This is a genomic window from Collinsella sp. An7, from assembly GCF_002159335.1.
Classification (GTDB): domain Bacteria; phylum Actinomycetota; class Coriobacteriia; order Coriobacteriales; family Coriobacteriaceae; genus Coprousia.
The window spans coordinates 1-362303 of the sequence record NZ_NFHP01000003.1 but is presented as its reverse complement, the minus strand read 5'-3'; the positions used below and the strand labels follow the sequence as shown (position 1 = coordinate 362303).

322 protein-coding genes and 11 tRNA genes are annotated in these 362303 nt (G+C 64.2%); 188 read left to right on the top strand and 145 right to left on the bottom strand.

From position 1 onward, the window contains the following. Positions 1 to 111: 111 nt before the first annotated feature. Positions 112 to 2541, bottom strand: a complete 2430-nt coding sequence (locus tag B5G20_RS05585; protein WP_087355796.1) for a YfhO family protein — start codon at positions 2539 to 2541, stop codon at positions 112 to 114. Beyond that, complete coding sequence (locus B5G20_RS05580) at positions 2525 to 3505, bottom strand: glycosyltransferase family 2 protein (RefSeq protein WP_087355795.1); 981 nt, start codon at positions 3503 to 3505, stop codon at positions 2525 to 2527. The genes B5G20_RS05585 and B5G20_RS05580 overlap by 17 nt, the downstream gene beginning before the upstream one ends. Positions 3506 to 3612: 107 nt before the next feature. Here B5G20_RS05580 and B5G20_RS05575 point away from each other — a divergent pair. The 15 genes from B5G20_RS05575 (at position 3613) to B5G20_RS05500 (ending at position 23112) form a co-directional block, all read left to right on the top strand. Beyond that, a tRNA-Arg gene (locus tag B5G20_RS05575) sits at positions 3613 to 3686 on the top strand. Positions 3687 to 3925: 239 nt separating this feature from the next. Further along, a complete protein-coding gene (locus tag B5G20_RS05570) occupies positions 3926 to 4189 on the top strand; it encodes an HPr family phosphocarrier protein (protein ID WP_087205351.1) in 264 nt (87 codons plus the stop codon). A 116-nt stretch (positions 4190 to 4305) separates the two neighbouring features. Continuing rightward, a complete protein-coding gene (gene ptsP, locus B5G20_RS05565; protein ID WP_087355794.1) occupies positions 4306 to 6009 on the top strand; it encodes a phosphoenolpyruvate--protein phosphotransferase in 1704 nt (567 codons plus the stop codon). 137 nt (positions 6010 to 6146) lie between these two features. Next, positions 6147 to 7070 (top strand): hexose kinase, encoded by a 924-nt coding sequence (locus B5G20_RS05560; protein WP_087355793.1) that lies wholly within the window; start codon positions 6147 to 6149, stop codon positions 7068 to 7070. A 184-nt stretch (positions 7071 to 7254) separates the two neighbouring features. After that, positions 7255 to 8655: a CCA tRNA nucleotidyltransferase gene (locus B5G20_RS05555; protein ID WP_087355792.1), complete on the top strand. Its 1401-nt coding sequence runs from the start codon at positions 7255 to 7257 to the stop codon at positions 8653 to 8655. A gap of 137 nt (positions 8656 to 8792) precedes the next feature. Next, complete coding sequence (locus tag B5G20_RS05550) at positions 8793 to 11501, top strand: valine--tRNA ligase (protein WP_087355791.1); 2709 nt, start codon at positions 8793 to 8795, stop codon at positions 11499 to 11501. A 189-nt stretch (positions 11502 to 11690) separates the two neighbouring features. Then, positions 11691 to 13118: a 6-phospho-beta-glucosidase gene (locus B5G20_RS05545; protein ID WP_087355790.1), complete on the top strand. Its 1428-nt coding sequence runs from the start codon at positions 11691 to 11693 to the stop codon at positions 13116 to 13118. 173 nt (positions 13119 to 13291) lie between these two features. Continuing rightward, positions 13292 to 14965 (top strand): formate--tetrahydrofolate ligase, encoded by a 1674-nt coding sequence (locus B5G20_RS05540; protein ID WP_087355789.1) that lies wholly within the window; start codon positions 13292 to 13294, stop codon positions 14963 to 14965. A gap of 234 nt (positions 14966 to 15199) precedes the next feature. Next, the gene (locus B5G20_RS05535; RefSeq protein ID WP_087355822.1) at positions 15200 to 15841 is read left to right on the top strand and encodes a cyclodeaminase/cyclohydrolase family protein; all 642 of its coding nucleotides are present in this window, start codon (positions 15200 to 15202) and stop codon (positions 15839 to 15841) included. Further along, a complete protein-coding gene (locus B5G20_RS05530; RefSeq protein WP_087355788.1) occupies positions 15834 to 16703 on the top strand; it encodes a bifunctional 5,10-methylenetetrahydrofolate dehydrogenase/5,10-methenyltetrahydrofolate cyclohydrolase in 870 nt (289 codons plus the stop codon). The genes B5G20_RS05535 and B5G20_RS05530 overlap by 8 nt, the downstream gene beginning before the upstream one ends. Before the next feature lie 70 nt (positions 16704 to 16773). After that, positions 16774 to 17346, top strand: a complete 573-nt coding sequence (folE, locus tag B5G20_RS05525; RefSeq protein ID WP_087355787.1) for a GTP cyclohydrolase I FolE — start codon at positions 16774 to 16776, stop codon at positions 17344 to 17346. Positions 17347 to 18490: 1144 nt separating this feature from the next. Further along, positions 18491 to 19837, top strand: coding sequence for a Mur ligase family protein (locus B5G20_RS05515; protein ID WP_087355821.1), 1347 nt, complete (start codon positions 18491 to 18493; stop codon positions 19835 to 19837). Positions 19838 to 19887: 50 nt separating this feature from the next. Then, complete coding sequence (locus B5G20_RS05510) at positions 19888 to 20766, top strand: MurR/RpiR family transcriptional regulator (protein WP_143750230.1); 879 nt, start codon at positions 19888 to 19890, stop codon at positions 20764 to 20766. A 189-nt stretch (positions 20767 to 20955) separates the two neighbouring features. Beyond that, a complete protein-coding gene (locus B5G20_RS05505) occupies positions 20956 to 21747 on the top strand; it encodes a sulfite exporter TauE/SafE family protein (protein ID WP_087355784.1) in 792 nt (263 codons plus the stop codon). Positions 21748 to 21762: 15 nt separating this feature from the next. After that, positions 21763 to 23112 (top strand): chloride channel protein, encoded by a 1350-nt coding sequence (locus B5G20_RS05500; protein WP_087355783.1) that lies wholly within the window; start codon positions 21763 to 21765, stop codon positions 23110 to 23112. Between the two features lie 80 nt (positions 23113 to 23192). Here the strand turns inward: B5G20_RS05500 and B5G20_RS10335 are convergent, their stop codons facing one another. Together B5G20_RS10335 and B5G20_RS05495 are read right to left on the bottom strand one after the other, a co-directional pair. Further along, positions 23193 to 23342 carry a hypothetical protein gene (locus B5G20_RS10335; RefSeq protein ID WP_158094399.1) on the bottom strand — a complete coding sequence of 50 codons (150 nt, stop codon included), beginning with the start codon at positions 23340 to 23342 and terminating at the stop codon, positions 23193 to 23195. A 36-nt stretch (positions 23343 to 23378) separates the two neighbouring features. Beyond that, a complete protein-coding gene (locus tag B5G20_RS05495) occupies positions 23379 to 23651 on the bottom strand; it encodes a hypothetical protein (RefSeq protein WP_087355782.1) in 273 nt (90 codons plus the stop codon). 195 nt (positions 23652 to 23846) lie between these two features. Between B5G20_RS05495 and B5G20_RS05490 the strand changes: the two genes are divergently transcribed. Further along, a complete protein-coding gene (locus tag B5G20_RS05490) occupies positions 23847 to 25121 on the top strand; it encodes an ROK family transcriptional regulator (RefSeq protein ID WP_087355781.1) in 1275 nt (424 codons plus the stop codon). A gap of 139 nt (positions 25122 to 25260) precedes the next feature. Here B5G20_RS05490 and B5G20_RS05485 read toward each other — a convergent pair whose 3' ends face one another. Beyond that, positions 25261 to 26784, bottom strand: a complete 1524-nt coding sequence (locus B5G20_RS05485; RefSeq protein WP_087355780.1) for a carboxylesterase family protein — start codon at positions 26782 to 26784, stop codon at positions 25261 to 25263. 132 nt (positions 26785 to 26916) lie between these two features. Next, positions 26917 to 28158 (bottom strand): MFS transporter, encoded by a 1242-nt coding sequence (locus tag B5G20_RS05480; RefSeq protein WP_158094398.1) that lies wholly within the window; start codon positions 28156 to 28158, stop codon positions 26917 to 26919. Between the two features lie 292 nt (positions 28159 to 28450). On the opposite strand from B5G20_RS05480, the gene B5G20_RS05475 reads away from it, so the two are divergent. The 8 genes from B5G20_RS05475 (at position 28451) to B5G20_RS05440 (ending at position 36791) form a co-directional block, all read left to right on the top strand. After that, a tRNA-Gln gene (locus B5G20_RS05475) sits at positions 28451 to 28524 on the top strand. 8 nt (positions 28525 to 28532) lie between these two features. Next, positions 28533 to 28609 (top strand) — tRNA-Glu (locus tag B5G20_RS05470). A 445-nt stretch (positions 28610 to 29054) separates the two neighbouring features. After that, positions 29055 to 30833, top strand: a complete 1779-nt coding sequence (locus B5G20_RS05465) for a glycoside hydrolase family 13 protein (RefSeq protein WP_087355778.1) — start codon at positions 29055 to 29057, stop codon at positions 30831 to 30833. 169 nt (positions 30834 to 31002) lie between these two features. Then, on the top strand, positions 31003 to 31434 hold the full coding sequence (locus B5G20_RS05460; RefSeq protein WP_087355777.1) for a zinc ribbon domain-containing protein: 432 nt from the start codon (positions 31003 to 31005) through the stop codon (positions 31432 to 31434). Between the two features lie 169 nt (positions 31435 to 31603). Beyond that, positions 31604 to 33367 carry a threonine--tRNA ligase gene (thrS, locus tag B5G20_RS05455; RefSeq protein ID WP_087355776.1) on the top strand — a complete coding sequence of 588 codons (1764 nt, stop codon included), beginning with the start codon at positions 31604 to 31606 and terminating at the stop codon, positions 33365 to 33367. Positions 33368 to 33382: 15 nt separating this feature from the next. Then, positions 33383 to 34834: a glycoside hydrolase family 1 protein gene (locus B5G20_RS05450; protein WP_204207664.1), complete on the top strand. Its 1452-nt coding sequence runs from the start codon at positions 33383 to 33385 to the stop codon at positions 34832 to 34834. Positions 34835 to 34979: 145 nt separating this feature from the next. Beyond that, complete coding sequence (locus B5G20_RS05445) at positions 34980 to 36161, top strand: PLP-dependent transferase (RefSeq protein WP_087355775.1); 1182 nt, start codon at positions 34980 to 34982, stop codon at positions 36159 to 36161. Positions 36162 to 36215: 54 nt separating this feature from the next. Then, positions 36216 to 36791: a manganese efflux pump MntP family protein gene (locus B5G20_RS05440; protein WP_239286886.1), complete on the top strand. Its 576-nt coding sequence runs from the start codon at positions 36216 to 36218 to the stop codon at positions 36789 to 36791. Positions 36792 to 36961: 170 nt separating this feature from the next. Here the strand turns inward: B5G20_RS05440 and B5G20_RS05435 are convergent, their stop codons facing one another. The 3 genes from B5G20_RS05435 to B5G20_RS05425 all read right to left on the bottom strand — a co-directional run bounded on the left by B5G20_RS05435 (position 36962) and on the right by B5G20_RS05425 (position 38758). Next, a complete protein-coding gene (locus tag B5G20_RS05435) occupies positions 36962 to 37612 on the bottom strand; it encodes a class I SAM-dependent methyltransferase (RefSeq protein WP_204207659.1) in 651 nt (216 codons plus the stop codon). A gap of 41 nt (positions 37613 to 37653) precedes the next feature. Further along, positions 37654 to 38223, bottom strand: a complete 570-nt coding sequence (locus tag B5G20_RS05430) for a WHG domain-containing protein (RefSeq protein ID WP_087355773.1) — start codon at positions 38221 to 38223, stop codon at positions 37654 to 37656. Between the two features lie 202 nt (positions 38224 to 38425). Further along, complete coding sequence (locus tag B5G20_RS05425) at positions 38426 to 38758, bottom strand: LysR family transcriptional regulator (RefSeq protein WP_087355772.1); 333 nt, start codon at positions 38756 to 38758, stop codon at positions 38426 to 38428. Between the two features lie 248 nt (positions 38759 to 39006). Here B5G20_RS05425 and B5G20_RS05420 point away from each other — a divergent pair, with 248 nt between their 5' ends. Then, positions 39007 to 40521, top strand: a complete 1515-nt coding sequence (locus B5G20_RS05420; RefSeq protein WP_087355771.1) for an IMP dehydrogenase — start codon at positions 39007 to 39009, stop codon at positions 40519 to 40521. A 108-nt stretch (positions 40522 to 40629) separates the two neighbouring features. On the opposite strand, the gene B5G20_RS05415 is transcribed toward B5G20_RS05420, so the two are convergent. Continuing rightward, on the bottom strand, positions 40630 to 41667 hold the full coding sequence (locus tag B5G20_RS05415; RefSeq protein ID WP_158094397.1) for an AraC family transcriptional regulator: 1038 nt from the start codon (positions 41665 to 41667) through the stop codon (positions 40630 to 40632). 237 nt (positions 41668 to 41904) lie between these two features. Here B5G20_RS05415 and B5G20_RS05410 point away from each other — a divergent pair, with 237 nt between their 5' ends. The 17 genes from B5G20_RS05410 (at position 41905) to B5G20_RS05330 (ending at position 66938) form a co-directional block, all read left to right on the top strand. Beyond that, positions 41905 to 43272, top strand: coding sequence for a PTS transporter subunit EIIC (locus tag B5G20_RS05410; protein WP_087355768.1), 1368 nt, complete (start codon positions 41905 to 41907; stop codon positions 43270 to 43272). A gap of 68 nt (positions 43273 to 43340) precedes the next feature. Then, a complete protein-coding gene (locus B5G20_RS05405; protein ID WP_087355766.1) occupies positions 43341 to 46040 on the top strand; it encodes a hypothetical protein in 2700 nt (899 codons plus the stop codon). Between the two features lie 449 nt (positions 46041 to 46489). Further along, complete coding sequence (locus tag B5G20_RS10155) at positions 46490 to 47635, top strand: YARHG domain-containing protein (RefSeq protein ID WP_143750229.1); 1146 nt, start codon at positions 46490 to 46492, stop codon at positions 47633 to 47635. A 333-nt stretch (positions 47636 to 47968) separates the two neighbouring features. Then, complete coding sequence (gene leuS / locus B5G20_RS05395) at positions 47969 to 50560, top strand: leucine--tRNA ligase (protein WP_087355764.1); 2592 nt, start codon at positions 47969 to 47971, stop codon at positions 50558 to 50560. 505 nt (positions 50561 to 51065) lie between these two features. Next, positions 51066 to 51395: a cytidine deaminase gene (locus B5G20_RS05390; RefSeq protein ID WP_204207657.1), complete on the top strand. Its 330-nt coding sequence runs from the start codon at positions 51066 to 51068 to the stop codon at positions 51393 to 51395. A gap of 169 nt (positions 51396 to 51564) precedes the next feature. Then, positions 51565 to 52059 carry a ribosome maturation factor RimP gene (rimP, locus tag B5G20_RS05385; RefSeq protein WP_087355760.1) on the top strand — a complete coding sequence of 165 codons (495 nt, stop codon included), beginning with the start codon at positions 51565 to 51567 and terminating at the stop codon, positions 52057 to 52059. Positions 52060 to 52061: 2 nt separating this feature from the next. Then, positions 52062 to 53321, top strand: a complete 1260-nt coding sequence (gene nusA / locus B5G20_RS05380) for a transcription termination factor NusA (RefSeq protein ID WP_087355758.1) — start codon at positions 52062 to 52064, stop codon at positions 53319 to 53321. Between the two features lie 97 nt (positions 53322 to 53418). Further along, complete coding sequence (infB, locus tag B5G20_RS05375) at positions 53419 to 56091, top strand: translation initiation factor IF-2 (protein WP_087355756.1); 2673 nt, start codon at positions 53419 to 53421, stop codon at positions 56089 to 56091. A 15-nt stretch (positions 56092 to 56106) separates the two neighbouring features. Continuing rightward, positions 56107 to 56586 carry a 30S ribosome-binding factor RbfA gene (gene rbfA, locus B5G20_RS05370; RefSeq protein WP_087355752.1) on the top strand — a complete coding sequence of 160 codons (480 nt, stop codon included), beginning with the start codon at positions 56107 to 56109 and terminating at the stop codon, positions 56584 to 56586. Beyond that, positions 56579 to 57622 (top strand): DHH family phosphoesterase, encoded by a 1044-nt coding sequence (locus B5G20_RS05365; protein WP_239286885.1) that lies wholly within the window; start codon positions 56579 to 56581, stop codon positions 57620 to 57622. Before rbfA ends, B5G20_RS05365 begins: the two co-directional genes overlap by 8 nt. A 9-nt stretch (positions 57623 to 57631) precedes the next feature. Next, entirely contained in the window at positions 57632 to 58585 is a 954-nt protein-coding gene (gene truB, locus B5G20_RS05360) for a tRNA pseudouridine(55) synthase TruB (protein ID WP_087355749.1), read from the top strand. After that, the gene (ribF, locus tag B5G20_RS05355) at positions 58582 to 59595 is read left to right on the top strand and encodes a riboflavin biosynthesis protein RibF (protein WP_239286884.1); all 1014 of its coding nucleotides are present in this window, start codon (positions 58582 to 58584) and stop codon (positions 59593 to 59595) included. The genes truB and ribF overlap by 4 nt, the downstream gene beginning before the upstream one ends. Beyond that, complete coding sequence (dnaG, locus tag B5G20_RS05350; protein WP_087355747.1) at positions 59585 to 61627, top strand: DNA primase; 2043 nt, start codon at positions 59585 to 59587, stop codon at positions 61625 to 61627. Before ribF ends, dnaG begins: the two co-directional genes overlap by 11 nt. 104 nt (positions 61628 to 61731) lie before the next feature. Continuing rightward, a complete protein-coding gene (rpoD, locus tag B5G20_RS05345; protein ID WP_087355745.1) occupies positions 61732 to 63057 on the top strand; it encodes an RNA polymerase sigma factor RpoD in 1326 nt (441 codons plus the stop codon). Positions 63058 to 63286: 229 nt separating this feature from the next. Beyond that, complete coding sequence (locus tag B5G20_RS05340; RefSeq protein ID WP_087355816.1) at positions 63287 to 63724, top strand: prepilin peptidase; 438 nt, start codon at positions 63287 to 63289, stop codon at positions 63722 to 63724. A 273-nt stretch (positions 63725 to 63997) separates the two neighbouring features. Then, positions 63998 to 65251 carry an HD domain-containing protein gene (locus tag B5G20_RS05335; RefSeq protein WP_087355743.1) on the top strand — a complete coding sequence of 418 codons (1254 nt, stop codon included), beginning with the start codon at positions 63998 to 64000 and terminating at the stop codon, positions 65249 to 65251. Positions 65252 to 65555: 304 nt separating this feature from the next. After that, complete coding sequence (locus tag B5G20_RS05330; RefSeq protein WP_087355741.1) at positions 65556 to 66938, top strand: replication-associated recombination protein A; 1383 nt, start codon at positions 65556 to 65558, stop codon at positions 66936 to 66938. Between the two features lie 362 nt (positions 66939 to 67300). On the opposite strand, the gene B5G20_RS05325 is transcribed toward B5G20_RS05330, so the two are convergent. Beyond that, complete coding sequence (locus B5G20_RS05325; RefSeq protein ID WP_158094396.1) at positions 67301 to 68674, bottom strand: MATE family efflux transporter; 1374 nt, start codon at positions 68672 to 68674, stop codon at positions 67301 to 67303. Positions 68675 to 68878: 204 nt separating this feature from the next. Between B5G20_RS05325 and B5G20_RS05320 the strand changes: the two genes are divergently transcribed. The 24 genes from B5G20_RS05320 to B5G20_RS05205 all read left to right on the top strand — a co-directional run bounded on the left by B5G20_RS05320 (position 68879) and on the right by B5G20_RS05205 (position 92123). After that, complete coding sequence (locus B5G20_RS05320; protein ID WP_204207655.1) at positions 68879 to 69505, top strand: hypothetical protein; 627 nt, start codon at positions 68879 to 68881, stop codon at positions 69503 to 69505. Beyond that, a complete protein-coding gene (locus B5G20_RS05315) occupies positions 69498 to 69875 on the top strand; it encodes an ATP-binding protein (RefSeq protein ID WP_087355737.1) in 378 nt (125 codons plus the stop codon). Before B5G20_RS05320 ends, B5G20_RS05315 begins: the two co-directional genes overlap by 8 nt. A 1-nt stretch (position 69876) precedes the next feature. Then, positions 69877 to 70668 (top strand): SigB/SigF/SigG family RNA polymerase sigma factor, encoded by a 792-nt coding sequence (locus B5G20_RS05310; protein WP_087355735.1) that lies wholly within the window; start codon positions 69877 to 69879, stop codon positions 70666 to 70668. A 32-nt stretch (positions 70669 to 70700) separates the two neighbouring features. Further along, entirely contained in the window at positions 70701 to 72134 is a 1434-nt protein-coding gene (locus tag B5G20_RS05305; RefSeq protein WP_087355815.1) for an AI-2E family transporter, read from the top strand. A 72-nt stretch (positions 72135 to 72206) separates the two neighbouring features. After that, the gene (gene alaS / locus B5G20_RS05300; protein ID WP_239286883.1) at positions 72207 to 74867 is read left to right on the top strand and encodes an alanine--tRNA ligase; all 2661 of its coding nucleotides are present in this window, start codon (positions 72207 to 72209) and stop codon (positions 74865 to 74867) included. Between the two features lie 80 nt (positions 74868 to 74947). Beyond that, positions 74948 to 75361, top strand: a complete 414-nt coding sequence (gene ruvX, locus B5G20_RS05295; protein ID WP_087355733.1) for a Holliday junction resolvase RuvX — start codon at positions 74948 to 74950, stop codon at positions 75359 to 75361. Positions 75362 to 75609: 248 nt separating this feature from the next. Continuing rightward, entirely contained in the window at positions 75610 to 76602 is a 993-nt protein-coding gene (locus tag B5G20_RS05290) for a PTS sugar transporter subunit IIB (protein ID WP_087355731.1), read from the top strand. A 13-nt stretch (positions 76603 to 76615) separates the two neighbouring features. Next, positions 76616 to 77428 (top strand): PTS mannose/fructose/sorbose transporter subunit IIC, encoded by an 813-nt coding sequence (locus B5G20_RS05285; protein ID WP_087355729.1) that lies wholly within the window; start codon positions 76616 to 76618, stop codon positions 77426 to 77428. 17 nt (positions 77429 to 77445) lie between these two features. Continuing rightward, positions 77446 to 78390 carry a PTS system mannose/fructose/sorbose family transporter subunit IID gene (locus B5G20_RS05280; RefSeq protein WP_087355727.1) on the top strand — a complete coding sequence of 315 codons (945 nt, stop codon included), beginning with the start codon at positions 77446 to 77448 and terminating at the stop codon, positions 78388 to 78390. Positions 78391 to 78534: 144 nt separating this feature from the next. Further along, positions 78535 to 78909 carry a DUF956 family protein gene (locus B5G20_RS05275; protein ID WP_087355725.1) on the top strand — a complete coding sequence of 125 codons (375 nt, stop codon included), beginning with the start codon at positions 78535 to 78537 and terminating at the stop codon, positions 78907 to 78909. A gap of 493 nt (positions 78910 to 79402) precedes the next feature. Beyond that, a complete protein-coding gene (gene mltG, locus B5G20_RS05270) occupies positions 79403 to 80395 on the top strand; it encodes an endolytic transglycosylase MltG (RefSeq protein ID WP_239286882.1) in 993 nt (330 codons plus the stop codon). A 1-nt stretch (position 80396) separates the two neighbouring features. After that, entirely contained in the window at positions 80397 to 80894 is a 498-nt protein-coding gene (locus tag B5G20_RS05265; RefSeq protein WP_087355724.1) for a YqeG family HAD IIIA-type phosphatase, read from the top strand. Between the two features lie 3 nt (positions 80895 to 80897). Next, positions 80898 to 81467 (top strand): shikimate kinase, encoded by a 570-nt coding sequence (locus B5G20_RS05260; RefSeq protein ID WP_087355722.1) that lies wholly within the window; start codon positions 80898 to 80900, stop codon positions 81465 to 81467. A 38-nt stretch (positions 81468 to 81505) separates the two neighbouring features. Further along, positions 81506 to 82567 carry a hypothetical protein gene (locus tag B5G20_RS05255; RefSeq protein ID WP_158094395.1) on the top strand — a complete coding sequence of 354 codons (1062 nt, stop codon included), beginning with the start codon at positions 81506 to 81508 and terminating at the stop codon, positions 82565 to 82567. A 237-nt stretch (positions 82568 to 82804) separates the two neighbouring features. Then, complete coding sequence (locus tag B5G20_RS05250; protein ID WP_087355718.1) at positions 82805 to 83935, top strand: Xaa-Pro peptidase family protein; 1131 nt, start codon at positions 82805 to 82807, stop codon at positions 83933 to 83935. 209 nt (positions 83936 to 84144) lie between these two features. After that, positions 84145 to 84708 (top strand): elongation factor P, encoded by a 564-nt coding sequence (gene efp, locus B5G20_RS05245; RefSeq protein ID WP_087355716.1) that lies wholly within the window; start codon positions 84145 to 84147, stop codon positions 84706 to 84708. Between the two features lie 42 nt (positions 84709 to 84750). Beyond that, on the top strand, positions 84751 to 85113 hold the full coding sequence (locus B5G20_RS05240) for an Asp23/Gls24 family envelope stress response protein (protein ID WP_087355714.1): 363 nt from the start codon (positions 84751 to 84753) through the stop codon (positions 85111 to 85113). Positions 85114 to 85116: 3 nt separating this feature from the next. Continuing rightward, positions 85117 to 85668 carry a transcription antitermination factor NusB gene (nusB, locus tag B5G20_RS05235; protein ID WP_087355712.1) on the top strand — a complete coding sequence of 184 codons (552 nt, stop codon included), beginning with the start codon at positions 85117 to 85119 and terminating at the stop codon, positions 85666 to 85668. A 3-nt stretch (positions 85669 to 85671) separates the two neighbouring features. Continuing rightward, positions 85672 to 85962 (top strand): exodeoxyribonuclease VII small subunit, encoded by a 291-nt coding sequence (locus B5G20_RS05230; RefSeq protein ID WP_087355710.1) that lies wholly within the window; start codon positions 85672 to 85674, stop codon positions 85960 to 85962. 10 nt (positions 85963 to 85972) lie between these two features. Then, entirely contained in the window at positions 85973 to 86785 is an 813-nt protein-coding gene (locus tag B5G20_RS05225) for a TlyA family RNA methyltransferase (protein ID WP_143750228.1), read from the top strand. Then, positions 86782 to 87639, top strand: a complete 858-nt coding sequence (locus tag B5G20_RS05220; RefSeq protein WP_087355708.1) for an NAD(+)/NADH kinase — start codon at positions 86782 to 86784, stop codon at positions 87637 to 87639. The genes B5G20_RS05225 and B5G20_RS05220 overlap by 4 nt, the downstream gene beginning before the upstream one ends. Continuing rightward, the gene (locus B5G20_RS05215; protein ID WP_087355706.1) at positions 87632 to 89263 is read left to right on the top strand and encodes an AAA family ATPase; all 1632 of its coding nucleotides are present in this window, start codon (positions 87632 to 87634) and stop codon (positions 89261 to 89263) included. Before B5G20_RS05220 ends, B5G20_RS05215 begins: the two co-directional genes overlap by 8 nt. A gap of 192 nt (positions 89264 to 89455) precedes the next feature. Continuing rightward, complete coding sequence (rpsO, locus tag B5G20_RS05210; protein ID WP_087355704.1) at positions 89456 to 89734, top strand: 30S ribosomal protein S15; 279 nt, start codon at positions 89456 to 89458, stop codon at positions 89732 to 89734. 133 nt (positions 89735 to 89867) lie between these two features. Next, positions 89868 to 92123, top strand: a complete 2256-nt coding sequence (locus B5G20_RS05205; protein WP_087355702.1) for a polyribonucleotide nucleotidyltransferase — start codon at positions 89868 to 89870, stop codon at positions 92121 to 92123. A 93-nt stretch (positions 92124 to 92216) separates the two neighbouring features. Here B5G20_RS05205 and aroQ read toward each other — a convergent pair whose 3' ends face one another. The 16 genes from aroQ to B5G20_RS05125 form a co-directional block, all read right to left on the bottom strand. Further along, positions 92217 to 92654, bottom strand: coding sequence for a type II 3-dehydroquinate dehydratase (gene aroQ / locus B5G20_RS05200; protein ID WP_087355700.1), 438 nt, complete (start codon positions 92652 to 92654; stop codon positions 92217 to 92219). Further along, positions 92651 to 93952, bottom strand: coding sequence for a shikimate kinase (locus tag B5G20_RS05195; protein ID WP_087355698.1), 1302 nt, complete (start codon positions 93950 to 93952; stop codon positions 92651 to 92653). Before B5G20_RS05195 ends, aroQ begins: the two co-directional genes overlap by 4 nt. Continuing rightward, positions 93953 to 95098 carry a bifunctional chorismate mutase/prephenate dehydratase gene (locus B5G20_RS05190; protein ID WP_087355696.1) on the bottom strand — a complete coding sequence of 382 codons (1146 nt, stop codon included), beginning with the start codon at positions 95096 to 95098 and terminating at the stop codon, positions 93953 to 93955. Positions 95099 to 95160: 62 nt separating this feature from the next. Beyond that, positions 95161 to 96354: a chorismate synthase gene (aroC, locus tag B5G20_RS05185; protein WP_087355694.1), complete on the bottom strand. Its 1194-nt coding sequence runs from the start codon at positions 96352 to 96354 to the stop codon at positions 95161 to 95163. Between the two features lie 3 nt (positions 96355 to 96357). Further along, positions 96358 to 97677: a 3-phosphoshikimate 1-carboxyvinyltransferase gene (gene aroA / locus B5G20_RS05180; protein WP_087355692.1), complete on the bottom strand. Its 1320-nt coding sequence runs from the start codon at positions 97675 to 97677 to the stop codon at positions 96358 to 96360. Continuing rightward, entirely contained in the window at positions 97674 to 98876 is a 1203-nt protein-coding gene (gene aroB / locus B5G20_RS05175) for a 3-dehydroquinate synthase (RefSeq protein ID WP_087355690.1), read from the bottom strand. Before aroB ends, aroA begins: the two co-directional genes overlap by 4 nt. Before the next feature lie 6 nt (positions 98877 to 98882). Next, positions 98883 to 99818, bottom strand: coding sequence for a prephenate dehydrogenase/arogenate dehydrogenase family protein (locus B5G20_RS05170; RefSeq protein ID WP_087355688.1), 936 nt, complete (start codon positions 99816 to 99818; stop codon positions 98883 to 98885). A 63-nt stretch (positions 99819 to 99881) separates the two neighbouring features. Beyond that, positions 99882 to 100919 (bottom strand): 3-deoxy-7-phosphoheptulonate synthase, encoded by a 1038-nt coding sequence (gene aroF, locus B5G20_RS05165; RefSeq protein ID WP_087355686.1) that lies wholly within the window; start codon positions 100917 to 100919, stop codon positions 99882 to 99884. Positions 100920 to 101440: 521 nt separating this feature from the next. After that, complete coding sequence (locus tag B5G20_RS05160) at positions 101441 to 102406, bottom strand: hypothetical protein (protein ID WP_143750227.1); 966 nt, start codon at positions 102404 to 102406, stop codon at positions 101441 to 101443. A 256-nt stretch (positions 102407 to 102662) separates the two neighbouring features. Beyond that, on the bottom strand, positions 102663 to 104234 hold the full coding sequence (locus B5G20_RS05155) for a recombinase family protein (protein WP_087355682.1): 1572 nt from the start codon (positions 104232 to 104234) through the stop codon (positions 102663 to 102665). Further along, positions 104231 to 104425, bottom strand: a complete 195-nt coding sequence (locus B5G20_RS05150) for a hypothetical protein (protein WP_087355680.1) — start codon at positions 104423 to 104425, stop codon at positions 104231 to 104233. The genes B5G20_RS05155 and B5G20_RS05150 overlap by 4 nt, the downstream gene beginning before the upstream one ends. 109 nt (positions 104426 to 104534) lie before the next feature. After that, the gene (locus B5G20_RS05145; protein WP_087355678.1) at positions 104535 to 105464 is read right to left on the bottom strand and encodes an Abi family protein; all 930 of its coding nucleotides are present in this window, start codon (positions 105462 to 105464) and stop codon (positions 104535 to 104537) included. A 263-nt stretch (positions 105465 to 105727) separates the two neighbouring features. Then, positions 105728 to 106348: a hypothetical protein gene (locus B5G20_RS05140; RefSeq protein ID WP_087355677.1), complete on the bottom strand. Its 621-nt coding sequence runs from the start codon at positions 106346 to 106348 to the stop codon at positions 105728 to 105730. Positions 106349 to 106580: 232 nt separating this feature from the next. Beyond that, entirely contained in the window at positions 106581 to 107267 is a 687-nt protein-coding gene (locus B5G20_RS05135) for a hypothetical protein (protein WP_087355674.1), read from the bottom strand. A gap of 127 nt (positions 107268 to 107394) precedes the next feature. After that, complete coding sequence (locus tag B5G20_RS05130; RefSeq protein ID WP_143750226.1) at positions 107395 to 108315, bottom strand: DUF2806 domain-containing protein; 921 nt, start codon at positions 108313 to 108315, stop codon at positions 107395 to 107397. Next, positions 108303 to 108959, bottom strand: a complete 657-nt coding sequence (locus B5G20_RS05125) for a S24 family peptidase (protein ID WP_087355670.1) — start codon at positions 108957 to 108959, stop codon at positions 108303 to 108305. The genes B5G20_RS05130 and B5G20_RS05125 overlap by 13 nt, the downstream gene beginning before the upstream one ends. Before the next feature lie 120 nt (positions 108960 to 109079). Here B5G20_RS05125 and B5G20_RS05120 point away from each other — a divergent pair, with 120 nt between their 5' ends. The 46 genes from B5G20_RS05120 to B5G20_RS04900 all read left to right on the top strand — a co-directional run bounded on the left by B5G20_RS05120 (position 109080) and on the right by B5G20_RS04900 (position 141221). Beyond that, entirely contained in the window at positions 109080 to 109427 is a 348-nt protein-coding gene (locus tag B5G20_RS05120) for a hypothetical protein (RefSeq protein ID WP_143750225.1), read from the top strand. Between the two features lie 1269 nt (positions 109428 to 110696). After that, positions 110697 to 110879 carry a hypothetical protein gene (locus tag B5G20_RS10150; protein ID WP_143750224.1) on the top strand — a complete coding sequence of 61 codons (183 nt, stop codon included), beginning with the start codon at positions 110697 to 110699 and terminating at the stop codon, positions 110877 to 110879. Continuing rightward, a complete protein-coding gene (locus B5G20_RS05115) occupies positions 110876 to 111097 on the top strand; it encodes a hypothetical protein (protein WP_087355666.1) in 222 nt (73 codons plus the stop codon). The genes B5G20_RS10150 and B5G20_RS05115 overlap by 4 nt, the downstream gene beginning before the upstream one ends. Next, positions 111087 to 111308: a hypothetical protein gene (locus tag B5G20_RS05110; protein WP_087355664.1), complete on the top strand. Its 222-nt coding sequence runs from the start codon at positions 111087 to 111089 to the stop codon at positions 111306 to 111308. The genes B5G20_RS05115 and B5G20_RS05110 overlap by 11 nt, the downstream gene beginning before the upstream one ends. Continuing rightward, a complete protein-coding gene (locus B5G20_RS05105) occupies positions 111308 to 111979 on the top strand; it encodes a hypothetical protein (RefSeq protein ID WP_087355662.1) in 672 nt (223 codons plus the stop codon). Before B5G20_RS05110 ends, B5G20_RS05105 begins: the two co-directional genes overlap by 1 nt. Beyond that, positions 111963 to 112526 (top strand): hypothetical protein, encoded by a 564-nt coding sequence (locus B5G20_RS05100; protein ID WP_087355660.1) that lies wholly within the window; start codon positions 111963 to 111965, stop codon positions 112524 to 112526. Before B5G20_RS05105 ends, B5G20_RS05100 begins: the two co-directional genes overlap by 17 nt. A gap of 49 nt (positions 112527 to 112575) precedes the next feature. Continuing rightward, entirely contained in the window at positions 112576 to 113037 is a 462-nt protein-coding gene (locus B5G20_RS05095; protein ID WP_143750222.1) for a hypothetical protein, read from the top strand. 505 nt (positions 113038 to 113542) lie between these two features. After that, entirely contained in the window at positions 113543 to 114508 is a 966-nt protein-coding gene (locus tag B5G20_RS05085) for a DnaB-like helicase C-terminal domain-containing protein (protein ID WP_087355654.1), read from the top strand. A 42-nt stretch (positions 114509 to 114550) separates the two neighbouring features. Then, positions 114551 to 114718, top strand: coding sequence for a hypothetical protein (locus B5G20_RS10330; RefSeq protein ID WP_158094394.1), 168 nt, complete (start codon positions 114551 to 114553; stop codon positions 114716 to 114718). 131 nt (positions 114719 to 114849) lie between these two features. Next, positions 114850 to 115083, top strand: coding sequence for a hypothetical protein (locus B5G20_RS05080; RefSeq protein ID WP_087355652.1), 234 nt, complete (start codon positions 114850 to 114852; stop codon positions 115081 to 115083). Between the two features lie 146 nt (positions 115084 to 115229). Beyond that, complete coding sequence (locus tag B5G20_RS05075) at positions 115230 to 115454, top strand: hypothetical protein (RefSeq protein WP_087355650.1); 225 nt, start codon at positions 115230 to 115232, stop codon at positions 115452 to 115454. 89 nt (positions 115455 to 115543) lie between these two features. Next, complete coding sequence (locus B5G20_RS05070; protein ID WP_087355648.1) at positions 115544 to 115750, top strand: hypothetical protein; 207 nt, start codon at positions 115544 to 115546, stop codon at positions 115748 to 115750. Positions 115751 to 115972: 222 nt separating this feature from the next. After that, entirely contained in the window at positions 115973 to 116977 is a 1005-nt protein-coding gene (locus B5G20_RS05060) for a hypothetical protein (protein WP_087355644.1), read from the top strand. Then, entirely contained in the window at positions 116977 to 117342 is a 366-nt protein-coding gene (locus tag B5G20_RS05055) for a Lar family restriction alleviation protein (RefSeq protein WP_087355642.1), read from the top strand. Before B5G20_RS05060 ends, B5G20_RS05055 begins: the two co-directional genes overlap by 1 nt. A 2-nt stretch (positions 117343 to 117344) precedes the next feature. Continuing rightward, positions 117345 to 117608 carry a hypothetical protein gene (locus B5G20_RS05050; RefSeq protein ID WP_087355640.1) on the top strand — a complete coding sequence of 88 codons (264 nt, stop codon included), beginning with the start codon at positions 117345 to 117347 and terminating at the stop codon, positions 117606 to 117608. Next, on the top strand, positions 117608 to 117829 hold the full coding sequence (locus tag B5G20_RS05045; protein WP_087355637.1) for a hypothetical protein: 222 nt from the start codon (positions 117608 to 117610) through the stop codon (positions 117827 to 117829). Before B5G20_RS05050 ends, B5G20_RS05045 begins: the two co-directional genes overlap by 1 nt. Beyond that, a complete protein-coding gene (locus B5G20_RS05040; protein WP_087355635.1) occupies positions 117829 to 118197 on the top strand; it encodes a Lar family restriction alleviation protein in 369 nt (122 codons plus the stop codon). The genes B5G20_RS05045 and B5G20_RS05040 overlap by 1 nt, the downstream gene beginning before the upstream one ends. Beyond that, a complete protein-coding gene (locus B5G20_RS05035) occupies positions 118184 to 118513 on the top strand; it encodes a hypothetical protein (protein ID WP_087355633.1) in 330 nt (109 codons plus the stop codon). Before B5G20_RS05040 ends, B5G20_RS05035 begins: the two co-directional genes overlap by 14 nt. Then, positions 118510 to 118857, top strand: coding sequence for a hypothetical protein (locus B5G20_RS05030; RefSeq protein WP_087355631.1), 348 nt, complete (start codon positions 118510 to 118512; stop codon positions 118855 to 118857). The genes B5G20_RS05035 and B5G20_RS05030 overlap by 4 nt, the downstream gene beginning before the upstream one ends. A gap of 114 nt (positions 118858 to 118971) precedes the next feature. Then, positions 118972 to 119439, top strand: coding sequence for a hypothetical protein (locus tag B5G20_RS05025; RefSeq protein WP_143750221.1), 468 nt, complete (start codon positions 118972 to 118974; stop codon positions 119437 to 119439). 282 nt (positions 119440 to 119721) lie between these two features. Then, on the top strand, positions 119722 to 120132 hold the full coding sequence (locus B5G20_RS10465) for a hypothetical protein (RefSeq protein ID WP_204207653.1): 411 nt from the start codon (positions 119722 to 119724) through the stop codon (positions 120130 to 120132). A gap of 138 nt (positions 120133 to 120270) precedes the next feature. After that, positions 120271 to 120486 carry a hypothetical protein gene (locus B5G20_RS05015; RefSeq protein ID WP_204207652.1) on the top strand — a complete coding sequence of 72 codons (216 nt, stop codon included), beginning with the start codon at positions 120271 to 120273 and terminating at the stop codon, positions 120484 to 120486. Continuing rightward, positions 120483 to 121907, top strand: coding sequence for a terminase family protein (locus tag B5G20_RS05010; RefSeq protein WP_087355624.1), 1425 nt, complete (start codon positions 120483 to 120485; stop codon positions 121905 to 121907). The genes B5G20_RS05015 and B5G20_RS05010 overlap by 4 nt, the downstream gene beginning before the upstream one ends. Continuing rightward, on the top strand, positions 121907 to 122719 hold the full coding sequence (locus tag B5G20_RS05005; RefSeq protein WP_087355622.1) for a hypothetical protein: 813 nt from the start codon (positions 121907 to 121909) through the stop codon (positions 122717 to 122719). Before B5G20_RS05010 ends, B5G20_RS05005 begins: the two co-directional genes overlap by 1 nt. Further along, a complete protein-coding gene (locus B5G20_RS05000; RefSeq protein WP_087355620.1) occupies positions 122719 to 124155 on the top strand; it encodes a phage portal protein in 1437 nt (478 codons plus the stop codon). The genes B5G20_RS05005 and B5G20_RS05000 overlap by 1 nt, the downstream gene beginning before the upstream one ends. Further along, positions 124155 to 124334 (top strand): hypothetical protein, encoded by a 180-nt coding sequence (locus B5G20_RS04995; protein WP_087355619.1) that lies wholly within the window; start codon positions 124155 to 124157, stop codon positions 124332 to 124334. The genes B5G20_RS05000 and B5G20_RS04995 overlap by 1 nt, the downstream gene beginning before the upstream one ends. 3 nt (positions 124335 to 124337) lie before the next feature. Further along, the gene (locus B5G20_RS04990; RefSeq protein WP_087355617.1) at positions 124338 to 125135 is read left to right on the top strand and encodes a hypothetical protein; all 798 of its coding nucleotides are present in this window, start codon (positions 124338 to 124340) and stop codon (positions 125133 to 125135) included. Positions 125136 to 125343: 208 nt separating this feature from the next. Then, a complete protein-coding gene (locus B5G20_RS04985) occupies positions 125344 to 125838 on the top strand; it encodes a hypothetical protein (RefSeq protein ID WP_087355615.1) in 495 nt (164 codons plus the stop codon). A 12-nt stretch (positions 125839 to 125850) separates the two neighbouring features. Beyond that, positions 125851 to 126750 carry a phage major capsid protein gene (locus B5G20_RS04980; protein ID WP_087355613.1) on the top strand — a complete coding sequence of 300 codons (900 nt, stop codon included), beginning with the start codon at positions 125851 to 125853 and terminating at the stop codon, positions 126748 to 126750. Between the two features lie 2 nt (positions 126751 to 126752). Next, positions 126753 to 127061 carry a hypothetical protein gene (locus B5G20_RS04975; protein WP_087355611.1) on the top strand — a complete coding sequence of 103 codons (309 nt, stop codon included), beginning with the start codon at positions 126753 to 126755 and terminating at the stop codon, positions 127059 to 127061. After that, the gene (locus B5G20_RS04970; RefSeq protein ID WP_087355609.1) at positions 127058 to 127483 is read left to right on the top strand and encodes a hypothetical protein; all 426 of its coding nucleotides are present in this window, start codon (positions 127058 to 127060) and stop codon (positions 127481 to 127483) included. The genes B5G20_RS04975 and B5G20_RS04970 overlap by 4 nt, the downstream gene beginning before the upstream one ends. A gap of 10 nt (positions 127484 to 127493) precedes the next feature. Continuing rightward, a complete protein-coding gene (locus B5G20_RS04965; protein WP_087355607.1) occupies positions 127494 to 127895 on the top strand; it encodes a hypothetical protein in 402 nt (133 codons plus the stop codon). After that, entirely contained in the window at positions 127889 to 128248 is a 360-nt protein-coding gene (locus B5G20_RS04960) for a hypothetical protein (protein WP_087355605.1), read from the top strand. Before B5G20_RS04965 ends, B5G20_RS04960 begins: the two co-directional genes overlap by 7 nt. Further along, positions 128241 to 128519: a hypothetical protein gene (locus B5G20_RS04955; RefSeq protein WP_087355603.1), complete on the top strand. Its 279-nt coding sequence runs from the start codon at positions 128241 to 128243 to the stop codon at positions 128517 to 128519. Before B5G20_RS04960 ends, B5G20_RS04955 begins: the two co-directional genes overlap by 8 nt. A 4-nt stretch (positions 128520 to 128523) precedes the next feature. Continuing rightward, entirely contained in the window at positions 128524 to 128874 is a 351-nt protein-coding gene (locus tag B5G20_RS04950) for a DUF3168 domain-containing protein (RefSeq protein WP_087355601.1), read from the top strand. Between the two features lie 14 nt (positions 128875 to 128888). Then, positions 128889 to 129470, top strand: a complete 582-nt coding sequence (locus tag B5G20_RS04945; RefSeq protein ID WP_087355599.1) for a hypothetical protein — start codon at positions 128889 to 128891, stop codon at positions 129468 to 129470. 2 nt (positions 129471 to 129472) lie between these two features. Beyond that, positions 129473 to 129778 (top strand): hypothetical protein, encoded by a 306-nt coding sequence (locus B5G20_RS04940; protein ID WP_087355597.1) that lies wholly within the window; start codon positions 129473 to 129475, stop codon positions 129776 to 129778. A 119-nt stretch (positions 129779 to 129897) separates the two neighbouring features. Beyond that, positions 129898 to 130167: a hypothetical protein gene (locus B5G20_RS04935; protein WP_087355595.1), complete on the top strand. Its 270-nt coding sequence runs from the start codon at positions 129898 to 129900 to the stop codon at positions 130165 to 130167. A gap of 3 nt (positions 130168 to 130170) precedes the next feature. Next, positions 130171 to 133530 carry a tape measure protein gene (locus tag B5G20_RS04930; RefSeq protein ID WP_087355593.1) on the top strand — a complete coding sequence of 1120 codons (3360 nt, stop codon included), beginning with the start codon at positions 130171 to 130173 and terminating at the stop codon, positions 133528 to 133530. Then, positions 133527 to 134309, top strand: a complete 783-nt coding sequence (locus B5G20_RS04925; RefSeq protein WP_087355591.1) for a hypothetical protein — start codon at positions 133527 to 133529, stop codon at positions 134307 to 134309. Before B5G20_RS04930 ends, B5G20_RS04925 begins: the two co-directional genes overlap by 4 nt. Continuing rightward, entirely contained in the window at positions 134310 to 138539 is a 4230-nt protein-coding gene (locus B5G20_RS04920; RefSeq protein ID WP_087355589.1) for an alanine-zipper protein, read from the top strand. A gap of 29 nt (positions 138540 to 138568) precedes the next feature. Then, positions 138569 to 139201, top strand: coding sequence for a hypothetical protein (locus tag B5G20_RS04915; RefSeq protein ID WP_143750218.1), 633 nt, complete (start codon positions 138569 to 138571; stop codon positions 139199 to 139201). Further along, positions 139201 to 139626 carry a hypothetical protein gene (locus B5G20_RS04910; RefSeq protein WP_087355585.1) on the top strand — a complete coding sequence of 142 codons (426 nt, stop codon included), beginning with the start codon at positions 139201 to 139203 and terminating at the stop codon, positions 139624 to 139626. Before B5G20_RS04915 ends, B5G20_RS04910 begins: the two co-directional genes overlap by 1 nt. Positions 139627 to 139657: 31 nt before the next feature. Then, positions 139658 to 139996, top strand: coding sequence for a hypothetical protein (locus B5G20_RS04905; RefSeq protein ID WP_087355583.1), 339 nt, complete (start codon positions 139658 to 139660; stop codon positions 139994 to 139996). A gap of 8 nt (positions 139997 to 140004) precedes the next feature. Beyond that, on the top strand, positions 140005 to 140250 hold the full coding sequence (locus B5G20_RS10145) for a hypothetical protein (RefSeq protein ID WP_143750217.1): 246 nt from the start codon (positions 140005 to 140007) through the stop codon (positions 140248 to 140250). Further along, positions 140247 to 141221: an N-acetylmuramoyl-L-alanine amidase gene (locus tag B5G20_RS04900; RefSeq protein ID WP_143750216.1), complete on the top strand. Its 975-nt coding sequence runs from the start codon at positions 140247 to 140249 to the stop codon at positions 141219 to 141221. Before B5G20_RS10145 ends, B5G20_RS04900 begins: the two co-directional genes overlap by 4 nt. A gap of 126 nt (positions 141222 to 141347) precedes the next feature. On the opposite strand, the gene B5G20_RS04895 is transcribed toward B5G20_RS04900, so the two are convergent. Continuing rightward, positions 141348 to 141424: transfer RNA gene (locus B5G20_RS04895), tRNA-Arg, on the bottom strand. 143 nt (positions 141425 to 141567) lie between these two features. On the opposite strand from B5G20_RS04895, the gene B5G20_RS04890 reads away from it, so the two are divergent. The 8 genes from B5G20_RS04890 to B5G20_RS04855 all read left to right on the top strand — a co-directional run bounded on the left by B5G20_RS04890 (position 141568) and on the right by B5G20_RS04855 (position 155788). After that, positions 141568 to 144429: an HAD-IC family P-type ATPase gene (locus B5G20_RS04890; RefSeq protein ID WP_087355578.1), complete on the top strand. Its 2862-nt coding sequence runs from the start codon at positions 141568 to 141570 to the stop codon at positions 144427 to 144429. A gap of 218 nt (positions 144430 to 144647) precedes the next feature. Next, a complete protein-coding gene (acnA, locus tag B5G20_RS04885; RefSeq protein WP_087355576.1) occupies positions 144648 to 147353 on the top strand; it encodes an aconitate hydratase AcnA in 2706 nt (901 codons plus the stop codon). A 36-nt stretch (positions 147354 to 147389) separates the two neighbouring features. Continuing rightward, positions 147390 to 148493 (top strand): zinc ribbon domain-containing protein, encoded by a 1104-nt coding sequence (locus B5G20_RS04880; RefSeq protein ID WP_087355574.1) that lies wholly within the window; start codon positions 147390 to 147392, stop codon positions 148491 to 148493. After that, entirely contained in the window at positions 148472 to 148984 is a 513-nt protein-coding gene (locus tag B5G20_RS04875; RefSeq protein WP_239286881.1) for a DUF523 domain-containing protein, read from the top strand. The genes B5G20_RS04880 and B5G20_RS04875 overlap by 22 nt, the downstream gene beginning before the upstream one ends. Before the next feature lie 503 nt (positions 148985 to 149487). Continuing rightward, positions 149488 to 152310, top strand: a complete 2823-nt coding sequence (ileS, locus tag B5G20_RS04870) for an isoleucine--tRNA ligase (RefSeq protein ID WP_087355572.1) — start codon at positions 149488 to 149490, stop codon at positions 152308 to 152310. Between the two features lie 400 nt (positions 152311 to 152710). Continuing rightward, positions 152711 to 153319 (top strand): signal peptidase II, encoded by a 609-nt coding sequence (gene lspA / locus B5G20_RS04865; protein WP_087355570.1) that lies wholly within the window; start codon positions 152711 to 152713, stop codon positions 153317 to 153319. 1 nt (position 153320) lies between these two features. After that, on the top strand, positions 153321 to 154340 hold the full coding sequence (locus B5G20_RS04860; protein WP_087355568.1) for an RluA family pseudouridine synthase: 1020 nt from the start codon (positions 153321 to 153323) through the stop codon (positions 154338 to 154340). Between the two features lie 143 nt (positions 154341 to 154483). After that, positions 154484 to 155788, top strand: coding sequence for a glycosyltransferase family 2 protein (locus B5G20_RS04855; protein ID WP_087355566.1), 1305 nt, complete (start codon positions 154484 to 154486; stop codon positions 155786 to 155788). 359 nt (positions 155789 to 156147) lie between these two features. Here B5G20_RS04855 and B5G20_RS04850 read toward each other — a convergent pair. Next, positions 156148 to 156222, bottom strand: a tRNA-Asn gene (locus tag B5G20_RS04850). A gap of 128 nt (positions 156223 to 156350) precedes the next feature. Here B5G20_RS04850 and B5G20_RS04845 point away from each other — a divergent pair. From B5G20_RS04845 to recO, 28 genes are all read left to right on the top strand, one after another. Further along, positions 156351 to 157169, top strand: coding sequence for an ABC transporter permease (locus B5G20_RS04845; protein WP_239286879.1), 819 nt, complete (start codon positions 156351 to 156353; stop codon positions 157167 to 157169). Between the two features lie 70 nt (positions 157170 to 157239). Next, positions 157240 to 158028 carry an ABC transporter ATP-binding protein gene (locus tag B5G20_RS04840; RefSeq protein ID WP_087355562.1) on the top strand — a complete coding sequence of 263 codons (789 nt, stop codon included), beginning with the start codon at positions 157240 to 157242 and terminating at the stop codon, positions 158026 to 158028. 9 nt (positions 158029 to 158037) lie between these two features. Beyond that, a complete protein-coding gene (locus B5G20_RS04835) occupies positions 158038 to 159114 on the top strand; it encodes a glycosyltransferase (protein WP_087355560.1) in 1077 nt (358 codons plus the stop codon). A gap of 416 nt (positions 159115 to 159530) precedes the next feature. After that, positions 159531 to 160118, top strand: a complete 588-nt coding sequence (gene pyrR, locus B5G20_RS04830; protein ID WP_087355559.1) for a bifunctional pyr operon transcriptional regulator/uracil phosphoribosyltransferase PyrR — start codon at positions 159531 to 159533, stop codon at positions 160116 to 160118. Further along, positions 160115 to 161059: an aspartate carbamoyltransferase catalytic subunit gene (locus B5G20_RS04825; RefSeq protein ID WP_087355556.1), complete on the top strand. Its 945-nt coding sequence runs from the start codon at positions 160115 to 160117 to the stop codon at positions 161057 to 161059. Before pyrR ends, B5G20_RS04825 begins: the two co-directional genes overlap by 4 nt. Beyond that, a complete protein-coding gene (locus B5G20_RS04820) occupies positions 161043 to 162335 on the top strand; it encodes a dihydroorotase (RefSeq protein ID WP_087355554.1) in 1293 nt (430 codons plus the stop codon). The genes B5G20_RS04825 and B5G20_RS04820 overlap by 17 nt, the downstream gene beginning before the upstream one ends. Positions 162336 to 162452: 117 nt before the next feature. Continuing rightward, the gene (locus B5G20_RS04815) at positions 162453 to 163250 is read left to right on the top strand and encodes a dihydroorotate dehydrogenase electron transfer subunit (protein WP_204207650.1); all 798 of its coding nucleotides are present in this window, start codon (positions 162453 to 162455) and stop codon (positions 163248 to 163250) included. A gap of 11 nt (positions 163251 to 163261) precedes the next feature. Beyond that, the gene (locus B5G20_RS04810) at positions 163262 to 164170 is read left to right on the top strand and encodes a dihydroorotate dehydrogenase (protein ID WP_204207676.1); all 909 of its coding nucleotides are present in this window, start codon (positions 163262 to 163264) and stop codon (positions 164168 to 164170) included. After that, positions 164164 to 164886, top strand: coding sequence for an orotidine-5'-phosphate decarboxylase (gene pyrF / locus B5G20_RS04805; RefSeq protein WP_087355551.1), 723 nt, complete (start codon positions 164164 to 164166; stop codon positions 164884 to 164886). The genes B5G20_RS04810 and pyrF overlap by 7 nt, the downstream gene beginning before the upstream one ends. Before the next feature lie 220 nt (positions 164887 to 165106). Further along, positions 165107 to 165415 carry an integration host factor, actinobacterial type gene (gene mihF, locus B5G20_RS04800; protein ID WP_087355549.1) on the top strand — a complete coding sequence of 103 codons (309 nt, stop codon included), beginning with the start codon at positions 165107 to 165109 and terminating at the stop codon, positions 165413 to 165415. Continuing rightward, positions 165416 to 165985, top strand: a complete 570-nt coding sequence (gene gmk, locus B5G20_RS04795) for a guanylate kinase (RefSeq protein WP_087355548.1) — start codon at positions 165416 to 165418, stop codon at positions 165983 to 165985. 4 nt (positions 165986 to 165989) lie between these two features. After that, positions 165990 to 166271 carry a DNA-directed RNA polymerase subunit omega gene (locus B5G20_RS04790; protein WP_087355547.1) on the top strand — a complete coding sequence of 94 codons (282 nt, stop codon included), beginning with the start codon at positions 165990 to 165992 and terminating at the stop codon, positions 166269 to 166271. 3 nt (positions 166272 to 166274) lie between these two features. After that, entirely contained in the window at positions 166275 to 167507 is a 1233-nt protein-coding gene (thiI, locus tag B5G20_RS04785; protein ID WP_087355546.1) for a tRNA uracil 4-sulfurtransferase ThiI, read from the top strand. A gap of 374 nt (positions 167508 to 167881) precedes the next feature. Further along, positions 167882 to 168619, top strand: coding sequence for a ComEA family DNA-binding protein (locus B5G20_RS04780; RefSeq protein WP_087355544.1), 738 nt, complete (start codon positions 167882 to 167884; stop codon positions 168617 to 168619). A gap of 392 nt (positions 168620 to 169011) precedes the next feature. Then, positions 169012 to 170937, top strand: coding sequence for a DNA internalization-related competence protein ComEC/Rec2 (locus tag B5G20_RS04775; protein WP_158094393.1), 1926 nt, complete (start codon positions 169012 to 169014; stop codon positions 170935 to 170937). Positions 170938 to 170994: 57 nt separating this feature from the next. Then, the gene (holA, locus tag B5G20_RS04770; RefSeq protein ID WP_087355540.1) at positions 170995 to 171957 is read left to right on the top strand and encodes a DNA polymerase III subunit delta; all 963 of its coding nucleotides are present in this window, start codon (positions 170995 to 170997) and stop codon (positions 171955 to 171957) included. Positions 171958 to 172649: 692 nt separating this feature from the next. Next, positions 172650 to 172913 carry a 30S ribosomal protein S20 gene (rpsT, locus tag B5G20_RS04765; RefSeq protein WP_087355537.1) on the top strand — a complete coding sequence of 88 codons (264 nt, stop codon included), beginning with the start codon at positions 172650 to 172652 and terminating at the stop codon, positions 172911 to 172913. A gap of 67 nt (positions 172914 to 172980) precedes the next feature. Next, on the top strand, positions 172981 to 174789 hold the full coding sequence (gene lepA, locus B5G20_RS04760) for a translation elongation factor 4 (RefSeq protein WP_087355535.1): 1809 nt from the start codon (positions 172981 to 172983) through the stop codon (positions 174787 to 174789). A gap of 64 nt (positions 174790 to 174853) precedes the next feature. After that, positions 174854 to 175858: a tRNA dihydrouridine synthase DusB gene (gene dusB / locus B5G20_RS04755; RefSeq protein WP_087355533.1), complete on the top strand. Its 1005-nt coding sequence runs from the start codon at positions 174854 to 174856 to the stop codon at positions 175856 to 175858. A 202-nt stretch (positions 175859 to 176060) separates the two neighbouring features. Then, positions 176061 to 177257 carry a radical SAM family heme chaperone HemW gene (hemW, locus tag B5G20_RS04750; RefSeq protein WP_087355532.1) on the top strand — a complete coding sequence of 399 codons (1197 nt, stop codon included), beginning with the start codon at positions 176061 to 176063 and terminating at the stop codon, positions 177255 to 177257. A gap of 170 nt (positions 177258 to 177427) precedes the next feature. Then, positions 177428 to 178537: a DnaJ domain-containing protein gene (locus B5G20_RS04745; protein ID WP_204207649.1), complete on the top strand. Its 1110-nt coding sequence runs from the start codon at positions 177428 to 177430 to the stop codon at positions 178535 to 178537. Between the two features lie 165 nt (positions 178538 to 178702). Further along, positions 178703 to 179854: a molecular chaperone DnaJ gene (gene dnaJ / locus B5G20_RS04740; protein WP_087355531.1), complete on the top strand. Its 1152-nt coding sequence runs from the start codon at positions 178703 to 178705 to the stop codon at positions 179852 to 179854. A gap of 3 nt (positions 179855 to 179857) precedes the next feature. Continuing rightward, complete coding sequence (gene mtaB, locus B5G20_RS04735) at positions 179858 to 181186, top strand: tRNA (N(6)-L-threonylcarbamoyladenosine(37)-C(2))-methylthiotransferase MtaB (RefSeq protein WP_087355530.1); 1329 nt, start codon at positions 179858 to 179860, stop codon at positions 181184 to 181186. Further along, positions 181179 to 182192: a PhoH family protein gene (locus B5G20_RS04730; RefSeq protein ID WP_087355529.1), complete on the top strand. Its 1014-nt coding sequence runs from the start codon at positions 181179 to 181181 to the stop codon at positions 182190 to 182192. The genes mtaB and B5G20_RS04730 overlap by 8 nt, the downstream gene beginning before the upstream one ends. Beyond that, complete coding sequence (gene ybeY / locus B5G20_RS04725) at positions 182189 to 182698, top strand: rRNA maturation RNase YbeY (RefSeq protein ID WP_087355528.1); 510 nt, start codon at positions 182189 to 182191, stop codon at positions 182696 to 182698. Before B5G20_RS04730 ends, ybeY begins: the two co-directional genes overlap by 4 nt. Positions 182699 to 182713: 15 nt before the next feature. Next, entirely contained in the window at positions 182714 to 183097 is a 384-nt protein-coding gene (locus B5G20_RS04720) for a diacylglycerol kinase family protein (protein ID WP_087355527.1), read from the top strand. Positions 183098 to 183136: 39 nt separating this feature from the next. Further along, positions 183137 to 184171, top strand: coding sequence for a GTPase Era (era, locus tag B5G20_RS04715; RefSeq protein ID WP_087355526.1), 1035 nt, complete (start codon positions 183137 to 183139; stop codon positions 184169 to 184171). A 9-nt stretch (positions 184172 to 184180) separates the two neighbouring features. Next, positions 184181 to 184939 carry a DNA repair protein RecO gene (recO, locus tag B5G20_RS04710; RefSeq protein WP_087355525.1) on the top strand — a complete coding sequence of 253 codons (759 nt, stop codon included), beginning with the start codon at positions 184181 to 184183 and terminating at the stop codon, positions 184937 to 184939. A 95-nt stretch (positions 184940 to 185034) separates the two neighbouring features. Here recO and B5G20_RS04705 read toward each other — a convergent pair whose 3' ends face one another. Then, a complete protein-coding gene (locus tag B5G20_RS04705) occupies positions 185035 to 185805 on the bottom strand; it encodes a transposase (RefSeq protein WP_087355523.1) in 771 nt (256 codons plus the stop codon). A 266-nt stretch (positions 185806 to 186071) separates the two neighbouring features. Here B5G20_RS04705 and B5G20_RS04700 point away from each other — a divergent pair, with 266 nt between their 5' ends. The 15 genes from B5G20_RS04700 to hflX all read left to right on the top strand — a co-directional run bounded on the left by B5G20_RS04700 (position 186072) and on the right by hflX (position 203779). Continuing rightward, positions 186072 to 187736, top strand: a complete 1665-nt coding sequence (locus B5G20_RS04700; RefSeq protein ID WP_087355522.1) for a ribonuclease J — start codon at positions 186072 to 186074, stop codon at positions 187734 to 187736. Between the two features lie 403 nt (positions 187737 to 188139). Next, positions 188140 to 190515, top strand: a complete 2376-nt coding sequence (locus B5G20_RS04695) for a DNA translocase FtsK (protein WP_239286890.1) — start codon at positions 188140 to 188142, stop codon at positions 190513 to 190515. Then, positions 190515 to 191819, top strand: coding sequence for a helix-turn-helix domain-containing protein (locus B5G20_RS04690; RefSeq protein ID WP_087355521.1), 1305 nt, complete (start codon positions 190515 to 190517; stop codon positions 191817 to 191819). The genes B5G20_RS04695 and B5G20_RS04690 overlap by 1 nt, the downstream gene beginning before the upstream one ends. A 19-nt stretch (positions 191820 to 191838) precedes the next feature. Beyond that, a complete protein-coding gene (locus B5G20_RS04685; RefSeq protein WP_087355520.1) occupies positions 191839 to 192336 on the top strand; it encodes a YajQ family cyclic di-GMP-binding protein in 498 nt (165 codons plus the stop codon). 44 nt (positions 192337 to 192380) lie between these two features. Continuing rightward, on the top strand, positions 192381 to 193733 hold the full coding sequence (gene rimO, locus B5G20_RS04680; protein ID WP_087355519.1) for a 30S ribosomal protein S12 methylthiotransferase RimO: 1353 nt from the start codon (positions 192381 to 192383) through the stop codon (positions 193731 to 193733). A gap of 28 nt (positions 193734 to 193761) precedes the next feature. Further along, complete coding sequence (pgsA, locus tag B5G20_RS04675; protein ID WP_087355518.1) at positions 193762 to 194382, top strand: CDP-diacylglycerol--glycerol-3-phosphate 3-phosphatidyltransferase; 621 nt, start codon at positions 193762 to 193764, stop codon at positions 194380 to 194382. Between the two features lie 9 nt (positions 194383 to 194391). Next, complete coding sequence (locus B5G20_RS04670) at positions 194392 to 194889, top strand: CinA family protein (RefSeq protein ID WP_087355514.1); 498 nt, start codon at positions 194392 to 194394, stop codon at positions 194887 to 194889. Positions 194890 to 195159: 270 nt separating this feature from the next. Further along, positions 195160 to 196254: a recombinase RecA gene (gene recA, locus B5G20_RS04665; RefSeq protein WP_087355512.1), complete on the top strand. Its 1095-nt coding sequence runs from the start codon at positions 195160 to 195162 to the stop codon at positions 196252 to 196254. A 3-nt stretch (positions 196255 to 196257) separates the two neighbouring features. Beyond that, positions 196258 to 196932 carry a regulatory protein RecX gene (locus B5G20_RS04660; protein ID WP_087355510.1) on the top strand — a complete coding sequence of 225 codons (675 nt, stop codon included), beginning with the start codon at positions 196258 to 196260 and terminating at the stop codon, positions 196930 to 196932. Between the two features lie 215 nt (positions 196933 to 197147). Beyond that, a complete protein-coding gene (gene rny, locus B5G20_RS04655; RefSeq protein ID WP_087355509.1) occupies positions 197148 to 198698 on the top strand; it encodes a ribonuclease Y in 1551 nt (516 codons plus the stop codon). A gap of 13 nt (positions 198699 to 198711) precedes the next feature. Beyond that, positions 198712 to 199794, top strand: coding sequence for an ATP-binding protein (locus B5G20_RS04650; protein ID WP_087355507.1), 1083 nt, complete (start codon positions 198712 to 198714; stop codon positions 199792 to 199794). A gap of 78 nt (positions 199795 to 199872) precedes the next feature. After that, positions 199873 to 200193: a stage V sporulation protein S gene (locus tag B5G20_RS04645; protein ID WP_087355506.1), complete on the top strand. Its 321-nt coding sequence runs from the start codon at positions 199873 to 199875 to the stop codon at positions 200191 to 200193. 18 nt (positions 200194 to 200211) lie between these two features. Continuing rightward, a complete protein-coding gene (gene miaB, locus B5G20_RS04640) occupies positions 200212 to 201570 on the top strand; it encodes a tRNA (N6-isopentenyl adenosine(37)-C2)-methylthiotransferase MiaB (RefSeq protein ID WP_087355504.1) in 1359 nt (452 codons plus the stop codon). Beyond that, complete coding sequence (gene miaA / locus B5G20_RS04635) at positions 201567 to 202484, top strand: tRNA (adenosine(37)-N6)-dimethylallyltransferase MiaA (protein ID WP_087355503.1); 918 nt, start codon at positions 201567 to 201569, stop codon at positions 202482 to 202484. Before miaB ends, miaA begins: the two co-directional genes overlap by 4 nt. Positions 202485 to 202486: 2 nt before the next feature. Then, positions 202487 to 203779 carry a GTPase HflX gene (hflX, locus tag B5G20_RS04630; RefSeq protein ID WP_087355809.1) on the top strand — a complete coding sequence of 431 codons (1293 nt, stop codon included), beginning with the start codon at positions 202487 to 202489 and terminating at the stop codon, positions 203777 to 203779. Positions 203780 to 203862: 83 nt separating this feature from the next. Here hflX and B5G20_RS04625 read toward each other — a convergent pair whose 3' ends face one another. Both B5G20_RS04625 and lexA read right to left on the bottom strand, forming a co-directional pair. After that, positions 203863 to 204597: a heparan-alpha-glucosaminide N-acetyltransferase gene (locus B5G20_RS04625; RefSeq protein ID WP_087355501.1), complete on the bottom strand. Its 735-nt coding sequence runs from the start codon at positions 204595 to 204597 to the stop codon at positions 203863 to 203865. 1 nt (position 204598) lies between these two features. Further along, entirely contained in the window at positions 204599 to 205237 is a 639-nt protein-coding gene (lexA, locus tag B5G20_RS04620; RefSeq protein ID WP_087355499.1) for a transcriptional repressor LexA, read from the bottom strand. 160 nt (positions 205238 to 205397) lie between these two features. On the opposite strand from lexA, the gene B5G20_RS04615 reads away from it, so the two are divergent. The 5 genes from B5G20_RS04615 (at position 205398) to B5G20_RS04595 (ending at position 209353) form a co-directional block, all read left to right on the top strand. Continuing rightward, a complete protein-coding gene (locus tag B5G20_RS04615) occupies positions 205398 to 205835 on the top strand; it encodes a LysM peptidoglycan-binding domain-containing protein (RefSeq protein ID WP_087355497.1) in 438 nt (145 codons plus the stop codon). 154 nt (positions 205836 to 205989) lie between these two features. Beyond that, a complete protein-coding gene (nrdR, locus tag B5G20_RS04610; RefSeq protein ID WP_087355495.1) occupies positions 205990 to 206433 on the top strand; it encodes a transcriptional regulator NrdR in 444 nt (147 codons plus the stop codon). A gap of 5 nt (positions 206434 to 206438) precedes the next feature. Next, a complete protein-coding gene (dut, locus tag B5G20_RS04605; RefSeq protein WP_087355494.1) occupies positions 206439 to 206882 on the top strand; it encodes a dUTP diphosphatase in 444 nt (147 codons plus the stop codon). A 50-nt stretch (positions 206883 to 206932) separates the two neighbouring features. Beyond that, on the top strand, positions 206933 to 208249 hold the full coding sequence (locus B5G20_RS04600; protein ID WP_087355492.1) for an NCS2 family permease: 1317 nt from the start codon (positions 206933 to 206935) through the stop codon (positions 208247 to 208249). 168 nt (positions 208250 to 208417) lie between these two features. Beyond that, positions 208418 to 209353 (top strand): FAD-dependent oxidoreductase, encoded by a 936-nt coding sequence (locus B5G20_RS04595; RefSeq protein WP_204207648.1) that lies wholly within the window; start codon positions 208418 to 208420, stop codon positions 209351 to 209353. A 537-nt stretch (positions 209354 to 209890) separates the two neighbouring features. Here the strand turns inward: B5G20_RS04595 and B5G20_RS04590 are convergent. Next, positions 209891 to 210754, bottom strand: a complete 864-nt coding sequence (locus B5G20_RS04590; RefSeq protein ID WP_087355488.1) for a DegV family protein — start codon at positions 210752 to 210754, stop codon at positions 209891 to 209893. A 126-nt stretch (positions 210755 to 210880) separates the two neighbouring features. Between B5G20_RS04590 and B5G20_RS04585 the strand changes: the two genes are divergently transcribed. Continuing rightward, the gene (locus B5G20_RS04585) at positions 210881 to 211489 is read left to right on the top strand and encodes a DUF1836 domain-containing protein (protein ID WP_239286878.1); all 609 of its coding nucleotides are present in this window, start codon (positions 210881 to 210883) and stop codon (positions 211487 to 211489) included. A gap of 114 nt (positions 211490 to 211603) precedes the next feature. On the opposite strand, the gene B5G20_RS04580 is transcribed toward B5G20_RS04585, so the two are convergent. The 73 genes from B5G20_RS04580 to ftsH all read right to left on the bottom strand — a co-directional run bounded on the left by B5G20_RS04580 (position 211604) and on the right by ftsH (position 282577). Next, a complete protein-coding gene (locus B5G20_RS04580; RefSeq protein ID WP_087355487.1) occupies positions 211604 to 212827 on the bottom strand; it encodes a C40 family peptidase in 1224 nt (407 codons plus the stop codon). Positions 212828 to 213039: 212 nt separating this feature from the next. Beyond that, complete coding sequence (locus B5G20_RS04575; protein ID WP_087355485.1) at positions 213040 to 213573, bottom strand: adenine phosphoribosyltransferase; 534 nt, start codon at positions 213571 to 213573, stop codon at positions 213040 to 213042. A 46-nt stretch (positions 213574 to 213619) separates the two neighbouring features. Continuing rightward, positions 213620 to 214606 carry a MerR family transcriptional regulator gene (locus B5G20_RS04570; protein ID WP_239286877.1) on the bottom strand — a complete coding sequence of 329 codons (987 nt, stop codon included), beginning with the start codon at positions 214604 to 214606 and terminating at the stop codon, positions 213620 to 213622. Between the two features lies 1 nt (position 214607). Beyond that, positions 214608 to 215042, bottom strand: a complete 435-nt coding sequence (locus B5G20_RS04565) for an FHA domain-containing protein (RefSeq protein ID WP_087355484.1) — start codon at positions 215040 to 215042, stop codon at positions 214608 to 214610. A 95-nt stretch (positions 215043 to 215137) separates the two neighbouring features. Beyond that, positions 215138 to 215845 (bottom strand): CDP-alcohol phosphatidyltransferase family protein, encoded by a 708-nt coding sequence (locus tag B5G20_RS04560; protein WP_087355482.1) that lies wholly within the window; start codon positions 215843 to 215845, stop codon positions 215138 to 215140. 123 nt (positions 215846 to 215968) lie between these two features. Continuing rightward, positions 215969 to 216045: transfer RNA gene (locus tag B5G20_RS04555), tRNA-Pro, on the bottom strand. A gap of 113 nt (positions 216046 to 216158) precedes the next feature. Next, the gene (gene coaBC, locus B5G20_RS04550; RefSeq protein ID WP_087355480.1) at positions 216159 to 217358 is read right to left on the bottom strand and encodes a bifunctional phosphopantothenoylcysteine decarboxylase/phosphopantothenate--cysteine ligase CoaBC; all 1200 of its coding nucleotides are present in this window, start codon (positions 217356 to 217358) and stop codon (positions 216159 to 216161) included. Then, positions 217355 to 218074: a C4-type zinc ribbon domain-containing protein gene (locus B5G20_RS04545; protein WP_158094392.1), complete on the bottom strand. Its 720-nt coding sequence runs from the start codon at positions 218072 to 218074 to the stop codon at positions 217355 to 217357. The genes coaBC and B5G20_RS04545 overlap by 4 nt, the downstream gene beginning before the upstream one ends. Continuing rightward, a complete protein-coding gene (locus B5G20_RS04540) occupies positions 218061 to 218912 on the bottom strand; it encodes a Nif3-like dinuclear metal center hexameric protein (protein WP_239286876.1) in 852 nt (283 codons plus the stop codon). Before B5G20_RS04540 ends, B5G20_RS04545 begins: the two co-directional genes overlap by 14 nt. Continuing rightward, positions 218909 to 220087 carry a cysteine desulfurase family protein gene (locus B5G20_RS04535; RefSeq protein ID WP_087355476.1) on the bottom strand — a complete coding sequence of 393 codons (1179 nt, stop codon included), beginning with the start codon at positions 220085 to 220087 and terminating at the stop codon, positions 218909 to 218911. The genes B5G20_RS04540 and B5G20_RS04535 overlap by 4 nt, the downstream gene beginning before the upstream one ends. Before the next feature lie 7 nt (positions 220088 to 220094). After that, on the bottom strand, positions 220095 to 220784 hold the full coding sequence (gene rpe, locus B5G20_RS04530) for a ribulose-phosphate 3-epimerase (RefSeq protein WP_087355475.1): 690 nt from the start codon (positions 220782 to 220784) through the stop codon (positions 220095 to 220097). Positions 220785 to 220787: 3 nt separating this feature from the next. Then, positions 220788 to 221807: an NAD(P)H-dependent glycerol-3-phosphate dehydrogenase gene (locus B5G20_RS04525; protein ID WP_087355473.1), complete on the bottom strand. Its 1020-nt coding sequence runs from the start codon at positions 221805 to 221807 to the stop codon at positions 220788 to 220790. 5 nt (positions 221808 to 221812) lie between these two features. After that, positions 221813 to 222478, bottom strand: a complete 666-nt coding sequence (plsY, locus tag B5G20_RS04520; RefSeq protein WP_087355472.1) for a glycerol-3-phosphate 1-O-acyltransferase PlsY — start codon at positions 222476 to 222478, stop codon at positions 221813 to 221815. A 1-nt stretch (position 222479) separates the two neighbouring features. Beyond that, complete coding sequence (gene der / locus B5G20_RS04515; protein WP_087355470.1) at positions 222480 to 223814, bottom strand: ribosome biogenesis GTPase Der; 1335 nt, start codon at positions 223812 to 223814, stop codon at positions 222480 to 222482. Between the two features lie 10 nt (positions 223815 to 223824). After that, entirely contained in the window at positions 223825 to 225258 is a 1434-nt protein-coding gene (locus B5G20_RS04510) for a DUF512 domain-containing protein (protein WP_087355468.1), read from the bottom strand. Continuing rightward, positions 225255 to 226100, bottom strand: a complete 846-nt coding sequence (ispH, locus tag B5G20_RS04505; RefSeq protein ID WP_087355466.1) for a 4-hydroxy-3-methylbut-2-enyl diphosphate reductase — start codon at positions 226098 to 226100, stop codon at positions 225255 to 225257. Before ispH ends, B5G20_RS04510 begins: the two co-directional genes overlap by 4 nt. A 2-nt stretch (positions 226101 to 226102) precedes the next feature. Continuing rightward, complete coding sequence (locus B5G20_RS04500; RefSeq protein WP_087355464.1) at positions 226103 to 226828, bottom strand: lysophospholipid acyltransferase family protein; 726 nt, start codon at positions 226826 to 226828, stop codon at positions 226103 to 226105. Further along, positions 226825 to 227511: a (d)CMP kinase gene (gene cmk / locus B5G20_RS04495; RefSeq protein WP_087355462.1), complete on the bottom strand. Its 687-nt coding sequence runs from the start codon at positions 227509 to 227511 to the stop codon at positions 226825 to 226827. Before cmk ends, B5G20_RS04500 begins: the two co-directional genes overlap by 4 nt. Continuing rightward, positions 227508 to 228329, bottom strand: a complete 822-nt coding sequence (locus B5G20_RS04490; protein ID WP_087355460.1) for a pseudouridine synthase — start codon at positions 228327 to 228329, stop codon at positions 227508 to 227510. The genes cmk and B5G20_RS04490 overlap by 4 nt, the downstream gene beginning before the upstream one ends. A 76-nt stretch (positions 228330 to 228405) precedes the next feature. Continuing rightward, complete coding sequence (scpB, locus tag B5G20_RS04485; RefSeq protein WP_087355458.1) at positions 228406 to 229119, bottom strand: SMC-Scp complex subunit ScpB; 714 nt, start codon at positions 229117 to 229119, stop codon at positions 228406 to 228408. A gap of 29 nt (positions 229120 to 229148) precedes the next feature. Next, on the bottom strand, positions 229149 to 229949 hold the full coding sequence (locus tag B5G20_RS04480; protein WP_087355456.1) for a segregation/condensation protein A: 801 nt from the start codon (positions 229947 to 229949) through the stop codon (positions 229149 to 229151). A gap of 333 nt (positions 229950 to 230282) precedes the next feature. After that, positions 230283 to 230963 (bottom strand): site-2 protease family protein, encoded by a 681-nt coding sequence (locus tag B5G20_RS04475; protein WP_087355455.1) that lies wholly within the window; start codon positions 230961 to 230963, stop codon positions 230283 to 230285. Positions 230964 to 230972: 9 nt separating this feature from the next. Next, positions 230973 to 231272 carry a hypothetical protein gene (locus tag B5G20_RS04470; protein ID WP_087355453.1) on the bottom strand — a complete coding sequence of 100 codons (300 nt, stop codon included), beginning with the start codon at positions 231270 to 231272 and terminating at the stop codon, positions 230973 to 230975. Continuing rightward, on the bottom strand, positions 231259 to 233292 hold the full coding sequence (locus tag B5G20_RS04465) for an ABC-F family ATP-binding cassette domain-containing protein (RefSeq protein ID WP_087355451.1): 2034 nt from the start codon (positions 233290 to 233292) through the stop codon (positions 231259 to 231261). The genes B5G20_RS04470 and B5G20_RS04465 overlap by 14 nt, the downstream gene beginning before the upstream one ends. Before the next feature lie 92 nt (positions 233293 to 233384). Then, positions 233385 to 233459: transfer RNA gene (locus tag B5G20_RS04460), tRNA-Val, on the bottom strand. A gap of 175 nt (positions 233460 to 233634) precedes the next feature. After that, positions 233635 to 233710, bottom strand: a tRNA-Ile gene (locus tag B5G20_RS04455). 44 nt (positions 233711 to 233754) lie between these two features. After that, a tRNA-Ala gene (locus B5G20_RS04450) sits at positions 233755 to 233830 on the bottom strand. A gap of 128 nt (positions 233831 to 233958) precedes the next feature. Then, positions 233959 to 234528, bottom strand: coding sequence for a hypothetical protein (locus B5G20_RS04445; protein WP_143750215.1), 570 nt, complete (start codon positions 234526 to 234528; stop codon positions 233959 to 233961). 209 nt (positions 234529 to 234737) lie between these two features. Further along, positions 234738 to 234813, bottom strand: a tRNA-Ala gene (locus B5G20_RS04440). A gap of 120 nt (positions 234814 to 234933) precedes the next feature. Further along, a complete protein-coding gene (locus B5G20_RS04435; RefSeq protein ID WP_087355806.1) occupies positions 234934 to 236637 on the bottom strand; it encodes a proline--tRNA ligase in 1704 nt (567 codons plus the stop codon). A 617-nt stretch (positions 236638 to 237254) separates the two neighbouring features. Further along, positions 237255 to 238319 (bottom strand): flavodoxin-dependent (E)-4-hydroxy-3-methylbut-2-enyl-diphosphate synthase, encoded by a 1065-nt coding sequence (gene ispG / locus B5G20_RS04430; protein ID WP_087355447.1) that lies wholly within the window; start codon positions 238317 to 238319, stop codon positions 237255 to 237257. A 78-nt stretch (positions 238320 to 238397) separates the two neighbouring features. Next, positions 238398 to 239759: a site-2 protease family protein gene (locus B5G20_RS04425; RefSeq protein ID WP_087355445.1), complete on the bottom strand. Its 1362-nt coding sequence runs from the start codon at positions 239757 to 239759 to the stop codon at positions 238398 to 238400. 27 nt (positions 239760 to 239786) lie between these two features. Then, entirely contained in the window at positions 239787 to 240920 is a 1134-nt protein-coding gene (dxr, locus tag B5G20_RS04420; RefSeq protein WP_239286875.1) for a 1-deoxy-D-xylulose-5-phosphate reductoisomerase, read from the bottom strand. A 77-nt stretch (positions 240921 to 240997) separates the two neighbouring features. Continuing rightward, entirely contained in the window at positions 240998 to 241843 is an 846-nt protein-coding gene (locus B5G20_RS04415; RefSeq protein WP_255376959.1) for a phosphatidate cytidylyltransferase, read from the bottom strand. 57 nt (positions 241844 to 241900) lie between these two features. Further along, a complete protein-coding gene (locus B5G20_RS04410) occupies positions 241901 to 242701 on the bottom strand; it encodes an isoprenyl transferase (RefSeq protein WP_087355438.1) in 801 nt (266 codons plus the stop codon). A 3-nt stretch (positions 242702 to 242704) separates the two neighbouring features. Continuing rightward, positions 242705 to 243238: a ribosome recycling factor gene (frr, locus tag B5G20_RS04405; protein ID WP_087355436.1), complete on the bottom strand. Its 534-nt coding sequence runs from the start codon at positions 243236 to 243238 to the stop codon at positions 242705 to 242707. 2 nt (positions 243239 to 243240) lie between these two features. After that, a complete protein-coding gene (gene pyrH, locus B5G20_RS04400) occupies positions 243241 to 243963 on the bottom strand; it encodes a UMP kinase (RefSeq protein WP_087355433.1) in 723 nt (240 codons plus the stop codon). A gap of 197 nt (positions 243964 to 244160) precedes the next feature. Continuing rightward, positions 244161 to 245033, bottom strand: coding sequence for a translation elongation factor Ts (gene tsf, locus B5G20_RS04395; protein ID WP_087355431.1), 873 nt, complete (start codon positions 245031 to 245033; stop codon positions 244161 to 244163). A 46-nt stretch (positions 245034 to 245079) separates the two neighbouring features. Continuing rightward, positions 245080 to 245850: a 30S ribosomal protein S2 gene (gene rpsB / locus B5G20_RS04390; protein ID WP_087355429.1), complete on the bottom strand. Its 771-nt coding sequence runs from the start codon at positions 245848 to 245850 to the stop codon at positions 245080 to 245082. 253 nt (positions 245851 to 246103) lie between these two features. After that, on the bottom strand, positions 246104 to 247141 hold the full coding sequence (locus tag B5G20_RS04385) for a tyrosine recombinase XerC (RefSeq protein WP_087355428.1): 1038 nt from the start codon (positions 247139 to 247141) through the stop codon (positions 246104 to 246106). A 32-nt stretch (positions 247142 to 247173) separates the two neighbouring features. Next, positions 247174 to 248502: a methylenetetrahydrofolate--tRNA-(uracil(54)-C(5))-methyltransferase (FADH(2)-oxidizing) TrmFO gene (gene trmFO, locus B5G20_RS04380; RefSeq protein ID WP_087355426.1), complete on the bottom strand. Its 1329-nt coding sequence runs from the start codon at positions 248500 to 248502 to the stop codon at positions 247174 to 247176. A gap of 51 nt (positions 248503 to 248553) precedes the next feature. Continuing rightward, positions 248554 to 249486: a DNA-processing protein DprA gene (locus B5G20_RS04375; RefSeq protein WP_239286873.1), complete on the bottom strand. Its 933-nt coding sequence runs from the start codon at positions 249484 to 249486 to the stop codon at positions 248554 to 248556. Further along, positions 249483 to 250985 (bottom strand): YifB family Mg chelatase-like AAA ATPase, encoded by a 1503-nt coding sequence (locus B5G20_RS04370; protein WP_087355424.1) that lies wholly within the window; start codon positions 250983 to 250985, stop codon positions 249483 to 249485. The genes B5G20_RS04375 and B5G20_RS04370 overlap by 4 nt, the downstream gene beginning before the upstream one ends. Beyond that, positions 250982 to 251515: a YraN family protein gene (locus B5G20_RS04365; RefSeq protein WP_239286872.1), complete on the bottom strand. Its 534-nt coding sequence runs from the start codon at positions 251513 to 251515 to the stop codon at positions 250982 to 250984. Before B5G20_RS04365 ends, B5G20_RS04370 begins: the two co-directional genes overlap by 4 nt. Positions 251516 to 251687: 172 nt before the next feature. Further along, complete coding sequence (locus tag B5G20_RS04360; RefSeq protein WP_087355422.1) at positions 251688 to 252476, bottom strand: ribonuclease HII; 789 nt, start codon at positions 252474 to 252476, stop codon at positions 251688 to 251690. Positions 252477 to 252561: 85 nt separating this feature from the next. Continuing rightward, positions 252562 to 252903 (bottom strand): 50S ribosomal protein L19, encoded by a 342-nt coding sequence (gene rplS / locus B5G20_RS04355; RefSeq protein WP_087203723.1) that lies wholly within the window; start codon positions 252901 to 252903, stop codon positions 252562 to 252564. Positions 252904 to 253066: 163 nt separating this feature from the next. Continuing rightward, the gene (glyS, locus tag B5G20_RS04350; RefSeq protein WP_087355420.1) at positions 253067 to 255160 is read right to left on the bottom strand and encodes a glycine--tRNA ligase subunit beta; all 2094 of its coding nucleotides are present in this window, start codon (positions 255158 to 255160) and stop codon (positions 253067 to 253069) included. Beyond that, the gene (locus tag B5G20_RS04345; protein ID WP_087355419.1) at positions 255161 to 256072 is read right to left on the bottom strand and encodes a glycine--tRNA ligase subunit alpha; all 912 of its coding nucleotides are present in this window, start codon (positions 256070 to 256072) and stop codon (positions 255161 to 255163) included. A 127-nt stretch (positions 256073 to 256199) separates the two neighbouring features. Beyond that, complete coding sequence (gene lepB / locus B5G20_RS04340; protein WP_087355418.1) at positions 256200 to 256760, bottom strand: signal peptidase I; 561 nt, start codon at positions 256758 to 256760, stop codon at positions 256200 to 256202. After that, on the bottom strand, positions 256753 to 257586 hold the full coding sequence (gene trmD, locus B5G20_RS04335) for a tRNA (guanosine(37)-N1)-methyltransferase TrmD (protein ID WP_087355415.1): 834 nt from the start codon (positions 257584 to 257586) through the stop codon (positions 256753 to 256755). The genes lepB and trmD overlap by 8 nt, the downstream gene beginning before the upstream one ends. After that, complete coding sequence (locus B5G20_RS04330; protein ID WP_239286888.1) at positions 257580 to 258104, bottom strand: PRC-barrel domain-containing protein; 525 nt, start codon at positions 258102 to 258104, stop codon at positions 257580 to 257582. The genes trmD and B5G20_RS04330 overlap by 7 nt, the downstream gene beginning before the upstream one ends. 36 nt (positions 258105 to 258140) lie before the next feature. Beyond that, positions 258141 to 258425 carry a KH domain-containing protein gene (locus B5G20_RS04325; protein WP_087355411.1) on the bottom strand — a complete coding sequence of 95 codons (285 nt, stop codon included), beginning with the start codon at positions 258423 to 258425 and terminating at the stop codon, positions 258141 to 258143. 3 nt (positions 258426 to 258428) lie between these two features. After that, complete coding sequence (rpsP, locus tag B5G20_RS04320; RefSeq protein WP_087355408.1) at positions 258429 to 258764, bottom strand: 30S ribosomal protein S16; 336 nt, start codon at positions 258762 to 258764, stop codon at positions 258429 to 258431. A gap of 385 nt (positions 258765 to 259149) precedes the next feature. Beyond that, positions 259150 to 260412, bottom strand: a complete 1263-nt coding sequence (gene dinB, locus B5G20_RS04315) for a DNA polymerase IV (RefSeq protein ID WP_087355803.1) — start codon at positions 260410 to 260412, stop codon at positions 259150 to 259152. 408 nt (positions 260413 to 260820) lie between these two features. Beyond that, entirely contained in the window at positions 260821 to 261279 is a 459-nt protein-coding gene (gene rsfS, locus B5G20_RS04310; RefSeq protein WP_087355406.1) for a ribosome silencing factor, read from the bottom strand. Continuing rightward, entirely contained in the window at positions 261276 to 261899 is a 624-nt protein-coding gene (yqeK, locus tag B5G20_RS04305) for a bis(5'-nucleosyl)-tetraphosphatase (symmetrical) YqeK (RefSeq protein WP_087355802.1), read from the bottom strand. The genes rsfS and yqeK overlap by 4 nt, the downstream gene beginning before the upstream one ends. Before the next feature lie 27 nt (positions 261900 to 261926). Beyond that, positions 261927 to 262595, bottom strand: a complete 669-nt coding sequence (gene nadD, locus B5G20_RS04300; protein WP_239286871.1) for a nicotinate-nucleotide adenylyltransferase — start codon at positions 262593 to 262595, stop codon at positions 261927 to 261929. A 16-nt stretch (positions 262596 to 262611) separates the two neighbouring features. Further along, positions 262612 to 264063 (bottom strand): GTPase ObgE, encoded by a 1452-nt coding sequence (gene obgE, locus B5G20_RS04295; protein WP_087355402.1) that lies wholly within the window; start codon positions 264061 to 264063, stop codon positions 262612 to 262614. 82 nt (positions 264064 to 264145) lie between these two features. Then, positions 264146 to 264412 carry a 50S ribosomal protein L27 gene (rpmA, locus tag B5G20_RS04290; RefSeq protein ID WP_087355400.1) on the bottom strand — a complete coding sequence of 89 codons (267 nt, stop codon included), beginning with the start codon at positions 264410 to 264412 and terminating at the stop codon, positions 264146 to 264148. Between the two features lie 35 nt (positions 264413 to 264447). Continuing rightward, positions 264448 to 264807, bottom strand: coding sequence for a 50S ribosomal protein L21 (gene rplU, locus B5G20_RS04285; protein ID WP_087355398.1), 360 nt, complete (start codon positions 264805 to 264807; stop codon positions 264448 to 264450). A gap of 244 nt (positions 264808 to 265051) precedes the next feature. Further along, positions 265052 to 265816: a TIGR03936 family radical SAM-associated protein gene (locus B5G20_RS04280; protein ID WP_087355397.1), complete on the bottom strand. Its 765-nt coding sequence runs from the start codon at positions 265814 to 265816 to the stop codon at positions 265052 to 265054. After that, a complete protein-coding gene (locus tag B5G20_RS04275; protein ID WP_087355395.1) occupies positions 265816 to 267693 on the bottom strand; it encodes a TIGR03960 family B12-binding radical SAM protein in 1878 nt (625 codons plus the stop codon). The genes B5G20_RS04280 and B5G20_RS04275 overlap by 1 nt, the downstream gene beginning before the upstream one ends. A gap of 2 nt (positions 267694 to 267695) precedes the next feature. Then, on the bottom strand, positions 267696 to 268688 hold the full coding sequence (locus tag B5G20_RS04270; protein ID WP_204207646.1) for a hypothetical protein: 993 nt from the start codon (positions 268686 to 268688) through the stop codon (positions 267696 to 267698). Positions 268689 to 268718: 30 nt separating this feature from the next. Then, positions 268719 to 269924, bottom strand: a complete 1206-nt coding sequence (locus B5G20_RS04265) for an FtsW/RodA/SpoVE family cell cycle protein (RefSeq protein WP_087355393.1) — start codon at positions 269922 to 269924, stop codon at positions 268719 to 268721. 12 nt (positions 269925 to 269936) lie between these two features. Next, on the bottom strand, positions 269937 to 272003 hold the full coding sequence (gene mrdA, locus B5G20_RS04260; protein WP_087355391.1) for a penicillin-binding protein 2: 2067 nt from the start codon (positions 272001 to 272003) through the stop codon (positions 269937 to 269939). Between the two features lie 10 nt (positions 272004 to 272013). Further along, positions 272014 to 272568, bottom strand: coding sequence for a hypothetical protein (locus tag B5G20_RS04255; RefSeq protein ID WP_087355390.1), 555 nt, complete (start codon positions 272566 to 272568; stop codon positions 272014 to 272016). 1 nt (position 272569) lies between these two features. Beyond that, positions 272570 to 273487: a rod shape-determining protein MreC gene (mreC, locus tag B5G20_RS04250; RefSeq protein WP_343283989.1), complete on the bottom strand. Its 918-nt coding sequence runs from the start codon at positions 273485 to 273487 to the stop codon at positions 272570 to 272572. 82 nt (positions 273488 to 273569) lie between these two features. Continuing rightward, on the bottom strand, positions 273570 to 274595 hold the full coding sequence (locus B5G20_RS04245; RefSeq protein ID WP_087355801.1) for a rod shape-determining protein: 1026 nt from the start codon (positions 274593 to 274595) through the stop codon (positions 273570 to 273572). A gap of 143 nt (positions 274596 to 274738) precedes the next feature. After that, positions 274739 to 276166 (bottom strand): tetratricopeptide repeat protein, encoded by a 1428-nt coding sequence (locus B5G20_RS04240; RefSeq protein WP_087355387.1) that lies wholly within the window; start codon positions 276164 to 276166, stop codon positions 274739 to 274741. A gap of 3 nt (positions 276167 to 276169) precedes the next feature. Then, positions 276170 to 276724 (bottom strand): peptidylprolyl isomerase, encoded by a 555-nt coding sequence (locus tag B5G20_RS04235; protein WP_087355385.1) that lies wholly within the window; start codon positions 276722 to 276724, stop codon positions 276170 to 276172. A 165-nt stretch (positions 276725 to 276889) separates the two neighbouring features. Further along, positions 276890 to 277918: an NYN domain-containing protein gene (locus B5G20_RS04230; RefSeq protein WP_087355383.1), complete on the bottom strand. Its 1029-nt coding sequence runs from the start codon at positions 277916 to 277918 to the stop codon at positions 276890 to 276892. 411 nt (positions 277919 to 278329) lie between these two features. Then, positions 278330 to 280072 carry a hypothetical protein gene (locus B5G20_RS04225; RefSeq protein ID WP_158094391.1) on the bottom strand — a complete coding sequence of 581 codons (1743 nt, stop codon included), beginning with the start codon at positions 280070 to 280072 and terminating at the stop codon, positions 278330 to 278332. Positions 280073 to 280681: 609 nt separating this feature from the next. After that, the gene (ftsH, locus tag B5G20_RS04220) at positions 280682 to 282577 is read right to left on the bottom strand and encodes an ATP-dependent zinc metalloprotease FtsH (RefSeq protein ID WP_204207645.1); all 1896 of its coding nucleotides are present in this window, start codon (positions 282575 to 282577) and stop codon (positions 280682 to 280684) included. Between the two features lie 244 nt (positions 282578 to 282821). Between ftsH and B5G20_RS04215 the strand changes: the two genes are divergently transcribed. Then, positions 282822 to 284219 (top strand): MATE family efflux transporter, encoded by a 1398-nt coding sequence (locus B5G20_RS04215; protein WP_087355377.1) that lies wholly within the window; start codon positions 282822 to 282824, stop codon positions 284217 to 284219. Positions 284220 to 284309: 90 nt separating this feature from the next. Here the strand turns inward: B5G20_RS04215 and B5G20_RS04210 are convergent, their stop codons facing one another. The 22 genes from B5G20_RS04210 to B5G20_RS04105 all read right to left on the bottom strand — a co-directional run bounded on the left by B5G20_RS04210 (position 284310) and on the right by B5G20_RS04105 (position 308986). Next, positions 284310 to 285197, bottom strand: coding sequence for an RNA methyltransferase (locus B5G20_RS04210; protein WP_087355375.1), 888 nt, complete (start codon positions 285195 to 285197; stop codon positions 284310 to 284312). A 322-nt stretch (positions 285198 to 285519) separates the two neighbouring features. Next, positions 285520 to 286059, bottom strand: a complete 540-nt coding sequence (locus tag B5G20_RS04205) for a dihydrofolate reductase (protein ID WP_343283988.1) — start codon at positions 286057 to 286059, stop codon at positions 285520 to 285522. Between the two features lie 323 nt (positions 286060 to 286382). After that, positions 286383 to 287231: a thymidylate synthase gene (thyA, locus tag B5G20_RS04200; RefSeq protein ID WP_087355373.1), complete on the bottom strand. Its 849-nt coding sequence runs from the start codon at positions 287229 to 287231 to the stop codon at positions 286383 to 286385. 47 nt (positions 287232 to 287278) lie between these two features. Continuing rightward, on the bottom strand, positions 287279 to 287926 hold the full coding sequence (locus tag B5G20_RS04195) for a hypothetical protein (protein ID WP_087355370.1): 648 nt from the start codon (positions 287924 to 287926) through the stop codon (positions 287279 to 287281). Positions 287927 to 287991: 65 nt separating this feature from the next. Further along, positions 287992 to 289485, bottom strand: a complete 1494-nt coding sequence (gene ffh / locus B5G20_RS04190) for a signal recognition particle protein (protein ID WP_087355368.1) — start codon at positions 289483 to 289485, stop codon at positions 287992 to 287994. Positions 289486 to 289703: 218 nt separating this feature from the next. Continuing rightward, a complete protein-coding gene (gene ftsY, locus B5G20_RS04185; RefSeq protein WP_087355367.1) occupies positions 289704 to 290621 on the bottom strand; it encodes a signal recognition particle-docking protein FtsY in 918 nt (305 codons plus the stop codon). Then, positions 290622 to 294158 carry a chromosome segregation protein SMC gene (gene smc, locus B5G20_RS04180; protein ID WP_087355365.1) on the bottom strand — a complete coding sequence of 1179 codons (3537 nt, stop codon included), beginning with the start codon at positions 294156 to 294158 and terminating at the stop codon, positions 290622 to 290624. Positions 294159 to 294167: 9 nt separating this feature from the next. After that, on the bottom strand, positions 294168 to 294893 hold the full coding sequence (gene rnc / locus B5G20_RS04175) for a ribonuclease III (RefSeq protein ID WP_087355363.1): 726 nt from the start codon (positions 294891 to 294893) through the stop codon (positions 294168 to 294170). 5 nt (positions 294894 to 294898) lie between these two features. Next, positions 294899 to 295141, bottom strand: a complete 243-nt coding sequence (locus B5G20_RS04170) for an acyl carrier protein (RefSeq protein WP_087355362.1) — start codon at positions 295139 to 295141, stop codon at positions 294899 to 294901. Positions 295142 to 295281: 140 nt separating this feature from the next. Then, entirely contained in the window at positions 295282 to 296301 is a 1020-nt protein-coding gene (gene plsX, locus B5G20_RS04165) for a phosphate acyltransferase PlsX (protein WP_087355360.1), read from the bottom strand. 97 nt (positions 296302 to 296398) lie between these two features. Beyond that, positions 296399 to 296578, bottom strand: coding sequence for a 50S ribosomal protein L32 (gene rpmF / locus B5G20_RS04160; RefSeq protein ID WP_087355358.1), 180 nt, complete (start codon positions 296576 to 296578; stop codon positions 296399 to 296401). 233 nt (positions 296579 to 296811) lie between these two features. Further along, positions 296812 to 297363: a DUF177 domain-containing protein gene (locus tag B5G20_RS04155; RefSeq protein ID WP_087355356.1), complete on the bottom strand. Its 552-nt coding sequence runs from the start codon at positions 297361 to 297363 to the stop codon at positions 296812 to 296814. Position 297364: 1 nt separating this feature from the next. Next, positions 297365 to 297868, bottom strand: a complete 504-nt coding sequence (locus tag B5G20_RS04150) for an ATPase (RefSeq protein WP_087355354.1) — start codon at positions 297866 to 297868, stop codon at positions 297365 to 297367. Positions 297869 to 297928: 60 nt separating this feature from the next. Continuing rightward, positions 297929 to 298426: a pantetheine-phosphate adenylyltransferase gene (gene coaD, locus B5G20_RS04145; protein ID WP_087355352.1), complete on the bottom strand. Its 498-nt coding sequence runs from the start codon at positions 298424 to 298426 to the stop codon at positions 297929 to 297931. 101 nt (positions 298427 to 298527) lie between these two features. After that, positions 298528 to 299112 (bottom strand): 16S rRNA (guanine(966)-N(2))-methyltransferase RsmD, encoded by a 585-nt coding sequence (gene rsmD, locus B5G20_RS04140; protein WP_087355350.1) that lies wholly within the window; start codon positions 299110 to 299112, stop codon positions 298528 to 298530. Further along, positions 299109 to 301316 (bottom strand): ATP-dependent DNA helicase RecG, encoded by a 2208-nt coding sequence (locus B5G20_RS04135; protein WP_087355348.1) that lies wholly within the window; start codon positions 301314 to 301316, stop codon positions 299109 to 299111. Before B5G20_RS04135 ends, rsmD begins: the two co-directional genes overlap by 4 nt. 10 nt (positions 301317 to 301326) lie before the next feature. Then, positions 301327 to 302997: a DAK2 domain-containing protein gene (locus B5G20_RS04130; RefSeq protein WP_087355346.1), complete on the bottom strand. Its 1671-nt coding sequence runs from the start codon at positions 302995 to 302997 to the stop codon at positions 301327 to 301329. A 33-nt stretch (positions 302998 to 303030) separates the two neighbouring features. After that, positions 303031 to 303387, bottom strand: coding sequence for an Asp23/Gls24 family envelope stress response protein (locus B5G20_RS04125; RefSeq protein ID WP_239286869.1), 357 nt, complete (start codon positions 303385 to 303387; stop codon positions 303031 to 303033). A gap of 412 nt (positions 303388 to 303799) precedes the next feature. Next, positions 303800 to 304174 carry a type II toxin-antitoxin system PemK/MazF family toxin gene (locus B5G20_RS04120; RefSeq protein ID WP_087355342.1) on the bottom strand — a complete coding sequence of 125 codons (375 nt, stop codon included), beginning with the start codon at positions 304172 to 304174 and terminating at the stop codon, positions 303800 to 303802. 1 nt (position 304175) lies between these two features. Next, the gene (locus tag B5G20_RS04115; RefSeq protein WP_087355340.1) at positions 304176 to 304493 is read right to left on the bottom strand and encodes a type II toxin-antitoxin system Phd/YefM family antitoxin; all 318 of its coding nucleotides are present in this window, start codon (positions 304491 to 304493) and stop codon (positions 304176 to 304178) included. A gap of 369 nt (positions 304494 to 304862) precedes the next feature. After that, complete coding sequence (locus B5G20_RS04110) at positions 304863 to 306677, bottom strand: ABC transporter ATP-binding protein (RefSeq protein ID WP_087355338.1); 1815 nt, start codon at positions 306675 to 306677, stop codon at positions 304863 to 304865. Then, on the bottom strand, positions 306677 to 308986 hold the full coding sequence (locus tag B5G20_RS04105) for an ABC transporter ATP-binding protein (RefSeq protein ID WP_087355336.1): 2310 nt from the start codon (positions 308984 to 308986) through the stop codon (positions 306677 to 306679). The genes B5G20_RS04110 and B5G20_RS04105 overlap by 1 nt, the downstream gene beginning before the upstream one ends. Positions 308987 to 309461: 475 nt before the next feature. On the opposite strand from B5G20_RS04105, the gene rpmB reads away from it, so the two are divergent. After that, a complete protein-coding gene (gene rpmB / locus B5G20_RS04100; RefSeq protein WP_087203834.1) occupies positions 309462 to 309650 on the top strand; it encodes a 50S ribosomal protein L28 in 189 nt (62 codons plus the stop codon). 156 nt (positions 309651 to 309806) lie between these two features. Continuing rightward, positions 309807 to 310790 (top strand): diacylglycerol kinase family protein, encoded by a 984-nt coding sequence (locus tag B5G20_RS04095; RefSeq protein WP_087355334.1) that lies wholly within the window; start codon positions 309807 to 309809, stop codon positions 310788 to 310790. Between the two features lie 82 nt (positions 310791 to 310872). Here B5G20_RS04095 and B5G20_RS04090 read toward each other — a convergent pair whose 3' ends face one another. Next, positions 310873 to 312156 carry an O-acetylhomoserine aminocarboxypropyltransferase/cysteine synthase family protein gene (locus B5G20_RS04090; RefSeq protein ID WP_087355332.1) on the bottom strand — a complete coding sequence of 428 codons (1284 nt, stop codon included), beginning with the start codon at positions 312154 to 312156 and terminating at the stop codon, positions 310873 to 310875. Positions 312157 to 312331: 175 nt separating this feature from the next. Between B5G20_RS04090 and B5G20_RS04085 the strand changes: the two genes are divergently transcribed. Next, positions 312332 to 312784, top strand: a complete 453-nt coding sequence (locus B5G20_RS04085; RefSeq protein ID WP_087355330.1) for a C-GCAxxG-C-C family protein — start codon at positions 312332 to 312334, stop codon at positions 312782 to 312784. A gap of 54 nt (positions 312785 to 312838) precedes the next feature. On the opposite strand, the gene B5G20_RS04080 is transcribed toward B5G20_RS04085, so the two are convergent. After that, on the bottom strand, positions 312839 to 313588 hold the full coding sequence (locus B5G20_RS04080; protein WP_087355328.1) for a thiamine pyrophosphokinase: 750 nt from the start codon (positions 313586 to 313588) through the stop codon (positions 312839 to 312841). A gap of 799 nt (positions 313589 to 314387) precedes the next feature. Here B5G20_RS04080 and glgB point away from each other — a divergent pair. From glgB to B5G20_RS04045, 7 genes are all read left to right on the top strand, one after another. Beyond that, entirely contained in the window at positions 314388 to 316664 is a 2277-nt protein-coding gene (gene glgB / locus B5G20_RS04075) for a 1,4-alpha-glucan branching protein GlgB (RefSeq protein WP_255376979.1), read from the top strand. Positions 316665 to 316754: 90 nt separating this feature from the next. Next, on the top strand, positions 316755 to 319181 hold the full coding sequence (locus B5G20_RS04070) for a glycogen/starch/alpha-glucan phosphorylase (RefSeq protein WP_087355326.1): 2427 nt from the start codon (positions 316755 to 316757) through the stop codon (positions 319179 to 319181). Positions 319182 to 319300: 119 nt separating this feature from the next. Then, positions 319301 to 320446 carry a glucose-1-phosphate adenylyltransferase gene (locus tag B5G20_RS04065; protein ID WP_087355325.1) on the top strand — a complete coding sequence of 382 codons (1146 nt, stop codon included), beginning with the start codon at positions 319301 to 319303 and terminating at the stop codon, positions 320444 to 320446. A 5-nt stretch (positions 320447 to 320451) separates the two neighbouring features. Further along, complete coding sequence (gene glgD, locus B5G20_RS04060; RefSeq protein ID WP_087355323.1) at positions 320452 to 321558, top strand: glucose-1-phosphate adenylyltransferase subunit GlgD; 1107 nt, start codon at positions 320452 to 320454, stop codon at positions 321556 to 321558. A 135-nt stretch (positions 321559 to 321693) separates the two neighbouring features. Beyond that, positions 321694 to 324153, top strand: coding sequence for a glycogen synthase GlgA (gene glgA, locus B5G20_RS04055; protein WP_239286868.1), 2460 nt, complete (start codon positions 321694 to 321696; stop codon positions 324151 to 324153). Between the two features lie 236 nt (positions 324154 to 324389). Continuing rightward, positions 324390 to 327821, top strand: a complete 3432-nt coding sequence (locus B5G20_RS04050) for a 4-alpha-glucanotransferase (protein WP_087355322.1) — start codon at positions 324390 to 324392, stop codon at positions 327819 to 327821. Positions 327822 to 327950: 129 nt separating this feature from the next. After that, the gene (locus B5G20_RS04045; protein WP_087355320.1) at positions 327951 to 328253 is read left to right on the top strand and encodes an FmdB family zinc ribbon protein; all 303 of its coding nucleotides are present in this window, start codon (positions 327951 to 327953) and stop codon (positions 328251 to 328253) included. Positions 328254 to 328353: 100 nt separating this feature from the next. On the opposite strand, the gene B5G20_RS04040 is transcribed toward B5G20_RS04045, so the two are convergent. The 8 genes from B5G20_RS04040 to B5G20_RS04005 form a co-directional block, all read right to left on the bottom strand. Beyond that, positions 328354 to 329763: a transcription antitermination factor NusB gene (locus tag B5G20_RS04040; RefSeq protein ID WP_239286867.1), complete on the bottom strand. Its 1410-nt coding sequence runs from the start codon at positions 329761 to 329763 to the stop codon at positions 328354 to 328356. Further along, a complete protein-coding gene (gene fmt, locus B5G20_RS04035) occupies positions 329760 to 330683 on the bottom strand; it encodes a methionyl-tRNA formyltransferase (RefSeq protein WP_087355316.1) in 924 nt (307 codons plus the stop codon). Before fmt ends, B5G20_RS04040 begins: the two co-directional genes overlap by 4 nt. A gap of 107 nt (positions 330684 to 330790) precedes the next feature. Further along, positions 330791 to 331327 (bottom strand): peptide deformylase, encoded by a 537-nt coding sequence (gene def / locus B5G20_RS04030; RefSeq protein WP_087355314.1) that lies wholly within the window; start codon positions 331325 to 331327, stop codon positions 330791 to 330793. Positions 331328 to 331440: 113 nt separating this feature from the next. Then, the gene (gene priA / locus B5G20_RS04025) at positions 331441 to 334008 is read right to left on the bottom strand and encodes a primosomal protein N' (RefSeq protein ID WP_087355312.1); all 2568 of its coding nucleotides are present in this window, start codon (positions 334006 to 334008) and stop codon (positions 331441 to 331443) included. A 93-nt stretch (positions 334009 to 334101) separates the two neighbouring features. Beyond that, positions 334102 to 335382, bottom strand: coding sequence for a methionine adenosyltransferase (metK, locus tag B5G20_RS04020; protein WP_087355311.1), 1281 nt, complete (start codon positions 335380 to 335382; stop codon positions 334102 to 334104). A gap of 126 nt (positions 335383 to 335508) precedes the next feature. Beyond that, entirely contained in the window at positions 335509 to 336849 is a 1341-nt protein-coding gene (gene glmM, locus B5G20_RS04015; protein WP_087355310.1) for a phosphoglucosamine mutase, read from the bottom strand. 531 nt (positions 336850 to 337380) lie between these two features. After that, a complete protein-coding gene (locus B5G20_RS04010) occupies positions 337381 to 340071 on the bottom strand; it encodes a YhgE/Pip family protein (protein ID WP_087355307.1) in 2691 nt (896 codons plus the stop codon). After that, the gene (locus B5G20_RS04005) at positions 340068 to 340979 is read right to left on the bottom strand and encodes a hypothetical protein (protein WP_087355305.1); all 912 of its coding nucleotides are present in this window, start codon (positions 340977 to 340979) and stop codon (positions 340068 to 340070) included. Before B5G20_RS04005 ends, B5G20_RS04010 begins: the two co-directional genes overlap by 4 nt. Positions 340980 to 341354: 375 nt before the next feature. Here B5G20_RS04005 and gltX point away from each other — a divergent pair, with 375 nt between their 5' ends. The 5 genes from gltX (at position 341355) to B5G20_RS03980 (ending at position 348367) form a co-directional block, all read left to right on the top strand. After that, the gene (gltX, locus tag B5G20_RS04000) at positions 341355 to 342836 is read left to right on the top strand and encodes a glutamate--tRNA ligase (protein ID WP_087355303.1); all 1482 of its coding nucleotides are present in this window, start codon (positions 341355 to 341357) and stop codon (positions 342834 to 342836) included. 155 nt (positions 342837 to 342991) lie between these two features. Further along, a complete protein-coding gene (gene sdaAA, locus B5G20_RS03995; protein WP_087355301.1) occupies positions 342992 to 344563 on the top strand; it encodes an L-serine ammonia-lyase, iron-sulfur-dependent, subunit alpha in 1572 nt (523 codons plus the stop codon). Positions 344564 to 344998: 435 nt separating this feature from the next. Next, a complete protein-coding gene (locus tag B5G20_RS03990; protein ID WP_158094390.1) occupies positions 344999 to 346528 on the top strand; it encodes a L,D-transpeptidase family protein in 1530 nt (509 codons plus the stop codon). A gap of 51 nt (positions 346529 to 346579) precedes the next feature. Further along, a complete protein-coding gene (locus B5G20_RS03985; RefSeq protein ID WP_087355297.1) occupies positions 346580 to 347296 on the top strand; it encodes a response regulator transcription factor in 717 nt (238 codons plus the stop codon). A gap of 6 nt (positions 347297 to 347302) precedes the next feature. Continuing rightward, entirely contained in the window at positions 347303 to 348367 is a 1065-nt protein-coding gene (locus tag B5G20_RS03980) for a HAMP domain-containing sensor histidine kinase (RefSeq protein ID WP_087355295.1), read from the top strand. 50 nt (positions 348368 to 348417) lie between these two features. Here B5G20_RS03980 and B5G20_RS03975 read toward each other — a convergent pair whose 3' ends face one another. The 4 genes from B5G20_RS03975 to B5G20_RS10140 form a co-directional block, all read right to left on the bottom strand. Beyond that, positions 348418 to 351042, bottom strand: a complete 2625-nt coding sequence (locus B5G20_RS03975; protein WP_087355293.1) for a helix-turn-helix transcriptional regulator — start codon at positions 351040 to 351042, stop codon at positions 348418 to 348420. An 8-nt stretch (positions 351043 to 351050) separates the two neighbouring features. After that, the gene (locus B5G20_RS03970; protein WP_158094389.1) at positions 351051 to 352883 is read right to left on the bottom strand and encodes an ABC transporter ATP-binding protein; all 1833 of its coding nucleotides are present in this window, start codon (positions 352881 to 352883) and stop codon (positions 351051 to 351053) included. A gap of 44 nt (positions 352884 to 352927) precedes the next feature. After that, the gene (locus B5G20_RS10325) at positions 352928 to 353503 is read right to left on the bottom strand and encodes a hypothetical protein (RefSeq protein WP_158094388.1); all 576 of its coding nucleotides are present in this window, start codon (positions 353501 to 353503) and stop codon (positions 352928 to 352930) included. A gap of 300 nt (positions 353504 to 353803) precedes the next feature. Then, the gene (locus B5G20_RS10140; RefSeq protein ID WP_143750214.1) at positions 353804 to 354241 is read right to left on the bottom strand and encodes a hypothetical protein; all 438 of its coding nucleotides are present in this window, start codon (positions 354239 to 354241) and stop codon (positions 353804 to 353806) included. A gap of 195 nt (positions 354242 to 354436) precedes the next feature. Between B5G20_RS10140 and B5G20_RS03965 the strand changes: the two genes are divergently transcribed. Together B5G20_RS03965 and B5G20_RS03960 are read left to right on the top strand one after the other, a co-directional pair. Further along, complete coding sequence (locus B5G20_RS03965; RefSeq protein ID WP_239286866.1) at positions 354437 to 355207, top strand: ABC transporter ATP-binding protein; 771 nt, start codon at positions 354437 to 354439, stop codon at positions 355205 to 355207. Next, positions 355208 to 358114 (top strand): ABC transporter permease, encoded by a 2907-nt coding sequence (locus B5G20_RS03960; protein WP_087355289.1) that lies wholly within the window; start codon positions 355208 to 355210, stop codon positions 358112 to 358114. Positions 358115 to 358533: 419 nt separating this feature from the next. On the opposite strand, the gene B5G20_RS03955 is transcribed toward B5G20_RS03960, so the two are convergent. From B5G20_RS03955 to B5G20_RS03945, 3 genes are all read right to left on the bottom strand, one after another. Next, complete coding sequence (locus B5G20_RS03955) at positions 358534 to 359346, bottom strand: DUF6198 family protein (protein WP_204207644.1); 813 nt, start codon at positions 359344 to 359346, stop codon at positions 358534 to 358536. Beyond that, the gene (locus tag B5G20_RS03950) at positions 359347 to 359787 is read right to left on the bottom strand and encodes a MarR family transcriptional regulator (protein ID WP_239286865.1); all 441 of its coding nucleotides are present in this window, start codon (positions 359785 to 359787) and stop codon (positions 359347 to 359349) included. A 711-nt stretch (positions 359788 to 360498) separates the two neighbouring features. Continuing rightward, positions 360499 to 361932 carry a lysylphosphatidylglycerol synthase transmembrane domain-containing protein gene (locus B5G20_RS03945; RefSeq protein ID WP_087355285.1) on the bottom strand — a complete coding sequence of 478 codons (1434 nt, stop codon included), beginning with the start codon at positions 361930 to 361932 and terminating at the stop codon, positions 360499 to 360501. Positions 361933 to 362188: 256 nt separating this feature from the next. Here B5G20_RS03945 and B5G20_RS03940 point away from each other — a divergent pair. Then, positions 362189 to 362265, top strand: a tRNA-Glu gene (locus B5G20_RS03940). Positions 362266 to 362303 lie beyond the last annotated feature (38 nt).

The following is a 362303-nucleotide window of genomic DNA, read 5'->3' as shown; positions in this document are numbered from 1 at the left end:
GGGCACCCGGGCGGCGCCCCCTCCTGAGGAAAGGCTATTCGGTTGGGGCCGGTACCGCGTGCGCGGAACGCCGGTACTCGGTAGGCGGAACAGCGGTACTATTTACGCGTGCTAGACAGCGGAGCCAAGACGAAGTCCAGGGGACCGGAATGAGAGCCGGATATCATTCTCGCCTGCCTTTAGGTGGAAGGACATCATGCCGCCATCGAGGACGGGCTCGGTTTCGCAGATCTCTCCGTTGACCGTAGCGGTCCATCCGCGGTCATAGGGAATGGAGAGAACAAGGTCTCCCGCTTCGGCTGTCATAACGGTGCCGGAAACCACGCTGTCGCCCATCTGGGTGACGTTCATCTGGGATGTTCCCAGCACCTCGCAGCACCGGGCGAGCGCATCGAGGTTCAGCCCATAGAAAAGGCAGGTGGGAGTCGGGCTTGAAGGTTCGGCGGTTGCATCTTTTGCGAGCGTTACGGTTGCGACCGATGCTGTGTCCGTTGTGGTGTTGAGCGGGCGCAGTGAATGCTCAAAGCGCATGTTTTCTTGATATGGGGTCATCCCAATGGTGAGGACGACCGGTGTCCGTACACCATCCTCCGGGGATTCTTGAACATAGGCGTACCCTATGGCGCCCTCGGGAATCGCGACGTTCCAACTCGGCGTGCCATCGGTGGACGTAACCTGCTCAACCGCAAGCGGTGTATAGAGGTCTTCTTCTACGCCGGAGAACGCACGAAAGATGGCGTTTTGCGCCGCAAAGGGGTCCATGTCTTTATAGTAAGCGACGTTTGCGGCCTGGGCGTTTGCCACAAAGCCGAGGGAGAGTGCATACGGGTTTTCGTACAGCATGGCGCCGTTGGAGGTAGCCGGCAGGCCGGTTGCGAGGTAGCCGGCGGGCTTTTCAAAAGTCGCTGCATAACGGACGCCCAAAAGCGCATCGCTCGCAAGAATGGGGGCGGAATAGCGCGTGGAGAACTCGCCCTTGCTGCTGTATCCCAGCGTGTTAAGCAGGTCGATCGCGTGGGGATTATTGGCTGACGAGTAGGACGAGAGCTGCATGAAGTTGCGGGCGATGCCCTCGTTGAGGGCGGCTCCGTTGCGTGTATAGGTCTTATCCATGCGATAGAATGCGCTGTCGTCAAAAGCGCGCAGCGCTTCAAGCTGCGCATCAGCCTCGTTTACGTAGGCCTCGTGCTCCTCTTGGGGATACCCCACATAGAGCTGGTTCCACGAGAGGTGGGCGTTGATGGCAAGCTCTACGACGGTCAGGGCGAGGAGCGCGAGCACTGCTGGGCGGCATCGGGTGAGACGGAAGCCCCTCGCGTCGCATGCATGGGGGAGAGCATTGGCTGTGTGTTCGGGCTCAACAGCCGCGTGCTGCCATGGTGCTTGCCAGCCGCGACGTACGCAGTAGGCAGCCATCCATACCATGGTGAACGAGGCGAGGATCGCCGTACGAGAGTAGAACCCGTTGGGCGCACGAAAACCGCACCAAACGTACTGCAGGGGTTTAAGTACGGCGCTGGCAACCATGAAGCCCGCGATAATAAAGACGATAACTCTGAGTCGCAGGGGGATGCGCGCATTCAGTAAGAAGAGCACGGCTGCGATGAGCGCGACGAGCCCCGTATAGAACTGGGGCGTGCCATAGGCCCACAGTCCCGGAAAAAGGCTTTTTGCGAGTTCGGTGGGCGTGCAGGCAAAAATGCCCGTCATGTTGGCGCCACCCGACCCGCCCAGCATGGCGAGCACCGTGGGCACAAAGGTCCAGGCGCTGAGCGCGAGTCCTAAAATGAGAGCCGCGGTAAAACGAACCGCGCGACCGAGCACAAACCGCGCGCCCGCCCGATTGCCGATGGAGATATGCACCGCAAGCTCTAACAGCACATAGAGGCAGAAGAAGAGCACGCTCATATAGGCCATGTACCAGCAGCAGATGATGTCCGCCGCCACCACGAGCGAGAGTGCCAGAAAGCGCCCCGTGCGGATGAGCCGCCAGCAGGCCAGCGCGCCGAGCGGCAGCAAGATGAGCGCGTCGAGCCACATGGGGTTCCTGAGCTGCGTGACCACCCAGCCCGAGAACGCAAACGACACGGCAAAGAGCAGGCTCCACGCATAGGGGAGCTCAAAGCGTCTTCTTAGGAAAAAGCCCATGGCAAGCCCGATGCAACCGAGCTTGAGCCCCGTGATGATAAAGATGGCAAGGGTGAGATGCTCCTCGCTAAAGAGCCTAATCAGCAGGTTGAAGGGGCTAGCAAGGTAGTAGCTGTAAAGTCCCCAGGCGTTGGAGCCCAGGCCTTGGGCAAACGAGTAGAAGATCGAGTGCTCGCCCGTAAGCACTCCGCGGTACCACGTAAAGAAGTCGATGTACTGGTACTTGAGGTCCTCGGTAAGAAACGACTCGCCGCCAAAGGGGTAGACGCCTCCCCAGGCAGCGGTGACGCAGAAGAGCGCAACCGGCAGCACAAAGCACCCGATCCAAAAGAGCGCCGCGATACCTCGCTGCGGACGGCGCCCGGCGTAGGCGTACTTAACGGTCTCGGTCATCGCTCGACTCCTTCACGATATAGAGTGGACGGTGCTTAGTCTCCAGATAGGTCTTAGCCAGGTACTGTCCCATGATGCCGAGGCAGAGCAGCTGAATGCCGCCGAGGAGCGTGATGAGGCAAGCAAGCGAGGGCCAACCCTCAACCGGGTCGCCAAAGGCGATCGTCTTGGCCACGATAAAGATCACGCCCGCAAGCGCCACGAGGCACAGCAGGAGTCCCGCCACCGATGCTATGGAGAGCGGCACGGTCGAGAACGCCACGATGCCGTCGATCGAGTAGAGCAGAAGCGAGAAGAAGCTCCATTTGGTCTCGCCTGCCACGCGCTCAACGTTAACGAAGGGCAGCCACTTGGTTTTAAAGCCGACCCATCCAAAGATTCCCTTAGAGAAGCGGTTGTACTCAGGAAGCGACAGGATGGCGTCGACCATGGGGCGTTTCATCAGGCGGAAGTCGCGCGCTCCGTCCACAATGTCCGCCTTGGAGATGCGGTTGATGAGCTTGTAGAAGAGACGGGCAAAGAACGAGCGGATCGGAGGCTCGCCCTCGCGGTTTACCCGGCGCGTGGCCACGTTGTCGTAGTGCTCGGTGAGGAGAATCTCGTACATCTCGGGCAAGAGGTTCGGCGGATCTTGCATGTCGGCGTCCATGAGGGCGACGTAGTTGCCCTGGGCATGCTCGAGCCCGGCGGCGAGCCCCGCTTCTTTACCGAAGTTTCGCGAGAACGAAAGCCAGTGGATATCGAGGAGCGGCACGCTGTCCACCGCGTCTACCCGCGCCTGCTCGGAGGCGCGCTTCATGACCTTGAGTGTGTCGTCGGTCGAGCCGTCGTCTACGAGCACGACCTCAAACGAGACCTCGTGACGTTCGCGCATCCCACGCGCCACCCCGGCGAGCGCCTCCAAAAAGATGGGCAGGCTCTCCTCCTCGTTGTAGCACGGCACCACGACCGAGATAAGATCCATGACGGATGTCCTTCCCCGCGTCTATCCCGTATGCGATCAGATTGCTGTAAGTGTAGCGTCTAGGGTTCTTTCGCGCTCAATCCGCTTCTACTATAATCGCTCACGATGCGCCCTTAGCTCAGTTGGATAGAGCAGGAGACTTCTAATCTCAAGGTCGTGGGTTCGAATCCCCCAGGGCGCACCCCGAAACTAAGGCCCGGTTGTCTTTGCGACGCCGGGCTTCTTGCAAACGCGTCCGGCACGCGCGTACTGCCCCGCAACGAGCGCGCGATCGTCCTTGCAACCCGCCGCTCACCGGCAAACGAGTTACGCGGAGCCATTTCTCGCAACAAAAACCTTGCCATGGGGTAAACTAGACCCGTCGTTGTAACGTGTCCCGTCGCGCGGGTGCGCGGCTGGCATGGTCAAAAGGAGTCATTTATGGTTTCTGAGAAGGTCACGCTCGTTAACCCCCAGGGTCTTCACATGCGTCCCGCCGGCCTCTTCGCCTCCACCATGGGCAAGTTCGCCTGCGACGTGACGGTCGTCACCCCCGAGAAGGAGGTCAACGGCAAGTCCCCGATGGCCCTCATGGCTGCCGGCATCCCTTGCGGCACCGAGGTCGAGATCCGTTGCGACGGCGCCGACGAGGCCGATGCCCTCACCGCAGCCGTCGAGCTCATCAAGAGCGGTCTCGGCGAGTAACATCCCCTGCGGGGCTGTTGAGGCACAACTGAGTCCAGCAATTGGTGCGCAGGCGTCTGGTACCCGGACGCCTGCGTTTTTCATCGGCGGCCCGTCCGCCGAGGAAGGAAAGAGGAATGTACGAGGGAGTAAACGCATCCGAGGGCATCGGCATCGGTACCGTGGTTTTGGCGGTCGAGCCGGATCTCTCCTTTGAGCCCACCAAGGTCGAGGACACTCAGGCCGAGCGCGACCGCTACCAGGCGGCGCTCGATGTCTTCTGCCAGAAGACGCAGGCCCAGGCCGACCGCATGAAGGTCACCGTGGGCGAGAACGAGGCCGAGATCATGAGCGGTCACATTATGCTCGCCCAGGATCCCGGCATGACCGACGCCATCAACGCCTCCATTGACGGCGGCACCTGCGCTGAGCAGGCGCTCGTGGAGACCTCGACCATGTTCGAGAACATGTTCCTCTCCATGGACGACGAGATGTTCCGCCTCCGCGCTGCCGATATCGCCGACATCCGCACCGGCATCTTGGCCGAGCTCCTCGGACGCGAGGTTGTTGACCTCTCCGTGCTCCCTGCCGGCAGCATCATCGTCGTGCACGATCTCACCCCGTCCATGACGGCAACCATCGACAAGGAGAACGTCGCCGGCATCGTCACTGAGGTCGGCGGCCGCACCTCGCACTCCGCCATCATCGCCCGCGCGCTCGAGATTCCTGCGGTCCTCTCGGTGCCCAACGCCTGCGGCGCCTTGCACAACGGCATGACGGTCATCGTCGACGGCATCAACGGCCACGTCATCAACGATCCGACCGACGAGCAGCTCGCCGACTACCGTGAGCGCGCCGAGTCCTTTGCCGCCGAGAAGCGCGCCCTCGAGGCCTTCCGCGGCAAGCCGACGGTCACCGCCGATGGCGACAAGAAGGTCCTCGCCTGCAACATCGGCAATCCTGAGGACGCCAAGGGCGCCGTCGACCACGACGCCGAGGCGATCGGCCTCTTCCGCTCCGAGTTCCTCTTCATGGACGCCAAGGAGCTCCCCTCTGAGGACGAGCAGTTTGAGGCGTACCGCAAGGTGGCCGTCACCCTCAAGGGCGCGCCGGTGATCATCCGTACGCTCGACGTGGGCGGCGACAAGGAGATCCCCTACATGAACCTCCAGAAGGAGGACAACCCCTTCATGGGTTATCGCGCGGTGCGCTACTGCCTCGATAACCCCGAGGAGTACAAGGTCCAGCTCCGCGCCCTCCTGCGTGCGAGCGCCTTTGGCGACATCAAGATCATGGTGCCGCTCGTTACCTGCGTTGAGGAGCTCCGCCATGTCAAGGCGCTCGTCGAGGAGTGCAAGGGCGAGCTTGCCACCGAGGGTTACAAGTTCAACGAGAACATCGAGGTCGGCATCATGATGGAGACGGCCGCCGCCGCCAACATCGCTGACATCCTCGCCGAGGAGGCTGCGTTCTTCTCCATCGGCACCAACGACCTCACCGGCTACACCATGGCCTCCGACCGTGGCAACGACCGCGTGGCCTACCTCTACAGCTGGTACTACCCGGCGGTGCTCCGCGCCATCAAGAAGATCATCACCGAGGGCGTCAAGCACGGCATCATGGTGGGCATGTGCGGCGAGGCCGCGGCCGACCCGCTGCTCACGCCGCTGCTGCTCTCGTGGGGCATGGAGGAGTTCTCGGTCTCCGCGCCGAGCGTCCTCAAGACCCGCAAGACCATCTCGCAGTGGTCCAAGGCCGACGCCGACGCGCTCGAGGCGGAGGTCATGCAGCTCAAGACCGCCGATGAGGTCAAGGCTGCCCTCGAGAAGGCCGCCCGATAATTTTAATTCGGTAAACTGCGTGTAAGTCTGTCGCCCATGTGCATGCCACCTGGGCGACAGACGCGTATAATAAGCAGCGGTCGAATGCTGCCCGGCGCGCGAGCGCGGGTGCAGAGCATCTAAGAAAGGAAGGGCTTATGTTCTATACGCTTACCGCGAACCCTGCGGTCGATATGACGGTGTCGAGCCCGTCGCTCGTGGCCAACGAGAACGTCCGCACCTACTCGGCGAGCTACACGCCCAACGGCAAGGGTCTCGACGTGTCGTTCGCGCTCAAGAAGTTTGGCCGCGACTCCGTGGCCCTCGGCTTCTTTGGCGGCTTTACCGGCAAGTTCATCGTCGAGGAGACCATGAACATGGGCTGCTTCTGCCAGCCGGTCTGGATCGACGGCGTGACGCGCATCTGCGCCTATGTCAACGACGGCGAGAGCGAGTACGGCATCCTCAACCCCGGTGCGCCGCTTACCCCGCAGTACGAGCAGGAGCTCTTCAAGATCATCGACGGTGCCTCTGAGATGGAGTGCCTCATCATCTCCGGCTCCGTGCCGCCCAAGGCCTCGCCCGACTTCCTCGATCAGGTCGTCGCGCACGCCAAGGCCAAGGGTGCCGACGTGGTGCTCGACCTTTCGAGTGACAAGCTCAAGACCCTCGCCAAGACCGGCCCGCTGCTCATCAAGCCCAACCATCACGAGATGAAGGCCATCTGGGGTGTCACCATCGATACCGACGACGACGCCAAGCGCGCCCTTGAGCTCGCTCATGCCGACGGTGTCCAGAACGTGCTCCTCACCATGGGCAGCCGCGGCAGCGCCTACTTCTCCAACGGTGAGGACATCTGGTACGCCAAGCGCGACTTTAACATCAAGCTCGTGTCCTCGGTGTGCGCTGGCGACTGCACGCTCGCCGCGTTCCTCAACAAGTGGTACGACGATCGCAGCAACGTTGAGGAGGCGCTCAAGTACGCCATGGCGACGGGTGCCAACGTTGCCGAGAGCGTGGGCCTGGGCGACTTTGGCCATGTGGACGAGTACGCTAAGCATGTGACCGTTCGCAAGCTCTAAGCGCTGCACATACGCTGCATAGTGCGATTTCTGGGGCGTCCCGCGGTTTTTCTGCCGCGGGACGCCCCATTGCGTTGGGGTGGGTGGCGATGGTCTCCGGAGCCACGGGGGCTTTGTGCGGTGGGCGTCGGCTCCACGGGTCTCACGTCTGCCGCTATACTGGACTCCGACCAAGGGAGGCCCGATGGCAGCTACGCTCGACACAACGCTTGCGGGGCACGCGCTCTGCGGTACCGTCCCCAGCGAGGGGGCGATCCGCGTGCTGAGCGCACTCGAGGCCGCCGGGCTCGAGGCGTGGTTTGTGGGCGGCTGGGTGCGCGACGCGCTCCGTGGCGCTCCGAGCCACGATATCGATGTGTGCTGCTCCGGCTCTTGGCAAGAGAGCGCCCAGGCGCTCAGCGCGGCGGGTATCGGCGTGGTGGAGTCGGGCACGCGGTTTGGCGGAATCACCGGCCTTGCCTCGGGCGAGCGCATCGAGGTGACGACCTACCGCGTGGACGGTTTTTATACCGACGGGCGGCATCCGGAATCGATCGTACGCGCCTCAAGCGTTGAGGAGGATCTCGCGCGTCGCGACTTTACCGTCAACGCCATGGCCTGGCACCCCGAGCGCGGGCTTCTTGACCTCTACGACGGCCGAGGCGACCTGCGGCGCGGGCTCATCCGGGCGGTGGGGGAGCCGTGGCGGCGTTTTGAGGAGGATGCTCTGCGCATGCTCCGGGCGGTGCGCTTTGCCTGCCGATTGGGCTTTGCGATGGACCCAGCTACGGCGGAGGCGCTTGCCGCCTGCGCGCCGCTGCTCGACGCCGTGGCGCGCGAGCGTGTGGGGGTCGAGCTCTCGGGCATCCTCGCCACGGGGCGCGGGGGAGAGGCCCTTGAGCGCTACCCCGAGCTCATGTGCGCCGCTATCCCCGAGCTTGCGGCCTGCCGCGGGTTTGCGCAGCAGAGCCCCTACCATATCTATGATGTCTACGATCATACGGCGCGCGTGCTCGCTGCGGCAGGGGAGGAGAACACCGCGCCCTCGCTCATGTGGGCCGCCCTTCTCCACGATATCGGCAAGCCTGATTGCTTTACCCTCGACGAGCACGGGCGGGGGCACTTTTATGGTCACCCTGAGCGTGGGGCAGAGCTCGCGGAGGGAATCATGCACCGTCTTGCGCAACCTGCGCCGCTCATCCGCGAGGCGAGCCTGCTCATTCGCTACCACGACCGTCCGATGCGGGCCGAGCGCACCAACCTGCTCGGGGTCATGCGCCTCTTTGCGGGAACCGCTCTGGATACCCCGCGCCTCATGAACGAGCTTTTTGACCTTAAGCGCGCCGATGCACTTGGCAAGGCACCGAGCTGCCATGGCTACATCGACGACATTGAGCGGATGCGCGAGATGGTGCGCGAGCTAGTGGCCAACGGTGAAGCGTATAGCATCGCGACCCTTGCCCTCAAGGGGCGCGACCTCATTGCTGCGGGCGTGGCCCCGGGCCCGGGCATCGGGCGTATGCTCGACCGCGCGCTCGAGGCCACCATGGCGGGCGAGGTCCCCAATCGCACGGAAGATCTCCTGGCCTATCTTCTTTCCGAGTGAGAATAGGGGGACGGGTGCGTTTTTCTCAAAATTGAGAAAAACGCACCCGTCCCCCTATTCTCACTCAGGGTAACACGGCAGAAACCTGCTCAGGTGCTGTGCTATCCTTCTGCCTACCGTTTGCAGAAAGGACCATCATGGCAGAAGAGATGTCCAAGACCTACGATCCGGCCGAGACGGAGCCCAAGATCCTCGAGAAGTGGCTCGCCGGCGGGTACTACCAGCGCCGCCCCGGTGTGGGCGATTGCACCGTCACCATCCCGCCCCCCAACGTCACCGGCAAGCTCCACATGGGCCACGCGCTCGACGACTCCATCCAAGACGCCATCGTGCGCGAGGCGCGTATGCGCGGCCGCTCCACGCAGTGGATCCTGGGCACCGACCACGCGGGCATCGCCACGCAGACCAAGGTCGACAAGAAGCTCAAAGCCGAGGGCAAGAACCGCCTCGAGATGGGCCGCGAGGCCTTTATCGAGGCCTGCTGGGACTGGACGCGCGAGTACGGCGGCACCATCAAGGAGCAGATCAAGCGCATGGGCTGCTCGGTGGACTTTGAGAACGAGCGCTTTACCATGGACGCCGACTACGCCGAGGCCGTGCGCCGCGTCTTCTGCGACTGGTACCACGCCGGGCTCATCTACCGCGGCAAGCGCATCGTCAACTGGTGCCCCTCCTGCACCACCGCCATCTCGGACGACGAGGCGGAGTACCAGGAGGAGTCGGGCCACCTGTGGCACCTGCGCTACCCGCTCACCGAGCCGGTGAACGGTCAGGACTACATCGTGGTGGCAACCACGCGCCCCGAGACCATGCTCGGCGACACGGGCTTGGCCGTCTCTCCCAAGGACCCCGAGAAGGCGGCCTTTGTGGGCAAGACGGTGATGCTGCCCATCGTCGACCGCGAGATCCCCATCTTCGAGGATTGGCACGTGGACGCGGGCTTCGGCTCGGGCTTTGTCAAGGTCACCCCGGCGCACGACCCCAACGACTACGCCATGGGCCAGGCGCACAATCTGCCGCAGATCAACATCTTCGACGAGCACGCCGTCGTGGTCGATGGCTACGGTGAATTCTCTGGCATGACGCGCGACGAGTGCCGCGAGGCCGTGGTGGCGTGGTTTGAGGAGCACGGGCTTCTCGACCACATCGAGGAGCACGACCACTCCGTCATGCACTGCTACCGCTGCGATACCACGCTCGAGCCGTGGCTCTCGGAGCAGTGGTTCGTGGCGGTCGACCAGCTTAAGGGCCCGGCGATCGATGCCGTGACCTCGGGCCGCGTGCGCTTTAACGCCGAGCGCTGGAAGCAGTCCTACCTCACCTGGATGAAGAACCTCAAAGACTGGTGCATCTCGCGCCAGCTGTGGTGGGGCCACCGCATCCCCGTATTCTACTGCGAGGACTGTGGGTGGGAGGACGCCCTCATGGAGGACGCTGACGTGTGCCCCAAGTGCGGCGGCCACCACGTCCATCAGGACGATAATGTGCTTGACACCTGGTTCTCGTCGCAGCTGTGGACCTTCGCCACGCAGGGCTGGCCGCAGCGCCCCGAGGAACTTGAGGGGCATCACCCCACCACCGCGCTCGTTACCGCGCGCGACATCATCGCGCTCTGGGTTGCCCGCATGGTCATGAGCTCCGAGTACTTCCTTAACGAGGAGCCGTTCCGCGACGTGGTCATCTACCCGACGATCCTCGCCAAGGACGGCAGCCGCATGTCCAAGTCCAAGGGCAACGGCGTGGACCCCATGGACCTCATGGACAAGTACGGTGCCGACGCGATGCGCTTCAACCTGCTGTCGCTCTTCACCAACAACCAGGACGTCAAGTTCGACGCCGACATCGACAAGAAGACCCACGAGTTCCTGGGCAGCCCCCGCACCGAGCAGGCGCGGGCCTTCGTGACCAAGATCTGGAACGCGAGCCGCTTCCTGCTCATGAATATGGAGGGCTACACCCCTGGCGAGCCCGTGGCCGAGACCGAGGCGGATGCCTGGATGATGAGCCGCCTGGCCAAGCAGGTGCGCGCCGTGACCGAGGGTATCGAGACCTACGCCTTTGGCGATACGGTCCGCGGAGTGCAGGCGTTCTTCTGGAACGAGGTGTGCGACTGGTACGTCGAGGTCACCAAGGCGCGCCTCAAGGACGACGCTGCCCGCTTGCAGGCGCAGCGGAACCTCATCTTTGTGCTCGACACGTCGCTTCGTCTCATGCACCCCTTCATGCCCTTCGTGACCGAGGCGATCTGGGACACCATGCCTGTAAGCTGGCTCGACGTTGACCCGGCAACCGGCGAGACCGATCGCGCCGAGGCGCTCATGATCGCCCGCTGGCCGGAGCCGGAGGAGTTTGACCGCTGGGTCAACGAGCCGGCCGAGCGCGCCTTTGAGCTCACGCGCGCCGTGGTGACCGACGTGCGCTCCACGCGCGCCCGTTACCGCATCAGCCCCAAGGAGCAGCTGCCTGTGGTGGTGCTCGCCCATGCGCCTGAGGTCAATGAGGCGATCGGCAACATGGCGAGCTTTATTGCGAGCCTTGCCAACGCCGAGGCGGTGACGGTTGGTCTCGACGTCGAGAAGCCTGAGGGTTCCATCGCGCTCGCCGGCCCGGACTTTGACGCCTACGTGGTGGTGGGCGACCTCGTGGACTTTGCGGCCGAGCGCGCGCGCATCGAGAAGGCCGTCGTCAAGGCCGAGAAGGAGCTCACCGGCGCCGAGCGGACGCTTGCCAACGAGGGTTTTATCGCCAAGGCGGCGCCCGAAGTCGTGGCCAAGAAGCGCGAGCGCGCCGAGGAGCTCACGGCCGAGATCGCGGCGCTCAAGGCGCAGCTCGCCGACCTTTCGTAGCACCTATGTGACAATGGGGCGGGTTATGTTGTCGCGTGACAACTTAACCTGTCCCCATTGTTACGCTGCGACTCTCCGTCGACCGATTGGGGCGTGTCGTCGGCCCCGAAGCACCCCACCTCATGAGACAATATGACTGTTTGCAGGCGCGTCCGCCGGGTGTGGGCGCTCGATGTCAAGGAGGCCGATATGGCATTTCCCGAGGGATTTCTGTGGGGCGGCGCGACCGCTGCCAACCAGTGCGAGGGCGGCTACAACGAGGGTGGGCGCGGCCTTGCCAACGTTGACGTGATCCCGCACGGCGCAGACCGCGGTCCCGTGATGGCGGGCCTGCGCAAGATGCTCGACTTCGAGGACGGTTACTACTATCCCGCTCAGGTCGGTATCGACATGTACCACCACTACAAGGAGGACATCGCGCTCTTCGCCGAGATGGGCTTTAAGACCTATCGCCTCTCCATCGGCTGGACGCGCATCTTCCCCAACGGCGACGAGGACGAGCCCAACGAGGAGGGCCTGGCGTTTTACGAGGACCTCTTCCGCGAGTGCAAGAAGTACGGCATCGAGCCGCTCGTCACCATCACGCACTTTGACTGCCCGATCCACCTCATCAAGGAGTACGGTGGCTGGCGCAACCGCAAGCTCATCGATCTCTATAAGAAGCTCGTGACGGTTCTCTTCACGCGCTACAAGGGGCTCGTTAAGTACTGGCTGACCTTCAACGAGATCAACATGATCTTGCACCTGCCGTTCATGGGTGCGGGCCTGGTCTTTGAGGAAGGCGAGGACCGCGAGGCCGTCGAGTACCTCGCCGCACACAACGAGCTTGTGGCGAGCGCCTGGGCGACCAAGATCGCGCACGAGATCGACCCCGAGATGAAGGTCGGTTGCATGCTCGCCGCCGGTACCTACTACCCCTACAGCTGCAACCCCGAAGACGTGCGCGCCGCGCAGCTCGCCAACCAGGAGAACTACTTCTTCGTGGACGTCCAGAGCCGCGGGTACTATCCGGCCTACGCGCTCAAGCAGCTCGAGCGCAAGGGTATCGACATCGGTATGACCGACGAGGACCGTCAGGTGCTTGCCGAGAACACCGTCGACTTCATCTCGTTCTCCTACTACTCCACGCGTTGCGTCGCAGGCGAGGGAAGCGACGCCGAAGAGACCGAGGGCAACGCCTTCAAGGGCGCCAAGAACCCTTACCTCAAGGTGAGCGAGTGGGGCTGGGCGATCGACCCGCTCGGCTTCCGCATCACCATCAACGATCTGTGGGACCGCTACCAGAAGCCGCTCTTTGTGGTGGAGAACGGCCTCGGCGCCCGCGATGAGGTTGAGCCCGACGGCTCCATCAACGACGACTACCGCATCGACTACCTGCGCCAGCACATCGAGGCCATGCGCGACGCCATCACCGAGGACGGCGTGGAGATGCTCGGTTACACCACGTGGGGCCCGATCGACCTCGTCTCGGCCTCGACGGGTGAGATGTCCAAGCGTTACGGCTTTATCTACGTCGACCGCGACGACGCGGGCAACGGCACCCTCGCGCGCTCCAAGAAGAAGAGCTTCGAGTGGTACAAGAAGGTCATCGCCACCAACGGCGAGGACCTCGCCTAGGTATCTGTGACAACGGGGACAGGTTATATGGTCACGTGACAAAGTAACCTGTTCCCAATGTCACATCGTGGGGCGGGTCCGTTTTTCTCGCGTTTGAGAAAACGGACCCGCCCTGTTTTTCTCCATGGGCTATGCTAGTGCATACGTTTCAACCGTAAGAGAGGGGTTGCGGCATGGCAGAGTACAAGTCGGATATCGAGATCGCGCAGGAGGCGGAGATGCTCCCCATCTCGGAGGTCGCCGCCAAGGTGGGCCTCACGGAGGACCAGCTCGACCATTACGGCACGTACAAGGCCAAGGTCGACATCCACGCCCTCAAGGATCTTCCGCGCAAGGCCAAGCTCGTGCTCGTGACGGCCATCAACCCCACGCCGGCGGGCGAGGGCAAGACCACCACCTCGGTCGGCCTTGCCGACGCGCTCAACCGGCTTGGCAAGAAGGCGGTGCTCGCGCTCCGCGAGCCGTCGCTCGGCCCGGTCTTTGGCATCAAGGGCGGTGCGGCCGGCGGCGGCTACGCACAGGTGGTGCCCATGGAGGACATCAACCTTCACTTTACGGGCGACTTCCACGCTATCGGCGCGGCCAACAACCTGCTCGCCGCAATGCTCGACAACCACATCCAGCAGGGCAACGCCCTTGGGATCGACCCCAAGCAGATCGTGTGGAAGCGCGCCGTCGACATGAACGACCGCCAGCTCCGCCACATCGTGGATGGCCTGGGCGGCAAGATGCAGGGCGTCCCGCGCGAGGACGGGTTTGACATCACCGTGGCCTCTGAGGTCATGGCGGCGTTCTGCCTCGCCTCCGACCTCATGGACCTCAAGCGCCGCCTGGGGCGCATGGTCGTGGCCTATACCTATGCCGGCGAGCCCGTGACCGCGAGCGACCTGCATGCCGAGGGTGCCATGGCGGCGCTCCTCAAGGATGCCATCAAGCCTAACCTCGTGCAGACGCTCGAGCACACGCCGGCCTTTGTGCACGGTGGCCCCTTTGCCAACATCGCGCACGGCTGCAACTCCGTACAGGCGACCGACACCGCCCTCAAGCTTGGCGAGTACGTGGTGACCGAGGCGGGCTTTGGCGCGGACCTCGGTGCCGAGAAGTTCCTCGACATCAAGTGCCGTATGGCTGGGCTCGACCCCGACGCCGTGGTAGTGGTTGCCACGGTGCGCGCCCTCAAGTACAACGGCGGCGTGCCCAAGGCGGAGCTCACGACCGAGAACCTCGAGGCGCTCGAGGCGGGCCTGCCCAACCTCCTGCGGCACGTCTCTAACATCCGCAACGTGTACGGGCTCCCCTGCGTGGTCGCCATCAACGCCTTCCCCACGGATACTCCCGCAGAGCTTGCGCTTGTGGAGGAGAAGTGCCGCGAGCTCGGCGTTAACGTGGCGCTCTCTGAGGTGTGGGCAAAGGGCGGCGCTGGCGGCGAGGCACTTGCCGAGGAGGTCATGCGCCTTTGCGAGGAGCCGCACGAGTTCCACTACTCGTACGAGTCCGGCGCCTCGATCGAGGAGGCGCTCGAGGCCATCGCCACCAAGATTTACCATGCCGACGGGGTCGACTACATCCCGGGCGCCAAGAAGCAGCTCAAGCAGCTCGAGGCCAACGGCTTTGGCAACTTGCCCGTGTGCGTGGCAAAGACCCAGTACTCCTTTACCGACGACCAGCATGTGCTCGGCGCGCCAGAGCACTTCCGCATCACGGTTCGGAACCTCAATGTCTCGGCCGGTGCGGGCTTTGTGGTGGCGCTCACGGGCGACATCATGACGATGCCTGGCCTGCCTAAGGTACCCGCTGCTGAGAAGATCGACGTGCTGGAGGACGGCACAATTGTGGGGCTCTTCTAAGGCTTTGGCTCCCTGCGGCCTCGGGGTCCGGCCGTCCGCCTGGGCGTGGTCCTCGGCGGTCGCGCGCTCTGCGCGCGAGCGCCTGCGGGAAACGCCTTAGCGGACGGCCGGGCCCCGAGGCCTGCGCCTTCTGCCTTGATTCGCGGTGGTCTAGATATCGCGTGGGTGACGGGGTTAGTGCGGTGACGGGTTCCCTGGGGCTTGTTGCATGTTTCTACCGAAAGGGTTGGATTGTTGAGGGATAAGCTTACCGATTTGAGTTGCGAGGCGTTTGCTTCGGAGCTTGCTGCTAAGGTGCCTGCGCCGGGTGGTGGCGGAGCTGCGGCGCTTGCCGGGGCGCTTGCTGTGGCGCTTTGCGAGATGGCGGGGAACTTTACCGTGGGTAAGGCCCGCTATGCTGCCGTGGAGCCCGACCTCAGGCGCGTGCTCGCCGAGGCCGAGGGCCTTCGGGCGCGTCTTGTGGCGCTCGTTGAGGCCGATGCGCATGCCTTTGAGCCGCTCGCCCAAGCGTATCGCATTCCCGCCGACGACCCCGACCGGACCCATCGCATCGAGGACGCGCTGCGCGGTGCCTGCTCGGTGCCGATCGAGATCATGCGCGCCTGCGCCCGTTCGCTCGACCTTCTCGACGAGATGGACGCCAAAGGGAGCCGCCTTATGCGCTCCGACGTGGGCTGCGGGGCGGCGCTTGCGGCGGGCGCGCTCCGTGCGGCGCACTTGACGGTGCTCGTCAACACCACGCCCCTTCCCGACGATCCGGTGGCGCGCGACCTCGAGGCTGAGGCTGACGACCTGCTCGCTCGCTATATACCGCATGCCGATGCGCTCGCCACTTCGGTTGCCGAGGCGATCCGCGAGGAGGCCTCCCATGGCTAGGCTGCTGCGCGGCGCGCCGGTGGCTGCCCAGCTTGTAGAGGAGGTCGCCGAGCGCGCTGCCGCGCTTGCCGAACGCGGGACCGTTCCCACGCTCGCTGTGGTGCGTGTGGGGGAGGCCCCTGGCGACCTCGCCTATGAGCGGGGGATTCTCAAGCGGGCTGAGCGCTGCGGTGTTGCGGTGCGGCGCGAGGTCTTTGCCGAGGACGTGACGCAGGCAGAGCTTCTCGCCTGCGTGGAGCGTCTCAATGCAGATGCCGCTGTCCATGGGTGCCTTATCTTTCGTCCTCTGCCTGCGGGTTTGGTTGAGGAGGCTCTCTGCGGTGCCCTCGCACCCGAGAAAGATATGGACGGCATCACCCCCGGTGCCCTCTACGGCGTCTTTGCCGACCGTACGGTAGGTTTTGCCCCCTGCACGGCCGAGGCGGTGGTGGAGCTTCTCGAGCGCTCGGATGTGCCGCTCGAGGGCGCTCGCGTCTGCGTGGTCGGGCGCTCGCTTGTGATCGGCCGGCCGGTCTCGCTCATGCTCCTCTCGCGCAATGCCACCGTCACCATGTGCCACACTCGCACGCGCGATCTCGACGCCGAGTGCGCACGCGCCGACGTGCTCGTGGTTGCCGCGGGGCACGCCGCGACCGTTGGAACTGCCGCCGTGCGTCAGGGCCAGACCGTGGTCGACGTGGGCATCAACGCCGACCCTGTGACAGGCGCCCTTGTGGGCGATGTTGCCTTTGACGAGGTCGAGCCCATCGTGGATGCCATCACGCCCGTTCCCGGGGGCGTGGGGGCGGTGACGACGGCCGTCCTTATGCGGCACGTGGTCGAGGCCGCGGAGCGCGCCCTCACAAAGCGCGTTGACATGTGATCCGGGTCAAAGCAACCTTTCGACGATAACCGCCTTATGCCGCGTCCGCGGCGAACGTAAAGGAGTAGCCATGGCAGTCGACCTTGAGCGCGCCCGCGCCGCGGTCCGTGAGTTTTTGCTTGCGGTGGGGGAGGACCCCGACCGTCCCGGTCTGCTGGAGACGCCCGACCGTGTTGCCCGGGCGGCCGCGGAGCTCTTTAGCGGGTATGACGAGGACCCTGCGGCCCACCTGCGCAAGCAGTTCACCGAGAGCGGCAACGAGGAGATGGTGATCGTTCGCGACATCCCCTTCTCCTCGATGTGCGAGCACCATATCCTGCCGTTTACCGGTAAAGCGCACGTGGTCTACATTCCGCGCGCGGGGCGCATCACCGGGCTCTCCAAGATCGCGCGGACGGTCTCGGGCTACGCGCACCGCATGCAGCTGCAGGAGCGTCTGACGGCTCAGATTGCCGACGGGCTCATGGCCGAGCTCGAGCCGCTCGGCGTACTCGTGGTGCTGGAGGCGGAGCACACCTGCATGACGATGCGCGGCATCCGGGCGGCAGGCGCCCTCACGGTGACCTCTGCCGTCCGCGGCGGGTTCAAAAACGATATCAAGACCCGCGAGGAGGCCCTCCGCCTGCTGGGGCTCAATGGGTAACAGCGTGTCGGAGCATAAGCGTGAGCTGAGGCGCCGCTTTCGGGCGGAACGAGATGGGTTGGTAACGGAGACGCGCGTCTCGGCAGATGCTCGCATTGCGCGGCGCGTTTGCGCGCTTGCCGCGTGGCGGCAGGCGGATGTTGTGCTCGCTTACTACGCTATGGGGAGTGAGGTCTCTACGCGTCCGCTCATTGAGGAGGCGTGGCTCGCTGATAAAACGGTGGCGCTTCCTCGGTGCAACGCGGGCAATACGCTGAGCTGGTATCGAGTCGGGCCAGGTGAGTTGGACGCACTTGCTCCCGGGTCTTGGGGGATTCCCGAGCCCGAGGCATGCAGCAATCGTTTGATTGACCCTGCGGCGCTACGACACGCAGTGGCGCTTGTGCCCGGTCTTGCGTATGACCGGCAGGGATTTCGACTTGGATATGGCGGCGGGTACTACGACCGGTTTCTTGCGGGGTTCTCGGGCGTTGCGCTGGGACTTTGCCGGAGCGCCCAGCTTGTCTGGAGCCTCGGGGAGCTTGGCGCTCTCGATGCGTATGACCGCGCGGTTGCCTGCGTCGTGACGGAAGAGGGTCCGATTTCTTGCGCTGCTGGGCATCAGGCTGGGTCGTCCGCCTCTGCTTGGTCAAAATCCGGAGAAATCAACGATTCCCTGGCCTGGTAAACGGGGAGTGAACGAGCTCACTCCCCGTTTATGCAGGAACCGTTTTGCCACCATGGCGCTGCGGAAACCAGGTGCGTTCTCAAACGTTGATTTCTCCAGATTTTGGCCACGGCAGCGTGTTGCGGGACTCTTGAGGCCTGTCCACGGGTTCTTGAACATTCAAGTAAGCGCCCGCGCCGCCACGTGCGTTTCGCAGTGGAGCGCTTGACGCACCCGAGACGCAGTCCGTGCGTTGCGCTAGGATGGGTTGCTGCATGCCAGAGCTATTGAGGAGGAGCCGTGACCGTTTGCAATCCTGGCGCGTCGAGGGAGACGCTGAATAACGGCAATTGCACCCCGGGTAAACGTGGTGAGGCGGATCGGGGTAAAGCCGAGGAACGCGCAGTGCCGCCGCTGCAACCCAGCCTGAGTCCCGAGAAGCCCGTCACGGCGGGACGTGAGGCGGCATGCCCCAACCAGCGTCTCCCCAGATATCGTGTGCCGTTTGCCGTGGAGGAGCTCCCCTTTGACGAGGCCGTTGCCCTGGCGGCGGATACCGGCACCATCTCGGGCGATGCCGGTCCTCTGCTCGAGACGGTGATCGACATGCTCGACGAGCTCGAACGGCCGGACCGTCACTTCGATTGCATTCAGGTTGCCGGTACCAACGGCAAGACGTCAACGGCGCGCTTTACCGCGGCGATCCTTTTGGGAGAGGGGCTCACCTCGGCACTCTACACCTCGCCCCAGCTCGTGCGTTATCCCGAGCGCATGGAGATCGGCGGGCGTGTTGTGAGCGACGAGGCCTTTGCGCACGGGGTGTCGGCGGCCCGTGCGGCGGGGGAGCGCGTTAATGCCCGCCGCATCGCGGCGGGGGAGCGCGCCTATACCATCACCCCCTTTGACCTGCTCACTGTGGCTGCGCTGGTGATCTTTGCCGAGGCGGCGGTTGATGTGGCGGTGCTCGAGGTCGGACTTGGCGGGCGTTGGGACGCCACGAGCGCGACGGATCCGGTGGCCGTGGCCATCACGGGGATCGGCCTCGACCACATGCGGATCCTGGGCGACACGCTTGCCCAGATCGCCGGCGAGAAGGCCGCCGTCATCAAGCCGGGGCGTGCGGTCGTGCTCGGCGAGGGTACGCATGAGTCGAGCGTGCAGCGCGTGATGGACGAGCGCTGCCGCGCTTGCGGCGTAGTGCCCCTGCTTGCCAACCATGTGGTGCTCGAGCGGCCCAAACGGCTGGGAGACGCGTGCGTGTTCTCTACCACGACGTCGCGCGCCATCTACACGCCGCGTATCGTCAAGCCCGCCTACCAGGCACAAAACGCCGCCTGTGCCATCGCACTTGCCGAGGCGTACCTCGCCCGCGCGCTCGACCCCGTGACGCTCGAGGAGAGTCTGGCGACGTGCCCCACGCCCGGGCGTTTTGACGTGGTGCGCGCCGAGCCGCTGGTGCTCGTGGACGCCTGCCATAACCCTCAGTCGTGCGAGATGTTCGTGAGCTCGCTGGACGAGATCTCGCCCGTCGTGGCAGAGCGCCCGACGCTCCTCATCGCGGCGCTTACCGACAAGGATGTCTCAGGCATCGTGGACGTGCTGGTGCCGGCCTTCCCGCGCGTGGTGGTGACCCAGACCGCCTCGACGCGCGCGATGACCGCCCGCGAGCTCGCCGGCTTGGTGGCCGAGCGGCTTGCGGCGCTCGGGCGCCCCGAGGGCGACCTCGTAGCGGTGTATGGCAGCGTGCCTGAGGCGCTCGATGCTCTGACGGCCGCGGGCGAGCCTGTGGTGGCGGCCGGTACCATCACGCTTGCGGGCGAGGTTGCCGGCTGCCTTGGTCAGTAGCGTTTCGTGTCGGGCGTAGGGGGCGTAGGACCAGAGAGAGGGTGGGTATCGTGCTGCTGCAGGATCTGATGTCCCTGCGCACGACGGGCTCGGCGGTGGAGCAGGAGCTCGTGCGCTACCTCCTCGAGGCCGGGGAGGGAATCGGTCAGGTGAGCGCCCGCGCCATCGCGCGCGAGCTCCACATCGCCCCGTCGAGCGTGGTGCGGTTCTGCAAGCGCCTCGGCTTTGCGGGGTATTACGACTTCCGCGATGCCTTCCGCTTGGAGCTGAGGCATGCGGCCGAGCATTACGAGGGCGTTGACCCCAATTACCCCTTTGAGCTTGGAGAGCCTCCCATCGTTATCTCGCGCAAGATTGGTGCGCTTTATCGCGAGATTGTCGACGAGACGCTCGAGCACATCGACGACCGCGCGCTCGGAAGGGCGACCCGCCTTCTCGCCTCGGCGCTCGAGATCGTAGTTACCGCATCGGGTGTTCAGCTCGCATTTGCCGAGGGCTTTAAGAACAAGATGCTTAAGATTGGGCACTCGGTTGTGGTGGAGTCTCGCGTGGAGGCGGCGCTCTACCGGGCTGCCCATGCGCGTCGCGGCGAGACCGCGCTCATCCTGCTTTCGTATTCGGGGGAATCTGGGCGCATCCTCCGCGTTGCCCGGCTTGCTCGCGAGCGCAGTGCTCCGGTCATCGCCCTCACCTCGAGCGGCGGGAACACCCTCTCACGCATTGCGGACGTTGCCCTTGTCGTGCCTTCACGCGAGGAGGTCGAGCGCAACCTCGGGCACTTTGCGATGAATATCGCCACGGCGCTTCTGCTCGACATCCTCTATGCCTCCATCTTTAACGGTGACTACGCCGAGCACTATGCCGCGCGCATGGAGATGAACCGCCTGGGGTCCCGCTCGGGTTCGCTTCGCAGCGGGCGCGACGCCTAGGCGCGGCAACATTGTTGCGGAACGGCACGGGTATCGTACTAAAGTTGCGCAACGTTGTTCAGAAATGCGCAACGCCGTCCACATCATGGTAATGCTTTTCCTATGATAGGCATGATCCATGGCAACGATGCTCCGCATACTGCGCGGCGTAGCACCTGGATAAGAGCCTTGCGTGGTGGGAGGTAACCCTTGTCGTATCTACCGGTATTTATCGTCTGCTTTCTCGCGTCGCTTCTAGGGCCGCTCTGCGGCATCGGTGGCGGCGTTATCATCAAGCCCATCGTCGACGCCATGAACGTCATGAGCGTGAGCGCCGTGAGCTTTCTCTCGAGCATCTCGGTGCTCGTTATGTCGCTCTCAACGCTCGCCCAAAACGCCGTAACCCGACAGTCGTCCATCGATTCGCGCGCCCTCATGCCCATTGCCGTGGGCTCTGCGGTGGGCGGTCTTGTGGGCAAGGCGGTCTTTAACGAGCTGAGCGCACTCTTCCCAAGTTCCGACTTTGTCGGTGCCGTGCAGGCGGCCATCCTCATCCTGCTTGCGGTCCTTGTGCTCGTTTACACGCTCAACAAGCGGCACATCCCAGGCATGCGGCTCCAGAGCGCTGCGGCGCAGGCGGCGATCGGCTTTGTGGCGGGTGCCTGCTGGTCCTTCCTCGGCATCGGTGGCGGCCCCTTCAACCTTGCCATCCTCGTCTTTTTCTTTGCCATGGAGAGCAAACTTGCCGCCGAGGCATCGCTCTTTATCATTGCCTTTTCGCAGACGGCCGGTCTTATCTACACACTGGGGAGCGGCACCCTGCCTGCCTTTGACCCCGTGGTGCTTATTGGAATGTGCACGATGGCGGTTCTGGGCTCCGTGGTGGGCCGGCGGCTTCTCAAGCGCGTGGACAGTTCGGCGGTCGACAGGCTCTACATCTTTGCCCTCGTGCTCATCATCGCTATCTGCGTCTATAATTTCGTGCGCTTTGCGGTGCTCTAGCCGAGGGGGAGTTGCATGACTGGAGAAACGCCGAAATCGGCCCTGTGGCGTGCGGCGCGCCGTCAGGAGCGGGTGTTTGCCACCGACGCGCGCCGGAGCCTAAGGGACCTCCGCGAGAGCGCGCGGCTCATGGCGCTCGTGCTGGTGGTCTCGGTGCCTATGGGGGTTGCGGCGTGGGCCTTTCTTGCGGCGCTCGACGCGGTGACGGCTTTTCGCGAGGCGCACGGCTGGCCCGTCTTTTTGCTGCTGCCCGTGGTGGGCGTGGGTACCGCGTGGCTCTACCGCACGCACGGCAAGGGGGCTCAGCGCGGCAACAATCTGGTGATCGACTGCGCAGTGACGGGGCGGCCCATCCCCAAGCGCATGGCGCCCTTTACCTTTGTGTGCTCTGTGGCGACGCATCTCGCCGGTGGCTCAGCCGGTCGTGAGGGCACGGCGGTGCAGATCGGCGGGACCATCGCCGGGGCGGTCTCGGAGCGTCTGGGGCTCGAGCCGCATGACCATCAGGACCTTGTGATGGCGGGCATCTCCGCCGCGTTTGGTGGGGTCTTTGGCACGCCGCTCGCCGGCGCGTTCTTTGGCATGGAGATGTGCTTTGTGGGCAAGCTCCACTATGCTGCAGGCATCTACTGCCTTGTGGCTTCGTTTGTGGGCGATGTGGTGGCGAGCTTTCTTGGTGCGGGCCGCGAGGATTACATCATCGGTCGTATTCCCGATCTTGACCCCCGCATGATCGTCTGCGCCGTGGCGGCGGGCCTTTTGTTCGGCATTGCGGCGCGTCTCTTTTCGGCGGCCATCCGCACGGTCAAACGTCTCTACGCCTCCCGGATCACCAGCTATCTCGTGGCGGCGCTCGTGGGATCGCTTGTTCTCTTGGGGGTATACGCCCTGTTTGACATGTGGCGCTACGCCGGCCTCTCCACCTGGCTTGTTCAGGCGGGGTTTGAGGGCGAGACCACGCCGATGGACGCTGCGGCCAAGCTCGTTATGACGGCGCTCACGCTCGGTGCGGGATACCAGGGCGGCGAGGTCACGCCGCTGTTTGGCATCGGCGCGGCGCTCGGCGGCTGGCTCGGCACGGTAATGGGGACGGCGCCGTCCTTTATGGCTGCGTTGGGGATGGTCGGGCTCTTTGGAAGCGCGCTCAATGTACCCATTACGGCCATCATGCTTGGCATCGACCTCTTTGGTGGGCACGCCGCGCCCTATTTTGTAATCGTGTCGTTTGTGGGGTATCTCGTCGCCGGGCACCGAGGCGTCTATCCCGCACAGCGGATCGTCACGCCCAAGTGGCGCTCGCTTGCGGGTGACGCGGGCGAGACCGTCGAGGAGGTCATCGACGAGCATCGCCACGGCGTGGTGTAGCGCGGCTGCCGACGCATCCCGGGAGGGTCCGACATCCCTCGCAACCGGTACAAAGGGACAGGGGCTTTGTACCGGTTTTTCTAGCGCTGGGCGAGCGACCGGGCGATGCGCTGCATGGCCGGAGCGGCATCCTCCAAAAAGTCGCGGTAGCCGCAGTAATCCTCGCGATAGTAGGCGATGTTAAGTCGCTTGCAGTTGCGGTGGAAGAAGTCCGCCCACACGTCGTCCACCACGTAGCCGTTGGTCCGAAGCGCGTAGTGGATGGTCTACGCGGTCGCGTGTTCGTCCACGTAGGCGCAGAAGCGCTCAAAGAACGCAAGGCCCGCGCAGGTGGGCTCGCCTCCCTGGAAGGCATAGGTGATGTCGGCGTCGTCGCCTGGGGCAAGCGCGCGGTCGATGAGCGCGTGCGCGACGTCATCGGTCATAATGCCAAAGTTCGCGACCTCCCGGTGCTCGGCGACATCGGCGTAAAGGCAGTATCTACAGCGCGTGTTGCACAGCGACGAGGCGGGTTTGATGAGAAAGCCGATGCGTTTCATAAGATAGCCTTTGCGATGCTCCGAAGAGGTCCGACAGCTCGATACTACATCGCATAGAAACGCCCCGTTGGCACCGGGCATGCCCGCGCGTCGATTTGCACCATTGTCGTAGGAGGCAAGGGGGTATTATTTATAGCGCTGTGATACGTGGGGGCTGCGGCTTTGCTGCCGGGGCACCACCAGAAGGAGAAAAGCATGCCACAGAGTCAACCGGGCGGTGAGAGCCGACTCAACAGCCGGTCGATCCGCGACCATAACCTCTCGCTCGTGCTCCACGAGCTCGCCCGCACGCGCGGATGCTCCCGCTCACGCCTGCGCGAGACCACGGGGCTCACGCCGGGTGCGGTGACGCTCCTCGTGAACGAGCTCATCGACGCCGGCATGATCGAGACGTCCGATACCATGCGGGCCGAGGGCGGCCGCCGCAAAAAACAGCTTGCGCTCGCCGGGGATTCCTATCCCGTTGCGGTGGTGGAGCTGCGGCGCGACGGCATCGCCGCCGCCCTCGAGACGTTTGGTGGGACGCGCCTGATGGACGTGCATGCCCCTAAGACGTTTTACGGAAAGTCGGTAGAGGAGTTTGCCGACGCTGCCGCCGAGCAGATCGTCGCGTTGGACCAGTGCGCCACGGAGTCGGTCGAGCGCCCGCTTGTTGCGGTGGGGGTGGTCATGCCCATCGGCGTGCTTGTCGACAACAGCACGATCCTTCCTATCGGAGCTTTTGGGTGGGACATGGTAGACCTTGGGTCGCTGATCGCCACGCGTCTGCGCGAGCAGAGCTTGACCTTGCCCGTGGTGGTGCTCAGTGCGCCCGCCTGCGCCGGATGGGCCGAGTACCGGGCGCTTTACGACGACGAGTCGATCGAGACGCCGCAGGGCGTGCTCTACGTTGCGCCCGACGTTACCGACGGCGGCTCGCTCATCATCCGGGGCCGTCTCTATCGCGGCGTGCTCGGCACGGCGGTAGAGATCGGTCACACGCAGGTCGAGGCGGAGGGCGAGCTTTGCACCTGCGGCAAGCGCGGTTGCCTTGCGGCCTATGCGGGTGCCGATGCCATCATTCGGGCATGCGGGCTCGAGGAGTATCGCGCCGAGCACGGTACCGACGAGGCCCTGCGCGAGGCGCGCAGCCGGCGCGCCGCCGGCGATCCTGCGGTGTGCGCGGTGATCGACAGGGCGGTCCGCTGCACGCGCGTGGCCATCGAGAACGCGCTCACGCTTCTCAACGCCGACTGCGTGGTTCTTGGCGGACGGCTCAAGCGCTATCGCGACGAGATTCAGGCGGTCGATAACGGCTTTACCTCGCTCGGTGTGCCCGGCGTAACGAGCTTTGTGGCGGGCCGGCTCGACGATGAGGCGGCGCTCCTGGGCGGGCTTATGCGCATGCGCCGTGCGCTCATCGACCACGTGGGAGACCTCATGCGTGGCACCCCGCTTACGGCCGAGACGTTTCTGCAGGATATGGTGTAGGCTGCGCACGGGTAGACGCAGCGCGGCTGTGCCGGCAAACGGACCAAAGTAACGGCGGGGGCCTGGCGGAGATATCTCCTCCAGGCGCCCCGCCGATTGTCGTGCGACGCGGCCTTGGCGGCTCCGAATCGCTGCGATACTAGTGGGCGAGTGCGGCGAGCTCCCGCGCAAAGCGGTAGGCGCCCGCGTCGTAACGCTCCGTGCCGAGGAACTGGATTGCACCCATCGGCTCGTCGGTGACGGTTGGGGCGGTGAGCGCGCCCGTCGAGATAAACTCCATCCAGCGGCCGTGGATGCGGTCGGCGAGGCTCTGCGAGGGCTCGGCGCCGAGCACCGTCAGCACCTTGGGGTCATCGAGCACGTCAAAGGCGTAGGGAATCTCGTCGCAGTGCATCGAGGCGTTGGAGACCGCCGAGGTCTGCGCAAAGTCGTAGAGCCAGGTGCGGTTTGCGCTGCCGCCCGCCTCGCGTGCGGATACCGTGCGGGCGAGCCCCAGGTGGAACATGCTTGTCGTCATGAGCTGCCCGGCGATGAGCGGCTCGCCGATGCGGTGCACCTCGTTGGCAAAGCGCGCGATGGCATCCTCGGTAAGGCCGGCGGCGCGGAAGGTGTTCTCGGCGTGGTCGAGGGTCTCGGTGGTGGGGACGGGGTACGAGAACTCGTTGCGGACCGTGCCCATAAGAAGCGCCACATTGGCGCCGGTGCCGTGGGCGTAAGCGCAATCGAGCGGCTCGGGCAAGACGGCGCCGTCGATGGTGGGGGCGTAGGCGAGGTTGGAGTCGCCCACAAAGCCTTGCTTCACCTGGCCCACGAGCTCGGCGGCCGTGGTGGGCGCGGGCGGGATGTCGGCGATCTCGTTCACGGCGCGCTCGTGGTCGAGAATCGCCTTCTCCGGGACGCTCTCCCAACCGGCAAGCGTGGGCTCGACGCCGATCTCCTTGGCGAGGGCGCGGCCCACGGTCTCGGCCTGCGCGGGGGTGACGCCGTTCAGGCAGCCCGACTCGCAGATGACTCCGCGGAAGAGCCCCGCCGCCTTGGGCGAGCCCAGAAGTGCGAGGACTGATCCGCCACCCGCGGACTGGCCGCCGATGGTTACCTTATTGGGGTCGCCGCCAAACTCTGCGATGTTGTCGCGCACCCAACGGAGCGCCGCGATCTGGTCGAGTAGGCCACGGTTCAGGGGTGCGCCTTCAACCCAGCCAAAGCCCTGAAAACCGAGGCGGTAGGAGACGGAGACCGTCACGACGCCGTCACGGTTGAACGACCGTCCGTTGTACCAGGGCGAGGAGGGCGAGCCGGCAAAGTAGCCGCCGCCGTGAATCCACACAAAGACGGGGAGCTTGGCGGTGGGGTTGCGCGGCGCGGGCGTGAAGACGTTGACGTTGAGGGTCTCGTCGCCGGGGATGGACGGCTCGGGGATGGTCACCGCCGGGCCGAAGGGGCGGCGCTGCGGGGTGGGGCCGTAGTCCACTGCCTGTCGGATGCCCTCCCAGGCAGGGTAGGGCTCCGGTGCGGCAAGGCGGAGCGCTCCCACGGGCGCTTTGGCAAAGGGGATGCCTAGGTAGGCGGCCGAACAGGCATTTTGCCAGCGGCCCTCAACCAAGCCGGAGGTGGTGCGCACCACCGGTGCGCGGTCGTGAACGTCATAGTGGATATGAGCCATGGGATTCCTCTCTCTTGCGCCCCAAGCGGGGCCATGCGTATTGTTCACCCGTATGCCCAAGGCGGGGGGCGGCACGTCGGCGGACGCTCCGCCCCGGCCGGTGAGCTGCGGTGCGGGTGTGCCCGGCGCGTGTTACTTGACCTTCTTGATGGGCACCACAAAGATGGCCGAGAGCACGACGGCGACCGCGGCGTAGATGAAGAGCACCTGGTAGTTGTTGCTGAAGGCGCCCAGAAGCGCGGCGGCGATGAGCGGGGTGAGCGTCTGCGGGATGTTCGCCGCGAGGTTCAGCACGCCAAGGTCCTTCGCCGCGTCTTCGCCGGAGGGCAGCACGTCGACCATCATCGCCATGTCGACGGCGGAGTAGGTGCCGTAGCCAAGGCCGAGGCAGGCACCGTAGATGAGGATGCCGGGGACGGTGGGGGAGATGAGCGGGATGCAGATGAAGCCGCCGATGAGCAGCGTCGCGATACCGACGAAGATTTTGCGACGGCCGAGCGCGTCGGAGGCGCGGCCGGCGAGCATGTTGGCGATGGTGGTGGTGATAAGGGTGATGACCGAAAGGATGGATACGATGTTGCCCGCCTCGGCATCCGAGACACCGATGTAGTCGGTGATGATGTAGAGCTGATAGTTCATGACGGCCTGATAGCCGAGGGTCATGAAGAAGCGTCCAAGGAAGCCCCAGAAGAAATCGGGGTGCTTACGGGGGTTAATGAGAAAGCCGCGGAAGAACGCGCCCCAGTCCATCTTCTCGTGGGTCTCGGTCGTACTCGACTTGTCCGGATTGAGGACGACGAAGAGGATGGCGACGACGATGACGAGCACACCGTAGAACGTGTAGGCGACGCCGATCTGGCTCAGCAGCTGGCCGGCGATGATGGTGCCGAGCGTACCACCGATGGACATGCCTGCACCGGTGATACCGGAGGCGAGACCGCGATCCTCGGACTCGATACGGTCGGAGATGATGGCGGAGAGCGGTCCCTGGAAGGCATTCAGGAGCACTTGGATGAGCACCCAGAACAGTCCGATTATAAAGACGGAGTTGCCAAACTGGATGAGGATGGTCGAGATGCCGCCGCCGATGGCGCCGACGATGATCCACGGTGCGCGACGGCCGAGCTTGGAGCGCGTGCGGTCGGAGAAGGCGCCGACGATGGGCTGGACGAACATCGTCGCGAAGGCGGAGACGGAGGTGACGATGGCGAGGTTGCCGACGGCGTTATCGGCGTCGAGCAGGCGCATCTGCTGGGGAAGGATGACTGAGACGAGTGCGGCGTAGGTCATGAAGAGGGCGAGGTAGGCGACGGCGAGCGAGCCCAAAAGCTTGGTCGGTCGCTTATGCGGGATGGGTACGGGTGCAGTGGTCATTGGGCGAACCCCCTTTGGGTTTCGGGTGTGGTGCTCAGTCACGGTGGCCACCATGAGCTTACGGGGAGTATGGCTCATGGCCTTCAATAAATTCAACAATCAAAAAGAATGAGTCTGTGAGTGGTTATTTTTTAGCCTTGAACGGAATGAGGGGTTTGTATTTTGTCGGGGTTCTGTGTGGGTAAGGGCGGGTAAAGCGCTCGCGGCAATTTCCCTAAAAATGGGGCTTGCGCAAACAGAACCGGTGCCGTATTATTCCTACTTGCGCAAGCGGAAGCGCGCGCAAAGCTGTTGGGATGTCGTCTAATGGCAGGACAGCGGATTCTGGTTCCGTCAATGGGGGTTCGACTCCCTCCATCCCAGCCAGTTTACATGGCCCGTTCGTCTAGCGGTTTAGGACGCCGCCCTCTCAAGGCGGAGATCACCAGTTCGAATCTGGTACGGGCTACCATCGAGTTTTACGGACCCTTCGGGGTCCGTTTTCGTTTGCGCCGAGTCGGTTCCGGCGTGCCCGAGGGCCCGGATCCCCCCGCTTAACAACCCCTGGAACAAAACTTCGCGTCAATGTAAGGATGGAATCGCGTCTCACCGCGTAGCCGGCGCCTCGAGCCGAACAAAACCGCAGGTAGCGGCGTCGAGCGGAATCTGGCTACTTCAAGAGCGCCGATTCCATCCTTACATTGACGCGAAGTTTTTTCACTGACCCCCTTTAGGGATACAGCTCAGCTTTGTTTTCACGAGGGATGGCCGCTGAGTTAGAAGCTTTCGTGCGGATGGCAACCACTTCCGTCCGCCGAAAAATCAAGAATCCCCCTTTACTTGTACGAACAACCTACTACTATGGTCGGAGCAACAGACAACAGCGGCTCCGGGCCGCGCGTGAGAAGGGTGGATTCATGGCAGATGAGCAGCATGGCGGCGTTTCAGCGGCCGAGTGGTGGAAGCAGGCGGTGGTCTACCAGATCTACCCGCGGAGCTTTAAGGACGCAAACGGTGACGGTCTGGGCGATATCCCCGGCGTCACCAAGCAGATGGGCTATCTCGAGGCGCTCGGCGTAGACGCTATCTGGCTCTCGCCCTTCTATCCCTCAAACCTTGCCGACGGCGGCTACGACGTCATCGACTACCGCAACGTCGACCCGCGGCTCGGCATGCTCGAAGATTTTGACGAGATGGTTCGCGCGGCCCACGCCTCGGGCATCAAGGTCATCGTGGACATCGTGCCCAACCACACCTCCGACTGCCATGTGATGTTTCAGGAGGCGCTGGCTGCGGGCCCGGGCTCGCCGGAGCGCGACCGCTACATCTTCCGTCCGGGGCGGGGAGAGGCGGGGGAGCTTCCGCCCAACGACTGGCAGTCGTCCTTTGGCGGTCCCGCGTGGGAGCGCGTGGCGGATGGCGAGTGGTACCTGCACCTCTTTGCCAAGGAGCAGCCCGACCTCAACTGGAAGAATCCCGAGGTGCACGAGGAGTTCAAAAAGACGCTCCGGTTCTGGTCAGACCGCGGGGTCGACGGTTTCCGCGTGGATGTGGCGCATGCCCTCGTCAAGGATCTTGAGAGCCGCCCGCTCGACGAGTTCCCGGCCGATGCGGTGAGCGCTCCGCTTGACACATCGGGCTCAAACCCGCTTTGGGATCGTCCGGAGGTCCACCAGATCTATCGCGAATGGCGCGAGGTCTTTAACGAGTACGAGCCGCCGCGCTTTGCCGTGGGTGAGGCGTGGGTGCACCCCGATCACCAGTATCTCTACGCCTCCCCGGAGGAGCTCGGCCAGGTCTTTAACTTTGAGTTTGCCAAGGCCAATTGGTGCGCGGCCGATTTTCATCGTGCCATTGAGGAGGGGCTTGCCTCGGCCGAGCGCTCCGGCTCGACCACCACGTGGGTCATGTCGAACCACGACGTGGTGCGCCACGCCTCGCGCTACGGTCTGCCGCAGGTTGCCGCGCGGGCGCACCATCAGATCGCGACGGACTGGGTCCTGCGCGACGGCGCGAGCTATATCGAGGACCGTGCGGTGGGCGAGCGCCGTGCCCGCGCTGCTATCCTCATGGAGCTTGCACTTCCCGGCTCGGTCTACATCTACCAGGGCGAGGAGCTTGGGCTCTTTGAGGTGGCGGATATTCCGTGGGACCGCCTGGAGGACCCGCAGGCGGTAAACACGAGCGGTGCTCGCCAGATAAAGGGCCGCGACGGGTGCCGCGTGCCCCTGCCCTGGTGCGCGGGCGACCTTCCGGAGCCCGCTAGCTGGAACGCGAACTTTGGCGACGGGGCAACGGGCACCTTCGGGTTTGCTGACCGCACGGAGGGCGCGCCTGCGCCTGCCGCGCCGCATCTGCCGCAGCCTCTTTGGTTTGAGGACTTTGCGGTCGACCGCGAGGAGGCCGATCCCGCCTCGATGCTCGCGCTCTATCGCGGCGCGCTCCAGCTCCGTGCGCGTGAGCTCACGGCGACGGGCGACACCGGCCTCACCTGGCTCGAGGACATCACGCCTGAAGCGCAGGCAGACAAAGTCGTTGCCTTTGGGCGGCCCGCCGCTTCGGGCGGCACCATCCTTTGCGTCACGAACTTTGGCGAGACGGCGGTGCCGGTGCCGGAGGGCGAAGTGCTCCTGAGCTCCATCCCGCTCGAGAACGGCGTGCTCCCGCGTGATGCGACCGTCTGGGTCCGCGCATAGCATGTGTGCGTAGCCCGCCCGGCCCCTTCGCCTCAAAGCGGGACCGGGCGGGCTGCCGTTGCCGCGGCCCTACGCTACGCTCCATGTGCAGTTGACGTGCGGGGGTGTCAGGGTCTGCCGTTCGGTATACAATAGGGCGCGTTATCCGCGACTACGAAAGGTTCCCTCCATGTCGAGCCTCCTCTCTGAGCTGCTCACGCCCGAGCTCATGATGGCCATCTACCTCTTTATCGCCTTCATCGTGGCACTCTACGTGCTGTCGGTTATCTACGTCTTCATCGACGCGCGGCGCCGCGGCATCCAGGCGTTCTGGGTGTGGGGCCTCGTTTCGCTCATCCCGTTTATCGGGCTCATCGCTTACCTCGCGCTCCGGCCGCATACCTACCTTGCCGACCGCGAGGAACAGGAGCTCGACATGGCGCTCCGCGAGCGTCAGCTCTCGGCCTACGGCACCTGCCCTAACTGCGGCACGCCCATCGAGAAGGACTTCATCGTCTGCCCGGTGTGCAACACGCAGGTCCGCAACGTCTGCCCGAGCTGCCACCGCCCGCTCGAGGCGCACTGGAAGGTCTGCCCCTACTGCCGTACGCACATCCAGTAAGGCTCTGCCATGTGCTGCGTCGTCTTGTATAGCGCTCGAACGCAGACTATCTAGGCGTCTGTCCTTTCCCGGGCCGTCGGTCCCGGACAGGCGCCGTTTGCCGCTCGGTGCCCTGTGGGGTGCCGAGCGTTCTCGTATTTCTGCACGCCGCAAACGATAGGAGCTATCTATGAAGGTCCTCTATAACGACGGCCATGTTGCCGAGTGCCCGGCCGACGAGGTCACCCACGTCATCCGCCACAGCGCCGCTCATATCATGGCCCAGGCCATCAAGCGCCTCTATCCCGAGGCCGACTTTGCCTACGGCCCCGCGACCGAGAACGGCTTTTACTACGATATCGACCTCCCCGAGGGCCAGAAGATTAGCGAGGACGACTTCCCCGCGATTGAGGCCGAGATGAAGAAGATCGTAAAAGAGAACCTCAAGTTCTCCGTCTTTGAGCTTCCGCGCGAGGAGGCCATCGCGCTCATGGAGGAGCGCGGCGAGAAGTACAAGGTCGAGCACATCGGAGACCTGCCCGAAGACGAGCGCATCACCTTCTACCAGCAGGGCGAGTACATCGACATGTGCGTGGGCCCGCACCTCACCTACACCAAGGCGCTCAAGGCCTTTAAGCTCACCGGCGTCTCGGGCGCCTATTGGAAGGGCGATAAGGCCAACAAGATGCTCACCCGTGTGAATGGCACCGCCTTTGCCACCAAGGCCGAGCTCGACGAGCACCTGCGCCTCATCGAGGAGGCCAAGCGCCGCGACCACCGCAAGATCGGCCGCGAGATGGACATCTTCATGATGCGCGACGAGGCGCCGGGCTTCCCGTTCTTCCTGCCCAACGGCATGATCCTTAAAAATGAGCTCCTGAGCTACTGGCGCGAGATCCACCACAAGGCGGGCTACGTGGAGATCTCGACCCCGCAGATCATGAGCAAGAGCCTGTGGGAGACCTCGGGCCACTGGGATCACTACAAGGACAACATGTACTCCACGATCATCGACGACGAGGAGTACTGCATCAAGCCTATGAACTGCCCCGGCGGCGTGCTCGTATATAAGTCCAAACCGCACAGCTACCGTGAGCTGCCCATCCGCGCCGGCGAGATTGGCCTCGTGCACCGTCACGAGATGCGCGGCGCCCTGCACGGGCTTTTCCGCGTGCGCTGCTTCAACCAGGACGATGCGCACCTCTTTGTGCGGCCTGACCAGCTCACCGACGAGATCGTGGGCGTGGTGAACCTCATCGACTCCGTCTACCAGAAGTTCGGCTTTACCTATCACCTCGAGCTCTCCACCCGTCCCGACGATTCGATGGGCTCCGACGAGGATTGGGAGCGCGCCGAGGCGGGCCTGCGCGAGGCGCTCGACCGTCTGGGCAAGGACTACGTGGTCAACGAGGGCGACGGCGCCTTCTACGGCCCCAAGATCGACTTCCATCTGGAGGATTCGCTCGGCCGCACCTGGCAGTGCGGTACCGTGCAGCTGGACTTCCAGATGCCGCTCAACTTCGACCTCGAGTACGTGGACGCCGACGGCTCCAAGAAGCGCCCGATCATGCTGCATCGCGTGTGCTTTGGCTCCATCGAGCGCTTCATCGGCATCCTCATCGAGCATTACGAGGGCAAGTTCCCCACATGGCTCGCTCCCTGCCAGGTTAAGGTTCTGCCCGTCTCTGAGAAGAGCCGCGACTATGCCCGCTCGGTGACCGAGCGACTCGAGGCTGCCGGCATTCGCGCGGTGCTCGACGAGCGCGACGAGAAGATCGGCTACAAGATTCGCGAGGCGCGCAACATCGACCGTCCTCCGTACATGCTCATCCTTGGCGAGCAGGAGGTCGAGGCCGGGAACATCTCGGTGCGCGACCGCACCAACGAGACGCACGCCGCCGAGCTCGAGACCTTTATCGACGAGGTCAAGGCCGAGATCGCGGAGCGCCGGTAACGGGTGCACGACGAGATGGCGATACCGTCTGCCCGCGTGGCCGATGGTATCGCCATCTGCTTTATGGAGCACAAGAGAGGGGGATGCGCGATGTCGCTGCCAAAGGGGTTTCTGTGGGGCAACTCGGTCTCGAGCATGCAGTACGATGGTGCCCAACATGAGGGTGGCAAGGGTCCGAGCGTCTACGAGCACAAGCCCGGCGCGTGGGAGGAGGCTGTAGACGGCTACCACCGCTTCTGCGAGGACAACGCGCTTATGGTCGAGATGCACATGGGGTGCCTGCGTTTTCAGACCTCGTGGTCGCGCATCATGCCTGCGGGGGAGGGCGAGGTCAACCCCGAGGGCCTTGCGTATTACGAGGCGCTTGCGGACGACCTCATTGCGCGGGGCATCGAGCCCATGGTCTGCCTCTACCACTTTGACATGCCCCTGGCGCTGGCTGAGCGCTATGGCGGCTTTGCGTCAAAGCACGTGGTGGATGCCTTTGTGGAGTATGCCAAGGTGGTGATCGATGCGCTTGCGCCCAAGGTGCGCTGGTGGATTACCTTTAACGAGCAGAACCTCTACAGCATGCCCCTTGCCTTTGACATTGCGGGTGCGCCTAAGCCGGAGCACACCGACGACCCGGCGCACGAGGCCGAGATTCTGCAGATCGCGCACAACGTGATGGTCGCGCATGCGCGTGTTGCCAACTACCTGCACGAGAATTACCCGGGCTGCAAGATCGGCGGGATGTGCGCCTTTGCGCCCGTCTACCCGGCGTCGTGCGATCCGCGTGACGTTTGGGCGGCAACCGAGGCGGATCGCCTTGCCAACTGGGTGGTCCTCGATACCTGCGCCCATGGTGGCTACCCCGCGTATTACCGCGCCTACCTCCGTCGCCGCGGTATTGCGCTTGAGATCACGGCCAAAGAGGTGGCCGCACTTGCGCAGATGCGCAACGACTTCTCGGCGCTCAGTTACTACCAGTCGCGGTGCGTTGCCGCTACCGACGCGGTTGATGATCCTGCGGCAAGCGCACTAGAGCTCGCCCGACCCGTTGATAATCCGCACGTTGAGGTTAACGAGTGGGGCTGGGGCATCGATCCTGCGGGCTACCGCCGCGCGCTTACCGAGATCTACGAGCGCACGGGGCTTCCGGTCTTTTCGCTCGAGAACGGCATCGGGTGGCGCGAGACGCTTCCCGAGGATGGCTCGCCCGTGGCGGACGACTACCGCATCGCTTATCACCGTGCGCACATCCAGGCGCTCAAGGATGCGGTCGAGCTCGACGGTGCCGAGGTTATCGGCTACCTCGGTTGGGGTCTTCTTGATATCCCGTCCTCGAGCGGAGATATCGAGAAGCGCTACGGCGCGGTGTACGTAGATTACGCGGCGGAGGGTCGCGACCATCTGCGCCGGCTGCCCAAGAAGAGCTTTGCGTGGTTTGCACAGGCGTTTGGCTCAAACGGTGAGGATTTGGACTAGGGCGATACGGCTGTTGCAATGGGAGGCCCAGGCGGGATTTGGCCCCTCGCGCCGCCCGCCGACCGCAGCGCTTGATTTGTCGGACGCCCCGCACGGTGAGGATAAACCCGGTATACTTGTTCCGTCGCAGACGAGGGGAGGGGTCATGAGTCAGATGCAGGGAGAGCTTGCAGAACGGTTTGCCGAGCTGCAGGGTGCCCGTGCCACATGGCTTGTCCCGGCACGCCACACCGTCGACGTCCTCGCTAAGATTGGGCTCGTGGGACCCGAGGACCATCTCGTTGCCTTTGCAGACGATTTTTCCGATGCCTTTGCCGAGCTCTTTCCGGGGCGTCGGGTGACGCTCGTGGCCGAACCTTCGCCCGATGCGTTTCTGGTTGCTTCGGGGTGGGGGACCGATCCCTCCGATGCCGAGGAGCCTGAGGAGGCCGTCGACGGATCCGACGGCCCTAAGGAGCTTGGCTGGGGCGACACGCGCCTTGCGGTGACGGGATCGCCTGCTTCCTACGCCTATCCTGCGGGGCGGGTCTCGCACCGCACCTTCTGGTTTGTTTCGAGCATCGGCGGGCTCGGCCTCCGCGTGCCCGACCTCCGGGAGCTTTCGCGCGCTGCGGCCGCTGCTGGTGCGCTGCTTATTGTGGATAACACCGTGCCCTCTGCCTTTGGCTGCCATCCGCTTAAGCTTGGGGCGACTATTTCGCTCGAGGCGCTCGACCGCGTGGCGGCTGGCGCGCTCTCGCAAAAGGTCGTCGCCATCTCGGTGGCGCGCTCGCTTTCGGGGCGCGGTCGCCGTCGCGTGGTGCGACCCGAGGCGGAGGACGCCTACCGTCTGCTTATCTTTGATTTGGGTGACCCTGCGGCGCCCGCCCACGCCTTGGAGTTGGCGGAGTGCGACCTTGCCGCGCTCGCCGCTGGCCTCGATACGCTCGCCAGCCGCATGCAGCACCACACCGACAACGCGCGTGCCATTGCCGAATACCTCCGCTGCCACCCCAAGGTGGGACATGTGTTCTATCCGGGCCTCAAGACCCACGCCGACCACGCCTGCGCGACCGGTGTGCTCGAGCACGGGTTCGGCCCCGCCATCGACTTCTCGCTCACCGGTTCGGCCGACGAGACACAGCGTGTGCGCCATGAGCGCTTCCTCGCGCTCTGCGAGGTTGCGCACCGTAACGCGCCCGCAGGCGGTGCCGTCACGCGCATCGGTATCGCGCAGCATCGCGACGTGAGCTATCTCCGCATGTTTGCCGGCACCGATGACCCGCTCTATGTTGCCGATAGTCTCGACCAGGCGCTTCGCCTCTTCTGCAATCCCCCTGAGCCCTAACGAGCCGCGTGCATCGCGCCTACGTTTAATCGGCTCTGCCCCTGGGAGGTTGCAGTGAATTCGTTCTTGAGCTCGGGCGATGCGCTCGAGGCGCTCGTGCTTGGCGTGGCGCTAGCCATGGACGCGATGGCGGTCACGCTCTCAAACTCGCTCTGCGAGCCCGATATGCCGACATCCAAAAAGCTCGCGATGCCCGTCCTGTTTGCGCTCTTTCAGATGGCGATGCCCATCGCCGGCTTTTTTGGCGGCACGTTGGTCGCGCCCCTTATCGAGGCGTATGCGGGCATCGTTTCCCTTGTTATCCTTGGTTTTGTGGGTGGCAAGATGATCTGGGAGGCGGTACAGGAGCTGCGCGAGCCCGAGCAGTGCCCCACCACGCACCTTACGTACCCTACCATCTTCTTTGAGGCGATCGCGACTTCGATCGACGCCTTTATCGTGGGCGTGTCGCTTGCCGCGGCGGGTGCCAACATCGTGCTCTACGGTGCCGCCATCGGTATCACGACGCTTGTGTGCTGCCTCGCGGTGCTCGCGCTAGGGGGGCGGCTCGGGGCGCATTTTGGCCCGCGGGCAGAGGTCGTGGGCGGCATCGTGCTCATCATCATCGGCCTGCGAGCGTTTCTCTCGTAGTTGTGCTGCTGCGTGAGCGCCTGCGGCACGAGTTGGCCGATTGCCCGTACCTTGCTCGCCTTCTTAAGTGGGCACGTGCTTGCCTTGCGCTGTCAGCGGTTTGCTGCGCAAGGCCCGGGCCCATGCCGCCGCTTACGAGCACGAGGGTGACGTGGGCAATCGGCATCGCTCTATCGGGTGGCGCGGAGCGTTGCGGTTGAGGCCCAGGAGCCGAGCACCTCAACCTGCGTAAAGCCTGCTGCGCGGAGCGCCTCCATCTCGTGGGCGACGGTGAGCGGCGTGTCGAAATGGTAGAACTCCCCGTCCTCGATGCCCTGCTCGCGCCGGAGCCGCTCAAGCTCCCCGCGGAGCCGCGCTTCCTCGGCGCCTGCGGAAACAAAGTAGTCCGTGAGGATAAAGCTGCCGCCCGGAACGAGCGCGGTGCACAGGCGCGTGTAGAGCGGGATCTTCTCCGCTTGAGTGAAGTGGTGGAGCGACTCGACCGAGACCGCTGCATCAAAGCGCTGCGCTCCCAAGGGAACGTCAAAATATGAGTCGCAGATGAGCTCGAGGTTGTGCTTGGGGAACTTCGCGCGCAGGGCGTCGAGCATCCCAGGTGCCAGGTCGATTCCGGTGACGCGCGCCGTCGGGTTGAGCTGGAAGTACCATTCAAGCTCGAGTCCCGTACCGCAGCCCAGGTCGAGCACGCGAGCGCCTGGCTCGCGGGGGAGCAGTCCTGCCGTGAACGGATAGAAGTCGCGTGCCGAGGCGATGGCGTCGAGCTGGTGCTCGTCGTAGATGGCAAGGCGGGAGTCAAAGAACTCGTCCATTCGTTCAAGCACGGTCGATCCTTTCGTGGTGGTGTGCAAGACAGGGGGTTGGGTTATGCCGCGCTGCCGGCGGTAGGCGCGAGAAAGCGCTGGTAGGCGTCCGTCACCAGGCTTGCGACCTCAGAGTCGCTGATGGCGATCTGGTTGGAGACGATCTGCGTGGCGATGCCATGTGAGAAGAGCCAGACCTTGAGAAAGACCGCTTCGGCCTCGGACTGTTCGCACCCGGCGATTGCCCGGACGTTCTCAATGGTTGCACGGTTCCACTCGGCGTCGGCGACGCCCTGCAGGGTGGAACCCGCCATGGTGCGGTTCATAAAAAGGGCGTTGAAGATCTTCGGCTCCTCCCGGGCAAACGAGACGTAGGCGATGCCTTGGCTGATCAAGCGGTTCGCATCGGTCATGCGCGCGTCCATGTATGCGTTATACCGAACGTTGAGCTCGTCGACGAGGCACGCCTTGAGTTCCTCCATGCCTGTAAAGAGCCGAAAGAGGGGCTTGGTCGACGTGCCCAGCCGTGCAGCGAGGGCGCGCGCGTTGACGGCATCGAGTCCGCCTTCGCGCACGAGTTCGACAGCCTCCTCGATAACGGACGCCCGGTCAAATTTAGGTTGCGGCGGCATAGACACTCCCTTCTTCAGCACGCTGAATAGTAACACATGTTGCGCAACAGATAGTGCGTAACTATTCAGATTGAGGAACGCTTGGTCACCTGCACCTCAGCTCCACCGCATCGACGCTAGCTAAACGGTTGATAAGGTTTGCCAAGAGGGGAGCTATCAAGACAGTGCCAAGATGTGCGCAACCGCCCGCGCTGCCAACAGACTAGCCAAAGAGTTCGTCAGATCTTTGGGCGAGGAGCTCGTTTACCTCGGCCTGGAGGGTGCGATATGCCGCAACGGCGCGCTCGCCCTCGGGGGTGAGCGTCGACCCGCGGGCACCGTCACGCAGGAGGAGTACGCAGCCCAGATGCGCCTCGGCCTCGCGGACGATGCGCCATGCTTTGGAGTAGGCCATGCCGAGCCGTTTGGCGGCACCGTTGAGCGAGTGCTCCGTCGCCACACCTTCAAGCAGCTGCACGCAACCGAGTCCAAAGGCACCGGGCAGATCGAGTTCGGAGTTTTTGAGCGTAATGCGGGCAGATGCAACGACAGACATGAGTACCTCCTCTGCGCAGCACGATACCACGAAGCGCACGGGTACCGTCTGCGACGACTTTCCTACCGTTCGCGGAAGTCCCGTGTTAATTGACCCAACTCAGAGTTTCCGCCATTTGATTGTTTCGGCTGCATTACAATGCCTGCAGGCGGATCGCGTGCCAGGCGGTTCGCAAGGTTACATCGCGTATCGCACCCCGTTGCCGCTGTGCCCGGGGAGCGCCTGCGCCTAACAGAGAAGGAGTACCCATGGCGATGTTCTTCCCCGGTGAGTCCCATACGTTTTCTGAGTACCTGCTGGTGCCCGGCTACTCTTCCTCTGAGAATGTGCCGGCCAACGTTTCTCTCAAGACCCCGCTGACCCGCTTTAAGCGCGGCGAGGAGCCGGCGATTACCCTCAACATCCCCATGGTTTCCTCCATCATGCAGTCCGTCTCGGGCGAGCGCATGGGCATCGCCCTTGCCACCGAGGGCGGCATGGCCTTTATCTACGGCTCGCAGACCCCCGAGCAGGAGGCCGCCATGGTCAAGGTGGTCAAAGACTACAAGGCGGGCTTTGTGGTGTCCGACTCCACGCTCACGCCCGATATGACGATGGCCGAGGTCATGGACCTTAAGGAGCGCACCGGTCACTCCACCATGCCCGTCACCGCCGACGGCACGCCGCACGGCAAGCTCCTCGGCATCGTGACCTCCCGCGATTACCGTCCCTCCCGCGACGACCACAACGCCAAGGTCGCGACCTTTATGACCCCGCGTGAGAAGCTCATCGTGGGCGATAAGGACATCACGCTCAAGCGCGCCAACGACGTCATCTGGGACAACAAGCTCAACGCGCTTCCCGTGGTGGACGAGAACGACTGCCTCGTGGGCATCGTCTTCCGCAAGGACTACGACCAGCACAAGTCCAACCCCAACGAGATGCTCGATGCCAACAAGCGCTACATGGTGGGCGCCGGCATCAACACCCGCGACTACGCTGAGCGCGTGCCGCTGCTCCTCGAGGCTGGTGCCGATGTGCTCTGCATCGACTCCTCCGAGGGCTTCAGCGAATGGCAGAAGCTCACGATCGATTGGATTCGCGAGCATTACGGCAACGACGTCAAGGTGGGCGCCGGCAACGTCGTCGACGCCGACGGCTTCCGCTTCCTCGCCGACTGCGGCGCCGACTTTGTCAAGGTGGGCATCGGCGGCGGCTCCATCTGCATCACGCGCGAGACCAAGGGCATTGGTCGCGGCCAGGCCACCGCGCTCATCGACGTGTGCCGTGCCCGCGACGAGTACTATGAGGAGACCGGCGTCTACGTGCCCGTCTGCTCCGACGGCGGCATCGTTTACGACTACCACATGACGCTCGCGCTCGCCATGGGCGCCGACTTCATGATGCTCGGCCGCTACTTCGCGCGCTTTGACGAGAGCCCGACCTCGCGCGTCAACGTTAACGGCCAGTATATGAAGGAGTACTGGGGCGAGGGTTCGGCGCGTGCCCGCAACTGGCAGCGCTACGACCTTGGCGGCGCCTCCAAGCTCGCCTTTGAGGAGGGCGTGGACTCCTATGTGCCCTACGCGGGTTCGCTCAAGGAGGGCGTCAACGCCACGCTCTACAAGATCAAGTCCACGATGTGCAACTGCGGCGCCAAGACCATCAAGGAGCTGCAGGAGAAGGCGCGCCTCACGCTCGTGAGCTCCACCTCGATTGTCGAGGGCGGCGCGCACGACGTGGTGGTCAAGGACCACAACCACCAGACGGTGAGCTATCAGTAAGCCATAGCGCTCATAAGGGTGCCGCCAGCGCGGCGCACCATGCGGGGCCGAGGACGCTCAAATGCGTCCCCGGCCCCGTTTTTGTGCCGCTAGCTCACACGAGCGCCGTTAGCTCGCCGGCTGATGCTGGGCGCGGTAGGCTGCCGGGTTCATACCGTACTGCACGCGGAACTTGCGGTAGAAGAAGCTCTGGTTCTCGTAGCCCACCTCGCGGGCGATGTCGTCGATGGTGCGCCCGGTGTTGCGGAGCATACTCGCTGCGTGGCCGAGCCGCTGCGCCTGCACGGCCTGTACGTAGGTCATGCCCGTGTGACGCTTTAAGAGGACCGTCACGTAGTTGGGGCTCACGGCAAAGTGCTCCGCCACGCTCTCCTGTGTGCAGGTGCGGTAGTGCTTCTCTATGTAGCGGATGATGGGGATGACCGAGATGGCACCGCGGTTCTCGTCGCGCTTGACGTAGTCCTCCTCATAAACCGAGATGAGCTCGGCAAAGAGCAGCTGCAGGAGGTTGAGGAGCACGCGGTCGGCGTTGTTCGACGGATCGAAGTACTCGCACATGATCTCCTGGAAGTACCGGCGCACCCGGCGGCTCCGCTGCGCATGAAAGCGCACGTAACGGTTGTGGTCGGTCTCGTCGTTAAGAGCGTTGACAAAGAATTGCGAGAGGATGCTCTCGTGCGTAAAGGTGCCGAGCAGGCTCGACCGCAGAAAATCGCGATTGAGGACGAGGCTCATCATGATGTCGCCCTCGCCGAGTTCCCCGATGGCGTGGGGGCAGTTGGTGTCGAGCAGGAGCACCTGGTTCTCGCGGAGGGTCACGGGGTGCCCGTCGATCACCTGCGGGCAGTTTCCGGCGTAGACATAGCTGATCTCGATGTTCTCGTGTACGTGCTCGGGTACGGGGTTGAAGCGCGAGTTGCGCCGCAGGGAGAGCGAGCCCAGAAGCGGCGGGCAATCCGTCTGTGTGATTTCGAGCTCCCGGTACGAGCGGTCGACGGTGCCTGACTGCTCGATGCGAAAGACGCTGCGCCCGTCGAGAGAGACGCGCCGGTTCTCCCGCTCCCAGTCGTAGCGCTCTCCGCGGCGGTAGCGTTCCTCGCTCGGCGAGAGCCTGATGAGCATGCTGTTCAGCTGGCTGATTTCCATAGGTGCTCCTCGGTTGAGCGCATCGGTTGCGCAAAAGAGGCGCGTACAGAAGAAACATACGATATATCGCACAGATACTTCCATAAATCACACGAGAGCGGCCGATGTGTGGATATGGTCAGTCAAACCCTGTCGATATCGATATTATCACACCCCTTGCGAGCTTCTACCATGGTCTTGTCAACGTGAGAAGCAGCTGCTCGCGTGAACGGTTACCTACCTTGAGAGGGGATTGGCATGGCTAAGGATTACAGCCAGCTTGCGAAAGATGTGGTTGCTGCCGTAGGTGGTGGCGAGAACATCGTCTCGGTCACCAACTGCATGACGCGCCTGCGCTTTGTGCTCAAAGACGACTCCATTCCCAACGAGGAGGAGGTCAAGGCCGTTCCCGGCGTCAAGGGCGTCATGAACCAGGGCGGCCAGTACCAGGTCATCATCGGCACGCATGTGGGGAACGTCACCCCGCTCGTGCGCGAGGTCGCGGGTATCACCGCCGAGGACGATGGCGCTGTCAAGATCGACAAGGTCGGGCAGGGCTCGCTCTTCGACCGGTTCTTCAAGGTTATCAGCGGCTGCATCATGCCCATGATCGGCCCGATGATCGCCGGCGGCATCATCAAAGGTATCCTTACCCTCTGCACCACCTTCGGCGTGCTCGCCACCACCGACGGCGCCTACCAGCTCTGGTACGCCGCGGCAGACGCCGTGCTCTACTTCATGCCCATCATCGTCGGCTTCTCGGCCGGTAAGGTCTTTGGGTGCAACCCCTACGTCACCGCGGCCATCGGCGCGGCCTTCGTGTACCCCAACCTCGTCTCCGCCGTCTCGGCCGAGGGCGGCATCTCCTTCTTTGGCCTGCCCGTCGCGGCGGCGAGCTACTCCAACACGCTCTTCCCGGTACTTCTCGCTTCGTTCTTCGCGAGCCTTGTGGAGAAGGGCGCCAAGAAGGTCATCCCCGAGATGGTGCAGCTGATGCTCGTGCCCGTCGTTGTGCTTGCGGTGACGGTTCCGGTCGCCTGGCTTGCCATCGGCCCCGTGATGAACATGCTCTCGAGCGCCATCAGCTCCTTCGTGATGTGGCTCTTCGAGGTGGCGCCGGTCCTCGCGGGCGTCGTTCTCGGTGCCTTCTGGCAGCTCGTCGTGCTCCTCGGCCTCCACAGCGCGATGATTCCCATCATCATCAACAACGTCACCACGCTCGGCGCCGACCCATTGAACGCCGTGCTCGGCCTTACCGTCTGGGCGCTCGCCGGCGTGAGCCTTGGCTACGCGCTCAAGATGCGCGACCCCGAGAAGCGCGCTGAGGGCATTACCGACATGACCACCTGCCTCTTTGGCGTGACGGAGCCCACCATCTACTCGATCTGCCTGCCGCAGTTCAAGTGCTTCATGGCCGCGTGGGTGGGCGGCGGTATTGCCGGCGGCATCCTGGCTGCGCTCGGCGGCAAGTGCTTCTCCATGGCGGGCGACGGCCTCTTCCGTATCCCGGCTATGATCAACCCCGAGGGCATCGACATCAGCTTCTACGGCTTTATCGTCACGATGCTCATCGCCTTCGTGGTCTCGGCGATCCTCTCGTTTGTGCTGACCGACCGCGACAAGTAATCTGTTGGTAACCTCTGGGACGCGTGCCGTCTGCGCGCGTCCCCTCCATTTTTTGAAAGGGACTGGGGATGGCTCGCTTGCTCGACCAGGTGCTCGAGGGCGCCTATGACAACCACGTGCTGCCGTTTTTGTGGATGAAGGGGGAGGACCGCACAACGATCACCGATTACCTCGAGCACATCGCCGCGGCGGACATCCATGAGGTGTGCCTCGAGAGCCGCCCACACCCCGATTTCTGCGGCGAGGGTTGGTGGGCCGATGTTGCCTTTGTGATCGAGGAGTGTAAGCGCCTGGGTCTCAAGATCTGGCTCCTCGACGACGCGCACTTTCCCACGGGCTACGCCAACGGCCTTATCCGCGACCGGTACCCTGAGCGCCGCAAGGTTGTGCTCGGCCACCGCATGATCGATGTGGCCGGTCCCGTGAGCCGCATGAGCATCGCCTTGGGCAACACGCTCGACCCCAGCGAGGAGTTTGTGGGTGCGGTGGCGATCCGCGAGGGCGAGCCGGTGGAGCTTCCGATGGAGCTCGTAGCCGGCGACGGCGCGGGCCAGGTCGTGGGTGGCGAGTCGGCTGATGCGGTGTATTTTGGAACGCCGCAGGTGGGCGGAGTGCCCGACCGGCTCATCTTTGACGCTCCCGAGGGCACGACGCGCGTGTGCCTCATCTACACCACGCGCAAGAGCGGTTTTAGGGACGAGTACATCAACATGGTGGACAAGGTCTCGTGCGACACGCTCATCGAGGCTGTCTATGAGCCACACTATGAGCACTTTGCCGATGAATTCGGTCGCACGATCAAGGGTTTCTTTACCGATGAGCCCGGCTTTATGAACGAGAAGGGCGCGGTGGACGATGCCTCGCGCGCCGATAGCATCATCGGCAAGACGGGGCAGCTCCTGCCCTGGTCGGTGGAGCTCGAGCGGCGCCTCCGCGAGCGCTGGGGCGAGCGTTTTCTCTCCAACCTCACCTGGCTCTGGACGCGCGACGCGGCGGGCGCTCGCGCGCGTCACGACTACATGGACGTGGTCACGGCGCTCTACCGCGAGTGCTTTGACGAGAACATCGGTAACTGGTGCCGCGCGCATGGGGTGGAGCACATCGGCCACGTCATCGAGGACAAGGACTCCCACGCCCGCCTTGGTGTGGGTGCGGGGCACTACTTCCGCGCCGTTGCCGGGCAGGACATGGCCGGCGTCGACATTGTCATCAACCAGCTGGTGCCCGGGATCGACCGCGGGCTCTACTCCTACGGTCGCGGCCAGTGGGACATGGAGTTCTTTACTTATGCCCTGGCTAAGCTCGGCAGCTCGGCGGCGCACCTCGACCCCAAGAAGGGCGGCCGGTGCATGGCTGAGGTCTTTGGCGCCTTTGGGTGGCACGAGGGCCTGCGCGAGATGACGTGGATCGCTAACCACATGCTCGTGCGCGGCGTTAACTACTTTGTGCCCCACGCCTTTAGTATGGCGCCCTTCCCCGACCCCGACTGCCCGCCGCACTTTTATGCCCACGGCGAGGACCCGCAGTACCGCCACTTTGGCATCTTGATGCGCTACCTCAACCGCATGGGGACGCTCCTCTCGGGCGGGGAGGCGCACCCCGTGGCGGCCGTACTCTACCATGCCGATGCCGAGTGGGCGGGAGAGGCCATGCCCATCCAGGAGCCGGCCCGTGTGCTCGCGCAGGCGCAGATCGATTTTGACTTTGTGCCCGAGGATGCCTTTGCATCTGACGGAGGCTATACCGTGGAGCTCTACCCGGAAGAGCGTTCGTTTGCCGTGAACGGCCAGCGTTATCGCTGCTTCGTGCTGCCCCGCGCGGCCTTTGCAGGTGCGGGGACGGTTGCCTTTGCGCGCCGCGCGGCGGACGCGGGCATCCCGGTCTTTGCGGTCGACAGCCTGCCGCATGCCGCCTACGACGGTGTGGGTTCCGAGGCTGCCGGCTTTGCCGAGCTGGGCCGCGAGGCGCTCGCCGGCGTGCGTGCGGTCCCGCTTGAGGGGCTTGCGAGCGCTGTTGCCGAGGCGGGGATTACCGAGCTTGCCGTGGCCGGGGTGGAGCCGTGGCTGCGTGCCTGCCGCTACACGCATGGTACGGGCGATGCCACCGAGGAGCTCTGGATGTTTGTGAACGAGCATCCGCATCGCGCGGTGCGCACGTGCGTTGCGGTGCGCGGTGCTGCAGGTGCGTTTGAGCCGCTCGTGGGTGTGCGCCACGACGTGCTCAACGGCGGGTCGAGCACCTGTACTGGTGCGCTTGAGCTTGCGCCGGGCGAGGCCTGCCTGGTGGCGGTTACGTCTGCGGGTGAGAGCGGTGAGAGCTGCTGCGCGGGCGCCGCGACGGCGGTGCGTACGGATGCGCTTAAGGTAACGGGTTCCTGGCACGTCTCGTATGCCTCGGCGCGCGCGTACCCCACCTTTGACGAGGAGGGTGAGCTGCCGGCTCTGACCGACCTCTCTGGCGAGCTCTTCCCGGGCAAGTCCGGCACGTTCCGCTACCGTACGACCCTCACGGTTGACGAGGCGCGCTCCGAGGCCGTGCTCGAGCTCGGCGAAGTCTACGAGACTGCGGAGGTCTGGTTCGACGGGCGCTCGCTCGGCGTGCGGATCGCGCCGCCCTACCGTTTTGAGGCGGGAGAGCTGGCCCCCGGCGAGCACGAGCTCGTCGTGGAGGTCACCAACACGCTCGACCATGCGGTGCGCGACATGTTCTCGCTCACTGTTCCCTCCGAGCCGAGCGGCCTTTTGGGGCCGGTCCGCCTGATCGGATAGGGCAACGCCGATTACCAGCTTGCGCGCCTTGGACGCCCGGTGCGTGTCGAATGCGCCGGCCGGTGCTTCCCGGAGGACGCTTCCTTACAGTTGATGCACATTGGTCTATGATGGAGCCGAATTCGGCCTCATCATGGACCAATGTGCATCAACTGCGTGGATTGGGTCGAAGCATGGTAACGGGTCGCGGCTTCCCGACGGGCAAAGCAGCGTGCGCCCTGCGGCAGTTGGTAACAGGTGGCGGTTTGTAACAATAAGAGGGCGCAATCGTGCTTTGTTGTTACAACCTGTTGCTCGGCGTCTGTTGTTGTTTCGTTCTGCAGCGCGGCACTGCGCTTCTGGTCCCGCTGCCCGTTAAACCGCTCCGTGCACCCCGTTGTGCGCGGGGCGGTCTTGCGTATACTCAGGAGAAGGCTGTACCCCCTTGCTGAGCGGAAGGGTGATGGACCGTGGATCACGAGGGGCTTGAGGATACCGCCACGGGCGGATGGGATGGAGCGTCTGCTGCGCCGCAGTCCGGCGCGGACGAAGACGGCACGCTGTGGGATGACGCTGCGCCCGTGACTGCGCGCGACGCGACGGGCGCGTTTGGCACGGACCACGCGGCTGACGAGACGACGGTGCTCGCTGCAGATGATCTTGCCGCGGCCCATGTGCCTGTCGAGGATGCGCTTGTGGGGCATGCCGACGGCGCGTATGCACGAGACGCAGCAGAAGGCCCCGCTTCGCCGGATGCTTCGGATGCCGCGACGCCTCGCTCGGATGATCGCTGCGGTCCGCTTACGCGCGTCGTCCGGTGGGGGAGCGCTCATCAGGGCTGCGCCGTCGCGCTCGGCACGTTCGTGGCGCTTGTGGTGATCGCCGGGGGCTTTGCCCTCGGCGCGATGGCGGTGGTCGCGGGTGTCGACGCCGATGTGGCGGCGCGCGCGGAGGAGCGCATCCAGAGCGAGAAGGCTGATGCGGATATGTCGCTCCCACGCCTCAACATGCGCTTTACCTCGCTTGCCGATGAGGCGTTTCCCACGGTGACGGCTAATCTCGCGTTCTCGACTTCCGACGGCTCGGCACTGCCCACGCTCACGGCCGATGCGGTGCACCTTACCGAGACCGACGAGACGGGCGAATCCTCGGAGCCTGCCATTACGGGCTTTACCTTCGAGCCGGCGACGGGCGCCTGCCAGATCACCTATGTCGCAGACGCTGAGACGCTCGGCGAGGACCGCACCCTTTCGGTCTCGCTCGCGGGCGAGAGCGGATACCGCGGCAGTGCCTCGATGGGCTACCACGCCTTCATCCCCGAGGAGGGCGCAGACGTCGATACCGCCGAGTGGATCTTGCCAGACAGCGACACGCATCGCTACACGGCCACCGAGCTTTCCGACCTCACGAGCGACGAGCTCTTCATCGCCCGCAACGAGATCTTTGCCCGCCACGGCCGCATGTTCGGCGACTCCTGCCTGCAACAGCATTTTGAGTCAACGAGCTGGTACGAGCCGCGCTACACGGCAGAGGAGTTCGACAGCATGAAGACCCCGCTCAACGACACGGAGATAGCCAACGTCAACACCATCCTCCAGCTAGAAGGTCGCGCCTAAGGCACAGGCGTTCAACGCTGTTTTGCAGTCTGAGCCTGCAGCCCCGGACTTTCACACGTTCCTTCGTTTCGTGCCCACTCGGACCTGCTAAGCACCGTGCATTTTCGATATTCGCCCTTGCCACGTTCTCGTTACGCGCTCGACCCGACGTTCACCTGCAATGGCGTTTTTGCTAGAATCAAGCTCGTTACCACTATGGCAGCGGGTTTCCCCTTCTCCTCCCCGCAAGTTCCGCACGAGCCGGAGGCGCCAGTGGCGCCTCCGTGCGAGTCAGGACTGTTCGCAGCGGGGAGGAGAAGGGGAAACCCGCTCCCTCAGTAAAAGGAGCAGCACATGTGCGACTGTGCCGACCACAAGCACGCCCCCGGGGAGATTCCCGCCTATGATGCACAGGCCATTGAGGCCAAGTGGATGCGCATCTGGGACGAGGAGAACCTCTTTGCCGTCGATACCGACCCCAGCAAGCCCAAGAAGTACGTACTCGAGATGTTCCCGTACCCCTCGGGCGACCTGCACATGGGTCACGCGCGCAACTACACCATCGGCGACGCCATGGCGCGCCAGGCACGTATGCGCGGCTTTGACGTGCTGCATCCCATCGGCTTTGATGCGTTTGGCCTGCCGGCCGAGAACGCCGCCATCAAGCACAACACGCAGGCTGCCGAGTGGACGTACAAGAACATGGACCAAGCGCTTGCCACCATGCGGCGCATGGGCTTCTCCTACGATATGGACCGCCTGGTAAAGACCTGCGACCCCGATTACTACAAGTGGGGTCAGTGGATCTTTGAGAAGCTCTGGGAGCGCGGGCTCGTCTATCGCAAAAGGAGTCCTGTCAACTGGTGCCCCACCTGCAAAACCGTGCTCGCCAACGAGCAGGTCACCGAGGGCAAGTGCTGGCGCTGCGGCTCCGAACCCGAGAAGCGTGACCTCGAGCAGTGGTACTTCAAGATCACCGACTACGCCCAGGAGCTCTTGGACGACCTCGACAAGCTTCCCGGCTGGCCCGAGCGCGTCAAGCAGATGCAGGCCAACTGGATCGGCCGCTCTGAGGGTGCGGAGGTCGACTTTACCCTCTGCGACGCCGAGGGCGAGCCCATCGCGGGCGACGAGGGCAAGATCACCGTCTTCACCACGCGCGCCGACACGCTCTTCGGGTGCACCTTCTTCCTGCTGGCTCCCGAATACGAGGGACTCATGGACCTCGTGGCCGGCACGCCGTACGAGCGCGATGTGAAGGCCGTCATCGAGGGCGCCAAGAAGATTTCGGCCGTGGAGCGCGCTCAAGGCACGCTGGAGAAGCATGGCGCCTTCACGGGGCGCTACGTGGTCAACCCGGTGTCGGGCACGAAGGTGCCCGTGTGGGTCGCCGACTACATCGTCTCCGACTACGGCACCGGCGCGGTCATGGCCGTTCCGTGCGGCGACCAGCGCGACTTTGAGTTCGCACGCAAATATGGCCTGCCCATCGTTCCCATCATCCTAACTGATGAGGATCGCGCCGCCGTTGAGGCCACGGGCGAGTCGATCGATACCTATCATGCGGAATCCGTCGATTGGACCGAGGCGCATACCGCCGAGGGCACGCTCGTGCAGTCCGGTAAGTACACCGGCATGCGCGGCGGCAAGCACTCCGAGGCCGAGGCCGCGATCGTCGCGGATCTCGAAGCTGCCGGCACGGGTCGCCGCAAGGTCGAGTTCCGTCTGCGCGACTGGCTCATCTCCCGTCAGCGCTATTGGGGCAACCCCATCCCCGCGGTCCACTGTGATCATTGCGGCATCGTACCGGTGCCCGAGGACCAGCTGCCCGTGACGCTCCCCGACAACCTCGACCTGGGAGCCGGCGAGACCCTCGCCGAGTGCAAGGAGTTCTACGAGACCACCTGCCCGGTGTGCGGTCGCCCGGCGCGCCGCGAGACCGACACCATGGACACCTTTACGTGCTCCAGCTGGTACTACCTGCGCTATTGCGATCCGCACAACGAAGCGCTGCCGTTCTCCCGCGAGGCGGCCGATCGCTGGATGCCCGTCGACAACTACATCGGTGGCATCGAGCATGCGATCCTGCACCTCCTCTACAGCCGCTTCTTTACCAAGGCCCTGCGCGACCTGGGGTTGCTCGACGTGGACGAGCCCTTTACCAACCTGCTCTGCCAGGGCATGGTCAAGGACGCCAACGGCGATACCATGTCCAAGTCCAAGGGCAACGTTGTGCCGCCTTCGAGCGTGATCGAGCCCTACGGTGCCGACACCATGCGCCTCGCGATCCTCTTTATCGCGCCGCCCGAGAAGGACTTTGACTGGGACGAGGAGGCCGTGGCGGGTGCCAACCGCTTTATCCGCCGCGCCTGGCGTATCGTCTGGCAGCTCGTCAACGCGGGCGATGCCGCGGCGGTGCTCAACAAGGGTGCGCTCGATGAGGCGGCGCTCACCCTCTACCGCGAACGCCACCGCACGCTCGCCAAGTGCACGGAGGACTTCGACCGTCAGCAGTTCAACACCGCCATCTCGGCGATCATGCAGCTCGTGAACGCTGCCTCGGCCTATCTCAACGCCACCGAGTCTGCGCCGGAGTCGCGCGATGCGGCGCTCTGCCGCCTGGTTGCGACCGATATCGTGAGCGCGCTTGCGCCCATCTGCCCCTTCTGGGCCGATGAGCTTTGGCACGAGGCGCTCGGCAACGAGGGCAGCGCGTACACCGCCCCCTGGCCGGAGTTTGACGTTGCCGAGGCCGCGAGCGACACGGTCGAGATTGCCGTTCAGGTGCTCGGCAAGGTGCGCTGCCGCATCAACGTCTCGGTCAACGCCACCAAAGACGAGGTTGAGCGCGCGGCACTCGAGAGCGCGTCCAAGTGGGTTGAGGGCAAGACGGTCATGAAGGTCATCGTCGTGCCCGGCAAGCTCGTCAACATCGTTGCCAAGTAGCGCTTGCGCGCTTGAGCCGCAACCTTGTTGCTTAAGGGGCGAAGGACGGCCGGATGGTCATCCTTCGCCCCTTTTCATGTTTACGGTTGCCCACACGGTTGATCATTGCGGGCATTGGGGCTGCTTTTCTCAGGCTGGACCGCTTGCTGGTCAAAATCCGGAGAAATCAACGATTGTCTGTGGGTTTAGCTTGGATGCATGCGTGCCGACCTGCGGTTTCTTGTTGGCCATTGGCTTTCGTGCCCCCAGCATGCCTCGCGTGGGCTGTGGGAATCGTTGATTTCTCCAGATTTTGACCAGCGTTAGGTGTTTTAGCTTTGCTCTGAGAATCCTCGTTTGATGCCGCATGCAAAAGCGCGCATACTGCAGTCGATATATTCAGGTTTCGATAAACCCTTGCGCCGCGCTGCGCTCGAGCCTCATGGGGATGGTCACAACGATGAAAACTTCAACAATTTGGGACGAGCTTATCAGCGCAGCGAGACGGGTGCAGAACCCACGCGCGGTGTCAGAGCTTGTCGAAGCGGGAGACGTCGCGGCTGCGCTGCAGACGTCGTCGGGGAGCATCTTCTCGGGCGTTTGCATCGACACTGCCTGCTCGCTTGGCATGTGTGCCGAGCGCAATGCCATAGCCCACATGGTCACTGAGGGGGAGGGCCATATCGTGCGGTTAGTGGTCCTCATGCCCGATGGCAGCGTCGGCATGCCATGTGGCGCCTGCCGCGAGCTCATGATGCAGCTCGGGGGAGATGCGGCCGCTATCGAGATTCTTGCCGACGCCAACACCTTTTGTACCGTTCGGCTGGCCGACCTCCTGCCGACCTGGTGGAGCTGATCGCTTCTCTAGTTAACCACGTGCCTGTTCGTGGACGAAGTGTGGAGAATCGGCGCACTTCACACCCATTTGCGCTTGTGCTAAGCTCTGTAGCTGGTAATTGACGTTGTTGTAGAGAAGGGAGCGGGGCATTTGCCCTGTTCCCTTCTTGTTTGAGAAGGAGGGGTTGATGGTCAAGAGCCCGACCGAGCAGCGCATCATTGACGCGCTCGAGGAGCTCGCCGCAGAGCACGGGGTCGACATCGTCGACGTCGAGCTCACCGGCGCTACCAAGGCGCCCTGCGTGCGGGTGCGCATCGAGGGGGCCGACGGTTCGGCCTTTACGCTCGACCAGATCACGGCCGAGACCGGCTGGGTCTCCGACGCCATCGAGGCGCTCGACCCCGTGAGCGGTTCCTACACCCTCGAGGTGTCTAGCGCCGGCATGGCGCGCCCGCTCCGCCGCCCGCGCGACTTCGCCCGTTTTGTCGGCGAGGATGTCGAGCTCACCACCACCGCCACCGAGGGTCGCCGCCGTTACAAGGGGCGTATCGAGTCGGCGGACGACGCCGCCGTCACGCTTGTGCTCGAGGGCGACGAGCAGGTGACCATCTCCTTTGACGAGGTTAAGAAGTGTACCCTGAAGCCGGTCTACGACTTCAAGGGCAAGAAGGAAGGGAAGTAGACATGGCATCCCAGATGATGGAAGCGCTCATGGAGCTCTGCCAGGAGAAGCACATCGACCAGCTCTACCTGATCGATCGCCTGGAGGAGTCGCTCGCCAAGAGCTACACCGACATCCTGCACCTGCCCTTTGGCGCCGAGGTCACCATCGACCGCGCCACGGGCAAGGTCTACGTCTATGAGCTCGTGCCCGTCGAGGAGTCCTACAACGAGGAGACCGACGAGTACGCCGAGTTCACCAAGCGCGATGTGACTCCCAAGGACACGAGCCGCATCGCGGCAAAGCATGCCAAGGAGGAGATCAACGCCATCGTGCGCAACTCCGCGCGTCAGCAGATCTTTGAGGAGTTCTCCGACCGCATCGGCGACATCATCACCGGTACCGTTCTGCAGTCGACCCCCGACTTTACGATCGTCAAGATCCGCGAGGGCGTCGAGGCCGAGCTTCCGCACTTTGACCTGCGCCGTCATCACGACGAGGACGGCAACCCCACCGAGCGCAACGAGCGCCCGGCGGGCGAGCGCTACCTGCACAACCAGCGTATCAAGGCCGTTATCATCGACGTGCGCGACCCCAACAGCACCGTGCAGCCGGTGCGCGGCGAGCACTCGCGTCCGCCCATTGTCATCAGTCGTACGCACCCCATGCTCATCCGTCGCCTCTTTGAGCTCGAGGTTCCTGAGGTCTACGAGGGCACCGTCGAGGTCATGAGCGTTGCCCGCGAGCCCGGTCAGCGCTCTAAGGTGGCCGTGCGCTCGCTCGACCCGCGCCTCGACCCGGTGGGCGCCTGCGTGGGTCCCAAGGGCAGCCGTGTGCGTACCGTTGTCTCGGAGCTCCGCGGTGAGCGCGTTGACGTTATCCTCTGGGACGCCGACCCGTCGCGCTACGTGGCCAACGCCCTCTCGCCGGCCAAGGTCACCCGCGTGCTCATCGACGAGGAGAAGAACTACGCCGGCGTGATCGTGCCCGACGACCAGCTCTCGCTCGCCATCGGCAAGGAGGGGCAGAACGCCCGCCTCGCCGCCCGCCTCACCGGCTGGCACATCGACATCAAGAGCGAGTCGCTCGCCGCGGACATCCTGCGCAACATCCCCGCGCGTCCGGAGCCCGAGGAGAGCCTCATCGATGAGGGCGAAGAGCCGGCGCGCTGCCAGTATGTGAGCGAGGACGGTGTCCAGTGCCGCAACCAGGCCCGCCCGGGTTCGCGCTTCTGCGGCGTGCACGAGCAGGATGCCATCGACGCTGCGGAGGACCTGATCTAGCGCTCGGAGCGGCTCCGGCTCAGCCGTCCGCCGGCCCCGCGCTCGATCCGTCGTTCGTCTGGTGCACGCTCGCGTGCCCGAGAGGTAGGTGAAAGGTATGGCTAAGATTCGCGTCTCGAGCCTTGCCAAAGAATTCGGTATGACCTCCAAGGAGCTCTTGGGGCACCTTGAAGAAATGAAGATCCCCGCCAAGACCCCGTCCTCGGCGCTTGAGGACGCCTACGTGTCCATGGTGCGCAAGAAGCTCGCGCCGGTGCTCGAGGCCCGCGCCGCCGAGATCGAGGCCGCCCGTAAGGCCGAGGAGGAGGCCGCCGCCGCCGAGGAGGCCGCGAAGGCCCAGGCCGAGGAGGAGGCCCGTCTTGCCGCCGAGGCGCGCCGCGAGGAGGAGCGCAGGCTCTCGCTCGCTGCTGCCGCCGCCGAGGAGTGCGCGCGTGCCGCCCAGGCCGCTGCCGAGCAGGAGGCCCGCGACCGCGCCGAGCGCGAGGCTCGCGAGGCTGAGCTCGAGGCCAAGCGCCGCGCCGTGCCGGCAACCGACTCCGGCCAGCGCTTCCGGTCGCTGCTCGACCAGATCGCCCAGCAGGAGGTCGTGCTCAAGGAGAAGAAGGAGCACGAGGAGGTCGCCAAGAAGCAGCAGGCGACGGAGCGCGCCGCCCGTAAGGGCGATCGCCGCGGCGGTCGTGCCTCCGCGGGTCGCGATGCCGCCCCGAGCCATCGTCGCAACGCCTCCGCACCGGCAGTCCCCGCCGGTATGGACATGCCCGCGCCCGAGAAGGCTGGCAAGGGTAAGCGCCGCCGTGGTGGACACGCAGCCGAGGAAGACCGCTACAGCCGCATGGCGCGCGAGGCCGAGGAGTACAGCCGCGAGAAGGTGCTCGAGGAGGCCCGTGCCGCCGTTGAGGAGGCGAGCCGTGAGTCCACGGGCCGCCGCAAGAAGCGCAAGGAGAAGCGCGAGCGCGAGGCCGAGGCCGCACGCCAGGAGAAGAAGCTCGAGGAGGCCAAGGCCCAGGGCATCTCCGTGGAGGAACTCGACGCCGTGCGCGTCTCCGAGGGTGTGACCGTGGCCGAGCTTGCCGAGGCCCTCGACGTGCCCGCCAACGACATCATCAAGCGCCTCTTCCTGCTGGGCACGCCGCTCACCATGACGCAGTCGATGTCCACCGACCTCGTGGAGCTCGTGGCAGACGACCTTGGTCGCCAGATCAAGATCATCTCCCCCGAGGAGGAGAACTCCTTCACGTTCTACGACGATCCCGCCTCCCTCAAGCCGCGTCCGCCGGTGGTTACCGTTATGGGCCACGTCGACCACGGTAAGACGTCGCTCCTCGACGCGATCCGCCACACCGGCGTGGCCGCGCACGAGGCCGGCGGCATCACCCAGCACATCGGTGCGTCTGAGATCATGATCAACGGCCGTCAGATCACCTTCGTCGACACCCCGGGTCACGAGGCGTTCACCGCCATGCGTGCCCGCGGAGCCAAGGTCACCGACGTCGTCGTCCTCGTCGTTGCTGCCGATGACGGTGTCATGCCGCAGACCATCGAGGCCATCAACCACTCCAAGGCAGCCGGCGTGCCCATCGTCGTGGCCGTCAACAAGTGCGATAAGCCCGATGCCAATCCTGACCGCGTCCGTCAGGAGCTCGTGGAGTACGGCGTCATCCCCGAGGAGTGGGGCGGCCAGAACATGTTCGTCAACGTGTCGGCCAAGACGCGCGACGGCATCGACGACCTGCTCGAGACGATCCTACTCCAGGCCGACGTCCTCGAGCTCAAGGCCAACCCCGACACCTTTGCCTCGGGCTACATCCTCGAGGGCAAGCTCGATCGCGGCCGCGGCCCGGTGGCCACGGTGATCGTCAACCGCGGTACGCTCCATGTGGGCGACGCTGTGGTGGCCGGTACCTGCTTTGGCCGCGTGCGCGCCATGCTCGACCAGCACGGCCGGCCCAAGGATGCTGCCCGTCCCTCCGATGCCGCCGAGATTCTCGGCCTCGACGCCGTGCCCGTTGCCGGTGACGAGTTCCGCGTCTTTGAGGACGAGCGTGACGCCAAGAAGCTCGCTGACGAGCGTGCGCTCAAGGCCCGCATCGAGGAGCAGTCCAAGGTCAAGCACGTCACGCTCGAGACGCTCTTCGACGAGATGAACGAAAACGAGCTCAAGGAGCTCAACCTCGTCGTCAAGGCAGACGTTCAGGGCTCCATCGAGGCGCTCGCCGATGCGCTCGGCAAGATGGACCAGTCCGAGGTGCGCATCAACATCATCCACTCTGCGGTTGGTGCCATTTCCGAGACCGACGTGATTCTCGCCGCCGCCTCCAACGCCATCATCGTCGGCTTTGGCGTGCGTCCGCAGGCTAAGGCCCGCGACCTCGCCGAGCGCGAGAACGTGCAGATCAAGACCTACTCGATCATCTACAAGGCGATCGAGGACATCGATGCCGCGCGCATCGGTATGCTCAAGCCCACCGAGGAGGAGGTCCAGACCGGTACCGCCGAGGTCCGCGAGACCTTCCGCGTGCCCAAGGCCGGCCTCATCGCGGGCTGCATGGTCACCGAGGGCGAGATCGAGCGCACCGACAAGGTCCGCGTCGTGCGCGACGGCGTTGTGGTGTTCGATGGCAACTTCGGCTCGATGCGCCGCTTTAAGGATGACGTCAAGAGCGTCAAGGCCGGCTACGAGTGCGGTCTGGGCATCGAGAAGTTCCAGGACATCAAGGTGGGCGACATTCTCGAGGCGTACAAGGTCGTCGAGGTCGCCCGCACCGAGTAGGGGAGGGTTCTTGCCGTGAAGCAGAACAGCGTGACGCGCCGCCTCTCCGCACAGCTGCGCGAGAAGCTCGGCTATATCCTGCTTTTTGAGATCGCGGACCCGCGTCTCGACCTCGTGACGCTCACCGGCGTCGAGGTCACGCAGGACCGCTCCTTCGCGCGGATCTTTGTGTCGTGCGAGGGCGATCGCTATGAGGAGGTGCTCGAAGCGCTCAACAGCGCCAAGGGCCGTATCCGGAGCCTGCTCGCCCGCGCGCTCGACTGGCGCGTGACGCCGGAGCTCGAGTTTAGGATCGACCGGTCGACCGACGAGGCCGAGCGGATCGCCCGCGCGCTCGAGAACGTCCCCGAGACCCTTTCCGTCGCCAAGGACGACGAGGGCTACCCGCTGGTGGACGACGAGACTGCCAACGCGGACGACCTCTCGGCTGATGCCGATGAGGCTCTGGCCGACGAGGCCTATGCTGCCGACGACGAGGAGGGGGCCCGTGCATAAGGAGCCTCCTCGAGAGGACGCCTGCGAGTTTGCCGAGGCGTTCCAGCGCATCACCGAGCTCATCGAGGGCGCCGATACCATCGCCATCTCGGGGCACACCTCCCCGGATGGCGATGCGCTCGGCTCCGTCTTGGGGCTCGGGCTCGCCCTGCGTGCGCGGTATCCGCAGAAGGACATCGCCTTCCTTCTGGCCGATGACGCGCCCGTGCCGCGCATCTACCGTTTCCTTGAGGGTGCGGAGGAGCTCGCGCCTGCATGTCGGTATGCGCTCTCGCCCGACCTCTTTATCGCTGTAGACTGCCCCGTGCTCGAGCGCTTGGCGGATTCCGCCGAGATCGCGCGCCGCGCGTCCCACGTGGTGACCTTTGACCATCACCCCTGCCGCCAGGAGTTTGCCGAGGTGGCGGTTCGCCGCGTTAACTGCGCGGCGACGGCCGTGCTCATCGACAAGTACCTTGCGGTGACGGGCTATGAGCTCACCCCCGGGCTTGCCACGGCGCTGCTCTGTGGCATCGTTACCGATACCGGGCGTTTCCAGTATCAAAACGCCGACCCTGCCGCCTTTGCCGTGGCTGCGCACCTGGTCTCTCACGGTGCCGACCCCGCGCGCATCGCGCTTGAGGTCTACCAGAGCCAGCGTATCGAGTACCTCAGACTCGAGTCGCTCGTCATGGGCCGCATCAAGACCGTGGCCGATGGCCGCGTGGCCTATAGCTTTGCCCGCGCGGCCGACCTCGAGCGCCGTCATGTGAGCCAGGACGAGTGCGATGGCCTAGTTGACGTGGTGCGCTCGGTGCAGGGGGTGGAGGTGTGCCTCTTTCTCAAGGAGTCCCAGCCAGGATGCATCCGGGGCAACCTGCGCTCCAAGGGCGCGCTCGACGTGTCGGGCGTTGCCGCCTCCTTTGGAGGGGGTGGGCACGCCGCCGCAGCTGGCTTTACCTATAAGGGAACGATCGAGGAGGCGCTTGAGCGCGCCCTGCCGCAACTCGCCGAGCTCGTGGGGGCCGACCCCGCAAGCATCTGCGTAACGCTCTAGGGGTCGCGCATGGCAAAACGTACCCCGAGCACCCTCAATCTGCTTATCGGCATCGACAAGCCTGCCGGTATGACCTCGCACGACGTTGTCGCGCGCGTGCGACGCGCCCTCAACGAGCGGCGCGTGGGGCATGCCGGCACGCTCGACCCGCTCGCCACGGGCGTCATGGTGGTGGGCGTGGGGCAAGCCACGCGCCTCTTGGGACTCCTCACGCTCAACACCAAGGCCTACGTGGCGCAGATTCTCTTTGGTGCCGAGACCAATACCGACGACGCCGAGGGCGAAGTCACCCGCACGGCCGACATCCCCGCGGAGCTCTTCGACCCCGCGTTTGCCGTTGAGGCGCTGGCCCGCACCTTAGGTCCCCAGGAGCAGGTGCCGCCGGCGTTCTCGGCCATCTCGGTTGACGGTGTGCGCTCTTACAAGCGCGCCCGTGCGGGCGAGGCGGTTGAGCTTCCCGCACGCCCCATCGAGGTATTCGATGCCCTTCTTTTGGGTATCGAGGAAAAAGACGGCCGCCCGCTCTGGACGGTCGCCTTCACGGTGAGCAAGGGCACCTACATCCGGGCGCTTGCGCGCGACCTCGGCCGCGCACTCGGTAGTGCGGCGCATCTCGCCGAGCTCCGTCGCACGGCCTCGGGTGGCATCGGCATCGGCTCATGCCTGGCGCTCGACGGCCTCACGGTGCGCGAGGCGCGCGCCCGCGCAATCGATCCTGTTGCTGCTCTGGGCGTGCAGGGGGTTGCGCTCGCCGAGCGCTGGCGAAGTGACGTCCTCTGCGGTCGTCGCCTGCCCTTTGAGGCGCTGCCCGGTCGCGTGCTCGGCGAAGGTACCGTGCCCGAGCGATCGGCGAGCCTTGGGCTCTCGATTGCCGGTGAGCTCGTGGCACTCGCCCACGTGGACGCCAGCTCTATCGTGATGGACCAGGTCTTTCCGCAACCTATTGGAGGTGTTCGCCTATGATGCCCGACCGCTCGGAGCTTGCGCGCGACTTCCTCCTCACGCGCGAGTCCGCACCCATCTACCGCATCCCCAACCTCAACGCGGCGGAGCCCTTAGGGCCCGCCGCCATCGCCATCGGCGCCTTTGACGGCCTGCACACCGGTCACCGCGAGCTCATCGCCCGGACGGTTGCCGACGCGCGCGACCGGGGTTGCGCCGCCTATGCCGTGACCTTTGACCCCGATCCGGACGTCGTGCTCGGGGGCGATCCGGTGGCACATCTGCTCCCCATGGCCGAGCGCCTGCGCGCGCTGGCCGCCACGGGGGTGGACGGGGTCATCGTCGTCCCCTTTACCCGCGAGCTTGCGGCGCTCGACCACGCTGCCTTCTTTGAGCGGGTGCTCTTCCCGGTCTGCCGTGTGTGCTCCATCCATGTGGGGAGCGATTTTAGGCTCGGCGCGGGCGGGGCCTCCACCGTCGAGGTCATCCGCGCCTGGTGCGCCCCGCGCGGCATCGACGTGACGGGTCACGAGCTTGTGCGCGACGATGGAGTCCCCATCTCCGCCACGCGCATCCGCGGCCTTCTTGCTGCGGGCGATGTGGTGGCCGCTGCTCACGAGCTCGGACGTCGCTTTGCCGTGCGCGGCATCGTCTCCAAGGGCCGCCACGAGGGGTCCGATATGGGCTTTCCCACGGCAAACATCGTCGTGCCTGCTGGCCTTCAGATGCCCGCAGACGGCGTTTACGCCGGGCTTGCGCTCACCGAGGGGTGGGTGTGGCCCGCCGCCATCAACGTCGGCGTTCCCCCGACCTTTGCCGACCGTCCCGGTGCCGCCGCGCTCGAGGCCAACCTCATTGGATTTTCCGGCGAGCTCTACGGTACAACCTGTGCCCTTGCCTTTGACCGCCGCCTGCGTCCCTCGCGGGTCTTTGACTCCACCGAGGAGCTCATTTCCGCGGTTCTGGGTAACATCGCCGAGGTGCGTGCCGAGTTTGGCGAGGGCGGGGTGAAGCTCGGCGATGATCTCTGACGAGGATCGCGAGCGGGTCCGCGCCGCCACCGACCTCGTGGCGCTTGTGCAGGAGACCGTGCCGCTTCAACCGCGCAACAAGGAGTTCTGGGGCTGCTGCCCCTTTCACGGCGAGAAGACACCGTCGTTTCACATCATCCCTGCCACGCAGGTATGGCATTGCTTTGGCTGCGGTGAGGGCGGGGACTGCTTTACCTACGTCATGAAGCGCGAGAACCTCTCGTTCCCCGAGTCGATCCGCTATCTGGCCGACCGCGCGGGCATCGAAATCCACGACGATTACGATGGTCGCCCTCGCGGTTCCAAGCGTTCGCGCATCATCGAGGTGTGCGAGGAGTCCTCGCAGTTCTTCCACACCATGCTCATGCGCGGCAAGGACAACCGTCCGCGTGCCTACTTTGCCTCGCGCGGGATGGGCGGTGCCGTCTGCAAGCGCTACCGCCTGGGGTTTGCACCGGGGCGGGGGAGCCTTGTGGCGCATCTCTCCTCCAAGGGCTTTACGACGCAGGAGATGATCGACGCCAACGTTGCCATCCGGCGCGACCGCGGCAACCTTGCCGACCGCTTCTACGACCGGGTGATGTTCCCCATCTTTGACGAGCTTGGGCGCTGCATCGCTTTTGGCGGGCGCATTATGGGCGACGGCCAGCCCAAGTACCTCAACACGGCCGAGACAGCGCTCTTTCACAAGAAGCGCAACCTCTACGGCTTTAACTGGGCAAAAGACCAGATCGTCGCGCGGGCCGAGGCCGTGGTGGTCGAGGGCTACACCGATGCCATCGCCTGCTACGAGGCGGGGATCGGCAACGTCGTGGCAACGCTCGGCACTGCCCTCACCGAGCATCACGTAAAGACGCTCACCCGCTTTGCCAAGAAGATCATCTACCTTTTTGACGGGGACGCTGCCGGTCAGAAGGCGGCTGAGCGGGCTATCCAGTTTATCGAGAGCGATGCCATTGACCTGCGCTGCGTCGTGCTGCCCGACGGCAACGACCCCATGGAGTTCATCACCGCGCACGGCGGGGACGCGCTGCGCGAACGTCTTGACGCCTCCGAGCCCCTCATGGAGTTTGTCTTCCGCAAGCTCGAGGAGCGCTCGGATGTCTCCACGCCGGGCGGACGCACGCGCGCGCTCGAGGAGGCACTGCGGCTCATCTATCCGCTTCGTGTGAGCTACATGATCGATTCGTACTACCTCAAGATTGCCGACCGTGTGGGGCTCGATGTCGAGAACGTACGGAGTGCCGCGCCGCGGGTGTTCCGCGAGGTGGAACGCGAGGAGGCCGAGCGTGAGCGCCGGGCGGGCGCACGCGAGCGCTACCAGGCATCACAGGCCCTAGGGCGCGACCGTACTCCGACCGCGCAGGTTGCACCGGCGTCGAGGGAGCCCTATGACGAGGTGCCGCTCGACGCCTATGGAGTCGCCCCCGTGCCGCCGGCGCCGGAGGATGACCCGTGGCGCACGACGGGCGACGTGCCCGCCTCGGCCACCGGTGCGGGTGCCGCGGCCCCGGTAGTTCTGACCGAGCTCGAGCGCCGCTCCCTCACGAGCGAGCGCGAGCTCCTTACGCTTCTCACGGCGCATCCGGACGCCTTCCGCGCCTATGCGGAGCGCATCGTGGACATCGATTGGGTCGATCCCCGGCATGAGGCCATCGCCTGGGCGGTGCTCGCCACGCCGGAGGGCGCCACGCCCGTTGAGGCTATGGATGCCGCTCGCGCCGTGTGTCCCGAGGCGGCAACCCTCGTCTCGTCGGGCCGTATCTCGTCCACGAGCGCGCATCCCACCGACGTCAACATCAAATTCCTCCTCGATACGCTCGAGCTCTTTACCGTGCGGCGGCGTTTGCGGAGCGCCCAGGGCAAGCTCCGGCAGGGGAGCGGCCTCACGCGCGAGGAGCGCCGTGAGCTCACGATACAGGCATCGCAGGGAGCCGCGCGCATGCGCGAGCTCGAACGCGAGCTCGAGGGCGTTGCCGACCCATTTGCCGAGGGGTTGGTGCCCACGGGCGGATCTGCGGCGAGTGCTTGACGGGGTCGTGATGATTGAAACGTGGGGGTTTTCGACCAAAAGCCTGCTGGGTATACACAGGTGTGATAAAGTAATGAACCCTATGACTCTTGAAGGGAGACTCTGTGCCTCAAGCGAATGAGAATACCGCGGCCGAGCTCGATTCGTACGTCGACAAGCTCCTCGAGCGCGCGTCTGGGACGGGCTCGGTTTCTGAGGACGACATCCAGATCGTTCTCAAGGACGTCGAGGTCTCCGATGCGGAGCTCAACGGTCTCTACCGGTCGCTCCGCGAGCAGGGCGTCGAGATTGTCTCGCAGGGCGATGACGACTCCTCGCTCGGCGGCGACGACGCGGGCGTGCTTCGCGACGACCTCGATGACGACGAGTTTGAGGACGAGGACGTCCGCGCCGCTAAGAACGCTGACGCCGAGATGGCCTCCGTTGCCAAGCCCAAGCGCAAGTCCACGCTGCGCACCTCGCGCTCCCGCTCCCGCGCGCGCGGCATCGACGCCTCGACCGTTATGCTCACGGGCGACCCCGTGCGCATGTACCTCAAAGAGATCGGCAAGGTCGACCTTCTGACCGCCGAGGACGAGGTCGACCTCGCCATGAAGATCGAGGCCGGTCTTGCCGCCACCGACAAGCTCGAGGCGCACGAGCGCGGCGAGCTCGAGCTCACCCGTGCCGAGATGCGCCGCCTCACGCGCGTGGAGCAGGTGGGTCTCGACGCCAAGCAGGCCCTGATCTCGGCGAACCTTCGCCTGGTGGTCTCCATCGCCAAACGCTACGTTGGCCGCGGCATGCTCTTCCTCGACCTCATCCAGGAGGGCAATCTCGGTCTGATCCGCGCGGTCGAGAAGTTCGACTACGAGAAGGGCTTCAAGTTCTCCACGTACGCCACGTGGTGGATTCGTCAGGCCATCACGCGCGCCATCGCCGATCAGGCCCGTACCATTCGCATTCCCGTGCACATGGTTGAGACCATCAACAAGCTCATCCGTGTGCAGCGCCAGCTCCTGCAGGACCTTGGGCGCGACCCGACTCCCGAGGAGATCGGCGCCGAGATGGACATGTCGGCCGACCGTGTGCGCGAGATCCAGAAGATCAGCCAGGAGCCGGTCTCGCTCGAGACGCCTATCGGCGAGGAGGAGGACTCCCAGCTCGGAGACTTCATCGAGGACCATCAGGCCGTCGTTCCGCCCGATGCCGCGACGTTCTCCATGCTGCAGGAGCAACTCCAGCAGGTGCTCGATACCCTTGCCGACCGTGAGCGCAAGGTTATCGAGCTTCGCTTTGGCCTTGTGGACGGGCATCCGCGCACCCTCGAGGAGGTTGGCCGCGAGTTTGGCGTCACGCGCGAGCGCATCCGTCAGATCGAGTCCAAGACACTTGCCAAGCTGCGTCATCCCTCGCGCTCCACGCGCCTGCGCGATTACGTGGAGGACTAGCGCTGCGCGGTAAGCGCTTCTCAATAGGAACGCTTCTGAGCGGGGACGAGGGTTGAGCCTTCGTCCCCGCTTTGCTGTCTAGAAGCTTTGCCCCATGCGTCGCACGTAATATCGGGATAGAGGTCGGCAGTCGACGGCCCCACGGCGGCAGAACGGCACTCGTGCCGTTGTGTTCGTTTCGGACGATCCGGCCCTATAATGGCCTTCCCAGAGAGCGGGGGTGGTCCAGATGGGTGAGACGCTAGGTACGGTTTTCGACGTGGCGATGACGGTGGAACTTATCTGCGCGGCGGTGTTCGACGCGCGTGAACGTCGGCTGCCTAACGGCCTTGCCCTGCTCCTTGCGATAACGGCGGCGCTCCTGTGTGCGGCGCGAGACAGATTCTCGAGGCTGCTTATGCACGGTGTTGCCGCGATCGTAGTGGTCGGCGCACTGCTAGCATTTGAGATGGTCTGGCGCCGTGTGCGCCATACGGCAGGGCAGGGGATGGGCGACCTCAAGGCGCTTTTTGCGCTCTGTCTGGTGAGTCCTATCCGCGCGGTTGCCTCTTACGCCACAGCGCTCCTTGTGCTGGCGCTCGGGTGCCTTGTCTGCAAAAAGTCCTCGTTGCCCTTGCTGCCGTTTCTTGTTCCCGTCTTTCTTCTTAGCTTGACTATCTGGGTGTAATCTAACGCGTCAACCGTGGAAGGCGACCTACGCGGTTGACACACGTTGTTGTGCAAGGCGGCTCCAGTGAGAGTTTAAGTGCCTATCTGCGGCAACAGCGAACTCGCTTCTCCGTAGTTGTCGCAGATTGTAATCTAAAGAACCTGCACTGCGCGTTGCAACACATGCCCGTCCGCTCGGCAATACGCTTCTCGAGCTCAAACATACGGCTGTCGTGCGCTCTGTCCGCCCGATGTGCGATGATGGAGTGACCGATTCCGAGAGGAGCAAATCATGGCTGCCGCAGATCGAGAGACGACGTGCGCGCAGGTTCGGGAGCGCATGGGCCGTATTCAGGGAAGCCTTTCTCCTGAGCTGATTGAGCGCATGACCGATGACCGCGCTCGCGGTTGGCAAAACCCTTTCCGCACACCTGACGCTGCAGCCCTGCGCCGCGAGGACCGCCCCGGGGATGCGGCGAGCATCTGGCGCCCGGCCTTTGTGCGTGACGTGGAGAAGATTATCCACACACCGGCCTATAACCGCTATGCCGGCAAGACGCAGGTATTCAGCTTCCGCAGCAACGACGATCTTTCGCGCCGCGGGCTCCATGTGCAGCTCGTAGCCCGCATCGCGCGCGACATCGGCTACGCACTCGGGCTTAACGGCGACCTCATCGAGGCCATCGGCCTTGGGCACGACCTGGGCCATACACCCTTTGGCCACGCCGGTGAGCGCTGCCTCAACGAGGTGTTCCGTGAGCACACGGGCCGGTGGTTCTTCCATAACGTTCACTCCGTGCGCGTACTCGATCGGCTCTATGGGCGAAACCTCACTCTCCAGACGCTCGACGGGTGCCTCACGCACAATGGGGAGTACGAGCAGCAGGTCTTCTATCTGTCGGGTCTCAGCGGCTTTGCGGAGTTCGACGAGACGGTCGAGCGCTGTTACACCGATGGTGGCGTCGCGGTGGGGCATCTGCGCCCTATGACGCTCGAGGGCTGTGTGGTGCGCATCTCGGACATCATCGCCTACGTCGGGCGCGATCGGCAGGATGCCATTGCGGCCGGTCTTCTGGATGAAGATGCCTTTGAGGATGGGCTTGGTGGCGCATACAACTCCTGGATCTTGGAGCATGCCTCGGCCGATATCATCGAGCACAGCTACGGCAAGGACCATATCGAGATGAGCAGCGACCTTTTTGCCGAGATTCGACGCGCCAAGGCCGAAAACTATGCAAAGATCTATCGGTCGAGCGGCATCGAGGGAGAACGGGCCGAGGAGCTTGCGCGGGCATTCAGTCTTATGTACGAGCGCTGCCTGGCCGATCTGCGGTTGCGCGACGAGTCGAGCTACATCTTCCGGCACCATATCTTCCGTATCGAGCGGGCGCTGGCCTACTATGGGCGCACGTACGATTGGCAGCGCGACCTCAATCAGACGGTGGTTGATTACATCGCAAGCATGACCGATGGGTACTTTACCGAGCTCGCTTCGCGGTGGTTCCCCGAGATTCAGTTCCCACGGCGGACGTACATCAACGAGTAGGTGGGTTGAAGCTCGTCCTCTCGGCTGGACTCTGGAAATTGCGAACAGATGTTTGTTTCTGACACGATAGAGCCCGTCTCCATGCTATGATGGAAGCGGGCTCGGCAGTGCCCTCGTGCCCATTGCGTAGGGTGTCGCTCGCAGGCATACAAAGGGAAAGCGTCGGCGCTAAGCGGCGACTTCCCTAACTAAAACCAACGGCGCTGCCCAAGTTCCACCGTGGGCTATCGCCGAGTTCATTCTGCACGCATACCAGCTCTTTCGCAACCGCGGTTCACGCGGAGCCGCGCGGGGAAGGGACGCCATGGAAACCTTGTTCAGCCAGGGAGAAACCGAGCGCACGCTCAAAAACGCACCGCTTGCCGTCCGTATGCGCCCCACCACGCTCGATGAGTACGTGGGCCAGCAGAAAGCGGTCGGTCCGGGCTCGTGGCTCCGTTCGGCCATTGAGCACGACGTGCTCTCGAGCATGATTCTCTACGGGCCGGCTGGCACGGGAAAGACCACGCTCGCGCGCATCATCGCCGCGCATACAAGGAGTGAGTTTGTCGAGGTGTCGGCCGTAACCGGTACGGTCAAGGATCTCAGGCGCGAGATAGACGAAGCCAAACGACGGCTCATGGCGTACGACCGCCGGACCATCCTCTTTATCGACGAGATTCACCGGTTCAGTCGCTCACAGCAAGATGCGCTGCTCCATGCGGTCGAGAACCGCACGGTGGTTATGATCGGTGCTACGACGGAGAACCCGTACTTTGAGGTCAACTCGGCCTTGCTCTCGCGCTCGCGGGTAGTTGAGCTCGAGCATCTCTCTAACGACGATGTGGCGGTTCTGGTGCGCCGAGCACTCAAGGCGCCGCAGGGGCTCAATGGCAAGTTCACTGCTGAGGATGAGGTGGTAAACGCCATCTGCATGCTCGCGGCGGGCGATGCGCGCTCGGCGCTGACCACGCTTGAGCTTGCGAGTGAGATTGCCCTTACACGTCCTGCGTCAGAGAATACGCACGCAGAAACGGAAGCGGTTGCGGGGGATGGCGATGATGGGCCAATCGTCATCACCCTCGAGGACGTTAAAATGGCAAACCCCCGACGCGGTCTCTCGTACGACAAATCGGGCGACATGCACTACGACATCATCTCCGCGTTCATCAAGTCGATGCGCGGCAGCGATCCCGATGCCGCGGTGTACTGGCTGGCGCGCATGATCGATGCGGGTGAGGACCCCAAGTTCATCGCACGGCGTATCCTCATCGCCGCCTCGGAGGATATCGGCAATGCCGACCCGCAGGCGATTCTGGTGGCGGAGGCTGCCTTTAAGGCCGCTGAGGTGATCGGTTACCCCGAGTGTCGCATCAACCTCGCCCAAGCAGCGATCTATAACGCCCTTGCGCCCAAGTCCAATGCCTGTGAGGCGGCGATCGATGCCGCGCTCGCCGACGTCCGGACGAGCGGCCAGCGCGAGGTGCCCAACCACCTGCGCGACCGGCATCGTCCAGGTTCAGACGAGTACGGCCCGTATCGCTATCCGCACGATTATCCCGAGGGTTGGGTGGACCAGCAGTATCTTCCTGACGGCCTGGAGCGCGGCGCCTTTTGGAAGCCCGCTGGCCGTGGTTGGGAGGAATGGCGCGTGGAGCAGAGCGTTCGCGACCGCAGCGGCCGAGCTCCGCAGACCAATGACGAATAAGTTCGGAACGCGCGACCACAGAGGCAGGCGTCTTAGACCTGCGGTGCTCAGACACGGGTCAGGGTGGCGCTGCAGTCTAAGGTGGCGCTACGGCCCATGACGGCGTGTCTCGCGCGCTCAGACCTAAAACGCGCTTCACCCACCTATTGGGCGTTTTTCAGTTCTCGAACGCACAAAAGGTGAGTGAACGACAACGTGAAAATGTACAAAAGCTGAGTGAACGGCAAACCGGACCGCCTTGGATGCAACGTGCGGTGTTCTTAGCGCGGACTGAAGCGCGGGTGGCGCTGGATTTTCACGGGACAACGTGCCTCGAACGGACCAGTGTCTCAGCTGAGGGCTGTTGGGGCACGGGTCTCCAGCTACTCGGCAATCGCGGGCTCGAGCTGACCTTCCTCGAGCGACTCCTCACGCCGGGCCGACCCGTAGATCTTCTGACGGCGGAGCAGGTAGACCACACCCAAGAAGATAGTCATGAGCACCCAGGTCACCGGCTCGGTGATGCAGGTCCCCACATAGCCGAGCATAGGGATAAAGATCGTTGCGCCCACGGCCTTCATCGCGAGCTCTACGCAGCTCGAGGCAACGGGCGCCGCCTTGTAGCCCATCGACTGCATGGCGGTCCGGAGGCACAGAAGCACACCCAAGACGGGGAAGAACGGCAGATGGATCCGCATGGACATAACGCCGTTGGCGATAATCTGGGCGTTCTGCGTGCCGGTGATCAGTCGCATGAGGGGGTCGGACAGGAGGTAAACGATGACACAGGCAAGAACACCCCAAAGCACCTCAAGGCCGAGCACGCGTCGCAGCGTCTTCTGGATGCGCTCAAACTTGCCCGCGCCCCAGTTCTGCGAGACAAAGGTGGCGTTGGCGGTGGCGAGCACGCCGAGCGGCTGCATAAAAGCCTCGATGATCTTGCGCGAGGCCGTGTGCGCGGCGATCACGTTCTGGCCGAGGACGTTGTTGGCGCGCTGGAAGATGATCGTGCCAAGATTGACGACGCACATCATGAGCGCCATCGCCATTCCGGAGGAGAGAAGGCTCGGCCACAGCGCCCGCGAGGCCGCGATATCGCCGTGACGGGGGAGGAGCGTGCGGTACTTGCGCAGAAGCACGCTCGCGCAGAGCACGGCGGAGAGCCCCTGTGCGATTACGGTGCCGAGCGCCGTGCCCACGACCCCGAGCCCGAGCCCGATGATAAGGAAGAGGTCGAGCGCGATGTTCACGATGCTCGACACGATGAGGATGTAGAGTGGCGTCTTGCTGTTGCCGACCGCCTGGAGCACACCGGCGCACATGTTGTAGCACACGGTGGTGCAAAGCCCGGCGCAGAGGATCATCATGTAGATGTAGGACTGGTCGAAGATCTCGGCCGGGGTGTTCATAAAGGTAAGGAGCGGCACCATAAAGAGGAGCGAGCCTAGGGTGACGATGACCGTCATGCTCGCGTTGAGCACGAGCGTGCCGCCGACGGCGCGGCGCATGCGCGTGGCGTCGTGTGCGCCAAACGCCTGCGTGACGATGATCGCATAGCCGTTATTCATGCTGATGGTGAGACTCAGCAGCAGGTTGTAGAGGGCGGAAGCCGCACCGATGGCAGAGATGGCGCTGTCCCCGACGAAGTAGCCCATCTCCATGGTGTCGATCATGGTGTAGATCTGTTGAAAGATGTTGCCGATGAGCATCGGCGTCGCAAACGAGACGATAAGTCGGATGGGGGAGCCGACAGTCATATCCTTCGTTGCGCCGGTCTCGGTCGCATTCGTCCTTTTGCGGTTGGCCGTGCCCATTACTAAACCCCCTCGTCTTGATGTGCCGGGCGGCATGGTAGCACGAAACCATGTGTCAAGACCGCTGCCCATTCTGTTGAGCGGGCAAGATATCCGGGCAAACGGGTACTATAGAAATCTGTATATAAGCGCGGCAGCTTGCCGCCGATGAGCCGGGAGGCAGTAATGGACCCTCTCCAGATCGTATTGATTGTGGTCGCGATCGCAGCCGTATGGTTGCTCGTGGAGCTTGCGCTTCTTGCGCGTCGCGGGCGTGAGACCGTGCAGAACCTCGATAGCACCGTGGGCGAGATCAACGAGACGCTTGCCGAGGCTAAGCCTGTGATCGCCAAGCTCGACGACGCCCTCGAGGAGCTGCAGCCCGCCGTCCAGCGGGTCGAACCGCTCTTGGTAAGCGCCAACGTTGCGGTCGACGCGCTGTCGGCCAACCTCGTGGAGGTAGAGGCGGTGGTGCGCGATGTCGCGTCCTTTACCGATACCGCGGTGAGCGCTAAGAACGCCGCCCGCGATATGGCCGATTCCGCCTCGGGCGCCGTTCAGCGGCTCTTTGGCAAGAAAAAGCATCCGGCCGCGACGGACACCGACCGTGCGCTTATCGAGACCAGCGCTGCGGGCGAGGCACCCGCCCCCGCCGAAGGGGCCGATGAGGCACCCGAGCCAATCGAGCACCGCTACTACACCTACGACGACGAGCCCGCGGCCAGCACCGCTGTACAGGGCGATGCCGCGTCCCAGCCGGCCACGACTGAGGCGGGGGAGGCCGACCATGAGTAGCGCGATTTCCCCCATCACCCTTACCATCGCTGCCGACCCGCAACTTGCCCGGCTCGTCCGCATGACGGCCGCCAATGTTGCCGCCCTCTCGAGCATGTCCGTCGACCGCATCGAGGACATCCGCATGGCCGCCGAGGAGGCGTTTATCTACGTCTCGTCCATCAGCCCGGCGGGTGCGCTCACGGTCACCTTCGAGGTCGACGCTGAGCATGTCTCACTCACCTTTGCTACCGAGCTCGAGGACTTCCCCGAGCTCGACGACGGCGACCCTGCGGCCTATGCCGACCTCATTCTCTCCGCTGTGTGTGACGCGTATCAGAAGACGGCGTCGCCGGCGGCCCTCACGCTCAACCTCAAGGCGGATGTCTGATATGCCCCAGAAAAGCGCTTCCGGCAAGACCGCATGGGATAAGGAGAAGACCCACGAGCTCTTCCGCCGCTACAAGGAGGAGGGCGATCGCGACGCCCGCGAGAAGCTCGTCATGTCCCACCTCAACCTCGTGCGCTTTCTTGCCAACAAGTTCAAGAACCGCGGTGAGCCCATCGACGACCTCATGCAGGTGGGCTATCTCGGCCTCCTCAAGGCGATCGACGGGTTCGATCCCTCGCGCGGGCTCGAGTTCACCACGTACGCCACGCCTACCATCTTGGGCGAGATCAAGCGTCACTTCCGCGACAAGGGCTGGAGCGTTCGCGTGCCGCGCCGGCTTCAGGAGCTCTCGGCCAAGGTCAACCAGGCAACGGACGTGCTCACCACGCAAATGCAGCGCTCGCCTAAGATCGAGGAAGTTGCCGATTACCTAGGGGCCTCGGTAGACGAGGTGCTCGAGGCCATGGAGTCTTCTTCTGCCTATAGCTCCGTGCCGCTTGAGGGCACCGGTTCGGCCGAGAACGAAGACGCGCCCTCGATCATCGACCGGTATGCGACCGACGACAAGGATCTTGAGCACACCGACGACCGTCTCATGATCGAGGAGGCTCTGAGCGAGCTCTCTCCGCGCGAGCGTGAGGTCATCGAGCTCAGGTTCCGCGAGGGGCTCACGCAGATCGAGATGGCGGAGCGCCTGGGCATCTCCCAGGTTCAGGTCTCGCGCCTTCTGAGGCGCACGCTCAAGAAGATCCAGGACCGCATCGACCCGACTGGTTCGCTGGTGCGCTCATGACGCGCGACGAGGGTCGCACCCCGCGCCAGGGTATGTTCGCAGGTCGAAACGAAGCGGTGTTTGGGGCGGCGCTCCGCGTCTGGATCGTGGTGGGCGCGATCGTCATCGGGTCGGCGATCCTCAACGTGCTCGATGTCCTCGCTCCCGTTATTGAGTTCTTTGCCGTCGGGTCGCTCGTGGCCTTTGTGGCGGCACCCATCGTCAACGGGCTCTCCTCAAAGGGGGTCCCGCGCGGGGCCGCCGCCCTCATAGGGCTCGTTGTGGTGATCGCCGTCCTCATCTGCGTGCTCATGGTGGTGGCACCGCTCATCGTTGAGCAGCTTATCGAGCTCTTCTCGCGCGTTCCGGCACAGCTGCGCGACCTCGGCGATTGGATCGTCGACATCTCGGGGAACTTCAAGTTCTTGCGTGAGTCCTCGTTTGGTCAGAACTTTGGCTCCATCGTGGACAACGTGGCCGACGCTGCGGCGGGCTATGCCGCGCAGGTGGCTGGTGACCTCGGACGGGGCGTGTTCCCCTTCATCTCCACGGTGGGCTCCCAGCTCTTTGCCATCTTTTTGGGGTTTGTGCTTGCATTCTGGCTTGCCTGTGACTATCCGCGCATGCACCGCGAGATCGGTCAGATTCTGGGCGAGGGCCACGAGTCGAGCTACCGCTTCATGGTCGCGATTCTGGCGCGGTCGGTTGGTGGCTACATGCGCGGTATGGTCATAACCTCTCTGATCGACGGCGTCCTCTCGTACCTCGGTTTTCTGGTGGCGGGGCACCCGTATGCGCTGCTCATGGGCGTGCTCACGGCGCTCTTTCACCTGGTGCCCGTGGTGGGACCTGTCATCTCGTCGGGACTTGCCGTGCTGGTGGCCCTGTTCTACAGCCCCGCGCTCGCGTTCTGGACGCTTGTGGTGTGCGTCGTCGCGCAGAACATAACCGATAACGTTCTCTCGCCGCGCATCATGCAGTCGACGGTCTCGGTTCACCCGGCTATGAGTCTTACGGCCATCGTGATCGGGTCTGCCCTGATGGGGCCGCTCGGCATGGTGATCGCCATCCCGCTCTGCGCCGCGCTCAAGGGGCTCTTTATCTTCTACTTTGAGAAACAGACTGGGCGACAGATCGTCTCGTGGGACGGCGCGGTCTTCCAGGGTCAACCGTTCCACGACGACGAGGGACATCCCGTTCCTGCCTACGATGCGCTCGGCGACGATACCTTTGTGAGCGACTCGCAACTCATTCCCGATGAGGCCGCCCCCTCTGCTGAGGCGGAGCCGCGCCCGTATGAGCTCGACAACCCGTGGGCCAAGCTCGCGGCGCTCAACAACAACCTTCAGGCAGGTGGCACCGGGGTCTTCCGCAACCCGTTTGCCTCCGACGACTCCTCGGGCGGGGGCGCGGGGGCGCGTCAAACCGGCAAGGATCATGGCAGTGCCAAACACTCCGCGGGCCGCGGCAAGGGAAAAACTTCCTAGCCATCGAGGGGTTTCGCTATACTCTATACGTTTGACGAACCGACCGATCCACACGAAGGGAGAGGCGCCCTTATGGCAGCAGCCGATTTTCCCACGATGACCACTGCGGAGATTCGCTCCGCGTTCCTGAGCTTCTTTGAGGAGCGGGGTTGCAAGCTCTTCCCCAGCTCGTCGCTCGTGCCCGATGACCCCTCGCTTCTACTCGCCAACGCCGGCATGAACCAGTTCAAGCCCTATTACCAGGGCAAGAAGACCATGCACGAGATCGGCGCTACCTCGTGCCAGAAGTGCGTGCGTACCAACGATATCGACATCATCGGTTCCGACGGCCGTCACGCGAGCTTCTTTGAGATGCTCGGCAACTTTTCGTTTGGCGGCGTCTCTAAGGAGCAGGCCTGCGCCTGGGCGCTCGAGCTCTCCACCAAGGTCTTTAAGCTGCCGATTGAGCGACTTTACTTTACCGTCTTTACCGAAGACGATGAGACCTACGACATCTGGCGGAGCCTCGGGATCGAGGAGAACCACATCTCGCGCCTCGGTGCCGACGATAACTTCTGGGCGGCTGGCCCTACGGGCCCCTGCGGTCCCTGCTCCGAGATCTACTACGATCAGGGTGAGGACGTGGGCTGCGGCCGGGCCGACTGCGCTCCCGGCTGCGACTGCGACCGCTTCCTCGAGTACTGGAACCTCGTCTTTACGCAATTCGACCGCCAGGAAGACGGCTCGATGCCGGAGCTCCCGCACCGCAACCTCGATACGGGCATGGGCCTCGAGCGCATGAGCGCCATCATGCAGCACAAGAGCTCGTTCTACGACAGCGACATCATGCAGGGGCTCATCCGCCTTGGCGAGGAGGTCTCGGGCGTGACCTATGTGGGCGACGACTACGAGGGTCCGAGCCGGAGCCTGCGCATCATCGCCGATCATGCACGTTCCGTCGACTTCATGATCTCCGACGGTATCCTGCCGGGCAACGAGGGCCGCGGCTATGTGCTGCGCCGCCTGCTGCGCCGCGCGGTCTTCCATGGGCGCCTGCTCGGCGTCGAGGGGGCCTTCCTCGGCCGCTTCATCGACCGGGTGAATGAGCTTATGGGCGATGCCTATCCCGAGCTTATCAAGAACGCCGCCCTCGTAAAGGGTATCGTCTCCGCCGAGGAGGAGCGCTTCTCCACCACGCTCGACAACGGCCGCGTCTACCTCGATGAGGCGCTCGGCAAGCTCGGTGAGGGCGAGACGCTCGACGGCGAGGCGGCCTTTATGCTGCACGACACCTTTGGCTTCCCGATCGACCTTACGGTCGAGATCGCCCAGGGTGCGGGGCACGGTGTTGATATCGAGGGCTTTAACCAGGCGATGGAGCGTCAGCGCGAGCGCGCCCGTGCCAACGTCAAGGGCGATGCCTGGGGCACGTTCAACGACGTGTGGACTGAGCTTTCCGACAGCCTCTCCGCGACGGAGTTCTGCGGGTACGATGACGATGCGCTTGAGGGCGCCCGCGTGCTCGCCATCGTGCGCGACGGCGCGCGCGTCGAGCGCGCGAAGGCGGGCGATGAGGTAGAGGTCGTGCTCGACCGCACGCCCTTCTACGCCGAGATGGGCGGTCAGGTGGGCGACACCGGCCTGCTCGCCGGTGGCGGCGTGCGCGTGGCGGTTTCTGATACCAAGTCGCACAACGGCCTCCATGCCCATGTGGCCACGGTCGAGGAGGGTGAGCTTGCCGAGGGTGGACTCGTTACGGCGATCGTCGACCATCACCGTCGCGAGCTCCTGCGTCGCAACCATACCGCCACGCACTTGCTCGACGCCGCACTCAAGGAGGTCCTCGGCGACCACGTTAACCAGGCGGGTTCGCTCGTGACGCCCGATCACCTGCGCTTTGACTTCACACACTTCGAGGCGCTCTCGGGCGAGCAGCTTCGCGCTATCGAGGACCTCGTCAACGCACAGATCTTCGCCGCTAAGCCCGTTGTGACGGCCGTTATGGGCATCGACGAGGCCAAGGCCGCCGGCGCGGTGGCGCTCTTTGGCGAGAAGTACGGCGACGTGGTGCGCGTGGTCTCGGTGGGCACGGAGGACCGTCCCATCTCGCGCGAGCTCTGCGGCGGCACGCACGCCCGCAACACCGCCGAGATCGGCTTCTTCCACATCACCTCTGAGTCCTCCACGGGCTCCAACGTGCGCCGCATCGAGGCCGTGACGAGCGAGGGCGCCGTTGCCTGGTGGCAGGAGCGCACACGTCTGCTCGAGGAGGCGGCACAGGTCCTCAAGTGCCGCGTCGACGAGGTCCCCGCGCGCGTGGCGGGACTTCAGGCCGACCTGCACGCCAGCGAACAGAAGCTCAAGGCGGCGCTGACCGGTGGCTCGTCCGATGCAATCGCCCAGGCGATTGAGGGCGCGACCGACCTCGGTGCCTACAAGCTCGTCATTGCCGAGCTCAAGGGGCTCGAGGCGGCCGACCTCCGCAACGTCTGGGACACCATTCGCCAGAAGGTCCAAGGCCCCGTTGCCTGCGTGCTCGCCACGGTGACCTCCAAGGGTCAACCGGCGCTTCTTGCCGGGGCGACTGACGAGGCGGTTGCGGCCGGCTTTAAGGCAGGGGACATCATCAAGAAGATCGCGCCGCTCGTGGGCGGTGGCGGCGGCGGGCGTCCGACCATGGCCCAGGCCGGCGGCAAGAACGCGGCGGGCATTGCCGACGCCCTTGCACAGGCCCGTACGGAGCTTGGTGCGTAACCAAGGTACGTTTTTGGTGCACCCAGAGAGGTCCTGCTGTTAGCCTCTCTGGGTGCGTTGCGTTATGGGGAGGAGAGCACATGGTCGCCATGGCACTCGATATCGGCGAGAAGCGCGTCGGCATTGCGGTCTCCGATGCCTCGGGGCGTATCGCCTCGCCGGTCAAGGTACTCCCCGCCGCCGAGGTGCTTGCGGGCGCACGGAGCTTTTGCTACCTCGTGGAGGACTATGAACCTGAGGTGCTCGTCTGCGGTCGTCCTATGACGCTCGCGGGGGAGCGAGGCCCTCAGGCGGAGCGCATCGAGGAGCAGGCACAAGCCATTGGACGGATGCTCGGGCTGCCGGTGGATTTTGAAGACGAGCGACTCTCGTCGGCCGAGGCCAAGCGCATCCTCCGCGAACAGGGGCTCAACGAGAAATCGATGCGCGGTAAGGTCGACATGGTCGCCGCGAGCCTCTTTCTGCAGACGTGGCTCGACCGACAGCAAAGCTAACGTGACCGCCCTCGGGTTGTCGCCCCCGTGCGGATCGGTTTGCCTGAGGCTTTCAGCAGCAAGATTGCACGTCTCTATCGCACGGTAAAGACCATTTACCGAATCGTCTCTACCTGCGAAAACGACCGTTTACGGATGCTTGGCGCTTCGTACTCACCGTTTCTATACAATAAATACGACTGCGCGTAAGGAAGCTTTTCCTCGCGGTGCTGAACCAGTTTGTAACCTCTCTAGAAAAGGAGGTAGGTATGGTAGGTATTGTCCTTGCAAGTCATGGCGACCTTGCTTCGGGCATCAAGCAAACGGCCTCGATGGTCTTTGGCGACCAGCCGGACGTCGTGACCGTCAGCTTGCAGCCCAGCATGGGACCGGATGACCTGAGGGCCGAGATCGAGAAGGAGGTGGCAACACTTTCAGATCCCGAACAGGTGCTGTTCCTGGTCGATCTGTGGGGCGGCACGCCGTTCAACCAGATCAACGGGCTTTTGGACTCGCATCCCACGTGGGTGGCGGTTACCGGCATGAACCTTCCCATGGTCATCACCGCGTACACGCTGCGCATGAACCCGGAAGCGACCGCGCACGAGATCGCCTCCGGCCTCATCACCGAGTCCCGTGACGGCGTGCGCGTCAAGCCCGAGGACCTTGAGCCCAACGCGCCCGCACCGGCAGCTGCGGCTCCCGCCGCTGCCGCTGGCGCGATCCCCGAGGGCACAGTGCTGGGCGATGGTCACATCAAGTTCGTGCTGTGCCGCGTGGACACCCGTCTGCTGCACGGTCAGGTCGCGACCACATGGACCAAGATGACCAACCCCGACCGCATCATCGTGGTCTCCGACGCCGTCGCGCACGACGAGCTCCGCAAGACTATGATTCAACAGGCTGCGCCTCCGGGAGTCAAGGCTCACGTCATCCCGATCCAGAAGATGATCGACGTCGCCCATGACCCTCGTTTCGGCGCCACGAAGGCGATGCTTCTCTTCGAGACGCCCCAGGACCTGCTCAAGTGCATCGAGGGCGGCGTGGATATCAAGAAGGTCAACCTTGGTTCCATGGCTCACTCGGTGGGCAAGGTCGTCGTCACCAACGCCATCGCCATGGATCAGGCTGACGTCGATTGCCTTGAGGCCCTCGCGGCCAAGGGCATCGAGTTCGACGTCCGCAAGGTCCCTGCCGACTCGCCCGAGTCGTTCGACGGCATGATGAAGAAGGCCAAGTCCGAGCTGGCCGCACAGGCATAAGAAGGAGGGAAACATGTCGGTTTTCACAATCATCCTGATTGTCATCGTTGCCTTCCTCGCCGGTATGGAAGGCATTCTTGACCAGTGGCAGTTCCATCAGCCGCTCGTCGCGTGCACGCTCATCGGCTTGGTGAGCGGCCACCTCGAGGCGGGCATCATCCTGGGCGGCACGCTCCAGATGATGGCCCTCGGTTGGGCGAACGTCGGCGCTGCCGTCGCTCCCGACGCGGCACTTGCCTCGGTCGCATCGGCCATTCTGATGGTCCTCGCCCTCAACTCGGGCGCTGACCAGAGCCAGGCCATCACCACGGCTATCGCCGTGGCCGTGCCGCTTTCCGTGGCTGGCCTCTTCCTCACGATGATCGTCCGTACCATTGCTATCCCTATCGTCCACTTCATGGACGCTGCGGCTGCTCGCGGTGACTTCTTCGGCATCGACGTGTGGTCCATCGTGGCCATCTGCCTGCAGGGCATCCGCATCGCCATTCCGGCGGCGGCCCTGTGCTTCATTCCTTCCGATGCCGTCATGGGCGCCCTCAACATGATGCCCGCGTGGCTCAACGAGGGTATGACGATCGGTGGCGGCATGGTTGCTGCCGTCGGTTACGCCATGGTCATCAACATGATGGCGACCCGCGAGGTCTGGCCGTTCTTCGCGCTGGGCTTCTGCCTCGCCGCCATCTCCGAGCTCACGCTCATTGCCCTTGGTGTCATTGGTGTCTGCCTGGCCCTCATCTACCTGGGCCTCAAGGATCTTGCTAAGCAGGGCGGCGCCGCCGCCGGCTCCGGCGATCCTCTGGGCGACATTCTGGACGACTACGAGTAGGAAGGGGGGAGATTGTAATGGCAGAGAAAAAAATCACGCTTTCCAAGAGCGATCGTCTCAAGGTTTGGTTCCGTCACCAGTATCTCCAGGGCTCCTGGAATTACGAGCGTATGCAGAACGGCGGTTGGTGCTTCTCGATGATCCCCGCAATCAAGAAGCTCTACACCAACAAGGATGACCAGATTGCCGCGCTCAAGCGCCACATGGAGTTCTACAACACGCACCCCTATGTGTCGTCTCCCGTCATTGGCGTCACCCTCGCCCTTGAGGAGGACCGTGCCAACGGCGCGCCCGTTGAGGATGCCGCTATCCAGGGCGTCAAGGTTGGTATGATGGGCCCGCTCGCCGGCGTCGGCGACCCCGTCTTCTGGTTCACCCTTCGCCCGCTGCTGGGCGCCCTTGGTGCCTCGCTTGCCATGGGCGGCTCCATCATGGGCCCGATCCTGTTCTTCGTGCTCTGGAACGTCATCCGTCTGGCCTTCGAGTGGTACACGCAGGAGTTCGGCTACAAGCTGGGCACCTCCATCACCCAGGACCTCTCCGGCGGCCTCATGGGCAAGATCACCGAGGGTGCTTCCATTCTTGGTATGTTCGTCATCGGCGGTCTGGTCGAGCGCTGGGTCTCCATCTCCTTCGCACCGACCGTCTCCACGGTCACTCAGTCCGAGGGTGCCTACATTGACTGGAACGCCATCGCCGACACGGCGAACCAGGGCGGCCAGGGCGTTGCTGACGCCATTCATAGCGCGCTTACGCAGTACTCCTCGCTCGGCGCCACGGGCCTCGAGATCGAGAAGGTCACCACGCTGCAGCAGAACCTCGACCAGCTCATTCCTGGCCTTGCCGCTATGGCTGTCACGCTGCTGTGCTGCTGGCTCCTGAAGAAGAAGGTCTCCCCGATCGTCATTATCATCGGCATGTTCGCCGTTGGCATCATCGGTCATCTGGTGGGCCTGCTCTAAGAGCCCTATCTATCGCGCGCCTCGAGCGCTTGCGGTACTTGTGCGCGGGGTCGCGTCGCGCGGGGGAGCGTGCCATAATGGCAGCGCCCTCGCGGACGCGACCCCGCGTTCGAGCAGTTGTTCTCATGTAAGGAGCGACCTCTTATGGCGCAGTCCCAAAACACCACGGTTGAGTTCACTTCGCGGGGTACGTCATTTGCCGGCCTCTCCACGTACGGCAACATCTTGATCGGTGATAAGGCCTTTGAGTTCTATAACGAACGCAACCCCGAGGACTATATTCAGATTCCTTGGGATGAGGTCGACTACGTGGCGGCCTCCGTCATGTTTGGCGGAAGGTGGATCCCGCGGTTTGCCTTGTTTACCAAGCAGAACGGTCACTTTGCGTTCTCGTCCAAAGATAACAAGGCCACGCTTCGCGCCGTTCGCGAGCATGTGCCCGCAGATCGCATCGTGCGTTCGTTGAGCTTTCTCGACGTGGTCAAAGCGGGGATCTTGGGGTTGTTCCACCGCAGATAGGGGAGGGGCTGTCGATGAAGAGGGGACCATTTGGGATTCTGGCACCCCAATTTCTCGATAGCACTTCGAAGCTCCAAGCGGTTGGCAGCTCATCCGAGGCGACTGGAAGCGTTAATGCGTTGCATCCTTCAAGGTTCGATGAAAACTTTAAGGTTTTCATAACCTTGCGCTAGACTGGTGCCGGGCCATTGCGCCCCGTCTACCCGCTGCAACGTAAGGGGGCCCCGTGCTAACTGAGAACAAGCCCAGCCCGCGCACCGGTCGCGCTGCAACGTCCCGATCCCAGGCGACCCGCCCGGCGGGCACGCGCTTTAAGACCCCTGCGGCCTCTGGTCCCGCACGTCACGCGGCCAAAACCTCGGCGGGGACCCGTGGCCACCATATCCCGCACGGCGTACACGGCCATGTTCAGCCGGTTTGCACTCGTCGCTCTGCGCAACCGGCGCGTCGCTCGCACGTCCCCGTTATCGCCGCTATCATCTGCGCCGTTGCGGTGCTCGTGTTCTTTATCATTGTGGCGCTTCCCGCCATCACCGGGCTCTTTACCTCCGTGTCGGCCGACCAGGCCGTCGAGGCGGGCGTTGAGGTCGAGGTCAACATTCCTCAGGGCGCGACAGGTGACCAGATCGCATCGATCCTCTCCGAGAACAACATCATCCCCGACCCACAGGATTACTACGCCGAGGTCAAGGCACAGAACGCCGACATGTCGCTCAAACCCGGCGATTACCGCTTTACCACGCTTCAGGATCCCGCCGACGTGGTGGCTCAGCTCGTGGCCGGGCCAAACGTCCAGGGCGTTACCCTTACCATCGCCGAGGGCCTGACCGTTAAGCAGACTGCGAAGCGCGTTGAGGATGTTTACGGTATCTCGGCCGACGATTTTATGGCGCAGGCCAAGGCGTCCAACTACGCGGCGGACTATGACTTCCTCGCCGATGTTGCCGACGATTCGCTCGAAGGCTTCCTTTATCCCAAGACCTACTCCTTTGCAGGTACCCCCACGGCCGACGATATCATCCGTGCTATGCTCGACCAGTACCAGGTGGAGGTCGACTCGCTCGATTTTGATGGCGCCCGTGCGACCATCAAGTCGCGCTATGGTGTGGAGCTCTCCGATTACGATCTGCTCATCATGGCCTCGGTGATCGAGCGCGAGGCCCTGACCGAGGATCAGCGTTACAACGTCTCCTCGACCTTCTATAATCGTCTTGAGGCGGGGATGCCCCTCCAGAGCGACGCCACCATGATGTACGTCACCGGTGGTGCCGTTACCTCGGAGGACCTCAAGCGCGAGAGCCCCTACAACACCTACCTCAACCAGGGGCTTCCGCCCACGCCCATCTGCTCGCCGTCGCTCGCGTCCATCAATGCGGCGCTTGCTCCGGCTGACACCGACTACCTGTACTTCTTCATCACCACCGATGACGAGTACTTCTCCGAGACCTACGACCAGCATCTCGCTGCCATTGAGGAGAACCGCTGAGATGAGCCTGCTCGCTCCCGACCGCTACGTTGCTTCCGTTGATCGGATCGACCTCGACGACCTCTGGCGTCGCGGCACCCGAGCCATCCTGCTCGATCGCGATAACACCCTCGTGCCGCGCGACCGCACCACAGCGCCAGCATCGGTTGCGGCATGGCTCGATGCGGCGCGCGACCGAGGTTTTAAGCTCTACATGGTCTCCAACAACTGGCATCGCGACCAGGTGGAGCGCTCTGCTCGCGAGCTGGGGCTCGGCGCCATCTGCTTTGCCTGCAAACCGCTGCCCTTTGCGCTGACCCGGGCGCTCAAGCACCTCGGTGTTCCCAAGGGCGAGGCCGTGATGGTGGGAGACCAACTCTACACGGATGTTTGGGCGGGGAACTTTGCCGGTATCTCCACTATCCTCGTTCGCCCGCAGACCACGGTTGATCTGTGGTACACCCAGATCTTCCGAATCTTTGAACGGCGCGCCCTCCGGCACGTTCCCTGCGAGGAGTAGGACATGGGCGGCCGATCGCCCGGGGGGCGGGAGCACGTCGCGGGACCGTCGGTTAAGCACGGCTGCGACCATATCTTCTTTATCGGGTTTCTCGGAGCGGGCAAGTCGACGCTCGCCCGCAATCTCGGTAAGATGTTCCATCGACCCTTTGTGGACACCGACCGCATGGTCGAGCGCCGTGCGGGCGCCTCGGTTGCGCGCGTCTTTCGTTCGCGCGGTGAGGCGGGCTTTCGCAAGCTTGAGACCGAGGTGCTCCGGAGTCTTAAGAACGAGCAGAGCCTTCTGGTCTCGTGCGGGGGCGGCGTGGTCGAGACGCCCGAGAACATCCGCCTCATGCGCGAGATGGGCACGGTGGTCTACCTCGAGGGGGACTTTGCCGATTCGCTCCGCCAGATTCGCTCAGTTGCGGCACGCCCCGACTTTAAGTCGCGTGCCCATGCCGAGCGCCTTTTTGAGCATCGGCGTCCGCTCTATGTGGAGGCGGCCGACCTCACCCTCGACATCCGCGGAAAGTCCTTTGAAGATGTGTCCTATCGTTGTGCCGAGATGCTGTTGGAGCGTGGTCTGATATGACGGTTAAGCGTTTGCTACTGAACTTTGGTTCGCGGAGCGTGGATTTTCGCATCGGAGCCGATGCGCTTGGAGAATTTGGCCGGATTGCCCGCGTGGTGGTGGGCCGTCCCCAGCGCGCTTTCCTCATCTGGGATTCTTCGGTTGAGGACGAGCTTAAGACGCGCATCGAGCGCCAGCTCATCGATGCGGAGTTTTGCTTGGCGTCGTGGACCGCTCCTATAGAGGAGGAGGCACTCGCCTCTGCTGCGTGCGAGACGCTCTTTGGCGAGCTCGCCCGGGCGGGTATTACTGCAGACGACGTGATTGTTGGCGTGGGGCGTACCCAAGTCACGTCGCTTGCCGCTTTTGCCGGAAAGTTCTGGTGCGGTGGCACGGCGTGCGTGCTGGTGCCTACTTGCCTTGAGGGTATGGTCACGGCGGCAACGGTAGCCGACCCGCTCGCGATTGCGGGGACTGACGGGCGCGTGCTCCTCGCTCCTGAGCCGAATATGGTCTTTTGCGACATCGACCTTATCGATGGGCCTGCCGACCCGGCGGGAAGCGTCTATCTCGTAGGTGCTGCGATCACCGAGAGCAGACGCGCCTGGGAGCGCCTCAAGGAGGCTGCCCCGCGCCTGGGGCGTGGCGAGGCCGCAGCGCTGGTCGACGCGATCTGCAATGCCCAAACCGCCCGCCGCATGGTGGTCTCGGCGGTGAATCCCTCGGCACGCCATGCCCTTTCTTTTGGTGTCACCACTGCTCGGGCGCTGCGTTCCTGCCTCTCCGGCAAGCAGGGGGGAGAGGCTCCCTGGTGGCAGCTTCTTGCCGAGGGCATGCGCTTTGAGGCGCGGCTTGCCACCGAGGTGGGCGCGTTCCCGGTTGACGAGGTCTTTACGCTCGACGATTGCTTTGAGGACCTCGGTATCCCCGAGCTCGCCTTTGCGCTCGATCGCGACGCCTTCCTCACGGCACTCACCGCGGAGAACGCGCGGTGGGCAAACCGGCTCTTGTTTGCCCTCCCCAAGGCGTTTGGCTCGATCCGTCTTTCCAACGTCGACGAAGAGGTGCTCGCGCGCCATGCCGAGGCCTATCTCGCTTCGCGTGCGGAGCTCGTCTCGTAGGACACGCTGAGAGACACGCGTACCGCAGTACCGTTCACCAACTTCGTGCCGGGCGTAGGCACACGATTCATGCTTGGCGGCCCCGGCGCGTTGCCCCGTTTTGCCCTGACTGGCTTCTGAGCCCGCCTGCCGCTCGATTGCGTTTCGTCGGCGTTTCCCAAGCGCTGCCGGTACGTTGAATCCCCGGCGCGGGTGGTCTATTCTCACAGGGGATTATCGTCAAGAGAAAGGACAGGCATGTCTGAGTTTGTTTCCGGTCCGGCTGGGCGCATCGCCCGCGTGCGTGCGCTCATGGCCGAGCGCGGCTACGACGCTGTTATCATCCGCGATGAGGCCAACCTCCGCTGGTTGACGGGCGCCCAGGGAGTCTTTGACTTTACGGGCGAGCTCCCGCACTGCGCCTTCATCACTGCCGACGAGACGCTCCTTCATACCGACTCGCGGTATTTCAACAGCTTTGAGGAGAAGCTCCCCGAGGACTCTCCCTGGAAACTCGACATGGAGGTCATCGACATCCCCGTCTGGGCTGCCCAGCGCGCCCGCGATGCGCGCTGCCGCGTCATCGCCGTCGAGGACACGATGGAGCTTGCGTTCTACACGGGGCTCGAGCGCGGTCTTGATGACGCGGGTATCGCATGCGGTATCGCGCAGATGCATGGCGACCTGCGCCTCATGCGCGCCGTCAAGGACGCCGAGGAGATTGAGCTCATGCGTCGCGCCCAGGCGATCACCGACGCCGCCTTTGAGCACATGCTCGGCTTTATCAAGCCCGGCCTCACCGAGAAGCAGATTAAGCTCGAGCTCGAGAACTTTATGTACGAGCAGGGTGCCGATGGCCTCGCCTTTGGCTCCATCGTTGCCTCCGGCCCCAACACGGCCAACCCGCACGCCATCTCGTCCGATCGCGTGGTCGAAAAGGGCGACTTTGTCCTTATGGATTACGGTGCGCGCCTGAACGACTACAACTCCGATATGACGCGTACCGTTGTGGTGGGCGAGCCCTCTGAGGAGCAGCGCAAGATCTACGACCTCGTGCGCCGTACCCACGAGGAGTGCGTGCGCGCGATCCACGCCGGTGTTGACGGCCGCGCCATCCACGAGCTTTCCGTCAAGATCATCTCCGATGCGGGCTATGGCGACTACTACGGCCACGGCCTTGGTCACGGCGTGGGCATCGACATCCACGAGTTGCCCGTCTTTGGCCGCAAGAGCAACACGGTCGAGGAGGGCGCCGTCATTACCGTCGAGCCCGGAGTGTACCTGCCCGGCGTGGGCGGCGTGCGCCTCGAGGACTACGGCGTCGTGACGGCCGACGGCTACGAGCCCTTTACCACCTCACCGCACGAGCTTCAGATCATCGACTGCTAAGTATGAGAAAATGGGGACGGGTGCGTTTTTCTCGCCTTTGGGAATTTGGGGACAGGCCCCTAATTCCCAAAGGCGAGAAAAACGCACCCGTCCCCATTTTCTCATGGTGTTTTAGCTGCAGCGCGCGTCGATGAAACCAAAAGAGTATACTTTTTAGGATTGCTGTACCGTTGCCCCTACGTGGGCACGTCAACCAAGAAAGGCACCACATGGCAAGCATTACCACTGCTGACTTTAAGAACGGTCTCGGCCTGCGCATCAAGGACAAGGTGTGCACCATCGTCGAGTTCCAGCACGTCAAGCCCGGCAAGGGAGGCGCGTTCGTTCGCTACAAGACCAAGGACATCAAGACTGGTCGCGTGGTCGAGCAGACCTGCAACGCCGGCACCAAGTTTGAGAGCGTCACCCTCACCACCACCGAGATGCAGTACCTCTATAACGACGGTGACCACTACTACTTCATGAACATGGAGACCTACGACCAGGTGCCCGTGCCGGTGGACTTTATCGGCGACAACGCTAAGTGGCTCAAGGAGAATGACATCTGCCAGCTCCTCTATGCCGACGATGAGCTCATGGGCGTCAACCCGCCGATGTTCATCGAGGTCGAGATCACCGAGACCGATCCTGGCTTTAAGGGCGACACTGTTCAGGGTTCCACCAAGCCCGCCACCATCGAGACCGGCGCCGTCATCCAGGTGCCGATGTACCTCAACCAGGGTGATATCATCAAGGTCGACACGCGCGACGGCAAGTTCGTCTCCCGCGTCTAGCATCGCCCCCGTATCCAACTCACGCGAGGAATGAGGGAGTCCATGTCACACGAGATCATCGTTTCCGGCATCGGCATCGCACCCGAGGTGCTCGCGACCGTGGTGTCGCGCGCTGCCGAGGAGGTCGAGGGCGTTGCGTCGGTGGGGGACAAGAACCTTGCCACCAACCTCGTCTCCATGTTCTCCACGCGCAGCACCACCACGGCACCTGCCGTTGAGGCCGCGGTCACCGACGACGATCGGCTCTGTCTCACGGTGCGCCTCACCGTGTTCTTTGGGTACCCCTTCAAGAAGCTCGCCGAGGCCGTTCGCACCGCGGTTGTGCACGCTATCGATGCTCAGGTGGGCGTTGGCGTTGCCCGCGTTGACGTGTGCATCGATGGCCTGGTTTTTCCCAAGGAGTAGCGCGTGAGTCTTAAAGTCGATCGCGGGCGCACCCGTGCCCGCAGCCAGGCCGTGCAGCTGCTTTTTCAGGCCGAGGCGCGCGACGTGCCGCTCGATGAGGTTCTTGAGGGCGATTACCTTCTCTCTAAGGGGCCACTCGAGGAGTACGCCGGTGTGCTCGCCCGCGGAACGTACGAGTGCCTCGATGTAATCGACCGCGCGCTTGCGCAGGTGCTCGAGAACTGGAGCTTGCCGCGCCTGCCCGGTACCGACCGCAACCTGCTGCGCATCGCCGTCTATGAGATGCGCTTTGCCGATGAGCGAATCGAGGACGCCGTCGTTATCGACGAGGCGGTCGAGATCGCCAAGGCCTATGGTACGGATGAGTCGTCCCGCTTTGTGAACGGCGTGCTCGGGCGCGTGGCTCGCAGCGACGAGTCGCTCTTTGCCGAGCCTGCAGCCTATACGGCTGACGCCAACGCACTGGAGGTCCCCGTGGCCGAAGAAGCGCCCGTTGAGTCCGAGACTGTGGAAGCTCCCGCTGAGGTTGTTGCCGCAGAAGGCTTGGAGGCGTAGGTCATGGCCGAGTCGACCGTGCATACCTTTGAGGACATCACTGCGCGTCTGGACGAGATCATCACCACCGTCCGCTCCAAGGACACGTCGCTTGAGCGGAGTCTCGACCTCTTTGACGAGGCCATCAAGCTCGGCTCCAAGGCGGTTGAACTTGTCGACAGCTTTGACATGAGCCCCACTGAGGCCGCCATGCTCGAGGAGGCGCAGGAGTCAGATGCTGCGTCGGGCTCTGAGTCGGGCGCGATGGATGTCGCGGCTGGCGGTGCGCCCGCCACGAAGGCCGACTCGGATTGATGCGGCGCCCATGAAGAAGGTCAAGAAGGTCCGCCTCGATGACGAACTTGTTGCCCAGGGCATCTGCGCCGATCGCGCGGATGCCCTGCGCACGTTGATGGCCGGTCTTGTCTCCGCCCATGGCGAGCGGCTCACCTCGCCCGGCATGCTCGTGGTACCAGGGGCCGAGCTCCACGTTAAGGGGCGCCTGCCCTACGTGGGCCGCGGGGGTCTCAAGCTCGCGGGCGCGCTCGACGCCTTTGGGGTGGACCCGACAGGCCTTGCCTGTCTCGATGTGGGTTGCTCCACAGGTGGGTTTACCGATTGCCTCCTCAAGCGGGGCGCGGCGAGCGTGCTCTCCGTCGACGTGGGGCGGGCTCAGTTTGACTGGTCGCTGCGCAACGACGCGCGCGTGACGCTTCTCGAGCGGACGAACATCGTGGACCTTCCCGCGTTTGGCTATCGCGGCGCTGCTGACCTTGCCGTCTGTGACGTCTCCTTTACGAGCATCGCCCACGTGCTCCCGGCGGTGCTTGAGGTCCTCAAACCTACGGGCGCCTTTCTCACCCTCGTCAAGCCGCAGTTTGAGGCGGCGCCCGATGAGGTGGGGGAGGGCGGTATCGTTCGCGACCTCGCTGTGCGTCGCCGTACGCTCTGTGATGCCGTGCGGCTCTTTGCCGCGAGCGGCCTCGCCCCGCTTGATGTCTGCCGCTCGCCCATTACGGGCGCCAAGGGCAACGTGGAGTTCTTCTTGTTGGGCAAGCGGGGTATCCTAGACGGCGCGGGTGCCGTCGAGGAGGACGGGCACCTTGCCCGGGTTCTTGAGAAAGCGAGCACGCTATGAAGATCCTGCTAGTGCCCAACTACCACAAGACCGAGGCCGTCGAGAGCGGCCTTATGCTCGAGCTTTGGCTCTCGCGCCAGGGCTTTGAGGTCGTCTGGGCACCCGACCAGCGCTCCGGTGTGCGCGAGCTCCCCGATATCGAGGAGGCGGACCTTGCCATCTCGCTCGGCGGGGACGGTACGCTCCTGCGCACTGCGCGCATCGTTGGGTGGCGCGAGATTCCCATCCTCGGTCTCTCCTACGGGCATGTCGGCTTTCTCACGGCCGCGAGTCCCGACGACACGGACATCCTCAAGGTGGTGGGCGATGCGCTCGCCGGCGAGCTCCACGTGAGCCGCCGCGCAACGCTCGCCTGCCGACTCTTCACGGCGGACGCGCCGGACGACGAGCCGGTTCAGGAGTCCTTTGCCCTCAACGACGTTGCGCTCACCCGCGGACCACTCTCGGATATGGTCTCGTTTACTATCACGGTCTCCGGTCATCACATCGACCGCCTGCGCGGCGATGGCGTAGTCGTCTCCACCGCCACCGGGTCCACGGGCTACGCGCTCTCGGCCGGTGGGCCCATCGTGAGTCCCGACTATGCGGGAATGGTCTGCGTGCCCATCGCCCCGCATACCATCCAGGCGCGTGCGTTTCTTACCTCTCCCTCCGATGTGATCGACATCTCGATGTCGCATGACCGCCCCTCGGTGCCCGCCGTCGCCATCGACGGGCAGTTCTACCGGGGCGAGGAGCCCATCGAGCGCGTTGAGGTGAGCCGAGGACCCGGAGACGTGCTCTTGCTCGACTATGGCCCCGAGAGCTTCTACAACTCGGTGAGCCGCGTCTTCTACGGGGTGCGCCATGATTGACGAGATGCGCGTGCGCGATCTTGCGCTCATCCACGAGGCCGATCTTTCGCTTGCAAGCGGCCTTACCGTGCTGACGGGCGAGACGGGTGCCGGCAAGACGGCGCTCCTCTCGGCGCTCAAGCTCCTCATGGGCGAGCGTGCAGATGCCGCCATGGTGCGCGAGGGAGAGCAGGCCGCGCAGGTTGATGCGCGGTTCTTTGCCGGTGTGCACGATGCGGAAGGGTTCTGCGTGACGCGCCGTGTGGATGCGCGCGGGCGCAGCCGCGTCAAGATCGATGGCGAGTTGGCGAGCGTGCGTGAACTCGGCACGCGCGTGGCGCCGCTCATGGACCTGTGCGGTCAGCATGAGCACCAGCGGCTACTCAACGCCGCCACGCATGTGGACATGCTCGACGCGTGGGCGGGCGATACCGTGACGCGCGCTCTCGAGGCATATCGTGCGGCGCTCGCCTCGGCGCGTGAGGCGGCTCGCGAGCTTGAGCGCGTGGAGGAAGCGGCCCGGACGGAGGGCTCGCGCCTTGAGGAGGCGCGCTTTACCGCCGACCGCATCGACGAGGTCGATCCCCGCGAGGGTGAGCTCGAGGAGCTCGAGGAGACCCTGCCGCGCGCTGAGCACGCTGAGGCGCTCGCCGCCTGTGCCCACGAGGCGAGCGAGGCCATCTCGGGGGAGGGCGGCGCGCTCGACCCGCTCAACGCCTCTATTGCCGAGCTCTCGCGTATGGGCGGGGTTGATGCCAAGCTCGCGGAGTTTGCCGATACGCTCGCCGGTGCCGCCATCACGCTCGAGGATGTTGCAGCGGACCTCAGGCGATACCGTGACAGCGTGGACTTTGACCCGGAGGAGCTCTCGCGCGCACAGGAGCGCTATGCTGCCCTTAAGGGGCTCCTCAGGCAGTTCGGCCCCCATATGGAGGACGTGTTTCGGCGCCGTGAGGAGGCAGGTGAGCTGCTTTCGCTTGTCTCGGATGGCGAGGCCCGGATCGCCCGCGCACGCAAGGCGCGCGACGAGGCCGAGGCTGCGCTCGCCGAGGCGGCCCGCGAGCTCCGTCGGGTGCGCAACGCCGCCGGCCCGCGTTTCTGCCGTGAGGTCGGCCGCCAGATGGCCCGTCTCGAGATGGGGCGCGCTGAGCTCATCTGGGACGCCAAGAAGCTCCCGCGTGAGCGCTGGAGCGAGGCGGGCCCCGATGCCTGCGAGCTTCTCTATCGGAGTGGTCCGGGGCTCACGCCGCGCCCGCTCAAGCGCATCGCTTCGGGCGGTGAGCTCTCGCGGGTGATGCTCGCCTGCATGGTCGTGCTCGGTGAGGCCGATGGCGTGGACACGCTCGTCTTCGATGAGGTCGACGCGGGCGTGGGTGGTGCCGTGGCGCGCTCCCTCGCCGCGGTGCTCGCCGACCTTGCCCGTACGCACCAGGTGATCGTGGTCACGCACGTTGCTCAGGTTGCGGTCGTTGCCGGGGAGCACTACGTGGTGAGCAAGACCGACGACAATCTGCCCGAGACGCGTATCACCAAAGTTGCGGGGGACGACCGCGTGCGCGAGATCGCGCGCATGCTCTCGGGCGATGCGTCCGAGGCCTCGCTCAACCATGCGCGGCAGATGCTCGTCGACGCCGGCACCCTCTGAGAATATGGGGACGGGTGCGTTTTTCTCACTTTTGAGAAAAACGCACCCGTCCCCATATTCTCAGTCCTGACGTGTGGGTTCTATGCATCGCCCCTGCATGTGGTAGTATATCGAGCTGTTGGTACCCGTACCTAGCGGCGCGCTGCACCGGCGGCCTCCCGGTTCGGGCGAATTCGAACGAAAGGTGAAACCATGACTGTTTCCAAGGAGCGCAAGGCGGAGCTCGTCCGCGAGTTCGGCGAGAACGAGCACGATACGGGCAACCCCCGCGTGCAGGTGGCCATCGCCACCGAGCGCATCCGCGAGCTCACCGAGCACATGAAGTCCCACCCCAAGGACTTCCACACCCGCCGCGGTCTGCTCATGATCGTCGGTCGCCGTCGTCGTCTTCTTTCCTACATCAAGAAGAACGACATCGTTGAGTACCGCGAGCTCATCGCGAAGCTCGGCATCCGCGACAACATCCAGTAACAGCGGTACATGCGGAGCCCCTGCGGGGGCTCCTTTCATGTAGGAGCCGAAAACTCGGCTCCACATCGCCGGGCGACTGCGCCCGGCCCGAGAGGTCCCTGCGGAAGGGCCGCAGGGAGGGATACGAGGAGATATGGAAAAGGTAACCAAGACATTCGAGCTCTACGGTAAGACCTACACGCTCGAGGCCGGCGAGCTCGCCAAGCAGGCCACCGGCGCCGTGCTGGTCAAGCAGGGCGACACCACCATGCTCATGACGGTGGTGGTCTCCAAGGAACGCAAGAACTACGACTTCTTCCCGCTCACGGTCGACTTCAACGAGAAGCTCTACTCGGCCGGCCGCATTCCGGGCGGCTACCTCAAGCGCGAGGGTCGTCCCACCGAGAAGGCTACGCTCACCGCGCGCATGATCGACCGTCCCATCCGTCCGAGCTTCCCGGATGGCTTCCGCAACGAAGTGCAGATCGTCGCGACCTCGCTCGTGACCGACCAGAAGAACCCCTTCGACGTCATTTGCACCATGGGCGCTAGCCTTGCCCTCACGCTCGGCGGCGTGCCCTTTGAGGGGCCGCTCGCGTGCGTGCGCATCGGCCGTAACACCGAGACGGGCGAGTTCATCGTCAACCCCACCTACGAGGAGCGCGAGTCGTCCGACCTCGATCTTGAGCTTGCGGGCACCCGCGACTTTATCTCGATGGTCGAGGCCGGTGCCGACGAGGTGACCGAGGAGGACATGCTCGCCGCGATGCAGTTTGGCCAGGAGGCCATCGGCGCCTTCTGCGACGCGCAGCTCGAGTTTGTGGCGGAGTGGGAGCGCGTCAACGGCGCAATCGAGCCCAAGGAGTACATTCTCGACGAGCCTGTGCCCGAGGTTGAGGAGCGCATCTTCGCCCACTACGACGAGATGTACGCCGCCCTCTCCGACGCCGACAAGCTCAGTCGCATCTCGCACGTGGAGGAGCTCAAGGACCGCATCCGCGCCGAGTTTACCGAGGACGAGCAGCTCGCTTGGGAGCGCGAGATCCCGGTCAACCTCAAAAAGCTCGAGAAGAAGGCCATGCGCTCGATGGTCGTCGAGACCGGTGAGCGCGTCGACGGTCGCGCCGCCGACGAGATCCGCCCGCTCATGATCAAGGGCTATTACCTGCCGCTCGTTCACGGTTCGGGCCTCTTCCAGCGCGGCCAGACTCAGGTGCTCTCGGTCCTTACGCTCGGCATGCTCAACGAGGGCCAGCGCCTCGACACGATCGAGCCCGTCGACAGCAAGCGCTACATGCACCAGTACAACTTCCCGCCCTTCTGCACGGGCGAGACCGGCCGCATCGGCGCGCCCAAGCGTCGCGAGATCGGCCACGGCAACCTTGCCGAGCGCGCCCTTCTGCCGGTGCTGCCCGACGAGAAGGAGTTCCCCTACGCGATCCGCGTGGTCTCCGAGGTCATGGAGTCCAACGGCTCCTCGTCGATGGCGTCCACCTGCGCGAGCTGCCTGGCGCTCATGGACGGTGGCGTGCCGCTCAAGCGCCCGGTCTCCGGCATCGCCATGGGCCTCATCCAGGAGGAGGGCAAGACGGTCGTCCTCTCCGACATCCAGGGCATCGAGGACTTCCTCGGCGACATGGACTTCAAGGTGACGGGCACTGAGCGCGGCATCACGGCGCTTCAGATGGACAACAAGGCCACCGGCCTCACCTTCGAGATCCTCAAGACCGCTCTCGAGCAGGCCAAGCAGGGCCGCGCGTTCATCCTCTCCAAGATGCTCGAGGCCGTACCCGGCCCGGCTGAGGAGACCCGTCCCACCGCGCCGCGCATCTCCACGATCGAGGTCCCCGTTGACAAGATCCGTGAGGTCATCGGCAAGGGTGGCGAGACCATCCGCGGCATCCAGGACGAGACCGGCGCTTCTGTGGACATCCACGAGGACGGTACCGTCTACGTGGGCGGTGTGGGCACCTCGGTTGAGGAGGCCATCGAGCGCATCAACCTCATCGTCAAGGAGCCCGAGGTGGGCGAGGTCTACGATGGTCGCGTGGTGACCATCCAGCCCTTCGGCGCGTTCGTCCGCCTCTTTGGCAACAAGGACGGCCTGCTCCACATCTCGCGCGTGGCCACCGGCCGCGTCGAGCGCGTGGAGGACGTGCTCAACGTCGGCGACGAGGTCAAGGTTAAGATCATCGAGATCGACGAAAAGGGCAAGATCTCGCTCGACCGTCTTGATAAGCCCGAGGCTCCGGCCGGAGCGTCGCACGGCGGTCACGGTGCCTCGCACGACGACGGCCGCGGCTTTGGCGGGCGTCCGCGCCGCGATTCCAAGGATCGCGAGCGCCGTACCCGTCGTCCGGGCGACAACGGGGGCAACGGCCGCGTCCCGCGCCGTCACCACGAGGCGTAAGCGCTGATATAGCCGTTTACGAAAAGGGTCCGCAAGCAGCTACGCTTGCGGACCCTTTTTGACTCATTTGGGGACGGGGCTATTTTGAGTCATCTATCCCTGTAGCCGGTCGCGCAGCAGCTCCAGTGCGTGACGGTAGCCGGCAAGTCCTTCGCCCGTCACGCGGGCAAAGCAGGCCATGCCGGCATAGGAGACCTGGCGGAACGGCTCGCGAGCGTCCACGTCCGAGATGTGAACCTCAACCGCGGGCAGCGTCACGGCCTTGAGGGCGTCGAGGATGCCCACGCTCGTGTGCGTGTAGGCTGCCGGGTTGATGACGATGCCGTCCATACTTCCGTAGGCTTCTTGGATCTTGTCGATGATTGCGCCCTCGTGGTTGGACTGATAGACCTCGACCACTTCAAACCCGAGTTCGCGACCCGAGTCTTTGCAAAGCGCGACGAGAGTCTCGTACGTCTCGGTGCCGTAGATGCCCGGCTCACGGGTGCCGAGCATGTTGAGATTGGGGCCGTTGATCACAAGAGCCTTCATCGCGCATCAGCCTCCTCGAGTTTTTTGAGCGCTGCCGCCACGACCTGAGCGGTCTCTGCGGGTGTGTCGCGCGAGGCAACGATCGCGTCTGCCCACGTGCGGTAGCGCTCCATGCGTTCGGCCGCCAAGCGTTCAACGCCATCGCGCGCTGTGATGGGTCTCCCAGCGCTCGAGAGTTCCTCGAGCGGGCGGTCCAGCATCACGATGCGGCTGTTCTGGTGAAGGAGCGGGTAGTTCTCGTCGCGCGTGACAACACCGCCGCCGCACGAGATCACGAGCTGGCTCTTTGCCGCCACCTCGCGCAACATCGCGGTCTCCTCACGGCGGAAGGCGTCCTCGCCATGTTCGAGAATGTACGCCTCACAGCTCGTGCCAAGGCGCTCTTCGAGCGCGTCGTCGGCGTCCACGTGCGTCCGGCCCAGCATCTCGGCGAGCGCGGCGCCCACGCGGGTCTTGCCCGCTCCCGGCATGCCAATGAGGGCGATGCTCTCCTCCGTCGCATCGAGCGTACGCGTGACCTGGCGTATGCGCTCCATAGAGACATCCTCGCCCGTATAGCGCTTTACGGCACCGGCCGCCTGCGCCACGAGCATGAGGAGCCCACCGACTGTGGGGATGCCGCGCCGCTCGGCCTCCATCATGAGCGCGGTGCGCGCGGGGTTGTAGACGATATCGATCACGGCCTCAAGCGCGGGAAGCGCATCGAGCGTGCAGGGCGCCTTGGGGCAGTGGGGGAACATTCCCACAGGCGTGGCGTTGACCAGAAGCGCCGTGTCGGCGTAATCGGGAAGCTCCGCGTAGGTGATGCCGTCGCCCCCGTCGGGCTCACGCGTCACTGCGATGGCTTTCATGCCAAGGTCGGCAAGAACGGTCATGCACGTTGAGCCTGCACCGCCATGGCCGCCGAGCACAAGCGCCCGCTTGCCGGCAAGCTCGAGGCCGAGAGAGCGTACGAGCGTCTCAAACCCGTAGTAGTCGGTGTTGTCCCCCACGAGGCGCCCGTCGGCGGTGCGCGTTACCGTGTTGACGTTGCCAAGTCGCTCGGCGGCGGGGGTGAGCTCGTCCACGATCTGGGCGGCAACCTTTTTATAGGGGATGGTGACGTTCACGCCTTCCCACTCCTCGCCGCGCAGGAACGCTTCGACCTCATCGGGCTCACGTTCAAAGCGCCGGTAGTCAAGTCCGGCAAGCTCGCGATAGATCACCGGTGTGTAGCTGTGTCCGAGCACCCGCCCGAGCACGCCGTAGGGTCTCCCGCCCGCGCCGGGCGTCAACGTGTTCTCGTTCAGCTCTGCCATCTAGAGCACCTCCGTATAGCTGCCAAAGTACCAGTAGCGCTCACACACGTCGTCAAGTGCGTCGAGAAGCGTGGCCAGGCTCGCGCTCCCCACCGGGCAATCGAGATCGAAGTAGAAGATAAACTCAAAGTCGCGTCCAGGGATGGGCCGGCTCTCGAGTTTGACGATGTTGATGTCGAGCGCAAAGAACCGCTCGAGCACGCGGTAGAGGGCACCCGGCTCGTGCGAGACGGTGAGCATGAGCGAGGTGCGGGTCGCCCCGGGGAAGATCTGCGGCTCGGCGGAGATGACCACGAAGCGCGTGTAGTTGGCGTCGGAATCCTGCACGTCGGAGGCGAGGACGTCGAGCCCGTAGAGGGCGGCGCAGGCGCGCGACGAGAGGGCGGCAACGTCAGTACGCTCGCTCTGGGCCACGGCCGAGGCTGCTTGGGCGGTGTTCTCGCACACGTGCACGCGCACACCAAGGCTGTCAAGGTAATCGGCGCACTGGGCGAGCGCCTGCTCGTGTGACCAGACCTCGCGGATGCTCGCAAGGTCGGTGCCCGGTTTGGCGAGCAGGTTGTGATCGATCTTGACGCGGATGGAGCGCACGATGTGGAAGCGGTAGGCGGCGATGAGGTCGTAGACCGCATTCACCGAGCCCGCGGTGGAGTTCTCGATGGGCAGGACCCCGTACTGGCAGAGGCCGTCGCGCACGGCACGGCAGACCCCCTCAAAGGTGCCAAAGTAGGTGATGCCCGGCGTGCGGAAAAGGCGCGTCGCGGCAATCTGGCTGTAGGCGCCCTCCACACCTTGGCAGGCGACGGTCGCCGTGGCGGGGAAGGGCTCATCGACGGGCTGGAGCGAGGCGCGCGCTTGGGCAGAGATGCTGTCCGGCTTGCCGGCGGCGAGGATGCGCTGCTGCTCGGCCTTGTTCATGCTCATAAGGAGCGAGAATAGAGCCGTAGCCTGAGGTCGGTACTCCTCGGGAGTGCGCTTGGCCACGCCGAAGAGCTTCTCGCGCTCGCGAGCGGGGTCAAAGATCGCCTTGCCCGTCTCCGCCTTGGCGGCGGCGACATCGCCCGCAAGACGCAGGCGCTCGCAAAAGAGGTCGAGGAGCTGCGTGTCGATCTGGTCGAGGCGCGCGCGAACGGCGGTAAGGTCCATCTGTGGATTCTCCCATCATGGGTAGTTGGGTCGAGGGCTAGGGCGTTGGCAAGCGTTGACGGCTAGATGCGCTCGGCTCGAGTTGAGGAGGTTGGGCAAAGGGCACCCGCATCTGCAGGGTCGTCCACGAGGCAAGGCTCCGATCCGCGCGGTGCCGGCTCGGGGAAGCGCCCGTCCTCAATGAGCGCATCCAGAAGAGCGAGGGCGCAGGCCGCCTCGGCCACGGGTACGGCGCGCGGGACGATGCACGGGTCGTGCCGCCCGCGGACGATGAGCTCGGTGTCCTCACCGGTATCGAGGTCGACACTCTGCTGCGTGCGGCCGATGGAGGGTGTGGGCTTTACGGCCATGCGCCAGATGATGGGCATGCCGGTGGAGATGCCGCCGAGGATGCCGCCTGCGCGGTTGAAGATAGGCTGCGGGTGCCCGGCAACCATGCGGTAGGGATCGTTGTTCTCGCTGCCCGTGAGGTTGGCGGCGGAGAAGCCGGCACCAAACTCGACGCCCTTCACCGCGGGGATGCCGAAGGCGATGCGGGCGATGCGGTTCTCGATTCCCTCAAACATCGGGTCTCCGACACCTACGGGCATGCCGTAGGCGGCGCACTCGATAACGCCGCCTACGCTGTCGAGCTCGCGCTTGGCGGTGAGGATCGCCTCCTGCATGCGCGCAGCCGTCGCGGCGGAGATGCAGGGAAGCTCGTTTGCAAGGATGGCCCCAAGTTGCTCCTCATCCAGTTCCAGCGGGTTAAGCGGCTCATCCTCGATGCCCTCCGGTCCCAGGCTCGCGATATGGGCGGCGATGTGCACGCCCATGCCCTCAAGCGCCTGCAGGGCGATTCCGCCTGCGATGCACAGGGGGGCGGTGAGCCGGCCCGAGAAGTGCCCGCCACCGGCAACGTCGTGCCAGTTGCCGTACTTTACGCGGGCGGGATAGTCGGCATGGCCGGGGCGTGGCACGCGGCGGAGCCCCGCGTAGTCCTGGCTGCGCGTGTTGGTGTTGCGGATGATGGCGGCAAAAGGGGCGCCGTTGGTGTGGCCATCGGTGATGCCCGAGAGCACCTCCGGTGCGTCCGCCTCGCGGCGGGAGGTGGCGGTGGCGGAGCGTCCTGGGGCACGTCGATCGAGAAAGCGCTGCAGCTTGGCAAGGTCGACGGGAATGCCCGCGGGCAGACCGTCGAGCGTGCAGCCGATGGCGGGGGAGTGCGACTGGCCAAAGATCGAGAGCCTGAGCACGTTGCCGATACAGGAGCTCATGGTCTATGCCTCCTTGAGCGTCACGTTGCCGCCGAGCAGACGGTAGTGCTCAAAGAATGAGGGGTACGACTTGGCAACGGCCTCCGCCCCCACGATGGTGACGGGCCTCTCGCAGCGGCTCGCGGCGATGGCCGCGGTCATGGCGATGCGATGATCGTTATGCGCCTCGATGGTGCCTCCGTCGAGTGTCTCTCGGCCCTCGATGACGAGGCTGTCACCCTCAATGCGAATGTCCGCACCGAGCGCCTGGAGCGTTTCGGTGGTGGTGAGCAGGCGGTCGGACTCCTTGATGCGCAGGCGAGCGCAGTCGCGGATGACGGTTTTGCCCTCGGCGCAGGCGGCCACCGCAGAGACGATGGGAACAAGGTCGGGGATGTCGCGGGCTGAGAGCTCAAAGCCGTGCAGCCGGTCTGGGCGCACGGTCGCGGCGTCGGTGCCGCGCGTGACCTTGGCCCCAAAGCGTACGAGCGCGGCCATGATGGTGCGGTCACCCTGGACGGAGTTGAGCGAGATGCCGCGCACGGTAACGGCGTAGCGGCTGAGCGCTCCGGCGCAGAGCCAGAAGGCGGCGTTGGACCAGTCACCCTCCACCGAGACGGCGCCCGGGGTACGGTAGCCTTCTCCCTCAACGATGAAGAGGGTCTGGGGCTCCTCGGGGGTGGGGCCGACGAGCCGTTTGGTCTCAACGGCGACACCAAAGGTGTGGAGCGCTTGGATGGTGAGGTTTACATAGGGCTTGCTCTCGATGCGTCCCCGCACGAGGACCTCAACGCGCCCCGGGAGGACGGGAGCTGCAAGGAGCAAGCCCGAGATGTACTGCGAGCTCACATCACCGGGCAGCACAAAGCGCCCCGGGCGCAGACGGCCCGTGGTCTTGAGGGGGAAGGAGCCGAGCCCGGTGAGGTCGCAACCGCCGGCGAGGAGTTCCGAAGCGAGGTCCCCAAGCGGGCGCTCGCCCAGACGCTCCGCCCCGGTAAAGGTCGCGTCGGCCCCAAGCGCGCAGGCAACGGGCAGCATAAAGCGCAGGGTTGAGCCGGACTCTCCGCAGTCGAGCGTTGCTCCCTTGAGTGCTGCGAGGATGCCCATCTCACGGCTCTTGGGAATGGGGGAAACTTCATAGCCTTCGGGCGTGCGGTCGATATGCGCACCGAGCGCGGTGAGGCAGCGGACTGTGGCGTCGATGTCGGCGCAGGTGGTCGAGCACGCGATCTGGGTGTGTCCGTTGGCAAGGGCAGCCGCGATGATAAGGCGGTGCGCCATCGACTTGGACGAGATGGCGGGGACGATACCCGCAAGCGGCTTGGGGGTAATCTGGGCGATCATGCGCGCGCCTCCCCTTCGTGGATGGTTTCTGCGGTCTGCTCGGCAGCGCGAGCGCTCTCAGGGGCAACCTCTGTGGTACGCTCGCTCGCCGATTCACCCGCAAGACCGAGCTCGATGAGCTCAAAGAACTCGGCGATGCTGTGGGTCTCGATGGAGCACGAGCCAATGCCGTGCGGCATCACGAGGTCGATCGTGGACCCGTGGCGCTTTTTGTCGTGCAGGGCTGCGTCGAGGAGGTCGTCGGCGGGATAGGGGCAGGTGGTCGCAAGGCCGTGCGCCTGGCAGAGCGATGCGATGCGCTCGGGGAGTGCCGGGTCGAACTCGATCTGACGATCCGCCTCCACGCGAGCTGCCTGGGCTCGCGAGATAGCGACCATGCCCATAGCCACGCAGGTGCCGTGGCCGAGCGTGTAGTCGGAGTGCGCCTCGATGGCGTGGCCGATGCTGTGGCCAAAGTTGAGCATCTTGCGGAGTCCGAGCTCGCGCTCGTCGGCTGCGACCACGTCGCGCTTAATCTCTACGTTGCGTGCCACGATGGCGGCAACGAGTCCGAGGTTCGAGGTGAGAAGGTCAAAAGTGAGCGGTGCCTCCTCCAGCGCGGCAAAGAGCGCAGGGTCGGCGATGACCGCGTGCTTGATCACCTCGCCGCAGCCGTCGGCGAGCCGCTCGGGCGTGAGGGTGCCGAGGCAGCCCACGTCGGCGATGACGGCGCGCGGCTGCCAAAAGGCGCCGGCGAGGTTCTTTCCCTCCGAGAGGTCGACGGCGCACTTGCCACCCACCGACGAGTCGACCATGGCGAGCAGGCTCGTGGGAACCTGCACGTAGGCGATGCCGCGCAGGTAGGTTGCAGCGGCAAATCCCGCCATGTCGCCCACCACGCCGCCGCCGAGTGCAATGACGGCATCGCCGCGGTCGAGCTCATGCACAGCGAGGAATTCAAGAATCTCTCCGTAGGTCGCAAGCGTCTTGCGCTCCTCGCCGGCCTCAAAGGTAAACGTCGCCACCGAGAAGCCTGCGCCTTCGAGACTCTGCCGCACGATGTGCGCATAGAGCGGACCCACGTTGGAGTCGGTTACGATCGCGCACTTCTTGCCGTTGATGAGCGGCCGTACAATCTGCCCGACCTCCTCGAGGAGCCGTGTTCCGATGTGGACTCGATAGGGGGTGGAAACGTTGACGTCGATCTGGATGGCTGCCATGGGTATCTAGACCTCCCGTTCGTCATCGAGCGAGCGCTTGATGCGGTCGCCCTCGGCAAGGAGCATGCGGAGCCGCTCGGTGTCTCGTGCGTCGAGTGCGTCGCGATAGGCGGTGAGTGCGTCGATTATGGTTGTGACCTCATAGCTTAGGTTGTCGGCGTTCTCAACCATGAGCTCCGACCACATGCGCGGGTTGAGGTGCGCCACGCGCGTGAGGTCACGGTAGCTTCCGGCCGAGAAGCCGTGATGCTCCTGCGCGGTGGGACTCTTGACGTACGCGTTGGAGACCACGTGCGCTAGCTGACTCGTAAAGGCGATGGTGCGGTCGTGCGCTTCGGGTGTGGTGACGCTGAACGAGCCGAACCCCACGGGGCCGAGGAGCGTGTGGACGCGGTCGAGGAGCGTGAGGCGGCTGATGTCGTCGAGCTCGGGCGGCACGAGGACCATCGGGGCGCCCCGGAAGAGGTCGGCGCGGGCATGCGCAAACCCGGAGTGCTCGGTGCCCGCCATGGGATGGGTGCCCACAAACGAGAAGTTGTACTCACACGCCAAGGCAAAGGCACGCTCGCAGACGGCGCTCTTAACACCTGCGGTATCGATCACGATGGGCCCGGCGGATGTCTCGCTGTCTTGGCTCGCGGCTCGCTCGGCGGTGGCTCGCCCGAGAGCTTCGGCGTTTTTCTCGAGCCAGGCGACGCATGCCTCGGGGTAGGCGGCGAGCACGATGAGGTCGCATGCTGTAAGGGAGCCTGCGTTGAGCACGCCGGAGACCGTCTCGACACGGGCGGCGTCCATGGTGTCCTCGTCGGGGTCAAAGGCTATCACGCGTGCCCCGGCACGAGCGTAGGCCTTGGCAAAGCTCCCACCGATGAGCCCGAGACCGAGCACACCCACGGTGAGCGGTTGCGCCTCGCCCGCATTGCCCTTCTCGATGTGCTCCATGTAGCCTCCCTGCTCTCTGCGTCATGCGACCGGCTGAGCTCGGCCGCGCTTGCGCTGCTTGTGTTATGCCTCCGTGCTCCCCGTTACATCGCCCGCGGGTGCAATTGCGGCGCGGATGACGCGAATGCGCTCCATGAGCTCGCTAAATTGCTCAGGGGTGAGCGCTTGGGCTCCATCTGACCAGGCTTTCTCGGGCGCGTCGTGGACCTCGATTTCGAGGCCGTCGGCACCGGCGGCAACCGCCGCGAGCGCCATGGGGGCAACGTAGCGGGTGTAGCCCGTGGCGTGGCTCGGGTCGGCCACGACGGGCAGGTGCGAGAGGTCGTGGAGGACGGGTACGGCGTTGAGGTCAAAGGTGTTGCGCGTGCGGGTCTCAAAGGTGCGGATACCGCGCTCGCAGAGGATCACGTTGTCGTTCCCCTCGCTCATGATGTACTCGGCGGCCATGAGGAGCTCGTCGATGGTGCCGGCGAGTCCGCGCTTGAGAAGCACCGGCGTGCGGGTGCGGCCGACCTCTTTGAGCAGGGGGAAGTTCTGCGCATTGCGCGCGCCGATCTGCATCACGTCGATCTTGCGGTTGAGGAACGCCTCAACGTCGCGCGGGTCCATGATCTCGGTCACGATGGGAAGGCCCGTCTCGGCCCGCGCCTCGCAGAGGAGGTCGAGCCCGCGCTCGCCCATGCCCTGGTAGGCGTAGGGCGAGGTGCGGGGCTTGTAGGCGCCGCCGCGGAGCATCGTGGCACCCGCCGCCTTGACGCTCCGGGCGATGCGGATGAGGTTCTCGCCCTCAACCGAGCAGGGTCCGGCGATCACCTGAAAGTTGCCGCCGCCGATGGAAACGCCGCCGCAGTCCACTACCGTGTCGGCCGGGTGGAACTTGCGGTTGGCTTTCTTAAAGGGTTCCGAGACGCGCTGCACGCGCTGGACGATGTCCATCGATTCGAGCAGGAAGGGGTCGATCTTGGTCGTATCGCCCACAAGGCCGATGATCGTCTCGTTCTCGCCGTGGCTGACGTGCGCCGTGAGGCCCTTCTTCTCGATCCACGAGACAAGGTGGGCAACGGCGTTCTCGTCGGCGTTCTTCTTGAGTATCGCAATCATGCGGTCTCCTTGGGGTTCGTCTGGTGCAATTGTCACATCATACCGCCGCGCGCGGACCCTGCAAAGAATGACCAACCATGTAACGAGCCCGTTGCAGTTGGCTGTGCCGTATACGTCTCGGCCGCCGTGGACGACCGGAGGCTTCGGCGCGTCGGTGGGGTGCCCGCCGTGTGCACGTCGTCAGAAAGAGGCGTGCCCCACGTCCGATTCCTTCTGCTTTGAGAAAGTCGTCCTGTCCACACCCTTCTACTAGAAGGAATCAGTCAAATTACGGCTGCTATTTGATCAATTCCTTCTACTAGAATTAATCCGACAGGGCAGTAGAAAGATTCAGATAAGACGTCGACGTCCCCTGTGTCCGATTTCTTCTACTTTGCGGACTTCAGTCTGTCGCATTCCTTCTACTAGAAAGAATCAGTCAGGTAGTAGCCATTATTCGACTGATTCCTTCTAAGAGAGAAAATCCGACAGTACGAGCTGGCTCGAGCGCCAATACGGAGCTTAGGTGCTCAACATCCCACTTAGGCGGCGCGGCGGGGGATGTCGTAGGCGATGAGCTTGCGAACCACTCGCTCCGGCTGTCTGAGCTCTTCTGCGGATACGCGCATAATCGGCATGCCGAGGAGGGTGAGTTGCGCCTCGCGATGCTGCTCGTCTGCGAGCGTCCTCGCGGTGCTTCTTCCTCCGAGCATCCTTTCGTTGACGTATTTCTCGATGCCGTCAATCTCGGTAATGACCCGTGTCCCGTTGCGTCTCGTGAAGACCATGTCCGCCCGAAACGTACGGTTCGGATCGAGGGGCCGTGGAAACTCGACTTGAAGATCGGGCAGGGCGAATCCCCGCTCGATAACAAGGGCTCGCATGGCCGACTCTGCCCAGCTTTCGCTCCGCCCGTCGGCGTGCGTGAGGACATCGAGGACGCGTTCCGCATGGTGTGGGCGCGGGTTGAGCGCGCGGACGGCGTCTCCGAGCCTCTCGACAGACAGGGAGGTCACCCGTATCGCGCCGTCGGCATAGGCGAGCGCATCTGCAAACGAAGCCGAGGCGATGCAATCGCAAAGCGTTCGAGGAAGCGGGGTTACCCGTAGGCCTTGGACCACCTCTGCGTCGTCTATCGGAACGGCATGATGGTAAGCTCCGCGCCGCGTCCCGCTGGAGTCCCTCCGTCCGCAAGATACCTTGACGGGTAGCATGCGGTGATAAGAGACGGGCAAACCATAGACCAGAGCAGCTGATTCATGACAGAAGACCCAAGAGGGATGAACGACTTGAAGGGCTCGCATCAGATGGAACGCCTGCTCGTCTGGTCGGAGAGAGCTCCAGTAGACGGTGCGGGCGTAGAGCCCGTCAACAACACGCGTGACCTCGCCTTTGATGGCAAGGCGCGCAAGCTGTCGCTGCAGAGCGCTATCGGTGGGGTGAAGGCAGGTGCAGTCTTGTTCGGTTTGGTCGAAATGTTGCATCAGTTCTCTGCCCAGCGCCATCATGGTCTCCTTAGAACAGGGTGCGCCCCGAGGGCGTATGGGAGGCCATGGCGGGGCGCTGCCCAGCTTGGTCGTTGGAGCCTTTGTGCCCCGATGGGCTTGGAATAATCACCACAATCGATGGGGATGGCGTCTAATTTCATCTAGTAGAAGGAATCAGTCAAAATGAGGGTGAAATTCGTCTGAATCTTTCTAATAGAAGGAATCCGACATAAGCGGCTCTGAACGTCGTCTGAAGATATCTAGTAGAAAGAATCGGTCAACAAGAGGGGAGATTTTGACTGATTCTTTCTACTAGAAGGATGTGTACAGCCCCAGCAGAAGGAATCGAACGAAAAGGCTGGGGTGGGACAGAACGTAATAGAAAAAAGCCCGGACCGACGATGCGGTTCGGGCTTATCAGTCTCTGGTGTCCTAAATCCTCGTTTACGCGAATGAGCTTCGTGCCGTCGGGCGGTGTGCCGTCTGGAGAGATCGTGAAGCCTATCCATACGCTACGGTCGGGTGCCACCACGACGCGCGACACGCATCCGCGCACGACGGCGTCCGGTCCCTCGCACTCCGTGACCCTGTGGAGCATGAAGCGCACGAAATCGGGCTCGATCTTGGGAGCACCCTTGCGCACGTCGTCAAGCTCGGAGCGAATCGACTCCTCCTCGCGCCCGAGCTCCGCGATCTTCGATGAGATGAGGTCGGGCGCGGCACCCTTGGCGGCAAGGTCGATGAGCCGGTCCATCTCGCGTCCGATCTCGGATATCCGGGACTCCATGGCCTGTATCTCGGACAGCTCCACGCCCATCTCGCGCTCCTGCTCGGCCATGACGAGCCCGACTATCTCCTCTATGAGGCCGCTGTCGCTCATGAGCGATGCCACGGCCCTGCGCACGCGCCCCTCCACGTCGTCGCGGCGTATGGTGAGCTTGGAGGCGCGGCTGCGGTAGTAGTAGTGGTACTCCCCGCCGTGCGACCTGCCGCAGTTCGGCTCCATGCGGTTGCCGTCTACGTCGTAGATGAGGCCCGACAGCAGGTAGGTGGTAGATGCCGACTTGTGGCGCCTCGGGGTCCGTGCGAGCACGTCGTTAGCCAGGGAGAAGGTGGCGGAGTCAACTATCGCCGGCATGCCGCCCTCGACCCTCACGTCGCCCCACTTGTAGACGCCTACGTACTTCTCGTTCCGTATGAGGCTCACGACCGTATCGGGCTTCCAGAGTTTCCCTCGTATGGTACGGTACCCGCGGGCGTTGAGCTTGTCAGCGACCTCGGCGCGCGTCACCCCGGCGGCGACCATGGCGAAGGCCTTGCGCACGGCGGGTGCCTCGTCCTCGTTGACCGAGTAGGTGCCGTCGTCGTTCCTCCGATAGCCGAAGAGGGCGACCCCGTTGTGCATGCACCGCAGGGCATTCCCCTCCATGCCGCGCAGGACGTTCTGAGACAGGTTGGCGCTGTAGTACTCGGCGAGGCCCTCTAGCATGCTGTCGAGGATGATGCCCTCGGGACCGTCGGGTATCCCCTCCGTGGCGCTCAGCACCTTGGTACCGGCGCGCCTCAGCTTGGCCTTGTACGTCGCCGAGTCGAAGCGGTTGCGCGCGAACCTGTCCATCTTGTAGACGATCACCGCGGACCATCCGGTGCGCTGGGCGTCGCGCACCATTCGCTGGAACCCCTCTCGCTTGTCTGCGCTCGTGCCGCTGCGCGCCTCGTCCGAGTAGACGGCGGCTATCTCGTAGCCCTCGCGCTCGGCGTACTGCCGGCACACGCGGATCTGGTCCTCGATGGACTCCTCGCGCTGCTTCTCGCTGGAGAAGCGGGCGTAGATCGCGGCGCGGGTCATCTGCCGTCGCCTCCCGTCAGGGCCTGCGGCACGCCGCCCAACGCGTCGAGCGCGGCGGTCAGGACCTCGCGCATCGAGTCCCGGTCATCCGACGCCATGTCAACCGCCTGCCACAGGCGGTCGGCGAACTCCTCTAGGTCGCGCGCACCGCACATGAAGGAGATCGCGTCGCGGAGTTCATCCCGTGTCATAATGTAGCCACCGCCTTTCAGGTGGTCATGGGTGCGTACCCCACGGGGTCGCATCCCTTCTGCGCCCTCCCCTCGTTCGCCGCTAAGCAATGAGAGGGGAGGGCTTTTGCTATTCAGACAATCCGTACGATTCCAAAAGCTCTCTCACGTCGGGGTTGTCCAGCCCCATTTCTCTCTCGACAAGGGAGCGGAGCCCGTCGATCTTGTCCAGCGCGCCGAGGTCGCTTTTCACGCTGTTAACGGCGAACTCCATTTCGAAGGGCGCAGATATGACGGAGAGATCAAGCAGCATGTCGCCGAATGACTTATCCTCCCGTCGTCCAGCCCTCTTGCAGAAGAGCCTTCCCCCGTGCGCGCATGTATTCCTGAATTCGGTCAGCGTGGAGTAGACGCCCCCGAGCTTCCTTGCGCTGATGACCTCGGAGCCTATCGACTGACATATCAGATGGCACGTCTCGTTCTGGACTGATATCTTCTGAAGGCTGTAGAAGTGCGACATGTTGCCGAAGGTCAGGGCATTTGCGGCCACCCATAGGGGTACGAATCCGTACTTCTTGCGATAGTGCTCGATGTACGCTCTTCGCTCCCCGCGCCCGTCATGGATTCCCTGCAGTATCGAGAGTAGTCTGATCAGGTTGCCCGTGTAGTTCTTGCCACGGTAGTCTCTCTTTGAGCAGTAGGACGCCGGGTCCAGATAGTCCTCCGGGTCACGGTGCTTCTGGCAGAAGGCGTGGACGGTCGCGGTCTTCAGCGCCTTCTCTGCCACCGTGAGACAGTACATCATCGAGAACCTAAGGATCGCGTCGAAGTTATAGAGCGTCATCAGGTCGATGAACCGCGTGCCGTCCCGAAACACCTCAACGTCCCTGTTCGTCTTGTTCGCATCGAGGAAGAACTCCTTGTAACCGTTGACCAGGGAGTAGTAGTTGTTCCTCGTGAGGAACCGTCGAGCCGTTTCGCGGCTGTCGATGATCAGCCCTCTAGACTCCAGGATCGCGATTTGCTCTTCGATGGTCTTGAACGGCTTGCTATCGGGCATATTTGCCTCCAAAGAAGGAAAAGGGCCGCCAACCCGAAGGCAGCGACCCTTTTCCAGGCCAAGGACTCACTTGAAGACCCAAGGCCGTATCACTGCCATTACTTTACCCATAAGTCTGCGAATACTCAACTTTTTTTGTACTATACGCAAACTTTCTTACACTTTCTGCAAGCCATTTGACCAGTTATGCCAATTGAATGGCGTTGCTCCATCACGTACTCAGATGCCTTGACCGAGTCCGTACTGACGGCCTTCATGACGCCTTAGAACATCTTGATGAATGGTTCGCTCAGCTCGCCGATTATCGGTGACCCGTAATAGGAGTACTCGTATTTCGTGCACCTGACGCCCGCTATACCGTCTGAGGTCGCACAGGTGAGGTTTATATCCATCGTCTGCCCCGGTTCGAGAACGGTCGGCTGGTAGTTCTTGTTGTAAGACATGTACGAGTTGATGATGTTGCCGTCCGCGTCGAGCTCCGCGACATCGACCCCCGTTAGCTCCTTGTCATCATCCGTGTTGTTCTTGACGGTGATGGACATCTCGGCGTATCCGTAGCCATCGTCTTGACCCATGGTCGCGTCAACCACGGTGAACTCGTCGACGCTGGTGTCAGACTCCGCGCGCTCAATCGCATCCTCAAGTCTTTGTGATGCCTCAGTGACCTCATCCTGGGTGGCGTCCTCGTCATCGAGCAGGTCGCTGGCGTCTCCAGCCGCATCCTCAAGCTCCTCGATGCTCTCGGAAGACGAATAAGCTATGTTCATGCTGGCCGCTTCATCGTAGAGGTCCTGTAGCTCGGTCTTGTCGACGGGGGCGGTGGAGCAACCCGACAGAACGATTGCCAACGCGGCTCCCACGGCGATCAAGTTATAGATTCTCATGTGTCTTCCTCCACTAGGTTTTTTCAAGTCAGCTCCTGAATTCGTTTCCCTTGAACGCGTCGAAAAAGCCCATCACTCCTTCTCGTTTCCCGCCTGGTACCACACGACCGCGCCGACCGTCCGCACGGGCGGGTCGTCGGGCGTCACGATGATGTCCTCGTATTCAGAGAAGCTGTCAGCCGTGAGCATGAGGTGACTGCCAGGTTCCTGCACTCCATGTTTATCCCTTTCTTTAGTGGTTTGACGGCTCATCATCAGCTTCGAGGTAAAGCCTTCCCTCTTCCAACAGGTCTGGGTTCTCGTCGAAAAGCTGGCTGGCCTCTTCGGTGAGCGTCCACCTGTTGGATCCGTCGTGCGTCGTTTCGTAGTCGACGAGACCGAGAGAGCGCATAGCCATGAAGGCCGCGTGCCCGTCGTAGATCGACGCCGGATACCAATTGCTTGTGGTTGGCGCACCATACGACATCGACCCCTCTGTGAAAATGAGGTAGAGCGCGGCTTTTTGGGTGATATCAAGGTGCCTCACCTCGCCCTCAAGATATTTTCTGCGGTCCTCCCTTTCCTTAAGTTCCCTAGCCTTTGCGGCCTTCTCCTTCTTCCTCTGTGCCCTTTCCCTGTCCTCCTCTGCGTTCCTACGCTCGCGCTCGTGGCGCCTATCCTCTTCCTCCATGTCGAGGCGGCGCTCGAGCTCTATCTTGCGCAGCTGGACGTTGCCGACCTCGCGGTTGAGGATCCATCCGAGCGTGAAGGAGATAAGGAGCACAGCGCAGAATAGGAGCATGAAGGTAGTCGGATCGGTCGAGAACAATGCTTCGATCTTGGTTGCCCCGGCATGGATGGCGGCCCAGGACCCGAAGACGACTCCCACGGCCTCGAGCCAATGCTCTTTGAACCAGTCGAAAAGCCCCTTTAAGCTCATCGTCGTCCTCCGTCCAGTAGCTCCGTATCCATCTTGCTTCCGATGCTCCCTTTCATCCGCAAGGTAGGCGCCATTCCCTACCTCTCCAAATCACTTTCCGCCTGGTGCCACACGATGACGCCATTGATTAACGGGAATGGTCTGTCCACTCAATAGCGAGACCTGCACGGGTAACGACCTTATCAATGGCTTCTTTGAGTCTGTTAAACGTACCGATTTCGCAGAGCGACGCAAGCTCCATTCCCTCCTGCAGGTACCTCATGTGCGAGAAAACAAATGCCTTGCAATCTTCATTGGGATTGGTTATCACAGCTGATCTATCGTCAAGCTCCAATGTGTATGAGGTCTTTCCAGGAAGCCCCTGGCTCGTCCAGGTGGAAGTTGTGATGAGTCCGATAGCGGCGAGGTCGTCTAAATCGGTGATTGAAAGAAGTTCGCCGTTAAAGGTGTCACCGCCCAACACGTCGTCTGCTAGAACAGCAAACAGCGTCTTTACTCCGCGCGATTTCACATAAATCGATGTGGAGCACAGATTCGCGAACAGCGATGCCTCGTGTGCGCTCATGTCGGCGAGGACTGACATCGTGCGCTTGGAGTACGAGCCGGGCTGGTCCAGCTCACCTGCGAGTAGCTTTCCCCATATCACGCACATCTCGTTATCCGTCTGCTCAGCCGCGCCGTCTGACCATCTGATGAACCAGCCGTGGTCAATCCCGCTCGCATCGTAGTCGCTGCCTACCATCTCTTGTGCAAATGAAAGGCAGCTTGAAAGGTTTTCCGACTTGCTGAACTCGTTTGCGAGCCTCATGCACATGCCGGTTGTCGCGCTCTCTGAAAAGCCCATTTTTCTGCATCGCCTGACTGTCTCCTCCATCGCGTCGAGAAGCACATCGTTCGCGCTCGCGATGCCGCGCGCCTCGCTCGCTATGGCAAGGCCCGGTCGAATCCTGCACAGCGAGTCGATGAACTTGCTCGAACCTGACAGGACATGGCTGCCGGCCTCGACGATCCCCTTGATATCCTCCGGCCCGCACATCAGAAGCTCCAATCGAACGGCACGCAGTACCACACCACGCGGCCGATGACCGTGATGACCTCGGTCCCCTCAACGCCGTAGTCGTACACGACCGGCTTGTAGGTGGGGTCGGTCGAGTCCGGGACGAGCTTGAACCCGTTGGCGAGCGCTCTCACGCGCTTCACCGTGGCGTCGTACCCGTTCACGCACACGGCGTACGGCTCGCCGTCGTACTCGATGGTCTCGCACGGGTCGACGAGCGCCATGCAGCCGTTCGGGAGCACGCGGTTCATCGACTCGCCCTTGATGCGGAGCAGGAAGGCCTTCGGGTACCGGGCGTGCATCTCCGAGGGGATGGGGAAGGTGTCCTCGATCTCTATCATCTCTATCGGGGTGCCTGCTGCGATGGACCCGTAGAGGGGGCAGTCGAAGAACTGGTTGGCTGTCTGGCTCTTGAGCTTTAACTCGCGAAAGTCATCGTCAAGCCTTGCTGTTTCCCAGTCGATATTAAGTTCTCGATATATCTTGTCGGTCAGCTCTGTGCGCGTGTTCGCAAGGCCGCGATCAAGGGCGCTGTAAATAGACGTGGCAGGGATGCCAATTACATCTGAGAACTTAGAGACGCTTCCGTAGCTGGATTTGATTAGGCGTCTAACGGCTTCTTCGAGTGTCTCCACGATGGCCTCCTTCCGAAGCTTCGTACAATCATTCTATCCAATTCTAATTTCTCGTGAATATCGTATTTACAAACTACGAAAGCTCGTATATATTGTTCCCAACAACACGATATTTCGTGATTGGAGGTGAAGATGGCCTATCAAAACATCAAAGCCGAACTCAAGAGGTGCGGCGTTAGCTATGCAAAGGTTTCCGAGTTGCTCGATATGTCCGTGAACAACGTCTCCTTGAAGATGAACGAGCGCATTCCGCTGACGGTCAGCGAAGCGAAGAAGATTCGGGATGCGTTTTTCCCGGACGCGAGCCTCGAATACCTGCTCGAATCCGATGGCGACCTGCCTACTGAGCGCGAGGAACGGCTTTCCAACCTCAATGCGATCGAGGACGTTTTCGACGAGGTCGGCGTTCCTCCGGTGTTCTACAAGACGCTCGCCGAGATGCGAGCGGAGGTGGAGGAGGGCGAGTAGCGCCGCAGCGGGGAGATAGGAGGTAAACGCTTGATAAGCACGCTTTGGATTCTGCTGGGCATCGCGATATTTGTTCTCCACTCGGTTACCGGTGAAGAACAAAGTGTCACCTATTGCGCGATGCTCCTGTGCTTCTGCCTCTCGTACCTGGTTGACGTCAGAAACATGCTGAGGCGCGAGAGTTAGGCACATCCTTTTCAGCACCTTGACAACCGGATACGCGATGGGATGGCACCGGGGCTCCGGCTGTTGCGGCAGCCATCGCCCCGGCACCGGGCCCTTCTCCCTCCACCTGCACTTGCCGGCGGGCGTCCCGTTCGGGTCGCCCCCTTCGGCCGTGCGGCCTCCGATGCGCTCCCGCGCAGCCGGTTCGACGCCGCTCCGCAACGCGGCCTTCGGTGAGTCGCCTTCGAGCTGCCCGGGCTCGCGCGGCGCTACCCGTTACGGAGGGACCGCGTCCTCAAAACTGCCTTCAAAAGAGACCTCCAATCTCCGGCAATCAATCGGACGCCTTGATTCTACGGCACGAAGCCACCCCATCGCGTATCCGGTTGGATGAACGGCACCTTGACAATCCACCGGCACGTGGCGCGGCAGGAACGGCGCGCCGCCGGGCGGAGCAATACGCCGTCGCCGTAGCGCGGAAGCGCGCCGGTTCGGACGGCATGAGCGCCCGAGGAGGGCGCGAGTGGACGGGCGACGCGCCCGCCTGCGGAACGACCGGATACGTCCGGCGGTGAGGCGTGAGAGCCGATACATCCACGTCAGACACGGGCCGGTGGGAGGCCGGCGAAATCACACGGACCGTCGCCCCGGGCGCACACGTAAAGGGCGAAGAAGAGCTAGCCCATGGCTTACCGAGGCATCACCAGGAGCCCATCACCGCCGGGAGGGCCGCGCCCTCTCCTTTCAACGGCCCGCACGCACCGCGCTGAGCGTGCGCGCCCGGAGGGGCGGTCCGTCGCATCTACAAGAGAAAAGCCCTCGCGGATGCCTGCAAGCTGCCCGCGAGAGCCCGACCAGAAGGAGGTCATGGATGATTGTACCAGCAGAGGAATGGAGCTGCCATGGGGTCGCCGAGGGTGCCCTTGACCGTCTCGCACGCGCTGTACGAGGCGTGCCTGGAGGCGATGGCGGACCCCGAGCTCATGAAGGAGTACGTGGAGTGGAGGCGGGCAAGGTCGTGCGCTACGCGGCCCTCGCCCTCCTCGCCGCCGCGCTCTGGCGGGTCGGCATCTGGCTCAGCTGGGGACTCTGGGCGGTGACGAGGTGACGCCGGAGCGCAACCCCTCCACCGGGCGCTGGGAGCTGCCCGTGCCCGTCGAGGGGTGCACGTACGACGCCGCCCACGGCGTGAGGATACGGATACCGGTCCCCGTGGGGCCGGATGCCACCTACCGCGAGGCGGTTGAGGCCGCCCGGCGCATGGTGGCGGGAGAGGAGAGCAGATGAAAAAGGTGTACGTGGTGACCTCGGCAAGCTACCGCCCGGCGGTGGCCTTCGAGGACCCGGAGCGCGCCGAGCTGGTGCGCAAGATGTGCGACGGCTCCGTCGACGAGATCGACGTGCTCGACGCCGGGCCGAGCCTCCGCGAGGTGCTGGGGGTTATGGACTTGTCGCCCGTGGACGAGCCCGACGGCGACGGGGAGGACGGCGACGATGGGCTATAGCGGCTGGCGCTTCTCCTGCGACCGGGGCACCCTCGAGCGGTGCGCCGGGGCGCTGGAGATACGCGCTAAGGAGATAACGGACGGAGACCCGGGCGGCTCCACCTACCTCATGGGCGCCGCCGCGTCGCTGCGCGCCATCGTGGCCGACGGGGATGGCATCGACCCGGCGGAGTTCGTCGGGCAGGTCATGAGCAGGGCGGGGGTGGAGTGATGGGCGTGTGCGTCATCGTCCTCGGCAAATCTGGAAGCGGAAAGAGCACGTCGCTGCGCAACTTCGAGCCGGGCGAGGTCGGCATCCTGAACGTCATGGGCAAGCCGCTGCCATTCCGCAAGAAGCTGGACTCCACCAACACGCAGGACTACCGCACCATCAGGGCGTGCATCACGAGCGGAAAGCGCCGCGCGTGGGTGGTCGACGACGCCGGGTACCTCATGAGCCTCGAGAACTTCGCTCGGGCCCGCGAGACCGGCTACGGAAAATTCACGGACATGGCCGTCAACTTCCAAGAGCTCATCAAGAGCGCCACGGTGCTCGCTCCGGAGGACTGCATCACCTACCTCTTTATGCACCCAGAGCTGGACGCCAACGGCCACGAGAAGATTCGCACCGTTGGGCGCATGCTCGATGAGAAGTTCGGCATCGAGGGCGCCGTGCCCGTCCTCATCGACTGCGAGGTGCGCGACGGAAGGCACGTCTTCGTCACCGAGAACGATGGCGCCAACATGGCGAAGGCCCCGATGGGGATGCTCCCCGGGACCATGGACAACGACCTCAAGGAGGTCGACCGGCTCATTCGCGAGTACTGGGGCATGGCGCCCCTCACCGACGATGCCGCGAAGAAGCGCGGCGGGAAGGAACGCAAGGATGAAGGCAAACGCTAACTGGGACAGCATCACCGCGTCGAACGGTGGCGGCGGCATCCTGCCGGAGGGCGGGTACGCCGTGCGCATCGACGCGGTGGAGGACCACACCGACGAGGCGAAGCCGTATCTCGCGCTCGTCTACAACCCCTACCTCGCAGACGAGGGCCGGTTCTTCTACGGCCCCGACGCGCAGGACTGGCAGCGCACCATCAAGCTCTACCTGACCAGCGACTTCGGCTGGCAGCGCTACAAGATGCTGGTCGAGTGCATCGAGCAGAGCGAGGGCAACGCGGGCTTCCGCTACGACGCGAGCCGCGACGGCGCCGAGCAGACGCTCGCCGGCAAGTGGGTCGGCATGGTCCTCCGCCACCGGCTCTACACCGGGCAGCGCGGGAACGCCAAGGGCAAGGACCGCACCGCCGTCGACTTGCAGCACATCTGCACGGTGCAGGCCATCAAGGAGGGCGACTTTCCCGCCCCACAGACCAAGGACGACCGAGACGCCAAGGCCGCTCCCATCACCGACGCCGAGCTGTCCACCTATTCCGAGGACATCCCCTTCTAGCGGCGCGGTCATCTACGAAGACACGAGGCAGCAGCGCGGGCGGCACGCCGTGAAGCACTCATGGTGGGCCGCCCACGGCGTCGCGGTGGAACGGCGAAAGCTCGATACGGGCGACTACTGGGCCGAGGGCTCGCGCTACCTCGTGGACACCAAGAGGGACGTGCAGGAGCTCGCGGGCAACGTCGGGCGCGACCACGACCGGTTCGTGCGGGAGCTGGACCGGGCCACGGCGGACGGCAAGGTGCTGGTCATCCTCGTGGAGGAGCACCCGGAGTACGAGCGGCCGGAGCTCATCGAGACGTGGGTGAGCGGGGTGTGCCGCCGGTGCCGGCGCTGCAACCCGCTCACCGACGAGTGCCGCGCCAAGCGCCGCAAGCCGATGAACGGCCCGCAGCTCCGCAAGATTCTGGACGCGCTGCACGAGCGGCACGGCGCGCGGTTCATGTTCTGCGACCGGCGCGAGACCGCCCGGATCGTGAGCGACCTGCTGGGGGTGAGATACGAACAGTGAGCAGGCAGACGCGCTTCGCGCGGGCGTTCGAGCCGTGGATAGCCGAGTGGGCCGAGGCCGGTCTCTCCGGCACGCAGGAGCGCGTCATGCTGCTCCTCGCGGCGAACATGGAGCGCAACAGCAAGGGCCAGTTCGAGTCGTGTCGGCCCCGCACAGAGATGGCCGAGATATTGGGCGTGAGCGAGTTTACCGTGCGCGACGCAATCCAAGCGCTACGACGTAAAGGGATGATTGTGAAATCGGGCTACTCTCATCGCGGAAAGGCCCAGAAGTACATCTTGATGCCGCGCGGTAAAGGGTATCCGCCCAGACAACCCATTAATGAGAAAGGGTCGGCTGAGGCACTTAGAAAGGGTAGTGTCTCGCACTCCCAAAGGGTAAGTGCCTCAGCCAACCCCACTAGATTACTAGAGGGCGCTTGTGCCGCCCCCTCTAGCGAGGGGCGGCCCAGCGCCGAGAGATTCGACTACGGCGCGATGAGCGCCGAGATCGCAAGGAGGATAGTGTGAAGGCGCACGAGTCGATGATGCGTCCCGCGCCCGCCTTCTGGAACGTCGGCGAGAAGATGGGCGACTACCTCAGCGCCTACACCAGCTCGAAGCAGCCCGTCCCGTCGACAATCCCCGAGCTGGACCGCATGCTGCACGGGGGCTTCCGCCCCGGCGTGCACTTCATCGGCGGGACCACGGGCGCTGGCAAGAGCGCCTTCTGCCTGTGGCTCGCCGAAAGGATGGCCCAGTCGACGGACCCGGACACGGGGCGGCCAACCGGCGTGACGTACGTATCTCTGGAGCTCGGGATGCCCGAGGTGCGCGCCCGCATGGGCTCGCGGCTCTCCTACGTGCTCGACGGGCTGGAGCCGTGGCACTGGGCGGACTTCGAGGAGCTCGGGCGCAAGCAGGCGGCGGCGATAGCCGACGGGACGTACGAGCCGGCGAACGACCCGGTGTACTCGGCGGACATCGAGCTGATGGTCCGCTGCCCGAACCTGCGCATCGTGGACGCCATCAGCGACGGGAACGCGAGCAACCTCGTGTACATCTGCGAGGAGATACGGAGCACCGGTGCCCACGGCGGTCGCGTGCTCTTCCTCGACTACCTTCAGTGCATCGACGCGCTTCCGGGGCAGGACGAGACCGAGGCGCTGCGCGACTCCGTGCGCGCCGTCAACCTCGCCGCCATCCGGGCGGGCGTGGCGGTGGTGGCCATCAGCGCCATATCGCGCGCGAAGGGTAGCGAGATGCGCAAGGGCAAGTCCGGCGACAACCCGGGCGCCGACATCTTTCGCGGCTCGTCGTGGATCGAGTACACCGGCCTCACGGCCTTCGCGCTGGTCAGGCGCGACGACTCCGTGCAGCGCGGGGAGTTCGCCGACGTGGAGCTGTGGCCGGTCAAGAACCGGCGCGGGACGTGCGACGGGCCGGTGCGGCTCGCGTACAACGGAGCTTACGGCGAGTTCGGGTTCGCCTGATTTTATGCAGAAAAACGTATGAAAACCGAATAGGAGGTCCATATGGACAAGAAGGACTCGCGCCTGGTGGCCTGCGGCTGCCTCGTGCCGGTGGCGGCGGTCTCCGCGTCGCTCGCCGTCGGGATAATCCACGGGGCGGGCTACGGCCTCATGGCGCTCGCCGGGTCGGCGCTGCTCGCGGCGGCCCTGATGCTTAGGGGGAGCCGGTGAGGTGGTACGACTGGGCGCTGCTCATCGCCGTGCTCGCCGGGATGCTGCTCGCGGGCTACGTCGTCGGCTACGCGCACGGGTTCTTCGTCGGATGGATGGGGGTGTGACCCGCGACGGTGGAGGAGAACACGATGGGCAAGTACGGCCCGGAGGCGCTTCTCGGCGTGCCGGCGCGCGAGATGGACGAGTACCGCTACGGCGACGGCCGACCGATGGAGCGGGGGCACATGGTCTACGTGCCGGACGAGGGTACGGGCATGACGTACCTGATCGCCGGGTGGGCCAAGGGCGGACGGGTGCTCCTGCGCCCGCTGCTCGGCGGTCCCGCGCGGGCTGTGGAGGCCGAGCGCGTGTCGAGGTCGTGACACGCCGAATACGGCATTTTACGGCTCGCCACGGTATTGGGACCCCGCACGACTGTTAAAACGGCTTCTAGGGGCATCACGATGCCCGAGAGGGGCAAGAATGATTATCGGACTTTACACAGCAGACGCGATCGGGGAGGTCCCCGATGTATGAGGACCGCACCGGGCGGCGCAACTCCTCCGGGGCGCCCGACCCGACGTACGCCGAGGCCGCGAGGCGCGCCGAGCGCGCGGCGGCGAGGGACCGGCTGCGCAGGTGCCGGGGCGCCATCCTGTCGCTCGCCAAGCTCGACGGCATGCGGGTCTCGGGCGGGTGGCTGCGCGCGCAGGGTCTCCGCAGCGCTCGCGGTCATGACGGGCGCCGTCGATGACGGGGACCTGTCTAAAGTCGCCGCCCGCGCGGCGGTCGCGTGGGACGGGTCGTGCGGCCGGTGGCTGGCGAGGACCGGGGAGGCGCCCCGTGGAGAGGGCTGACGGGGTCCTCTACGCGGTGTACCGGGGCGACGAGCTGCTCGTCCTTGGGACGCTCCGCGAGTGCGCCGAGCGTCTGGGCGTCAGCGAGAAGACGGTCAGGTGGCTGTCGTACCCAGCGGCCCACAGGAGGGCCGAGCGAAAGCCGGGGACGATGGTCGCCGAGAAGGTCGATGCGGAGGAGTTGGACGCGTGACGGAGCGCGAGGACGAGAGGGGGAGCTACAGGTGACGGACTACGACATGGACCTCTACGCGCCGTACGACGACGCTGTGGAGGGGCAGGCCCGGGTGTGCCTGCGATGCCGGTGGTACGAGCCCTGCCCATGCGGGCGGTGCGGGTACGGTATGTGCACCGGGCCGTTCGGCGACAGGGAGTACGCAAACGAGGAAGACCATTGCGATGAGTGGGAGGAAGCATGAGCGACATGCACGACCCCTACGAGGACCAGCTCGCGGCGGCCCGCTACCGGGCGGAGCGCGACCAGGCGCGGCAGGAGCTCGCCAGGCTCAAGGACCGCTCGCGCGACACTACCATGAGCGCCTACGACCTGCTGCCCGAGGAGGAGCGCGAGGCGCTGCGGTGGGTGCGCGGGCACGGCGGGCTCGACGAGGTGCGCAGGGATTTCCAAGACGCCTACAACCGACGATCTGAGCTGTGTGCCGCGCTCGGCATCGACCCCGACACCGGGTGGAGCGACGCGATGGCCGAGCTGGACCGCCGCCTCATGCCCGAGGGCATGGAGTGGCTGGTCGAGTCGTGGCCGAGGTTCGAGGACGGCGAGCCGGTGCGATTCCTAGACGATTTCGAGCGCTACGGTGACGAGAATTGCGTCAGTGTCGTGATCATGTACTCAGACGGCAGCTTCGCGCTTAACTTACGCGCCTACTCGAAGGGCGAGCGCGTCAATCGCCCCGCGCATGAGATGGTTGATGTAAACGCGGATGCGGTTCGTGTTGGTGACAAGGTTTATGACGTTGACACCGGAGAGGGACCTTATGAAGTGTACGAGATTTCTGATGGAGTCGCTTACTTGCGAGGCAACGACACCCCTTGCTATCTGCGGCCTGAGCGGATAACCCACCGCGCCCCCGTCCTCGCGGCGGACGGCAGGCCGCTGCGCGAGGGGGAGACGGTGTGGGACACCAAAGGCAATGGCCCTTACATCATAGATGCAATTGAGGGCGATGGAGTAGCCCGCATCAAAGGCAATGACCTCGACTATTTCGGAGCCGACTTCACCCACGAGCGCCCCGAAAGCTGGGGGCAGCTAGAGGAGGACGCTAGGAGCATCGCCCGTGACATAGCGTGGAACCTGGGCAACTGGTCCCCGAGCGACTTCGAGAACGGTGGCGACGACGTCCAGGCGCGCGTGTTGGACCTCGTGCGCCGCGCCAAGGCGCTGGCGGGGGTGAGCGAGTGATGAGCAAGACGATCGAGCTGCCAGACGGAACGCCACACACCTTCACCGACGCGGAGCTTGAGAGGGGCGAGGCCATGATGGCCCGACTCCGGGAGGTAGAGGCGGCGCTCGTTGACGACACCGGGCAGACGGCCTACTCGGAGCAGCTTCTCCCGTGCCCGTTCTGCGGCGGTCGTGCGTGGATCCAGTACTGGCCGTACCCCGACGACATGGGGTACGAGGCCCGCGTGGTGTGCGGAGGCTGCCACGTCTCCACGTCGAGGGACTACCAGAGCGGACGCACGACCTACCTGCCGACCGGCGAGGACATCACGCGGCTGCTAGCCATCGAGAAGGCGATTCAGACCTGGAACAGGAGGGCTTAGGAATGAGCATGTACCATTTCAGCGACACCGAGGCCGTCGAGCACGACGTGAACACCGTGCCAGACTCCGGCGACTTCGAGCGCGTCGAGATTGACGGCCAGTGGTACGTCCCTGAGCGCACGTGCCGAATCAAGCTCAGCAAGACAAGCGTATGGCATTGCGACGGCTGCGGCCAGACGATTGACGGTAACTGCTTTGCAGACAACGGGGGCAGGCTTACCGAGTATCGCTACTGCCCGAACTGCGGAGCGAGGGTGAGCGAGTGATGGGCCGCCGGTACAACGCGTTCTACGACCCTCGCGCCGACGGCGTTGCGTGGAAGGCTCACGAGCTGTTCATGGCCGGGGAGACGGCGCAGGACGTGGCACGCGCCCTCAACATCTCCGTGCCAGCCGTCTACAAGGCCGTCGCCCTCGTCGCGCGCAACCCTCTACCGTTCCGTGAGAGGTGGGGGCGCGTGCAGGTGACGGAAGAGAGGGGGAAGTGATGTTCGACTGGCTCATGCCCGGCATACCGCGCACCGTCGCCGACGAGCCCGACATGGGGACGGTGCGCCGCATCCGAGAGAGCGTCATGTCTGACACGGGGCAGGCGGTCGAGAGCGACCTGCTGCTCCCGTGCCCGTTCTGTGGCGGAGTCCCATACGTGCAGGTCAACGATCTGAGCGAGACGTGCGTGGGGGCGCGCGTCGTGTGCGGGTCGTGCCACGCGTCCACGGTGCACGAGTACCAGTGCTGGCGCGTCTGGCACGGCGATGACGAGCTGACGCGCACGCTGGCGGTCGGGCGCGCCATATCGAGCTGGAACCGCCGCGAGGGGCGGAACGACGAGAGGGGGCGCTATGGCGACAGATGACGAGAGGCGGCGCGTGGCGGAGAGGCTGAGGGCGACTGCTAAGTGGCTCGGTGGCAACATGGATGCCCATGAGTTCGCGCACTATGGGGCCGACGCCATAGACCCGGACAACGAGATAGCGAGATGGGACGAAATGACGTATCGTCTCGCCGACCTCATAGAGCCGTCTTGCGACCGCGAGGCGCTGCTGGAGCTGGCGGGCGAGCTTGAGGGGGATGCGTGCTGGGAGGTCCAGTCTCCGGGAGTTGACAACTACGCATGGATGCTTAAGGACGTGTGCGAGCGCATCCGCGAGGCACTGGGGGTGGAATCATGAAGTACAGGAAGAAGCCTGTCGTTGTCGAGGCTTTCGTGACAGAGGAGCCCACGGACATCGAGACGCTCGAGGGCGTCATGCACGCGAGTGCCGGCGACTACATCATCACGGGGGTCGAGGGCGAGCGGTACCCGTGCAAGCCGGACATCTTTGCGAGGACGTACGAGCCAGCGGACGCCTGCACCGTGTCGCCCGACCGCGACGCGCTGTTGGCGCTGGCGGACGAGATTGAGGACAACGACCTGACCTACTGCGTTTCCACGCAGTACGTGCTCGACAGCTACGCCCGCCGCATACGCGAGGCGTGCGGCGAAGCCGGGGTGAAGCCCGGAGGCCGATCGTGACGGAGGCCCCGTGCGCCAGGACGGCGTGCGGGGCTTTTTTCACGACCATGCATCATGCGCATAACACAAGTCCGGTATGCGCACATGTTATAATCGCAGCTAGACCATGTGGAGGTGGTGACCATTACGGCACGCGAGTACTTCGAGGCCGCGTCGGCGGCGCAGCGGCACATCGACGGTCGGCTCGCCGCGATCCGGGCCATGCGCGAGCGGGAGGGCGCGAGGGCGCAGTCGTACGAGGCGATCGGGCGCGGCGGCGGAGCGTCGGACCCCATGCGCGCCACGGACGCCCGCATCGACGCCGAGGCGCGCGCCCGCTCTGAGCTCGCCGAGTACGAGCGCGCGGTGGAGGACGCCCGCGCCGTGTGCGCCGGCGTGCGCGCCGCCAACCCCAACCACCCGTCGTGGGGCGACGTGCTGGAGCTGCGCTACCTCGACCTCTACGAGTGGGACCGCATCGGCCGCGCGCTCGGAGTCACGGGCTCTGGGGCACGGCAGGCGCACAGGCAGGCGCTCGAGTGGGTCGACTCGGTGGGGCTCGCCGCCGCGCGCGAGGGCTGCGGTCAGGCCGCGCTGTTCTGATATGATGCGAACCGGATTGCCCTCGGCGATGCGTCGCCGGGGGCTTTTTTCATGTCGCGACCGCGCGCGATAGACAGCGATAGACAGTCATAGACAGTCGCAGACACATTTAGACGCATATAGACGGCCCGTGCGCCCGCATTCCGTGCCACTATATTGTCAGCGAAAGCGGCGCGGAACCGACACCACCTCCCCGGGCCAGCGCCGCAGTCGCCGAACGTGAGGGGCCGCCGATGCGCGGCCCTTTTTTCATTCCCCACCAACCAGTGGAGGGGGCGGCGCATGGCCAAGCCAAAGCCGAACCCGCGCAGATCGTACCGGCGCGACGTCCTGTGGAAGCGCGTGCGCGCGCTCGGTCAGCCGTGTTGGATATGCGGACTCCCCATCCCGCTCGACGCCCCGGCCGGCACCCCGCTCGCCTTCGAGCTCGACGAGCTGCTGCCCGTCAGCAAGGGCGGCGACCCGGCGGACATGGCCAACACCGCGCCCGCCCACCGGTGCTGCAACCAGTGGCGCAGCGACCGCAGCGTGTCCGCCGTCGGGCGCATCCGCGATGAGGTGCGCCGCAGGTTCGGCCCGTGGCCGTCAGCGCTGGCGTTCTGCGAGGGCGCGAGAGCCGTCTCACGGGGCGCGAAGGGCAAGTCGGCGCAAGTACCCGTGCGCCATCCCAAGCGGCGCTCTGGCGCGCTCTGAGAGGCCCAGGGGGGCACCCCCTCCCATGGGGTCGACCCGACGCCCGCGGGCATAGTCAGAAAACAGAGGCACCCCGACTCCACAGGCCGCCACGTGCGGCCTTTTTCGTTTCCACAGGTAGAGAGGCCGGTGATTCACGTGAGCGTTCTTGAGGCCGTGCGCACGAACGACCGCAGGACGGCGCTGGTGGCCCTGCGCGACGCCGTGGCCGAGACCATCGACGCCAAGGACAGCGCGCGCGACATCGCAGCCCTTTCCAAGCGCCTCATGGAGGTCATGGCTGAGATAGACGCGCTGCCCGACCACGAGGCCGAGACCGACCCGGTGGAGGCCGCGCGGAAGCGGCGCTCGTGAGGCGCGGGCGCCAGACGCCCACCTTCGAGGTGGTCGGGGCATACGACCGCACCGACGGCCCGGAGGCGGTCGCGCTCTTCGCCCGCTACGGCGTGAGCTTCATCCCGGCGCAGGCGTACGAGATGGATCTGTACCTCGCGAAGAACGAGCTGGGCGAGGCCGAGGCCATCAACATCGGCCTGTCGCGCCCACGCCAGAACGGCAAGAGCTTCGCGGCGCGCTACTACGCGCTGTGGGCGGCGTTCATCGAGGGCCGTAACGTCCTGTACTCCGCGCACCACGCTGGCACCGTGCGTAAGATGTTCAAGTTCATGTGCGACTTCATCGCGGCCAACCGCGACTTCTCCACCAAGCTCAAGCCGCACGGCGGCGTCTACAAGGCGCAGGGCGCCGAGGGGATATACCTCGCCGACGGCCACCTCATCGAGTTCTCCACGCGCACCAACTCGGGCGCGCGCGGAGGCACCTACGATGTCATCGTCGTGGACGAGGCGCAGGAGCTCACCGCCGAGCAGCGCGACGCCCTCATGCCGACCACCATCGCCGGCGACTCCGGAGACCCGCAGGTCATCTACATCGGAACGCCGCCGAATCAGAAGTGCCCCGGCACCGTCTTCCGCGACATGCACGACCGCGCCCACGCCAGTGAGCTCGGCGAGGACTGGTGGCTGGAGTGGGCGGCTGGCGAGGTTGGAGACCCGCTCGACGCGGAGCGCTGGTACGAGTGCAACCCGATGATGGGCTATCGCATCAAGGAGCGCTCCATGCGCTCGGCGGCGCAGTCGCTCGTGCGCGAGCCGGACAGCTTCGCCCGCGAGTACCTGGGCTGGTGGGACGCCTCCACCGCTGCGGTGGAGCACGTCATTTCGGAGAAGGCGTGGGCGCTCTGCGAGACCGACGAGCCGCCCGAGCCGCGCGTCACGTGCGCGGGCGTGAAGTTCGGCCCCGACCGAGCGACGCTGGCCTACTGCCTGCGCCCCGCCGAGGGCGCGGCCTACGTGGAGTGGGTGGACACCCGCCCGCTCTCCGAGGGCGTCGGCTGGGTGGCCGCGTGGCTGGACGCGCGCCGCGACAAGGTGGCCACGGTGGCCATCGACGGCGGCAGCACGGCGGCGCTCACCACGAGGCTCGCGGACATCGGCTTCCCCAAGCGCGCCGTCGTGGTGGCGGGCCCGCGCGACATGGCCAAGGCCGTGTCCATGCTCACCAACGCCGTTGCCGAGCGCGACCTCGCGCACTACGGTCAGGAGGAGCTGACCGCCTCCGCGACCCTCACCGCCCGCCGCCGCATCGGGCAGGACGGCGTGGGCTTCGAGGACGCTGGCGGCGCGGACGCGACCCTCATAGAGGCCTGCGCGCTCGCGCTGTGGCAGGCGAGGACAACGAAGAGACGACCCGGACGCAAGGCGGTGGTGTACTGATGGGACGTGGCGGAGTGACCTCGCAGCAGCGCGAGCTGTTCGAGGACTACGATGGCTTCGTGGAGAAGTTCAAGCCGAAGAAGACCACGGACGACTGCTACACGCCGGACGAGATATACGAGGTCGTGGCGGAGTGGGTGGCCGAGAGGTACGGAGTGCGGCGCTCCGACATGGTGCGCCCGTTCTGGCCCGGCGGCGACTACGAGTCGTTCGACTACCCAGACGGGTGCTGCGTGGTGGACAACCCGCCGTTCTCTATGCTCGCCAAGATTCAGCGCTTCTACCTCGACGAGGGTATCCCGTTCTTTCTCTTCGCACCCTCGCTCACGTGCCTGAGCGGCGTGTCCGTCTGCATGGACGTCTGCCACGTCGTGTGCGATGCGAACATAACCTACGAGAACGGCGCGGTGGTTCCCACCTCATTCGTCACCAACATGGGCGGGGACGTGGTGGCAGAGAGCGAGCCGGAGCTGTCGGACCGCATCAACGAGGCGAACGACAGGCTGCTCAAGGCCAAGTCGAGGAAGCTGCCGAAGTACGAGTACCCCGACGAGGTGTTGACCGCCGCGAAGCTCCAGTGGATGGCGCGGCACCACACCCGCCTCGTCGTGCGTCGCGGCGACTGCTGCCGCATCTCCAGGCTCGACGCCAATCCGCGCGGAATCTACGGGGGTGGGCTGCTCCTAAGCGAGCGGGCAGCAGCCGAGAGGGCAGCAGCCGAACGGGCCGCAGCCGAACGGGCGCGCGCCCACGTGTGGGAGCTGAGCGACCGCGAGCGGGCCATCGTCTCGATGCTTGGGGGTGACAGCTGATGGAGCAACCGAACACCTGGCATCGCGGCGCGCCGCCGTCGCATCGCCTGAAGCACGACAGCCGCGCGATCGTCTCGGCTCTCGTGCTCGATGGAGACGAGTTCGGCATCGCCGATGAGGTGGACGAGCTGCTCTCCATTTGGGCGAGCCACCTCGCCAAGAACCAGCTTCGCCGCCGCTACTACGACGGCGAGAACGTCCTCAAGGACCTGGGCATCTCAATCCCGCCGTCGCTGCGAAACATCGAGACCGTGGTGGGATGGCCCAAGAAGGCCGTCTCCGCGATGGCGTCGCGCAGCCGCTTCGACGGCTTCACCGTGGGTGACGAGGCGCTGTCCGCGCAGGTCGACCAGCTCGTGCGACGCTGCAACCTGAAGCGCAAGTACAAGCAGGCGTGCGAGAGCGAGCTCATCGCGGGCTGCGACTTTGTGACGCTCTCCAAGGGCGATGTGGGCGAGCCGCCGGTCATTGTCGTGACGCACAGCGCCGAGGACGGCGCGGCCAAGTGGTCGGAGCGGCTGGGCCGCATCTCGTCCGGCCTCGTCATCATGCACTACGACGACTCGGGCGCGCCCGACGAGCTGGCGCTCTACACCGACGAGGCTACCTACCACGTCGACGGGCGCGACGCGATCACGGTGGCGCGCATGGCGCACCGCATGGGCAGACCGCTCATGGAGGCGCTGGCCTACAACCCGACCGAGAGCCAGCCGCTCGGCCAGTCGCGCATTACCCGCGCCGTGCGATTCATCACGGACAGCGGCGTGCGAGAGGCCCTGCGCACGGAGATTTCGGCGGAGTTCTTCACGAGCCCTCAGAAGTACCTTCTCGGCGTGGACTCAGACCCCTTTGAGAACCGCACGCGCTGGGAGGCGTACATCGGCAACATCTTCACCGTCTCCCAGACCGAGGACGGCTCTACGCCGACCTTCGGCCAGCTCTCGCAGGGCTCCATGCAGCCGCACACCGACTACATGCGGGCGTTGGCCGCCCGATTCTCCGGCGAGACGAATGTCCCCGTGTCGCAGCTCGGCGTCATCCACGACAACCCGTCGAGCGCCGAGGCCATTACGCAGGCAAACGAGCCGCTCATCATGGAGGTCACCGACCTCAACGAGGGCAACGGCGAGTCGCTGGTCACCATCGCCAAGATGGCGCTTGCCATCGCCAACGACGCGACGCTCGACACGTATGACGCGCTGCAAATCGCGGCCAACTTCAAGAACCCGCTCATGCCGTCCATCGCGAGCCAGGCCGACGCAATGGTGAAGATCGCCTCCGTCGTGCCCGAGTTCGCCGCCACCGAGGTCTTCTGGGAGCAGCTCGGATTCGGCGAGGACATGCGACAGAAGGTCGTGCAGCAGATGGGCGCGAACGCCAACCAGCGCGCCATCCTGTCGCTCATGGGCGGCGGCACGCAGGCGGTGACTCAGTGATGGACCTTTACACGCAGATGCTCCTCATGATGTTCGCACGCGACTGGTACAGCTACACCGCGAGCACCATCCGCGACGGCAGGAACGCGGACGTGCGCGACATGATGAAAGAACGCTCGCGCATCTGTGGCGACGAGTTCAAGCGGCTGCAACGCGACTTCTATGAGTTGAAGGAGTAGCCAATGGCCGTCACCATCCCGCGCGCGGCGGTGGACTTCCTGACCGAGGAAATCAACGGCATCAGCGCCGACGCGCAGTTCCGCGTGCTGGAGGCCCTGCAGGGCATCAACTGGACGCCCGAGAACATCGCGGAGTGCCGCGACCTCGTGCTGCAAATCCTCGCCACCGTCATGCCGACCTACACGACCATGGCCGCTCAGGCGTCCGCCGACTTATACGACGCCGCCCGCGAGCTGGTTCTGGGGGAGCGCCTTGGGGCCGTGGCCATCAGCGGGTACGACCCGCGCAAAACCGAGCGCGCGGTGCGCGGCTTCGTGCGCTTCGTCCTCGACGGGCGCGTGGAGACCTTCAATGATCAAGTCTTGCAGCGCATCGACTACGAGATGAAGCGAAGCGCGGGAGAGTCGATGTTCGCCAACGGCAGGCGCGACCCGCGCAAACCCAAGTTCGCTCGCGTGCCGACCGGCGACGAGACGTGCGATTTCTGCCTCATGCTGGCGTCACGCGGGTTCGTGTACTCATCCGAGGCCACAGCGGGCGCGGTCAAGCTCGACCATTACCATTCCGGCTGCAATTGCAGAGTGGTCTGCCAGTGGGGCGACGGCGGGGTGGAGGGATACGACACGAAGGCCATCAACGACCGCTGGCAGGATGCCGTCGACGCCCTCGCCGCCGAGCGCGCCGAGAGGCGCGGGACTACGGCTGATGAGGAGCGCGACAAGATTTTTAGAGGATACGCGAACAGCGCGAAGCACGCCAAGAAGGTCGCCCGCATGAGGACGGGCAAGCCCACGGCATAGCCGATCTAGCCCGTGGGCAGGCTGCACGGTCGACGGTCGCCGCATGACCGTAGGGGCGGAAGACACGCGACCCCGCCCGCCAATCTATGCGAAACCAGCCCCGCACGGGGCTCTTTTCATATCTGGCCGGGTGAGACTCCCGGCCTTTTTCATGCCGCGACCCCGCACGGGGTCAAGACGACGCCCGCACGGGCGGAAAGGGGGCCGCATGGCCGAAGGTACCGAGCCCGCCGCTACCGGTGGGGAGCAGCCGACCGTCGAGGAGCTGATGGCGCAGGTCGCATCGCTCACAGACGAGCGCGATAAGGCCATCGAGCAGAGCCGCAAGTGGGAGGGCCGGAGCAAGTCGAACGCCGACAAGGCGAAGCGATACGACGAGCTCGCCGCCCAGTCCATGACCGACGCCGAGAAGCTCGACGCCGCATCAAAGCGCGCCGAGGAGGCCGAGGCGAAGCTCGCCGCCTACGAGGCCGAGGCAAAGCGCGCCAAGGACGCCGCAGAGGTGTCCGAGGCGACGGGTGTCCCGGCATCGCTGCTCACCGAGACGGACCGCAAGGCGATGGAGGCGCAGGCCGCGTCGATCCTCGCCTTCGCGCAGGGGCAGCCGAGCGCTCCCATCTTCAAGGGCGACGGGAAGCGGCCCGGCCCAGCACCGAAGGACAAGAAGGACATCTTCTTCGACTTCATCGAATCCCAGATGTAGAGGAGTATACGAATGGCACTCAACACCACCAAGGTGGACGTAAACCGCACGACCACCGGCATCGTCCTCCCGAGCGAGATCAGCTCGGAGGTCATCGCTAAGACGCAGGAATCCTCCTTCGTCATGGCCAACGCTCGCCGCATGGTAATCCCCGGCCCTGGCATCACGCTCGACGTGATCGAGACCGACCCCAAGCCCGCGTGGGTGGACGAGACCGCCGAGAAGACGGTCAGCACCCCGACCTTCGGCTCGAAGAAGATCGTACCGTACAAGATGGCGGTCATCGTCCCGTTCAGCAACCAGTTCCGCCGCGACAAGGACACCCTTTACAACGCCGTCATCGAGCGCGTTCCCGGGACCCTCGCCGCGCTGTTCGACGCCACGGCCTTCGGCTTTCAGTCCGCGCCCGGCTCCAACTTCGACACGCTCTCCGGAGCGACCGCCGTCGACATCGAGGCCGACACCTACGACAAGCTCGTGACAGCGAAGACGACGGTCTCCACCGCAGGCGGCTCCGCGACCGCGTGGGTCTTCGCCCCGCAGGCCGAGAGCATCCTGCTCATGGCCAAGGACTCCTCGGGCCGTCCCATCTTCATCGACTCCCCGACCGACCAGGGCAGCGTGGGCCGTGTGCTCTCGCTCCCCGCGTACTACCGACAGGCCGCGTACAACGCCGGCTCCAGCGCCGCGAACACCATCGGCTTCGTGGGCGATTGGAACAAGGCCGTGTACGGCATCGTCGAGGACATCACGGTCGAGTACTCCAACCAGGCCACCATCAACGACGGAAACAAGCAGATCAACCTCTGGCAGCGCAACATGTTCGCGCTCCGCTGCGAGATGGAGGTCGGCTTCGCCGTCATGGACGAGGATTGCTTCGTGCGCCTCACCGACACCTATCCGAGGGGCTAGCCATGGCCCGCATGATAGCGCCCTACACGGGCGCTGAGGTCGACGTGCCGAGCGTGAGCGTGGAGCGCTGGCTCGCCCGCGGCTTCATCTCCGTCGATGAGGCGGGGGGAGTGGAGGCCGACGAGGCCGCATGCGAGCGAGCCGACGAGGACTACGCGGGGGCAAGTGGAGGCGAGGCGGGCGCCGAGCGCCCCGATGCAGGATCCACCATCACCGAGATTCGCGCGTACGCGGAGGCGCACGGCGTCTCGCTCCCGAAGAAGGCGAACAAGGCCGCGATGCTCGCGGCACTGGAGGAGGCGATGGCATGACCATCCGCAGCATGAAGTACACCGCGGACGAGCCCTCTAAGGGGCAGCACGTCGAGGAGGTGCACATCGAGGGCCTCCCGAGCGGAGGCTCGACTCCCGGCGCTAACTCAATCACCACGGCCATGCTCCAGGCTAACTCCGTGACGAACGAGAAGATCGCGGACGGGACCATCCAGGCCGCGAAGCTCGCATCCGGCGTAATCCCGACGCTGCCCGGCAATGCTTCCACGGCCGTGGAGGGCGTCGTGAAGATGGCTTCCGCCGTGGCGGACGTGGCGGCTGCTAACGCGACCTCCACGTCAAGCGCGGAGACCGTCAATCCGACCGAGTTCTCCGCCGTCGTGACGCTGGTCAACGAGTGCAAGACGAAGCTGAACGCCCTGCTCGCTGCCGAGCGCACGGCGGGCCAGCTCTCGAACTAGGGCGGATGGCATGGAGCCCTTCGCCACCGTCGAGGAATACGAGGCGCGCTACGGCGAGGTGGAGGACGCCGAGCGGGTGACCACCCTGCTCGGCGACGCCTCGGCCTTCGTCGCGGACTACCCGGGGCTCCGCCTGCTCGCGCCCGAGGACGCGGGATACGAGCTCCAGCGGGCGAACCTCACCCGCACCGCGTGCGCCGTGGTCCACCGCTCGCTCAGCGCGGGCGACCTCGCGGGCCTGTCGAGCTACAGCCAGGGGGGAGTGGGCTACACGGCGAGCGTGTCCGTGGCCAACCCCACGGAGGACTTCTACCTGACCGCCTCGGAGCGCCGCGCGCTCGGCATCCGTGGCGGCGCGGTGTCCTCCATCCGCCCCGCCATTCACGACCGGGCTGGTGAGGCCATATGGTGAGGCTCGACCACCTGCCGCAGCTGCTCACCGGCGAGACGGTGACGGTGCTCACGCCTACGGTCTCCTACGACGCGCACGGCGATCGGTCCGTGGCGTGGGCGGACACCGAGGTGGGTAACGTCCTCGTCGCGCCGAGTTCCACCGCAGACGTGGAGGACACCACGCGGCCCGACGGCACGCGCGCATCCTTCACGCTCGGTTTCCCCAAGACCTTCACCGCGTCGCTGCGCGGGTGCCACGTCATCGTGCGCGGCGTCGAGTGCGCCGTGGTGGGCGACCCGCAGCCGTACACGGCCGCGAACGTCCCCGGCGCGTGGAACTACACGGCGGAGGTGGAGCGCGTCAATGGCTAGCGGAATCAGGGTGAAGATCAACAGCGCCGGCGCGCGGGCGCTCCTGACGGACCCCTCCGTCGCTGCGGACATCATGGCCCGCGCCGAGCGCATCGCGGCGAGCGCGCGTGCCAAGGCATCGCCGGACGATATGGTCAACGAGCCGTTCACCGCCGTGGAGTCGTCCACCAAGGGGAGGGCGATGGCCCGCGTGGTCTCCTCGTCGCCCCACGGCGTCCGGTCGCAGAACAAGCGCAACACGCTCCTGAAGAGCATCGACGCGGGGAGGTGAGCGCATGGACGCCGAGCGCGCATGCGTGGACTACCTGAACGCCTGCTGCGTCGGGGCGCCCGCCTACTACGACGTTCCCGACCCGAGGCCATCGACCCTCGTGGTCGTGGAGCGGACCGGAGGCGGCGCGGGCGAGGGTCCGACTTCGCGGCCCGTCCTCGACATCCAGTGCTGGGCGGGCAGCCGTCGCGATGCGGCGCTTCTCGCGCAGTCGGTCGGTGACGCTTTGGCGGACATGCCCGGGGCGGTCGAGAACGTGGCGCACGCCTCAGTCGCATCGACGTTCCGCGACCGCGACCTTGAATCAGGCTCGCCGCGATACCACCTCGTGTGCGAGCTCTACGCAAACGAATAGGAGGATACGCCGACATGGTTACCACCAAGAACAACAGCAAGAACGCGTCGTACGCGAAGTTCAAGAAGGGGTCGTACTTCTTCATCGCGCCGTACGGCACCACGCTCCCGACCGACAACAAGACCGAGCTCGACACCGCCTTCAAGAACATGGGGTTCATGGGGGACGGCGGTTTCACGTTCTCCAACTCCAGCTCCACCAACACCGGGCGCGACGCCAACGGCGACGCGATCGCCACGTCCGCCGGCGAGGTGGAGAAGACCATGCAGTGCGTCTTCCGCGAGCTCAAGGCCGACGGACTCAAGGTCGTGTACGGACAGGACAACGTCACCGATGCGGAAGGCGTGCTCACCGTCCACGACAAGGGCCCGAACGCCGAGGTCTACTCCGCCGTCATCGAGGCGCTGCTCGCCGACGGCCGCAAGGACCGCAAGGTGATCCCGCAGGTCGTCCCCAACCAGCTCGGCAACGAGACCATGAGCTACACCGAGCTCGTGGGCAAGGACATGACCTTCGCGGTGCTGCTCGACGCCGGGCTCGGCGACTACTACGTCGACTACATCGACAGCACCGAGACCTCCGCTGGCGGTGAATAGCGATGGCGGCTAGGAAGACGGCCCCCAAGGGCACAACCGTCGAGGTGGACGGCATCTCCGTGGGGGTCGCCGTGGACCCCGCCGACGACTACGAGATCGCCGAGTGCTCCACCGTGATCTACGACCCGGCGTCGACGCCCGCCGAGCGGTCGCGCGCCATCGTGCGCCAGAACCGCCTCGTGCTGGGCGACGCGCACGACCGCGTCATGGCGGAGCTGCGCGGGCGCAACGGCGGCCGCCTGCCCATCTCGGCGGTGACCGCGTTCGTCAACTCCGTCATCGAGGCGGTGGCGGAGCTAAAAAACTAGCGAGGCTCGGCGCTCTCATCGCCCTCCGCGACAGCGAGCTGCGCGCCGACTTCCGACGCTTCTACGGGGTATCGGTGGACGACATAGGCGGGCGCGTCTCGTGGAGGGACGCGTCCGCCATGGCCGCGCACCTTCCCTCGGACAGCGCCGTGGCGCGCGCCGAGGGCGACGGGTGGAGCGAGGCGGAGCGCCTCATCGCCGCGGCGGCCGACGCGTGCGCCGTCGTCTGGTGGCAGCGCACCGACCGCTCGCTGCCCGGCAACGCCGAGCCGCCGCGCGTCATGAGCCCGCGCGAGCGGGAGCGCGAGGCCGAGGGCCGCACCGAGTACACATCCGACGAAATGGACGAGATAGCCGAGCTACTCGGCATCCCCGAGGACAGGAGGTAGCGCATGGCCGGAGGCATCGAGCTCGCGAGCGCCTACGTGACGCTCATCCCCTCGCTCAAGGGGGCGGCGAAGAGCATCGACGCGCAGCTCAAGGGCGTCGATCTGTCCAAGAGCGGCCAGCGCATGGGCAAGTCGCTCTCCGACGCCCTGGGCAAGTCGGTCAAGACCGACGGCCTGAGGAGCCTCGAGTCCGCCGTCAAGAGCGCGGAGAGGTCGTTCGACAAGGCGTACCGCAACATGGCCAACGCCTCGAAAGAGGTGGAGGTGGCGCAAAAGCGCCTGTCGGAGGCCGTCAGGGACCACGGAGAGGACTCGTCGCAGGCGGCGCAGGCCCAGCTCAACCTGCAGCGCGCCCAGCAGAGGCTCGAATCGTCCGGAGAGCGCCTCGCGGACGTCCAGTCGAGGCTGGCCGACGCCCAGGAGGACCTCGCGGCCGAGGCCTCGGGTCTCAACTCGACGCTGTCTCGTCAGTCGACCCTGCTGGGGTCCATCGCCGCCAAGGGCTCGGCGGCGGGCGCGAAGATGCAGGCGGCGGGATCCTCCCTGGCCAACCTCGGCTCGAGCGCGGCCGATCTCGGCGGAAAGCTCACGCAGGGCATCACGCTGCCGCTCGCGACGGCGACCGCCGGCGTGGGGGCGTTCGCGCTCTCCACCGCCAGCGCCGCCGAGACCACCGATATGAGCTTCACCACCATGCTCGACAGCGCAGAGGCCGCGCGCGACATGATGGCGGACCTCGCCGACTTCGCGGCCAAGACCCCCTTCGAGCTGTCGGGCCTGCAGACGGCGACGCGCCAGCTGCTTGCCTACGGCTTCACCGCCGAGGACGTCATCCCCATGCTCACCGCCGTCGGCGACGCCACGGCGGCGCTCGGCACCGGGCAGGCCGGGATCGAGGCCGTCACGCGCGCGCTCGGCCAGATGCAGGCCAAGGGCAAGGTGCAGGCGGAGGAGATGCTCCAGCTCACCGAGCAGGGCATCCCCGCGTGGCAGATGCTCGCCGACGCAATCGGCACCGACGTGGCCGGCGCGCAGGAGAAGGTCACGGCGGGCGCGGTCGACTCCGCGACGGCCATCGACGCGCTCATCTCCGGCATGGAGGCGCGCTACGGCGGCCTCATGGAGAAGCAGTCGCAGACGCTCGCGGGGCTGGCCTCCAACCTCGCGGACTCGCTCACCCAACCGCTCATGGAGCTGCGCGAAAGCGACGCGTACGCCGAGCTCAAGGACTCCTTCTCGGAGGTCGTCGACGCGGCGGGGCCGTTCGTGGAGTCGCTTCTGCCGCACATGGAGCGCGGCCTCGAGTCCGTCTCCGACGTGCTCTCCGCCGCCGCCGACGCCATGGAGGGATTCTCGGACATGTCCGAGTCCGCGCAGGGCGACCTCATCGGGCTCGTGGCGAAAGCGGCGCTCGCCGGCCCCGCGCTCACCGTCGCCGGCAAGGGCATGCAGGTGCTCGGCGGAGGCATAGAGGGCGTGGGCAAGGTGGTCGGCGGGGCCTCCGACCTCATCGGAGGGCTGCAGACCAAGCTGCTCGACTTCGCGACTGCTCCGGGCAAGGCGACGACCCCGCTCACCAAGCTGGTGGGCGTGATGGGCCAGTTTCCGGGCGCGACGGCGCTAGCTGCTGCGGGCATCGCCATCGTCGGCAGCGGCATCGCGTCGTTCGTCTCCTGCGCCACGGAGGGCGAACGCGAGGCACGCGTTCAGGCCGAGGCGCTTGAGGTGCTGGGGCGCGCTGCGGAGACGTCTGCCGATTCTATCGAGGCAGCATCCGATTCGCCGCGCATGCTGGGTGCGGAGATATCTTCGCTCGGCGACGAGATACAGGAGAACTGGCAGTCCATCACCGATCTCGGCTCGCAGTTCGACGAGTTGAACCGAAATACGTCGGCCAACATATCCCAGCTGCAGGACGCCCGACAGGCCGTCGCGGACTACGCCGGTCAGACTGACCTGTCCGCGCAGCGGCTCGGCTCGCTCCGAGCTGCCGTGGAGGTGCTCAACGACCAGTGCGGCACGAGTTACGAGGTCGTGAAGGATTCCGGTGGCGCGTATCAGGTCATGGCGGACGGGGCGACCGTCGCCAAGGAAAGTATCTACGATCTCATAGACGCCCAGATACAGCAGGCTAAGATCGATGCCGCGAGCGACAAGCTGAAGAACATCTACTCCGAGCAGGCGGAGCAGGCGGAGGAGTACGCTCGCGCGCTCGCTCAGGTGAGCGATGCCGAGAAGGCGTACGATGAGGCCCTTTCCAAATACGGCAAGGTCGGCTCCAATTATGCCAAACAGGATCTGGACGAAGCCAAGGCAAACCTCGCCGAGGTGGAGTCTCAGATGGAGGAGACGGGCGCGGCGGCCGAGCGCCTTGAGACACAGATTGGTAATGCCGCCGCAGGAGGCACACAGAGCTTCGCGGACCTCGTTGACGGGTCGGGCGCGCTCGCCGCGTTCTTCGAAGAGACCGGCGGTGACGCTGCGGACTTCGCCGCAGACCTTGAGGCGTCGGGCGTGTCGCTGTCTACGTTCTCCGGGCTAACTGACGTCCAGCTCGCTCAGGTTGCGGCACAATGGGACGGAACGGCTAAGTCGGTCACCGAGGCGCTCTCTGACATGGGTGTGGCGGTTGACGGGTACAACGCCGTGCCACTGCTTGGCAAGGACGCTGCGGTGACCGTCGACAGCATGCAGCTCTCAGACGCTCAGGGCCGCGCCGTCGTGTGGAACGGCACGGATTTGGTGTGGAAGGACACCGGTGTGTCGGTCGGAGACGCCGAGCTCATCGACTCCCAGAACAGGGTATGGGTCTGGAACGGTACCGACTTGATTCCGAAGTCCACAACAGCTCAGGCCACGGGAAACGCCGTGACTGGCGTCGCGCAGCGCGCGGTCGACAACCTCGTCAGGTCGATAGCGGGGATGCACGACAAGTCCGTGACGCTCACCGTCACCAACCGAACCATCAACCAGACCGAAAACCGCGTCTACTCGGGGACCATCCCGAAATACGCAGCTCGCGGAGGCATCCGCCCCCACGCGGACGGCGGCGTGCGCATGCACGCGGGCGGCGCCATCGCCACCAGGGCGGTGCCGCTCGACATCGTGGGCGAGGCCGGGGCCGAGGCCATCGTGCCGCTCACTAACCGCCGGTACAGCCAGCCGTTCGCGGACATCATCGCCGAGGGCGTGGCGAAGCGGTCGGTGGGGGCCTCCGAGGTCGTCGCCGCAATCGCGGCGCTGCGCGACGAGATACGCGGCATGGGGGTCTACCTCGACAGCGGCAGGCTCGTCGGCGGCATCAGCAGGGACATGAACCGCTCGCTCGGGCGGATGCAGCGGAGGGGGGCGCTCAGCCGATGAGGACGGCCTTCGACGTCAACTGGGGCGGAACCGACCTCTGCGCGGAGTTCGGCCTCTACATCGAGTACGGCAGCATATCCTGCGACCCGCCCGCGCCGAAGACCTGCGTTGTCGAGGTCCCCGGCGGGGTGGACATCGACCTCACCGACGCTCTCACCGGCCACGCCGCATACGGGAGGCGCAAGGTCGCCTTCTCCCTCTGCTACGACGGAAGGGGAGGGAGCGCGTGGCAGGACGTGGCGCGCGAGGTCGTGCAGCTGCTCCACGGCATCGAGGCCGATTTCTCCCTCTCGTGGGACCCCGGCTTCACCTACCACGGGCGCGCGACCGTGACCTCCGCCGCCTTCGTGCCGCGCTCGTCGTGCCGCATCGCCGTGGAGATCGACGCGGACCCGTGGAAGGTCCGCGAGGTGCACACCGAGTCGGTGTCGGCGGTCGGCGGGGCCAAGGTGACCTGCCGCTCGGGCAGGAGGCCGGTGCACCCGCTCATATCGTGCGACTACCCCGTGACGGTCGAGTGGGAGGGAAACCGCTTCACCGTGCCGGCCGGGCGGACCTACCGCATGGCCGCGGTCACCTTCACCGAGGGCGACAACGAGATCTGGCTCTCCATCTACAGCTACCGGCCCGCGTCGTGGGCCGACCTCGCGGGGAGCACGTGGGCCGACGTGGGCCGCTACACGTGGGCGGGAATCTCCGTGGCCGACGGCGAGCAGGACCCGGACGACTTCATCGGAGACGGCACGGTCGTCCTGCAGTGGGAGGAGGCGTACATCTAGGTGTACTACGTCTACATCGACGGCGGGCTCGCCTTCGACGGGCTCTCCGACTCCCCGTCCGTCGTATCGGCCTCGATATCCCAGTCGGTCAACGCCGCGGCCTACCTCGACATGGACGTGCTGCCCGGCACGCCGGTCGAGGCGGGCTCCTCGGAGGTCGAGGTGGCGTGGGACGGCGAGACGCTGTTCCGCGGCACCGTGTCGGAGGTGTCACAGGGCATCGAGGGGCTGCTCTCGGTCACGGCGGTCTCGGAGGTCGACCGCCTGAACGACGTGCTCGTGCGACCGCACTCATCTGACGGCTCGGAGGGCGAGAAGTGCCCCTCCACGCTCGCGGGCTACTTCTCCTGGCTCGTGGAGCGCTACAACCTCCGGAACGCCGGGGGCTACCGCATCGAGGTCGGGGAGAACCAGGGCGCCCTCATCGCCGATGGCGACCTCGCCATATCTGACGACTCATGGTCGTCCGTGGCGTCGCGCGTCGAGGACGCGGTGCTCTCCCGCGGCGGCATGCTGGAGTTCACGCCGTACCCCGGAGGCGGCAGGCTCGACCTGTGGGCCGACGTCCACGAGGCGGCCGACCAGATCATCGACCTCGGGGAGAACGTCGTGGACATCGCCGTGACGCGATCGACCGAGGGCAGGTTCAGCGCCGTGGCCCCGTACTCCGGCGACCTCACCCTCGAGGGCGCCCCGGAGGCGGCGCTCGCGCTCGTGCGCAACGCCGGGTTCTCGGTGAGCGGCGACGCCGTGTTCGACCCGGCCTCGGTCGCCGCGTTCGGCTACCGCGAGGAGCGCTACGAGGTGAAGGGGGCCGAGGACGCCGCCTCCCTCGCGCGCGGCGCGGTCGCCGGGCTGAGGACGCTGCTCTCGCCGTCGGTGACGGTCGAGTGCCGCGCCGTGGACATGGCGCTCTACCGCGAGGGCTACCGCCACCTGCGCGTGGGTCAGGCGGCGCGCGTGCGCTCGGCCCTGCACGGCGTCGACGAGTACCTGACCGTGCAGGAGATGTCGCTCGACCTCATGGACCCCTCGCAGACGAGCTACACCCTCGGGGTCACCTACGACAGCCTCACCGGCCAGCAGTCCGCCTTCCTGCGCCGCCTGAACGCGAGCATCGACGGGGCGCTCGACCGCGTGACCGCCGCCGAGGACTCCATCGAGTCCGTGCGCGGCGACCTCGTGATCGTGGGCAAGGACGCCGAGGACGCGAAGCAGCAGGCCCAGCAGGCCATCGAAGACGTGGGCAAGCTCACCGAGGACATGGCCACGATGGACGAGGAGCTGGAGGGCCTCCACGGCGCCATGGAGGGCGTCGACGCCGACGTGGCCGCGATCAAGAAGCAGGCTCAGTCGGCATCGGACAAGGCCGACGAGGCGTGGGACAAGGCAGACCAGCAGGCCCAGCAGGTCGAGCAGGCCGTCCAGGCGTCGAAGGACGCGGCGGCCAAGGCGGACCAGGTGGCCTCCGACCTGAGCTCCACCGCCGCCGACCTCTCCGGCAAGATAGCCGACGTCACAAAGACCGTGACCGACCAGGGGACCAAGATCGAGGGCGCGGTGGAGGACGCCGGGAATGCCTTGAAGCAGGCCACCGAGCTGTCGCAGACCGTCGACGGCGTGAAGGCCACCGCCGAGAGCGCGCTCACCACGGCCCAGGGCACGCAGGAGACCGTGACCAGCCTCTCAGCCACCGTGGAGGGCGTCAAGGCGGACGTGACCCAGGCCACCGACACGGCCACCGACGCACTCTCGAAGGCGACCAGCGTCGAGGCCACGGCGAACGGCATCAAGGCCGACCTCTCCAACAACTACCTGTCAAAGACCGACGCGAGCAAGACCTACGCCACCCAGGCGTCGCTCAGCGCCACGTCCAGCTCGCTCACGACCAAGATCACCGAGGCAGCGACGGCGGCGGAAAACGCGATGGACAAGGCCACCGAGGTGGAGCAGACCGCGAGCGGCATACGCGCCGACCTCACGGAGACGGCCAAGACCGCCGACTCGGCCCTCAGCAAGGCCACCAGCGTCGAGGCCACGGCCAACGGGCTCAAGACGACCATCACGGCGGTCCAGGAGGACGTGGACACCGCCCAGTCGACGGCGGACAGCGCCAAGACCGCCGCGTCAAACGCCAAGTCCGCGGCGGACAAGGCCCAGACCACGGCGAACTCCGCGAGCACGAACGCGAGCACGGCCATAAGCCGGGTCACGTCGCTCTCGGCCACGGTCGACGGCATCAACACCAAGGTGGAGCAGACCGCCACCACGGCTTCGGACGCCCTCACCAAGGCCACGTCGGCCCAGCAGTCGATCGACGGATTCAAGACCACCGTCTCCCAGACCTACCTCAAGAAGACCGACGCCAGCTCCACCTACGCCACCAAGGCGAGCCTCAGCTCCTACGCCACGAAGTCGTCGGTCGACCAGACGGCCAGCCAGATCAAGTCCGAGGTCGCGGCGAAGTACGCCACGCAGGAGGACGTGGACGGCATCTCGGTGGGCGGGACGAACCTGCTGCTGGGAACCAAGGCGTTCACGAACTCCGGCTACGCCTCGACCGAGAACGGCTACCTGCGCTCGGGCTGGACAGTGCAGTCGGAGAAGTACCAGGGGCTCACCGTGCGCGGCGGCACCAAGAGCGGGACGGCGCAGCAGGTGGTCGGCGAGTGGCTCGTCAACGAGTTCGCGCTCGGCGAGGAGTTCACGCTGTCCTTCTGGATCAAGGGCACCGGAGGGAAGGTGCGCGCGTACTTCTACGGCGCGACCGGCTACGCCACGACCATGCGCGTGGCGTCGAGCGACGGCCAGGCGGCGAGCGGCTACGGAGACGGCAACACCGACCTGCCGGTGTCCTCCGGCTGGAAGCGCGTGTGGGTCACTTGGAGGATCAACAGCACCGGCAGCACGACGGTGGCGAAGTACGCGCTCATCCGAACTGACAGCACGGCGTCCGGCAAGACGGTGTACGTGTGCGGCGCGAAGCTCGAGAAGGGTAACAAGCCCACCGACTGGTCGCCCGCCCCCGAGGACATGCTCAGCGCCGCCGACGCCTCGGCCACCTACGCCACGAAGACGGCCCTCACCCAGACCGAGGACAGCATCACCGCCGAGGTCGCCAAGACCTACCAGAGCAAGTCCGGCATGGCGAGCTACGCGACAAAGAGCTACGTCGACCAGCAGGACAGCTCGATTAAGACCACGGTGTCGAGCGTGCAGACCACGGCGAACAACGCGCTTTCCAAGGCCACCACGGTGGAGCAGACCGCCGACGGCCTGGAGGTCAAGATCACCAGCGCGGTGAGCACCGCGAACACGGCGAAGAGCACGGCAGACAGCGCGAAGTCGACGGCCACAACGGCCAACAACACGGCAAACTCGGCCAAAACGACCGCCACAAACGCTCAGAACACCGCTAACACCGCCAACTCCACGGCCAACGCCGCAAAGACCGCAGCGGCGAACGCCCAGACGGCCGCCAACAACGCCGCCAAGACTGCCACGAACTACCTCAAGTTCGACAGTGCCGGCCTGTGCGTCGGAAACCAGACAACGACGCTCACGTACAACACCCTCATCAAGGCAACGGGCGTGGACATACGTAACGGCTCCACGGTGCTCTCCAGCTTCAGCGCGTCGACCATCGAGCTTGGGAAGAACAGCTCCTCGTCTCAGGTGAAGATGTGCGGAGGCAAGGCGTCCGTTTCCTATACCGGAAGCTCGACGGAACTGCGCTCTATCGAGTCGCTGTACCTCAGCGGATCGAACGTGTCCCTGCTCTCCAACAAGGTCTACATGGGGCTCAAGTCCGGGAACGTCTTCATAGAGGACGATCGAACGGGGCAGGGGGTGGGCGCGACCTGCACGGCGGCGAACTTCACGAACATCCTCCGCATGCCCCCGCTCTCCGCCGCGTGCACGAAGGGCTCCGGAAAGGGCGGCTCGGCGACCGCCTACAAGGTCGGCAGGCTCGTGACTGTCGACTCCAAGGTGACCAAGACGAGCCCCTTCACGGAAAACGAGACCATACTCACCGTCCCATCGGGATACCGCCCCCCGAGAGACGTGTGGATTCTCGTCTCTGCCGAGGGGCCGGCTGGCGAGCGCGGGATAGCCGTGTGCTACATCAAGGCGTCCACCGGGGCCCTCATCCTGAACTCGGTCACTTGGACGGGCGCGAAGGTGGATTGCAGGGCGATAGACGGATCGTTCTCCTACGTATGCGCGTAGGGGAGACAGGAGTAGAAGGGATTGGCGCAATGGCAAACGGATATCTGGCTGGCGGCGTAGTCATCCTCAGCGCGGACGGAAGCGGCCTCCCGGTCGTGGAGACCGCGCCCCCCGAGTGCCCGGTCGGCTACCGGCTCAAGAGCGGGTGGGACGGCGCCGGAACGTCCATCACGCAGACGTGGGAGCTCGTGCCGGAGGAGGGGACGGCGCAGGAGGCCGCGCTCGCTCTCAGCCGCATGCAGTTCCAGAGCCTGCCCGACGAGGCGGCCTATCTGGTGCGGGCCCTGGCCGACCAGTACGTGGACGGCATGACGTGCTACGGCCCGGACAACGACGCGGGCATGCCCGTCACGCGCGTCAACTACTACGGCGATCTGTACCGCTTCATCGGGAGCGGCGTGCAGGTCATGCAGCCGGGCTGGAACCCGGTGGCGGCGCCCAGCCTGTGGGCCCGGATCCTGCCGGGCCAGGAGGGCTCGGGCGACGAGGGTCCGCAGCCGTGGGAGCAGCCCGACAGCACCAACGGCTACTCGGAGGGCGACCGCGTGACCCACAACGGGCGCCTCTGGGAGTCGCTCGTGGACGACAACGTCGACGAGCCGGGCACCGACAACGGCTTCCGGTGGAAGGACCTCGGCCCGGCGGAAGGGGTTGATGCCTAGTGGCCACCACTAACCTCGGTCTCGCGGTCATCGGGCAGTCCGACGCGGTGAGCCCGGACCCCATCAACGCCAATATGGAGGCGATCGACAAGCTCGGCGTCGACTACATCACCCAGCAGGGGAAGTCCGGCGACTGGCGCTACCGCCGCTGGAAGTCCGGCACCTTCGAGTGCTGGTGCATCCAGAAGTACCAGACCCCCACGAGCGACACCGACGGCGGGGACTCCAAGCAGTACAAGGTCAACTACCCGGTCACGTTCGTCGAGCCGCCGGTGCTTCTCGTGTCGAGCAGGCAGTCCAACAACAACGCAATCCACACCGCGTACGTCGAGCACGATACCTCCTACGCCGAGTGGTGGGTGAGGGGCTTCCAGCAGACCCGCGACATGGAGTGCTACCTGTACGCTATCGGGCGCGTCTCCTGACGTTGGCGCGCGGTGGGAAGGTGGTGATGCGATGGAGTGGCTTCAGGCCGCCGGGTGGGTGGCGGCGCCGGTCATGACGGCCGTCATAGGCGCGCTGGCCGGCTCGCTCAGGGAGAGCAGGGCTCGCGTGCGCCGGCACGACGAGGCGCGCGACGCCGAGCACGCGGCCCTCATGGCGGGGATGCGCGAGCTCATGCGAGACCAGCTGCAGAAGATGCACAAGCGCTACGTCGTGGAGGGGGCGCCGATGCCGTACGACGAGAAGGAGCGCGCAGACAGCGTTTACCGCGTCTACCACGCGCTCGGCGGCAACGGAACCGGTACGCACATACACGACGAGCTCATGGCCGCCTACGTGGGCGGCAGATAGGAGGAAATATGCTCGATAAGTTCCTGACCAGCGAGAAGACCGAGATGCGTCTCGCACGCTCCATCGTGCAGGGCGTGCTATCGGTGCTCATCGTGGCGGTGCCGCTCTGCGTATCCGGCGTCATCGAGGACGCCACGTGGGCGTCGATAGCCACCGCCGCCATCATGTGCGTGCTGTCTCCGCTCATGGCGATGATGCGCACCGGCAACCCCGAGGACGGCACCGTGGAGGCCGACGTGGGCGATGCCGAGTGACGCACCCTGACCCCACCACGCAGCGCATCTGGGCGCGCGCCGACCGCTACACGGCGGGCGGCAACTCCCGCAAGTACATCGCCGTGCACAACACGGCCAACACGGCCTCCGCGGAGAACGAGGCCAAAAACCTCGCCAACAACCCCGGGAAGTCGAGCTTCCAGTACGCGGTGGACGACGCGGACATCGTACAGTGCGTCCACGACTACGACACGGCGTGGGCGGTAGGCGCGTGGACCGGCGCCCGCCAGCTCATCGGCAACAACCAGAGCATCAGCATCGAGGTGTGCAACCCCGGTACCCGGTTCTCGCAGGCTTCCATCGAGAACCTCCGCAAGCTGGTGCTCCACCTCATGGAGTACTACGGCATCCCGGCGTCCAACGTGGTGCGCCACTGGGACTGCCACACCGGGCGCAAGCGCTGCCCGGCCTACTACTCGGGCGCGGGCAACCGCGACTGGGGGCAGCTGCACGCGTACATCACGTCGGAAGGGGAATCCATGGCACAGGGTCAGGTACCCGGCGCGGCCGTCAACGCCGCCGGGCTCAACTACAGGGCGCACGTCCAGACGCTCGGCTGGCTCGACTCGGTGAGGGACGGCCAGGTGGCCGGAACCACCGGTCAGGGCCTCCAGCTCGAGGCCGTCAAGATCACGCCGCCCGAGGGCGTCGAGCTCACCGTCCTCGCCCACATCGAGGACATCGGGTGGAAGTCCTACGCCGGCATCAGGAAGGGGGCGTCCTCCGGCGAGGGAAGCTCCGCGAACGACCCCATCATCGGGACGGTCGGGCAGGCGCTCCGCATGGAGGCGATCCAGATCATCCCGACGGAGATCCCCGCCGGAAAGCAGCTCAAGTACCAGGTCCACGTCGAGGACTACGGGTGGACCGGCTGGGTCTACGCCCCGTACGCGACCGGCACCGTCGGGCTCGGCAAGGCGATCGAGGCGATCCAGATGGTCTTGGAGTAGGCAAGCTCGATTCACCCCTCTCCGCCTACGGGCGGGGAGGGGATTTTTGCGTTTTATGTGATTTACGCTCTTATAAAAAACCCGCCCCGCACTACAAGCACGTACGGGGTTCGGGTAACCAGTCTCTGGTGTCCCGTGCAGGATTCGAACCTGTGACCTTCTGCTCCGGAGGCAGACGCTCTATCCAGCTGAGCTAACGGGACGGGCAGACGCCATTATACCCAATTGCGCCGTGAGCGTCAGCGGTTTGTTCGCTCATATTTACGCGCCGATTTTGAGGGCTCCGCCTAACGTGCGTGCTTTGGGGCATACTGGCAAAAGTTTATCCACATGCCAGGGAGGGTTCATGGCAGACGATGCAACCGAGAGCCTGCATGGGCTCACCGCCGCCGAGGTGGCCGAGCGCGTAGAGCGCGGCGAGGTCAACCTCAATATGGAGCTCAAGACCAAGTCGGTGCGCGAACTTGTGCTCGAGAACCTCCTTACCCTCTTCAATCTTATCAACGTCATCCTTGCCATCCTCGTTATCATCGCGGGGTCGTGGAAGAACCTTACCTTCCTCGCCATCGTGGTGCTCAACACCGGGATCGGCATCTTCCAGTCGCTCCGCTCTAAGCGCATGGTCGACCGCCTCACTTTGCTTGCCACAAAAAAGGCCAAGGTTATCCGCGACGGCGCGGAATGCGAGCTCGACCTTGAGCAGATCGTGCTCGACGACATCGTAAAGCTTGGCCGCGGCGATCAGATTCCGGCGGACGCCGTGGTGGTCAAGGGTTCGGCGCAGGTGAACGAGAGCCTTCTTACGGGCGAGAGCGACCTCATCAAGAAGGATCCAGGCGCGACCCTTATGAGCGGCAGTTTTGTCGACTCGGGGCTCGTGTACGCGCGCGTCATCCACGTGGGCGCAGACAACTACGTGGCGCGCATCAACAACGAGGCCAAGTACGTTAAGAAGGTCAACTCCGAGATCATGCGCGCGCTCAACGCCATCGTGCGGTTTGCGAGCGTCATCATGTTGCCCCTCGGGTTGGCTCTCTTTTTCTCGAGTCTCTACGAGAGCTACCTTGGCTCAGGTGCCGGGGCCGGCTTTTGGCCGTGGGTCGGTGCGGAGCTGGCGGCGGGCCACGTGCCCTCGACCGAGATCCTCTCCACGGTGGGGGCCCTTCTGGGCATGATTCCGCAGGGGCTCGTGCTCCTCACATCCTCGGTCCTCGCAATCGCCACGGCACGCCTCGCCCGCAAGAAGGTGCTTGCCCAGCAGCTCTACTGCATCGAGACGCTTGCGCGCGTGGACGTGCTCTGCCTCGATAAGACCGGCACGATCACTTCGGGGCGCATGGAGGTTGCGGGCACCTATCCCTTGGCCGTCTCCGGAGGCACGGGCAGGCAGCTGCCAGGGGTGCCCTCCGAGGTGACGGCGCTCGACTTTGCGCTCGCCAACATCGCGCGGGCTACTTCTGAGGACGCCAACGAGACCTGCAAGGCGCTGCTCGACTACTACGCCGCTCCGGACCATGAGGTGCCTGAGGCCGTAATTGAACAGGTTGTTCCGTTCTCGTCTGCCAAGAAGTGGAGCGGTGCCTCGTTTGCCGGGGGGAGTTACGTGATGGGCGCGGCGCAGTTTGTGCTCTCGCCGCATGGCTACGCTGAGGTCGAGGCAGAGGTCTCGCGCCTTGCGGCCACCTGCCGCGTGCTCGTGGTTGCCGCGGTGGACGGCTTTACCGCTGAAGGTGACGCGGTGGGCGAGGCCCGTCCGCTCGGCTTTGTGACCATCCGCGACGAGATCCGCACTTCCGCAGCAGAGACCATAGGCTACTTTATCGAGCAGGGCGTGACGCTCAACGTCATCTCCGGCGACGACCCGCGCACGGTCTCGGGAATCGCCGAGGTCGTGGGCATTCCCGGGGCGGGAGCGTACGTGGACGCCACCACGCTCGACACCCCGGCTAAGATCGATGCGGCGGTGGACCGCTACCACGTGTTTGGCCGCGTGACCCCCATGCAAAAACGCGAGCTCGTGCAGGCGCTCCAGCGGCGCGGGCACACGGTCGCCATGACGGGTGACGGTGTGAATGACGTCCTTGCGCTTAAAGAGGCCGATTGCTCCGTTGCCATGGCGGCCGGTTCTGACGCCGCCCGCAACGTGGCCGAGATCGTCCTGGTGGAGAATGACTTTGCCGCCATGCCCGCGGTGGTGGCCGAGGGCCGTCGCTCCATCAACAACCTCCAGCGTTCCGCGGCACTCTTCCTTACCAAGACGCTCTTTTCGATGGGCCTTGCGGCGATCTGCATCGCGTTTCCACCGTATCCTTTCCAGCCCATCCAGATGACGCTTATCAACTTCTTCTGCATCGGCTATCCCGGCTTTGTGCTCGGGCTCGAGGCTAACCGCGCCCGTGTGAAGGGCAACTTTCTCGCCAACGTGGTCAAGCGGGCGCTGCCCGCTTCGCTCGCGGTGGTCGTTGCCGCCTGCCTCAACATGGCTGTCGCCTCGTTTGCCGGGCTGAGCAGCCTCACGCTCTCCACCATGTGCCTCGTTACCACGAGCGCGGTGGGCTGCTGCCTCATTGCGCGGATCTCGTGGCCGTTCACGCCGCTCCGCACGGTGCTTCTGGCGAGCATCGTCGTGGGACTCGTTGTGGGTATCTTGGGATTCCCGGATCTCTTCAGCATCGCGCGCCTCTCGTGGGCCGAGGCGCTCGCGCTCGCCGCCATCTCGCTACTGGCGTGCGCGCTCTTTTTTGCGACAGCGCGCGTGATGGATGGCCTTAAGCCGCGGCGCACCTATTCCGCCACCGGTTTTGGGCGGGGCGTGCAGGTAACGATGGGGCGTTCCGGTGCGCGGCGTGTGCGCTCGACCCGCTCGGCGCTTCGCCGCTTTGTGTGGCGCTCGCGCGAACGGCTCAACCGCTATGTTGAGGAGCACCGTTATCAGGATGCCGCGGCGGCCAACGATGCCTTCCGCGCTCAGGGAGAGGCGCCCAAGCGGCCTGTTGGCGCGCCTGCTCCCCCTGCCGGTAAGGCGGCTGTTCAATCTGAGGGCGAGAAGCCGGGGCCGGTCATCGATCGCGTGTCGGCGGACTCCGATGCTCAGCCCGCAAAGAAGCAGAAGAAGCGCACGAAGTCGGGCTTCTCGTCTGTTACCCAGTCGGCTCATGGCATTCAGGTAAAGCTCCCCGCACGTCCGGCAAAACGGCGCGAGAAGTAGGGCTGTCAGCGTCGGCTCTGCGCCCGGCGGCTGCCGCACAAAGACGATGTGAGGCCTGGCTGGACGTTCGACGGCTGCCTGTGCTGGATGCGCTTCCGGCGCCACTCCTGTGCGTGACAGCCGTGTTACGAATCTGGCTTCTGGGGACCTCTCCCGTCTCTGTCCGCACGACGGGGTAGGATGGGATAACTGTGACCGCTCGCAAAGACTGGAGTCCTATGGAGCCCACTGCTACCCCTCTGCCATTTGAGCGCGCGCTTGCTGTCGCCGGGCGTACGTATCGTTACACGGCGCTCAGCTCTTTTCCCGAGGCGGCGCGCCTGCCGGTTTGCCTGCGGATACTGTTGGAAAATGTCGTCCGACGCTCTGCAAGCGAGGAGGAGGCACGCGAACGCGCCCATGCCGTTATCGAGGCGGGGCTTGCGGGTGTCGCGGGTGCCGAGATTGAGTTCATGCCGGCGCGCGTGCTCTTTCAGGACTTTACCGGTGTGCCCGTTTTCTGCGATTTTGCTGCCATGCGCGACTCCGCCGCTGCGCGTGGTGAGGACCCCTCGCGGGTAAACCCGCTCATTCCCTGCACGCTCGTCATCGATCACTCGGTGACCGCCGATGTGGTGAGCTGTCCCGAGGCGGCGCGCGAGAACGCCCGGATCGAGGCGGCGCGCAATGCTGAGCGCTTTGCCTTTTTGAAGTGGGCGGCAGAGAGCTTTAACAACGTGTCTATCGTGCCGCCCGGCGTGGGCATCTGCCATCAGCTGAACGTTGAGCGTTTCTGCCGCGTGGCGTGGACGAGCGACGCCGGCTCTGGGGCCAAGTGCGCAGATAAAACAGGTTGCGCTGGGACGCCGACGGTCTACTTCGACACCCTCGTGGGTACCGACTCGCATACACCTACCGCCAATGGACTGGGTGTGCTCGGGTGGGGCGTGGGCGGCATCGAGGCCGAGGCCGCAGCGCTCGGCCAGCCCATCTCCATGACGGTACCGCCGGTGGTTGGCGTGCGCCTTACGGGCCAGCTTGCCCCCGGGGTGAGCGGCATGGACGTTGCCCTCACCTTTGCCGAACGGCTGCGCGCGGCGGGCGTGGTGGGTTCGCTCGTGGAGTGCTTCGGGCCCGGCGTTGCGAGCCTCACGGTAACGCAGCGCACGACCATCGCCAACATGACGCCCGAGTACGGCGCCACCGCAACGTTCTTCCCGGCCGACGAGGCGACGCTTGAGCAGCTGGCGCTTTTTGGGCGGAGTGCGGATGAGGTCGAGCTTACCCGTGCGTACCTTACCGCTCAGGGTATGCTCGGCGCCTCGGGGACCTCTGATGCCGATACCGTGTATAGCCGGGTGATCGAGCTCGACCTGGCTGCGGTTGAGCCATCCCTTGCCGGACCGTCCCGTCCGCATGATCGGGTCCCGATCAGCGGAGTGCGCCATCGCTTTCGTGAGGCCCTGGCACGCTCCGGGTGCATGCCGGGGGAGACCTTCTCCATTGACTGCGCGGGCGCGCCGCGTGAGGTTTCGCACGGCGCCATTGCGATCGCTGCGGTAACGAGCTGCACCACGGCAACCGACCCCGCCATGATGGTGGCGGCGGGCCTAACCGCTCGCCGCGCGCTTGAGCTCGGCTGCGCGGTGCCGCCGTGGGTCAAGCGGATTTTCGCCCCGGGCTCGCACGCCACCACGGAGCTTTTGCGCCGCGCAGGCGTGCTCGAAGCCCTTGAGGGCCTTGGGTTTGCCGTCTGCGGATGGGGGTGCATGAGCTGCATCGGCAACTCCGGACCCATCTTGGACTCACTTGCGCCCATCGCCGGCAGCTGCGAGCTCACGAGTGTGCTTTCGGGCAACCGAAATTTCGAGGGGCGCATCTCGCCCCAGGTTGCGCAGAACTACCTCTGCGCGCCGGCACTCGTGATCGCCTACGCGCTCGCCGGCACCATGGACGTCGACCTCTCCGCTGAGCCCGTTTGCGAGGGCGCTCGTGGGCCTGTCTACCTTGCCGAACTGCTTCCGACCGACGAGGAGGTTGCGGCGGCGCTTGTCCGTGCGGACGTGGCGGGCACCTATGCCGCGGTTGCGTCCGAGCCCATGACCGGCAGCGACAGTTGGGCTGCGCTTGAGGCTACGCCTTCGCGGACCTACCCGTGGGATCCGGCGAGCACCTATGTGCGGCGTCCGACCTTCCTCGACGATGCGGCAGCGGGGGACGCCTGTGCGCTTTCTGGTGCGCGGGCGCTCGTGATGCTTGGCGACTTCGTTACGACCGACCATATCTCGCCGGCGGGCGCCATCGCACCGGATTCTCCGGCGGCCGCCTACCTTCGTGCACACGGCGTGGCCGAGGCTGACTTTAACTCCTACGGCTCGCGTCGCGGTAACCATGAGGTGATGGTGCGAGGCACCTTTGCTAACGTGCGGCTCGAGAACCTCCTCACTCCCGGTCGACGCGGCGGCTGGACCCTCGACCCCGTGACGGGGGAGACCGTTCGCGTCTTTGATGCCGCGGAGTCGGCACGTGCGGCTGGAGTGCCGCTCATCGTGCTCGCGGGCAAGATGTACGGGTCGGGCTCCTCGCGCGATTGGGCGGCCAAGGGACCCTATCTTCTGGGCGTGCGCGCCGTGATCGCTGAGAGCTTCGAGCGGATCCATCGCTCCAACCTCATCGGCATGGGGGTGCTCCCGCTCGAGTTCGCTCCGGGGGAGTGTACCGAGGCGCTTAGCCTCACGGGGCTCGAGGAGTTCTCGTTCGCTCCTGCACCGGATACCCCGATGGGGGCAGACGGCATTCCGACTGAGCTCGAGGTCACGGCCAAGGCGCCTTCGGGCGACCAAACGGTCTTCCGCGTCCGTGTTCGTGTGGATACGCCGACGGAGGCCGCCTACGTCCGTAGCGGTGGTATCCTGCCGTATGTACTCAATCAGGTGATTCGCTGAGCGCGGCCACGGCGAACGCGGCCGCGATGAGATGAGGTGCCCTTGCTCTGCCCGCATTGCCATACCAACGTCCCTGCCGACGCGACCGTCTGCCCGCACTGCAGCGCCTACCTCGGAACCCCCACGTCGCACCCCGCGCATGAGTTTATCTTCTGCGAGGGGTGCGGAGCCCGCCTCTCGCCCAAGGCCCGCACATGCCCCAAGTGTGGGCGTCCCGCCCCGGGGATCCTCTCTGCCGAAGCCTCGGCGTCAGACCTCGCTGCGGGCAAGACGGCAAGCTTCCCCAAGCTCACCGATGAGGTGCTCAAGAACCGCTCCTCCAAGCCGTCGGCGGCCGAGGTGCTCGACGTAAGTCTCGATCCCGAGAAAACCAACGTCCTCAAGATTCCCGTTGAGGAGTCTGCCGGCAGTAAGCGCCACACCGACGAGGACCCCTATCATCGCCGCAAGCGACCGTACGGCAAGGTCGCCGCGGCGCTCGTTACGCTGGCGCTTGTCGGCGGATGCGCGTACATGGTCGTGGCCGACCCGCTTGGTGTTATGCCGCGGTTCTATGCCGAGGTGCAGCGCCAAGCTGCCGAGATGTTCCCCTCGCGCGAGGGCATGACACCCGATACGGGCGACGCCGCGACGGACGGGGCGGATGCCACTGAGGAGACCGTCGAGCTTACCGACGACACCGTCCTCTCGGGTGAGGCGGCCTACGACCGTCTGCTCGAGCTCTACAACCAGATCGGTGACTTCCAAGACCCGCTTTCCGATGTGATCGACGATTATAACGGCGGCTTTCTACTCTCGAATTTGGAGCGCCGCCGTGAGGCCTCCTCAAGCGCCTATGCCCTGCGCGACCAGGTGCAGGCTTTGCGCGATGAGCTCGATGCCGTACGGCTCGAGCAGGATTCGCCCTACGCCGAGGACCTCGAGCATCTCAAGCAGCTTGCCACGTGGATGTACAACCGCGTTGACGTGCTCTGCCAGTCGTGGGACATCTCGCTGTCCTACCCCGACGGTGAGCGCCTCTCCCAATACCAAAGCGAGATCTCAAAGCCGCTGCGCGAGGCGCTTGATGCTTCGGGCCGCAATGAGAACCTGACGCTTTTTGAGGAGAACTACAACTCATGGCGCCCGAGGGAACGGTAGGAGGTCGCTCGATGCGGATTGCGGTGAGCGCCTGCCTGCTGGGCGAGCTGTGCAAATACAACGGCGGTAGTAACCGCAACCATGAGCTTATCGAGGCACTCCGGGTGTGGGGCCATGAGGTCATACCCGTCTGTCCTGAGGTTGCCGGGGGCCTTCATATCCCGCGCCCGCGTGCGGAGATTCGCGCGGGCGAGGTCGTCAACGAGTTTGGCGAGAGCGTCGACGCGGCGTTTCGCGCCGGCGCGAAGGCGGAGTTCAGGCGCATCGAGGAGGCCGGGGGTGTCGACCTGGCCGTCCTTCAGCCACGCAGCCCCTCGTGCGGCGTCGGCACCGTTTATGACGGTACCTTTACGGGCAAGCTTGTCCCCGGCGACGGCGTCTTTGTCCAGCTGCTCCGCAAGCGGGGGATTCCCGTGGTGGCCGCTGACAAGCTGCAGCTAGCCGATCTTGGGTCCGAGGACGAGTGCGAGGGCGTCGACCGTATCGCCTGAGTGCCGATACATGAGCGCAAACGATGCGGGCACGCGCGTTTGGGTGTCTCGCGATTGACAGGTCCTTGTAGGCAAATTGCAACAAAGCGGCTATGCGCCCGTCGGCGTGCTACAATGCCGTGCAATGGCTGTGAAGGGGAGGAGTAGTCGGCCTCCGCGCACCCCAAGAGAGCGGGCGGTAGCTGTAAAGCCCGCGTGCGCGACCGAGCGAAAATCACCCCGGAGCCGCGGCCCGAACGGATGGCTGGGATACTGGGTCAGATTGGACCCGTCCCCAAATGACCCATCTGAGTAGGCGTCGCCGGAATGGTCACCGTGACAGGCCAGCCGAGTAACGGGCGCGCAAGCGCCTAAGCTGGGTGGTATAGCGGAGAGCTTGTGCCGTCGGACGCTTCGGCGGCTGCGTTAAGCGCTTCGTCCCAGCTTGCAGGGACGGGCGCTTTTTTCATGGGCGCCCCGACACGGGGTGCGGCGCCACGCGCCCCGGCCGAGAAGGAGGGGTCATGGCGAAGGAGAAGAACAAGTACCAGGACAGCATGCATCTGCCCAAGACGGGTTTCCCTATGCGTGCGGGGCTTGCCAAGGCGGAGCCCAAGCGACTGGCAGACTGGAACGAGAACCACCTCTACGAGCAGGTTCGCAAGAAGAACGAGGGACACGAGCGCTTTGTCCTGCACGACGGCCCCCCGTATGCCAACGGCCCGATCCACATTGGCCACGCTATGAACAAGATCGCCAAGGACATGATCAACCGCTACCAGATGATGCAGGGCAAGGAGGTCGCCTACGTCCCGGGTTGGGACTGCCACGGCCAGCCCATCGAGCATAAGGTGGAGGAGGCCCTCGGCACCGCCAAGTTCAACGCCACGCCCACGGCCAAGATCCGCGAGATGTGCCACGAGTTTGCGGTCGAGAACATCGAGCTTCAGAAGGCAGGATTCCGCCGGCTCGGCGTGCTGGGCGACTGGGAGCATCCCTACCTCACCCTCTACCACGAGCACGACGCCGCCGACATCGAGGTCTTTAAGGCGATGTTCGATAAGGGCATGATCTACCGCGGCCGCAAGCCGGTCCACTGGTGCAAGCACTGTCACACCGCGCTCGCCGAGGCCGAGATCGAGTACGCCGACGAGGTCAGCCCCTCGGTCTTTGTGCGCTTTGAGCTTATCGACGTACCCGAGGCGCTCGCTTCTACCGGCATGCCCGTCGACGTGGTGATCTGGACCACCACCCCCTGGACCCTCCCGGCAAACTCCGGCGTGGCGCTCTCGCCCGAGGCGGACTATGTGGCGGTTGAGGCCGAGGGTCGCCTGGGCATCATGGCCAAGGCGCTCTGGGAGAAGGTCTTCCACGAGGTGGCCAAGCTCGAGGACGCGAAGCTCTTTGTGCCCGCCGGCGCGACCGAGCCCTGGTGCGTGCGCGGCGAGGACCTCGTGGGCATCACCTACCACCAGCCCATCTTTGAGGGCGTTACGGGCAAGGTCGTCACGGCCGATTACGTCACCCTTGAGGACGGCACGGGCTGCGTCCATACCGCTCCCGGCCACGGCGTGGACGACTATTACACCGGCATGCGCTGCGACCTGCCGATCATCATGCCCGTTGACGACGATGGCCGCTTCTATGTAGGCGATACCTACGGCACGGGCGGTCCCTTCTCGGGGCTCGACACCGACGAGGCCAATCCCAAGATCATCGCTTGGCTCCAGGAGCGCGGTACGCTTCTGGCCGAGAAGAAGATCCGCCACTCCTATCCGCATTGCTGGCGCTGCAAGAACCCCACGATCTTCCGTGCGACGGACCAGTGGTTCGTCTCCATGGACGAGACGAGCCTTCGCGAGCAGGCGCTCGACCAGGTGCGCAACCATGTGCGCTGGTACCCCGAGCGCGCCGCTAACCGCATCGGCGCCATGGTAGAGGGTCGCCCCGACTGGTGCATCTCGCGTCAGCGCAACTGGGGTGTGCCCATCCCGAGCTACACCTGCGCGGACTGCGGCGAGAAGGTCATGAACGACGCCACGCTCGACGCCGTCATCGCGCTCTTTAAGGAGAAGGGCTCCGACGCCTGGTTTACCGACTCTCCCGAGGAGTATCTCGGCGACGCTTGCGTGTGCCCCTCCTGCGGTGGGCACCATCTCAAGGCCGACCGCGACATCCTCGATGTGTGGTGGGACTCCGGCGTCTCCTGGAAGGCCGTCTGCGAGAAGCGCCCCGAGCTCAGCTATCCCACCGACGTCTACCTCGAGGGTTCCGACCAACATCGCGGCTGGTTCCAGAGCTCGCTGCTCACGAGCGTGGGTGCCAACGGCATCGCGCCGTACAAGGCGGTCGTGAGCCAGGGCTTTACGCTTGACGGTCAGGGTCGCAAGATGTCCAAGTCGCTCGGCAACGTCATCGACCCCAACAAGGTCTGCGACGAGATGGGTGCCGACATCATCCGCCTGTGGGTGGCCTCGGTCGATACGTCCTCCGACGTCGCCATCGACCACGAGATTCTCGCCCGCACCTCCGACGCCTACCGTCGCTTCCGAAACACGCTCCGCTTCTTGCTGGGTGAGCTCGAGGATCAGTTTGACACCGCACGCGATCGCGTGCCCTTCTCTGAGCTCACTCCGCTCGACAAGCTCATGGTTGCGCGCCTTACGCAGGTTCAGGCAGAGGTCGACGATGCCTATGCGGCCTATGAGTTCAACCGCGCCTACCGTGCGCTCTACGACTTTGTGGTAACCGAGCTCTCCAACGTGTACCTCGACGCCCTGAAGGACCGCCTCTACTGCGAGAAGGAGGGTTCGCCCGCCCGCCGGAGCGCCCAGACGGTTCTTGCCGAGCTGCTCTCGATGCTCCTGCGCGATCTGCAGCCCATCCTCGCTTTTACCACCGATGAGGTTATGGCCTACACGCCCGAGGGCATCCGCGATGGTCAGACCTACGCGGCGCTCCTCGATTGGTACCAGGCGCCCATCTCGCTCGACGAGGCCAACGCGCTCGCACCCGTGCTTGATGCGGCGCTTGAGCTTCGCGCGTCGGTGACCAAGGCGCTCGAGGAGGCGCGTGAGGCGGGGACCTTTACCAAGAGCCAGGAGGTCCGCGTGCGCGCGACGGTGCCGGCTGAGCTCTATGGCTTGCTTACCGATCCCGATGCTCCCGACCTTGCTGAGTTCTACATCGTCTCTGAGGTGGAGCTTGTCGAGGGCGACGAGCTTGCCGTTGCGGTGGAGCCTGCGCATGGCGAGCGCTGCGACCGATGCTGGAACTATCGCGAGAGCACGGGTGAGCATGGGGAGTATGAGCATATCTGCTCCCGTTGCTTTGAGGCTTTGAGCTAGCGACGGGCTGCTGCGCGCCGCTGAGGCGCGTCATCTTACCGTTCAAGGCGGCGGGCATGGCACGAAGGCCTATGCCCTTGCCTTTCGCGGTAACCTGACACACCTCAGTGGCGCTCGCCGACCTGCTAGGTTGACGTGATGCACCCGACACTGCGGCGCACTGTGGCACGGCACCTCGACCCTCACTCGTCGGGCATGGCACGAAGACCTATTCCCTCCTCCCTCGGGCCGATCTGCCGCACCACGGTTCGCCTCGCTGTTGGCCTTGGACCTACGGGGTTTCAATGCAACGGCATTTTGTTTTGCTTTGCCATTGCCCTTTCAAAGGGTTTGCGCATGTTTTGAACCTACCGCATTCTTATTTGATCAATGTCCTATACCGCTCGGACTAAGAAGGGAGATGCTCGTGGAGCGTGATGAGCTGACGTATCGACCGCCTCAGAGGTGGCGCTTTATTGTCGCTTTGGTACTTGCTGTGGTTTTTCTTGTTGCCGATCAGCTCACCAAGGTGGCGGCGCGGGCAGCGCTTGCGGGTGGTGCCGATGTGACGGTCATTCCCGGGGTGCTCTCGTTTATCTATGTCGAGAACACGGGTGTCTCCTTTGGGCTCGCGGCGGGGTTCGGCCCGCTCTTCTCGCTGCTTGCCCTTGTTGTGGTGATTGGCTGCGCGGCCTATCTGTGGCGTGCGCCCCTGCTCTCGCGCCTTGAGGTTGTGGGGCTCGGCATGCTCGCAGGCGGTGCCCTCGGCAACGCCATCGACCGCGTTGCCTTTGGGTTCGTGACCGACTTCATCGCCACGGATTTTATCGATTTTCCGGTCTTCAACGTGGCGGACATCGGCGTCACGGTGGGGGTGGCGCTCGCGCTTATCGGCTTTGCCCTGTTCTCTCCGGCAAATGCCGATGCCAAGCGGCGCGCTGAGGAGGATCGCTCCGAGCACCTCGCCGCGCGTGACCAGGCGGGCAAGCCGCTCCGCAACAAGGGTTCGCGTGGGAACGGAGGGCGCTAACATGGCCGCCGACCTCCATATGCTTGTCGCCGCGGCCGATGCGGGTGCGCGACTCGACGCCTTTCTGGGGGCACAACCGTCATGTCCCTCACGCTCGGCTTGCGCCCACCTCATTGAGGGGGGCTCGGTTGCGGTCAACGGCGAGACCTGCCTCTCTAAAAAGTATGCCGTCTCGGCGGGCGACCGGGTCTCGGTCGAGCTGCCCGACCCCGTGGAGCCCGGTGTCATCATTCCACAGAACATCCCGCTCGACATCCGCTATGAGGATGACTACCTCATCGTGCTCTCCAAGCAGCGCGGACTTGTCTGCCATCCCGCCCACGGACATGCCGATGGCACGCTTGCCAATGCGCTCGTCTACCACTGCGGGCTCGAGCATCTCGGTACTGTGCAGGGAGAGGACCGCCCGGGCATCGTGCACCGGCTCGACCGTGACACCTCAGGGCTCATGCTTGCGGCCAAGGACGACGATACCCAGCGCGCGCTCCAGGATCTGATTCGTTTGCGCACGCTCGACCGGCGCTACATTACGCTCGTACACGGCTACGTTGCCATGGACGAGGGCCGGATCGACACCGGTATCGCCCGGTCTACGCGCGATCGGCAGAAGATGGCCGTCTCGGACGACCCCTTTGCCCGGCAGGCCATCACCACCTTCCGCGTGCTCGAGCGCTTTGACGCAGGTCGCTTTGACGACGGCTATACGCTGCTCGAATGTCATCTCTATACTGGGCGCACGCATCAGATTCGCGTGCATATGCGCCATATCAACCACCCGTGCGTGGGCGACCCGCTCTATGGGCGGGGCGGCAAATATGCCGAGAAGGCGGACCGTGGACTCACCAGGCAATTCCTTCATTCGTGGCGCGTTGCGTTTACGCACCCGGTGACGGGGGAGACCATCGAGCGCCGCGATGAGCTGCCGTGGGACCTCGCTGCCGTGCTCGATGAGCTTGCGCCTGTCTCGCTCGGTCGCACCGCGGCGGGGGAGGAGATCGTTCCTCAGCTCGGACTCCAGTGAGAATAGGGGGACGGGTGCGTTTTTCTCATTTTTGAGTAAAACGCACCCGTCCCCCTATTCTCACTTCGAGAGCTCGAAGCATCGGCTACACTCTCGCGTATCTGCCAGCTTACCCTCTGCGATTCTGGGAGGCGCTCTCGCGCATGCCGTTCTTCCCTTTCCTTGCCGACTGGACTCCCATCACGGTCTTTAACTACACGCTCATGATGCTTTTGAGCGTGCTCTGCTTCTACCAGCTCATTCTCTTTGTGGTGGGTCTCCTCAAGGGCGAGGTGAGCTATCCTCCGGCCAAGCGTCTCCATCGGTACGCGTTCTTTATCGCGGCGCATAATGAGGAGCCCGTGATCGGCAACCTCGTGAGGTCTATCCTCGACCAGGATTATCCCTCCGAGCTTATCGACGTCTTTGTGGTCGCTGATGCCTGCACCGACAACACGGCCGAGGCGGCGCGGCGCGCCGGTGCCATCGTCTACGAGCGCAACGACCTCGCGCGTAAGGGCAAGAGCTGGGTCATGGACTACGGTTTTCGGCGTATCCTCGAGGAGTACCCCGGACGGCACGAGGGTTTCTTTATCTTTGATGCCGACAACCTCGTCTCGCGCGATTACACCCGCATCATGAACGACGCCTTCGACCAGGGATACCAGGCCGTCACGAGCTACCGTAACTCCAAGAACTTCGGCAGCTCGTGGATCAGCGCGGCCTACGCTACGTCCTTCATCCGCGAGGCGCGCTTCCTCAATAACGCGCGCATGCTTTGCGGCACCTCGTGTGCGGTCTCGGGTTCCGGCTACCTTATCTCGGCCGACATCGTCCGGGGTATGCAAGGGTGGCGGTTCCATACGCTCACCGAGGACATCCAGTTCTCCACCTTCTGCGCTATGCACGGGATTCGGATTGCCTACGCGCCCGCCGAGTTCTTTGACGAGCAGCCGGTGACTTTTAAGGCTTCCTGGAAGCAGCGCATGCGCTGGACCAAGGGGTTCTATCAGGTCTTCTTTACCTACGGGCTCGGGCTGTTCAAGTCGTTTGCGCTCTTCCGACGCTTCGCCGCGTACGACTTCTTTGTAACGGTGGGGCCGGGGACCATCTTTACCATGCTCTCTACTGTGGCTAACCTCGCGTTTCTCGTGGTGGGAAGCCTGAGCCATGGGTTCCTTGCGACCGCAGCCGAGCTCGACAGCTGCCTTGTGTCGCTCATCACCATGCTTGCCACGAGCTACCTCACGTTCTTTATCGGCGGGCTCATCGTGGTCATCGTTGAGAGAAAGCATTTCCATTGCCCCGTGCGCTGGCGCTTTGTTGCGAACCTCTTTACCTATCCGCTGTTCATGCTTACGTACATCCCCATCAACGTGGTCGCGCTCTTCCGTAAGGTCGATTGGGTACCCACCCCGCACAGCGTCGCCATCACGCTCGACGACGTCGTCAAGGAGCCCACGGCGTAGCGCGCTTAACGTGCGAGCAGGGGGTCGGTATCAAAACTTCGCGTCAAGGTAAGGATGGAATCGCACTCTTCTGAGCAGACGATGCAACGGCACTTGCAAAACTGCTGGTAGAGAGCTTGAGTAAAATCGGGCTACGTGAGAAACCCCGATTCCATCCTTACCTTGACGCGAAGTTTTCTGTTAAGTGGTTCCCGAACGGTTTCCAGACCGTAGAGCAAGGTCATGAGCGCAAAAGAATCGCAGTGGGTTCGTGACGCTCGCGGCAATCAAGAGCACGTGGATAACGCCTTGCGGATAACGCACTGCGTCAAATGCTGCTCTTTAAAGAAAAACCCGCCGGAGGCGGGTCAGGAAATCAATGGCTCCCCGGGTAGGACTCGAACCTACAACAGCGCGGTTAACAGCCGCGTGCTCTACCATTGAGCTACCGAGGAATGTTGGCTGCTCTCAAGCAACAGTGATTAGTATACAGAAGTCGTGGCGGATGGCAAGTAGAAATTTCAAAATTTTGGGGTGTGTTAGAATGCAGAGCGACTTATCCCCGGTTTTAGAGGAGCCGTCAGTGGCAGACACGACAGAAGGCACGTTCGTCTCGCACGCGCGGAACGACTTCGAGAAGGACCTGTTCGTTCTCAAGCAGCTCGTCACCAAGGATTTTAAGATCAAGTACCGCAGAAGCTTCTTGGGCGTGGCGTGGAGCGTGCTCAACCCGCTGCTTATGATGGTCGTCATGAGCATCGTCTTCTCGACGCTTCTCGGTTCCAATATCGAGAACTTCCCGCTCTACCTTATCCTCGGCAACATCACCTATTCGCTTATGAGCGACTCCACGAGCAAGGCTGTTACCTCTATCTTGGACGCCGCACCGTTGCTCAAGAAGGTCAAGATCGACCGCTTTGTCTTCCCAGTGCAGAAGATTCTCTTTGCCCTCGTCAACTTTGCCTTCTCGCTCATCGCGGTTGCCATCGTCATGCTTTGGTTCCGCGTGGTCCCCACCTGGCACATCATCTGGTTGCCCGTCTGCCTGGGTCTCCTCATGGTCTTCTGCATCGGTATCGGTCTTGTGCTCTCGGCCGCCACGGTCTTCTTCCGCGACGTCATTCACCTCTGGAGCGTCGTGCTTACCGCATGGAACTACATCACGCCGGTCTTCTGGGACTTCCAGATGCTCCTCGACCGCGGGGCGCCTTCATGGACCCTCGCGATCGTCAAGGCCAACCCCATGTACGGCTTCGTCACCTTCATGCGCGATATCGTGCTCTGGCAGCAGAACCCCTCGCTGGGCATTCTTGCGCTCTGCACGGTGTGGGCCGTGGTGATGCTCGTGTTCGGCATCATCGTCTTCCGCAAGACCGAGCACAAGTTCATCCTCTACATCTAGCCGCGCCCCGCGCGCACCCGACGGCTTCTGCCGCCAACCCCGTTCACCCGGTTTGAGATAAGGACGCACCATGGCCGCTCCCACGGGAATCTATCGTCAGTACAACACGCCTGCCGCCGCCGGCGAGTACGCCATCGAGGTCGACGACGTCACCATGATCTTCAACATGGCCTCCGAGCAGCTCAACAACCTCAAGGAGTACTTCATCAAGCTCATGCGCCGCGAGCTCTTCTTCTCGGAGTTCCGCGCGCTCAAGCACGTCTCGTTTAAGGTCAAGCGGGGCGACGTGGTGGGTCTTGTGGGCACCAACGGCTCCGGCAAGTCCACGATGCTCAAGATCATCGCTGGCGTGCTCGAGCCGAGTGAGGGCTCCTGCACCGTGCGCGGCAACATCGCGCCGCTCATCGAGCTCGGTGCCGGCTTTGACATGGAGCTCACCGCGCGCGAGAACATCTATCTCAACGGCGCGCTTTTGGGCTACACCAAGAAGTTCATCGATTCCAAGTTTGACGAGATCGTTGAGTTTGCCGAGCTCCGCGACTTTGTGGACATGCCCCTCAAGAATTACTCGAGCGGTATGGTCGCGCGCATCGCTTTTGCCATCGCCACCATCACCGAGCCTGACATCCTCATCGTGGATGAGACGCTCTCGGTGGGCGACGTGTTCTTCCAGCAGAAGTGCGAGGAGCGCATTCAGCACTTCATCGAGTCGGGCGATGTGACGGTGCTCTTTGTAAGTCACTCGATCGAGCAGGTCGAGCGCATCTGCCAACGCGCCGTGTGGATCGAGAAGGGCGACCTGCGCATGGACGGTCCCGTCGACGAGGTCTGCCAGGCCTACCGCAACCAGTTTGCGTAGGGGGAGTGCATGGACGTCTCGGTCATCATCCCCGTTTACAACGTCGAGGACTACCTCGATCAGTGCCTCACGAGCGTAGAGCAGAACAACGAGGTCTCCCTCGAGATCATCGCGGTCAACGACGGCTCGACCGATGGATCGCTCGCCATTATGCAGGAGCACGCTGCGCGCGATCCGCGCATCCGGGTGATCGACAAGGAGAATCAGGGCTACGGCGCCTCGGTAAACCGCGGAATCGCCGAGTCGACGGGCGAGTACATCGCTATCGTGGAGCCGGACGACTTTGTTAAACCGCACATGTACGACCGACTCATCGCCTTTGCGCGCACCTTTGCCGAGAAGCCCGACGTGGTTAAGTCCGCCTACTGGCGCATTCAGGACCCGGATACTCCCGACGAGCTCTTCTGCCGCAACACCTACTACAAGCGTATCCACGTGCGCAAGCAACCCTTTACGCTCAAGGACGCACCGCGTCTTATCCAGCATCATCCGAGCATCTGGACGGCGTTGTACCTGAGGAGCTTCCTCGACGAGTTCGGCATCCGGCTGGTCGAGTGCCCGGGTGCCGGGTGGGTGGATAACCCCTTTATGATCGACACGCTCGCACGCGCCCGGCGCATCGTCTACATCGACGAGTGCTTCTACTGCTACCGCGATCGCCGTCCCGGGGCGAGCTCCTGCGGCGATACGGCCGACATCGCCCTCACGCGTTGGAACGACATGCGCGACATTCTCGATGCTCTCGGTGAGCACGACAAGGGCATCGAGGCCGCGCTCGACCGTATGGGCATGCGCCATTGCGGCTTGGCCATCGGGCGTGGACACCTTGAGGAGCCCGAGATGCGCGAGCGCATCGTGGCCACCATGCGCCGGATGGATCCCGATGTGATCGCCCAGATGGACTGCCTGACCAACGCCGCCAAGGAGCGGTACTTCCGCCTGACGGGATATGAACCCCGGCCGTTTTCTAGCTGGCCACACCTATGGTACCTCGTGCGGGAGTTTTTCTATACGTGGCGCGTAAATGGCCTCCGCTACGCCCTCTCGCGCCTGGGGGTGCTCAAGGGTAGGAAAGGGTCTGCCTAACCCTACTGGTGGCTCGCCCCGCATGTCCTCCGGGGCTCAGCTTCGCCGTGCGGCAGGCATGTACTCGATGCGTGCACGAGCTCTGAATTCGCCCCGGAGGACATGCGGGGCGAGCCACCCCACAATTACGCACCTCCGTTCTTCCGGTCCGCCAGCCGCGAGCCGGTCGTGCTTCGCTGGGTCAATATCTTGAAAGGTTGTCAGAGAAGTGATGGCCTCGTGGGTCGTATCATCTTGGCCCCGCCCCTGCGTCGCGGCTTTGTGTATAATCAGGCCAGCCTTTAAGCGTGTACGAGATACCGCAAGGACCTACATAGCCCCTGCCCGGGGTCTTTCTTGCCGATGTCTTGCCATGCTTGGGCTAGGCATCTTTTTTGTGCCCCGCCTGCGGGGACCGGACGGAAGAAAGGAGACCCGTGGCAACCACACCCAAGGCGATCATCATGGACGAGGTCGCCATCAGCCGCGCTATGACGCGCATCGCGCACGAGATTCTCGAGCGCAACGAGGGGTGCGACAACCTTGCGCTCGTGGGTATCGTCACGCGCGGCGATCTGCTCGCCAAGGAGCTCGCCGACCGTATCGAGGAGATCGAGGGCGTTCGCGTGCCGCTCGGCCGCCTCGACATCAGCTTCTATCGCGACGATTACGGCGTGAGCATCGCACCCAAGATTCACGAGACCCACGTGCCCTTCGACGTCGACGGCAAGCGCATCGTGCTCGTCGACGACGTGCTCTACACAGGCCGCACCATTCGCGCCGCGCTCGACGCCCTCATGGACCTCGGCCGTCCGAGCCGCATCGAGCTCGCCGTGCTTGTCGACCGCGGCCACCGCGAGCTGCCCATCTGCCCCGACTTTGTGGGCAAGAACGTGCCCTCCTCGCACGAGGAGAACGTCCGCCTCTACCTCAAGGACGTCGACGGCCGCTCCTCGGTCGAGATCACCGACGTCTCGGAGGGCGACCGCGCCGGATCCGCACCCCTGGGAGGTGACGAGCGATGAGCTTCGGTCACAAGCACCTGATCGACATCACCGAGTATTCCGACTCCGACATCATGACCATCCTCGAGACCGCAAAGGCGTTCTCGGCGGTCAACGAGCGGGCTATCAAGAAGGTTCCCACGCTCAAGGGCAAGACGATCGTCAACATGTTCAACGAGCCCTCGACGCGCACCCGGTCTTCCTTTGAGCTCGCCGAGAAGCGTCTTTCGGCCGACAGCCTCAACTTTGGCGGGTCGGCGACCTCCACGGTGAAGGGCGAGAGCCTCATCGACACAGTCCAGACGCTCAACTCCTACAAGATCGATATGGTCGTTGTGCGCGACAAGCACGCCGGCGCCCCCTACATCGTGACTCAGCACACCCCAGCCGCGGTCATCGACGCCGGCGACGGCAAGCATGGGCATCCCACCCAGGCACTGCTCGATCTCTACACCATCTGGGAGCACAAGGGCAGGTTTGAGGGCCTCAAGGTGGGTATCGTAGGCGATATCTCGCACTCGCGCGTCTGCGGCTCGCTCATCCCCGCGCTCAAGATCATGGGCGCCGAGGCCACGGTCGTGGCCCCGGGCACGCTCATCCCCGCCGAACCCCAGGTGCTCGGCTGCGACCGCGTGAGCTATAGCCTGGACGACGTCCTGCCCGAGCTCGATGTGGTCTACATGCTCCGCATCCAGCGCGAGCGCCTCGAGGGCGCGCCTTTCCCGAGCCTGCGCGAGTATCACATGCTCTACGGCCTCACCGAGGCTCGCGAGCGCCTCATGAAGCCCGATGCGATCGTGTGCCACCCCGGTCCCATCAACCGCGGCGTGGAGTTTGACTCCTACATGGCCGATCATCCCGAGCGCTCCGTCATTCTCGACCAGGTCTACGCGGGCATCTGCGTCCGCATGGCCGCGCTCTATCTCTTGCTGGGAGGTGCCGATAATGGCCTTGCTTCTTAAGGGTGCCCATGTCGTCGACCCTGCGCTGGGGCTCGACGGTGTTGCCGACGTTCTGGTTGAGGGCGAGCGCATCGCCCAGGTGGGGGAGAGCCTTGAGGCGCCTGAGGGCGCCGAGGTCATCGACCTTGCCGGCAAGTACCTGGTGCCCGGTCTGGTGGACATGCACGTGCACCTGCGCGAGCCCGGCTTTGAGCACAAGGCGACCATCGCGTCCGAGACGCGTGCCGCGGCCAAGGGCGGTATGACCGGCGTCTGCTCGATGCCCAACACCAACCCTGTGACCGACAATGGCACCGTGGTGGAGTATGTTCGCTCGGTGGCCGAACGCGAGGGACACTGCCGGGTCTTTCCCTCGGGTGCTATGACCAAGGGCCTCAAGGGCGAGATCATCTCCGAGATGGGCGACATGGTCGCGCACGGTGCGGTGGCCTTCACCGATGACGGCCGCGGTATCCAGGGCGCGGGCATGCTCCGCCGCTGCATGGACTACGGCAAGATGTTCGGCAAGGTCTTTATGAGCCACTGCCAGGACGAGGACCTCGTGGGCGAGGGCCAGATCAACGAGGGCCCCGTTTCCACCAAGCGCGGCCTTCTCGGCTGGCCGGCGGAGGGCGAGGAGATTCAGATCGCTCGCGACATCGCCGTGGCGCGCCTCACCGGGGCTAAGCTCCACATCCAGCACATCTCGACGGCTCGCGGTCTCGAGATGGTTCGCGAGGCCAAGGCTGAGGGTCTTCCCGTTACCTGCGAGGCCACGCCGCATCATCTCTTCCTCACCGACGAGTGCATCGACGAGACGTTCAATACCAATTTCAAGGTCAACCCTCCGCTGCGCACTGCAGAGGACGCCGCCGCGCTCCGCGCTGGTGTGACCGATGGCACGGTCGACGCTATCGTGACCGATCACGCGCCACACGCCGACTGGGAGAAGTCTCGGGAGTTTGAGCTTGCACCCTTTGGCATGACGGGGATCGAGTGCTCGCTCGCACTCATCATCACCAACCTCGTTAAGCCGGGTGTCATCGATTACGGCCGCATGGTCGACCTCATGAGTGTCAACCCGCGTCGTATCCTTGGGCTCGAGCCCGTACGCATCGAGGCCGGCTCGCTCGCCGATATCACGGTCTTTGACCCCGAGGTCACCTGGACCATTGGTGCCGACGGCTATGAGTCCAAGGCGCGCAACTGCGGCTTTGACGGCGTATCGGTTACCGGCCGCGCCACGGACGTCTTTGTGGGCGGTCGCGTGACGCTTCGCAACGGTCAGGTCTGCTAGTCAATCGGGCCGGCGGGCGCGATCGGTGCCCGCCGGCCCTCAGGGACCATGCCGGGTGATGCCGGCGCAAGATGGCTGACAGTTGCGTCCGCACCGTCAGCCGATGAGAGGAGTCCTATGCCAACACCTTCGCCTGCTCGGGTGCACGACTGCACGGTCGTCGCCAACGAGCCCATCGCGCGGGATGTCTTTGCCCTGCGCATCAGCGCCCCCGCCCTTGCCTCGGGGCTTGAGCCCGGCCAGTTTGTCAACATTGCCGTTCCGGGCAACGCCATGAGCCTTCTGCGCATTCCACTTTCGTATGCGGCGGCCGACGCAGAGGCCGGCACCATCGATATCTGGTACGCCGTAGTGGGCGAGGGCACCGAGCGCCTCTCCCGCATGCAGCCCGGCGACTCCACCACGGTTCTTGGCCCGGGTGGCCATGGCTGGACGATTCCCGAGGGCTGCCGCCGCGCCCTTCTTGTGGCGGGCGGTATCGGCGTACCGCCAGTGCTGTGCCTTGCGCGCGAGCTTGCCCAGAAGGGCATTCCCTATACGGTGTGCATCGGCGCTGCCACGGCCGATACGCTGGTGGGTGAGCATGAGTTTGAGGAGGCCGGCTCGCCGGTCATCTCCATCGCAACCGACGATGGCTCCGCCGGCTATCACGGCTTTGTGACCGATGCGGCCGAGCGGGTGCTCGAGCTCGAGGGTGATACCTTCGACTACGTTGCAACCTGCGGTCCCGAGCCCATGATGGCCAAGGTCTCCGCTGCGGCCGCGCACGCGGGCGTTTCCTGCGAGGCATCGGTGGAGCGCATGATGAGCTGCGGTTTTGGCGCGTGCGCCACGTGCGCCGTCGAGACCACGGGTGGCATGAAGGGCGCCTGCATGTGCGGCCCCGTCTTTGATGCAAAGGAGGTCGTCTGGTGAGCCGCGTAGATATGGCTGTCGACTTTGCCGGCATGCACCTTAAGAACCCCATCAACACCGCCTCGGGTACCTTTGGCTTTGGGTGGCAGTTCCAGAACTTCTTCGACGTCTCCACGCTCGGTGCCATCACCACCAAGGGTTGCGCCGCTGAGCCGTGGCCGGGTAACCCCAAGCCCCGCATGACCGAGGTCAAGGGCGGCATGATGAACTCCGTCGGCCTCCAGAACCCGGGCGTTCGCGGCATGGTTGCGGAGTCGGGTGACTTTTTGGCCGATCTCGCTGCCAAGGGCACGCGCGTCATCTGCCAGGTTGCTGGGCACTCCACGGCGGAGTATGTCGCCGCGCTCGAGCTCTTCGAGGAGCTCTGCCCCTGGGCCTCGGCCTTTGAGCTTAACGTGAGCTGCCCTAACATCGATGCGGGTGGTGCCGCTGCCGGCTCCACCCCCGAGGGTGCTGCCGAGGTCATGCGCGCCTGCCGACCCATCACCAAGCGGCCGCTGCTCGTTAAGATGGCTCCCGTCCGCCTGCCCGAGATTGCCCGCGCGCTTGAGGCCGAGGGCGCCGATGGCCTCACGGTCATCAACTCCATCCCCGGTATGGCAATCGATGTGCACACGCGTCGCTCAAAGCTTTCCAAGCCCACGGGCGGACTTTCCGGTCCGCTGCTCCACCCGATCGCGGTTCGCATGGTCTGGGAGGTCGCCAACGCGGTGGACATCCCAGTTTGCGGCGTGGGCGGCGTTACCACGGGCGAGGAGGCCGCTGAGTTTATCCTTGCCGGCGCCTCTGCGGTGTCGGTCGGCATGGCGAGCTTTGCCGAGCCCGATGCTGCGGTGCGCATCCTCGCCGAGCTCGAGGCTTGGGCCGAGAGCCAGGGTGTTGCAAGCATCTCCGAGCTGATTGGAGCCTTCGAATGCTAGATACCGAGGCGCGCGACCGCATCATCGTCGCACTCGATTGCGGCTACGACGAGGCAATGGCGCTCTCCGAGGCGCTCAAGGGCCATGCGACGTGGCTCAAGGTGGGCATGACGCTCTACTACCTCGCGGGCCCCGAGATCGTGCAAGAGTTTAAGAAGCGCGGCTTTAAGGTCTTCCTCGACCTTAAGCTCCACGATATCCCGCATCAGGTTCGCGGTGCCGCCGAGTCGGCGGGCATTGCGGGCGCCGACCTCTTGTCGGTGCACGGTGCGGGTGGCGCTGCCATGCTCGCCGCTTGCCGGGAGGGCGCCGAGGCTGCCGGCGAGGTTCGCACCGAGCGCCCCAAGCTCGTGGCCATCACCGTGCTCACGAGCATGAACCAAGAGACGCTCGCCCAGGTGGGCGTCGAGGCTCCCGTGGCCGAGCAGGTTGACCGGCTGGCTCGCCTTGCTGCTGCCAACGGAATCGACGGCGTGGTGTGCTCGCCACAGGAGGCGGCGCGCATGCGCGAGCTGCTGGGCCCCGATGCCCTCATCGTGACCCCGGGCGTTCGTCCCGCCGGGGCTGCAATCGGCGATCAGTCGCGCGTGGCCACTCCGGTTGCCGCCATCGAGGCTGGCGCGAGCCACCTCGTCATCGGACGGCCCATCACCGAGGCAGACGACCCCGTTGCCGCCTTTGAGGCGATCGTTCAGGAGCTTGTGGAGGGGGTCTAGCCTTTCTTGACGCACCCGCACCCTCGTCGGCACGGCCGCTACCTGCGCCTTTCGCGCAGGTTCTATGGAGCGGGTGCGTCTACCGGGCATTTTTGTCCACCGTGCGCTTGAACTTTGCCCGGGGTTCGTCTAAGGTATGTATCCGGTCATTGGCTGACGTGCGGTTTTATGGCATTCAGCCAGCTAATTCGTTTGTTAACCAAGTCATTTGGAGGTTCACATGGCGCTTCCTCAGCTCACCGATGAGCAGCGCAAGGCCGCTCTCGAGAAGGCAGCAGCCGCCCGTCATGCTCGTGCCGAGCTCCGCGAGAAAATCAAGAAGGGCGAGGTTTCCCTCGACTCCGTGCTTAACTCCGACGATCCGATCGCGTCTCGCATGAAGGTCTCCACCCTCATCGAGTCGCTCCCGGGCTACGGCAAGGCCAAGGCCGCCAAGATCATGGACGAGCTGGGTATCTCCGCCACGCGCCGTGTCCAGGGCCTCGGCGTTCGTCAGCGCGAGCAGCTGCTCGAAGCGCTCACCAAGTAAGTGAGCCGGTTGACGTCTAAACTCTTCGTCATCTCGGGACCGTCAGGTGCAGGCAAGGGTACGCTTGTGGCGCGTGTGCGCAAGGAGCTTCCTGGTCTGGGCCTGACGGTTTCGGCTACCACGCGCTCTCCGCGTCCCGGCGAGGTCGATGGGGTGAATTACCACTTCCTCACGGTCGAGGACTTTGAGCGGCGCGTTGCGGCGGGGGAGTTCGTTGAGTGGGCGAACGTTTTTGGTAACTGCTATGGCACCCTTGTAAGCGAGGTTGAGTCCAAGCTTGCCGCCGGAACGTCGCTTATCTTGGAGATTGACGTGCAGGGTGCGCTCCAGGTTAAGGAGCGGTTCCCCGAAGCCGTGCTCATCTTCATCAAGCCGCCCTCGGATGAAGTTCTCCGCGAGCGCCTGATCGGGCGCGGGACCGAGACGCCCGAGGTGGTCGAGGTGCGCCTTGCAACCGCTCAGCGCGAGCTGGCCTTTGCCGATCGCTACGACGAGGTGCTCATCAACGACGACCTCGACGAGGCGACGACTGAGCTTGTTCGCATCATCAAGAAGCACGAAAGGAACTAAGGCCATGTCTGTTGTAGATCCGGCTATCGACAGCCTGCTCGATAAGACCGATAACAACCGTTTCCTGCTTGCGGCGGTTGCGTCCAAGCGTGCCTGTGACATCAACAGCATGCTCCGCGGTCAGCACAACCGCGTGCTTGCTGTGATGGACGTGGACGACATCACCGTTGCCGTCTCGGGCGAGGACACCATCTCCATGGCAATGGAGGAGATCGTCGACGGCGATATCTCCTACAACCATGAGCGCTATGAGGATGCGCTCGGTCATCGGGCGGCGGAAGCGTAGCCTATGGCGAGTCGAGTCTGCCTGGTCCATTATCACGAGGTGGGGCTCAAGGGTAAGAACCGCGCTCACTTCGAGCGTATGCTCATGGATTCCCTTAAGGCGGCGTGTGCCGCCTTTTCCATCTCGTGCGTAACCCGTATCTCGGGCCATATCCTTATGACCTTCTCGGCCCCCGGCGATGCCGACCGTGCCTTTGATGTGATTCGCAGCGTTCCCGGTGTGGCGCGCGTGTCGCTTGCCTACCACACTAACCGTGAGCCCGATGAGTACTGTCGGGCTGCCGTGCGCGCGCTTGGCGAGGCGGGGGAGTTTGACACGTTTAAGGTGGCGGCCAAACGCTCCAATACCGACTACCCCCTGACCTCGATGGACCTCAACCAGCAGGTGGGGTCGGTCCTTTGCGAGGCGTTTCCGCAAAAGCGGGTCAAGATGCGCGACCCAGACGTCACCGTGCACGTGCTCGTGGTACAGGGGAGCGTCTACGTGTACGCTCGCTCGGTCCGCGGTGTGGGAGGGCTCCCCGTGGGGAGCGCCGGCAAGGTCGTCACGCTGCTCTCGTCCGGCATCGACTCGCCGGTCGCCACCTGGATGCTCGCGCGGCGCGGGGCGGTGTGCGTGCCCGTTCACTTCTCGGGCAGGCCGCAGACGGCCGACACGAGCGAGTACCTGTGCCAGGACATTATCGCGGCACTTGCGCCGGCTATCCAGATCGGCCGCCTCTATGTGGTGCCCTTTGGCGACTGCCAGCGCGAGATCTCCCTCGCCTGTCCGAGCGCGCTGCGGGTGATCATGTACCGCCGTGTGATGTATGCGGTGGCTGAGCGGATCGCCCGTATCGAGGGTGCCAAGGCTATCGTGACGGGCGAGTCGCTTGGACAGGTTGCCTCGCAGACGCTCGAGAACATCATGGCGGTCAACGAGGTCGTGTCCCTGCCGGTGTTTCGGCCGCTCATCGGGTCCGATAAGCAAGAGATCATCGAGCGTGCCGAAAAGATCGGCACCTACGATATCTCATGCGAGACGGCCCCGGATTGCTGCACGCTCTTTATGCCGCGCTCACCCGAGACGCACGCCAAGCTCGACCAGGTGCACGAGGCCTGGGAGCTCTTTGACCACGAGGCCATGATTGAGCGCTTGGTGGATGCGGTGGAGTACGTCGACTTTGAGAGTGGTTCGTACCGGCCGCCGCGCCGGCTGCGTGAGCGCCACGCCGAGCTGGCCCCGCGGGAGCAATAGGGGCGCCGGCTTCTGTCACATTCCTTCTATGAGAAGGAATCCGTCAATATCGTTGCCAAATCGGTCCGATTCTTTCTCGTAGAAGGAATCGGACCGCAGTTTTTCGTGGATAAAACTATGCCGGCATGCAACAGGCTGCTGGTCCGCACGCCTGCGCTCGGCTTGTCCCGCGTCGGACCTCCATTCCTTCTTCAAAATCTCCCGCACTGAGAACAACGTAACCGTCTCTTGTCAAACTCCCTGGTTGATGGCCGTATTATGCCCTACTGGTTAGAAAACGGTTAGAAATTGGTAAGACCGTGACCAGGTTTCTGACATAGTCGCATTGCTCCTGCCCTGCCCGTGTGACCATCGGGTCGAGAGGGGTGATGCCGATGGCACAGCTTCAATCTGGTGGGTGGTCAGATCGGGTCGTGCGAGCCGTGAAGGGCCGACCGTGGCTTATCGCGATCATGGTCTGCTTCTTTGTGGCTGGCGCGGGCGTGGTTGTGGGGGCGGCAGTGCTGGGGATGCAGGCTTCTAACGGGGTGCTTATAGAACGCAACGATGAGGGCGTTGCGCGCGAAGACGCTGATGGGTCCTCTGCTGCGGATGATGCCAATACGTCAACGGAAGGCGATTCAGAAGGCGATGACACGACGCACGGAGAGGCGAAGACGCCCGCTCACGTTGTGGTGGATGTGGATGGAGCCGTCGCTGCGCCCCAGGTGGTTGAGCTTCCAGAGGGGGCTCGGGTAGCAGATGCACTGGCGGCCGCGGGTGGCACCACCGATGATGCGGAACTCTCGTCCATCAACCGTGCGGCCCTCGTCTCGGACGGAGAGAAGATCTATATCCCGCGTGTGGGAGAAGATGCAAGCGGAGGAGTCGCAGCAGGCATAGGGGGTTTTGCAGCTTCAGAATCTGGCGCCGCACCATCTGCCCTCATTAACATCAACCGTGCAACTGAGGCCGAGCTCGATACGCTCCCGGGCGTCGGACCTGCAACCGCTGCGGCCATCGTGGAGGACCGAGAGACCAACGGACCGTTCTCATCACCGGACGACCTGATGCGAGTTAGTGGAATCGGCGAGAAGAAGTACGAGAAGCTTGCGGGGTTGATCTGCGTATGAGCCGCCCGTTGCCAGCCGAGTCCATGGTGCTGCCACCAAGGCCGTACCTTCCACCGCTAGGGGCAGCCGCTATCGGAGTCCTTATGGCGGCCGCGCTCGGCATGGAAGCGGGTTGGCGAAGCGCTGTGAACCGTGAGGACGCACCTGGGCCGCTCGTGGTCTTGATTCTGCTTAGCGCAGCATTACTCTTATTTAGCCTGCTTTCCGGTTGTTTTGCTCGTGTTCGACGCTATGCCCGTTGGGGACTTGCCGGGCTTGCCTTGGGAATGCTTGCCGTGGGAGCAAGTCTACTGGTGAGAGCGGGGCAGACTGAGAAGCTTGTGGCACAGCCGGTCTCCCGACCCACCTTTACGGTGTCGGGAGACCCGTCGCTCTCATCGTACGGAGCATGTATGAATGCTACGGCGGCGTGTGATGGGGAGGCCCTGGGGGAGGTCTCGCTATCGGCTGATGAGGCCTTTGAAGAGAGCGTGGTGCTCAATGTCGTGGGGCGCCTCCGGTCCTTTACCAACGACCCGTGGGATCGCAGCTCCTATATGGCGGGGCAGCTTGCCGAGGTGGATGTAGTTCGCGTTCGTAGTCGAGCCGAGGCTGCCCCATCGGCTATCTGGAGCGTGCGGCAGGCGATGTTGAGAACTATCGCGCCCACAGAAAGCGAGTCCCGTGCACTTCTGGCCGGCATCGTGTGCGGAAGGACGACCGAGCTCTCGCAAGCACGGGCAAACGAAGCTTTTGCCCAGACGGGGACCTCGCATCTCGTGGCAGTTTCGGGCGGACATCTGGCGCTCGTGTCGGCTCTCGTGGTCCAGCTTGCCTCGCTCACGCGCGTCCGACCGGCTGCGCGCACGGTCGTGCTGCTTGCCCTCATGAGCTGCTATGTGGTCTTTACCGGAGGCGCTCCGAGCGCAGTCCGATCTCTTGTTATGGTTGCTGCTAGTCTTCTGACCCGTCTGGGTGGGCGGCGGGGCCATGGCCTTTCGGGGCTTGCACTCGCTGTGATCGTTCTTGTACTGCATCAGCCCGGTGTGGTGTACGACCTTGGATTCCAGCTATCTGCCGTAAGCGTTCTCTTCATACATCTCTTTGGTGGGTATGCCGAGGCGTTTATGGGGCAAACTCATCTGCCGGTCAACGTGGCATCGGCGCTTGCGATCACACTGGTGGCACAGCTGGCGACCGTCCCCATCACCGTGCCGGTCTTTGGCGAGCTATCGCTCATCGCCCCCATCGCCAACCTTATCCTCGGTCCCCTCATGACGGGGCTCTTGATCTGCGGGTTAATCGTAGTACCAATTGTTACCTTGGTTCCCGCGGTGGGGGCGCTTCTTGCCGTACCGCTTGGTCTGGCTCAACTCAGTATCTTTGTTGCAGAGGCTTGCGCAGCGGTTCCTTATGCCGCGATCTCGGTTGATCCCGACTCGCTCGGCCATGCGGTGTGGTTACCCTATGTGCTCGCGGTTGCCGTCTACGTTTGCTGGAAGCTGCCCTCAATGCGGACTGTCGCCTTGGTAAGCTCTGCGTGTGCGATAGCGCTCGCGGTGCATGTTATCCGCATTGGGTGGTTTGCCCCTCCCTCGCTCACGGTGCTGGATGTTGGTCAGGCGGATGCTATCCTTGTACGCGACGGCGCGTCTACGCTTCTGGTGGATGCAGGGGTAGATGACGCTGTGGTTGCGGCCCTTGCACGCAATGAGGTGCTCCGCCTCGACGCGGTGCTCATTACTCATTGGGATCGCGACCATTGGGGCGGACTCCCCGCCATACTCAGTGCGTATCCCGTCGGTCGCCTAATCGTTGCCGAGGGCGCCTCCGATGCGATGCCAGGGGAGCTCGCCGAGCTAAACCCGCCACCGATATCTGAGGTCAGTGTTGGGGATACGCTGCGGATCGGCTCATTTGCCGCTGAGATGGTCTGGCCCATGGATGAGGTGGAGGGGACCGAGAACGCCGATTCGCTGGTGCTCGACCTTACGTATCGGGTGGATAGGACTTCCCTTCATGCTCTTCTGACCGGTGATAGCGAGGCCGATCAAGCGGATCGCTATGCCGCCAGTGTTGGCGATATCGACGTACTCAAGCTCGGCCATCACGGCTCTGCCGCTTCGACTGACGCCTCGATGCTCAAGACGCTTGACCCTGAGCTTTGCATAGCGAGCGCTGGAGAGGGAAACGCCTACGGGCATCCGAGCGACGAGGCGGTTGAAGCAGTCCAAAGCGTGGGGAGCGCTTTTCTCTGCACGATAGATGTGGGTGACATTTCCCTAGAGCCGGATGCAGAGGGTGTTCGCGTACGCACGCAGCGACAGCGCGCGGCGTGACGAGTCCTCGTAAGCGGGTAGAATGGGGTCCGATACATGCGATGAGAAGGGAAACCCATGGCCGAGAGCAAGCTGTTGCCGGCCTATCTGGCCGTTGGGCCCGATGAGGTCAAACGCGATACAGCGGTCGAGCGTTTGCGTCGCCGTCTTGAGGCGAGCGGCATGGCAGACTTCAACCTCGACGAACGCGACATGACGCGCGACCAAGACGTGGACGACCTGCTTTCTTCGCTTAACACCTATCCCATGGGTGCAGACTTTCGACTCGTGATCCTCAACGGGTGCGATCGCCTTGCCGAGCCCATCCGCACGGCCCTGACCGATTACCTCGCCGACCCGTCACCCACGACGACGGTCCTCCTCACTGCCGGCACGCTTGCCAAGAACACCAGGCTCTACAAGGCCATCGCCAAGATCGACAAGAAGGCGATCATCGACTGCGGAGCCAAGAAGGGCCGCGAGCTCCCGATTCTCGTGCAGGGCATGGCGCGCCATCACGGCAAGACCATCTCGCTCGATGCCGCCGAGGAACTCATCGCGCGTGCCGGCGAGGCAACGCGTATGCTCGATAACGAGCTCAAAAAGCTCGCCGAGATGGTTGATGCCCCCCAGATCGAGCGCGCAGACGTTGAACGTTTTGTCGTGCGAACCGCCGAGGTAAAACCCTGGGACTTCCTCAACGCCGTTGCCGCTCGAGACGTTACCCGTGCCCTTGAGCTCTACCGGCTGCAGCCTCCCAAAAGCGAAATGAGGCTCTATTCGCTACTTTGCACCCGTTTGCGCGAGCTCATCACGGCAAAGGCGTTGGACGCACGTGGGCAGGGTCGTGAGCTTGCCAGCACCCTCGGCCTCCAGGGCTGGCAGGTACGCAACCACCTCACGTGGGCTCGCCGCTATACCATGGACGAGCTCACGGGAGCACTCCGTGCGGCCGTAGAGGTCGAGCAGGCCCTCAAGGGCTCACGCGACTCCGAGGTTGCCATTACCACGTGGATCGTCCAGATCTGCTCGCGCGGGTGAGATCCACTTGATTCGGTGGGGCGGCGCGGGGCGATGCCGGGCCTCATGCGGGTCGGCTTTGCGCCGCCGGCGCAAAGCCTCACGAAATCGACCCGGCATCGCCCCGCGCCGCCCCGCCGCCATCTACTTGGCATGCGTACAGTCGCACCGTGAGCCGTCGTGGTCAAAATTGGGAGAAATCAACGATTTCGATTGCAAACCGTTGGATGCATAAATCGTATCCTGCGCTTTTGAAAAACGACGGCTGTCATTCCCATGTGCTGTCGTCGAAGAGCTTCAAGGAATCATTGATTTCTCGAGATTTTGAACACTCACGACCCGGTATGACATCTATGTAGATTAGAGTCAGAAAGCGTATTCATATATCCGTATATGTGCTGAGCTATATGCCTCAGATCGTAACGTAGTTTTTATTGCTGCGCCGACGGCTTCGTAGCTCGCCCCGCGCCCCGCCCTCGCGAGGGCGATTTCGTGAGGGCTTGCGTCGAAGGCGCAACCCAGACCCGCATGAGCCCATGCGAGGACGGGGCGCGGGACGGGCGGTCGACCCAGTAGCCTCCGACCTGCATTTCCATAGCTTCTGCACTTCCGAACATGCAGTGCTTGTGCTAAACTCCCTCCTTGTGTGACCTCACCGTGTCTCAGAGGCCCGGATAACGAGCTGATCGGAAGATCGAAAGGAACCAAACAAAGTGGCAAACATCAAGTCTCAGAAGAAGCGTATCCGTACCGCTGAGAAGGCCCGCGTCCGCAACCGCGCGGTCCGCTCCGAGCTCAAGACGCTCGTCAAGCACGTGCAGGCCGCCGTTGCCGAGGGCGACGTCGAGGCTGCCCAGACCGCTGCCAACCGCGCCTACAAGCGTCTCGATCAGGCTGCGTCCAAGGGCATCATTCACAAGAACCAGGCTTCCAACCGTAAGTCCGGCGTGCAGAACCTCGTTAACTCCATCAAGTAGTCGAGCATCTGCATCGTTTTGTGAGGGCCCGTTTTGCGACGGGCCCTTTTCATATAGAATGGCACGCATGAATACCCAAGATACCGCCCACATCAGAAACTTCTCCATCGTGGCCCACATCGACCACGGCAAGTCGACCATCTCGGACCGCATCCTCGAGCTCACGCACACCGTTGAGGAGCGTGATATGGAACAGCAGCTGCTCGATTCCATGGACATCGAGCGCGAGCGCGGCATCACGATCAAGTCCAACGCCGTGCGCGTCATGTATACGGCCGACGATGGCGAGATCTACCAGTTCAACCTCATCGACACGCCGGGCCACGTGGACTTCACCTACGAGGTCTCGCGTTCGCTCGCCGCGTGTGAGGGCGCCGTCCTCGTGGTGGATGCTACGCAGGGCGTTGAGGCGCAGACCGTCTCCAACGCCAACCTTGCCATGAACGCCAATCTCGACATCGTGCCCGCTATCAACAAGATCGATCTTCCCTCGGCGCACCCCGACGAGGTTAAGCTCGAGATCGAGGACGAGCTTGCCATCCCGGCAGACGACGCCGCGTGCGTATCGGGCAAAACGGGCGAGGGCATCCACGACCTGCTTGAGGCAATCGTCTTTCTCATCTCTCCGCCCAAGGGTGACGCCTCGGCTCCGCTCAAGGCCCTCATCCTCGATTCGTACTTTGACGAGTACCGCGGTGTGGTGGCGACGGTGCGCATCTTCGACGGGTCCGTCAAGAAGGGCGATACCCTCCAGATGATGCAGGCAGGGCAGTCGTTCCTCGTGGACGGCGTGGGCGTCAAGCGCCCGGCCGAGGTGCTGGTGGATGAACTCTCAGTGGGCGAGGTCGGCTTTGTGGTCACGGGCCTCAAGGACCCCGCCGCCGTGCGCGTGGGCGATACGCTCACCTATCACGACCGCCCCTGCGATGCCGCCCTGCCGGGCTACCGTGAGGCCAAGCCCATGGTCTACACGGGCATCTTTCCGATCGACAACAAGGACTACGAGAACCTGCGCGACGCGCTCGAGAAGCTCCGCGTCAACGATCCGTCGCTTGTGTGGGATCCCGAGACGAGCGTGGCCCTCGGCTTTGGCTTCCGCGTGGGCTTTTTGGGCCTGCTCCACATGGAAGTCGTCAAGGAGCGTCTCGAGCGCGAGTTCGACCTCGACCTCATCGCCACGAGCCCGAGCGTGGACTACCACGTCTACCAGACCGACGGTACCATGCTCGAGGTGCGCAGCCCCCAGGACCTTCCCGACGTGACGCGCATCGACCACATCGAGGAGCCCTACCTTTCGGCCAAGATCATCGTGCCGCCGGAGTACACGGGTGCCGTGATGCAGCTTGCCATCGACCATCGCGCCACCATGCGCGACATGATCCACCTCTCGCAGAAGTCCGTCGAGATGCACTTCGACATGCCGCTTGCCGAGCTCATCCTCGACTTCTTCGATCAGCTCAAGAGCCGCACCAAGGGTTACGCGTCGCTCGATTACGAGTTTGCCGACTACCGGCCCTCCGACCTCGTCAAGCTCGATATCCTCCTTTCGGGCGACGAGGTGGACGCGCTCAGCTTTATCGTGCATCGCGACAAGGCCTATAACCTTGCACGAGGGCTTTGCGACAAGCTCAAGGAGATCATCCCGCGCCAGCTCTTCGAGGTGCCCATCCAGGGTGCCATCGGCAACAAGATCATCGCCCGCTCCACCGTCAAGGCACGCCGCAAGGACGTGCTCGCCAAATGCTACGGCGGCGACATCTCGCGTAAGCGCAAACTGCTCGAAAAGCAAAAAGAGGGCAAGAAGCGCATGAAGGCCATCGGCTCGGTCGACGTGCCGCAAGAGGCGTTCCTCGCGATCCTTAAGGTCGAGGACTGATGACGTGTTTAGGGACAAGGGCCTGACAGGCCACCTTGCCCCGGTTTGATATGAAGGGAATCCGATGTCGTTTTCGGACGATCTGCGTGTCGCCTATGCCGAGCAGCCGTTTTTGCTTGCGCCGATGGCGGGCGTTACCGATGCGGCGTATCGCATCATGTGCCGCAGACGGGGAGCCCGGCATGCATATTCCGAGATGGTGAGCGTGGCCGGTCTTGCCTACGCAAGCAACAAGACCTGGCGCCTCGTGCTGCCCGAGGACGAGGAACCGCAGATTTGCGTCCAGCTCTTTGGCTCCAAGCCCGAGCAGTTCTCGGGCGCCGTTGCCGCCGTTGAGGAGCGGGTGGGGGAGAAGCTCACGCTCATCGACATCAACATGGCCTGCCCTGCGCGCAAGGTCATCACCAAGGGCGAGGGCTGCGCCCTCATGGAGACGCCGGAGCTTGCGGAGGAGATCGTACGCGCCTGCGTGCGCGAGGCCCACGTTCCCGTAACGGTCAAGATGCGCGCTTCGTTTGCCACCGGTGAGCGCACCGCTCCCGAGCTTGCGCGTCGGCTTGAGGACGCGGGCGTGGCTGCGGTAGCGGTGCATGGGCGCACGGCTAAGCAGCTCTATACGGGTGAGGCCGACTGGTCGGTTATCGACGAGGTGGCGCGCGCGGTGGACGTGCCCGTGGTGGGCTCGGGCGATGTGTTTTCGGCCGAGGCGGCGGCTCGTATGCTGCGCGAGACAGCAGCCACAGCGGTGTTTATCGCCCGCGGCACCTACGGAAATCCCTGGATCTTTGACGACGCGCGGGCGCTTGCGCTCGAGGGTGTCGAGCCGCCGGTGCACGACCTCTTTGAGCGGCTTGACGCCCTGCGCGAGCACCTCGGGCTCGTCCACCGCTACCTGCCCTTTATGGCGCGGGCGCGCACCTTTGCGACGTGGTACCTGAAGGGCATGCCCCATGCCGCGAGCTGGCGCGGGCGGGTGGTGCAGTGCACCACCTACGAGGAGTTTATGGAGCTGGTGGACGAAATCGAGGCCGACCTGCGCGCACACGAGGACGTACTTACCGGGGTGTAGAGGCGTAGTGCAGGGGCGGCAATCGGCTCGACCGGCTGTTGTCGTTCCTGGGAATGGGGTTCACTCACGTTTTGCGCAGAATCTGGCTGCATTTTGCACAATGGCTACATTTTGCACAACACATGAGCGGACGACGTTTCTTGGGCGGATCTGCTGAGAGGTACACAACGAAGCGCGCGGTTGAGAGTGGGGAGGAGCGTTCGTGTCTGTAGGAGCCCTGTATCTGCACATACCCTTCTGCCATGCCAAGTGCGCCTACTGCGACTTCGACTCACGCGGGTTGTGCGGACGCGCGCTCGATGAGGCGGCTGCGACTTACGTGGCGCAGCTCGAGCGTCGTATCAACGCGTTCGGTGAGTGCGGGGCTCTCGCAGACGTCCGAACGGTCTATATCGGGGGTGGCACGCCAACGGTTTTGGGTGAGCGGCTCCCTGCGCTTGTCCGCCGCGTCCGGAGCTGGTGCGAACCGGTTGAGTTCACCTGCGAGGCCAACCCCGAGTCGCTCAGCGAGGACCTTGCGCGCGAGCTCGCCGAGGCGGGCGTCACGCGGATCTCGCTCGGCGTTCAGAGCCTCGATAACGGTGAGCTTGCCCGAATCGGACGCTTGCACGATGCTGCCTGCGCCCTCGCGGTCATCGCGCGGGTGAAGCGCCTGGGGATGAGCGTGTCGTGCGACCTCATGTGCGGGCTCCCGGGTCAGACGGGGGAGAGCTGGCGCAAGACGCTCAAGGGCGCCCTCGCCGCCGGCCCCGATCATATCTCGGTCTATCCTCTGACGGTTGAGGAGGGTACGCCGCTTGCCCGCCAGGTTGCACAAGACCCCTCGCTTGAGCCGGATGAAGACTTCCAGGCTGTCTGCATGGAGGCCGCGCGCGATGCGCTGACGGCCGCCGGCTACCAGCGCTACGAGGTTGCGAGCTACGCACGACCCGGCCATGCTTGCCAGCACAACATCGCGTACTGGACGGGTGTAGGCTATCTGGGTCTCGGCCGGTCCGCGGCGGGCATGCTCACGGGCGCCGAATATCTTGAGCTCGCGAACCTCTTTCCCAGCCAGGGCGATGCTTGCAACCTCGCCTGCATCTCGCCCGATGACCGCATTCGCATCGTCCAGCGCAACGATGGGGCCACGCGCTTTGACGTTGAGCGCCTGAGAGCGCACGAGGCCGTGGCCGAGGACCTTATGCTCGGGATGCGCATGAGCGCGGGTGTGTCTCCAGAGCTGCTCGAGCGTGCGCGCGCACTGTTCGGTCCGGACCATGTGGACCCTACCATAACAACCGCATGCCGTGAGGGACTTGCCGCTTGGCGCGACGGGCGGCTGGTTCCAACCGAGCGTGGCTGGCTCATGGGCAACGAGCTCTACGGCCTTATGTGGGGGCTTGCGTCGCGAGTCTAACAGGGGCCAAAGCCCACTCTGTCCGCAGAAGCCGAACACACCTGCCTTAAAATGCCTCCCTTGCGCGAAATGTGCAGGGCGCCTAAGTCCCGCGCGCGTCTTGCGCGCTTGCGGGGCTGCTTCGCTACAATAGGCCCATATGTTTCGACCTCAGGAGGATGCCCGCTCATATGGCAACCATGAACGAGAAGGATTACTACGCCATCCTCGGTGTGTCCAAAGACGCCGATAAGCGTACGATTCAGAAGGCCTTCCAGCAGAAGGCCCGTAAACTCCACCCCGATGTCAACAAGGCACCCGACGCCGAGGAGAAATTCAAAGAGGTCTCCGAGGCTTATGCCGTGCTCTCCGACGATCAGAAGCGCGCCCGCTACGACGCGATGCGCTCAGGCAACCCTTATGCGGCGGCCGGCGCATCCGCAAGCCCCTATGGGGGCTACGGCGCCTCGCCCTTTGGCGGAGGGTTCCCCTTTGGCGCGGGCTTTGGCGGCTATGCGCAGCGTCGGCCCGGACGTCAGGGGTCTTCTGCCTACAACCCCGAGAACGGCGCAGACGTTGTGGTGGATATCGAGCTCACGGCCGACGAGGCCAAGCACGGCGCTCGTAAGGGCATATCGTTTCGCCGCTACGAGCCCTGCGGCCACTGCCACGGCTCTGGTTCCGTCTCGAGCGAGACAGCGCACACCTGTCCGAGCTGCGGCGGCACCGGAACCATCGGAGTCGACATGTCGTTCCTCTTTGGGGCGGGGATGTTTCAGATGGTCTGCCCGGAATGCGGGGGCTCGGGCAAGGTTGTGGCCGATCCCTGTCCGGATTGCGGCGGTACCGGTCGCACCCAGGTAACGAGCGAGGCTGTGGTGGAGTTCCCGCCCGGCACACACGACGGCGACCGCGTCCGCATCAAGGGGATGGGTAACGCCGGAACCAACGGCGCGGCGGGGGGCGACCTCGTGGGACGCGCCCATGTGGCGGCCGAGCGGCTTGAAGGCAGCGCCTATCGCGGTTTCTATCTCATGGGATTCGCGACGCCGTTCCTCGCGCTATTCGCCTACCTCCAGCTGCTCTCGGTGCTCACCATCATCGTGATCATCGTCTTTGGCGTGGGCGTCTTCCAGGTGCTCTCGGACGACGTGTTCCATCACACGAGCCTGTGGTGGAAGCGCGGCGCTGCACGGTTTGGGGCGGGATTTGTCAACGCGCTCTTCTACGCGCTCATCGCCCTGTGGTTTATGAGCTGCTCGCGCGGGCTCTACTACCGCCCGTATTACTACATGTGGTAGGCCGAGATGGCTGTTGGCCGCAGCGTCCGGCGCCGGACGCTGCGGCCTCAATGCCCGTCCGACGTGGATGTTTACCGTCCGCGCCGGGCGGGTACCATGTGATGTGCCGGCGCGGGAGCGTCGGCGTTACCTTAGATGTGACGTGTGTGGGGGAAGGGTTTGCAGGTGGCAGACAAGAGGGATTACTACGAGGTGCTCGGCGTCGACCGCGATGCCGACCAGCGGACGATTAAGCGTGCGTTCTTAAAGAAGGCGCGCAAGGTTCATCCCGATGTCTCCGACGACCCCAACGCTGAGGAGAAGTTCAAGGAGCTCAACGAGGCGTACTCTGTCCTTTCCGATGAGCAGAAGCGTGCCAACTACGACCGGTTTGGCACGGCGGACGGCCCCATGGGATCGGGCTACGTGGACCTCAACGATATCTTCGGCGGCATGGGCATGGACGACATCTTCTCGTCCTTCTTTGGCGGGGGCGCCGCGGGCGGCGGTCATCGCCGGCAGGTGCGCCGCCAGGGGCGCGATATGGCCGTCTCGCTTTCCGTCACGCTCGAGGAGGCAGCACTCGGCTGTACCAAGACCATCAGCTACGACCGCTTGGCTCCGTGTGAGGACTGCCACGGTACCGGTCTTGCCGAGGGTGCCCAGGAGCAGGAGTGCCCGCGCTGCCACGGTACCGGTTTTGTGACGACCGTCCAGCGCTCGATTTTTGGCCAGGTGCAGTCGTCTGCGCCGTGCCCCGAGTGCGACGGAGAGGGCACCGTGATCGATCACCCCTGCGATATGTGCGACGGCCAGGGCCGTACGCCGAGCCACGAGAAGCTTGACGTGCAGATCCCCGCCGGCATCTCCTCGGGGCGTCAGCTGCGTGTGCGCGGTTACGGCGAGGCCGGCTACCGTGGCGCCGAGGCGGGCGACCTCATCGTTACGGTTGCGGTTGAGGAGCATCCGCGCTTCCATCGCATGGGCGACGACCTCACCTGCGAGGTCTCCATCTCGATGGTCCAGGCGGCACTCGGCTGCACCATCGAGGTCGAGGGCATCATGCCTGACGAGGTCATCACCTTTGAGATTCCCGCAGGGACGCAGTTTGGCGACACCGTGACCGTGGACGAGAAGGGTATGCCGCGCATCGGTGGGGGTGGCTCGCGTGGTCGCGCCGTGGCCCAGGTGCGCGTGACGGTACCGCGCAAGCTCAGCCAAGAGTCGCGCGAGTTGCTCGAGCGGTATGCCGAGGCCAACGGCGAGAGCTTTACCGTGGCTCCGCGCAAGACGGTGGGCGACCGCATCCGCGACGCCATCGATGATATTCTGGACTAAGCCGTGGGTAACCCGTTTGTCTCTGTTATCAATCTCGGGTGCCGCGTCAACCGCGTGGAGTCCGATCGCATCGCATCCGATCTCGCCTCGGCGGGCTTTACCCTCGTTGAGCCCGATGAGGCCGAGCTCATCGTCATAAACACCTGTGCGGTGACGGGAGAGGCCGAGGCCAAGACCAGAAAAGCCGTCCGCCACGCGCTCGGTCGCGCACGCGGCCCCATGGTAATCGCCACGGGTTGCGCGGCAAACCTGCACCCCGACATGCTCGAGGCGCTCTCCGACCGCGTTATTGTGGAGCCTTCAAAAGTCGATGTGGCGGCTCGCGCCTGCACGGCCCTCGGCTATGAGCAGGTCCCCGATCCGAGTGCCGAAGAGGCCGCTGCGCAGCCCGACCCGCACGATCTTGCCGAGCTGCTCGGCCGGTCGCGTTGGGGCATCAAGGTGCAAGACGGCTGCAACAACCGCTGTACGTACTGCATCGTGTGGAAGGCCCGCGGGCCTGAGCGGTCGGTCCCCGTGGAAGCCGTACTCGAGCAGGTGCGCCGCGCAGAGGCGGCGGGTATCCCCGAGGTGGTGCTCACCGGGGTCAACTTGGGCGCCTACGACGGGGCGGGCTCGCACGACGCGCATGTCGAGATCGACGAGCTCGTCGAGACCATCCTTGCTCAAACCGCTATCGGGCGCATTCGCCTCTCCTCGCTTGAGCCCATGGACGTGTCCGACCGCCTCATCGCAACCATGGCTGCGCACCGCGATCGCGTGGCGCCCTTTTTGCACCTCCCGCTTCAGTCGGGCTGTACCGATACGCTCCGCCGCATGGGACGTCCCTATACGGCCGAGGAATTCTCTGAGCTTACCAACTGCATCCGTACGGCGCTCCCCGATGTTGCACTCTCATGCGATGTGATCGTGGGCTTTCCCGGCGAGACCGAGGAGGAGTTTTCGCGTTCGCTTGAGCTTTGCCACTCGGTGGGCTTTGCCCGGATGCACGTCTTTCGGTATAGCGCTCGGCCCGGTACCCCTGCCGCCTCCATGCCAGACCAGGTACCCCCTGAGGTCAAGGAGGACCGGAGCCGCCGGATGCGCGCCCTCGCCCAAGAGCTTGCCCGGGTGGACGCGCGCCGTCGCATCGGCACGACCGAGCTCGCTGTGACCGAGCAGGATCGTCCTGCCACGCTCGGCTCCTTCCATAGGATCCAGATTCTCGACGCGCCCCAGGCTGACTCGCCCGCGCTCGTACGGGTTGGTATCATGGGCATGGATGAGACGGGTGTCCTGTGGGGCCGCTGCAGCGTGGCCGCGGGACCCAACGCGGAGGAGGCACATGGATAGCGCGACGGTTCGCCTGACGATTCCGGAGAGCGTCGACCCGCGGCTCATCACGGGCGGAGCCGATGCGACGCTCCGTGCCATCGAGCACCGAACGACCGCGCAGATCTCCATGCGGGGCGATACCATCCACCTTACCGGCGCGCCGGGCGAGGTGGAGCTCCTCACGCGGCTTTTTACCTACCTCATGCGTGAGGCTGCCTCGGGTCGTGCACCCGAGACCGACGAGGCGCTCCGTGCGCTCGAGACCCTCCGGGAGAGCGGTGCCGATGCCGCGAGCTTTCGCGACGATATCCTCCTCACGTACCGCGGCAAGGCCATTCGCCCTAAGACGCTCGGCCAGAAGCGCTATATCAATGCCATCCGCGCCAACACGGTCACCTTCTGCCTGGGCCCGGCCGGCACGGGCAAGACGTATCTCGCCATGGCGATGGCCGTCGGCGCCCTTAAGCGCCACGAGGTGAGCCGCATCGTTCTCACGCGGCCCGTCGTGGAGGCGGGGGAGAGCCTCGGCTTTCTCCCCGGCACCCTTCAAGAGAAGATCGACCCGTATGTCCGCCCGCTCTTTGACGCGCTCTTTGACATGACCGACATGGAGCGGGCCGGCGAGCTTGTCGAGCAGGGCATCATCGAGATCGCGCCGCTTGCCTACATGCGCGGTCGCACCTTAAACGACGCCTTTGTGGTTCTCGACGAGGCACAGAACACCACGCCCGAGCAGATGAAGATGTTCCTCACGCGGCTTGGCTTTAACTCCAAGTTCATCGTGACGGGCGATATGACCCAGCGCGACCTTGTGGGGCGTCGCGGGGGCCTCACCGATATCGAGGAAATCCTCGACGGTGTGCGCGACGTTGCCATTATCCATCTCGACCGCACCGATGTGGTGCGCCACGCCCTCGTGGGGAGGATCGTCGAGGCTTACGATGCCTTCGAGGCGCGCCGGGATGAAACCGCGCCCCGCAAGAAGCGCGCTGCGAACCACCAGGGAAAGGAGGAGCGCGCATGAGCGTCCTGATCGATTGCGCAGAGGGGGTGAGTCCGCTCCTCACTGAGGAGGAGGTGCGCTCCATCTGTGCGCATGTGCTCGCCGCCGAAGGGGTAGACCGCCCGGTGGAGGTCTCTCTCAACTGGGTGGACGACGAGGAGATGCACTCGCTCAACGCCGAGTGGCGCGGGATCGACAAGGTCACGGACGTCCTCTCGTTTGAGTGCGATGCGCCCACGATCGAGGATCTTCCCGCGGGCGAGCCCGTGGAGCTTGGCGACATCATCCTCGCCCCCGTGCAGATTGCCCGCCAGGCGCCCGGGTTTGGCAACGACCCCGCCGACGAGTGCCGGCTCATGCTCGTGCACGGCCTGCTCCATCTGCTTGGGTACGATCACATCGAGGACGAAGAGGCCGAGGTCATGGAGGCGCGCGAGGACGAGCTGCTGCGCGAGTTGGCCGTGCAGCGCGGGGCAGATCCCGCCGCGGTTGCCGTTGGCCCTACGACCCGCCACGAGCATGACTAGGGGAGAGGAGACGTCATGATTCCCGGATCCGACCGCGAGCATCCCACCTTCGTCCGTTCCTTCCGCTACGCGCTCGAGGGCTTCGTTACCGCCGTCACCACCGAGCGCAACATCAAGGTGCAGCTCGCTGTGGGCGTGGCCGCCATCATCGCCGGCTTTGCGCTGCGCATCGACGGGCTCTCGTGGGTGCTCGTGATACTCTGCATCGGTCTGGTGATCTTTGCGGAGCTCGTCAACACGGCAATCGAGGCTATCGTCGATCTCGCGACCCAGGAGCTCCATCCGCTCGCCAAGCGCGCGAAGGACATCGCCGCCGCGAGCGTGTTCACGCTCTCCATCACCTCCGCCATCGTGGGGGCCATCGTCTTTATCCGCGCCTTTCTCCAGCTCGGTCTGTAGCGACAAGGCGTTCCGATTCGTGCAACACGGGGAGTAGTCATGGCAGACATCGAAGAAACTGAATCGATTGAGGAGCACGACCCCTTCGCCGACCTTACCGACGACGAGCTAGACGCAATGGCAGAGGAGGAAGACGCCGGCAAAGCCTTTGGTATGCTCGCCATGGACGACGTGCCGGCAGGCTTCCGCTCGGGCTTTGTCGCGCTCGTGGGGCGCCCCAACGCCGGCAAGTCGACGCTTCTCAACGCCTGCCTGGGCGAGAAGGTCGCCATTACCTCGCCGGTGGCCCAGACGACCCGGCGGCGCATGCGGGGCGTTGTCAACCGCGAGGATTGCCAGATCGTGTTTGTCGACACCCCCGGTCTCCATAAACCGCAGGATTCGCTCGGCGGCGAGCTCAACAAGAGTGCTCTAGCCGAGCTTGCCGACGTGGACGTGGTGGCCTTTCTCATCGATGCCACCAAGCCCATCGGCCGAGGCGATGCCTGGGTCGCGGAGCGCGTCTCTAAAAGCCCTGCCGTCAAGATCCTCGTGCTCACCAAGCTCGACCGCGCCAAGCCCGAGCAGGTTGCCGCGCAGCTTACCGCGGCGCACGAGCTCATGCACTTTGATAACGAGATCGTGACTTCCTCGGTCGAGGGGTTCAACGTTGATTCGTTCTGCAACCTTGTGGCGAGCTACCTGCCCGAGGGGCCGCGTTGGTTCCCCGCGGGGATGAAGACCGACGAGTCAGACGAGATGCTCGTGGCGGAGTTTATCCGCGAGAAGGTCCTCATGCTCACGCGCGAAGAGGTTCCGCACGCGGTGGGTGTTGTCTGCGACGAGATGACTTACAAGAAGGGCGGGAGCGTCCTTACGCTGCATGCGACTATCTTCGTGGAGCGTGACGGCCAGAAGGGCATCATTATCGGCAAGCGCGGCTCGATGATTAAAAAGATCGGTACCGAGGCGCGCCACGATCTTGAGCGCATCTTTGGGTGCACGGTATTTTTGGAGCTCGAGGTGCGCGTTAAGCCCAATTGGCGGAGCGACGTTCGCGAGATTCGGCGCCTCGGGTACGCCGCAGACGAGTAGGCGCGCCCAATGGCGGGGAGCCGCACGTATCGCTGCCGAGCCATCGTGCTCGATAAGACCAAGCTCGGTGAGAGCGACCTTATCCTAACGCTGCTTGCCGATGACGGCCGTCAGGTCAGGGCGGTCGCCAAGGGCGCGCGCAAACCGGGGAGCAAGCTCGCGGCCCGCTGCGAGCTCTGCTGCGAGGTCGACCTGTTGCTTGCGCACGGCCGGAATCTCGACATCGTCTCGCAGGCGGAGCTGCTCGCCGCTCCACTCGGAGCTTCTCCGAGCTACACGCTGCTCTCTGCGGCAAGTGCCGTGGCCGAGATCGCCCGCTTCTGCTCCTTTGAAGACGCTGAGGATAGCTTTGTCTTTCCCATCACCGAGCGTGCGCTCGCCGTCCTCGGTGGGGCGGCGGGTCCGCTCGACGGTGCCCATCTCGACCTTGTGGTGGCGGCCTATGCCTTTAAGCTGCCGGCGCACCTGGGGTACCGTCCCGATCTTTCGTGCTGCGTGACATGCGGAGACCCTGCGGTGAGCCATTACTCTGCGTCTGCCGGCGGTCTCGTCTGCGCTTCGTGCGCCTCGAGCATTCCCGGTGCCGAGGAGGTCGATGCCCAGACAGTCGCCTGGCTCCGCGCCCTTATGGGCCTTCGCTTTGACGAGCTCGCCACAGCGCCCATCGCGGCTCCGGAGGCGACGTTTTTGCTTGCGCTCGCGCACGCGTGGGTCGCCGTGCACCTTGATGCGCGCCTGCGCGCCTTCGAGTTTCTCCTCGGGTGCTGATTCTGGGCTGTGCTGTGTCTCATGGGGACGGGTGCGATTTGTGCCATGTTTGTCGAATCGTCGTGAATAGGCTGACTAGATTTTGGGCTGTGCCGTCAAGGCTGCACCCCGCGCCGGAAGGCCGTCACCCGGTAGATGGTGCGCACCCCCACTCCGGTGAGTCGTGCAATCTGTCGTACGGACAGTCCTTCTCTGCGCAACCCGGAGAGTGCCTGTTTGCGTAGTTTTCGCTCAAGCGTCTTTATGAGTCCGGGGTCAAAGCCATCAAGCACATCACGGGCGCGTTGAAGTGCCTCGGCATCTGGTATGCGTCCGTGCTGTTCTTCACAGCGTGGCTGCGACGACGATTCAGCGCTCATGCGTAAAAAACCGTCGCGGCCGCCTACCATGTTAAGCACAAGATCGGGCTTTGTGATGCTCGCCTTTCGCGTGCCAGCGTACTCGGCGTAGCTGCTCCATTCCCAAGCGTCAGTCTGCGCGATTCCCGCTTTCTCCGGATTGGCATGAATGTAACGCACCGCCTCGAGCAAATGCGCGTTGCACTCCACCGGTTCGCTGGCAAAGCGTCCCTGAAAGACCGACCCTACATGCCCCGTGCACTGGTTGTAGATGCGAGCATAGCGGCTGCAGAGTTGGTGCATGGCGGCGCTCAGTTCATGCTGACGATCGAGAACGAGCAGGTGAACATGGTTATCCATAAGGCACCATGCAAGTACATCGAGTTGATAGCGCTCTACGCAGTCCGAAAGCATGGTGCAAAACATGCGTCGATCCTCATCGCGCTCAAAGAGTATCTGCTTGCCGTTGCCACGTAAGGTGATATGGTAGACGCCCGATGTCGAACGAACCCGTGGAATCCTTCCCATGTGTAACCTCCCCGCATCCCGTTTCGATGCGGTGGTACTACCCACTTCTCGGGTTCATTTCCATGAGAGCCATCAAAAAGTGGCACAATTTGTACCCGTCCCCAAATTGACATCACTCGGGAGTTCCTGTGGGAGTTGGCCCGCACCCCTCCGCATGCTCAAACACCCCGTTACAATATTCAGAATCTATGCGCGTTCTTCGTACGTTTTCGCAGCAAGGCTGCGAGGTATAGTCAATGGCCTACAGAAAGGAACCTACGTAACCTATGGCAAAGAACCAACCCCTACGCATCATCCCGCTCGGCGGTCTCGACGGCATCGGCAAGAACATGACCGTTATCGAGTGCGGACCCGACATGGTGCTCATCGACGCCGGTCTCATGTTCCCCGACGACTCCCAGCCGGGCATCGACCTCGTCCTGCCCGACTACACCTACGTGCTCGAGCACGAGGATAAGCTCCGCGGTATCGTCGTCACCCACGGTCATGAGGACCATACAGGCGCCCTTCCGTACCTGTTGCAGGACCTCAACAACAAGGTACCGATCTTCTCGAGCAAGCTTACGCTCGGCTTTATCGAGGGCAAGCTCGCCGAGTTCCGCTTCAAGTCGCCCAAGTTCCGCGAGGTCAAGAGCGGCTCGCACATCCAGCTCGGGTGCATCCAGATCGATTTCTTCTCTATGACCCACTCTATCCCCGGCGCGCTCGGCGTCTTTATCCGCACGCCGCAGGGCACGGTCATGCATACGGGCGACTTCAAGCTCGACCAGACCCCCATCGACGGGGTACTGCCCGACTATGCCGCCATCAACCGGTTTGCCAAGCAGGGCATCGACCTTCTTCTCTCCGACTCCACCAACGCCACGCGCCCCGGCTTTACCAAGTCTGAGGCCGAGGTGGGCCCCTCGCTCTACGCCGCCATCAAAAATGCGCCGGGCCGCGTCTTTGTGGCGAGCTTCTCCTCGCACATCCACCGTCTGCAGCAGATCTGCGACGCCGCCAAGCGCTGCGGTCGCAAGGTCGTGGTGACGGGCCGCTCCATGCTCACCAACACCCGCGTGGCACGCGAGCTCGGCTACCTCAAGATCGATGAGCAGGACCTCATCGACGCCTACGAGATCAACAACCTTCCCGAGGACAAGATCGTCGTCATGTGCACCGGCAGCCAGGGCGAGCCGCTCTCGGCGCTCTCGCGCATGGCCAACGGCGAGCACAAGACGCTCTCCATGCACGCTGGCGACACCGTGATCATCTCGGCCACGCCCATCCCTGGAAACGAGAAGGGCGTGCAGCAGGTCATCAACTCCCTCGCCAAGATCGGCTGCGATGTCTACGACAAGAACCGTACCCTCGTGCACGTGTCGGGTCACGGCAGCCAGGAGGAGCTCAAGCTCATGCTCGCCATGGCAAAGCCCGCCTACTTCATGCCGGTCCACGGCGAGGCAGTGCATCTGCGCGCACATGCCAAGCTCGGCCGCAAGATGGGCATCGCTGAGGACCATATCTTCATTCTCGATAACGGCGAGTCGCTCGAGATGCGCGACGGCGTGGTCAAGGTGGGCCCGAGCGTCGAGTCCGGCGTGGTGTACGTCGACGGCCTGCGTATCGGCGATACCGACCCCATCGTGCTGCGCGACCGGCAGAAGCTTGCCAACGACGGTATGGTCACGGCCGTTGCCATCGTTTCGCTCAAGCGCAAGAAGATCGACGCGGTGGAGTTCTCAAGCCGCGGCGTATCCTTCACCATCGACGACGTCTTTGCGCACGATGCCGAGGAGGCCATCTTCAAGATGGTCGAGAAGGGCAAGTTCAACTTCACCTCGAGCGGTACCGATGCGCTGCGCAAGGCCGTGCGCGACTGCATCTCCAACTTCATCTGGAACCGCACCAAGACCCGCCCGATGATCATCCCCGTGGTCATGGAGGTCTAGCGTGGCCGAACGCAAGGGACAGACGGCAAAGGGGCGCAAGGCGACGTCCTCCAAGGGAGGCGCCGCGCGGTTGCGCGCCAACCGGCAGGCGTCCGCCGCGGCGGTTGAGCCCGTCGAGTCGCTCTGGGACCGCGGCGCCGGACGCGATATCGCGGGTGTGGTACTCGCCGTTGTGGCGGTGGCCTCGCTCATTGCGGTCGTAACACCCGCAAGCGCACCGGTGACTCGTGCGGTCGCGGGCTTCTATCACCTGGGCTTTGGGCTCGGGGGATACGTGCTGCCGTTTGTAATCCTCGGGGGTGCCGCACTCGTCTTTGTGCACGGCGAGCATCTCGTTCGTCCCCGCGCCGTCGTGGGAGCTGCGTTCGTCTTCTTGTCAGTGCTCGGGCTGCTCGTGATCGCCATGACGCCCGACCAGCTCGTCTGGGGTGTTACCGTGGGAGAGGCCGACCTCGTCCGCAGCGGCGGTTTTGTGGGCTACGGCATCGCCTCGGTTTTGGTGGGCGCACTCGGTAAACCCATCGCCGCCGTGGTACTCGTGGGAGTGGCCGTTGCGGGCGCCGTGCTCATCGGCTTCTCCGTCTCGTCGGTGGTGCTCGCCTTCCGCGAGAAGGCCGATGAGCTCCGCGAGCGCCGCCGCGTTGCCGTAAACGACCGACCTTGGGGCGATGAGGTCCCTGCCGCACCGGCGTCCAAGCCGTTCTGGCGCAAGCGCACCTCAAATCCGGCGGCAGCCGTTGCCGAGGCGGCTGCAGGTGCCGCACCGACGCGAATCATCGATGACGCGGATGACGATGACGACAATCCCTTTGTTGATGTATCCGCCCAGCTTGCTGCCGAGCGTGCCGCCACGACGCTCATCCCCATCGAGGATACCTACACCGTCTCTGCCGAGGATGACCAGGCGGACGATGAAGCCAAGACGACGCTTATCGAGCGTCCGACAAAGCGCAAGGGTCGCACCCGTTCTGCAGCTGGACGTGCGGAGCAGGCCGAACGGTCTGAGTCTGGCCTCACGGCTCCCGCCGCAATCGACCTCGACCTTTTAAACGACGTCGAGGATGAACCGCCCTTTGAGCCGGGGGAGTCTCACGCGGCCAGTGGCGCGCCGACCACGGTTATTCCTGCAACGGCTGCGGCCCAGCCCATCCCGGACTTTCTGCTACATCCCAAGGGCGCTGTGGACGGCGCAGCCGGCGCCGTGCCTGCGGACTCTGCTGCATCTGCGTCGACCGTGCGCATAAATCCATCCTCTGTCGACATCGAGCCGGATGCAGATGACGAGACCCGTCAGCTGCCACCTGCCTCGATGCTTCGCCATAACCCGCAATCGGCGTCTGCCGCTTCCTCCGAGAAGGAGCTTGCACAGACCGCCGAGTCGCTCCAGGCGACCCTTCAGGAGTTTGGCCTGCACTCGCGCGTAGTGGGCTGGATCAGCGGCCCCACGGTCACGACCTTTAAGGTCCAGCCGGGTGAGGGCGAGCGCGTGAGCCGCATCTCAAACCTCGAGGACGATATCGCGCTCTCACTCGCGGCGCAGTCCGTGCGCATCTTCGCGCCCATCCCGGGCACGTCGCTCGTGGGCATCGAGATTCCCAACCGCAAGCGTCAGAACGTCTTTCTCGGCGATGTTCTGCCCTATGTGCAGGGTGGTCCGCTCGAGCTCGCTATCGGCCGCGACGCCGAGGGTTCACCCATCGTGGCCGATCTCGCCAAGATGCCTCACCTCCTTATCGCCGGTACCACGGGCTCCGGTAAGTCCGTGATGATCAACTCCATCATCACCACGCTCCTCATGCGCACCGTGCCCGAGGACGTGCGCCTCATCATGGTCGACCCTAAACGCGTTGAGCTTGCCGGCTACAACGGCCTTCCGCACCTTTATGTGCCGGTCGTCACCGAGCCCAAGCAGGCCGCGAGCGCCCTGCAATGGGCCGTGTCGGAGATGGAACGGCGCCTCAAGGTCTTTGAGAAGGTCTCGGTCCGCAAGATCTCGACCTTTAACGAGAAGCAGGCAGCCGGCGAGTTTGAGCATTACGACAACCCGCCCGCACGCATGCCCTACCTCGTCATCATCATCGACGAGCTTTCGGACCTCATGATGGTGGCCGGTAAAGATGTCGAGGCGTCGATCGTGCGCATCGCGCAGCTCGGCCGTGCCGCCGGCATCCACCTCATCGTGGCCACGCAGCGCCCGAGCTCCAATGTGGTCACGGGCCTCATCAAGGCCAACATCACCAACCGCATCGCCTTCAACGTGGCGACGGGCATCGATAGCCGCGTCATCATCGATCAGATGGGTGCCGAGAAGCTCACGGGCCTCGGAGACATGCTCTTCTCCAAAGTCGATTGGGGCAAGCCCAAGCGCATTCAGGGCTGCTTTGTTTCCGACGAAGAGATCGCCGAGGTCGTGGACTTTGTGCGCGAGCAGGGTGAGGCAGACTACCACGAGGAGATCCTCTCTGCGGTGGCACCCGCCACGCTCATGGGTGGAGGTAGCGCCGCGCACGAGGCCACAGAGGACGACCCCCTTATGTGGGAGGCCGCTCATATCGTCGTCGAATCCGGCCTTGGGTCCACATCGGGCCTGCAGCGTCGCCTTAAAGTGGGTTATGCGCGCGCCGGGCGTATCATGGACATGCTCGAGGAAAAGGGCATCGTGGGACCGCCCGATGGCTCAAAGCCGCGCGAGGTGCTCCTCGATGAGGAGGCGCTTGCCGAGCTCGAGACGCTTGAGGCTCAGATGGCCGCCGAGGACACGGGGATGGGAGGTTTCTGATGGCACGCTTTGGGGATATGCTCTACCAGCGCAGGCGCCAGCTCGGTCTCTCGATCCAGCAGGTGGCGAACACCATCAAGATTCGTCCGCAGATCATCGAGTACTTTGAGAACGGCGACTTTGCCTCGATCCCGCCGCGCGGCTACGCGCAGGGGATGATCTCGAGCTACGCACGCTATCTTGGCCTCAACCCCCGCGAGGTGGTGGAGTCGTACTTTGAGGAGCTGCGCGCCTACGAGCTTGCCACGAGCAATCATGGCGGCCGCTTTCAAGACCCGGCTGGCATGGTGAGTGCTCGCTCCGATAGCGCAACGGGACGCTTTATGATGGTCGAGTCCGCCCCGCGGTCGCGCTATGCGCAGCGTCCGCCGCAGGCTGGCTACGTCTCGGAGGTCGAGAGCGGCCACGAGCCGCAGCGGGCGCAAAGCCCTTACGGAAGAAGACAGCTCTCGTCGGACGCAACCAGCGCTCTGCCTCGTCAAGGCGCGGCCGCACGGCGCGGCATGAGCGCGCCCCTCGGCGGGCGTCCATACCGCTCTTCTGGTCCGGTTGACGGTTCGCGTCCCAGTAGGGGAGCCGCCTCTCAGGGGTATCGTGCGGGAGGCGGCTCAGGGCGTCCGCCCCGCACGCCGTACGGAGGCCAGCGAACCGGTGGCGGACGACCGCCTCAGCGTGGGTCAAATCGTGGTGGCAGGGGCCGTGCGCCACAGAACGGCGTCGACCAGCGACTCATCATCGCGCTCATAGCCGCTGCTGCGATCATCATCGTACTGCTTGCGCTTCTCCTCATTCGCGGGTGCGCCCCCTCCGACACGACAGATACCGGCTCTGCTCCCGTGAGCGCCACCTCGCCTGCAGCAAGCACGACCGAACCCGAGACGAACAATGAGGCCGAGCCCGCGACCGATGGCGCGGATGCAACGTCGCCCGATACTGCCGAGACCGACCCCGCGGCGACCACCGGGCCGCAGCAGACCGTTGTGCGCATCTCGGTTGCCAAGGGCGAATCGTCTTGGCTCGAGGTGCGGCTCGATGGCTCGATTGTCTACGGCGATGAGGTTGTCGGTCCCTTTGAGCAGGAATACACCGTTACCGACTCCATCCGCATCACAGCCAACACGCCCTCTGCCGTAACGGTGACGCAAAACGGCGAGACTGTTCGGTGGGATACCAGCACCTCCGGTGTGGCGCGCATCAACATCACCGCTCCGGAGACTCCTGCCACGACCGATCAGGCTGCGGCAACCGATGGCACCGCATCGACAGACGGGGCGATGGACGATTCTGCCGCCGCCGCTCAATAGCAACCCGAAAGGAGCTACCATGGCAAAGGATTCGAGCTTCGACGTGGTCTCGCAGGTCGATCTCCAGGAGGTCGACAATGCCTACCAGCAGGCCGTCCGCGAGATCTCTCAGCGTTACGACCTCAAGGACTCGGGTGCGACGCTCGAGTTTGCCAAGGCAGAGCGCACGCTCACCATCCAGGCGCCGGCCGATTTTGTCGTTCGTCAGGTGACCGATATCCTTAATAGCAAGCTCGTTAAGCGCGGGCTCGACCTCAAGGCGGTCCACTGGGACGCCCCCGAGGCAGCCTCGGGCGGTAGCGTGCGCGTAAAGGGCCATATCGTCGAGGGCATCGACCAGCCCACTGCCAAGAAGATCAACAAGGACATCAAGGATCAGAAGCTCAAGGTCAAGGTCACCATCGAGGCCGATAAGCTTCGCGTGAGCTCGGCGTCCAAAGACGCGCTCCAGGCTGTGATCCAGTTTCTGCGTGAGCAGGACTACGGCCAGCCCCTGCAGTTTACCAACTATCGATAGGGGAGAGGTCCGCGTACGCGCAGCCCCCTCAGAAAGCGGGAGACATGATCGATACCACCGCCGAGCCGCTCGGCTCGATCTGCTACATAACCCTCGGGTGCGCCAAAAACGAAGTCGACACCGACCGTATGCGCTCCCTGCTGAGCGCTGCGGGCTATGCTGAGACGGACGACGCCTCTGCCGCCGACGTGGCCCTCATCAACACCTGCTCCTTTCTTGCCTCCGCAACGGAGGAAAGCATCGAGGCGACGCTCGAGCTCGCCGATGAGGTGTCCGAGGGCGTGCGCGGGACCAAGATCGTGATGTGCGGCTGCGTCCCCTCGCGCTACGGTGACGAGCTGCCCGCCGAGCTCCCCGAGGTTTCTGCCTTTGTGCGGACCGATGAGGAGGACGCCATCGTAGGCGTGGTCGACAGGGTGCTCGGCCGCGAGCGCGCGGTCCCGGCTTTCGTCCCCGAGGTAAAGCGCACGGTCGAGGGGGCGGTTGCCTATCTCAAGATCTCGGACGGCTGCAACCGCTTCTGCAGCTTCTGCGCCATCCCCTATATCCGGGGCCGCTACCACAGCCGCCCCTATCGCGAGATCGTCGCAGAGGCGCTCGACCTGGTGGACGCCGGGGTGCGGGAGCTTGTGCTCATCGGCCAGGATACGGGCATCTGGGGCGAGGACTTTGCTGAGGATGTGGCGGGGCCGAGGAATCTTGCAGGGCTTTTGCGCGCCCTTGCGGCCGAGCTCCGTGGCAGGGGCGTCTGGATTCGCGTGCTCTATCTCCAGCCTGAGGGCATGACCGACGATCTCGTTTCTGCCATACGCGATACCCCTGAGGTTCTTCCGTATATCGACATCCCCATCCAGCACTGCTCGGCGCGGGTGCTCAAGGCCATGAATCGCACCGGCTCTGAGGAGGAGCTCGAAGCGCTCTTCGCGCGCCTGCGCAACGAGATTCCCGGCATGGTCATCCGCTCCACGGCGCTCGTGGGTTTTCCGACCGAGACCGATGAGGAGTTTGAGCGGCTTCTTGCCTTCATGGACCGCGTGGGCTTTGACTACACGAGCGTCTTCTCCTATTCGCAAGAAGAAGGCACCCGCGCCGCCCGTATGGAGGGGCAGGTCGACGAGGAGACCAAGATCGAGCGCGCCCAGGCGGCTCAAGACCTTGCCGAGGCGCTTGGTTTTGCCGCGACGGCCGCCCACGTGGGCGAGCGGGCCCCGGTGATCGTCGACGGCATCGAGGAGACTGAAGACGGCGTCGAGCTCATCGGCCACGCATGGTTCCAGGCACCGGATTCCGACGGCGCCGTGCACCTCGACGCGACGGAGGCCGCGGTTGGTGATATCGTTGAGGTCGAGTTTACCGACAGCTTCTGCTACGAGCTCGTCGGTCATGTGGTTCGGTAACGAGATAGGCTGACGAGGTAGGGAAGCGATGGCCCGAAACGAACAAGGCGAGCTTACGAGCATCTGGACGCCTGCGAACATCATCACGACCGTTCGCATCGTCTTCATCCCGCTGTTTATGTACTGCGCCACCTTGGCGCGCGACACCTCGGGGGCTCTCGTGAGCCCGGCGTTTGCCATCGGATCGTGCGTTCTCTACATCCTGCTGAGCCTGACCGACAAGCTCGACGGCTCGCTCGCCCGCAAGCGCAACGAGATCACCGACTTTGGTAAGTTCCTCGATCCGATTGCCGATAAGCTGCTGGTGTTCTCGGCGCTGCTTCTGCTCCTCGACGAGGGGTATGTGAGCGTCTGGGCGGTCTTTATCATCCTCTTTCGTGAGTTTCTGGTGAGCGCGCTCCGCATGGTCGCGAGCGCTGCGGGCGAGGTCATCGCTGCCGACCAGCTCGGTAAGGCCAAGACTGCGGTTACCATGGTCTCGCTCTGCGGGTTTTATATCGCCTTCGCGCTTGAGTCGATGGGCGTTGTCAGCGTTGCCAACTGGATTCTCGGCATCTCGGGCGCCCTCATGATTGCCGCCGTGGTTCTCACGGTGCTCTCGGGCCTGCAGTATTTCTGGAACGCCCGTAAGATCGTCTTCCGTGTTTAGGAGGCTGCGATGATGGATGAGCGTAAAGCGCGTGAACGAGCGCTGGAGCTGGTGCAGTGTGCCGCGGCTGCAGGCTTGACGGTGGCTACCGCCGAGTCATGCACAGCCGGTCTTGTGGCCTCTACCATTGCCTCTATCCCGGGTGCCTCTGAGGTTCTTCGTGGTGGAGCCGTAACCTATGTAGACGAGCTTAAGCATCAGGTCCTAGGCGTCCATCGCGAAACACTTGCCATCTGGAGCGCCGTTTCTGAACCCTGCGCGCGTGAGATGGCCGTTGGGGCCCGCCGGGTTTTTGAAAGTTCGATCGCCGTGAGTGTGACTGGTTATGCAGGGCCCGGCGGGGGAACGGATGCAGACCCTGTGGGCACCGTATACCTTGGTTGCGCCGACGAACACGGTACGCGTGTCGAGCGCTGCCAGTTTGAGGGAGAGCGCGATGAGGTACGCTGGCAAGCCGCCGTTCGCGCCCTTGAGCTCCTCATTGCTGCTTGTGGAGATAACGTGTAGTCTTCTTGTAACGATTTGTTGTCACAAACGGGTGGGTCTTAGATTGAGAACCACCCGATGAGGACAATGATTACCATAGCTGAGCAGGGTCTCTCTGCTTATGTCCCCGGTTTGGTTAGAAAACGGTTGGATCTTGGTTAGATTCCCATTAGATTCTTGCCAGAAATGGTCAGAAACCGGTCAGACCTCCTTTCTAGAATCAAGCTAGCAGCTTGACCGCGAACACCCGTTCGTTTACCATGGATGCCATTGAGACAAGGAGGTTGGGGCATGGCTAAGAGTTCAGCTCCCGTAAAGCAGGTTCATGAGCGCACCACGGGCGAGGAGCGCGAGAAGATGATTGAGGCCACCAAGGCCGATATCGTCAAGAAGTTCGGCAAGGGCTCTATCATGCGTTACGGCGACGGCGGTCCCGAGCTTGAGGTCGAGGCCATCCCCACCGGCGCGCTCGCACTCGATGCCGCGCTTGGCATCGGTGGTGTTCCGCGTGGTCGCATCATTGAGATTTACGGCCCCGAGTCCTCGGGTAAGACGACACTTTCGCTTGAGATTCTCGCTGAGGCCCAGGCCATGGGCGGCGTGGTCGCCTTCATCGATGCCGAGCACGCGCTCGACCCCTCGTACGCGGCGCGCATCGGCGTCGATATCGACGAGGTGCTCATCTCCCAGCCCGACACGGGCGAGCAGGCGCTCGAGATCTGCGATATGCTCGTGCGCTCCGGAGCGATCGACGCGGTCGTTATCGACTCGGTTGCCGCACTCGTGCCTCGTGCCGAGATCGAGGGAGAGATCGGCGACACCACGGTCGGCCTCCAGGCCCGTCTTATGAGTCAGGCACTCCGAAAGCTTGCCGGCTCGCTGGCTAAATCAAAGACGACCTGCATCTTCATCAACCAGCTCCGCGAGAAGATCGGCGTGATGTTCGGTAACCCCGAGACCACGACGGGCGGCCGCGCGCTTAAGTTCTTCTCGTCGGTTCGTATCGACATCCGCCGCATCGATAGCATCAAGAACGGAAACGAGGTCGTGGGTAACCGCGTGCGCGCCAAGGTCGTTAAGAACAAGGTGGCCGCGCCGTTCCGGAGTGCTGAGTTTGACATCATGTACGGCACGGGCATCTCCAAGGAGGGCTCGATCCTCGATATGGCCGTCGAGAACGGCATCGTCAACAAGTCCGGCGCCTGGTACACCTACGAGACGGAGCGCTTGGGTCAGGGGCGTGAGGCGGCTAAGGAGTTTCTGCGTCAGAACCCCGATCTTCGTGACGAGATAGAGCACAAGGTGCGCGTTGCCTGCGGACTCGAGCTCTCCGACGAGCCGGTGGGCGACGCCGTGGCCCTTGAGGATGCAGAGCAGATGGCGTAAGTCATGGGGCGTTCCGTCACGGGTTTCTCGTACCGCTACCCAGACAAAGTGGACCGAGCCGCTGCACAGTATCGGAGCAAAAAGCCACAGGCTCACGTGGTCTTTGAACTGGAGCAGGGAGATTCGCTCGATTTCTCCGTGCCCCCTCGAGTAGCGCGGGCATTTGAGAAGGAGGAGCCGATCCTCCCCGTAGCTTACGAGAGCGCCCGTGACGCCCTGTTCGCCGTTGATGCGCGGCTTTGCTTTGCCACGCTTGTCGAGATGCTCTCGCGACGCGACCATGCCGAGCAGGAGGCGCGCGATAAGCTCCGTGCTATCGGGTTCCGCACGGCGTCGATTGATGAGGCCGTGCAGCGTGCCCGCGGGGCTCGCTTTCTCGATACCGATCGCTTCATGCGCTATTTCATCGAGGAGCGTAAGCGCCGGGGCTGGGGCAGGCGCAAGATCGAACTTGAGCTTGCGCGCAAGGGTGCAGACCCAACCACGCTGCTCGGGTACCCGGAGGATTTCTTTCCCGTGGACGATGAGCTTTCCCGGGCCCGCTCACTGCTGGCAAAGAAGCGCATTCCCGAGGCACGTGCCTTTGAAAAGCTCGTTCGGTTTCTCATGGGTAAGGGTTTTCCCTATGGGGTGGCGGCCGATGCCGTTAAGGAGCGCCTCGCCCAAAGCGAGGTGTAGAACGGCTATGATGGTACTCTTGACACCCTGTTTACAATTGACAGCTGGAGTGGGTCCACGTAGACTGAAATGGTCATTTGCCTTGTGATATACGCTCATCGTCGATGAGATGGTTTGCATAGATAAATCTTCATAGCGGGTGCCTATACCACGCAAATGTCCAGCTCGCGCATGCGGGCTGTTATTGTCTGACGAGATTTTGACAAGGAGACGGCATGGAGATTGTGATCGCAATCGTCTGCCTGGCGCTGGGTGCCGGCGGCGCGATGGTCGCCATGCGCAGCGCCAAGCAGGGTAGCCTCCGTGAGGCTGATTCCAAACTGGAGTCGTCACGCGCCCAGGCAGACCAGATGATCGGCGACGCGCAGCGACAGGCTGAGACGCTAAAGAAAGAGGCCCTGCTCGAGGCGAAGGAAGAGATCATCCAGAGCAAGCAGGCTGCCGAGACTGAGGAGAAGCAGCGCAAGAAGGAGCTCCGCGCGCTCGAGAACCGCATCATGCAGCGCGAGGAATCGCTCGACCGCCGCAACGATGCCCTCGATAAGCGCGAGCACCAGCTCTCGAGCCAGGCAGGTCAAGTCGAGAAGCGCAAGGCGCAGCTCGATGAGCTCATGACCAAGCAGACCGCAGAGCTGGAGCGCATCTCCGAACTCACGCGCGAGGATGCCCACCAGGAGCTCCTTGATAAAGTTCGCGGTGAGGTCACCCACGAGGCGGCCACCATCATTCGTGAGTCCGAGCAGCAGGTCAAGGCGGAGTGCCACAAGACGGCGCAAGAGATCATCTCACTCGCTATCCAGCGCTGTGCCGCCGACCACACCGCAGAGGTTACGGTCACCTCGGTTCACATCCCCTCTGACGACCTCAAGGGACGCATCATTGGTCGCGAGGGCCGCAACATCCGCACCTTCGAACAGGTCTCCGGCGTCAATCTCGTGATTGACGACACGCCTGAGACCGTCGTTCTCTCGAGCTTCGACCCCGTCCGTCGCGAGACGGCGCGCGTCGCCCTCGAGAACCTCATCGCCGATGGTCGTATCCACCCGGCACGCATCGAGGAGATGTACCAGAAGGCCGCGAGCCTCGTGCAGCAGCGCGTTCGCGAGGCGGGCGAGCAGGCGGCCTTTGATATCGGTATCCACGACCTCCACCCCGAGATCGTCAAGACCCTCGGTGCCCTTCGGTACCGCACCTCGTTTGGCCAGAACGTGCTCACGCACTCGATCGAGGTGTCTGAGCTCTGTGGCATCATGGCGAGCGAGCTTGGGGTCGATACTGCCCTCGCTAAGCGAGCGGGTCTTCTCCATGATCTTGGCAAGGCTATCGACCACGAGGTTGAGGGTCCGCATGCTGTTATCGGCGCCGACCTTGCCCGCCGCTACGGCGAGAAGCCTGCCGTCGTCCACGCTATCGAGGCGCACCACGGTGATGTTGAGCCCAACTCTGTGGTGGCCGTGCTTGTTATGGCCGCCGACGCCATCTCGGCCTCTCGCCCGGGTGCGCGCCGTGAGTCCGCCGAGAACTACATCAAGCGTCTCGAGAAGCTCGAGGAGATCTCCAACGCGCACGAGGGTGTCGAGCGCACCTACGCCATGCAGGCCGGCCGTGAGGTCCACGTCATGGTGCAGCCCGACAAGGTCTCCGATGCCGAGGCCACCGTGCTCGCTCACGATATCGCCCATCAGATCGAGGAGGAGATGGAGTATCCCGGTCAGGTGCGCGTCGTGGTGATCCGCGAGAGCCGCGCTGTCGACATCGCCAAGTAACGGGCGGTGCATCATGGCTGACTCGCAGGAGCTCATTTCGTTCATTGCCCAGATGACCGGCGAGGCGAATCTTCGCGTCGAGGAGAATCTGGGAGAGGGCTTCGTCCGCCTTAGGGTATCCGAGGCGGAGCGTCGTCAGGCCAAGCACGACATTCAGCATGTCGAGGATATCGTCATCGAGCTGCTTCGCAACGCTCGAGACGCCGGAGCGCAGCGCGTCTACCTTGCCATGGGCAAGACGGACGCGCTGCGTTCGCTTGTGGTGATCGACGATGGCTCGGGCGTGCCCGAGGACATGCAGGATCGTATCTTCGAGGCGCGCGTCACCTCAAAGCTCGAGAGCATGCATATGGACCGTTGGGGCGTGCATGGCCGCGGTATGGCGCTTTTCTCCATCAAGGAGAACTGCGAAGAAGCCCGTGTTGTCGCCTCGGGCGCCGGGAAGGGCACCGTCATATCGGTTGTGGCGGATACCGAACGGCTCCCCGAGCGTGCTGATCAGTCAACCTGGCCCGAGCTCGCTAAAGATGACGCGGGGCATCCCTATTGTGCGCGTGGGCCGCATAACCTCATTCGCGCCGCGGCGGAGTTTGCCCTCGAGGAGCATCACGTCTGTGAGGTCTACCTCGGGTCGGCAACCGAGATCGCCGCAACGCTTTATGCCGAGGCACGGCGCTCGCTCGATGCCTCGCAGCTCCTCTTTATCGACTCCGAGAGAGAGCTTCCCGTGGTTGACCGGCTCGGCTACGCGGCCGATGCTGCCGACTTTATGAGGATCGCCGCCTCGCTCGGTCTTGAGCTCTCCGAGCGCACCGCGCACCGCATCCTTGCCGGGACGATCAAGCCGGTACGAAGCGTTGCCTCCCGTCTGCTCCGAGAGCGCAAAGAGCGCCCCCATGAGGTCGCCGTCGACCTCACCCGCGATCGCCGCGGTCTTAAGATCGCCCGCGAGGATCTTGATGCGTTCTCGCGTACCCTTGAGCGCGACTTCTCTTCCCTCGCCGAGCGGTATTTTCTTACGCTTGCCCATGAGCCCACCGTGCGCGTCTCGCGCGACCGCATCACCGTCACCTTTGACGTCGGCAAGGAGGAGTAGCCTACTTGCCGCACCGTAAACCTTACGGTAAGCTCAATGAGCTGCACTTTTCGCACCGTAAACGCAGGAGAACCGTAGATGGATTATCTGAAAGTCTCGAGCAAGTCCTCGCCCGCGTCCGTTGCGGGCGCCATTGCCGGCATGGTCAAAGACGGAGTTCCCGTCAACCTTCAGTGCGTGGGAGCTGGCGCCGTCAACCAGGCCATCAAGGCCATGGCAATCGCCCGGGGCTTTCTGATCCCCACGGGTATTGATATCTCGTGCGCTCCGGTGTTTTCTGACATCCTCATCAACGGAGAGTCTCGCACGGCTATTCGCCTTTCGGTGTACGTCCACCAGATCTCACTCAACGGTACCGAGCTGGTCGATGTGCATCGAGAGTCCCAGATTGTCGGCTAAACGATGGAGGCGCGTGAGATGAGCTATCCCGTCCTTCGCAATAAGACGTATTTCATTCGCACCTTCGGCTGCCAGATGAACCTCCACGACGCCGAGCGCGTCAGCGGCTTGCTCGATTCGTGCGGCTGCCTTGAGGTCGCCTCACCCGCGGAGGCCGATATCGTCGTCTTTATGACGTGCTGTGTTCGCGAGGCTGCCGATCAGCGGCTCTACGGGCAGTGCTCCTCGTGCAAGAGCCTACCTGCATCCCCCTCGGGCAAGCGCGTGATCGCCGTAGGTGGCTGCATCGCCCAGCGAGACGGCGAGGGGCTCCTCACCAATCTCGATAACGTGCGCGTGATCTTCGGCACCTCCTCGATTGCCCATGTGGCCGACCTTCTTGCGCAGGCGTTTGAAGACGACGAACGCCATGTGCTCACCGCCGAGATCGACGAGCCTGGGGCCACCTCGATGCCCTGGCACCGCGCCACCTCGTATCATGCGTGGGTGCCCATCATGACCGGCTGCAATAATTTCTGCAGCTACTGCATCGTGCCGTATGTACGCGGTCGCGAGAAGAGTCGTCTCTTTGAGGAGATTGTCGACGAGGTATGCGGCCTTGCCCGCGTGGGCGTTCGCGAGGTTACGCTGCTCGGCCAGAACGTCAACTCCTACGGTAGGGACTCTTACGGCTCTCCGCGCTTTGCTGAGCTGCTTCGCGCCGTAGGGGAGACCGGCATAGAGCGGATCCGCTTTACCTCCTCGCACCCCAAGGACCTCCTGCCTGAGACCATCGACGCGCTCGCTGAGGTCCCCCAGGTTATGCCCCACCTGCACTTGGCCGTTCAATCGGGCTCGAGCCGCATCCTCAAGCTCATGAACCGCCGCTACTCGCGCGAGGATTATCTCGATTTGGTGCGTCGCGTGCGCGAGCGCATCCCCGACATCGCTCTTACCACCGACATCATCGTAGGATTCCCCGGCGAGACCGAGGAGGACTTCGAGCAGACGCTGAGCCTTGCCGAAGAGGCGCTCTTTGCGCAAGCGTTCACCTTCATCTATTCAAAGCGCGCCGGCACTCCCGCCGCCGAGATGCCCGATGATACGCCCCACGAGGTCATTCAAGAGCGCTTCGATCGGCTCGTACATGTGATTGAGCAGACCGCCTACGACTTTAACCAGCACGATCTTGGTGCACGTGTTCCCGTCTTGGTGGAAGGGGTCTCCAAAAAAAACGCCCGGCGCATTCAGGGCAAGAGCCCCAAGAACCAAACGGTTCATGCCCCGGTTCCCGAAGGTATCGACCCGGCGGATCTTGTGGGGCGTATCGTTGATGTGGACGTCGACACGGCTCGTACCTGGTACCTTGCGGGTTCCATCGTAGGCGAGGCCCGATGACCTCTGTTATCGCCATCGTCGGGCCCACCGCGGTGGGGAAGAGTGCTGTGGCTGATGCCCTCGCGCACAGGCTCCATTCCGTGGTTATTTCTGCCGATGCCATGCAGGTGTATCGGGGGATGGATATCGGTACCGCCAAGATGCGTCCCGAGGAGTGCCACGCACCTCTTCTTCTTATTGATGTTGCGGAGCCTTCGGTATCCTACTCGGCCGCCTTGTACCAGCGCGCGGCGCGTGCAGAGCTCGATCGCCTCATCGCTGAAGGTACGGTGCCCGTCGTCTGTGGAGGAACGGGCCTCTATGTCCGGGCGGCGCTCGACGAGATGTCGTTTCCCGCAGGTGACGCTAGCTCGCCCTCCCGAAGTAGATATCATGAACTGGCGCGCGAGGAGGGCGAAGGTGCTCTCTACGCTCTCTTGCAAACGCGCGACCCCGAGAGCGCCACGGTCATTCATCCCCACAACGTTCGACGTGTGATTCGAGCGCTCGAGATGGCCGATGAGGGGGTGTCTTACGCCCGTCAAAAGGAGGGTTTCTCCACGCCTCAGGCCCGTTACGACTCCTCCTACTATGGGCTGGCCTGCGACCGCTCGCGGCTCTACGACCGCATCAACCTGCGTGTAGACCAGATGATCGCCGATGGGCTTGTGGACGAAGTCCGCCATCTAGTTGATCAGGGGTTTGGCGAGGACCTTACGGCCCGTCAGGCTATCGGCTATAAAGAGATCATCGATTACCTTGAAGGCCGCTCTTCGCTTGACGACGCCATAGAGCTCATCAAGCGCCGCTCGCGCCGGTATGCCAAGCGTCAGCTCTCATGGTTCAGGCGCGATGCGCGCATCCAATGGCTCGACATGGATGCGCTTGGAATCGAAGGTGCCCTTGAGGCAATCTGCGAACGGGAGGGATGCTAGAGGTGCCTCGTTTTCCGCTCGTCTCTACTGCGCCGGTCCCCGAGCGCGCCGTGCTCGTGGGAATCGAGGGCCGTCACGGGGCATGGCCCGTTGACCGCTCGCTCGATGAGCTCGAGCGTCTCGCCGACACTGCGGGCGCTCAAACTGTCGCTCGTATCTCGCAGCGGCTTGAGCGGCCCAATCCGCGCACCTTCATCGGCTCGGGTAAGGTCGATGAGCTCTGCGGACTCGTCAAGCGCATCGATGCCGACGTCGTGATATTCGATGATGACCTCACCCCCTCACAGCAGTCCAATCTCGAGCGAGCGGTTGGAGAGCCTGTTAAGATCATCGATCGCACGGCGCTTATCCTCGATATCTTTGGTCTCCATGCCACTACGCGAGAAGGGCGTCTACAGGTACAGCTGGCGCAGCTTCAGTACCTGCTGCCGCGGCTGCGCGGCATGTGGAGCCATCTTGCCAAAGAGCAGACACGCGGCGGAATCGGGAGCCGCTTTGGACAAGGCGAGAGTCAGCTCGAGGTCGACCGCCGGCTCATTCGCAACCGGATTTCGACGCTTCGCCGCGAGCTTGCGCAACTTGAACGTCGGCGCGACGTTCAAGCAAAGAGCCGTAAAGCTTCTGCTGCGTTTCGGGTGGCGCTGGCCGGGTACACCAACGCGGGCAAATCGTCGCTGCTTAACCGGCTGACGGGCTCTGAAGTCCTCGCGCAAGATCGGCTGTTTGCCACGCTCGACCCCACCACGCGCGCCTACCGGCTTCCCGGCGGCCGCGAGATGACGATCACCGATACGGTCGGCTTTATCCAGAAGCTGCCGCACGGCCTGGTTGAGGCCTTTAAATCCACACTCGCTGAGGCACGCGATGCCGACCTTATTGTCAAAGTGGTCGATTGTGCCGACGAGGATGCGCTGCGACATATCGATGCCGTTGGTCGTGTACTCGACGAGATCGGTGCCGGCGAGACACCCGCTCTCGTAGTCTTCAATAAGGCTGATCTTTTGGACGATGAGGGGCGGGGCGCCCTTTCGCTCCGGCATCCCGGCGCCGTGCTCTGCTCTGCCGTCACCGGGCTCGGCATCGAAGAGCTGATCGAGCGGCTTGCTCACGAGGCTGCAGCGCAAGATCGACTGATCGACGTAGAACTACCGTATCGCGAGGGAGCACTTGCCAAGCTCGTGCACGAACAGGGCCACATCATGGTCGAGGAATACAACGAGACCGGCGTTCACCTTGTCGCCAAGGTAAGCCCACGCATCGCCGGTCTGCTCGGACGGTACGCAACCGCACCGTAACGACCGACCTGCATCGGACGCCTCGCCCTAGCACTGCGGCGGTTACTGCGACCATTAGAAACGCTATGTGTGAACCCCCACCGTCAGTGCCCGATGAGCTCAGTAAGCAGCAACAAGATCGGCTGGTGCACGAGGTAGATAACGAGGCTCACGTGTCCTACGGCCGTAAGGGGCGGCATCCAATCGCGATACATCCACGCTGGATAGCCGTCCGCCCAATGTTCACCGGCAAGGCGGGCCGCAAAGCGTCCGGCAAGATACATAAAGAAAAACGGTATGAGGGGATAGTAATCTCCTGAGGCAAAGCTCGGACTTGGCAATCCGAGCCAAGCCAACCCCTCAACCGGATACCGCGTTAACGGTACGCTATAGGTCAGCGCAAAGAGCGCAAGGGAAATCACAAGACCCCATGCTGATGGCACTCTATCAAAAAGCGGTGCAAGTGCGCCCACGATGAGCGTGCTCGCGGCCATGCAGAACAGGATCCCAAAACTAACAGAGGTGTCTACACCCGCTAACGACGTGGCAATCCAGACCACGAGTGCCGCCACGCCGTAGATGAGCCCACGACGCACATTGTTGCGCGAAAAGCATGTCATCCAGCCCGCGAGCAGCAGGAACGTCCAGCTGATGGACGCGCGCCACACCGCCTGAAAGAGCGTCCCGGTAAACCAAGGCATCGCAAAGCCCTCAAGATAGGCAAGGTCGTAGCACGCATGGAAGGCGACCATCGAGATGATGGTAAAGCCGCGGAGCGTGTCGAAAAGGGTTACGCGCCGTCGTGTCCGGGCCGTTGCCGCCGCCGTACCGCCATCCATGCTAGAAGCGCCGCAGAAGCGCCACAACCTTGCCGAGGATCGTGGGGTTGGTGACGTAGATGGGCTCCATCGCATCGTTCTCCGGCTGCAGGCGCACACGGCCGCGCTCCTTGTAGAACGTCTTGACCGTTGCCTCGCCATCGATCATCGCAACCACGATCTCGCCGTTCATCGCGCTCTTCTGCTCGCGCACCACAAGATAGTCACCGTTAAAGATGCCGGCATTGATCATGGAGTCGCCATGCACCTCGAGGATGAACGAGCACGAATCGGTCGCGATCTCGGTCGGGAGGGTGAAGGTGTCCTCCACGTTCTGCTCGGCAAGGATGGGCATACCCGCGGCCACGCGCCCCACAAGGGGGAGGTCGACAGTGTTGCGGTTGGGAGATTCTTTAACCTCAGCAAGCTTGACGGACGAACCATCCTCGTTAAAGAGCTCAAGCGCGCGCGGCTTGGTGGCGTCGCGCTTGATAAGCCCTCGGGCCTCAAGGGCCGAAAGGTGGGCGTGCACCGTGGAAGGGGAGGAGAGGCCAACGGCTGCCGCCATCTCGCGCACGCTGGGCGGATAACCCTTCTCCTGCTGATAGGCGCGGATGAAGTCATAGATTTGCTGCTGGCGCTTCGTGATCTTGCGTGCCATCGGACCCTCCTCTATAGAAAGCAAACTGCTGTTCGAATTTTTCTTGACAGGAACAGCTGTTCGCGGATAATGATACACGAACACTCGTTCCAGCGCCAGACTTTTGTCCGCACGAACCGATATAACGTTCCCGACGATACCGCAGAGAGAGGAGTCTCCCATGAGCACACGCGATTTTCAGGTGTACGGCAATCTTGCCCTCGCGGCTGAGCCCGCATACGTTGAGCCCAATCCTCGCTTCACGGTTATCGAGGGACGGGGCGCCCGTGCCGAGCGCCCCGCAGTTTCCGGCCGTCATGTTTCCCGTGCGGCGGTTGCGATTGCCGCTACTGTCGTCGCACTGCTCTTTTTTGCGGTTGCCTTGGTGGGCTGGAGCACGTACGCTGGCCGTGCCGAGGCGCACGCCGATACGCTCTCCCATATTTCCTTTGAGGAGGTTCGAGTGCAGGCCGGCGATTCGCTCTGGTCCCTCGCGTCACAGCATCCTATCAACGATTTCACCACGCAGGAAACCGCAGATGCTATCGCGGAGGCCAATGAACTCGAGGGGGTTGTTCTCCAGGCGGGAGAGACGATTCTCGTCCCCGTCTCTCGGTAGGACCTCTTCTTCCTAAACAACGTTAGGTTGCACCGGCTCACGATCTTCTTTGCGACACAGGAGTGTTACGCCTCATCTACATGTGCCACTTTTTTGCTCGGAGTGACACAACTCGTGGTATGCTAAGGCACGTTTTCTCGCTCTAGGAGGTTTGATGCGCTGTCCCAAATGCGGTGCCGACGATACACGGGTTATTGATTCCCGCATGCAGGATACCTCTAATGCCATCAAGCGTCGTCGAGAGTGCCGTACCTGCGGATACCGTTTTACCACGTTCGAGCGGTGCGAGGATCCCATCGAAGTCATCAAGAGCGATGGCTCCACGCAACCTTTTGACCGCAACAAGCTGCTCGTGGGCCTCATGCGCGCAACGTCCAAGCGCGACATCGACATCGCTACGCTCAATAACCTGATCGACGGCATCGAGCAGGAGCTGCGCAGCCGCCCCTTTAAATCCATCACATCTCACGACATCGGTGACATGGTCCTTAAGCGTCTCGAGGCGCTCGATAAGGTGGCCTACATTCGCTTTGCCTCGGTGTACCGCGACTTTAAGGACATCGATGAGTTTGTGGACGAGCTCGCAAAGTTAAGGTGATTCTCATGGCTTCGATCAACGTTAACATCAAGCGGCTCGACCCTACCGTCGAGCTCCCGAGCTACGCTTACACCGGAGACGCAGGGCTCGACCTTAGGGCGAACGAGACAGTTGATATCCCGCCGCACGGTCGTGTGCTCATCCCTACAGGCCTCGCCATCGCACTGCCCGACGGTTATGCCGGGTTTGTGCAGCCCCGGAGCGGCATGGCACTCAAGCGCGGTCTCTCCATTGCAAACACCCCCGGGCTCATCGACGCACATTATCGCGGCGAGCTCAAGATCATCGTGGTCAACCTCGATGCAGAAGAGCCCATTCATATCGAGCGCGGCGAGCGCATCGCCCAGCTCGTAATCCAAGAGGTCCCCGTTGTGACGCTCGTCGAGGTTGATGAACTCGACGAGACCGACCGTGGGACGGGAGGATTCGGCTCAAGCGGTGCCGCCTAGGCATCTGAGCATATAGGACGGAAGAACACATCGAAGGAAAAGGGGAGTAGATGGATACGTTCTTCAAGCTATCCGAGCGCAGCTCGAACTCTGCGACGGAGGTGCGCGCCGGCCTGACCACGTTCCTGGCCATGGCGTACATCATCGTCGTCAACCCGAGCATTCTCTCGGCTGCCGGCATTCCGGCTGCCGCTGCTGTCACGGCGACCTGCATCGGCGCCGGCATCATGACGATCGCGATGGGCGTCTTCTCCAACCGCCCGCTCGCCTGCGCCTCCGGCATGGGCATCAACTCGATCGTGGCCTACACCCTCTGCAGTTCTATGGGCCTCGGCTGGCAGACCGCCATGGCCGTCATCCTCATCGAGGGCATCGCGATTCTCGTGCTCGTGCTCTGCGGCCTGCGCGAGGCCATTATGGATGCCATCCCGGTGTCGCTGCGTCACGGCATCTCCATCGGCCTTGGCCTCTTCATCGCCATGATCGGCCTTAAAGACGCCGGCATCATCGTCGCAAACGAGTCCACGATGGTCGCTATCGGCGACGTCACCGCGCCGTCCTTCATCGTCGGCATCATCTCGATCGCCCTGTCGGTCATTCTGTACTCCATGAACATCAAGGGCTCGCTCCTTTGGGGCATCATCATCGCCGCCATCGTGGGTATCCCGCTCGGCGTGACCCCCATTCCTTCCGGTATCGTCGCTCCGCTCGACTTCACCACCTTTGGTGCGCCGTTCCAGGAGAGCGGTGTTTCTGGCGTGATGGGTCTCGTTGAGGTATTCTCCACCCCGGCGCTGCTGCTCTTTGCCTTCTCGCTCATGATGAGCGACTTCTTTGACACCATGGGTACCGCCATGGCCGTCGCTAAGCAGGGTAACTTCCTCACCAAGGACGGCAAGGTCGAGGACATCCGCCCGATCCTCATTGTCGACTCCGTTGCTGCTGCGGTTGGCGGTATCCTCGGCGCCTCCTCGATCACCACGTTCGTCGAGTCCGCTTCTGGCGCTGCTGACGGTGGTCGCTCCGGCCTGACCTCGGTCGTCGCGGGCATCCTCTTCATCCTCGCTGCCTTCTTCTCGCCGATCATCAGCTGCGTGCCCTCTGCGGCCACCTGCGGCGCCCTCGTCTTCGTGGGCTTCCTCATGATGTCCGATGTGGTCGACATCGACTGGTCCGACATCCTCGAGGGCTTCCCGACCTTCATGATCATCGCGGGCATCCCGTTCACCTATTCGATCTCCAACGGCATCGGCCTTGGCTTCATCACGTACGTGATCGTTGCCATCGTTCGCGGCAAGATCAAGGAGATCCGTCCGCTCATGTGGGTCGCGGCAATCGCGTTCCTGCTGTACTTCCTGCTGCTCTAGACTCGTCTGTTCAAGGTAGAGCAATTTTCATTGCCTTGCACAACATACCTGAGTTGCAGACTAAGGCCGACCGGTATCGTCCGGTCGGCCTTTTTATATCTCCTGTTGGCATCGTTAATGAGCGAAGGTGGGGTACCCTAACACAGACGCCCTTTTAACCGTTGGGAGATGCACATGTCAAATCGTTACGATACGTTGATTCTTGGTGGCGGCCCCGCTGGCTATACCGCTGCAATTTATGCTGCCCGTGCAGGTCTTTCCTGCGCCGTTGTGGAGCAGGGGATGCCAGGAGGGCAGATCGCCACAACCGATGTCATTGAGAATTATCCTGGGTTTCCCTCCATCAGCGGATCCGAGCTCGGCATGAAGTTCCAAGAGCATGCTGAGGCGGCAGGCGCCGAGACCCTTTATGCCATGGCCACTGGCATCGAGCGACTGGACGATGATTCCTTTGCCATTACGGACGGTGCACAGACCTATACGGCACCCACGCTTATTCTGGCAACGGGAGCCGTGCCGCGCACGGTGGGATTTGAGGGTGAGGACACGTATCGCGGTCGCGGTATCTCGTATTGCGCGACCTGCGACGGGATGTTCTATCGCGGAAAGCAGGTTTTTGTGATCGGTGGCGGCAATGCTGCCGTAGAGGAGGCAATCTACCTTTCCCATATCGCCGGACACGTTACCATGGTCGTTCGTCGCGATGTGTTTCGCGCTCCTCAGGGCGTGGTTGACACGCTGCTGGCGCGAGATAACGTCGACGTGCGGTACGAGACCTCGATCGTGCGCGTTACGGGAGATCAGCTCCTCTCCAAGATTACCTTCCGTAATAACGCCGCGGGGGAAGAGCACGAAGAGTCCTTTGATGAAGGATCGTTTGGCATTTTTGTCTTTGCCGGTACTCAACCAACGGTAGAGCTCGTTGAGGGGCTTGTTGAACTCGGGCGCGATGGGGGAGTCGTAACCGATGACGATATGGCCACCGCGACGCCCGGTCTCTTTGCTGCGGGCGATGTGCGAACCAAAAAGCTTCGCCAGGTTATCACCGCCGCATCGGATGGTGCCATTGCGGCTATGTCAGCCTACCACTACCTGAACGGATAATACTTAGGTAGCTAACTAATAGGAGCGTTTCGAGGGATGCAAGACGAGCAAACATATAGTTCAGCCCGCACCTCGTAACACGCGACAGACAAACTCTCTAAGCCGAATCGAGCTAGGAAGTCCAATACGCATCCCGGCTCGATTCTTTGCGGCACGATACTACGTCGATCACAAATATACAGCGACCCTGATTGCATTGGCGCGTTTAACGTGAACGAGCTTTGATATGTGGTTATGCCTCGGGTTAGATGCGACCGACAGACGCAGCGAGACGAAAATGCACAAAGCATGAGTGGATTGTGTTTATAAGGTGTCATTCACCCTGGCTTTGCGCAAAATACGACAATATAACGCCGTTACAAGAGTAAACGACGTTTTCCATTAAGCGTTCTTGCTCTGGGCGTCTGAGAGTTGCACGGCCTCTGATTTTACAAATGGATTCACGATAATATATCTTATGTAATGTTGTTACGAGAACATAGAAAGCGGCTCTTTGCGCAATGTCCTGTGGCGCAAAGAGCCGCCCGCAATGACATGCTACAGGCCGCTGGCGGTATTCCAGCCATAACCGATGATAAGACCCTTCGCCTCGGCGTAATAGCTGCAAAGTCCACCACAGGACATAATGTGAACCTCAGCATTGGGCCAGCGATTCTCGATAGCTGTCGAAAGCTCGCGAGCCATCGCCTCGTTCTCTACATGGTCGATGCATACCACGCCACCGGCAAAGCCATCACCTTCCATGGCCTGCACAACCTTGAGGATCATCTTCTTCTGGCCGCGCGTAGGCGCCACGATCTTGATGGTTCCCTCGTCTGAAGCCGTGCCCAAAATGCGGATGTTGAGCTTGTTGGCAAGGAGCCCCGCCATCTTGGGCATGCGTCCACTCTTGGTAAGATTTTCGTAGCTGCTCAACGAGAAGAGAACCGTCGAGAAGGCCTCAACGCCATCGATATAGGTACATACCTCGTCAAACGAAGCCTCTGGATGTTTAGTTAGGTACCTATCTAAAAGCAGGCAAATGAGCTCGAGCTTACCGCCGGCTGCACGCGAGTTAACGAGGTGAATCTGATGGCCACCCTCAGCCATCACCATATCGCGAGCCATGACAGCAGCCTCGTAGCTTCCCGAGAGATTCGCCGAAATGGTAACGGCCACAACCTTCTCGGCGGTGCGGAAGAGCTCAGCCCACTCCCCTACACTCGGACAGGAGCTCGAGCTTGCACTCTGCTCCTCAGCGACGAGACGGTTGAGTTCGGCAACGTCGAGGTTGTCATCATCAACGTACTCGGTACCACCGACGTTGATCTTTAGCGGTGCGACGGCATAGGTCGTGTCGGCCGCCGTAGGGGTATAACCCCGTAGGTTGCAGCTTGAGTCCGCGATAATCGCCCAGCTCATAGCAGTCCCCTCTCGTGTGCGGTATTGAGACCACATGGTGTGAATCTCGTTAGACCTAGTGTAGCATACTAGATATTACGGTATCCTAAACACAACGTGTTTCCAACAGGAGTCGAGGCGATTGTCATGCAGCATCCGCACGTAATCCCCATGTCCGACCAAGCGGGCAGCATCACGCGCGTCGACATTATGCCCACGATTTTACCGGATGACTTCACCAACTCAGATCTTGCTCAGCGCGTCCTTGCGTTCAAGGTGCCCCGTTACGCCGAGCTGCCGGGTGTTGAGCTCTATCGCGAGCAAGTCATCGCCTATGTGGAACAGGTCTTGGCACCGCTCGATGGTTGCACGGACGGACCCTGGCTCACCGCATCGATGATCAACAACTACGTCAAGGTCCATCTTGTGGCCGCTCCGCAAAAAAAGCTCTACGGACGTGAGCAGATTGCCCGTCTCATTGTGATCTGCATCTTTAAGCAGGTGCTTTCCATCTCTGCCATCTCGGATCTCTTCCGTATCCAAAAGATGACCTACATCACCGACGTTGCCTACGATTATGTGGCAACCGAGCTGGAGCATGCCATCCATCAGTTCTTTGCGCAAGATCCAGACCCTTGGGAAGATACCGCTTCACGCGTTACGCGCGAATCGCTTTTGGTGCGGAGCGCCGTGCTCGCGTTTGCAGCGAAGGCCCACCTTGTGGGCTATCTATCGTTCCTTGGATACGACGAATAGCAGACGATCTCGTCTGAACAGCCAGCACACCCAATATGAAGGAACCGGTGGAGCGCCAGCGCGCCTCACCGGTTCTTCGTTCACGCTGCAGAACGGGTAATGAGCTGCCACGTCTTAGAGCTGGCCGCCCCCCAAGAAGGTGCCGTACCAGTTGATGTTTCCGTACCCTGCAACCTGGCCAGGACGCGTAGCGCCAAAGACCTGGCCGTTGCCGACGTAGAACGCCACATGACCCGGGAAGAACACAACGTCTCCGTACTGGAGCTCATTCTTGTTGGTGGTAAAGCGCCCCGCGTTGTTCTTAAAGTACGTGTACTGGCTGCCCGAAGAGCGCGGCAGGGTGATACCAATCTGACGATAGGCATAGTACACCAGGCCCGAGCAGTCAAAACCGCCCTCAGCGAGACTCTCACCGGCGGAGACGTAAGGTTGGCCAGCCATGGCAAGCGCATACGAGATGGGACTCGAGACCGTCGCAGAACCACCGGAATTCGTGGGCGGTGCCGGGTCGGGCTCGGGCGTGGGGGAAGGCGCGGGCGTAGAGCCGCCACCCTGCGTGCCACCGCCGGAATTATTGGTATTGTTCGAGTTGTTGGAGCTTCCACCGCCCGTGGAGCCACCTCCGCTCACGGTACCGCCAGCATTATCGGTAGAGCCGTTGCCGGCAACCGGCACGTTAGAAGCGCCATTAGAGGCGTCCTCGGCAGACTGGATGCCCGAGGCAAGATTCTCGTTCTGGGCAGCCTCCGCCTCAAGCTCAGCCTGAAGCTCGGCCGAGAGCGACGCCACAAGCGCGCTTGCCCGAGCTTGGTTGGCAGCCTGCTCGTCAACCTGTGCCTGGGTAGCCTCAAGATTGGCCTGCTGCTGCGCCTGCTGCTCCTCAAGCTGAGTCTGGAGCTCCTTGACCTGGTCGATTGCCTCGGTCTGGGCATCGTTGACCTTGCCCGCATAGAAGACGCGTGAGATAAGGTCGGTAAAGTCAGTTGAGCTCAGCAAGATGTCAATCAGGCTCACATTGCCCTGCTTGTAGTCGTCCGAGACGTTTTGAGAGAGGAGCTTTTGAGCCTGATCGAGCTCCTGCTGAGTGCTCTCGATCTGGCTCGCTGTCTCCTCAAGCTCAGCACCTGCCTGCTGCAGCTTCTCTTGCAGCGCCTGGTACTCAGCGCCAATCTCACTCAACTGCGCACGAGCGGCATCGAGCTCTGACTGCGTATCGGCATAGGCGGCAATGGGAAGGGTCGAGATATAGGGGGCGGCGCCCGAAGCGCCGAGCACGCCGGCAAGGGTAACCGCGGTGAGCGCACGGGCGGCTCGACGGTAACGCGGCAATAAACGCATGTACAACCTCCGGAAAGTACGGATAGTGTGTATCGGAGTCCCTGACAGTATAGAAGCTCTCGCCATGGAGTCCCTGCCGCTTAGCGCGACAATGGAAAACCTTCAAACGGATGTCGTTCACATGGAAAACGCCCGCCGGGCAACGCGCGATGCGACGATACCCTGCGGGCAAGTACTACGGTCAATGTAGCCCTAGAACAGTATTTAGGCGTCTAGTTGGACTGCACCAGCGAGAAGACGTCGTGGTCACCAAGCTTGGCAAGCTCAGCGCGCGGATTCAAAAACGCGAGCTCCAAGATGCAGCCAAAGCCCGCCACCGTGGCACCGGTCTTCTCAACGAGCTTGGCCGCGGCAGCGATGGTACCGCCCGTGGCAATGAGGTCGTCAACCAAAAGCACCTTGTCAGCAGGCGTGAGCGCGTCCTCGTGCACCTCGATGGTGTCGGTGCCGTACTCGAGCTCATAAGACTCCGAGATGGTCGCACGCGGCAGCTTGCCGGGTTTGCGGGCGGGCACAAAACCAGCACCAAGGGCAATCGCCACAGGAACACCCACCATAAAACCGCGCGCCTCGGGCCCCACAACCTTAGTAATGCCCTCGCCGCGGAAGTGGTCGGCAATGGCGTCAATCGCAGCCTTGAGGGCGGTTGCGTCGGCAAAGAGCGGCGTGATATCGCGGAAGATCACCCCAGGCTCCGGATAGTCGGGAATCGAGGGAATATAGGCGTCAAAATCAAACGTGCTCATGGCTCTCCCCTTCTCTGACGCATGGTCTTGCGCGCAGGCGCGGTAATTACTTGGCTCCGCTGCGACGCCGCGTGGGCTCCAGGCCCGGAAGCGGCAGCGGCTCAACCTCAGGTGTGAAGCGCGAGGTCTTTACGGAGCGCTTGCGTGTACCGGAGGTCGCGCCAGCCGCTGCGCCTGAGGCACCGTTGCCACCGGCGGCCTCGTCTCCGCTCCCGCCCTCGTCCTCTGCATCGGCAGCAGCAGTGGCCTCAGCCTCTCGGTCGCGCATTGCCTCCGATTCATCGAGCTCCTCGTCGATCTCGTCCACGTCGGCATCGTTAACCACCACGTTCAGCGACTCATACACGCGGTTCTTAAGAAGCGCGGTCTGGATGCCGTCGGTCAGGTCGTGCAGCTTCTTAAAGGCGCGCTCGATCTTGACGTTACGGTTGTCCTCGGAGGTGTCTGAGCCAAGCATACCGGTCAGCACCTGCTCGAACATCGTGGACTCACGGTTGGCCGCCAGCACGTACTGACGAAGGTTGCGCGGCTCGATGTTAAAGCGCGAGAGCTCCGATGCATAGCGGATGATCGGAAAATCGCGGCCATCGATAAGCTCGCGATTCTTAGGGCTCCGCACGATCTTAATGAGGTCGTTCTCCGCCAGCTGACGCAAGAAGGAAATCTTGACGCCGAGCAGATCGGGGATGTCCTCGATGGGATGAAGCTTCTGCTGCGTCTCGCGCGGCTCGGTCTTGAGCGGCACGTCAGAGAGCAGACCGACCTCGTAGGCAAGGGTCGAAAGATCGGTGGCGTTATCGAGCCGCTGCTTGATGACGTTGAGCGGCATGTAGCGCGTCTTCTGGAGGTGCAGAATGACCTCGAGCCGGTCGACATCCTCCTTGGAGTACTGGCGGTACCCCTTGGGTGTGCGGTGCGGTGTGATGAGGCCCTCGTCCTCTAGAAAGCGGATCTTTGAGTTGGAGAGGTCGGGATAGGAGCTCCGAAGGTAGTTGACGACCTGACCGATGCTCAGATAGCTGCGCTCGGCCAAGCTACTCACCCGTTTCGATACGCTCCGGTTTGCTCTCGTGATAGATCAGCGTAAAGGTACCGATCTGCACCGACGAGCCATCGTGGAGCGGTGCCGAGTTAACGATGGCACCGTCGACCCACGTGCCGTTGAGCGAGCCAAGGTCCTCGATGACCGTTCCCGTGGGACGACGGAGAATCTTGGCGTGGGCGCGCGAGACGGTCATGTCGTTGAGGAAGATCGCGTTAGCCGGATCGCGTCCAACGGTGGTCTCCACATCGTCGAGCTCAAAGGTGTTGCCCGTCTGCGGCCCCTTGATGATGGTGAGCACCGGACGCGAAAGCGAGACGCTCTTCATGAGGTCGGGCGCGGTGGCGTCATCGGCGGGCATACGAAAGACACGGGTCTGCTCGGTGGACGGAACGCCATCTTGCAGGAAGTCCGAAGAAGCAGCCATGAACATCTCCTATCGTTGCGCATGAAGCGCGGTCAATCGACCCACTCATTCTACCCCAGCACGCCCGCTACACAGACTCGCACGCAAAACGAGCCTTACGACTCCACGATGTCGGGGTTGAGGAAGTCGTCCTCCTCATCCTCAGGGTGAAGCTGCGCCGATCGGGCAGCACGGTAGCCCTTGACCGTATAGATCACTGCGGTGAGGAGCGAGAAGATAACGCCAAGGTAGACGAGGTAAATACCAAGCGGCTGAGCCGACCCGTCGAGTCCAGGGAGCCAAGCCCCCCACTGCGGGAAGAGCGCGGGGCCCGAAACAACCGGCAGGCCCAGGAGCATAAATGAGAACCCCGTCATGAGAAGCGCCGTAGCGGCCTTGCCCGTGTAGACGACGTCGATGGGGCGCTTGTGGTACCGGCGCACGAAGGCGTTGCCGCAGGCGAGATAGATATCGCGTGCGATGATCACGACGCAAATCCAAGTGGGGAGCTCACCGCGCCACACAAGGCCGAGAACACCGGTAAAGAGCAGAGCGCGGTCGACCACCGGGTCGAGGAGCTTGCCAAGCCAGCTTACCGTCTTGGTGCGACGCGCAATCTGGCCATCAAGCCAATCGGTGGAAGCGGCAACGGCATAGATGGCGAGGGCGATATAGCGATTGAAGTCGGTGACAAAGAGATAGAAAAAGACAACGGTGAGCACCAGGCGCAGTACCGTGATGAAGTTAGAGATGGTGAATATCTGGTTGGAGGGGTACTCGGAAGTGCCGATGAGCTCTTTCTTGACCTTCTTCCGCAGACCCACAGATATCCCCTACCACACGTTGCGTACACTAGATGGCATGATACCCCATGAGCAATGTCTCATGCGCACCCGATACACGCCGGATACGAAAAGGGCATCGGTTACCCGATGCCCTGAAGCTTCTGGTCGGGACGACTGGATTCGAACCAGCGACCCCTTGACCCCCAGTCAAGTGCGCTACCAAGCTGCGCCACGTCCCGAAGCAAGTGCTGCCTGCGTGCAGCAAGTGATACTTTACTCAAGTCCGTCCCGCGACGCAAGGGGGTATTTTGGATTTCTGCAAAGTCGCGGAGAAGCTTTCTAAGAATGAACGCTATCGTACGGCTCGATGGAGGATCTCATACGCGAGCTCGCGCTTGCTGAGCAACGGAAGCTCCTCGGTCCCCCCAGCCGTGACCCACCATACCTTGTTGGTATCAGAACCAAAGGTCGAATCGGCACGAGAGACGTCATTGGCCACGATTGCGTCGCACCCCTTGGCGGCGAGCTTAGCGCACGCATGCTCAAGCAGCCGGTCGGTCTCCGCCGCAAACCCGATGACGCGTCGCGCGCCCTTCTCGGCAGAAAGCGTGGCTAAGATGTCCTCGGTCTCGGTGAGCTCGATGACATTGAGCGGCTGTTCGCTCTTCTTGAGCTTATGGTCCGATACCATGAGGGGCCGGTAGTCTGCCACGGCGGCGGCGCAAATGGCAATGGTGGCGTCCGCAAAGGCGGAAACAGCCGCATCGCGCATCTCGGCAGCGGTCTCAACGCGCACCACCGTAACCCCAGAGGGGGCAGGCTCCGCAGTCGGTCCCAGGACGAGCGTGACCTCGGCGCCCTCTGCATGGGCTGCAGCGGCGAGCGCGATACCCATCTTGCCGGAGGATCGGTTGCCGATAAAGCGCACCGGGTCGATCGGCTCGTACGTGGGGCCGGCGGTGATCAGCACCCGCTCGCCGGCAAGGGCGCTCGTACGCCCGAGCATCTCGAGCGTGCGGGCCACGATCTCGTCCGGGTCGGCAAGGCGACCCTCGTCTACGTCACCGCAGGCAAGGTACCCCGAGCCCGGTCCCACCACCGCAACACCACGGCGATGGAGCGTCTCCATGTTCTCGCGCGTTGCCGCCGCTCGCCACATGCCGGCGTTCATCGCCGGCGCCACGAGGATGGGCGCCGGTGTGGCCAGAAGCGTTGTGGAAAGCAGGTCATCGGCGATGCCCGTCGCCATCTTGGCGATAACGTTGGCCGTGGCAGGTGCCACGAGCACAAGGTCGGCCTCCTGCGCAAGCGAGATGTGATGGATGGGGTCCTCGGGGTCGTCAAAGAGTCCCACGGCAACCTTCTCATGCGTGAGGGCACGGAAGGTCGTGGGGCCCACAAACTTCGTGGCGTGCTCGCTCATGAGTACCTTGACGCGCACGTCACGCTTTTGAAGGAGGCGCACGATCTCACAGGACTTATAGGCAGCGATGCAACCCGTCACACACAGAAGGACGGTAGGGCGTTCGTCAGATGCCGTGCGCTCACTCACGCCTCGGTCACCTCCCGCTGAATGAGGATGCGGCCGCAGTAGGGGCAGGTCGCTATGGAGCCGGCACGGGTTACATCTTCCATGGAGGCCTCCGTGAGGGCCATGCGGCAGACGCTCGGCACGTTCTTGCGGAGCTCCTCGACACCGATCCCCTTATGGGACTTACGCGACGCCTCGTAGGAGTCGAGCATAGTCGCGTCGAGCGATGCCGCCGTGCGGTTGCGGTCGCGGCGGGTGGCATCGATGCGCTCCTGCACCGCCGTCACAGCCGCACGTGTAGCCTGGGCATCATTCAGAAGCGCCTGCTCGAACTTTGCAAGGTAGGCGTTGACCTTCTCCTCGCGCTCAAGGGCGTCGGCGAGGGCCGACTCCTTCTCCTTAAGGTTGAAAGCGATCTTGTCGAGCTTCTTGGCAAGATCGGAGAGCTCGATCTCGAGCGCCTGAACCTCTCGGTAATCCTTGAGACGCTGCGCATCCTCCTGCGTGAGCGTGACCTCGTGCTCGGTCTCGGCCTGCTCGTGCGTGAGGTCGGCCACCTCGGTCTCGAGGTCCTTCCGCGTACCCATGAGGTGCGCAGCCTCGGCCTTGAGCTTCTGGTAGGCGGCTCGCTTGCGAGCGAGCTCCTTAAGCTCAGGGAGCTCCCTGAGGGAGGCCTCGTCGCGCTCGAGGGCAAGGTCGAGCCTCTGGAGCTCAAGCAGGGTTTCAGCGGTTGTCATGTAACGCTCCTTCATCCAGGGACCACCACTGGCGGCGCTCCCCCATAACGGTTACAGCATCTGTCGGTACACCTGATGCGCACACCGTGCGCGCAAGCACCTCGGCAAAAGGCAACTCTGAGGCATCGTGCCCCAAAAGCACGACCGCGCAGCCACGCGCGGCAAGATCCTGACATACATGGTAGCCGGCCTCCCCGCACACGATCGCCTGCGCGCCGGCCTTCATGGCAAGCTCACCAAGGTCGCCGAGCGACCCACCGAGTACGGCGATGCGCGAGACCATGGCATCTGGCGCGCCCCAGATGCGCGGCACGGTAGAAAAGGCATGCGCCGCACGGCGAGACAGCGCCTCAAGGGCGATCGGTTCGGCGTCCGCCAGGGCCCCGAGCCCACAGCGCTCGGGCGCATCCGGATACTCGAGTGAGCTCAGGGCATGCAGGCCCAATCGTTCACAGAGCGCTTGGCGCGCCTCGAGCGAACGGTCGAGGTTCGTGTGCATGGAGATGATGGCTATACCGCGCCGCACCGCCCCATAGAGGGCAGCTGCGCTCTGAGGATTCTCAGCGCTCGGTCGCGGCCCAAAGGCAGCGGGTGCCCCCAAGAAGACAGGATGATGCGCTACGAGCACATTCGCGCCGGCCTCGGCCGCACGGACGACATTGGCCTCGGTGGCATCGAGCGCACACATCACCCGTTCAACCGGCGCATCCGGGTCGCCCACGGAGCGTCCCACATGGTCCCAGCCCTCGGCATGCTCGCTGGGAAAGGCGGCAAAGAGCGCCGCTTCCAGATCGGCTATGGTCAGGGGTCCTCCCCCATCGTCTATCTGTGCGGTCATCGCAATCCCTCCACAAGCCCCAGCAGGGCATCGGCAAAACGGTCAAGGTCAGCCGGATCCACCCGCTCGTCAAACGAGATGCGGAGCGCCCCGGCGGCGTCGCCTGCCGGGATGCCCATCGCCGTGAGCACATGGCTCGCATCGGTACTGCCGCTCGAGCAGGCAGAGCCCGCGGCGACGGCAAAGCCCGCGGCATCAAGCTTGAGAATGAGGTCCTCAGACTCTGCTCCTGTAACCAAGATCGAGACGATTCCCGGTAGGCGCTCCACCTCACCCCAAGCATCGAGGCTAGCCTGGATACGCGGCGAGGTGCAGAGCCGGGCGTATAGTCCGTCGGCAAGCGCCTGAACCCGTGCACGATCCTCGCTGATGCGGGGCGCAAGGGCGTCTGCCACCGCGGCAAAGGCCATCGCCTGTCGCACGTCCTGCGTGCCGGCGCGGCGCCCAGCCTCCTGCCCACCGCCAAAGACCTGTGGCCTTAGCGGGGTGCGGCTTTTGAGCCAAAGCGCCCCCGTAGAAACGGGACCTCCCACCTTGTGCGCCGCCATCGAGAGCGCGTCCACGCCGAGCGCGCGCACGTCTATGGGGATATGCAGGTACCCTTGGATCGCATCGGTGTGAAAGCGCGCACCGGCATCGTGCGCCACGTGCGCAAGGTCTGCCACGGGCTGCACGGCACCGGTCTCGTTGTTGGCGAGCATGATCGAGACGAGTGCCACGTCGGGCCCCATGAGCGCTGCGAGGGCATGCGGCTCCACATAGCCCGCGCGGCAAGGCGCCACAATGTCTACGTTAAAGCCGGCGGCACGCAACAGAGGCAGATTGTCGAGGATCGCATCGTGCTCGATGGCCGAGACAACCACGCGCGTGCGGATATGCTCGCGCTCGCGGACCCCTTCGGCGATTCCGAGGAGTGCCAGCTGATCCGCCTCGGTACCGCCGCCCGTAAAGATCACCTCATGCGGGCGCGCGCCGGGACCGAGTGAGCGCGCAATCGAGACGCGAGTCCGCTCGAGTGCGCTCGCCGCCGCGCGCCCAAGCGAATGAAGGGCATTGGGATTGGCCCCTGCCCAGGGCGCGGTGTCATAGGCGGCCTCAGCCGAGCGCGCCTCGGCACGCAACGGTGCCGAGGCGGCATAATCGAGGTTGACGACGCTATGCGATTCTTGCTGCATCAGCGTCTCACGCCCTGAGTGAGCCCCGCGAGGCGGCGGCACGCTCGCCCATCGTGCGCAGCTTCTCCACCATGGCCGCGGGGTCGTCGGCCCCAAAGACAGCCGAACCCGCTACCAGAAGGTTAGCGCCGGCATCCACGACGCGCTCGATCGTTGCCGGCGAGATGCCGCCGTCGACCTCGATGAGCGGCGACACGCCGTGCGCACCGCAGAGCTCTCGGAGCGCACGGAGCTTGGGCAGCGTGCCCTCGATAAAGCTCTGACCGCTAAAGCCGGGGTTCACGCTCATGAGCATGACCACGTCGACGTCGTCGATGATGTTCTCGAGCATGCAGACCGGGGTCGAGGGGTTGAGCACCACGCCCGCCTTGACGCCGCACGCCTTGATGTAGTTGACGACGCGGTTGAGGTGCGAGACCGTCTCGTAGTGCACGGTGATGAGGTCGGCTCCGGCCTCGATGTACCACGGCACCGTCTCGTCGGGGTTCGTGATCATAAGGTGCACGTCGAGCGGCAGGTCCGTCATGCCCTTGCAGGCGCGGACCATCTCGGGCCCAAAGGTCAGGTTGGGGGTAAAGTGCCCGTCCATGACATCGATGTGCACGTAGTCGGCACCCTTGATGTCATCGAGGCTATGGGCGAGGTGGCCGAGGTTCACCGAGAGAATCGACGGGGCGATCATGATACGGTCGGTCATGTGTTAATCCCTTCCTGTTGGGGTGAGGCCGTAGAACTCCTCCGTGGGGAAGCGGTCCTGCAAGATGCCGAGGGCCTCCTCGATACCAAGGCCGTGATAGAGCGCGCGCTCGAGCACAAAGGTGAGCGGTGCGTCGACCCCGAGCGTTCTCGCGAGCTCGGCGGTACTCTTGGCTGCCGCAGCGCCCTCGACGATCATGTGGGTGCGCGCCTGATAGTCCTCGAGACTCTCACCCTGGGCAAACGCCACGCCAAAGGAGCGGTTGCGCGAATGAGGCGAGGTACAGGTAACCACAAGGTCGCCCATGCCGGCAAGGCCCATGCAGGTGAGCGGGTTGCCTCCGCGGGCAGAAACAAGACGGCTGATCTCGGCCAGGCCACGCGTCATGATGAGGGCGAGCGTGTTGTCGCCGTAGCCCACACCCGCCGCGATGCCGCAGACGATGGCCATGACGTTCTTTACCGCGGCGCAGGTCTCGATCCCCACCATGTCGTCGGAGAGGTAGATGCGGAAGTTCGGGGAGATAAGGAGGTTCTTGAAGAACTCGGCCACCTCGGGCACCGGCGCGGCGACGACCGCGGCGGAGAGGCTCCCGCGGCAGATCTCCTCGGCGTGGTTGGGGCCCGAGAGGGCGGCCACGCGCTCGGGATTACCGATCTCACTCGCCACGACCTCGCTCATGAGCGCCCCGGTGTGCTCCTCGATACCCTTGGTAAGCGTGAGCACTGGGGTTTCCGGCTTAATGTAGGGAGCAGCCTGGTGGATCGTCGCGCGCAGAAACGGCGAGGGAACGACCACGATGATGCCGTCGGCACCCTCGAGCGCCTCTTCGTAGGAACCCGTGGCCCGTACGTTGTCGGGCAAGGTGTAGTCGGCAAGATAAAGCGGGTTGACGTGCCGGGCGTTGATGCCCTCGACGGACTCGGCGTCAAACGACCAGAGCGTCACCTGCTCTGCGCGCGCCGCGGCAACGCCCGCGATGGCCGTGCCCCACGAGCCGGCCCCGATAACGGTGATGCGCATGGAGCTCACGCCTCCTTCTTACTGCCAAACGAGAGCTTGGACTCGGTACCCGCGCGCAGGCGGGCGATGTTGCCCCGGTGCGCCCAGACGACCGTCCAGCCGAGAAGCGCCCAGATGGCAAGCGCAATCGGGTTGAGCGCAGGGAACATGATGTGCACGGTGAGCGGCACCACGGCGGCCGTGACGATCGACCCCACCGAGACGTAGCGCGTGATGGCCACGAGCACGATAAAGATCGCGAGGTGGATGAGGGCGAGCGGCCAGGCAAAGCCAAAGAGGATGCCCACGCCGGTAGCAATGCCCTTGCCGCCGTGGAACTTGAGATACGGGGTAAAGATATGCCCGTACAGGGCGGCGAGCGCCACGAGGGCGACCATCACATCGGTTGAGACGTCGGGCGCCCAGGAGTTGCCCGCAACCACCACATCGCGGAAGAACATCACGCAGACCATGCCCTTAAGGAGGTCGAAGGCGAGCGTGAGGGCGGCCACCTTGGGACCGGCCACGCGCAGGGCGTTGGTGGTGCCGATGTTGCCCGAGCCCTCGGCCTGAATGTCCTTGTGGGTCATGACCCGGGTGAGGATCTTGCCAAAGGGGATGCCGCAGATGAGGTATGAGACGACCATCATGGCCACGGTGTAGAAGGCGGCTGTAGAGAACCCGTCCGCCATGCTACTCACCCGCCTTATCGGCGCTCTTAGAGCGGAAGCGCAAGCGCACGGGCGTGCCCTTGAGGTCGAACTTCTCGCGCAGACGGTTCTCGAGATAGCGCGCGTACGTGTCGTTTACGAGGTCTGGGTGGTTGACAAAGAACGTAAACGTCGGCGGCTTTACGCCCGTCTGGGTAACGTAGTGCATGCGCAGGCGGCGCTTGCCGTCCACAACGGTATGGCCAAACTCACGGAGCTCGGTGAGGAACTGGTTGAGGCGCGCAGTGGGGATCTTCTGGGCGCGGCGGTCGTCGGCGCCGTCGATATAGGCCCAGATCTTCTCCACCGAACGGCCGGTGAGCGCCGAGATGCGCAGGTACTCCGCCCACGGTGCCATGGTGAGGCGCCGGTCGATGGTCTCGAGCACATGCTCGCGTGCCCGGTCGTCGGGCAGGAGGTCCCACTTGTTGAGGAGCACCACGAGGGCGCAGCCGCGCTCAATGGCGAGGTTGGCGACCTTCTGATCCTGCTCCGTCACACCGACGGACGAGTCGATCACAAGGAGCGCCACGTCGGCGCGATCGATCGCCCTGAGACCACGGACCATCGAGTAGTACTCGACGTTCTCGTAGACCGTGCTCTTCTTGCGAATGCCCGCGGTATCCACCAGGCGGTAAGCGCGCCCGTTGCGCTCGACGATGGTATCGATGGCGTCGCGCGTGGTACCCGCGACATCCGAGACGATCGAGCGCTCGGCCCCAATGATCCGGTTGAAGAGCGACGACTTGCCGGCGTTCGGGCGGCCGATGATGGCCACGCCGAGCGCCTCGGGAAAGGGATCCTCGTCATCGGTCTCTTCGGGGAGCACCTGAATGAGCTCATCGAGCAGGTCACCCGTGCCATGGCCATGGGTAGCCGAGATGGGGATGGGGTCGCCCACGCCGAGCGAGTAGAACTCCCACAGGCGCTCCTGCTCGCGCTCGGGGTTGTCGAGCTTGTTGACAAGGAGGAAGGTCGGCTTCTTAACGCGCTTGAGCAGGCGCGCGACCGTCTCGTCCTCCTCGGTTACGCCCACCGAGCCATCCACGACAAAGAGGATGGCGTCGGCCTCCTCCGCACCGGCGAGGGCTTGGTCGCGGATCGACGCGGCAAAGACGTCGTCGCTCTTGAGCGGCTCGATACCGCCCGTGTCGATGAGCGTGAACTCGCGGCCGTTCCAGTCGGCGTCGTGGTAGCTGCGGTCGCGCGTAACGCCGCGACTCTCGTGCACGATCGCGTCCTGCGACTGCGCGATACGGTTCACCAGCGTCGATTTGCCCACATTGGGTCGGCCGACGACGGCGACGATGGGTTTCATGCAGCACTCCTTATCTTGCAGCCGGATGCTCCGAGTCCACCGCAAGCGCGGCCTCGAGGGCATCCAGCAGATCGGCAGGGAGCGTCGAGGTGGCGTACGCCCGGGCCCCACGCCGCGTGAGGGTATCCAACAGGTCCTCTCGATGATAGCTGTCGAGGGTGAGGCCGTCAGCGTTGAACATGACCTCCGGCAGAAAGAGCATAACCCCCACGAGGTCGTGCGGCAGCTGCTCCAAAAGGTCCTCGGCGCAGATGAGCCCCGTCACGTTGACGTTGCCGCCAAAATAGCGGTTCTCGATGGCTGCAACGTGTCCCCCGAGGGGTGCCCCCTCCACAAAGCCCGCAACCGTCTCGCGCGCGGCCTCACCCGAGACCACCATGAGCGAAAGGTCTTCTGCCGCAAGGGCCGCAGCAACCGCCTCGAGCCGCCCGGCGCCATCACGGCGGAGTGTCGCCGTATCGTCGAGATAGGAGCGGATCATGCCGATTCCGTCGTAGAACTGCGGGTAGCCGTCGTACCACGCCTCCCCCGGCACAGGCACGCCCGCAGCGAGATAGAACTCGTCCGAGAGCTGGTAGACGGAGCGCCCGGTGCGCGCACGAGCGCGCTCCTGAAACGGACGGACCTGCTCCACCACGGCGCGCGCGGCCGCCGGGTCGTCGGAGAACGACCGGTCGAAGCGCTTCTGAAACTTCGTATAGCCGAGCGGCACGATACCCAGGCTTGTGATCTGGGGGTGAGCCTCAACATAGGCGAGCGTGCGGTCAAGTTCCGCGCCATCGTTCACGCCCGGACAGAGCACCACCTGCGCATGGATCTCGATCCCCGCAGCCATGAGCGCCTCGAGCGCCTCCATGCCCCGCGCAGCGTTCTTGCCCATGAGCCGGCGCCGAACATCGGACGAGACGGCATGGATCGAGACGTTCATGGGGCTCAGCTGACAGGAGATGATACGCTCGATATCGTTGTCGCTGAGATTGGTGAGGGTGACGAAGTTCCCCTGCAGAAAGCTCAGGCGGTAATCGTCGTCGCGGATGTAAAGCGAGCCGCGCATGTGCGCTGGGAGCATCGTCATAAAACAGAAGATACAACCGTTTACGCAGGTCCGCATGCCGTCAAAGATCGCCCCGTCAAAGTCGACGCCCCAGTCCTCGCCGGGTAGGCGTTCGAGGGTGCAGGTGGCGGTGGTGCCATCCGTCGGATCGAAGACCTCAAGATCGACCGTGTCGCCATCCGACTCCCAGAGCCAGGCTACCATGTCCGAGAGCGGCTCGTCGCCCACACTCGTGACGATCATCCCGGGCTCGAGCCCCGCATCCCACGCGGGGGAATCCGGGCGGACGGCAGTTACGCGGCCGCCCAAGACCGGCTGTCCGGTGCCATCCGGGCGACCGCCGTAGTCGGCACGGCCCTGCGCGTAGGGTGGGACGGTGGGCGCGGTCATGCGGCCACTACCCGCTCGATCTGAGCGACAGTGCGCTCGATCTGCTCGGCTGGGGTAGATGCCCCGGCGGTGATGCCGATGCGCTCCGCCTCGTCAAACCACGCGGCGTCAAGCTCGGCAGCATCCTCGATATGATGCGTGTTCATGCAGCGTTCGCGGCAGATCTGCGCAAGGCGGCGGGTATTCCCCGACTCGCGCCCGCCGATCACGATCATCACGTCGGACCGCTCGGCAAGCTCGGCGGCCGCAGCCTGACGCTCGCTTGTGGCCTCGCAGATGGTGTTGATAACGCGGAGCTCGCCCACCCGGCCCACGACTGCAGCGACCACATGCGCCAACCGTTCGGCCGTCTGGGTCGTCTGCACAACGACGCCCACCTTGTCGCAAAGCGCAAGGCCGGCAAGGTCGTCCTCGTCCGAGACCACACGTGCTCCTTCGCCCGCGTGACCCAAAATACCCTGCACCTCGGGGTGTCCGCTCTCCCCCACCACGAGCACCTGATAGCCCTCAGCGGCAAGACGGGCCGCAGCGCGGTGAACGCGCTTGACGTAGGGGCACGTGGCATCGACCACAGCCAGGCCGCGCGCCTCGGCGTCGGCGATGACCTGCGGGGTCACCCCGTGCGCGCGGATGACGAGCGTGCCCGATCCCGCCTCAGCCGGATCGGCGGCGGGCCGGACCCCGCGCTCCTCGAGATCAGCGACCACGAGCGGGTTGTGGATGAGCGGCCCCAGGGTATGGACCGGCTGACTGGCCGAGTCAGACGCCTCGAGCGCCATCTTGAGCGCGCGCTCAACACCGTAGCAGGCACCAGCCTGTCGAGCGACTTCGATGACGGGCATCGCTACCGCCTCCCCGGGTGCTCGTGGCGGAGCTCATCGCGAATCTCGTACATGCGTCGGATAGCCTCGTCCTCCACCCACTTGGTGCGAGCGGAGCGCTTGAGGCCCTCGGGCGCATCGGAGAGGGAGACGCGCTCCCCCACGCGGATCCACGTTTTGACGGGACGCATGAGATGTGTGCCCTTAGGCGTGATGTCTCTAAAGCCGCAGACCGCCATGGGTACGATATCGGCCTTGGCCATCTGCGCGATGAGCGCAAACCCGCCGTGCACCTCCACCGGCTGATCATCGGTGCGGATACGCGTGCCCTCGGGGAAGATGAGGATGTCCTCGCCGCGCTTGAGGGCGTGCTGCGCGCGGCGGATGGCCTTCATGTCAGCGGTGCCGCGATCGATCGGGATTCCGCCCACGCGGCCGAAGAACCAGCGCACGATGGGGTTCTTGTTAAACTCCGACTTCATGATGGGGCGCACTCTGCGACCGGTCGTGACGATATGCGGCACGATGGAGACGACCTCTGCCATGGAGGTGTGGTTGCAGATGATGACCGAGCCCGTCTCACCGGTGGGGAGGAGGCCCTCGGGGTTCTCGACCTTCCAGCGCCACATCACCTTAGAGAAGGCAAAGAGCACACCGATCACGATGTAGTAGAAGATGCGGAGCGCCAGGGGGTAATCGCGCATCCCGTTATCGTAGTAGTCGTCCAGGTGGTAGTTCAGGAGCTTCATGCGCCCCTCCTCTCGGCGATGAGCTCGGCGATGCGCGCCACGACCTCGTCGATGGTATAGGCCGTGGAGTCGATCGCCACGGCGTCGGGCGCCGCAACGAGCGGGGCGGCAGCGCGGTGCGAGTCGAGGTCGTCACGGCGCTCGATCGCCGCGAGGGTCTCGGCTATCTCGGCCTCGAGCGCCTCGGCGGCGAACTCCTCGCCCTCATGGCGCTGCAGCACGCGGCGGCGCGCACGCTCGCGGGGGTCGGCCGTGAGAAAAACCTTGATCTCGGCCGCGGGAAAGACCACCGTGCCGATATCGCGACCCTCGGCCACCACGTCGCGCCCCTCGGCAAACGCGCGCTGGGGGGTGAGCATCGCCGCGCGGACTCCCGGATACGCCGCTACCTTGGAAACGTTCGCGTCGATGCGCGGCGTGCGGATGGCCTCGCTCACATCGGCGCCATCCACGGCGATGCGAACGTTCTCGCCCGACCCCGCCGGGAAGGTGATCTGGATCGTGCGCGCAAGCTCGTCGATAGCATCCTCGTTGTCGAGGTCGACGGCGCGCTCCAGGGCAGAAAGCGTCACGGCGCGGTACATGGCGCCCGTATCGAGTTTCGTAAAGCCGAAGCGCTGCGCGACCTCGCGCGCGATGGTGGACTTGCCCGAGCCGGCCGGCCCGTCGATGGCGATGATCATGCATGGTCCTTTCTCAAAGCATCCCGGGCGTACGCCGGGTCCGATGCAACAGATGAGACGCGTTTCAGCGCGTCGACCTCCTCAGGGGTGAGCATACGCCACGACCCACGAGCAAGGTCGCCCAGCTCGAGCGGACCCATGCGATCACGGTGCAAGAGGAGCACCGGGTGCCCGATGGCGCCGAGCATGCGCTTGACCTGATTCTTGCGGCCCTCGTGGAGGATCACCTCAACGCCCGTCGCCGTGCCGGCACGACCGCGAGCCTCGGCAGAGGCCGTATCGGGCCAGAGACATGCCTCCTCCGAGTGATCCAAGATGCGGCAGGGCGCAGGCTGGCACGGCCCGTCATCGAGCGTGATGCCCGCTCTCAGGGGCTCAAGCTCCGCATCGCGCACCGTGCCGTCGACGAGCGCGAGATAGCGCTTGGCAACGTGATGCGAGGGGTGCAGCAGGATGTTTCCCAGGTCGCCGTCGGTGGTAAAGAGCAGAAGGCCCGTCGTGTCCTTGTCGAGTCGCCCCACCGGGAAGAGCCCCGGATACTGCTCACGGGGCACGAGGCTCGCCACACAGGGCCTACCCTGAGGGTCGGCCATGGTGGTGAGGTAGCCTGCAGGCTTGTGGAGCATGAGGTAGACCGCGCCCTGGTCAAGCGCAACGGTTTTGCCGTCAACCGCGACCCGGTCCACGCCAACCGTGACCTTGGTGCCCAGCTCAGTCGCGGGCGCGCCGTTGACCGTCACGCGACCGGCGGTCATAAGATCCTCCGATCCGCGACGACTCGCCACGCCGGCACGTGCTAAAAAGCGCTGAAGGCGCATCGTGTGGGGGTATTCCCCCGTGGCTGCCGGTTTTAAATCCGAGCGCAATTTGTTATGTTGCGCGGTGCAAGACGGATCAGTCATCGAATTCCTCGTCCGTCGCATTGCCCACGAGCATGAGGTCGGCATCGGGATCCTCATCGTAATCCTCGATGAGGTCGCGCTCCTCGGCAAGATCCTCGTCGGCCTCCTCGAGAGTCGACTGGATAGAGCGACCCGAGAGACGCTCGCGAATAAACTGGCGCGCCTGTTCATCGGGGGCAAACTGCTCGAGGTCCGGCAGGTCCTTGAGCGAGCGGAGACCGAACTTCTCAAGAAACGCATTGGTGGTGCCGTAGAGAATCGCCTGACCGTGCTCCGGATCGCGCCCGAGCTCGCGCACAAGGCCCTTGTCCACGAGCGAGGAGATGACGCCATCTGAGTTGACACCGCGGATACCGCGCACCTGCTCGCGCGTGGCGGGCTGATGATAGGCGATGACCGCAAGCGCCTCGAGTGCCGCCTGGCTCAACTTTTGGGTATCCCACGAGAGCACGAACGACTCCACCTGGTCGTGGAAGGCGGGGTGCGTGAAGAGCCGCCAACCGCCAGCGACCTCGCGAAGCTGAAAGCCCCGGTTGGCCTCCTCGTACTCGACCTTGAGCTCAGCAAGAAGCGAGGCCGCCTCGCCGGGGGCAAGGTCGAGCGCCTGAGCGAGCGCGCTCGCACTCACCGGGTCGCTCGAGACCAGCAGAAGCGCCTCGAGCGCCGCCTTGGGCGAGCCGGGCTCCAACCGCTCCAGATCCTCCATAGCTGCCGTTCCTCCCTGGCGCCGAGCGCCTATTCCTCAACAGAGAGCGCCTCGCCCGGACGGTATTCCGGAGCGCCCTCGACACGTTCGATATAAATCTCGCCAAAATTCTCTTCCTGAGAAAGCGTAAGCGAGCCACGCTTGGTGAGCTCGAGAATCGCCAAGAAGGTCGAAACGAGCTGGTCAGTGGTCTCGGCGCCCTCGATGAGCTCCGTGAAAGTGCACGTCCCCTTGGTGCGGGTGAGCCGGTCGACCGAAGCCACGGTGAGCTCGAGCGGCACGCGGTGCGGTGCCACGTGCTCCGCCTCGAGAAGAAACGTCTCTCGGCGGCCATCGAGGTCCGCGCAGATCACCGCGAGCCCGCGCAGGGTGATGCCGGCAAGATAGTCAGGCATGAGGTTCAGAAACTCTGGGTCGGGCCCCGCCACGCGCGGATGCATGCGACGCTCCGCCTCCATGCGAGCACCGAGCGCCGCCGCCGCACCCTTGAACTGCTTGTAGGCGATGAGTCGCTGAATGAGCACCTCGCGCAGCGCCTCACCGTCGAGCCCGGCAAGCTCGTCGTCCTCATCCAGATCGTCGGACTTGGAGCTCCCGCGCTCATCGGGCACGAGCGAGGCGGCCTTGATATCGAGCAACGTGGCAGCCACAAGCAGAAAATCGCTCGCCACATCGAGGTCGACCTCGTCCATGCGGTCAACCTCGGCCAGATACTGCTCTGCGACCTCAGAGATAGAGATAGCGCCGATATCAACCTTCTGGCGCGAGACGAGCTGGAGCAACAGGTCAAAGGGGCCGGAATAGCCCGCCGTGGTAACGCGATATGACACGAGGCCCCTCCCCTCTCTGTTCCGTCCCGCCCGGCGGGGGCATGCCGACTTGTGTATAAAGCGCGGCATGCACGTATTAAAAAGAGAATTCAACCTGAAAGGTCAGCTCGATCGCAGTGCTACCAATTGTGCATCGTTGCGACGAGGTTGCCTTTAAGGAGCGTCTTCTCTTCTCCCTGCTCTTAGACAACCGTTGTCGGCGCGCCAGAGGAGCCCGTCTCCCGTGCGGGCGATTTCGGGAGGGATTCACCGGCACGGTGAATCCCGACCCGCATGAGCCCGCGCGGGAGACGGGGTCCTCCGGCGCGCCGTCGTGGTCTAGCGGCCCTTATTCTAGCCTAAGGCAAGCCCCTGAAGCAGGTCGAACAAGGGATACACGGTTACGTTGAAGTAGAGGCCCACGAGGTCGATGTGCAGAATCTGCGGGAGCAGGTAGAGCACGATGATGAGGATGGGCATCGCATAGCGCTGGATCTGGTAGTAGGTGTTGAGCGCCTCGCCCTTGAGGAAGGGCACGAGGATGGAGCTGCCGTCGAGAGGCGGAAGCGGAATGAGGTTGAAGAAGGAGAGCGACAGGTTGACGAGCATAAGGACCTGGAGGAAGTCGGCCACATAGTAGATAACGCGGAACCACTCGGTTGAGGGAATGGTCATCTGACCGAGGGCGGCCAGGAGGGCCGTGGCGATGCAGGAGAGCGCGATGTTTGAGAGCGGACCCGCAAGCGCCACCAGCACCTCGTCGCGCTTGGGGTGCTTGAGGTTGCCGAGGTAGACCGGGACAGGCTTGGCAAACGCAAAAACCGGGCCGCCGAGCACGATCATGATGAGCGGCAGGAGCACGGTGCCGAAGGGGTCGATGTGCGCAAGCGGGTTCAGCGAGACGCGCCCCCGGGAGCGCGCCGTCTTATCTCCCAAGGCCCAAGCGGCGAGCGCATGGGCGCTCTCGTGCACACAGAGGCCTAAGATGAGCGCCGCCGCCTGGATGAGCAGGTAGATGAGGTACGCAACGTCCATACGGAGCTCCTAACGGCGCAGCGAACGGGCAACTCGCTGGCAGAGATAGTCGAGCAAGAAGAAAAGCACCGCCATGAGGGCAAAGTCGAGACGGAAGACCCCGCCCATCGGCGTCGCGATAAGCCCGTACCCTGCGATGACCGAGGGGATCGCGCGCGAGATATCGATCACGAGGTTCACCAGGCCGAGCCGCGAGGCGACGCCCGAAAACGAAAGCGCCACGACGATAACCGCCAACGCGATACCGCACAGGCGCAGCGCCCAGGCCACGATGGTAAGGGCGAGCGCCCCCGCTTTACGCCCGTTCACGAGCAACCTCCTCCTCGATCTCGGTAGAGAGCTCGAGCCACTCGTCCTCGAGCGCGCCGATCGTCTTCTTGAGCTCGTTGTACTCCCCAAGGGCTGCAGCGAAGCGCTCCTGGTCGGCGTAGAGCTCATCCGAGGCCATGAGCTCCATGAGCTCCTCGTAGCGCGCACGGTCCCCCTCAAGCTGGCGCTCGATCTTGGCGAGCCGGTCGCGGCGCCCCTTAAGCTTTCGGTTGAGGGCGGCTCGGGCCTCCGCCTCGGCGCGCTTCTGCTCGCGGGTCTTCTTGCCGGCGGGCGCGCTCAGGGCCTCCTGAGCACTGCGATGCGTGCGCGGTACGCGATGCCCCTCGTCGGCCTTGGGCGAAGCGGGCGCGGGTGCAGACGCGGACTCCCCCGCCGCACGGGCCGCAAGGTCCTCGCGCTTGTAGAGATAGTAGTCGTAGTCGCCGTCGATCACCGTCATCTTACCGTCACGGATATCGACCACGCGATTTGCCACGGCGCGCACGAGATGCTCGTCATGGCTGATGAGGACGATCGTGCCGGGGAAATTCCTGAGAGCGTTCTCGAGCATATCCACCGAGTCGATATCGAGGTGGTTGGTGGGCTCGTCAAGGCAGAGGAGCGCCTCAGGGGCAACGAGCATCTTGGCGAGCGCCAGACGCGCCTTCTCGCCGCCTGAGAGCACGCCCACGCGCTTGTCGACGTCCTCACCCGAGAAGAGGAAGGCGCCGAGCAGGCTCCGCTGCTGCGGGACCGTCCACGTGGGGGCCACCGAGTCGATCTCCTGCAGAACCGTATTGGACTCGTTGAGGCCCTCCAGCTGGTGCTGCGCATAATACGCCACGCCCACGTTCACACCAAGCTCACGCGTACCGGCTGAGGGCGCCTCGATGCCGGCGAGCATCTTCATGAGAGTCGACTTGCCCGCGCCATTGGGACCAACGAGCGCCACATGGTCGCCACGATAGAGCGTAAGGTTGATGCCGTCGTAGATGTGGTGATCGCCATATGACTTAGCCACGTCCTCAAGCTTGACCACCATGTCCCCCGAACGCGGCGGATCGGGGAACTTGAAGTCCACGTGCTTGTGACCCTCCGGCAAGATCACGAGCTCGCTCTTAATCTGCTCGATGCGGCGCATGCGCTCCTGGGCCTGTGCGGCCTTGGTGGGCTTGTAGCGAAACTTATCAACAAAGACCTGCATGTGGGCGATCTCGCGCTCCTGCGCGGCGCGCTTAGCGCGCATCTGCTCGAGGTTGTCCTCGCGCTGCTTGAGGTAGGAGCTGTAGTTGCCCGTGTAGGTGGTGATGCGGCGGTTCTCAATGGCGGCGACGTGGTCCACACAGGCGTCCATAAAGGCACGGTCGTGGCTGACGATGAGCACAGCACCCTCATAGGTGGCGATAAAGCCGCGGAGCCACTGCACGCTCTCGAGGTCGAGGTGGTTGGTGGGCTCATCCAAGAGGAGCACGTCAGGATGACGCAGAAAGAGCTTGGCGAGCGCGATGCGCATCTGCCAGCCGCCCGAGAACTCGCGGCACGGCTTGTCAAACTCGCTCACGGGGAATCCCAGGCCCGCGAGAATCTGCCGGGCGTTGCTCTCGAGCTCGTAGCCGCCCAAGCGCTCAAAGCGGTCCTGGACCTGTCCGTACTCAGCGAGCAGGCGATCGAGGTCCTCGCCGCGCTCCCCCGCCTCGGCGATCTGGAGCTGCAGCTCCTCGGCACGCTCGCCCAGCGCGCGGATCTCGTGCGCGGAGGCAACGACCTCATCGATCACCGACATGTCAGAGGCGAGCTTGGTCTCCTGCTCGAGGTAACCCACGTTAACGCCCTTGGCAAAGGTGATGGTTCCCGCATCGGGCGTATCGATACCCATGATGATCTTGAGCAGCGTAGTCTTACCCGCACCGTTGGGGCCGACCAGCGCAAAGCGGTCGCCAGCGTTTACCTGGAACGACGCGCCCGAGAACAGCACGCGTGCACCAAAACTCTTCTCAACCTTCTCGACGTTCAGGATCATGGCACTCACTCCTGAGCGGTCGCCGTCAAGCGGCCGCAACGTTCTTGTCTAGCAAAAGGGCCGAGGATTTCTCCCCGGCCCCGAACATTGCATGGTGGGCGTTACAAGATTTGAACTTGTGACCCCTTCCGTGTGAAGGAAGTGCTCTACCCCTGAGCCAAACGCCCGTGTGCTTTTCAGCGATAGCTACTATAACATGGCCCAAGCGGCGCGCCAACCCCCAATTTCAAAAAGTTGTTTGAGCGATGTCCCGGCCATGAAGACGCTGCATGGTGGACGAAATGCGAAGGCTGCCATAGAAACGAAAAACTCGGGGGACGAATCCCCCGAGTCGGTGTGCAATGGTGGGCCCAGCAGGATTCGAACCTGCAACCCAGGGATTATGAGTCCCCTGCGCTAACCGTTGCGCCATGAGCCCAGATATAAAAACAGCCTCTGAAACCAGAGGCTGTGCATCTGCGATGGTGGAGACGAGGGGGATCGAACCCCTGACCTCTTGACTGCCAGTCAAGCGCTCTCCCAGCTGAGCTACGCCCCCATCTGGTGCGGGAAATACTATACGGGATGCCCCGGGCGATTGCAAGTACCTTTTTTCTCGTATGTGTGGAGCCAGCGTGTAAATGGCTCATCGACGCGGCATTGACCGCAGGTATCGAACAAGGCGCATCATTCCGGGTCATCTGCCAGTACGCCGTGCGCCGTTCCGGCAAGAAAGTCGACCGGCTGGTCCGTGTCCGCGATGGACACGCCGAGCGCGGTCAAGAAGTCCTCGAACTCCTTGTGGACGCCGAAGAAGGGGTCCGTCTCGCCAGCCGATCGCATGCCGCGGGCAAGAAGCTTGCGGCAAAGCTCACGACGCTCCTCCCAGCGATGCCCCCGCCTCCAAATATCGCGCAAGTCCCCCGCATGCTGTGGGAGAATCCACACGGTGCGGTCCTCCTTGTTGCGATACGCCCGCACGCGATCGAGCGGGATGGCATGGATACGAACGATACCCTTGCCGGAGGAGCCATAAGCCTTCCCGTCGTCCATCCACGAGATGGAGAAGAGCACGCCGCCCATCGCAAAGAGATCCCCGCGCATCGGTTCTGCGGCGTGGCGGCGATACACCCCGAGTGACAGGCACGTGAGCCCGACGAACAGGAGCGCGCAGACGGCCGTGACGATCATGAGGGGCATGACCCACCCGCTGCGCACGCCAACATAGGCGCAGATGGCCATGCCGGCAAGTGCCACGACCGCGAACGCAAACGGCGCGAGGGCGCCGCTATCGTGCAGTCATCCTCGGGGGAAACGCCAGCGGTCGTCATGCACGACCGCAAGCCGCTCCAGAAGGCGCTCCGGCTCGACGATCGTATCTCGCGCTCCATCCATACGCCGCACTCCCCCGCATGACTGCATACGAAAAAGAGCACCTACCCGAGTAGATGCTCTAAAAGATCCGATGGTGGAGACGAGGGGGATCGAACCCCTGACCTCTTGACTGCCAGTCAAGCGCTCTCCCAGCTGAGCTACGCCCCCATCCGGTGCGGGAAATACTATACGGGATGCCCCGGGCGAATGCAAGAACTATTTTGGGGAATACCGCCCCGGGGCAACCGGCCGAGCCGGCAGGGTTGCCCCGGTGCCCGTGAAGACACCCTAGGCGCGCTGGGCCTTCACAAGGTCGGCGACGCGAAGGGCGACCTCGTCGAGCGCCACGTCCTCGCGCTCGCCCGTCGCACGGGACTTGAGCTCCACCGTGCCGTTGGCGAGACCGCGCTTGCCCACGATCACCTGGTACGGGAAGCCCATCAGGTCGTTGTCGGCAAACTTGACGCCCGGGCGCTCAGCGCGGTCGTCAAAGATGACGTCGACGCCCGAGGCCTCGAGCTCGTCGGCGATGGCGGCTGCCGCGTCGAGGGCCTCGCCCTTCTTGTCGAGCGAGATGACCGAAACCTCGTAGGGCGCCACCGAGACGGGCCAGATGATGCCCTGCTCGTCGTTGTGCTGTTCGATGATCGCGGCGAGCGTGCGCGATACGCCCACGCCGTAGCATCCCATGAGGAAGGGTTTCTCGCGGCCATCTTCATCGGTAAAAGTGGCGCCCATCGAGGCGGAGTACTTAGTGCCGAGCTGGAAGACCTGGCTGACCTCGATGCCGCGGGCACCCGCGAGCGCCTCACCGCAGTGCGGGCAGGGGTCGCCGGCGTGCACGGTGATGAGGTCGGCCCACTCGTCGACCGTGAAGTCGCGGCCGGGGCACGCGCCCGTGTAGTGGTAGTCGACCTCGTTGGCGCCGCACGTCCAGCTCTTGGAGTCGCGCAGGGTCTCGTCCACCACAAGGCGGATGCCCTCGGGCAGGCCGACCGGCCCGATAAAGCCTTTGTGGAGACCGTACTCGGTAAGCTCATCCTCGGTCATGAGGTGATAGGCACCAAAAAGCTTCTCGGCCTTACAATCGTTAAGCTCGTGATCGCCCGGAACGATCGCCACCACGGGCGTGCCATCCTCGGTGATGAGGGCGAGCGACTTGCGCGTGCCGTTCTCGGGGAAGCCGAAGAACGCCGCCACGGCCTCGATGCTGCCAAGACCGGGGGTGTGCACCTTGGTGAGGGTGCCGTCGCCCGGGCCCTCAGAAACGGGCACCGTGGTCGTTGCGGCCTCCTCGTCGGCCGCAAAGCCGCAGGAGTCGCAGTAGACGAGCGCCGCCTCGCCGGCGTCGGCAAGCGCCATGAACTCGACGGAGGTGTCGCCGCCGATCTGGCCGGAATCGGCCACGACGGGAAGGGCCTTGAGCCCCACGCGCTCGCAGATGTTGGCATAGGCCTGCTTCATGGCATCGTAGGTCTCCTGCAGGCTCTCCTGCGTGGCGTTGAAGGAATAACCGTCCTTCATGATGAACTCGCGACCGCGCATGAGGCCAAAGCGGGGGCGCATCTCGTCACGGAACTTGTCCTGGATCTGATAGAGGTTCACCGGGAGCTGCTTGTAGCTCTTGAGCTCGTTGGTGATGAGGTCGGTGATGGTCTCCTCGTGCGTAGGGCCGAGGGCGAACTCGCGGCCGTGACGGTCGGTCACGCGCATGAGCTCGGGGCCGTAGGCGTTCCAGCGGCCGCTCTCGCGCCAGAGATCGGCGTCGGTGAGGATGGGTAGGAGCATCTCCTGGGCGCCCGCGGCATCCATCTCGTCGCGCACGATGGCCTCGATCTTGCGCAGCGAGCGCCACGCGAGCGGCAGGTAGCTGTAGAGACCGGCGGCCTGCTTGCGGATCATGCCAGCGCGGAGCATGAGCTTATGGCTCGCAAGCTCGGCCTCGGCCGGGTCCTCCTTGAGGGTGGGTGCATAGAGACGGGACATCTTCATCACCATGAGGCGACCTCCTGACAGGCTGGTTTAAAACGCTGCAAGATGATACCACGTGCTCGTTGCGGCTTGGGGTCCCGGGGCGGGCGGGCTGAATTCTTCGCTGGTCCTCGGGCTTCGCCCTGCGGAATCGCTCAGAATACAGCTCGCCCGCCCCGGGATCGTGCACCGTGCCCAAACCTAGGTCAATCTGCAGAGTTATACATGGCAGTAGCCCGGTCGCGACGCATGGTGAAGAAAGATTAAGGGACAAAAGATTGAGACGATGAGGTTGGCCGGAAGGGAGACATTGCAGACGCACCCCGACCCTTAGTTATGTCGTTCACTCACCTAGTGCGCAAAATATACGTTCATTCCGCACAAAAGCTGGGCGAACGGCAAAGGTGTATTGGCCCTAGTGGCCACAAGGGAATCCGTCAACGCATCAACAACGTCACCCATGCGATATTGACTTTCCCCCATGGGCCGGTCGGACCAGACCAGCATTGCAAACGCAGGCGTGGGGCACGGTTGTTCTTTCCGAGCGATTCCGCAGGGCGAAGCCCGAGGACCAGCGAGGAAAGAACAACCGTGCCCCACGCCGGGCGGTTAGACAAGGTGACAGCTGATTTGACCCATTACAGCCGATCGATCTCAGCCATGAGCTCGTCCACGATCCGATCCTCCGGGACCTTGCGCACGACCTCCCCGTGCTTGAAGATGAGCCCGCAGCCGCGTCCGCAGGCCACGCCCACGTCGGCGCCCGACGCCTCACCCGGCCCATTGACCACGCAGCCCATCACGGCCACAGAGATCGGCTTGGTAACACCAGTGAGCTGGCGCTCGACCTCCTCCGCAAGAGCGATCAGGTCGACCTGCGTGCGTCCGCAGGTGGGACAGCTCACAAGCTCGGGGCCCCGGCGGCGAATCCCCAGGCACTCGAGGATGCCCCATGCAACAGGCGGCTCTTCAACCGGGTCTGCAGTGAGCGAGACACGGAGCGTGTCGCCGATACCCTCAGCCAGAAGCACGCCGAGACCCACCGAGCTCTTGATCGTGCCCTGGCGAACGGTACCCGCCTCCGTAACGCCCAGATGGAGCGGCACCTGCGGAAGCTCGCGCGAGAGCGCACGGTACGTGTCGATCGTGGTGCGTACGTCGTGTGCTTTAGCCGAGAGCACGATATCGGTAAATCCGCGCGCCTCGAAGTGCTCCACAAAGCGCTCAGATGACATGACGAGCTTCTCGGGGAGAGTCAGCTCCTCGCGCGAGGCGATGTCATCCTCAAGGGAGCCCGCGTTCACGCCGATGCGGATGGCAGCACCCGCCTCCCCCGCTGCATCGATGACGGCGTCGACCTTCTCCCATGAGCCGATGTTGCCGGGGTTGATGCGGAGTTTGGCCGCCCCCGCCTCGAGGGCGGCGAGCGCAAGACGATAGTCGAAGTGAATGTCGGCTACGATAGGCACGGGAGACGAGGCGCACACCTCTCGGAACCCCTCAACGGCCTCGCGCGTGGGGACAGAAATCCGAACCACGTCGCACCCCGCCGCGGCTAGGGCGCGCACCTGCTCGAGCGTGGCCATAGCATCGGCGGTATCGGTCGAGGTCATCGACTGGACCACCACGGGCGCGCCGCCACCGATCGTAACTGACCCCACCCGTACCGGACGGGTCTTCTCACGCGGCAGCGTATCAGCCATGGCAGCCTCCCAAGGTCGCAAGCCCGCCGATACCTCTGCCGCTTAGACCCGGGACGGGCGCCGAATCCAAGCGGTTGACTACAGCACGAAGCGGATGAGGTCCGCTCGGAGCATGTAGATGAAGAGCAGGATAAAGAGCCCCACGCCCACATAGGAGAGCGCAGCTTGCACCTTTGCCGGCACGGGGCGGCGAATGATGGCCTGAATGATCTCGATAACGAGCTTGCCGCCATCGAGCGGCGGGATGGGCAGCAGGTTCATAAAACCGAGCGAGAAGGAGATGAGGGCCGCGAAGGTAAGGTAGGTGGCAGCTCCGGCGGAAGCGGCCTCAGCAGAGAGCGCCATGATGCCCACCACCGAGGTGGAGTTGTCGAGCACCTCCATCGTGTGCTGCGGGTTGAAGAGCTGTACGATGGAGTCGGCTGTCATCGAGACGTATCCCCATGTGACCGTGGCAGCCTGCACCGGGTTGAGATGCACCGTCTCGACCGGAGCGGAGATGCCGAACATCGAGGCGCCATCGAGGTTGACGCTCAGGTTCTGCTCGCTCCCACCGCGCTCGACCGTCACCGAGATCGGCTCCGCCGGATCGCACCCCGCCAGCGCCGAACTGATGGCCGTAAACGAATCGACTTCGATCCCGTTGACGGCGGTAATGGTGTCGCCCGCCTCGATGCCGGCCACCGCCGCAGGAGAGTCCGCCTGAACGGCACCGACCTGGTTGACATCGATCGAGACGTTGACGCCGACGATCATATAGATGCTCATGAGCAGTAGGAAACCCGAGAGAAGGTTAACCGCCACGCCCGCGACGAGGATGAAAGCACGGGCCCAGAAGCCCTTGCCGGCATACGTGCGCGATCGCTCCTGCGCATAGAACGCCTCGGCGCTCATGGGCGGCTCCCAGACCTCGCCCTCTGAGGTGGCCGCGTCGCGGCGGAAGCGGCGGCCATCGTACATGGTATCGCCGGCGGCATCGCGCGGCATGGCGGCATAGGTGGTGGCGTAGTAGACCCCGGGCTTCTCGCCCTCGGCGTACACCGGCGCGATGGAGCCCCAGTCGGCCAGCTGGACGCAGGCCTCCATGGCCTCGTCCTCGGTGACGCCCAGCTCCTCAGCAAGCTCCTCAACCCCGACCGTGCCGTGCCGGTGGACAGCCGAGAGCACGCGCGTTGCAACGCCGGCGTCACCCTCCGGCTCCATACCGCAGACCATGGCGTAGCCACCGAGGAGAAGGGGCGTCACGCCAAACTTGGTGCCGATGCGCTTGGACACGTGGTGCAGGTTAAAACGGCAGGGCAGGCCGAGGAAGAATTCCGTTACGCGCACACCGACGGCGCGCGAGGCGAGAAAGTGCCCGCCCTCGTGGACAAAGACGAGGACGGAAAGCATGAGTAGGCCCCAGAAGAGAGGCCGAAAGATTCCGAGGATGGCTTCCATGAAGAGGAGCTCCCTTATGCAGGACCGCTAGCTCAGCCCAGCCAAAAAGCAAGAGGCCTCGGCACGAGCCCAGCGGTCGATGTCGTGCAGTTGCTCCAGCGATTCTACCCGCCGAGCATCATGGAGCTCCAGGCAATGGGCCACGCAGGCATCGATTGCCGTGAAAGAACACGACTCCGCCAGGAACGCCGCCACCGCGACCTCGTTGGCCGCATTGAGCACGCAGGGGGCCGTACCGCCCGTGCGGCCGGCCTCCTCAGCGAGCGCAAGGCAGCGAAACACCTCGGGGTCAGGCGCGTCAAAGGTGAGCGATCCGATCGTGCGGAAGTCGATCCGCTCGGCAGGAGTCTCCCACCGCTCAGGATACGACAGGGCGTACTGGATGGGAAGGCGCATGTCCGAGGCGCCAAGATGCGCGATCACGGCACCGTCGACGTACTCCACCATGGAGTGGACGCGGCTCTCACGCTGGATGAGGACCGGGATGCGCTCCATGGGCAGTCCAAAGAGCTGCGCTGCCTCGATGCGCTCAAAACCCTTGTTCATGAGCGTGGCCGAATCGATGGTAATCTTGGCGCCCATATTCCACGTGGGATGAGCCAGCGCCTGTGCGCGCGTAACGCCCTCGAGCTCCTCTCGGTTCCGCCCAAAGAAGGGACCGCCCGAGCAGGTGAGCCAGATGCAGTGAATCTCTGCGGCGCGCTCCCCCAAGAGGCACTGGAAGATGGCGCTGTGCTCAGAATCGACGGGCAGGAGTTGACCCGGTTGCGCGAGCGGCATGAGCAGGTCGCCGCCCACCACGAGCGACTCCTTGTTGGCGAGAGCGAGGCGCTTCCCCGCTTTGAGGACCGCATAGCTCGCACGAAGACCCACAGCCCCCACCACCGAGACGACCACGGTGTCGGCCTCGGGGAGCACCGCAAGCTCTTCAAGGGCGCTCTCCCCCACCAAAAGCTTCGTGCCCTCCGGAAGCTCGGAAAGACAGGAGTCCTCCGCATGTGCCGGGTCTGTAACGGCCACGATGGGCACGGTAAACTCCCGTGCGGCCCGGACCAGCTCCTCGGTGCGGGAGTGGGCCGAAAGCGCGACAACCTGGAGCCTGTCGGCATGCTGCCGGCAGACATCGAGCGCCTGGGCGCCGATGGAGCCGGTGCACCCCAAAATGGTAACGCGTTGACGGGGCGCACCCACAACAGACGAGGAATATGCTTCGCAGGAAGAAGCAGTGGGGTTGGAGATCATAAAATGCCTCCGATCACAAGCATGAGCTGAGCGGTGATGCATCCAAAGATAAGCGAATCGCACCGGTCGAGCATGCCACCGTGGCCGGGGATGAGGTTCCCCGAGTCCTTGACGCCAACACCGCGCTTGATGCGGCTCTCGATGAGGTCGCCGAAAACCCCGAGCACCGACACCACCACGCCTGTGAGGACGGCGTACCAGAGCTCGAGCGGGAAGAAATGTGTGGCCCACACAATGAGCCAGATGATGACTGCCCCCGCGATGCCGCCCGCAAAGCCTTCCCACGACTTTTTGGGAGAGATCTTGGGCGCCATCTTATGCCGGCCGAACTGCCGGCCCACGAGGTAGGCGAGCGAGTCGGACACCCACAGCGATGCACACGACCCGATGGCCAGAAGCGCTCCGGCAAGCCCCGGCTCGGCATCGCGCAGGAGCACGATCGACGAGAGCATAAATCCCGTGTAGAGCGGCCCCATGAGGGTCACGGCAACATCGGCGATGCGCGTGCGCGGCGTGTAGACATACCAGAGCCCGCACGAGAGCACAAAGATAAAGATGAGCGCCGTCATGGCGATGCTCTCGCCAAGCGCGGCAAGGGGAAAGAGTGCCGCGGCGGCGACGCCCAGGAGCATGTTGGGAACCTTACCGTCGAGGCGCATCATCTGGAAGAACTCGTAGCAGCAAAGCGCGCTGATGAGCGCGACGAAGCCAGCCGTTGTAAGAGACCCTGCGATGAGGCACGCGATAAAGAGGACCGCGTACACCACTCCCGAGACTACGCGCGTGGCAAACGCGGAGGTGCTGTCTTTAGGAGCATCCTGCCGGGGCGCAACGCGCTTCAAGCGCTCGGTTCGCGGTCTGGATGAAGATGACGGGGCGGAATCAGGCTGCTCCATCGGTCACGCTTCTTCTTTCTTGGAGAGTCCGCCAAAGCGCCTATCACGCTGCTGGAACGCGATAATGGCCTGGACGAGCTCCCACCGGTTGAAATCGGGCCAGTAGGTATCGGTGATATAGAACTCGGCGTAGGCGACCTGCCACAGAAGGTAGTTGGAAAGCCGCATCTCGCCGGAGGTGCGGATAACGAGTTCTGGGTCGGGCAGGCCCGCGGTGTAGAGCTCACCCGCCACGGCGTCCTCGTCAATCTGCGCAGGATCGAGCTCGCCGGCAACGGCACGCTCGGCAAGCCTGCGGGCGGCTCGCGCCAGTTCGGCACGAGCCCCATAGTTCACCGCGAGGGCGAGAACCATGCCGGTGTGAGCGGCCGTCTCGGCAAGACCGCGCTCAAACACCTCGCGCGTCTCGGCCGGAAGTGCCGAGATATCACCCAGAAAGACCACGCGGACGTTCTCGCGCTTCAGAAGCGGCAACTCCTGGATAAACGTCTGGGCAAAAAGGTGCATCAGCAGGTTGACCTCAGCCTGGGGCCGCGACCAATTCTCGGTCGAGAACGCGTAGGCCGAGAGCACCTCGACCTCAAGGCGCACGCAGGCCGTGATGATCTCGCGAAGCGAGACGATGCCCGCCTTGTGCCCCTCACCGCGCGGCAGGCCCTGGGCGGTTGCCCAGCGGCCATTGCCGTCCATGATGCACGAGATGTGCCGCGGGATACGCGACCGGTCGAGCGCGGAGATGTCCACGCCCGCCGGCGCATGAGAGAAATACGTCTCGAAGGTCGAGTCGTCTACGGTATCGGTCATGGTCTAGATCTCCATAACCTCGGCCTCTTTGGCCTTGAGCATCTCGTCGATCTTCTTGATGTACTCATCGGTGTGCTTCTGGACCTTAGCCTGCTCGCGACGAATCTCGTCCTCGGAGAGCTCCTCGTCGCGCTCGAGCTTGTTGTTGAAGTCGCGACGGATGTTGCGGATCGAGACGCGCGCCTGCTCGGCAAGCTCACGGCACTCCTTGACGAGCTCGCGACGACGCTCCTCGGTGGGCGCCGGGAAGGGCAGGCGCACCACGGTGCCATCGGAGCTCGGCGTGATGCCAAGGTCTGAGGCGTTGATGGCGTGCACGATGGCGTTGAGGATCGATTTATCCCAAGGCTCGACCATGAGCATGTGAGCCTCAGGCACCTTGACGGCGGCAACCTGGGTGATGGGGGTGGCTACACCGTAGTAATCGACCGTGATATCGCCCAAGATGTTGGGGTTCGCACGGCCGGTGCGGACCTTAGAGAAGTTATGACGCAGCGCCTCGAGGGACTTGTCCATATGAGCGGTGATGTCTGCCATTGCTAATCCTCCTGTACGACGACGGTGCCGATGGCCTCGCCCATGAGGGCGCGCTTGATATGGTTCTCGCCCTCGATGTTGAGGACGATGATGGGCATGCGATTGTCCTGACAAAGGGCTGTGGCCGTGGAGTCCATGACCTGAAGCCCGCGAAGCAGGACCTCGTGGTAGGAGATGCGATCGAAGCGCACCGCATCGTCAAACTTGGCAGGATCCTTGTCGTAGATACCGTTAACCTTGGTGGCCTTGATGAGACAGTCGGCGTCGATCTCGCAGGCGCGGAGCGCCGCGGCGGTATCGGTAGTGAAGTAGGGGTTGCCCGAACCGGCGGCAAAGATGACGATATCGCCCTTCTCAAGGTGGTGCATCGCGCGACGGCGAATGTAGGGCTCGCAAACCTCGTTCATCTGGATGGCGCTCATCACGCGGCAGGAGCAGTCGACCCGCTCGAAGGCATCCTGGAGGGCAAGTGCGTTCATGACCGTGGCGAGCATGCCGATATAGTCGGCCTGCGCGCGGTCCATGCCACCCGCAGCGCCGGCGATACCGCGGAAAATGTTTCCGCCGCCGACGACAATGCCGATCTGAAGACCCTCATCGTGCAGGGCCTTGATGTCACGGGCGAGCCGGTCGGTGACGGCAGGGTCGATGCCGTAGTCGCCCTCGCCCATGAGTGCCTCGCCAGAAAGCTTGAGGAGCACGCGCTGGTACTGGTAGTCGGACACAGGGTCCCTCCTTACCCGATGGTATAACTTGTAACATTCTAGCAAAGAACACCGAAGGGGCATGCCGCGAGCGTGAAGGGCCGGATTTTACCGAGCCCCCACCGCATGGCGGTGCACAGCCTGAGGAAGCCACCCCTCAGCGGCATAAAAAAGGAGGGACCCGAAGGCCCCTCCCCTCCTGCGCGATGTGTTAGCGCTTACTCCTCGCCGCGGGCGAGACGATCGAAGCCGCACACCTTGATGGTGTCGCCGAGCTCCTTGCTGACCTTGGCAGCATACTGCGAGATGGTCATGCTGGAATCCTTGATGAACTCCTGCTCGTTGAGCACAACGCCCTTGTAGAACTTCTCGAGGCGGCCGACAGCCATCTTCTCCTGGATGGCCTCGGGCTTACCGGACTCGGCAGCCTGCGCCTTGTAGATCGAGACCTCGTGGTCGATGGTCTCCTGCGGAACGTCCTCGCGAACAGCGCAGATGGGAGCGGTGGCAGCGACCTGCATGGCAACGTCGTGAGCAAAGGTCTTAAAGGCCTCGGCCTCGGCGGTCTCGGGCTTCTCGAAGGAGAACTCAACGAGAACGCCGATCTTGCCGCCCATGTGGACGTAGCTCGAAACGGCACCGGCAGCGGGCTTGCGCACAGCGAAGCGTGAGATCTTCATATTCTCGCCCATGGTGTGAATGAGCTCGGTGAGCTCAGCCTGGACGGTCTCGCCGGCCATGGTGCAGGCGAGAAGGGCGTCGACGTCGGCCGGCTCGTTGGCAGCGGCGATCTCGGCCACGTTGGTGGCAAAGCCGGTGAACTTGGGGTTGGAGCCCACGAAGTCGGTCTCGCAGGCGACCTCGACGAGCGCGCCCTCACGGCCGTCGGCCGAGACGTAGGCACCCACGGCACCCTCGTTGGTCTCGCGACCGGCCTTCTTGGCAGCAGCGGCAAGGCCGTTCTTGCGGAGGATGTCCACGGCGGCGTTCATGTCGCCGTCAGCCTCGACGAGAGCCTTCTTGCACTCCATCATCGGAGAGTCGGTCATCTCGCGGAGCTCTTTGACCATAGCGGCGGTAATCTGAGCCATGTTCTGTCCTTTCAGAGATAGAAGTGAGTCGTTGCGTCTAAGCGTCTTACTCGGCGTCGGCCGCAGCGGCCTCGGCGACAGGCGCGGCCTCCTCGGCCGGAGCGGTGCCGGCCATCTCGGCCTCAGAGATCTGCTCCTTGCCGGCACCGGCGAGGCAGGCATCGGCCATGAGCTCGCACATAAGGGTGACGGCGGAGATGGCATCGTCGTTGCAGGGGATGCCGTAGTCGACCTCGTCGGGGTCGGAGTTGGTGTCGATGAGGGCGACAACCGGGATGTTGAGACGGCGGGCCTCCTTGATGGCGTTCTCCTCGCGCTTAGTGTCGATCACAAAGAGAGCGGCCGGAAGGGTCTTGAGGTCACGAGCGCCACCGAGGTTGGTCTGGAGCTTAGCGAGCTCCTTGCCGAGGACAGCCTGCTCCTTCTTGGGCAGAACCGCCATGCGACCGTCGGCGACCATGGCCTCGAGCTCCTCCATGCGGTTGATGCGGGAGCGGATGGTCACGAAGTTGGTGAGCATGCCACCGAGCCAGCGCTGGTTGATGTAGGGCATGCCGGCACGCTCAGCCGCGGCCTTGACAGGCTCCTGAGCCTGCTTCTTGGTGCCGACGAAGAGCACCTTGCCGCTCTTGGCGGCGTTGCGCAGGAAGGTGTAGGCCTGGTCGGCGTTGATGATGGTCTGCTTGAGGTCGAGGATGTAGATGCCGTTGCGCTCACCGAAGATGTAGGGCTTCATCTTGGGGTTCCAGCGGCGGGTCTGGTGACCGAAGTGGCACCCGGCCTCGAGGAGCGTGCGAATGTTGATCTTGGTAGCCATGTCAAACCTCCTGTGGTTCGCCTCCGTGCGGGGTCAGCCTCCCGTCGCCACCCAGATAGTGCTACCAGCTCTGGGCACCACGGCGCGAAAGTAGCCGCACGTGTGTGATGAATACGCGCTGCCTTGCGGCAACGGTCGAAATGATAGCAGGTTGCGCGGCTCATTCCAAGGTAAGAATTTGGGTCGCGACGGTTTCGTCACGAGAACCGCAACCTCGCGCTGGGCCGTGCCCAGCGCGCCTACAGCGTACGCCCTACCCACGCGGATGAGCCTGGTGAACCGCAGCTTTGAGTCGCTCGGGCGTGAGGTGGGTGTAGAGCTGCGTGGTGGAAAGACTCGCGTGGCCAAGAAGCTCCTGAACGCTCCGCAGGTCTGCGCCGCCTGCGAGGAGATCGGTCGCGAAGGTGTGGCGCATCGCGTGGGGCGTGATGTCCGCGGGGAGCCCCGCCTTTCGGGCGAGCGCCCGAAAGCGATACCGCAGTGCCGCCGCATCCATACGGTTGCCCCGCCGGGAGATGAAGAGCGCGTGCAGCCCGGCCGTGTTCTCGTGACGCCCAGCCCCCGCAAGAAGCTCTCCCCGACCCTCGGTCACATAGCGCCGCATGGCATCGAAAGCGCGCCGGTAGACGGGCACTACGCGCTCCTTGGACCCTTTGCCGAAGAGCCTGACTGTACGGTCAGAGGCGTCGAAGCTCTCAAGGTCGAGCGCGGCAAGCTCCGAGATGCGGGCGCCCGTGGCATAGAAGAGCTCGAGCATGCAGGCATCGCGGAGCCCCTCCGGACAGGTGAGGTCGGGCGCGGCAAGGAGGCGGTCCATCTGGGAGCCCTCGATCGTCTTGGGGAGCGTCTGCGGAATCTTGGGCGTCTGGATGGTGGAGACCACCGACGCGGTGACGATTCCCTCGAGCTCGCACCATTTGAAGAACGACCGGATCGCCGAAAGGTGCGCGGCCACGGTGCGCGGGGCATACCGCGCGGCACGGAAGTCGGCGAGGTAGCGTCTGAGCTCGCGCACGCTCGGCCTGAGCGGGTCTACCCCCGCTCGCGCGACCCAAGCACCGTAGGCCTCGAGATGCCCCTCATAGGCACGGACAGTCTCGGGAGAAAGCCCCGCGACGCGCGAGATGTAGGCGATAAAGCCGTCGAGCGCTTGGAGATACGCCGCATCCCCCGATGCGCCCGATCCGACCGTGGGCGAAGCCCCCCGTGCTCGAGGGACCTCACCATCCGGCGTATCACCAGCCGCCTGAACCTCCGGCAAGCCGCCGCTCAACCCTTGGTCTGCCGGCATCCCTACGCGGGCAGTCTCGCCTACAGAGCCGCTCACGACCGGAACACGTCCCCGCGGGTGGCGAGATAGGCATCGAGGTCTGCCAGCGCACGGGAACTGTAGGCAGCGTAGCGGTCGCGTTTGGAGCGGCGCTTGCCATCCGTAAGCGGCGGCACGAGACCGAAGTTCACATGCATGGGCTGGTAACCCTGCGTGGCGGGGTCGGTCGCATAGGCCACGAGGGAGCCCAGGGCACCCGTAGCGGGAAGCTCCACTGCCGGCGCACCGATAAGCTCGGCATACGTGTTGAGCGCAGCGAGGAGCCCCGAGGCAATCGCCTCCACATACCCCTCCGTTCCGCAGATCTGCCCGGCAAGGCGCACCGTCGTGCCCGGAACCGCAAACGTGCGATCGAGCACGTGCGGCGCATCCACGAAGGTGTTGCGGTGCATCACGCCATAGCGGAAGAACTCCGCCTGCTCGAGCCCGGGAATCAAGCGGAAGACACGCCGCTGCTCGGGCCAGGTGAGGTTGGTCTGAAAACCGACGAGGTTGTACGCGGTGCCCTCGCGGTTCTCCGCGCGCAGCTGAACCGCTGCCCAAGGACGATGCCCGGTCCGCGGATCGGTGAGCCCCACGGGCTTGAGCGCGCCAAAGCGCACCGCGTCGCGCCCCGTGCGCGCCACCTCCTCGATGGGCTGGCACGCCTGGAAGAGGTCCCGCCGCTCGAAGTCCTTCTGCACCACACGCTCGGCGGCGAGAAGCTCGTCGATGAAGCGCTCATACTCCTCCTTGTTGAAGGGGGCGTTGAGGTAGTCGCCGCCCGCGGCATCGTCGTAGCGCGACTGCGTGAAGAGAACCGAGCGGTCGAGCGTCGCAGCGTCCACAATGGGTGCCGCGGCATCGAAGAACGAGAGCGCCTCCCCGCCCACAAGTCCTTGCACCCGAGCGGCAAGCTCGGGAGAGCACAGCGGGCCCGCGGCGATGACAACCCTACCCTCGGGGATGGAGGTCACCTCCTCGTGCACAACCTCGATGAAAGGCTCAGCCGCAACGCGCTCCTCCACCGCGCGCGAGAAGGCTTCGCGGTCGACCGCAAGCGCTCCACCTGCCGGGACGGCAGCCTCCTCCGCGCACGCGATGAGCGTGCTGCCCATGCGCCGGAGCTCCTCCTTAAGGAGTCCCGCGGCAGAATCGAGACGCGTTGCCTTGAGCGAGTTGGAGCAGACGAGCTCCGCAAGATGGCCCGTATGGTGCGCCGGGGACTGCGTGCCGGGACGCATCTCAAAGAGCCGAACGGGCACGCCGCGCGCGGCGAGCGCCAGCGCGCATTCAGAGCCGGCAAGGCCTCCACCCACCACGGTCACGGTCTCAAAAGACATCGCTCCCCCACCTTTCTGCCACGGCGGCGGACCGCCTCGGAATCGTGCACCTCATTGTGCCCCAAACGAGGTCTGTGCGGCGAGCGCGATGCTCGACGCCGCGTAACGTCCATCGACCGTTCGCTCCACGAGGCTCTGCACCGAGAGTGCACTCAAAAGCTCGAGGCACGCACGAGTATCGAGAGAAAGCGCTCGCGCAACCTCGTCTGCCCTGAGCGGCGTTGCCGTGAGAACGCGAATGGCCTCTCGCTCCTCAGCCGTGGCGCCAACGGGCTTGGTATGCCCCAACGCCTGCGTCCGAAGCGTCTCGTAGATACGCGAGATGGCGCATGAGAGGGCCTCCTCATCGGGGATGATCGTCGCCCCGGCCTCGATGAGATAGTTGGTCCCGCGCGATTCCGCCGAGAACACCGAACCCGGAGCCACGAGGAGCTCGCGCCCGATGGCGCCGGCAACCTCCGCCGTGGAGAAAGTACCCGAAGGCATGCCCGCCTCTGCAACGAAGACAGCCTGTGAGAGCGCCGCGATGACCCGGTTGCGTTTGGGAAACGCATACCGCCGCGGCCCCATCCCCCACGGCTCAAGGGAGATGACCGCCCCGCCCCGCGCGAGCGCAAGCTCGATGAGCGGCCCGCTCCGGGCGGGATAGACAACGTCTGCCCCCGTGCCGAGGACAACGATGTGCACCCCGCCCGCATCGAGTGCCGCGCGCCCAGCCACCTGGTCACACCCGATCGCACCGCCAGAGACCACGGTGAGCCCGCTCTCGACCGCGAGTTTCGCCGCGAGTTCACAGAGCGCAGCGCCATAGGGCGTGATGCGCCTCGTCCCTACAATCGCAAAGCAGGGCTCCATCAGGGCAGATAACCGCCCCCGCCCATAGATGCGCGCCGGCGGGTCGGAAAGGTCCTCGAGCATTCTCGGATACCCGTCCTCGCCGCAGTTGATAACCCATCCGTCACCCTGTGCGCCAAGCCCCATCATGCAGCCCTCCTTCCCCGGTAGATTGATGCCTCGAGCAGATGCGAGCGTCCGATGCGCTCCGACTCGTCAATGTCTGCGATCGCGCGCGCGACCTTGCAGAGACGCGCAAGCCCGCGCCCCGTGAGGTGGCTCGCACGCGCAATGGAGAGGGCGAGGTCGGACGCCTCATCATCGAGCCGGTAGTCCGCAAGCGCCGGATCGAGCACGCGCTCCGCCTCGACATCTCCCTCGCGCGCACGGCGCCACGACCGAAACGCCCGTCCGCGCTCGACCATCGCGGCAAGGTCTGAAGAGGTGAGCCCCTCCTCGCCCCGAAGGATAAGGTCGGGGTCTGGGCGTGCGATATCCATGACAATGTCGATGCGGTCGATGAGCGGCCCCGCAAGACGCGCCTGGTACCGCTCGATCGCCGTGGCGCTGCAGGTACAGGACACCTCGGCATCGCCCAGATAACCGCAGGGGCAGGGATTGCTCGCCGCCAACAGCTGGAAGGCGCAGGGGAAGGTGTAGAGCCCGTCGGCGCGGACGATCCGCACATGCCCCTCCTCGATGGGCTGCCGGAGCATCTGGAGCACGTTGGTGGGAAACTCGGCCAGCTCGTCCAGAAAGAGCACCCCGCCGTGTGCCAGGCTCACCTCTCCCGGGCGCACGGGCCTGCCACCGCCAATGAGCCCGGCCGACGAGGTGCTGTGGTGCGGGCTCCGAAACGGTCGTTCTCCGGCAAGCAACCCCTCGATAGGCTCTCCCACCACCGAATAGATGCAGAGCGCTTCCTGCTTAAGCTCCTCATCGAGCGGCGGCAGGATGGTCGTCATCCGGCGGGCGAGCATGGTCTTGCCCGACCCGGGCGCACCCACCATGAGGAGCCCGAGCTCACCGGCTGCAGCGATGGCACAGGCGCGCTTGGCGACCTCCTGCCCCACCACATCAGCAAAGTCGAGTGGCGTCGGGCGCAGCGGCGTCTCATCCCGCTCGGGAAAGGGCGCAACAGCAGCGGCAACCCCCGCGCGAAGACGCGAGATGCTCGAAAGGTATCCCGTCCGCACCCCCTCGAGCGAGACGTGCTCTGAAGACCATGCCCCGACGAGCGTAAGGTCGCTCTCGCGTGCAAGCAGCTGATAGGCAACCTCGCCCCGCACAGGGCTCACCGCACCATCGAGCGCAAGCTCGCCCACAAAGAGCGCGCCGTCGAGCCCGTTAAGGGGAATCTGGCCTGAGGCGGCGAGAATCCCCACCGCCATGGGAAGGTCGAGCCCTGATCCCGATTTACGTACATCGCCGGGGGCGAGATTGACCACGATGCTCTGACGCGGCATCTCATAGCCTGCGGAGCGCAGGGCGTTTCTCACCCTCAGCCGCCCCTCGTTAACGGAAAGGTCCGGCTGCCCGGCAAGGTGAATCGAGGGGATGCCGCCGGCGAGCGAAACCTCCACCGTAACGGGCAGCGCCTCCACACCCCGCAGAAACGCCGCGTGAATCGCCACGAACCCACCGCTCACCGGTCGCACTCCCAATCGAAGGCTTCGTAGCGATGGACGATGTCCACCACATGGGACCCCACAAAGGTGACGCCGATCACGTCAAAGCGTATGGCCGGCACGGGAAAGTTGTCCATAAGGTAGCACGAGGCGATCCGGCGATATCGGCGCTGCTTGCGCGCATCGACCGCCTCCTCGGGGTACGACTCCGAAGGGATTCTTCGCGCGCGCCTCGTCTTAACCTCCACGAGGACGACGCACTCCTCCACCGGGTCGTAGGCGATATAGTCCGCCTCGCCCTCGGGGCATCGGTACCCGTGCTCGATGAGCTCGTATCCCTCATGCGTGAGGAAGATCCCCGCCACAGACTCCCCAAGGCGCCCCAGCTCACCAGGTGTTAGGCTGTGAACGCCCAACTCGTCTGGTCCGGCAGGGTCATCGAGGATACCGTCCTCCGACTCGTCGGTGTCTGGGTCATCGACCGAGAAGACATCCTCAAAGTCGATGTCCTCCAGGTCCCACTGCTCGCGCATCGTGCGTCGACGTTCCATGTCCGCTCCTCTCGTTGAAGGTACGGACATGTTCCACGGGCAATCTGACAGATACCTGACCGTTTCTGGCACAGGTCTGACCAAAATCTAACCAGGATTCTCCCTTTTCTAACCGTGCAGCTAAGAGCTATCAAAATACACGGCAAACCGCGCAAGCATCCACAACGCGTCGCTAAAAGAGCGAGGCTGTCTCCAGAAAGTTTCCACAGAAGCTCACGCGGTGCTGCTCGGTAAGGCCGCGCTCCTTGATGGCGGCGATATGCTCGGGTGAGGCGTAACCCTTGGATTGAGCAAAGTGATAACCGGGGTACTCGGCATCGAGCTCCACCATGAGCTCGTCACGGGTGACCTTTGCCACGATCGAGGCGGCGGCAATGCAGGCCACGGTGGCGTCGCCGTGCACCACGTCGCGCTCCCCGGGGACGGCATGGAGCGGGTTGCCGTCCATAAGCACGCAGTCGGGCGTAAGCCCCGTATCGGCCACGGCGTCGGCCACGGCGCACCGGAGGGCCTGTGCCATGCCCATGCTATCGATATCGGCTGCCGGCACCTGCCCAAAGCCGATGGCGATGGCGTGCTCGGCAATCTCCTCGGCCAAAAGCTCGCGCCGTGCGGCAGATAGCTTTTTGGAATCGTTGAGCCCCCAGATGATCGGCTCATCGGGGAGACAGACCGCGCACACCATGAGCGGTCCCGCCACCGAGCCGCGGCCGACCTCGTCGACTCCCACCACAACGCCCGAACCACCGAGGTCGCGCATGGTGGCGTACATCCCCCGTACCCGCTCGCGCTCGCCCTCCTCCTTAGCATGGCGACGCTCCGCGCGCTCGCACGCCTTGCGCACCTGCGATCGGGGGTCGTCTGCATAGCGGGCCACAAGCGCGGGAATCTCCTCAAAGGAGGCGCTCGCAAGCTCGCCCGCGATCTGCGAAGCGGAAGACGACGTGTGCTGGTTTGCCATGGGACCACTCCCTGAACGTGCGGACGACGCAGAAAAGAAAGGGCCGCCCCTGAGGACGGCCCAGACAGAACAACGCGGTTGGCGCTTAGCGCTTCTCGGGGATGCGCGCAGCCTTGCCCACGCGATCGCGCAGGTAGTAGAGCTTGGCGCGACGCACGCGGCCGTGACGGACGACCTCGAGCTTGCCGATCTTGGGGCTGTGAAGCGGGAAGGTGCGCTCAACGCCCACGCCGAAGGAGATCTTGCGGACGGTGAAGGTCTCGCGGGCACCAGCGCCGCTCATGCGGATAACGTCACCCTGGAAGACCTGGATGCGCTCGCGGTCGCCCTCCTTGATGCGGTAATGCACCTTGACGTTGTCGCCGACGCGGACCTGGGGGATGTCCTCGCGGATCTGCTGACGCTCGATGGCGCGGATGTAGTCCATTTCTCGTTCCTTACTCTTACTCCAGAGGTGCCGCACCCGTGGGCCGACACATGGGTCTGACAAACGAAATAAGTATACGCAAGTGTTCTCAGCACGCAAGTGAGAATATGGGGACGGGTGCGTTTTTCTCAAAAGTGAGAAAAACGCACCCGTCCCCGGATTCTCACTTCTTGGCGAGTGCGCCCATGTCGGCCACGTCGGCAAAGACGGTCTCGAAGCGGTTGAGAAGCTTGAGGCGGTTCGAACGGAGCGCCGGGTCCTCGTCCATGACCATGACGTCCTCAAAGAAGCGGTCGATGGGCTCGCGGAGCGCCGCGAGCGAGGCGATGACCGCAGCGAAATCCTTCTTCTCGAGCGCAAGCGCAACGGCGTCGCGGGCGGCGTCCGTAGCGAGGAGGAGCTCGCGCTCGGCCTCGCCCATAAGCGACTCGTCAACCTCCACACCCAGCGTCGTATCGGCGAGATGGCTTGCGCGGGCGTAGGCAACGGCGAGGTTCTCAAAGGTCTCGGGGTCGCTCTCGCGCGCGTCGCGGAGCGCCTCGGCGAGCGCGAAGAAATCGGCCGGGGCGGAGACGCTGCCCGCCGAGACCGCGGTCACAACGTCGGCCGGCACGTGCGCGTCGCGCGCCATCTGCTCCATGCGGCCCTTCAAAAAACCGCACACGGCCACCGCGACCTCGTCTTTATCAAAAACGATGCCCTGCTCGGCGTACGCGTGGAGTGCGGCCGCCACAAGGGCCTCATAGCCGCAGCCCAGGCGCTCGCGCAGGATGTTGATCACGCCGATGGCCGAGCGACGGAGCGCAAACGGGTCCTTGGAGCCCGTCGGGGGCTCGCCGATGGCAAACATGCCGGCGATGGTGTCGAGCTTATCGGCCACGGCCACGATGCAACCGGCCGTGCCCTCGGGAAGGGCATCGCCGGCAAAACGCGGACGGTAGTGGTCGCGAATGGCTGCGGCCACCGCAGGCGTCTCGCCCGCAGCAAGCGCATAGTAGCCGCCCATGACGCCCTGCTGGCTCGTAAACTCCACCACCGCGCCGGATACGAGGTCGGCCTTGGCGAAGTGGGCGGCGCGCTGCGCGTCGGAGGCGGTGTTGGCGCCCACGCGCGCCTCGTGCGCGATGGCGAGGGCAAGGTCCTCGATGCGCTCAGACTTGGCAAGGACGCTCCCGAGCTTCTCCTGGAAGGCGACCTCAGCCAGACGCGAGCGGAACTCCTCGAGCGAGACCTTGAGGTCCTCGTCGTAGAAGAATTTAGCGTCGTAGAGGCGGGCGCGGACCACGCGCTCGTTGCCGTCGATGATGGTCTCGGCGCACTCGGGGCGCCCGTTGGCGACCACCACGAACTCACGGGTGAGCGCGCCCGAAGCGTCGTAGATGGGGAAATAGCGCTGGTTGGAGAGCATCGACTCGCAGATGATCTCGTGCGGGACGGCGAGGAACTCCTCATCGAAGCGTCCCACGAGCACCGTCGGCCACTCGCAGAGGTTCACGACCTCGTCGAGCACCTTCTTGGGCGTGTCGACGTGCGCGCCCGAACGCTCGGCCTCAACGCGTGCGATACCCTCGGCGATGACGGCGCGGCGGCGCTCCTCGGAGAGCACGCCGGCCTCCTCGAGCACCTGCTCGTAGACGGCGGGCTCGGCCACGACATGCTCGCCCGGCCCCAGCACGCGGTGCCCACGAGTGGTATTCCCCGAGACAACGTCTGCATAACGGACGGGCACGACCTCGCTCCCCAGGAGCACGCAGAGCCAGCGGATCGGTCGAACGAAGGTCTCGTGCGTGGAGCCCCAGCGTTGGCTGCGGTAGTTGGGCCACTCGAGCCCGGCGATCGCGCGCTCGCAGAGCGCGGAAAGGATAGGCTCGGCCGGGGCGGAGGGGATGTTCTTCTCGGCAAAGACGTACTCGCGACCGTCGGTGTCCTCGCGACGGATAAGCTCGGTCGCGGGCACGCCGCACTTGCGCGCAAAGCCTTCGGCCGCCTTGGTGGGGTTGCCGTCCGCGTCGAATGCGATGGACGCCGCGGGGCCGCGCTTGACCTCATGGACCTCGTCGGTCGCGGTGGCAACGTCCGCCACGATCACGGCAAGGCGGCGCGGCGACGAGATGACGCGCGCCTCGCCATGGGCGAGCCCGGCCTCGGAAAGGCCGCGCTCCACAAGCGGACCAAACTGCTTGACGGCGTTCATGAGCGGTGCAGAGGGCATCTCCTCGGTGCCGATCTCAAACAGGAAATCACGGGTCTCGGCCATTTACGCCACCTCCCCTTCCTGGTCGCAATCATCGGTCTTGCCCGCCACCTCGGCGAGATAGGCCTCACAGCAGGCCTTGGCAACGGTACGCACGCGCAGGATGTAGTTGGCGCGCTCGACGGCCGAAAGGGCGCCGCGCGCATCGAGGATGTTGAAGGCGTGGCTGCACTTCATGACGCAGTCGTAGGCAGGGAGCGGCAGCTTGGCTGCAAGGCAGGAGTGGCACTCGCGCTCATAGTCGTCAAACTTCTGGCGCATCATGGCCACGTCGGCAACCTCAAAGTTATAAGCCGAGAACTCACATTCGTTCTCCAGGAAAACGTCGCCGTAGGTCATGGGGGTGCCATCGGGTAGATAGCTCCACACCAGGTCGTAGACGGAATTAACGCCCTGGACGTACATGGCCAGGCGCTCGAGACCATAGGTGATCTCCACCGGCACAGGGTCGACCTCGATACCGCCCACCTGCTGGAAGTAGGTGAACTGCGTGACCTCCATGCCGTTGAGCCAGACCTCCCAGCCAAGGCCCCAGGCACCAAGCGTGGGGCTCTCCCAGTCGTCCTCGACAAAGCGAACATCGTGGTCGGCCGGGTCGATACCGATGGCCTTGAGAGAGTCGAGGTAGAGCTCCTGCGAGTTTGCCGGACTCGGCTTGAGGAGCACCTGGAACTGATAGTACTGCTGTAGGCGGTTAGGGTTCTCGCCGTAGCGACCATCCGCCGGGCGACGGCAGGGCTGCGCATAGCAGGTGCGCCACGCAGCGGGCCCAAGCGAGCGAAGGGTCGTGGCGGTGTGGAAGGTGCCGGCGCCAACCTCGGAGTCGTAGGGCTGCATGATGACGCAGCCCTGGCTGCCCCAGTACTGCTGGAGCTTGAGGATGATGTCTTGGAAGGTGAGTGCAGATGCGTTCATGCGCCTCTTCGGTCCCCTCGACGTGGTGGATAGGAAACGGTTGGTATGGTAGCCCAAGCGCCCGGTGCAAACGGCCATGAGCGGCGAGTTTTATGAGGATGACAAAGTGCCCCGTCCGCGAGCTGCGCTACTCGAGGAAGCCGATTCGATCGAGCGGCCAGTACCGCACAAAGGCGATGGCGATGATGTTGCGCTCGGGCACGGCGCCAAAGTAACGGGAGTCGGCGGAGTTGCCGCGGTTATCGCCCATCACCCACACGTATCCTTCGGGCACCGTATAGGGAAAGCGCACCGAGACGCCAGGCGCCTGCTGCGGAAGCTCGTAGGTAAGACCGGCCGCGTACGGCTCGTCGAGCTCGACGCCATCGACGTAGACCTTGCCGTCGCGCAGGTCGACCGTCTGGCCGCCCACGGCGATCACGCGCTTGACGAGGATGTCATGCTCGGCGTCGACCGTCGGGTTGGCAAAGACCACAATCTGCCCAGGCTCAACCCCCTGGCCGAGCCCGAGCGTGACCTTCTGCCCGAGCACCTGGTCGCCGACCATGATGGTGGGCTCCATCGAGCCGGTGGGAACGTAGTAGTTCTCCACCACGAAGGCCCTAAGAAAGAGCATCACCGCGCACGCGATGATAAAGATGACGATCCACTCTATGAGACCACTGAAAAAGCCCCTGCGCTCATCCATGGCGCACCTCCGACATCTCGGGCGCAGCGGCCCGTGTAGGTGTCCCGGTCTCGGCGTCGTCACACAGGACAACCTGACCGCCGGTATGCAGCTCCTCGATCAGAGCCTCCGCACGTGCCCGCTCCCCGGGTGTGAGGTCGGCCGTGGCGATAAGGTCGGGTCGCCAACGACAGGTGCGCTCGATAGCGTTGGCGCGCCGCCACTGAGCGACCTTGGCGTGGTCGCCCGAAAGCAGCACCGCCGGCGCCTCAACACCACGGAAGTCCGCCGGCCGCGTGTACTGCGCGTACTCAAGCAAGCCTCCACCGGCGCCCGTGGCAAACGACTCGTCCACGTTGCTCATCTCGTCGCCCAGTGCCCCCGGAATGAGCCGTACAACGGCGTCGGCGACGACCATGGCGCCAAGCTCACCGCCCGTGAGCACATAGTCGCCGATAGAAAGACGCTCGTCGGCAAAGGCGTAGGCGCGCTCGTCGATTCCCTCGTAGCGCCCACAGACAAAGAGCAGGCGCTCCTCATGGCTCAGCCGTTCGGCAACCGATTGGGTAAAGGGTGTGCCGCACGGGGTGAAGAAGACAACGTGCGGACGCGGCCCCTCGGCAGAGATGCTCTCGAGCGCCTCGGCGATAGGGGTCACCTTCATGAGCATGCCCTGGCCGCCGCCAAAGGGGGCATCGTCGACCGTGCGGTGCCGGTCGTGCGTCCAGTCCCGGAGGTCGTAGGCGCAAAAGTCAAAGAGACCCGCACGGCGCGCGCGGCCCAAGATGGAGGTCGACATCACGGGCTCAAACATCTCGGGAAAGACCGAGAGGGCCTCGATCAGCATGTCGCCTCCTCCCCCGCCGCGCTCCGAGGCGGCTCTACGTCGATCAGACCGTTCATGATGCGGACGGAAATGGTGCCGTCGGCGGGAAGCTCCTCCACGACCTCATCGATCACGGGGATGAGCACCTCGCCATAGGGACCACCGTCCACGACCCATACGTCGTTGGCGGGATTCTCGAGCACGTCGACCACGGTGCCGAGCGCGCCGTAGCGGGCGTCGACCACGGGCCGACCGCGCAGCTCCTCAACCGACGCCTCGAGCGGACCAAGGTCGAGGTCGGCGTCGCGTGCGAGCACATAGCATCCCGCGATTGCCTCCGCGTCGGTCATGGAGTCGATGCCCGAGAAGCGCACGAGCGCCTCCCGCCCAAGCTCGCTCACGTCCTCCACGGTGCAGAAGCGGTCGCGCTCGAGGGCGGGCGGCGTAAGCGCCACGGTGAGCCCCCGACGCACAACGAGAGGGAGGCCGCGCACCGGAACGACGGCGACCTCCCCCCGCTTGCCGTGCGGGCGTACCACACGGGCGATATTTCGATACCGGATAGGCAAGGTACTCTAACCCAGAACCTCGACCTCAACGGCCGTCCCCAGACGGGCCGCAAGGGCACGCGCGAGCGTGCGGATGGCCTTGATGGTGCGACCGTGCCGTCCGATGACCTTGGCGACATCGGACTCGGCCACGGAAACCTCGATCGTGGAGGCATCCGCGCGGTCGATGACCTCGAGGCTCACGGCGTCCGGATCGTCGACGATGCTCACCACGAGGTACTCCACCAGATCGGCGATGCGATCGGAGAGCAACTCCTCGCCCTCGAGCACGTCGGTGAGCTCCTCAGACACGCCTTACTCCTCGGCGCCCTCGGCCTCGGCGGCCTTAGCAGCCTCGGCCTCCTTGGCGAGCTGCTTCTTGGACTTCTTAACGGCAGTCTCGGCCTTGGGGCCCTCCTCGGCGGCCTTGATGAGCGCAGCCACGGCATCGGTCACCTGGGCGCCCTTGCCGCGCCACTCATTGATCTTCTCGATGTCGAGGTCGATGGTCTTGGGGTTGGTGAGCGGGTTGTAGCGGCCCACCTCCTCGATCAGACGACCATCGCGGGGCGAACGGGAATCGGCGACCACGACACGGTAGTACGGACGCTTCTTAGAGCCGTGACGGGCGAGACGAATCTTGACTGCCAATGAAAACTCCTCCAACCAGGCAGCCCAAGCGGCTGCAACGACAGACAAACAAGATGGAATGATACGCCAACGGATGGGCTTGTGCCCTGCCAACGCGCAGGAACTTCGGGATTTCCGCAGGCGGACCACATATTACGCGATTCTGGAGAAGTTGCAAGGGGCGGGTCGTGGGCAGATGAACCCCCAGCGTGCCAAGGCGGCCGCCACCCCCCCCGCGCACGCTCGCCCTACGATCACGCACGCCGCCAAAACGCGATTTGCTCACCCGTTGCGCATTATGGGACCCGATTCTGCACAAACGGCGCGTGAACGGTAAAACGGAAAGGCACAAACGGTGGGTGAACGGCAAAAGGCGCGTGAGGGGGAAATCGGCAACGCGACTGCGTCAGTCGCGCGGCTTGTTCTGATTGAGGAACTTGTCCGGGCGCACGATGTCGCTCCCAAAGCGCGCCGCACGTCCAAAACTCACCGAGGCGTTGCCAAAGCGCTCGCGCACCCGGTCCATGGCAACAGCGAGGTCGCGCCGATCGCTCGACATGGCTCCGCGCTCGTCCACCTCGCAGAACAGGTCGGTTTGCACGCCGCCCTCCTGCGCAAAGTCGCTCACACCCACCCCGAGGAGGCGCACCGGCATGCCGGGCTGCCAGATGGTATTGAGAAGCTCGCGAGCCACAGGCACAAAGAGGTTCTCGTCATCGGTGGGGTGCGGGAGCTTGCGTTGGGCGGTGTGGCCCGAGCCGTAGGTATACCTCAGCTTGACGGTGACCGTACGGCCCGCAAGGCCCTTCCTCCGCAGACGGCGCCCCACCGACTCCCCCAGCAGGGCGAGCGCAGCCTCCACGTCGGCGCGCTCGGTAAGGTCGTGGGCAAAGGTGCGCTCGTTGCTGACCGACTTGACGTCGTCGGGCGCATCGACCGCGGAGACCGAGCTCACCTCGCGGCCCGCCGCCCTGAGACGCATGGCCTCTGCATTGGTTCCAAACACGGGACGCAGCCGCTCAAGGGGTGCCTGCGCAAGCGCGCCCAAGGTGTGGATACCGGCCCGCTTAAGCGCTGTCTCCGCCGAGCCGCCGATACCGCTCATGGCACGCACGGGAAGCGGGGCCAGAAAGGCCGCCTCGGTACCGGGGAGCACGACCGTAAGGCCACGGGGCTTATCGCGCTCGCTCGCGATTTTGGCCACCGTCTTGTTGCAGCCGAGGCCGATCGAACAGGTGATGCCGAGCTCTGCAACACGCGCCGAGATGCGCTGCGCGATGGAGATGGGGCTCTCGCGCGAGAATCGACCCGGGGTGATGTCAAAGAAGGCCTCGTCAATGGAGACCTGGTCGATATAAGGGGTCTCATCGGCAAGGATCGCCATGACCTTTGCGCTCATCTCGCGATAGCGGTCGAAGTGCCCGTGGGTCCAGATGGCGTTGGGACAGAGCCGCTTTGCCTGCGCCGATGGCATGGCCGAGTGGACGCCATAGGGGCGCGCCTCATAGGAAGCCGTGGAGACCACGCCCCGCTCGTCGGGCGATCCGCCGACGATCACGGGCTTGCCGCGCCATTCGGGATGATCGAGCTGCTCGACGCTCGCAAAGAAGGCATCGAGGTCCATGAGGCCGATAGCCGGCCCCTCCCACCCGGCGAACAGCCCGGACATGCCAAGCTGCGCATCCACAGAACCGTATGTCTGTTCGATAGCATCCATGCATCGAGTATAGCAGCTGAGAGCAACAAAACCAGACCGGCCGCCCCGCCCTCACAAAGCGACGGCACAGCCGGTCAATGGGTCAGTTGGGGACGTGATGGGTCAGTTGGGGACGTGTTCCAAGTGACCCATTTTAACCCCGTCCCAAAATGGTCATATCCCTAATCCGTCACGGAAGCGAGGAGGCCAGAGAGGGTCCAGGTCGGCGCGAAACGGTGGAGGGATAGGCCTTCCGTTAATTCCGAAATATTAGTTCCGTCACGGAAGCGAGGAGACGTGAGGTGCCCCAGGTTGCCACGAAGTGAGGAGGCATAGGCCTAAGGGCCATGCCTCCGAAGCTGAGCGGCAAGATGGGGTGCCTCACGCCTCCGCAGCATCGACCCGCGGAGCGTCGGCCCACAGCTTCTCCAGCCGATAGTACTCGCGCGCCTCGGGCGTAAAGACGTGTACGATCACCGAGCCGTAGTCCATGAGAATCCACGTGCGCTCGTCGCGCCCCTCAATGGAGAACGGGTGCTCGCCGCACTGCTTGGCTACGCGCTCCTCGATCTCGTCCACCACAGCATCGACGAGCCGTGCGTTGGAGCCCGACATGATCACAAAGTAGTCGCACACGTCGGAGAGCTGGCTCAGGTCGAGCACGAGCACGTCGTCGGCCTTCTTATCATCGCCGGCACATGCCGCCACGAGGGCAACCTCGCGTGCGTCCACGCCACGGCTCGAGAGCGAAGCGGCACCGCGGTCGGACGTGGCGGCAAAGCTCGCATCCCGGTCCACGGAAAGCTCAGGGGTTTGGGTCTCGATCATCTCGTCGCTCATGCGTTGCCTTTCTGGTTCAGAACGTAATGGTTGTAGATGGTGATAGCGGTTGGATACAGGTATCGGCCGGTCTCGAGCACGTAAACAAGACCCTGCGTAAACGAGCGGAAGAAGAGCTCGTCAAGGCTCACCTCGCCCACAAGGTCCCGCAGCACCTCGGCATAGTCGCCCCGGCGGTTGGGCTCGATCGCGTCCGCCACAAAGACCACCATGTCGAGTGGGGTCATGTCGCAGGCGGCCGTGGTGTGACGCGCCACCGCCTGAAAGACCCCGGCGGGAAGCTCGGGAAAGAGCTCCGGGAGCTCGCGGGCGGCCACGGGGCCGTGCAGAAGCGGGGTCGCGAGCGCAGGCGAGCCCTCGATGGGTACCTGGTAGCGGATGGCACGCGCCACAAGCTCATCGTCGGCGAGGACCTTGTCCCAGTCGTGCACGAGGCCAGCGGCATAGGCCTCAAAAACATCGACCCCGTACACAGCCGCAAGCGAGGCAGCCGTCTGGGCAACCCCGAGCGAATGCCGGTGCCGCTTTGGAGCGTCCTTCATTCGCACCGCGAGCAAACCGCGAATCCGCTCGCACACGGCTTCCTGCTCCGGCGGGAAAGAGATGCCGTCCTCCCCCATCATCCAATCTCGGCTCATGGCAGCCTCCTAACCCTCGGGCACCGGCATGCGGTAGAGCCCGTTTTTGTGCATGTACCCGATCACCGACTCACTCGTAAGATAGCGCGCGCTCTTGCCCAGCCTCACGCGGTCGCGGATGTTGGTGGAACTGATGGCGAGCGCGGGGATCTGGATATAGCGGACGTCGAAGTGAATGCCCGAGCGCGCGATGCGAGCTTGCGCCTGCTCGATGTCGTACCCCGGGCGGGTCGCGGCGATGAGCGTGGCCAAGCTCGCGATCGAAGCAGCGTCGTGCCAGCTCACGATATCGAGGATGGCATCGGCACCGGTGATGAAGTAGAGACGAACGTTGGCCGGGTAGTGGGCACGAAGCGCCTTTAAGGTGTCCACCGTGTAGGTCACGCCGGGCCGGTCGATCTCAAAGCGGCTCGCGTAAAACGCGGGGTTCGCCGCGGTGGCGAGCACCGTCATCGCATAGCGGTCCTCCGGGCTCGTCACGGTTCGGTCCTGCTTAAATGCGGGGCTCCCCGCTGGCATAAAAAGCACAAGGTCGAGGTTGAGCGCCTCGCGCGCCTGCTCGGCGGTAACGAGATGCCCGTAGTGGATGGGGTCGAACGTACCGCCCATGATCCCGAGGCGGTACTCCCTACCCGGATCCCGCCCGAGCTCGGGCAGCTGCTGCGAACGCGTGCTCACGCCGTCCTCCTTGCGCCTAGGCCGACGCCGGTCCCGCGGCGTCCTCGTGCCCCAGCATACCATCGGCCGCGTCGCCCAAGGCGTCCTCACCGGCAGGCGTCGCGTCGTCCGCGGCGAGCGACTCATCCGGCGCTACCTCGTCGAGGTACTCCTCGGCGCCCTCAAAGGTAAAGGCACGACCCACGATGCGCACCTCGTCGCCGGGGCGGCACCCCGCCTTCTCGAGCGCATCGTCCACGCCCATGCGCGCAAACCGGTGCTGGAGGTAGATCAGCGCCTCCTCGTTATCCCAATCGGTCTGCACCACGAGGCGCTCCACCTGCGTGCCCAGCACGCGATAGACGCCCGGTTCCTCGCAGACCACCTGGAACCGCTTCTCGCGCGCCTGACGGCGACGCTCCCAGCGATCGCTTAGCTCAGGCTCGGGCGCCTCCTCGGCAAGTGCACGACGAAGCTCCGCCACCTGCTCACCGACGGCGAGCATGAGCGTCTGCAGGCCCGCGCCCGTAACGGCAGAGACGGCAAAGAAACGACGCCCGTCGGCCGCGACCGCACGCCTGAGCTCGGCTATGCGCTCCTCCATGCCCGAAACGTCGCACTTGTTGGCCACGACCATCTGCGGACGGTCGGCAAGCTCGGTAGCGTAGCGCCTGAGCTCTTCGTTGATGACGTGGTAGTCCTCAACCGGGTCGCGCCCCTCAAAGCCGCCCGTGATGTCGATGACGTGCATGATGAGGGCGGTGCGCTCGATATGACGCAAGAACTGGTGCCCGAGACCCTTGCCCTCGCTCGCCCCCTCGATAAGACCCGGCACGTCGGCTACAACGTAGCTGTACTCCCCGGCGCGCACAACACCCAGGTTAGGCACGAGCGTGGTGAAGGGGTAATCGGCAATCTTGGGGCGTGCGGCGCTCATGCGGGCAATCAGCGAGCTCTTGCCAACCGAGGGAAAGCCCACAAGGGCGGCGTCGGCCATGAGCTTCATCTCAAGCTCGATCCAATGGTCCTGTGCCGGCTCGCCGAGCTGGGCAAAGGCGGGAGCACGACGCACCGAGGTCACAAAGTGCGTGTTGCCGAGCCCGCCGGCGCCACCCGGGGCAACCACGACGCGCTCGCCATCGTGGGTGAGGTCGGCGATCTCGAAGAGCGGCTCCTGGGTATCGGGGTCGAGTTCGCGCACGACGGTGCCCACGGGGACCTTGAGGATGAGGTCCTCGCCGTCGCGGCCGTCCTTGCGGGCACCGCGGCCGTGCGTGCCGCGCTCGGCCTTGAAGTGGTGCTTGTAGCGGTAGTCAATGAGCGAGGAGAGCTGTGACGACGCCTCGATGATGACGTCGCCTCCGCGCCCGCCGTCCCCTCCGTCGGGGCCGCCCTTGGGCACGTGCGCCTCGCGGCGGAACGACATGCAGCCCGCGCCGCCGTCGCCGCCCTTTACGTTAATGCGTGAGAGATCGGTGAACTGAGACACGGTCCCCTCGCTTTCATATAACAAGAGACCCCCGCTCGCGCAAGGGTCTCTCTGGCCTATGGCAAATTATGAAGGGTAGCTCTTAAGCCTCGACAGCCTCGGCGGCGGGAACCACACTCACGCGGTGCTTGGTGCCCTTGTGATACTGAACGGTACCATCCACGAGGGCAAAGAGCGTATCGTCCTTGCCGCGGCCAACGTTGAGGCCGGGGTGGATGTGAGTGCCGCGCTGACGAACGAGAATCGTGCCCGTGGTCACGGTCTGACCGGCAAAGCGCTTGCAACCAAGACGCTGCGCGCGGGAGTCACGGCCGTTGCGGGAGGAACCGAGTCCTTTTTTGTGTGCCATGTCTGTACCTGCTCTTTCAAATGAACGGCGTGTGCTTACTCAGCTGCCGGGGCCTCGGCCTCAGCGGTCTTCTTCGCAGCGCGCGAGGTGGCCTGGACCTTGGTAATCTTCAGCTTGGTGAGCTGCTGACGATGACCCTTGAGGCGACGATAGCGCTTGCGCTTCTTGAACTTGAAGACGAGCTGCTTCTCACCCTTGAACTGGTCGACGATCTCGGCCGTGACCTTGGCCTTGGCGAGCTTTGCGGCGTCGGTGACGATCTTCTTGCCATCGTTGAGGAAGATGACGGGGAGCTCGACCTTGGTGCCGACCTCGCCCTCGAGCTTCTCGACGGTGATGACGTCGTCGGTGGCGACTTTGTACTGCTTGCCGCCGGTGGAAACGATTGCGTACATTCTCTAGACCCTTCATGCATCTGTTAGTGCAACAGCCGGATATGTTAGCAGCCGGCCGCACGCGCGTCAACGACCATTCTCGGCAAATTCCCTGCATACACACAACTTGCCCGCGAATGCCGCTGCGGGGGTTGGGCGAGGTCGGGGTAGCCGGGCGTTCCCCGGGCGTTCGGCGCCTTCGGCTCGCTTCGCGACTCGCCCCCAAGGGGACACCCGACCCCACGGGAGACCGGCAACGAGGATGTTAGAGCGGGTCGACGCGGTTGCCGGATTCGTCCTCGCCGTACTGATCTATGCGCTCCACCTCGGCGCGCTCAAAGTTGGCGAGGTGCGGAATGCCTGTCGACACGATCGGCTCGTCGGAGTCACCTGCGCCAAAGCGCGCATCCCAGGCCGAGAGGAGAATCTCGGGTCTGAGTGATCCGGCATTGCTCGAGCGCGTCTTGAGCTCAAGGACAAACCCAGCATCGTCGGCACGCGCCTCAAGTTTGGCCTCAGTCAGAAGCGCTGCGAGGTCGAGCGTCTTCTCCTTGTGACCGCGCAGGTAACGGATCGTCCCCTCGGCAATAAGCCCATCGAGTGCGGCGCGCGCGGCGGGAAGCAGCTCTGCGGCTGAGCGAACCCCGGTAAGGGAAAGGTCGATCCGATAGTCTTGGCGCGTGACGAGCAGTCCCAGCGTCTCGGCACGCATGTCGACGTAGCCCGCCTGCCGCGGTGCAAGGTCCGCAGGCGTGGCCGCGACCAGCCCCGCCAGGGCTTCGTCAGCCGGCACATACTCGGTGAGCACCAAGTCGTACCACTCGCAGATGCTCGACGTCCCCACCGGCAAAGCCGCGGTAAAGGCCACGCGCATGTGCGGCGAGAAGCCCTGCGTCACCGCATAGGGCAGACCGGCACGGCGGACGCTTCGCTCAACGGTGCGGGCAACCTCCAAATGACCGAGATAGCGCAGGCGCCCCTGCTTAACGTAGCGGACACGCAGACGAAAGAGCGTCGGTTCGATCGGCATCAGACACGCACCCCCATAAGCTCGTTCTGTGCGTCGAGCGTCGAGCAGACCCCGCAGCCCGTGCAGCTCTCGCGTGTGCAATCGGCCGTCGTCTTACCCTCAAGGGAGCGACGCCACTCGCGTTCCAAAAAGCCCCGCGACACGCCCGGGCTCGTGTGCTCCCACGGCAGGCGCGCCTCGAGCGGGAAGGTCTCGTGGGCAACCTCGCGCAGGTCGATACCGCACGCACGGGCGGCCTCCTCCCACCGGGCAAGGTCAAAGTGCTCGGTCCACGCGTCAAAGCGCTGTCCACGCTGCCATGCGCCCAATATCACCGGGGCGAGATCGCGCCCGCCGCGCGAGAGGACGGCCTCGATGAGCGAAGTAGCTGCGTCGTGGTAGTGCACACGTACCTGCTTATTGCGCACGCTGTGGATAAGGAGCTGCTGGCGGCGGCGCACCTCATCGTCGTCAAGCTGCGCGCACCACTGGAAGGGCGTCCACGCTTTGGGGATAAAGACCGCCACCGATACCGAAACCGAAAGGCCGCCGCGCTGGCCCTTGGGCAGCACCTCGCGACCGATCTCGAGCACCCGGTCGGCAAGCTCGGCGATGGCCACAATGTCCTCGTCCGTCTCGCCAGGGAGCCCCATCATGAAGTAGAGCTTCACGCGGTGCCAGCCGGCCTCAAAGCCCGCCCGCACGGCTCGCTCGAGGTCCTCCTCGGTGACGTTCTTGTTGATGATGTCGCGCAGGCGCTGGCTACCCGCCTCGGGGGCAAAGGTGAGCCCGCCCTTCTTCTCGCCCGCCACGGCGAGCGCCATCTCAACGCCAAAGGCATCGAGGCGCTGCGAGGGCACCGAGACCGAGATGCCCGTGCCTTCGAGCCTTCGGTTCAGGCGCGAGAGAATCTCCTTGCAGGCGGAGTGGTCGGTCGTGGAGAGCGAGGTGAGCGAGACCTCGTCGTAGCCCGTGCGCGCAAGGCCCTGCACCACCGAGGAGACCACCTGGTCGGCCGAGCGTTCGCGAACGGGACGGTAGGTGATGCCCGCCTGGCAGAAGCGGCAGCCACGTGCGCACCCGCGCAGCACCTCGACGGAGAGGCGGTCGTGCACGAGCTCGGTATAGGGCACGATGGACTGCGAAAGCGGATCGGTCTCGCCAAAGTTGGTGGCGACGCGCTTATAAATGACCTCGGGCGCACCGGAGCCCGGCTTGGGCACGGTGTAGCCCCAGCGCGTGCACGGCTCCTCGTGCGAGACCTCGTAGAGCGAGGGCACGTAGGTTCCCGGCACCTCAGCGAGCCCGCGGAGAATCTCGGCGCGCGAGGCCCCCGCATCGCGGAGCTCCCGGTGGCGCTCGCACACCTCAACGATCGACTCCTCGCCCTCGCCGATGAGCAGGGCGTCAAAGAAGGCGGCATAGGGCTCGGGGTTGTAGACCGAGGGACCGCCCGCAACCACAATGGGATCGTCCTCGCCGCGGTCCTCGGCCATAAGCGGAATGCCCGCGAGGTCGAGCCCCTCAAGGAAGTTGGTCACGGCCATCTCGTGCGGGATGTGAAAGCCCACGATATCAAAGGATGCCACGGGGGCCGCGCCCTCGAGCGAAAGCAGCGGCACGTGCGCCGCGCGCATGGCGTCGGCCATGTCAACCCACGGGATGTAGCCGCGCTCGCACGAGATACCCGCGGCCTGGTTGAGCGCCGCGTAGAGAATGGCGATGCCCTGGTTGGGCAGACCGACCTCATAGGTGTCGGGGTAGATGAGGCATGCCCGGTAGTCGGCGTCGGCGTGGGAACGGGTGCCCCACTCGTGGTTGAGATAGCGGCTCGGCTTCTCCACCTTGGCCAGCAACGGCTCGATCTCGGCAAAGCGATTCTCGTAGGCAACGCGCACGATTAGGCCCTCCCCTCGGCCCCGGCGGAGCGGACGGAGGCAACAGCAGAGACCGCCCCCGCGCCTGCGTTCGAGGCGGCGTCGGCCGCTTGCCGCGCCACCGTGGCACCGCGGCGGACGGCCGTGCGCGCCCCCGAGAACGCCTCTCCAAGAATCTCGTTCATCCGCTCGTAGTCGAGCCCGCGCGTATAGAGCGCTGCGAGCGCCATGCCCATCCCGTAGGTGCCAAAGCCACCGATGAGTCCCTTGACCACAAAGGCAAGACGCGGGACCTGACCGCAAACCGCGCGCGAGATGCCACGGAGCACCAGACCCGACACAAGCACGCCGGCGATCTCGTACCCGCGCTCGGGGCGCATGCGGTAACCATAGGTCGAGGCGAGCTTGAGCGCCATCCCCGCCTCGGCAAAGGCCATCACGGGGAAGTTCGAACCCGGCATAAAGACGAGCACGCCCGTGGCCATGTTGGCGAGCGCGGTGGTGGTGACGATGCGGTTGGCAGCGGCCTCGCGCATAAAGGGGAAATTCGCGGCAAAGGCCGAGTCCTTGTCCGTGCGGTCGAGGATCCACCGCGCGAGCGCGTCGCGCAGATGCGCGGGGTCGCTCGCGCAGATCAGCCCGAGGAGCGGCGTGTCAGCCTCGATAAAGGGCGCCTCAACGCTCGACTCGGCCACCACGCAGACGGGTGCGCCACCGATTACGAGGCGCTGAACGGCATCCTCAAGCACATCGGACCCGGAGGTCAGTACGAGCACGACGTCGGTATCGGCCTTGGGCGGCACCGGGTCGGCCGCAAGACGCTCCACGCGCACGAGAGCGGACGTTGTCTGAGGCACAAACGCATCGCGCACCGCGGCCACCATGCCGTGCGGGGCGGTAGCGTCGACGTAGACGGCCACGCGCACCGGCGTATCGGACTCGAGCGTCGCATCCATACCGAGCCTGAGGGCCTTGATAAAGCTGCTCAGGGGAAGCTGTTCCCAGGGGATCTTCATATCGCTCCCTTCGTTGAGGGTTACCCGAATCTAGGCGGCCTTGCTCCTGCAGCGCCAGCACGACTGCACGATGCCTACCGCGATGCACTGGGCGATCATAGAAGATGACCCAAAGCTGATAAACGGCAGTGGGATGCCCGTGATGGGCATGAGGCCGATGCACATGCCGATGTTCTCAAAGATCTGGAACATCCACATGCCGACGATCCCCACGCAGACGAGCCTGAGAAAGAGGTTGTCGCTCTTTACCGCAACGCGGATGGTGGAGAGCATAAGCAGGGCAAAGAGGCCAAGTACGAGCACCGCACCGGCAAAGCCAAAGGTCTCGGAGAGCAGGGCAAAGACAAAGTCGGTATGCGCCTCGGGGAGAAACCCCGAGCCCGACTGCGTGGCGTTGCCGATGCCCTTGCCAAAAAAGCCGCCCGAACCCACCGCGATGAGCGACTGCAGGAGGTTATACGCCTCGTCGCTCTGCCCGGACGCGGGGTCGATGAAGACGAGCAGGCGGTTCATCTGATAGTTCTTGATGAGCGAGACCGAGTCGTCAAAGACGCTGTCGATGATCGAATCCGTAGCCAAGATGAGCGAGACGAGGCCGATGATGAGCGCGATGGTCGAGAGCACCCACTCTTTGCGCGCCCCGCTCATCATGATCACAATCGCCCCGGAGAAGAAGACCACGAGCGAGCTGCCCAAGTCGCCCTGAATGATGATGCAGATAAACGGCACGGCGAGCATGGCACAGAGTTTGATGTAATCGCGCACCGTGTCGATCTTGCCGTTGTATTGCGCCCCGAGCGACGCCATGAAGAACACGGTGAGGAGCTTGGCGATCTCGACCGGCTGGAAGGTGAGGCCGATGAGCGGCACGCGAATCCAACCCGTCATGCCCTGCGCGTTATGCGAGAGGCCCGGCACAAAGGGCAGAAAGATGCAGACGATGTCGGCCACAAGGAGCACCGTCGAGATGTTGGCGAGGTTGCGCAGATCGGTACGCCAGACAGCGATGGCGCAGATAATGCCAAGGCCCATGCCCAAGAGATGCCGCGGAAAGGAGGCGTCGGCGATGGTGAGCGAGGCCGACCACACCACGAGCGCGCCGAAGGCCATGAGCCCCACCCAGGCGGCAAGCACCCCCATCTGCACGGTGGAGCGCCAGCTCCCTTTGGCCGAACTCATGGAGCGGTTGACGCGCTTAAGGCTCCCCTGGGCGCGCGTTGTCGAACTTGCAGGCATAGACGCTCCTCCCTACCGCACCGAGCTGTTGCCGGCCGAGGACGAGTCGTCCGGCGCGCTGTAGATGGCGCCGAGCACGTCGCGCACAGCGCGCAAGGCCGTACTGGAGCCGCCTCCGCCCTGCTCGAGCACGCAGGCGACGACGTACTTGGGGTCGTCGGCGGGCGCATAGGCGCAGAACCACGCGTAGTCGTCCTCACCCGTCTTCTGGCCGGTACCCGACTTGGCGGCAACCTCAACGGGCAGGCTGTTAAAGTGCGCCGCCGTGGCGGCGTCGGTGGAGTAGACCATGTCGTGCAGTCCGCCGCGCACGAGCGCAAGATCGGCATCGCTGTTGATGGAGGCGGTGAGCCGCTCCTTGGAGCCCGTACCGTTGTAACGGTAGGCGTCGCCCTCGCCATCGCGCGAGACGGCCGAGTAGAGGATGTGCGGGGTGTACTCCACACCGCCCGTGGCAAGACCCGCATAGACGCAGGCCATCTGCAACGGGGTGACGAGAATGTCGCCCTGGCCGATGACGATGTTGGTCATATCGCCGGCGTTCCAGGCGCGCTGCTCGGCCGGCCAGCTCGAGAAGTACTCCTCCTTCCACGCGGCATCGGGCACACGTCCCGCTGCCTCACTCGGAAGGTCGACCCCCGTCTTGGAGCCGAGGCCCCAGCGCCTAAACATCTCCTGCAGCCCCTCGGGGTTCTTGTCGTTGTAGAAGAAGTCGCGGCCGATGTCGTAGAAGACCGGGTCGCAGGAGTTGGCGATACCCGATTGCAGCGTCATGGTGCCGTGGCCCGTGGTGAGCCAGCAGGCCTTGCCGTTGGCCTCGCCGTTGCCCGTCCACCAGCCGGTGCAGTTGGTGGTGCGGGTGCTCGAGTAGATACCGTACTCCAACCCGGCGAGGGCAGAGAGCGGCTTGATGGTGGAAGCGGACATGTACTGACCGTTGATAGCGCGGTTAAGGAGCGGCGTGCCGCTGTCCTCGCTGTTGAGCTGGCCCCACACCTCTGAGGAAACGCCGCCCACAAAGACGCTCGGGTCAAAGGACGGCGCGCTCGCAAGGCCCAAGATCTCGCCGTTGGTGGGATCGATGCACACGCACGCGCCGGCGCCCGCGTTCTCGTACCCGGCGTTCTGGGCAACCTCGATCGCATGCGCAAGGCCCTGCTCGCAGGCCTGCTGAATCGTCACATCGAGCGTGAGGCGAATATCCGAGCCGGCACGCGCCTCCACCGAGGAGTTCTGGCCGGTCACGTTGCCTGTAGCGTCAACCGTGACCTCCTGCTCGCCCTTGATACCCTGGAGGAGCGACTCGTACTGGTACTCCACACCGGCCTGACCCACCACGTCGCCCGAGCTATAGGTGATGCGGTTGGCGGCCTCGGGATCGTCCGCCTCGTCCTTCTCCTGGGCATCGAGTTGCTCTTGGGTGATGGTGCCCGTATAGCCGAGCACGTGCGCGGCGAGCGTGCCGTAGGGGTACTGCCGCTCGGTGCGCTCGTCGACCTCCACGCCGTCAAAGTCGGCGGCGTGCTCCTGGATAAAGGCAACCGTGGAGCGGCGCACGTCGGTGGCGATGGTATGGCGCGCTTGAGCGCCCTCGGTGTTGTCCTGGATGTTGCGGAGCGCGGCTACGTAGGGAATGCCGAGCACGTTTGCCAAGTGCCGCACGAGCACGGTGTCGTCGGCGAGGTCGCGGTAGGCGGTGACGGCAAGCGAGGGGCGGTTGGTGACGAGCGCGACACCGTTGCGGTCGAGAATGCGGCCGCGGGGCGCCGAGGTGCGCACGGTGCGGGTCTGGTTCTGCTGGGCAAGCGTGTCGTAGTAGTCGGAGCTTACCATCTGCATGCTCCAGAGCTTGACCACGAGCGCCGAGAACATGGCGCCCACGCCGGCCATGAGTAGGCGGAAGCGCCCCTTATAGGTTACGCCGAGGGTGTTGCCCTCCCCCTCCGACGCCCGCGGACGCGTGCCCGTCTTGGTGTCGTAGGTGTACTTACCGGAGTACCCCCGCAAAAAGATAAGCGAGCCAACCACCGCAACCAAGAGGATGAGGCCCGCGATAAGAACGATGAGCTGGGCATTCATGAGCTCGCTCCTAGCGGATCGATTTATAGCGCGTCCCCTTGCCACGCGCCGAGAAGCCGCGGCCCGTGCTCGAGCCGCCTCCAAGTCCTAGTACAAAGAGAGCCCCTACCGCAGACGAGAGCACACCCGTTACCACGCCGTGCACCAGAAGTCCCGTAAGGAGGCTACCCTCGATGCCCATGATCACAAGCGCCAGCCCATAAATCACACATTCCAGAACGACGGTGATCGCAAGAAGTTGGAACGAACGCGCGCTGAGCCCACCGCCCATCCCGGCGGACATGCTCGCCAGCACAAACGAGCCGATGGTGAGCACAAGCGTCATAAGGCCCACGGGCACGGCCGCGGTAAGGTCGTAGCAAAGGCCCGAAATAAACCCTGCGATAACCGCGGGGCCCGCCTCGCCCTGGAGCGCCACGGCGCAGGCGAAGGCCGCCATAAAGTTGATACGCCCGCCAAAAAGGGCGATCTGCGGGCCGAGCGCCACCTGGAGGATGAAGGCGATGAGACCGGCAACAACAACCGAGCGCCGTCCACGGCCGGTGTCGCGATGATCGAGCGGCATGCTACTCCCCCTCTCCAGCGTCTGTGTCTGCGCCCGCGTCGGCATTGCCATCAGAAGCGGCGTTGTCGGTGCGAGCCGTGCCCTGCGGAGCGTCGTTGGCCGAGGCGACCTCGTCATCGGTCGCGGTCTGCTCCTCGGTGAGCGAGGTGATCACGAGGACCTCCTCGTTGTTCTCGGTTCGAGAGGCCGGGTTGACGATGATGGTGTAGTACGTGTCGTTGGACGCCTTGGAAACGGAGGCGACGGTGCCGATCGGCAGGCCCTTGGGGTACACCCCGCCGATGCCGGAGGTGATGATGATGTCGCCCTCCTGCACGTCCGAATCAACCGATACGTATTCCATGCGGAGCGTTCCGTCGGGCTGACCCTGGACCATCCCCTGCGCACGCGTGTCCTGCACCATAGCCGAGATGCCCGAGGCCTCGTCGGTCACCAGACGTACGGTGGCGGCGTTGGGCGCAACCTCGATGATCTGCCCAATCACGCCGGCAGAGTTGGCGACCGGCATGTTGACGGCGAGCCCGTCGGCAGAGCCCTTGTCGATCGTGACGGTCTGGCTCCACGCGTCGGACGACTGGCCGATGATACGGGCAGCCGTGGACTGGAGGTTATAGGTGGACTGCAGGCCCAGAAGGCCCTCGAGGCGCTGGGCAGTGGCCTCGGCCTCAGAAAGCTCGGCCACACGCGCGGTGAGCTCGGCGTTCTCCTTCTCGAGCTCGTCGAGGGTCGCGCGCGACGCGGTGAGGTTGCCAAAGACGTTGCCGAGCGCGTTGAAGGGCGACGCCACGGCGCTGCCCAGAAGGCGCACCGGCGTGGTGACGGTCGTCACGCCCGAGCGCAGTGTATGGATCGGGCCGGCATCCCCCTCACGCAGATAGAACGTGAGCAGGAGGACCGACACGATAGACAGGACAATCAACGGGCGCAAACCCGTCGACTGTCGTTTGGGATGCAAATTTGAGGAGTAGCCCTGATACTTCGGCAAGCGCTACGACCCTCCCTTACGCGTTGCTCTGCACGAAGCCGCCGTCAAAGGCGTTGGCCTCGAGCACGCGAGCGCAGCCGTTGACCACGTTGTCGAGCGCGGTGGGGCTCACGTTGACGGCAACGCCGGTCTCGTCGCGCAGGCGTACATCGAGCCCGCGGAGCAGCGCACCGCCGCCGGTGAGGAGGATACCGTAGTACATGAGGTCGGAGGCGAGGTCGGGCGGCGTGGCGTCGAGCGCGTCCTTGACCGCCTTGGTCATCTCGTCGAGCGGCTTCTGGAGCGCTCGGCGAATCTCCTCGCTCTCGATGCGCACCGTCTTGGGCAGACCGGAGATAACGTCGCGGCCATTGACCTCAACGTCGAGCTCGTCTTTGAGGGGCACGGCGGAGCCGACTTTGATCTTGATGTCCTCGGCCGTGCGCTCGCCGATGGCAAGGTTGTAGGCGTCACGGACGTGCGAGAGAATCGACTGGTCAAACTCATCACCGGCCACGCGGATGGAGCGCGAGACCACGATGCCGCCCATGGCGATAACGGCGACCTCGGTGGTGCCGCCGCCGATATCGATGACCATCGAGCCCGTGGGTTCCTCGACGGGCAGGTCCGCGCCGATGGCCGCCGCCATGGGCTCCTCGATGAGGTAGGCCTGGCGGGCACCGGCAGAGATCGTCGCCTCAAAGACAGCGCGCTTCTCCACCGAGGTCACGCCCGAGGGGACGCAGACCACCACGCGGGGGCGCGGCGTCCAGGGATAGCGCTTCTCGCTCGCCTTATCGATAAAGTAGCGCAGCATCGCCTCGGTGACGTCGAAGTCGGCGATGACGCCGTCTTTGAGGGGGCGCACGGCGACGATGTTGCCGGGGGTGCGGCCGAGCATGCGCTTGGCCTCGATGCCCACGGCAAGGATGCGCTCGTCGTTCTTATCGATGGCAACCACGGAGGGCTCGCGAATGACGATGCCCTTGCCGCGGACCGAGACCAGCGTGTTGGCGGTGCCGAGGTCGATGGCGAGGTCGCCGGCATACTGGCCAAAAAGCATATCCGTCAGAGAAAACAAAGCAGCTCCCCAGAAGCTCGCGAATCAATGTGCGTGGGCACCCCGCGAGGGGCGTCTCTGGGCTAGTGTAGAGCAAAGGCCGCACCCGCTCAGACCGGGCGCGGCCTTACTTCAAAAAGCCCATACTAGGCGGCATCCGCCTCGGTCGAGGCGTCCGTTGCCGCCCCGTCGGTGCCAGCAGCGTCGGCACCGTCAGCCGGGGCGGCATCCGCGTCGGTAGCGGCATCGTCCGTAGCGGCCGCGCTGTCGTCCGTGGTGTCAGAACCGTCGGTCACGTTGTTGGAACCGCTAAAGTCGATCTCGATCGAGGCGACGGCCCAGCCGATGTAGTTGGCGGAGCGGACGAACTCAACCTTATAGGTCTGCGTGCCACCGAGCGAGAGCTGCACCTCAACCTCAGCTGTGGAGGAGGTCATCGACTGATCCATCGCGGTGATGGTGGGCGTGGCGCCCTCAGGGACCGTGGACTCAATGAGTGAGCGGGCGCTGTCGTCGAGGTTGGGGGCGAGGTAGGCGCTCGCATCGGTACCGTCGGTCACAGCGTTAAAGAGCCCGGTGAGGGCGTCCTGCTGCGAGGGGAAGCCCAGGCCGCGCGTATAGGCAAAGCCCAGACCGCCCGCTGCCAGAATAAGCACCACGATCAGCACGAGGAAGACCTTGAGGCCCGTGTGGCGCTTCTTGCGGCGCACCTTGACCTCCTGGCGATCCTGCTGGATAAGCTCAGCCTCGCTCATGTCAAAGAAGCCGGTATCAGAGGGATCGGGCATGAGCGCGCCCGACTTGCCCAGAGGGTCGAGCGGGTCGACGGGAGCCGAGGCCGTCGCACCGGCGGGCGCCATCGCGCGCTGGGCCGAAAGGGCATCGAGTGCATCCTGTGCCTGCTGAAAGGCCGTCTGCTGCTCCGGCGTGAGCTGGTAGATGCCGTCAGAGGTGGCGGTGGTAAACGCGTCGACGGCGTCGGCGGGACGGTTCTGCGCAAAGAGGGCCTCGCCGAGGCCGGCGTTGATCGCACGCGTGTCGTCGCGCGGACCGGCAAAGTCGAGCGCGGTGCGATAGGTCTCGACAGCGTCGCCGGGACGCCCGAGCTTGATGAAGCAGCCGGCGAGCTCGGAGAGGGCCATAGCGGGGGCGGGGTTGGCAGCGTCGATGGCAGCCTGACGGAAGGCAGTACCAGCCTCGACGATGTTGCCCTGCGCAAGGAGCGCGTTGCCAAGACCGAGGTAGGCCTTGTAGGGCGTGGCGTAGGTCGTGTCGCGCACGGCCTCGCGGAAGCTCTCGGCAGCGGCGTCGAGGCTACCGGAGGCGGCATAGGCCTTACCGAGGTTGGTGTACAGGGCGCCGCGCTTGCCGTAAGCGGTGTCGGCGAGAGCCTGGTTGTAGGCCTCGGCGGCCTCGTTCCACAGGCCGAGCTTCATGAGCGCGTTGCCGCGGAGGTGGTCCACCTCGCCCGCAATCTCGGAGGGGTCCTTCGCGGCGGCGAACATCTGCGCCGCGGCGGAGAAATCGCCCGCGCGGTAGGCAGAGCGGGCTTGATCGAGATACTGTGCGTTCATGAGTTACTCCCCTTTGTTGGAATGGACGATCTCGACATGCACGATCTCGTCGCCGGCACGAAGCTCACGCTCGACCTCGATGCCCTCAACCGTGGTGCCAAAAACCGTGTACCCGGAGTCGAGGTTGTGCTGCGGGCCAAGGCAGAAGTAGAACTGCGACCCCGCCGAATCGGGATGCTGCGAGCGTGCCATGGCGAGCGCGCCGTCCACATGACTGTTGCGCGGATTGGTGGCAAACTCAGCCTTGATGCGATAACCCGGGCCACCCGTGCCGGGCATGCCGTCCGGACCGGGACGACCGGCGGCGACCTCTTCGGGCGTCATGTCGCGCGTGTTAGGGCACCCGCCCTGGATAACAAAGCCCGGAACGTAGCGGTGAAACTTCAACCCGTCGTAGAAGCCCATCGTGGCGAGTTCGCAGAAGTTCGCCACATGGATGGGCGCACCCTCGGCGTCGAGGCGCACGCGAATGGTGCCCTTGCTGGTCTCGATGACCGCCTCCTCGTCGCCCGTAAGCTCATAGGTCGGTGTATACAGGTCTGGGGTAAAGCCGAACATGCGAATCCTCCCCGTAACGGTACGTGTACGCTCGCTATTTTAGCAAGAACCAAGGATGTTCACCAAGTGCGCACGCAGGCGCAGGGCCTGCGGGGAACACAACGGCTCCCGCGTCCAGACTCATCGCCGCCACCAGAGGAGGCCGCGATAGCCGGGCGCGGCGCCTTAATCCTCCTCGCGCAGGCGGAGATAGATCTGGCGCTGGCCGGAAGCGGCGTCGGGCTCGTCAAACTCATAGACGCCGAGCGACTTTAAGAACGGCCTGAGCTTCTTAAAGCCGTAGTTGCGCACGTCAAAATCGGGCAGGCGCTTGGAGAGCTCATCGCCCACGCGCCCGAGTGCAACCCATCCCTCGTCGTCTGAGAACTTATCGATGATGGCGTTGACCGTCGTTCGAATGCGCTTCATGTGGTTGCGACGGGCAGCGCGGCTCATCTCGGCAAAGTCGATGACCTCCGCGGTTGCCTGGGTCTCCTCCGTCGCACGCGCCTCTCCGCCCGCATCCCCGGGGCGGCGCCGCGGGCGCTGCTCGGAAACCTCGGGCGCTGATGAATCTTCCGCCTGAGCCAGATCGGAGGCGTCGCTCTCCGGCTCGGGCTCCTCTGCGCTCTCGTCAGCGTTCGCCGCGATCCCCTGCCGTTCGCGTTTTTTGACGGTCTTCTTGCGGCGCTTCTGCTTTTGAGCCGAAGCCTCCGATGCATCGTCGGCATCCGTATCGTCCGCGTCGGCCTCCTCTGCCTTGCGGGCGGCATAGAGCAGGTCGAGGTACTTAAACTGGTTGCACGCAGAGATAAAGGGCTCGGGCGTCTTCTGCTCGCCCATACCGATCACCTGCATGCCGCTCTCGCGCAGACGGGCAGCGAGCCGCGTGAAATCGGAGTCGGAGCTCACGATGGCAAACCCGTCAACGTGGCCCGAATAGAGGATGTCCATCGCGTCGATGATCATGGCCGAATCGGTCGAGCTCTTGCCGTAGGTGTAGCTGTACTGCTGCATAGGGATGATGGAGTTCTCGAGCAGCACGCCCTTCCACGACATCAGGCGCTGGCTCGTCCAGTCGCCGTAGATGCGTTTATACGTGGCGATGCCGAGGTTCGAGACCTCGTCGAGGATGATCTTGATGTACTTCGGCGCAATGTTATCCGCGTCGATGAGAATCGCAAAGCGCAGGTCGCGCTCTAAGGTGGAAGCCATGAAACCTCTTTCTTTGGAATATCTCGGTCATTGTACCCACTCGCCCGAAGCGTTGATCCAAGGCGATACGGCGACGCATGAGGCCGGGACAGAACCGCATCGCACGGGACTTGCGGGGAAGTTGACGGCGCGGCGACAACGGGCTCGCGCGCGGACGAATCGCACCGCGCATGAGGGGTCAGAGATAAAAACTTCGCGCCAAGGTAAGGATGGAAATGGGTGCATGCCGAGTATAGCGAAATATGTTGCGCTCTCTACCTGCGAAAACGTCGAGCCATGGTGCCGGTCTACGTGAGAGGGGCCGATTCCATCCTTACCTTGACGCGAAGTTTTGATACTGACCCCCTGGAACAGGCCATCCGAAGCTCGAGCCAGTGGCCCGAATGCAAAGAGGCGCTAGCACCCCAAGAATTATGCACCGGGATGGTACGAGCAACGCGCAACGGCATAGTACGTCCCCTCATAGGGCCGGTCTACGTAGATCACTTCGTCCACCGTGACCCCGGGGAGCTTTGCGAGCTTGCGCAGCAGGTCCGGCACCACCCGATCCGAATCGCCCGCTGCAACTCTTGCGTTATCCAGCGCACTCGCACCGGTATCGCCCGAATCTGCCGCGGCGGCGAGCTCCTCGGGCTCCGGTTTGCAGACGAAGATAAAGCCATCCTCAAGCTCCGACGCGCCGTCCGTAATGTGCTCGATATTCCTGAGCGGAGGCACATACACCTCGTACGCCTTGCCCCACATGGGCAAAAGCTCGTTGAGGTAGAGCTGGGGCACATCGGGGGCCGAGACCGCGAGCACGCCGCCCACGGTGATGTGCGCGCTGACGACGGGAAGGACCTCGCCCTCCCCTTCCGCCTCAGCGGCATCTCGGACCGTATCGAGGGCGCACCCATTTGCCGGGTCGTAGGCGCTCACCGCATCGTGCGTAAACGTCACGAGCGCGCACATCACGAGCACGGCGACGAGAGCGATTTGGAACCGCCGGGCAGGGGCCTCATGCGCCTTCCCCCAAGTAGCGCAACGCTCTGGGTTCGCCCCAAGCACCACCGCAAGCGAGAGCGCGGGGCAGACAAGCGCAATGGCAAGGTAGCGATAGTAGAGAACCATCGTGCCGAGCGCCGCAGACGCGATAGCCCCGAGCGCGAGAACCGCTAGATAGGCAAAGACACCGAGATAGACTGCCACGCGCGACGGATTGGCGAGAGCGTCCCTCCAAGCTGTGGGGGACGTATTACCCGCAGCCCGATACCGAACGTAGGCCCACGCCGCAGCAAATGCGCCACCCACCGCAAGCGCCACAAGCCCCCACTCCACCGAGCAGCGTGGAAGCGTAGGCAGGGTTCGCAACCATGACAAGATGCTCTCGGGGAGCAGGGGGTACCAGATAAGCTCAAAAATAGTCCGTGGCAGCGAGAAAGAGATCCAGAACCCGCCCGAAACCGAACCCGCCTGGCGCACCAGAACGAGCGCAAGGGGCAGGTAAAGCGCAAGTTCCAAGGCCGAAAGGACGAGAAGTCGCCGGATAGCAAGACGGTCGCGGCGCAACACTAGCACTACAAGCACGCCCACCATGAGTGCCGCCGCGGTAAGGGCACCGTAATAGTGCAGACAGGCGGCAAGATAGCTTGACGCCACAAGCCCCGCCCACGATGCCCGCGAGGCTGATGCGCCAGCGCTCGCCACGCGTACGGCCATGACAAGGCAATAGGCAATGGCGGCGATTGTCCACGAATACATGCGAATCTGCTCTGCGAGGTAAAGCAGATAGGGGCAAAAACCCACCAGCAGGGAAAACCAGAACCCAACCCGCGCCCCAAAATCACGCCGCACGATCGTAGGCCCCAGCATCACCGCCGCAACGAGCCCCGCGCACGAAAAGAGCCGATAGACCACCAGGTTCTCGCCAAAGATCAAATAGAGTCCATGGAGCGCCACGTAATACAGCACCGGATGCACATCGGCCGCCCCGATGCGCCAGATATCCGCAAGCGATTCCCGAGCAAGGGCAACCGAATAGCTCTCATCAAACCAAATCTGCCCATGCAACGCTCCGGCCACCAAGAGCAGTACAACGAGGCAGACAACAACCCAAGAGCCCCGACGATACCAACGCTCATCATGTGCCGATGGGACGGCTAGAGTCTCACCCACTCGAACCTCCCTCACCCGTTGCGAGAAGATCGCGAGAACCAGCCCTCATGGTATCCCACCATACAGGGACGAAGGAAGAAGCATCAAGAACAAGGCGCCCATGTTCCCAAAGTAGCGCGAGCGCCAACGGCGCAAGCAAACAGCTCAGCAACCGTTACAACCGAGAACAGGACGCTACCCCCAAAGAGGCGCGAGCGCCGAAGGCGCAAGCGAAGGAGTTCAGTCACACCATCAACAAGGGAAGGGGCGCCGTCCCACCACCGCGCGAGCGCCGAAGGCGCAAGCGCCCAGGTCGGAAACCCTCACAACCCGGAACACGCGCGAGCTCCACAGTAGCGCAAGCGCCGGAGGCGCGAGCGACGAGCGCCGTCTCCCCCACAACCACGGGCCACGCCCCGCGCACCCCAACGCCCGCCCCAGCCAACTCCCCGGCTGCAAGTGGAGGTCGTCCAGCACTCTGAGAACCCCGATTTCCGCCTCCGCCGGCCCGAGGAATCGTTCAACCAGAAGGGGCCGCTGGGTGCCACCTTCGGAGACGATCGTGTAACGAGCGAAGCGCTCGTCTCCGGAGGTGGCACCCGGCGGCCCCAACCCTACAGGTCAGTCCCCCTACGCCGTCGGCTTAGGCGGCATGAGCGGGTTCTCGCGCTTCAGTAGGGTCATGAACTCCTCGCCGGTGATGGTCTCCTTCTTGTAGAGGTACCGTGCAAGCTCGTGGAGCTTGAACTTGTTCTCCTTGAGCACCTGAAGCGCCCGCGCGTGCGCCTGCTCAATCACCTTAAGCACGGCGTCGTCCACGCGCTCGGCGGTGCCGGGTGCGCAGGTGAGCGAGGTGTCCTGGTTGAGGTAGGCGTTCTGCACCGTGCCGAGCGCCATCATGCCAAACTCCTCGGACATACCAAAGCGCGTGATCATGTTGCGCGCAAGCTTGGTCGCCTGCTCGATATCGTTGGCAGCGCCGGTGGTCATCTCGCCAAAGATGAGCTCCTCTGCCGCGCGGCCACCGCAGTAGACCGCGAGCTTGTCGAGCACCTCCTGCTTGGTGGTGAGGAACTTCTCGTCCTCCTCGACCTGCATCGTGTAGCCGAGCGCGCCCGAGGTGCGCGGCACGATGGTGATCTTGGTGACCGGCGCCCCTTCCTTCATGCTGGCCGCAACGATGGCGTGACCGATCTCGTGGTACGAGACGACCTGCTTCTCGTGATCGGAGAGGATGGTCGACTTACGCTGCTGACCGGCGATGACGACCTCCACCGACTCCTCAAAGTCCTCCTGCGTGGCGCGCGCACGGCCCATGCGCACGGCGCGGAGCGCACCCTCGTTGATGATGTTGGAGAGGTCGGCGCCCGAAGCACCCGGCGTGGCGCGCGCGATGGCGGTGAGGTCAATCGGCGGCTGCGTCTTGACGTCCTTGGCGTGGAGCTCAAGTATGGCCTTGCGCCCGGCAAGGTCGGGCAGCTCGACGGGAATGCGCCGGTCAAAGCGACCGGGACGGAGGAGTGCGGGGTCGAGCGAGTCGGGGCGGTTGGTGGCGGCGAGCACCACGATGCCCTTATGGTTGTCAAAGCCGTCCATTTCGGTGAGGAGCTGGTTCAGGGTCTGCTCGCGCTCGTCGTTGGTGGAGAGCCCGGCGTCGCGGCGCTTGCCCACGGCGTCGATCTCGTCGATGAAGACAATGCAGGGGGCCTTCTCGTTGGCCTGCTTAAAGAGGTCGCGCACCTTGGCGGCACCGCGGCCCACGAACATCTCGACAAACTCCGAGCCCGAGATGGAGAAGAACGGCACGCCGGCCTCGCCGGCAACGGCCTTGGCAAGGAGCGTCTTGCCGGTACCCGGAGGTCCCACCAGAAGGGCGCCGCGAGGCAGGCGCGCACCGATGTCCTCGTAGCGCTTGGGGTTCTCGAGGAAGTCCACGACCTCCTTGAGCGACTCCTTGGCCTCCTCCTGGCCCGCGACATCTTTAAAGGTCACGCCCACATCCTTAGACGCCACGATACGCGCACCGCTCTTGCCGAGGCCCCCGCCCATGCCGCCAAAACCGCCGCCGAAGTTCATCGACGGGCCGTCGTCGCCCATCGACTTCTTCATCTTGCGGTTCAGCCACCAGCCAAAGAGCAGGAAGATGAGGATGGGGCTGAAGTAGATGAGGAAATAGAGCAGCATGTTGGAGTCGTTGCTCGGAACCACGACGTCGAGCGTGGCGCCCGCATCGTTGATGCGGTCGGTGAGCTGCGCGTCGGTCGGCATAGCCGTGGTCTCGTAGGCGATGCCCTCGTCGTCACCCTTGCGCGTGTAGACCACCGAGGCGTCGTCGGTGGTGTACTGCACCGTATCGACCTTCTTGTCCTCGAGGTCCTTGAGCAGCTGGGTGTAGCTCACCTGCGAAATCTGCACGTGCTGCCCGAGGTTGGGGAACAGCAGCGTGCTCAGGACCAGATAGATCGCCATCGCGATGATCACGTAGAGGATCATGTTCCGTCTACGCTTGTGGTCATCCATCTCCATGGTAGATACTCCGTTTCTGCCGATGCAATGACCTCAGGATACCCCAGAGCCCGGGAGCTAGTCACGGCACCTGAGCGCGATAACGACCCCGTAGCCGAGCGGTGCAACCAGCAAAGCCAAGACAAAAGCGCCGGCAGGTGGCTCGCAAGCAAAGCGAACGCTTGCCCCCGGCCTTGTATCAAAGAGCACCCCCTCGTAGAATGTTCGCGGCTGCACGGGTGTGTGGACACGGAACGGGGGGCATATGGCACGGGAGAACGGACAATCGCTCGACGTGACGCACGGGGTTATCTGGCGGCAATTGCTTGTCTTGTGCGTGCCCATCTTCTTCAGTTCGTTCTTTCAGCAGGCGCATGCGCTCATCAACACGTTCATCTTGGGGCAGTTTGGCGGCAAGCTCGCGCTCGGCGGCGTGCAGGCCACCGCATCGCTCTTTGAGCTTGCGGTCGGCTTCTCAGTGGGCGTGGGCGCAGGATGCGCCGTGATCTCGGGGCAGTTCTTTGGCAGCCACGACGACGAGCGCCTCTCGCGCGCCATCCACACCGCCATGACGCTCGCGCTCGCGATGGGGCTCGTCATCTCGGTGGCAGGCGTGGTCTTTATCCCGCACATCCTCACCCTCATGGGCACACCGGGCGAGCTCATGGCCGAGGCCGTACCCTACGCGCGCTACTACGCGGCCGGCATGGTCTTCTCGCTTGTGCTCAATATGGGCTCGGCGCTTCTGCGCTCGGTGGGCGACACCCGCACCCCGGCCCTCATCATCGCGAGCGGCTGCCTCATCAACGCCGTGCTCGACTACCTGCTCGTGGCGATTCTCAGGCTCGAGGCCATGGGCTGCGGCATCGCCACCGCAACCACCCTCTGCATCAACGCTGCGCTCATCACCGCGCGCCTCATGCGGGCACCCGGTGCATGGCGGCTCGAGCTCAGCCGGCTTGGAATTGACGGGCGCATCTGTAAAAGCATGCTCGCCACCGGTCTGCCGCTGGGGATTCAGTCTTCGGTCTACTCGGTCTCCAACATTATCCTGCAGTCGACGGTCAACACCTTTGGTACCGACGCCGTAACGGGGTGGGGCCTCTCGACCAGGCTCGACGCCATCGTGTGGATGGTCACGGAGGCGCTCGGTGTGTCCATGACGACCTTTGCCGCACAGAACTTCGGCGCTCGCGACTACGCGCGCATGCGCCGCGGCTACCACACCTCGCTCGTCATCACCGTGGTGCTTGTGGGCAGCCTCTCGGCCCTCCTCGTGGTCTTTGTGGGACCGCTCTCGCGCATCTTTATCGACGACACCCACGTAACGGCCTACACCACCACGATGATCCACTTTATCGCGCCGTTCTACGTTTTCTACTCCATTGTGGACAACACCTCGGGCGCCATCCGCGGGTCGGGTGAGAGCTTCCGTCCGATGCTCCTTACCATCTTGGGAACGGTTGTCTTTAGGGTGATTTGGCTCCTCGCGGTGGTACCCCTCCATCACACCATCGAGACGATGCTTCTGGTCTACCCCGTAACGTGGATCCTCACCGCCGCGCTCTTTGTGGCCTACCACCACTGGGGTCACTGGCTGCGCCATGCCGAGCAGCGGGCCGCCAAGCTGGAAGCCGACTCGCATCGGGCCCTCAACATCTAGAGGGTGTTGACGTCGCCCGTCCCAGACAGAGAGAAGCACCTCACCTCAGCACATGAGACGAGGGGCTTCTCTCGTGAAGCTCAGACCCTGTTAAAACATCCCGGGGTGGTAGTGGTAGCTGTTGCTCGCATGCGGGCAGAGCTGCCAGAAGGCCACGGCAGATGCCGCCGCCACATTGAGGGAGTCCACCCCATGGGCCATAGGGATTCGGATGGCGAGGTCTGCCCCCGCAACCGTCTTAGCGGTGAGCCCCTTCCCCTCGGTGCCCATAAAGAGTGCGAGACGCTCAATGTGCGCAAGCGAGGGGTCGTCGAGGGAGCGCGAATCGTCCGTCAAGGCCATCGCGGCGCAGGTAAAGCCCGCATCGTGCAGCGTTGCAAAACCGTCTGCCGGCCAATGCCGAGCATCGCTCCCCAGCCGCGTCCACGGCACCTGAAAGACCGTGCCCATAGACACGCGCACGGCGCGGCGGTAGAGCGGGTCACAGCAGGTTGGGCTCACCAAGATGCCGTCAACGTTGAGCGCCGCCGCCGAACGGAAGATGGCCCCCACATTGGTGTGATCGACGATGCCCTCGAGCACGCATACGCGCACGGGGCGCTCCCCCGCCCGTGTGCACAGGTCCGTCAGAAACACCGCGGGATCGGCAAGGGGCGGGCGCCGAAACGCGGCAAGTGCACCGCGCGTAACCGTAAAGCCCGTCAGCTCCTCCATGAGCTCCATGGGGGCAATAAAGGCGGGAACCTCCTCGGGCAAGGTCGCTAAAAGCGGCTCAAGCTGCGCAAGCCAGCGTTCCCCCAAAAGAAAGCTCACCGGCTCGAGCCCAGCATTAAGGGCACGCTCGATAACCTTGGCGCTCTCGGCGATGAAGATGCCCTTCTCGGGCTCGAGCACCGAGCGTAGCTCCCGCTCGGTGAGGCGCGTATACGCATCGAGCCGCGGATCCTCGAGCGTATGGATATGAAGCACTGTCGCCATGAGGGCATCCGTCCTTTCGTAGCGCATGAACGTGGGCCGATCGCGCCCAATTGGGGAGCGCAAGAAAAATTCGACCCAGGAAGTGAGTGTATCTTTTGGACCAACTGGGTTATAGGGGGTTTAACAAAGTTGAATCTTCTCATACGTCCAGGTGCGCACTTTAGCATGATGCAGTATCGTCGACGATTCCAAAAAGAAACACTCACTTCGCGGGTCGGTCGAAATGAGAGCACCTCGATTGCGCCCAAAGCGCCGTCAAGCGCGCCCGCAACGCACCCGGCGCGCACAAAAACCGCTTCGGGGTGCACCCGACCGCAACCCCCTAAGCGGTGCCCGGGCGCGGAACATGCCGATAGGTCACAAAATCGAAGCGCAGCCCCTCATCACCCTCGCCGGGAGCGACAACATGAGGGCCGTCAGTCTGGACGACCTCCCACGCAGGATCCGCATCCAGATTGGGAAAGAACGTGTCCGAAGGGCGAACGCAATGGTTTTTCGTAACCACCGCCTCAGAGCACCACGGCAAGAACTCGCGATAGACCGCTCCCCCACCCACGACCCAGGCGACCTCATCGGGCGCAAGCAACGCGAGCGCCTCGCCAACGGACCGGGCAACCTCAACCTCCTCCAGTGCAAAGACAAGGTCACGCGAGAGCACGATATTACGCCGGTCCTTAAGCGGCCGACCCCCGGGAAAACTCAGAAGGGTTTTGCGCCCCATGATGACGGTATGCCCCTTCGTGCACCGCACAAAGTGCTTCATATCTGCCCGGTTTGCAACAACCATGTCACCGGCAAGCCCAATCCCCCAGTCATCGCAAACAGCCACAATGATCTTCAGGTTCGGCATAATCTCAGCCACAAATCCGCCCTTTCCCAAACACCGTTACAAACTCCGTCAACAGTGCGCGCCACGAACAAAATAGCACGCGCGAGCGAAGCAAGCGCCCGATGACCTCGCAGCCCCGCCTCCCGGGTGGACGCGCCGCGCCGGTTCGCTCGGCGCCTTCGGCTCGCTGCGCGACTCGCGCCCCGGCGCGGCGCGTCCACCCGGGAGGCAACCACCTACTCAGAGGCCCCGGAGAGGGTATATCGTCCCGCGCGCGGTTCGCGAAGCGCTGTTTGAGCACGGGATGATATACCCTCTTCGGGGCCGACGGGCATCAGACGCCGCTTCAACAGGCGCTACACCGCAATGGGAATCCCCTTGATCTGCGGCCCGTGCTGATAGTTCTCCACGATCAGGTCATCGGTCGTAAAGTCGTAGAAGTCAGTGACCTCGGGGTTCAGCCGCACGGTGGGCGCCGGATACTGCGGCCGCTCGATGAGCTCGCGGATGATGGGCACGTGCCGGTCGTAGATGTGCGCGTCCACGATCACGTGCAGGAGCTCGCCCGCAACCATGCCTGTCACCTGCGCGACCATCATGAGCAGAATCGCGTACTGGCACACGTTCCAGTTGTTCGCCGCGAGGATGTCCTGGCTGCGCTGCATGAGGCACATGTTGAGCGTCGGGCGCTCGTCGCCCTCCGCGTGGGTGACGTTGTAGGTCACGCTGTACGCGCACGGGTAGAGGTTCATCTCGTGGAGGTCGGCGAAGGTGTACATGTTGGTCATGATGCGCCGCGAAAACGGGGTGTGCGTAAGGTCGTACAGCACACGGTCCATCTGATCGAAGTCGCCCTCGGGATAGTGCGAGACCTGACCGATCTGGTAGCCGTACGCCTTGCCGATGGAGCCCGTCTCGTCTGCCCACTCGTCCCAAATGTGGCTCTTGAGGTCATGGATGTTATTAGACTTCTTCTGGTAGATCCAGAGGATCTCGTCCATGGCCGACTTGAGCGCCGTGCGTCGAAGCGTGAGCGCGGGAAACTCCTCGCGCAGGTCGTAGCGCGCCGTCACGCCAAAGTTCTTGATGGTGTAGGCCGGCGTGCCGTCCTCCCAATGGGGGCGCACTTTCTCGCCCTCCGTCGTGGTGCCGTGGTCCAAGATGTCGCGGCACATCGTTACAAACTGAACGTCCGCCTTGCTCATGATCGTGCCTCCTCGGCGTTGCAGTTGCAGGTACAAAAAGCGGCGCGCTACACCAGCTGCGCCCAGGCGTCCTCGCGGAGTGGCCCCTCAACCGCAAGCTCGGGCAGGGGGCGCAAGCCCGGGCCCGAGGCATCCTCAACAGGGGCCTCTCGGCGCTTGCGAATTCGGTCCAAAAACCCGCCCCGTTTGTGACAAAGGTCGAGGAGTGCAGTGTCGCAGGCAACGGCGCACCGGGCAAAGTGTTTAACGAGCGGCGCCTTGGCCTCCGTGGCAATCGGCCTGGTGAGGTAGAGGCGCGTGGAGAGCCCCGAGAACACACCGCTTGCCCGCTTGCAGGCGTCGGGCGTCGAGAACGCGGCAAAATGCATGCCCGCGAGCCCCGCCGCACCGTTGCCCGCCTCGCAGATCACACGCTGAAAGGAGCGGGCGAGCGTCGAGGCGGTGGCATCGTCCACCTGGGCTACACCGGTGCCGAGCGCGGAGAGCGCCGCGATGGAGGCATCAAGCGCAGCAGGATAGGCCTCCTCGGCAAGCGCGATATGCGCCTGCGCAAGACAGAGATCTACATCCGGCGCAGGCACGCCCTCCTCGAGCGGCACCCAGCGACCAGCCTGGTCGGCCGCCCCCTCGATATCGCCCGCCTTGAGCGCCGCCCATGCACGTGCGGCTCGCGCTACCGACTCCTCATGCCCCACAACACATCGCCCCCACAACAACGCCCGAGCATCGCAAGCACGGCTCTGCCCGGGCGCAGACACATCTAGAACTTGCGGCCCTTCATCTGCTGCTCCATGGCGCGCAGCATGTCCATGTCGCTCGAGCCCGAACCACCCATACCGCCCATGCCGGCGAGCGGGTTGCCGCCGCCCATGAGCGAGCCGAGGTTGGCCATGCCGGGCATACCGGGCACACGCATCTTCTTGCCCTTCTTGCCCTTTTTGCCCTTCTTGGCGCCGGCCTGCTGGGCCATCGCGCGCATCTTGCCCATCATCTTGTTCATCTCGCCCCACTGCTTGAGCAGGTTGTTCACGTCGGTGGGCGTGGTGCCCGAGCCGCGGGCGATGCGCGCGCGACGCTGGCCGTTGATGCACTTGGGGTTGAGGCGCTCCGCCTTGGTCATCGACTGGATCATGGCCTCGTTCTTGTCGAGGATCGACTCGTCAACGTTGCCGCCCATCTGGTTGAGCGCACGCTGGCCGCCGGGCAGCATCCCCAAGATGCCCTTCATGCCGCCCATCTTGCGCACGGCGCGCATCTGCTCGAGCATGTCGTCCATGGTAAGGCCCTCGCGCAGCATGCGCTCGGCGGCCTCCATCTGCTCGGCGTCGGCGACCTCCTGGGCCTTCTCGATGATGCCCACCACGTCGCCCATGCCAAGGATGCGCTTGGCCATGCGGTCCGGGCTGAACACCTCGAGCGACTCGGGCTTCTCGCCCATCGAGACGAACTTGATGGGCTTGCCCGTCACGGCGCGAACCGACAGGGCACCGCCGCCGCGCGCATCGCCGTCGAGCTTGGAGATGATGACGCCGTCAAAGTCGGTACGCTCGGCAAAGGTCGAGACCACGTTGACGATGTCCTGGCCGGTCATGGCGTCGACGACCATGAGCACCTGGTCGGGCTTGACCGCGCGCTTGATGTCCACGGCCTCCTGCATCATCTGCTCGTCGATCTGCAGGCGGCCGGCGGTATCGACGATCACCACATCGCGCAGGTGGTCGACGGCCTCCTTGATGGCGCCCTGGGCGATCTCGACCGGATGGGCACCGTCGCCGCGAAAGACTGGCACGCCAATCTCACCGCCGAGCGTGGCGAGCTGGTCGGCGGCGGCGGGACGGTAGACGTCGCACGCGGCGAGAAGCGGCGAGCGACCCTGCTTCTTGAGCATGTATGCAAGCTTTACCGCCGCGGTGGTCTTACCGGAGCCCTGCAGGCCCACGAGCATGATGACGTTGGGGATGCGGCTCGACAGCACCAGTTTGCTCTCGGTGGAGCCGAGGAGCTCAACGAGCTCATCGAGCACGATCTTGACGACGTTCTGGGCCGGCGTGAGCGACTCCAGGACGTCGGCGGTCATGCAGCGCTCCTTCGTCTTGGCGACGAAGTCCTTGACGACCTTGAAGTTAACGTCCGCCTCGAGAAGCGCCATGCGGATGTCGCGCATCGCGCTCGTGATATCGGCCTCGGTGAGTTTGCCCTTGCCGCGCAGGCGGTCAAAGGTGTCGTTCAGGCGGTCGGAAAGGTTATTGAACATGGGGCTCCTATCGTATATTGCTCCCGGTCGGGCTGACGTCCGAAGGTTCCCCGCCCGGGCAGTCCTCGCTCGCGCTGCTCGCTGCGGAACTTGTGGTGAACCTTCGGACGCCAGCCCTGGCGCTACCTTACGTGCTCGCTAAAGAAAAAGGGCCAAACGGACTACGGACCAGCGGGGTTGGAGTCATCTTACCTCGACCCCGAACAAACAAGAAAAAGCTAGTCGGAATCGCCCACGAGAGCTCTGCAGAAATCCAGCGGATCAAAGGCTTGCAAGTCGTCGATGGCCTCGCCCACGCCCGCCCGGTAGATGGGAAGATGGAGCTTCTGCGCCACCGCGAGCGCGATGCCTCCCTTGGCCGTGCCGTCGAGCTTGGTCATGATGATGCCGTCGAGGCCGAGCGCCTCGTTGAACTCCTCCGCCTGCGTAAGGCCGTTTTGGCCGGTGGCGGCGTCGATGACGAGCACCACGTAGACGTCCATAGCACCGGCGCGCATCTTGGCGGCGCGCTTGCGCGTGACATTGACGACCTTAGCGAGCTCGCGCATGAGCTCGGGCGAGGTGTGGAGGCGTCCGGCGGTATCGATGAGCACGAGGTCGGCACCGGTACGGTCCGCCTCGTCGAGCACGTCGTAGCACACGCTCGCCGGGTCGGAGCCGCGCTCGCGCTTGACCACGGGTACGCCGGCGCGCTCGCCCCACACATCGAGCTGCTCGATGGCGGCCGCGCGGAAGGTGTCGGCCGAGCCGATCACCACGCGCTTGCCCGCCTCGTGCGCGGCGCTTGCGATCTTGCCCACCGTGGTGGTCTTGCCGGCACCGTTGATGCCCACAAAGAGCACGCACGAGGGCGTGGACTCAAAGGGGTCGCGTTCGGGCGTCACAAAGATCTGGGACAGACGCTCGGCGAGGGCACGGCGCAGCTGCGGAGCGGTCTTGAGGTTCTTGCGTGCCGCAAGGTCGCGCAAGTCGTCGGAGACCGAAAGCGCGATGTCGGCGCCCATGTCGCCCATCACGAGCGTGTCCTCAAGGTCCTCCCAAAACGACTCGTCGACCTCTCCACCAAAGTAGAAGATCTCGTTCAGAGCCTCGCGACTGCGCTCGAGACCCTGCTGCAGCTTCTCAAAGAAACCCATCTATGCGTTCACGACCTTTCCCGTCACACGGTCGAGCCGCTGGCTCACCACGCGACTCACCCCGTCTGCCTGCATGGACACGCCGTAGAGGACGTCGGCGTCCTCCATGGTGCGGCGCTGATGCGAAACCACGAGGAGCTGCGTCTGGTGGCGCAGCACGTCGATGGCGTCGAGGAGCTTGGAGAGGTTGGAGTCGTCGAGTGCGGCCTCAACCTCGTCGAGCACGTAGAAGGGCACCGTGCGCGTCTTGTAGACGGCAAAGAGCAGCGCCAGCGCCGTAAGGGACTTCTCGCCGCCGCTCATGAGCATCATCTTGGTGATGCGCTTGCCCCGCGGTTGCGCCACGACCTCGATGCCCGTCTCGGACGGGTGCTCAGGATCGGTCATCTCGAGGTGCGCCTGGCCACCCGGGAAGAGCATGGCAAAGATCTCGCGGAAGTTGGCGTCGACCTTCTCAAAGGTGGTGAGGAAGGCCCGGCGCATCTTGCGGTCGATAGCTGCCGTGATCTTGGTGAGGGCCTTGCGGGCGCTCTCGAGGTCGGAGAGCTGGGCGTCGATGTAGTCGGCACGCTCGCGCAGGCGCTCGTACTCCTCCATAGCCACCTGGTTGACGGGCCCAAGGTTGTTGATCTTGGTCACTAGGGTGCGGAGCTCGCGCTCGGCGGCGGCGCGGTCCTCGGGCGCGGGGAGGTTGAGCGCCTCCTCAAGCACCGTCGTACCGTCCGCGGTGATGGCCTTGATGGCGTTCTCGACCTGAACCTCGAGCTTGCCGCGCTCGACCTTGACCTCGCCCTGTCCAGCCTGGGCCGCCTCTACCTCCTGCTTGGCGGCGGCAACGTCGGCCTTGGCATCCTCGATGGTCTTCTTGAGCGAAGCGGAGTCCGCCTCCTCGAGCGATGCCTGGTCGCGCAGGCGCGCGGCCCAGTCCATGGCCTTCTCGGAGAGCGCGGTGTAGCGGTCGTGCAGCGGGTCGACACGCAGGCGCAGCACCTCGAGCGAGCGTGAGGCCTGGCGCGTGGCGCGGATGCGCCGGTCGATGCCCTCGAGACGACGCTCAAGCTCGGGCACGCGATTGCCCAGGCTCTTCTGGCGCTCGCGCGCCTGCGCAAGGCGGACGCGGGCATCGCCGAGCGTGCTCGCAGCCTCCGCATCGTCGCGACGCACGCGGTCGAGCTCGTCGGCGATCTCGGCGATCTGCTGTGCGAGCTCGCCCACGCGGGCGCGAGCCTCGTCGCGCGAACGGGTGAGTTCCTCAACACGCGGCCGAGCCTCGGCCACCTGGGCGGCAGCCTTGGTGCGGCGCTGCTCGATCTGCTGGCGCTCGGCCCTCGAGGCGGCAAGCGACTGCTCAAGCCGCCCGATCTCGGAGAGCAGGGAGCGCTGCTCGCCCTCAAGCTCGGCGATCTTGCCCTGGGCAGCTGAGACCTCGCGACGCGCCGCAGCAACGGCAGCGTCCGCCTCGGCAACGAGCTCGCCTGCATGTTCAAAGACCGACGCGAGGTCGGGCTCCAGACCCGAAAGCTCGCGGATGCGACGCTTGCGTTCGAGGGTGCCGGCGGCTGCGTCGGAGGGCGAGCCCACGCGCACCGCGCCACCCACGCTCACGCGGGCGCCCTCGGGCGTAACGTAGGTCACCCCGGCGATTACCGGCGCCGCAAGCGCATCCTCGATCGTATCCACCACATAGAGCCCGCCGAGGAGCGCACCGACCACGCCGGCATAGCCCTCGCGCACGGCGAGCTTATCGACAAGGCGGTAACCCGCCGCACCGGCGACGGGAGCCGGTGCCTCGAGCGTCCGGGCGGCAAGAAGCGCCTCGCCCGAGACATCCTCCTCGGCAAGGGCGCACGCCGCAGCACGCGCAAGCGTGGAAACATCCTCGGTAACGAGCGCGTCGATATCGCCGGCGAGGAGCGTCTCCACGAGCCCCTCGAGCTCCCGGGGCGCCTCGATCACATCGCCGAGCCGTCCCGCCACCGTGTCGGCAGCCTTCTCGGCCACGCGCGCCGCAAGCGGCGAGGCGTCCGCGAGGCGCTCGTCCAAGCGCGTCAGGCTCTGCAGCTCCGAGCGCACGTCAGAAAGACGGGCGCGCGCCTCGGACTCGCGCTCGCGTCGCTCGGCAAGGGCCGCCTCAGCCGTCTCGATCGCAGAGCGGGCGTCGTCGGCCGCCTCGCGCGCCGAGGCAAGCAGCACCTCGAGCTCGTCGGCGCGGTCGCGACGATGCTCGAGCGAGGCCTCGACCTCCTCGGCCCCCTCATCGAGCTGGGAGAGCCGTGAGGCAAACATCTCGTCCTCAAGCTCGGCATTGGCGAGCGTCTCGTTCAGCTTGGCGAGCGAGAGCGCCGCATCGTCTGCCGCACGCTGGCTCTCGCGCTGGGCCCGTCCGAGCTCGGACTGTCGCCCATCGAGCTCCACGCGGCGCGCATGCAGCTCGTCGGCCGCGGGCTCAAGGCGCTTCACGTCTGCCTCAGCGACGGCGAGCGCAGCGCGAACCTCATCGAGCTGGCGGCGCGCATCCTCGAGCTCATCGGCAACGCGGCGGCGCTGATGCTCGGAGCTCGAGAGGGTGCCGCGCATCTCGGAGAGGCGGGCAACCATGTTGTGGCCCTTCTCCTCAAGCAGGCGCATGTCGGACCCGATGCGCCCCACCACGTCCTGCATGTGACGGCGCTGCTCGCCGAGGTCGCCCACAAAGAGGCCCTTCTCCTCGAGCAACACCTGGAGCTTCTCGAGCTCGCGCTCCTTCTCGGAGAGGCGGTAGCGCGCAAGCTCCAGCGCCGCGGCGCTCTCCTTGGCGCGCGTCTCCATGCCCGCCCACTGCTCCTGCAGGCGCCGGAGCTCGTCCACGGCAAGAATCTGCGTGAGCTCGCTCGCGCGGGCCGAAAGCTCCTTGTAGGTGCGAGCGCGGTCTACCTGGCGCTCGAGCGGGCGCAGCTGGCGCGTGATCTCGCGCGAGATGTCGCGGGCACGGGTGAGGTGTTCGTCCATCGAGGCGATCTTCTTGGCGGCGCGCTCCTTGCGGCGCTTGTGCTTGGAGATGCCGGCGGCCTCCTCCACGAGGGCGCGCCGTTCCTCGGGGCGGCTCTGAAGGATGGCGTCGAGCTTGCCCTGGCTGATGATGGAGTGGGTGTCTTTGCCGAGGCCCGAGTCGTGCAGGATGTCTTGAATATCCATGAGGCGGCACGGGCTCTGGTTGATGAGGTATTCGCTCTCGCCCGAGCGGTACATGCGCCGGGTGATGGCCACCTCGTCAAAGTCGACAGGAAGCACGTGGTCGGCGTTATCAAGCACAAGCGTGACCTCGGCCACGCCCACCGGCTGGCGCGCCGATGAGCCCGAGAAGATGACGTCCTCCATGGCCTGGCCGCGGAGCTGCTTGGCGCTCTGCTCGCCGAGGACCCAGAGGATCGCGTCGGAGATATTGGATTTGCCCGAGCCGTTGGGCCCCACGATAACGGTGAGGCCTGGCTCAAAGGTCATATGGGCGCGGTCGGCAAACGACTTGAAGCCCTTGAGGGTGAGCGACTTGAGGTACACGGCACGCCCCTATTCTGCGCCACGGGCGGGGATGGCCCCGTCCTTGGTGTAGCCCATGCGCTCGAGCGCGTCGAGCGCGGCCGCCGCCTCCGCCTCCTTCTTGGAGGTACCGCTCCCCCGGCCACGGCGCACGCCGTCCACGATTGCCACGGCGGTAAAGGTCGGGGCATGGGCCGGGCCCTCGGTACCCACGAGCTTATAGGCGGGCGAGGTAAAGCCGTCGCGCTGCACACACTCCTGGAGGTACGACTTGGGGTTCTCGGGACGCCATGCGAGGTCCGCCGCAAGGTGCGGCTTGAGCGTGGCGGTGATGAACGCCGAGGCGGCCTCCCAACCACCATCGAGAAAGAGCGCGCCCACGAGCGACTCATAGACGTTCTCGAGCGCGGAGTGCATGCCGCGCGCGGCGGCACCCCGCTCCGAGGCGCCAAAGATGATGCAGCGTCCGATACCGAGCTCCTCGCCCACCTCGGAGAGCATGGCGCCCGAGACGAGCGAGACCTTGAGCCGCGTAAGGCGACCCTCGTTGAGGTTGGGGTAGCTGCGGTAGAGCGCATCGGCCACGATGGCACCCAGGATGGAGTCGCCTAAAAACTCAAGGCGCTCATAGGAAGAGCCCACCGGCTCGCCCTCAACGGCAGAGGGATGTGTGAGGGCGCGCCGCAGCAGCAGTTTGTCGTGGAACTCGTGGCCGCAGATCTTCTCGATGCGGGCGAGCTTCTCCGAGACGGCCAACGCGCTTAGGCCTCCTGGGACGCCTCGATGGCGTCGAGCGCATCGGCAACGGAGGCAATCCCCAGCAGACGGTCCTCGGGGATCTCGATATCAAACTCGTCCTCAAACGCGGTGACGAGCTGGAGGCGGTCGAGCGAATTGGCATCGAGGTCATCGAAGGTGGTTTGCTCGGTAATCTGGTCCTCGCTGACTCCGAGCACGTCGGCCGCGACCTCGGCGACCTTGGCAAGCATCTCTGAGCGCTCCATGGCGTCTCCTTCCTGCAGGCCGGCGATGGGGCCGACCGGTGGTTTTGCTGAATCTGATTCTACCCTCTCGCCCGGACGGGCTCAACCGGACGGTCGGGCGGACAGGGCGGGACAAGCGGTGCGCGCGGGACCGGTACCGGCTAGGCGACGATGCCCTCCATGGAACTCGCAACCTCGTCCACCAGGCCGGCGCGCACGGCACGAGCCGTGGCGAGCGTGCCGTTCTTGACGGCCTCGACGGAGGTCGCACCGTGCCCGATAAGCACGACGCCCTTAAGGCCCAAGAGGATGGCACCGCCGTACTCATCGCCCGAGAGCTTCTCCTTGATGGCGTAGAGCGAGTCCTTAACGAGGAGCGCCGCGATCTTGCCCTTGAGCGAGCCGAGGAGCGTGCGCTTGAGCTCGCCCAGGAGGAACTTGGCCGCGCCCTCGGTGGCCTTGAGGGCGATGTTGCCGGCAAAGCCGTCGGACACGATCACGTCGAGACGCCCCGTGAGCAGATCGGTGCCCTCGCAGTTGCCCGCAAAGCCGGGAACTTGCTCGGCCATGAGCGGGAAGCACGCCTGGGTGAAGCGCGAGCCCTTGTGCTCCTCGGTGCCGTTGGAGAGCAGGCCCACGCTCGGGTGGTCGATCCCGCAGACCACGCGCGCGTACGCGGAGGCCATCTGAGCAAAGCGCACGATATCCTCAGGCTCGACGTCGGGGTTGGCTCCCATGTCGGCAAACACGGTGTTGCCGCCCTTGGCGTTGGGGAAGGCCGTGGTGATGCAGGGGCGGATGGGCCGGCGCTCGCCGCCCTCCTCATAGCGGAAGGGCGTTACGTAGGCCGTCGCCGCCGCGGTGACGGCGCCGGTGGAGCCGGCAGAGAAGAAGCCCTGGGCGTTGCCCTTCTTGATGGCGCGACAGGCGAGCACGATACTCGACTTGCGCTTGGTCATGACGGCCTTGATGGGGTCGTCCTCCATGGTGATGACCTGCGGCGCGATAAGCGCCTCGGCGCGGTCGTGGGAGGCGCAGAAGTCCGAGATGACCTCCTCCGGCCCCGCGACAAGCACCTCGAGTTCTTGATCGGCAGCCAGCGCCGCCGCGATGCCCTCGAGAACGACCGACGGCTCCTCGTCACCGCCCATGGCGTCGACGCACACCCTCACCTTGCTCATACTAAACCCCTTTCGATAGCAGAATGGCCGACTCCCAGAGCCGGCCATATCATGAGTCAATCACGCTCGCGCGTCGAGCCATACCCGCATGGAAGGGCTACTCGGTAACGATGACCTCGCGGTCCTTGTAGTAGCCGCAGTTGGGGCACACGTGATGCGGAAGCTTCACCGCGTGACAACGGGGGCAGGTGGAACGCGCGGGGGCGCTGATCTTCATGTTGGCAGAACGACGGCGATGCGTGGCGCCGCGGCCCTTCTTTTGCTTAGGTACTGGCATGTTGACCTTCCTCACATAGGTATGCTAACAGGCACGAATACGCGCAAGTAGCGATATTAGCACAGAACCCCGCACCTGATAAGGGGCATTTTCTCACCACACGAGCTGCAAAACTCGGACAAGGGCCAAACAGCGCGGGATTACACGGCCGCGAGGTCACCCCCATCGCCCATAACCAACAAGGGCGAACGCAAGCGCCCGCCCCGCTCCAAGCTGTTGGCAATCCCGGTGCGTTACTCGTCGAGCTTGAGATTCTTGAGCGCCGCAAAGGGGTTGTCGTCGCCCATGACGCGCTCCTCCTCGGCCCGCTCGGCGCAGTCGCAGGTCTCCTCGTTGAGGTTGCACCCGCAATGGGGGCACAGCCCCTTGCAGTCGGGCTTGCAGATCACCACAAAGGGCGTATCCATCACGATGGCGTCGGCGATGGGCTCGGCAAGGTCAACCTTGCGCTCCTCACCCAAAAGCTCGTAATCGTCGTCCTCGTCGGCGTCCTCGGGCTCATGGAAGAGGTAGTACTCCTGGAGCTCACCGGCCACATCAAAGTGCGCAGGCTCCAGGCACCGGTCGCAGGTACCCGTGACCTCGGCGCGCACGAGCCCCGTGAGCAGAATGCCGTCCCCGGCGTTGGTAAAGACCGCGTCGTAGCTCACACCGTGGTCGAGCATGAACTCCTTCTCCCCCACCGTGTAGCCGGCAACGTCGATCGTCCCGGAGGTCTGCCAGCTCTCTCCGGGGTTCTCAACGCGATCGGCAAGCTCGATAACGAGCGGCTCGATGAACGCCATCTTAGTATCCGCTCGTAAGGCCGGGGTTGTTCGCCTGCTCCGTCAGCTGCTGACGGCAGCGCGCCACGGTGCCGGTCAGGCTCTTGAGATTCTCCTCGAGATGCGTGAACACCTGCTCGGCGTAGTCCTCGGCGGCGTAGCGCGTGTCGCGCTCGTACTGGTCGGCACGGGCGCGGATATCCTCGGCCTGCTGCTGAGCGAGTCGCACGATCTCTTGCTCGCCGGCGATGGTGAGCGCCTGCTGCTGCGCGTCGGCCACGATGGAATCGGCCTGCGCCGTTGCCGAGGAGATGAGCTCGTCGCGCTCGCGGAGAATCCGACGCGACTTTTGCCACTCCTCGGGGTAGCTCATGCGAATCTCGTCAAGAATGTTGAAGAAGACCTCGGTCTCGATGACCTTGAACTGCGCATTCTTACCAAACGGGGGCTTAGCGTCCTCGATGATTCCCTCGAGCTCGTCCACGAGGCTCTCGATGCGCTCGCCAGGAAGGGGTTCGCCGGGCATCCCGTCTCCTTTCATTGGTTGCATATCATCGTTTGATACTACCACATACCGGCGATGATGCTATTTGAAGCGCGTTCGCAGCGCCGCGGCAACACACGGCGGCACGAAGGTCGAGACGTCACCACCAAACGAGGCGATCTGCCGCACCGCGGAGGACGAGAGGTACCCGTACTCCGGGCTGCTCATAACGAAGATGCTCTCGAGCTCCGGGTCGAGCCGGTAGTTGAGGTCGGCCTGCTGGAGCTCGTACTCAAAGTCGGTCATGGCACGCAAACCCTTGACGACCGCCTGCGCCCCCACCTCGTGGGCAAAGTCGACGAGGAGCCCCGAGAACGGCAGCACCTCCACCCCATCGAGGTCGGCGAGCGCCTCGCGGGCAAGCTCCACGCGCTCCTCGAGCGAAAACGTCGTGCCCACGCCGCGCTTGCCGAGCGACGCGGCCACCGCAACAGTCACCCGCGGACAGATGCGCCGCGCGCGGCGGGCCACATCCATGTGTCCATAGGTTATGGGGTCAAAGGTTCCGGGCACGAGAACATGGGTGATGGTGGGTTCCATGTGGGCTCCTTGGTTACTCAAGTCTAACGGGGATGCGTTCGCGAGGTGGGAGCGTACGACTCGGCGGCCTGTAACGACGCGCGGCAACGCGAACACGCTACTCAACCGGCGGTTGCAACCATCCGCAGGAGGTCGACACCTGTGATGCCGTAGCGCTTCTCACGCACGACCTCAAATCCCTCCGGGCGGGCTCCTGCGTCGCGAGCGGCATGCTCATGAAGGGCGAGCGCTCCCGGAGCGAGCGTCCCGGCGGCGGCCAAGGCCTCAAGGAGCCGCTCCACGGGTTCTGGACCGAAGGCATAGGGAGGGTCGAGCAGCACGAGGTCAAAGGGACCCCCGGGGACCCGGCCGCGCTCGGCGGCAGCGAGCACGTCCCCCGCAACCACACGCGCCTGTGGGGCACCAGCGCCCACAAGGTCGAGGTTCTTGCGGATGAGTTGCGCCGCGCGGCGGTCTGCCTCAAAAAACGTGGCCGACGCCGCCCCGCGCGAGAGCACCTCGATCCCGAGCGCACCCGAGCCGCCAAAGGCGTCAAGCACGCGTGCGCCTTCGATACCCTCCGGGAGCGCGGAATCGACCATCGAGGCCATTGCCTCGCGCACACGGTCCGTTGTGGGGCGCGTGACATCGCTCCCCGAGGGCTCAAAGAGCCTCCGGCCGCGCCACATACCGCCGACGATCCTCATCCGCCGCTCACCTCCCGAAAAACGTCTCCATAGCGCAGCACGACCTCCTGCCTCAGCGGCATCGTGGCCACGGTACCCAGGTCGCGCGAATAACGGAGGAGCTCCTCCGCATCGTCGTGCGCCGCCTCAATAATAGGGGTATCGGCGTCGAGGTCAACAAAGCGGAGCGTCACGCCGCCACTCTGCCGAAACCCGAGAATTTCACCCTCGTGGCGCAGGCGCAAATCGAGCTCGGCGAGCGCAAAGCCGTCCGAGGTGCGCTCGAGCGCCTCGAGCCGCTCCTGCGCCGTCGAGCGCCGCCCGTTGCTACGGGCGTGCGTCATCACGAAGCAGCGCCCGGGCACCTCACCGCGGCCCACGCGGCCGCGTAGCTGGTGCAGGGTTGCCAGACCGAAGCGCTCGCCGTTCTCGATGACCATCACGGTTGCCTCCGGCACGTCAACGCCCACCTCGACGACGGTGGTCGAGACGAGAATCTGCACCTCGCCGGCACGGAACGCGGCGATGGCCTCGTCCTTCTCACGCGCGCGCATGCGTCCCGTAAGGGGCTCCACCCATGCTTCGGGAAAAACCTGACGGAGCCGCTCGACCTCGCTCGCTACATTGTGAAGCGGCGGGGCTGCAGGTTTGCCCGAGCCCTTGCCCGCGCCACGGCCGTTCGCCTCCTCCGAGGCGTCATCAGACTCGGCACCCGGCACGTCGTCGAGCCCGTCGCCGGCGTCCCCCTCCTCAACGAGCGGGCAGACCACATAGGCGCGCTGCCCATGCTCGAGCGCCTCGCGGATGGCACCATAGGCAAGGTCGCGGTTGGCCTCGGTGAGCACCCTGGTGGTCACACCCGCTCCGGGAACGGGCCGATGACGGATGATGCTCGTGGAGAGGTCGCCGTAGACCGAGAGCGCGAGCGTACGCGGGATGGGCGTGGCCGTCATGACGAGGAGGTCGGCCCCCGGCCCCTTGGCGCGCAGGGCGTTGCGCTGCCCTACGCCAAAACGGTGCTGCTCATCGATGACCACGAGCGTGAGGCGCTTGAACACCACGTCGTCCGAGAGCAGGGCCTGCGTGCCAAAGATCACGCTGAGCTCCCCCGCGGCCAGGCGCGCGACCGTCTCCTCGCGCTCGGCGACCGGCGTAGCACCTGTTACGAGCGCCCACGACACGCCGGCCGCCTCGAGAAGCGGTCCGCACTTGACGGCATACTGCTGCGCGAGCACGCTCGTGGGGGCCATCACGGCCGCCTGCGAAGACGTGTCGGCAACTGCCGCGAGCGCGCAGCAGGCAACGGCCGTCTTACCGGTGCCCACGTCTCCCAAAAGAAGGCGGTTCATCACGCGCTCGCCGTCCTCCATGTCGGCCAGGATCTGCGCCACCGCAACGTCCTGTTCATCGGAGAGCGCAAAGGGCAGCGCATCGCGGAGAGCCGCCAGGTGAGCGCCCGGCGTATGGGCGACGGGCTCCACATCGAGGAGGTTCGCGTCGTTGCGCAGGCGCAGCGCCAGCTGCAGCAGCAACAGCTCGTCATAGGCGAGCCGCTGACGCGCGCCATCGCGCTCGGTCATGTCGTGGGGGAAGTGAATCGCCCTGAGCGCACGGCCCTCGCTCATGAGGCCGCGCCGCGCACGAAGGCGCGCGGGCAACATGTCGGCCACGCAGCTTACGCGCTCAAGCGCACCGGAGACGATTCGGCGCATCCAGGCGGTGGAGAGTCCCTCGGTGGTGCCATGGACCGGCAGGATCGTCCCCGCGGCAGTCATGTCGTCTAGCTTCTCAAAATGCGGAGACGACATCTGCTTAAAACCGTAGGCAAACTCGACCTTGCCCATCACGGCGAGCCTGCTCCCCCGCTCCAGCTGCTGCGCAAGCCACGGCTGGCGAAAGAACGCCACCTGGAGAACGCCCGTCTCGTCCACGAGGGAAACCTCGACCACCGTCATGCGCGGACGCGGCCGCTTGAGCGTCACGCGGTCGACCGTGGCGACGATCGTCGCCACCTCGCCGAGAGGTGCGGCCTCGATGGTATAGGCATGGGTGAAATCGAGATACCGACGCGGAATATGCAAGAGGAGGTCGCCCACACGCTCGATGCCGAGCCTGCGAAGCGCCTCCTCCCTAGAACCAGAGACATATTTGAGTCGGGCCACGTCCTCCGCGAGCGCCGCCGTGCCGGCAAGGCGCGCCGAGGTAGCGGAAAGCGAGGCCGTCACGCCGAGCGTCCTACTCGATAGAGAAGATGACCGGGTAGAGCGGCTGCTCACCGCGGTGCGCGTCGATCTCGAGGTCGGGCTGGGCCTCCTCGATGGCGGCGATGAGGTCCTCAAAATCCTCGTCGGACATATCGGCGCCCGCGAGGATGGTGAGCGCGTCGCCCTCCTCCTCGTCCTGCATGCGGTTGATGCAGTCGAGCGTGACCTGCTTGACGTCCGAGCCGACGATGTCGATGGAATCGTTGATGATGCCCATGACATCACCCGCGTGGATGGGCGAGCCGTCCGAGGCCTGGCTGTCGCGCACCGCGGTGGTGACCTCGCCGTCGCGCACATCCTCGAGTGCCTCGGTCATCGCGGCCACGGCATCCTCAAGCGAGGAGTCGGGCAGTACGGCAAAGAGCGCAGAGAACGCCTGGGGCACCGTCTTGGTGGGCACCACGGCGACGCGCTTGTCGTCGCAGGCACTCGCGGCAGCCTCAGCGGCCATGCGAATGTTGCCGTTATCGGGCAGGATGATGACGGACTCCGCGTTGACCCGCGAGACCGCATCGAGCAGGTCGGCCGTGCTCGGGTTCATGGTCTGACCACCCGAGACCACCACGTCAACACCGAGCGAGGTGAGAATCTCGGCCTCGCCGGAACCGGCGGCAACCGCCACAAAGCCGAGCGCTTTGGCGGGCTCGCTGGCCGCGGCGTCCTGATCGGCATGGATCTTGGCCGTACGGTCGTGCGCCTCCATATCCATGTTGTGGATAAAGACCTCGTAGATCTGGCCGAGCGCGAGCATGTGCTCGAGCACGAGGTTGGGCGTATTGGAGTGGACGTGAATCTTATAATCGGGGTAGGAGCCCACGAGAAGCTCGCAGTCGCCCATCGAGGCGAGGAAGGCAAGACACTCGTCCTCGTCAAAGGGGGCGTCGGCCTTAAAGAGGAACTCGTTGCAGTAGCGGTACTCCGAGCCCTCCCAGTCGTCGTTGGCCTCGATCTTCACACGGTCGAGCGCGCCCTCGCGGGCCGCCTCGCCGGTCGCCTCAAAGGTGGTCGCAAAGTCCTCGGCCTCGTGCGTCTCGCGACCGAGTGCCGCGTTAACGAACGCCTCGAGGAAGATCGCAAAACCAAAGGCGCCGGAGTCGACGACGCCATTCTCCTTGAGCACGGGCAGAAGGTCGGGCGTGCGGGCGACAGACTGGTACGCCTCGACCACGATCGCGTCGAGCGCGTCCTCCTTGGAGTCGCGCGCCTTGGCGCAAGCGTCGGCGCGCGTCGAGATGTCGCGCAGCACGGTGAGGATTGTGCCCTCGACCGGCTTGCGGACCGCCTTGAAGGCAACCTTGACGGCGTTGCGGAGCGCAGCGGCGATGTCGACCGACCCAACCGGGTCGGAAACGCCTACGAGGCCCTCGGCCACGCCGCGCAAGATCTGCGAGGTGATGACGCCGGAGTTGCCACGGGCGCCCATGAGCGAGCCGTGTGTGATCGCACCGGCGATGGCCTCCACGTCGGCATCGGCCGGAAGCGCGGAGAGCTCCCGCACCACCGACTGCAGCGTAAGCGACATGTTGGTGCCCGTGTCGCCGTCCGGCACGGGGAAGACGTTGAGCTTGTTAATCTCCTCGGAGCAGTCGGCAACCGCCTTCGCGGCGATGGGGAAGCAGGTGCGAATGGTTTTGGCGATCATGAGTGTTTCTCTCCGTAGTCTCGAATCCGAGCCTTAGCCGAGGCGATTCTTGAGGGCTTCGATATGGATCCCGACGGAAAGCTTCGCCGGGTCGATCTGAGCGATCTCTTGCAGGGTGAACGCGACCGCGCTCGAGAGGTTCTCGCAGACCGACTTCATGTTGACGCCGTTCTCGAGCACCACGTGCAAATCGACGCGCAGGCCCGCTTCATCGCTCGTGACGAGAACGCCCTTGCGCAGACGCTGCCCGGGAAGCAGGCGCACGCTCTCGGCGCCCTGAAGCTGCTCGGCCATACCCACGACACCGTAGCAGGAAAGGGCGGCATAGCCCGCGATGTCGGCGATGACGTCGTTGGAGACGCTGAGTGTGCCGGTGATGGTATCAGACACGGGATCTCCTAACTGATGCGAAGGCATCGATAACGTGGGAGTAATCCAGAGTATCTTACTACGATGGCTTGGCTGCTGGCAAAGATACACAAGGGAATCGCGGTTGGTTGCGCCGGCTCGGGATTCTACCTGAATCGGCCGAGGGCGGCGGCATCTTGCGGGGCTCAGCGGCGTAGAGGCCTCGCTTCGCGATTCGCTCCGTAAGATTCCGTCACCCTCGGCCGCCCCCCCCCGGCTCGCCGCATGGCCTGCTCATGAGCGCTCTGCTTCGGTCTTGAAACATAGCTCGCCGTGCGCACTCTGAGATTGAAGAGGAGAAGATGTTGGGCTGTTGACGTTGGCTGGATGGGCTACGTATGCCATCTCGGCTTGCCCGGTGTTGCGCAATGAAAAATAGCCGTCCTTTAGGCTCTTAGCGGGCGTTTACCACCATCATGTCGGGGGTGATGAGGCAGCCTAGGATGAGCGAGAGAATCTTGTCCATGCCCGCAGTGTTGATGGTGCCCACCTTAACGCCGTTGCGGTTGGTGAGGTCGAGTGATTTAAGCTGCTCAATTTGCGCAAAACCCCTCACGGGGCTTTCTCCGTTTTCGGTGGGCACCTTACCTACATCAAGATGAAGCGGGTATCCCGTATCAGCCGAGCTGATGGGGATCGTCATGGTGAGCGAGCACCGCTCGTTGAACGAATCATTGCTCACCACGATCAGCGGTCTCCGCTTGCGCTGCTCGTGCCCGACGGCAGGGTCCAAATCGGCCCAGACCACATCACCGCATCGAAAGGCCACGTTACAGCACCTCCTCGCCAACCGGAGAGGCAAACGCGTCTTCTACCGGACGGTAGACATCCGAACGCTGCTCATACCTTTCAAAGAGCTCCGAAAGGTCGGCGACCGCAACACTTCGATGCTCGGGCATGATGGAGATTCCATCAGCATCTTCGCGCACATCGGAGCGAAGCGGGCGAACCTCCACCCAGGGACGTCCCCCCTTCAGCACCATAAACGGCCGCCCCGTGGCATTAGCCTGCCTCGTGAGCTCGCTAAAGCGGTTCTTAGCCTCCGTAAGCGGATATCGCTCGCTCTCAAGCTCAATCGCAACACCCATACGCCCACCTAGCCAATCAAAACGCAATCTAGTCAGATTCTACCAGAACAGCCTATTTTTACCCCCAAAACAGCCATTCCAGTGAAGCCAGAGAACCCCTCTCAGCAACGGGCAGATGCCGATGGGTCCAACCCCTCCCCTAGCAAAGGACAACCGTGCAGCATCTTGACCATTTCCCCTTGGGGTCCGCGAGAACCGCTCCGGGATAGATCCGACTGAGTAACCGAAGGCCCGGAAGGCCGGGGTTCCCGGGAGCGAGTCGCGAAGCGAGCCCGCAGGGCGCCGAGCGCCCGGGAACCCCGGCCTTCCGAGCCGATGGGGCCATCCGCACAGTCAGCCAGAACGGTCAGCCGCAGACGAGAGCGAGCCTTAGTCCTCCTCCCCGCCCTCAGCAAACTGCGCGTTATAGAGCTCAGCGTAGAAGCCGTTTTTCGCGAGCAGCTCCTCGTGCGTGCCCGACTCCACGATGTCGCCGTCGCGCAGCACCAGAATCTTGTCGGCATTGCGGATCGTGGAGAGCCGGTGCGCAATCACAAAACTCGTCCGTCCCTGCATGAGGGCGTCCATGGCGCGCTGGATGCGCTCCTCGGTGCGCGTGTCCACGTTGGAGGTCGCCTCGTCCAGAATGAGGATCGGCCGGTCGGCGATGAAGGCGCGCGCGATGGTAAGGAGCTGGCGCTGGCCCTGGCTCACGTTAGACGCGTCCTCGTTGAGCTCAAAGTCGTAGCCGCCCGGGAGCGTGCGGATAAAGTGGTCGGCGAGCGCCGCGCGGGCAGCCGCCTCCACCTCCTCGTCCGAGGCCCCGGCACGCCCGTAGCGGATGTTCTCGCGGATCGTCCCGGTAAAGAGCCAGGTGTCCTGGAGCACCATCGCAAAGTTGGCGCGCAGGTCGTCGCGGGCGTAGTCGCGCAGATCCACGCCGTCCACGGTGATCGAGCCGGCGTTGACATCGTAGAAGCGCATGAGGAGCTTCATGAGCGTGGTCTTGCCCGCGCCCGTCGGTCCCACGATGGCCACGGTCTGGCCCGGCTCAACGTGGCAGCTGAAGTCGTGGATGATGGTCTTGTTGGGCGTGTAGCCAAAGCGCACGTGCTCAAAGTCCACCTCGCCGCGGCACGGCGGCAGCTCCGGCGTCGCGGCGTCGGGTGTCTCCTCGGGCTCGCCCAAGAACTCAAAGACGCGCTCCGCGGCGGCCGACAGCATCTGCAGCATGTTGGACACCTGCGAAAGCTGGGTGATGGGCTGCGTAAAGTTGCGAACGTACTGCATGAATGCCTGGATGTCGCCGAGGGTGATGGTCCCCGCGATCGCAAGGAACGCGCCCACGATGACCACCGCCACGTAGGCGAGGTTGGCCACAAAGTTCATGATCGGCTGCATCAGGCCCGAGAAGAACTGCGAGCGCCAACCGGATTCGTAGAGGTTGCGGTTCTGCACGTCAAAGTCGGCAACGGCGCGCTCCTCGCGGTTGAACACCTTGATGACGCTCTGGCCCGAGAAGCTCTCCTCGATGATACCGTCCACCATGCCGAGGATCGACTGCTGGCGGCGGAAGTAGCGCTGCGACGAGCGCACCACCACAACCACGAGCACGAGCGAAACCGGCACGGTGAGGAAGGTCATCCCCGCCATGATGGGCGAGACGGAGAGCATCATGGCAGCGACGCCGATGATCTGCGTGATGGAGGTGATGAGCTGCGTCACGCTCTGGTTGAGCGACTGACCGAGGGTGTCGACGTCGTTGGTGACGCGGCTCATGACGTCACCCACCGAATTGGTCTCGAAGTAGCTGAGCGGCATGCGGTCGACCTTGGCGATGATCTCGCGGCGCATGCGGTAGCACACGCGCTGGGTGAGGCCCGTCATGAGCCAGCCCTGCACGAGGTTCATGAGCGCCGAGGTAACGTAGAGGCACAGAAGCATCGAGAGGATGTAGCCGATTTTAGTGAAGTCGATCGACCCCGTGCCCATGACCTTGGCCGCGAGCCCGTTAAAGAGCTCCGTGGTTGCCTGACCCAAGATGCGCGGGCCCAGCACGTTAAAGATGACCGAGGCGATGGCGCACGCGATTGACACGACGAGCGCCACCCGCTCGTGCGCGATGTAGGCGATGAGCTTCTTGATCGTTCCCTTAAAATCCTTGGCGCGCTCGGAGGCCGCGCCACGTCCCATGGGGCCCGGCATTAGCGCTCACCCCCTTCCTGGGTCGCGGCGGGCACAGGGTCCACCACGCCGTCCTCGGCAAGGCCGAGCTCCTCGGGGCTCAGCTGGCTCTTGGCGATCTCGAGGTACTCGGGACAGCTGCGCAGGAGCTCCTCGTGGGTGCCGCGGCCCACGATACGCCCGTCGTCGAGCACCAGAATCTCCTCGGCGTGCATGATGGTCGCGATGCGCTGGGCCACGATGATGATCGCCGCGTCCGACGCGCGCTCGGCGAGCTCTGCGCGCAGCACCGAGTCGGTCTTGTAGTCGAGCGCCGAGAACGAGTCGTCAAAGACGAGCACCTTGGGCCGGATGGCCAGGGCGCGCGCGATGGAGAGACGCTGATTCTGACCGCCCGAGACGTTGGAGCCGCCCTGTGCGATGGGACTCTGGTAGCCGTCGGGCTTGGCATCGATAAACTCCGTGGCCTGCGCGATCTCGGCCGCACGGACCATGTCGTCGTCAGGCATGGCGGGGTCGCCGTACTTGATATTGCTCTCGATAGTGCCCGAGAAGAGCATGCGCTTCTGCGGCACGTAGCCGATGGTGCGGCGCAGCTCCTCGAGGCCGATGTCGCGGATATCGACCCCGTCGAGCGTGATCGACCCCTCGGACACGTCGTAGAGGCGCGGGATGAGCTGCACGAGCGTCGACTTGCCGCAGCCTGTGGAGCCGATGATGGCGCAGGTCTTGCCGGGCTCAGCGGTAAAACTCACGTGCTCGAGCGTGGGCTCGTCGGCATCCGGATAGGCAAAGGTCACGTCGTTAAACGCAACCGTGCCGTGCCAGCCCTCTCCCCGTTCGCGAGACACGCGGCGCTCGGGCGCGGGGTCCTCGATGCTCGGCTCGGTAGCGAGCACCTCCTGCACGCGCTCGGCGGCCACGTCGGCGCGCGGCAGCATGACCGAGATCATGGTGAGGATCATGAAGCTCATGATGACCTGCATCACGTAGTTGATGTAGGCCATGAGGTCGCCCACCATGAGCGTGCCGGCGTCTACGCCCTGCCCGCCAAACCACACGATGCCCACGGTGGTGGCGTTCATGACGATCATCATGACGGGCATGAGCATGGTCATGCAGCGGTTGGTAAAGATATAGGTGCCGGTGAGCTCGCGGTTAGCCTCGTCGTAGCGCTCCTGCTCGTAGGCCTGGCGCCCAAAGGCGCGTATGGGCATGATGCCCGTCACGATCTCGCGCGCCACGAGGTTGTTGCGGTCGACGAGCTTCTGCATGATGCGGAACTTGGGCATGGTGAGGCCCATGAGGATGCCGATCGTGATGGCGATGGCAACGATGGCGAGCACGAGGATCCACTCAAGGCCCGTAGGCGTTGAGAGCACGCGCACCACCGCGCCGAGCCCCATGCACGGGGCAAAGAGCACGATGCGCAGGCACATCACGAGCACCATCTGAATCTGCTGGATATCGTTGGTGGCGCGGGTGATGAGCGAGGCGGCCGAGAACTTCTCCATCTCGGCCGGGGCAAAGGAGAGCACGCGCGCGTAGAGGTCGTGGCGCAAATCGCGCGCCACGACGGCCGCGGTCTTAGAGGCGTTGTACGCCGCGAGGATCGCGCAGAGCGCCGAGAAGAGGGCGTAGGCGAGCATAGTGAGCCCCTCAGAGAAGAGGTAGCCCGTCTGGACGTCGTTGAGGTCGACACCGGCCTCGCGGTACGCATCCTTTACAAACTCGATGGCACGGCTCTGGATGATGGAGTCGCCCGTGTCGCCGAGCTCGCGCACCAGCTCATGGCGACCCTCGAGGAGCTGATCGCGCGTGATCACGCCCGAGTCTACGAGGCTATTGATGGTCTTCATGGTGACGGTGTCGCCAAGCAGGGCGCTCATCTGCTGGCGGACCGCCTCCTGAGCCTCGCTCGACGTGCCCGCGCTCGAGCCCATGCCGAGCGACTCGGCGAACTGGGACGCCTCGATACCCTGGTTGAGCTGGTAGACGAGCATCTCGGCCTCGCCCATCGGCCCCTCGAGCTCGTCACGCTCGGCGTCGGTGCCGGCAAAGGTGCGCACGCCCGCGGCATCGGCGCCGGTAAAGGTCTTCTCCACGAGGTCCCGCTCGTCCTTGGTGAGGAAGAGCTCAACGTCATCGAGCTGGTCGGCGGGGATCTGCTCGGGCACCGTAGAGGAGATGCCTCCCTGACTGATGCCGATGTCTACGATGTTGCTCATGAGCCCCGGCAGCGTGAGCTCACAGTTGGCCTGGGCAAACAGCAAGACCAACGCGATCAGGAAGTTAATCTTGTGGTTCGCCAGGAACTTGAAGATCTTCAAGCGACCATCCCTTCCCCTGCAAAAACACGGGCAGCCGCGCAGCGCGCAGCCGCCCAGACTCCGACCCCTACGGGCCCTTACGCATTTGTGTCGGTTTTGTACCACCTCGCGCAAACGGCGATTCATCCCAGAGGGGCAATTCAGCCGGCTCTCACAGAGTCCCCATAAATGAGGTACCTAATGTTTGACTGGTCTATCTTTTGCACTTCTAGAAGCGCCTCCCAGCAGGACCTCTTACGACGGCAACGTAGGGCCAACGCGGCAATCTGCCACGGCAAAACTTTGCACCAAGGCTCTTGCGCCCCTTGCCTTAGAGCCCCGGACCTGCAATAATGCCATGCGGCCCAGCGCGGGGCGAGCGCAAGAATCGTCCTGCTCCCATTCGTGAAGATTGCACGTAGCCGCCGTCAGCTGTGCTATAGTTCTAGCTTGTTTGTTCAAGCGGTATTTCGAACCGCCCAAGGAGGGTCCTAACATGTCCAAAGTTTGCGAGATCTGCGGTAAGCACCCCGTTGCTGGTCGCTCTATCAGCCACTCCCACCGCGTCACGAACCGTACGTTCCGTCCGAACATCCAGCGTGTCTACGTTGTGGTGAACGGCCACCGTCGCAAGATGAACGTCTGCACCACCTGCCTCAAGTCTGGCAAGGTCGCGCGTTCGTAGGTGGACCCCTCCTGACAGCGTGTCTGTTGCGCCCCCGCCCCGCGGGGGCTTTTTTGTGCCGATAGGCTGTGCGCCCGCGACCCTAGACGTACGACCCGGTACGGCGTAGGCTGAGGGGACGGCACGGACGGCATGCACCCAACCGAGGGAGACCGCATGGCACGCACAACGGACTGGGGACGAACCCTTGCGATCGTCAACCCCACGGCACATGCGGGGGCGGCAGCGGCAATTGCCGAGCGGCTGCGGAGATTCCTCGCCCTCTACCTGCGCGATACCAACTCGTTTGAGATCGCCCGGACCGAGCGGCCGAAACATGCCACCGAGCTTGCGCGCAACGCTGAAGGCTTTGACACCGTGCTCGCCCTCGGTGGCGACGGTGTCGTGCACGAGGTTGTGAACGGCCTCATGCAGCTCTCCCCCGCCCGGCGTCCGACACTCGGTGTGGTACCCGTGGGCTCGGGGAACGACTTTGCCCGGACGCTTCGCCTCCGCGAGGTCGCAACCGACGCGGACCTCGTGCAGCTGCTCGACTGCAAGCGCGAGCGGTTTGACGTGGGGCGCATCCGCACGACGCTCGACGCCGCCAACGACCCGCGCGCCGACGCGCCCGGCACGGTCACCGAGCATTACATCCAGACGCTCTCATTTGGACTCGATGCGGCCATAGGCCTGGGCACGATGGACCTGCGCCGGAAAGTCAGTCTCACGGGAAGCGCCCTCTATACGCTGAGCGGACTTGAGGTGTTCGGGCGCGGGTACCGAGCCTTCCCCACCCAGGTGCGCTTTGACGGCGGACCCGGGCAAACGCTCGATGCGCTCTTCTTTGCCCTGCAGCTCGGACCGACCTACGGATCGGGCTTTCAGATCACACCCGATGCCGACCCCACCGACGGGCTCCTCGACATCTGCTACGCCTGCGGGCCGGTGAGCCGGGCAACCGCACTCGCGTTCTTTCTCTCCGCTATGAACGGCAAGCATCTCAAGAGTCGCCACGCCCACCTGCTGCAAGCCCGCGAGGTGGAGCTCACCTTTGCCGAGGACGACTATCCCATCCAGGCGGACGGCGAGCGCATCCGAGCCCACCGAGCCGTCGTGGACGTCCTACCCGGCGCCCTCAACGTCCTTGTCCACCACTGAGAATATGGGGACGGGTGCGTTTTTCTCAAAAATGAGAAAAACGCACCCGTCCCCATATTCTCACCTCGGGTAGGTCGGCGCGCTACGAGAGTGCCGCCAGGGCCTGGGCGACGTCGGCGATGAGATCCTCCGTATCCTCCAGCCCGCACGAGAGGCGCACCATGTCCGGGGCGATCCCGGCGGCGACGAGCTCCTCGTCGGTCATCTGGCGGTGCGTGGCGTTAGCCGGATGCAGCACGCAGGTGCGCGCATCGGCAACATGCGTGGCGATCTGGGCCACGTGCAGGTTCTTCATAAACTCCTCGGCCGCCGCGCGCCCACCGGTAAAGCCAAAGCTCACAACGCCACAGCAACCGTTGGGCAGGTACTTCTGGGCGAGCTCGTGCCAGGGGTCATCGGGCAGACCCGGATACTTTACAAAGCGGACCTTGGGATGGTCGTGCAAAAACTCGGCCATGGCCTGACCGTTGGCGCAGTGGCGCGGCATACGGACGTGCAGGCTCTCGAGACCGATGTTGAGCAAAAACGCGTTCTGCGGACTCTGGATGCAGCCGAGGTCGCGCATGAGCTGCGAGGTCGCCTTGGTGATGTAGGCGCCTGCCTGGCCAAAGCGCTCGGTGTAGACAACACCGTGGTAGGTTTCGTCGGGGGTGGTGAGCCCGGGGAACTTGTCGGCATGCGCCTCCCAGTCAAAGTTACCCGAGTCCACGACGGCGCCACCCACCGCTGCGCCATGGCCATCCATATACTTGGTGGTGGAGTGGGTCACGATATCGGCACCCCACTCGATCGGCCGGCAGAGCACGGGCGTGGGGAAGGTGTTGTCCACGATGAGCGGCACGCCGTGCGCGTGCGCCGCCGCGGCAAAGCGCTCGATATCGAGCACGTCGAGCGCGGGGTTGGCGATGGTCTCGCCAAAGACGGCCTTGGTGTTAGGGCGGAAGGCCGCCTCGAGCTCGTCATCAGAGCAATCGGGCGAAACAAAGGTGCAGCTCATGCCCATGCGCTCGAGCGTGTGGGCCAAGAGGTTAAAGGTGCCTCCGTAGATGGCCGAGCTCGCCACGATGTGATCGCCCGCGCCGGCGATGTTAAAGACCGCAAAGAAGTTCGCAGCCTGGCCCGAGCTCGTGAGCATGGCCGCCGTGCCACCCTCGAGCTCGGCGATCTTGGCCGCCACGGCGTCGTTGGTGGGGTTCTGCAGGCGAGTGTAGAAGTAGCCGGACTCCTCGAGGTCGAAGAGCCGCCCCATGTGCTCGGAGGTGTCGTACTTCCAGGTGGTGGACTGGTAGATGGGCACCTGACGGGGCTCGCCGTCGCCGGGGCGGTAGCCGCCCTGCACGCAGGTGGTGCCGATATGCTCTGCCATAAACGCTCCTTGAATCGTTGAAACTGCCAGATTTGCCACCGTACAGAATAGCGCGTTCGGAGCCGAGCGCGCCCGCCGGTCAGCGCACGCTCTGTTTTGTAACGGTAGCCGGCAACCTCCGGGTAGGTTCTTGCTATCCTAGTGAGGTTTTGACCGCCTATTCAGAGGGGACCCCATGACCGACACCGCAGCAAACCTCACCGACCGCGCCGCCCACCTGGCCGAGCTCGCCATCGCCCTCCGCGCCGAGCAGGGCTACAACTGCGCACAAGCCGTTGCTTGCGCCCTCGCGCCCGAGGTGGGCATCGACGCGGACACCATGTACCGGCTCTCCGAGGGTTTTGGCAGCGGCATGGGTGGCACGACCGAGACCTGCGGCGCTATCAGCGGAGCCATCATGGTATTGAGCCAGATGGGGAGCGCGGGCACCGAGGCTCCTGGCACCACCAAAGCTGCCACCTACCGTCTCGTGCGGGAGCTCGTCGAGGGTTTCCGCAAGGCCAACACCTCTACCGTCTGCCGCGAGCTCAAGGGTATCGGCACCGGGCAGGGCATGCTCCGCACGTGCCCGGGGTGCATCGAGGACGCCGTGGTGCTCAGCTGCCGCATCATCGACGCTGCCCGCTAACGTCGAGGCAGTCCACTCCCCCATTCAAAATAACCCCGTCCCAAAATGAGTCACTTAGGAGAAGAGCCAGCAGGCGAGCGTTCCCTCATGGCAGGCGATACGCGCCTGTGCGCGCTCAATCACGTTGGAGATGCCGAGGTCGTCGAGGAGCGGCACCCGGTGATGGTCGAGCTCCCAGCGCATCCCCGCCTCAGAGACCACGGAACTCGGTGAAAGTGGAATGAACGAGAACCGGCTCCCCACCAAGCCCTCGATCCGCCAGCACTCGCCTGCATGGAGGATGCGTCCCGCGTAGGCATCCTCCATGATCTCGACGGTGGGTGTTGCCTCGTCGAAGCCATTCTCATGAGCCTGCCCCGCACTGGGTCGATAGGAGGCGAGCCGCCCCAGAACTCCCAAAAGGTGATCGGGGTTGCCGCCGCCAAGACAGGTCGCACGCACGACGGCTCCCGGCCAGCGACGCGCTACCTCGCCGAGGGCGAGGCCCAGGTCGGTGTCGTCCTTATGGGGGTTGTACCGCACGACCTCAAAGCACCCGTCCTCGCCCGGCGCATTCAAGCGCCCAGCTGCCACGCGTTCCGCCGCCTCGACGGCCGCAGCGCCCCGGATCCCCACCGAATCCCCATCGCCGCAGAAGAGGTCGCAGGCGAGCCCCGCCTCGAGCACGCGCTCAAGACCGCGGTCGATGGCAACCACCGCCACACAGCCCGCAGCCGCGCGCCGGACCGTCTCAACCGAAGCCGGCTCGGGCGACCCGCCTACCAGAAGCACCACAGGCCTCTCCCCTGCCGCCACCTCGCTCATCGCAACCTCCTACGCACCAGAAACCACCTTACTCCACGGGCCATGATACCGACCGGGTCGCATGGATGCCAGCTTGATACGGCCCGTCCCCCCGGCATCTAAAGAAACGCTGACCGATGGTTTTCGCGCCTTACGGCAACGCGATTCGCCCCCTCTTCGGCGCTATCCCCTCCGCCATGCATCCGTCCCGCCGTGTCCGATTCCTTCTAGTAGAACGTATGAGACAGAAATGGGCTCTATCCCGACCGATTCGTTCTACTATAAGGAATCAGACGGAACGGATCGATTGGCGCGGGACCCGTCAGAAGGAATCGGACAGGGCACAGAGCTCTGAAATGCTTTTATCAGCGTCTCCCCGGATACGGACTGCATCCATCGGCGTTTCCCTAGGGCGGACCAGCCTGACCATGGCCCCTGCGCGCAGAAGCGCTACATCGGCGCCGCCCGCGGGATGCAGCCGACCGCTCGCCGTGCAGAACATTCCCTTACGCGACGCTCGCGAACTCATTACGACCGTCCCCTGACCCGCTCAGCAGGCAACGCGTCCACAGTGGTATGCTCACGATGAACTGTGGACCTCGCGCACGCTGTGCCCCAACCGGGCACCAGCCTCCCCAAGGGCGGTCGACCCGCGCGTGACGAGACGCAGCGCATCTATCGGACTGCGGTGCCTGTGCGCCGCGCAGACGAGGGGAAGTGCCCCGTGGAAAAGAAACCAGAAGCACCCGCCACCGCAACCAAGTCGCCGACCAAGGCCACCCGCCGCGCCTCCGCAGCGCGCAGCGAAAAGCCGCTCCTCATCATTACGGACGACGACCTCTACATGTTTGCCAACGGCACCTGGCAGCGCAGCTGGGAAAAGCTCGGTGCGCACCCCGACGTGCAGGACGGTGAGCCCGGCTGGCACTTTGCCGTGTGGGCGCCCGATGTAAAGAGCGTGCACGTCGTGGGCGACTTCAACGGGTGGGACGCGACCGCCAACCCCCTCACCCAGCTCAAGAAGAGCGGTGTGTGGCAGGGCTTTGTTCCGCGCCTGCCCGAGGGAGACCTGTATAAGTATGTGATCGAGACCGCCGACGGCAAGCTCCTCTACAAGGCCGACCCCTACGGCTTCTACGCCGAGGATATCCCCGGCACGGCCTCGCGCCTTATGGATATCACCGGCTACACCTGGCACGACGGCACCTGGATGAACAAGCGCACCCGCCACGACCACATGAAGCAGCCCCTCAACATCTACGAGGTGCACCTGGGTTCGTGGCGCCGCCACGGCAACGACCCGCAGGGCGAACCCGACGAGAACGGCAACTACCCCGGACCGGGTGATCCCTTCCCCGCGCAGCGCGGCACCTACTACTCCTACGACGACCTCTCCGAGGAGCTTGTGGACTACGTGCGCGACATGGGCTACACCCACATCGAGCTCCTGCCCGTGATGGAGCACCCCTTCGACGGCTCCTGGGGCTACCAGCCCACCGGCTACTTTGCCGCCACCGCGCGCTACGGCACGCCCAAGCAGCTCATGCACTTTGTGGAGAGCTGCCACAAGGCGGGCATCGGCGTCATCCTCGACTGGGTGCCCGGCGGCTTCTGCGCCAACGAGGAGGGGCTCGCCACCTTTAACGGCAAGATGCTCTACGAGCGCGAAATCCACCCCAACTGGGGAACGCACAAGTTCGACTTCGGCCGCGGCGAGGTCCGCAGCTTCCTTGTCTCCAACGCGCTCTTCTGGATCGAGATGTTCCACGCTGACGGCATCCGCATGGACGGCGTCTCGAGCATGCTCTACCTCAACTTTGGCGTGGACGACCCGGGGCAAAAGAAGTTCAACAAGTACGGCACCGAGGAGGACCTCGACGCGTCGGCCTTCATCCGCCAGGTCAACTGCGCCGTGGGCCGCGAGTTCCCCGACGTCATGATGATCGCCGAGGAGTCGACCGCCTGGCCGCTCGTGACCTACCCGCCCGAGGAGGGCGGCCTCGGTTTCCACTACAAGTGGGACATGGGCTGGATGAACGACACCCTCCACTACATGCAGACCGACTTCCCCTGGCGCCCCGGTGCGCACCGGCTGCTCACGTTCTCGCTCATGTACGCCTTTAACGAGAACTTTGTGCTGCCACTCAGCCACGACGAGGTCGTCAACGGCAAGTGCTCGCTCATGGGCCGCATGCCCGGCGACCAGTGGCGGCAGTTCGCAGGGCTCCGCACCCTCATCATGTACCAGATGACCCACCCCGGCGCCCAGCTCAACTTTATGGGCAACGAGATCGCGCCCTTTATCGAGTGGCGCTACTACGAGTCGCTCGAGTGGTTCCTGGCCGACGAGTTTGACGCGCACCGCAACCACCGCGAGTTTGTGAAGGCCCTGAACCACCTCTACCTCAATGAGCCCGCCTTCTGGGAGCGCGCCTACACCGAGGACGGCTTTAGCTGGATCGATCCTGACAACGCCCAGCAGTCAATCATCTCGTTTGCGCGCCACGGTGAGAAGGCCAAGGACGACCTCGCCATCATCATCAACTTCGATCCGGCCTCGTACGAGACCTTCCGCATGGGCGTGCCGCGCGAGGGTGACTGGAAGGTCATCTTTGACTCCGACCGGCCCGAGTTTGGCGGAAGCGGCTACAAGCTCGACGAGCTCGACGGCACCGTGTGCTCGAGCGAGCCCTACCCCTGGAACGGCTGCGACAACTCCATCCAGCTTCCGCTCCCGGGCCTTGGCGGCATCGTGCTCAAGCGCATCGGTAAGAGCTCCTATGTGCCGCCCAAGCCCAAGAAGAAGGCTGCGACCAAGCGGACAACCTCCAAGACCGCTAAGAAGACGACCGCCGAGAGCGTGAGCGCCAAAGCAGCGAGCAGCGCGACGGCGACCAAGCCGGCAGCCAAGACGCCCGCCAAGGCCGCGGCCAAGACGACCGCCAAGGCCGCGACCGCATCTAAGCCTGCCGCAACCGCGTCCAAAGCAACGGCAACCAAGACGACAACCGCCAAGAAGGCCGCGGGCGCTGCCGCATCCGCCGCCCCCGCGCCTGTCAAAAAGACGGCCACCCGCGCGCCAAAGAAGAACGCCTAGCGAAACATTCGGCCCATGAACCCGTTTTGCGCGATAATGGAAAAGTTGTGTAAGCCCGCAACCCCCGGCACCGCCGGAAGAAAGGACCGTATGAATACCATCTTCGAGAACAAAGAGGAGTTCATCCGAGACTACGAGGCCTCGGTCATGTCCCTCTCGGGCAAGCCCTTTGAGCGCACGAGCAACCTCGACCGCTTCACCGCGCTCGCCAAGCTCATCGCCGGCAAGGCCCGCGCCATCCAGACCGAGACCGAGAAGCGCGTCATCTCCGAGGGCAAGAAGCGCGTCTACTACTTCTCCATCGAGTTTCTGATCGGCCGCCTACTCGATAACTACCTGCTCAACCTCGGCATCCGCGACCTCGTGGCCGAGGGCATCAAGGAGTTGGGCGGCGACCTCGACGAGCTCTGCTCCTACGAGCCCGACCCCGCGCTCGGCAACGGCGGCCTCGGCCGTCTGGCCGCGTGCTTCCTCGACTCCATGGCCCACGAGGGCATCGCCGGTTACGGCAACGGTATGCGCTACCGCTACGGCCTCTTTAAGCAGGAGATTGTCAACGGTGCCCAGCACGAGACCACCGACGAATGGCTCTCCCACGGCTACCCCTGGGAGGTCCGACGCCCCGACAAGGCCGTGCGCATCCGCTTTGGCGGCCACGTGGTGGGCGAAGAGGTCGATGGGCGCATGGTGTACCGCACCGTGGACACCCAGGACGTGCTCGCCATGCCCTACGACATCCCCGTGGTGGGCTATGGCGGAAAGACTGTCAACAAGCTGCGCGTTTGGGGCGCCGAGCCCGTGGAGGAGCAGTTTGACCTCGATGCCTTCAACCGCGGCGACTACGCGGGCGCCGACGCCCACCGCGCCGAGGCTGAGGCCATCTCGGCCATCCTCTACCCCAACGACGCCGGTGAGCACGGCCGGCTTCTGCGCCTCAAGCAGGAGTACCTCTTTGTCTCGGCCGGCATCTACAGCCTGCTCGACACCTTTGAGAACGACCACGGCCCCAACTGGAAGCTCCTGCCCAAGTACGTGGCCATCCACACTAACGACACCCACCCGGCCATGTGCGGCCCCGAGCTCATGCGCATCCTCATGGACGAGAAGGGTCTTGAGTGGGACGACGCGTGGGAGATCGTGACCAACACCATCTCCTACACCAACCACACCATCCTGCCCGAGGCACTCGAGAAGTGGCCCATCTCTACGTTCTCGTCGCTGCTGCCGCGCGTCTACCAGATCATCGACGAAATCAACCGCCGCTACAGCGCGAGCTTCGACCGCACCTCCGAGGACTGGCAGAACCACCTGCGCGCCACCGCCATCCTCTGGGACGGCGAGGTCCGCATGGCCAACCTCTCGGTGATTTGCAGCCACTCCGTCAACGGCGTGGCCAAGATCCACACCGACATCCTCGAGCGCGAGACGCTCAAGGACTTCTACGCGCTCACGCCCGAGAAGTTCAACAACAAGACGAACGGCATCTCGCACCGCCGCTTCCTCGCCGAGGCCAACCCCACCTACGCCAAGCTCATCACCGAGGCCATCGGCACCGGCTGGCTCGATGACGCCTCCGAGCTCTCCAAGCTCACCGCCTTTGAGGACGACCCGATCTTCCTCGAGCGCGTGGGCGAGTCCAAGCGCGCCAACAAGCTGCGCCTCGCCAAGTACGTCAAGAACGAGTGCGGTCTTGTGATCGACCCCGACACGATCTTTGACGTGCAGGTCAAGCGCTTCCACGCCTACAAGCGCCAGCTGCTCAACATCTTCAAGGTGATGGACATCTACAACCGCCGCCTCGCCGATCCCAACTTCCGCGTGGCGCCCACCACCTTTATCTTCTCGGGGAAGGCCGCCTCGAGCTACACCTTTGCCAAGGAGACGATCCGCCTCATCAACTCGGTGGCCGACGTGGTGAACAACGACCCGCGCGTCAACGAGGTCATGAAGGTCTGCTTTATCCCCAACTTCCGCGTGTCCAACGCCCAGCTCATCTACCCGGCGGCCGAGATCTCGGAGCAGATCTCGACGGCGGGCATGGAGGCCTCCGGCACCTCCAACATGAAGCTCATGATGAACGGCGCGATCACCCTCGGCACGATGGACGGCGCCAACATCGAGATCGTCAACCTTGCCGGCGCCGAAAACGAGAAGATCTTCGGCCTTACCGCACCCGAGGTCGACGAGCTCCGCGTGAGCGGCATGCACTTTGCCTGGGACACCTACAACGCCGACCGCGACCGTTTAGGGCGCGTTATTGACGAACTCACCGATAACACGTTCGCCGCTCTCTCCGGAGACTTTGGGAGCATCCATAATGAGCTCATGAGCGGCAACGACCATGACTTCGTCATGAAGGACTTCCGCTCGTACGTCGACGCCTGGGAGGAGCTCACCGCGAGCTATGCGGACCACGAAAGCTGGAACCGCCGCGCACTCCACAACACGGCGTCGTCGGGCTGGTTCTCGTCCGACCGCACCATTCGCGAGTATCGCGACGAGATCTGGCACGCCTAGGCGCAAACGAGGTGCTGCGGCTTTGTGCGACGTCAGGGCATCTACGGGGCGGGCTCTCTGCCCGCCCCGGTGAGATAGCAGGCAGGTCAGTAGGTAAAGGGATTTGAAGGAGAGACTCGATGGCTAGAAAAGAATGCATCGCGATGCTCCTCGCAGGAGGGCAGGGCTCGCGGCTCATGGACCTGACGTCCAAGATCGCCAAACCGGCCGTGTCGTTCGGAGGCAAGTACCGCATCATCGACTTCACGCTCTCGAACTGTGCCAACTCCGGCATCGAGACCGTGGGTATCCTGACGCAGTATCGCCCCTACCAGCTCCACGAGTACGTGGGCTCCGGGCGTGCGTGGGACCTCAACATCACGGGGAGCGGCGTGTCGATCCTGCCGCCCTACGCCACCCAGGAGGGCGGCGCGTGGTACGAGGGCACGGCTGACGCTGTGACGCACAACCTCGACTACATCAAGTCTCACCATCCCGAGTACGTGCTCATCCTCTCGGGTGACGCGCTCTATCGCATGGACTACCGCGAGATGCTCAAGACCCACAAGGAGCACAACGCCGACCTCACCATCGGCGTCATGCCTGTGCCGTGGGAGGACGCGAGCCGCTTTGGCATCCTCACCGCCGACGAGAACGGTCAGGTGACCAAGTTCAGCGAGAAGCCGGCCCACCCCGACTCCAACCTCGCCTCCATGGGCATCTACATCTTTAGCTACGACTTTCTCGTCAACGCCCTCGAGGAGGACGCGATCAACCAGCGTTCGAGCCACGACTTCGGCAACGACATCATCCCCAAGGCCCTCGCCGACGGCAAGCGCCTCTTTGTCCACGCCCACCATGGCTTCTGGAAGGACGTCGGCACCATCGCCTCCTACCACGAGACCTCGATGGACCTCTTGGGCGAGGACCCGCTCTTCGACCTCTTTGACGAGAAGACGCCCATCATGTCCAACGACTCGAGCCGCCCGCCGCACTACATCGGGCCCGACGGCCGCGTGGACGATTCGCTCGTCGCCAACGGCTGCCGCATCATGGGCACCGTGCGTCACTCCATCATCTCGACCGACGCCTGCGTCGGCGAGCGCGCCATCGTCGAGGACTCCGTGCTGCTGCCCGGCGCCATCGTGAAGAACGGCGCCCACGTGAGCCGCGCCATCCTGGGCGAGAACGCCGTCGTGGAGGAGGGCGTCAAGCTCGGCTCCGTCGACACCACCAAGGACACCGCCGTCGTCGGAAACGACGTCGTGATCGGGAAGGGGGAATGATTCCGATGATGAACACCAAAGCCATCGGATACATCACCGCGAACTACGCGGGCAACGAGCCCAGCAAGCTCCTCGAGAACCGCCCGGTGGCGGCGCTGCCGTTCCTCGGCCGCTATCGCCTCATCGACTTCCCGCTGTCCAACATGACCAACGCCGGCATCCACACCGTCGGCCTCGCCATGCCGGGCAACTGGCGCTCCATCGCCGACCACGTGGGCCACGGCGGGGACTTCCAGCTCGACCGCAAGATCGGCGGCCTCTACACCTTCCCGGGCAACCCCTACGGCACCACCAAGCGCGGCATGCGCTTCCTGCTCCGCGACATCATCTCCAACCGCGAGCTCTTTGAGCGCTCCGACGCACCGTACGTGGTGGTGATGGGCGCCAACATCATCTTCAACATGGACCTCAACGAGGTCATCGACGCGCACGAGCGCTCCGGCGTGGGCATCACCATGCTCTACGTCAAGGCCGAGCGCAAGCACTCCGACGCGAGCCGCCTCATCATCGGCGACGCCGGCCGGGTGCAGAAGGTCGAGCCGGGCTGCGAGTACGGTGACAACAAGTTCATCGACTGCTTCATCATCAACCGCGACCTCCTGCTCGACATCATCAAGCACTACGCCAACGCCGACTACCTCGACTTCTTCGAGGCAATCGCCGGCGACATGGCGCGCGTCGACGTGTGCAGCTACGAGTACAAGGGCCTCGCGATCGGAATCTTTGGCGAGCGCAGCTACTACGAGCGCTCCATGGAGCTTCTGGCCCCCACGGTCTACGACCAGCTCTTCCAGAAGGATCGCCCCATCCGCACGAAGGCCCACGACGCCGCCCCGGCCAAGTACTACGCCGGCAGCAACGTGGCCAACTCCTTCGTCTCGGCAGGCAGCAAGATCCACGGCACGGTGCGTAACTCCATCCTCTCGCGCAACGTGATCGTCGAGAGCGGCGCCAACGTGACCAACTCGATCATCATGTACGGCTGCGTCATCAAGCGCGGCGCGCGCGTTGAGAACGCGATCATCGACAAGAACAACGTCGTGCCCGAGAACACCGAGTATCGCGGCACGCCCGACGCGATCATGGTGATCGGCAAGGGTACGCGCCTCTAGCGTCTCGGATGTTACCCTTTGCGCCCGCGGCGGCTCTGGCCCCGCGGGCGCGTTATCATTATGAGCGTATGAGCGCCGCCCTCCCCTATCCGGTCGGCGACGAGACGCAACCAACGTGTGTTTAGGAGCTATACGATGGCAAAGAACAAGATGCAGGTCGTCTTCGCCTCTGCGGAGGTGGCACCCTTCGTTAAGACGGGCGGCCTCGGCGATGTGGCGGGATCCCTGCCCCAGGAGCTCGTAAAGGACGGTGCCGAGGTCATCGTCATGTGCCCCAAGTACGCCACCATCCCCGACGTCTTTAAATCGCGCATGGAACACTTCTGCGACTTCTACGTCAACCTCGGGTGGCGCAACGAGTACTGCGGCCTCGAGAAGCTCGAGGAGGGCGGAGTCACTTACCTCTTTATCGACAACGAGCACTACTTCAATCGCAGCTACCCCTACGGCTTCTATGACGACGGTGAGCGCTTTGCCTTCTTCTCCAAGGCCATCTGTGAGAGCCTCTTGCACCTGCCTGAGGGCTTTGAGTGCGACGTGCTGCACTGCAACGACTGGCAGACCGCGCTCGTGCCGGTGTTTCTGCACGAGTTCTACCAGGGGGTTCCTCTCTGCCAGCGCGTGAAGTGCGTCTTTACCATCCACAACATCGCCTTCCAGGGGCAGTTCTCCGACAAGATGCTCAACGATGTGCTCGGCATGGCGCACATCCCCAACGCCGCTCGCCAGCTCCACTGTGACGCGACGTCGATCAACTTCATGCAGGGCGGCCTCTCCTACACCGACGCCATCACCACGGTGAGCCCGAGCTATGCACGCGAGATCAAGACCTCCGACTACGGCGAGGGCCTCGACTGGCTGCTGCGTCAGCGCTCGGATATTCTCTCGGGCATCCTGAACGGCATCGATGAGCCGTCGTGGGATCCCTCGACCGATTTCCAGATCACCGAGAACTACGGCGTGGGCCACATGGAGGGCAAGGCGGCCTGCAAGCGTGCGCTCCAGGAGGAGCTCGGGCTCGAGGTGCGCGACGACCGTCCGCTCATGGTCATGGTGAGCCGTCTCACCCGTCAGAAGGGCATGGACCTCGTAACCTACTCGCTCGACCGAATACTCTCCGGCGGCGTGCAGGTGGCCGTGCTCGGCACGGGCGACCGCGCCTACGAGGACGCCATGAACTACTTTGCCGGCAAGTACCCCGGGACCATGGCCGCGCGCATCACCTTTGACTCCGCGCTCTCGCGCCGCATGTACGCGGGCGCCGACCTCTTCCTCATGCCGTCGCTCTTCGAACCGTGCGGCCTCTCGCAGATCATCGCCATGCGCTACGGCACGCTGCCCGTGGTGCGCGAGACCGGTGGCCTGCGTGACACCGTGACGCCCTACAACTACTTCACGGGCGAAGGCACGGGCTTCTCGTTTGCCAACTTTAATGGCGACGAGATGGGCGACGCTGTCTTCCGCGCCGCGCGCCTGTTCTGGGACGATCGCGCCGCATTTAACCACGTGGTTGAACAGGCCATGCAGACCGACTTCTCGTGGACGCGCTCTGCGGCCGCCTACATGGACCTCTACTGCCACCTGCACCCCGATGTGGAGCCCGTCCCCCCTACGCCGCCCGTGGTTGAGGCCGAGCCCGAGCCGGAACCCGAACCGGAGCCGGAGGTGGCAGCCGAGCCCGAGGCCAAGGCCGAAGAGCCCGCTGCTGAGGCAAAGGCCGAGGAGGCGCCTGCTGCCGAGGCCGCCCCGACAGCCGAGGCCGCCCCGGCAGCCGAGCCCGAGCAGGAGCCGGTCAAGGAGACCGCTCCCGCCGCCGAGAAGACCCCCGAGCCTGCGGCCGGGCCGACCGCGAAGGCGAGCTCCCCAAAAGTAGCCAAGAAGGCCGCCGCGCCTAAGGCGACGGCAGCCAAGACCACGGCCAAGAAGACCACGACGCGCAAGACCACTGCCAAGGCAACCGCAAAGCCGGCTGAGGAGGCTGCTGAGACCGCCAAGGCTACCGCCAAGACGACGACCAAGGCTGCTACCAAGGCGACCACTGCCACCATGGCCACGACGGCTGCAAAGGATGCCGAGGCAGCCGCTCCCAAGGCCGCCACGACTACCAAGACCACGACGCGCAAGACTGCCACGGCCGCCAAGAAGCCAGCGGCTAAGGCGACAACTGCCACCAAGGCGACGACAACCACCAAGAAGACCGTGGCGACCAAGGCTACGGCTGCAAAGGCCACGACCAAGGCAACCGCAACCAAGGCGACTGCCGCCAAGACTACCGCTGTCAAGCCTGCAGCGACCACGACGACAACCGCTGCCAAGGCCGCTCCGGCTAAGGCAGCCTCAGCCAAGACTGCTGCGGCCGCGACGGCCCCGGCAAAGGCGGCCACGACTAAGACTGCACCCGCTGCATCGATGACGACCGCTGCCGCCAAGGCAACTACAGCCAAGGCCGCCGTTCCGGCCAAGCCGGCCGAGAAGGCCCCCGCGACTGCCAAGGCCGCGACTTCTACGGCAAAGCCCACGTCCACGGCTGCCGCCAAGCCGGCGCCCAAGGCGACCTCGGTCAGCGCCGCCCGCAAGCGCACGAACAAGCGCTAAGCCTCGCCCTGGCGCCCATCGACGGCCCGCACGGCCCCGGAACACCGCGTTCCGGGGCCATTTTCGTGTTCGGCCCAACATTTAGAAGTGATTCTACGTGCATCATCATCTCTCATGGCCCGCATCGATGAATCCCCCACTCGCACGGGCCTGCATCACCTATAATGGATGAGCGCTCAACATCTTGACAGAGCGTCAATATCCTGATAATGAGCGTCAGCTAGAACGGACACCATATGAAGCTCATCCACAATTCCCGCGAACCGGAGTACCGCACGCCGTTTGGCGCCGTCCGCGCCGGCAGCACGGTCACCATCGCGGTCCGCGTGGAGGAACCGCCGGCCACTCAGCTCGCTGTAATCCTCCGCACCTGGGTCGACGGCGGGGGGGAGCGCCTGCATCCCATGATCCCCGACGGAGAGGGCCGCTACGTCTACCAGCTCAAATGCTCCCGCCCCGCTAACATCTGGTACTCGTTCCACACCGCATGGCACGAGAATGAGAGCGAGGAGAGCGACGTCCACCACCTCCACCTCGGTGCTCCGCAAGGGCACACCGGTGGCGAGGGCGTTATGTACGACTACACCGAGGTCCCCTCGTTCCAGATCAGCGTCTACGAGCATCGCGCCATCCGCCCCAGCTGGTACGAGCGTGGCATGGTCTATCAGATCTTCCCCGACCGGTACCGCCGCGACGAGCACTGGCACGAACGCACCGAGGCCGCCCTCGACAAGCCGCGCCACGGCGCGCGCCGGCGCCTCGTTGAGGACTGGTGGGAGCCGCCCGTCTACGAGCGCAACGAAGACGGCTCCATCGCCTGCTGGGACTTCTACGGCGGCTCGCTCAAGGGCATCGAGGAGGACCTCCCGCGCTTAGCTGAGCTAGGCATCACGGCCATCTACCTCAACCCCATCTTTGAGGCAACGAGCAACCATCGCTACGACACGGCCGACTACCTCAAGATCGACCCCATCCTCGGCACCGAGGACGACTTCCGCGAGCTCTGCCAGGCCGCCGAGAAGCTCGGCATCTCCATCATCCTGGACGGCGTCTTTAACCACACGGGCGACGACTCCCTCTACTTCAACCGATACGGCAACTACCCCGGCGAGGGCGCTTGGCAAAGCGAGGACTCCCCCTGGCGTGGCGCCTACGAGTTTAACGAGGACGGCACCTACAAGTGCTGGTGGGGCGTGGCCAACATGCCCGACTTCAACCTCAACTCGCCGCTCGTGCGCGACTTGCTCCTCGGCGAGGACGGCGTCATTCGCCACTGGACGCGCGCCGGCGCCCGCGGGTGGCGTCTCGACGTGGCCGATGAGCTTACCGAGGAGCTCATCGCCGACATCAAGCGCGTGCTTCTTGACGAGAAGCCGGACGGCCTTCTGCTCGGCGAGGTCTGGGAGGACGCCTCCAACAAGATCAGCTACGGTCAGCCGCGCCACTATCTGCAGGGCGCCGAGCTCGACTCCGCGATGAACTACCCCTTCCGCAGCATGGTGATCGACTTCCTCATGGGCAACATCACCGCCGGTGAGGCTGCCGAGGTCATCTGGAGCCTGGCGGAGAACTACCCGCCCGAAGCCCTCGCCTGCTGCCTCAACCTGCTCGGCAGCCACGACCGCCCGCGCATCGCGAGCGTACTCGGCGGCGGCCCGGATGAGAGCAAGCTCCCCGAGGAGGAGCGCGGCCGTTGGCGCCTCACGCCTGAGGCCATGGGGCTCGCCAAGGCGCGCTTCTGGCTCGCCACCCTCATGCAGATGACCTTCCCGGGTGTTCCCTCCATCTACTACGGCGACGAGTACGGGCTTGAGGGTCTCTCCGACCCGGGCAACCGTCGCGGCTTGCCGCGCCCCGGCGATCCGCACGAGTACGATATGGAGACCATCATCAAGAACGCCTCCGGCGTGCGCCGTGAGCTACCGGTGATGATTGACGGGAGCATCGAGCCCTTTGCCGTGGGCGACGACGTGCTCGGCTACACCCGCAAAAACGCTGCCGGCGAAGCCGCCACAGTACTCATCAACCGCAGCCAGTGCTCTGAGCAGGATGTGCGCATTCCCGCGCTCGGTCCCTGCGCAACCGACGTGGTCTCGGGCGCGGAGCTTCCCGTTGCCGAGGACGGCACCGTTGGCGTGCACCTGTGGCCCTTTGGCTCCGCCGTGATCTCGTTCCACGCCGACGAGCGACTCCAGAAGCCGCTCGAGCCGGGTGCGGGCGTGGTCTGCCACATCACGTCGCTCCCCACCCAGGATGGCCGTCCGGGCACCCTGGGTGCGCCCGTCAAGCGCTTTATCGACCACCTCGCCGCCATGGGCTTCCGCTACTGGCAGGTGCTGCCGGTTAATCCCACCGACCTCTTTAACTCCCCCTACGCCGGCCCCTCGGCCTTTGCGGGCAACATCGACCTTCTGCCCGAGACCGAGGCCGAGCTCCGCGCCGACTATGTGCGCTGGGAGGCCGCCGGCGGTGCGGGCACCGATATCGCCTACCGCGACTACGTAGCCGAGCAGCGCGCCTGGCTCGAACCCTACTGCGCCTTTATGGCCATCAAGAAGCTCACCGGCGGCGTGTCGCGCCACGAGTGGCCCGCTGAGTTCCAAACTTGGAAGCCCGCGCTCCTCACCGACCGCCGACTTGCCAAGGAGGCGCACGTTCAGTCCTACCTCCAGTACCGCTTTGAGCTTGCCTGGCAGGACGTCATGGGCTACGCCAACGCGCAGGGCATTCAGGTGATCGGCGATATCCCCATGTATGTCTCGGACGACTCCGCCGACGCCTGGGCGCACCCTGAGCTCTTCTCGCTCGACCGCGACGGCCGACCGACCGAGATCGCCGGTGCGCCGCCTGACAACTTTGCCCCCGACGGCCAGGTGTGGGGCAACCCCACCTACCGCTGGCCCGTCAACCGCGCCGAGGGCTATACATGGTGGCTCGCGCGCCTGCGCCGCGCCACCCGCATCTACGACCGGGTGCGCCTCGACCATTTCCTTGGGTTCCACAACTACTTCAGCATCCCCGCCGGCCGGCCCGGTTCGGAGGGGCGCTGGGTTCCCGGCCCCGGCAAAGAGCTCTTTGAGCGCGCTCGGGCGGAGATCGGCCCGCTGCCCTTTATCGCGGAGGACCTCGGCGTGCTCACGCCCGGCGTGCGCGCACTCGTGAGCGACTGCGGCTTCCCGGGGATGGACGTGCTGCTCTTTGAGGACTACGACATCCGCCAGGGTATCTTTGCCAAGCCCGGTAAGATCCTCTACACCTCGACGCACGACACCGCGACCCTAGCCGGCTTCTGCACCTCCTCCTTCTGCGGGGGCGACGAGACGGCTGGCGCAGAACTTGCCGAGAAGCTCGTGCATGACGCGCTCGACACGGACGCCGAGCTTGTGATGATGCCGCTCCAGGACGTGCTGGGTCTTGGCGACGACTGCCGCATGAATGTTCCCGGCGTGGCCGAGGGCAACTGGGCCTGGCAGGCACGCGAGGAGGATATCGTTGCCGCCGAGCGTTCCACGGCGCGGTTGCTGCGCGCGACCGGTCGCTCTTTTGGAGAGGCGGCCCTTGTGGAGGACGATGATGAGGCCGTCGAGGCCGCTGACGCTGCAGAAGCGGCTGCGATCGCCGCGGCCGCCGCAGCCAACTCTCCTGCCGCCGGCACTGCCGAGGCGTAGCGGCCGCGCACATTGCCTGAACCGCGGGGGCTGCGCTTCACAGTCTCCGCGATTTTGGGTAGAGTATCGATTGTTCAAAGCTGGCGGCGCCTTCTGGGCGCCGCTTCTCACGTAGATGAGGGGATATCTATGGCACGTTACGATTATCGCTGCACGGCGTGCGGCAACGTCTTTGAGGTCGAGCACGGCATGACCGAGCACCCCGAGGTCACCTGTCCCGCGTGTGGTGAGCCGGCGAGCAAGGTCTTTAGCGCAAGCGGCATCTCCTTCCAAGGGAGCGGCTTCTACAACACCGATCAGCGCGGCGGCAGCTCCTCCACCGAGGCCACGAGCGGCCCAAGCGAGAGCGCGAGCACCTCGTCCGAGGGCAACTCCACGGGGAGCGGCTCCTCGAACTGCGGTTGCGAGAACTGCCCGCACAAAGACGCGTAAACTCGACGTTCGACGGTTCTGTCGGCAGCGTGACCTGCCGCACAACACGTTTCTTCTAACGGGGACACCGCCCAAGAGCGCGTCCCCGTTTTGCTAGGTGTCAGCTGCGACGAACGAGCCGAGCGGCAAAGTGACCGTCGGGCCTGCCGAGTGCGGGGATGGTCTGGAGCATGCCGCGCTCGTTCTCCGCCTCGTCCAGATACGCACCTGTCTCGTGGAACAGAGCCTCCTGAAAGATGGGAGCCTCCGGGAGCGGCGCAAGCTCAAAGTCGCGCCCTTCCTCGCTCGCGAGGAACGCATCGACGACCCGTTCATTCTCCTCAGCAAGCACCGAACAGGTGGCGTAGACGAGCTGACCGCCCACCGCAACGCGCCGAGACGCCTCGGTGAGGAGCGCAAGCTGGAGTGCCGGAAGCGCGCCACCGGGCGCCACGTCGGCGGGTTCAAGCCGCCAGGGAATCTCGGGGTGCCGGCGCATGGTACCGGTGCCCGAGCAGGGCGCGTCGAGGAGCACGGTGTCATAGCGCACCCGCTCCCCCGCCGCCGCATCGCACGCAGTGAGCACCTGGTCGAGATGGCGGCAGTCGCCGGTCGCAAACGAGACGCCACGTGCCAGTCCAGACTCCTCGAGTCGCTTGCGGTTGAGCTCGACCTTGCGCGGCGAGAGCTCAGCCGCCACATGCGTACGAGCCATGCCCGCCCGCTCAGATTGTGCGGCCATGACGTAGGTCTTGGTGCCGCGACCCGCGCCGATCTCGAGGCAAGAACCGGCAGCAACGCACGTAGTGGCGATGAGCTGCGCCGTCGTATCGGAAGCCACCGCCTCCCCACGCGCGAGCGCCCGCGTGGCGATAAAGGCAGATGCGTTACCGGGTGTGAAGCATCCCGGCAGGGGAACAAGCTCCTCCCCCGCACCGGCGGAAGTATCCGCAGGGGCGTTCCGGGGGTTGAGGTGAAAGGACACCGGCGCAGGCTCGAGCTCGGCGGCCGTAAGCTGCTCTGCCGCCGCCTCCCCCCGAGCGGCGACGATCTGCTCCACAAGCCAGAGCGGGAGCCCGGCACGACGCGCACGGGAGAACGCAGCGCGCGCCTCGGCAAGCGCATCCTCTGCGGCGAGATACCCCACACGAGCCTCGGCCACACGGCGGAGCACGGCGTTAGCCATACCGGCGGCGCTCGCCGCACGGGCGCGCACGAGCTCGACCCCCTGGCTTACAGCCACCTCGGGCATCGCATCAAGATAGACAAGCTCAAAGGCCGCAACGCGGAGAGCCATCCGTACGGGGAGCTTTACGCGGTTTGGTTTTGCAAGAAAGCGGTCGAGGAGCTCGTCAACGCAACCGCGCGTCGCGGTCACCCCCAGCGCAAGCCGCAGGGCGAAGGCGGCATCGCGCGCGTCGGAGGGGCGCGCATCGGCCCGCTCGAGCACATCTCGCACAAAGGAACCGGAGCGCTCCGCCTCAAGAAGCGCATTCAGCGCCGCGCGGCGCGCCGGGGAAAGCCTGCTCACGAGAGCCGCTCCCACGAGCCCGCTTTGCCCTGCAGACCGGCAACCCATGCCGTGGCGGGCATGGCACGCTTGCCATCGGGCTTTACGCTCACAAGCTCAAGCGCACCGTCGGCACAGCCCAGAAGCACGCGCTTGCCAGCGCACGTAATCTGCCCTTCCGCAGGCACGGGCGAGGCATCAGAGACCACAGCGGCGAGCACGCGGGCAGGCTTGCCGGCAAGGACACAGCGAGCAGGCGCCGCATCGCTCGAGGCGAGGACGCGCCGAGCGTTCTCGAGGGCAGATACGGCGGGGTCGAGCCGGAGCTCCTCTTTGGCGATCTTGGCGGCGTGCGTCACCTTGGACTCGTCCTGTACGGCCCACACCGCCGTGCCGTCGGCGATAGCGGGGAGCACCTCTACCAGAAGCTCACCGCCCATCTCGGCAAGCTCGGCGGTGAGCTCGTCGGCCGTCTTGCCGGCGACGGTCGTTGCAGCCTGCGCGCAGTAGTCGCCCGTGTCGACCCCCTGTCCGATACGCATGATCGACACACCCGTCTCGGCATCTCCCGCGAGAATCGAGCGCTGAATGGGAGCCGCGCCGCGCCAACGCGGCAGGAGCGACGCATGCACGTTCACACAACCGAGCGGCGCCATGGTGAGCACCGCCTCAGGCAGGATGCAACCGTAGGCGGCCACGCAAAAGACATCGGCATCTGCGGCGCGGAGGGCGTCCAGCGCCTCGGGGGTCATGCGCGACGTCTCGAGCACAGGTAGGCCCAGCTCCTCGGCCGCGACCTTAACGGGCGAGGGCTCGAGCCGCTTGCCGCGCGAGCGGACGGCATCGGGCCTGGTCACCACGAGCACGACCTCATGCTCCCGGGTAAGCGCCCGGAGCGACGGCACCGAAAAGGCTGGGGTACCCATGAAGACAACGCGCATACGAGCTCCTTTCTGCTGGATTTGCCTAGCAGTGTAGCAGCAACAAGATCAACGGACGCCCCATGACCAGCAACTGGGCTAGGGACGAGATTGCTTGCGAGACGCTGTTACTCGGTGTCGCCCGGCTTGGCGCCGCGCGAGAGGGCGTCCTGATAGCGACGCATCGCGTGCATGCGGTCTTTGGGACTCAGGCGCTCAAACATCGTGATGCCGTGCAGATGGTCGATCTCGTGCTGCAGGCAGACGCACATGAGGTCGCCCGACGCCTCGTAGCGCATAAGATCGCCGTCGAGGTTCTCGGCCTCCACGACCACGTGGTCGGGCCGGCGAATCTCACAGGTAAGTCCGGGGATAGATAGGCATCCCTCGTTAAAGGGCACCAGACGGTCGGACTGCTCGACGATGACCGGGTTGATGAGCACGTAGGGGTCGTAATCGTCCGCCGAGGTGTAGTCGACGTCGATGATGACGAGCTGGATGAGCTCGCCCACCTGGGGCGCGGCAAGACCGCAGCCCTCGCTCTCGAACATGTCGCGCTCCATGCGCTCCACGAGCTCACGCAGCTCGGGCGTGATCTCCTCCACAGGTGCGCACTCCTGGCGCAGGCGGGGATCGGGCGAGATCACGATGTCGTTCATCTCCATGGGGTTCCTCCCAAAGGTCGTGTTGTCCGTGGGATATGGTACCCCACGCATGAGAATTTGGGGACGGGTGCGTTTTTCTCAAAAGTGAGAAAAACGCACCCGTCCCCAAATTCTCACATAAGGTCGTACGCGTCGATATCCACGCTCACGCTCATGCCGGAGGGGGCCGGATGGGCGTCGAGGACAGCAGCAATCGTCTCGGAGATGTGGTAGCCGAGCGGCGACTTGATAACGATATGGAAGCGGTAGCGGTCCTTAGCCCGTGCGATGACACAGGGTGTGGGGCCAAGCACCACGGGCGCCACGGTGGGGTCGCCAGCGAGCGAGAGAGAACGCGCGGTGCCCGCCGAGCCAGAGCCCGCAGCAGCGGCGCCATCGCGGAGCGCCGGGGCATGAGGGACCGTCGTAAGCCGTTCCGGCGCCGTAGCGGCAACGAGCCGGCGCAGATCGCGCGCAAGGTCACCGGCATAGCGCTCGGCCGCCTCCTCCGAAGCGCTCCAGCACGTGATGTTCGAGAGCCGCACAAAGGGCGGGTAGCCGGCATCAGCGCGCTGGCTGCGGTCGTGGCTGGTAAAGATGGAGCGGTCGTGCGAGGCAACGGCACGGATCACCGGGTCGTCGGGCAAATAGGTCTGGATGATAACCTCGCCCGGACGCTCCCCACGGCCCGCTCGGCCAGCGACCTGCTCAAGGAGGTCAAAAGCACGCTCGCCCGCCCGAAAGTCGGGCATCTTGAGCGCATAATCGGCCATGACCACGCCCACGAGCGTCACTTCGGGAAAGTCCAGCCCCTTGGCGATCATCTGCGTGCCGAGGAGCACCGCGCTCTCTGCCGCATCGAACGCCTCGAGGAGCTTGCGGTGGCCGTCCTTGCCGCGGGTGGAGTCGGCATCCATGCGGATGACCTCAACGTGCTCGGGCAGCAGAGCGCGGAGCGCATCCTCCACCTGCTGCGTGCCGAGACCCATCTTGGCAAGATAGCGGCTCCCGCACTTAGGGCAGGCGCTTCCCGGTGCGGGATAGGGGCGCACGTGGTAGACCGCGCCGCAGGTATGACACTCGAGCGTGTGCGTACGCTCGTGATAGGTAAGGGCCGTTGAGCAGTGGCGGCACGTGGGCACGCAGCCGCATTCGCGGCACATGAGGAAGGGGGCAAAGCCGCGGCGGTTGTGCAGGAGCACCGCCTTTTCGTGGCGCTCGGCGACCCCGAGGAGCGCCTCCTCGAGCTGGCGCGAGAAGATCGAGCGGCTCCCATGCGAGAATTCGCGTCTGAGGTCGGCGATAACGATGCTTGGCAGCCGTGAGCCGGCGGGGCGCTCCGGCATCTCGACCCGTTGCCAACGCTGGCCCTCCACGCTCCCCCGCCAGCAACGGTCGAGCGCCTCGGCCGAGGGCGTGGCAGACCCGAGCACCAGCGGCACGTGCAGACGCCGCGCCATCTCGGCGGCAACCTCGCGCGCATGGTAGCGCGGGCTCGAGCCCTGCTTGTAGCTCTGCTCGTGCTCTTCGTCGATAATGATGATCCCCAGGTCGCGAAAGGGGCAGAAGAGCGCCGAGCGGGCACCCACGACCACGCGCGCCGCACCGGTGCGCACCATATCCCACTGGTCGAGGCGTTCACCGGCCGAGAGGCGCGAGTGAAAGACGGCGACCGTCTCGCCAAAGCGCGACCGGAAGCGCCCGACCGTCTGCGCCGTGAGCGAAATCTCGGGCACAAGCACGCAGGCCGAGCGCCCCTCGGCAAGCACCCGCTCGATGGCGGAGAGGTAGACCTCGGTTTTGCCGGAGCCCGTGACGCCGTCGACCACGACCACGTCTCCCCGCTCAGCTTGGCGCGCCTCGTCGATCGCCGCAAGCGCCGCCTCCTGCCCTGCCGTAAGGTGCGCGGGAGCCGCCGCACACGCCGAGGAGAGCGTCGTGGAATCGCCGGTCCCACGCCAGGCGCGCCGCTCCTCCACCTTTACCACGCCGCGCTTAGCGAGCGCGCGCACGGTGGCGGAGAGGTCGCCGTGGAGCGCGGCGAGCTCCCGCGTGGTCACCGGCCCGCACGAGAGCGCCGCGAGAAGCTGCCGCTGGCGCACGGCGCGCTGGGGCGGCTCATAGGCTTCGGCACCCGGGGCGAGCGACACCACGCGCTCATGCACCTCGGGAACGGCCGGCTCCTCCACCCGGTAAGTGCCGTCGGAGGCGCGCACGAGCCGCGGTGTGCCGCCCGGGGGCAAAAAGAGCCTCAGGCACTCGGCAAGAGGCGCCACGTATTCGCAGCTCATCCAAAAGGCGACCTCTCCCGCCCACGGAGCGCACCGCGGACGGGCAAGCACCGACTCCAGAGGTTTAACGCGTGCGGGGTCGAGCCCGTCGGCACCGGGAAGGTCGGCGAGGTCGCGCGCAAGCACGGCCACGTAGCCGAGGGCCTTGCGTCGGCCAAAGGTAACGAGCACGGTCGAGCCGGGTTCAAGCTCGTCTGCAAGCGAGCCGGGCACAGCGTAGGCAAAGGGCTCCGAAAGGGCCCGCGCGGGGATGTCGACGATGACGGAGGCGTAGCAGGCGACCGGCTCGGACGCCACCGGCGTCACGGCCACCGGAACCCCGGGCGCCGCCGGAGCCGCCGCAGCCGACTCTTCACCCGACGGCGCGCTCCCCTGCGCGGGAGCTCCAAACAGACTCAGTTGCTCAGCCATTATCTCACCGCCCCGGTACCAAAAAAGCAGGCCGAACGCATCACGCTACGCCGCGATGATACATTCGGCCTGCCCCGCACTTCCTCTCGAGAGCTAGAGCCCGCACGTGGCGCGGAGCTCCTCCACCCGGTCGCAGCGCTCCCAGGTAAAGTCCGGATCCTCCCGGCCAAAGTGCCCATAGGCCGCCGTCTTCTCGTAGATGGGGCGGCGCAGGTCGAGGTCGCGGATAATCGCGCCCGGGCGCAGATCAAAGACCTCCCCCACGGCGCGCTCGATGGTATCGACCGGCACATGCTCCGTCCCAAACGTCTCGACCATGAGCGAGAGCGGGTGCGCCACGCCGATGGCATAGGCGAGCTCGACCTCGCAGCGATCGGCAAGGCCGGCGGCTACCACGTTCTTGGCAACCCAGCGCGCCGCATAGGCGCCGGAGCGGTCAACCTTGGTGCAGTCTTTACCCGAAAACGCGCCACCGCCATGGCGGCCCATGCCGCCATAGGTGTCGACGATAATCTTGCGGCCGGTAAGGCCCGTGTCGCCCATGGGGCCGCCCACCACAAAACGCCCGGTGGGATTGACGTAGATCTGCGCGTCGCGCCACGCGATACCCGCCCCGTCCATAACGGGTGCGATCACGTGCTCGAGCATGTCGGCACGGATGACGCCCATGTCCTCGATCTCGGGCGAATGCTGGGTAGAGACGACGATGCAGGTCACCTCGACGGGACGGTCGTCCTCGTAGCGCACGGTCACCTGCGTCTTGCCGTCGGGGCGCAGATACGGGAGCGTCCCGTCATGGCGCACCTGCGCAAGGCGCTCGGCCAGCCGGCTCGCAAGGTAGTGCGGCATGGGCATAAGCACGTCGGTCTCGTTGGTGGCATAGCCGAACATCATGCCCTGGTCGCCCGCGCCGATAAGGTCGAGCGGGTCGGTGGTGCGCCCGGCCTGAACGTCGTAGCTCTCGTCCACGCCCTGCGCGATGTCTGCACTCTGGCCGTGGATCATGTTGATGACGCCGCAGGTGGTGCCGTCAAAACCGTACTTGGCGCGGTCGTAGCCGATACGGCAGATCACCCGGCGGGCAATCTCCTGCACGTCAACGTAGGCCTGGGTGCGAATCTCACCCGAAACCACGACCATGCCCGTGGTGAGGAGCGTCTCGGCCGCGCAGCGCACGTTCTCGAGCTTGGCGGGCACACCGTCGGTGTCAACGTAGCCCTGAGCCTCGAGCACGGCCTCCTTGGCGAGGATAGCGTCGAGCACGGCGTCCGAGATCTGGTCGGCGATCTTGTCGGGGTGACCCTCCGTGACCGACTCCGAGGTAAAGAGAAACGAGCGGCCCTGGGAGAGCAGGGTGGAACGATTGTCCGGCATAGAAGCCCCTTTCTGTTGCGGCGCGGCGGCCGTTACCATTCCTCCGCGCCTATGGCGTGAAAAGAGAATAGGAGGACGGGTGCGTTTTTCTCAAAAAGTGAGAAAAACGCACCCGTCCCCTTTTTCTCACTCCGCGCGATGCGGCTCGAGCGCCTTGAGCACAAAGGCGTTGGCCTCGCGGCAGAGCTCGTCGGTCGGCGCCTCGGCAAGCGAGCGCACGAGCGGCTCGGTGCCCGAGGCGCGCACGAGCACGCGGCCGCGGTCGCCCAAAAACTTCCCGGCCTCCTCGGCGGCGGCGATAACGGCGGGGTCGTTCATGGCGGCGTCGCGATCCTTGACGCGCACATTCACGAGCTCCTGCGGATAGAGCTTCACCGGCGCGCAGAGCTGCGAGAGGGTCTCGCGCTCGGCACGGAGCACCTCCATCACGCGCAGGCTCGTCATGATGCCATCGCCCGTGCGCTCCATGTCGCCAAAGATGATGTGGCCAGACTGCTCGCCGCCCAGGCTGTAGCCGTGTTCGCGCATGCAGGCGTAAACAAAGCGGTCGCCCACCGCGGTGGTCTCGTAGGTAAGGTGCGCCTCGTCAAACGCCTTGAAGAGCCCGAAGTTGCTCATGACCGTAGGCACCACGGTACCGGCGGTGAGGCGGCCGTGCTTGTTGAGGTAGACGCCGCAGACGTAGAGGATGAGGTCGCCGTCGACCACGTTACCGCGCTCGTCCACCGCGATGCAGCGGTCGGCGTCGCCGTCGTAAGCAAAGCCCACGTCGAGGCCCTGCTCCACCACGTGGCGGCGCAGACGGTCGATGTGAGTGGAGCCGCAGTCGACGTTGATGTTAAAGCCGTCCGGCGAGTTGTTGATCACGCGGACGTCGGCGCCGAGCGCGTCGAACACGGGCTTGGCCACCGAGGAGGCCGAGCCGTTGGCGCAGTCGAGCCCGACCTTGACGCCCTGGAGCGAGAAGTTGGCGCTCGCGATGAGGTGGGCGATGTAGCGGTTGCGGCCCTGCATGTAGTCGACGGTGCAGCCGATGGCGTCGCCCGTGGCGAGCGGCACATCGCTCTTGCCGTCGATGTAGTCCTCGATGAGCTCGAGCACGTCCTCATCCATCTTATAGCCCTCGCCGTTAACGAGCTTGATGCCGTTATCGGTGTAGGGGTTGTGGCTCGCGCTGATCATGATGCCGCAATCAAAGCGCCCGTCGACGGTCTCGTAGGCCACACCGGGCGTGGGAATGACGTGGAGCATGTAGGCATCGGCGCCCGAGGCCACGAGGCCCGCGATGAGCGCGCTCTCAAACATGTAGCTGGAGCGGCGGGTGTCCTTGCCCACCACGACGCGCGCCTTGGTGTTGCGGCGCGCTCCGTAGTACCAGCCCACATAGCGGCCGATCTTAAAGGCATGCTCCACGTTGAGGCTGACGTTGGCCTCGCCGCGGAACCCGTCGGTGCCGAAGTACTTCATGGATGATCCCTCCAGATGGTTGCTGCGAAAAGCGGCCCCGCGGCCGCGACAACTCGGACAGTGCGTCCTCTATTGTAGCGCGAGCACGAAGTGCCCAGCCGAGGGGAGGGACCTCCACAAACTGCGCTTGAGGCGTGGGGAGCCGGGCGTGCCGCGTTTCGCGGGGCGGGGCCTCGAGGGCAGGCGCTCTCCAGACGCTTATCTCGCTGACCCGTTCCCCCGCTGACCGATTTTTTCTAGTAGAAGGAATCCGACGAATCTCGGCTCGTTCGCGACCAATTCCTTCTACTAGAAAGATTCAGTCGAATTTGGCGCGGATTGTGACTGATTCCTTCTACTAGTCGGGGGTGATTCCTCCTGTTAGATGAAATCGGTCAACCGAGGCTGGCGGCAGAGGGTCGGGAACCGGTCAACCGAAACACCGAGCGGAGAGGCAGATGACGAAACGAGATAACGCCAGGCGGGAGGCCCCGTGCCGCACGAGCGGTGCGGCATGGGGAGAGACGGCCCCTATGGTGCGCGGAACAGCTGCTATGCTGCGCGGGGCGTGCGGCGCAGGATGCGACCGCCCTGCGCCACGGCTGCACTCAACGCGAGCGCTACGAGCGCGAGAACCGCAAGATAGGCCGCCGCACCCACAACACCCGTCGCGTCGCCACCCACAAGAGTGCGGAGCGCACCGGCAAGAACGTTAGCCGGGAGCACCGTTCCGAGCACCGCGAAGGGTCCAGAGGTAAAGAAGCTCGGCACAATCACCCCTGAGCAGACAACCTGCAGGGCCACAAGCGCAAGGAGCACCGGCGCGGCCAGGCGCCCCGTAACCAGACGGATGAGCTGCGCGCACGCGGCGAGGGCGAGCGCCCCCAGCACGAGCACGCCCGCAAACGCCGCAGCAGATGCGCCGGACAGGCCTCCAAAGACGATGCCCGCCACCGTCACGAGCAACGCCTGCACGAGCACCACGAGCGCATAGGCTGCAAACTGCGCAAGCGCCGCCAGGGCACCGCGGCCGGCCAAGACGGCGCGCCCGTCGAGGCCCGGCAGCAGCAGCGCCGCCGCCACGGCACCGGCGGCAAGCGCCAGGGATGCCGCGAGTGGGACGAGTGCCGCAGGGCCCTCTATGCGCGCGCCCACCGTGGCACTGCGGAACCGCACCGGGCTCGAGGCCACGCTCGCCCGCTCGGTATGGTTGGTCGAGACGTCGGCAAGCGTGTCACCCGCGGTCTTGAGCGTGTCGGTGATGCCCTCGCTTGCCGACGAGAGCTGCTCCACGCCGCTCGAGAGCTGCGACTCCGCATCAGCCATCGCGCCGATGCCTGTTCCGAGCGCGCCCACGCCCTGGCCCACGGTATCGAGCGCCTGCCCGAGGGCGATGTTGCCCGTGCCCAGAAGATCCGTCTGGTCGGCCATGAGACCGAGTGCCTCGCCGAGCGACAACGCACCGGTGGAAAGCGCGCTCACGCCCGAGCCGATCGCCCCGTCCGAGCCAAGCTGCCCGCCGATTGCCGACACACCCTGGCCGAGCAGACTCACCGTGTCGGCAAGTCCGGGGACGGAACCCGCCTCCGTCTCGGCGCCGGCAAGAGTGAGCTGCGCGGTTACGACCTGTTTTGAGATGTTCGCGGCGGACGTTACGATGCCCGTCGCGCTCTCGCCGAGACTCTTGGCCGTAGACGCGACCTTGCCTGACGCCTCCCCGGCTGCGGAAAGGTCGCCGGCGAGATCGCCGTTCGCCGCCGTAGCTTCGTTGAGCCCCGCAGAGGCATCGGATGCCCGCCTAGAAAGGTCAGCAGCGATTTGGGCGGCGCCGGTCAGCTTGGCGGAAATGTCCGAGCGTTTTGTCGCAATGTCTGCGAGCTCCGAGCGAACCCCCTGAATCTTGGTCAGAACGACCTGTGGGTCCGATGCGGCATCCTCAGGTGCGCCATCCGTTGCATCTTGATCGGGAGCAGCGTCTCCGGCAGCCGTGTCCTCTTGCTGGCCATCGGGCTCGATTGCTTTCGAAAGCTCCTCAAAAAGCCCATCGAGCTCGGCGCTTTTCTCCTGATAGCTCTTCTCGAGCTCAGCAAGCTGAGCGGAAAGGCCCTTCACCTGATTCCCCGAGGCATCCTTACCACCGGCAAGCTCTACTTGCAGCGCCGCGGCACCATCGCGCACCGCGTCGACGCCCCCCTGCGCGCCCGCAACGCCGTCCACCACGCGTTGCGCATCTGCCTGCACCGCGCTTCCCGCAACGCTCCACGCAGCGAGCTGCTCAGCGAGCGTCTTGCCCTGCTGTGCCAGCACGGGCACCTGAGTACCCATCGAGGCGAGGTCGCCCGTCGCGCTCGAAAGATCATCGGCCACCCCGCCGAGGGCCATGCCGACCTGGGTGATCTGCTTGCCAAGGCCGGTCGTTTGCTCCCCCATCTGGTTGAGGCCCTGACCCAACAGCTCCGCACCCGAGGAGAGCGCACCCACGCCCTGCGTGGCGGTGAGGTCGAGCCCGGCAGCGAGCGCCTGAGCGCCGGTGCCCACGGCCGTCACGCTGTCGGCGATGGTGCCCACGCCCTCGGCGAGCGCGCCCGTGCCGTCGGCCGTCTGCGCAAGGCCTTGGGCAATGGCATCGGTGCCCTGCTCAAGGGCGTCGTAGGCGCTCGTGAGCATCACCGTGCCGTCAGCGGTGAGCGTAAGGCGCGACGCCTGGCCGCGCACGTCGGAAAGCACGGAGAGCAGGTAGTTCTCGCCCAAATCGCCTTTGAGGCGCGCCTGCACCTGCTTGAGGGCGGCGGTGCCGGCCTCGGTGGCAAGCACGTTCTCGCTGCCCGTCGAGACCATCTCGATCGTTGCCTGCTCGGGGCTCGCGGCGGTAAGGCTCGCGATCTTCTCGGAGTAATCCGCGGGGATCTTGAGCGCGAGTGCGTACGTTCCGTCGGCAAGGCCCGCGTCGGCCTCGTCCTCGTCCACCACGCTCCAAGCGAGCTCGTGCGAATCGGCGAGCGAATCCACAAAGTCGTCCCCCGCCGTTACCGTGCGACCGCCGGCGTCGGTGGCACCCTCGTCGAGGTTGACGACGGCAACGGGAATGCGCGAGGCGGCATCGAGCGCAGGCGAGAAGGCCGCGATGAGCGCCACGCAGAGGATGAGGGGCGCGAGCACGCCCGTAATCGCCAGGGCGCGCGCACGGCGGTTGCGGCTAAGCGAGGCGCCAGTCAGGCGAATCGTGTCAAAGAGGCTGTTCACTGAGCATCACCTTCTGCAGGGGAAGGGTCGAGCGAGTCGGCGGGCTCGGCAGCATGCGCTGCAGAGGGAGCCGAGGCACTACTCGCCGCAGAGCACTCCCCCGCCGCAGCCAGCTCCTCGGCGGCCGTCATATCGAGCGCCACGACATCGTCCGCCGCACAGGCAACGGAGGTGTCGGTCGTCCCCACCATGACGGCCACGCCGTCCTCCCGCGCGATGGCCGACATGAGACGCACAAACGCAGCACCCTCAGCGGCGGAAAGGTTTGCAACGAAAGGGTCGGTAAGGTCCACCGTTGCCGCGCGCGGGCGGCAGACGAGCGCGAGCGCCGCCGAGAGACGGGCCCGCGCCGCCGGCGTGAGCGCCGAGACCCGGCGGTCGGCATCGGTTGCGAGCTCAAAGCGCGCGAGGTAGGCGAGCGTGTCGTCTCCGTCCCACTCCGGAGCATCGTCGCTCGGTGCCACGGCACGACGCCACAGGCCGAATTCGTGCGCAAGCGCCTCGTCTACGGTGAGCGAACCGTCGGGTTCCGCCACGCCGGCAAGGACGCCGACGCCCACGGTGCCACGCGGGAGCCGAGGAGCCCGAAGGAGGCGCCGAGCACCGCCCCGCGCCGCAAGCTCGACCCCGTCCACGGAAAGCGAGCCCGCTGCCGGCGCGGCAAGTCCCGCCACCGCCCGCAAGAGCTCGGAGGCAGGCTCCGCAGTGGAGCACGCGAGCGCGAGCACGCGCCCCGGCCGAGCCGCGAACGTGGCATATTCATAGGTGGGGATGCCCGGCCCGCGGCGGCGCCCGCACACATCGCGCGCGCTCACCACCGCACCCGGCTCGTCCTCCCCTGCCGCCCGGGGCTCAACCGCTGCATCGTCTGCCGTGGCGGCAGACGGTAAATCCTCGTCCAGACGCACTGGTCCTCCATCGTCACCCCCGGCTCGGCGGGGACGCGTACAGATTCATCAATCGTACCCAATCTGGACGAACATGACGGGCTCAGCGCCGCCCCCGTTACCGAAATCTTTGATGCGCCCCGGGCCGCAATGAAATCAAATTCGGACCCATCGCGGCTCAGAATGCATCGCGGTTCGGAACAGGCAATCGCGGCCCGCGACGCAGAGCGAACACACCTTGAGGACCGGCCCGCCCGGCGCATGGACTAAACGACGACCCATCCCGTAGCGGTCCGCAACCTGGCTCGCCATCGCCGCTGCCCGCACCAAGCCAAGACCGTATAATAGGTGCGCAACGCACACTGCACTGACCTGATCCAGAAAGCGAGCCTTCACATGACACAGCCCGTCCGCGTACGCTTTGCCCCCTCGCCCACCGGCAAGCTCCACATCGGCGGCGCGCGCACCGCCATCTACAACTGGGCCTTTGCCCGCTCCAACGGCGGGACCTTTATCCTGCGCATCGACGACACCGACCCCACCCGCTCCACCGACGAGAACACCCAGATCATCTTGCGCGCCATGCGCTGGCTCGGTCTCGATTGGGACGAGGGCCCCGAGGTCGGCGGCGACTTTGGCCCCTACGCGCAGACCGAGCGCCTCGACCTCTACCGTGAGGCGGCCGAGCGCCTGCTTGCCGAGGGCAAGGCCTACCCCTGCTTCTGCACGCCCGAGCAGCTCGAGGCCGACCGCGAGGCCGCCCGCGCGCGCAAGGACCCCTTCCAGGGCTATCAGCGCCGCTGCCGCAACATCCCCGCCGACGAGGCCCGCGCGCGCATGGAGGCGGGCGAGCCCTACACCATCCGCATCAAGGTGCCCGAGGACCGCGGCGACGTGGTGGTGGATGACGCAGTGCACGGCAGGGTGACCTTTGCCGCCAAGGAGCTCGACGACTTTGTGATCTTCCGCTCTGACGGCACGCCCACCTACAACTTTGCCACCGTGGTGGACGACGCCGCCATGGGCATCACCCACGTGATCCGCGGTGACGACCACCTCTCCAACACCCCGCGCCAGGTAATCGTGTACGAGGCACTGGGCGCGCCGGTGCCCGTGTTCGCGCACATCTCGATGATCCTCGGCGCCGACGGCAAGAAGCTCTCCAAGCGCCACGGCGCGACCTCCGTGGAGGAGTACCGCGACGCCGGTTACCTCTCCGACGCCTTTGTGAACTACCTGGCGCTCCTCGGCTGGTCGCTCGACGGCGAGACCACCGTCATCCCGCGCGATGTGCTCGCCCGCGAGTTCTCGCTCGAACGCATCTCCAAGAACCCGGCGACTTTTGACCCCAAGAAGCTCGACTGGATGAACGCCGAGTACATCAACCGCATGGACGACGCCACCTTTGCCGACACCATCATGCTGCCCGAGCTCCATAAGGCCGAGCTCATCGACGAGGGTGCGGAGTTTGACGAGGCCTGGGTCGACGCCCTCGCCGCCATCGTAAAGCCCCGCACCAAGATGCCCGCCGACGCCGCCATCGTGTCCGCGCCCATCTTCGCCACGGCAGATACGCTTGTCTACGACGAGAAAGCGGTCGCCAAGGGTCTTGCCAAAGAGGGCATGGGGACTGTGCTCGACGCCGCCCGCGCCGCTCTCGAGGCGCTGCCCGAGGACGGCTGGACCGCCGAGGCCATCGACGCTGCCCTCGAGCCGCTCCCCGAGGCGCTCGACCTCAAGAAGCGCATCGTCTTCCAGGCGGTGCGCGTGGCCGTGTGCGGCAACCTCGTGAGCCCGCCCCTCGGCGAGACCATGGAGCTCATCGGCCGGGACGACTGCCTCGCACGCATCGCCCGCGCCCGCGAGATGGCGCTCTAGCGACAACAGAACCGAGACGCTTTGGCGGGAGACGGCACTTCGGCGCGACTGATGGACACCGTCTTCCGCCCGGCTTGTCCCTGCGCACCTGACGCGCCCACCCTATCCCACGGTGCCACCACCCCACCGCTATCCACCGCTTGAAAGGCCCCTCCATGCAAGCACTCTCCGCCTTTGAGATCCTCGGCCCCGTTATGGTCGGACCGTCCAGCTCGCACACGGCGGGAGCGCTTCGCTGCGCCCGCGTGGCCGCCTCACTCGTGGAGGGCCCCATCCGGCGCGTGACCTTTACGCTCTTTAACAGCTTTGCCCACACTTACCGCGGTCACGGCACCGACCGCGCGCTCGTGGCGGGCATCCTTGGGCTCGAGACCGACGACGAGCGGATCCGCGATGCGTTCTCGCTCGCCGAGGATGCCGGGCTTGCCGTTGAGTTTGTCATCGGCGGCGACGATGCGCGCGTCCACCCCAACACCGTCGATATCGAGATGGAGAGCGCCGCCGGCGAGACGGTGAGCGTGCGTGGCGAGAGCCTGGGCGGCGGGCGCGTGCGGGTAAGCCGCATCAACGGGGTCGCCGTGGACATCTCCGGCGAGTACGACACGCTCTTTGTGGCACACCGCGACACGCCGGGCGTGCTCGCCGCGCTCACCGTGCTCCTCTCGGAGCGGCGCATCAACATCGCCTTTATGCGCACCTATCGCACCGAGCGCGGCGGCAACGCCTACACGGTCTTTGAACTTGACGAGCTGCCGCCCGCGGACCTGCTCACCGAGCTCCGGGCTCGTGAGAACATCTACACGGCGACCTTTGTGCGCGTGCCCGGTGCGGCACCCGCCTGTGCGGCGACCGAGAGCGAGGAGTTCTTTGACACCGGCGCCGAGCTGCTCGAGCGGTGCCAGACGCTCAACTTAGGGCTCGGCGCCATCATGGCCGTGCGCGAGGCCTCGCTCTCGGGCGAAGCCTGCGCGGTGGCACAGATGCACCGCGTGCTCGAGGTCATGCACGCCGAGACCACCGAGCCCCTCACCACACCGCGCCCCTCGCTCGGAGGGCTCATCGGCGGCGAGGCCAAGCGCGTGGCTGATACCACCGGCCAGCTCGCCGCCTCCCTCATGGGGAGCGTGCAGACCGAGGCCGTGGCCCGAGCGCTCGCCGTGCTCGAGCGCTCCGCGTCGATGGGCGTGATCGTGGCGGCGCCCACTGCGGGCTCGGCCGGCGTGGTGCCCGGGTGCCTCCTCGCTGTTGCACAGGCGCGCGGGCTCGGCGACGCCGAGGTCATGGACGCCCTCTACACCGCTGCGGCCGTGGGCCTCCTCCTCACCACCAACGCCTGCGTGGCCGGAGCCGAGGGCGGCTGCCAAGCCGAGGTCGGCAGCGCCGCCGCCATGGCTGCCGCCGCCCTCACCGAGATGCTCGGGGGCACGCCCGCTCAGGCGCTCGACGCCGCGTCGCTCGCCTTGGGGAATCTCCTCGGGCTCGTCTGCGACCCGGTGGGCGGCCTTGTGGAGGTGCCCTGCCAGACCCGTAACGCCATCGGCGTGGCGGCGGCGTTCTCGTCTGCGCAGCTTGCCCTCGCAGGCGTGGGGAGCCTGCTCCCCTTTGACGAGATGGCCCGCACGATGCTCGAGGTGGGGCACGCCCTCCCCGCAAGCCTGCGCGAAACCGCCCGAGGCGGGATCGCAGCGGCGCCGAGCGCCTGCCGTCGCTGCCCGGGCTGCGCCTAGCTGGAGCCGCCGGCCCGGCCGCCCGGCTTGGCAGCTCATTACCGTTTTGCGAAGGATTCGCACGTCGGCGCTGCGTCTGCACATAACGATATAATCGTGCACGGTGTCCCGGAAGCGCCCGGGGCGCCTCCACCCTCACGCAATACGGAAAGGATGGGTCGCACGATGCCCCGTTCTGATACCCCTTCTACCAGACGCATTCCCCAGGTGCCCGAGATCGGTCCCGCTGGGCGCACGCCGTCCGGCGGTCGCGCGGGCGACCCCGGTGCCACGGTTGCCCGCCCGCGGAGCGCCACCGGTGCCGGCCAGGGTGTCCGGCCTGCTATGCCCGCCCATGCAGGCGCAGGTAACAGGCGCGGCAGTTCCGCATCGCACCGCGGCGCTACCTCCGGCGCGCCCCGGGGCGTATCTCGTGCGACGTCCAACGCGCGCGGCATGCGCACGCAGGGGTGCACGTCCGAGCAGGAACCGCGCCGCAAGCGCCGCGCAGGCAAGCGCGTGCTCATCGCCGTCATCGTCCTTATCATCGCCCTCTACGTGGGCGGCATTGCGGCCTTTACCTTCCTCTTCTATCCCAACACGTCCATCGCTGGCGTTGACGTGTCGCTCCTAACGGCGGCTGCGGCAGAGGAAAAGCTCGATGGCGCAGTTGACGGCTACACCCTTACGGTGGACGATGCGGACCTCGGCTTTAGCTGGACCTTTGAGCCCGAAGGCGGCCGGGACATCTTTAACACCGGCGCGGCCGTGCGTGCACGCCTAGCGCAGAACGAGCCCTGGGCATGGCCGGTGCGGCTCTTCAACTCCCTTACCGACCCGTCGGGCGCAGACGCCACGGTCGATGACGAGCTCTCCGCCGACCCGGACCTCTCGCTTCTAGGAGCGTCCTTTAACCGTACCGATTTTGAAACGAGCCTGGGCGGGGCGGTCGACGCCTTTAACGCCGGACGCTCGGGCACCTTTGATGCCGCAAGCGCCTGGGACGCCGAGGCCGGCGCCTTTACCCCCGAGCAGGTCAACGCCGCGCGTCAGCTCAACCGCGACAACGTGCTCGCTGTCGCCCTCAACGCGCTTGCCGACCTCGAGGAGGACGCCGATCTCTCGAAGCTCTCCCCCGACCAGCTCTACCTGCCGCTCGCCGACGACCTCACCGATGAGCAGATTCAATCCATCTGCGACACCGCCAACGGCTTTCTCGGTACCAACGTTACCTTTAAGCTCGGCGACTCCGACGCCGGCACGCTCGACGCAAGCGTAATCGGGCCGTGGATCACCTTTGACGCCACCACCCAGCCCACGCTCAATGTCGATGCCGTGGCCGCTTGGGCAAGCCAGCTCGCGCAGAACATGAACACCGTGGGCACCGAGCGCACCTACACCCGCCCGGACGGCAAGACCATCACCATCGGTGGCGGCACCTACGGCTGGACGGTGGATGAGGCCGCGCTCGTGCAGGCCGTGCAGGACGCCGTAGCCAACCACCAGACGGGCGATATCGCCGTGCCGACCTCCACGCAGGGCGTGACCTACGCAGGTCCCGGCCAGCCCGACTGGGGCGCCTACGCCGACATGGACATCACCGAGCAGCGTGCGCGCTTTTACGATGCGAGCGGCAACCTCGTGTGGGAGACCGGCGTGGTGACGGGCAAGGACAACGGTCAGGACGACACCCCTACCGGCGTCTACAAGGTCAACAACAAGCTCCGCAACATCACGCTCGTAAGTCAGAACAAGGACCCCGTGACGGGCGAGCCCGATTACGAGAGCCCTGTGGATTACTGGATCGCGTTTAAGGGGTCGTCGTGGGGCTTCCACGATGCGAGCTGGCAGCCAGATTGGGTCTACGACGATCCGAGCGCCTACCACACGCGCGGCAGCCATGGCTGCGTAAACACCCCCTATGATAAGGTTGCCCAGCTCTACGACCTCATCCAGGTGGGCGACGCCGTCATCGTGCACTACTAGGCCCGTCCGGGTCTGGGCCGGCCGCTTGCGCCGACAGTTGAGGGAGGCACCGTGAAGACGAGGATCCTGCTCGTAGAGGACGACCCGACGATCGTCGAGGCGCTCTCCGAGCTCTTGGCGAGCGAGGGCTACGCGGTCGATACCGCCGCCACGCAGGCAGACGCTCTCAATCGCGCCCTCGCAGGCGGTGTACACGCGAGTACCGGAGCGTTGGCGGCGACCACGCCCTACCAGCTGGTGCTCCTCGATGTCACCCTTGCCGAGGGTAACGGCCTCGCCGTCTGCGGTGCCCTCAAGCAGGCCGTGCCCGAGCTCCCTGTGATCTTTCTCACCGCGTCGAGCGACGTGTTCTCCACGGTAACGGGCCTTGAACTGGGAGCGGACGACTACATCGCCAAGCCCTTCCGCCCTCGCGAGCTCTTGGCGCGCATCGCCCTCGCCATCCGCCGTGCCCAGCCTACGCGCCACGTGCTCACGCTGGGACCGCTTACCATCGACACCGACCGGGCTCACGTGGAGCGCGCTGGGCGCGAGATCGCGCTCTCGGCCCTTGAGTACCGGCTGCTCCTCCTCTTTGCCGCCAACGCCGGCAAGCTCGTCACGCGCGATCAGATCCGCGATGCGCTATGGGACGACGCCGGCACCTACATCGAGGAGAACACCCTCACCGTCTATATCAAGCGCCTGCGCGACAAGATCGAGGACGACCCCGCGCACCCCGCGCTCATCACCACGGTGCGTGGGCTTGGCTACAAGGCCATCGGGTAGGCCGTCATGCTCGCCCGCAACCGTGAATTCGCCCGCGCCGTCCTTGTCTGGCTCATCCTGACGGGCCTCGCCGCTACCTGCGCCCTCTGGTGCGGGCGGGTCGATATCGCCCTCGGCATTGCCGTGGGGTCTGCAATTACCGCTCTCCCCTTCCTCTGTCTCACCGTCTGGCGCTACCGGGAGCTGCGCCGTCTTGCAAGCCGACTCGACGCCGTGCTCGCCGGAGAGCGCGAGCTCGCGTTCTCGCAGATGGAGGAAGGCGAGCTTGCCGTGCTTGCCAGCGAGCTCGACAAGATGGTCGCGCGCCTCACACGCACGGCGGAGGACCTCGCCCGCGAACGGCAGTCCCTCGCCGATGCCCTCGCCGACATCTCCCACCAACTCAAGACGCCCCTCACCTCGCTTGCGCTCACCACCGAGCTTGTGCGCAAGGAGCTCACCCGTCGCGGTGACGCGCCCGAGCTCGTGGAGCGCCTGCGGCGCATCGAGGCACTTGAGATGCGCGTGGAGGAGCTCGTCTCGGTGCTGCTGCGCCTCGCGCGGCTCGATGCAGGTGCGCTCGACTTTGCCCAAGCGACCGTGAGCGTAGATGAGCTTGTGGAGCGGGCCGCCTCGCCCCTCGCCATTGCCTACGACCTTGCCGATGTGACGCTTGGTACCGAGCTCGAGCCAGGCGCCTCCTTTACCGGCGACCTTGCATGGACAGCCGAGGCGCTCGGCAACGTCCTCAAGAACTGCCTCGAGCACACGCCGGCGGGCGGGCGCGTTACCGTACGCGCGGTGGAGGATATCCTCGCCTGCCGCATTAGCGTGGAGGACACGGGGCCCGGCATTGCCGAGGAGGACCTGCCCCATATCTTTGAGCGGTTCTACCGGGGCGAACGCGGCGCGGGTGAGAACGGAGCCAGCAGCGAGGTCAATCCCGCAGGCGTGGGCATCGGGCTTTCGCTCGCCCGCGCGCTCGTATCGGCCCAGGGCGGCACCCTCACCGCCGAAAACGCCTGCGACAATGCCGGTCGCGTCACCGGGGCGCGCTTTACCTTCACCTTCTTCAAAGACCTCGCCGTATGACAATGAGGACAGGTTATGTTGTCACGCGACAACATAACCTGTCTCCATTGTCACATGTCGAGAGCATCAGCAACCGCGCTCTGACGATGAACGCCTAATTTCCGGTAGATGCGCTTGCGGTGCGTTGCCACGGTCTGCGGTGAAATGACAAGATACTCTGCAATACGCTTTGCGCTCCAACCTCGCGCAAGCAGAAGCGCCACCTGTGCCTCAGCGCGGGTAAGCGGGGTAGTATCAATAATGCGGTCGACGAGCTCCTCATCCGTAGCACCCGATTGGGCCTCCCGCCCAGCCATGCGAAAAATGGCAGCAAGCGTTGCAAACACGCCAACGAGCATGAATCCAAGACAAAGCAGGGCATGCTGCCCCTGCGTAATCCTCAACAATCCATCTGTTCCCAAGCTTCCGCCAAAGATGCAACCGACCACACAAGGCAAGACGAATTCTTGAGCTAGAGCACCGCTCCGCAGATTCAGGCGACGCATCAAGCCCAGCAGAACGATTGCAAAACCGACGACAAACACCGAAAGGATGCAAGCCGCAAAACTCTTGCAGGAAACGAGCTCTCCGCACAGGAAAATAAAATAGGGTCGACTAGACTCCAACGGATAGCTGAGCAGCTCGACCATACCAAACGCACCAAGAGTAAGCCCTGTCTGAAGATGCAACGGCAACCGACGATTTCCATGCTGCCGCGACGACGCAGCGCAATCCGCGCCGTCAACACCTCGTCCATTTGCTTGGGGCAACGTGATTAATGTAAGCACCGCGGCGATTACGCAGCCGATTGTCAACAGGAATGGAGCGGCATCGGGTTGTACAATGATGGCGAAAACCGCAGCTCCAACACCCGCAGCGCGCCAGCAAATCGATCGCTTCGACCTCTCTGCACCACTCAAGATCCCTAAAATCACAAGCGATATGAGGGCTATCGAGGCCAAAGGTGCGGAACCCCAAAGTTTTCCGGTGCTCAAAAGGACCACAAGCGCCGTGCATAGACCGAGCGCGCCCAAGGTAATGTTGTGTGCCACGCGATTGTTGTCGTCCATCCAAGGCAAGTCGTCGCCCGCCGCTGCGAGTGCCAAGCCAACTCCAACGGCAACAACCGCATACACGCAGGTCCCCGATGGATCGCCCTTGCCAAGGGGCGTCTCCGAAAGAACGCCCCATGTACCGAACAGGGCCATGCCCCCTTCAACGACCCCCATGATGACTGCCCGCGCGCGCCACAGTGCCAGCAAACAGGTACGCGTCGCACGCAGAGTTTCTTTTCGCTCGTCTTTCACGGTTTCCCCTGACGCCGGGTACACCGCCACCATCTCCAACATCCCAGCACGGTCGCTCACGCCAAGCTTACGATAGGCGCGCGTCGCATATGTGCCTGCAGTGGCGCGAGCAATCCCCAATTGGGCAGCAATTCCCTGAAGCGAGACGCCTGCAACCACGCCCCGCATCACCTCGTACTCCCGCCGCGTGAGCCCCGAGCGCTCCGAAAGGTCTGCAAGCGTCGCAAGCTCATGCTGCGCAAACACCCCACCACTCCGTAACGCCAAAACGGAAAGGAAGGCCAGTAGAGCAAGGCATCCACCTGCAAGCACAAGATAACTCAAGAGCACATAGGGCGACTGGCCTAGAAGAAGCTGCGGATATAGCAGCGGCCTTCCCATCGATACCAACCCCGCCAACGCGGGAACCCATGAGACGCTATCTGACCGCCCGTCGCGATCATCAGTCTTCTGCCCAGCACCGTTCACTTCGCAAGAAATCAGAAGGGCGGCGAGAATATCGAGAAGGATGAGATAGTCGATGAAGCGAAGGCTCGTAAGGAGCAAGCTGCACGCTGTCGTCAGAACCGCACAGACAAGCCCGAAACTCGGACGCAGCACCTTAACCTGCCTCACGAGCATCAAGATTACCGCGTCGAGCACCCCGGCGGCACTCAATGCCCAAGCCCTGGTAAGGACTCCAATGGCGCCTTGCAACGTTTGAAGATACGAAGCGCTAACCACATCGTCCCGGTACGCGCACATAGCGAGCATAACAACAAGCAACAAAGTAATTGCGAACCCCTTAAGCAAACCGGGTGCGAGGATGTCGGCACGCTTTTCAAAGGCATCCCCCGTACGATCGGGGGGCAATGCCGCGTGTAAGGTTCCCGCAACTATGCCGATCAGCGCTACGAGCACGGGCGCCGCGAGGCAAAGCACAACTGTTACCGCCGCCAGAAGGACAGCGACAGTGCTACCCCGACTGGAAAGCGAAAGAAGATACCGCGCGCACCGGGTCAACGCTGCGCCCGCGGTACAGGAGAGGCCAATGACCCCAAGATTATGCAAAGGATTAGGCACAGGGGTTAAAGCCGCAACGGCGCAGGCGAGATACGCAACTTCTGCCATGCGAAGCTTCGAATCTGTACTCAAAGTATCAGGCGCACGCCGTCCAATGCCGCGCATCACGACCCCAAGTCCAAACGGTAAGAGGAGCAAGGGCGCAGAGGATACCGCAATCCCCCCAACGTACAGAAGACTAAAACCCGCAATGCTTGCCCCCTCATCGTGCACCACCGAGAACAGGGAGAACACGTGAAGGGTAAGGATAGCGAGCGTTGCGCAATGCGCGACAAACGAAATCAGTAGGGCGATGCGGCGCAGAACGATACGCACGAGAACCCCCATTTCCCCAACTAACCTTGCCGCGTAAGCCTCAGATATGCACGTTCAAGGTCTCCCGGAGCATCTCGACGATAGTCCATCTCGGTAAGCTGCCGGTCTTTTACGAGATATACCCTGTCGCAGATCCGCTGCAGTTCATCCAGCATATGACTCGATATCACTACGGTGCCGCCTCGCCTCGCATAAGCGGCGATGAGCTCTCTTAGGGTAACGACGCCGACGGGGTCTACGCCGTTAAGGGGCTCATCGAGCAACAAAAGCGGCGGATCGCCCATTGTGGCAAGCGCGAAGGCGAGCCGCTTGCGCATACCGAGGGAATAGGCGTGCACCGGCTTACGATCTGCTGGGTTAAGCCCCACCTTACGTAGCAGCGGTGACGCAGTTTCTAAACGCAGCCTGCAATACTGTGCAAACATGGTAAGGTTCTCTAGCCCAGAACGCTCCTCAATAAATGCGGGATTATCAAAGAGCACACCACAGCCGCCCGTCGGTCGATTCCGAAGCGGCCTCTCAAGCACGTGTCCTGTCCCCTCATCGGGTTCGAGAAGGCCGGCGAGCACCATGAGGAGGGTCGTCTTTCCCCTGCCGTTTTCTCCGACAAGCCCAACCACCTCGCCCCGCGAGGCTTGAAATGTCGCATCCTCAAAGATCGCACGATGCCCAAAACGAACGGTCACGCCAGTCAAGTCAACGACGGGCTCACGTGATGTCAAGACCTGTTTTTTAGCTAAGGAGCTAAAGTGTGCCCCACGCGGTGTTTTGGGATGCCCGGGACCTAGGGCCCGACGCGGACCACCCTCAACAGATCGCAGCAACGATGCAAATGACCCACGTTGCTCTCCACGGCTCATGCTGAACCTCCTCCGCCCGCTGTCCATTTTTTGACACGACGAACGTACCGCCCCATCGATACGGAGTATTGAAAATACAAACATAACTGCACATAAGATGACAAGAGACCCGAAGCTGTTAACAGCGTATCCTTGCGCAATCGACTCAAGATATCCCTCTGGATATGGACCGGGATTTACCGAGAGCTCTTGAGCCAGCAAAGCGGGTCCCCCTACGGAGGTTTGCCAAAACCCTGCACCCAAAACGTAACTCGCCAAGCAAAATCGGTCGAGCACCATGCCGACATCAGAGACGCCACCCGGCAACGCACCCGGTCCGCCGCGTATAAGGAAGCTCAACTTGACCCAGATACTAGGTAGCGCCGTAAAGCCCAGAACAACCCCAAGGTCAATGAGCAGCGGAAGGTAGCGCAGACGGTTACTCGGGGCAATCGCCATAAAGAAGAGCGCGATGATGCCGGATAGAGCGCCTTCGCATATCACCAGCATCACCAAAAGCGCCCCATAACTCCACGTAGAGGGAATTAGCGCATAGACGAGCGGACCAGCTCGAAGATACGTGTCGGTGTCCCCTGAATAGGAGAGCCAATCAGGAACCGCACGACACGAGAGTGGTGTGTGAAATGCAAGAGCATCAAATACCGCAAGTGAGACACAGGTCACCGCGCTAAACGCGATGCCGCAGATTACGACGGCAGCGATTTTGCCCGCTGCAATACGCCCAACGTGCTCGCCGCGCGAGACAGCAAACGCAGAAACAGCTCCACCTTGATCGCGTGACACCGTATCCCCCGCAACAACAAGGACACCAAGCGGGAACAGAAGGGTACAGCACCATTCATTGTTGAGCGCGAGATAGAACACATCCCAAACGGTAGACCCCTCCAAAACTCCCCCACGAGCAAGCTGCAGGGTTACCAGATCTTGATAGGCAAGAATTCCGATCCAGACGATTATCGCCGCAGCAAACATAAGGCGCACCGGAGTGAGCATGCGCCGTAGCTCAAAGCACGCACATCGTCGACCAGTAGCCCACATCAAAGTCTCCTCCGAACAATGGCACGGTTGAGATGGACGGATGTGCCGATAAGCAGGACGGCCAGCAAAATCGCTCGCGCAACACCAGCAACAAGGGCAGCAGAGAACTCGGACGCACCCCCATATGAGATTTGAAAAGTGTTGAACGAGGCAAGCCATGTAGCGAGGTGCATGACGATGACTCCGAATCGAGACGGGGTTACCTGCGTGATGATCGGCAAAACCATTTTCGCCAGATACAGCATCGGCGAAATAGCACAAGCGACGGCGAAGCTTCCGAATGCCTGGATGACCGCAAGCGCCGCAAGAGACGACAACATGGGCGGAATAGCCGTGACCGCACTGAGGACGGTACACGAGACCGGCAACGGTCCAGGTGGCAATGGAATGCCCGCTTCGGAGAGAAGGTCGATATAAGTGGGGTCAAAACTGCCTCGACACGTTAAGAAGGCAAGCGCGGCTGAGAGGACCGCGCAGATAAGCCAGAAGAGCAGTGCATGCAAGAGTGTCACGCGCACCAAAGCGCACATGAGACCATGCTCGGGCGCCCCTTGGGAGATGAGCTGCTGTTGCATGCGGGGAGGGAGCTCCCGCCGAACGCGAATAAGCAACGACAGAGGAGCTCCCAACCAGCAAACGAATGAGTTAGACAGTATCTGCGAGGCAACCAGGAGCGGCGGTAAATTCCATCCAAAGATATCGCCCGTATCCGGTGTCCAAGTGTAGAACGACGTAACGATATCGAGGGCATCCCGCACGACGAGCACGATGACTGCCACAACCAGCACTACGGGGACGGGACGCACCATATCGCGAAGCGATGGATTACCAAGAACCGAGCAACCGAGTGATCGCCTCATACCGCACCCCGCGCCTTACGGCATCTCGTAATACCGCCACGTACCACCGATATTCGAAATGGTCCCAGAGGATGCCCGCATGCTCGGCGTAAAGGTAATGGTTCCTCCAAAAGTGTTTCGAATATAAGTTACCGTTTGACCGGAAGCAGTGATGCGTGAAGGGTACTGGAGGTCTCCCGAGCTGTTGCGCGCCGATACCTGAAGAGCATTGCTGGCAGAAACACCAGATGCACGAGTAACTGTGGCCTGGCCATAGCTGCTCGAAGTGAGAGACTTCGTTCCATCCCCCGCCCACGATGTCCCAACACGCCCGATGTTGATGGAGCGGGTTGTCCACTGGGGAGTAATGGCAAAGGGTTCGATGCTGTCGGCATAAGCGGTGCCACCTCCCAGCAACAGCGCCACGCCAGCAGCAACTGCAATCAGCTTAGCTCTTCTTGAGGTCCTCATCATCTCACCATTCTCGTTGCGTCCTCATCCATTACGAGGACAATACGAACCCTACAGTGCACTAAGCTGCAGTATTTGTCTGTCATACAGCGAGGGTATCTTTGGATGTGACGGATGTGTCATGCGGCGGTCACCTAGCGGCAAGGCGCCTTGTCCACTATGGTAGGTGACCTGTCCCCCGCAAGCGAAGGGAACGCCATGAACATCCTTACCGTGGAGCACCTCACCCGCGTCTACGGCTCCGGCCCCACTGCCGTCCGAGCGCTCGATGACGTCTCGTTCAGCGTCGAGGCGGGTGAGTTTATCGCCATCATCGGGAGCTCCGGCTCCGGCAAGTCCACCCTCCTGCACCTCATGGGCGGCGTCGACCGACCCACCTCGGGCACCGTACGGCTCCAGGGACAGGACATCTTCGCCCGCACGGACGAGGAGCTTGCCGTCTTTCGCCGCCGAGAGGTCGGCCTCGTCTACCAGTTCTACAACCTCATCCCCGTGCTCGACGTGGTAGAGAACATGACGCTCCCCGTGCGCATGGACGGCCGAGAGGTCAACGCACGGCGCCTTGAGATGCTCCTCCGCGCGCTCAAACTCACGGGCCGCGAGCACGCCCTCCCCAACCAGCTCTCGGGCGGGCAGCAGCAGCGGGTCGCCATCGGCCGCGCCCTCATGAACGCGCCCGCCGTGGTGCTTGCCGACGAGCCCACGGGCAACCTCGACTCCAAGAACTCGACCGAGATCATGCAGCTTCTGCGCGACTCTAACCGCCAGCTCAAGCAGACGCTCATCGTGATCACCCACGACGAGGATATCGCCCTGCAGGCCGACCGCGTCCTTGCCATCGAGGACGGACGCTTGGTGCGCGACGAGCGCCGCCGCACCGCGCCCCCTCTTGCCCGAAGTGCCGCCGCCCCCAGAGGGGATGAACGGAACACGTCCCCAGCCAACCCCCTTGGGCAGGAGGTGCGGTAAATGAGCGTCTTCTCGCGTTTTGCCCTGCGGTCGCTCGCCAAAAACCGCACGCGCACCATCGTATCGGTCATCGGCATCGCGCTCTCCTGCGCGCTCATCACCGCAGTGCTCACGAGCGTGGTGAGCATCCAGACCCTCCTTGCCGAACGCACCGCCGCAGACGAGGGCACCTGGCAGGTGGAAGCCGCCGGGCTCAGCGAGCAGGGGCTCTCGTTTATCGAGGACGACGACCGCATCGCCGACCATCTTGAGGTCGCCGAGCTGGGCACCATCGACCTCGGGAGCGAGAACGCTGCCGACTACGGCAACTGGCTCTTTGCCAAGACGTGGCCCGCCGACGACCCGGACCACCTCGTCGCCCTGCCCAAGATCGAGTCCGGCCGCGCGCCCGAGGCGCCCGGCGAGGTCATCCTCCCCCACTACCTCGACGGCGTCGAGCTCGCGCCCTGCGGTCTTACCAGCACGGGCCCCATCAGCGTGGGCAGCACCCTCACCGCGGAGCTCGGCACGCGCACGGTGCGCTTTGTCGATTCCGACACGGGTGAAGAGCAAACCGTCACCGGCACCTCCGACATCGGCTCCTATTATGATGACGAGACCACCGAGAACTCCTTTACGCCCGACCTCGGCACGCGCGCCTATACCGTCGTTGGCTTCTACCGCTCCTACGGCTTCTCCGCCACGCGCGCGCTCGGCGGCAACTGCCTCTACACCTACGACGACGGCACGGCTGCGGCAGCCGCCCTTGTGGACGACGCGCCGGCAACGACCGTCTCCTCGCTCTTCTCGCTCAAGCGCGCCGCCGACGTCGACGCCGTTACCGCCGAGCTCACCGAGACTGACGACCTTGCCCAAGGCGGCGTGGTGACACACAACACGCTCCTGCGCTGGCAGGGCGTCACCGGCTCGGCCGACATCTGGGACACCCTCTACGGCATCGCCGCCATCCTTGCCGCGGTCATCCTCGTCGCGGGCATCTCGCTCGTCTACAACGCTTTTGCCATCTCGGTGGCCGAGCGCACGCGGCAGTTCGGGCTCCTCTCGTCCCTCGGCGCGAGCCGCCGGCAGCTCCGCCGCACTGTCCTCACCGAGTCGCTCGTACTCGGCGCCATCGGCATCCCCCTCGGCATCGCGCTCGGACTCCTCGGCTGCCTCGTTGTCTTTACCTGCACCGGTGAGGGCCTTGCCGCGATGTTTGACGTCAACACCTATGGCGTGGAGGTGCGCGTGGTGGTGGACCCTGTGGCCATCGCCCTCTCGGCGGCCCTCGCCCTGGCGACGCTCCTCGTAAGCGCCTGGCTCCCTGCCCGCCGCGCGAGCCGCGTCTCGGCCGTGGACGCCATCCGCCAAACGCAGGACGTGCGCCTCACCGGGCGTGCTCGCCGCAAGCTCACCCGTACCGCCCGCCGCGCCAAAGTCGAGACACCCGACGAGCTCGCCGCCCGCCCGCGCGGTCTTTCCGCCCGGCTCTTTGGCGTGCCCGGCTTTGTCGCCCACCGCAACCTCTCGCGGAGCACCTCCAAGGGCCGCGTGACGGTCTCCGCCCTTGCCATCTCGGTCGCGCTCCTCATCATCTCGGGGAGCATCGCCAACGTCCTTGGCTACGCAAGCTCCACCGCGCTTAACACGGTGGAGAGCGTCGACCTCTCGGTGCGGATCGACGCTACGGCATCGGCCGGTACAGACGGGGCGCTCCTGCGCGAGGACGGCACCTACGACAACGCGGGCATCGCCCGAGCACTCGAGCGCTTGGCCGGCGACACAGCCGATATCGAGGGCGCGCGCCAGGTTGGCTACGGCATGACCTACATCGCCGACGCCCTTATCCCCGCCAACATGGTCAGCGCGAGCGGCTCGGCGCAATTCTTTGGCACCATGCTCCAAGACGGCGGCTGGTCGGGTCCCGTCTACGTGGAGTACCTCGACGATGCCCTGTGGCGCTCCTACGTGGAGGAGCAGGGTCTCTCGGCCAAGGAGTTCTGTGACCTGGCCGCACCGCGCGCCATCGCCCTCAACCGCTACGACGTCAACGACGCGGGCATCTACTCGAGCTACTCGCCCATCTCGGCCACCGGCCAGATCGAGAGCCTGTCGTTCGCAAACCTGGACGGCTTCTATGCGGGCGGCGTGGTCTCCGACGAGAACGGCGAGCGCGCCGTGTGGTACAACGCACCCGACGGATCGGAGCAGTTTGTCCCGCTCGGTCAAGCGATCGCCACCTCCGACTCCATCGAGGTGGGCGCCCTTGCCGACGCCGCGCCCACAGGCCTCGTCGCGCACGGACGCGCGCTCACGCTCATCCTGCCCCTCTCGGCCATCGACCTCACCCGCACCATGGGCTTTGGCAACGCATGGATGAACTTTGACTGCGCCGGCTCCGGCGACGCGGCGTCACGCGCCGAGGACGCCATCTCCACCATTGCCGAGGGCTACCCCGAGCTCGACTGCGCCTATACCAACTACGCCGCCGCCAAGATGCAGACGCGGATGATGGCCGACACGGTGCAGACTTTTATCTACTGCTTTACCGTCATCTGCGGGCTCATCGCCGTGACGAACGTCTTTAACACCCTCACCAACTCGCTCATCCTGCGCCGCCGCGAGTTTGCGGTGCTCAAGTCCATCGGCATGGGCAACCGCGCCTTTAGGCGGATGATCGCCTACGAGTGTACGAGCTATGCGCTGCGCGGTTTTGCCATCGGCCTTGCGCTGGGGCTTGGGGTCACAGCGCTCCTCGCCAACACCATGAGCCAGTCCTTTGCGACCTACGCGCTCACCGTGCCGTGGCGGGAGATCCTGATCGCCGGCATCGTGGTGGTGGCGATCATCATCGTGAGCTGCATCTATGCGCTCACCAAGAGCAAGAGCGCGAGCATCGTGGAGTCGCTGCGCACCGACGCGCTGTAGGGGCGCAGCAACGTCGCAATCAGCAGGCGCACCGCAAAACCGGGCCCGGCCTGAACAATCAGACCGGGCCCGGCTGTTCTGTAGTGCGGTAATCGCACAGCACGCCCAAGTTGCACTGCGGAATGTCAAACGAGGCGCCCATGCAGCAGCCTCGTTTGACAAGACGCCGTGGAATACAGGTCGACCCAAGCGTTATGTAGCAGAATGTCAAACAAGGCGTTCGGACGACAGCTCCTTTTGACAAGATGCAGCGAAACGCAGACCAACTCAGGCGCTGCACCGCAAAACATCAAACGAGAAACGTAAGCTGCGCTCCCCTTAGACAGACTGCAGCGGAATGCGGGCCAGCGCGAGCGTTACGCTACAGAGTAGCCGGACAGTCCAGCTAAACCCCAAGATACGCCGCTCGCCGCTGCCACTTAAAGGGCCTCGCGCGGCGCTCCGTACCGACCGCGCGTGAGGCGCGCGATGGCAGCGATCAGCGGCAGGTGCAGGTTGTAGAGGTTGCAGAGACGCCCCACGGCGAGCGCCGAGACGATGGTGCCAAGCCCCAGGCCGTTGAGCCGCCCAAAAAAGAGAAACGAAAGCACCACAGCAATGGCAACGAGCGTCACGTCAAAGGCGACCTTGCAGGTGCCAAAGGGCTTCTCCGTCACGCCCGAAATCGTGCGCACCAGCCCTTCACCGGGCACGACGAGAACGTTCGGGGCGACCTCGATAGCAATGCCAAGCGCAAGAATCGCGCAACCCGCAACGAGCGAGACGAGCTGCAAAGGCAGTGTGGTGGGGTTGAGCCAACCGAGGAAGCCCATGCTCACGTCGATGAGCGCGCTGAAGACCACGTTCACCGCAAGCTGCAGTAGCTGGATGGGCTTAAAGTCACGCCGCAGCATCGCCACCTGCATGAGCACGTAGAGGGTGTTGAGAACAAAGGTGAACTCACCGAGCGTGGGCGAAAAGGCGAGGTCGAGCACGTAGGGAACGCTTGAGACCGGAGAGGTTCCGAGCGCCGCCTTGGTGATAAAGGCCACGCCAAACGAGTTGATGGCCACACCCAGGATAAACCAGAGATAGCGCTGCAGCAGGTTGGCATGAGCGTCTTGCACGGCGCGCTCGCGACCGATGCGACTGATGAGGTCAGCCGCCTCCCGCGAACGCAAGGTACCCGGCGCAATGTCCCCAAGATGCTCCGCCAGCGACATGTCTTCTTCTACGGTAAGGTCCACCTGCATCTATCTCCCCTTCTCCTCGGCGCCCTCAAAATGGCGAATCACGCGGGCAAGGAGCGATGAGAGCTCCGCTCGCTCCTCGTGCGTGAGGTTGCCCCAAGCGATGTCATCCACCTCGTCGCGGTACCTGAGCACCTTCTCGGCCGCGTCGCGCCCTGACTGTGTGAGGCGAATCTCCACCTCGCGACGGTCTCCCGGGCGAGCCCGTCGCTCGAGAAGCCCTTCCTCCTCCATGCGGGTTACTACACTCGTGACCGTGGACTTGTCCATGACGCAAGCGCGTGCAATGTCGCGCTGTGAGCACCCTTCATGAAAGACAACGTACTCGAGCACTTTAGGCTGCCCCGGCTTGAGACCGGCGGCTCGGCTGCGCGAGAGCATCGCGCGGTTGGAGTGCGAAAAGGCGACCAAGAGCTGATGATGGATGGGCTGGGGATCCCCCATGGTCATCTCCCCTGATGTGTTAACCGTTGGAATACAAACAGTTGGTATTCAAAGTTGTACGACCGTTTGCCGAGAGTGTCAAGCCTTCGGCCGAATAGTTAGTGCGGGACTGGATTACCTAAAGAACAGCAACCGATCCCGACCTGAAGATTCAGACCGGGCCCAGCCGCCCTGCAAAGTGATGGCCGTGCGCGTACCCGGATTGCATCGCAGGGCGTCAAGCGGGACGCCCGCGCGACACATTCTTTTGCCAGGATGCAGCGGAATTCAGACCTGCTTGAGCGTAATACCGCAGAACGTCAAACCAGGCGCCCAATCAGCGGATTCATGTAACGGGCTGCGGCGGAACAAAGACCGACCAGAACGTTATGCCGCAGAACGTCAAACGGGGAATCCACCCGACGGCTTCTTTTGACGATCCGCAACGGAATGCAGGCTGGGCCGAATGTTGTACTGCAATACGTCAAACGGGGAACCTGGGCGTCATCATATTTTGACAAGCTGTAGCGGAACGCAGAACGGCGACAGCGTTATCCTGCAGAATGTCAAACGAGATGCCCTAGCAGCGACTTCCTTTGACAAGCCGCAAGGGAACGCAGGCCGAACCGAACGTTGTTACGCAGAACGTCAAACCAGATGGAGGAGAGGCCCCTTCGTTTGACCATCTGCGGGGCAACCGGGATGTAGGTGCGCCGCGGCGCCACGTCCCCCTTACTGCTTGGGCTTGCGCGGCGCCCGCGGGATCACGGTGATGCCCTCCGAGGTCCGGCGCACCACGGCGCGCGGCGCCTTCTTGCGCTTGGCCTTGGGCTTGCCCGCGGGCGAGGGCTGAGCCGCCGAGACAGTCTTTGCAGCACGCGGCTCCGGCGCTGCAGCAGTGCCCGCCTGCGACGCAGAGACGGCGTGCTCGGTCGGGGCCTCGGCCTCTTGAGTCAGCGCAGCCGCAGGTGCCTCAACGACTCCGGCATGGAGCTCACGACGCTCGGCCGCATGCCGCGAGCTTCCGGAGCGTCGCTGGGCCGTAATCGGCATAAACCGCCCGGAGAACCGCACCCAGCGCTCGTGGATCGTCGCGCGGTGAGCGCTCTTGAGGCCGAGCATGGGGGCGGCGATGATGGTCGGGGCGATAAAGGTGATGAGGCGCCAGAGCAGATAACCCGCCGTTGCCGCAGAGCCATAGAAGTGCCCCAGGAAGAGCGCAAAGCCGCCCTCGGCGCCGCCCGTGCCACCGGGGAGCGGCACGGCCGAGGAGAGCAGCTGCACAAACGCGGAGGCTGCCATCACCGAGAAGAAGTCGACATCGTGGTGGCCAAACGACAGCATGAGGAAGTACGGCACGAGGTAGAAGAAAGCGAGCTGGATCATCGTGATGACGACCGTGAGTGCCATCGACGAGCGATGCGCGGCTGACACCTTGAACTTCTCGGAGAACGAGTAGACCTCGGTATCGAGGAAGGTCCGCCACTCCTCGATCTTGTGCGTGGCAACGCCCATGCGCGCAAGAACCGAGAGCACCAGCCGCCCGACCTTGATGACCGTCCCGGGCATGAGGCACACGGCAAAGATTGCGAGCAGCAGCAAGAAGTGCCCGCCAAAGCTAAAGACGCACAGCAAGGTGATGTCGCCGTACTTCTCGGCAAAGAACGGCATGCGCGCAAGCAGCAGGATGGCGCCCCAAGCCACGAGGCCAAACTGGTAGACGATAAAACGCGTAAACTGCGTTGCCGCCGCCTCGCCCGCATTCATGCCGCACTTAGTGAGGCGGTAGATCTGCGCAGGCGACGAACCGACCATCATGGGCGTGAGGTTGCCAAAGAAGATACCGCTCATCTCGACCGAGATGAGGTCACGCACGCCCACCGGCGAATTGGGATCGAGCCACACAGCGATGGCGTAGGCCGCCACACCAAACAGCATGTAGAGCCCCATGCAGACGCAGGCCACCACGAGCCAGGGAATCTGTACGTTCTGCATGGCCGACCAAAACTGGGCGACCTGCCCGGTAACCACCAAAAAGATGATGTAGCAGATGAGGACGAAGCCGATAAAGATCGCACCACGGCGCGCGCCCTTGTGGTCATCTCCGCCCGCGGGGGCCGCATCGACCGTTCCCTTGGGCGTAGTGTGCTTGATTGGATCCGACATGGCGCTCCCCTAGCAGCAACCGGGCGTCCCCGGCCATCCGTACAATCCGTATCTTTGTAGTGTACCGTATGGCCCGCGCGCACCCTGAACCATTTGGCCAGCGGCAGAAAACTCCAGAGCGCTGCGCGCGACCCCGTGCCAGAGCGCCTTCACGGGATACCCATAAGTTCTAAAAACTTGGCAATAGGGTCTTGCGCGGTTGAGCGGCTTCCCGTAATATACCTACTCGCACAAGGGCTAAGCCCACGTGTGACATGGCCCGTTCGTCTAGCGGTTTAGGACGCCGCCCTCTCAAGGCGGAGATCACCAGTTCGAATCTGGTACGGGCTACCATCGAGTTTTACGGACCCTTCGGGGTCCGTTTTCGTTTG

What these genes read in the sequence shown, in the direction of transcription:
- B5G20_RS05585 (WP_087355796.1), bottom strand. Translation starts at nt 2,541, where the DNA reads ATGACCGAGACCGTTAAGTACGCCTACGCCGGGCGCCGTCCGCAGCGA.
- B5G20_RS05580 (WP_087355795.1), bottom strand. Translation starts at nt 3,505, where the DNA reads ATGGATCTTATCTCGGTCGTGGTGCCGTGCTACAACGAGGAGGAGAGC.
- B5G20_RS05570 (WP_087205351.1), top strand. Translation starts at nt 3,926, where the DNA reads ATGGTTTCTGAGAAGGTCACGCTCGTTAACCCCCAGGGTCTTCACATG.
- ptsP (WP_087355794.1), top strand. Translation starts at nt 4,306, where the DNA reads ATGTACGAGGGAGTAAACGCATCCGAGGGCATCGGCATCGGTACCGTG.
- B5G20_RS05560 (WP_087355793.1), top strand. Translation starts at nt 6,147, where the DNA reads ATGTTCTATACGCTTACCGCGAACCCTGCGGTCGATATGACGGTGTCG.
- B5G20_RS05555 (WP_087355792.1), top strand. Translation starts at nt 7,255, where the DNA reads ATGGCAGCTACGCTCGACACAACGCTTGCGGGGCACGCGCTCTGCGGT.
- B5G20_RS05550 (WP_087355791.1), top strand. Translation starts at nt 8,793, where the DNA reads ATGGCAGAAGAGATGTCCAAGACCTACGATCCGGCCGAGACGGAGCCC.
- B5G20_RS05545 (WP_087355790.1), top strand. Translation starts at nt 11,691, where the DNA reads ATGGCATTTCCCGAGGGATTTCTGTGGGGCGGCGCGACCGCTGCCAAC.
- B5G20_RS05540 (WP_087355789.1), top strand. Translation starts at nt 13,292, where the DNA reads ATGGCAGAGTACAAGTCGGATATCGAGATCGCGCAGGAGGCGGAGATG.
- B5G20_RS05530 (WP_087355788.1), top strand. Translation starts at nt 15,834, where the DNA reads ATGGCTAGGCTGCTGCGCGGCGCGCCGGTGGCTGCCCAGCTTGTAGAG.
- folE (WP_087355787.1), top strand. Translation starts at nt 16,774, where the DNA reads ATGGCAGTCGACCTTGAGCGCGCCCGCGCCGCGGTCCGTGAGTTTTTG.
- B5G20_RS05500 (WP_087355783.1), top strand. Translation starts at nt 21,763, where the DNA reads ATGACTGGAGAAACGCCGAAATCGGCCCTGTGGCGTGCGGCGCGCCGT.
- B5G20_RS05495 (WP_087355782.1), bottom strand. Translation starts at nt 23,651, where the DNA reads ATGAAACGCATCGGCTTTCTCATCAAACCCGCCTCGTCGCTGTGCAAC.
- B5G20_RS05490 (WP_087355781.1), top strand. Translation starts at nt 23,847, where the DNA reads ATGCCACAGAGTCAACCGGGCGGTGAGAGCCGACTCAACAGCCGGTCG.
- B5G20_RS05485 (WP_087355780.1), bottom strand. Translation starts at nt 26,784, where the DNA reads ATGGCTCATATCCACTATGACGTTCACGACCGCGCACCGGTGGTGCGC.
- B5G20_RS05480 (WP_158094398.1), bottom strand. Translation starts at nt 28,158, where the DNA reads ATGACCACTGCACCCGTACCCATCCCGCATAAGCGACCGACCAAGCTT.
- B5G20_RS05465 (WP_087355778.1), top strand. Translation starts at nt 29,055, where the DNA reads ATGGCAGATGAGCAGCATGGCGGCGTTTCAGCGGCCGAGTGGTGGAAG.
- B5G20_RS05460 (WP_087355777.1), top strand. Translation starts at nt 31,003, where the DNA reads ATGTCGAGCCTCCTCTCTGAGCTGCTCACGCCCGAGCTCATGATGGCC.
- thrS (WP_087355776.1), top strand. Translation starts at nt 31,604, where the DNA reads ATGAAGGTCCTCTATAACGACGGCCATGTTGCCGAGTGCCCGGCCGAC.
- B5G20_RS05450 (WP_204207664.1), top strand. Translation starts at nt 33,383, where the DNA reads ATGGCGATACCGTCTGCCCGCGTGGCCGATGGTATCGCCATCTGCTTT.
- B5G20_RS05445 (WP_087355775.1), top strand. Translation starts at nt 34,980, where the DNA reads ATGAGTCAGATGCAGGGAGAGCTTGCAGAACGGTTTGCCGAGCTGCAG.
- B5G20_RS05430 (WP_087355773.1), bottom strand. Translation starts at nt 38,223, where the DNA reads ATGCCGCCGCAACCTAAATTTGACCGGGCGTCCGTTATCGAGGAGGCT.
- B5G20_RS05425 (WP_087355772.1), bottom strand. Translation starts at nt 38,758, where the DNA reads ATGTCTGTCGTTGCATCTGCCCGCATTACGCTCAAAAACTCCGAACTC.
- B5G20_RS05420 (WP_087355771.1), top strand. Translation starts at nt 39,007, where the DNA reads ATGGCGATGTTCTTCCCCGGTGAGTCCCATACGTTTTCTGAGTACCTG.
- B5G20_RS05415 (WP_158094397.1), bottom strand. Translation starts at nt 41,667, where the DNA reads ATGGAAATCAGCCAGCTGAACAGCATGCTCATCAGGCTCTCGCCGAGC.
- B5G20_RS05410 (WP_087355768.1), top strand. Translation starts at nt 41,905, where the DNA reads ATGGCTAAGGATTACAGCCAGCTTGCGAAAGATGTGGTTGCTGCCGTA.
- B5G20_RS05405 (WP_087355766.1), top strand. Translation starts at nt 43,341, where the DNA reads ATGGCTCGCTTGCTCGACCAGGTGCTCGAGGGCGCCTATGACAACCAC.
- leuS (WP_087355764.1), top strand. Translation starts at nt 47,969, where the DNA reads ATGTGCGACTGTGCCGACCACAAGCACGCCCCCGGGGAGATTCCCGCC.
- rimP (WP_087355760.1), top strand. Translation starts at nt 51,565, where the DNA reads ATGGTCAAGAGCCCGACCGAGCAGCGCATCATTGACGCGCTCGAGGAG.
- nusA (WP_087355758.1), top strand. Translation starts at nt 52,062, where the DNA reads ATGGCATCCCAGATGATGGAAGCGCTCATGGAGCTCTGCCAGGAGAAG.
- infB (WP_087355756.1), top strand. Translation starts at nt 53,419, where the DNA reads ATGGCTAAGATTCGCGTCTCGAGCCTTGCCAAAGAATTCGGTATGACC.
- truB (WP_087355749.1), top strand. Translation starts at nt 57,632, where the DNA reads ATGGCAAAACGTACCCCGAGCACCCTCAATCTGCTTATCGGCATCGAC.
- ribF (WP_239286884.1), top strand. Translation starts at nt 58,582, where the DNA reads ATGATGCCCGACCGCTCGGAGCTTGCGCGCGACTTCCTCCTCACGCGC.
- dnaG (WP_087355747.1), top strand. Translation starts at nt 59,585, where the DNA reads ATGATCTCTGACGAGGATCGCGAGCGGGTCCGCGCCGCCACCGACCTC.
- B5G20_RS05340 (WP_087355816.1), top strand. Translation starts at nt 63,287, where the DNA reads ATGGGTGAGACGCTAGGTACGGTTTTCGACGTGGCGATGACGGTGGAA.
- B5G20_RS05335 (WP_087355743.1), top strand. Translation starts at nt 63,998, where the DNA reads ATGGCTGCCGCAGATCGAGAGACGACGTGCGCGCAGGTTCGGGAGCGC.
- B5G20_RS05330 (WP_087355741.1), top strand. Translation starts at nt 65,556, where the DNA reads ATGGAAACCTTGTTCAGCCAGGGAGAAACCGAGCGCACGCTCAAAAAC.
- B5G20_RS05325 (WP_158094396.1), bottom strand. Translation starts at nt 68,674, where the DNA reads ATGACTGTCGGCTCCCCCATCCGACTTATCGTCTCGTTTGCGACGCCG.
- B5G20_RS05320 (WP_204207655.1), top strand. Translation starts at nt 68,879, where the DNA reads ATGAGCCGGGAGGCAGTAATGGACCCTCTCCAGATCGTATTGATTGTG.
- B5G20_RS05315 (WP_087355737.1), top strand. Translation starts at nt 69,498, where the DNA reads ATGAGTAGCGCGATTTCCCCCATCACCCTTACCATCGCTGCCGACCCG.
- B5G20_RS05310 (WP_087355735.1), top strand. Translation starts at nt 69,877, where the DNA reads ATGCCCCAGAAAAGCGCTTCCGGCAAGACCGCATGGGATAAGGAGAAG.
- B5G20_RS05305 (WP_087355815.1), top strand. Translation starts at nt 70,701, where the DNA reads ATGTTCGCAGGTCGAAACGAAGCGGTGTTTGGGGCGGCGCTCCGCGTC.
- alaS (WP_239286883.1), top strand. Translation starts at nt 72,207, where the DNA reads ATGGCAGCAGCCGATTTTCCCACGATGACCACTGCGGAGATTCGCTCC.
- ruvX (WP_087355733.1), top strand. Translation starts at nt 74,948, where the DNA reads ATGGTCGCCATGGCACTCGATATCGGCGAGAAGCGCGTCGGCATTGCG.
- B5G20_RS05290 (WP_087355731.1), top strand. Translation starts at nt 75,610, where the DNA reads ATGGTAGGTATTGTCCTTGCAAGTCATGGCGACCTTGCTTCGGGCATC.
- B5G20_RS05285 (WP_087355729.1), top strand. Translation starts at nt 76,616, where the DNA reads ATGTCGGTTTTCACAATCATCCTGATTGTCATCGTTGCCTTCCTCGCC.
- B5G20_RS05280 (WP_087355727.1), top strand. Translation starts at nt 77,446, where the DNA reads ATGGCAGAGAAAAAAATCACGCTTTCCAAGAGCGATCGTCTCAAGGTT.
- B5G20_RS05275 (WP_087355725.1), top strand. Translation starts at nt 78,535, where the DNA reads ATGGCGCAGTCCCAAAACACCACGGTTGAGTTCACTTCGCGGGGTACG.
- B5G20_RS05265 (WP_087355724.1), top strand. Translation starts at nt 80,397, where the DNA reads ATGAGCCTGCTCGCTCCCGACCGCTACGTTGCTTCCGTTGATCGGATC.
- B5G20_RS05260 (WP_087355722.1), top strand. Translation starts at nt 80,898, where the DNA reads ATGGGCGGCCGATCGCCCGGGGGGCGGGAGCACGTCGCGGGACCGTCG.
- B5G20_RS05250 (WP_087355718.1), top strand. Translation starts at nt 82,805, where the DNA reads ATGTCTGAGTTTGTTTCCGGTCCGGCTGGGCGCATCGCCCGCGTGCGT.
- efp (WP_087355716.1), top strand. Translation starts at nt 84,145, where the DNA reads ATGGCAAGCATTACCACTGCTGACTTTAAGAACGGTCTCGGCCTGCGC.
- B5G20_RS05240 (WP_087355714.1), top strand. Translation starts at nt 84,751, where the DNA reads ATGTCACACGAGATCATCGTTTCCGGCATCGGCATCGCACCCGAGGTG.
- B5G20_RS05230 (WP_087355710.1), top strand. Translation starts at nt 85,672, where the DNA reads ATGGCCGAGTCGACCGTGCATACCTTTGAGGACATCACTGCGCGTCTG.
- B5G20_RS05225 (WP_143750228.1), top strand. Translation starts at nt 85,973, where the DNA reads ATGAAGAAGGTCAAGAAGGTCCGCCTCGATGACGAACTTGTTGCCCAG.
- B5G20_RS05220 (WP_087355708.1), top strand. Translation starts at nt 86,782, where the DNA reads ATGAAGATCCTGCTAGTGCCCAACTACCACAAGACCGAGGCCGTCGAG.
- B5G20_RS05215 (WP_087355706.1), top strand. Translation starts at nt 87,632, where the DNA reads ATGATTGACGAGATGCGCGTGCGCGATCTTGCGCTCATCCACGAGGCC.
- rpsO (WP_087355704.1), top strand. Translation starts at nt 89,456, where the DNA reads ATGACTGTTTCCAAGGAGCGCAAGGCGGAGCTCGTCCGCGAGTTCGGC.
- B5G20_RS05205 (WP_087355702.1), top strand. Translation starts at nt 89,868, where the DNA reads ATGGAAAAGGTAACCAAGACATTCGAGCTCTACGGTAAGACCTACACG.
- aroQ (WP_087355700.1), bottom strand. Translation starts at nt 92,654, where the DNA reads ATGAAGGCTCTTGTGATCAACGGCCCCAATCTCAACATGCTCGGCACC.
- B5G20_RS05195 (WP_087355698.1), bottom strand. Translation starts at nt 93,952, where the DNA reads ATGGCAGAGCTGAACGAGAACACGTTGACGCCCGGCGCGGGCGGGAGA.
- B5G20_RS05190 (WP_087355696.1), bottom strand. Translation starts at nt 95,098, where the DNA reads ATGGACCTTACCGCCGTTCGCGCGCGCCTCGACCAGATCGACACGCAG.
- aroC (WP_087355694.1), bottom strand. Translation starts at nt 96,354, where the DNA reads ATGAGCTCCTGTATCGGCAACGTGCTCAGGCTCTCGATCTTTGGCCAG.
- aroA (WP_087355692.1), bottom strand. Translation starts at nt 97,677, where the DNA reads ATGATCGCCCAGATTACCCCCAAGCCGCTTGCGGGTATCGTCCCCGCC.
- aroB (WP_087355690.1), bottom strand. Translation starts at nt 98,876, where the DNA reads ATGGCAGCCATCCAGATCGACGTCAACGTTTCCACCCCCTATCGAGTC.
- B5G20_RS05170 (WP_087355688.1), bottom strand. Translation starts at nt 99,818, where the DNA reads ATGGAGCACATCGAGAAGGGCAATGCGGGCGAGGCGCAACCGCTCACC.
- aroF (WP_087355686.1), bottom strand. Translation starts at nt 100,919, where the DNA reads ATGATTGCGATACTCAAGAAGAACGCCGACGAGAACGCCGTTGCCCAC.
- B5G20_RS05160 (WP_143750227.1), bottom strand. Translation starts at nt 102,406, where the DNA reads ATGATGGCGCTGGGCAGAGAACTGATGCAACATTTCGACCAAACCGAA.
- B5G20_RS05155 (WP_087355682.1), bottom strand. Translation starts at nt 104,234, where the DNA reads ATGACCCGCGCCGCGATCTACGCCCGCTTCTCCAGCGAGAAGCAGCGC.
- B5G20_RS05150 (WP_087355680.1), bottom strand. Translation starts at nt 104,425, where the DNA reads ATGACACGGGATGAACTCCGCGACGCGATCTCCTTCATGTGCGGTGCG.
- B5G20_RS05145 (WP_087355678.1), bottom strand. Translation starts at nt 105,464, where the DNA reads ATGCCCGATAGCAAGCCGTTCAAGACCATCGAAGAGCAAATCGCGATC.
- B5G20_RS05140 (WP_087355677.1), bottom strand. Translation starts at nt 106,348, where the DNA reads ATGAGAATCTATAACTTGATCGCCGTGGGAGCCGCGTTGGCAATCGTT.
- B5G20_RS05135 (WP_087355674.1), bottom strand. Translation starts at nt 107,267, where the DNA reads ATGAGCTTAAAGGGGCTTTTCGACTGGTTCAAAGAGCATTGGCTCGAG.
- B5G20_RS05115 (WP_087355666.1), top strand. Translation starts at nt 110,876, where the DNA reads ATGAAAAAGGTGTACGTGGTGACCTCGGCAAGCTACCGCCCGGCGGTG.
- B5G20_RS05110 (WP_087355664.1), top strand. Translation starts at nt 111,087, where the DNA reads ATGGGCTATAGCGGCTGGCGCTTCTCCTGCGACCGGGGCACCCTCGAG.
- B5G20_RS05105 (WP_087355662.1), top strand. Translation starts at nt 111,308, where the DNA reads ATGGGCGTGTGCGTCATCGTCCTCGGCAAATCTGGAAGCGGAAAGAGC.
- B5G20_RS05100 (WP_087355660.1), top strand. Translation starts at nt 111,963, where the DNA reads ATGAAGGCAAACGCTAACTGGGACAGCATCACCGCGTCGAACGGTGGC.
- B5G20_RS10330 (WP_158094394.1), top strand. Translation starts at nt 114,551, where the DNA reads ATGGACAAGAAGGACTCGCGCCTGGTGGCCTGCGGCTGCCTCGTGCCG.
- B5G20_RS05080 (WP_087355652.1), top strand. Translation starts at nt 114,850, where the DNA reads ATGGGCAAGTACGGCCCGGAGGCGCTTCTCGGCGTGCCGGCGCGCGAG.
- B5G20_RS05075 (WP_087355650.1), top strand. Translation starts at nt 115,230, where the DNA reads ATGTATGAGGACCGCACCGGGCGGCGCAACTCCTCCGGGGCGCCCGAC.
- B5G20_RS05060 (WP_087355644.1), top strand. Translation starts at nt 115,973, where the DNA reads ATGAGCGACATGCACGACCCCTACGAGGACCAGCTCGCGGCGGCCCGC.
- B5G20_RS05055 (WP_087355642.1), top strand. Translation starts at nt 116,977, where the DNA reads ATGAGCAAGACGATCGAGCTGCCAGACGGAACGCCACACACCTTCACC.
- B5G20_RS05050 (WP_087355640.1), top strand. Translation starts at nt 117,345, where the DNA reads ATGAGCATGTACCATTTCAGCGACACCGAGGCCGTCGAGCACGACGTG.
- B5G20_RS05045 (WP_087355637.1), top strand. Translation starts at nt 117,608, where the DNA reads ATGGGCCGCCGGTACAACGCGTTCTACGACCCTCGCGCCGACGGCGTT.
- B5G20_RS05040 (WP_087355635.1), top strand. Translation starts at nt 117,829, where the DNA reads ATGTTCGACTGGCTCATGCCCGGCATACCGCGCACCGTCGCCGACGAG.
- B5G20_RS05035 (WP_087355633.1), top strand. Translation starts at nt 118,184, where the DNA reads ATGGCGACAGATGACGAGAGGCGGCGCGTGGCGGAGAGGCTGAGGGCG.
- B5G20_RS05030 (WP_087355631.1), top strand. Translation starts at nt 118,510, where the DNA reads ATGAAGTACAGGAAGAAGCCTGTCGTTGTCGAGGCTTTCGTGACAGAG.
- B5G20_RS10465 (WP_204207653.1), top strand. Translation starts at nt 119,722, where the DNA reads ATGGCCAAGCCAAAGCCGAACCCGCGCAGATCGTACCGGCGCGACGTC.
- B5G20_RS05005 (WP_087355622.1), top strand. Translation starts at nt 121,907, where the DNA reads ATGGGACGTGGCGGAGTGACCTCGCAGCAGCGCGAGCTGTTCGAGGAC.
- B5G20_RS05000 (WP_087355620.1), top strand. Translation starts at nt 122,719, where the DNA reads ATGGAGCAACCGAACACCTGGCATCGCGGCGCGCCGCCGTCGCATCGC.
- B5G20_RS04995 (WP_087355619.1), top strand. Translation starts at nt 124,155, where the DNA reads ATGGACCTTTACACGCAGATGCTCCTCATGATGTTCGCACGCGACTGG.
- B5G20_RS04990 (WP_087355617.1), top strand. Translation starts at nt 124,338, where the DNA reads ATGGCCGTCACCATCCCGCGCGCGGCGGTGGACTTCCTGACCGAGGAA.
- B5G20_RS04985 (WP_087355615.1), top strand. Translation starts at nt 125,344, where the DNA reads ATGGCCGAAGGTACCGAGCCCGCCGCTACCGGTGGGGAGCAGCCGACC.
- B5G20_RS04980 (WP_087355613.1), top strand. Translation starts at nt 125,851, where the DNA reads ATGGCACTCAACACCACCAAGGTGGACGTAAACCGCACGACCACCGGC.
- B5G20_RS04975 (WP_087355611.1), top strand. Translation starts at nt 126,753, where the DNA reads ATGGCCCGCATGATAGCGCCCTACACGGGCGCTGAGGTCGACGTGCCG.
- B5G20_RS04970 (WP_087355609.1), top strand. Translation starts at nt 127,058, where the DNA reads ATGACCATCCGCAGCATGAAGTACACCGCGGACGAGCCCTCTAAGGGG.
- B5G20_RS04965 (WP_087355607.1), top strand. Translation starts at nt 127,494, where the DNA reads ATGGAGCCCTTCGCCACCGTCGAGGAATACGAGGCGCGCTACGGCGAG.
- B5G20_RS04960 (WP_087355605.1), top strand. Translation starts at nt 127,889, where the DNA reads ATGGTGAGGCTCGACCACCTGCCGCAGCTGCTCACCGGCGAGACGGTG.
- B5G20_RS04955 (WP_087355603.1), top strand. Translation starts at nt 128,241, where the DNA reads ATGGCTAGCGGAATCAGGGTGAAGATCAACAGCGCCGGCGCGCGGGCG.
- B5G20_RS04950 (WP_087355601.1), top strand. Translation starts at nt 128,524, where the DNA reads ATGGACGCCGAGCGCGCATGCGTGGACTACCTGAACGCCTGCTGCGTC.
- B5G20_RS04945 (WP_087355599.1), top strand. Translation starts at nt 128,889, where the DNA reads ATGGTTACCACCAAGAACAACAGCAAGAACGCGTCGTACGCGAAGTTC.
- B5G20_RS04940 (WP_087355597.1), top strand. Translation starts at nt 129,473, where the DNA reads ATGGCGGCTAGGAAGACGGCCCCCAAGGGCACAACCGTCGAGGTGGAC.
- B5G20_RS04935 (WP_087355595.1), top strand. Translation starts at nt 129,898, where the DNA reads ATGGCCGCGCACCTTCCCTCGGACAGCGCCGTGGCGCGCGCCGAGGGC.
- B5G20_RS04930 (WP_087355593.1), top strand. Translation starts at nt 130,171, where the DNA reads ATGGCCGGAGGCATCGAGCTCGCGAGCGCCTACGTGACGCTCATCCCC.
- B5G20_RS04925 (WP_087355591.1), top strand. Translation starts at nt 133,527, where the DNA reads ATGAGGACGGCCTTCGACGTCAACTGGGGCGGAACCGACCTCTGCGCG.
- B5G20_RS04915 (WP_143750218.1), top strand. Translation starts at nt 138,569, where the DNA reads ATGGCAAACGGATATCTGGCTGGCGGCGTAGTCATCCTCAGCGCGGAC.
- B5G20_RS04905 (WP_087355583.1), top strand. Translation starts at nt 139,658, where the DNA reads ATGGAGTGGCTTCAGGCCGCCGGGTGGGTGGCGGCGCCGGTCATGACG.
- B5G20_RS10145 (WP_143750217.1), top strand. Translation starts at nt 140,005, where the DNA reads ATGCTCGATAAGTTCCTGACCAGCGAGAAGACCGAGATGCGTCTCGCA.
- B5G20_RS04890 (WP_087355578.1), top strand. Translation starts at nt 141,568, where the DNA reads ATGGCAGACGATGCAACCGAGAGCCTGCATGGGCTCACCGCCGCCGAG.
- acnA (WP_087355576.1), top strand. Translation starts at nt 144,648, where the DNA reads ATGGAGCCCACTGCTACCCCTCTGCCATTTGAGCGCGCGCTTGCTGTC.
- B5G20_RS04875 (WP_239286881.1), top strand. Translation starts at nt 148,472, where the DNA reads ATGGCGCCCGAGGGAACGGTAGGAGGTCGCTCGATGCGGATTGCGGTG.
- ileS (WP_087355572.1), top strand. Translation starts at nt 149,488, where the DNA reads ATGGCGAAGGAGAAGAACAAGTACCAGGACAGCATGCATCTGCCCAAG.
- lspA (WP_087355570.1), top strand. Translation starts at nt 152,711, where the DNA reads ATGCTCGTGGAGCGTGATGAGCTGACGTATCGACCGCCTCAGAGGTGG.
- B5G20_RS04860 (WP_087355568.1), top strand. Translation starts at nt 153,321, where the DNA reads ATGGCCGCCGACCTCCATATGCTTGTCGCCGCGGCCGATGCGGGTGCG.
- B5G20_RS04855 (WP_087355566.1), top strand. Translation starts at nt 154,484, where the DNA reads ATGCCGTTCTTCCCTTTCCTTGCCGACTGGACTCCCATCACGGTCTTT.
- B5G20_RS04840 (WP_087355562.1), top strand. Translation starts at nt 157,240, where the DNA reads ATGGCCGCTCCCACGGGAATCTATCGTCAGTACAACACGCCTGCCGCC.
- B5G20_RS04835 (WP_087355560.1), top strand. Translation starts at nt 158,038, where the DNA reads ATGGACGTCTCGGTCATCATCCCCGTTTACAACGTCGAGGACTACCTC.
- B5G20_RS04825 (WP_087355556.1), top strand. Translation starts at nt 160,115, where the DNA reads ATGAGCTTCGGTCACAAGCACCTGATCGACATCACCGAGTATTCCGAC.
- B5G20_RS04820 (WP_087355554.1), top strand. Translation starts at nt 161,043, where the DNA reads ATGGCCTTGCTTCTTAAGGGTGCCCATGTCGTCGACCCTGCGCTGGGG.
- B5G20_RS04815 (WP_204207650.1), top strand. Translation starts at nt 162,453, where the DNA reads ATGCCAACACCTTCGCCTGCTCGGGTGCACGACTGCACGGTCGTCGCC.
- B5G20_RS04810 (WP_204207676.1), top strand. Translation starts at nt 163,262, where the DNA reads ATGGCTGTCGACTTTGCCGGCATGCACCTTAAGAACCCCATCAACACC.
- pyrF (WP_087355551.1), top strand. Translation starts at nt 164,164, where the DNA reads ATGCTAGATACCGAGGCGCGCGACCGCATCATCGTCGCACTCGATTGC.
- mihF (WP_087355549.1), top strand. Translation starts at nt 165,107, where the DNA reads ATGGCGCTTCCTCAGCTCACCGATGAGCAGCGCAAGGCCGCTCTCGAG.
- B5G20_RS04790 (WP_087355547.1), top strand. Translation starts at nt 165,990, where the DNA reads ATGTCTGTTGTAGATCCGGCTATCGACAGCCTGCTCGATAAGACCGAT.
- thiI (WP_087355546.1), top strand. Translation starts at nt 166,275, where the DNA reads ATGGCGAGTCGAGTCTGCCTGGTCCATTATCACGAGGTGGGGCTCAAG.
- B5G20_RS04780 (WP_087355544.1), top strand. Translation starts at nt 167,882, where the DNA reads ATGGCACAGCTTCAATCTGGTGGGTGGTCAGATCGGGTCGTGCGAGCC.
- B5G20_RS04775 (WP_158094393.1), top strand. Translation starts at nt 169,012, where the DNA reads ATGAATGCTACGGCGGCGTGTGATGGGGAGGCCCTGGGGGAGGTCTCG.
- holA (WP_087355540.1), top strand. Translation starts at nt 170,995, where the DNA reads ATGGCCGAGAGCAAGCTGTTGCCGGCCTATCTGGCCGTTGGGCCCGAT.
- lepA (WP_087355535.1), top strand. Translation starts at nt 172,981, where the DNA reads ATGAATACCCAAGATACCGCCCACATCAGAAACTTCTCCATCGTGGCC.
- dusB (WP_087355533.1), top strand. Translation starts at nt 174,854, where the DNA reads ATGTCGTTTTCGGACGATCTGCGTGTCGCCTATGCCGAGCAGCCGTTT.
- B5G20_RS04745 (WP_204207649.1), top strand. Translation starts at nt 177,428, where the DNA reads ATGGCAACCATGAACGAGAAGGATTACTACGCCATCCTCGGTGTGTCC.
- B5G20_RS04730 (WP_087355529.1), top strand. Translation starts at nt 181,179, where the DNA reads ATGGATAGCGCGACGGTTCGCCTGACGATTCCGGAGAGCGTCGACCCG.
- ybeY (WP_087355528.1), top strand. Translation starts at nt 182,189, where the DNA reads ATGAGCGTCCTGATCGATTGCGCAGAGGGGGTGAGTCCGCTCCTCACT.
- B5G20_RS04720 (WP_087355527.1), top strand. Translation starts at nt 182,714, where the DNA reads ATGATTCCCGGATCCGACCGCGAGCATCCCACCTTCGTCCGTTCCTTC.
- era (WP_087355526.1), top strand. Translation starts at nt 183,137, where the DNA reads ATGGCAGACATCGAAGAAACTGAATCGATTGAGGAGCACGACCCCTTC.
- recO (WP_087355525.1), top strand. Translation starts at nt 184,181, where the DNA reads ATGGCGGGGAGCCGCACGTATCGCTGCCGAGCCATCGTGCTCGATAAG.
- B5G20_RS04705 (WP_087355523.1), bottom strand. Translation starts at nt 185,805, where the DNA reads ATGGGAAGGATTCCACGGGTTCGTTCGACATCGGGCGTCTACCATATC.
- B5G20_RS04700 (WP_087355522.1), top strand. Translation starts at nt 186,072, where the DNA reads ATGGCAAAGAACCAACCCCTACGCATCATCCCGCTCGGCGGTCTCGAC.
- B5G20_RS04695 (WP_239286890.1), top strand. Translation starts at nt 188,140, where the DNA reads ATGACGCCCGACCAGCTCGTCTGGGGTGTTACCGTGGGAGAGGCCGAC.
- B5G20_RS04690 (WP_087355521.1), top strand. Translation starts at nt 190,515, where the DNA reads ATGGCACGCTTTGGGGATATGCTCTACCAGCGCAGGCGCCAGCTCGGT.
- B5G20_RS04685 (WP_087355520.1), top strand. Translation starts at nt 191,839, where the DNA reads ATGGCAAAGGATTCGAGCTTCGACGTGGTCTCGCAGGTCGATCTCCAG.
- rimO (WP_087355519.1), top strand. Translation starts at nt 192,381, where the DNA reads ATGATCGATACCACCGCCGAGCCGCTCGGCTCGATCTGCTACATAACC.
- pgsA (WP_087355518.1), top strand. Translation starts at nt 193,762, where the DNA reads ATGGCCCGAAACGAACAAGGCGAGCTTACGAGCATCTGGACGCCTGCG.
- B5G20_RS04670 (WP_087355514.1), top strand. Translation starts at nt 194,392, where the DNA reads ATGATGGATGAGCGTAAAGCGCGTGAACGAGCGCTGGAGCTGGTGCAG.
- recA (WP_087355512.1), top strand. Translation starts at nt 195,160, where the DNA reads ATGGCTAAGAGTTCAGCTCCCGTAAAGCAGGTTCATGAGCGCACCACG.
- B5G20_RS04660 (WP_087355510.1), top strand. Translation starts at nt 196,258, where the DNA reads ATGGGGCGTTCCGTCACGGGTTTCTCGTACCGCTACCCAGACAAAGTG.
- rny (WP_087355509.1), top strand. Translation starts at nt 197,148, where the DNA reads ATGGAGATTGTGATCGCAATCGTCTGCCTGGCGCTGGGTGCCGGCGGC.
- B5G20_RS04650 (WP_087355507.1), top strand. Translation starts at nt 198,712, where the DNA reads ATGGCTGACTCGCAGGAGCTCATTTCGTTCATTGCCCAGATGACCGGC.
- B5G20_RS04645 (WP_087355506.1), top strand. Translation starts at nt 199,873, where the DNA reads ATGGATTATCTGAAAGTCTCGAGCAAGTCCTCGCCCGCGTCCGTTGCG.
- miaB (WP_087355504.1), top strand. Translation starts at nt 200,212, where the DNA reads ATGAGCTATCCCGTCCTTCGCAATAAGACGTATTTCATTCGCACCTTC.
- miaA (WP_087355503.1), top strand. Translation starts at nt 201,567, where the DNA reads ATGACCTCTGTTATCGCCATCGTCGGGCCCACCGCGGTGGGGAAGAGT.
- B5G20_RS04625 (WP_087355501.1), bottom strand. Translation starts at nt 204,597, where the DNA reads ATGGATGGCGGTACGGCGGCGGCAACGGCCCGGACACGACGGCGCGTA.
- lexA (WP_087355499.1), bottom strand. Translation starts at nt 205,237, where the DNA reads ATGGCACGCAAGATCACGAAGCGCCAGCAGCAAATCTATGACTTCATC.
- B5G20_RS04615 (WP_087355497.1), top strand. Translation starts at nt 205,398, where the DNA reads ATGAGCACACGCGATTTTCAGGTGTACGGCAATCTTGCCCTCGCGGCT.
- nrdR (WP_087355495.1), top strand. Translation starts at nt 205,990, where the DNA reads ATGCGCTGTCCCAAATGCGGTGCCGACGATACACGGGTTATTGATTCC.
- dut (WP_087355494.1), top strand. Translation starts at nt 206,439, where the DNA reads ATGGCTTCGATCAACGTTAACATCAAGCGGCTCGACCCTACCGTCGAG.
- B5G20_RS04600 (WP_087355492.1), top strand. Translation starts at nt 206,933, where the DNA reads ATGGATACGTTCTTCAAGCTATCCGAGCGCAGCTCGAACTCTGCGACG.
- B5G20_RS04595 (WP_204207648.1), top strand. Translation starts at nt 208,418, where the DNA reads ATGCACATGTCAAATCGTTACGATACGTTGATTCTTGGTGGCGGCCCC.
- B5G20_RS04590 (WP_087355488.1), bottom strand. Translation starts at nt 210,754, where the DNA reads ATGAGCTGGGCGATTATCGCGGACTCAAGCTGCAACCTACGGGGTTAT.
- B5G20_RS04585 (WP_239286878.1), top strand. Translation starts at nt 210,881, where the DNA reads ATGCAGCATCCGCACGTAATCCCCATGTCCGACCAAGCGGGCAGCATC.
- B5G20_RS04580 (WP_087355487.1), bottom strand. Translation starts at nt 212,827, where the DNA reads ATGCGTTTATTGCCGCGTTACCGTCGAGCCGCCCGTGCGCTCACCGCG.
- B5G20_RS04575 (WP_087355485.1), bottom strand. Translation starts at nt 213,573, where the DNA reads ATGAGCACGTTTGATTTTGACGCCTATATTCCCTCGATTCCCGACTAT.
- B5G20_RS04565 (WP_087355484.1), bottom strand. Translation starts at nt 215,042, where the DNA reads ATGGCTGCTTCTTCGGACTTCCTGCAAGATGGCGTTCCGTCCACCGAG.
- B5G20_RS04545 (WP_158094392.1), bottom strand. Translation starts at nt 218,074, where the DNA reads ATGACAACCGCTGAAACCCTGCTTGAGCTCCAGAGGCTCGACCTTGCC.
- B5G20_RS04540 (WP_239286876.1), bottom strand. Translation starts at nt 218,912, where the DNA reads ATGACCGCACAGATAGACGATGGGGGAGGACCCCTGACCATAGCCGAT.
- B5G20_RS04535 (WP_087355476.1), bottom strand. Translation starts at nt 220,087, where the DNA reads ATGCAGCAAGAATCGCATAGCGTCGTCAACCTCGATTATGCCGCCTCG.
- rpe (WP_087355475.1), bottom strand. Translation starts at nt 220,784, where the DNA reads ATGACCGACCGTATCATGATCGCCCCGTCGATTCTCTCGGTGAACCTC.
- B5G20_RS04525 (WP_087355473.1), bottom strand. Translation starts at nt 221,807, where the DNA reads ATGCGCATCACCGTTATCGGGGCCGGCTCGTGGGGCACGGCCATCGCG.
- plsY (WP_087355472.1), bottom strand. Translation starts at nt 222,478, where the DNA reads ATGGCGGACGGGTTCTCTACAGCCGCCTTCTACACCGTGGCCATGATG.
- der (WP_087355470.1), bottom strand. Translation starts at nt 223,814, where the DNA reads ATGAAACCCATCGTCGCCGTCGTCGGCCGACCCAATGTGGGCAAATCG.
- B5G20_RS04510 (WP_087355468.1), bottom strand. Translation starts at nt 225,258, where the DNA reads ATGACCGCGCCCACCGTCCCACCCTACGCGCAGGGCCGTGCCGACTAC.
- ispH (WP_087355466.1), bottom strand. Translation starts at nt 226,100, where the DNA reads ATGCCCGTCATCGAAGTCGCTCGACAGGCTGGTGCCTGCTACGGTGTT.
- B5G20_RS04500 (WP_087355464.1), bottom strand. Translation starts at nt 226,828, where the DNA reads ATGAAGCTCCTGAACTACCACCTGGACGACTACTACGATAACGGGATG.
- cmk (WP_087355462.1), bottom strand. Translation starts at nt 227,511, where the DNA reads ATGATCATCGCCATCGACGGGCCGGCCGGCTCGGGCAAGTCCACCATC.
- B5G20_RS04490 (WP_087355460.1), bottom strand. Translation starts at nt 228,329, where the DNA reads ATGCGCCTTCAGCGCTTTTTAGCACGTGCCGGCGTGGCGAGTCGTCGC.
- scpB (WP_087355458.1), bottom strand. Translation starts at nt 229,119, where the DNA reads ATGGAGGATCTGGAGCGGTTGGAGCCCGGCTCGCCCAAGGCGGCGCTC.
- B5G20_RS04475 (WP_087355455.1), bottom strand. Translation starts at nt 230,963, where the DNA reads ATGGACGTTGCGTACCTCATCTACCTGCTCATCCAGGCGGCGGCGCTC.
- B5G20_RS04465 (WP_087355451.1), bottom strand. Translation starts at nt 233,292, where the DNA reads ATGATCCTGAACGTCGAGAAGGTTGAGAAGAGTTTTGGTGCACGCGTG.
- B5G20_RS04435 (WP_087355806.1), bottom strand. Translation starts at nt 236,637, where the DNA reads ATGAAGATGTCCCGTCTCTATGCACCCACCCTCAAGGAGGACCCGGCC.
- ispG (WP_087355447.1), bottom strand. Translation starts at nt 238,319, where the DNA reads ATGGCTGATACGCTGCCGCGTGAGAAGACCCGTCCGGTACGGGTGGGG.
- B5G20_RS04425 (WP_087355445.1), bottom strand. Translation starts at nt 239,759, where the DNA reads ATGGAAGCCATCCTCGGAATCTTTCGGCCTCTCTTCTGGGGCCTACTC.
- B5G20_RS04410 (WP_087355438.1), bottom strand. Translation starts at nt 242,701, where the DNA reads ATGACCGATACCGTAGACGACTCGACCTTCGAGACGTATTTCTCTCAT.
- frr (WP_087355436.1), bottom strand. Translation starts at nt 243,238, where the DNA reads ATGGCAGACATCACCGCTCATATGGACAAGTCCCTCGAGGCGCTGCGT.
- tsf (WP_087355431.1), bottom strand. Translation starts at nt 245,033, where the DNA reads ATGGCTCAGATTACCGCCGCTATGGTCAAAGAGCTCCGCGAGATGACC.
- rpsB (WP_087355429.1), bottom strand. Translation starts at nt 245,850, where the DNA reads ATGGCTACCAAGATCAACATTCGCACGCTCCTCGAGGCCGGGTGCCAC.
- B5G20_RS04385 (WP_087355428.1), bottom strand. Translation starts at nt 247,141, where the DNA reads ATGCCGGCAGACCAAGGGTTGAGCGGCGGCTTGCCGGAGGTTCAGGCG.
- trmFO (WP_087355426.1), bottom strand. Translation starts at nt 248,502, where the DNA reads ATGTCTTTTGAGACCGTGACCGTGGTGGGTGGAGGCCTTGCCGGCTCT.
- B5G20_RS04375 (WP_239286873.1), bottom strand. Translation starts at nt 249,486, where the DNA reads ATGATGGGGCTTGGCGCACAGGGTGACGGATGGGTTATCAACTGCGGC.
- B5G20_RS04365 (WP_239286872.1), bottom strand. Translation starts at nt 251,515, where the DNA reads ATGGAACGTCGACGCACGATGCGCGAGCAGTGGGACCTGGAGGACATC.
- B5G20_RS04360 (WP_087355422.1), bottom strand. Translation starts at nt 252,476, where the DNA reads ATGGCAAACCAGCACACGTCGTCTTCCGCTTCGCAGATCGCGGGCGAG.
- rplS (WP_087203723.1), bottom strand. Translation starts at nt 252,903, where the DNA reads ATGGACTACATCCGCGCCATCGAGCGTCAGCAGATCCGCGAGGACATC.
- glyS (WP_087355420.1), bottom strand. Translation starts at nt 255,160, where the DNA reads ATGGCCGAGACCCGTGATTTCCTGTTTGAGATCGGCACCGAGGAGATG.
- B5G20_RS04345 (WP_087355419.1), bottom strand. Translation starts at nt 256,072, where the DNA reads ATGAACGCATCTGCACTCACCTTCCAAGACATCATCCTCAAGCTCCAG.
- lepB (WP_087355418.1), bottom strand. Translation starts at nt 256,760, where the DNA reads ATGGATGAGCGCAGGGGCTTTTTCAGTGGTCTCATAGAGTGGATCGTC.
- trmD (WP_087355415.1), bottom strand. Translation starts at nt 257,586, where the DNA reads ATGCTGATCGAGGCCCTCTCGGTCTTTCCCGAGATGTTTGAGCCCGTG.
- dinB (WP_087355803.1), bottom strand. Translation starts at nt 260,412, where the DNA reads ATGTCCGGGCTGTTCGCCGGGTGGGAGGGGCCGGCTATCGGCCTCATG.
- rsfS (WP_087355406.1), bottom strand. Translation starts at nt 261,279, where the DNA reads ATGAGCGACGAGATGATCGAGACCCAAACCCCTGAGCTTTCCGTGGAC.
- yqeK (WP_087355802.1), bottom strand. Translation starts at nt 261,899, where the DNA reads ATGGGGGAGGACGGCATCTCTTTCCCGCCGGAGCAGGAAGCCGTGTGC.
- rpmA (WP_087355400.1), bottom strand. Translation starts at nt 264,412, where the DNA reads ATGGCACACAAAAAAGGACTCGGTTCCTCCCGCAACGGCCGTGACTCC.
- rplU (WP_087355398.1), bottom strand. Translation starts at nt 264,807, where the DNA reads ATGTACGCAATCGTTTCCACCGGCGGCAAGCAGTACAAAGTCGCCACC.
- B5G20_RS04280 (WP_087355397.1), bottom strand. Translation starts at nt 265,816, where the DNA reads ATGCCGATCGAACCGACGCTCTTTCGTCTGCGTGTCCGCTACGTTAAG.
- B5G20_RS04270 (WP_204207646.1), bottom strand. Translation starts at nt 268,688, where the DNA reads ATGAAGATCCCCTGGGAACAGCTTCCCCTGAGCAGCTTTATCAAGGCC.
- B5G20_RS04265 (WP_087355393.1), bottom strand. Translation starts at nt 269,924, where the DNA reads ATGCCTGCAAGTTCGACAACGCGCGCCCAGGGGAGCCTTAAGCGCGTC.
- mrdA (WP_087355391.1), bottom strand. Translation starts at nt 272,003, where the DNA reads ATGAATGCCCAGCTCATCGTTCTTATCGCGGGCCTCATCCTCTTGGTT.
- B5G20_RS04255 (WP_087355390.1), bottom strand. Translation starts at nt 272,568, where the DNA reads ATGCCGCTCGATCATCGCGACACCGGCCGTGGACGGCGCTCGGTTGTT.
- B5G20_RS04245 (WP_087355801.1), bottom strand. Translation starts at nt 274,595, where the DNA reads ATGCTTTTTGGCCAGTATGCCGGCGACCTCGCCATCGACCTCGGCACC.
- B5G20_RS04240 (WP_087355387.1), bottom strand. Translation starts at nt 276,166, where the DNA reads ATGAACGCACAGTATCTCGATCAAGCCCGCTCTGCCTACCGCGCGGGC.
- B5G20_RS04235 (WP_087355385.1), bottom strand. Translation starts at nt 276,724, where the DNA reads ATGTTCGGCTTTACCCCAGACCTGTATACACCGACCTATGAGCTTACG.
- B5G20_RS04230 (WP_087355383.1), bottom strand. Translation starts at nt 277,918, where the DNA reads ATGGCTTCCACCTTAGAGCGCGACCTGCGCTTTGCGATTCTCATCGAC.
- ftsH (WP_204207645.1), bottom strand. Translation starts at nt 282,577, where the DNA reads ATGGAGATGGATGACCACAAGCGTAGACGGAACATGATCCTCTACGTG.
- B5G20_RS04215 (WP_087355377.1), top strand. Translation starts at nt 282,822, where the DNA reads ATGGCACGGGAGAACGGACAATCGCTCGACGTGACGCACGGGGTTATC.
- B5G20_RS04210 (WP_087355375.1), bottom strand. Translation starts at nt 285,197, where the DNA reads ATGGCGACAGTGCTTCATATCCATACGCTCGAGGATCCGCGGCTCGAT.
- thyA (WP_087355373.1), bottom strand. Translation starts at nt 287,231, where the DNA reads ATGAGCAAGGCGGACGTTCAGTTTGTAACGATGTGCCGCGACATCTTG.
- ffh (WP_087355368.1), bottom strand. Translation starts at nt 289,485, where the DNA reads ATGTTCAATAACCTTTCCGACCGCCTGAACGACACCTTTGACCGCCTG.
- ftsY (WP_087355367.1), bottom strand. Translation starts at nt 290,621, where the DNA reads ATGGGTTTCTTTGAGAAGCTGCAGCAGGGTCTCGAGCGCAGTCGCGAG.
- B5G20_RS04170 (WP_087355362.1), bottom strand. Translation starts at nt 295,141, where the DNA reads ATGGAGCGCTCAGAGATGCTTGCCAAGGTCGCCGAGGTCGCGGCCGAC.
- plsX (WP_087355360.1), bottom strand. Translation starts at nt 296,301, where the DNA reads ATGAGCAAGGTGAGGGTGTGCGTCGACGCCATGGGCGGTGACGAGGAG.
- rpmF (WP_087355358.1), bottom strand. Translation starts at nt 296,578, where the DNA reads ATGCCAGTACCTAAGCAAAAGAAGGGCCGCGGCGCCACGCATCGCCGT.
- B5G20_RS04155 (WP_087355356.1), bottom strand. Translation starts at nt 297,363, where the DNA reads ATGGCGTTCATCGAGCCGCTCGTTATCGAGCTTGCCGATCGCGTTGAG.
- B5G20_RS04150 (WP_087355354.1), bottom strand. Translation starts at nt 297,868, where the DNA reads ATGCCCGGCGAACCCCTTCCTGGCGAGCGCATCGAGAGCCTCGTGGAC.
- coaD (WP_087355352.1), bottom strand. Translation starts at nt 298,426, where the DNA reads ATGGAACCCACCATCACCCATGTTCTCGTGCCCGGAACCTTTGACCCC.
- rsmD (WP_087355350.1), bottom strand. Translation starts at nt 299,112, where the DNA reads ATGAGGATCGTCGGCGGTATGTGGCGCGGCCGGAGGCTCTTTGAGCCC.
- B5G20_RS04130 (WP_087355346.1), bottom strand. Translation starts at nt 302,997, where the DNA reads ATGATCGCCAAAACCATTCGCACCTGCTTCCCCATCGCCGCGAAGGCG.
- B5G20_RS04115 (WP_087355340.1), bottom strand. Translation starts at nt 304,493, where the DNA reads ATGGGTGTTGCGATTGAGCTTGAGAGCGAGCGATATCCGCTTACGGAG.
- B5G20_RS04110 (WP_087355338.1), bottom strand. Translation starts at nt 306,677, where the DNA reads ATGCCGGGCCCCATGGGACGTGGCGCGGCCTCCGAGCGCGCCAAGGAT.
- rpmB (WP_087203834.1), top strand. Translation starts at nt 309,462, where the DNA reads ATGTCCAAAGTTTGCGAGATCTGCGGTAAGCACCCCGTTGCTGGTCGC.
- B5G20_RS04095 (WP_087355334.1), top strand. Translation starts at nt 309,807, where the DNA reads ATGGCACGCACAACGGACTGGGGACGAACCCTTGCGATCGTCAACCCC.
- B5G20_RS04090 (WP_087355332.1), bottom strand. Translation starts at nt 312,156, where the DNA reads ATGGCAGAGCATATCGGCACCACCTGCGTGCAGGGCGGCTACCGCCCC.
- B5G20_RS04085 (WP_087355330.1), top strand. Translation starts at nt 312,332, where the DNA reads ATGACCGACACCGCAGCAAACCTCACCGACCGCGCCGCCCACCTGGCC.
- B5G20_RS04080 (WP_087355328.1), bottom strand. Translation starts at nt 313,588, where the DNA reads ATGAGCGAGGTGGCGGCAGGGGAGAGGCCTGTGGTGCTTCTGGTAGGC.
- B5G20_RS04070 (WP_087355326.1), top strand. Translation starts at nt 316,755, where the DNA reads ATGAATACCATCTTCGAGAACAAAGAGGAGTTCATCCGAGACTACGAG.
- B5G20_RS04065 (WP_087355325.1), top strand. Translation starts at nt 319,301, where the DNA reads ATGGCTAGAAAAGAATGCATCGCGATGCTCCTCGCAGGAGGGCAGGGC.
- glgD (WP_087355323.1), top strand. Translation starts at nt 320,452, where the DNA reads ATGATGAACACCAAAGCCATCGGATACATCACCGCGAACTACGCGGGC.
- glgA (WP_239286868.1), top strand. Translation starts at nt 321,694, where the DNA reads ATGGCAAAGAACAAGATGCAGGTCGTCTTCGCCTCTGCGGAGGTGGCA.
- B5G20_RS04050 (WP_087355322.1), top strand. Translation starts at nt 324,390, where the DNA reads ATGAAGCTCATCCACAATTCCCGCGAACCGGAGTACCGCACGCCGTTT.
- B5G20_RS04045 (WP_087355320.1), top strand. Translation starts at nt 327,951, where the DNA reads ATGGCACGTTACGATTATCGCTGCACGGCGTGCGGCAACGTCTTTGAG.
- fmt (WP_087355316.1), bottom strand. Translation starts at nt 330,683, where the DNA reads ATGCGCGTTGTCTTCATGGGTACCCCAGCCTTTTCGGTGCCGTCGCTC.
- def (WP_087355314.1), bottom strand. Translation starts at nt 331,327, where the DNA reads ATGGAGATGAACGACATCGTGATCTCGCCCGATCCCCGCCTGCGCCAG.
- priA (WP_087355312.1), bottom strand. Translation starts at nt 334,008, where the DNA reads ATGGCTGAGCAACTGAGTCTGTTTGGAGCTCCCGCGCAGGGGAGCGCG.
- metK (WP_087355311.1), bottom strand. Translation starts at nt 335,382, where the DNA reads ATGCCGGACAATCGTTCCACCCTGCTCTCCCAGGGCCGCTCGTTTCTC.
- glmM (WP_087355310.1), bottom strand. Translation starts at nt 336,849, where the DNA reads ATGAAGTACTTCGGCACCGACGGGTTCCGCGGCGAGGCCAACGTCAGC.
- gltX (WP_087355303.1), top strand. Translation starts at nt 341,355, where the DNA reads ATGACACAGCCCGTCCGCGTACGCTTTGCCCCCTCGCCCACCGGCAAG.
- sdaAA (WP_087355301.1), top strand. Translation starts at nt 342,992, where the DNA reads ATGCAAGCACTCTCCGCCTTTGAGATCCTCGGCCCCGTTATGGTCGGA.
- B5G20_RS03990 (WP_158094390.1), top strand. Translation starts at nt 344,999, where the DNA reads ATGCGCACGCAGGGGTGCACGTCCGAGCAGGAACCGCGCCGCAAGCGC.
- B5G20_RS03980 (WP_087355295.1), top strand. Translation starts at nt 347,303, where the DNA reads ATGCTCGCCCGCAACCGTGAATTCGCCCGCGCCGTCCTTGTCTGGCTC.
- B5G20_RS03975 (WP_087355293.1), bottom strand. Translation starts at nt 351,042, where the DNA reads ATGGGGGTTCTCGTGCGTATCGTTCTGCGCCGCATCGCCCTACTGATT.
- B5G20_RS03970 (WP_158094389.1), bottom strand. Translation starts at nt 352,883, where the DNA reads ATGCTCACTCCGGTGCGCCTTATGTTTGCTGCGGCGATAATCGTCTGG.
- B5G20_RS10325 (WP_158094388.1), bottom strand. Translation starts at nt 353,503, where the DNA reads ATGCAACAGCAGCTCATCTCCCAAGGGGCGCCCGAGCATGGTCTCATG.
- B5G20_RS10140 (WP_143750214.1), bottom strand. Translation starts at nt 354,241, where the DNA reads ATGATGAGGACCTCAAGAAGAGCTAAGCTGATTGCAGTTGCTGCTGGC.
- B5G20_RS03965 (WP_239286866.1), top strand. Translation starts at nt 354,437, where the DNA reads ATGAACATCCTTACCGTGGAGCACCTCACCCGCGTCTACGGCTCCGGC.
- B5G20_RS03960 (WP_087355289.1), top strand. Translation starts at nt 355,208, where the DNA reads ATGAGCGTCTTCTCGCGTTTTGCCCTGCGGTCGCTCGCCAAAAACCGC.
- B5G20_RS03955 (WP_204207644.1), bottom strand. Translation starts at nt 359,346, where the DNA reads ATGCAGGTGGACCTTACCGTAGAAGAAGACATGTCGCTGGCGGAGCAT.
- B5G20_RS03950 (WP_239286865.1), bottom strand. Translation starts at nt 359,787, where the DNA reads ATGGGGGATCCCCAGCCCATCCATCATCAGCTCTTGGTCGCCTTTTCG.
- B5G20_RS03945 (WP_087355285.1), bottom strand. Translation starts at nt 361,932, where the DNA reads ATGTCGGATCCAATCAAGCACACTACGCCCAAGGGAACGGTCGATGCG.